The organism is Plantibacter sp. RU18 (assembly GCF_050613355.1).
GTDB lineage: Bacteria > Actinomycetota > Actinomycetes > Actinomycetales > Microbacteriaceae > Plantibacter.
Map to the genome: position 1 here is coordinate 4,208,870 of NZ_CP159618.1, position 458,179 is coordinate 4,667,048.

The window sequence follows — 458,179 nt, forward strand, 5'->3', positions numbered from 1 at the left end:
AGATTGTCCCGGCGGTATGGCGGCGCGCGGTGTTCGACGCGGCGACCGGACGGGTGGACCGGGACGCGTACGTGGTGTGCGCGCTCGAGCAGTTGCACAAGGCGTTGCGGGTCCGTGATGTGTATGCAACCTGCTCGCACCGATGGGCTGACCCGCGTGCCCGTCTCCTGGCTGGTCCGGCGTGGGATGCGGTACGGCCGGAGATCCTGAACGGGCTTGGGTTGGAAAGCCCGGTGCACACTCATCTGGCTGAGATGGTGTCGCTGCTGGACGCGACCTGGAAGCAGGCCTCGGCGAGGCTTGAGGAAGCCGGCGATGACGCGCGGGTGAAGATCGTCCCGGCCGCGGACGGGCGCGCCCGGCTGTCCGTGGAACGGCTCAAAGCGTTGCCGGTTCCGGACAGCCTGACCTGGTTGCGGGTGACGACTGCGTCCAGGCTGCCCGCGGTCGACCTGCCGGAACTGCTCCTGGAAGTGCATGCCTGGACCGGATTCCTGGACGCCTACGTGCACGTGTCCGGTGCCGATACCCGGCTAAGTGACCTCGACGTCACGGTCGCCGCGCTCCTGATCGCGGACGGCTGCAACGTGGGGTTGACGCCGGTGACAAACCCTGCCGCTGACTCGTTGACTCTCGGCCGACTCTCTCACGTGAACCAGAACTACGTGCGCGCCGAAACCCATGCGGCCGCGAACCGTTTCCTGATCGACGCACAAGCCCAGGTGCCGATCGCGCAATTGTGGGGCGGCGGCCTGGTCGCGTCCGTCGACGGGTTGCGCTTCGTCGTCCCGGTACGGACCCTGAACGCGGGCCCGTCCCCGAGATACTTCGGCTATAAACGCGGAGTCACCTGGCTGAACGCCGTCAACGACCAAGTCGCAGGGATCGGCGCGCAAATCGTTCCCGGAACCCCACGCGACAGCCTGCACATCCTCGACGTGCTCCTGAACCTTGATGGCGGTCCGAAACCGGAGATGATCGCGACCGACGAAGCATCATATTCCGACATGGTCTTTGGCCTGTTCAAGCTCCTCGGGTACCGGTTCTCGCCCCGGATCGCCGACATCGGCGATACCCGATACTGGAGGGCAGAATGGCCCGCAGGCCCAGTCGCTGACTACGGCCCGTTGAACGCGATCGCCCGTCACAAGATCAACCTGGCCAAGATCACCGCGCACTGGCCCGACATGCTCCGGGTGGTCGGTTCCCTGGTCACCCATCAGGTCCGCGCCTATGACGTGCTGCGAATGCTCGCCCGCGACGGCCGACCAAGTCCGCTTGGCCAAGCCTTCACCGAGTACGGACGGATCGCGAAGACCCTGCACATGCTGGCCATGATCGACCCGATCGACGACAACCACCTCCGCGCCGTGAACCGGCAAACCACCGTTCAAGAGTCCCGGCACCGCCTCGGCCGGAAGGTGTTCCACGGCAAACGCGGCCAGCTGCACCAGAAGTACCGTGACGGGCAAGAAGACCAACTCGGCGCCCTCGGGCTCATCGTCAACGCGATCACCCTCTGGAATACCCGCTACCTCGACGCCGCCGTCACTGAGCTCACCCGCAAAGCCCAACGCATGTACGACAGCCGCACCTTCACCATGGCCGAGATCGCCGCCACCTGCGGCGTCATCCCAATGACCATCTACCGGCACATCACCACCGAGCCCAATCGCGTCGAACCGACACCGTCGAACCCTTAGCGCTAATTACTGCACCAATCTTCCTCGACGGGCCTTGACCCCAAACTATGGACACGGTGGCATTTCGGTTATGCCGCTTCCGCGAGGGTGGCTTCGTGGGTGTTCGGGGTGATGCTGCCGATCGTGGAGTGGCGTCGGCGTGTGTTGTAGCGAGCCACCCGCCGGAACACGGCCGGGTAGGCGGTGGCCGGGTCCGGGAACGTTTTCCGTTCGGTACTGATGAGCGGCTGCGTGATGCTCTACCCGCGCATGCGGGCACGGTTCAGACGACTCACGCCGATGAATGCCGCGCCGAGGAGAGCGGCGAGTAGCCCACCCGCCCAGGCGATCGAGGGATCCACTCCAGTCTTTGCGAGATCAGCCGTAATACTCGACCCCTGAGTCACGGAAGGACCTGGCGTAGGGACAATCGGCTCGGGCGCGACGGCCGCGTTCAGGACGCTAACGCTGAAGGTTTGTTGGTCACTGCCGGCCATGTTCGTCGCTGCAAGTGTGAACGTGTAGACGCCTGCCTCTTGCGGGGTTCCGGAGAGGATGCCAGTGGCTGGGTCGAGAGCGATGCCCTGAGGAAGGCTTCCGGCAACGACATTGAAGGTAATCGGTTGGGATCCCTCGGCCTCTACGGGTATCGTCTGAGGCTCGCCAACAGTGAGGTCGGGAATGGCGGTTGTCTGGATTGTCGGGGCGATGATGGGGAGCATCGCAGCGAGGCTGAAAGCTCGGGTGCTCGCCCCACCGATTCCAGCTGCGGTAATTGAGAAGAACGACGGAATATCATCAGCCGGGACACCTTCGACAACTCCCGTCTCGGAATTCAGTACGAGCCCCGCCGGCAGCGAGCCAGCGGAGACAGTGAACGTGTAGGGTGCCGAGCCAGTCGTTGCGATTGCAGCCTGGTAGGGGGCGCCAATCGTCGGTTGCGGGAGCGCGGTAGTCGAAATCTCGGCCGCATTGAATGGTATGAGCGCGGCCGGAACGGCCGTGGGGTCGGTAGTGGTCGACGCGTGGTTGGCGGGGAACCACGTTCGGGCCGGGTTCACGCTGAAAGAAAGTGACAGCGGGAATGCCCACGACTCGGGGAAGGGGGTCGAAGACAGCTGGAGGTCGGACGTGGCTTGGAAAAGCACGACTCGCGCGTGCTGCGGTTCCGGCCCGATGGCGTCGGCAACTACGGCCACAGCCACGGTGCTTGTGCTGGCATTGAAGCCGATGGTCCAGGCACGCTCATTCGGGAAGTCAATCGTCCGGCTCAACGTGTCCGTCGCTCCGTCCAGCACCAGAACAGACCCATGGTTTTGCAGGAAGCCTCCATCAACGGTGACGTAGACGGTGTTCGTTTGGGTGTCGATGGCGACTTGCCTCGGGTCTCCACCCGCGACGGGCACTGTCGTCGACACGGCTCCTGACAGAAGGTCAACGACCGCGATCGTCTGGGCGGCTGTCGGGATGTACGCCTTATTCGTGAAGGGGTTGATAGCGACTTTCACAGACGGGGAGTACCAGAAGCCCAGGGGGACGGTACGAGTGACTTCGTTTGAAATGACATCGATCACCGCGATGTAGGAGGGTTGCGTTCGATTAGACTGGTAGAACGCGTAGATCTCGCCGCGACCCTCGTTGACTGCGACAGCGGCGAGGTAGCCGCTTGGGCTCAGAGGGGCTGAGATGGTAGCCTCCACAGCGTTCAACGCACCATCGATGACCGACACAGAGGCATCGGCGTAATTCGCAACGTAGACCTTGTTGTTCGCTTCGTCTACCGTGAGATCGGCGGGTCGCTGGCCTACCGAGATTGTTGCGGTGATCCTTCCAGAAGTCGAATCAATGGCGGACACGGTCCCTGCTGTCCCGAATCCGCCGGACCCCACGTAGATGGTGCCGGTCGAGCTATTCGTAACTGTGGACCATACGTTTTTCGGGACGGATATCGGAGCGATCACCGCGACTTCCGCTACTGCGACGCTGGCGCCCGTGATCGGAGCGATTACGAGTGCCCCGCCAAGAAGGAGAGCTAATATCGATCGTCGTGAAAAGCGAGAATCAAGCATGTTTCTCCTTGGGAGGTAGCCGTCTGGGGCGCGCAACGAAACAAGAGTGGCCCCAGTGGAGCAGTCCACACGGACAGCAGGTTTTTGAGACGGTCCGTCGCTAAGCGGTTGAATTTGTTGCACGAGCACAAATCAAGATTATAACACGAAACTTTTGCCTCGTGAGTATGTCAACCTGATTCAAGTCCACTAGGACGTGTTGCTAATCCCGCTGGTGGCTCGCAGTTCCGCACTCTGGCCCAGTGAACGCAGCGGCCGCATGAGCACTCGCGTGCTCGGCGAACGCTTCACCCGCTACCGCACCCTGGCCGGCCTACCCGACGAACTCACCCCGCACTGCCTGCGCCACTCTTATGTCACCCACCTCATCGAAGACGGATTCGACCCGCTGTTCGTGCAAGAACAAGTCGGACACGCACACGCCTCGACCACTTCGATCTACACATCGGTATCGTCAGACTTCAGAACCTGCACCCTGCGAAACGCGCTCGACCGCGCCGTCAGCGATGCACTCGGACAGGACTAGACATGGCTCGGAAGAACGTCTCCTACAACTGGAACCTGCGACGGCTGATGGCCGAGCACAATCTCTGGAAGACCACCGATCTCACTCCCCTGCTGCTCGAACGCGGCATCAACCTGTCTTCCTCGCAGGTGTACCGGCTCGTCGCCGATCAACCGGAACGGCTTTCCCTGCGCACTCTCGCCGCGCTCTGCGACATTTTTGAATGCACCCCCAACGACCTCATTGAACCCATCGTGACCTCGGCTGCGAAACGGCACGTGGTCGGTGAGATGAACACTGAGTCCGACGCGCCCTCGACGATTATCCGACCGACCAGAGCGCGGATCACGGAGTGAACGAATGAGCCGACCGCGCAAAGTACCCGACCCCCAACGACACCAACCGTGTGCGCGGTGTAGCCTGTCCTACCCCAACGCAGCGATCTGGCCTGAGGCCGCATCTGCCAGTACTGCTACCGCGAAGCCATCCGCACCTTCGGAACCTGCACAGACTGCGGCCACATCTGCCGCCTGTAGGTGTCATCGACCGGGTCGATCACACGCAGTAGGTGCTCCGTTTTCGCGATCCGCCCGTATTCGGCGAACGCCTGCCCGAGCGGGTCGGGCCTGTTCTCTCGCCCCAGCATTCGGATCAGGTCGTACGCGCGTACCTGGTTGGTGACCAGGGAGCCCGCGACGCGGAGCATGTCGGGCCAGTGCGTGATTACCTTGTCCAGGTTTACCCGGTTCCGGGCCAGCTCGTCGACGATTCCGTAGGAGGCTGGCTGCTGGCCGGGGAGGGTGGCACGCCAGAAGCGTTGATCGATCAGGTCCCGGAAGCGGGGGCTGAAGTTGTAGCCGAGGATCTTGAACAGGCCGAACACCATGTCGGAATAGGAGGCATTGTCTGTGGCAACCATCTCCGGTTTCACTCCTCCGTCCAAGTTCAGCAAGGCGTCGAGAATATGGAGGGAGTCGCGTGGGGTGCCGGGCACGACCATCTGTCCGATCCCGGCGACCTGATCGTTGACCGCGTTCAGCCAGGTGATCCCACGCTTGTACCCGAAGTACTTCGGCGACGGCGCCGCAGCGATGGTGCGCACTGGGACCACGAATCGGAGCCCGTCCACCGACGCCAGCAATCCCTTGCCCCAGTGCTGCACGATTGGCACGCTGGCTTGGGCGTCGATCAAGCGGGCGTTCGCGGTGGCGATGGTGTCAGCTCGGAAGTAGTACTGGTCGACGTGTACCAACCGAGCCCTGGTCAACGCCTCGTCGCCCGGGTTCACCACCGGGGTCAAGCCGATATTGCACGCTTCAGAGACCAGCAAGGCGACCAGCGATGTCGGCAGATTGCGCATTCGCGTGGCACCGTCGTTCAGATGAACGAATTCGTCGAGGAATCCGGTCCAACTCTGTACCTCGAACAACAGATCAGGCAGGTCAACTTTCGGCAACATGCGCTCGACACGGTTCCGCAACCAGGTCAACGACTTTGGTTCCCCGAGCGCGCCGAGCTTCTCAACATTCAGCTTCACCCGCCCGTCCCCCTGAACGTGAAGACTCACCTTCGCATCCGGACCCGCCTCGTCCAGCCGTTCGGCAAGTTGCCGCCATCCAGCGTCCAAGCCCCGCACCAAATCGGACAGATGCTCATGCACGGGCATCTCCAGGCTGAGGCCCGCAAGGACATCGTCCTTCACCGCCTCCCACTCGCCACCATCCAGCAGGTGAGCGCGAGGGTCGGACCAGCGGTGTGACGGTGACGCGAATACGTCACGACGCAGCAACGCCCGGTGCAATTGCTCGAGCACGCACACCACGTACGCGTCCCGGTCTACTGTCCCCGCAGGCAGCTCCGGGTTCGCGAACACGACCCGTTGCCATGCGGCGGGTACCAACTCGTCATCGATCTCGCCTCTCAGCAGCGGTTTCACAGTCACTTTCCGCCTGGCCAGCGCGGGCAGCTCCTGCACCCCATCAAGGATCCGCTTACCAGCGCTGGCTGCATGCAACGCTTTCGACTCGCCTAACAGGGTGAGGAACGGCCGGACTGTCGCATACCGGTCCGTCAGCGCCGCCCGCATCGCCGTCTGAGCCGAGTCCTCGCCGTCCGGGACCAACGAAGCCACAGTGGCCGCCGCGGACACGACCGCAGCGCGCGGAGCGACGCCCTCGACCGCCTCCCACAGCGCGGTAGCGTCCAGGTCCGCGCCGTCTTCGACCAGCTCCAGTTGCTCGAACAGCACGAGCGCCGCTCGCGCCAACATGCTTGACGCTTTCTCCAGCTGCGGCAGCATCGACAGCCACTCCTGATCTGTCTTTCGCCGCGCGACACTGATCAACCGGGCCGACATCAGCACCTGGAACAGGTCCAGCGCCTCATCGGTCGCTTTCGCCTCCAGATGTAACACCACCGCGGCGATCATCGCTGTGCGTTTCGGCTCCGCCACTCGCGCCAGCAAAGCCGCTTTCGCCCCCAACGCGTACCGGGCCAACGCAGCCAACCGATTCGGCGGAACCTGCCCCAACCGGACACCACTCACCTGGTAAGCGTCGATCTCCGCTACCCTCTCCAACGCCCGCGCGAACCCCGCACCCGTCGTCCTTGTCGGTGGCCGCCGCAACCGCTCCAACTCCGAAAACCGTGCCCCGACCGCTGTCGTCAACAACGCGGCGAGATCTCCCGGCAAAGCAGGATTCGCCCGACTCACGGCCTTCGCGACCGTCGCATGCAGACGCGCATCCGCGGTACTCCGCACTTCTGACACCTGCCTGGCCAGTACGCTCACCCCGGGCAGGAGCACCCGATGCCGGCGCAACCACGCCACCGCCTGATCGAACAATGCCTTCGGCCCCTCCGCATGCGTCCACGCCCGCCCATGCAGAAACGTCCGGAAGCGCCTGCCCCACTCCTCGCTCGCGTACGCGTGATATCCATACGCGTCCCGAATCTCCCACGAATGCTCATACGCCGTCATCTCCCGCTCGACATACCTAGACACACAACCGACGTCCATCACCCCGAGCTGCACAGCCAGATACTCAACCACGACCGTGGGCACCTCAAGCGGCGTCTCGGTGAGGAACCGGCCAATAAACCGCACCGTGCACATCTGCACCGCGAACCCGAGCCGGTTGTGAGCACCGCGTCGCCTCCGGATCAACGCGAGATCCTCATCATCGAGAAAGAAGAACCGCTCCAACTCTGGCCGGGTCGGCTCCTCCAAGAACCGACCGTAAGACTCCGCCTGCTCGTCCGTCAGAAAATCAACTGGCACAACAACGACGCTAGCGACAGCCGATCTGAGAAAGCCCCAACGACAGACCCACCTGTCCCAGGCTTAGCGCTAACGGCTGTACCAATGTTCCCCGAGGCCGAAGTCCGGGTCTGATGGTGGTGCGGCTGGAGATGGTGTCGGTGAAGATCCGAGCGCAGCCGGCCGCGTGGAGGGCGTCGGTTTGCATGGTCGTGTCTTGGCTCGTGGTGGACACGCGGGCGTAACCGACGTGGTCGTGGCGGGCACTCATGTCGCTAGCGTCTCACAACAGTCTCAGAACACAGGTCGACGCGCCGGAGTTGTGAGACGGGTTTTCGACACCGTTCGGTCCTCCGGGAGAGTGACTGTTGGTCGTCTCAGAATGTACCGTTTGTGGACGCTGGTCATTCGTCGTCGCTGGTGATGTCCGGATCTCGCAGCGGGCGTAGGCGGTCGTCGTGTACCGTCGTGAACGCGTATCGGCCGTGGACGTTGATGTGGGTATCACCGAGCGGCGATAGCCGAGCAACATCGTTGTCGTCGATTGGGCGGCCTTTGGCTCTGAGAGCGATAAGAGCGGCGTCGATGTAGCGGGTGTTCCACAGGATGACGGCGTTGAGGACGAGGCCGAGAACGCCGAGCTGGTCCTCCTGCCCTTCTCGATAGCGTTGCCGGAGTTCCCCTCGTTGCCCGTAGAAGATCTTCCGGGCGAGGCGGTGGCGGGATTCCTGGGTCGTGAGTTGCACATGGATTTGCCGGCGGTAGGTCTCGTCCTCAGGGTCGTACATGGCCAGGAGATGCAGCGTCTTGGCGATGCGCCCGTACTCGGCGAACGCGGCGCCTAGCGGGGTCGGTTTGCCGTCTCGGCCCAGCATCCGCAGAAGGTCATAGCCAGCGACCGTGCCGCTATGGAGGGAACCAGCCACCCGGAGCATGTCTTCCCAATGCGGTTCCATCCGTGTGGTGGACACCTTGTTCCTTGCAACGGGATCCAGGATTCCGTAGTCAGCTCTCGGAGCACCAGGTGGGGTCAGACGCCAGAGCCTCTGGTCGGGCATGTCTGCCACGCGGGGACTGAACTGGTAGCCGAGCAGGCGGAAAAGTCCGAACACGATGTCGGAGTATGACGCCGTGTCGGTCGCGATCATCTCGGGAGCGGGTCCGCCGTCTCTGTTCAGGATGACGTCCAGGACGTGTAGGGAGTCCCGCATGGTTCCGGTCACGACGACGGCGCCGATTCCCGCGACCTGGTCGTTGATTGCGTTGAGCCAGGTCACTCCTTGACCGTGTCCGAAGTAGCGAGGGTTCGGGCCAGCGTCGAGAGTGCGAACGGGGACCACGAAGCGGAGCCCGTCTGCGGAAGCCACAAGCCCACCGCCCCAGACCTGCGCGGTTTCTATCGATGCTTGCGCGTCGATGAGGCGCCCGTTCGCCGCCGAAATGGTCTCGGCGCGAAGGTAGTTCTGGGCGACATGGGAGAGTCGCCGCCGGTTCAGCGAAGGGTGGCCCGCTTTTATGACCGGGGCGAAGCCGAGGTTGCAGCCCTCGGCGATGAGAACGGCCGCCATCGACAGTGAGAGATCCTGCAGTCGTGAGACAGCGCGGTTCTCCGTCAAATTGATGTGGGTGAAATCGTCCAGGTATCCCGTCCACGCGTGGACCTCCAGCAAGATCTCGGGTAGGTCGACCCGCGGAATCATCCGATCGACGAGATCCCGGAGCAACGTCAAAGAATCCGGCTCCGGTACCGGGGCCAGCTTCGCCAGGAACACGCGGGTGCGCCCATCGGGTCCGGCCTCGACGGTTAGTGGAGAGCCGTCGGCACCGGGGGCCTCTGCCAGCCGTGTCGCGATCGACATGTAGGCGTTGTCCAGACGACCGGCGAGGTTCTGGATGTGGAGGCTGAATGGGCCGTCCAGCTGCAGGGCTGTCAGTACATCCGATTTCGCCGTCGACCATGCGTCCCCATCGAGCAGCTTCACCCGAGGGTCTCCCCAACGTAGAGAGTCCTCGGCAAAGAGGTCTCGACGACGCAGAGCACGAAACGCTCCCTCAAGAACGCACAATGCGTAGGCGCGATGATCGACGAAGTCGTCGGCTTCGGTTCCGGGAAAGACCAGTCGTCGCCACGTGCCTGCCACGACATCCTCAACGATCTCGGATCTCTCGATCCTCTTCCGCCCGACAAGGACACCGAGCCCGCGAACCGCACGCAGAAGTGACGCTCCGGCGTCCGTGGACCGAAGCGGCAACGCGGAAGAGAACAGCGGCAGGAACGGCCTCACGGTTGCGTACCGCTTCACGAGCGCAACCTGTTCCGAGACAGGGTCCTCTTCCCCGAAAGGACTGAGTTCCTCCACCACCTGCACCGCGGCGAGCAACCGGTCCCGCACCCCTTCCGCTCGTAGCAGCTCCCAGACGGCACCGGTATCGACATCGTCACCGTCCTCGACCGCTGACAGCAACACCTTCGTCGCCGCCGCCAACGTCGCGGACGCCCGACGCAGTGCTGGCAACGACCGCATCTGGTCCCTGGCCGCGGTTCGTGTAGCGGGACCGATCAGCTTCGTGGACATCAGAACCGCGAACAGGTCAAGGGCATCGTCGATGGAAGAGACATGCAAGGCCCGCACCGTGGCGAACACCGTTGCTCGGCGACGCCGTTCAGGCATCCGTCGCAACGTGCTTGCATCGGCCGACCGTCCCCGTCTGGCAAGACCATCCAGTCGCCCCGGAGCGACCCCCGCCAAATCCACAACGGACGTCCCGATCGCGGCGACCGCATTCACCCGGTGAAGAGCCTTCACCATCTCCGGTCCCGACGCTCGCACCGGCGCCCGCCGGAGCTCCTCGAGCCGGGAGACCCGTCCATCCGCAGCACTATCAACGAGGGCATCCAAACGAGAAGCCAGACCGGAAGGGGTCCACTCGGTAAGCAACGAGAACAACCTCTCATTCGCCTCAGACCTCGCCTCAGCGACAAGCCTCGTGACCAGGCTCAACCCAGGCAGGAGCACCCGCTCTCGCCGTAACCACGCCACCGCTTGATCGAACACCGCAGTCGGTCGCTCGGTTCGGGTGGCCGTGCGCGCCGCCACGAAGCCCGTGAACTCGGCCAACGTAGTTGGGTCCGATGTCCGCCGGTACCCGTAGGCCCCGGCAATCTCCCACGCGTGCTCGTATCCAGTCTTCGGCCGGTTCGAGTACTCCTCGAACACGCCGGGTCCCACAACCCCGAGCTGCCCCGCGACGAACTCCGCGACGTTTCCCGGCACGGCCGTCGGATCATCCAGAAAACACCCCAGGTACCGCACCGTCCCAAGCTGGACAGCGAACCCCAACCGATTAGCAACACCACGCCGCCGACCTACGATCGCCAGGTCGTCATCATCGAGAAAGAAGAACCGATCAAGGTCCAACTGCGTCACCGGCCCAACGAAGCGACCATAGGCCCCTACCTGCTCGTCACTGAGAAAATCAACCGGCACCACTCCACCGTAGTGACCGCAAGCAGATGCTTAGCGCCAACCACCGTTCCAATACTGGCCAGACCCCAACCAGTGCGACGAGCCCCGCCAGATTCCAATGGTGTCGTAGACGCTCTCAGGCACGGGCAGCGCCCAGCTCTTCGGCCCGTCGTCCTCGGGCATCTCCCGCTCAGGCACCCGCTCTGAACCGGAGCTCACGGCTGGGGCGCCCTGCGCGTGGGCCGGTGTCCAGGCGGTCAGCTCGGCCACGGACGGTACTGCCAACCATGCCGGCTGCTTCGGCCGGCCGGAACCACCCGCCCCCGGTGTCCTCGTAAGGGAGGACGCGCCGACATGCTCTAGTGATGTGCTTATGCGTGCATCTAGGGTTACGATGGCAACGTCCGATCATGAACATGTGCAGGACACGACAAAGCCCCGGTTACCAGCCGGTCTGAGTCAACAACTGCTCTGAACCCCCTGAGTCGCCAAACTTCCAGGGTTCTGAGCCACAGCTTCTAGGCCCGTCGCGAAAGCGGCGGGCCTAATGCGTTAATCGGGGTTGATTAGCGTCGCCTCCTCGGGACCTGTCCACCAGATCGGTTCGCCGCTCGGCTTAGTCTCGGTGTGTTCGATCATCGCGTCGAGCATCGCTGAGGCAGAAATGCCGGCCGCTGCGGCCATACGCGCGAACGCGTCTTTGTTGTCCTGCTCGATCGTGTACCCCGCCAAAATGGGGTTGCGGAGCGAAGCTCTCGCGCGTCGTGGACCGGCCATGCACCAAACCTACGGCCCTCATTAACGTTAAGTCGAGTTAGACACGCCGCGTGTCGGATCTCGCCGGTAGCGTGGGGGAGTTGAGCCGGGGGAGGGCTATCTGTGGATGCTGTGACTGTGGTGACCGGGGCTGTCATCGTGCTGGGTTCTGTGTGGTTCGCGTACCGGGCGTGGCGGCGGGTCGGGCTCCGCGTCACCCAGCGTTGGTCGACCACGGTGTGGTGCGTCGTCACTGCGGTCCTGATCGGTGGGACGTTGCTGCTGCTGCCGCTGCGTCAGCCGGCGGTGTCCGCAACCTGGACGTGGGTGTCGTTCGTGACGATCCTGTTGGCTGAGTATTTGGTGGTCTGAGGACCACTGATTATTGCGTCTCGAGGCCACTTAATATTGCCGTTGGGAGCCAGCGGATATTGCCGGTGAGCGCCACCTGCCTTTCGGAGGCGCTCACCGGCGCTGATTTAGCCTCGATCCACCGATGGGTTGCGACTGAGGGGCGGCGGGGTGGAGCGGAGAATGCCTGTTTGATCAGGGATAATTGTTCTTACTACGGAGCAATTGAACCTGAAGAGAGAGGCATCTCGCAGATGCAAGTTTCTCACGCCGCGCGTGCCACTGTCGCGTCATTCGATGACCCGAATCTGATGTCGACTGCAGGGCTCCTCCCGATCGTCCGGCTGGCCGAGAATGCCGGCCTGCGGAGCCTCGCCGACCAGTGGTTGAGCGTCCCGACGGACAAAGGCGCCAACGCCGGGTTGAAGGTGTCCTCGCTGGTCGCAGGGATGGTCGCCGGGGCGGACTCGATCGATGACATGGCCCTGTTGCGCCACGGCGGGATGGGGAAGATCTTCACCCAGATCTACGCCCCCTCCACGTTGGGGTCGTTCCTGCGCTCGTTCACCTTCGGGCACGTCCGCCAACTCGACGCCGTCGCCTCCCGGTTCCTGGTGGGCCTCGCCGCGGAGGCTCCGATCGTTCCTGCGCCCGCGGACGACGGGCTGGTGTTCGTGGATGTCGATGACACGATCATTGAAGTCCACGGTCCGAAGAAGCAGGGCGCGGGTTTCGGATACTCCGGCGTCCGTGGGATCAACGTCCTGCTCGCGACGGCATCCACCGGCTCGAGCGCTCCCGTGGTGATCGCCCAGCGTCTGCGGAAGGGTGCGGCGGGCTCCCCGCGGGGTGCTGCCCGGATCGTGGGCGATGCGCTCAAGACCGTCACCCGACTCCCCGGGTTGAAGGCCGCACCGGTGTTGCTGCGCGCGGACTCCGCGTACTACGGGCACGCGACCGTGACCGCCGCGCTCCGCGCCGGGGCGGACGTGTCGATCACCGCCCGGCAGGACCCGGCCGTGAAACGCGCGATCCACGCGATCCCGGATGACGCGTGGACTGCGATCGAATACACCGACGCGGTCTTCGACGACACGACCAACACCTGGATCTCCACAGCTGAGGTCGCCGAGGTCCCGTTCACCGCGTTCTCCTCGAAGTCGAAGAAGGACCGCATCGAAGGACGTCTCGTGGTGCGTCGCATCCCGGAGCTGAATGCGAAGAAGCTGTCCCAGCCAACCCTGTTCGACACGCACCGGTTCCACGCGTTCTTCACCACCAGCACGCTCGACACGATCACCGCCGACCAGGTCCACCGCCGGCACGCGATCATCGAGCAGGTCAACGCTGACCTCAAGAACTCCGCCCTCGCGCACCTGCCCTCGGGGATCTTCACCGCCAACGCAGCATGGCTCGTCCTGGCCGTGATCGCGTTCAACCTCACCCGCACCGCCGCGACCATCACCGGGGCGGTACTCGCCTCAGCGACGACCGCGACGATCCGCCAGAAACTCATCAGCATCCCCGCGAGGATCGCATCCTCCGCACGCCGCATCTCGTTGCACCTACCCAAAAGCTGGCCATGGGAGAGCGCATGGTCGGTGCTGCACAGCCACGCCCTGCCACCACCCCGAAGCTGAGCAACCCGACCAACCCGCCGACAAGGCGCCGATCAGAACACCCAGTGGAACGCAGCGGACAGCGAGGCCCGCGGCCCGACCACGCCCACCACCGCCGAACCCCTCAGCGACCCCGCGACAGGCCATCACCCACCGACGTCGGTGGATCGAGGTTTAGGGGTACTAGCCCGCGTGATCACGCGGCTTTCTGGGGGGTTTCCTCGTAAGCTTGGTGGGTTCACCGGTGGTGGGCGTTGAGCACACTCGCACTCAGCGTGTCGAGGGTGTCTCGAATGATTTCAACATTGGCGGACCAGTAGTGGATCCCGCCGGTGCCACGGGGGTGGGTGGCGTGACGTTCGGTGAGCAGGCCGGCATCGGTGAGCACTTTCAGGTGCAGGCCGACGCCGTTGCGGGTCATCCCGAGCGCGTCCATCAATTCTTGCGCCGTGACCTCACCGTTTGCGATCACGATTCGCAGCAGTGCGAGGCGCGCCGGACGGACGCCCAGCACGAGACGCGCTTCGCGTCCAGCTTCGTCCGATTCGGGTATCAAGAGGCCCACGATCCCAACTGTAAATTCGGTTTGCAGTGTACTATGCAAAATGAGGGCGGCATATCAATTCGCCGCAAAAGGAGCTAGAGCATGATCGATAAATCATTGATTCGGGACTTCCCGCCGATGACTGCAACGCTGCTCCCCGATCACACGGGCGTGTTCCGTGTGGGGACTGCTGAGCAGCACGTCGCGGAGGCTGACGAGAACGGCGCGATGCGTGCGCTCGTGGATTTGATGCGGGCCGAAGCAGTGAAGTCGAGCCGGCCGATTCGGGTCATGGTGACGGACCCGACGAGCATGACGCAGCTCGTCGTGGGCGTGGATGGTTCGCTCGAAGAGGAAGCGCAGACGGACTATGCCGACGTCGATCCAATGCCTGCGGCCGTTGCTGAACCCATCGCGCCGGCCCCAGCCGTTCGGCCGGCACCTGTTGCGCCGGCCCCGGCGGTCGAAACGCTCGAGCGAGTCGCAGCTCCGGCGGTAGTTGTCGAGCCGGCCCCGGTTGCTCTACAGCCGGCGGCTCAGGTCGTCGCGAGCGTGCAGCCGCTGGCCGAACCAACTCGGCCGGTTGTGGAGCCTGCACCGCTGCCCGTTGCCGCCTCAGATCCGCCCACGCCGGCCGTGGCACTGCGGCGCGATCTGCGCGATTCGCCGTCGTTCCTCGCGCCTCCTACGGCTGGTCCGGCGAAGAAGGGCTTTGCTGGTCTATTGAACACGCTCGGGTTGAAGGTGCAGCCGTCCGCTGCGGAGCTGGCGGAGCGCGAGGACGTGAACGCGGTATCGCGGCACTTCCCCAAGCGCCGCACGATCTCCACGGTGAACCAGAAGGGCGGCGCGAACAAGACGCCCACGATCGTCAACCTGGCGTCGGTGTTCGCACGCTACGGCGGTGGCGGTGTCGCGGCCTGGGACAACAACGAGACGATGGGCACGCTCGGCATTCGCACGCAGCAGGGCGGTCATGATCTGACGGTTCTCGACCTGCTCGAAGCATCTGGCGATCTTCTCGCGCCCGGCGCCGAGCGTGCGGATCTCTCGCGGTTCGTGCACCACCAGCCGGAGGACAAGTACGAAGTGCTGCGCTCCGCTGCGGGGGATGACGATCACGTCGTGACCGCTGACGAAGTGGACCTCGTGCATCGGGTGCTGGCGAAGTATTACCGGCTGATCCTGATGGACTCCGGCAACTCTGCAGGCGCTCCGAACTGGCGTCGGATGGTGGAACTCACCGATCAGCTCGTGGTGCCCACCACGACGGTCGAGGACAAGAAGGAAGGCGCTCGGCTCACGCTGAAAGCCGTCATGCGCGTGAGCGAGCGAGGCGAAGAACTCGCCCGCAACGCGGTCGTGATCGTGTCCGAGGCGGAAGCAAAAGACACCGCGATCGCGAACGCCTATGCCGAGGAATTCCGGCCATACGTCCGCGACGTCGTCGTGGTGCCTTTCGATCCGGCGTTGAAGAACGGGATCATTCGGCACGATGCGTTGCGGTCGAGCACACAGCGCGCCTGGCTCGCTGCGGCTGCTGCTGTGGCTCGGGGGCTCTGAACACCATGAGCCGCTGGATCGAAGCAGCACAAGGCGTGCCGGAGGAGGACAGCGCGGCCGTAACGCACGTGTTGGAGCCCTCCGGCCCGTCCCGTCCACAACGCGGTGTCGAGCTGACCCGGAGGGGCGGTGAGCTGGGCCGATTCGAAGACACCAGCACCGTTCAGCTGTGGGTGCTCGGCACCCACAGCAATGCCGGCGAACAGACCATCAGCGACCTTCTGCCGGCATCCGCGCCAGCCGCGCACCAGTGGCCGGTCCGCGCAGATTACGCCGAGCCCGCTCGGGTGCTGCTGGTCTGCCGGACTAGCCACAAAGGACTGAAATCGGCGCAGCGTGCTGCGGTCGAGTTCGTTTCCGGCACCTTGCCGACCGTCCGCGTCGTCGGCCTCGTGCGCGTCGCTGACGCCCCGGGACGTCTGCCGAAAGAGCTGCGCGACTTGTCCAAGATCGTGGCCGGCGGCTTCCCCGAGGTCTGGGACGTCCCCTGGATCGAGGACTACCGCCTCGGCGTCGACCACCCGGCTCTACCGCGCGAAGCGGCCACGACCATGCAAACGATCAGCGACCACCTGGCGCTGAACACCCACAAGAAAGAAGAACACTCATGACCACCCTTGCAACCACCGTTACCGCATCCATCCCGAACCCGACGCCGACGCAGCCTCCCGGCGGCGGCGGACTGCTCCTCATCCTGGGCTGGGGCTCCTGGATCATCTTCGGCATCGCCGTCCTGGCAATCTTCATCGTCGCCGGCAAGATGATGCTCGACAGCCGCGCGGGCCGCGGTGGCGGTGAAGCTGCCTCCGGCTTGATCTGGGTGCTCATCGGCTCGATCATCGCCGCCGTCGCCTCCGGCATCGTGGGCGCGATCGTCGTGGCGGCGCAGTCATGACGACGACCGGCCCGACGCCAGAGAAAGCCTGGTACGAAAAGCCTTGGTTCATCGTGGCCGGCGCGTTCCTGGCACTGCTGATCGTCCTGTGCCTCGTGATCGTGTTCGTGGTGCCTAGCCCGGAGAAGGTCACCAGCGCGCCGACGTCGGCCGCTGCGACGCCGAAGCCCACCGCGACAGCGGTGGACCCGGTGAACGCTGACGAGAGCGTCTGCGGGCTCCCTGCAGGCGATCAGGACGTTCCCAAGACGGCACCGACCACGGTGTGGAAGGAGTTCGGCACCGCGACGGTGCCGTTCTCGCCTGACACCTTCGGGCCCGGGGCTGTTGTTGCTGAGGACGTTCCTACGTGCTTCGCACACAACCCGACCGGCGCTCTCTACGCCGCCGGCACGATCAGCGGCCTGGTCATCGCTCAGGAGTTCGCGGCAGTCGCGGACCACCTTGCGGCTCCCGGCCCCGGATTGGACAAGGTGCGCGACAGCCCAACGGCAGACGTTAGCGGCTCCTTGGCTGGCTACCAGTACCTGTCGTACAACGACGACCTTGCGGTCATTTCTATTGCTTTTGCGGCCGCAAATGGAGCGTACGTCGCGTGGCCGATGACCCTGGAATGGATCGACGGCGACTGGAAGGTGCAGATCCCCGACGACGGAAACGCGCCGTTTAGCCAGCTCGACAATCTGAATCAATTTGAAGGATGGTCGGGGGTCTAGTCATGGCTGACGATTGCGGATTGAACCCGTTCTGCACGGTAGGAAACTGGGTTGCGGGCGATGCGTTGAAGAACCTGGCTGACGGCGTGACCGAGGGGTTCGGCAAGGTCGTGGCCTGGCTCGGGACATTCTGGGTGACGGTGGATACTCCCCCGCTGCTGAGCGCTGCTCCGGGTGAGGATCTGAGCAACCTGGTCAACTCGCCGTCGACGGAGGTTGGATACCTCGTTACGCAGCTCTGGTTCTGGACGTTGTGCCTCGCGATCTTGTCGGTGCTGTTCGGTGCCGGGCGGATGATCTGGGAGCAACGCGGCGAACCTGGTCGGCAGCTGATCAAGAGCCTGATCATCTTCACCCTCGTCACTGGCGGGGGTGTCATGGCGGTTCAGGTGCTCATTACCGCTTCGGATGGGCTCGCTCGGGCGGTGCTGGAAGGCAGCACGGACGGGACCGGATTCGGAACGAACCTCACCGGGATGATCGCTCTTGCCCCGGGGCTCGGTTCGCTGTTGATCATCGTCTTCGGCGTGATCGCGCTGCTGCTGTCCACCGTGCAAATGGTGCTGATGGTGTTCCGCTCGGGGTTGCTCGTGGTGCTGGCGGGCGTGTTCCCGACGGTTGCGGCCTTCACGAACACTGAGGCCGGGAAGCAGTGGTTTACGCGCGTGGTCGGGTGGCTGCTCGCGTTCATCTTGTACAAGCCGGTTGCGGCGCTGATCTACGCGGCCGCGTTCAAGCTCACCGCGGCGGACGTGTTCGCCCCGGACGGTAACGGCGGCGTGAAGCTGATCGCCGGCCTCAGCTTGCAGCTCGCCGCGATCGCGGCGCTGCCGGCATTGATGCGGTTTGTGACGCCGATGGTTGGTGCTGCTGCAGGCGGGTCCGGCGGCGGCGCGATGATGGGCGCAATGGCTGGATCTGCGGCAACGGGTGCAGTCAACGGCGGCGCGAACATGAACTCCACCCGATCGGGCGGCGGTTCGTCGACGAGCTCCACGAGCTCCAAGACGGAGACGGCTCCTACAGGTGCGAAGCATGCGGCCTCTGGTGCCTCTGGTCCGGCCGCAGCGGGCGGCGGAGCCGCCGGCGGTGGTGCGGGTGCGGCTGCAGCCGGTGGCGGAGCTGCGGCAGGCGGCGGGGCTGCTGCGGCTGGTGCAGCGGGCGGGCCGATCGGCATGGCCGCTGTGGCTGGCGCTCAGGCCGTCAAGAAGGGCGGCGACGCGATCGCGGACGCTGCGAAGGGCGCTACGGATTCTTCGACCGGTTCGAAGTGATGAGGGGATCGCACGATGACTGATGCAACTTACGAAGAACCGAGCTACGGGAACTGGCGCAAGCCTCGTTCGGCGGGCATCGGCAAGTTCTCCATGTTGGAGACGCTGCTGATCATTGGCGGGCTGCTGCTCGTCGTGGTGCTGTTCCGTCTCGCCGGCCCATTGGTTGGCGCGGCGGCGCTCGTGCTGCTGGCCGGGCTGTTCTTCATCATGACCATCACTGATAAGCACGGAAAGAGCAGGATCTCGAAGATGAACGCGAAGCGGGCATTCCGAAGCGCAGCACGCCAGCGCCTGAACATCCTCCGCTCGGGGCCGGCTGGCCTGACCCCCTCGGGCTCGTACCAGCTGCCCGGGCTGTTGGCACGCTCCGAGCTGCACGAGTTCGAGGACTCGTTCGAGCGGCCGTTCGCGATGCTGCACATGCCGACGAAGGACCACGCGAGCATCGTGATCAGTGTGGAGCCGACCGGCCTCGCGCTCGATGACCGCGAGAACATCGATCAGTACGTGGCGAACTGGGGCGGCTGGCTGTCGGGCCTGTCGAAGGCCGGCGACGTCGTTGCCGCTTCGGTGACCGTCGAGACGGCACCGGACTACGGCGTGCGCCTCGCGCACGAGATTGACTTGAGCATGCACCCGTCAGCCTCCGCGGCGGCGCGGGAAATGATGGAGGAGACGAAGGCGACGTTCCCGCAACGCACCGCGACCACGCGGGCGTGGGTGTCGATCACGTTCCGCACCTGGCGTCCAGGAGCTGCACGGGTGCGTGACCCTCAGGACGTCGGGACGGATCTCGCCGCACGGATGGGGAAGTTCACTGAGCACCTGGAAGTGTGCGGCGCGGGCGACGCCCGGCCGGTGGGCGCTCAGGAGCTGTGCGAGATCGTTCGCACGGCCTATGACCCGCGGATGGGCGAACACATCGCCTCCGCGCACATTCAGGGCTCGACACCTCGACTGTCCTGGGATCAGATCGGGCCGACCGCGCATAACGCCGGGTGGGAGTGGTACCGCCACGACTCGGGCCTGTCGAAGTCCTGGACGATGAGCGCCGCGCCACGAGGCACGGTGTTCTCCAACGTGTTGGAGAACCTGCTCGCCCCGTCGCCTGACGTCGACCGCAAGCGCGTCACGCTGGTCTACCGGCCAGTGTCGACCGCTCGCGCTATGGACGTGGCAGAGAAGGACGTCAACAAGGCGTCGAGCCGTGCGACGTCGACGAAGAAGCCCTCGTTCCAAGCGGCCGCGGAGTTCTCCGCGGCCGTGCAGTCAGCGAAGGAAGTCGCGAAAGATGCCGCTCTGGTGAACTTCGGGATGATCGTCACCGCGACGATCCTCAACGAAGAGAACGCACTCGCAGCCTCTTACGAGATCGAGGATCTGGCCGGCGGGGCGCAGATCCTCCTCCGGCCGGCCTACGGCGCACAGGATGCGACGTTCGCCGCCGGCCTGCCGCTTGGTGTGGTTCTGCCCGACTACATCGCGATTCCTCAGGCGATCCGAGAGGCACTGTGATGAAGCTGTTCGGGAAGAAGAACGCCGACGAAGGTCGTACCTACATCGCGCCGACGAGCCGCGGGTACAAGCGGCCTGGTGCCGGCTACGCCGCACACATCGAGTCCGCGCCCGAGTGGCGCGGCACGTCGCGTCAAGTGTGCGGGCTGTGGCCGTTCGCGGCGGGCTCGGGCTCGCCGCTTGCCGGCGTCCCGCTGGGCACGAATCAGCTCACCGGCAATGTCGTCGGTATTGACCCGATCACCGCGTTCAAGCGCGGGATCATCGCGAACCCCTCGTGCTATTTCATGTCGCTGCCGGCGTTGGGGAAATCATCGGTCGTGGGCAAGATGATGCTCGGCATGAACGCCCACGGGGTCATCCCGATGACGCTCGGCGACGTCAAGGGCGAGCACGTCGCTCGCACCCTCGCGATGGGCGGTCAGTCGATCCCGCTCGGTAACGGCCGTGGCTTCCTGAACCCGCTCGACCCGGGAGCCTCTGCAAAGGCGGCAGCACGCCTCACGGGCACCCTGCGGGAGGAAGTGCTCGAAGAGGCACACTCGCACCGTCAGGCGATCCTGGAAAGCCTCATCACCGTCTCGCGGTCGACGCCTCCCACGGAGGGTGAAGTAAGCGTGCTCGATCAGGCGCTGCGGATCTTGTTCGACCGATTCGACGGTGTGCCACTGATCAAGGATCTCGTGGACGTGATCGCGTCACGGCCGCAAGAGCTGAGCGCGATCGTCCTCGACCGAGGCGACGAGAACCGCTACTTGGACGCCACGGACGAGCTACGCCGATCGCTCGGCGGGCTCGTCTCGGGTGGCCGTTTGGGGACCATGTTCTCTCGTCACACGACGGAAGAGATGGACTTCACCCGGCCGAGCGTGTTCGACCTCTCCGGCATCGGAGACACGCTGCCGGCGCAGCAGGCCGCGGGGCTCCTGGCCTCGTGGTCCGCTGGCTTTGCCGGGGTGAAGATTGCCCAGATTCTCGCGGATGCCGGCCTGGAACCGCGCCGGAACTATGTTGTGGTGCTGGACGAGTTCTGGCGGGCGCTGCGCGTCGGCCGGGGCATCGTTGACCGTGCCGACTCCCTCACCCGGTTGAACCGGCACGAGGGCATCGGGCAGCTGATGGTGTCGCACACGCTGCGCGACTTCGACACGGTTGAGAACGAAGCCGACCGGAAGAAAGCTCAGTCGTTCGCTGAGCGCAGCGGCATGATCATCATGGGTGGTCTGCCGAAATCCGAAATGGAGTCGGTGGCCCGTATCCGCGAGATGACGAACGCGGAGCGGGCTCGCATCGTGTCGTGGGGTGACTCCAAGAAGATCACCTCGAACAGCACGGGTGAAGCTGTGCCCTATGGTCGCGGCAAGTTCCTGGTGAAGCTCGGGAACGCTCCGGGGATCCCGATCACGACGCGCATGACCGAGATCGAGAAGCGGCTCGGGAACACGAACCTTCGGTGGGACATGGCCGAACAGCGAGTGGCGAGCTGATGGGCAGGCAACGGCAAGCGGCCAACAGCGCTGTCGGGCCGATCCTGCTGCTCGCAGTGATCGTGCTCGCCCTGGCGGTGCCGATCGTCGGCATCTACGGCGGTTCGCTGCTCAGCCGTGACGGCCAGCAGCTCCCAGCGAATCCGCTCTCAGCCCCGTTCCTGCTGATCGGGAACCGGGTCACCTGGTCGGTGACGTCCACGGTCGTGGCCGTGGCGTTCGTGCTGCTGCTGGTGGGCGGCGTGGTGGCCATGCTGCTGCTTCGCTCCCGCGGACGCGGCAGCAAGTCACGGGTGGATCACAAGGCCGCGCTGATGGGGCGCGGGCCGGACATTCAGCAGCTCAGCGAGCAAGCCGCCGGCAAGGCGGCTGCTCGTTTCGGCATCACGGGCAGCATCGGCGTGTTCCTGGGCGTCAGCGTGGCCGGCGGGCGCCGGTTGATCGCTGACTTCGAATCCGTCGTGCTGCAGATCTGGGGACCACGACAGGGCAAGTCGTCCACTCAGGTCATCCCGGCGGTGCTCGACGCACCCGGTGCGGTGCTCACCACCTCGAACAAACCCGACGTGATCGACGCGACACGCGAGAGCCGGAGCAAGCTCGGCACGGTGTGGTCCTTCGACCCGCAGCAGATCTCCGGCGACGCACCCACCTGGTGGTGGAACCCGCTCAGCTACGTCACGGACGACGCCAAAGCGCGCACGCTCGCGAGCCTGTTCTCTGCGGCCGGCCGTGATCCGTCCGCGAAGCGCGACCCGTATTTCGATCCAGCTGGTGAGGATCTGATCGCGGATCTCATTCTCGCGGCCGCGATCGGCGGCAAAGAGATCGTGGACGTCTACGCCTGGCTGCAGCACGGCAAGCCGAGCGAACCGCTTGAGATCCTGCGCGCACACCACGGCGGGATCTTCTCGCTGAATGCCGGTTCGTTGGAGGAGAAGTTCAACATGGAGGCGGGGCAGAAATCCGGCGTGTTCGGTACGGCCACCAACATGATGCAGTCGTTGAAGCTGCAGAGCATCCGCCAGTGGGTGAACCCCGCCCCTGGCGAGCGCCGGCCACACTTCGACGTGCACGCTTTCGTGCGTAGCAGCGACACGCTCTATGTGCTCTCCAAGGAGGGTGAGGGGTCCGCGGCCGCGCTGACCACAGCGCTCACGGTAGCGGTGGCCGCAGCGGCGGAAGAGTACGCGATGCAGTGCAAGGGCCGGCGTCTGCCGGTGCCGCTGCTGATGCTGCTCGATGAGGTCGCGAACGTGTGCCCGTGGCCGGATCTGCCGAAGAAGTACTCGCACTACGGCTCCAAGGGCATCATCCCGGTGGCGTTCCTGCAGTCGTGGTCACAGGGCGTTGGCCTGTGGGGAACGGAAGGCATGGACATGATCTGGTCGGCCGCGACAGTCAAGGTCGTGGGGTCCGGTATCAGCGAGGAGGGATTCTTGCGGAAGGTCGCGAACCTCATCGGTGAGTACACCTTCGACACCGTTTCGGAGTCGCGCAGCAAGGGCGGCACGACGCGATCGTTCAACAAGGAGGGCGGGAAAGAGAACATCATGACGATCTCAGACCTGCAGGAACTGCCGATCGGCCGCGTCGTCGTGTTCCGTGCCGGCGCTCGCTCAACGCTCGCGCGCACAGTCCCGTGGCAGAACGGCCCACACAAGGACGAGATCCTCGCGTCGCTGGCGTTGCACGAGCCAGACGGCAGCGCACCCAGCGTTGCCGCTACGGCGCTCACAGCGCCGCTGGTGGCTGCTGAGCGGCCCCGGAGCCGGTGGCTGGATCTCGATACGACCACCAACAGGAGGGACGACGCATGAGCGACGAGACAGCAGGACCAGACAGCATCGATGCGGTACTCGAGCGAGCTGTAGCGTTCGAGCTCGACGGACTCGACCTGAGCCAGATCGTCGGAGCGGCAACGCGTGCCGTGGTCAAGAAGCAGGTCGCGGCGATCGCCAAAGAGACCGTCACCACGGCCATGACGCCGGAACGGCTCGGGGATCTCCGCGAACGAACCGCCGATGCCGTCCGCGAAGCGTTCGAGGCCGGACCGGCCGAGGAGGACGATGACGACGAGCCCGAGGCGGTACTTGTTTATGGGTCTACCGAGCAGTGGTTAAGCGAATGGCTGGTGCCGGCGTATCGGCGCTACCTGACCCCGAACGGCTCGCAAACGACCTGGTGCGCGTCCTGGTGGAAGCACGCCGAAGCCGTGATGCGGTTGGAAGCACTGTGGCGGGCGTGGGAGCACCTGCGTTTGGACGGGCAGACGGGCATGTCGGTGTGGTGGAAGGACCACGCCGATTACCATCTGGCCGTGATGCTCTCCGAGGAGGGGCCGTTCAGGGGCTGCACGACCACCGAGCACACGGAGCTGCTGCCGGCGTTCCCGCTGGTGGAAGCCCCCGAGGGCTTCTTCCCCGATGAACGGCCTGCAACTGAGGACACGACGAGCGACGACGACACGGACGGACAGGTGAGTGGCGATGAGTGATTCAGACGGCATGAACGAACTCTTCGACGACACGTTGCGTCAGGCGGTGATGATCGCGGCTCGGCTCGGTGAGCAGGCCGCGCGGCACCGTCAGGAGCAGCTGCGTCAGGCGAGGCTGATCAGCGAGCAGGCCGGCCGACAGGCGCAAGCCCGTTTCGACGCTGAACGACTCAGCGCCCGTGCGGGGCTCTCTGAGGTGACCGAACGCGACTGGTGGAAGGTGGCCTCACCGGAGCAGATCGGTGCCGCCTACCAAACGGCCACGGCCTGGGGTGAGCATGATCCGCAGATCGCGGCTGTGCGTTCGTATCTCGATGAGCGGTTGAGCAGTCGCGGGATCGACACGTCCGGTCAGCCGGAGACGATCACCGAGCTGATCCGGGCTCGTGAGTGGGCGGCGCAGTTTGAGCCACAGCTCAGCGACGCCTACAGCCGCGACATGATCAAGCACACGAGCCCGGACGATCGCGAGCGGATGAACAACGTCCTCGTGGCGTCCTACCTTGCCCGGCCCGAATCGCAGTACGCTTCCGCGGCTGACGACGAGCGTGCTGCAGCTCGGGGCGACCGACGCGAGGCCGACCGGCAGCGCGGCACTGCCGGCGTCGACGCAGCGACCGGAGGCGTCCACGAGAGCGTCGCAGAGGAGCACCTGCGACGAGCAGACGCCGACGCGGCTAGCCCGGCCGTCAATGCCGGTGACCCGATCACCGGGGCCGACGTCGAGCCCGAGGCGGACCCGGCGGCGCGCGAGCGCGAGGAGCGCAAAGCACAGGTGCGGTTCGTCGACGCTGGCGTGGAGTACGACAGCGCCGGCCGACGCACCGCTTTCGCTGACCGCCTCGACGGCTCCGCGAACCAGAGTGACAAGCGGGCTCGCATGCTGGCTGATATCAGCCAGGGGACGCCGGCCGTCGCCGCGGTGAACGGCCCACGGCCGAACGCACCGAAGGCCCGGAAGAACACGGCCAGCCCGAACCGCCAGATGCGGAAGGGGAAGCCGCTAGCGCTGCCGGCCCTTCTTCTCCTCCGGAGCCCTCGACCCTGTTGCGGTCGGGGGCTTCGTCGTGGGAGCCGGCTTGTTCCTGTTCACGCCCGCTGCAGCACCGTTCGCCGCTGCCCGGAGTCGCTGCAGCTCGCGCAGTTCCAACTGCTCGGCCGTGAGCGGAACGACCGGCGCGGGCGCACTCGGCGTCGTGGGTGCTGGCTTCGTCGCGATCGTCGGCGCGGGTGCGGTTGCCACCGCTCCCCCGGCCTGAGCCCAACGGCCCGCCGGTGCGGTCGGGGCGACGGCCGCGAGGCGTGCGTGAACGCTTTGCAGCGCGCCTTCGTGAGTGCGGCGCAACCGTTCGGCCTGGTGCAACAACCCGGCCTCCTGCTGCATCCCGGACACCGCTGAAACCGTGTTCATCATCTGCCGGAGCAACAGCGCTTGGCCGGCCGCGGTGGACGGTCCAACGGCTGCTTGCATCAGCAGCATGCCGGCCCCCTTCGGCGACGGCATCGGTGCGTGCTTGCCCACGGGAATGTGCTCGGACACCTGAGCCGAACGGCGCAGCGCCCGGGCAGCATCCGCCAGCGGCCCCGGTGTGGCCTCAGTGCGGATCGACCATGCCGACAGCGCACCCGACGTCTCGCGGGCGACCTGAGCCCAAGCGGCCTTGTCCGTGATGGGGAGCGTCCGTAGCCGCTCATTGATGCTCGCAACGTCGGCTGTCACCGCGGCCCACTGATCAATGCTTGGGGTGACCGTCTCGCGGCCAGGCGAACTGATGCGCTTGTTCTTCGCCGCTGCGGCCCACTCGGCGGACGCCGCAAGTGCGCGCTCGGCGGTGTCCGGCCAGTCGGCTCGGAGCTTCGGCAACGTGAGGTCGCGGGCGAGCCTGCCACCGCCGAACCACACGGGGCGCTCGCCCCGGTTCGCTGGTCGCACGGCGACGCTGAACCCCTCGATGACGTCGGTCGTTCCGGCTGCGAATCGCGGCCGCACGAGCACGCCGGTTCCGCGGAGCCGGCGCACGAACTCGGCTTCGTCGACGGAGGCCGAAGCAGCTGCGCGGACGCTGCGCTGCAGCGTCTCCCGGGGAAGCTCTGCGAGCCCGCGCTTGTCCGCAATCTGCTTCTCGGCCTGGTGGTACCCGCGCTCAGCGTTGAGCGTGCCGAGCTGCCGATAACCGAACTTCTCCTCGATCTCGCGCGCAGCCTTCTGCACCCGCGGACGGTCGTTGTAGTCCGACCACTTCGTACCGTCCTCGCGCACGATCGACGCCACGATGTGCACGTGATCGTTGCCGGCCGACGAGAGCCCGTGCCGGACCGCAACCCACCGAAGCGGCGCCTTCCCGGAGGTCTCAGTGAAACCCATCTTGTCCGCGAACTCGGCCGCGATCTCGGCCCACCGTTCGTCAGTCTGAATGCCCTCCTCAGCGCTGAGACTCAGGGAGCAATGGAACACGTGCCCCTTGGGCACGGTGACGTTGAACACGTCGTGCGGGACGTCCATCTCACGGGCAACCCTGACGGCATCCTCCTGGCTGAGCGCGACGCCGGCAGGGTGCGCGAACACCAACGGCGACGACGCCACAATGTGAATGTCCTCGTGCTCGTTCTTCTTGCCCGGACCAGCGAGGTAGTTCATCAAACCGGCCATGCGGTCACCGCGCGACAGCTTTGGAATCATCGCCGCTACACCCGCCGGGCGATCTCGTCGATACGGCCGGACAAGTCGTCCACCGCACGCAGCGTGGCCGCAGTCGTTCCCGGCAACTCCCCCGTAGTGTTCGCGTGCTTCGCGATCTGATTCACGTTGTTGGAGACAGCCCGCAACAGCCCGCGAATCGCCAACAACTCAGCCGCGAGGTTGCGACGATCGGCGGGAGTCTCGCGCCCGTCCGACAACGCCGCCTCGACCAACAGCCGCGGCACGGTCACGTGCGCCGCAGCGGCTCGGGCAACCAACATGCCCTCTTCCTCGGGCGACACCTTCACCCGGTGCGAGTGCTGACGGCCACCCCGAACATTGTCACGGCGCTGCTTGCCGAGCCGACCGGACGTCTCAACGTTCGACACGGGATCACCGCCCTTCTCTTCTGCCAGCGCCGCGCCTCCGACACCTCGGAGCCACACGTCCAGTGTGCCAAATCCCGGCGGACAAGTCGAGGATTTCAAGCAGTTAGGGCACCTAACTGAATAACTGGCTCTGCAAGATGCTCTGAACGTGGTTTTTCGCAGTCTGAGCCCTTCCGTGCAGCAATGCGGCTGAGGACAGGGAGGGTTTGCCGAGAGGCGGCGCGTTTGCGACCTCGGAACGATCCTGGATGCTCGGGTGACGTTCCTCGCCCCGTAGCGCCCCCGGTTCGCGCGTGGATCTCGTCTCATCAGGTGGCTGGGTCAGGCCAGAGGGGCACCCAGCATCCGGCGTTTTGCATCGCCCCGGCGAGTCACCTCGTGCGCCGCGAGGGCTCCGAAATCGAGACCTGAGCGGTTAGCATTGCAGAATGGATATCGAACAGATTGCACAGGCCGCAGCGGCCGAACTCGACCGGGCACGTGACGCAAAGGTGCAGACGATCCGCGACCTCGCGTCCGCCGCTCAGGCGGTCGCTGACGCTCGCGCCGCGGTGAGCGAAGCAGAGCGCGAGCACGCGAAATCGTTCCAGGCCGCGGAGCGTGCCGGATGGGACGAAAAGACCGTGCGGAAGCTGAACATCGAGGTGCCAAGCCGTCGATCTGGCGGACGGCCGCGCAAGGCCCAGCCCTCGGCAGAGATGAAGGAAAACTCATGACGCCGCTGCTGGAAGCAGCTAGCTGGTCCGCATGGTGGGCGCAGCTCGTCGTGCTGCTGCTGGCTATCGGCGTTGTCGGCTCCCAGATCCCGTCCGTGCTGCAGCACGCGGATCGGCCGGTGCTGCGCGCGGCGCTTCGCTCGACCGCGCTGAGCCTCCCGGCCGCGCTCCTCGCGTTGATCATCCTGGCGGGTCCAACGGTGCTCTTCATGCTGTCCATGGGCGCGAGTCAGTCGGAGATCGGCGGCGCACTACTCGCGCGCGGCTGGTGGCTCCTTCCGGTCATGATCGCCGGAGCATTCGGGATCTACGCAGCAATGGCGTCCGCCGCGAAACTGCAACGCAGACTCCGGCCTGCAGCCTCGACCGCGTAGCACGCGAACCAACACGCAAGAGGGCCGCGCTCACCGAGCGCGGCCCTCTGTGTTGCGGTTGCTACTTCGCGAACGCGTTATCGACGTGAAGGTGGTTGCAGCTGTCCGGGAACTGCGACAGATTGGCGAGCGTCACCGACGTGCCGGCGTTGGTTCGGCAGTCTGACTGACCAACCCGAGAGCCCTTCGGCATCATCGGGTCGATCAGCCCAATGAGCCGGAGCGAGTCGGAATCCGCCCCGCTGATCGCGGCACCGTTGAGGGAGTAGAAATCAACTGCGTGCCCTCCCCCATCCACGTTGTGCGAGGACGTGGCACCGGCCCCGAGCGACTGCCCCGTGCACAGCCGGTTGATGTCCGAGACGCCGACCGATGAGAAGTTGTTCAGCGCCACCACCATCACCTGCAGAATGCCCACGTCAATGCCGCAGTCCGGCAAGCTCTGCCCGTTTGCAATGGCCTGGATCTCCGGCAGGTGGTCCGGCTGGTCGCTGCCGACCAAGGTGGTGAACCGGCCCTCGGCGTGCGCGGTCATGATCTGCTGCGCGAGCGTCATCGCATCGGCACTGACGCTGCATCCGCCACCGGGTGCCGCTCCCCCACTGAGCGCTGCGACGATCGCCGTAGCCGCGTCAAAATACTCCGTGTAGTGATCCGGGTCTGTATTGTTCTGCACGGCGTGCGCGGCCGCGCTCGGCGTCATCTGCTCCCAACCGGCGACGGCCTGCAAGCGGGTGAAGAACAGGATCGCGCTGGCTGTCGGGTCCATGCGCTGCGCGAGGGTCCCCCATGACGTGCGCTGCTGGAACAGGCCGCGGGAATCGGGGCCGGCCTCGTCGCCGTAGTCGAGCACGCGCAGACCCGACTCACCGAGCGCGGTCATCACGCCAACGGTTTGCGCCTGGGCGCTCATGCCGAGCGACGCTGCGGCATTCATGATCGCGGCCGCGTTCCCGACCTGCGCGGGCGTGTACCCCTCGACCGCCGGCAGCTGCGAGACGTCGACCACGCGCCGGCACCCGGCAGACATGACGCTGCCGCCGGCTTCGCTAGCAGCAGCGGCACCATCAGCAGCCCGCCGATTGCCAGCGCCGGCACCAGCAGGATCGCAAGGACCACCAACAGTCCTGATTTTTGTTCCACGTTCAGCCCCTCACCCCGAGCCCGACCAACCACCGAACCCCTCAAACATCTTAACTTGGATTGCAGTCAAGAATGCATTGTAACTGGGTGCCAGGCGGTTGATCTGGGGAGGTCAGCTCCCCCAACGGGTGAGCACGGCGGCTTCGATCACCTGGCGCAACGTAATGTCATGCTCTTTCGCTGCAGCTCGGGCGAGCGCTGCGACACTGGCCGCGACGCGCGTGTTCAGGGGCTCCGTGGCCTCCTTCGCCTGCGGGGTGACGGCGACAACCAGCGTGGCATCCGGCGCGGCCGGGGTCGGTGCGGGTGCCGGGGTAGCCGGCGCGAGGTCGATGGGGTCACGCAGGTTCGGTGCCGGCTGCGGCGCAGTGCGCGGTGGCAGTATGGCCGGCCGCTCGGGGCGCTCGTCGTTCATCGGATCACCTTTCCTGCGATCTCTGCGTATGCGGACATGACAGGCGCTCCCTTGCGGTAGTCGCCGTACCACTCGTGGCTGTAGCGCACCTCGTCGACGATGCTGCGATTGGGCACCAAGGGCTCGAGCAACAGGCCCGTCGCGCGGAACTGATCAATCGAGTGCGTCGCTGCGCGGCTCATCACGGTTTCCTTGACCGCGCCCACGACGATGCCAAGCTCCTCCGGGTAGGCGTCAGGCGCGCCGATCGCCCGCCTGGCGTCCTTGAACCGCTGGACGCTCTGCTGTGCCCCGAGGAACCCCGAAACGCCGTCAGAGGACGCTGCAGCCGCGTACACGACCGAATCGGAGGCCGTGAGGGCATTCAGGGTGAGCGGTCCGCCCTGCCGGTTGGGGCAATCGATGACAACCACGTCGGCGTCGAGGCCGTCGAGGGAGGCACGGAGGCGCAGCTCAGAGTGGTCAGCGCGGTCGGCTTCCTGCGAGCTGACACCGCGGCCGCTCGGGATGACGCGCAGCAGCTCATGGAACCCGCTCGGCACAGCCAGAGACTCAGCCCAACCGCGCGGATCTGCGTTACCAAGGATCGCACTGACGTCGAGGCCGGCCTCCTTGGGCTCGACGCCGAGCCACTGAGTCGTGGCAGCTCGGGGATCGAGATCCACGAGCACCACACGTTTGCCCATGAAGGCGGCGCAGTAGGCGACCGAGACGGCAGTGACGGTCTTGGTCACTCCCCCGCTCTCGGAATACACCATGAGAGTTTGCATGCTCTAAACCTAGCACAGCTGCTATCAAGAGTGCTAGCAATCAAGCAAGTGATGTGTAATGCAGACATACATGCAATCTGCTAGCAATAGCGCTTGCTGCCTACCTAGGGAAACTGTGTGTTGTTCTGCTGGCGGATTCGCAAGAGTTTTGAGGAGGAAAATTGCTAGCGAGGATCGCCGCGGTAGCTCTCGATAGTTTCGATGCGTTCGTGGATTTCGGCGTCATTGATGGGGCCTTCAGTATCGTTCCAGGGTGTGCCCGCGAGCCCGACCGTGAGGATTCGTTCGACGTCGAGTGTCTGCGGCGACTCGAACGAGATCGACGTAGCTTCCCAGGCCTCTTCGGGAACCGTTGAGAGTCGTGACGGGTTCCAGTTCCATTCGACGCAATCGCGGATCTCATCTCGGTTGAGGCTCCAGCCGCGGTCAGTGAGGTAGCGGTGGATTGAGAGCACACGATCGTGCAGCTCTCGCACGTCGGCGTCGAAGTCTTTGGGGCGTTTACCGGGACCAAGAAGGTTCTGAGTGATCGCCGCTGAATCGGTCTGCATGCGGTCATCCTTCCACCGGCTCAGCGTCTGGTGCTGGTACTCCTCGGCTTGTTCGGCGCGCATGGCTTCGGTGATGCGCTCGAACTCGGTGGGATCGTCGGCCGCGAGCCGTGCGCGCACGCGCTCGTTCTCCCGCTGGAACTGTTCGCGCTCGACAGCCCGTCTGCGAGCCTGCGCGCCCAGTTCGACGCGCACCGGCCGATCGCCAGGGGCGACCGTGCGCCCGAGCATCCAGGCGAAATAGCGCAAAGGCTCTTTCGCGCTGTGTAAGCGATCGTGGGCGCTTGGGAACTTGTTCTCGACCGCTGTTGCGAGATCCTGCACGGTCCACAGCTGCAGGTCAACACCGGCACGGCGGAGCACTCGTTCCAGATGACCAATGTGCTGGTCCTGGCCGAGTCGGTGCCCGAAGTGAAAATCAAGCTCAGCAAGGTAACGATGGATCGCAAGCGGTCGCACCTCAGGGGCAGACGGCTGAGCAGCTGCCGGAGGTCGCTGCCTCTGTCGTCGCCCGAGCTGCGCAGCAGCTTCCGTGTGCGCGCTTGCGCGCCTTTGTTGTTCTAAGGAGTCGTGAGAGGTTTCGTCAGCGGGGGGGTAAGTGGGTAGGTGGACATTTGTGTCACGTGAGGGAATGTCCTCCACAGGCGGCAGGGTCAGCGCGACGACGCTCGCGGCCCGGGTCTGGCGGTGTCCGTGCGTCTGGAAGGCCTCTGCCTTCTCGTCAGCGCTCAGGATCGACCGGCCGAACGTGAGTGTCGTTGCGAGGCCCAGCGCCTCCAGGATGCGTGTGGCACGCTGTACGGTCCTTGCGCAGATGCCGAGGGTCTTGGCGATGGTGCCGTGGGCGACGTGCACGTTGTGACCGGTGGCCCAGTCGGCATAGTTCCGGTACTCGTCCGCGATTCTCAGCAGCGTGGCGTCAGCCATTGAATACTGGTCTCGCAGCGCCTCGCGGGCGGGGGAGGCCACCAGGTCCATCACGGTGTCGAACCAGTGCGACGAGCCCCGCCAGATCCCGATGGTGTCGTAGATGCCTTCCGGCACGGGCAGCGACCAGCTCTTCGGGCCGTCCTCCGGCACCTCCCGCTCAGGCGCCCGCGCTGAACCGGAGCCCGCGGCTGGCGCACCCTGCGCGTGGGCTGGCGTCCAGGCGGTCAGCTCGGCCACAGTCGGCACTGCCAACCACGCCGACGGCTTTGACCGGCCGGGACCACTCGCGTTCGGCGTCCTCATAAAGGAGGACACGCCGACACGCTCTAGTGATGTGCTTATGCCTGTATCTGGGGTTGGGGTTTGACCAGTACTGGAACGGTGGTTGGCGCTAAGGGGTGAGGTGCCGGTAGATGGTTGCTCGTGAGATGCCGAGCGCTTTGGCGATTTGGGTGGGTGTTTCGCCTCGTTCTCGTCGTGCTTGCGCTGCGGTGAGGGTGTCGGGGTTCATGACCGTGGGGCGGCCTCCGACCCGGCCGTCAGCTCTCGCGGTCGCGAGTCCGGCGAGGGTCCGTTCCCGGATCATGTCGCGCTCGAGTTCGGCGAACGCGGCCATCATCGTGAAGAAGAACTTCCCCTCTCCTGTCGGCTGGTAGGTGCCGGAGAGGGTGCCCGTCAGGATCTGGAGCCCGATCTGCTCGTCGTGGAGGCTGTCGGCGATTGTCAGGACTTCTTTCACGGAGCGGCCGAGGCGATCCAATTTCCATACGACGAGGGTGTCGCCGGGGCGGGTGTGGTCGATCGCGTCTGCAAGTCCGGGGTCGAGGAGCATTGGTGCAGTAATTAGCGCTAACGGTTCTCGGAGGCTTGGGCGATACCGTCGGGACTTATGGGTTCAACTGCGTCTGCTGACGTTTTCTCGGGTGCGCACGGTCGGTTTGATGAGGTGCCGTCGCGGTCTGATTTGGAGCGTTTCTTCGTTCTGGATGAGACGGATCTGTCGTATGTATTGAACGGCGCGGTGGCCACAATCGTCTGGGATTCGCTGTGCAGCTGGCGACGGTCCGATATTTGGGCGCGTTCCTGGCGGACCCGCTTGCGGTGCCGCCGGCTGTTGTCGAGTATCTCGGTCGCCAGTTGGGTATGTCGGACTTCACGGGTCTGGGCCGGTATGTCGAGCGGCCGATGACTGCGTACGAGCACACGTGGGAGATTCGTGAGGCGTACGGTTTCCGCGCCTTCGAGGATTCCGCCGTGAGGGTGGAGTTCGACCGATTTCTCACGGGCCGGGCGTGGACGCACGCGGAGGGCCCGGCGGCGTTGGTGGATCAGGCGGTCGGATGGTTGCGCCGCCATCGGGTGCTGTTGCCGGGCGTGAGCGTGTTGACTCGTTTAGTGGCATCGACCCGGGAGCGCACGGCGGATCGGTTGCACGAGGTCCTCGCTGAGGCGGCCGCGGCAGTGGACCCAGCGCTGCCGGGACGGTTGTGTGGGGCGTTGAGTGTGCCGGAGGGGTCGCGGTTCTCGCGGCTGCAGGAGTGGCAGCGGTCACCGACCCGGGTCTCCGGGCCGGCGTTGGTTTCGGCGTTGGACCGCGCGGCGGATCTGGAAGGGCTGCGGGTGCGGGAGGTGGATTGCTCGGCGGTTCCTGCGAACCGGTTGGCGGCGTTGGCCCGCTACGGGATGGCGTTGAAAGCACCGACGCTGCATGCGCTGGCTGAGCCGCGGCGCACGGCGACGTTGGTGGCGTTGGTTCGGCATCTGGATGCGGTTGCTGTGGACGACGTGTTGGATCTGTTCGTGCTGCTGATGACGACGAAGTTGTTGAATCCGGCGCGGAGGGCGACGAGCGCGGATCGGTTAGCGTGGTTGCCACGGTTGGAGAAAGCGTCGCGGGTTTTGGCGTCAGTCAACGACGAGTTGTTGACCCTGCTCAGTGCTGCCGCGCGGGATGGTGGCAGCCTGGATGTCGCGGGGGTGCGGGCGCGGATCGAGCCGATCGCGTCGCGGGAGCTGATCGCTGGAGCAGTGGCGACAGTTGCGGAGCTGGTCCCAGACGATGACGCCAACCAGGAGGCGGCGTTCCGGGTGGCGTTGGCGGACCGGTACCGGACGGTGCGCCCGTTCGTGCTGCTGCTGTGCGAGTCGTCGTCGTTGGCCGCGTCACCGGCTGGCAGGCCGGTGCTGGCGGCGGTGCGGAGCCTGCCAGCTTTGGTGTCCCGGCGGGTGTCGATCAAACCGTTGCTCGCAGCGGAGATCGACGAGGAGATTGTCCCGGCGGTATGGCGGCGCGCGGTGTTCGACGCGGCGACCGGACGGGTGGACCGGGACGCGTACGTGGTGTGCGCGCTCGAGCAGTTGCACAAGGCGTTGCGGGTCCGTGATGTGTATGCAACCTGCTCGCACCGATGGGCTGACCCGCGTGCCCGTCTCCTGGCTGGTCCGGCGTGGGATGCGGTACGGCCGGAGATCCTGAACGGGCTTGGGTTGGAAAGCCCGGTGCACACTCATCTGGCTGAGATGGTGTCGCTGCTGGACGCGACCTGGAAGCAGGCCTCGGCGAGGCTTGAGGAAGCCGGCGATGACGCGCGGGTGAAGATCGTCCCGGCCGCGGACGGGCGCGCCCGGCTGTCCGTGGAACGGCTCAAAGTGTCTTGCCCTTGGTTTGATGGAGACTCTGATCGTCCTGAAAGGATGAGGAGTATGCCAGCTTTGAGGAAGTACCCGGCGGAATTGAGAGAGCGTGCAGTGCGCCTTGTGTTCGAGGCGCGTGATGCGGATGGGGGCCGCCGTGGTGTGTGTACCAGGATCGGCCGGCAGCTTGGTGTCCCGTCGGACACGTTGCGTGGCTGGGTCCAGCGCGCCGAGGTCGATGGGGGTCTGCGTTCGGGGACGTCCACTGATACTGCGGTTCGCCTGGTCGAGGTGGAGCGTGAGGTGAGGGAGTTGCGGCGGGCGAACGCGATTTTGCGGAGCGCGTCGGCTTTCTTCGCGGCGGAGCTCGACCGCCCACACAGCAGATGATCGCCTACATCGATGAACACAAGGAAGAGTTCGGGGTCGAGCCGATCTGCAGGGAACTGCCGATTGCCCCGCAGACGTACTATGCCGCGCGGTCTCGGCCGCCCTCGCAGCGGTCCGTCAGTGACGAGGACACCGTGGTGAAGGTCCGTGCCGTGCACCAAGCGAACTATGGCGTCTATGGCGTCCGGAAGGTCCATGCGCAGCTGCGTCGCGACGGCCACCGGGTGGCCAGGTGCACGATCGAGCGGCTCATGCGTCGGGAGGGTCTCCGCGGGATCTCGCGGGCCAAGGGGCCACGCACGACGATCCCTGGGCCATTCACGGATCGTCCGGGGGACCTCGTTGACCGACGGTTCACCGCACCGGCACCGGACTGCCTCTGGGTTGCGGACATCACCTACATTCGGACGTTCTCCGGCTGGGTGTATGCCGCGTTCGTATTGGACGTGTTCTCCCGCCGGATCGTGGGCTGGCAGCTCTCCACAACCATGCACACCGAGCTTGCCCTCGATGCTCTCGAGATGGGCGTCTGGACGCGGCAGCGTGCCGGCCGGGACCTGTCACAACTTGTCCACCACTCGGATCGCGGAGTCCAATATCGTGCCGTGCGCTACACCGACCGCCTCGCTGAGGCAGAAGCAGTCGCCTCGGTTGGGTCCAAGGGCGACAGCTACGACAACGCGATGGCCGAGGCGCTGAACTCTCTATTCAAGGCCGAACTGATCCGCAACCTCGGCCCGTGGAAGGGGATCGACGAGCTCGAGATCGCGGTCGCGGAATACATCGACTGGTACAACCACCGCCGACTCCACGGCGAGATCGGACACATCCCACCCGTCGAAGCCGAGAACAACTTCTACACGCAACTGCCCACCATCACCGTGATGGAACGGGTCTAACCGAGCCTCTACCAAACCCGGGGCTTGACAGTTACCAGCGGCGGGAAAGGCTCTGCGTGGTGCGTTGGCTGGTCTGAGCACCACCCTGACGTGGGTGACCCGCCTCGCCGCGATCTGGGACGCCGGGACGCACGTGCTTGCCGAGGACGACCCGTGGCTGCATTCGCTCCTGCGCGAGGTGCTCGACCACCACATGCCGATCCTCGTTGGCGCGGAGCGCGGAGCGTTCAGGCTCTGGGCGCACGGTCACAAGCCGGTGAAGCAGCTCGATGCGGTGGAGCCCGATAGTGGTGGCAAGAACGCCACCCGTCATCCCTGACCCAACGCAGCTACGCAGTGTCCCGGTCAGGGGAGACCTGCAATGGAAAGCATGATGGCTCGCCTGGGCTGAAGGCACGTTGGCGATCCAAGCGGAGGTCTAGCGATGGACTCGGGCCGATACATCGGCGGAACGGGTGAAACTCCGAGCTACCGTCCGCGACGGTCGACCACTCTTCGATTGCGGCGTGAACACGGATGAGTTTCATGACGAAACGGGGGACGGCTGCATAAAGCCGTTCCCCGTTTCGTCGTCAAACTATTTCTTGGTCCGTTGTCCCAAAAGCGCGGCACTGAACGTGACGACAGCGCCACTGGCAATCAGCAGGAGAAGTGCGAAGTTTCCTCCGGTGCCGGCGCCTCCGTCGGATACCGCGGGAACAACGATGAATGCGGTCGCGACCAGTGCTCCGACTGTGCCGAGGAGACAAGCGATCGCCGGCCAACGAGTTGCTGGATCGCTGAGATTGCTCCTCAGGCCTCTGGTGCGCATGAACTACTGCCCCCAGCAACCGACGTTACCGGTGACGTACGCATTCAGATAGATCGCGTGCGCGCCATAGCTCGCCGTCTGGCAGACCTTCAGGAAGCCGGCGCTCATGCCGGTCAGCGCACCAATCGCCGCACTGAGGGCGGCCGCGGGAGCAAGTCCAGCCGCAGCCAGGACGCCGCCGATCGCGACGCCACTTCCAGCACCACTTGCAACCGCTGCGATGAGCGAGTCTGTCAGGCAAGAATCCAAGCCCCACTGCCAAAACGCCCCGTGGAAGCCCGTATAGCCGGTGGCGCCAGTGCACGCACGTACCTCGGCAGCAATTTCAACAGCGAGGTCTGATGCTTCCACCGTCGTCGCGCCGTTTTCGACTGTCCAACCGGCTCCTCCGACGATCGTCGCGAAATCAGCAATCGACTCCGGAGACGCGCCGGCCGCTTGCGCTGCCTCGATATCGAACACGGTCGAGTTGTCGCTGACACCCACGAACACTGCAGAGAGTTCAGCCTCTTGCTGAACCGACAAGCCCTGCCCACCGGACACCACAAGCTCCGTTTCGGGCGACGTCGGCAACGGGGACCCTGAAGGCTCTGACGCGACAGCAGCTGTCGGCGCAGAAAAGCCGATGAGGGCGGCAGCGACCAGCGCAATGCCACACTTCTTACTGGTCTTGACCAGCTGCCGCGTATGGTTCGTAAGCTTCATGAAGTCTCCCTTGACGGTTCCTCTGCGCATCATTGACGCGCCGTAACTGATACGGGCCATGATCCACCCGGTCGAGTACACGTGGAGGAGCTGTGCGATTTTGTCACCTTTCGGACCGTGAGCCGACGCGGATCAGCCCAAGGCTTCCTCGCCGAGCTCCTCCTCGCTGAAGACAACGACCGCGACAGACGCTCCTCCGTCCGCCGCATCTCAGCTGCAAGGTTCCCACGCGACAAATGGCTGGGCGACTTCGACTACGACTCGAACCCCAACATCAACGCTGCGATCATCAACCAGCTCGCGACCGGCGAATGGATCCGCAAAGGCCAGCCGCTCTGCCTGATCGGTGACTCCGGCACCGGGAGATCCCACCTCCTGATCGGGCTCGGCACGGCGACAGCTGAGAAAGGGCTGCGGGTGAAATAGATCCTCGCGACCCGCGCCTGTGCGCAGCGATCGTCGACCACTCCAGACCACCTGGTCAATTACCGGGGTGGTAGTGAATCGAGCCGTCCTGGTGGACTTCATCCAGGTTGACATACTCAGAATTCAAGGGCATGGTCGAACGCGCGTACGGCTACCTGGGAGACCTCGTTCCTCCCCGGCCGAGCGTTCGCTGCGCCAGCGGATTTCAATGCGCAACTCACGGACTGGCTCGTCCGAGCGAACACCCGCCGAGTCCGGGCCATTGGCGCCAGCCCGACCGAGCTCGTCGATACGGATCGGCAGGGCATGCTCCCGCTGCCCCGGTTGGCCCCGCAGACGGGGTTGCGGTTCAGGATTCGGCTCGCCCGCGACTATCACGTCCGTGTCGACGGGAACGACTACTCCGTCGACCCCCGCCACATTGGCCGGAACATCGACGCGGTTGCCTCGGCGGACTGTCTTGCCCTTGGTTTGATGGAGACTCTGATCGTCCTGAAAGGATGAGGAGTATGCCAGCTTTGAGGAAGTACCCGGCGGAATTGAGAGAGCGTGCAGTGCGCCTTGTGTTCGAGGCGCGTGATGCGGATGGGGGCCGCCGTGGTGTGTGTACCAGGATCGGCCGGCAGCTTGGTGTCCCGTCGGACACGTTGCGTGGCTGGGTCCAGCGCGCCGAGGTCGATGGGGGTCTGCGTTCGGGGACGTCCACTGATACTGCGGTTCGCCTGGTCGAGGTGGAGCGTGAGGTGAGGGAGTTGCGGCGGGCGAACGCGATTTTGCGGAGCGCGTCGGCTTTCTTCGCGGCGGAGCTCGACCGCCCACACAGCAGATGATCGCCTACATCGATGAACACAAGGAAGAGTTCGGGGTCGAGCCGATCTGCAGGGAACTGCCGATTGCCCCGCAGACGTACTATGCCGCGCGGTCTCGGCCGCCCTCGCAGCGGTCCGTCAGTGACGAGGACACCGTGGTGAAGGTCCGTGCCGTGCACCAAGCGAACTATGGCGTCTATGGCGTCCGGAAGGTCCATGCGCAGCTGCGTCGCGACGGCCACCGGGTGGCCAGGTGCACGATCGAGCGGCTCATGCGTCGGGAGGGTCTCCGCGGGATCTCGCGGGCCAAGGGGCCACGCACGACGATCCCTGGGCCATTCACGGATCGTCCGGGGGACCTCGTTGACCGACGGTTCACCGCACCGGCACCGGACTGCCTCTGGGTTGCGGACATCACCTACATTCGGACGTTCTCCGGCTGGGTGTATGCCGCGTTCGTATTGGACGTGTTCTCCCGCCGGATCGTGGGCTGGCAGCTCTCCACAACCATGCACACCGAGCTTGCCCTCGATGCTCTCGAGATGGGCATCTGGACGCGGCAGCGTGCCGGCCGGGACCTGTCACAACTTGTCCACCACTCGGATCGCGGAGTCCAATATCGTGCCGTGCGCTACACCGACCGCCTCGCTGAGGCAGAAGCAGTCGCCTCGGTTGGGTCCAAGGGCGACAGCTACGACAACGCGATGGCCGAGGCGCTGAACTCTCTATTCAAGGCCGAACTGATCCGCAACCTCGGCCCGTGGAAGGGGATCGACGAGCTCGAGATCGCGGTCGCGGAATACATCGACTGGTACAACCACCGCCGACTCCACGGCGAGATCGGACACATCCCACCCGTCGAAGCCGAGAACAACTTCTACACGCAACTGCCCACCATCACCGTGATGGAACGGGTCTAACCGAGCCTCTACCAAACCCGGGGCTTGACAAAGCGTTGCCGGTTCCGGACAGCCTGACCTGGTTGCGGGTGACGACTGCGTCCAGGCTGCCCGCGGTCGACCTGCCGGAACTGCTCCTGGAAGTGCATGCCTGGACCGGATTCCTGGACGCCTACGTGCACGTGTCCGGTGCCGATACCCGGCTAAGTGACCTCGACGTCACGGTCGCCGCGCTCCTGATCGCGGACGGCTGCAACGTGGGGTTGACGCCGGTGACAAACCCTGCCGCTGACTCGTTGACTCTCGGCCGACTCTCTCACGTGAACCAGAACTACGTGCGCGCCGAAACCCATGCGGCCGCGAACCGTTTCCTGATCGACGCACAAGCCCAGGTGCCGATCGCGCAATTGTGGGGCGGCGGCCTGGTCGCGTCCGTCGACGGGTTGCGCTTCGTCGTCCCGGTACGGACCCTGAACGCGGGCCCGTCCCCGAGATACTTCGGCTATAAACGCGGAGTCACCTGGCTGAACGCCGTCAACGACCAAGTCGCAGGGATCGGCGCGCAAATCGTTCCCGGAACCCCACGCGACAGCCTGCACATCCTCGACGTGCTCCTGAACCTTGATGGCGGTCCGAAACCGGAGATGATCGCGACCGACGAAGCATCATATTCCGACATGGTCTTTGGCCTGTTCAAGCTCCTCGGGTACCGGTTCTCGCCCCGGATCGCCGACATCGGCGATACCCGATACTGGAGGGCAGAATGGCCCGCAGGCCCAGTCGCTGACTACGGCCCGTTGAACGCGATCGCCCGTCACAAGATCAACCTGGCCAAGATCACCGCGCACTGGCCCGACATGCTCCGGGTGGTCGGTTCCCTGGTCACCCATCAGGTCCGCGCCTATGACGTGCTGCGAATGCTCGCCCGCGACGGCCGACCAAGTCCGCTTGGCCAAGCCTTCACCGAGTACGGACGGATCGCGAAGACCCTGCACATGCTGGCCATGATCGACCCGATCGACGACAACCACCTCCGCGCCGTGAACCGGCAAACCACCGTTCAAGAGTCCCGGCACCGCCTCGGCCGGAAGGTGTTCCACGGCAAACGCGGCCAGCTGCACCAGAAGTACCGTGACGGGCAAGAAGACCAACTCGGCGCCCTCGGGCTCATCGTCAACGCGATCACCCTCTGGAATACCCGCTACCTCGACGCCGCCGTCACTGAGCTCACCCGCAAAGCCCAACGCATGTACGACAGCCGCACCTTCACCATGGCCGAGATCGCCGCCACCTGCGGCGTCATCCCAATGACCATCTACCGGCACATCACCACCGAGCCCAATCGCGTCGAACCGACACCGTCGAACCCTTAGCGCTAATTACTGCACCAATCTTCCTCGACGGGCCTTGACCCCAAACTATGGACACGGTGGCATTTCGGTTATGCCGCTTCCGCGAGGGTGGCTTCGTGGGTGTTCGGGGTGATGCTGCCGATCGTGGAGTGGCGTCGGCGTGTGTTGTAGCGAGCCACCCGCCGGAACACGGCCGGGTAGGCGGTGGCCGGGTCCGGGAACGTTTTCCGTTCGGTACTGATGAGCGGCTGCGTGATGCTCTACCCGCGCATGCGGGCACGGTTCAGACGACTCACGCCGATGAATGCCGCGCCGAGGAGAGCGGCGAGTAGCCCACCCGCCCAGGCGATCGAGGGATCCACTCCAGTCTTTGCGAGATCAGCCGTAATACTCGACCCCTGAGTCACGGAAGGACCTGGCGTAGGGACAATCGGCTCGGGCGCGACGGCCGCGTTCAGGACGCTAACGCTGAAGGTTTGTTGGTCACTGCCGGCCATGTTCGTCGCTGCAAGTGTGAACGTGTAGACGCCTGCCTCTTGCGGGGTTCCGGAGAGGATGCCAGTGGCTGGGTCGAGAGCGATGCCCTGAGGAAGGCTTCCGGCAACGACATTGAAGGTAATCGGTTGGGATCCCTCGGCCTCTACGGGTATCGTCTGAGGCTCGCCAACAGTGAGGTCGGGAATGGCGGTTGTCTGGATTGTCGGGGCGATGATGGGGAGCATCGCAGCGAGGCTGAAAGCTCGGGTGCTCGCCCCACCGATTCCAGCTGCGGTAATTGAGAAGAACGACGGAATATCATCAGCCGGGACACCTTCGACAACTCCCGTCTCGGAATTCAGTACGAGCCCCGCCGGCAGCGAGCCAGCGGAGACAGTGAACGTGTAGGGTGCCGAGCCAGTCGTTGCGATTGCAGCCTGGTAGGGGGCGCCAATCGTCGGTTGCGGGAGCGCGGTAGTCGAAATCTCGGCCGCATTGAATGGTATGAGCGCGGCCGGAACGGCCGTGGGGTCGGTAGTGGTCGACGCGCGGTTGGCGGGGAACCACGTTCGGGCCGGGTTCACGCTGAAAGAAAGTGACAGCGGGAATGCCCACGACTCGGGGAAGGGGGTCGAAGACAGCTGGAGGTCGGACGTGGCTTGGAAAAGCACGACTCGCGCGTGCTGCGGTTCCGGCCCGATGGCGTCGGCAACTACGGCCACAGCCACGGTGCTTGTGCTGGCATTGAAGCCGATGGTCCAGGCACGCTCATTCGGGAAGTCAATCGTCCGGCTCAACGTGTCCGTCGCTCCGTCCAGCACCAGAACAGACCCATGGTTTTGCAGGAAGCCTCCATCAACGGTGACGTAGACGGTGTTCGTTTGGGTGTCGATGGCGACTTGCCTCGGGTCTCCACCCGCGACGGGCACTGTCGTCGACACGGCTCCTGACAGAAGGTCAACGACCGCGATCGTCTGGGCGGCTGTCGGGATGTACGCCTTATTCGTGAAGGGGTTGATAGCGACTTTCACAGACGGGGAGTACCAGAAGCCCAGGGGGACGGTACGAGTGACTTCGTTTGAAATGACATCGATCACCGCGATGTAGGAGGGTTGCGTTCGATTAGACTGGTAGAACGCGTAGATCTCGCCGCGACCCTCGTTGACTGCGACAGCGGCGAGGTAGCCGCTTGGGCTCAGAGGGGCTGAGATGGTAGCCTCCACAGCGTTCAACGCACCATCGATGACCGACACAGAGGCATCGGCGTAATTCGCAACGTAGACCTTGTTGTTCGCTTCGTCTACCGTGAGATCGGCGGGTCGCTGGCCTACCGAGATTGTTGCGGTGATCCTTCCAGAAGTCGAATCAATGGCGGACACGGTCCCTGCTGTCCCGAATCCGCCGGACCCCACGTAGATGGTGCCGGTCGAGCTATTCGTAACTGTGGACCATACGTTTTTCGGGACGGATATCGGAGCGATCACCGCGACTTCCGCTACTGCGACGCTGGCGCCCGTGATCGGAGCGATTACGAGTGCCCCGCCAAGAAGGAGAGCTAATATCGATCGTCGTGAAAAGCGAGAATCAAGCATGTTTCTCCTTGGGAGGTAGCCGTCTGGGGCGCGCAACGAAACAAGAGTGGCCCCAGTGGAGCAGTCCACACGGACAGCAGGTTTTTGAGACGGTCCGTCGCTAAGCGGTTGAATTTGTTGCACGAGCACAAATCAAGATTATAACACGAAACTTTTGCCTCGTGAGTATGTCAACCTGATTCAAGTCCACTAGGACGTGTTGCTAATCCCGCTGGTGGCTCGCAGTTCCGCACTCTGGCCGCGACCCAAAAACGGTGAAAAACAAGAAGACACCGTTGCCATGGCGCAGACCCGCGGAAAGACGCGAAACCCATGCTTCTCGAAATTGCTTCTCGAAACAGTATTCTTGCATCGGCCCTCGGGAATGGATTCTGAGAGGCTTGGAGGGCTTGTCATGTTGATCGGTTACGCCCGCGTCTCCACCAGCGACCAGAGCCTCGCGTTGCAGCACGACGCGCTCACAGCCGTGGGGTGCGCGAAGATCTACGACGACACCATCAGCGGCGCCAAAGCCACCCGCCCCGGCCTGGACCGCGCGCTCGACCACCTTCGCGACGGGGACACCCTCGTCGTCTGGAAACTGGACCGCCTCGGCCGCAGCGTGAAGGACCTCATCGCCCTCACCGACCAGCTCGAACACGACGGGATCGGGTTCCAATCCCTCACCGACCAAATCGACACCGCCACCTCCGCCGGGCGGTTCTTCTTCCACGTCATGGCATCCCTCGCCCAAATGGAACGCGAACTCACCGCCGAACGCACCCGCGCCGGCCTCGCCGCCGCACGTGCCGCAGGGAAGAGGCCCGGCCGGAAACGGGTCATGACGGACAGCAAGATCGCCTCGGCGAAACAACTCCTCGCGCAAGGAACCCCCGCCGTTAGCGTCGCTCGCGACCTCGGAGTATCCGTTGCCACCCTCTACAGATGGATCCCCGCCGCCTCGCGCTGAGCGGGGATCAGAACAACCCTGGCCTGGGGGCCTTCGCCATTGCCTTGAGGGCTTGGACGATCGGGTCACCAGCTGCCTTAGTCGCACACTCGTGATCCACCTCGAGTAGATGATCATGCACCAACAGTCGAAGCGTGCTCACCGGCTTCGACAAGACCTCAGAATCACCCGCAACGATGGCCTCGGCGATCTGGCTGGCTTGATCTGCAAACTTCTTTTGGTGCCGACGTTTGATCTCCGCCCCAATCTGCCACCGCATGGAGAAGATCTGCGAGCTGACCAGCCGCCTGACACGCTCGTCGTCCACGTCGGCATCCGCAATCGCGCCCGCGAGCAACTTCTCGATCTTCGCAACGTTGGAGGGCTCAACCCCCGTAGTCGACGCGACTTGCGCGAGGACAGCGGCCGACAAACTGGCAACGGTTTCCTCTACCTCGACTTCGTCAAGGTCCCCGTAGTCATCACTATCTTCTAGATCGTCATCCAAATCGATACCGAACCGAAGGCCGATCAGCGGATCGCCAACCAGCAAGACTGAACGCTCCGTTTCGTCCCCGGCTGGCGCTTCCGCCACAGCGACGAAACGGACAGCACAGGTCTGGACAATGCGTACGACCGCGTCCAGTAGCCCGTTGGAGGATGCAACGTCGAGCCATAGAACTGGGCAAGCCTCACCATCAGACACCTGCGCATCTACGACAGCAACGTTGTGATCTCGGAACCAGTCGAGGACTCGCGAGAACGCAGCCTCGACACCAGCACGATCTTCCATACCCTCACGCTAGAAAGGACCACCGACACTCGCCCCGAAACCACTTACCGTACGCTGAGCTCCGTTTTCTCAAGCGCCCCCTCCAAGTCCGCCCGCGAAGGCGACCCATCAAACCGACCGTACGAACTATCTGCAGCAGAACCCGAATCCATGAACCCCGACAGTAACCAGCAACACTCGAAAACCCTTAGCGCCAACTACGACACCAACCCTCCTCGACCCCCGAATTGACGTTGGCCGACCGTTGAGGATCAATGCCCGGTGCCCTGGGCAGAGATGAGTATCAGCATGCGGCCGCGTCAACCTCCTGTGACGGCCCGGCCGCTTGAGAGTGGCCTTAGTCCGCTAAAGAAATTGTGAGGCGATGAGGGTCGGAGACGATCAGATACGGGTGACCGTCAGGGCGGTTCTTGGGTACGTTCAGCCACCCCCAGACCATGAACAACGCACCAGCGAGTTCGTCGAGATCGCCGATGTGTTCTACGAGTTCCTGCGTGACGAGCAGGTTCGGCTCGCCCTTGGCCGTGAAGAGCCACGCACCGCCCCGTTCGCCGGTGTCTGGGCGAGCGAACATGATGCTGCCCCAGTACAGGTGGCGCCGTTTTCTGTGCTTCTGCGCGACATCGGCCAATTCGACGCAGTAGTCGCGGACGGTCGTCTCCGTGCCATTCTCCAACCGAAGACGATACTCACTCCGCGCGAATTCCGGGTCACGATCCAGCGCCCGCAACAGACTCTTCATCTGCATGGTTCCAGTCGTGCGGCGCGCGCCGTCCACACCTACATACTGTCGCGCCCGCCCCGCGTGCTCTGCACCATCAGGGTCATGCTCGACCTGTTCTCCCGTGCGAGCGCGCGCTCTGTCGGCAACGAGTCGAACGACACCGTCCTCAGCTTCACGACGAGCGGCCTCAAGGAGTTTCGCCGTTTCAGGGTCATCACCACCCGATGTTGCGAAGCCACAGCCGGGCACATGACGAGCACCGAAATAGTAAGACGTACCGCTGCGGCGCTTCTTCGCGAAGTACGCCGATTTGCCGCACCCCTCGCACTCAAGATCCGATCGGTACTCGGCGAGCGTCCCGGGTGAGAGCTGTGCGAACGCTGCCGCCCGAAACGTCCTACCGGTTGGGCGATGCTTCGCAATATCCATACTCGAATCTAGCCACATCCATCTGCAGACCGTTGCCGTGGGTTACGACCGTCGAGACCGATGCGCTACCTATCACGCAATATCCTCATCTATCAACAGTGAAAGATAGTCCGTGATAGGTTCTGATCATGGACTTCGACGTGAACCCCTTCCGCCCAGGTGCGGGACGCGTTCCTCCCGAGCTCGCGGGTCGCTCCGGCCTTATCTCAGAGTTCTCCCAACTCCTCTACCAAGCTCGAGAGACCGGTGAGGGACAGCGGCCCTGGATCCTGTCTGGGCTCCGCGGAGTGGGAAAGACTGCGCTCCTGAACCAGCTCGGGCGGGAGGCAGTCCAGCTGAAATTGGTCTTCATCAAGGTCGAGGCGACGCGAACGACGTCTCTCTCGGTGAGCTTGTCGAAAGAGCTCCACCTGGCGCTACGTCGGCTCATGTCTGCATCTGATCGTGCGCGAGAGCTCTGGACGCGCGCGGCCGGCGCTTTGAAGTCCTTTCAGCTTCGGTTCGACCCGGACGGCACCTACGCGCTCGGCCTCACTGTCGAGGCAGCCCGCGGAGTCGCGGACAGCGGAGACCTGGCTGTTGACGTGCAAGAGCTGTTCGAGCAGATTGGCGAAGCGGCACGCGATACCAACACGGTCCTCGTCATCGCCGTGGACGAGCTTCAAGAGGCGCCCATTAATGACCTCACCGGTCTGAACGTTGCGCTCCACGCCCTCGGCCAGGCGCCGAATCCCGTTCCCGTGATGTTCATAGGAGCAGGTCTCCCGTCGCTGCCTGCTGTACTCGCGGACGCCACCAGCTATGCCGAACGGCTCTATGACTACCGCCAACTCGGTCTCCTTGATGAGACGGCGACTGCGTCTGCTCTCGAGGTCCCGACCCGGGTGCACGGTGTCATGTGGGACGAGGATGCCCTGGCCGCCGCAGTGCGAGCTACCGGTGGGTACCCGTATTTCATCCAAGCGCTCGGCAGTCATGTCTGGTTGGCGCGTACCAGTGACCAGATCAACGCCGACGACGTCGCACTTGGCAGCGCACTGGCCCAGAACGAAGTCGACCAAGGCCTCTATCAGTCACGATGGGAGCGAGCCACGCCGCAACAGCGAGCATTCATGGAAGCCATGAGTGCCGACAACGACTCCCCCTCAGCCCTCACCGCCATCGCAACGCGCGTCGGAAAGAAGCGAAGCGGCATTTCGGTGACCCGAGATCTCCTCATTCGCAGCGGACACATCTACGCTCCCGACCGAGGCTACGTCGCCTTTACCGTGCCGGGTATGGCCAGCTTCATTCGCCGACAGAGGCGCTGACGATGGCGGGGCCTGTGCACTGGTCTACGCGACAGGCATGTCGGAGCGCGCTGGCTGCATGAGCGCGCAGGCAGCAGCGGCCCTTTCGCACGATGTCTATGAGGCAGATGCTGTTGCCCGGCGCGAAGCGGACGAACGCCGCTGGGAGGGCCGGGGTCGAGGAGGATTGGTGTCGTAGTTGGCGCTAAGGGTTTTTCGAGTGTTGCTGGGTACTGTCGGACTTCATGGATTCGGGTTCTGCTACGGACGGTTCGTACGGTCGGTTTGATGGGTCGCCTTCGCGGTCGGATTTGGAGAGGTTCTTCTTCCTAGACGAGACCGATCCGTCACATATTCGGGTGCGGCGGGGTGACCACAATCGGCTCGGGTTTGCGGTCCAATTGACGACCGTGCGGTATCTCGGCGTGTTCTTGGTGGAACCGCAGAATGTACCCACCGTGGTGGTGGAGCACCTCCGTGAGCAGCTGGGATTGAGCGCGGCTGTAGATCTTGACCAATACGTGATGCGACCGAAGACTGCGTATGAGCATTCGTGGGAGATCAGGGACGCGTACGGGTTCCGTGTGTTCGAGAGCCCGGCGGTCGGTGAGGAATTTCGGCGGTTCCTGGACGGTCGGGCATGGACGCATGCGGAACGGCCCGCGGCGTCGCGCGATCAGGCGATCGGGTGGTTGCGCCGCCACCGAGTACTGCTCCCAGGGTTGGGGTTGTTGACTCGTTTGGTTGGCGCGGCGAGGGAGCGTGCATCGGAGCGCTTGTGCGCGGTTCTCGCGGAAGCGGCGACGGCGGTGGATCCTATACTCCCGGCGCGGTTGCGGGATTCGTTGCGGGTGCCGGCTGGATTTCGATTTTCACAGTTGCAGGAGTGGCAGAGGTCTCCGACTCGGGTGTCGGGGCCGGCGTTAGTGGCGGCACTGGATCGCGCGGCGGATCTGGAGGCGTTACGGGTGCGGGAGGTGGACTGTACGGCGGTGCCCGCGAACCGATTGGCGGCGCTGGCGCGGTACGGGATGGCTTCTAAAGCGCCGACCTTGAATGAGCTCGCCGAGCCGCGGCGGACGGCGACGTTGGTGGCGTTGGCAAGGTACTTGGACGCGGTAGCGGTGGACGATGTGCTGGATCTGTTCGCGGTGCTGATGACGACGAAGTTGCTGAGCCCGGCCCAGAAGGCGACCAGCGCGGATCGGCTGTCGTGGCTACCGAGGTTGGAGAAGGCATCCCGGGTGCTGGCGTCGGTCAATAGCGAGCTCCTGACCTTTCTCGGCGCTGCCGCAGAGGAAGGTGGCGGCCTGGATGTTGCGGCGGTGTGGGCGCGGATCGAGTCGATCGCGTCGCGTGAGCTGATCGCGGGCGCGGTGGCCACGGTGGTAGAGCTCGTCCCCGACGACGACAACCAGAATGCGGCGTTCCGGGTGGCGCTGTCGGAACGGTACCGGACGGTACGGCCGTTCGTGCAGCTGCTGTGCGAGTCGTCGTCGCTGGCCGCGTCGCCAGCGGGCGGGCCGGTGCTGGCGGCAGTGCGTGCGGTGCCGGCACTGTTGGCCCGGCGGGTGGGCATGAAGCCGTTGGCCGCGGCGGAGATCCACGAGGGCATCGTTCCGTCTGTCTGGCGCCGCGCGGTGTTCGACCCGGACACAGGTGACGTGGATCGGGATGCGTACGTGGTCTGCGTGCTCGAACAGCTGCACAAGGCGCTTCGGGTCCGGGACGTGTTTGCGACCTGCTCACACCGGTGGGCTGATCCGCGGGCACGGCTCCTCGTCGGCCCAGCGTGGGAGAGCGTCCGCCCAGAGATCCTGAACGGGCTCGGACTGGATGTACCAGTGGACGCTCATCTGAGCGGAATGGTGTCACTGCTGGACGCGACCTGGCTGCAGGCCGCGGCGCGGCTTGAGGAGGCCGGTGAGGATGCCCGGGTGAAGATCGTCCCGGCAGCTGATGGGCGGGCCCGGCTGTCAGTGGAGCGACTGGAAGCGTTGGAAATACCCGACAGCCTGACTTGGCTGAAGGCAACGACTGCGAGCATGCTGCCCGCGATCGATCTGCCGGAGCTGCTCCTGGAAGTCCACGCGTGGACCGGGTTCCTGGATGCGTACGTGCACGTCTCCGGGGCTGATACGCGGCTGAGTGATCTGGCGGTCACGGTCGCGGCACTGCTGATCGCAGACGGCTGCAATGTCGGGCTCACCCCCGTGACGAACCCTGCGGTGGAAGCGTTGTGAAGCGCCCTGGGTCTGATGGAGACTCGCGCTATTTGATTCCCGCCAGCTGGTCGACGGCGGTTTGGCCAGCATAGAAGGCCTGCTCGAACTCGGTGGGTGGGACGTCGCCGAGGTAGCCGTGCAGGCGCTGCGTGTTGTGCCAGTGCACCCATCCGAGCGTCGCGAGCTCGAGGTCCTCGACTGTTCGCCAGGGTCCGGGGCGTGCGGGCCCGCGGACGAGTTCCGTCTTGTAGTAGCCGTTCACCGTCTCGGCCAGGGCATTGTCGTAGCTGTCGCCGACGGTTCCGATCGATGGTGTTGCACCGATCTCGGCGAGACGTTCCCCGTAGCGAATCGACGTAAATTGAGACCCTGCGTCGCTGTGGCAGCGGAGATCGGCGTGGTGAGCGCCGCGCCCCCACCTCGCCATCTCGATCGCATCGAGGACCATCTCCGTACGCATGTGCGACGCGCACCGCCACCCCACGACCATCCGGCTGAACGCGTCGATGATGAAACAGACGTAGGCAACGCCCGCCCACGTCGGCACGAACGTCAGATCCGTCACCCAGAGCCGGTTCGGGGCTGTTGCGGTGAACTCTCGTTTCACCAAATCCGGATACCTCGCCGAGGCCGGGTCGGTCCTGGTCGTCTTCACTCGCTTCGACCTCGTCGCTCCCTCGATGCCCGCAGCACGCATCAGCCGGCCCGTCTGATCTCGCCCGATACTGAGCCCCGCGCGGAGGGCGCTCTTCCAGAGCTTGCGGACACCATAAACGCGATAGTTGTCTTCCCAGAGCGTGACAAGCTCGGGCGTGAGGGCAGCATCGCTGAGTGATCGCGCCGACGGAGCGCGGTCTTTCGCGGCGTAATACGTGCTCGGAGCCACCTGCAAGAGTGCGCAGATGGGCTCGACTCCGAGCGGGCGACCTTCGACGACGTCGTTCTTGTTCGCGTCGATGAACGCGACTACTTCCGGTGTTGGCGGTCGAGCTCCGCCCCGAAGAAAGACGCTGCCCGCTTCAGAATCTCGTTCGCCCGCCGCAACTCGCGGTTCTCCTGCTCAAGCTCCCGCAGCACCCGACGCGCCTCCGCCGTGCTCACACCCGCGACGTGCCCGTCGTCGACGTCGGCCTGCTTCACCCAGGTCCGCACCGACTCGATCCCGTAACCGAGCTGCGTCGCGACGCGCTGCACCGTCCCGTGCTCGGTCCCCAGCTCTGCCCGCAGCGTCCGCACCATCCGGACCGCGGCGGCCTTTTCTTCCGGTGAATACCGACGCGCCGTCGGCTTCCCAGATCCCTGATTCGACACCATGACTCCATCCTCGTTTCCAAGGTCAGGAGTCTCCAACAAACTCAGGGCGCTTCAATAGCTCGGCGTGAGATGCGAGTCGAGACGGCTTAGGGCGCCGAGCGCGTTCCCACGCGGCACTGTCTGCTGACCCAGCTCTATAGCCGGCTCGGCCTCCGTTCCTGATGATCTCGCGCGAGACCGTCGAGGCAGGGCGGTGAATACGCGCGGCGATGGCACGACCTGAGAAGCCCGCGGCGATCCCTCGGGATATCTCTTCCCGCTCCGCGGGCGTCAGATGACGCGCGCTGCGACGACGTGCGGTCGGTCGCACTCCGCCGTGCGCCGCAAGGCACGAACGCACGGTCGCGGCGCTCGTCCGTAAGGTTCTCGCGATCAGTCGGCTCGAATCGCCGGCCCTCCACCTGTCCCATAACTCGTTCTCCTGCTCACTCGTAAACACACGCACCTCCAGCTCAATCCTGGGTGGTGCGTTGACCGCTTGAGACCGCCATCATTTCCGGCTGCCCCTTCATGCGTTGGAGGATTTCAACAATTAATCCGCATGCCTCAGACTCGTCGCGAGCACGTCGCAAATAGAGCAGACGTGGTTACGAGACACAGTCACCTCGCTCGCCCCTCGTTCGGTCTGGCCCGCCTCGGCCGTAGGGTCGACGTCATGGCTAACGCAGAACTGATCGACGTGGACCACTGGCCGCGTCGGGAACATTTCAACCACTACCGGAACCGGGTCGGGTGCACTTACTCGATCACCGTCGACGTCGACGTCACCGAGATGGTCGCTGCTTTGCGGGGTTCGGCCAAGAAGACGTACCTGGCACAAGTGTGGTCGCTGGCGTCGATCGTGAACCGCCACGACGAGTTCAGGATGACACTGGATGAGACCGGCGCTCCGGCCGTGTGGGACGTGATGCATCCCGGGTTCACCGTGTTCAACCCCGACAGGGAAACGTTCGCCAGTGTCTGGTCACCATTCCGCCCCGACTTTGTGGCGTTCCACGACGAGGCGGCGGACGTTCTTCGCCGGTACAAGACTGCGACATCGATGTTCCCGCAGTCCGACACCCCCGCCAACACGTTCGACGTGTCGAGCCTGCCTTGGACGTCGTTCACCGGGTTCACCCTCACCATTCGAGACAGTTGGGACTTCCTGCTCCCCATCTTCACGATCGGCCGATACCGGGAGGAAGCGGGCCGCACGAAGATGCCCCTCGCCGTTCAGATCCATCACGCGGCCGCCGACGGTTTCCACACGTCCCGGTTCATTCAGGACTTACAGGACCTCGTCGCAGCTCCGGGATGGATCACCTCGTAGTACCAGCTACACAGCAAGCCGCTCGACTTGTGATCGCGCACCGAGTCGGATCTTCACTCCGGAACGAGGATGCGATGTGTCTCGCTGAACGGAGACACACCTCACGAGTGCCTGTAGTGCGGCCCGTGCGCTCTGGCGGTGGTTGTGTTTATGCCTTGCTCGAGCACGCGCAGACCCACTCCTCGTTGGCGGAGGTCACTGCCGAGGGTGGCGAGGTGGAGGACGGATCGGCCGAGCCGGTCGAGGTGGGTGATGATGAGTTGCTCGTCGGCTGGACGAAAACCTTCGCCGATCCGCGCCGCTGCGCAGCGCTCGTCGACCGCCTCACGTTGGGGGTCGAGGAGGGCTGGTGTCGTAGTTGGCGCTAAGGGGTTGTTGAGTGTTGCTGGGCGCTCGCACTCTGGACAATCACGATCATCATCGTGGGCATCGGCGAACCGCGGCAGTCGGCGCAGAGTTCTCCGGCTGGCGCGTGATCATCATCGCCACCATGGTCCACAACGACCACACCGCCGCGAGCGGACAATGCCTCAGCGATCGTCCCGACGCACATAGACCGCAAGACCTACCATCGCCACAAACACGAGCAGCAAGAACCCAGCATCCGCCACCGGTCTACACCCATACCGGCACTCTAGAACCCAAACAGCAGGGCTAGGCGGTCAAGCCCCGTGGAGTGGTGTAGCCGTGTGTCCTTCGATTCGTTGGGTTAGGCGCTGAGGGCGAGTTCTGGTTCGGGCACCTCGGTTCCGGTGTCGGGGACGATGGTGAGGCGGCTCTTGGCGAGGATGTCGAGTCCGAGGTAGCGGCGTCCCTCGGCCCATTCATCGGTCTGTTCGGCAAGGACGGCGCCGACGAGCCGGGTGATCGCGTCGCGATTGGGGAAGATGCCGACGGAGTCGGTGCGGCGACGGATTTCACGATTCAGGCGCTCGTTCGGGTTGTTCGACCAGATCTGCTGCCAGAGCCCCTCGGGGAACCCGGTGAACGCGAGGATGTCGGCGCGGGCAGCGTCGAGGTGTTCGTGAGCTGCGGGCAGTTTCCCGTCGACGTAGTCCAACAGCCGGTCGAACTGGGCGTGGACGGCGTCGGCGTCGGGCTGGTCGTAAACGGAGTGCAGCATAGCCTTGACCGCGGGCCAGAGACTCTTCGGGGTCACCGACATCAGGTTCGCGGCGTAGTGGGTGCGGCAGCGTTGCCAGGCCGCGCCGGGGAAGTTCGCGGCGATCGCCTCGACCAGACCGCGGTGCGCGTCGGAAGTGACCAGACGAACCCCGGTCAGACCGCGGGCGACGAGGTCGGCGAAGAACGTGTTCCACGCCGCCCCGGTCTCCGACGTGGCCACCCGCAGGCCCAGGACCTCGCGGCGCCCATCGGCGTTGACCCCGGTCGCGACGAGAACAACGGCGTTGATGACGCGTCCGCCTTCGCGGACTTTCATGGTGAGAGCGTCGGCGGCGACGAACGTGAATGGGCCGGCATCACCGAGCGGGCGGTGTCGGAATTGGTCAACGTGCTCGTCGAGGTCCGCAGCCATCCGGGACACTTGCGACTTCGACAACGAGTGAATCCCGAGGGTCTTCACGAGTTTGTCCATGCGGCGTGTGGAGACGCCGGCGAGGTAGCAGTCCGCGACGACGGTGATCAGGGCGGTCTCGGCGCGTTTGCGGCGCTCGAGGAGCCACTCCGGGAAGTAGGTGCCAGAGCGCAGCTTCGGGATCGCGACATCGATGGTCCCGGCGCGGGTATCGAGGTCGCGGTGCCGGTAGCCGTTGCGTTGGACGGTGCGACCCGGGGTGGGTTGGCCCCACTCGGCGCCGATCACCGCGTCAGCGTCGGCAGAGAGGAGCGCGTTGATCATGGTTTGCAGCAGCGACCGCATCAGATCGGGAGACGCGTCGGTCAGGGCTTCGCCAAGAAGGTGTGCAGGGTCGACAATATGTGGAGCGGTCATCGTGATGATGCCTTTCGAGTGGAGGTTAGAGACTTCTCGAAGGAGTCACACGGTGACCGCGCTCACGTCCAAGACCGAGCCGGCCACCGCAGGCTACACCACCTTATGGGGCACTACTCCATTGGAACCTGTCTTCGACAGATATCCCGGTTTTCGACGGATCTACATCGACCTACCTGGACACGGTGACAGCCCCCGACTACCGGGACCAACCTCGGCACTCACGCTGACCGAGGCTGTCATTGGATGGATCGCGGATGTCATGGGCGATGAGCCCTTCGCCGTGGTCGGTCAGTCGTTCGGCGGGCAGATCGCTCGAGCGGTCACCGCTCGATTCGGCCCCCAGGTTCTCGGATCGGCACTATTCGTGCCCGTCGTGCGCTGGGGCGAGGCCCGCACTCTGCCGTCGGAGACAATAGTGGAGCGAAACGACGTGTTTTTAGCCAGCCTGTCGCCCGTCGACCAGGACCTCTTTGCCTTTGTCGCGACCCGCCTTGACCAGCCGGGATGGGAGCGTTTCGCGCAGTATTTGCTGCCAGGATGGCGCGTGCACGATCAAAACGCTGCCGCTGAACTGGAGTCAAATTTCCTTCTCCCCTCCTGGCCGGAGCAGGAAGACGCGCCTCACCGCGGCCCGCATCTGCTCGTCACCGGCCGCCAGGACGCACTCGTGGGATGGCAGGATCAGCTTGATCTGCTTCAGTACTACCCGCACATGACCGCTGCAGTTATCGACGGCGCCGGCCACAATCCGCAGATAGAGACACCGGACATAGTCCGCGACCTTGTCGGCCGATGGCTCGATGCCTTTCCGCGAGACACGACGTCATACACAAGCGGAGGGCAGGAGGAGCTCGTGATGTAGCCCTGTGGTCCACACCGGCGCACCACTACCCTGGCGCCCACTGCGCCCCAGCGAATGTGCATCGAGCGTGACATTTACTGCTGCGAAAACGTCGTCATTTACCGCTGCGATCCACAATCGATAAGCGCTTCGGCAACAACGCCCTGGCCCGACCTGGGCAACCGCAGTATGCAGTGCCCGCTGGAGAATCGGCCTACGCGCAACCAGACCGCCACAAAGCGATCACAGAACGCCGCCACATAACGATCAACTCCACACATTAGCCGGGGTCCAGCACCGGATGCGGCCTGTTCAGCCGGTCTGTGGCCCGAAAGCAGGAGTTGTGGACAGGATGGTGACGCAACAGGCACAAACAGGCTCGGTGACCGAATCGGGTCACCGAGCCTGTTGAGGGAGGATCGCGCGAGCCTTACGCGCCCTTGAGCCGGGTGGCGAGGTAGGCGTAGAGCTCGTCGATCGCGACGCGCTCCTGCTGCATGCTGTCGCGGTCGCGGACGGTCACGGCGTTGTCCTCGAGCGAGTCGAAGTCGACGGTGACGCAGAACGGCGTGCCGATCTCGTCCTGGCGGCGGTAGCGACGGCCGATGGCGCCCGAGTCGTCGAAGTCGATGTTCCACGAACCGCGCAGCTCGTCGCCGATCTGGCGGGCGAGCGGCGACAGCGCTTCGTTGCGGGACAGCGGAAGGACGGCGACCTTGACGGGCGCGAGGCGCGGGTCGAGGTGCAGCACGGTGCGCTTCTCGATCTTGCCCTTCGCGTTCGGCGGCAACTCCTGCTCCTCGTAGGCGTCGACGAGGAACGCCATGAGCGCGCGCGTCAAGCCGAAGGACGGCTCGATGACGTACGGGATGTAGCGCTCGTTCTTCGCCTGGTCGAAGTAGCTGAGGTCCTTGCCGGAGCTCTCAGCGTGCACCTTGAGGTCGTAGTCGGTGCGGTTCGCGACGCCCATGAGTTCGCCCCACTCGCTGCCGGTGAACCCGAACTTGTACTCGATGTCGACGGTGCGCTTCGAGTAGTGCGCCAGCTTCTCCTGCGGGTGCTCGAACCACCGGATGTTGTCGGGCGTCATGCCGAGGTCGATGAACCAGGCCCAGCAGAGGTCCATCCAGGTCTGCTGCCACTCGTCGTCCGTGCCGGGCTCGACGAAGAACTCGATCTCCATCTGCTCGAACTCGCGCGTGCGGAAGATGAAGTTCCCTGGCGTGATCTCGTTGCGGAACGCCTTGCCGATCTGGCCGATGCCGAACGGCGGCTTCTTGCGCGCCGTCTGCAGCACGTTCGAGAAGTTCGTGAAGATGCCCTGCGCGGTCTCGGGGCGCAGGTAGTGGAGCCCGGACTCGTCGTCCACGACTCCGAGGAACGTCTTCAGTAGGCCCGACATCTGTCGGATCTCCGTCCACTGGCCGATCTTGGAGGGGTGCTCCGGGTCGGGGATGTCGGCGAGGCCGTTCTCCGGCGGGTGGCCGTGCTCTGCCTCGTACGCCTCGAACAGGTGGTCGGCCCGGTAGCGCTTGTGCGTGACGAGCGATTCGGTCAGCGGGTCGCTGAAGACCTTGACGTGACCTGAGGCCTCCCACACCGGGGTGGGCAGGATGACGGCGGAGTCGAGACCCACCATGTCGCCGCGGCCGCGCACGAACGCGTTCCACCACTGCTTCTTGATGTTCTCCTTCAGCTCGACGCCGAGGGGCCCGTAGTCCCACGCCGATCGTGTTCCGCCGTAGATGTCGCCGGAGGGGAAGACGAACCCTCGGTGCTGTGCCAGGGTGACGACGGAATCGAGTCGGGACTGCTCTGCCATGTGGGCCTCTCCATGCCGCGAACCGCGCGGCGGTACCTCTCGGTGCTGACGCCTGGCTGGCGCCCGCTCCCGGGACCCCTCAATGGTACGGGAGGTCGCCTGACCGGCGCCAAACGGCCCCATCGCGACGGCGATGGAGCCGAGGTGTGACGCGGGGTGACGCGGCAAGGACGGATGAAAGCCCGGCCCCGCAGTCGACCCGGGCTGGCGCCGCGGCCATACGATTGACGCATGACCTCGCGCCCCCACAAACTCATTCCACCGACGTTCTCCCGCACACCGTCGCTCGACGCCGAGACCGTCGAGCTCGCCGTCGCGATTGAATTGCCGAGTGGTGTCGAAGCCGTCGGGCTGGCCGTCGCACCGGCCGTTGCCGACGCCCCGGACGATGTGCCGGCGGCGCTCGGCCTCGACCGCGAAGCGCTGACCCGCGCCGGGTTCACCGGCGAGGTCGGCCAGACGCTCGTGATCCCCGGGCAGGACAGCCCCACGTACATCGCCGTCGGCGTCGGGCAGCCTGCGAAGCGCACCGCCGCCGTCCTGCGCGACGTCGCAGCGGCTTTCGCGCGCGCGGCATCGTCATCCGCGAGCATCGGTCTCGACGTCTCCCGCTCCTTCGACATCGATGCGGCATCCGCCGGCCAGGTCATCACCGAAGGTGCCGTCCTCGCCCGCTACCGGTACACGGAGCTGAAGCGCGAATCGAAGCACACCCCGCTCGTCGCGCTGCACATCGTCGCCGGCGCCGAGGACATCGCCGCCACAGCTGCCGGTGCGCACCGCGGCGAGGTGCTCGCCCGCTCGGCGAACCTCGCCCGAGACCTCGCGAACACGCCGCCCAGCCACCTGACCGCGAGTGACCTCGGCGACGTCGCGCTCACCGTCGGCGAGACACACGGCCTCGCGGTCGAGGTGTTCGACAAGGACGCGCTCATCGCCCTCGGCACCGGTGGCCTCCTCGGCGTCAATGCCGGCAGCGTCGAGGAGCCGCGCATGATCCAGCTGCGCTACACCCCGAAGGACGCCGACGGCTCGCCCATCGAACCGACCGGGCACCTCGCCCTGGTCGGCAAGGGCATCATGTACGACTCGGGCGGCATCTCGCTGAAGCCGTCCGACCCGTCCCACGTCTCCATGAAGATGGACATGGCGGGCGCCGGCGCGATCCTGGCCGCGATGACCGCCCTCGAGGAGCTCGGTTGCCCCAGCAGCGTCACCGCGTTCCTGATGTGCACGGACAACATGCCGTCGGGTTCCGCGACGATGCTCGGCGACGTCCTCACCTTCCGCAACGGCATCACCGTGGAGGTCAAGAACACCGATGCCGAAGGTCGCCTCGTCCTCGCCGATGGTCTGAGCCTCGCCGCCGAGGAGGAACCCGACGCGATCGTCGACATCGCCACGCTGACGGGCGCCGCGATCATGGCACTCGGCACGAAGACCGCCGCAGTGCACGGCACCGATCAGGAGATCATCGACGCGACCATCGCGTCGTCGAAGGCAGCCGATGAGCCGCTCTGGCAACTGCCGCTCGAGCGCAGCTACCGCAAGCAGCTCGACTCCGACGTCGCCGACCTTGCGAACATCGGCGGGAGGTTCGCCGGGTCGACGCTCGCAGCACTGTTCCTGGCGGAGTTCGTCGGGGACATCCCGTGGGCGCACCTCGACATCGCAGGCACGATGCTGGTCGACGCCGACGAGTCGTGGCGTCCGAAGGGCGCGACGGGCTACGGCACTCGTCTCCTCATCGACCTGGCCGTCAACTTCAGCGCCTGAGGCTGCACCTCGACAGGCCCGGTCACCGGGGCAGGTTCGCCCGGTGGCCGGGGACACTCGCCCCTGCACCCCGAGCCTGTCGAGGGGTATCCGCCCACACCTTGCTGATCCAGCAAGAAACGAGGGCGATTCTCCGACGCGGGAGGAAGCTTGGGAGATGACCTCCGAGTACCGACACCCGCACCACGAACCCGCGATCGACGACGAGCGGGCGATCACCGATCCAGCCGCGTTCTGGGAGCATCGCTACAGCAGCCGTGGCCAGGTGTGGAGCGGCAAGCCGAACGCTGCGCTGGAACGCGAGACGGCTGCACTCGCACCCGGCACAGCCCTCGAACTCGGCAGCGGTGAAGGCGCAGACGCCGTCTGGCTCGCACGTCAGGGGTGGCAGGTCACGGCCGTCGACATCTCACCGAGCGCGCTGGCCCTCGGCGAGGCGACCGCTCGCGAAGCCGGTGTCGCCGACCGCATCACGTGGGTGCAGGCCGACCTCGTCGACTGGGAACCCACCGCATCGTTCGACCTCGTGACCTCGGCGTTCCTGCACTCCCCCGTCGAGTTCGCCCGCGAGACGGTCCTCCGCCGCACGGCTGCCGCCGTCTCCCCAGACGGTGTCCTGCTCGTCGTCGGTCACGCCGGCCCGCCGCCGTGGGCACCGCCGGAGCACATCGGTCATGCGGCGTTCCCGACCGCCGACGAGGTCCACGCCTCGCTCGAACTCGACGCAGACGACTGGGACGTCATCACCTCGGACACCATCGCTCGTGCGGCGGTCGGCCCCGATGGCGAACCGGCCGAGCTCGACGACACCGTCCTCCTGCTGCGCCGCCGTCCCTGACCCGGCTGAGGCTAGGCCGGCTGGACGTCGATGAGGACCTTGCCGACAGCGTCGCCCTCGACGGCCTCATGGGCGGCAGCCGTCGCCTCGAGGGGGAACCGCACGAGCGGCAGCCCGGCGGCCTCACCGACCGCGAGGACATCGTCGTGCAGGGCAGCGGTGATGTCCTCGGCAGCAGCCGCGAGAGCCTCGTCGCCGATCGTGTACAGCAACAGGAACTGGTAGCGGGCGTTCACGCTCATGTTCGGACGGATCGGAAGCGTCGCCTCATCGCCGCCGTTGTTCGCATAGATCGACACGACGCCATGGTTGGCGAGTACTTCGGCGACGAGCGCGGCGTTCTGCGGGATCGACACCTCGACGACGATGTCGACGCCGTTCGGGGCGACCGCTCGGATCTGCTCAGCAGCGTCCTCGTCTCGGTAGTTGACGGCGTGATGCGCTCCGGCAGCGGTCGCCAGGGCGGCCTTCGCGTCGGAGCTGATCGTGGTGATGACGGTCGCACCGGCCCAGCGCGCGAGCTGGATGGCTGCGTGCCCGACCGCACCGGCACCGCCGGCGACGAGGACGGTCCGACCGGCGAGCGCACCGGCGGACAGGTGAGACGGACCGTTCTCGTGTGTGGTGAGTGCGCGGTGCGCCGTCATCGCGGGGACGCCGAGTGATGCGCCGACGTCGAACGAGACACCGTCCGGGAGGGCGACGACACGGTCGGCGGGCACGACGGTGAACTCCTGTGCAGTGCCGGTCGGGCGGCTGGCCGCAGCCATGAACAGCCAGACGCGGTCGCCGACGCTGAAGCCGTCGACACCCGCTCCGAGCGCATCGACGACACCGGCGCCATCCTGGTTGGGTGTGATCTCCGGGAACGGCAGTCCGTCGCCGTAGGTCCCGCCCTGGCGCGCCTTCCAATCGGTGGGGTTCACGCCGGAGGTGACGACACGGACACGCACTTCACCAGCGCCGGGTTGCGGCACCTCGCGCTCCACGAGGGAGAGGACGGACGAGTCACCGGGCTTGGAGTAGACGATAGATCGCATGCCTTCCGGCAACGGCGAGCACGCGTCGCGTATTCCGCCGGCGTGCTGTGTCGACGAGAACGCCCGCCGCACTCCGAGAGTGCGACGGGCGTCCGGAGCTGCAGTGACTAGTCGGTGCCGGAGTCGAACGCGGCACCCTCGGACGCCAGGTCGGTCGCGCGGTCGAGTGCGTCTGCCTTGGCGTCGACGACCTCGCCGCCAAGGATCTCCTGCGCCTCACCCTGCTCGAGCGTGCCGACGAGGTCGCCCGTCGCGCCGCCGACAAGACCGGCCGCGGCGTACTGCTCGAGACGCGAACGCGAGTCCGCGATGTCGAGGTTGCGCATCGTGAGCTGGCCGATGCGGTCGTCCGGCCCGAAGGCTGCATCGCCGACGCGCTCCATCGAGAGCTTGTCGGGGTGGTAGCTGAGGCTCGGGCCGGAGGTGTCGAGGATCGTGTAGTCGTCGCCGCGACGCAGACGGATGGTGACCTCGCCGGAGACGGCGGAACCGACCCAGCGCTGGATCGACTCGCGCAGCATGAGCGACTGCGGGTCGAGCCAACGGCCCTCGTACATGAGGCGCCCGAGACGGCGGCCTTCGTTGTGGTAGTTCGCGACGGTGTCCTCGTTGTGGATCGCGTTGAGCAGACGCTCGTACGCGATGTGGAGGAGCGCCATGCCGGGGGCCTCGTAGATGCCGCGGCTCTTCGCCTCGATGATGCGGTTCTCGATCTGGTCGCTCATGCCGAGCCCGTGACGACCGCCGATCGTGTTGGCTTCAAGCACGAGGGCGACGGCGTCGGTGTACTCGACACCGTTCAGTGCGACCGGGCGGCCGGCCTCGAAGGTGACGGTGACGACCTCGGATGCGATCGCGACGTCTTCACGCCAGAACGGCACGCCCATGATCGGTTCGACGATCTCGATGCCGGAGCTGAGCTCCTCGAGACGCTTCGCCTCGTGGGTCGCGCCCCAGATGTTGGCGTCGGTGCTGTACGCCTTCTCGGTGGAGTCGCGGTACGGGAAGTCGCGGGCGACGAGCCACTCGCTCATCTCCTTGCGGCCACCCAGCTCGTTGACGAAGTCGACGTCGAGCCACGGCTTGTAGATGCGCAGACGCGGGTTGGCGAGCAGACCGTAGCGGTAGAACCGCTCGATGTCGTTGCCCTTGTAGGTGGAGCCGTCGCCCCAGATGTCGACGCCGTCCTCCTTCATCGCGCGGACGAGCATGGTGCCCGTCACGGCGCGACCGAGCGGGGTCGTGTTGAAGTACGTCTTGCCGGCGTTGCGGATGTGGAACGCGCCGCACTGGAGGGCGACGAGGCCCTCCTCGACGAGCGCCGACTTGGCGTCGACGAGGCGCGCGATCTCGGCGCCGTACTCTTTGGCACGGTCCGGGACGGCACCGATGTTGGGCTCGTCCGCCTGGCCGATGTCGGCGGTGTAGGTGCACGGGATGGCACCCTTCTCGCGCATCCAGGCGACGGCGACGGAGGTGTCGAGACCTCCGGAGAAGGCGATGCCGACGCGCTCGCCGACGGGGAGGCTGCTCAAGACTTTAGACACGCCTGAGATTCTACAAGTTCGCGGCCCGCCCCGTTCGTCCGCCCATACCTGGGCGAGGGGAGCTTGGTCCGCCCGGACATGGGCGAGCGGGGAAGGAAGCGCACGTCGTCATCGACGCCGTCACCAGCGTGAACCCGGGGAAGGTGTGCACGGTGACGGCGTCGACGGCGACGCTGCTGTGAAACCGAACGGATCGGACCAGGTCTGCTCCCGCGCCATTCGGGCTGTGCGGAGGAGTTTCTCAGGTGCTACGGGGTGACGATTCGTCGACCTCGCGTTCAGTGTGGCAGTGGAGTCCGCGATCGCGCAGTACCCAGTCCTGGGGTCATCGGAAGGGGGCGGCGCTGTGCCGCACCCGCCCGCTGAGCCTGTCGACGTGCCTCAGCGAACGACTACCAGATGGTGACGCGTTCCTCGGGAGCGAGCCAGGCGGCATCGCTCTCCGTGACACCGAAGGTCTCGTAGAAGGCGTCGATGTTGCGGACGATCTGGTTGCAGCGGAACTCGTTCGGCGAGTGCGGGTCGATCGACAACAGACGGATGACCTCGGCGTCGCGACCCTTCTGCTGCCAGGCCTGTGCCCAGGAGAGGAAGAAGCGTTCTGCACCCGTGAGGCCGTCGATGACCGGGGGCTCGGCGCCCTCTAGGGACAGCAGGTATGCCTTCCACGCGATGCCGAGCCCACCGAGGTCACCGATGTTCTCACCGATGGTGAGCGCGCCGTTCACGTGGTGGTCCGGGACCTGCTCGGGAGCGAGGGCGTTGTACTGCTCGATGAGCGACGCGGTGCGCTCCTCGAACGCCGCGCGGTCGGCTTCGGTCCACCAGTCGGTGAGCCTGCCGTCGCCGTCGAACTTGGACCCTTGGTCGTCGAAGCCATGACCGATCTCGTGACCGATGACCGCGCCGATCGCCCCGTAGTTGGCTGCAGCGTCGCGACCGGCGTCGAAGAACGGGAACTGCAGGATGGCCGCCGGGAACACGATCTCGTTGAAGCCGGGGTTGTAGTACGCGTTGATCGTCTGGGGCGTCATGAACCATTCGTCGCGATCGAGCGGCTTGCCGATCTTGCCGAGCTCGCGGTCCATCTCGAACCGGCTCGCGCGACGGACGTTGCCCAGGAGGTCGTGGGCGTCGAGGTCGAGCGCCGAGTAGTCGCGCCACTTCACGGGGAACCCGATCTTCGGCGTGAACTTGTCGAGCTTCTCGAGCGCCCGCGTGCGGGTCTCGGGGCTCATCCACTCCAGCTTCTGGATGCTGTCGCGGTACGCCTCGACGAGGAAGCCGACGAGGACGTCCATCTCGCCCTTGGCCTCGGATGGGAAATGACGGTCCACGTAGATGCGACCGACAGCCTCACCGAGCATGCCCTCGACGAGCGAGACGCCACGCTTCCACCGCTCGCGCTGCTGCGGGGTGCCGGTGAGCGTCTTGCCGTAGAAGTCGAAGTTCGCGCGGCCGAACTCCTCGGAGAGGTAGGGAGCAGCACCGTGGACGACCTTCCACACGAGCCAGTCCTTCCACGACTGCAGCTGCTCGGCCACGAGGAGCTCGCCGAGGCCCTCGAGGAAGCTCGGCTCACGCACGACGATCTCGGCGAACACCTGCTCGGAGGCGCCGACGGCGTCGCGCCAGACGTTGAGGTTCGGGCCGTCGAGGTCGGACCCTGCGGCGAGCGCCGCCGCTTCGTCCCAGGTGTAGAGGTTGTAGGTCTTCTCGCTGTCGCGGGTGGCGACGTTGTCCCAGTGCTTCGACGCGATGGCCGTCTCGAGTGCGAAGACGCGGTCTGCTCGGTCGGCAGCGTCATCGACGCCGGCGAGCTCGAACATCGTCTGGAGGTGGGCGCGGTAGGCGTCGCGGATCTCGGCGAAGGTGTCTTCGCGGAAGTAGCTCTCGTCGGGGAGGGTGATGCCGCCCTGCTCCGCGAACACGAGGTACCGCTCGGGGTTGCCCGGGTCGTTGTCGACGAAGAGCTGGAGGAAGCCGCCGACACCCTCGGCCTCGAACTCGCCGGAGAGACGAAGGAACTCCTCGATGGAGGAGACCGATGCGACGCGGTCGAGCTGGTCTGCGAGCGGGGTCGCACCGAGCGAGTTGGCGCGGTCGACGTCCATGAAGCTCGAGTAGAGGGCGCCGATCTTCACCCCTTCTTCACCATCGGGCGCGGACTGCGATTCCTCGATGATGTCGCGCACGGCGTTCTCCGCGTCTTCCGCCAGCTGGTGGAACGAACCCCAGCGGGCCTTGTCGTCGGGGATCTCGGTGCGATCGACCCACTTCCCGTTCACATGCCGGAAGAGGTCGTCCTGCGGCCTCACGGCCGGGTCGAGTTCAGCGGTGTCGATGCCGGAGGCGAGCTGCGCGTCAGTCATGCGGTTCAGCCTATCGAGCGCGTCCGACGATGCATCGGGTGTTCTCTGAGAGCGGTGCACCCGGCCCTCACCGACCTGGTCACCGAGCCTGCCCAGGTGCACACGGATGCCCGCCGCCCTTCGACAAGCTCAGGGAACAGAACCGGCGGCGCCCGAGGGACTACCGTTGCATCACCGGTCGGAAGGAGCCCGCGTGGACTGGTTGGCCGACTTCCCGCCCGGCGTCATCCTGTTGGTCGTGTTCCTCGTCGTCGCGGTGGAGAGCCTCGGGGTTCCGCTGCCTGGCGAGACCGTCCTCATCGCTGCGACACTCCTGGCGACGACGAGTGGTCTGAACCCCGTGCTCGTGGCCGCCGCAGCAGCGGGTGGAGCGATCCTCGGCGATTCCGTCGGCTACTGGGTCGGTAAGCGCTACGGGCGCCGACTGCTCTCCGTCCTGAATCGACGATTCCCGAAACACGTCGGGCCGAAGCGTCTCGGCGCCGCCGTGCACCTCATGCACCGCTTCGGACCGTGGGCGGTGTTCTTCGGGCGGTTCGTCGCCGTGCTGCGCATCTTCTCCGGTCCGCTCGCCGGCATGTTCCGGATGACCTATCCGCACTTCCTCGTCGCGAACGCAGCGGGCGGGATCGCGTGGGCGACACTCGTCGTGACCGTGGTGACCCTGCTCGGCTCGGCGGCCACCGAGCTGCTGCACCGTTTCTCCTGGGCGGCACTCGTGCTCGCGGGGCTGGTCGCCGTGATCGTTGCCGTCGTCCTCGTCTACCGCGCGAGGCGTCGGGCAGCACAACCTGCCGAACAGCGCGCACCGGTCTCGATGACCGAGGCGGAACTCGACGAACTCCTGTCGCCGAACGGAGCAGTGGCGCTCGGCGGGCGGAGTGGGACGACCGGACCGACGACGACGATGGACGGCTCGCCTGCCCCGGCCCGCGCCGACCTGCGTGCGGCCATCGCATCCGTCCTCACCCCGGCGCGCTGGGTGATCCGCCACACCCCGGCCACTGGCGCCTTCGTCACGGTGTTCATCGTGCTCGGCATCGTCACCGGCGGACTCTGGCGTCCGATCGACCAGGCGGCCTGGTACCCGTCGTTCGCCTACGGTGTCGAGAGCCTCACCGACGGACGCTGGTGGACGATCATCACGGGCATGTTCATCACCTCCGACCCGCTCACCTACCTGGTCGCCATCGTGGGCGCTGCGGTGTTCGGTGGCTGGGTCGAGTACCGTTTCGGCACACTGCGCGCGTCGGCCGTCTTCGTGACGGGACACCTCGTGGGCATCCTCGGGGCGCTCGGGATCGCCGCAGCCCTGTCGCCGCTCGACTGGGCATGGGCGCAGTCGCTCGCGACGACTCTCGACGTCGGCCCCAGCTGCGGCATCCTCGCATGTGTCGCGACGGCAACGGCGTTCATGCGCTCCCCGTACCGACTGCGCTGGCGGCTGCTCCTCCTCTCGTGGGTGTCGATCGCGCTCCTCTACGTCGGGACGATCGCCGACCTCGAGCACTTCCTCTCGACGGTCGTGTTCGTCATCGTCGCCCGCGTCGTGATCGGGGAGCACCGTTCGACGCCGCGGCCGACCGAGCGGGACTGGCGACTGTTCGCCGTCTCCGGGCTCCTCATCATCGGCGCCGTGCAGCTGCTCGTCACCCTCGTGCCGCTCGACGGTCCGCTCGGGTCCACGACGTTGACGCAGGGCTCCATCCTCGACGTCGCCCTCGACACGATCGCGATCCTGGTCATCTCGAACTGGCTTCGGCGCGGACACCGCTGGGCATGGTGGGCGGCGATGGTGCTGACGATCGGCAACCTGCTGGTCACGGTCGCGCTCGTCGTGATCGTGTGGCTGGCCGGGGTGCCACTCACCGCCTCGACCATCTGGATCTCGGCAAGCGTCCTGTGGGTCGGCCAGGCGGTGATCCTGACGATGTCGAGGCACGCGTTCCGGGTGGCGGCGAACCAGACGAGACGGCGACTCCCTGGTGCGATCGGCCCCGCGGCCCGACGAGCACGTGCGCACGCGGCCTCTCTCCTCACCGAGCACGGCGGCAGCGCACTCGCGGCCTCGGCGCTGCGCCCGGAGAACCGCGTGTTCGTCACCGCCGACGGCCGGTATGCCATCGCGTATCAGCAGCACGCGGGCGTCGCGCTGGCGCTTGGGGAGCCCATCGGTGCAGCGGGCGTCGCCTCGGCGGCTGCGCAGGCGTACGCGGAGTTCGCGGGGGCCGCAGAGCAGGCGGGGCTGACGCCGGCGGTGTTCGCCGCTCCGGATCGCACGGCCACACCCGAGGGTTGGCGGGTGTCGCCGCTCGGGCGCGATCTCGTCCTCAGTGTCGGCGCCGCAGAACGTGCGCAGGTCGACGCCGCGCTGCCTGCCACCACCGGCACACCGACCTCGGTCGTCCTCGATTCCAGTGGCCTGCCCTGGGAGTTGCGGAGCCAGGTCCGGGCACTGTCTTCGGTCTGGGCGTCAGATCGCCATGTGCCCGAGCTGGGTCTGACCGTCGGCGTGAGCACGGATCCGACCGGTGCCGCGACTTCCGGCGTGCGTGTCTCGGTCGTGACCGATGCCTCAGGTGCCGTGCTCGCGGCGGTCACGTGGCTTCCGGTTCCAGGGCCCGACGGGCAGATCCGGGGCTGGGCGCTCGACATCGTGCGCCGAGCGGTTCCCGTCGCCGCCGCCGCGAACGGCCCCGCGGCGAGTGGGGCTTCCGAGGAGACCATCGGCGCTGCGGTCGACCGGGCTCTCGTCGACGCGGTTGCGCGCTTCACCGCCGAAGGCGCCGAGACGATCTCCTTCGCGGCCTCCGGCCTCGCGCAGGACGGCACCGAGCCCGACGGGGTCGCTGTGCGCACGATGGCGGGCATCGCCCACCGGGTCGACCCCCTCTACGGTTTCGCGGAGATCGCCGCCGTCGCCGAACGCCTGGGGGCGCAGCCGGTCCCGCTGTTCCTGTTCTGCCGCGAGGACGGCGATCAGCCCCGGGTCGCCTATGCGGCAGCCGCCGGGTTCCTCACGGGCATCCGTCTCCGCGACCTCCCCGCGCTCAGCGGCTCGCTCCTCGTGCGGTGAGCGAGCGTGACCGAGAGCCCGTCGGAGGGCACGGATAGGCTCGGCGGGTGAGCACGGAACCCGACGGACGACGACTGCGAGCTGTGGACCGCGACATCCTCCGACTCGCGGTGCCGGCGCTCGGCGCGCTCATGGCGGAACCGTTGTTCCTGCTCGCCGACTCCGCGATGATCGGACACCTCGGTGTCGTCCCGCTCGCGGGGATGGGCGTCGCGAGCGCGGTCCTGCAGACGGTCATCGGCCTGATGGTGTTCCTCGCGTACGCGACGACGCCGGCGGTCGCGCGCAGGCTCGGGCACGGCGACGAGCGGGGTGCGGTGTCGCTCGGGATCGACGGGCTGTGGTTGTCGCTCACCCTCGGCATCGTGATCGGTGCGGCGGGCTGGTTCTTGTCCCCCACCCTCGTCGGACTGTTCGGGGCCAGCGACGCGGTCACCCAGCAGGCGGACGCGTACCTCGGCATCTCGATGCTCGGCATCCCTGCGATGCTGCTCGTCTTCGGCGCGACCGGCCTGCTTCGCGGCCTGCAGGACACGACGACTCCGCTCATCGTCGCCGGCGCGGGGTTCGCCGCGAACATCGGCCTCAACTTCCTCTTCATCTACGGCCTGGGACTCGGGATCGCGGGCTCCGCCATCGGCACCGTCATCGCCCAGTGGGGCATGGTGGTCGCCTACCTCGTCGTCGTCCTCAAGCACGTCCGGCGCACGGGAGCGAGCGTCCGTCCGCACCGCGCCGGGCTCGGCGGAGCCGCACGCTCCGGCGGCTGGTTGTTCCTCCGCACCGTCAGTCTTCGAGCCGCGATGCTCATCGCCGTGTTCGTCGCGACCGATCTCGGCACCGACGAGCTCGCAGGGTTCCAACTCGTGATGACGCTCTTCGCGACGATGGCGTTCGCACTCGACGCCCTCGCCATCGCGGCCCAGGCGCTCGTCGGCAAGGGGCTCGGTGCCGGCGATGTCGACGGCGTGCGCTCGGTGCTCGTGCGCTGCCTGCAGTGGGGTGTGGGCGCTGGGCTCGTGCTCGGCGCGGTCATCGGCGCGACCAGTCCCGTCATCGGCCTCCTGTTCACGAGCGACCCCGAGCTCGCAGCACTGATCACGCCCGCGATCATCGTGCTGGCCGTCACCACTCCGCTCGGCGGTGTCGTGTTCGTGCTCGACGGGGTCCTCATCGGCGCGGGCGACGCGAGATATCTCGCGGTCACCGGTCTCGTCAACACCCTCGTCTTCCTCCCGCTCGCCCTCGCGGTCCTCGCCTGGGGCCCGGGCGGCCAAGCCGGACTCACCTGGTTGAGCGTCGCCTTCCTCGTCGGATACCTCGGCGCTCGCGCCATCACCCTCGGCCTGCGCGCCCGAACGACCGCCTGGATGCGCACGGGAGCCTGAACCCGACGGCCGAGCCACTGACGTGCCGCATCCTGCAGCGGCTAGAGCATCGCCGTCAGCACGCCGCCGTCGGCCCGGACAGCGGCACCGTTCGTGGCCGATGAGCGTGGGCTCGCGAGGTACACCGCGAGCTGCGCGATCTCGTCGGGTTCGATGAACCGTTCGAGGAGACTCGTCCCGTTGGCGCCGATGATCCCCGCCTTCAGCTCGTCCGCCGACAGCCCCTGCGAGTCCGCGATGTGCCGGACGGTGTCGGCGACGCCGTCAGAGTAGGTCGGTCCGCCGAGGATCGTGTTGACCGTCACCGCAGTTCCACGCGTGAGTTTGGCGAGGCCGTTGCTCAACGCGAGCATGCCCGCCTTGGCGACGCCGTAATGGATCATGTCCGCCGGCACGTTCACACCCGACTCGCTCCCGATGAAGATGATCCGACCCCATCCGGCGGCGATCATGCCGGACAGCAGTCCGCGCGAGAGGCGCACGCCGCTCATCAGGTCGACCTCGAGGTACCGGGCCCAGTCGGCGTCGGTGATGTCGACGAACGACGTGACGTCGAAGAGTCCGACGTTGTTGATGAGGATGTCGACCGGACCCAGCTCGCTGAGGAGGCGCTGCACCGCGGCAGCATCGGCGAAGTCGGCAGCGATGCCGGTGAGCTCGGCTCCGGGTACCTCACGTTCCAGCCCGCGGACGGCGTCGGCGAGCCGGTCGGCATCACGGCCGTTGATCACGACCTCCACCCCCTCTCGGAGGAGGGACCTCGCGATGGCGTAGCCGATGCCCTGGGTGGAACCGCTGACGAAGGCTCGTCTGTTGGCGAGTTGGAGATCCATGTGGTGTGTCGATTCTCTTTCGGATTACTTGATCGGGAAAGTAAAACCATACGTCCGATTGCTTGCTCAAGCAAGTTATCGCCTACGCTGGAGCCATGGACGAGTCCGGCGATCACCCACCCCTCCGCGGCGACGACCTCGCAACGTGGGCCGCACTCGCGACGGTGCTGGAGTGGCTCCCACCAGCCCTGGATGCCGGCTTGGCCGATCATGACCTCACGCACTTCGAATACGGCATCCTGTACGCGCTGGCCGGAGCTCCCGATCGCACGCTGCGCATGAGCATCCTGGCGGGATATGCGAACAGCTCGCTCTCACGACTGTCGCGAGCCGCCTCCCGGCTCGAGCGTCGCGGGTGGGTCCGACGCGCGCAAGACGCGTCGGATCGCCGATCCACGCTGGCGTCCCTGACCGACGCAGGGGTGGAGGCCTTCGCCGCCGCCACACCCCTGCACGAGCAGACGGTCACGAGGTTGGTGCTCGACCCGTTGACGACCGCCCAGAAGCGCCAGCTGCGCTCGATCAGCCTGCGCATCCAGCAGGCGATCCGCGACGAACACGGATGGACGCCACACCCGTAGTCCGTCGAGCGCCCCTTTCCGCGGCGCGCACAGGAACCTCAAGCGCCGGCATCCCACACCCCCGCGCGCATCGACGACCCGATGATCCCTCGACATGAAAACCTCTTGATTCAGATATTCCAGAACTGTATGGTGAGGTCATCCGCAAACGCGGACGCATACAAGAAAGGACGAACGACATGGAATCCCTGATCGAACGCATCTTGGATCGACACTTCGACGCACTCAAACGCCACGCACAGAGTTGTTGCGGCGGTGCCCCCAGCCCCGAGCTGTGATCTGCGATCTGCGAGCGGCCACGACACGTCGTGGCCGCTCGCTCGCTCGGTTCAACCCTCCTCAGAAAAGGAACTGTTTTGATCAACGTCGATTACCGCAAGCAGATCGTGAGTGAATTCCCGGACAGAACCCCCGAGCTCGTCGATGGACAGATCGCCGAAGTCCTCAAATACCTCACGATCCTCTCCGAAGGGTCGAAAGCCCGGTTCATCCCACTCACGCGCGAAGCGGACGAAATCTGGCACGAGATGATCGTGCAGACCCAGTTGTACTTCGAACTCTGCGCGGCACTGCCCGGCGGACGTTACATTCACCATGAATCCATCGGCATGGACGGGGTCGCCGAACGCATCGGCCGAAGAGAAGCCGTCACGCAGTTCGTCGAATGGATCCCCGACTACACGTCCCGGTTCGGACCATTCACGGAAGCCACGGCATCGCACTGGGCCGTGGTGCAATTCCTCCGCGAGGAAGTGGGTCTTTCTCTCGACGAGGTCAACGCTCTCAGCTCCCCAGTCTCCGTCTGACCTGGGCCCGCCCCGGTGCCCATGAGCGAGTCGAAGCGGAAGTTCGAATTGGACTTCCTCCGCAGAGGGTCGCTCATGGCGCTGGGTTCAGCGCTCGGCAGCATCCGGGGCCTGATCACGCTCGTCGCCCTCTCAGGGCTTGGGCCGACTACAGTCTCCATGTATGGCATAGCCCTGAGCATCTACGGGATCGCCGTCGTCCTGTGCGCGGGTCACAGTGTGGCCGTCATTTCGAGACTCAGCCGATATCCCCTGGGCGGTGAGCCGAATGGCGAGTGCAGAACGCATTTCACCGAGATCGTCGCCACAGCTTGGGCGTCGACGATTGCCCTCGTGACACTCACGATCGGATTCGGCGCGATCAGCGCGATTCTCCTGCCCGTCGACTCCGGCCAGTTCGCCGTGGCATATGCGGCCGCCACTGTCGGCGCGTTTCTGCTGCCGCTCGGACAATGTCTCGTCGGGAGACAGCAGGTGCTCGGACTTGAGCGACGCAGCACCAGGCACTCTCTTGAGACCTTCGCCATCGGCACCGGTCTCGCCCTCCTCGGCATCGGGCTCGCTCCGAACGCGGAGACAGCGCTCCTGGCGATCGGGTTGAGCGGTCTCGGTGCGGAGATCTGGGGATTCGTTCGCCGACGCAACAGCCTGGGCCCTGGAGATCGTGGAATCATCCGCGCTGGGTGGGTGATGTTCGCCTCGCGTCCGTTGCGAACCTTCCGCGGAGTCCCGCACACCGCGGCAGGCGGCTACGACGGCATCGTGTTGCTGAGCACGTTCACGCTCGTGTCACAACTCGCATTCCACGTCAGCCCGCTCACGGGCGCGGTGACGGTCACGGCCATCGCGTTCGTCCGCTCGATCGTCATCCCACTGAAGAGCGTCGGACTTGTCGGCGGCAGACTCGTCGTCCAAGGATCCGCGGGCGGCGCCATCGACGCGAGCCTCATCAGGCGAGCCATCGGCACGGTCGCGTGCTTCCTCGTCCCCGTGGGAGCTGTGATCGCTCTGGCCCCGTGGCCACTCCAGCAGCTGCTCGGGCTCCCACCCGGACCGGACGTCGAACTCGTGATCCGACTCGTCGGAGTTCAGCTGATCCTCGAACCGATCGCCGGGGTTGGTTCTGCGATGCTGAAGATCATCGTCAAGCCGACAACGGTGTTGCTTCCCCTGGTCCTCTGCATGTGGGGATTCGTATTGCCCGTGATCGCGATCGGCACTGCGATGCACACGAGCTCCCTCCTCAGCATCTGGACGATTCTCCTCACCGCGCGCATCGCATTCTGCGTGTGCGTCCTGTTCGGACTTCTCAGTACATCCCCACCGCGAGCCGCGGGCATCGCGTGACCAGGCTCTTCCGAGTGCGACAATCGGGCATCGACTACACGGAATCCTCGATCGAGTGGTCGGCCGATCTGAAAGCCGCCGTCGTTGCGCATCTGATGGACCAGCCGTGGCGCTTGTACCCCGCCTCACAACCCGAACTGGCGAGAGCCCGACTCGCCGAGCTCCTGGGGGTCGACAGTGATCGGATCCGATTCACCAGCGGCGCAGAGGGGGCGGTCGATGCCGTCGTGCGTCGCACTTCACCGCCGGCCGCACTCTGGATCCCGGCCCCCGCATATCCGGGATATCGTCGAGCAGCTGCACGGCACCGTACCCGCGCGCGCGTACGACGCCCGACTCGCAGTTGAGGAGATCAACGTTCTCGCGAATCCCGGTCCAGCACATGTGATCCTCACCTGGCCGGGGAACCCGGTCGGGACGACATCAGCGCCGCATCCCATCGTTTCGAAGTCAGTGTCCTGGACGATCGATGCCACCTACTTGTCGGTCCTCTCGGCAGAGTTCGGCGCGCTCGTCTCCCGTGGAGAAAACGCGTACGACGTGATCTTCTCGTGCTCGAAACTCGAGGGACTCGCTGGTGTTCGCCTCGGCGGAGTGATTCTGGCGTCCAGGGACGACTCGTACGTTGCAGACGAATGCCCGTTCCCGCTGAACACCCTGCAACTGGCGGCCGCCGAGGTGCTCCTCTCTCCCACCTGGCGAGACCGGATCACGGCGCGCCACGACCAAGTGCGGAGACAGCACGCGCGCCTCTCTGCAGCCTTGAACACTCTCGGATGGCATGCCGTCACGTCGCCCGCCGCCTCGTTCATCACGGTGAATGATCCGATCACGCGTCTCCACTCAGATGAACTGGAGGTCTACCAGTCACTCCATGCGAAGCGATTCATCGACGAACACCTGCTCCGTGTCACAACGTGCGACCACAACATCGTCTCGCTCGAGACGGTCAGAGGGTTGGCGCTCGACCCATGACGGGCGGGGCGCGGAGCGCGGCTACTCCTGGCCGGCTTCTGCCTTCGCCTGGGCGATCGCTGCGTGCACTTCGGCCATGTCGAGGCCCTGCACCTGGCCGATAAGGTCCTCGAGTGCGGGCGCGGGAAGCGCACCGGCCTGGGAGAAGACGAGGACGCCGTCACGGAACGCCATGAGCGTCGGGGTCGACGTGATGCCCATCCCACCGGCGAGTTCCTGGTTCGCCTCGGTGTCGACCTTGGTGAAGGAGACGTCGGGGTGCTTCTCGGCCGCCGCCTCGAAGACTGGGGCGAACGAACGGCACGGACCGCACCACTCGGCCCAGAAGTCGACCAGCACGATGCCGTCGGCCGACACCGTCTCCTCGAAGTCCGTCACGGTGAGTTCACGGGTCGACATGGTTCCTCCAGATGGTGAAGCACGGGTGAGATCGAACAGCGAGCCTACCCGCTCGACTGCGGGCACGCGCCCGTAGCATCAACCGATCGGTGGATACGAAGATCACCCACTCCACCGCTTCCGCCCACCCGTGTACCGGGCCAGCATGGACACCATGAGCACACCACCGATCATCGAGGTCCGCGACCTGCGCAAGCAGTACGGCGATTTCACCGCCGTCGACGGCGTCTCCTTCGACATCCAGGAGGGCGAGACATTCGCCCTCCTCGGCCCCAACGGCGCCGGCAAGAGCACGACCATCGAGATCCTCGAGGGCTACCGGCACCGCACCGGTGGCGAAGCGAGCGTCCTCGGCACCGACCCGGCACGCGGCGGACTCGATTGGAAGGCCAGTCTCGGCATCGTCCTGCAGTCCAGCGCGGAGGCGGCGAACGTCACCGTCCGCGAGCAGCTCACCCAGTTCGCCCGCTACTACGCGAACCCCCGCGAGGTCGACGAGGTCATCGAGGCCACAGGGCTCACGAACAAGGCGGGTACTCGCATCGGCAAGCTCTCCGGAGGCCAGCGCCGACGCGTCGACGTCGCCCTCGGCGTCATCGGCCGTCCTGCCGTCCTGTTCCTCGACGAACCGACGACGGGCTTCGACCCCGAGGCCCGTCGGCAGTTCTGGGACCTCATCCGCGGGCTGAAACGCGATGGCACGACGATCCTCCTCACCACGCACTACCTCGATGAGGCGGCCCAGCTCGCCGACCGGGTCGCGGTCATCGCCGCCGGACGCCTCGTCGAGATCGGGGCTGTCGATGAGATCGGCGGCGCAGACGCCCGCGTCCCCGTCGTGCGCTGGCGTGATGACCTCGGCCTCCACGAGGAACGCACGGACTCGCCAGCGGCTCGGGTCGCCTCCCTCACCTCGACACTCGGCGGCGAACCGCGCGACCTCGAAGTCATCCGCCCGAGCCTCGAGGACATCTACCTCGGCCTCGTCCACGCGGCGAACGACACAACCGGGAGCCCGACGGACGTCGCCTCCTCCCCCGCCCAAACAGCGCGCACCACCACCACCACGGGAGTCGGAGCATGACCACCATCGAACGCACCACGAACGTCCCCGTCCCACCCCTCCCGCGCGGACGCACCCTCCGACTCGGCGCGAGCCGCGTCGGTTACGAGACCCGCATCTACTTCCGCTCCGGTGATCAGGTGTTCTTCACCTTCCTGTTCCCCATCGTCATGCTCGCCATCTTCTCCACCGCCTTCAGCGCGATGGGCGACGTCGGCGCAGCCCCGGACGGCACGGGTGGCGTCAGCCAGGCCGCGTTCTACCTGCCGGGCATGATCGCCGCGGGCATCCTGCTGTCCGGTGTGCAGAACCTCGCGACCGACATCGCCACCGAGAAGAGCGACGGCACGCTCAAACGCCTCGGGGGCAGCCCACTCCCGGTGGTCAGCTACTTCCTCGGGAAGATGGGCCAGGTCCTCGTCACCTCGGTCCTGCAGATCGCGCTGCTCCTGCTCGTCGCGCACATCGCGTTCGACGTCGCCCTGCCGACCGAGCCCGAGAAGTGGCTCACCTTCGTCTGGGTGTACCTGCTCGGCATCGCGACTTCGGCTGTGCTCGGCATCGCGCTCTCCGCAGTCCCGCGGAGCGGGAAGAGCGCGACGGCAGTGGTCATCCCGATCGTGCTGGTGCTGCAGTTCATCTCCGGCGTGTACCTGTCGTTCACGATGCTGCCCGAGTGGTTGCAGAACGTCGCCAGCCTCTTCCCGTTGAAGTGGATCGCGCAGGGCATGCGTTCGGTGTTCCTGCCAGAGTCGTTCGCCGCTGCAGAGCAGTCGGGATCCTGGGAGTTGCCCGCCGTCGCCGTCGTCCTCCTCATCTGGGCGGTCGTCGGCCTCATCCTCACCCGCCTCACCTTCCGCTGGGTCCGCAGGTCTTAGCGCGGGAACCGTCGCACACGGCTGGTGCCGGGTCACCGCCACTAGCCACGGGCGACAGGTCGCGGGCAGAGATGGGAGAGTTGGGGCATGGACGGACGACGGTGGTGGGATGTCGCCTTCGGCACGGCGTGCGTGCTGGTCGGCGCCATCTCGACGGTCAACGAGAGCGGAACGCCCGTCCGCGTGATCGGTGTGTGGGCCGTCATGGCGGCGCTCTGCCTCGTCTACTACTCCGCCGGTCGCCGCCTGCTGGAGAGCGACCGTGACGGGCTCTGGTTCTCCATCACCCTCATCGTCCTCACCGCGGTCGGCACCGCCTTCTCGGCGAGCGTCCTGACGCTCCAGTGCCTCGTGTTCCCGCTCCTGTGGGTATTGACCGAGCGCACGCGCACGGCGATCGTCCTGAACGTGGTGAGCGCCACCGCACTCGCGCTCGGCTTCATCATCGGGTTCGGGGCGGGGCCGTCGGTGGTCGGACAGGCGATCGCGATCCAGACGGTCTCGCTCATCTTCAGCCTCGCCCTCGGCCTCTGGATCACGCGCATCGCGGAGCTGGGCGACGAGAAGGCACGGCTTCTGGTGAGTCTGCAGGCGGCACAGGCGGAGTCGGAACGCGCGAGCCGCGACGCCGGAGCTGCGGCCGAACGGGAACGCATCGCCCGCGACATCCACGACACCATCGCGCAGAGCCTCACGAGTGTCGTACTGCTGGCGCAGCGTGCACGTGCCGAGGTGCGGCAGACCGTCGCCGGGACGAGTGACGCGACGCCCCTGGACGATCGTCCGCTCGCGGTCCTCGAGAGCATCGAGCTGATCGAGGCCACTGCACGGGACGCACTCGGCGAGGCTCGCGCCCTCGTCGCCACGATGGCCGCGATGCCCTCGGCCGACTCAGCGCTCGGCGACAGCCTGCGGCGCCTGGGCGAGCGGTTCGCGCGCGAGACCGGTGTGGCCGTCGACGTCGACGCCTCGCCCGACCGGTTCCAACGTGCGACGGAGGTGGTGCTGCTGCGGAGCGCTCAGGAAGGGCTCGCGAACATCCGCAAGCACGCTGCCGCCCGACATGCCGGGCTCGCGCTCACGGTCGACGCCGCCTGGGCCGAACTGCGGATCTCCGACGACGGGATCGGGATCAGCGACCCGGCGGGGGCGCTCCTCGGAACCGCACCGGCCGCGGGGTTCGGACTGCACGGCATGCACGACCGTGCCTCGCTGCTCGGCGGGACCGTGCAGATCACGAGCGCACCCGGTGCCGGGACGACGGTGATCGTCCGGGTGCCGGTGGTGACCGACGGCCCTTCGACAGGCTCGGGGAGCACGGTGGGAGCAGACTCTTCGACAGGCTCGGGGAATGGCGGAGAGCAACGATGACCCCCATCCGGATCGTGGTCGCGGACGACCACCCGATCGTGCGGTCGGGGATCGTCGCGCTCCTCGGTCGCGCCGGGGACCTGGAGGTCGTCGCCGAGGTCGCCGATGGTGCAGCCGCGGTCGAAGCCGCAGCGGAGCACCGACCGGACCTCGTGCTCATGGACCTCCGGATGCCGGTCCTGAGCGGAGCAGAGGCGACGGCGCGCATCGTGCAGCAGGTGCCGGGCGTCCGCGTGCTCGTACTCACCACGTACGAGAGCGACGACGACATCCTCGGCGCGATCGAGGCCGGGGCGAGCGGCTACCTGTTGAAAGCGGCGCCCGAGCAGGAGATCCTCGCCGGGATCCGCTCTGTGGTCGCCGGGCAGACGGTGCTGGCGCCGACGATCGCCGCGGCACTCGTGGGACGCGTGCAAGGCGGCTCACCGGCCCGCCCCCAGCTGAGTGCCCGCGAACTCGACGTCCTCCGGCTGGTGGCCGCCGGCAACAGCAACCGGTCCATCGCCACGTCGCTGTTCATCTCCGAGTCGACGGTGAAGACGCACCTCATCCACGTCTTCGAGAAGCTCGGGGTGACCGACCGCACCCGTGCCGTCACGCGCGCGCAGGAGCTCCGGCTGCTCTGATCGGTCTCCACCTTCCGCACAACGCGGTAGATTGAATATGATTATTCATCGACCTGATGCAGATGGAAGGAAACGGCTTGGTGCTCTACCGACAGGTGTACGACGCGCTCCGAGCGCAGATCGTCGAGGGGCACTACGCCGTCGGCGACAAGCTGCCGTCCGAGGGTGAACTGTCCGAGGAGTACTCGGTCAGCGCGATCACGGTCAAACGAGCACTCGACCTCCTCCGCACGGACGGTTTCATCGTCCGCCGACCGAGGCTCGGCACGTTCGTCACGAGCACCACTCCAGCGGCCTCCCCCGCACAGACACCGCAGGCACCGGCCAGGCCGCTCATCGGCTGCGTCGTCACGAACTTCGACGACACCTTCGGCAGCAGGGTCGTCGAGGGGCTCCTCGCCGAAGCAGGGGTCGACGACCACGTGATCCTCATGCGCTCGATGGGCGACGTCGAGCAGGAGGACGCAGCGATCCGATCCCTGATCGAGGCCGGCGTCTCGGGGCTCGTGCTCCAGCCGAGCTCGTCGGAGTACATCCCTCCGGCCGCCCTCGAACTCGTGATGCGGCGCTTCCCGATGGTCATCCTCGACCGCGTCTTCGACGGGATCCCCGTGTCCGCGGTCCGATCGGACAACCTCGCCGGCGCGATGAACGCGACCGAGCACCTCCTGCAGCTCGGTCATCGCACGGTCGGGTTCATCAGCGCCGCGAGCCACGTGTCGACGAGCGAGGAGCGCCGCAACGGGTACGTCCACGCGCACGCCGCCTTCCATCTCACGCTCGTCGACAGCGCCGAGCTCCGGACGATCGGTTCGACCATCCCCGGGAGCACGACGAGCAAGGAGGAGGACGTCGACCGCCTCGTCGCATTCGTCCGCGAACACCCGGAGGTCACCGGCTACCTCGCCGCGGAGTACAACATCGCCCTCCTGCTGCGCGAGGCGTGCGCCCGACTCGAACTGCGCGTCCCCGAGGACATCTCGATCGTCTGCTTCGACCACCCCGACGCCTTCTTCGACGCCGGACTCTTCCGGTTCACGCACGTCCGTCAGCAGCAGCAGGCACTCGGGGAGCGCGCGATCGACGGCATCCGCGCGCAGTTCCGCACGCCGGGTGCTGTGGAGAAGGTCGTCCTCCCCACTGAGCTCGTCCTCGGGGACTCGACCGCGGCGCCTCCGGCAGGCTGACCACGCCGGAGCGCCCGGCGCATCGTCCTCCACGATGCACCGGACGCCCGGACCGGCTGCGGACCGCTCAGGCGGACGGCGCGAGGACGCCGAGTCGGCTCCGCTGCTCGATCGCCATGATGGCGCTCACCTCGGTGGAGTACGGGATGGGGCCGTCGCACGGTCGGCTCCAGTCGTTGCCCGGCAGGAGATGGCCGTCCTGCAGCCCATTCGCCCACAGGGTATCCGTGCCCGCGCGCACGAACGACTCGAGCCGGGCGCGCGCCGGGTCACCGCCGTCGAGACGCGGCAGCAGCTCTCCGAGGTATCGGTAGTAGACGCCCTTGAAGAGCCCCTCGTCTCCGCCATCACCCTCCTGCGGGAACACGCTGCCGTCGCTCAACGCCTCGATCGCGACGAGAGCCGTGCGGGTCGCGCGTTCGAGGAGGCTACGGTCCTCGGTCGTCTCGAACAGCTCGACCGCCGCGCCGATGTACAGGCCCTGGTTGTACGTGAAGCGCCACTGGGTGTCGACGCGTCCGTCGCCCTCACGGTTGACGCCGTCCTCGACGAAACCGTCGGCGCCGACGAGGTTCGCTTCGAGCCATGCGAACGACTGTTCTGCAAAGGTACGGAACGCGCGCGTTCCAGCAGGCAGTGCACGTTCGAGACGCAGCGACAGGATGACGAGCGGACCGTTCGCCGGAGTGTTCTTGTACTCCAGCTGCTGCTTGCGCCACGCGAGGCTGGCACCGAGCGCGTCGTTCCAACCGAACTCGACGACATGGTCCCAGATGGCGAGGGCGTCGTCCAGGTGCTGCTGCCGCCCACCGGCCCGATGGAGCCGGAGCAGAGCCAACCCGAACCAGAGCATGTCGTCGAAGTAGTCGTTGAACAGGGAACCGCCGTTGCGCTCGACGATGTTCCGCGCGGTCGCTTCGGCCTGCTCGAGCCACGCTCGATCGCCCGTGCGCTCCCAGGCATCCACCCGGATGTCGATGACGTGGGCGAGCCACCAGTAGTTGAACGTCTGCGTCTCACCCGCGTCCGACGGATAGGAGTTGTGCAGCAGCTGCGGCGATGAGGTGCCGAAATAGTGGTCCAGGCTGCGCTGGGCGAGGTCGGCGCGATCGCTCCAGCTGGGGTCGGTCGTGGTCATCATGTCCGTTTCGTGATGGGTGGTGGTGGTGGTGGAAGGTGCTCGCCGGATCAGCGGGCGGCCTCGAGGATGGCGTCGCCCTGCTCCTGGGCTTGGGCGAGTGCCTGCTCCGCGGTCAGCTCACCGGCCATGAACTGCTCGAGGGCCGGGACGAGCGCCTTGCCTTCGACGTCGGAGAACCCTTCGATGCTGGGACGGACCTGCGCGTAGTCGAGCGTCTCGATGAAGGCTGCGTAGTGCGGGTCCTCGGTGAAGAACGGGTCGTTGGCGGCTTCGATGTTCGCCAGGATCCAACCCGAGATGCGCCCGAAGTCCACACCGTTCTCCGGCTGGGTGGTCCACCACTTGATGAACTCCCAGGCACCTTCCGAGTGCTTCGCGCCCTCGGGGATGACGAGGCCGAAGCCTCCCATGTATGCGCCGGTGTCACCGGTCGGTCCGGTGGGCGGCTGGGCGACGCCGTAGTCGAGCCCGTCGACCTCGTCGAGGCTCGTCAGCGCCCACGGTCCGTCGAGTTTCATCGACAGCGTGCCCTCGGCGAACGGGTTCGCACCGTCGCCGAAGCCCTGCTCGAAGACCCCGGCGTCCATGAGCTGCTTCCAGAAGTCGAGCACCTCGATGCCCTCGGCGGAGTTGAACGCCGTCTTCGTCTCATCCGCGTTGAGCAGCTTGCCGCCGGCCTGCGCGAGCCACATGTTGAACAGGCCCGGATCACCGAGGTCGAAGCCTGCACGATCGAGCGTGCTCCCTGAACGCTGGGTCAGCGCGACGGCCGCGGTCTTCAGCTCGTCCCAGTTGGTCGGCACGGCGACGCCCGCCTCGGTGAGCTGCGTCTGGTTGTAGATGAGCGAACGGTTGTCGACGAGCAACGGCAGCCCGTAGAGCTTGTCGTCCACGCGCATCTCACCGAGCGCGGGCTGGTAGAACGCATCGAGGTCGACGTCGTCCGAGGCGACGAAGTCGTCGATGGGCGCGAGCGCACCCTTGGGTGCGTAGAGCGAGGTCTGGTAGCGGTCCCAGAGCACCACATCGGGCACCTCCCCACCCGCGAGCGCCGTCAGCAACTTCTCCTCGACGAGTTCCTGCGTGACGTAGCTGACCTCGTAGCGGTCCTGCGAGGCGTTGAACGCCTCGGCCTGCTGCTCGAGCTGGGCGACCTGCTCGCCGGACCAGGAACCCCACATGACGACCGGCTCCGGCCCTCCGGCACTGTCTCCGCCGCCATCGGACCCGCAACCGGTGAGGGCGACGACTGAGAGCGCTGCGACGGCCAGGCCCAATGCTGTTGTGGACTTCTTCATCGAATTCTCCTTGGGATGGTGGAACTGCGGGTGGTGGTGATCATTTGTTGCCGACGTGCGCGACGCCCTCGATGATGTAGCGCTGCGCGATCACGAAGATCACGAGCACCGGGAGGCTCGCCACGACGGTGCCGGCCATCAGCGGACCGAACGCCGTCTCGTAGTTGTTGACGAACGACGACAGCCCGACCTGGACCGTCATCATGTCGGGGTTGTTCAGCACGATGAGCGGCCAGAGGAAGTTGTTCCAGCCCGCCTGGAAGCTGAGGATCGCGAGCACGGCCATGCCCGCCTTCGCGAGCGGGAAGTAGATCTGCGCGAAGATCCGGAACTCGCTCGCCCCGTCGATCCGGGCTGCCTCGCCGAGTTCATCCGGCAGGGTCTCGAAGAACTGCTTCATGAAGAAGACCGCGAACGCGCCGGCGGCTCCCGGCACGATGACGGCCGCATAGGTGTTCAGCAGGCCGAGCCCGCCCTGACCGAACAGGTCGTTCCCGCCAGCGAACGGGAAGTACCGCAGGATGAGGAACGTCGGGATCATGGTGACAATCCCGGGGATCATGAGCGACGACAGGAACAGTGCGAAGACGGCCTTCCGGCCACGGAACTGCAACTTCGCCAGCGCATAGCCGCCCAGGCCCCCGAAGAACACGTTCGTCACCGCCCCACCGACACCGAGTACGAGCGAGTTCAGGAAGTACCGGCCGAAGGGGGCTTCCTCGAAGACCCGCACGTAGTTCTCGATCGTGGGGTTCGCCGGGATGAGCGAGAGCGCCCCGGAGAGGATCTCCCCGGCCGGCTTCAGCGAGGTGGAGAGCGTCCACACGAGCGGCGCGATCGTGATCACACTGATGAGGACGACCGCGAGATACCAGGCGATCGCGCCGATCAGCTTCCGCTTCGTGCGCGGGCGGCGATGAGGGCGGCGGGCATGCTCGGTCGCTCGGCCAGCGGGTGCGGTTGTCGTCGTGGATGCGTCCGCGTCACGCAGGATCGCGGTCATCGTCCACTCACCGCCTCGACGGCCGGAGCCGCTGCCACTGCCGTCGACGCGCGTCGCTCCCGCTTCACCTTTGGCTCCCTCGGATTGTTCAGCCGCGCGTTGATCAGTGAGAACACGAGGATGATGAGGAACAGGACGAAGGAGAGCGCCGAGGCGTAACCCATCTCGAGCGCCCCGAAGCCCTTGTTGTAGATGTAGTAGACGAGCGTGACCGTGGAGTTGCCCGGCCCGCCCTTCGTGAGCACGTACGCCTGGTCGAAGACCTGGAACGCCCCGATGATGAGCAGGGTGGACACGAGGAACGTCGTCCTCGTGAGCGACGGGAGCGTCACGTAGCGGAACTGCTGCCACGCGTTCGCGCCGTCGAGTCGGGCAGCTTCGTACAGTTCGCCCGGCACCCCCTGCAGTCCGCCGAGGAAGATGATCATGTTGGCGCCGAAACCGGCCCAGACACTCATCATGACGATGGCGATCATCGCCCACTGCGAGTCGTAGAGCCATGCAGGTCCGTCGATGCCGAACCAGCCGAGTGCGACGTTGAGCAGGCCCTTCTGCGGGTTGAGCAGCCAGTACCAGATGGTCGCTGTCGCGACGGTCGACGAGACCACCGGGATGTAGAACAGCGTCCTGAACAGGCGGACGGCCCGACGGCTGCGGTTCAGCAGGACTGCCGTACCGAGCGCGATGATGAGCCCGAGCGGCACGTACAGGACGGTGTACCAGGCGGTGTTGCGCAGGGCGATCCAGAAGAACGCGTCCTGGAAGATCCGCGTGTAGTTCTCGAGACCGACCCAGGCGGTCTCCCCGATGATCGCGTAGTCGGTGAGGCTCAACGCCGCCGCGATCACGATCGGCAGCAGCATGAAGATCAGGAACAGTCCGAGCGGTACGGCGAGGAACCACCAGGCGTTCCGCCGCATCTGCCGCGCCGTCGGGTGGGCGGGGCGTCGACCGGCCGGCGGACGGTTGCGAAGACCGACCTCGGCGACGACCGCCGTGGTAGCCGGTGTGGTGGGGCTCGTCATGACGGTCGCACCGCCGTGTTCGGGCGACGCACATGCGTGCGCAGGCCGACCATGTCGAGCACGAACTCGCAGAACATCGCGTTCGCCCAGGAGAACCACGGGCGGGTGAAGGTGGCCGGGTCATCCTTGTGGAAGGACTCGTGCATGACCCCGGTGCCCGCATCGGTGCTGAGCAGGGTGTCCAGCAGACGACGTCGCTCCGCCGGGTCCTCACTCGTGAGTCCTTCAACAGCGAGCGCGATGGGCCAGATGTGGTCGGCCGGCGTGTGCGGACTCCCGATGCCGCGAGCCGCGGTGCCACTGGCGAAACTGGGATCGTCGGCGCTGAGCAGGAATGCACGGGTCGCGAGGTAGCGCGGGTCGTCCGGCTCGCACCAGCCGAGGAACGGCAGCGAGAGCAGGCTCGGCACGTTCGCGTCGTCCATGAGGAGCGCCGCTCCCCGGCCGTCGACCTCGTAGGCGTAGAGGTCGCCGTGCTGGTCGGTGGGGACGACGCCGTGTTCGGCGATCGCCGTCTCGAGTGCTCCGCGCAATCCAACCGCGTCCGCGGCGAGCGCCTCGTCGTCGAGCACCTCGCGTGCGATCTCGACGACGCCGGCGAGGACGACCGCCGCGAAGATGTTGCCCGGCACGTTGTACCCGTACAGGCCTGCGTCGTCGCTCGGCCGGAAGCCCGACCAGGAGAGGCCGTTCGGCGAGGTACGCGGCCCGAGGCCGTCGCGTACGAGCGTGTCCGACAGTGGTGCGTCGAAGCGCTCGAACCGGTAGCCGGATCGGGCCTCGTGGTCCTGTTCGGTGCGCCAGAGTGCGATGGTCGCCCGGACGGCGTCGCGGTATCGGGAATCGAGGTGGTCGGTGCGGCCGGTGGTGCGCCACAGGTCATGGGCCAGCTGCAGCGGGTAGCAGAGGGAGTCGATCTCGTACTTGCGTTCCCACACCCAGGGCGAGGACTCGGTCACGTCCGTCTGATGGCCGTTGCCGTTCGGCTCGGCGTTGAACGCGTTGGCGTACGGGTCGATCGCGATGCAGTCGAGTTGACGGCGATTGACGGCCGTCAGCAGATCGGCCAGCTCCTGATGGTCGGCGGCGAAGTGCAGATAGGGCGAGAGCTGCGCGGTGGAATCACGGAGCCACATGGCCGGGATGTCGCCCGTCAGCATGAAGACGGTGCCGTCAGGCATGGGGGTCAGGGTGCTCCGCAGGGTGTCCGCGAAGCAGCGCTCGAACATCTCTGCGGTCCGGTCGTCACTGCGCTGCCGTACCGCGGTGACGACCTCCGAGATGAGGTGTTCTGTCCATCGAGCCACGCTGCTCCTCCGTCTTCATCGTCGAATCGGACGCCGTGTGCAGCGCGTCCGGTTCTATTCTGCATGTTCAATATGTTTTAGCAAGCCCGTGGAGGATATCGATTTCAAAACCGAACACATGGCCCGAGATATCAGGCCTTCGCCACTACCCTGCGGCGCCCAGGGCTTGACATCCGACGTCGAGTGGATCGAGGATAGCCATTCAATATACTTTTTGTTCAAGGAGGAACAATGCCATCACGGAGCACCGTGGCCGCACTCGCGCTCGCGACCGCCCTCATCGTCGCACCGCTCGCCACCGCCCCTCAGCCGGCAGCCGCGTTCACCGCGTCGCAGGCGACGGACGCGTTCGAGGACTTCCTCGACGTCTACTGGGACGACGACGCCGACTACTTCTTCACCTACAGCGACCACCAGATCCATTCGGAGCACGCACACGGTCCACAGGGCGGCCTGTACACCGACTACTGGTGGGAGGCACAGCTCTGGGAGATGGTGATGGACCGCTACGAGCGGGTCGGCGACGCGCAGTCCCGCCAACTCATCGACGACGTCTGGGCCGGCTTCCAGAACGAATACCCCGACTTCTCCGACAACGACTGGAACGACGACATCGGGTGGTGGGCCCGCGGAGCCGTCCGAGCCTACGAGCTGACTGGCACGACCGCCTACCTGACAGCGTCGGAGACGATGTTCGCCTCGATCGCGGCCTACGAGGACACCACCTACGGCGGCGGGATCTGGTGGAAGAACGTCGATGTCGGTGACGGCACGAAGAACGAGAAGAACGTCGCCACGAATGCGACCGCCGTGTACACGGCGATGCGCCTCTACGCAGCCACCGGTGACCCGGGCTACCGCACCACCGCGCAGCGCATCTACTCGTGGCTCGACACGAACTTCAATCAGAACGGCCACCTCCGCGATCACGTCGCCGGAACCGGTCAATACACCGACTGGGACTGGACCTACAACCAGGGCGACTTCGCCGGAGCCGCGCTCGAACTCTCCCTCGACTCCTCCGGGACGACAGCGGCCGACTATCTCGACGACGCGACCGGAGCGGTCGACTGGGCCGTCGCGAACATGACGTCGTCCGGCACGTTCCTCCGCGAGGGCGTCGACGACACCGGTGGATTCAAGGCCATCCTGACCCGCAACATGCGCGCGCTCATCGATCAGGCGGGCCAGACCCAGTATGAAGCCGTCCTCACTGCGAACGCCTCGCAGGCGGCGAACCACGTCAATGCTGCGGGGATCGGCGGTTACGACTGGAACGCGCCGACACCGGAGCTGACCTCGACGGCCCTGCAGAGTCTCGCCGCCGGCGCGACCGTCGCCATCCTGCAGCAGGCCGCGCCCGACGGAAGCACGGCGGTCGTCGAAGGGTCGGGCGTCTACGAGGCAGAGAACGCCGTGCGATCAGGGGTGGACTCGGAGAGCACCTCGTCGGGATTCAGCGGGCGCGGCTATCTCGCCGGCTGGAACACTGCCGGAACCTCCGTGACGTTCCACCTGAACGTCGCGGATGCAGGCGTCTACACCGTCGACCTGCGCTACGCCGCGGCAGCGGGTGCCGCGAGCCGGGCGCTCAGCGTGAACGGCGATGCACCCACCACGGTGGCCTTCCCCGGCACGACCGCCTGGAACGCGTGGGGCGACACGACCGTGACCGTCCCGCTCGTCGCCGGATCCAACACGGTCGTCCTGTCATACGCCGCAGGGTCGTCGTCGAACTACCTCAACCTCGACCGACTCGGCCTGCAGCTCTGACCCGGCCTGCAGCTCTGACCCGGCGGCGACGGGATGGCAGCGATCAGACGGAACCCCGCGGCTTCGGGGCGTCCGGCTGCGCGGCGGCGTAGGCCGACTGTCCCGTCGCGCCGGGTTCGCCCTCAGGGATCGGCACGAGGTAGGCGGCCGTGCCATAGGCGGTGAGCTGCGTCCACGTTCCGCCGATGTCGGTCGTCTCGAGCCGCATCGCGAGGACGGCGTTCGCCCCACGCTGCTCAGCCTCGGCGACGAGTCGCCGCATGACCTCCTGGCGTGACTCGAAGAGGAGTTGGGTCATGCCCGGGACCTCCCCGCCGCCGAGCGCGGAGAAGCCGATCGACATCGACGAACCCCAGTCACGCGCGCGGACCGTCAGACCGATGACCTCGCCGAAGACGGCGTCGATGCGGTGCCCGGCGACGGTGTCGGTCGTGACGACGATCATGCGCTCGCTCCCGATCCGAGACGCGAGAGCGCCGCGATCGACAGGGCGGCGATGCCGGTGTCGAGCGTCGGATGGATGAGCGGAGCGAACTTCGACGAGTGGTTCCCCGGCAGATCCTGTTCCATCCGGCCGGAGGCGAACGCGGCGGCGAAGGCCTGCGGATCCGCTCCGCCGAGGATCCAGTAGACGATCGGTGCGTCAGCGGCTGTGGCGAGCATCCCGACGTCTTCGCTGCCGGTCACGAGCCCGGGATCGAGGACCCTCTGGGCACCGAACGCTTCGGCGAAGGTCGCGGTGAGGGCGTTCGTCGCGTCAGGGTCGTTGACGAGGACGGGGAACGACTCGGTGTGGGCGATGTCCGGCTCGCGCTCAGCGCCCGAAGCCGCTGCTTCAGCACGGACGATGCGCGCCATGGAGTCGAGGACGCGGTCGCGCACGTGCGGCTCGTAGCTGCGGATGTTCACGCCGAGCCGAGCCGTGTCGGGGATGATGTTGTTCTTCGTCCCGGCGTGCATCGTGCCGACGGTGAGCACGGCGGTCTCGGTGCCTGCGACCTCACGCGAGACGATCGTCTGGAGGCGCAGCACTGCTGCCGACGCCATCACGATGGGATCGATCGTCGACTGCGGACGTGAACCGTGCCCGCCTCGCCCATGGAACGTGACGTCGAACGCGTCGGCTCCCGCGAACGCCGGCCCTGCGTGCGTTCCGACGACACCCGCCGGGAGCGGACCGACGTGCTGGCCGAGCACGATGTCCGGCTTCGGGATCCGCCCGTAGAGGTCGTCGTCGACCATGGCCTGCGCACCGCCGCCGGCTTCCTCCGCCGGCTGGAACAGGACGACGAGTGTGCCCGCCCAGGTGTCGCGGCGGCCGACCAGCAGTTCGGCGGCACCGAGGAGACAGGTGACGTGCACGTCGTGTCCGCAGGCGTGCATGACGGGCACGTCGCCGTCCGGGCCGATGCCACGGGCCGTGCTGGCGTAGTCGAGACCGGTCTCCTCGAGGACGGGGAGGCCGTCCATGTCGGCGCGCAGGAGGACGGTCGGGCCGTCACCGTTCTCGAGGACCCCGACGACACCGGTGCGGCCGATGCCCGTCGTCACCGTGTAACCGAGGGCGACGATACGTTCGGCGACGATCCCGGCGGTGCGATGCTCCGCGAAGGCGAGCTCAGGGTTGGCGTGGAGATCCTGGTAGACCGGCGCGAGCGACACGGCGAGCGCCGACGCCTCCTGCTGGACGAGTGCGGACGGGACGGCGTGCTGGGTGGTCATGATCCTCCTGGTGGCGCGGTGCCTCCACCCTACGCTCGGGACGCCTGTCGTCCAGCGGACACCCAGGCGGTGCGCAGAAGCGGCCGTCGAATCTGGCTCGTCAGCTGCGCGGAACGATCGCCTCCGCGGTCGTGGCGCCACGGTGGAATCGGACCTCGAAGCGTGCAAGCTCCGGCTCGCGTCCGTCGAGCATCGCGACGATCGCGCGCCCGGCAGCCGAACCCTTCTCCCGCGACGGCTGCCAGACCGTGGTGAGGTCGTCGTCGAGTCCCTCCACCCGGATACCGTCGAAGCCCGTGACGCTGAGCTCGCCCGGCACGTCGATCCCCAGCTCCTCGGCGGCCCGGATGACGCCGGCGGCGAGGAGGTCGCTCTGGGCGACGATCGCCGTCGGGCGGCGATCCGGCGAGACGTCGAGGATGGAGTGACCGGCGATGCGGCCCTCGTCGAGCGACGAGCCCGTGGTGACGAACCCACTGGCGCCGGGGAACACGTCGCGGAGCCCCTGGAGCCGTTCGATCGCGGGAACCGTCGTCGCGTTCTGCTCCCACTGGGGCGAGAGGGGGCCGCGACGCTGGGAAGCATCCAGGTTGAGGGTCACGACGGCGACGCGTTCGTGCCCGAGGTCTGCGAGGTGCTGGGCCAGCTCTCGAACCCCTCCGCGGTTGTCGACCGCGATGTCCGGGACGCCGAGCGCCGGCAGACCCTCGATCGACACGATCGGCATACCGCGACGACTGAGCACGGCCACCGAGCTGTCGAGGTTCGGACTGCATCCGATCAGGACGACACCGTCCATCGGGGCGTTGCTCAGCTGCAGCATGCCCTCCTGAGCATCGTTCAGCAGGAGGAGACCCGCGCCGACAGCACCGAGCTCATCGGCCAGGCCGTCGAGCGTCTGCACCATGACCGGGTCGCGGAAGGAGTGACCGATCCGACCGGCGACGACGGCGCCGACGATGCCGCTGCGCCCCTGCCGGAGTGAGCGGGCTCGCGGGTCCGGTCCCGCGTAGTCGAGGTCCGCTGCGGCCTGCAGGACGCGTTGTTTCGTCGCCTCGGAGACCGGCCCCGCACCGCTGAAGGCGAGCGAAGCGGTCGACGGCGACACACCCGCGCGGTGGGCGACATCGGCCAGCGTCGGGCGAGAGGGGCGTGATTCCTGGTCCACGATCTGTTAGCTTAGTCGACGAGATCGAATCGATTCGATTTTCTTCCAGCACCGAGCATGAGGACCCCCGTGTCAGAGCCGATCACTCCGCAGACCGCAGCAGCCGCGCTGCGTCCTCGCCGCGAACTCCTCGCCTGGCGCAACGCCATCTTCGTGATCTTCGCACTCAGCGGGCTGAGCATCGCAACCTGGGTCGCCCGCCTCCCCGCCATCCGCGACAACCTCGGCCTCACCACCGGCACCGTCGGCCTGCTGATCCTCGGCATGTCCATCGGGTCCATCATCGGACTCGTCGCCGCACAGCATCTGCTCGCCCGGCTCGGCCCGAGGCGCGGCATGCAGCTCGCCCTCGGCATCGTCGCGACCGGACTGCTGCTCATCGGCGTCGGAGCCAGCCTGGTCCCGGCCGAAGGCATCGTGCTCGCCGGTCTGATCATGTTCGGCTTCGGCAACGGCGCGGTCGACGTCATGATGAACGTCGAGGGCGCGGCTGCGGAGCAGGAACTCGGCAAGACGGTCATGCCGCTCATGCACGCGTGCTTCAGCTTCGGCACGGTCGCGGGGGCCGGTCTCGGCGCGCTGGCGTCCGCTGTCGGCATCGAGGTGTTCTGGCACGCCCTGTTCATGGCGATCGTCATCGCGATCACCGCCGCCGTCGCCGTACGCTTCGTCCCGTCCGACCAGGAGATCACGGCCGAGCACGACGACGCACCCAGGGTGCCGTGGCAGCAACGACTCCGCGAGAGCCTGAGCGTGTGGGCGGACGGCCGACTCATCCTCATCGGTGTCATCATGCTCGGCATGGCGTTCGCCGAGGGCAGCGCGAACGACTGGCTGGCCCTCGCCGTGGTCGACGGTCACGACCAGAGCAACACGACCGGCGCACTCGTCTACGGCGTCTTCGTCACCGCGATGACGGTCGGTCGGATCGTCGGCGGCCCACTCATCGACCGCTTCGGCCGGGTGCCGGTCCTGCAGGTGTCAGCCGGTGCGGCGATCGTCGGCCTCGTGCTGTTCATCCTCACACCGGTCACCGGGCTCATGATCCTCGGTACCGTCCTCTGGGGACTCGGCGCCTCGCTCGGCTTCCCCGTCGGCATGTCCGCCGCGGCCGACGACCCGAAGCGCGCCGCCGCCCGTGTGAGCGCTGTCGCGATGATCGGCTACTGTGCGTTCCTCGTCGGACCGCCGCTCATCGGCATCCTCGGCGACACGATCGGCCTGCTCAACGCGCTGTTCGTCGTGCTCGTCCTCATCGTCCTCGCCGGCCTCGCCTCGCCGGCTGCGCGTGAGAGCAACCGCCGCAAGCGCTGACTCCGCGCCTTTTCCCGCATCATTCGTCTCCGCCACCCGCATTCGCCGCCCCGCCGGTCCATAACTCCTGCTCCCGAGCCCGTTCCGCCAAGCCCTGATTCGCAACTCCTGCTCTCCGTACCCGCCGCGAGCAGAAAGGGCCTCCGGCCCGCCCGTCTGCACGCCTCGAACCGCAAACAGCAGGAGTTGTGAGCACCGGTGGGTTCGGGGCCCCAGCCGGCGAAGCGGCCAGCAGGAGTTGTGCGCAGGGGTGGGACCAGGTGATGAGCGTGTCGCGGTAGGCTCGTCGTCGTGCGTTTGGTGATTGCGGAGTGCTCTGTCGACTATGCGGGACGACTGTCGGCTCACTTGCCGCTCGCCAAGCGGCTGCTCATGGTGAAGAACGACGGCAGTCTGCTCGTCCACTCCGATGGCGGATCGTACAAGCCGCTCAACTGGATGAGCCCGCCCTGCACGCTCACCACCGTCGAGCCCGATGAGACACAGGCTGCCGCCGGCATCACGGAGCTGTGGAAGGTCACCCACAAGAAGACCGGCGACGCACTCATCGTGTCCATCCACGAGGTGCACCACGACAGCGCCCACGAGCTGGGAGTCGACCCCGGCCTCCAGAAGGACGGTGTCGAGGCGCACCTGCAGAAGCTCCTCGCCGAGCAGATCGAACTCCTCGGCGACGGCTACCGACTCATCCGCCGTGAGTACATGACCGCGATCGGCCCGGTCGACATCCTCGCCACCGATGCCACCGGCGCCTCAGTGGCCGTGGAGCTCAAGCGCCGTGGCGACATCGACGGCGTCGAGCAGCTCACCCGCTACCTCGAGCTCATGAACCGCGACCCGCTGCTCGCACCCGTGCAAGGTGTGTTCGCCGCCCAGGAGATCAAGCCGCAGGCGCGCACGCTCGCGCAGGACCGCGGCATCCGTTGCGTCGTCCTCGACTACGACGCGATGCGTGGCCTCGACGACAGCGACTCCCGCCTCTTCTGACCCCTCCGCTGTCCAGAATTCAGGGAATGTTCGCCGTCGGTCGCGAATGCAGCCCGTTTCCTCGCGGGTTTCGGACATGTCCGCATTCCGAAGCATGTTTTCCCTGAATTCTGAACAGCAACAACTGGGGTTAGACGAACTGCCAGATGAGGGCGACCATCGCGAAGCCGACGACGGACAGGATGGTCTCGAGGACCGTCCAGGTGGCGAGCGTCTGCTTCACCGTCATGTTGAAGTACTTCGAGATGATCCAGAACCCGCCGTCGTTCACATGCGAGAGCGTGATGGAACCCGCGGCGATCGCGATGCCGATCAGCGCGAGCTGCGGCTGCGAGTAGGAGGCGTCGAGCACGACCGGCTGCAGGATACCGGCCGTGATGACGATCGCAGCGGTCGCCGAGCCCTGCGCGACACGGAGGCCGGAGCTGATCAGATAGGCGGAGACGATGATCGGCAATCCGAGCGACCCGAGCACCTCCGCGAGTGCCGCGCCGACCCCCGTCGCCGAGATGACCGCGCCGAAGAAGGCACCGGCACCGACGACGAGCAGGATCATGCCGATGGGCTTGAGCGACTGCCCGGACAACTCACCGAGTTCCGCGAGCGTCATGCCGCGACGCACGCCCAGCACGTAGTAAGCGAGACAGACGGCGATCGTGAGCGCCACGGCCGGGTTGCCGATGAGCGTGAGCGCTTCGAGCAGCGGCCCGTGCGGCAGGGCGAGCGCGCCGAAGGTCGCGGCGAGGATGAGCAGGATCGGGGCGACGATGATGAGGCCGACGCTCCACAGTGAGACGTCCTTGCGATCGGGCGCGTCGTCCTCGGGCTCGAGCACGTACTCGTCGGGCACCGAGACCATGATGCGCTTGCCGATCCACAGCGGCCAGGCGATACCGGATGCGATGAATGCCGGGATCCCACAGAGGAAGCCCATGAGGATCAGCCAGCCGAGGCCGACCTCGAAGGTGCCCGCGAGCGCCGTCGGGCCGGGGTGCGGTGGCAGGAAGGCGTGCGTCATCGACAGTCCGGCGAGCATCGGGAGCGCATACAGGATGAGCGACTTCCCACCACGACGGGCGGTGATGTAGACGAGCGGCGCGAGCACGAAGATACCGACGTCGAAGAAGACGGGGATGCCGAAGATGAGACCGGTGAGGCCCATGGCGATCGGGGCGCCGCGCTCACCGAATCGGCCGAGCAGCTTCCGGATGAGGACGTCGGCGCCGCCCGAGCGTTCGAGGATCGCGCCGAGCACCGTGCCGAGACCGATGATGATCGTGATGTGTCCGAGGATGCCGCCGAATCCGGTCTCGAGCAGTGATGCCCCCGGTTTGATCTGTTCGTCGTCGAACGGGTCCGGGACGGCGACGCCGACGATCTGGTAGATGCTCGTGCCCGTCGCGAGCGCGAGCCCGATGCCGACGATGAACAGCGAGATGAACGGTTCGAGCTTCACCTTGATGATGAGCACGAGCAGCACCGCGATGGCGATGGCGCAGAGGATCAGCAGCCCCGGTGTGGTCTGCTGCAACCATCCGATGGGGTTGTCCGGGGTCGGTGCGGCGGCGGCGATGCTGCGCGCAAGCACATTGGAGTACATATGTTGCCTTCTGTTCTGGTGCAGAATTCAGGGGATTCGTGGCCCAGATCTGCGGAAAGTCCGATTTCCGCCAGTATCCGGCCGGTTTCAGCACTCTCGCCGAAGGAATCCCTGAATTCTGAACATGGTTTGGGGGGGGGAGGGCGGGGGGGGAGGCGTTCAGGTGCTGCGGTGGCGGAGGGAGCGGCCCGGGGTCGCAGCGGTGCGGCGACCGTCCGCGACGACGGCGACGCCGTTCACGAACACCCACGGGATCCCGGCGGCCTGCTGGCGCGGTTCGGCGAAGGTCGCGCGGTCGGCGACGGTCTCAGGATCGAAGAGCACCAGATCGGCGACAGCACCCACACGGAGCACCCCGCGGTCGATGAGGCCGAGTCGAGCAGCTGGTCGCGAGGTCAGATGGGCGACCGCCTCCTCGAGACCCAGCACACCCTCCTCGCGGACGTAGTGGCCGAGGTAGCGGGGGAAGGTGCCCCAGGCGCGCGGGTGCGGCTTGGCGCCGATGAGGATGCCGTCGCTGCCGCCCGTGTGCGCCGGGTGCACCATCATCGTGCGCACGTTCGCCTCGTCGCCGACGTGCTGGAGGATGCCCGTGGCGAGGCGATCACGCTGCAGGACGTCGAAGAAGAGCGCGGTCGGATCGCCCGACCACGCGTGCCCGGGCTCCGAGGCGATCGCGGCGACCGTGCGACCGACCAGTGGGGCGAGCTCGGGGTTCGCGACTCCGGAGATCTCGATCGTCGTCCAATCGGTGACGACCCCGTGGCAACCGTCGGTACCGAGCACCTCGAGTTCGTGGCGGACCCGGGCCTGGACCCCCTCGTCTCGAAGTCGTTCCAGTGTCTGCTCCGGCCCGCCGACCGCGACCCAACTCGGCAGCAACGCCGACAGCGTCGTGGAACCCGGCAGGTAGGGGTAGGTGTCGAGCGTGATGTCGACGCCGTCCGCAATGGCATCGTCGATGAGGGTGACGAGTTCCGCCGCACGGCCCGCGTTGACGCCGAAGTTCATCGTCGCGTGCGTGAGGTGGAGTGCGCAGCCGGAGCGCCGGCTCACCTCGATCATCTCCGCGTACGCCTCCAGCGCGCCCTTCCCGTACGACCGCTGGTGCGGAGCATAGAAGCCGCCGTGCTCGGCGATGACCTGGCAGAGCGCGACGAGTTCGTCGGTGTCGGCGAACATGCCGGGCACGTAGGTGAGACCGGAGGACATCCCGACGGCGCCGTCCCGCATCCCGGCGGCGACGAGCTCCTGCATCCGCACGAGCTCGTCCGCGGTCGCCGGGCGGTTCTCGGTCCCGACGACGAGCATCCGGACGGATCCTTGCGGCACCAGGTAGGCGACGTTGAGCGCCGCGCCACGGTCCACCCGGTCCAGGTACTCCCCCACGCTCCGCCAGGCGAAGTCGACGTCGCCGGGCTGTCCGTTCCAGCCGGCGATCTGCTGCCGGATGATCGCCATCGTGCGGTCGTCGGTCGGCGCGTACGAGAGCCCGTCCTGCCCGAGGACCTCGGTGGTGACCCCCTGCGAGACCTTGGCGAGGTGGCCGGGGTCGCGGAGCACGGCGAGGTCGGAGTGGGCGTGCATGTCGATGAAGCCGGGCGCCGCGACGAGGCCGTCGGCGTCGATCACGTGGGCGTCGGCGGGCGCCGCGCTGTCCGCACCGGCGCCGAGCGCGGTGATGCGCCCGCCCTCGATGAGCACCGAACCGTCCACACTCGGTGCTCCGGTGCCGTCGACGAGACGTGCTCCGCGCACAAGCACCGCCTGGCCGTCCGCCGCCGGTCGTGGACTCATGGCAGGAGTGCGGCCTGCGTGAAGGCGGTGGCGCGTGCGGTGACGCCGGCCCAATCGCCGGCCGCGACGTCCGCCGCCCCGACGACGCTCGATCCGGCGGTCACCGCAGCCGCACCGGCCTGGATGTACTCGCGGGCGTTGCCCGCGTGCAGCCCGCCGGATGGGACGAACCGGAGACCCGGGAACGGTCCGCTCAGGTCCTTGAGGAATCCGCTGCCCATCGTCGCCGCGGGGAAGATCTTCACGGCGTGCGAGCCGAGGGCAGCTGCCCGCATGACCTCACTGGGCGTCATCGCCCCCAGCAGGAACGGCACACCGGCGGCGTTGGCGACCTCGGCGACCTCCTCGCTCAGCCCTGGTGTGACCAGGAACTGCGCACCGTTGTCGATGGCGCGCTGCGCGGTGTCGCGGTCGACCACGGTCCCGGCACCGATGACCGCGCCGTGGTCGGCGATCGCGTCGGCTGCCGCACGGATCAGCGCTTCGACGCCGGGCGTGGTGAACGTGAACTCGACACTGCGGATGCCGCCTGCGGCGAGCGCCCGGCACAGCTCGACGGGGTCGGGGATGACGGGGACGCGCACGACGGCGATGGCCCGGTCGGCGTAGAGGGCGTCGAGCGCGTGAGCGGTCGGCGTGTGCGGAGCGGCGGTGCTGGACATGGAGTCCTCTCTCGCCGGCGACAGCACCGGCGCGGTCGGGTGGGGCTGGATCAGCCGAAGGTGGTGGTGACGGCGTCGACGGCGCGTGGTTCGTCGGCGCGGACGTCGTCGATGACGATGAGTGCGCGCCACTTGTCGAAGGTCGTGCAGGGGTGCGAGAGGCCGAGGCGGATGACGTCTCCGACCTCCAGGTCGCTGCCCGGCGGCAGCGCGATGAAGGTGTGCTGGTCGTTCATGGCGGTGGCGGTCGCGCCGGTGAGTGGTTCGACGACGTTCGATCCGGCACGACGCACGCCCTGCACCTCCGGCAGGCCCTCGTCGAAGGGGAAGTCGCGCTTGCCGCCGTCGATGAGGGCGAGGCCCGGTTCCGGTCGCGAGACGATCGTCGCCCAGCCGTGGATCGCCGAGCGGAAGTCGCCCGTGCCCTCATGGCGCGCGAGTGGGGTGATGCCGCGGTAGAAGCCGTCGTCGTGGGTGATGTACGCACCGGAGCGGAGCAGCACGTCGACTGGACGACCGTTCGCACCGTCGAGGTCGCGCAGCCCGGCGAGCACCTCGGCGACGATGTCGAAGTAGGCGCTCCCGCCGGCTGTCACGATCACCGTCTCGACACGTTCGTCGTACCGCCCGGCGTCGAGCAGCGTCGTATGGAATGCGGCGAGTGATTCGAGGTAGTCGCGGACGATCGCGAGTGATCCGTCGTCGCCATGGTGAGCGAGCGCACCCTCGTACCCGCTGACGCCTGCGAGCGCGAGCTCGGGCGCTGCAACGACTGCTTCGGCGATCTCGAGCGCGGTGGCATGGTCGCGCGCGCCGGTTCGCCCGCCGGGGGCCCCGAGTTCGACGAGGACGTGGAGTGGGCGGCCGGGCTGCTCTTCAGCGAGCACGCGCGACATGATCTGCACGGCCCGCACGGAGTCGGCCCACACGACGATGTGCGCGGTGTCGGCGTCGAGCGCTCGGGCCACGGCCCGCAGGTGTTCGGGCTGGACGAGTGCGTTCGCGAGCATGACGCTCGGGATCGACCAGTCGATTGCGACCGCGAGCTGCCACGGGGTGGCGACGGTGATGCCCCAGCTGCCGGCGTCGAGCTGTCGTTGCCAGAGCGCGCGGTTCATCGTCGTCTTGCCGTGGGGGGCGAGGCCGACGCCTGCATGTTCACACCAACGCCGCATGGTCTCGACGTTGTCGATCACGGCGGACTGGTCGAGCGTGACGAGCGGGGTCGTGAAGCCGTCGAGCGCTGGTTTCGCTGCGAGGAACCCGGCGGCGTCCAGGCCGACGGAGGCGGGCGGGAACCCCTTGAGGCTGCCGTCGAGCACGCCGAGGCTCGTTGCGTCGAAGTCGTCCGTCATGGTCTCCTCATTCGAAATCGAGCACGTCGTGAATCAGGTTGCGTAATCTGCAACGCGTATTGCACTCAGCGCTACGTCTGTTCTAGCATTGCCGTCACAGGTCGTCAACCGCAGTCGGCCGGAACGCGAGGCGAACTGTGATGACGACGTCACCGTCCACCGTGAGCACGGTGTCCACGATCGGCGAAGCGATGGTCGTGCTCCTCCCCGAGAGCCAACTCCCCGTCGCGGAGGCCCGCGAGTACCGGACAGGCGTCGGCGGAGCCGAGTTCAATGTGGCGTCCAGCCTCGCACGCCTCGGCGTCCCCACCCATTGGATCTCGCGCCTCGGCGACGACGGCTTCGGTGACTACGTCCTCGACACCGCCCGCCATGACGGCGTCCTCGTCGATGCGGTGGAACGCGACGACACCCGCCCGACCGGCCTCTATGTCAAGGAGACCGTCGTCGCCGAGGACGGCGATCGGCGCCCTCGCATGCACTACTACCGCAGCGGCTCCGCGGCATCGGTGCTCGGGCCTGCCACACTGCACCATGCCACGACCCGTACCGCGATCGGCGCCTCGGCCATCGTGCACACCACGGGTATCACTCCGGCCCTGTCGGCGTCGACGGCCGAACTCGTGGGCGGTCTCAGCGCTGCCCTCGCCCCCGGTGCTGTGCTCAGCGTGGACCTCAACTTCCGGCCGCGTCTCTGGGAGGGTCGCTCGACCGCGCCCCTCCACCGCCTCCTCGATCAGGCGTCCGTCCTGTTCCTCGGCGTCGACGAGGCCGAGCTGTTCTTCGGACACGCGGACGCCGGCCGGCTGTTCGCCGAGCTGCCGGCCCTCCGGCGCATCGTGCGGAAGGACGAGGCGAACGTCGCGACGACGATCCACCGCGACGATCAGGCGGCGGGCACCGAGGTCCGGAGCCTCGCGGTCGACGTCGTCGAGACGGTGGGCGCCGGTGATGCGTTCGCCGCCGGGTATCTCGCAGGACTCGCCACCGGATTCACCGACGCCGCGTGCACCCGCCTCGGGCACGCCGTCGCCGCCTCGACGCTGATCTGCCATGGCGATCGGCCGGAGCTCGTCCCCGACACCGACGGCATCAGCACCATCGTCGAAGCCGACGAGGCGCAGTGGGCCTCCTGGCGGATCTCCCCCGACATCCCCCTCCCGTGGACGACGGCGACCGCGCAGGGGATGATCGACGCATGAGCCAGTCACTCTCCCGAGCCCTCGACCTCCTCCGCGAGATCGTTTCCGGCACGAACTCCCTGGACGCCCTCGCCGCAACGGCGGGCGTGCACAAGACGACAGTGCTCCGGCTGCTGAACACGCTCGAGGAGCACGGCTTCGTCACCCGTGACGCTGCGTTCCGCTATCACCTCGGGCGTGCGATGTTCGAGCTGACGCAGACCGCCCTGGACGAGCAGGACGTTCGCGGCGTCGCGGCTCCGCACCTGCGCTCGCTGGGCGCCGCGACGGGGCAGACGGTGCACCTCGCCGCCTACGAGGACGGCTCGGTGTTCTACATCGACAAGGTCGAGTCCCGTCAGCCGCTCCGCATGTACTCGCGGGTCGGCCTGCCCGCCTCGCTGTACGCCACGGGTGTCGCAAAGGTGCTCCTCGGTGGCCTCGATGACGCCGAACGCCGACGCATCGTGAATGGGATCGTGTTCGAGCGCTACACCGACAAGACGATCACCGATGCCGACGACCTCCTCGCCGAGATCGCCCGCTCGACCGAGCGCGGATGGGCCGAGGACCATGAGGAGCATGAGAGCTTCATGAACTGCGTGGCGGCACCGGTCTTCGGTCCCGACGGCCGGATCGCCGCCGCGGTGTCGATCTCCGTGCCGACGATGGTGCTCCCGCACAGCGGCGTCCGTGCGCTCCTACCCCAGCTCCTCGCGGCCACCGCCGCGATCTCCGCAGAACTCGGCTACGCCGCCCCGTCCGCCGCGGAAGCCACCCTGCCCGCCGAGCCTGTCGAGGCGCCCACCCCCTGACTCCCCCACCCGGTCACTGAGCCTGTCGAAGTGCCCATCCCCAACCCCACCATCGAGAGGACTCCCATGTCTGCACGCACCGCCATCTCCACCACCGACGCTCCGGCTCCGGCGCACACCTTCTCCCAGGGTGTCCGCAAGGGCAACTTCGTCCAGGTCTCCGGCCAGGGCCCGGTCGACCCCGCCACCAACGAGTACCTGTTCCCCGGTGACGTCGCAGCGCAGACCACCCGCACGCTGCAGAACGTCGAGGCGATCCTCGCCGCCGGCGGAGCCACCTTCGACGACGTCATGATGCTGCGCGTCTACCTCACGAAGCGCGAGGACTTCGCGATCATGAACGACGCCTACGGCGAGTTCGTCGGCTCGCGCGTCAAGGGCGGCGTCCTGCCCTCCCGCACCACGGTCTTCACCGGCCTTCCCCGCGAGGAGATGCTCGTCGAGATCGACGCGATCGCCATCGTCGACTGAACCGCTGCGCGCTCGCGAGAACGCACGCTGGGCGATGCCGTTCGCTCGTCACGCTCTATCGAGTGAGGCGGCCGCTCCACGCCACGTCTTGATGGCCACTCGTGTCGAGGGTTCGACATTCGATTCGCGGAACCAGATTTCGAGGTCCAAGTTCGCGTACATATCGCGGAACGCGGACTCTGCGGTATGCCCGAAGCGATTGAGGATCTGCTGTCGTTCTTCGACCTCGAAGGATCGTTCGTGGAGCGCGGCCATCGCGTCGGCGTTCGCGAAGGAGTGAAGGTAGTCGGCGACTGCGGCGTCTTCGGTGACATCGAGCGCCCGCAGGAGGACCGCCGCCACGAGACCTGTACGGTCCCATCCTGCAGAGCAGTGAAAGAGAATCCCCCCTTCATCGGCGGTGGTGATCGCCTTCAGCAGTAGCGCAAGGCGGTGGGGAAGCGTCTGGAGGTGGGCGAGATAGTAGAGGGGCGTGCCCCACCGCCCGTCCGCTTCATACTCTGCCCAGAAGTCCGTCTGATCGCCGCCGTCGAGGTCAATGTGAACGTGCCTGATCGTCGTGGGGACCTGTCCCGTGCGCTCTTCTGGCCGACGAAGGTCGATGACGGTGCGTATTCCATACGCGTGGAGCGCTCGCCAGCCGTCGGATCCGACACGGTCCAGCCTTTCTGATCGGACAAACACTCCAGCGGGCGTGAAGGTTCCATCTTCACGCTCCAGACCCCCAAGATCACGGGCGTTCGCGAGACCATCGATGTGCAGCATGGGTACCATGTCCTCCAGTCTTGCGAAAATCCCCGTTCGCACTCGCGAAGGCTGCCCGTCGCATTCGGCGGGGGGCCTTCGCATCGCAGGGCGGTCTTCTACATTTTCCGACCTTGCTCATGAGCCCGATTCGATTGCTTGCGGTGCTGGGCCGCAGCCGCCCAGCCCCCCCAAGATGAGCAGAACGGTCACGCTCGTGCTGAGTGGCAGGTAGACCTGACTGGTGTAGAACCACTCGGCGTTGCCCGTGACGGCGAGGACGAAGACGGCAATCTCGACAAGGAGGGCGCACCCGAGCGCAGCGAGGAGAACCGTGCTCAATACCCCGTTCCTCGCGATCACCTGTCTCACGGCCCGGTACACCACGACTGACCGGTCCACACCTGATGCAGAACAAAGCCGTTCCCGTTCGCTGAGCACATGGAGACGAGGCCTGCCGCCGCTTGCTCGCTGTAGTCGAGCTCAAGCTGTTGGCTGGGGCTGAGATCGTCGGCGAGCTGAGGCCTCGGCGCTGCGTGCGCGCCCCCGCCCGTTAGAACGAGCGCCACGATTGCAGCGCCGGTCAACGTACCCATGAGGGACTTGCGATATTGAATCTTCATCGATTCGACCTTTCGGTTCCAGATGAAGGCCGTTGCCTCCATCGGGCTTTAATCTAAGTGTGTGAAATTTCAGAAACTATCCGTCTTAAGGGGGACGTGGTCAGTGCGCGATCGCGGTTGCGCTGATCGCCGAAGCCGACCTCCTGAACAACGAGAAGTGTCTCCGTCGGGGCAGGGCGACGGCGATCGGTTCGCGATCCGCCCGCCCAACGGCATACTTCTCCCCCAGCCCGTCCGCACACACTTGACCGACCACCGGCCGGATTTCGCCGCTGGTGCTCGCGCCAGGCCTCGCACGCGTCGCATCGGTCTGACGCGACTGGCGCGGGTCGGCCGACAGGTCCTGCGGACCTTGCTCGAGCGGAGCCTCGCGCAGACGCTCGCGCGACAGGCGAGCTGAGCTGGAGCTACGACGCGGGCACCTCGACCACGACAACAGCACTCAGGAAGCCCCCGCGACCGTCGCCTATGCTTCATCCCAGTTGAAACGACCTAACGACCCAACCAGTCATCGGGGTGAACATGCGACACGGAACTCTCCGGAGACCGCTTCCTGCATCCACTCCTCTGGTCGCAGCGATAGCTCTGATCCTCCTGCTCGTGCTGAGCGCGATCGGACAGCAGTGTGCTTCCATACCGGCGTCTGTCGGCACGGCCGCGAGCAGCAGCGAGTCGGTTGCGACAGACATCGCGCAGGCCTCATCGGCCGACGGCTCAGCAGTTCACACGCGCACCGCCCGGATCGCGAGCCCGTCGGCGCCGACCGACAATCAGCTCGGCGTCCCCGGCTGCGACGGACGCGACAACGCACCGGCGACTGAACCGGACGTCGTGCGCACTGCCCAACTGTGGGACGTGACAGCGTCGGCCGCGTCGACCGTCGAGACCGTGACCGCATCGACCTCGGGCGACACGACTCCTCGACGGCTGAGCGACCACATCTCCTCACCGACACCTCAGGAACTCTGCATCTCACGAACGTGACGGACGGGACGCCACCCACGCGCGCATCGCACCAAGCGGAGCATGCGGCGTGATGTGGCCCCTCACACCCGCCCCATCAGTTCAGATCGACGGCTCCAGGACCTCACACGATGCATGTGTGCGCCCTGTCGAGCCGGCGACGATCGACGCATCGAGAGATCCAGCACCACCATGACCAAACGCACCCACCCATCCGCATCGAGCAACGGCAACAACAAGGCCGACTCAACCAAGCAGGCCACCACAACCAAGCAGAATCGTTCACGAACGGCACCACGGAAACGCTCCACCAGCACCGTGGCACCCAGCAACCGCATCAAACTCGTGTGGGCTTCGCTCATCGGCGTCGCAGCCCTCATCGTCGTCGCGATCATCGCGGGACAGCCACAGGGTGACGCCGGCAACAACGGCACTGCCGGCGGCACGACTTCGGACACGGCGAATCCGACGTTCGACCTGGCCAGGCGCATCCCGGACGACGTCACCGCGCAGGGCGCCGTCGACGCACCGGTCGTCATCGTCGAGTTCGCCGATTACCGATGCCCGTTCTGCGGCGTCTTCGACCGAGACACCCTTCCGACGATCGTCAAGGACTACATCGACAAGGGCACAGTCCGCTTCGAATGGCGAGACATGCCCATCTTCGGCGAACAGTCCATCGGAGCCGCTGTCGCAGCGCGAGCAGCGGGCGAACAGGGCATGTTCTGGGAGTACCACACGGCGCTGTTCGCAGCAGCGCCGGAACGAGGCCACCCGGAACTCCCGAACGAGAAGCTCATCGAGTTCGCCCGACAGGTCGGCGTCCCCGACATCGAACGTTTCACGAAGGACCTCGCCAGCCCGGAACTCGCCGAACGCGTGCGAGCGGACAATGTCGAGGGCACGAACATCGGCATCGCCAGCACACCGGTCTTCCTGGTGAACGAGACGCCGATCGCCGGCGCCCAGCCACTCGACGCGTTCCTCAAGGTCATCGACGAGGAGCTCGCCAAAGCCGACCGGGAAGCGACGGTGGACTAAGTGGACATCGGCTACGCGGGAGCCTTCCTCGGAGGCATCCTCACACTCCTGAGCCCCTGCTCGGTCATGCTCCTCCCCGCGTTCTTCGCGTACGCGTTCGCGAGTCCCACCAAGCTCCTCAGCCGCACGGCACTCTTCTACGCAGGCCTGCTCGTCACACTCGTGCCACTCGGCCTCCTCGCCGGCGTCCTGGGCTCGCTCGTCACGCAGAACCGCACCGTCCTCGTGACCGTCGCCGCCGTCATCGTGATGGTGATCGGCATGATCCAGATCATCGGGATCGACATTCCCTGGATCCGCCGCGGAACGGGTGGCGAAGGAACGTCCGCCGTCTCCGTGTTCGTCCTCGGCTCGGTCTACGGGGTCGCAGGAGTCTGCGCCGGGCCCATCCTCGGATCGGTCCTGACCGTCGCGGCGGCTGGCGCGAATCCGCTCTACGGCGGCATCATGCTCGCGATCTTCGCACTCGGCATGGCTGTGCCGCTCGGTCTCCTGTCGCTCGTCTGGAGCAGATTCCAGCTGGGGACGAGATCCTGGATGCGGCCGAGACGATTCCGGATCGGCCGATGGGAGAACTCGATCTGGATGGTCGTGTCCGGTGCGCTGTCGATCGCGATCGGTGCGCTCCTGATCCTGACCCAGGGCACGGCCTCGCTCGGAGGTATCCTCACGATCGACGCGCAGTACGCGACCGAGTCCTGGGTCGTGCAATCGTCCTCGGGCGTGTCGAACCTGTGGTTCGGGGTCGGCGCCATCGTCGTGCTCGCCATCGCGGCCGGCGTCTACGCTCTGCGAGTCTCACATCTGCGTCGCGAGAAGGAGGACGCGTGAGCATGTCGGCCGAACGCCTCGGAGGGCTCATCGCCCCTGGACGGCGCGCCGATGGCTGATCACTGCCGTCGGCGCACTTGCCGTGTACCTCGTGGTCGCCAACCCCACCGAGCTCGTCGATACGCCGTTCTTCGCCCCGCGCTACCCGGCAGGCGACGGCAGCGGCCACTCGTAGCGTTCCTTGACGACCTCGAGGTGGACCCAGGTGTCCAGTCGGACGACGTCGTCGAGTGCCTTCAGTGAGTCGATGACGTCGTGCAGACCGAGCGCGGAATCGGCCGAGATCGTGGCGACGAGGTCGAAGCGGCCGATGGTCCTGGCGATGAACTCGACGCCCTGCATCGCGCGCAGCCCTGCGATCGCCCGTGCCCCCTCACCGTCGATGTTGATCCCGACGCCGGCCGCGGCCTTCGCGCTGCGCAGCCGTCGGTTCAACACCGGGCCGATCCGCACGACCTGCTGTTCGACGAGCGCCGTGACCCGACTGCGCACCGCGCTGGCCGAGAGGCCGACGCGGTCGGCGAGTTCGCGGTAGCTCAGGCGACCGTCGCGTACAGCTCGCGCTGATCCGGGAGCCGGAGTTCCACGACCAGATCGTGCTCACCGCTCACCGCCGAGACGAACACGGCAGCGGGCAGGGCGACGAGCGCCGGGATGGTGTCACCGGCCGGGCCTGCCGTGTGGATCGACACGTGCGCGTACGCCTGGAGCCCGAGGAACTCGGGGTGCACTGCTGCGACGACCCGGACTGCGCTCGTCCCGATCAAGGTGTTCAACCGGGTGGCGACCGCGGCTCTGCTCACGGAAGCCGCTGAGGCCAGTTCGCTGTAGCTCGCCCGGCCGTCGTGCTGCAACAGTTCGAGCAGGCGTTCATCGAGATCGGGCATCGCGCGGCTCCTCGAGCAGGAATCGGTCGGAAAAATCTTCTGCTGCTCCAGTGTCGCCTATCGACGGTCAGGGAGCCAGGGAAGACGTGATTTCTTATGATCTGGCGGAGTTCACGGCACATCGATCGCGTCGTGGACCTGTACGCCGTCGATGTGTTTGCGCAGCTGCCACGAAGCGCGTACCTTGCCCATCAGCCACCGCCGCGATGATGCGGCACGCAAGCCACCAGGAGCACCCATGCGCAAGCTACACGACAACGAGCGATCCGTGCTCGACAGCCGTCCCCTCATCCTCGTCCCCACCGCCATCCACACGCTCGACGACGCCGTCGTGGGTGACGCTGTCCTCGTCTACGGTTCGCGCATCGCCGCAGTCGGCTCGATCGAGGAATGCACCACGGCAGCCGCCCGCCTGAGCGGCGAGCCCCCCGAAGTCCGAGACCTCGACGGCGTCCTCGTCCCCGGCTTCGTCGACCCGCACGCGCACCCGCTCATGTACGGGCAGATGCTCAGCTGGGTGGACTGCGGCCCCGAGCGGGCGTCGAGCATCCCCGAGATCGTCGCGCTCCTCCGCGAGGCGACCGAGCGGACCCCTGCCGGTCAGCCCATCCGCGGGTACGGCTACGAGCACCGCAACCTCGTGGAGCAGCGACACCCGACCCGCGAGGAACTCGACGAGGTGAGCCGCGACCGCGAGGTCTACCTGATGAACGCGAGCGGTCATGGCGGTGTCGTCAACAGCCACACCCTGGCAGCCGCCGGCGTCACTCGTGAGACCCCGGACCCGGACGGCGGCGTGTTCTTCCGCGACGGCGACGGCGAGCTGACCGGCGAGCTGTCCGACGCCGCCTGCAACATCCTCACGGGCGTCAGCGGCGTGAAGATCGGCCACCACGGCCCCAACTTCCACCTCCAGGACGAGCCGGAGGAGCACCTGCGGCAGCTGCGTGTCGCCCAGGACCGCTTCCTCGAGGGCGGCGTGACCACCATCGGCGACGCCCAGGTGACACGACGCGAGTTCGACATGTACCTCCGCCTCGCCGAGCAGGGTGAGCTGCGCACCCGCGTCAGCATGTACCTGCTCTCCCACCTGCTCGACCAGGCACTGGAGATGGGACTCCACGGCGCGTTCGGCAACGCCCACCTGTCCTTCGGCGGCATCAAGTTCTACGCCGACGGCACGCTCGGCGGCTGGACCGCCTACTTCCCCGACGGCTACGTCGGCGACCCCTGCCGGACCGGTCAGCTCTATCACGACCCGGCCGACTACGCCGAGCTCATCGCGCACGCCCACGCCGCCGGCCTGCAGACCGCGACGCACGCGCAGTCGCCGACGGCCATCGCGATGGTCATCGATGCGATCCGCGCCGCCCAGGAGGCCACGCCGTCGTCCGACGCGCGGCACCGCATCGAGCACTGCGGCCTGCCGAGCGAGGAGCAGATCGTCCAGATGCGAGAGCTCGGCATCCACCCGGTGAACCAGCCGCAGCACTACTACAACTGGGGTGAGGGTGTCACCGACGCCGTCGGCACACCCGGCGAGCGCTTCAACCCGCTCGGCGAGTTCATCGAGGCCGGTGTCCCCGTGACCCTGAGCTCTGACGCTCCGGTCGCCGAACCGAAGCCGCTCGAAGCGATCCAGGCCGCCGTCACGCGCATCACGCGCCGCGGTCACCAGCTCGGCTCCGACGCACTCCGTATCAGCGCTCGCGATGCACTGCTCGGCCACACCCTGCACGGCGCGATCGCCCTCGGCCGCGAGGACGAGCTCGGATCCATCACACCGGGCAAGCGCGCCGACTTCGCGCTGCTCGGGAGCGACCCGCTCACCGCCGAACCCTCGACCATCGCCTCGATCCGTGTCCACGAGACGTGGGTCGACGGCATCCGTCAGTATCGGATCGCGGACTGATCGTCCGGTCCCCGAAGTCCGCACACCCGCACGACACCCCCACCGTTCGCAGCCCCGCCCCAGGAGGACCAGCAATGACGCACGATCCCCGCACCGAGACCCGACAGGCCCAGACCGCCCGCGCCAGAAAGGCCGGTTTCGCCGCCTTCGTCGGCACCACCATCGAGTGGTACGACTTCTATGTCTACGCCACGGCGGCCAGCCTCGTCTTCGGCACCGTCTTCTTCCCCGAGTCGACCGACCGCCTCACCGGCATTGCGGCGGCGTTCGCGACCTATGCCGTGGGGTTCTTCGCCCGCCCGATCGGCGGCATCATCTTCGGACACATCGGTGACCGCATCGGACGGAAGACCGCGCTCGTCGTCACGCTCACGATGATGGGAGCCGCGACGTTCCTCGTCGGCTGCCTTCCCGGCTATGCGTCGATCGGCGCCTGGGCACCCGTGCTCCTCGTCGTCCTCCGTTTCGTGCAGGGCTTGGCCGTCGGCGGCGAGTGGGGCGGAGCGGTCCTCATGGCCGTCGAGCATGCACCGGCCGACAAGAAGACCTTCTACGGCGGCTTCGCGCAGGCCGGCAACCCGGCGGGCGCTCTCCTCGCCACCGGACTCTTCAGTCTCATCTCCCTCCAGGGCACCGAGTTCATGCTCGAGTGGGGGTGGAGGATCCCGTTCTTCGCCTCGGCCGTGCTGATCGTCGTCGGCCTCATCGTCCGCATGAAGGTCGAGGAGTCGCCGGTGTTCACCGAGAGCGTCAAGACGGTCTCGGCGAAGGACCAGCCCGTACCGCTCCTCTACGCGATCCGGACGAACTGGGCCAGCATCCTCCTCGGCATCTGCGTCCTGCCCGTCGCGATCGGCGGCTACTACCTCGTCACCACCTTCGCGACGGCGTATGCGACCGACCCGAGCGTCGGGCTGTCGGAGAGTGTCGTACTCAACGCGCTCAGCGTCGCCGCGCTCGTGGAGCTCGTCGTGACCCTCGGCGCAGCCTGGCTCGGCGACCGGTTCGGCCGCAAACGCGTGGTGGGCATCGGACTCATCGGCGTCGCAGCCCTCGCCGCCCCGCAGTTCCTGCTGCTCAGCAGCGGGAGCATCCCGCTGATCTTCCTGATCTTCATCGCCATGCGCCTCGCGATGACCGCCACCTACGGCCCGATCGCCACGGTCCTCTCGCAGATGTTCCGCCCGCAGGCCAGGTACACGTCGATCTCGCTCGCGTACCAGTTCTCGGGTGCGATCTTCGGCGGCCTGTCACCGCTCGTGTCGACGCTCATGTTCCAGGCGACCGGCAGCATCCTGCCCGTCATCCTGTTGCTCGTCGGGATGTGTGCGCTGAGCCTCGTCTGCCTCATCATCGCCCCGCAGTACGTCGATGAGGCGGACGGACAGACGGTCCTCGAACCGGCGACCCTCGACGGACGGAACTGAGGATGGGTGAGCGTTCAGGCGGCACCGAGTCCGAGACGGTGAAGCCCGTCGGCCCTGTCGATGCGAGTCTCGTGCCCCGCTTCGCCGGCATCGCGACCTTCGCGAGGCTCCCCCGGCTGGAGGACGTTCCGCGCGCGGACGTCGCCGTGGTGGGTGCTCCGTTCGACGGCGGCGTGAGCTACCGTCCGGGCGCTCGGTTCGGTCCGGCGCATGTCCGGGAGGCCTCGCGCCTGCTCCGTCCGTACAACCCGGCGCAGGACGTCGAGCCGTTCGGCGCGCAGCAGGTCGCCGACGCAGGCGACATCGCGATCAACCCGTTCGACCTCGACGAGGCTGTGCGCCAGGTGGAGGATGCAGCCGCCGAACTGACCGCCGACGGCACGCGGCTCGTAACGATCGGCGGCGACCACACGATCGCGCTCCCCCTGCTGCGGAACATCGCGAAACAGCACGGCCCGGTCGCGGTCCTGCACTTCGACGCCCATCTGGACACGTGGGACACCTACTTCGGCGCCCCGATCACCCACGGCACCCCGTTCCGGCGGGCGTCCGAGGAGGGCCTCATCGATCTGGAGGCGAGCCTCCACGTCGGCATCCGGGGGCCCCTGTACTCACGGGACGACCTCCGTGACGATGAGCGACTCGGCTTCGCGGTCATCTCGAGCATCGACGTGGAGACCGAGGGGCTGGCCCGGGCGATCGAGCGGATGCTCGCCCGCCTCGGTGATCGACCCGTGTACCTCTCTGTCGACATCGATGTGCTCGACCCCGCTCACGCGCCGGGCACCGGCACACCGGAGGCCGGCGGACTCACCAGCCGGGAGTTGCTCGCGATGATTCGCGCGCTGGCAGGCTCCCGTCTCGTCGGAGCGGACGTGGTCGAGGTCTGCCCCGCCTACGACCATGCCCAGCTCACCGCCATCGCGGCCTCCCACGTCGTCTACGAGATCCTGTCGGCGATGGCTCCGCGCTGATCGTCGATACTCGACCCACCTGCACCGATCTCCAGGTGCCCTGGTCGTTCGGCGATACTCTTGGACAGCTCCTCTAGCCTCGCGTGGGGTAGCGTCTCTGATTTGCGAAGGAGCATGAAATGCCCGTACCGAGCTCGCAGCCGGCCCTCGGACGTCGATCATTGCGCGACGTCGCCGCAGACCGTATCCGAGCCGCGATCTTCGACGGCACACTCCTGCCCGGTGAACATCTCAACGACGCAGAGCTTCAGGAATGGCTCGGGATGTCCCGCACCCCCATCCGCGAAGGCCTCAACGATCTCCAACGCATCGGTCTGGTCGAGATGGCTGCACAGCGCTACACCCGAGTTGCCTTGCCTGACCCCGCGAGACGCACCGAAGTACAGCAGACCATCGGGGCGATGCTCGGCGGCATCGTCCGCGTCACCGTCCCAACCCTCACCCCAGCCCAAACGAAGACTCTGCTCGGCCTCGTCGACAAGCAGATCGCAGAGCTGCCCAACCGTGACGCGGACACGTTCATGCCGCGAGCGTGGGAATTCGCCACCCAGGTCATGGACATGTGCACGGTCAGAATGTTGGTCGACGTGACGAAAGACATGCTCGACGCCCTGTCGTTCCAGATGATGTCCACGGCAGCGGTGGCAGAGGTGCGCTGGGAACTGATCGACGAAGGAACCACCCGGCTGCGTGACGCCCTTGCGGCAGGTGACGCGATCGCCGCAGAGCTCGCGATCGAGCACACCTTCCGCCTCTCAGAACCCGACTAACTGACGTCGCCCACGCGACAAGGGCGCCGGCAGTTGGCCGCACGCGCCCCAGCCGCAGGGCCCGCAGCGATCGACACGTCGTGGTCTGACGCTGTGAGGACGCCGATTCTCGAGCCTGCACGTCGGTATCCGGGGGCCGCTGTACTCACTGGACGACCTCCGTGACGATGAGCGACTCGACTTCGCGGTCAGCTCGCCTCCACCGTCGGCGGCCGCGATAGCAGCGCTCAGCTCACCTTCACCGATCGCCAGGTGCCCTGATCGTTGACCCACAGGAGGCCGCTGCCGACGAGGATGTCCCCCGACCCGCCACCCGCTGGCCGAGCCGTCCCCATGTGCCGCGTCGTCAGGAAGCTCGTCGCCGGCTGCGCATTGACGTGCACCGTTCCCGACACGGTGAACCGGTTCGCCTCGACCCGCGACCGGCCGCTACTGCCGTAGGTGTCGAGGCCGGTCGCGCAGCCGGCCACGGTGTTCCCGACGACCGTCATACCGGCGGTCGTGTTCACGATCGAGATGCCGACCTTGAACGCAGCGACCTGGTTGCCGCTCACATGCACCCCGCCCGCACCCTCATGGCGGATGCCGGCGCCGGTCGCCTGATCGACGCCGCTCACCGAGTTGTCGGCGATGACCGCATCGGTGCAGAGATACGACACCACCCCGCCCACCCGATCCGCACCGGCCGTGACCGCTACCCGGTTGCCGATGACCAGCGGTCGGACGGCCTGCAGCAGCACGATGCCGCTCGAGCAGCTGCCTCCGTTGATCCGCACCACGTTGTCGGAGACGACCGCATCGACCGCTCCGTACCTGATCGAGGTGTCGCCGGTGGGCATCGTCGCGTCCTCGAGTCGGATGGCACTCACCGCCTCACCGCGGATCTCGATGACATTGCCGGTGACGACAGCGCCCTGTGTGTCGCGATACAGCATGATCGGACCGCGCACCGGCGCCCATGCGGAACCCTGCTTGTCCTCCGCCGTCCGAGTCCACCGCACAGTGTTGCCGGAGATCGAGGTCTCGCGCGTGTCGATCGCCGCGATCCCCCACCAGGTGCTGTCAGACACCGTGTTGCCGCTCGCTGTGGCATGCGACACCCCTTCGAACGCGATACCCCGACGGAACGGCCCGCTCACGACGTTGCCGATGACGGAGAACATCGCGTCCGGGTAGTCGCCCGGGTTCACCTTGAAGTCGGGAAGCGCTTCAGCATGGATACCGATGCGCGCGTCGGTCCCGGCGAGCGCGGCGACCACGTTGCCGTCGACGATGGCGCGGGCACCCCAGATCGTGATGCCGTCTCCCCGATCCTCCCCGAGGGACGAAGGAGAACCTGCGCCCCCGCCTGCGCCGACGACATCGACCACATGGCAGTTGGTGACGATGGTCCCCTCGAACTCGCCGCTCGCCTCGTTGACGACGCCGTTCTGGAACCCGACGATCCGCACGCCGTCGACGAGCACGTCGCTCGCCCGGATGTCGATCCCGATGTTGCGAGCGCCCGTGCCGGAACCGAGGTGGTTTGGGTTGGTGAGCCGGACCTCCCGGATGGCGGTCTGTGGGGCCGTGACCCGCAGCGCCGGTGCTGAGACGATCCCGGCGGTCCACCGCAACTCGCCACTGCCGCGGAGCGCGAGCCGACGGTCGATGACGAGCGTCGCGTCGAGCGCGATGACCGCAGCTCCCGGCACGACCAGCGTGCTCCCCTCGGGAGCCGAAGCGAAGAGCGCCTGGACCGCGGCCGTCGACACTGCGGCTCCGGTCGGGTCGATGCCCGGCCCCTCGAGGACGATGGTGCCGTCGCTCGCGCTCGTCGGCGCCTCCTGGTCGGCCGGCTGTTGGTCGTCCTCGTTCGCCATTCGTTCCCCCGAATCGTCTGCCGCGCTGCATCCCGCTCCTCGTGTACAAACACGTACACTGGTATATTAGAGTTCGTCCTTGAATATACCCGGAAGAATCTATGCCTCCCTCAACCTCGGTCGAGCACCTCCGCCGCGACGCGCCCGAAATCCGCCCCCTCACCGGTATCCGCATCGTCGCCGCGCTCTGGGTGGTCTTTGCGCACGCCGGCCTCTGGCTGCCCACCCTCGTACCCGAAGTCGCCGTGCTCGATCCGTTGACCCGCGGCGGCTTCGCGGCCGTCGACCTGTTCTTCGTCCTCAGCGGATTCATCCTCAGCTACCAGTACTTCGGGCGGCTCCGGACTCCTCGCGACTACCGAGACTTCATGGTGAGGCGTTTGGCGCGGATCTACCCGCTGCATCTCTTCATGCTGCTCATCTTCGGTGGCATTGTGCTCGTGACTTCCGCGCTGGCGATCCCGATGGGATCGGCCGGCCAGTTCACCCTGGGCGGATTCTTCTCGGACCTGCTGCTCGTCCGTGCCTGGTGGGGCGACGCACTCGTGTGGAACATCCCGGCCTGGTCGATCTCGGCCGAATGGTTCGCGTACATCCTGTTCCCCGCGCTCGCCCTCGTTGCCGTCTGGGCCGCCAAGCGTCGGTTCGGGCTCTGGGGCGTCTGCGCCGCCCTGCTCACCGTGGCGGGGGTCTCGGCCGCCCTGTGGCCGTCACTGAACAACATGCCCGTGCCTACGATCCGTGTCGCGGTCGGTTTCCTGGTGGGCGTGTGCGTTCAACGCCTCGTGCGGAATGCTCGACCGTCGCGTCTCGCCGCGTATCTGGGACTCCTGTCCTCCGGGGCACTCGTCGTCGTCTCCGGGATCGGCCAGGACGACCCCCTGGTCCGTGGGCTGCAGGCGGGCGCCATCGTCGCGCTCTGTGGGGTCACGATCGCGCTCCTCTCCATCGCTCGCGGTCCAGCTGTGGCGTGGCTCGGCAGCACGGTGGTCGAGTACGGCGGTCGGCTCGCGTTCAGCATCTACCTGGTCCACTTGCTGGGGCTGATGGTCGTGGGCCAGGTGTTGACGGCCGAACGTTTCGGCGGCGAATCACTCCTGGTGAGGCTCTCGCTGGTCATGGCGGCGCTCATCGTGCTGTTCATCGTCTCCGCCGCGCTGCACGAACTGATCGAGAAGCCCGGTCGGCGACTCGTGCTGCGAGTCGCGGCGAAGGTCCTCCCATCGAGCGGAGGACACCACGGGGCACGGCGACAGCCGAGGAAGCTCAGCCCTTCAACCCCGTCCCTGCGATCCCCTCGATGAACTGCTTCTGCGCGAGCAGGAACACGATGAGGATCGGGATGACCGTGAGCGACGCCGCACCGAGCTGCGTGGTCCACAACGGTTCGCCGTATGCGTCCTGGTACCGCGTGATGCCGAGCGCGACCGTGAACTTCGCCGGGGTCGTGAGGAAGATCAGCGGCTCGAAGTACATGTTGAACGACCGGAGGAACGTGAGGATCGTCACCGCCGCGATCGCAGGCCGAGCCAACGGGAAGGCGATGCGCGTGAAGATGCCGACCCGACCCAACCCGTCGAGTCGCGCCGCTTCCTCGAGCTCTCCAGGTAAAGAGAGGAAGTACTGCCGGAAGATGAACACCGACACTACTGAGGACGGCCCGAGCAACGGCATGAGGATGAGCGGCCAGTGTGTGTCCGTGAGCCCCATCGCGTTCACCGCCGTGAAGATCGGGATGATCGTCACTTCGCTCGGCACCATCATGGAGGCGAGCAGGATGACGAAGAGCGCATTACGGAACGGGAACCGCATCCGCGCGAACGCGTAACCGGCGAGACCCGACACCACGAGGGACCCTGCGGTCACGATGACCGCGATGTACAGGGAGTTGCCGTACTGCTGGAGGAACGGCTGGGTCGTGAAGATCTTCGCGAACCCGTCCAACGTCCAGCTCGTCGGCAAGAGCGTCGGTGGCTGGGAGAAGATCTCCGAGGTCGGTTTGAACGCGCTGAAGATCATCCACACCGTCGGATAGATGAACGGAATGGACACGATGACGAGGATCGCGTAGAGCACCCAGGTGTTGATCCGGCTACGGCGACGCGACGCGACCGAATCGCGGGTTGCGGCGGCCGAGTTCGGCAGCACCACACGCACCGTGTCCACCGTTTCAGTGTCGGGCTCGGGATACTCAGTTCTCATCATTGACCCATTTCTTCCGAGACATCCACTGCGCCATCGTCAGCCCGAGGATGATGATGAAGAGCACGACGCCGATGGCACTGGCGTATCCGAACTCCTGCTGCTGGAACGCGGTCTGGTAGAGGAAGTACGGCAGGACGAGCGTGGTGTCCGCCGGTCCGCCCTTGGTGAGCAGTTGGATCGGAGCGAAGACTTCGAGCGAACCGATCGTGGTGAGGATTCCGGCCAGCAGGACTGTCGGCGAGATCATCGGCAGGGTGACGGCGAAGAACAGGCGCACCGGACCGGCGCCGTCCAGCCGCGCCGCTTCCTTGATCTCACCAGGGACGCCCTGCAGCGCCGCGAGGAACAGCACCATGTTCATCCCCACGCCTTTGAACACCTGGATGACGACGACGGACCCGAGAGCGGTCGCCGGATCCGTCAGCCAGCCGGTGCCGTCGATGCCGAACATCGCGAGCGTCCCGTTGACCCCTCCCTCCGGTGCCAGGAGGAAGTTCCAGACGATCGACCAGGCGATGATCGAGACCACGACGGGGGAGAAGAAGAACGCCCGGAAGGTGGAGATGCCGCGCAGCCGGTTGTTGAGCAGCAGTGCGAGGCAGAGGGCCAGAACGAGGTTGAGGACCACGATCCCGACACCGAAGAGGAAACTCGAGCGGAGCGAGTTGAAGAATCGCTGATCGCCGAAGAGCCGCGTGTAGTTGTCGATGCCGACGAAGTCGAAGCTCCCCGTCAGAGGAGTCCACTCGTTGAGGCTGTACCAGATGACCGCCACGAACGGGACGACCCCGAGTGCCAGGACGCCGATCACCTGCGGGGCGACGAATGCCAATCCGATCCAGCGGTCACCTCGGTCGAGGTGCCGCCGGATGGGGCGGGTCGCCGCCCGCGTGCGGACTGCGGACGACACGGGTCTCAGCGCCCGAGGACGGGCTGGGCGACCGCGCAGACGGCTGCTGTCGCGTCCCCGACGTCACCACCGGACCACACCGGATCAAGCGCCGAGCTCACGAGGCTCGTCACCTTGGAGTACACGGGGCTCGACGACTTGACGATCGCATCGGGGACGACGTCGATGATCGCGGACTGGATCTGCTCCTCGCTGAGCTTCGGCGCAGCCGCTGAGAGTGTCGAGACATTCAGCAGCGACTCGCGGGATGGCGGGAAGTAGGTGGCGAGCTTCTCCGAGTTCGCGGCGTTCGTGAAGTACGCCAGGAAGTCGGTCGCAGCGTCCACGTGCGCGCTCTTCGCGACCACACCGATGCCGGCTTGGCCGATCACACCCTGCTCGCCCTTGGGGCCGGCCGGCAGCGGAAGGAAGTCCCAGCCGAACGTGTCGTCGAGCGCTCCCGATGCGCTGAGCTGGGCCACGCTGAACGCGACGTCACCCGTGGCGAACACCGGATTCTGGGCGGCCGTCGTCACTGCGGACACGGCGCCGCGAGCCGTCTGCGCCTGGAACCAGGACAGGAAGTCGGTCATCTCTGGATCGGTGAACGTGCAGCTTGCGGCGTCCTCGGTCCAGGGCGAAGCTCCCCACGATGCCCAGAGCGGCGTCAGGTTGTCCCAGGTGGTCGGCGAGAACGAGGGGATGACCAGACCGGTGTCGCCGGTCGACGCCGTGACGGCCGCGGCGATGTCGGCGATGGTGTCCCAGGTGTAGTCGTCCGTGCCGACGAGTGCACCCACATCCGGCTGCCCGGCAGCCTCGAGGATGTCACGGTTGACGTACAGCGCGAACGGGCTGTTCGAGAACGGGTAGGCGTACAGGTCGCCGCCCTTCTCCCAGAGCGCGGTCGCGCTCGGCAACAGGTCCTCGACGTCGTAGCCCTCGGTGTCCGTGAAGGTGTCCGTGAGGTCCGCGAGGACTCCGCTCTCGATGAACTCGGGGGCGTTCGCTTCGGGGATCCAAGCGAGGTCTGGGACATTGCCCCCGGCCATTCGCGTGGTGAGGCCCGCGATGTAGTCCTGGTTGGTGATCGTCTCGAACGTGATCGAGTCCACCTCATCGTGATCCGCGAGGTAGTCGTCGGCGATCGCGTCGAACAGGGCGAGGTGATCCTCGTTCGCCGACCAGATGGCCATCGTCAGATCGACGTCGCCGTCTTCCGCGGCGCCTGGCGTGCTGCAGCCCACGAGTGAGGTCGCCGTGATGGCGAGGATGGTGAGGAGGGAGACCCTCCGGGGGCGCTGAGGCATGGCAGGTACTCCTTTGTACGGGGTCAAGGACGACCTCAGTGCCGATCACTCACCGCTGTCGGGAATCATCGTATCGATGATTCCCGATAATGCAAGAGCATATTCTCGATAGTTATCGAGAACCCGGCCCCGCCACGGAATCGCGCATCACGAGCGTCGTCGCCAGCTCGGTGTGATGCGCCATGGGCTCTTCACCGAGGAGCAACTGGCACGCGACCCGCACCGCTTGCTTGCCCATCTCCTCAGACGGCTGCCTCACGCTCGTCAACTGGGGAGCGGTCATCCGCGCGACGATCTGATCATCGAAACCGATCACGCTGAGGTCCTCCGGCACACGCACGCCGGAGCGCCGAGCTGCTTCGATCACCCCGGCGGCCTGGAAATCACTCGCCGCGAAGATCGCCGTCGGCGGCACGGGCAGCGCGAGCAGCGCAACGCCGTCTGCGAGGCCCGATTCGTACGAGAACTCGCCGTTGCGAATGAGTTCCGACTCGACCGGGACGCCACGAGCACCGAGGGCGGCGAGGTAGCCGTGCTGCCGGGCGAGAGACGACTGGGTGTCGGGAACGCCGGTGAGCATGCCGATCCGCCGGTGACCCGCCGCGAGGAGGTGTTCCGTGGCTTCGAGCCCACCCGCCCAGTTCGTGGCGCCGACACTGTATGACACCTCATCGGGCCGCGTGTACGGGTCCACGACGATGAGTGGCATGCCGAGCAGGCGGAAGCGAGCCCGCTGGGCATCGTTCAGCGTCGGCCGCACGGCGACCACCGCCGTTCTCGCGTCACCCACGAGATCGTCGATCCAGCGCAGGTCCGTGTCGTCCGGATGGACGGAGACCACCAGGTCCACACCGGAGGCCTGCGCCTCGGCCGCTGCCCCGCGGAGCACGTCGAGCGTCAGGGGTGAGTTCATGGTCCGGGTGAGGAACGTGATGCACTCTCGCGACTCGGTCCGACGTCGCTTCGGCGCGACGTAGCTGTGTTCCGTGAGCAACTTCTCGACACGCGATCGCGTGGTCGCCGCGACATCAGGCTGACCGTTCGCGACCTTCGAGACCGTGGAGATCGAGACCCCCGCCTGCTCGGCGATATCGGAGAGGGACGGTTTGGCCCGCTTCCTCGCGCTCATGGCGTTCCTTCCGTCACGGGGTGGCTGCATCGAGTCTAGGACTGGCCCCGAGACCTTGACGCATTGTCGACGGGTGTGCAATCGTTCTCGGGAATTCAAACACAAGTTTGCGAAAAGTATCGAAGGGCCACTGATGACCGAGCACGACACCGACATCCTGATCGTGGGCGGAGGCGTCGGCGGAGTCTCAGCCGCACTCGCTGCGCTCGAACGCGGAAGGCGCGTCATCCTCACCGAGGAGACGGACTGGCTCGGCGGGCAGCTCACGACCCAGTTGGTCCCGAGCGACGAACACATCCGCGTCGAGACCACCGGTCGCAATACGAGCTATGCCCGATTCCGCGAGCTGATGCGCTCCCACTACCGAGCCTTCTACCCGCTCACCGCCGAAGCCGCCGCGGACCCGCATCTCAACCCCGGTGCTGGTTGGGTCAGTCCGGTCTGCGTCGAGCCGCGCGTCATCCTGTCGGTGATCGACTCGCTGCTGCGCCCCTTCATCTCGGCCGGACGGCTGACAGTCCTGCTGGAAACACGCCCTGTCTCCGTGGCCACCACCGGCGATCGCATCGACGCCGTCACCTTCTCGACTGCGGGCGGTTCGAACGTCGTCGTCTCGGCGCGCATCGTGCTCGACGCGACTGAACTCGGCGATCTGCTCGAACTCGGCGATGTCGAGCACGTCTCAGGTCGCGAATCCCGCGAGCAGACCGGCGAGCCCAATGCTGCCGACACCGCTGATCGACTCGACATGCAAGGCGTGACGTGGTGCTTCGCCATGGACCACCGCGAGGGCGAGGACCACACGATCGATCGCCCCACGCGGTACGAGCACTTCCGCGATTGGCGACCGGCGCAACTCCACGGGGAACGGATCCTGGGCTTCGACCGAGCACCGGAACACGCCGGCGATCCGACCCGTCGCTACCAGCTGACGCCGAACCCGGACGACGACCCGTTCGCGATCGACGTGGACCACCGCAACATGGGCGGCGCACCGGAACTCTGGACGTACCGTCGCATCCTCGCCCGCAGGCAGTTCGAGCCCGGGTTCCTCGCCAGCGACGTCACCATCGTCAACTGGCCGATGAACGACTACATCGGCGGCCCGCTCTTCGGCACACCGGACGCTGCGCAGCACCGCTCAGCCGCGAAGGAGCTGAGCGCGTCACTGCTCTACTGGCTGCAGACCGAAGCACCTCGCCCCGACGGCGGCACGGGATGGCCGGGTCTGCGACTCCGGCCCGACATCGCCGGAACCGCAGACGGCTTCGCGAAGGTGCCCTACTACCGCGAGTCACGACGCATCCTCGCCGAGCACACGATCGTCGAGCAGGAGATCTCCCTCGAGTTCCTCGGGGACCGCCCGGCGGTCACCCACCCGGATTCCGTCGGTGTCGGCCACTACTTCTGGATCGACCGGCACCCGTCCACCGGTGGACACCCCGGTGGCGGTGGACGACCGCAACCGTTCGAGATCCCGCTCGGCGCGCTGCTCCCGCGTCGCGTCGACAATCTCCTCGCCGCCGCGAAGAACATCGGCACCACGCAGATCACGAACGGCAGCTATCGCCTGCAGCCGGTCGAGTGGTCGATCGGGGAGGCCGCCGGCGCACTTGCCGCGTTCGCAGTGGCGGGCGCGACCTCGCCGCGGGCCGTGCGCAACGATGCCCGGCTGCTGGCCGACTTCCAGGCGGACCTGGTCGCCGGCGGGGCGCAGCTGAGGTGGGACCCGGCGCTTCGCTGGTGAGTTTCACCGCGTCATCCGGCGCGGCGAGCGGAGGAGAGAGAGGAACGTCGATGGCGACGTCGAACGAGACACCGGGCGGATTGCCGCCCCTGATCACCCGAAGAGGACTGGTTGTCGGTGGCTTCGCCGCCGCGGCGCTCCTCGCCGTCTCGCCTGCCGGCCGGACGTCTTCAGCAGCAGCCGCTCCGACCGGGCACGTGACCGGACCCGCGGCGACCACGGCCGATGATCCGTTCCCGCTGGTCTCCGGCCTTGCATCACCGCCTGACCGGACCAGCTTCGCGCCCACTGAACAGGTGTTGGCCGGCTATCTCGTGATCGTCGCGGACATGGCCAACGACATTGTGACGGACGACGGTGCGACGCACGGGTGGATGGCGGGCGGATGGTGGCGCACTCCCGCGGAACCGTTCAACGCTCGTGTGCAGGAGCATGTGGCCACGCTCGCCTGGTTCTACGCGAATCCTCGCAGTTGGAACCCGTACGCCGGTGACGCCGCATTGCTCGACAGGCTTGACGCCGCGATCGGGCACTACCTCTCCCTGCAGCACGACGACGGTTCCTGGTCGGAGTACTCCGCTGACGAGCACAGTCGTGCCGCGACGGGCTTCGGTCTCGTCTCACTCACCGAGACGTACCGGCTCCTGGCGTCCGCGTCCGCGCTTCCCGGCCGACGGGCGGAGATCGCTGACGCCCTCCGCGCGGGCGCTGCGTGGTTCCTGGACCTGAGCGACACGACCACCTGGGGAACGCCGACCACCATCATCCGGTTCGCGAACCAGACGATGGCGGGACTCGTCGGCTGCGCCCGCGCAGCGGAGACCCTCGGTGACACCACATTGAGTGCTGCGGTCGATACGGGCATCGGTGTCTTCGCCGCCCGTGCGCAGGCGGCCGGCGGCTGGTTCTACGAACCGACCGGGCTCGACCTGGCGTACAGCAACGAGGTGCAGCTGCCCGACATGGCCGACCTCTACCGCGTCACCGGTGACCAGAGGTTGGTCGACATGGCGGAACGCTGGCTCGGTATCCTGCGCCTCGTGACCGTTCGAGAACCGGACGGTGCCGGATTCATCGGCATGGGCGCCGCATCGGCGCGCACCGACGGCAGGACGCCGATCACCGATGCCTTCACCGATGCTGCAGATCGCACGGCGTTCTCCGGAGAGTTCCTCCAAGAGGTACCCGCCCTTGCCGCGTACCGCCCGAGCATCAGCACCGTCGAGACGGCTCGTGCCCAGTGGGCCGCCTCGGCTGAAGCCGTCGATGGACGTGCGAAACAGAACACCTCGCCGAGACTGTGGATGCACGTCACCGCGGCCGCCCCCGTGGCGAGCCCGAGCGAACGTGCGGCAGCGATCGCCGCGCTCCCGACGGTCGCCTCCTCGCGGTTCACCGAGACGCGTGCGGGCGTTCTCGGCATGCAGTTCGTGTTCGTCCGGCGTCCTCGGTACTACCTGGCTTCGCTGTTCGGTCAACGCGCGTCGACGAAGGTCCGCAACGGCTCGCAGCTGCTGTGGCATCCGGGCATGGGCGCCGTCGCCGTGGGGTTCAACGACGACGCCGTCGCTGACGATTTCTGGGGCACGGTCTTGGACAGCGGAGGCGACGATGCGCGCGCGACACTGACCGCGACGTATGCCGCCGGCGGAGCTCCCGTCGCAGTCGCTGCGCTCGGTTCGGTGACAGGCGATTTCACGATGACTGCTGCGTCGGCACTCGGGATCACAACAGTCACCGCCATCGGAGACGCGGGGTTCACGAGGTCCGTCTCGGCGCCATCGTCGGCCACCGAGCAGATCCCGCTCCTGCTTCGTCAGAGCGATGGGCTGCAGTGGCTCGGATGCGCGGGGGCCCCGGCGTGGGGTGCGCATTCCGCTGCGACCGCCACCGGTCTCAGCCTTTCGCGGAACGGAGTGACCCTGCAGGTGACGTGGGGCGCGTCTGCCGCCGTGACCCTCGCGGACAGCGGTCGCACCGTCTTCGAGGACGGCGACCGGCGACAGCACGTGCTCCGCGTTCCGCACAGCGGCGCGCTCTCGCTCGAGGTGACGTTCTCCCAGTGACCGGCGCCCCATCGCCGCGCCCCATTGGCGCGAGCGCTGCCCTCCGGAGGGTTGTGAAGTCTCAGGACATCGTGGACACTTCTGTCTCAGGACTTCGTGGACAGTGTGTCTCAGGAGTTCGTGGACACTTCCGCGGTTCGGTGGAGCATGTCGATACCGAAGCGTCCATCTCCGAAGGTTCGTTTGCTCGTGGCATCGTGGCCTGATGATGCGGGCCGGGGTGCGGTCTCGGCGTTCTGCGAGGAGCATGGTGTTTCGCGGTCTTGGTTCTACAAGATCCGCGCCCGGGCTGCGGCAGATGGTGTGTTCGAGGTCGTCGCTCCGACATCCACGAGGCCTCGGTCGAGTCCGGCTCGGACGAGCGACGAGATCGTCGATCTCGCCATCAGTGTTCGGGCGCGATTGCGTGCAGAGGGGTGGGATTTCGGCCCGTTGAGTGTGATCGCGAGGTTGCGGCGGATGGGCTTCCAGGAGTTGCCCTCACGGGCCACCTTGGCGCGGATCTTCGTTCGTGCGGGCGTGGTCGAGGCGGAGCCTCGGAAGCGGCCCCGGAGCGCGTTTCGTCGGTTCGTCTATCCAGCCCCGAACTGTTTGTGGCAAATCGATGCAACCGAGTGGACGCTTACTGACGGTTCGCTCTGCACGATCTTCCAGATCATCGACGATCATTCCCGTCTCGCGCTCGCGTCGTTGGTCGCCCGGGCAGAGACCGGAGAGGCTGCATTGCGTGTCGTGACCCAGGCGATCAACCATCACGGAGCACCACAGAAGTTCCTGTCAGACAATGGTGTCGCGTTCAATCCCACGCGTCGGGGGCATTCCAACCAGCTCATCGATTACCTCGCCTCGCTCGGCGTCGAGACGATCACGGGGAAGCCCTACAAACCCACCACGCAAGGCAAGAACGAACGCTTCCACCGCACACTGCACCGCTTCCTCAACGCCAAACCGCCAGCCGCGACGATCGAGGAACTGCAAACCCTCGTGAACGTCTTCGACGTGTCCTACAACACGCTCCGCGAACACCAATCGCTCACCGACCGGCAAACCCCGAAAGAGGCCTGGGATCGCACCCCGGCTGCCCCGTCACCGACCCCGCAACCCACCGCGATCGAGATCCACGCCGCCCGCAACGCCCTCACAGCCCTACCACCCGGCGAAGCTGAATGTGTTGTCACGTCAGGCGGCAGAACCTACCTCCTCGGTCGCACGTTCCGCCCCGGGACAGCATTCATCGGTCACACCGTCCACGCGATCTGGGACGCTCAGCAGATCACGTTCTACGACCACCACGGCACCATGATCCGCACCCAACCCATGCCATCACGCAACGAAGGCCGCCCCGCCCACGGCCGAACACGAACGACCAAGAACAGCGTTGTGTCCACGAAGTCCTGAGACAGAGAAGTGTCCACGAAGTCCTGAGACAGAAGTGTCCACGAAGTCCTGAGACATCACAGGCCTCCGGACGGTAGCGCTCGCGCCAATGGGGCGCGGCCGGTCCAGCGCACCGCGCTGGCCGGAGGGGGTCACCAGTCGTGGACGGTTCCGTCTGCGAGACGGTTGTAGGGCAGGTAGGCGCGCTGGTACGGGTACTTGCCCGCCTCGTCGACGTTCAGCTCGACACCGAGACCCGGCGCCTCACCCGGGTGCAGCATGCCGTCCTGCCAGGTGTAGGACTGCTGGAACACCGCATCGGTCTTCTCGCCGTGCTTCATGTACTCCTGGATACCGAAGTTGTGGATCGACAGGCCCAGGTGCATCGCGGCGGCCATACCGACCGGCGAGATGTCCGTCGGCCCGTGCATGCCCGACTTGATCTGGTACTGCGCCGCATAGTCGAGCGTCTTCTTCAACGCCGAGATACCGCCCATGTGCGTCACCGCACCGCGGACATAGTCGATGAGCTGCTCGCGGATGAGGCCCTGGAAGTCCCACACCGTGTTGAAGATCTCACCGATCGCCAGCGGCGTCGTCGTGTGCTGGCGGACCAGTCGCAGCGCCTCCTGGTTCTCGGCGGGCGTGCAGTCCTCGAGCCAGAACAGGTCGTAGGGCTCGAGGGACTTGCCGAGCTTCGCAGCCTGGATCGGCGTCATCCGGTGATGGCCGTCGTGCAGCAATGGCAACTCCGGGCCGAACTCGTTCCGCACCGCCTCGAACACCGTCGGCAGGTGACGCAGGTACGAGCGGGTGTCCCAGTCCTCCTCGTTGGGCAGCCCGCCACGCTGGGCAGGCTCGTGGTCGTAGCGGACACCCGTGTTGCCCTCGAGCGTCGCGTTGGACGCGATGCCGTAGATCGACTTCAGACCCGGCACCGCCGTCTGGATCCGGATGGCCTTGTACCCCTGCGACTGGTGTTCACGGACGCTGTCGAACAGCTCCTCGTTCGTCCGGCCGGACGCGTGCCCGTACGCGAGCAGCCCCGTGCGCGACGCCCCGCCGAGCAACTGGTACACGGGCATGCCCGCCGCCTTGCCCTTGATGTCCCACAGCGCCATGTCGACAGCGGCGATCGCGGCCATGGTCACCGGGCCGCGACGCCAGTACGCGGAGCGGTACAGGAACTGCCAGGTGTCCTCGATCCGCGACGCGTCACGCCCGAGCAGCAACGGCACCACGTGCTCGGCGAGGTACGCGACGACCGCCTGCTCACGCCCGTTGAGGGTCGCGTCGCCGATACCGGTGAGTCCGTCGTCGGTCGTGAGCTTGAGCGTCACGAAGTTCCGGTCGGGACTCGTGACGATGACCTCAGCCTTGTCGATGTTCATGGGGTGCCTTTCTGAAGTGCGGCGCGAGGCCGTGAGCGGAGTCTGGAGTGCGGCGCTCAGCCGCGGGGTCGAGGTCGATGAGGGTGCCGGTCGACGACCTCAGCGGATGGAGGCTGCCGCGGCGTCGATCTCCGCGAGGAGGCTGAGGTCGTCGGTCAGCCGCGTGTCGATCGTGGCGAGGAGCCCAGCCAGGATCTGCTCGTCAGGCACTGCAAGGGCCGCCGCGATCTGCTCGCCCGATGCGTCAGCCGGCACGGTGCCCGAGCGCACGAGGGCGACCCAGGCGGTGATGACGCGGATCGCGGCGGCACCGGATCGTCCGGCAGCACGCTCGGCAAGCACGATGGGCACGGCCCGAACGCGCAGCTTGGTCACGCTGTCCTGCCCGATCTGGGAGAGTCGGTGCTCGATGCGGGCGTTGTCGAAGCGCTCGAGCAGCGCTGCGCGGTAGGCGTCGAGGTCGAGTCCGTCGGGCAGGTGCCGGACGGCTTCATCCCAGAACTCCTCCACCCAGGCTCGACAGACGGGATCGGCGACGGCCGCGGCGACCGTCTCATGCCCACGCAAGCGGCCGGCGGACGCGAGCAGCGTGTGCGCTCCGTTGAGCAACCACAGTTTGCGGCGCTCGAAGGGTTCGATGTCGTCGACGAACCGGGCTCCGGCCTGCTCCCACGCAGGGCGTCCGGCAGGGAAGTCACCGCTCAGGACCCAGTCGTGGAACGGCTCGGTGACGACGGCGGCCTCGTCGCGCAGGCCGATGAGCGCGCTCGCGACGTCGAGGTCTGCTGCGGTGGTCCTCGGGGTGATGCGGTCGATCGAGGTCGACACGAAGGAGACGTTGTCATCGATCCACGTGGCGAGGGTCGGGTCCACCTGCACAGCGAGCGCGCGCAGGCCGGTGGCGACGAACGGGCCGTTGTCCGGGATGTTGTCACAGGGGACGATCGCGATCGGTCCGCTGCCCGACGTCCGCCGTGCGAGGAGTCCGCGCAGGAGCCGGCCGAGTGCGGTCGCCGGCACACCGTTACCGGCGAGCGCGGCGAGGTCCGCGATGACGGCGGGGTCGTCGGCCAGCGGCGCCCCATCGGTGTCGAGACGGTAGCCGGCCTCGGTGATCGTGAGGGTGACGATGGCGGTGTCCGGCGCCGCGATGAGCTCAACCAGGCGCCCGAGGTCGGCACCGTCGACCGCCTCGGTGATGCTCGCGACGATCCGGGCTTCGTCGGCCTCGGCCGACCGCTCGACCACCGTGAACAGACCGTCCTGGGGAGCCAGCTCTTCGGCGGCCTGCGGGCTCCGTCCGGTGATGGCGGCGATCCCCCACGCGCGGTCGGTGTCGACGACGTCCGTGTACCAGGCCTGGTGGGCGCGGTGGAAGGCGCCGAGCCCGAAGTGGACGATGCGGATCGGCGCTGCGGGCAGCTCGCACGTGCTGCGGGAGAGCCGCTGAGCAGCGCCCGGCGCCGTGGTGGCGGTGGTCGTCAGGGTCACAGCTTGAAGACCTTCCGGGGCTGAGCGTCGACGAGGTCGACGATGATCGATTCGGCGGTCGGGAGGTCGACTCTGCCCTCGCCCACGAGGCGTGCGAGGAACGTGGCGTCGAGTCGGCGAGACATGTCGTGGCGGGCCGGGATCGAGAGGAAGGCTCGGGTGTCGTCGATGAAGCCGGAGCTCCGCGAGAACCCGGCCGTCTCGGTCACCGCGGCACGGAACCGGAGCACGGCGTCTGGGGCGTCGAGGAACCACCACGGCGCTCCGACGAACACGGAGGAGTAGTAGCCGGCGAGCGGCGCGATCTCTCGCGAGTACACGGTCTCGTCGATGCTGAAGAGCACGACGTGGAAGCCGGGGGTGTTGCCGTAGCGCTGGAGCAGCGGCCGCAACGGCTGGACATAGGAGGTGGCGACGGGGATGTCGTTGCCCATGTCGGGGCCGAAGCGCTGGAAGGTGTCGGTGTCGTGGTTGCGGAAGACGCCGGGGTGGATGGTCATGACCAGACCGTCCTCGCAGCTCATGCGGGCCATCTGCAGCAGCATGTGGGCGGCGAAGATCTGGGCCTCACCGGTGGCCAGGGTACCGGCGCGGGCTCGTTCGAACAGGGCGGCGGCTTCGGCCTCGTCCAGGTCGATCGCGAGCGGCTGGGCGACCCCGTGGTCGGCCGAGACGGCACCGTGCTCGACGAAGTACCGCCGACGGCCTTCGAGTGCTTCGATGTAGCCGCGGTAGCTGTCCTCGGGCGTGCCGTTCCAGCTTGCGAGACGGGCGACGCGCTCCGACCAACCGGCGGCTGCCGGGTCGAGGTAGGCGTCGGGACGGAAGGTGGGGAGGACTCGGCCACGGAACGTCGGGTCGGCGGCGAGGGCCGCGTGCGGCGCGAGGTCGTCCATCGGGTCGTCAGTGGTGGCGAGGACTTCGATGCCGAAGCGGTCGAACAGGGCACGCGGACGGAAGGAGTCGGTTGCCAAGGCGGTGTTGATGACGTCGAAGAGCGCGTCGGCGTTGCCGGGTTCGGGCTGCTCGGTGATGCCGAACTGCTGCGCGAGGATCGACTGCAGCCAGTAGCCGGAGGCCGTGCCTGCGTAGAGGCGCCAGTGGGCGCAGAAGGTGCGCCAGACCTCGCGCGGGTCGGCCACGCGGTCGCCACCGGGGATGCCGAGTTCGCTGAAGTCGACGCCAGCCGAATGCATGAGGCGCGTGACGTAGTGGTCGTGGCGGATGAACAGTTCCGCCGCGTCCGCGAAGGGGACATCGTCGACGAGGATCCGCGGGTCGACGTGACCGTGGGGCGAGAGGATCGGCATCTCGGCGACCCGCTCATAGAGGTCGCGGGCGATGGCGCGAGTGTTCGCGTCCACCGGGAACAGGCGGTCAGGGTCGTTCAGCAGCTTCGTTGGCACGTGACGATTCAAGCTGCTCGGTCGCCCCTTGTCAACCGGTTGCCAAAGCAACCGAGACTCGAATCGCGCAGAACCCCGCCGACCATGCCCACTCCGACATATATTTTAGATCCTGCTATACTTGGACCATGATTCACTGGAACCGGACCCGACAAGTGGCACGCGCACTACCCCAGCAGGGCGGGTCTCAGGACACGCCCGCCGTCGTGAGCGGCCGGGACCGAAGCGCACCGCCCACGGGTTCAGGATCGCGTCGCCGGATGGCAGTCGCGGCAGCCCTCGCATCCGCGGCTTTGATCTTCGCGACCGGGCCCATGGCAGTCGCAGCCGAACCTGCACCAGCTGGCCCCATCGTCTCTCCAGGGCCCTTGACAAAAATCCTTGGTACCGAAGTCCTTACGTGCCAGGTGTACTACGACGACGACCCACAGTTCTATCCAGCCCGTCCGTGTTACACCAACGTATATTCCGAAGGAATAATGAGCGGTTGGAACAACCGCAACGACCCAACGTGGGAGCCTGAGTCACAGGAGCTCACTGGGTCGGGCACGCGCGATGACCCATTTGAGTTGCGTACCGTCGTGACGGGCAACGATTGGAAGACGGAGAAGATCGACCGCTACATCACCGGCCGGTCTGACTACGATTCCCAACTTCGCGTCACGAACCAACGGAGCAATGACCGGACAGCGATCGTCAGCCACATGGCTGACTGCTTCGGCTTGGGAGCGCACAACTACGGGTATGGCGCCGGAGACGCCGCGACGGGTACGGTGAGCTGCTCCAAGAATCCTCCAGCGGTGGCCGAGACTGGCCAGATGATCTCCTTCGTACCCAAGACGCCTCACGCCGAGTTTGCGTACGGGGTGCCGGGCCAGGTCTACTTTGAGGCCGGCTGGGGTCATCCGTTCGGCAATCGCATGCTGTTTGACGGCGGAGAGCGGACGGACAACGGCATGGGGATCAGCTGGAACGCGCACGTGGCCGCAGGCGCTACCGAGACGTTCGAGTGGCGGAATCAGTTCCATGCGGGCGGAACTGCGGCAGCGAATGTCGCGCTCGACTTGACCCTCGAGGACGACAACAAGAACGGACGCGCGGACGCGAACGAGCCCGTCCGAATCACCGCGTCCGTGACGAACACCGGATCAATGGCCCTACGGGACGGAAAGATCACCGATGACTTGGGGGCATTGTTCACGTGCCCGGTGGAGATCGAGGGCGGCAGCAGCGAGGACTGCACAGCAACTCACCGGCTGACACAGTCGGAGATCGATTCCGACCAGCTTGATGAGTCCGTCAGCTTCACGGCCAAAACACCGGCGGGGAGCGAATACGCTGCCGACGCCGTGCACGCCACCCTGGAGCGACTCCGTGTGGAGTCGGGGAACACGTCCACACATGCAGCGGGTTCAGACCCGCTCGTCGGGGAATCCCTGCCCATCGATATCGTCGTCAACAACACCGGCAATACGACTCTCAGCGACATCGAAGTGCGCGTCAACGATGAGCAAGCCGCCACGATCGATTCCCTCGCGCCCGGCGAATCACAACCGAGCACGATCACTCGCACAGTGACGCAAGATGACGTGAACGCTGGCGTCGCGAGATTCCAGACAACGGCGTCGGGCCGATCACCCGCGGGCGACGCGATTGTCCTCGATCCGTCGGACGCTGCGGTCGACATCACTCAACATGCCGCCGCCGGGCTGAGCATGCAACCCACCATCGACGGTCCTCTTCCTGGTGTCGGCGACACCATCGGGCTCCGTGTCGACGTGACGAACGACGGCAACGTGACCTTGCACGACCCGATCGTCACGACCGGTGGAGATTACGGAATGCAGTTCCGGTGTCCAGCTACACTCGCCCCTGGTACCAGGACGTCGTGCAGCACACAGGGTGCGTATAGCGTCACGCAGGCCGACGTCGATCGTGGCTCGGTCGAGTTCACCGCCACGCTCGCTGCGAGCGCACCGAACAACCAGGTCGTCGAGACGTACACCAGCACACGTCAGAAGACCGCCTCTGGCATCGCCAACACTGCGCCGACGCTCGCATTCACCGGTTCGGGACTCGTCGGGCTCCCTCTCGCGCTCGCGCTCCTGACGGCCGGCCTCGCACTCGCGTTCGTTCGCGTCAGCCGCCGTCGGATGCGACGTTGATGTCAGCGGCGGTCCGCCCGTTCTGGGAATGATGAGCCGCCCCTGACCACCGAGATCACTTCATCGGAAGATCTTCGAGTATCCAGCGCAATCGAAACAAATTACATCTGATCTGCCAGATAGAGAAGTCGTCGGGTGCTTGCACGGCGCGGATCGCGCAATTCAGGTGCATCCCGTCGGTCATCGTCCAAGCAGGCGTCGACGCGTCACATTTCAGTGAGCTACCTGGTTAGTGCGCTATTGCGCATATCACTCCAGAAAAGCTTGTTCCGCTGTGACGGAAGCGCTTTGAGGGATCCGTGTATGTTATCCGTGTATGACGCCGAAAGACGCGGACAGAGATCGTCTCTTCCGCTGAGCGGATATCCGCGGTGGCTCGAGGCGCGAAGCAGCCACCAAGAAGGGGTTTTCACAATGATCGGCTTACTGAGGGCCTGCTTGTGCGCATTCGCGATTGTCGGCGTCACCCTGTCGGGAGCACTGTTGGGCGTCGCTCCCGCCGCAATCGCTGCGGCGCCGGCGTTGGTGGATGACAGCGCCACGATCACGTCGATCACGCCGGACGAGGGACCCACCAGTGGCGGCACCGTCGTCACCCTCATCGGAACGAATCTCTTGCCATCGATCGTGATCGTCGACACAGAGAAGGTCACACCAGACTTCATCGCCCCAGACGGGACGTCCTTGCGGTTCACGACTCCGGCTCACGCCCCCGGCACGGTCGACGTGATCGTTTCAAGCTTCGACTCCAGCGAGCCCGTGGCCTTCACCTACGTCGCTGCGCCCACGATCACCGCCCTGTCCCCCGACAGCGGTCCCCAGGAAGGCGGCACGCGCGTGTCGGTGTCGGGCACCGGTTTCGGAACGTCGTCGGTCGTGGTCATCGACGGCGCCGACAACGTGATACCTGAGTCGATCTCAACCGACGGCACCACCCTCACCTACCTCTCGCCAACACACGATCCCGGATTCGTCGCCGTGACCGTCACGACCAGCGGAGGCCAGACCGGGGCGCTGCCGTTCGAATACATCGAACCCGACGAAGACGCCACTGCTCCACCGGCGATCGTGTCACCTGGCCAAGACGAAGTGGTCACGACCATGACACCCGTCATTCGCGGAACAGGGCTGCCAGCTGCGATTGTGACGGTGACCATCGACGGGCGCGATTCGTGCACGGCTACCGTCGCATCAGACGGCTTGTGGTCGTGTTCTCCCGCAGCACCCCTCACGGTCGGTGGTCATGTTGTGCAGGCCACGCAAGTCGGTCCTGCAGGCGGATCCGCGCCGTCCCCGCAGACGTCGTTCGTGATTGCAGCCACCTCCGACGAAGGCGGGTCGGGATCAGACGAAGGCGGGTCGGGATCAGACGAAGGCGGGTCGGGATCAGACGAAGGCGGGTCGGGATCAGACGAAGGCGGGTCGGGAGCGGGCGATGCCGGCACATCCGAACTGGCCAACACCGGGGTCGATCTTCGACCAGTGGGAACGCTGGCCGCCCTCATGCTCGCTGTGGGATGTGCGCTTGCCCTCCCCCGGAGGCGCATCGGACGCGGCTGATCAGGCATCCGTGACGACCTGAGCGTCGCTCCGCCGAGGTCATACTTGGCGTTCGCGAACGTCTCCTCCGGATCGAAGACGGTGGACCACAACTCCTCGTCGACCGACTGCACACCCTCCTCGAGGCAGATCTGGACCTGGAGGCGTCGAACGCGTCCGAGGTCGCGCGCATCTCCAGCAGCAGGGCGATGAGCCGCTCGTACGTGTGAAGCGTCGTCGGGACGCCTCCAGTGAAGCCAGCGGATCGAGACGTGTCAACCGATTGCCAAACATTGTTGGCAATCGCTTGCCAGTCGGGTGTGGTTCTGAGAGACTGATCCCGCTTCCGCCTGAACGGGCAGCGATTCACCCCCGCTGAGACGTTTCACCGTCGCGAGGAGCGCACCCCGCTATCAAAGGAGATTGCAGTGGCAAGCAGAGTTCGACCAGCGATCGCGACCGTGGGAATCCTCGCGCTCGCACTGACCGCGTGCTCGGGATCCGGAAGCGACGAGGCCACCGACGGCCCCGTCACCCTGGAGTTCTGGGCCTGGGGTTCCAACATCGACAAGCGTGTCGAGGTGTGGAACACCGCGAACCCCGACATCCAGGTCAACATCTCGGCCCCCGCGAGCGGCGCCGACATGCCTGTCCGCGTCCTGAGCGCCGTCCGCGCCGGCGACGGGCCCGACATCGCCCAGGCCGAGTACACCCAGATGCCGACCTATGTGTCGGCCGGCGTCCTCGCGCCGCTCGACAGCGACCGCAAGACGCTCGAGTCCGCCTACTCCCCCACCGTGCTCGAGACGGTGTCCTTCGACGACTCCATCTACGGTGTCCCGCAAGACCTCGGCCCCGCACTCTTCGTCTACCGCAACGACCTCTTCGCCCAGTACGGCCTCACCCCCGCGGCCACGTGGGACGACTTCCGCGCCCTCGCCGAGCAGGTGCGCACCCTCGACGGCAACCGGTACCTCTTCAACTTCAGCTCCATCGACGCCGACCAGTTCATGGGCTTGGCGCTCCAGAACGGTGCAGAGTGGTGGGACTACTCCGACGAGAAGTGGGGCGTCGACATCGACAGCGCCCAGACCCAGGAGGTGCTCGACTTCTGGCAGGGCATGGTCGAGGACGACCTCGTCAGCACCTACCAGACGGGCAGCCCCGAACAGATCGAGGCGACCGCGAGCGGACGAGTGCTCGGCACCATCGCCGGCGCCTGGGCTCCCGGCCCGCTCCTCAACCAGTACCCCGACACCGTGGGCCTCTGGTCGGCGTCGCAGATCCCGCAGTGGGATACCGCAGACCCGAGGGTCTTCGCCCGCGGCGGTTCGGCGAACGTCATCCTCAAGGAGAGCCCGCACTACGAGCAAGCCCTGGAGTTCATCACCTGGCTCAACGCCTCCGACGAGGGCGCAGAGGGCCTCGTCGAGGTCAACAAGTTCACCGGTGCACTGCACGGCCAGGAGATCGACCGCACCCCGCCGGAACTCATGCCCGAGGACACCGAGTACTGGCCGAGCGCGACGGAGGCCGCATCGAAGCTCGTCTCCGTCCAGTGGGGCCCGAACACGCAGGTCGCCTTCACCGCCATCACCGACGAGCTCGGCAACGCGATCGAGGGGACGAGCCCCTGGGCCGACGTGCTCCCGAAGGTGCAGGACATCGTCCAGAAGGACCTGGCCGGCTAGTGACCACGCCGACCATCGAGAAGTCCCGTGCCCGCGGAGGAGCATCCGCGGGCACGGGCGGGGATCGGAAGGGAAACGACATGACCACGGCCCCGTCCACGAAGCGCGTCTCACTGACGCGCCCACACCACCTGTTCGCCTGGGTACTCATCGCACCGGCGATCGTCCTGTTCGTCTTCGTCTTCATCATCCCGATCATCTACTCCGGCGGACTCAGCCTCATGGGCACCGCCGCCGGATCGAGCGCCTACGGCGTCCGCGAAGAGGTGTTCGTCGGGCTCGGCAACTACGCGAAGGTGCTCCAGGACCCCACGTTCTGGACGAGCCTCGGGAACCTCGTCGTGTACGCGGCGTTCCTCGTGCCGATCATGATGCTCACCTCGATGCTGCTCGCGCTGCTGCTCGACCTGCCGCGCATCGGGCTCCGAGCCTTCAACCGCATGGCGATCTTCCTGCCGTACGGTGTGCCGAGCGTCATCGCGGCGCTCATGTGGGGCTTCCTGTACGTGCCGGAGATCAGCCCGATCTACCAGCTCGGCGAGGCGTTCGGTCTGCAATTCCCGACACTCCTGCGGGGCGACCTCGTCATGACGGCCATCATCAACGTCGTGCTGTGGGGTGGCATCGGCTTCAACACGATCATCCTGTACACCTCGCTGCAGTCGCTGCCGAAGGAGCAGATCGACGCCGCTCGCATCGACGGCTGCAACGAACCGCGCATCGCCTGGTACATCAAACTGCCGCACATCGTGCCGGCCACGATCCTGACGGGACTGTTCTCCGTCATCGGTGCACTGCAGGTGTACAGCGAACCGCAGATGCTGTCGAGCCTCACCCCCGCCATCAGCTCCACGTACTTCCCGCTCATGCGGGTGTATCGGGACGCTTTCGCCCACGACGACCTCAACTCGGCGTCTGCGGCATCCATCATCCTCGCCCTCGCCACGGTGCTGCTGTCACTGCTGGTGCTCGGTGGGCAACGCCTCGCAGCTCGGAGGAACGCATGAGCACCACATCGCGCACCGAGGAACGCGTCCACGAGGACCGTCTCGCTCGAGAACGTCTCGTCCGCAGCGACGGCGACCGGAGGCCCACTCCGAAGCGGTCCACACCCCTCGTCCACAAGCTCGGCGGCATCCTCCCGACCATCGTGCTGCTGATCGCCGTCGTGTACTTCCTGCTGCCGATGGTGTGGGTGCTGTTCGCCGCCACAAAGAGCACGGGCGAGTTGTTCTCGACGAGTGCGTTCAGCTTCGGTTCCAGCCTCGTCGACAACATGGTCGCCCTGTTCGAGTACGAGAACGGCTCCTTCTCGCGCTGGCTCGGGAACAGCTTCATCTACTCGATCGGCGGGGCGCTGCTGTCCACGGCTGTCTCGGCGGCCGCCGGCTACGCCCTCGCGCTGTACCAGTTCCCGGGCAAGAAGGCCGTCATGGTCGGTCTGCTCGCGGGTGTCCTGCTGCCGACGATCACGCTCGCGATCCCGCAGTACATGCTGTTCGCGCAGTTGAACATCACGAACACCTACTGGGCGGTGCTCATCCCGATCTCGATCACCCCGTTCGGGATCTACCTCTCCTACGTGTTCGCGCGCGGCTCGGTGCCGCAGGAGCTGCTCGAAGCGGCACGGGTCGACGGGTCGAACGAGGGCCGCACCTTCGTGTCGATCGGTCTCCCCCTCCTGTTCCCGGGCCTCGTCACAGTGTTCCTGCTGCAGTTCATCGGCGCGTGGAACAACTTCCTGCTGCCGTACATCATGCAGTCGAAGTCGGAGCTGTCACCCATCACCGTCGCCATGTTCCTCATGCTGAACCGTGGCGGCAGCGAGCCGGTGCTCTACTCCGTCGCCATCGCGGGAGCACTGGTCGCCGTCATCCCCGTCGTGATCTTCGTCCTCGTGCTGCAGCGGTTCGGGCGCCTCGACCTGATCTCGGGAAGCCTGAAGTAGACATGACCATCAACGCACCGAAGGAACGGAACCCCATGTCCGAGCTGAATCCACTCTCCAGGTACGGCGTCATCGTCCCGAGCGAGCGCATCCCGGGCGCCATCGCGGTCGGAGCCGACTATGCGGAACCGACGATCGTCGGCAACCTGGTCGTCGCAGACGGCGACGGTTGGACGCGCAATCATGAATACGACGCGACCGTGCTCCGCGGATCGTTCGCGATCCTCTTCCCCGGCGACCTCGGCCTGGCCGACCCCGGCTTCCCCGCAGAGCAGGTCACCGCCTACCTCGACGCGGTCATGCCGATCATCGGTTCGGTCGCGACACCCGGGGCGAAGATCGTCTTCGGCAGCGGCCGGGCGCGCACGATCCCTGAGGGCGTCGGCGTCGCCGCCGCTCGCGCACGATTCGCCGAGGTCGTCGTCGAGACGCGCGACGCCGCCGAGCGACACGAGTTGCAGATCGTCCTGGAGCCACTGAACCAGGCCGAGTCGAACCTGCTGAACTCACTCCAGGAGGCCGTCGACTTCCTCGACGAGTTCGGCATCGAACGCATCCCCGTGGTCGCTGACCTCTACCACATCATGTTGGAGGAGGAACCGCTCAGCGTCGTCCAGGCGCTCGGCGGGCGCATCGGGCACGCGCACATCGCCGACTCCGGACGGGTGCCGCCCGGGCAGGGCGACTGGCCGCTGACCGCGTTCATCGAGGCGCTGCGCAACGGCGGCTACGACGGACCCGTCACCATCGAGTGCACCTTCGACGACTTCGAACCGGAACTCGAGGCAGCGCTCGCGCACCTCCGTCAGATCGCCTGACCCCTGCGCCACCGCAGCGCCGGAACGAACCGCACGCATCACCATCCACAGAACTGGAGCGAACCCCGCATGTCACATCGCATCGCCATCGTCGGCGCCGGCATCATCTCGAAGCAGCACGGCATCGTCATCGACCAGCTCGGCGACGAGCTCGAACTCGTGGCCGTCGTCGACCCCGAGATCGAGAAGGCGCAGGCCCTGGCCACCGAGCGCGGCGGACGGGCCTTCGCGACGCTGACGGAGGCGCTCGCTGCAGCGACACCGGACATCGTCGTGGTCTGCACCCCGACCGGCCTGCACGCCGACCTCGCGATCGAGGCGCTCGAGGCCGGCAAGCACGTGATCATCGAGAAGCCGGCCGACGTCACCGTCTCGCGCACCGACGACATCATCGCGGCGCAGGAGCGGGCCGGGACCTTCGTCACCGTCATCTCGCAGCACCGTTTCGACCCGTCGACGGAGATCATCGTCGCGGCAGCCCAGCGAGGCGACCTCGGCCGCCTCACGTCCGGCATCGCGTCCATCGACTGGTGGCGGGGGCAGAGCTACTACGACTCGGGCGCCTGGCGCGGCACCTGGGCGCTCGACGGCGGCGGGGCACTCATGAACCAGGGTGTGCACACGGTCGACCTGTTGGTGGCCGTGCTCGGCCGCCCGGTCGAGGTCTTCGGCTACACCGCTCTCCTCGCGCACGAACGCATCGAGACAGAGGACGTCGCCGTCGGCGTCGTCCGCTTCGAATCCGGTGCGCTCGGTGTCATCCACGGCTCCACCGCCGTCTACCCGGGGCTCGTCGCCCGCCTGCAGGTGCACGGGGACCGTGGATCCGCCGTCATCGAGAACGACCGCCTCACCTACTTCCACTCGACCCCCGCCGACTCCACGCGCGAAGAGGCCTTCTTCGGTGCCCAGGGCGGCGACACGAACCAGGTCGCGCAGTTCGCCGACAAGACGCAGGCGGGGTCGAGTGTCGCCGGCCAGATGTCCGACGCGCACCTGTTCCAGTACCGGAACTTCCTGGCAGCGATCCGCGGCGACGAGCCCCTCCGCGTGAGCCTCGCGGAGAACCGCCAGGCGATCTCGATCATCACCGGGCTCTACGAATCGGCGCGCACCGGCCAGCCGGTCCGCCTCGACTCGAGCGTGGCGGTGGCCCGATGAGCGCGCAGCACACCAGCCGGGTCGCGGCGAACCCGATCCCGTACTGGAGCGTCCGTGGCAAGTCCCGCGAGGTCTTCGAGGAGGCGTTCCGCGATTTCCAGCAGATCGGGTTCACCGCCGTGAAAGCCGACACCCCCGAGGGCATGACGGCCGACGAGTACCGGGCATGGATCGGCGGCTACGGTCTCGCGCCGTCCCTCAGCCTCTTCAGCAGCGCTTTCGACGAGACGGTCGACATGGCGGAGGTGCTCGAGGCGGCGAAGGCGTTCGGTGCCGCGCAGGCATCACTCGGCCTCGACCGCACGATGATCTCCTCGATGGCGATCCCCGCCCGCATGGCGACCCCTGCGATCGGGTCGGACTTCTCCCAGGAGCGTCTCGATCGCGCCGTCGAGAACGCCGGACGCACCTGCGAAGTGCTGCTCGCCGAGGGCATCCGCCCGCTGCACCACTCGCATGTGGGCGGCGTGTTCGAGACGGAGCATGAGATCCGCAGTCTGCTCGACACCCTCGGGCCGGACCTCATCGGCTTCGGCCCCGACACCGGACACCTGCGCTGGGCAGGTGCGGACCCCGTCGCGATGATCACCGACTACCGCGATCGCGTCGGCGGCATCCACATCAAGGACGTCTACGCCGACCACCTCGACGGAGCCGCTGACGGCGCGCTCAGCTACCACGAGACGTCGCAGACGAAGCGGCTCTGGGCGGAGCCCGGCCTCGGCGTGCTGGACTTCGACGCGATCGTCGCCGCCATGCCCGACGACTACGACGGCGACTACATGATCGAGGTCGACTTCCCAAGCGCCGAGAACGTGTTCGAATCGCACCGCCTGTCCTATGAATGGGCCAGCAACGCTCTCGGCTTCGCACGACTCTGATCCGACCGCATCGGCATCCGCATCCCGTGCACCACGGCAGTACGATGGCTCAGGTCGCCGCCGGCGACGATCGAGAGGAGCAGGCAACATGAGCGCCTCTGAAGCAACGCCTGCAGTCGACCAGGCCGACGACGAGACCACCGCGACGGCCGCCGACGACGCAGCCGGCCAGTCTGACGACCTCACCGGCGCGACCACGGTGAAGCGTGGCGGCGGCAACCGAGCCGCCACCAACCGCGCCGCTACCAACCGCGCTGCCACCAACCGCGCTGCCACCATCTATGACATCGCGCAGTTGGCCGGGGTCAACCCGTCCACGGTGTCACGGGCGCTGAGCCGGCCCGGGCGCATCAATGAGAAGACCGCGCAGAAGATCCACGATGCGGCGAAGCAGCTCAACTACGTGGCGAACCCCGCTGCCCGGGCGCTGCCCACGGGCCGCACGGGCACGCTGGGTCTCATCGTCGCCGACATCACGAACCCGATGTTCTTCGACGTGGTCCGCGGTGCGGAACGCGAGGCGGCCGAACGCAACTACACGCTCGTGCTGGCCGAGTTCCACGAGTCGGCCGAGATGGAGCTGGTGACGGCACGGCGCCTGATGCCGTCCGTCGACGGCCTCATCCTCGCCACGTCCCGTCTGTTGCCGGACGATGTCCGGATGCTCGGCGACGAGAAGCCAGTCGTCGTGATCAACCGTCAGGTGGACGACGTGGAGAGCATCGTCGCCGACATCGACCCCGGCCTCACCGAGGCACTCGACCACCTCGCCGAGCTCGGGCACCGGCGGCTCGCGTTCGTCTCCGGGCCGGCACGGTCATGGATGTCACGCCATCGGTGGGACCGCATTCGCGCCCTCTGCGTCGAGCGGGGTATCGATACCGTCCGGGTGCCGTCTTCACGTCCGGACATGGCGGCTGGCCGTGAAGCCGCGACCGCGGTGCTCGACACTGGCGCGACCGTCGTCCTCGCCTACAACGACCTGTTGGCGATCGGCATCATGTTGGAGCTGCGTCAGCGCGGCATCGACGTACCGGAACGGCTCAGCATCGTCGGCTTCGACGACATCTTCGGCTCGGACTTCACGACCCCGGCACTCACCTCGATCCGCAGCCCGCACCTCGCCTCCGGTTCGTACGCGGTGCAGACGCTGTTCGCCAAGCTCGGCGGCACGGACATGCCGACCATCGCCGACCTCGCAACCACCCTCATCATGCGCGAGTCGACCGCCCCACCCTACGCCGGCGCCTGAGAGCCCGCTGACGAAGCACGTCGGCCAGCGATCAGAATGCTCGCGACACCGTGGACGAGCCGTACTCTCAGGCCGCCTCCTTCGTGGCGAGCTGCGCGACCCGCGCCGCGCTGATGCCGATCGTCACTCGGACATCGACCGACTCAGGCGCCACACCCAGGAACACGGCGGCCAGATCGCGCGCAGCGACCGCGATCCCTCGCGCGGACACCGCCCCGCCGATTGCGGTGACGGTGGTGCCGTCAGTGCCGGCCGATGTGAGTGCAGGGATCTCGATCGTCCACCACTTTCCGACGTCGCGGTAGGCACGTGCATTGAGGAACCGTGGCTTGCTCATCATGCTCACTTCCTTCCGTCGGGGCATCGTTTTGTCCCGATACCACTTCAAGCGCACTCTTGAATTGGAATGAAAGGGTGGGCTTGAAGCAGCCGCGCTCGTGCGCGTTCGAACTGTCACCGATTGTCCTCATGGTGCCGATACAACCAGCGCCAGCATCGGCTATATCGTCTCGAACGAGATTCGTCGACGCGCCCTGATCCGAAGCACCCTGTGGAGAAGGGTCGGGCGGCACGCTGGCAGCGCGAGCGGGCGTGGCGGCGCCGAACGGGCGATCATCGGCGACGTGTTCCGGCCGGACCGGAGTGGTCACGGGCGGTCCTTCCGAGGAGCCTGGTCGTGGTCGTTGATGCGCGCGAGACGGGCGTTGTACTCGGTGAGTTCGGCGTCCCCGTCGCGAGCGGCGCGGCGGTCGTACCGCTTCGCCGCGCGTTCGTCACTGCGCACCCACTGCGAGACCACGATGAGCGCGACGAGCACGGCGGGGATCTCACCGACGCTCCAGGCGATGCCACCACCGACGGCCTGATCGGCGAGGAGCGCCGCCGTGTCGGTGTAGCCGAGCGCGGTCCACCATCCCTCTGCGAGCACCGTCGCGCTCGACATGATGGCGAGACCGAAGAACGCGTGGAACGCGAGCGTCGCCAACAGCAGGATGATCCGGAACGGGAACCCGGCGCGGTTCGGCCCGGGATCGATGCCGATGAGGACCCAGAAGAACAGGTAGCCGGTGGCGAGGAAGTGCACGGTCATGAGGATGTGACCCTGGTGTGCGATCATCGCCCACTCGAACCAGCCCGTGTAGTAGAAGACCACGAGACTCCCCGCGAAGAGGACACCGGCCACGGGCGGTTTCGACAGCAGCCGCAGATACCGGGAGTGCACGACGGCGAGGATCCACTCGCGCAGACCGCGGCTTCCATCGGTGCGGGTCGGCAGGGTTCGCAGCGCGAGGAGGATCGGCCCGCCGAGGACGAGCAGCGGCGGCACGATCATCATGAGGGCCATGTGCTGCAGCATGTGCGTGCTGAAGTGGATCTGCCCGTACACGGCGAGCCCGCCGCTGGTGGCGTACAGCAGTGCGGTGCAGCCTGCGAGCCAGGCCACGAGTCGACCGACTGGCCACGCATCGCCCCGCCTGCGCAGTCGCATGAACGACCACAGGTACCACGCCGCGCCGACGACGGCGATGCCGACCCACATCCAATCGATGTGCCACTCGGTGAACATCCGGAGCGGTGTCACCTCCGGCGGATACGCGAACCCCAGCAGACGTCGCCGCACGTCGTCGGCGACCGGCTCCTGCGACACCGGTGGCTGGCTCCGGGAGAGTGCCACGGAGACGCCCATGGTGATCGCCATCACGACGACCTCGCCCACAGCGAGACGTGCGAATGCGCCTCGACGTCCCGGCTCCTGCTGCAATCGCGGGATGAGTCGCACCCGATGCCAGACCCCGGCGAGCCCGAGCAGCAGCAGCGCGATGGTCTTCGCGATGAGGAGCAGGCCGTAGGAGGTGAGGAGGTCCGCAGGCCCCGCGAGTCGGAGCGACGCGTTGACGACGCCGGAGAACGCGACAGCGCCGAACGCCCACCCGGCGAGGACGGAGTAGCGCGCGACGACTGCGCCGATCTCGGCGCCGACTCTGCGGCGCAGGAGGATCACGGCGACGAGGCCGCCGACCCAAGCGGTGACCCCGATGAGGTGGATGGCCAGCGAGTTCACGGCATTGCCGTGCTCGTCCGATCCGGCCGCGTGTCCCGAGAGCGACAGCGGGAGGAGGGCGAACACGGCGATCGCGGTTGCGGCGGCGATCCACACGAGGCGGCGGGCGACCAGCACGATGCAGAACACCGTGAGCACGCAGACGAGCGAGAACACGAGCGTCTGTCCGAGCTCCAACTCGGTCGCGTAGAAGAGGAACGTGTTCGCGAAGGTCGGAGAGGACACGGGGACCCCGATGGAGTTCGCGGCGGTGAACACCAGGACCGCGATGCCGGCCGCGAGCCACACTGCTGCCGACCATGCCGCCCACCGGATCGCCTTCGATTGCGAGAACGAGACCACGCCGGGGACGATCCGCTGTCCCGGGAGCAGGAATGTCGCGGCGATCAGCAGGCCGATCGTCACCGAGGCCGCTGCGTCATGGATGACGCGCGCGATCGGCAGACCGCGGGTGACGATCACGCCCGGGTCCGAGAGCAGTGTGCCGGTCGCGAACGCGCCGGTGAAGTTCAGCGCGAAGAGCGCGACGACGACAGCCAGCGGCACTGAGGCCAGCATGACGACCTCCGGCGCGCGCCACGGGATCAGGATGGGCGATGGGCTCGGCTGGTCGACGACGGCGCTCTGGTGCGCACTCGTCGACGGGGTGGTTCGTTCGGCCACGGGACATGGCTCCTTCCAGCAGCGGCCGAGCATGCTCGAGCCCTGCAGAACAGCGCACTCGGCGTCTCCGCGGCAGCACCCGATGGGTGTTGCGGAGCCGAGTGGCGGAGATGATGGCACTCCGCGTGGGTGTCGCCACCGGACGACCGTTCACCGGTCGTCGTCGGTGCAGCCGACGCGCACGCGGCATGGACCGTCAGCGGAGCAGGGAGCTCATGGAGGTCGTGCCGGGATCAGAGGGCGGAGAGCGTCGGAGGGCCGCGGAGCGCGATCGTCTCGGGATACACACCGAGCGGGCTGGGCGACCGGACGTCGCTCAGCGGTGTGATGCGAGCCGGACGGACGGGCGACGCCAACGCTGCGAGCGCCGCTGGAACCAGATGCGCGAGGACGAACTCCTTCACGGCCGCGCCCGTCGACAGCAGGACCTCTGCGCGATGCAGCGCCGCGATCGTCACCAGACCGGCCGCGACGTGGGCGACCCACATCGAGGCGCCCGCCGGTCCGTCATGCACCATCGGCATCGACGACGCGTCGAGGGAGATCGGCGTTCCGTGAGCCAGATGTCCGCTCGGGCCCGACACCGAGGTCATGCGCTGAGCTGCTCCGAGCACGAACAGCGTGTGGAACAGCACCTGGCTCACAGCGACGGAGAGTGTCAGCCGCACGAGTGAGAGGCGGCGACCCGCGAGCAGCACGCAGACGAGCGTCGACAACACGGGCGGCACGATGACGCCGAGTGCTCCGGGCATCGTTCCGCCTCCGGCCACGTGCGACAGCAGGGCGACGAAGGTCGAGAAGGTCGCAGCGACCAGACCGCGGACGGTGCTGGTCGAGCGGGCGGACGACATGCCCTCATTGTCGCAGACGCGCCGTCGACCACCGAGCGGAGGCGGCATGCCGCCCGCGTGAGACGATCGGGTCATGGACTCGATGGATGATCGCCCGCAGATCGGCCGTGCCGACATCGATCGCGAGTCGCTCTCCGAACCCGGAACGACGCTCACGGCGCTCATCGAAGCACTCGGGTTCGAACTCGACCTCGCGTCGAGTGAGGGGGCGCCCGACAACGGCTGGAGGGTTCTGCGGAGGCAGGTCGACGACACATTCATCCTCGGGGCCCCTGTCAGCGAAGACCAGAAGACATGGCGCGTCGCGCTCCGCCGGTCCGAAGAGCGGAGCAGCCTGGTGAGTGTGCATCCCGAACCGGCCAAGCTCCGTCCGAGCGCGGCCGAACGCCGGAAGGGCTTGGAACTGAGATGGCCCGGTTTCACTGACGACATCGCTGGAGTCGGCGATCTCGACGACCTCGTGGTCGACATCGTGAACACTTCCGACACGATGTGGATGCCGAACGAGGACTCGTTCGACGCCCTCGGCGTCCTCACTGAACCGGGCGTGTCCGACTTCGGCGTCAGTTGGATGAGTTCGCGTCGACCGCCCGCCGTTCCGCTCGGCCCGGACGAGTACGCCCGCATCCCGGTGCACCTCGACGGCCACGCCGTATCGACTCACACCACCCCGGGGTGGTACGACCTGCACGTGGTGATCGTGGAGCTCGGGTTGCGGACAGCGGAACCGCTGCGGGTCGAGCTCACTGCTGAACTGATCGCCCGCCACGCGGCCCGGCTGCAACGGACGCGACCGGACGCGGCAGCTCAGCGCCGATGGCTCGATCGCCGCATTGCAGGGCTGCAGGCCCAGCTCACCGCCAGCGACTCCCTGGTGGACATTGCTCGAGCCGTCGTGGAAGCAGCCTCCGACCAGGATGCGATCGCTCGCATCGCGAACATCCTCGGGTGCACCACCGATGACGCGCAGGCGATCTACCACGCACCGATGCAGATGCTCAGCCCCAAGAGTGCTGGGCGGCTCACTCGACAGATCCGCGCGCTCACGAGCGAACGGGACGATCCCGATGGACCTGAAGGCACGCCGCGTCCATCGACCGCCTCGTCCGATTGAGCGACGCACGCTCGCGCGCGGGTAGCATCGCTGCAGATGGTCGACCTACAGCTGCACCAGCCGGAGTGGTCCGAGGCGTTCCGCGTTGAAGCGGCTTCCATCGGCGAGGTCCTTGCCGACGAGGTCGATGCCGTGGAGCACATCGGCAGCACCGCGATTCCAGGCCTGATCGCGAAACCGATCATCGATCTGGCGGCACGGACGACGGCCTCAGCCGATCCAAGCCCCCTCCCGAGATACCGGTCAGGTCGAATTCCGTGGGGCGCCCGCTCCGTCGCCGAATCGATCAGACCAGGGCAGATGCCCCTTCGCTGGTGGTGACTCCAGGTCTAGGCTGCGGTCCATGACCAGGCGAATCATCAGCACCGAGCATGCGCCGAGTTCCCCGCTCTACAGCCAGGGCGTACGAGCGGGTTCCGTGGTCTGCGTGTCGGGAATGGTCGGGATCGACCCGGCGACCGGCGAGCCAGCCGGGCCGTCGATCCACGAGCAGACCCGGCAAGCGCTGCGCAACTGCGAGGCCGTGCTGCACGCCGGCGGCAGCTCGATGGCCGACGTGACGATGGTCACGGTGCTGCTCGCACGACCCGATGACTTCGCGGGGATGAACGAGGCCTACGCGGACTTCTTCGGTGGAGAGCTTCCCGCCCGCGCCGTCGCCCGGCTCGGGCCGGAGCTGAACGGCATCCTGGTGTCGATCACGATGATGGCGCACGTCGACGACTGACCAGGTCCGACGCTCGACGGTCGTCTCCACGCGGATGTCTGCAGGGCTGCCTAGTCTGAGACGGTGATCGCACTCCTCGCCGCCCCGAGCAATCTCGGCCTCCGCCCGCCTCGGCCGGGCAGCGTTCCCGGGACCGTGAACGCCCCGGAGGCGCTCCGAGCAGCCGGACTGTTCCGTCGGATGACCACCGCCGGGGCGGTCGATGCGGGCGTCGTACGCTGCGATCGGTATGTCGATGACGACGCCACTCGTCCGTCTGGTCACGTCCGCAACGAGGTCGCGTTGATCTCCCACGCTCGCCTGCTCGCGGATCGCCTCTCCGGCCTGCTCGACATCGGACAGACACCGCTGGTGATCGGCGGCGACTGCAGCATCCTGATCGGCATCGGCGTCGCACTGTCCCGACGCGGTGGAGCGGGCCTCGTGCACGTCGACGGACACACCGACTTCCGCCACCCGGGCAACAGCGACGACTGTGCCAGCGTCGCAGGGGAAGACCTCGCTGCGGCGGTCGGACTGCACTGGCCGGCGATAGCCGACATCGACGGAGCCGGACCGTACTTCGTGCCGGCTCATGTCGCGCACATCGGGCACCGGGAAGACGACACGGAAGCCGTCGAGACGCGTCGAACGCTCGGCGCCGTCATCGCCGCGCGCGAAGCCATGGAGCAGCCGACGTCCACGACAGCTGCTGCGGCTCGGCGGGTGGCCGGCTCCGGCTATTGGCTGCAGGTCGACGTCGACGTCCTCGATCCATCGGTGATGCCGGCCGTCGACAGCCCCGACCCGGGCGGATTCTCGGCTGACGCCCTGACGGCACTCCTCGCCGAACTCGCTCCCGGCGCAATCGGCGCGTCCATCACCGTCTTCGACCCGGATCTCGATCCCGACGGCCGGTATGCCGCACTGGTCAGCGACATCGTCGCCACCGGATTGGCTCGACTGGGGTCCGAGAGAAGCCCTTGAGGAGACCGCTGAGGAAGGACATCGGCACCGAGAGTCCCGGCCCGGCGCCAAGACCAGGCCGGCGCCCGACTCAGCCCGTCGTGGCTCCCGCCGACGCCGCTACCCGGCGCTCGGGCGCGGACTCGTCGTAGACGTCCTGGATGATCTCGAAGGCCTTCCGCGCCTCGGTCGGGTCGATCCAGAACCCGCCCGGCTCGTCCAGACCCGCGTAGAAGTCCCGGATCAGAAGCTCGTGCGAGACGCCCCAGTAGGCGCGTTCGCCGCTCGCCGTCGTCCGCTCCGTCGTGACCTCGACGCGCCCATCGGCATGCCGGGTCGTGAGGTCACCGGCCAGGCTCAACGTGCCCGCTTCGCACACGATGTCGACCGTGATCGGGAGGTTCGCGACCCCAGCGACCGTCGCGTAGACCGTGCTCGTCGCACCCCCGGCGTGGACGATGCGCAGCTCCGCGGTGTCCTCCACCTCGATGACGTCCGCGAGCGCCCTCGTCGAGATCGAGCCCGAGGTCTCGAGGGCTTCACCGACGAGCCATTGCACGAGGTCGATCGTGTGGATGGCCTGGTTCATGAGCAACCCACCGCCGCCCGTCTCCCAACGGCCACGCCACGGGCGGTCCTCATAGTAGGCCGCGGTGCGGTGCCAGGGCACGACCGCCGACGCGCCGAGCACGGCCCCGAGCTCTCCGGAGTCGAGCAGTTCCTTCGCGCGCTCGACCGGCCGGTTGTAGCGGTTCTGGAAGCACACGGCGATCTTCGCGTCGCTCCGCGCTGCTGCTGCGATGAGACGGTCCGCCTCCTCGCGCGAGTGCGCGAGCGGCTTCTCGAGGATCACGCTGATCCCGCGGTCGAGAGCACGGATCGCCTGGTCGGCGTGGAGATGATGCGGGGTGCAAATGTGCACGACGTCCGGACGGATCTCGTCGAGCAGCCGGTCGAGGTCCGCAAAACCGGGCACGCCGGCGGCCCCACTCGTCGCCGCAAGCCGACCATCATCGATGTCGCAGACCGCGACGAGTCGCGCATCCGGGACCGTGGCGATCGCCGAGAGGTGCAGGGCGGAGATGTCGCCGCAACCGATGACGGCGACGCGACGGACGGTGGTCTCGGACGTGGCGGGACGCTCGTCGCTCATCGGAGTTCGATCCCGAGCTCATCGGTCAGGCCGCGGAACGCCCTCGCCGCAACGCCGAACGCGGCAGGACCGGAGAAGCCGCCGAGCGCATGGGTGTCCGCGAGGTGCGGCTCGAGCGACGCGAAGCCCGTGTACCCGTCGTCGCGGAGCGCTGTCAGGGTCTCCCGGAGCTGGCCGTCTCCTTCGCCAGACGGGACGACCTGCCCGGTCGCCGAGACGGCATCCTTCACCTGCAGGTAGTCGACGTAGGGGCGCAGCATCGCATAGGCGTCGTCGAAGGGCTTCACACCGACCTGCACGAAGTTCGCGTTGTCCCAGGCGAGGCGGAGGGCGGGCGATCCGACCGACTCGACGAGGTCGAGGATTCGCTCCGGGGTGTCGCCGTAGATGTCCTTCTCATTCTCGTGGAGGAGGACGACGCCTTCCCGCTCGGCGAGGTCGGCGAGCAGGCGCATCCGGAGGAGCACGTCGTCCCGAGTGCTCTCGACGCTGACTCCCTCCCCGCGGAAGAAGGAGAAGATGCGGATGTTCGTGGTGCCGAGCGCGTGGGCTGCGGCGATGGCGCGGTCGAGTCGTGCGACTTCGAGCTCGGCGTCGAGAGCGACGTCGACCTTGCCGATAGGCGAGCCGATCGCGGAGACACCGACGCCGGCACGCTCGAGCTGGGCGGCGAGACGCGGGAGTTGCACGTCGTCGAGGTCGATGATGTTGGTGCCCCACGCGCTCCGGACTTCGATGTGCGACGCACCCAGGGCGCCGAGCACGGCGATCTGCGTCGTGGGGTCGGGGTCGATCTCGTCGCCGAAGCCAGACAGGGTCCAGGTCACCGGTTCTTGTGCATTCACGTGCGCTTCCGCCTCCGCGTTCGTTCTCATCATCGGGAACCCGCAGCAGTACTGCCGGCGCTTCAACCCTAAGACTTTGGCAACCGGTTGACAACCCATGCTTCCGGGCAGTTCATGGTCGGACCATAGGATGGGGCGTGTGACCGATCTCTATCTCGCGAGCACGACCGTCGCCTTCAAGCGCACCTGGTCCTGCGTCCTGTTCGACCTCGACGGCACGATCGTCGACTCGGCGCCCGGCATCATCTCCCGCATGAAGCGGACGCTGGCCAACGTGGGCTCCGTCATCCCGTCGGACGAGTCACTCCTGCAGTGGGTCGGTCCACCACTGCTCGACTCCTTCCGCGACTTCGCCGGCATGGACCCGTTGCAGGCGCAGCTCGCACTCACGGAGTACCGACACCAGGTCGCCATCGAAGGCGCCGAGGTCGGCACCGCCGTGTTCCCCGGTCTCGCCGGACTCCTCGCGCGCATCTCCGCAGCCGGCATCCCCCTGGGTCTCGCGACGTCGAAGCCGGAGTCGCAGGCGAACACGATCCTCGACCACTTCGGCCTGAGCCAGTACTTCACCGTCATCACCGGTGCGTCCGAGGACGAGGTCCGCAGCAGCAAGGCGGACGTCGTCGGCGAAGCACTGCGCCGCCTCGCCGGCGTCGACACCTCGCGGACGGTGCTCGTCGGCGACCGGCATCACGACGTCGACGGCGCTGCGGCGCACGGCGTCCCCACGATCCTCGTCGAGTGGGGGTACGGCTCCCCCGCCGAAGCCGAAGGAGCACTGGCAGTCGTGCACGATGTCGACGCCCTGTACAAGCTCATCATCGGCTGACGGGAAGAACGACACGACGTCATAGACGTGCCTATCGAATACCGCCCCGGCCCTGAGTTGCTCGCGAATACTTCGTCGCCTTGTATTCGTCGACCGCAGCTCGGCTCGAACGATATCGCCCATCACTGCCGATGATCGCTTCGAGACGCCCGCGTCCGGCCGCCTGCTTCAGTGCGACGAGGCTGAACTCTGCGTCCACAAGCGCTTCGAGTGGCACATACTTCGCCGGCCCCGCGATGTTCGGGATCAAACGGTGGAGGTTGTCCACGACCGACCGACTGATGACTTCTGCGAGAGGCCCGTGGTCACCCTTGTCGGACCGATCAAGTGCTCGCAGGTACTTCCGCCGCTGCTCTTTCAGGATGATGGCGGGCGGCCAGCCCAGGCGGATCAGCAGGAGGTTGAGCACCAGCCTGCCGGTGCGGCCGTTGCCGTCGATGAACGGGTGGATGGCTTCGAAGTCACGGTGCAGCATTGCGAGCGTCTCCGGGACCTCCGCGATGGAGAGGCTGCCATCGCGGACACCGGTGAGGACCAGATTTGCGCTCTCCACCCACCCGCTCATCTCCGCGGGAATGAGCGGGAACGTCGGAGGCGTCATCCCACCGTCGAACTGCTGAATCTCATGGCGCCGCCAGCTCCCTGGCGATTCTGCCGCGGTCGCGTCCGAGTGCGGCGCAACATCCCATACTTTCGACATCGTCATCTCGTGAATCCGGCGGATCTCGGTGACCGTCACCAATCCGCCGTGTTGCCACTCCGCGGGTTCGACCGCTTGTTGATACACCCATCGAGCAGCTTCGGCGTAACCGAGCACTTCCATGTAGTCCTTCAGGGCTTTGGCCCCGACCGCCCGCCCCTGCTCCAGCAGCTGCTCGACCTCGCGGAGAACGAGCGTGTTCCCCTCGATAGCAGTGGAGTGATGGGCCTCGAGGTGCCACAGATCGTCCCAGAGCTGCCGAGCTTCGTAGCGCTTCGGGAGGCCTCCGTAGTTCGACAGTTCGTCGATGGCAAAGGCGAACCTTCGATACAGGACCTCACGACTCGGGCGACCACGCCCGGGGCGATTCGTGGTGGGATGTATCATCGCAGCCTTTCGCAAATTCAACAACGACAACTTAGCAAAGTGTCAGCCCTTACGCTCGAATAATAAACAACGACAACTGTCGGGTCGGAGCACTGATCTCGGGACCGCCCGGGACAGGTGTAGACCGCGGCGGTGGGCTCTGCGACACTGAGCGCATGACGGATGCCGGTCTGCTGAGCCTGCTCATCGTCCCGGCCGTTGCTGTGGCGGCCCCTCCGCTCGCCGCGCTCATCGGCCGGTACGCGAAGGTGCCGCTCGTCGTGTTCGAGATCGTCCTCGGCATCCTCGTCGGCCCGTCGGTGCTCGGTTGGGTGCAGCCGAGCGACTTCCTCGACACACTCGCGCAGTTCGGGCTCGCCGTGCTGTTCTTCATGGCCGGCAACGAAATCGACTTCGCGACGATCTCCGGCAGACCCTTGAGGCGAGCCGGCCTCGGGTGGGTCGTGTCGCTCGCGGGCGGCATCGCGCTCGGCGTCATCATCGGCGGCGATCTGGTCTCCGGCGTGTTCATCGGCGTCGCCCTGTGCTCCACGGCGCTCGGCACGATCCTTCCGGCACTTCGCGATGCGGGCGAGCTCCCGACCCCGTTCGGGCGCGCGGTGACGGCGACCGGTGCCGCCGGCGAATTCGGCCCCCTCATCGCGATCTCGCTCTTCCTCAGCGGGCGCTCACCGTTGCCCGCCACGATCGTGCTGCTCATCTTCGTCGGCGTTTCGGCGACAGCCATCTGGTACGCATCCACCCACAAGAACACGCGGATGCATCGCCTGGTGCGCACCACCCTCCACACGAGCGGACAGTTCGCCGTCCGACTCGTGATCCTCGGCATCGCGGCGCTCGTGGTGTTGAGCGTCGTCCTCGGACTCGACATGCTGCTGGGCGCGTTCGCCGCAGGTGTCGTGTGGCGGGTGTTCGTCGCACGGGCGACGCCGTCGGACCACCACGTCGTGGAGACGAAGCTCGACGCGGTCGCGTTCGGTCTCCTGGTTCCGATCTTCTTCGTGTCGAGCGGGGTGACGTTCGACCTCGACGCACTCCTCAGCCAGCCGGAGACGCTCGTCCTCGTACCGCTGTTCCTCATCCTCCTGCTCGTCGTCCGGGGACTGCCGTCCCTGCTCGCCTCCCCGCCCGGCGCAAGCCGAACAGACAAGCGGGGCCTGCTCCTGTTCGGTGCGACCGGGCTCCCGATCATCATCGCCGTGACCACGATCGGCGTCGAACACAAGCTCCTGCCAGCAGACACAGCGACCGCTCTCGTCGGCGCCGGCATGCTGTCGGTGCTGCTGTTCCCGGCGCTCGCCCTGATCGGCCGCGCACCACGCCTTCTGCCTGCCGACGTCGACGTCCTCGACGAGGCTCCCTGAGCACCCGTCCATTCGTCCAGACACGGGCTGAGGAAAGAACTCGACGACGCACTGGCATCACAAGCCGTCACTGAATACAGTGGCACCATTCGGAGGAGGTCGACATGGCGGTGTTCACACGGGGTTTCGGGAGTCGGGCACGCGAGCACGACGATCGTCTCCCACCCGGGCAGTTCCTCACCGAGGACTTCCCGGTCCTGTCGGCCGGTCCCACACCGCGGATCGACACCGAGGCGTGGGAGTTCCAGATCCGCACCGAGTCCGGCCAGACGCACCGCTGGGACTGGGCGGCACTGCAAGCGCTCCCCGCGGAGGACATCACGCACGACATCCACTGCGTGACGCGATGGACGAAGCTCGGCACGACCTGGCGGGGCGTCTCGCTCGACACGCTGTTCGCCGATGTCGAGAGCAGCTACGACTTCGTGATGGCCCACTCCTACGGCGGCTACACGACGAACATCCCGCTCGACGACCTCCTCGACGGGAAGGCGTGGATCGCCACGGGATTCGAGGGCGAAGCGCTCGAGCCCGAACACGGCGGCCCGGCGCGACTCCTCATCCCGCACCTGTACTTCTGGAAGAGCGCGAAGTGGATCCGTGGTCTCGTGATGCAGGAGGATGACGAGCCGGGATTCTGGGAGCAGAACGGTTACCACGCGTACGGCGATCCCTGGCTCGAGCAGCGGTACTCGTGAAGCGGCCCGGCCATGTCGACGTGTGGAGGGCGGCCACGGTGGTCGAGGCGACGCGGCTGACCGCGACTGGGCGCAGCCTCATGCTCGACGTTCCCGGCTGGGGTGGCAATCTCGCCGGACAGCACGCCGACGTCCGACTCACCGCTCCCGACGGCTATCAGGCGGTGCGCTCGTACTCGATCGCGTCGGCCGACGACGGCGATCGCCTCGAGATCGCCGTCGATCGCCTGCCCGACGGCGAGGTCTCGCCCTTCCTGGTCGATGCCATCGAGGTCGGCGACCAGGTGGAGATCCGCGGTCCCCTCGGTGGGTGGTTCGTCTGGCGGCCGGAGGAGATCGAGCCGGTACTGCTCATCGGTGGAGGCTCGGGCGTCGTGCCGCTCATGGCGATGGTGCGTGCGCACGAAGCCGCCGGCAGCCCCGCTCCGTTCCACCTCGTCTACTCGGTGCGCTCCCCCGATGACGCGTTCTTCGCGGAGGAACTCGCAGGAGCGACGGGCGTCGATGTCACCTGGATCTACACGCGGCGAGCGCCGTCGGACTGGCCCCGGCCGGCTGGGCGGCTGGCGGCGACCGATCTGCAGGCTCTCGAATCGTCTGGCGGCCAGACGCCGTCCGTGTTCGTCTGCGGGCCGACGGGGTTCGTCGAGGCGGTCGCCGACACCCTCGTCGCGATCGGGCATGATCCCGCGCGCATCAAGACGGAACGGTTCGGAGGCGCCTGATGACTTCGCATCTCGACGGCAACGTCCTCGCCGGGGCCTTGTCGGAGCTGACCGGCAGCGACCCGACGGACACGATGTCCCAGTGCTTGGGTTGCCATGACGTCGCGCCGCTTGCAGCTGAGCTCGTGTACGGCAATCCGGATGCGTGGGTGGTGCGGTGCCGTCACTGCGACGACGTCCTGCTCGTCGTCGTCCATCACGACACCGCGACCGTCGTCACCCTCGACGGCGTGCGCTGGTGGACCGAACTCGACTGAGGGTTCACCCCCTCGAGTCGCGTCCGCTACTCGACAGGCAGTGCGGATTCCGGGACCGTCGCGCCCCGGCGCTTCTGCTCTCGGACCTGATGGCGGCTGCGGGAGAGGGGATAGCGCGCGTCCAGACGCGGGTCGAGGAGGAGTCGTCGGAGTGCGATGAAGATCGGAATGCCACCGCCCCAGTAGGCGAGGAAGAGCACACCGCCGACCTGCCCACCAGAGCCGAAGCTGACCATGCTCACGGCGATGCCGATGCCGATGAACAGCCACAGCCACGCGTTCGCCACTCGTTGTCGGGCGAGCTGCTGTTCAGCAGCCCGCGACTCCATCGACTCGACGCGGTCGCTCAGCTCATCGTTGTCGATCCTGACGAACAGCTCGCGCACGTCGACCTGCAACGCGTCGGCCACGAGGGAGAGCGTCTCGAGGCTCGCGTCGTTGCCCGCCTCCAACCGCTGGACGGTCCTGATACCGACGCCGCTCTCGGTGGCGAGGCGATCCTGGGTCCAGCCGAGGTCCTGACGGAGCTGGACGATTCGTGATTCGTTCATGACTTCAGCGTTCCAGAACGAATCGGATCACGCACCGCCACTCGCACGCCGATCACTCGCCAACTGGCCGCCAGCAGCCTGACAGGGGCCGCCAGTGCGCGCGGGCCGGTGATCGCACACCAAAGCTATTGACATTAGCTATCGAGCGAGTCACACTAGCCATATGAACACGAACGGCGCATCGTCGGGACCCGCCACCCGCTACCTCGACCAGCCGGAAGGCCGCGTCGCCTACGAGATCCAGGGTGACGGCCCGCTCGTCATCCTCGTCCCAGGGATGGGCGAGCTCCGCTCCTCCTACCGCTTCCTCGCTCCCGCACTCGTGCAGGCCGGCTACCGGGTCGCGTCGACCGACCTGCGCGGTCACGGCGACAGCGACACCTCGTTCTCGTCCTACGGCGACATCGAGACCGCGTCCGACGTCCACGCGCTGATCCTGCAGCTGGGCGGACCGGCGGTCATCGTCGGCAACTCCCTCGCAGCGGGCGCCGGCGTCATCGTCGCGGCCGAGCACCCGGACAACGTCGCAGCGCTCGTCCTCGTCGCCCCGTTCGTGCGGAACCCGAAGGCGAACGGCGTCATGCTCGCCCTCTTCCGCGCGATGATGGCGCCGCTCTGGGTCGCCCGCGTGTGGAAGGCGTACATGCCGACCCTCTACGCCGGTCGGAAGCCCGTCGACTTCGACGAGTACCGCGCGGCGGTGTTCGCGAGCCTCCGACGACCCGCCTCCGGGAAGGCGTTCTCGCAGACGACGCGGCAGACCGACCACACCCCTGCCGAAGCCGCGCTCCCGGCCGTACAGGCGCCGGTCCTCGTGATCATGGGCGACAAGGACCCCGACTTCCCGGACCCCGCTGCGGAAGCGCACTGGATCGGAGACACCCTGCACGGCGATGTCGTCCTCGTCGACGACGCGGGGCACTATCCCCACTCGCAGCAGCCGGAGATCACGGCGAGCGCCGTCGTCGCCTTCCTCGAGTCGGCGCTGCACCGTGCCTAGGGCGGGTCTCACTCCGGAGCGGGTGGTGGACGCGGCGGCCGTCCTCGCGGACGAACGGGGACTCCACGAACTCACCCTCGCGGCCCTCGCTGAACGCCTCGGGGTGCGGCAGCCGTCCCTCTACAAGCACATCGACTCGCTGGCGGGCCTTCGACGGAGCATCTCCCTCCAGGCGAAGGCGGAGCTCGGCGATGTCCTCCTCCGAGCTGCCGTCGGGCGTTCCGGTGCTGATGCGATCCACTCGATGTCGCGCGCCTACCGAGCCTGGGGCCTCCAGTTCCCCGCGCGCTACACGACGGCCCAGTGGATCGCCGGTCCCGAGGACGAGGAGGACGCAGCCGCGTCGCTCGCCGCCATCCAGATCATCGCCGACGTCCTCACCGCCTACGAGCTGCAGGGTGACGATGCGATCGACGCCATCCGCGCGTTCCGTTCGACCCTGCACGGCTTCGTCTCGCTCGAGGCAGCGGGGTCCTTCGGCCTCGACGTCGACATCGATCGCAGCTTCGACCGCCTCGTGCGCGGATTCGTCATCGTCCTGACGAGTTGGGCGGCGACGGTCGACGAGTGACGAGGAAGGCAGGGTCATTGCGGGCAAGGGGATTCTCCGGGTCAGCACCGCCGGGTAGATTGCGGGGATGTCAGCTCGTATCAGTGAACTCGTCCTCGATTGCCGCGACCCGGAAGCGCTTGCCCGGTTCTGGTGCGAAGTCCTCGACTTCGTCGTCCTCGACACGGAGGACGACGGATCTGTGGAGATCGGCGCCCGCGACGGGTTCGGCGGGTCGCAACCGACGATCTTCCTCAGCCGCAGTGACGACCCACCACAGACGAAGTCGAAGCTCCACATCGATCTCAGCGCCACCGACCGGGATCAGGCCGCCGAACTCGAACGCCTCCTCGCCCTCGGTGCCCGGGCGGCCGACGTCGGCCAGACCGGCGACGAGTCCTGGCACGTGCTGCAAGATCCGGAAGGCAACGCGTTCTGCCTCCTCAACTCCCGGCTGAAGCCCGTCGGCGGCTGAGTGCGGCCGGGCCGGATTGCCAGCGTTCCGTCCTCATCTGCGGGGAGGACCCACCTCCTCCGATGACATAATCGGCCCATGTCCTCGACCGCGCGGTACGCCAGGCAGCTCGCCCTCCCCGGCTTCGGATCGAGCGCGCAACGGTCCCTCGCCGACGCCAGTGTGCTGATCGTCGGTGCTGGCGGGCTCGGCAGCATCGTCCTCCCCGCACTCGCCGCCGCCGGCGTCGGCTCGGGGACCGGCGCGATCCACCTCGTCGACGACGACGACGTCGAGCTCAGCAATCTGCACCGCCAGACCGTCCACAGCACGGCGGACGTCGGACGCCCGAAGGTCGATTCCGCCGCCGACCGCGCGATCGCCATCAACACGGACACCACGGTGATCCGTCACCGGTTCCGGCTCGGCCCCGGCGAGATCATGGGCTTGCTCGCCGACGCGGACATCGACCTCGTCATCGACGGAAGCGACAACTTCGAGACGCGCTACCTCGTCGACGACGCTGCAACACTCGCCGACGTGCCGCTCGTGTGGGGTGCTGTGTCGCAGTACGGCGGGCAGGCGGGCCTCAGCTGGGCCTCGCGCGGCCCCCGCTACCGCGACCTCTTCCCGCATGCACCGACCGACGGCTCCATCCTGTCCTGCGAGGCAGGCGGCGTGCTCCCGACGACCGTCGGCGTGATCGGTTCGATCATGGCGACGGAGGCGATCAAGGTGCTCACCGGCGTCGGCACGCTCTCGCTCGGGCGGGTCACGATGTTCGACGGCCTCAGCGGCGGATTCCGTGAGCTGCGGTACGAGCGCGACCCCGCAGGCGCCCGGCAGGTGTCACTCGACGAGCACCTCCACCGGACGCCCGGTTCGGGCTCACCCGGCGGCGCTCCGGCCGACACCGCGTCGACGCCCCATGAACCGCGTCACGCTGGAAGGACGATCACCGCCCGTGAGCTCGCGGCAGGAGTCGGCGAGACCGTCCTCCTCGACGTCCGCGAACCCTGGGAGGCGGAGATCGCCCGTCTGCCCGGTTCCACGCTCATGCCGCTCGGTTCCCTGCCGGAGACCGTCAGGGAGCTCGACCCCGACGTCCCCGTGATCGTCTACTGCCACCACGGCATCCGCTCCGAATCCGCGCTCCGCCTCCTACTCGAACGCGGCTACTCGGCCGTCCACCTCGAGGGCGGCATCGACGCCTGGTCACGACTCGTCGACCCGACCGCCCCCCGCTACTGACACCGGCTCCGAACACTCCATGCGGATCAACTCCGCGCACCGCTCCACGACCTCGACGACAGGAACCAGATGACGACGACGCCTTCGCCTGCGAGCCGGAAGACCGTCGATGAACATGTGGTCGACGTCGCAGCCCTCCTCGCGGACGCGCTGGACACCGGTTCGGAGTCCGTCCCGATCGACGACGCTGCCGGCCGGGTCACCGTCTCGGCCGTGCGCTCGCCCGTCGATCTGCCGCTGTTCCGGAACTCGCAGATGGACGGTTTCGCGGTGCGCTCGGCCGACCTGACTGGTGACGAGACCCGCCTGCGTGTCGTCGGCGAGATCGCGGCCCGTCCGATCGAACCCGCTGCACTCGACGTCGGCACGTCGGTTCGGATCATGACGGGCGCCGTGGTCCCCCCGCAGGCCGACATCATCGTGCCGGTCGAGGAGACCGACGTCGAGACTGTGGCCGACGGCACCGAGACGGTCGTCCTCCATGCTCCGCGGTCGGGCGGCGAGCGCCCGGTCGGCCTGTTCGTCCGCGAGCGCGGCAGCGACGTCCACGCGGGCGACGAGCTCCTGCCGGCCGGGCTCCGGCTCGCCTCTCGCCACCTCGCCGTACTCGCTGCCGCCGGGATCACGACGGTGGAGGTCCGGCGTCGACCTCGTGTGGCGATCGTCACGACGGGTGCCGAACTCGTCGAACCGGGCGAGACGCCGACGCTCGGGCAGACCTTCGATTCCAACGGGACCGCGCTCGCAGCCGCGGTGACCGCCGCCGGCGCCGAGGTGGCCGCCCGCGTGCGCGTCGAGGACGACGCAGCCGCGCTGCGCACGCTTCTCGACCGCATCCACGGCGACGCCGACGTCGTCCTCACGTCCGGCGGCATCTCGATGGGCAACCATGAGGTTGTGCGCGACACCCTCGGTCCGCTCGGCGGATGGATCGGTTCGGTCGCGATGCAGCCAGGTGGTCCGCAGGCGCTCGGGGTGTACGAAGGTGTGCCGATCATCGCCTTCCCGGGCAACCCGGTCAGCACGCAGCTCTCGTTCGAGGTGTTCGTCGCTCCGCTCCTGCGCCGCAGCGCCGGGTTGCCGCAGGCCGTCCGCGGACCGGCTGCGCTCGCGGTCGACGTCCGATCCGTCCCCGCGAAGCGGCAGTTCCTGCGCGGACGACGCCTCGACGACGGACGGGTCGAACCGGTGGCGGGCCCCGGGTCGCATCTCGTCGCCGGGCTCGCCGCGTCGGACGTCCTGATCGTCGTCCCGGAGGACGTCCTCGAGCTGCCCGCCGGTGCGACTGTGGAAGCATGGACGCTATGACCGGGCTCACGCATCTCGACGACGACGGCCGCGCACGGATGGTCGACGTGGGCGGCAAGGCCACCACGAAGCGATCCGCGACGGCGACGGCGACCTTCACGACCCGGCCCGACGTGATCGCGCTCGTGCAGGCCGACGGACTCCCGAAGGCCGACGTGATCGCGACCGCACGCATCGCGGGCATCGCCGGCGCCAAGCGGACGAGCGAGCTCATCCCGCTGTGCCATCAGCTCGCGCTCTCCTCGGTGAGCCTCGACTTCGCCTTCACCGACGACTCGATCGTCATCACTGCGACCGCGAAGACCACCGGGCAGACCGGCGTCGAGATGGAGGCCCTCACGGCCGCGTCGATCGCCGGGCTCACGCTCCACGACATGGTGAAGGCCGTCGACCCGGCCTCAGTGCTCGGCGACATCCGCCTGGTGCAGAAGTCCGGCGGCAAGCGTGGGGACTGGACACCAGACGCCGCGGACACCGCCGACGCAGTCGTCGCTGCACCTGCAGCACACAAGATCCGCCCGAAGACCGCCGCGGTCATCGTCGCGTCCACCGCAGGTGCAGCCGGCACGCGCGAAGACCTCACCGGCCCGCGCATCGCCGCCTGGTTCGTCGAGCACGGCTACGCGGTCGACGCCGTGACGGTGGTGGCCGATGCCGACGTGCACGTCGCCATCGCCGAATCGCTCGCCGCGGCGCCCGCCGTCGTCATCACCACGGGCGGGACCGGCCTGTCCCCCAGCGACCGGACCCCCGAAGCGACGTCGCCGCACCTCGATCACGAGCTGCCCGGGGTGGCGGAGGCGATCCGAGCGCTCGGGCTGACGAAGACGCCGACCGCAGCCCTCAGTCGCGGCCTCGCCGGAGTGTCCGGTGGAACGGTCGTCGTGAACCTGCCGGGCTCGACGGGCGGGGTGAAGGACGGCCTGACCGTGCTCGACGGTCTCCTCGACCACCTCGTGGCGCAGATCGCCGGAGGCGGCGCACATGAGTGACCCGAACACGAGTGGGCCGACGCCGGAGATCCTCGCGATCATCTCCGAGTCGCCGCTCGACGCCCACGCCATCGAGGACTTCGTCGCCGCGCCGGCGAACGGTGCCCTCGTCGCCTTCCGGGGTATCGTCCGTGACCACGACCACGGTGAAACCGTGAGCGCGCTCGACTACCGTGCGCACCCCGAGGCGCAGCGCTTCCTCGAGGAGTGCTGCAGAACGGTCGCCGCCGAGACCGGCCTGCGCGTCGCCGCTGCGCACCGCACGGGCGCACTGGTCGTGGGCGACCTCGCGCTCGTCGCAGCTGTCGCCGCGGCCCATCGCGCCGAAGCCTTCGCCGCCTGTGAGCGGCTCGTCGAGGAGATCAAGCGCACCGTCCCCATCTGGAAGCGCCAACACCTCGCCGATGGCGAGACCGAGTGGGTCGGCCTCTGAGGCGGCCACCGCGATTCGCCTCGGCTCAGCGGCGCGCTGCTCGGCGTTGGCGCTGACCGGGCAGCAGGCCGAAGAGCATCGGCAGCACGATCCCAAGAGCGCAGATGATGGCTACCACAGGCGTCGACATGGCCCGGAGTATGACGGGCGAACCTGAGAGGGCTCCGATCAACGGGTCCTTGAGCGGTCGATGACCTCGTCGGCGTGTGCGGCGTAGTACTCCGACTGCTGCCGCATGAGCTCCCTCATCGACACCTCACGTCCCACACCGTAGACGGTTCCTCCGAAGTCGAGTTCCCGCTGGATCGCCCAGATCTCCTCGTGCCGCTCGGGTGCGAAGATCGAGGCGGGCGATCCAACCGCGATCCAACCGATCGGTACCACGGCACCCGGCACCAGCACCGTGTTGACCTGGACCACACCGTTGATCCGGACCTCGGCTCCGGCTCCGATGCGGCTACCTGGAAAGAGCGAAGCGCCGGTTGCGATGAACGCCTCGTCCTCGACGTTGCTGCCGTTCACATGGCTGTGGGGCCCGATCATGACCGCGCGACCGATGTGGGCAGGGTGACCGGACCCTCCGCGAATCAGGGCGTGCTCCATGACGATGGTGTCCTCTCCGATGGTGACCTCGCCGTCCTCGGCCGAGATCACCGCCCCGTGCAGGACCCGTGCACCAGCAGCGATCCGGACATCTCCCACGACCACCGCGGACGGTGCAACGGAGGCGCTCGGGTGGATCGCCGGTTCGCGATCTCGGTGTCTCATGAGCATGCGTCGACTCCAATCCTCGTCTCACCATAGCGACGCGCACCCGACGGGGAAGGAGCGCCGCTGGGAGAGGGCGGGATTGCCGGCGAACACGAGGTCTCGGAGTACACGGACCGGATTCTCACGCGAGTGGGACAACTCATGGACATACTCGGCGGGAGCAGGCCAGACGCAGGTACATTCGGGGCGTGGAACCTGAACCCGAGATGATGCCCCTGCCGGCGGGGACCGTGCGTCTCCACGACGCCCGCCGCGGCACGGTCAGAGACGTTCGGCTCGCCGAATTCTCGATGTCGACCTCTGCGCGGGTACCCGCATGGTCTGACCGTCCTGCTCCGAACATCACCTGGTTCGGTGCCGTCAAGTACTGCAACCTCCTGTCGGAGGACGCTGGTTTGGACCCGGCGTATTCGATCGATGGGCGCCAGGTCGATTGGGACGTCACGGCGGATGGCTACAGGCTGCCGACGGAGGCCGAGTGGGAGTACGCCTGCCGGGCTGGAACGACCGGTGCGCACTACGGCGACCTCCGCGACATCGCTTGGACCGCACTCGACGACGTGGACAGCGCTCAGCCCCCGAAGGTGAAGCTGCCCAACGGGTTCGGCCTGTACGACACGCTCGGCAACGTCTGGGAATGGTGCTGGGACTACCTCGACACCGCACGGTATGGCGACTACCGGGTGCTCCGCGGTGGAAGCTGGTCCGACCCTCCATGGAGCGTTCGAGCCTCGGTCCGTCGCGGCAGCGCTCCAGATGCCCTCATCGACGGGACTGGCCTCCGGATCGCGCGCGGCGCTCTGAACGGTGGCGAATCCGACGCGGCACAAGGTTGGTCGGCGTCGCGAGATCGCGAGCGGGCAGCCGTGAAGGGCCCGCTCCCGGTGGGATGGACGCCGCATCGAGAACTCCTCGAGGCAGCGTCACTCCCGTCGCCGTCGTCCGACAGGACGACCGGCTGATCCCACGCCCTGCATCAGAACCCGATCATGAGATCTGTGGGACAGGATCCGTCCTGGGAGAATGTTGCGGTGAGTAGGAACAGCGAGCCGCGACGTCCGGACACCACGACGATCGAGCTGATCGGCGGTTCTGAGAAACGCGAACTCGTCCTGCATCGCTCCGACGAACGATGGGCTGGCATCTATCTCGAGCATCGGGCGCGGATCGAGCAGGCTCTGGACGGGTCGGACATCGACGTCGAACACATCGGTTCCACGTCTGTTCCCGGACTGGCGGCGAAGCCGATCGTCGACATCGTGGTCGCTGTCGACGACATCACCGCCGAAGAGGACTACCTCACACCACTCCTGGATGCCGGTTATGAACTCCGGGTGCGCGAGCCAGGGCATCGCCTCGTGCGCACGCCGGCACGCGACGTGCACGTGCACCTGTATGAGCGGAACGCATCCGCTGTGGAGGAGTACCTCCTCTTCCGAGACCATCTGCGATCCGATGCCGTCGACCGCGCCCTCTACGAGCGCACCAAGAGAGCGCTCCTCGAACAGGAGTGGGACGACATCAACGACTACGCCGACGCCAAGACCGACGTCATTCGCGCGATCAAGACACGGGCGAGGGCCGCTCGCGGGCGATGACCTGCGACGATTCTGATCAGCGCGGGACGACGTCGTAGGTGATGCGGACGAGGCCGTCCTCCGGGGTGGCGTGTGTTCCGTGGAGGCGCAGCAAGACGTCGGCGTCGAGGTCGCCGAACAGCCGGGCACCTGAACCGATGAGCACAGGCGCGACGGACACCGTGACCTCGTCGACGAGACCAGCCCGGAGGAAGGTCTGGATGGTCTTGCCGCCGTCGATGTAGACGCGTTCGGCACCCTGCTCGTCGAGGAGCCGGACCGCGTCGTCGAGCGAACGCGCGATGGCCACACGCTCGTCGCCAGGCTCGAGCGTCGTACTGAGCACCACGACCCGCTTGCCGACGAAGGGCCACTCCTCGAAGCCCCGGATGGTGTCGTAGGTGCTGCGTCCCATGACGAGTGTGTCGATGCCGGGGAAGAACGACTCCCAGTCGAGCGCAGGGTGCTCCCCACGGGCGTCGGCCGCATGCCCGCGCGGAGCGGGTTCGGTGAGCCACCCCAGCTCACCGTCGGGCCGAGCGATGAAGCCGTCGAGGCTCACTCCGATGAAGACGCAGCCATGCCAGGAATGTTCACGAGTCATGACTCGATTCTGCCCGCACCCACCGACACAGGTGATGTACGGAAGTGGCGGCCCTCGAATGCTGAGCCCACGCCCCGACCAGGGCCAGCCCGCACACCTGTGGATGCGCGTCAAGCGCCCGGTGCGTGCGCGGTGATCGACGTAGGGTGACGTGATGCCCGAAAACGCTCCAGAAGCCTCCGATCCCTTCGTCCGCGTCCGCGGAGCCAACGAGAACAACCTCCGCAACGTGGACGTCGACGTGCCACGTGACGCGATCGTGGCGTTCACCGGGGTCTCCGGTTCCGGCAAATCCTCGCTCGCGTTCGGCACCATCTTCACCGAAGCGCAGCGCCGCTATCTGGAGTCGGTCGCCCCCTACGCGCGGCGCCTCATCCAGCAGGGCCACGATCCGCACGTCGAGTCGATCTCGGGGCTACCTCCCGCCGTCGCCCTGCAGCAGCGTCGAGGAGCACCCAGCTCACGGTCGAGCGTCGGCACGGTCACGACCCTGTCCAACTCGCTCCGCATGCTGTTCTCCCGAGCGGGCACGTTCCCCGAGGGCTTCACGACACGGCTCGACTCCGACGCCTTCTCGCCCAACACCGCAGTCGGCGCCTGCCCGGAATGCCACGGCATCGGCGTCTCGCACACCGTCACCGAGGACAGTCTCGTCCCGGACCCCACGCTCAGCATCCGTGAGGGTGCCATCGCCGCGTGGCCGGGCGCCTGGCAGGCGAAGAACCTCCGGGACATCTCCATCGCGCTCGGCTACGACGTGGACCGCCCGTGGCACGAGCTCGACCAGGCCGACCGCGACTGGCTCCTCTTCACCGACGAACAACCGGTCGTGCAGATCACCCCGCAACGGGACCGCGTCGCGAAGCCGTACAACGGGATGTTCTGGAGCGCACAGAAGTACGTCTTCCACACCCTCGCCGACTCCAAGAGCCAGATGATGCGGACGAAGGTGCTGCAGTTCGTGCGCAGCGGACCGTGCCCGCTCTGCCACGGCACGGGCCTCCGTCGGGAGGCACTCGCGGTCACCTTCGCCGGCCGCACCATCGCCGAGCTCAACGCCCTCCCGATGACGGAACTGGCCGAGGTCATCCGCCCCACGACCCTGCTCACCGATGCTGCTCCGGCGCTCCCCACGACCCGCTCCGGCGAGCGCACCGACGTCGCCGTCGCGATCACCACGGACCTCTTGGCCCGAATCGGCGTGCTCACGGATCTCGGCCTCGGCTACCTGGGGCTCGGACGCGTGACGACGACGCTCTCCCCCGGCGAGATGCAGCGTCTGCGCCTCGCGACCCAGCTGCGCTCCGGCCTCTTCGGCGTCATCTACGTGCTCGACGAGCCGTCCGCCGGCCTGCACCCGGCCGACGCGGAACCACTGCTCGAGGTCCTGGAGCAGCTGAAGCGCTCGGGCAACTCGGTCTACGTCGTCGAGCACAACATGGACGTCGTCCGGAAGGCGGACTGGATCGTCGACGTCGGGCCAGGTGCGGGTGAGGGCGGCGGAGACGTCCTGTACAGCGGTGCGGTCTCCGGGCTCGCGGAGGTCGGAGCCTCGGCGACCCGACCCTTCCTCTTCCCGGAACCCGGCGGTGCAGGTGCCGAGCGTCGGCCACTGCGGGTGGCGGCCGATCAGCTGACGGTCGAGGGGATCACGCTTCACAACCTTGCCGACATCGACGTGACGATCCCGCTCGGCACGTTCGTGGCGGTCACGGGGGTGTCCGGTTCGGGCAAGTCGACGCTCGTCAGTCGCGTGCTGCGTGATGTCGTGCGCGATCACCTGCACTCCGACACCGGCAGTGGTGACGCGGAGAACGACGACGACGACACGTCGCTGGACCCTGGCGCACCGGACGACGGTTCCGGCATCGCGGAGGCGACCGTCCCCGACCGGCACGCCGACACGCTCACCGTCGGCCGCGTCACCGGAGTGGAACACGTCGATCGACTGGTGCGGGTCGACCAGAAGCCGATCGGCCGAACACCACGGTCGAACCTCGCCACCTACACGGGGCTGTTCGATTCGGTGCGATCCGTCTTCGCCGCGACCGACCTCGCCCGGGAACGGAAGTACACCGCGGGTCGCTTCTCCTTCAACGTCGCGGGCGGCCGTTGCGAGACGTGTCTCGGCGAGGGCTTCGTATCGGTGGAGCTGCTGTTCCTGCCCGGCAGCTACGGTCGCTGCCCCACCTGCCACGGTGCCCGCTACAACGCGGAGACGCTCGAGGTCACGTACGAGGGCAAGACGATCGCGGAGGTGCTCGCGCTCACCGTCGAGCAGGCCGCCGGGTTCCTCGCCGGCGTGCCTGCCGCCGCTCGCAGCCTGAGGACGCTGCTCGACGTCGGACTCGGCTATCTCCGACTCGGACAGCCCGCTACAGAGCTGTCCGGCGGCGAGGCGCAGCGCATCAAGCTCGCGACCGAGCTCCAGCGCGTGCGGCGCGGACACACCCTCTACCTGCTCGACGAGCCGACGACGGGACTGCACCCGGCAGACGTCCGGCTGCTCCTCGCGCAGCTGAACTCGCTCGTCGACTCGGGTGACACGGTCGTGGTCGTCGAGCACGAGATGGACGTCGTCGCGGCCGCGGACTGGGTCATCGACCTGGGGCCGTCCGGTGGTGACGCGGGCGGCCGCATCGTCGCCTCCGGCACCCCTGACGATGTGGCGCAGGATCCCGCGAGCCGCACAGCGCCCTATCTCGCCCGTCGGCTGGCATTACTCACGTCGTGAGCGTCGTCGAGGATGCGCAATTCATCCGCGGCCTCATCTGAGCGCGGGTGTGGCACTGTCGGTGTCGAGCGCCCAGGCGCGCGCAGAGTTACCGACGAGGATCGCGTCGAGTGTACTGTCGCCGAGCTCGACGCGCAGCGGCTCGACCGTGCCGCGGAGCAGGCCCGCCGGACCGTTCTCGAACGGGGCCGCCCGGCTGCTCGCGGCCGTCGTGTCGGCCCCGAGGAGGAGCTGTGCCCCATGGCCGGCTCCCGTCAGGACCGACAGCAACCGGGCCAGGCGGTCGACGCTGATCGGGTGACGCGCGGACGGCGCGTCGAAGCACAGCCACGCGCCCGACTCGGCGGCCTCGACGATCCGGCGCTCATCGGGGTTCCGTCCGAGATGCCCCAGGACGATCGACCGCGCGGGGACGCCGGCCGCCGTCAGCCGATGCAGGACACCGTCCGCGCCCGAACCACCTTCCAGATGGATCGCGATGGGTGCTCCGGTGACCCGATGGGCGATCGCCGCGGCCTGCAGGGCGTCCGCCTCGTCCGATGCGAGGTCTGCGCCGCCAGTGCCGATCTTGACCAGGCCGCAGCCCCGCTCCTCGATGTCCGTGATGAAGACGGACGCCAGCCGATCGACGCCGAGCGCGCGGACCTCGGCATCTGCGGGATAGAGCGCGCGCCGGTGGCGGCCGGTCGCTGCGACCACGTGGACACCGCTGGACGCGCTGATCCGCCGGAGGGCCGCGAGGTCACGATGCAGCCCGAACGGCGTCCACTGCACGACGGTCCCGCCGCCCCGGTGCTGAAACGCCACGAGCTCACGCTGGGCCGCATCGGCGTCGTCGAGCGCCTCACCGGGTAGCGCCGGGGAGGCGAGGAAGAGGTGGTCGTGGGAGTCGACGACACCGGCGGTGGCCGAGGCGATGTCGCCGAGGACGGTCCGGATCATGCGGCTGCGGAGCCATGGGTCTCATCGTCGGGCAGGAGGCGCAGCGCAGCCAGCGCGCGGGGCAGGCCGACGTAGGGCACGAGGTGGACGATGGCCTCTGCGATCTCCTCTCGAGACATCCCGATCCGCAGCGACGTGACCACGTGACCGCTGAGCTGCGGTTCCACTCCACCCAAGGCTGTCAGCGCGCCGATGATCAGCAGTTGGCGGTCTCGGGCCGACAGGCCGTCGCGCTGGTAGGTCCCACCGAAGACGGCGCCGACGATCCAGTCGGCGAACCCCGTAGCGGCGGCATCGACCGTCGCCCGCCAAGCGTTCGTCGTGGGGCCGTCCTGCAGCTCGCCCAGCAGATCCTGTCCTGCGGACAGGTCGAATGCAGCACTCATGGTCACTCCTGACGTCGTACCCACGTCGTGCGGGTAACGGTTCAGACGTTACACTGAGATCATGCCGATCACGACCCACTTCCGATCCGACGGCGGCGCGACCTGGCTGAACCTGCTCGCGACGCAGGGGCAGAGCTTCGGACCCCGTCCCGTCGAACGACTCCCGACGCCGAGCGCGGCCGAGGAGTGGTTGAACCACTTCGGCCTCCCGCTGTCCGAGGCTGTGTCCGAAAGCGGTCTCGGAGAGCTCGTACAGCTCCGTGAAGCCCTTCGCGAGCTCGCGATGGCGACTGTCGCCGACCGTGAGCCGTCAGCCGAGGCGACGACGATCGTCGAGGCGGTTGCAGGCAACCCGGCGGCACCCTCGTTCCCGTCCATGCTCGGGGATCGCAGCCTCTCACTGCAGGCCGCACTCGCAGCGATCGCGATCCAGGCGCTCGTCGCTCTGGCCGGACCGGACCGGCAGTACCTGACCTCGTGCGCGGAGGAGGACTGCCGGTGGGTCTTCCTCGACACCTCGGGCCGTCGACACTGGTGCCCGTCACCAGCCTGTGCCAGCCGAGGTCGCGTCCGCGCCCACCGAGCACGGCGAGCGACTGCCGAGCGGGCGACTGCGGACGAGCCGCCGGCGATCGAACGGGGACGCGAGGTCTAGCCGCCGGCGAAGGGCGGGAGGACGTCCACGCGCGAGCCGAGCGGGCGGGCGTCGTCCCGGCTGACGACGCCGTCGACGAGGAACGAGCCGGTCGCGAGCACTCGGGCCATCGCATCGCCGTAGCGCTCGAGGAGCACGGACTTCAGCTCGCCCACGGTCGCGACCGCCGGCAGCGTCTCCTCGGGGAGCCCTGCGACCTCCTCGGCCGCGGCGAAGTACCGCACGAGGACCTGCTCGGTCATCGTCTCAGCCACCGATCGCTCCCATGCTGCGCTCCGGGCGCACGAAGTCGGGCGATGCGATCCGGTGCCCTGCCTGCTTGTGCCACATCGCCGCACGCCACCGGTCGGCGATCTCGACGTCGGCGACGCCCGAGCGGAGCAGTCCGCGGAGATCGGTCTCGTCATCGCCGAACAGGCACGAGCGGATCGTGCCCTCAGCGGTCAGGCGCGTGCGATCGCAGTCGTCGCAGAAGGATCGAGTGACGGAGGCGATGATGCCCACCGTCGCAGGGCCGCCGTCGACCAGCCACTCCTCAGCGGGAGCGGACGGGTCCTCGCGGTGCGGTGCGGTCAGCGCGAAGCGCGAGCCGAGCACATCGAGCAGTTCAGCCGCATCGACCATGTTCTCGCGCACCCATGCTTCATCGGCGTCGAGCGGCATCTGTTCGATGAAGCGGAGCCGACAGCCATTCTCGATCGCCCAGGACAGCAGGGCGACGGCACCGTCGAGCGTGTCGCGCATGAGGACGGCGTTGATCTTGAGCGGGGTCAGACCGGCGCGCTTCGCCGCCTCGATGCCCTTCAGCACGGCGGGCAGTCGGTCGCGACGCGTGAGGCGGGCGAAGTGGTCGCGGTCGACGGTGTCGAGCGAGATGTTGACCCGCGTGAGACCGGCGGCCACGAGCTCGTCGACACGTTTGTCGAGACCGATGCCGTTCGTCGTCATCGAGATGGAGGCGTCGCCGGCGACCGCTGAGCTGCGAGCGATGATCTCCGCGAGGTCGGGGCGCATGAGCGGCTCACCGCCGGTGAACCGGATGTCGTGCACACCGAGGTCGCGGACGGCGATCTCCACGAGCCGACCGATCTCCGTCGCGCTCAGCAGATCCTCGCGTGCAATGGCGGGAAGCCCCTGCTCGGGCATGCAATAGGTGCAGCGCAGCGAGCACTTCTCCGTGATGGAGACGCGCAGGTCGCGGGCGACCCTGCCGAACCGGTCGATGAGGCCGTCGACCTCCGGGCGCCCTGCAGCGTCGGGGATACGCCGGAGGGGCGACCCGATGCGGGGAATTCCGAGCCCGACAGCAGTCATGTCCCCAAGAGTACGTGCAGGATCACCTTCCGCCTCCCTTCTGGGCGCCCCACATCCATGACGAACCGCAGACAACTGCGGCCATCCGGGCGAACAGCACGGAAGGCCCGCGTAGCATGACGGGCATGGAGCCACGCCGTCGAACGCTGCTTGCCGGTACGGCGGGCGTCGTCTCCGCTGTCGCGACACTCGGTGCCGCGGAGGCGGTCGCCGCGTTCGTCGCACCGGCCAGCTCTCCGCTGCTCGCCGTCGGCTCGCTCGTCATCGACCTCGTGCCCGGGTGGGTGAAGGACCTCGTCATCGCCCTCTTCGGCACGAACGACAAGCTCGTCCTCCTCATCGTCCTCGGCGTCCTCGTCGTCGCACTCGCCTTCGGGATCGGCGTGCTCGAAGAGCGGCGACCGGTCGTCGGAGCCGTCGCCCTCGCCCTCGTCGGCGGCGTTGCGGTGTTCGCGGCCACGACGCGCGCCGACGCGACGTTCGACTGGGCGTTCCCGAGCATCGTCGGCACGGCTGTCGGCATCATCGTGCTCCGCGTCCTCTGCTCACGGCTACGCACATGGGAGGAGGCGTCGGGCTTCGACCAGGCCCGGCCCGTAGCAGGCGCCTCGCGCGCTGCGCTCCCCCGCCGATCCTTCCTCATACTGCTCGGCGGCACCGCAGCCGGTGCACTCGTCATCGGTGTCGGCGCCCGTGTCGCCTCAGCGGGAGCAGTCGCCGTCGAGACGATCCGCAAGGCCCTCAAACTCCCGACGGCCGCCGTCGCCGCCGCACCCGTCCCAGCGGGCGCGGAGCTCGGAATCGACGGCCTCAGCCCGATCGTCTCCTCGAACGACTCCTTCTATCGGATCGACACAGCCCTCCAGGTGCCGAACATCGACCCGTCCACCTGGAGCTTGAAGATCACCGGCATGGTGGAGCAGGAGATCGAGATCGGCTTCGACGAGCTGCTCGCGCTCCCGCTGCAGGAGTCGATCATCACGCTCACCTGCGTCTCCAATCAGGTCGGAGGCGACCTCATCGGCAACGCGCTCTGGCTCGGTTACCCGATCCGCGAACTGCTGAAGCGCGCCAAGCCGCGCGCAGGGGCCGACATGGTCCTCTCGCGGAGCATCGACGGCTTCACCGCCGGCACGCCCCTCGAGGTCCTACAGGACGAGCAGCGCGACTGCCTCCTCGCGGTCGGCATGAACGGCGAGCCGCTCCCCCTCCAGCACGGTTTCCCAGTGCGCATGGTCGTCCCGGGACTCTACGGGTACGTCTCGGCGACGAAGTGGGTTGTCGAGCTGAACGTCACCCGTTATGCCGACGCGCGTGCCTACTGGACGGACCGAGGCTGGTCGGAGCGCGGTCCCATCAAGACCGAATCGCGTATCGACGTGCCGCGCAACGGCGCTCGGGTCGCGGCCGGCACCGTCGCTGTGGCCGGCGTCGCCTGGGCGCAGCACACCGGCGTCGAAGGCGTCCAGGTGCGCATCGACGACGGCGACTGGACCGACGCGACGCTTGCTTCATCAATCTCCGACGACACCTGGGTGCAGTGGGTCCACGAGTGGGACGCCCCGGCCGGTGACCACACGATCGCGGTCCGAGCCACCGATGCCGCGGGCAAGACGCAGAGCGAGACTCCCGTCGACGTCGTCCCGAACGGGGCAGAGGGCTGGCACACCATCTCGGTCGGCGTCGACTGACGTCGTCGCGCCGCCTGGGGCGACGATTCCGGGTGACGACAGGGTTCGCGGCTGGACGCGGCGACGACGGTGAAGCACGCGCCGCCCACCCACGCGGTTCACCAGTCTCGTTTCCACGGTCAAGACTCTCCGACAACCTCAGGGCGCTTCGCCACGGCGCCCTTCGCTTTTCGTTTCTCCTCCAGATGTGCGATCTTCACCGACGAGAACATCAGGAGTGACGACAACGCCCACCAACAGATCGCTTGAGGCACCAGTTCCACCCATGCGCCCCAGGTCATCGCATAGCGAACTGCCGCACAGCCGGCAAGGAAGCCAAGGCCAGCCCCGAGGAATCCGGGAAGTGCCCTGTAGGTCAACCGCCAGAACGGCCACCTCTTGTGGCCGCTAGCCAGGCGAGGCGCGAACCACAGGATCGCGAGGATCGCCGGCGCCTGGAGGACGTTCGATCCGCTCAGCCACGGATCGGAGTCCCTCGATGCAGAGCCCGCCAGAGACGGCAGCGCGACAACGCTCGTGACGAGCACGCTCGACAACGTTGCCCGTAGTGGCCAGCTCTTCGGCGTTTGACCTGATGATTTCATTTTTAGTACCAAATTCATTTAAAGTCTTACACTTGATGATTTGATGGTTTTAACAGTATCGTCCCAGCATTCGGCGAAACGCTCGTTCCGCTGGCCGACTAGGGACAAGGATCTCTGGGGATCATCGCCGTACGGACGGGATGGGCGGTCAAGCAGCTACTCAGATGTGCGACTGATCCATCGAGTCCCAGGTCCGGCGTCTCCACGTCCGCGTCGATGGGCACGGCCACGACGGGCCGCTGGGGGCCGTATCCGTCGCGGATCATCACGATTGCGATGCTGAACACCACCGTGTCACCCGTCCGGAGTATCGTCACTCCAGCATCGTCCTTCACGCTCACCGACCGGCCCGGCCGCCGCTCTGAGCACTGGCAACGTTCCAGACCGCTCCACCTCTCCTCCGTTCGCGCGCGACCATGCGCCGAACACGAAACGACAAAGGACCTCACGTGGCCCTCCTCTCCCTCGCACTCCGACACGCCAAGCCGTATACGGCCTGGGTCGTCGCCGTCTTCGTGCTGCAACTCGTCTCGACGATCGCAGCGCTCTACCTCCCGAGCCTCAACGCCCAGATCATCGACAAGGGCGTGACCACGGGCGACACCGACTTCATCTGGTCGACCGGCATGACGATGATGATCGTCTGCCTCGTCCAGGTCGCCTCCGCCATCGGCGGCGTGTACTTCGGTGCCCGCACAGCGATGGCGATCGGCCGCGACCTGCGCCGCGAGTTCTACCGCAAGGTCGACTCGCTCGGCGCCCTCGAGATCAGCGGTTTCGGCAGCGCGACGCTCATCACGCGCGGCACGAACGACGTCCAGCAGGTACAGATGCTCGTGCTCATGACGCTCAACTTCATGGTCTCCGCACCGATCATGTGCGTGGGCGGCATCATCATGGCCCTCCGCGAGGACGCCGGGCTCTCGTGGCTCGTCTGGGTCTCGGTGCCGATCCTCTTCATCATCGTCGGATTCCTCGTCTACCTCCTGATGCCGCTGTTCCGTCAGATGCAGGACCGCATCGACGGCATCAACAGCGTGCTCCGCGAGCAGATCATCGGCATCCGCGTCGTCCGCGCCTTCGTGCGCGAGCCGTTCGAGTCCGAGCGCTACAACCGGGCGAACGAATCGCTCACCCGCGTGTCGGTGAAGGTCGGCAACATCTTCGTCCTCATGTTCCCGGTCATCATGATGGTGCTGCACCTCGCGACGGCAGCGGTGCTGTGGTTCGGTGGTCACCGCGTCGACGCCGGCCAGATGCAGGTCGGTTCCCTCACGGCCTTCCTCCAGTACCTGCTGCAGATCCTCACCTCGGTGATGATGGGCGTCTTCATGGTCATGATGATCCCGCGAGCCGTGGTCTGCGCCGAGCGCATCCAGAACGTCCTCGACGCCCAGCCCAGCCTGGTGGAGCCGACGAACACGGACGTCCGCGTGCCGACTGCCGGGCGGGTCGAGTTCACCGGCGTCTCCTTCGGGTACCCGGGAGCCGAGCGCCCCGTCCTGTCGGACATCACCTTCACCGCGGAGCCCGGCAAGACGACGGCGATCGTCGGCTCGACAGGTTCCGGGAAGACGACGCTCCTCTCGCTCATCCCGCGTCTGTACGACCCGCAGCAGGGGCACGTCACGATCGACGGTGTGCCCGTGTCGCAGCTCACCCGCCAGCAGATCGCCGGAGTCGTCGGCCTCGTGCCGCAGAAACCGTACCTGTTCTCCGGCACGATCGCCTCGAACCTCCGCTTCGGTCGCCCGGACGCCGATGACGACGAACTGTGGAGCGCACTGCAGACCGCCCAGGCCGAGGACTTCGTCCGCGCGAAGTCGAAGATGCTGAACGACGGCGTGGCCCAGGGCGGCACCAACGTCTCCGGCGGCCAGCGCCAGCGGCTCTGCATCGCCCGTGCCCTCGTCGCGAAGCCGCGCGTGTACCTCTTCGACGACTCCTTCTCCGCCCTCGACGTCTCGACCGACGCACGCCTCCGCGCGGCACTCGGCGACAGCACCGCGGACGCAACCGTCATCATCGTGGCCCAGCGCATCGCGACCATCCGCGAGGCGGACCACATCATCGTCATGGACGACGGCGGCATCGTCGGCCGCGGCACCCACGACGAACTCCTCGAATCCAACGAGACGTATCGAGAGATCGTCCAATCGCAGCTCGCTGTGGAAGGGGTGGCGTGATGATGGCCCGTTCACCACGTGACAAGCGTTCCTCGAAGGCCGCGCAGGGCGACACCGCCCAGGCGCCCGAGCTGAACGCGACGGAGGAGGACCTCCTCGAACCGGAGTTCACTCCGAGCGAAGCCGACGGCGACATGTTCGGCGGCACCCCCTCGAAGAAGGCCGAGCAGTTCTGGCCTTCCGCGAAGCGACTCATCGGCCTGCTCGCACCCGAGAAGGTGAAGATGAGTCTCGTCATCGGGATCGTCGTGCTGTCCGTCGTACTCACCGTCATCGCCCCGAAGATCCTGGGGCTCGCGATGGACGCGATCTTCAACGGGGTCATCGGGTCGCAGCTGCCCGCCGGTGCCACACTCGACCAGGTCGTCGACCAGGCGAGGGCCTCCGGCAACGACCAGTACGCCGACATGCTCGAGAAGTCGAACATCACGCCGGGTCAGGGCATCGACTTCACGCTGCTCGGCCGTCTCATCATCATCGTGCTCGCGATGTACATCATCGCCTCCGTCCTCAACTGGGCACAGGGGTACATCCTCAACGGGCTCGTGATGAGGGTCGTCTACCAGCTCCGACAGGACATCGAGCGCAAGCTCAACCGCCTGCCGCTCAGCTACTTCGACACCCGCCAGCGCGGCGACCTCATGTCCCGCGTCACGAACGACGTCGACAACATCCAGACCGCGCTCCAACAGGCGTTCTCGCAGCTCGTGCAGTCGGCGCTCACCGTGCTCGGCATCACGGCGATGATGTTCATCGTCTCCTGGCAGCTCGCCCTCATCGCCCTCATCGCCCTGCCGTTGTCCGCCGTGATCGCCGGCGTCATCGGCTCCCGATCGCAGAAGCTGTTCACCGCGCAGTGGAAGAACACGGGTTCGCTGAACGGTCACATCGAGGAGTCCTTCTCCGGCATCGAGCTCGTGCGTGTGTTCGGACGCGACAAGGAGATGCTCGCCGAGTTCGACGAGCGCAACGAGAAGCTGTACAAGGCCGCGTTCGGCGCGCAGTTCGTCTCCGGCATGATCATGCCGGCGATGCAGTTCGTGTCCTACCTGTCGTACGTGCTGATCGCCGTCGTCGGTGGCATCCGTGTCGCCTCCGGCCAGATGACCCTCGGAGACGCCACCGCGTTCATCCAGTACTCGCGGGAGTTCTCGCAGCCGCTCGGCCAGATCGCCGGCATGGCGAACCAGCTGCAATCGGGTGTCGCCTCGGCCGAGCGCACGTTCGAACTACTCGACGCGGAGGAGCAGGACCCGGAGACGGCGACCGCCCACCTGCCCGAGCACACCGACGGCCACATCGAGTTCGACAACGTCTCGTTCAGTTACGACGCCGCGAAGCCCCTCATCGAGGAGCTGTCGTTCTCGGCGCAGCCTGGCCACACGGTCGCGATCGTCGGCCCGACCGGCGCCGGCAAGACCACGCTCGTGAACCTCGTCATGCGGTTCTACGAGCTCACCGGCGGCCGAATCCTCGTCGACGGCGTCGACATCACGTCGCTGTCGCGCGCCGAGCTTCGCTCGCAGGTCGGAATGGTCCTGCAGGATGCCTGGCTGTTCGACGGAACCATCCGCGAGAACATCCGCTACGGCCGACTCGACGCAACGGACGAGGAGGTCGTCCAGGCGGCTGAAGCCACCATGGTCGACCGCTTCGTCCGCCAGCTGCCGGACGGCTACGACACCGTGCTCGATGCCGACGGCGGGAGCGTCTCAGCCGGTGAACGTCAGCTCATCACGATCGCGCGGGCGTTCATCGCGAAGCCGAAGCTGCTGATCCTCGACGAAGCGACCTCCTCGGTCGACACCCGGACCGAACTGCTCGTGCAGCACGCGATGGCCGCGCTCCGGAGCGACCGCACCTCGTTCGTGATCGCGCACCGCCTGTCGACCATCCGCGACGCCGACACCATCCTCGTGATGGAGAACGGCCGGATCGTCGAGCAGGGTTCGCACGCGACGCTGCTCGAGGTCGACGGCGCGTACGCCGAGTTGTACCGCACGCAGTTCCGCGGCGGCGAGGAGCAAGCACGGACATCGGCCGACGCCGATGCGAGCGACACCGAATCGGAGCACGCTCCGCGCAGCTGACACCGGCGACACCGCGACGGCGGGCAGGCTCTCGATCCGAGAGCCTGCCCGCCGTTTCAGGTGAGAGCGGCCGATCTCCAGGTGCCCTGGTCGTTGACCCACAACCGCCCGTTTCCCACGAGGAGGTCTCCGGACGCGCCGCCGAACGGCCGTGCGAGGCCCATGTGACGGGTCGAGAGGTAGCTCGTGTTCGGCTGTGCGTTGGCGTGCGCGGTACCGGTCGATTCCCAACGGTTGGCTTCGACGACGGACCGGCCGGTGGTCCCGTAGGTGTCGAGCCCGTACTCGCAGCCCCGAGCGGTGTTCGCGACGATCGTCGCGCCCTCGGTGCAGTTGATCACCGCGACCCCGACGCGGATCCTGTCGATACGGTTTCCGGTGACGACGATCGATGACGCGCCCTGGTGGTGCACACCGTAGCCGCTGGTGGTCGCCGCGCCCGACACGGAGTTGCCGCTCACCATGGCATCGACGCAGAGGTAGGACAGGACGCCACCGACCACGCCGGCAGCGAGGCTCACCGTGAGACGGTTCCCCGACACGATCGGACGGATGGCGCGGTCCATGGCTATCCCGATCGGGCAGGTGCCGGCGGCGAGACGGACCACGTTGTCGGAGATCACGGCATCCGTGGCACCCACCTGCGCCGTCGACCCGATCGGTGGTGCCGAGAAGAGCATGATGGCCGCCGCCGCGTCCCCTCGGATCTCGATGAGGTTCGCTTCGACGGTGATGGCCTGCGCGTCGCGGTAGACCATGATGGGGCAACGCGACGGCTTCCACGCGGACCCGGGCGTCTCGGCGGCCGTCCTCGTCCAGCGCACAGTGTTACCGATGATCGCGACGGAGCGGGTGTCGAAGACTCCGATGCCCCACCATGTCGCATCGGAGACGGTGTTGGCCGAGACCACGGCATGGCTGACGCCCTCGAGCGCCACCCCGCGGCGGAACGGCCCGGTGACGACGTTGCCGCTGATCGTGATCATCGCGTCCGCCCACGGGCCGGGGTCGCTGGCGTAGTCGGGGAGGCCCTCGGCGTGGATGCCGATGCGGGCGTCCGCCCCGGGAGCCGCGGCGATGATGTTGCCGACGATGGTGGCGCGTGCTCCCCAGATCGTGACGCCGTCGCCGCGGTCTTCGCCGGCCGAGGAGTCGGACCCCGTTCCCCCACCTGCGCCGGTGACGCCCAGCACGTGGCAGTTCGTGACCACGACACCGCCGTACTCACCGGACGGGCGAATGATGATGCCGTTCTGGAACCCGTCGATGGTGACGCCGTCGATCACCACGTCGCTCGCGTGGATGTCGATCCCGACATTGCGTTCACCCGACGTGGACGCGGCCCCACCGGTGTAGGTGATCCGGACACCACTCACCGTGGTGCCGTCGGTGATCAGCTTCAGTGCTGGTGCTCCCGCGATGCCGCCGACGAAGCGGAGCTCACCGCCACCTCTGATGTCGATCCGTCGATCGATCCGGAGGGTCGCGTCGAGGGCGATGACGTCTCCTCCCCGCACCACGACGGTGGTCCCTGCCGGGAGCGCTGCGAACCATCGCGAGGCTGCCACGGTGCTGACCGTGGCTCCGCTCGGGTCGATGCCGACGCCTTCGAGGACGCGCTCCCCCGGCGTCGCGCCGTGCGTCGGGGCGGCGTCCGGCGACGAAGGTGTCGGCTCGACGGCACCGGGGTCGAGATCGGGCTCGGTGACGGGCGGCTCCGGCTGCGGGCTTGGCTCCGGGCTTGGTTCCGCGGTGGGTTCCGGGGTGGCAGCGGACTTCCGTCGGCCGCTCGGAGTGCTGTGCGACGAGTTGTTCACAGACGACACGATACAGAAACATGAGGCACAGAAGCATCATAAGATCAGATGTCGCCGTACCCCGTCGACTCGAGCCCGAGGAGCCCCATGTCGTCACGAGCGAGACCCGGCACAACCGAGGCACCCGGCGTCGCACCGGCCGCCGATTCCACCGCATTCGCCGGCGCCCGTGCCCTCGCCGCCTGGTGGATCGTGTTCTCGCACTCGGCAGACTGGCTCCTCGCGGTCCTCCCAGAACTCGGCTTCCTCACCCCGCTCGCGCACACGGGCCTCGCGGTCGACTTCTTCTTCATCCTGAGCGGCTACAGCATCGCCCGGGCCTACCTCGACCGCACCTGGACCCTCCGCAGCTACGGCCGCTATCTCCGAAACCGCCTGGCGCGCCTGTACCCTGCCCACCTCGCGGTCCTCGTGGCATTTCTGGCGCTGCTCATCGGTGGCACGGCCGTCGGCATCGCTTCGGAGGAGGGCGCCTTCCCGCCGATGGGATTCCTGGCCGAGCTCACGCTCACTCGCGTCTGGTTCGGCGACGCCCTGTGGTGGAACCCACCCGCCTGGTCATTATCCGCACAGCTGCTCGCGTTCATGGTCTTCCCGGCGATCGCGGTCGTGCTGCGCAGGCGATTACGGAGCACACCCGTCGTCGCGGCCCTCGCGGTCGGACTGATCGCCATCAGCACACTGTCGGCCGCTGTGGCCCCCTCTGCGATGAACGGGATGGCAGCACCCGGCATCCGCGTACTGTGCGGCTTCATCCTCGGGGTCTGCATCTTCCTCGCCACCCGCACCGTGCCGGTCACTCGTCGCGCCGCCTGGGTCGCCGGTGGCGGAGCAGCTGGACTCATCGCGTGGGCCGCTCTCACCTTCGGCGCCATCATCGTCGGGGGACTCGCCGTCGCCAGTCCCCGCTCGACAGGCTGGCTGCGCAGTCGTACCGCGCGCGTCCTCGGGAGACTGTCGTTCAGCACCTACCTCGTGCACGTGTTCGTGCTCATCCTGCTGGCGAAGCTCATCACCCCGGCCTCGGTCGCAGACCTCCCCCTCGCCCTCCGGGCACCGATCCTCATCGTCTGGACCGGAGCGATCCTGGGCGCATCCTGGCTGCTGCACGCCCTCGTGGAGGCACCGGCGCACCGCCGACTCGCCAGCCGCCGTGCGGCGAGCGTCCAGACCCGAGGCCCTCGAGTCGGGCTCTGCGCCTCCTCAGACGATCGGCTGTCGCGCGGTACGGAACCCGCGAGCGATGCGCTCCGGCACGCGCAGCGCCGCACTCACGAACCCGAGCACGACGACGATCAGCGCGATCCAGAACACCAACCAGGCCGAAGCGACTGGCGCATCCAGGAGCGTCGCCGCGGCGACCTCGCCGACACCACCAGGCACGGCGACCGAGACCGCGAGCACGAACGCGAGCCGCGCCGCGCCGAGCAGGAGCAGCAGCAGGCCGACAGCCAGGACGACGCCGATGGCCGCTCCGGCGACCGTCCGGCTCGGATTCCGTCGGCCGAGCCAGAGCAGCAGCACGCCGAGCACGAGGAGACCGATCGCGACCCAGGGTGACCAGTCGGCCGCCGACTCGACGCCTCGGATCGCGCCGAGCACCGGCGCGACATCAGATGCCGGGACGACATCCACGACCCGATCGACGTCAGGGATGAGCGCGGCGAACCCGAACCCAGCGGTGACGAGCCAGGTTCTCGTGGCGGCCACGATGGGCCCGAGCTGGATCCCGAGCCCCTGTTCCGCAGACACGTCGATCACCGCCCCGTCCGTCCCGGCCAGGCCGGCGGCCAGCTGTTGATGCGTCACCCGCAACGACTCGGTCCAGGCCGTCGCGAATGCCGGCGACGCAGCGAACTCGGCGACGTTCCGACGCAGGACCTCACGCAGCGCATCGGCGGTGCTGCCACCGAGCGCGGCGAGGACATCGGTGACCGCGGGAGGGAGGGCGAGTGCCGCTGCGAGATCGGCGGGGCTGGCGGCCGCCGCGTCGAGGTCGACCTGGCTCTCGAGGGCGGCGAGCGCCTGCTCACTCACAAACTGCTGCACGGCCGGCTCGGCGGCAAGCGGTGCAAGTGTGGCGACGAAGGTGTCCGTGTCGCTGACGAGCGCGTCCGCCCAGGTACTCACGAGCGCGACGGGCACGAGCATCGCACCGACCACGATCGCGACGGTGCCGAAGAACCCCCACCAGGCTGCGCCCCGTCGCTCCGGCAGCTCGACCGCCTCGAAGGAGACGAACTCGGGAGCGGCGGCAGTCGGTCGGTCGGCAGTCACAGCCTTGAGTCTACGAGCAGGCCGCTCACCGCTGCCCGGCGGTGCGGCGCTGGATGGCGGCGAGCGTGGCGAGCGTCGACACAGTCACCTGCTCCGGCAGTGCATCGAGCCGGAACCAGCCGATCCCCGCGTGCTTCTCAGGCTCGGCCAGTCGAGGCTCCCCCTCAGAGGCTTCGGCGAGGTAGACGGGTGAGATCCAGTGCTGCTGCAGCGCCTCCTCGAAGTGATCGACGACGCAGAGCAGTTCGATCGCCCCCAGGCCCAGGCCGGTCTCCTCGTGCACCTCCCTCCGGACCGCGTCCTCCAGGCGCTCCATCCAGTCGACCTTGCCGCCGGGGATGCCCCAACAACCCGCCTCTGGTTCACGGCGTCGTTCAAGCAGCAGGATGCGTCCGTCCCGGAGGATCGCGGCACCGCAGCCCGAGCGAGGACGGCGTGCGTGGTCAGCATCGGATGAGGGTGTGGCTGACGACATGAGCTTCACGCTAGTCGAGCGCCCGGCCAGGTGTGGCCGTGAACGATCACGGTACGCTTGCTCCGGCACCACGACGATTCGACGATGAAAGCGCAGACCATGCCCTACGAAGCAGCCGAAACCCGTTACGACGACATGGCCTATCGGCGCGTCGGACGAAGCGGACTCCGCCTTCCCGCACTGTCCCTCGGCCTCTGGCACAATTTCGGCGAGGGCCGGAGTATCGAGGTCCAGCGGGCGATCGTGCGTCGCGCGTTCGACCTCGGGATCACCCACTTCGACCTCGCGAACAACTACGGTCCGCCCGCTGGTTCCGCCGAAACCGCGTTCGGCCGCATCTTCGCGGAGGACCTCGCCGCGCACCGCGACGAGATCATCATCACCTCGAAGGCCGGCTACTACATGTGGCAGGGGCCCTACGGCGAATGGGGTTCGCGCAAGACGATGCTGTCGTCGCTCGACCAGAGCCTCTCGCGCATCGGTGTCGAATACGTCGACGTGTTCTACTCGCACCGTCCCGACCCGGAGACGCCGATCGAGGAGACCATGGGCGCGCTCGCGACTGCCGTGCAGTCCGGCAAGGCGCTGTACGCAGGCATCTCGAACTACTCGCCGGAGCAGACCATCGCTGCGGCGAAGGCGCTCCGCGAGTACGGCGTCCCCTTGCTCGTCCACCAGCCGCGCTACTCGATGTTCTCGCGCGAGGTCGAGGACGGCCTGCTCGACACCCTCGACGACCTCGGTCTCGGCGCCGTGGTGTTCAGCCCGCTCGCGCAGGGCATGCTGACCGATCGTTACCTCGGTGGCACCGTTCCGTCCGATTCCCGTGCAGCGACGAGTCACTTCCTCAACGAGGATTCGATCACCGACACCTACCTCGAGCGCGCCCGTGGTCTCCAGGCGATCGCCGACGAGCGCGGTCAGTCACTCGCGCAGCTCGCGCTGTCGTGGGTGCTGCGTCGCGACACCGTCACCTCGGCGATCATCGGCGCCAGCTCGGTCGAGCAGCTCGAGGGCAATTACGCGGCGATCCACCGTCTCGACTTCGACGACTCCGAGCTCGCCCGCATCGACGAGTTCGCCGTGCACGGCACCCTCCGTTAGTCCTCGTCGCTCGTCCCAATCCTCTTTCCCTCACTCAGGACGCGCCCGGCGCGTCGCGCAGAACGCCCCGGCGTGTCATGACGACACGCCGGGGCGTTCCTGAGTTGGGGAAGACGACCTCCTACTCAGGTGGATACTCGCGGCGCTTGACTGCGATGACACTCCCGAGCCAGAGCAGCCCATACCCGAGCGTGGCTCCGAGAAACACAGGAATCATGTCAGTCGAGACACCCGACCAGTCACGAGCACCGACCAACGCTTGCACCAGAAATCCGACGAGCGTGCCGAGTACGGTGAGACTCCAGAGCAGACGGACGAGCCGGCCGACTTGTCGCGGATTCCAGTCAACCCGCCCCGAAAGCAACGTTCTGAATCGACACATCATCGCCTCCTAGCAGGGCCGATCCCAGTCAATGCCCAAATTCGCGCCAATGACTGCCATTGTGCAGGCGACTCCTCCCGGACCAGCCGTCGCGATACCAAGCATCGCGCAGACACCGGCCATCCCGATATTGAAGATCAGGTTGCCCCAGAACGACGATGCGCACGCTGCGCGCGCAAGATTCGGTGAGTGCTCAACGGGAGTGACGATGAGGTGTCCATCCTCAACGACGAACTTGGCGGGCACGGTCTCCGCCCCCTGCTCCAGGGTCGGATTCGCTGAACTCAGCAAGACGCCACCGTCCTGATCCTGGAGCAGGAAAACGCGCGCATCCGCGCTGAGGATGATCCGGTCCGTTGATTCCATGGACACCGATGCACTTGTCCCGCTGACGGAAGAAGTGTTTTCCTCATCAGGAATGATCGAGCGGACAGCGTTATCGGCCCCTCGAATCGCGAATCCTTCATCAGACATCGCCCCGGAGTTGAGTGGCGTTGCACTCGCGCCAGCGCCCGGAGCGAGAACAGCGATCCCCCCGGCGAGCAAGGCCGACACCGCCGCTGCTGCTACATATCCACGGACCTTCATTGGATTTCCTCTCGTCTGTGAGCGCGACCGGCCACTCATGTGCCGATCGATCCAGACGTCAAGCGCCTGCACCGATGCGCATATGGTATTTCAGCCGTCCGACAAAGTAAATATCACATTGTATGAACAACACTCGTTGACCCACCGGGGCTCGATCCTCTTTCCTCACTCAGGACGCGCCCGGCGCGTCGCGCAGAACGCCCCGGCGTGTCATGACGACACGCCGGGGCGTTCCTGAGTTAAGGAAAGGAAACGGAGAAGGGAGCGGGGGGACAGCGAGGGTGGGTCAGATGATGTCGTCCGAGAGGTGGTTCGGAGTGCCGAACCGGTGGGCGGTGATCGAGACGGCCTGCTCCTGCAGGAACGGCAGGATCTCGATACGCCCGGCCTCGGTGACCGTGCCCGCGTAGATCGCGACGTCGGGACTGCCCGAGGTGGCGTGCGCGACACCCTCGGTCGTGCCGCCGACGATGCGGACGCGCGCACCGGCCTTCGTGCCGACGAGCGATGCCGCGGTGACGTACCAGCGGTCCTCGCTCTCCACCGTGACCGCACCGGCGATCGCCTCGACGGCCGGCACGAGCTTCGGCGGCAGCGCGACAGCGGACGACACGTGTACGACTGCGCCGGCCGCTGCACCCGCGGCGACGACGCGCACGAGCTCGGCGACCGAACCACCGTCGACCAGACGCACGTGCACCTCGCGCGGCACATAGCGGAACACGTTCCGCTCGGCCGTCAACTGCGAGACGTCCTTCGCGACGCCGAACTCCTCGGCCCACGCGACGGCGTCGCTCGCGACCGCACGACGCACGAAGGCGAACTCGTCCGCAGGAAGGACCGCATCAGCCGCACGCAGCAGCGTGGCGACGGCAGGCTTTGGACCGCGCCTTTCGGCCGACCGTCCGACCGTCCGCTCCGCCTTGCTCTCGGCGCTCGTCCAGGAGCCGAGACCGATGAGGTAGTTCGGCCCACCGGCCTTGGTTCCGGCTCCGACGGCCGACTTCTTCCAACCACCGAACGGCTGACGCTGCACGATCGCGCCGGTGATACCGCGGTTCACGTACAGGTTGCCGGCCTGGATGCCATCGAGCCAGACACCGAGCTCGGCCGGGTTCAGTGAGTGGAGCCCAGCGGTCAGGCCGTAGTCGATCTCATTCTGGATCGCGATGGCCTCCTCGAGGGTCTCGGCCGTCATGATGCCGAGGATCGGGCCGAAGTACTCCGTGAGGTGGTACTCGGACCCGCGGGCGACGCCTGCGCGCACGCCGGGGCTCCACAGTCGGCCGGTCTCGTCGAGCTGCTTCGGCTCGACGAGCCACGACTCACCGGCGGCGAGCTTGGTGAGCCCACCGAGCAGCTTGCCCTTCGCCGGTTCGATGATCGGACCCATCTGCGTGGTCGGGTCGACCGGGTAGCCGACCTTCAACGAACCGACGGCGTCGATGAGCTGATGACGGAAGCGACGCGACGAGGCGACCGAACCGACGAGGATCACGAGCGACGCGGCGGAGCACTTCTGGCCGGCGTGGCCGAACGCCGAGGCGACGACGTCCTTCACCGCGAGGTCGAGATCCGCGCTCGGCGTGACGATGATCGCGTTCTTGCCCGAGGTCTCGGCCAGCAGCGGCAACTCCGGGCGGAAGGAGCGGAACAGCTCGGCCGTCTCGTATCCACCGGTCAGGATGACGCGCTCGACCGAGGGGTGTGAGATGAGACGCTCACCCAGTGAGTTGTCGGCCAGCTGCACGAAGCGGAGGGCCTCGCGCGGGACGCCGGCCTCCCAGAGCGCCTCGACCATGACGGCACCGCTGCGGCGAGCCTGCCGAGCCGGCTTGATGATGACGGGCGAACCGGCGGCGAGCGCCGCCAGGGTCGAGCCGGCCGGAATGGCGACGGGGAAGTTCCATGGCGGGGTGACCACGGTGAGCTTCGCGGGGGTGAACGTCGCGCCGTCCATCGTGTCCAGCGCTCGAGCTCGTTCAGCGTAGAAGTGGGCGAAGTCGATCGCTTCGGACACCTCGGGGTCGGACTGGTCGAGTGTCTTGCCGGTCTCCGAGGCCATGACCTCCATGAGCTTCGCGCGGTGCTGCTCCAGGACGTCACCGGCTCGGTGGAGGATGACCGCGCGCTCGGCTCCCGTGAGCGACCCCCACGATGCGCCCGCAGTGGTCGCCCCGTCGATGACGGCATCGAGCGACTCGGTGCTGTCGACGATCGAGGCCGCGACGGTGTCGTCGCCGAGCGTCGAGTCGGTCACGCGGGTGAGGATGTCGCGACCCCACACTCGGTTGGCCGGGAGCGACGGGTCGGTGTCCGGGGTGTTCTCGAAGGCGTCCACGGGCGAGGCGGGAGCGGGCTTCGAGCGGTCCTGCTGGCGGTTCGCGGGCGGGACGGTGTCGTCGAGTTCGGCGAGCGAGGCGAGGAACCGCTGCTCTTCACGCGCGAAGAGGGTCTCGTTCTCACTCAGCTCGAACACGGCGGACATGAAGTTGTCCTGGCTCGCGCCCTCCTCGAGGCGACGGATGAGGTAGGCGATGGCGACGTCGAACTCCTGCGGGTGCACGACGGGTGTGTAGAGGAGCAGCTCACCGACATCACGCTTGACCGCTTCGGCCTGACCCTGCGCCATGCCGAGGAGCATCTCGAACTCGACACCGCGCTCGACGCCGCGCTGCTTCGCGAGCAGCCACGCGAACGCGATGTCGAAGAGGTTGTGACCCGCGACACCGATGCGCACGTTGTCGATGCGGTCGGGGTGCAGTGCGTACTCGACGACGCGCTTGTAGTTGGTGTCCGAGTCCTGCTTGGTGGACCAGGTGGCGAGCGGCCAATCGTGGAGCGATGCCTCGACCTGCTCCATGGGAAGGTTGGCGCCCTTGACGATGCGGACCTTGACGCCGGCACCGCCTGCGTCGCGGCGACCCGCAGACCACTCCTGGAGACGGATCATCGCCGACAGGGCGTCGGGCAGGTAGGCCTGCAGGACGATTCCGGCCTCGAGGTCGTGGAACTGCGGGAGGTCGAGGAGCTTGGTGAAGACCGCGATGGTGAGGTCGAGGTCCTTGTACTCCTCCATGTCGAGGTTGATGAACTTCGACGGTGAGGACTTCGCGGCACGCTCGAAGAGGGGGTGAGGCTCGTGACGACGTGCTCGACCGCTTCGTCGAACGCCCACACCGAGTGGGGGCTGACGGTGGAGGACACCTTGATCGACACGTAGTCGACGTCGGGTCGGGCGAGCAGCTTGTGGGTGCCCTCAAGACGTCGGCCCGCTTCGGAGGTGCCGAGGACGGCCTCACCGAGCAGGTTGACGTTCAGACGGGTGCCGGGGGTCTTGATCTTCGCGATCGCCGGGCCGAGCTTCTGGTCGGTCGCGTCGACGACGAGGTGGCCGACCATGTTGCGCAGTACCTTGCGGGAGATCGGGATCACGATGCCCGGGAGGATGGGCGCGAAGAAGCCGCCGCAGCGGACGGCCGCCTTGAGGTACCACGGCAGGAACCCCGGGACCTTGGGCGCGATGGCCTGGAGCGTGCGCGCGGCGACACGGAGGTCTTCCGGCCGGACCACTCCGTCGACGAAGCCGACCGTGAACTCGAGGCCGGTCGGGTCCTTCAGCACGCCGGCGAGCTGCTGGGCCGAGGCGTCGGCGGGGATGGTCGAGGCCGTCGTGAGCCAGCGGCGGACGAGGGCGACGGCCTCGGTGGCGAGGGCGTCGCGGTCGAGCTGCTGCGTCGGGTGGAGGGTGTCGGTCATGTTGCCAGTATCAGGTCCGTGACGCATAAGATACAGCGAAGGTTTTCGATGGATACACATCGGCTCAGCCGATGGATTGGAGTGCATCATGCTGGACGTCCGGCGCCTGCGCCTGCTGCGCGAGCTGCGCATCCGCGGCACCATCGCCGAAGTCGCCACCGCACTCAACTTCAGCCCGTCGTCCGTGTCGCAGCAACTCTCCGTGCTCGAGCAGGAGACCGGCGTGGAGCTGCTGCGGAAGGTCGGTCGCCGCGTGCAGCTCACCCCGCAGGCCGAGATCCTCGTCGGCCACACGGAGACGATCCTCGACACCCTGGAACGTGCGGAGGCCGACCTCGGCGCCTCCCTCACGACCGTGTCGGGCACCATCCGTGTCGCCGTGTTCCAGTCCGCCGCGCTCGCACTCATGCCGGCAGCCCTCAGCGCGATGCGACGCGACCACCCCGACGTACGTGTCGAGATGGTGCAGCACGAACCGGAGACGGCCCTCGCCGAGACGTGGGCGCGCGACTTCGACGTCGTCGTGGCGGAACAGTACCCGGCCCACGCGGCCCCCAGGCACCCCGGGCTGGACCGTCGGCAACTCGCGACCGACCCGATCCGGCTCGCCTGCCCGCCGACCGCGAACCAGATCCGTCCGGTGCACCGCATCGAGGACGCCGCCGAGCTGCCCTGGGTGATGGAACCGCACGGAGCCGCCTCCCGGCACTTCGCCGAGCAGCTCTGCCGCCGCGCGGGCTTCGAACCGGACGTCCGATACCAGACGGCTGACCTGCAGGCGCAGATCCGACTCATCGAATCGGGCAACGCGGTCGCGCTCATCCCCGACCTGCAGTGGGCCGGCGAGGAGGCGAGCTGCCGGCTCGTCGAGCTGCCGGACTCCCCGCAGCGCACGATCTTCACCTCGGCTCGCGAATCCGGAGTCAGTCGCCCCGCGATCGTCGCGTTCCGCGCCGCCCTCGAAGCCGCGGCCGCCTGACGCCTGACGCCCGCATCACGCCTCACGCCTCACGCCTCACGCCTCACGCCCGCATCACACCCGACACGGCGCGTCTGTCGCACAATGGGTGCATGTCCCAACCGCTCCGCGTCGTCCTCGCCTCCCTCCTGCTCGTGGTCGCAGTGGTCGGTCTCGCGACCGTCGCCGACCAGATCACCATGACCTACTTCCTGCCTCCGGGCGAGGGCGGTATGGCGACCGAGCACGTCGCTCTGTTCGGCCCGGCGATCGCCGGAACGGTGGGGGCCGCCGTCGCCGTCGCCGCGCTCGTGGTGCACCTGCTCGTCGTGATCCGACGACGGACGCCGGGCTGGGTCTGGATCGCCGCGACGGTCTGCGCACTGCTCGCCGTCGGCGCACCGGTCATCGTCTCGATGTCGGACAGACCCGCCTTCTGAACCCCGGGCCGGCGCGACCCGTCACCCGTCGGCAGGCCCTTTCGGACGCTGTCGACGCGGCGTACAGTCAGCGCCATGAGCGGCATCATCAGCACCAGCGGTCTCGTGAAACGGTACGGACGCGTCCACGCCCTCGACGGCCTCGACCTGCGTGTCGACGCCGGCGAGGTGCACGGCTTCCTCGGCCCGAACGGGGCGGGCAAGTCCACGACGATCCGCGTGCTGCTCGGACTCGCGCGAGCGACCGCCGGCGAGGTCTCGGTGTTCGACCAGGATCCCTGGCGCGACGCCGTCCACCTGCACCGGCGCATCGCGGCCGTGCCGGGCGACGTCAGCATCTGGCCGAACCTCACCGGCGGCGAGACCATCGACGTGCTGAGCCGGCTCCGCGGCGCAAGCAGACACGACCCCGACTACCGGGAGCGCCGCCAGCGACTCATCGAGGCGTTCCAGTTCGACCCGCGCACCAGGGGCCGGGCGTACTCGAAGGGCAACCGGCAGAAGGTCGCGTTGATCGCCGCGTTCGCGGTGCCCGCCGAGCTGTACGTCCTGGACGAGCCGACGAGTGGCCTCGATCCGCTCATGGAGGTGGTGTTCCGCGAGGAGGTCGCCCGGGTGCGCGCCGCCGGGGCGACCGTCCTGCTCTCCAGTCACATCCTCTCCGAGGTCGAGCTGCTGTGCGACCGGGTGAGCATCGTCAGAGCCGGTCGCATCGCCGACTCCGGAACGCTCGGCGAACTCAGGCATCTCACCCGCACGGCCGTCTCCTTCCAGGCCTCCGGGACGGCGGCCGCCGACGGCATCCCCGGCGCGCACGAGGTGGCGTTCGCCGACGGCCGCGCACGGTTCACGATCGACAGCGAACGCATCGCCGCGATCCTGCCGGAGCTCGCCCGACGTGGCGTCGCCGGCTTGCGCATCGAACCGCCGTCCCTCGAGGAGCTCTTCCTGCGGCACTACGGCGACGACATCGGTCGGGCGTCGCCTGCGACCCCGCCAGCCACGGAGCACCCAGCGGCCCCGGCGTCGCTGTGAACGGGTTCGGTGTCCTCCTGCGCCAGCGCGCGCGTCGAGACCGCTGGCAGGTGCCGCTCTGGGTGATCGGCACCGCACTGCTCGCCGCCGCGACGATCGTCGGAGTCAGCGACTCCTACGGCACCGAGCAGGACCGGGTCGCCCTGTTGGCCACAGCCAGCGCCAACCCGGTCATCATGCTGTTCCGCGGCCTGCCGTCGGGTGCGGGCGCCGGCGCGTTCGCACTGTTCCTCATCTTCCCGTTCCTCGCGATGCTCGCCGCATTCATGAGCACCTTCCTCGCCGTACGCCACACGCGAGCTGAAGAGGAGCTCGGGCGCGCCGAACTCGTCGGGGCGACCACAGCCGGACGCATCGTCCCCCTCCTCGCGACGCTCATGCACGGGCTCCTTGCGAACCTCGCGCTCGGGGCACTGACGGCGCTCGCGCTGATGGCGTCGGGGCTGCCGACCACCGGCTCCCTCGTCGCCGGCCTGGGTGCCGGAGCCGTCGGGGTGTCGTTCCTCGGGGTCGGACTGCTCGCAGGCCAGCTCATGCGCACGGCGCGCGGCGCCAACTCGCTCGCTGTGTGGCTCCTCCTGCTCGGCTACCTGCTGGCCGGCATCGGCAATGCGCTGGGGACACCGAGCACCGACCTGCAGCGGATCGAGAGCTCCTGGCCGACCTGGACGTCGCCGTTCGGCTGGGGCGAGAACTCGCGGCCCTTCGCTGACGACGCCGTCTGGCCGCTGCTGCTCTGCCTCATGTTCGGGCTGGGCCTCGCCGGGGTGTCCGCCGCGCTACAGGCCTCGCGCGACCTCGGCGAGAGCCTCGTGCCCGGGCGACGTGGACCTGAGACGGCCGGGTCCTGGGCGGCCGGCCCGACCGCCCTCGTCTGGCGACTCACCCGCGGATCGATCCTCGGCTGGTGCGTCGGCGGGCTCCTCTCCGGCGTCCTCGCCACCTCGCTCGCCGGGGTCCTCGCCGGCGCAGCCTCCAAATTGCCGTCCGTCCAGGCGATCCTCGACGCACTGACCGCCGAGGGCAGCATCGCCCAGGGCGCGGTCGCGATCTTCTTCCTCATGGTCGGTGTTCTCGCCTCCTGCTGCGCCGTCCAGACGATCTGCCACGCCCGCCACGAGGAGTCGAGCGGGACGGCCGAGGCGGTCCTCTCCGCAGCCGTGGGGCGTGTGCGCTGGCTCGCATCACACGCCGTCGTCGGATTCGCGGGCGTCGTCGGAGTGGTGGTGTCGGCGGTCGCCGGTGCCGCGCTCGGCCTGGCGTCCTCCGACGGCGACTGGTCGCTCATGGGCGACGTGCTGGTGAGCGGGGCGGGACAGATCGCTGCAGCATCGGTCTTCCTCGTGCTGACCGCGCTCGTGTTCGTGCTCGCTCCGCGGCTGACCGTCCCGCTCGGCTGGGCGCTCGTACTGCTCGGTACCGTGGTCGGCCTGTTCGGGCCGTTGTTCGGCTTCCCGCGCTGGTTGGTCGACCTCGCTCCGATCTCGCTCGCCCCGTCTGTCACCGCCGACGGCGCCGACGTCGACGGCCTCTTGTGGCTCGTGCTCGTCGCCGCCGCGGGTGCTGCGATGTCGCTGTCCCTGATGCGTCGGCGTGAACTCGTCCCTGCCGGCTAGGACCGCCGCTCGCCTCAGCGCAGCTCGCCTCAGCGCAGCCGCTTCGAGAGCTCGTGCGCCTGTTCGAGGAGGATCCCGCCGAGGAACCCCTGACGCTCGGGCCGGAAACGGGACTCGATACCGGTGAGACTCAGCGCCCACGCCGGGTTGCCGGCGCCGTCGAACACCGCAGCCCCCATCCCCCAGCTGCCCTCGAGGATCAACGCCGGGTTCACGGCGTAGCCGCGCTCGCGAGTCTCCCGGATCCGTTCACGCACCGGTTCAGGCGCATGCGCTGCACCCCACCGTTCGACGAGGTCCGCGCGGGCGAGATAGTCGTCGACCTCCTGATCGGTCGAGAACGCGAGGATGGCCAGCCCGGCGGACGCGACGCCCAGCGGGAAGCGCACGCCTTCCGACAACACGAAGGAGCGCACCGGGAAGCTTCCCTCCTCCCGCAGCAGACACACGGTCTCGAAGCCACGGCGCACCGACAGGAAGGCGCTCTCACCTGTCTCGTGCGCCAGGATCCGCACGCTCTCCCTCGCGAGAGCAGCGATGTCGTAGCGTTCGGCAGCGAGCGACCCGAGCAGGAACAGCTCAGGCCCGAGGTGCCAGCGGGCTTGCTTCGCATCGTGGTCGAGGAAGCCCTCCGCGGCGAGCGACGCGAGCAACCGGTGTGCCGTCGGACGAGTGAGTCCGGTGGCCGACGCGACGGCGGAGGAGGACGCCCCACCCGGGTGCTCCGACACGACCTTCAGGATGCGACTGACCCGCGAGACGACCTGCGCCCCACGCACCGGATCAGCCATGATCTCTCCTCGGGTTGTCCATATTGTGAGCATACGCTGCGGTGGAGCCCACCTCATGAGTCGGATCGCCCAGTCGAGCGACCGGTCCTTTGACTGCGCCGCCTGGCCGTGACTTACTGAGATGAGAGCTCGATCCTCCATCCACGATGTGAACACCGGAGCGAGCAGACGTCCACGAAGGAGTGACATGACGAAACGCTGGTCGAGCGCAGCTGAAGCGCTGCGGGGGGTCGTCCACGACGGCGCCACCATTGCCGTCGGAGGTTTCGGCCTGAGCGGCAACCCGACCGACCTCATCGAGGCGCTGCGCGACACGGGAGCCACCGATCTCACGATCGTCTCCAACAACATGGGCGTCGACGGCAAAGGCCTCGGCATCCTGCTGGAGAACCGGCAGGTCCGGAAGGTCGTCGCCTCCTACGTCGGCGAGAACAGGCTCTTCGCGCAGCAGTTCCTGGACGGCGAGCTGGAGGTCGAGTTCACGCCACAGGGCACGCTCGCCGAACGACTCCGTGCTGGCGGCGCCGGCATCGCCGGCTTCTACACGAAGACGGGCGTCGGCACCCCCGTCGCCGACGGCAAGCCCACCGAGGTCTTCGACGGCGAGACCTACGTCCTCGAGCGCGGCATCATCGCCGACATCGCCCTCGTACACGCCTCCCGCGCCGACCGCGAGGGCAACCTCGTCTACCGCCACACTGCGCGGAACTTCAACCCGATCGTCGCGACTGCCGGTCGCCTCACGATCGCCGAGGCGGAGGACATCCTCGAGGACGGCTACCTCGATCCGAACACCATCGTCACGCCCGGCATCTACATCCAACGCCTCATCACCTCGACGCCACGGGTGAAGGACATCGAGCAGCGGACCGTGCGTCCGGCTGCAGCACAGGCAGGGGTCTGATCACCATGTGGACGAGAGACGAGATGGCTGCGATCGCTGCGGCCGAACTGCGCGACGGCGAATACGTGAACCTCGGCATCGGAATCCCCACGCTCGTGGCCAACCACCTTCCGGCGGGCGTACACGTCACCCTGCAGAGCGAGAACGGGCTGCTCGGCATGGGCCCGTTCCCGATCGAGGGCGAGGAGGACGCCGACCTCATCAACGCCGGCAAGCAGACGGTCACGCTGCTCGACGGCGGCTCGTACTTCGATTCGGCGACATCGTTCGCCATGATCCGCGGCGGCCACGTCCAGGTCGCGATCCTCGGCGCCCTGCAGGTGTCGGGCGCCGGCGACCTCGCGAACTGGACCATCCCCGGCAAGCTCGTGAAGGGCATGGGCGGCGCGATGGACCTCGTCGCCGGCACCCCGCGCGTCATCGTCGTCACCGAACACGTCGCGAAGGACGGCAGCCCGAAGATCGTCGCCCAGTGCGATCTCCCGCTCACGGGCATCGGCGTCGTCCACCGGATCATCAGCGACCGTGCCGTGTTCGATATCGTCGAGGGAGCGCTCGTCCTGCGAGCGTCCGCCCCCGACCAGACCGTCGCCGAGCTACGCACCCTGACCGGGGCGGAGTTCACCGTCGAACTCGATCCGACCACAACCGGCGGCGTGCCGAGCGCCCCGACCACGCCTCAGGAGGCACGAGCATGAGCACCGTCATCGTCGGGTACGCCCGCACCCCGTTCGTGAAGTTCAACGGACAGTTCGCCGCCGTCCCCGCGACGGAGCTCGGTGCGCACGCCATCCGCGCCGCCCTGTCACGCGCGGGTGTCGACGCAACCGACGTGCAGCAGGTCATCGCCGGCCAGGTGCTCCAGGGTGCCGCGGGACAGAACCCCGCACGACAGTCCGCGATCGGTGCCGACATCCCGTTCACCGTACCGGCGATCACCATCAACGCGGTCTGCCTGTCGGGCATGGAGGCCATCGTCTCGGGCACGCGGCTGATCGACGCCGGTGAGGTCGACGTCGTCGTCGCGCTCGGACAGGAGTCCATGAGTCTGGCCCCGCACGCCTGGTCGGGATCGCGCGCCGGAAAGCGCTACGGCGCACTGGAGCTCATCGACACCCTCGATCACGACGGCCTGACCGACGCCTTCGAGCACCGCTCCATGGGGTCGTCCGCCGAGGAGCGCAACGGCTCACTCGGCATCGCACGCCCGGAGCAGGACGCCTGGGCCGCCGGATCGCACCAGCGACTCGCCGCGGCGGCGGCCATCCAGGCCGAGGAGATCGAACCCTTCGCCGTCCCCGGCCGCAAGGGCCCGACGATCGTCAGCACCGATGACGGGCTCCGCGCTGACACGACCACTGAATCGCTCGCCGGCCTGCGTGCCGCGTTCGGCGCGGAGGGCACCATCACCGCCGGGAACTCCTCGCAGATCACCGATGGCGCTGCCGCCGTGGTCCTCATGAGCGAGGAGGCCGCCGCGGCCCGAGGCCTGACGCCGATCGCTCGGGTCGTCGCCCATGCATTCGTCGCCGGACCCGATGTGAGCCTGCACGCGCAGCCGTCGAACGCGATCGTCGCAGCCCTCGCCAAGACGTCTCACGGCACCGCCGATCTGGCCGCCATCGAGATCAACGAGGCGTTCGCGGCTGTGGCGGTGCACTCGACGAACGAGCTCGGTGTCGACGCAGGCATCGTCAACGCGAACGGCGGCGCGATCGCACTCGGCCACCCGATCGGCGCCTCCGGCACCCGCATCGTCGGCCATCTTGCGCGTCGTCTCGCCGCCGCAGGGCCGGGTTCGATCGGCGCCGCGGGCATCTGCGGCGGTGGCGGCCAGGGTTCCGCGATCATCCTGGAAGCCCTCTAGCCGTCCACAACTCCTGCGGCCTGCTTCCCCTTCCGCCGCCAGCCGTCCACAACTCCTGCCGTCCGGCCTCCACACCAGCCCAGGACGGAGGGTCGGGGCCTCTGGGAGCGGGCCGGCAGGAGTTATGCGCGTGGGGCAGGCGCGACGCGATCGGTCGAGCAGGAGTTGCGAACAGGAAGCGGCGGGGGCTCAGCCGCTGACGGCATAGCGGAGATGGACGACACCGGCAGCGAAGCGACGCTCGTCGAGCAGCTCGAAGCGTCGCCGCAGGTTGGAGGGCAACGCACGCAGCCCTCCGCCGACGGTCACCGGCGAGATGAACAGCTGGACTTCGTCGACGAGGCCCGCCGCCATCGCCTCGGCCGCGAGGTGCGGGCCGCCGACGCTCAGGTCGCGCTCCAACTCGACCTTCAGACGCCGCACGGCCTCGGGATCGAAGGATCGCTCGAGCCGCGTCCGCGCCGTCGACACCGCGTCGAGCGTCGTCGAGTAGACGATCTTGTCGGCGTCGAGCCATTGCGCCGCGAAGTCTGCGATCTCCGGTGGCTCGTCGGTCAGTTCGTCGGCGGTCTCCCAGAAACTCATCACCTCGTACATCCGGCGGCCGAAGAGGTAGGTGCCGACGGTCCGCTGCAGTTCGTTGACGGAGGCGTGGACCTCGCGGTCTGGCATGCTCCAGTCGAAGCGCCCTTCCTCATCCGCCAGATAGCCGTCGAGCGAGGTGATCGCCGAATAGATGAGCTTGCCCATGAGACCTCCGCCGCTGGTGCCGGTACACGCCAGAGGTTAGGCCGCTCGGTGCGGGCGACACAAGCCCGTGCGGGTCACGATCCTGCTGTGGACGGTGAGGGCTGTGCCGTGAGCAGGCCCACCAGCAGGCTCTGCAACCGGATCCGGTCCGGTCCGGTCACGCCGCCCAGCACCGGTTCGAGCGCGTCGGCGACCTCGGCGGTCGCCGCGGCGGCCTGAGCGAGCCCCTCAGCGCTGAGGAAGACCTCGACCGATCGACGGTCCCGCTCGCTCGGCGCCCGCTCGACGAGGCCGCGTTTCTCTGCGCGGGAGACGAGCCCGGTAAGCGTCGACTTGTCGAGTCCGAGGTACACGGCGAGCGCCGTCATCGTGAGGCGTCGGTCGCGCAGTATCCCGAGCACACGCATCTGGGTGAGGGAGAGGTCGTGCTTCGCTCCAACAGCGCTCAGGACGCCTGTCGTGATGAAGGACGTCTGCACAAGCGCGTCGACGAGGTCGTCGGATGCTGCTGTCGCTTCATCTCGCCGTCCGTCCATGTGATGCAGCATAGCTTGCCTTAGTTGGGGTTACCAACTACATTTACTTGGTAATACAAATCAAATAAGGAGCTCACAATGCATGCAGCACTCGTCACCCGATTCGGTCAGGCCCCGCAGTACGCGGAGGTCGCGGCCCCGATCGCCGGTCCGGGCGAGATCGTCATCGACGTCCTCGCCTCGGGCCTCCATCACCGCGTCCGCTCGCAGGCCGACGGCTCGCACTACACGAGCACCGACGAACTCCCCCTCACACCCGGCGTCGACGGCGTTGGTCGCGATCCGGAAGACTGCTTGCGATACTTCGTGCTCGACGACACGACCCACGGCGCGATGGCCGAGCAGGTCGCGATCGATCCGCGCCACAGCCTCGTCCTCCCCGAAGGCAGCGACCCGATCGCGATCGCCGCCGGAATGAACCCGGCGATGTCCTCGTGGATCGCCCTCAGGAAGCGCATCTCCTTCAGCCCCGGCCAGAGCGTCCTGATCCTCGGCGCAACCGGGAGCGCAGGCCGCCTCGCGATCCAGATCGCCGCGCAACTCGGCGCGAGCCGCATCATCGGCGCCGGCCGAAACGCAGAGCGACTGTCGGAACTCGCCGCGCTCGGCGTGACGGACACGGTCCTGCTGGACAACGACGCCTCGGCGACCGCGGCGCGACTCGGCGTCACGGCAGACGTCGACGTCGTCCTCGACTACCTCTGGGGAGCCCCGACCGCTGCGGCGATGACGGCGGTCGTCACGCAGCGCGCCGACGCTGCTCGAGCTCTCGATTGGATCGAGATCGGCTCGATGGCCGGGTCGACCGCGGCGATCCCGTCAGCCGCGCTCCGCGCGTCCGGCCTGCGCATCGTGGGCAGCGGCCAGGGCTCGGTCCGTGCTCGCGACATCCTCTCGGAGCTCCCGAGCCTCGCTGAGGAACTGTCAAGCGGACGCCTCGACATCGCGGCGAGGGCGATCCCCCTCGCCGACGTCGAACAGGGCTGGAACCTGCCGCCGGACGGCACCGAGCGCCTCGTGATCATCCCGACCCACTGAGGCCGCCGCCGACGTCGCGCGGGTAGGACGCGAGATGTCCAGCCGGCGCGACTCACGCGCGACTCACGCGCGGATGACGAGTGTGGTGAACGAGTCCGCGGGCAGGGTCGGCGCGATGACGTCGCTGCCGACGACCATCTGCACCGTCAGCGGCTCGCCGAGATCGTTCTGCATCACGAGGACGATCGCTCCGTCGGTGTTGCGGAACGCGAGCAGGTTCTCGTGACCGGACCAGCTCGTCGTCTCGAGACGCTGGGCCCCGGGCTCGAGGAAGTGGTTCAGGTGTCGCATCAGGTAGTTACTCGTGGGTGTACCGGAAGGTGTTCGTGTGCGGGTCGACGACGACGAGCGAGTTCTGCGCCCAGCCCCACCGGCTGACGCCGCCCTCGGTGAGCGCCAGGTTCCAGTACGTGTACGCCTGCGCCCCGTTGAGGAAGAAGTGGCGCATGAGCCCCCAGGTGTGGCGGGCGAAGCGCCAGTCGTTCCGCCCATCACCGCACTCCTGCTCGGTCTGGTAGAGCGCGAGATCCGGATGCGCGTGATGCACGGCCGCGATCGCACCCTTGCCGGCCCATTGGAATCCGACGCCCTGGACCCACGGACCCGCGGCCGGGTCGCTCAGCACCGTCTCGACCTGCGCGTCGTGCGGGCGCTCCTGGGTGCCGAGGAAGACCTTCACGCCGAGGCGGTCCATCGCGGGACCGAGCACCGCGATGAAACGGGCCAGGCCCTCCGCCGTCCACACGCAGCTCGGGAAGACCTGCGCCGAGTTGAACTCGTTCTGCGGCATCACCATCTCGACGCGGATGCCCTCGTCGCCGTAAGCCTTTACGAAACGGGCGAAGTAGCGGGCGTAGGTCTCCAGGTAGCGGTCCTCGAGGATGAACATGTCGGTGCCCTCCTCCCCGAGCTGATCGTCGCTGATCCCGTTGTCGACGGCTGAGCCGTCCCACGGGCGGGCGGCGGCGTAGTGCCCGTTGGTCTTCATCCACGTCGGCGGACTCCAGGGCGACGCCCACAGCCGCAGGTCGCCCTGATAGCGCTGGGCCGCCTGGATGAAGGGCACCAGGGTCGCCCGGTCGTGGTCGATCGAGAAGTGCTCGAGTTCGAAATCGCCGTCGACCTCGTCATAGGAGTACCAGTCGGTGGAGAAGTCGTTCGCCCCGACGGGCATCCGGCAGAGCGACAGGTTGAGACCTTCGCCCGGGGTGAAGAGGTCGGACAGGATGGCCTCGCGGTCGTTGTCGGACAGCAGCCCAAGGGCGGCCCACCCGAGTTCGTTGAAGCAGCCGCCGATACCGTCGACGGTCTGCTTCGGCGTCATGACGTCCACGATCACGTTCGGCATGCCATCCATCGCGCTGAACAGCATCGGTTCCTGAGGCCGCCACGGAGCGTCCTGGGTCGTCACGATCCATTCGACCGTCCTCGGCGTGGTGGTGTGACTGGTGCTGCTGCTCGTCATCGAGTGCCTTTCGAGGGGATCCGGAAGGATCTCGGCCGCTGTCTCAGACCAGTATGTTGCAGAATGCGCGAAAACCGAAGACTGGTTCGTATTGGCTGGACGGCGGGGCTCACCCGGAGCCGGTGGGCGGGATATCCCGCTACCGCGAGTGGGTGGACCGCCCTAAACTCTGGGCATGGTCGAAACCCCCACGACCCGGGCACTCCAGCCCGGGGCCGACATCCCAGACGCCCGCGGGCGTACGGGTCTGCATCGCACGGGCCTCGACCTCAGCGGCAATCCCGGGGTCGAGGTCCACGAGGTCGAACTCATCGCCTCCCCCTGGCACGTGCTGCGACGCACCACCTTGAACGTGCAGACCCGCGACGGTTCCTAGTCCACGCAGCAGCGCGAGACCTACGATCGCGGCAACGGCGCCACCATTCTGCTGTACCACCCCAGCACCCGGAAAGTCCTGCTCACGAGGCAGTTCCGGTATCCCGCCGACGTCAACGGCCACCCGACGGGTGACCTCATCGAGACGGCCGCAGGCCTCCTCGACGACGATGACCCCGAGACCGCCGTCGCGCGCGAGGCCCTCGAGGAGACCGGTTACGCGGTCGATGCGCTCGAGCACGTGTTCGACGCCTTCATGAGCCCCGGCTCCGTCACCGAACGTCTCCATTTCTACGCCGCCGTCTACGACCCAGCCGCCCGCCAGGGCGACTGGGGTGGGCTCGCCGAGGAGGGCGAGGAGATCGAACTCCTCGAACTCGACATCGACGACGCCATCGCGCGCATCGGCGACGACATCATCGATGCGAAGACCATCATGTTGCTCCAATGGGCCAAGCTCTCCGGCCCGTTCGCGGCAAAGCGCTAGATCCCCCGAGCCTCCCAGACCCCGAGCTCGCCCCATCCGTGCCTGTGTGCACCCTGCGCCACCCGACCCCGGGTGGTCGGTCGGCGAACCCGAACGCTGAGCGGCCACCCGGATCACGACGATGTGACCACCACCCACCCGAGAGGAACCTCATGAGCTCAGCCACCCATGATCCGACCACCTACCCGACGACGCTCGGCGAGCTCCAGGCCGCCCTGCCCGGCGCGGTCTCGCTGCCTGGGGACGAGGACTGGGACGTCGCACGCCTCGCGTGGAACCGAGCGGTGGACCAGCAGCCGGCAGCGGTCGTCGTGCCGCGCGACGTCGAGGAGGTGATGACGGCCGTACGCTTCGCCGCGTCCGCCGGTCTGCAGGTCACCGTCCAGGCCGCCGGACACGGCGCGAGCAACCCCCTCACCGGTTGCATCCTGCTGCGGATGAGCGCATTCACGACCATCGGCGTCGACCCGACCACACGCACGGCCACCGTGGGCGCCGGCATCACCTGGGGTGAACTGCTGCCAGCGCTCGACGGGACGGGACTCATCGCCCTCGCCGGCAGCAACCCGAACGTGAGTGTCGCCGGCTACCTCCTCACCGGCGGGCACTCGTGGTTCAGCCGGCGCGACGGCATCGCCGCGCACTCCATCCGCTCGGTCGACCTGGTCGACGCGAGCGGGGAGTTCCGTCACATCGAGGCGGAGCACCAGCCGGAGCTGCTCTGGGCACTGCGGGGTGCCGGCATCGACCTCGGTGTCGTCGTCTCCATCGACATCGACCTGCCGGTGGCACCGGTGCTGACGGGTGGCAAGCTCGTGTTCGACGGCGCCCTCGCGCGACAGGTCCTGACGACCGTCGCGGAGATCGGCGCATCGAGCGGACCCGAACTCTCGCTCTTCGCCACGGTCGTGCGGATGCCCGACATCGAGGTCGTGCCGCCGCCGCTCCGTGGCCGCCTGGTCACGACGGTCGACCTGGTGCTCACCGGCCCGGCCGACGAGGCGGACGCGCTGATCGCCCCGCTCAGAGCGCTCGGCACGCCCATGCTCGACACCGTCGCGCCGTTCCCGATCGGCCGACTCGCGGCGATCTCGGCAGAGCCGGTCGAACCGAGCGCCAGCCGCGGGTGGGCCGGATTCGCGGAGAAGCTCACACCAGGGCTGATCGACGCGATGATCACCATCGCTTCACCGACGAACGGCTCTGCGGCGAGCTTCGCCCAGGTACGCATCCTCGGCGGTGCCGTCGCGCACCTCGACGGGAGCGACGACGGCATCGCCGGGACCGTCGACGGCGGCGTCCTCGTCTACGCACTCTGGGAGGGCGGTGACGAGCGGGGGCTCGTCGACGCCTCACCCCTGAGCGCCCAGGCCGAGGAACGCGCGTTCGCGTCGTTCCTCATGCCGGGCGACACGCTCGAGCGCGCCTACCCGAAGGCCTCGCTCGATCGTCTGGCTGCCGTGAAGGAGACCGTGGACCCGACCGGTCTGCTCGTCGGCAACCGAAGCCCACGCTCGGCCTACCGAGGCTGAGCGCGATTCCCGCCGGCCGGCACGCGGCCCCGAACGCGATGCCGACCGGCGAGGTGGCGCCTCAGGCCGAGCGGATGATGTCCGTCAGGACGGCGCAGCCGAAGTCCAGCGCCTCGAGCGGTACACGCTCGTCGACACCGTGGAACATGCCCGGGAAATCGAAGTCCGCCGGCAGCCGGAGGGGGATGAACCCGTAGCCGGTGATCCCGAGTCGGGACAGCGCCTTCGCGTCGGTGCCCCCGGGGATGAGGTGCGGGAGGACCGTCGCTCCCGGATCGTGGCGCTCGATGGCCGCGGCGATCACCGAGACGATCTCGCCGTCGTCGGGTGACTCCATCGCGATGAGTTCCAGCTGGACCTCGACGTCGACGCCCGGTCCGGCCGCCTCTCGGATCCGGGCGATGACCTCATCGCGTTGCCCGGGAAGGAACCGTGCGTCGACGGTCGCCGTGGCCGACTCCGGGATGACGTTCTCCTTGTACCCACCGGAGAGCATCGTGACGTTCGCGACGTTCTGGAGCCCGGCCCTCAGAGGCGCTCGGCCCGACGAGCGCAGCGAGCTCGAACGGCGACAGCTCCGCCGATGCGCCGGTCAGCTCGCGCAAGCGTTCGAAGAGGTGCGTCGTCGTCGCGGTGAACGACACCGGCCAGTCGAGTGCGCCGATCCGGCCGACCGCGGCGGCGAGCTTCACGATCGCGGAGTCGGTGCTTGCGAGCGAGGCGTGTCCGGCCGCGCCGTGGGCGGCGAGCCGCAGCCAGAGCACGCCCTTCTCCCCGGTGTTCAGCAGGTAGGCGCGCGAGTTGCGCTGGTCGCCGAGGGTGACGCTGTAGCCGCCGCCCTCGCTGATGGCGTCCCGGACACCCGCGAACTGTTCCGGGTGGTTCTCGACCATCCACTGCGACCCGAGGACGCAGCCGGCCTCCTCGTCGGCGAAGAAGGCGAGCACGACGTCGCGTTCGGGCTGCTCGCCGGCGGTGATGAGGCGTCGGACCGAGGCGACGATCATCGCGACCATGTTCTTCATGTCGACGGCGCCGCGACCCCACAGGAGGCCGTCGGCGATCTCGCCCCCGAAGGGGTCCACGGTCCACGCCGCCGCGTCCACCGGGACGACGTCGAGGTGACCGTGCAGCAGCAGCCCGGGCAGGGAGCGATCACGGCCGGGCCAGCGTGCGACGAGGTTGGTGCGCCCGGGTTCCGCCTCGAAACGCTCGCAGACGATGCCGACCTCGCCGAGCAGCCGTTCGACGAGGTCCGCCGCTCGTGACTCGCCGACCGCTCGGCCACCACCGAAGTTCGAGGTGTCGATCCGGATGAGGTCACGGGTGATCGTGACGACCTCGGACAGACCGAGTGGGTCGCTCATGCGGAGGGCGCCGTCGTCGGAGACTGCACCGGCCGCGGAACCACGCTGAAGCGACGATTGGCCAGCGAGGGGACCCGCGCCCGGACGGCGTCCAGGCGCGCGACGTCGAGCTCGGCGAAGACGACCCCGGGGGCTTCGCCGGCCGCTGCGATGACGACGCCTGCCGGGTCGACGATGATCGAGTTGCCCGTCGCCAACGGGCCGGTCTGGTTCGCGCTCACGACGTAGGCGGTGTTCTCGATCGCCCGAGCGCGGACGAGCGTCGTCCAGGCGTCTTCCTTGCCTGGGCCGACGATCCACATCGCCGGGAGCAGCAACACGTTCGCGCCAGCATCGATGAGGCGCCGGGCGCTCTCCGGGAAGCGGAGGTCGTAACAGGTGAAGGCGCCGACACGGAGGTCGCCGAGGTCGAGCACGAACGGCTCGGTGATCTCCCCCGCCGTGATGCCATCGCTCTCCGCATAGCCGAAGGCGTCGTACAGGTGCACCTTGCGGTAGCTCGCGACAACCACGCCCTCAGCGTCGATCGCGACGAGCGTGTTGTACGGCAGTCCGCCCGGGTTCTCCTCGATGGTGCCGATCACGACGGGCAGCGAGCGGGCCGCGGCAGCCGCAGCGACACCCGCGATGAATGGTCCGTCGAGCGGCTGCGCGATGGCCGCGAGCGCGCTCGGGGGCTCCTTCGTCGCGTAACTGCTCATCTCGGGAAGCACCAGGAGTTCAGCTCCGCCGGCTGCCGCCTCGCCGAGGAGGGCGATCACGCTCGCGAGGTTCTCGTCGATGTCCGTCCCGGCGGAGAACTGCCCGGATGCGATGCGCATGTGAAACCTCGTTCCGTGGGATGGACGTCACCCGACTGCAGGCGACCGTTCGCCCACCCTAGACCGAGACGGTGCGCGCCCGTCGCCGCAGACGCAGCTTGCCCTGTGCGACGAGGATGCCGAGGACCACGACGACGCCGCCGACCGGTTCGTTCCAGTGCAGCACCTCGCCGAGCACGAGGATGCCGAGGACCACGCCGACGAGCGGGGTGAGGTAGGTGACGGTCGACGCGGCCGTCGGGCCCCAGGTGTCGACGATGGTGGTCATCCAGATGTACGCGACACCGGTGCCGAGCGCGCCGAGGGCGAGCATGCTCAGCACCACCGGCAGGTCGAGGGAGACGGGCTGCATCGCGATGAACGGTGAGAGGACCAGCATGATGACGGCGGCCAGCGAGATCTCCACGGCCGAGATGACGACGGCGTCGTAGTGGTGTGTCCCCAGCACGAACTTCCGCAGGTAGACGAACGCGATGCCGTAACAGAGCGTGGCGCCGAGACAGGCGAGCTGGGCGGGCACCGACTCGAGGATCGCCGGGTCCGCCAGCATGCGCCATGGACCGACGACGATCGCGACGCCGAGCGCACCGACGAAGATGCCGAACACCTGCAATCCGCTCAAGCGCTCCTTCGGCAGGAGGATCGCGCCGACGGCGAGCGTCATGATCGGTGTCGTGGCGTTGAGGATGCTCGACAGCCCCGACGGCAGGAACTGCCCTGCCCACGAGAACAGCAGGAACGGCGCGACGCAGAGGAAGACCGAGACGACCGCGAGGTGGGCCCAGAGGCGTCGCTCGCGCGGCCACCGACGACGGGTGACGAGCATGATGACGCAGAGCGTGAGTGCTCCGAGCACGAGCCGGGAGAGCGCAACCTGGGCAGGTGCGAGCCCCGTCAGGCCCGTCTTCATGAAGAGGAAGCTCGCACCCCAGATGAGCGCAGCACCGAGGTAGGCGAAGAGGACGCGCCTGGAGCCGGCGGCGCGCCTGAGGCTGCCGGGTGCTGCTGTTCCTGCCGTCGTCATCGCGCTCCTGTCATCGGACCCAGCTCAGCTTGGCAGCATCCGCCGACACCGCCGACCCGACACCACTTCCCTATCTCAGGAAGCGGGCGGCGTGTCGCCCTCCTCGGCGGCTCCTGCAGCCGACACGCCGAGCGCATTCCTGAGTTAGGCAGAGAGTGCAGCCGGCTCCAGGCGGTGGATGGCATCGACGAGCGGCGCGAGTTCCGGGAGCTGCTCTGCGGCGCCGAGCGACGCTTCGAGCGCGCGGTCGTGCACGGGGCGGGCCGCTTCGAGGAGCGCCTTGCCGGCGGCCGTGAGCTCCGTATAGATGCCCCGGCGGTCGTCGGCGCAGAGGATGCGGGTGAGCAGGGCGCGCTCCTCGAGGCGGTTCACGAGACGGGTCGTGGCGCTCGGGGACAGCGCGGTGGCACGCGCGAGTTGCTGCATCCGCATGTGCCAGCCGTCCTGGCGGCTCAGGGCGTCGAGCACGGTGTACTCGACGACGGAGAGCTTTGCCTCAGCCTGGAGCGCCCGCTCGAGGTCGGATTCGATCGCTCCATAGAGAGCGGCCAATGTCCGCCAACCCTGCGCTCGAACCTCGACGGCGTCATCGGCGATACCCATCGTTCCTCCTCCGTCACAGCCTGTGGTCAAGTTCGTTGCACGCGCGCATATCCGCTTGCGCAATTAACGAGCGTGTGCAACCATATTTATCACGCGCTTGCAACTACCAGCGTACGCGCTTCACCTGCTGAACACCAGCACCCATCCACTCCAACCCACGGAATCGCAGGAATCATCATGCCCATCGGTCTCATCGCTCTCGCCCTCGGCGGCTTCGGCATCGGCCTCACCGAGTTCGTCATCATGGGCCTCCTCCCCGAGGTGGCCGCTGACTTCGGTGTTTCGGAGGCCGCCGCCGGGTGGCTCATCTCCGGTTACGCCCTCGCAGTCGTCGTCGGCGCACTCGCGCTCACGGCCGCCGTCACCCGCCTCCCGAAGAAGCCCGTCCTCCTGGCACTCATGGTGCTCTTCATCGCCGGCAACCTCGTCTCCGCCCTCGCCGGCAGCTACGAGCTGATGATGGCAGGACGTATCATCGCCGCGCTCAGCCATGGCGCGTTCTTCGGGATCGGCTCCGTCCTCGCCGCGTCCATGGTGCCCAAGCACAAGCAGGCCGGTGCCATCGCGATCATGTTCACCGGTCTCACCGCCGCGAACGTCCTCGGCGTCCCGTTCGGCACGCTCCTCGGCCAGCAGTTCGGGTGGCGCTCGACGTTCTGGGCCATCACGGTGATCGGCGTCATCGCGTTCTTCGGCATCCTCGCGCTCGTTCCGAAGCCGAAGGAGGACGAGGTCCCCGGCTCCCTGCTCGCCGAGCTCCGCGCATTCCGCTCCGGTCAGGTGTGGTTGTCGATCGCCGTGACCGTCCTCGGCTACGGCGGCATGTTCGGTGCGTTCACCTACATCGCGTACACGCTCACCGAAGTCAGCGGGTTCGCCTCGACGACCGTGCCATGGCTGCTCATCCTCTTCGGTGTCGGCCTGCTCGTGGGCAACATCGTCGGCGGCAAGGCGGCGGACCGCAACCTCGATCGCACGCTCATCGTCGTGATCGCAGCGCTCACCGTCATCCTCGTCGCGTTCGCTGCGAGCGCACAGTCGCCGATCGCGACCGTCTTCGCGCTGGTCCTCATGGGTGGTTTCGGTTTCGCGACCGTGCCAGGCCTGCAGATGCGCGTCATGCGGTACGCCTCGTCGGCTCCCACGCTGGCCTCCGGCGCGAACATCGCCGCGTTCAACCTCGGCAATGCCCTCGGTGCCTGGCTCGGCGGCGTGACGATCACGGCGGGTCTCGGCTACACCTCGCCGATCTGGGCCGGTGCGGCGATCAGCCTGCTCGGACTCGTCGTCATCGTCATCGCTGCGGCCGCCGCCAAGCGGTCCCGTCCGCAACTCCTGCAGGACGCACCGACCGGCAGCATCCGCACGGACGTCCCGCAGTCGGTCTGAACCGACCCGCGCATCCAGCAGGAGTCGTGAACCATTCCGGCCGGCTCCATCCGACACCTCCCTCCCGCAGAACGGACATCATGACCTCGACCACCACTGTGCCCACCGTCACCCTCAACACCGGCACGACCATGCCGCAGCTCGGCTTCGGCGTGTTCCAGGTGCCGGACGACGAGACGACCGCTGCTGTCGCGAGCGCCCTGGAGGCCGGCTACCGCAGCATCGACACCGCCGCGATCTACGGCAACGAGCGCGGCACCGGCCGAGCCATCGCCGAGTCGGGCGTCGACCGCGACGAGCTATTCGTCACGACGAAGCTCTGGAACGACGACCAAGGGTTCGACAGCACGCTGCGCGCCTTCGACGACAGCCTCGGGAAGCTCGGTCTCGACAGCGTCGACCTGTACCTCATCCACTGGCCGGCACCCGCGAACGACCGCTACCTCGACAGCTGGCGTGCGCTCGAGCGCTTGTTCGCCGAGGGTCGCGCGAAGGCGATCGGCGTCTCGAACTTCCAAACCGAGCACCTGCAGCGCGTGATCGACCTCGGAGGCATCATCCCTGCGGTCAACCAGGTGGAGGCGCACCCCGCGCTCCAGCAGCGCGAGGTGCAGGCGTTCGGCGCGAAGCACGGCATCCTGACCGAGGCGTGGAGCCCGCTCGCCCAGGGCGGCCTCCTCGGCGATCCGGCGATCACCGACATCGCAGCACGTGTCGGTGCGACGCCCGCCCAGGTCATCCTGCGCTGGCACCTCGACCACGGCCGCGTCGCCATCCCGAAGTCGGTGACGCCGGCGCGCATCCGTGAGAACCTCGCCTCGGTGTCCGTGCAGCTCGACGCCGACGACCTCGTCGCGATCGACGCCCTCGACCGCGACGGCCGCGACGGCCCGCACCCCGCCGACGTCAACTGAGGGACACCTCGACAAGCTCGGCGAGCGGGACGAGGGCCCGCCCCCGGTCCCCGAGCCTGTCGAGGTGCGCACCACCATCTCGGCTACCGTGGGCGGATGAGCGACAAGCACGCACCGAGCGACACGATGATCGCGCTGGCGGAGCACTGGGCGGCCGAGCGTCCCGCGATGCAACCCGGCAGCCCCACGATCACCATGCTCGGCAAGGGCACGGCGAACGAGGTCGCGGCCGTGGAACTCGACGGCGGCGAACGCGCGATCGTCAAGCTCTCACCCGCGTCGACCGACGGACTCGCCTACGAACGCGAACTCGTGTGCACGGAGGCCCTCGCGCTCCGCGTCCTCGGCCGAGCCGACGTCCCGCAGCCGGAGATCATCTTCGAGGCGACCCTCGACGACCGCGACGCCCTGGTGATGACCGAGCTCACGGGTCGGCCGGCGGACAGTACCGAGACGGTTCCCCTCGGTCGCAGGCTGCTCGGCCGGACGCTCGCGCGTCTGCACGAGGCGGGGAACACGCCGTTCCACGTGGAACGCGACGACCAGGACGGCACCGCGGTACCGGGCTCGGACACCGGGCTCGACGACGACAACGCCTTCGGCTACCCGTTCCGCCCCGAACTCCAGGCGGCGAGCGCGGCAGAGGCCTACCGGCTGATGCTCGAAGCGGTGCTGGCGGATGCTGCCCGATTCGAGGTCGAGCTGCCGATCGAGCCGGACGCCATCCGCGGTCTCGTCGAATCCTCACTGCACGCCTTCGCTTCTGTCACCGTGCCGACGCTCGTGCACTTCGACCTCTGGGACGGAAACCTCCTCGTCATGCCGGAGCACGGTGCCGATGCCGCTGAGCTTACGGGCGTCATCGACCACGAGCGCGCTCACTGGGCGGACCCGACCGCAGACCTCGTCTCGCTCGCCCTCTTCACCGATGTCCCGGAGACGATCTCCGCCGACGCCGAGCTGCTCAGCGGCTATCGCGATGGGTCCGGCCGCGAGCTCCTGCCGGATGACGACGCTGAACGCCGCGCCCGCCTCTGGTCGCTCTACCTCGCGCTGATCATGGTGGTGGAGGGTGTCCCGCGTGGCTACCACGGCGACTGGTTCGTGGAGCACGACGCGACGGTCCGTGCCTGGATCGTCGACATCGTCGGCTCAATCGCCTGACACCGGCATGGTCGACTCGACCGCGCGGGCTACGCGCCGCTAGACTGGTCGGCTCGCCAGGCGGTGGGCGGCCTACGCGCAAGCGAAGGGTCCGTTCGGGAGCGACACGCTCCCTGGAGAGTGTGATCATGGGCTACATCGACGTCAGCGATCTCAGTTACACGCTGAGCGACGGCCGGACCCTGCTCGACGAGGTCTCGTTCCGGGTCGGCGAAGGTGCGATCGCCGCGCTCATCGGGGCGAACGGCGCCGGCAAGACGACGCTGCTGCGCATCATCCGCGGCGAGCTCCAGCCGGACTCCGGTGTGGTGTCGATCGACGGCGGTCTCGGCGTCATGGACCAGTTCGTCGGCCGGGGCGGCACAGAGCAGACGGTGCGCGACCTCCTCGTGAGCGTCGCCCCTCCGCGCGTCCGGGCGGCTGCCGAAGCGGTCGACCGCGCCGAGCTGGCGCTCATGGAGGACGACGTCGAGGCGACGCAGATGGCGTACGCGACGACGCTCGCCGAGTACGCGGATGCCGGCGGCTACGATCAGGAGGTCCTCTGGGACAACTGTGCCGAAGCGGCTCTGGGTATCTCCTACGACCGGGCGCAGTGGCGGACGCTGAACACCCTGTCGGGCGGCGAGCAGAAGCGACTCGTCCTCGAGGCGTTGTTCCGCGGCCCCGAGCAGGTCCTCCTCCTCGACGAGCCGGACAACTCCCTCGACGTCCCGACGAAGCGCTGGCTGGAGGGCATGCTCGCCGAGACGCGCAAGACGGTGCTGCTCGTCTCCCACGATCGCGAGCTCCTCGCCCAGGCGGCGACACGCATCATCACCCTCGAGGTCGGAGCCGCCGGGAGTACGACCTGGACGCACGGAGCGAACTTCCGGACGTATCACGAGGCGAGAGAGGCGAGACTGGATCGGCTCGACGAGCTCCGGCGCCGGTGGGACGAGGACCGCATCAAGCTCCGCGCCCTGGTGCTCCGGCTCCGCGAGCAGTCGAAGTTCAACGACTCGATGGCCTCCCGGTATCGTGCGGCGCAGACGCGGCTCGCGAAGTTCGAGGAGGCCGGGCCACCCGAGGAGCGTCCGAAGGATCAGCAGGTCGCGATGCGGCTGCGAGGGTCACGGACGGGCAAACGCGCGGTCGTCTGCACGAAGCTCGAGCTCACGGGCCTCATGCAGCCGTTCGATTCGGAGATCTGGTTCGGCGAACGCATCGGCGTCCTCGGCTCGAACGGCTCCGGCAAGTCCCACTTCCTCCGGCTCCTCGCGGGCGGCGGGACCGACCCGGATCCGAGCGCCGGCCATCTGGCCGCTGCGGGCATCGAACTGGAACCGGTCCTCCACGACGGCGTCGCGACCCTCGGCGCACGCGTGCAGCCGGGTTGATTCGCGCAGTCCCATCGTCATCCGGAGCTCGTCGGCAAGACGCTGCTCGACATCCTGCACCGCGGTGACGAGCACCGCACCGGGCTCCCCAGGGAGGCGGCGAGTCGCGTCCTCGACCGCTACGGCCTGGCCGGTGCTGCCGAGCAACGGTTCGAGTCGCTGTCGGGTGGCCAGCAGGCGCGCTTGCAGATCCTGCTGTTGGAGCTGTCGGGCGCGACCCTGCTGCTGCTCGACGAGCCGACGGACAACCTGGACCTCGTCTCGGCCGAAGCGCTCGAACAGGGACTCGCGGGGTTCGAGGGGACGGTCATCGCGGTGACGCACGACCGCTGGTTCGCTCGAGGTTTCGACCGTTTCCTCGTGTTCGGTGCCGACGGTCGCGTCCAGTCATCCGATGGCCCGATCTGGGAGGAGACCCGCGTCGCCCGCGCCCGCTAGTCGTCGGGTACCGATTCTGGTACCGGATGACGATCATCGACATCTGCCTGCTCTCAACATCTCGTTCAGCGACGCAGAGCTCGCACAGCTTCGAGCATCGGTGGCCGACACGGACGCTTCCCTGAAGTCGTTCGTGCACGATGCCGCCTTCGCTGCTGCCGATGATCGGAAAGTGCGGGACTTCGGGCTCCTGGACGCGGCCGTTGCGCGACCCCAGAGCATGGTTTTCGGGCTTGATGCGTACCCCGACCTCTTCACCAAGGCCGCGGCCCTGTTGCACTCCGTCGCCCGGAACCGCGCGTTCCTCGACGGCAACACGCGAACTGCATGGGCGAGTACCTGGGTGTTCTTGGGTGCGAACGGCATTCGGTTGGACAGTCGGTTCGATGTTGATGCGGCGGAACGTCTCATGGAGGCGGTTGCCACCGGCGACGGCGAACTGGCGTTCATCACATCCGCGCTCCGGGGATTCGCTCTTCTGCCGTCGGTGTGACGGCGAGCGTCCCGGGCTGCCCGCGGCGGACCTACAGCGATGCCCGGCAGGCACCCCCGCACGCCCCGGGCCGGACGTCAACCCGCAGCGCTTCGGCGCCGGGTTGCCTACGCTTGCGAGGATGAACGGGGCGAGGAGGTGACGGCTGTGCGGCACAGCATCACCATCGATCGCGCGTCCTACGAGATCGATCCGAGCGTCGACATCTCGGATCTGAAGGCGGAACTCGAATCGGCGGTGCGGAGCGGCGGACAGTTCGTCAGCATCGTGGTCGTCCGGGATCGACTCCTCGACGTCCTCATCACACCCGGGCTGACCGTGCGGATCGAGACGACGCAGGCTCGCGGCCTGGAAGCGGTGCCCGCGCTGGAGGATTCGCCGGTGCAGGTGTTCGACGAATTCGACGAGTTCGACGACCTCTGAGGCCTGCCTGCACGCGAGTCGGCGCCGTCAGGGGCCGAGGGTCATGAACCGAGAGTCGTGCTCGGGTACTCCCCGAAGCGGCTCGTGTACGAGGCGGAGAACCTCCCCAGGTGGGCGAAGCCCCAGCGTCCGGCGATCTCCGCGACGGTCGTCCCGCTCGGGTCGCCGGTCTGCAGCTCCTCCTGGACGCGGTCGAGACGGATCCGGCGGAGGTAGTCGTGCGCGGTGATGTCGTACTCGCGTCGGAATGCGCTCTGCAGGCTGCGCTGGCTCATCTCGGCGGCAATGGCGACGTCCTCCGTCCGGATCGGCAGGTGCGCGTTCGCGATCATGAACTCGACCGCCACGCGGGTCTTCCCGGCGGGCGGCAGACCGATCTCGACCGGGGCGTGCAGCGCGGTATGCGGAAAGGTCTCGAGCAGGGCGATTGCCGCCGCACGATTCGCCTCCGCCCGCAGGAGCGCTGGGCTCGTGTCGTCGTAGACCACCCGGGCGACCGCGGTCACCGAAGCGGCCCAACGACGGAGAGCGGTTCCGGTCGGCCGGGCTGTGGTGTCGAACAGGATCGGACCGCTCGCCCCTTCGACGTCTCCGGCGACGCGTTCGACGAAGGCACCGTCGAAGTGCATGAGGTTCTGCCGGTAGTCGGTGAAGTCGAACTGCGCGAGCCTGTCGTTCGCGAAGACCGCCGGTTGGCCGTGCACCAGACGCACCGGGTCGCCCAGGAGGTCGGTCGCGCCGTCACCGCCGGTGAGCCACGACACGATGTACTCGCCCTCCGTCAGCACGGCACCCGTGACCCGCCCGGTGAACTGCGTGCCGCGGAGCGTGAGTTCCTCGTCACCGACGGAGGTGTACCGGTACGTGAACTCAGCGGCTGTCGGCTCGATGATCATCTCGCCGGCGTTGTACGCTCCACCGAACAGCTCCTGGGCCTGTTCGATGTCGCTTCCGGCAACCTCGAACCGGTCAGCAGGGGCTGGGTTTTCGCTCATCGAACATAGAATCTCATGAGGATCCTGTGCTCACGCCCTCAAGCGCTCGTCTTTCGTCAAACCGATGGGACAGGAAGTCGGTCAACCACACTGGCCAACGGCCGTTGTGCATCTCCGAAGATCTCGGCCAGAGCGACCGATGCCATCCCGACAAACGGCCCCAGCACCGACGTCTCATGGGTGGCCTCGGGAAGCCGGGACCAGATGGTCAGCATCGTGACGTCCGCGCGATCGCCCATCCACCATCCGACGACGTTGTCCGACTCGATGAGCACGACGTCGTCGGTTCCTCCGAGCACCACAGTGTCCCGGCCCACCGTGATACCGCCGTCGTGCGTCGCGCTCCGATGGGTGCACTCGAAGATCACGTCCGCACGATCGAGCAGCCTCATCGAGGTCTGGGCGTCGTCGAAGCTGAGGAAGTCGGGCGCCGAGGCGCCATCCATCCACTCCGTCACGATCCCACCCCCAAAGCGATGCTGCGCGGTTGTCCCGGCGGCCCCTGCATGCAGGGGTCGTGACGGCGTCCTCGCGAACGCCTGCACCTGACCTTAGGCCGCAGGCTCCATGTGCCGCACACTTCCCGCGGCGGGTTCCGGCACCATGCGCATGCCTTTCGCGCTGTTCGCCTGCTCGAGGAGCACGGCCAGCCACTCGCGGTTCAGCTCAGGAGCCCGACTGCCGTAGAAGGAGAACTGCAGCGGGATCATCGGGTTCAACCACAGCGACTGCCGGCCGGTCCCGCGACCGGGGACGGCGTCGAGGTGGAATGCGAAGCTCTCATTGCGGCGGAACTTCGTGAAGATGACCGTCTGGAGGTGAGCCAGCAGACGGTCCTCGATCTCGTGCGGTGTCGGCGGGGTTCCGTACAGCAGATTTCCCATGAATGCGCAATCCTGTCTCTCCTCGTCGCCCAGATCTCAGGCGTCGCCGCAAAGCTACGCTCCATGCCCGGAGCGAGGCCGCCGACTATCCGGATTACGTACTCACCGCGTCCGTTCTGCCCGGATGCTCACCTGGCGTTCAGCTGCCGAAGGCCCAGGCTTCACGGTCGCCGCGGAGGCGCGCGGCGAGCGCCGTCGCCTGTTCGTCGGTGAGCGACGCGACGTAGTCGAGGATGCCGCGCGCACGACCGAGTCTGCCGAGGGCGCGCGCGTCGATCTGCGGGCGGTCGCGGGCCTTCGCGTCCGGGTCGATGGGCAGCCATTCCGGATTGTCGGCGCGCAGGCGGAAGTAGCCGTCGGTCGCGAGTTCCACGAAGTCGAGGAGCTTCTGCGGAGCGCGTGGGCCGTCACGCGGGTCGTCGAGCCAGCTGTCGAGCTCCGTCACGAGCACGTCGAGCACCTTCGACTGGCCGCGCTGGTAGGTGGCGAAGTCGGGTCGGTCGATGACGAAACGGGTGTGCACGAACTTCAGCACGGTGACGTCGTGCCAGGCCTCCGGCAGCAGTGCGACGTGTCCGGAGCGGACGTTCGGCTCCTCGACGACGAGCACCGAGCGCTGCAGCCGGCCGATCCAGGACGAGACGAATGCCTCGATGGCTCGCTCGGTGCGACTGGATCCGTCGAACGGAACGGCAAGCAGGCCTTCGACGAGCTCGGTCGACACCCGCTGCACGGAGGCACGGAAGTGCTCATCACTCGCGATCCACGGGTCGCGCGACACGATGCGGCGACGCAGGAGTTCGAGCGAGTGGCCCGGCGTGCGGTTCCAGAGCTCGTCGGCGTCGAGTGCGGCGAGTGCGGCCTGGTCGCGCAGGAAGGTCCTGAACTCCACCGCCACCGCCGCCTGCTGGAGGACGCCCGCCCGGTAGAAGTCGTCGAGGTCGTGGAGCGAGTACGCGATGTCGTCGGCGACGTCCATGACGGAGCACTCGACCGTCTGTTGCCAGGGTGCGATCGCGGTGAAGGCGCTGCGGGCGTCGAGCATGTCGTCGAGGTCGAGGGTGTAGGCGGAGAACTTCGGCGGCGCGGTCTCCCAACGGCTCGCGGTCGAGCCGCGCGGCAGACGCGTCGGGTCGTCGGAGTCGATCTGTGGCCGACTCAGCGTGCGGCCCCACGGGTACTTGAGCACTGCCGCGCGGGATGCCGCCGTGAGGTTGAGGCCCTCCTTGACCGTCTCGCACACGTCGAGCGCCGCGAGGATGCGGTACGACTGCGCATTGCCCTCGAAGCCCTCCGCGAGGCCCAGGCGCTCCCGGGCGAGGCGGTCCAGGACCTGCTCTCCGAGGTGGCCGAACGGCGGGTGCCCGAGGTCGTGCGCACTGGCGGCAGCCTGGACGACGACGGGATCGCAACCGCCGAGGCGTTCGACGATCGCGGTCTGCTCTGCGTCCGTCGTCGTCAGCTGCATCGCGATCGCGCGGGCGACCGCGGTCACCTTGATCGAGTGCGTGAGGCGGTTGTGCACCACCTGGCCGACGCCGGACGGCGACACGACCTGCGTCACGGCGGAGAGCCGCGCGAAGTACGGCGAGAACCGGATGCGTTCGAGGTCCACCCGGTACTCCGGATAGTCCTCGCCGGTGGCGAACCGGTCGACGGTCTCCGGGATGAGCCGGCGTCTGCGCTGTTCGTCGTCCATCCACTCACCCTATTGCGCCCGCGCGATGGCAGACTGCTGTCGTGCATCCGATCGATCGTCTCCGCGCGGAGATCGCTGCGCACGACTCCAACGCATGGGCGCGCGGCCTCGGATACGAACCGCTGTTCGTCGCATCGCCGGAGGCCCGCATCCTCATCATCAGTCAAGCGCCAGGCCGACTCGCGCAGGACTCCGGCATCCCGTGGAACGACCCGAGCGGCGTGCTGCTGCGCTCCTGGCTCGGCCTCACGAACGACGAGTTCTACGACCCGCGCAACGTGGCGATCATCCCGATGGACTTCTACTTCCCGGGCAAGGGCACGAGCGGAGACCTCCCGCCCCGGCGGGGCTTCGCTCCACGCTGGCATCCCCCGCTGCTCGAGCAATTGACCGAGGTGCGGCTCACGATCCTCATCGGCGCCTACGCCCAGCGCGCCTACCTCGGCGAACGAGCCGGACGGACGCTCACGGATTCGGTCCGGGCGGCCGAGACCTACCTCCCGTTCTTCCCGATCGTGCACCCGTCACCGCTCGCGCGCGGGTGGCGGTCGAAGAACCCGTGGTTCCAGGAGGAGACCGTTCCACGACTCGCCGAGCACGTCCGGAGCGCGCTGACCGATCCCTGACCGGTCAGCACGCTCACTCGCGCGTCACCAGGCGTAGGCCTCCGGAGCCTGTCCACCCGGGCCGGGGAAGAGTTCGTCGAGAGCTGCGAGGTCATCGGCGCTGAGCTCGATGTCGACGGCCGCGACGGCGGACTCCAACTGCTCGAGGGTGCGCGGCCCGATGATCGGACCGGTCACGCCCGGCTGGTGCAGCAACCACGCGAGGCCGAGCGACGCGGACGACCAGCCGCGCTCGGCCGCGAAACGGTCGTAGGCGTCGAGCTGGTCCTGCTGCTTCGCACGCGCAACGGTGATGCGGACCTCGCCGGATCGCGCTCGTCTGTCCGAGGACCCTCCGCTCAGCAGACCGCCGGACAGTGGCGACCACGGCAGGATGCCGAGTCCGTAGTGTTGGGCAGCCGGAATGACCTCCAGCTCGATCGAGCGCTGCGCGAGGTTGTAGAGCGACTGCTCGCTCACAAGACCGAGGAAGTGGCGTTGCGAGGCGACCTCGTTGGCCTGGGCGATGTTCCAGGCAGCGAAGTTCGAGCTGCCCGTGTAGACGACCTCGCCGCGAGCGACGAGCACCTCCATGGCCTGCCAGAGTTCCTGCCAGGAGATGTGACGGTCGATGTGGTGGAACTGGTACAGGTCGATCCGGTCCGTCTGGAGCCGTTCGAGCGAACGGATCGCCTCGCGCCGCACCTGCCAGGCGGAGGCGCCGCGCGCGTTGACGACGTCGGCGCCGTCGTCCGTCGGGGCGACCATGGGCGAGTGCACCTTGGTGGCGAGGACGATGTCGTCGCGGACGCCGGGTCGTGCAGCGAACCAGCGTCCGATGATCTCCTCGGTGGCACCACGGCCGGCGCTACCGCCGTAGGCGTTGGCGGTGTCGAAGAAGTTGACCCCGAGTTCGAGCGCACGGTCCATGATGGCGAACGAGTCCTCCTCGGACGTCCGGTCGCCGAAGTTCATGGTGCCGAGCACGATGCGGGAGACCGAGGTCCCCGTGCGGCCGAGGTGCGTGTACTTCATCGTTGAGCCCTTCTCGTCATCGAACAGGTCGCGGTCATCCCCGCGGCGCGACGAGTGTGGCACATCCATCGCACGGTGCTCACAGGCTCGACAGCCGACCGGAACCGCGATATCACCCGGTAGCGTGGAGTGATGCTCAGCCTCATCGACGTCTGGCCGCTGTTCGGTCTCGAGATCCGCACGCCCAGGCTGGTGCTGCGCCCGGTGCGCGACGAGGATCTGCCCGGGCTGATCGACGCGGCCCTCGCGGGGATCCACGACCCGGCGGTCATGCCGTTCTCGATGCCGTGGACCGACCAACCGCGCGAACAGCTCATCCGCGAGACCGCCCGGTTCCTGTGGCAGCAGCGCACAGGAGTGACGCCCACCGAGTGGTCCGTCAACCTCGCCGTCCTCCGACGGAGTGCCCATCGGCCTGCAGGATGTCGGCGCGAAGGACTTCGCCGTGACACGCACGGTCACCTCCGGATCGTGGCTGACCGAGTCCCAGCAGGGGACGGGCCTCGGCACCGAGATGCGCGCAGGACTGCTGCAGTTCGTCTTCGACCACCTCGGCGCCGAGATCGCAGAATCGGACGCCGCCGTCTGGAACGCAGCGTCCCTCGGCGTCTCCCGTCGTCTCGGCTACCGGGACAACGGCCTGCATCGCTTCGTGGCACGGCCGGGCGAGGTCTCGGAGTCGCAACGTCTCCTGCTCGTCCGTGACGACTTCCGGCGCCCCGACTGGGCCGCCGACGTCGCCGGCGTCGACGCGGCCCGCGCCATGCTGCTCGGCGACGACATCCGCTCGGTCGGCTAGCTCTCCGCCGATGCTGTCCGATCGGCCCCGACGGGTAGCCGACGTCCACACCTCCTGCTGTTCCGTCGGCGCGGGGCCGCCCGCCGCGCGGAGTCAGCCGGCCGACGCCGGAACGCGACGGGTCGCAGGAGTCACGAACGAACGAACTGCGACACGGAGGCGGACGTGTCGACGACGGCCGGTCTCCTGTCGAGATGGATCCCCGCGATCATGCAGCGGACGGACCCACCGGCGAGCTCGATGGTCGGGACGTCGAGCGGGAGGATGCGGCAACTGCGCTCGATGACGGCCAGCTGCTCCGGACGGAGGCTCTGCACGGCCCGACCGGAGATGGCGAGGATGCGCTCTCCACCTGTGCCGCGCAGCTCGATCGCGTTCCCGGCGAAGTCGCACACCTGCTCGTACGTGAGGTCGATGATCGTGCGTCCATGACTGGTCAACCGCTCGACGACCTGCTCACGGCGTGCCGGCGAGGCGATGAGGTCGAGCCCGACGAGTGCGAACTCCGTCGCCACGCCCATCATGACGTTCGTGTGATAGATCGGGACGCCGTGGGGGTCGATCGCGTCGAACACGAGCGGCTCGTACCCGAAGTTCGTGCAGAACCGCTCCAGTGCGATGGGATCGGCGCGGTGCGAGCGGGCGACGAAGGCGACGCGGGCCGCGTGGTCGAGCACCATCGCGCCCGTGCCTTCGAGGAACACCTCGTCCAGTTCCAGCCCGGAGTAGTCGATGACATCCTGCACCCGGTACTCCCGCTTCAACATCTCGACGATGTCCCACCGGCGCTCGCGCCGTCGGTTCACGGCGTACATCGGGTACACCGCGATGTGGCCACCGGCGTGCGTCGACAGCCAGTTGTTCGGGAACACGCTGTCCGGTCGGTCCGGCTCCTCGTCGTCGAACAGATGCACCCGCACACCAGCGGCGTCGAGCGCGTGCGCGGCTTCCGTGACCTCGTCGAACGCCGCGTGCGCGACACCCACAGCCGAACTCGGAGGCACGCCGTCGGCGACCTGGAAGACGTTGTCGGCCGCCGTCAGCGGGTTCGGGGTGAAGCGGTGCGGCCGGATGAGCACGACGGCCGACGGCGCCTGCACGGACATGTTGGACTCAGCCGACCGGCGAGAGCGCGCCGACGAGACCGAAGAGGTCCTTGGGGTCGTCGGGCGCCGCGACGAGGTCGATCTCCTCGAAGTACTCGCTGCCGTCGACGGAGTCGCGGAGGAAGCGCAGGGCGGTGAAGTCCTCGATCGCGAAACCCACCGAGTCGAACAGCGTGATCTGCTCCGGCGAGGTGCGTCCTGCGACAGCCCCCGTGAGCACCTGCCAGAACTCGATCACCGGGAAGTCGGGGGCCATCTGCTGGATCTCGCCCTCGATGCGCGTCTGCGGCGGGAACTCGACGAACACGTCTGCACGATCGAGGATCGACGCCTCGAGCTCCGTCTTGCCGGGGCAGTCGCCGCCGATGGCGTTGAGGTGGACACCGGGCTGGACGAGTTCGTCGGTCAGGACGGTGGCGTTCGCCTTGTCCGCCGTGCAGGTGGTGATGATGTCGGCACCGGCCACGGCGTCTGCAGCGCTGGTGCCGATCGTGACCTCGAAACCGAGTGGCTGGAGGTTGCGTGCGAACTTGTCCATCGCGAGCGGGTCGACGTCCCAGATGCGGACCCGGTGGATACCGAGCGCCGCGCGCATGCCGAGCGCCTGGAACTCCGCCTGGCTTCCGGCCCCGATCATCGCGTGGACCGTGGAGTCGGGGCGGGCGAGCTGCTTGGCGACCATCGCGGAGGTCGCCGCCGTGCGCAGGGCGGTGAGCAGGGTCATCTCGGCGAGGAAGGTCGGGTACCCGTTGTGGACATCGGCGAGCACTCCGAAAGCGGTGACCGTCTGGTACCCGCGCGCAGGGTTGGACGGGTGGCCGTTCACGTACTTGAAGGCGTAGGTCTCGTGGTCGCTCGTCGGCATCAGCTCGATGACGCCGAACGGCGTGTGGCTGGCGACGCGCGGGCTCTTGTCGAAGCTCTGCCAGCGGCGGAAGTCGGCCTCCAGATAGCCGATCATGCCGGAGATGATGCGCTCGGGCCCTCGGTCTGCCGTCCAACGGACCATGTTGCGGACATCGACGAAACGCGTCATGACGGTTCCCTTCAGACGGAAGCAGGCTTCCAGACAGGTTCAGCCCCAGTGCACCACTGGATGTTCCGAGCCTAGATTTCGACGTTCTGCACTTTCTATTCCAAGACTGCGCGTTTTATGCACAGGTTATGCACAATGTGAGTAACTCGGATGTACATTGTGTTCATGCCCGCGCTCAACGATCTGGACCGCCGACTGCTCGCAGCGCTGCGTGCCGACGGCCGGGCCTCCGTCGCGAGCCTCGCAAGATCTCTCGATGTCGCGCGCGCCACCGTCAACAGCCGCCTCGAGCGACTCGTGTCCTCGGGCACCGTCGTCGGCTTCTCGGTGCGCGTGCGCGACGAGCTCGACCCGGGCACGGTGCGCGCGATCGCCTTCATCGAGGTCGAGGGGCGTTCGACGGACCATGTGATCCGGCAGCTGCGCGGCTTCCCCGAGATCAGCGCCCTCCACACGACCAACGGCGGCTGGGACCTCGTAGCCGAACTCCGTACCGAGACCCTGACCGACTTCGACCGGGTGCTCGGCGGCATCCGTCGGATCGAGGGCGTGGTCAACAGCGAGACGAGCCTCCTCCTCAGCTCGGTGCTCCGCTAGAACCTGTCCACAGTTCTCTGCTGACCCTGTTCGCGGCCTGCCGCCTCTGGCAGAGTGATCCGCACCAGCGGGGGACGACGGCAGAGGAGCGGCCATGACAACGTACGACGAAGCAGACCTCCAGCAGAAGGCCAAAGACCACCTCTGGATGCACTTCGCCCGGCAGTCCGTCATGGAGGACGGCGCCGGCGTGCCGATCATCGTCAAGGGCGACGGGCACCACATCTGGGACTCCAAGGGCCAGAAGTACTTCGACGGCCTCTCCGGATTGTTCGTCGTCAACGCGGGCCACGGCCGGAAGCGTCTCGCCGAGGCGGCTGCGAAACAGGCCGCCGAGCTGTCGTTCTTCCCCATCTGGTCGTATGCGCACCCGAACGCGATCGAACTCGCCGACCGCCTGGCCGATCACGCCCCCGGCGACCTCAACCGCGTGTTCTTCTCCACCGGCGGCGGCGAAGCCGTCGAGACCGCGTTCAAGCTCGCGAAGTACTCCTGGAAGCTGCAGGGCAAGCCCGCCAAGCACAAGGTCATCTCCCGTTCCGTCGCGTACCACGGCACCCCGCAGGGCGCCCTCGCCATCACCGGCATCCCGGCGATGAAGGCGATGTTCGAACCACTCACGCCCGGCGGGTTCCGCGTGCCCAACACGAACTTCTACCGCGCCACCGAGCACGGCGACGACCTCGAGGCCTTCGGGCTCTGGGCTGCCGACCGCATCGAGGAGATGATCCTCTTCGAGGGCGCCGACACGGTCGCGGCCGTGTTCCTCGAACCCGTCCAGAACTCCGGCGGCTGCTTCACTGCACCTCCCGGCTACTTCAAGCGGGTCCGCGAGATCTGCGACCGCCACGACGTCCTGCTCGTGGCAGACGAGGTCATCACCGGCTTCGGCCGCATCGGCGACATGTTCGCCTCGACCACCTACGACATCCGCCCCGACATGATCACCTGCGCGAAGGGCATGACGAGCGGCTACTCCCCCATCGGAGCGACCATCGTCAGCGATCGCCTCTACGAGCCGTTCAAGCACGGCCAGACCTCGTTCGCGCACGGTTACACCTTCGGCGGGCACCCTGTCTCGGCCGCTGTCGCGCTCGAGAACCTCGACATCTTCGCCGAGGAGCGCCTGATCGAGAACGTGAAGACGAACTCGCCGGTCTTCCGCTCGACGCTGGAGCAGCTGCTCGACCTGCCGATCGTCGGCGACGTCCGAGGCGACGGCTACTTCTTCGGCATCGAACTCGTGAAGGACAAGAGCACCAAGGAGACCTTCGACGACGACGAGTCCGAGCGCCTGTTGCGCGGCTTCCTCTCGAAGGCGCTCTTCGAGGCCGGCCTCTACTGCCGCGCCGACGACCGCGGCGACCCGGTCATCCAGCTCGCCCCGCCGCTCACGATCGGCCCCGCGGAGTTCACCGAGATCGAAGGCATCCTCCGCGGCGTCCTCACCGAGGCGTGGTCCCGGTTGTAGCCGCACCGAACCACCCGAAGACGCGCGGCTCCCCCTCGTCGGTTCAGGGAGTTCGACGCCAGACGAGGAGCCCGAGGTAGGCCGGGAGCGACATGCCGAAGAACGGCAGCAACGTCGGGAAGAGGTAGCAGCAGAGACCGAAGGTGACCACCGCGATCAGCAGCAGGATCGCGGTGAACGGTCGACGAGCGACAAGCGCGCCGGCGCCGAAGAACCAGTCGCGAGCAGAGGCGTCTCTGTGCAGCGCGGCCGAGACCGGGAGCGCCAGCACCAGGAGCCCGAGAGCGATGGTGACCGGGACGGTCGCGGCAAGCAGCGCGATCGCCATGCCCGAACCACGAGCGAGCTGGTCCGTGAGGAACGCGACGTCCACGATGAGCACCGCTCCCACGAGCACAGCTGCGACACCGAGCGGCAGGGAGCGTCGCCACGTCGCGGCGAACTCGCGGAACACCCCCGTGAAGACCGCCTGATCGTCACCCGCCAACCAGCGCTGCATGGCTCGACTCGCGGCGATGGCCGCGGGGATCGCCGTCACGACGCCCAGGGACAGCACCGCGGCGGCGAGACCGGCTGCCGCGATGTTCATCGGGTGCACGAGCGCGCCGAGAAGACGCCCTTCCCAGCCACGCGTCGCCTGTCGACCGTCGCGCCCCTGGCGCTCGGAGTCCTCCGGTGTTCGCTTGGAAACCATCGTGCCCATCATCCCAGCCTCTGCTCTGTCTGCTGCCGGAGCGTCCGCCCGGCGAATCCCTTGCCGACGGCGTCCATCGACTGGGCGCGGCCTGGTCGCTCTGCGTCGAGTCGCAGGACGATCTCCTCGGTTCCGCAGGCACCTGGGATCGACACGACGAGCTCGCCGTCGTCGTCGATGAGCGACGCGGTCGACGGCGTCATCTCCCCGAACCGCACCGGCTGCAGCACCGTGACGAACCGCACCGACGTCGACGGCACCGACCTCCGGCGCAGCGTGTGCTGGACGCGCTCGATCTCCAGGCCGGGCGTCGACGAGGTCGGGTTCGCCTGGACCAGCGTGGGGTGGACCTCGTCGACCGAGTCGACGGCGTCGAGCGTCGTCACGAGCAACGCCGCTCCGCCGGCCGGAGCGGACCATCGACCGTCCCCCAGCTCTTCAGCTGGATTGGTGGTCTGCAGCAGCCAGGTCCAGGCCCGTGGGGAATCTGCCTGGAGGTCGTCGACGAGGACGAGCGCGCCGGCCGGAGTGCGCACCAGGTGTCGACGCAGACGCCGCACCCCGAGCTCAGGGGCGTAGAGTGCTCCGATCTCGCTCACCGCGTGGACCCAGTCGCCGACGAGCGTCACCTCGCGCAGCTCAGCGACACGCTCCTCGTCCAGGCCCGCGTGGACGTCGTAGTGGCCCTCGCGGCCGTAGCCGACCCCGTCGACCAGGATGCCGCTGTGGTGCTCCGTGCGCTTGCGGGACGAATAGCCCTCGTCGATGGCGAGGTACTCCCCACCACCGAGCAGCACGAACGTCCCGGCGTCCGGATGGTGGTGTCCGGTGTTGAGTGTCGTCCACCCGAGTTCTCGACGGTGACGATGGGACTCGCGCCACGCGGTCCAGCCGCCGCCAGGTCCCGCCTTGAAGGACACGAGCGTCGCATCCTCCCGCCACGAGGTGCGGCCTGCGACGAGGCCGAGGTCTGGGAAGTGTCGCGCCGTGGGCAGCTCATCCGGACCGACGGGCAGGACGGATGGTTCGAACCACAGCAGCTCCTGGTAGGCCTCGGGCAGTACGCCCGGTCGGACTCCGCTCTGCGAGGCCTCGCGCCAGAAGAAGTCGTCCGCGACGCGATCGGCGAGCCACTGGGCCTGCGGGATGCGGTACTCCGCAGCCAGCTTGCGATAGAGCGCAACGGAGTGGCCACTGCGATGGTCGTGGCAGTCACCGTGGTCGACGATCCGCTCGAAGTCGGGTGCCGCCTGGTACAGCCGGAACCAGAACGTCTCACGGAGATGTGCGCTGCGAGGGAACCAGTCGACACCCTCGGCGGCGCGGAGGACGTCGAGGTAGCTCACGAGCCAGGGTTCGCCGTAGCGCCAGTAGACCACTCCCTCATGGTTGGAGCCGTCTGCCGGGAGCAGATCCAGGACGGTGTCGAAGTTCGTCTTCGCCCGCTCAGTCCATGCCAGCGCGTCTGGATGCTCGTCGGCGAGCACATAGCCGGCGGTCGCGAGGCCGGCGAAGCAGATCCAGTTGTGGTTCTGCCAGTAGGACGACGACCACCAGTCGCCCTCGGTGTCGACGGCGAAGTCGTACAGGCGAGTGCCCTGCACCGTCAGCCGGTCGCGGAGCGCCGTCCGTTCGCCCGGCGGCAGCGCGTCGCCGGCCCAGGCGAGGGCGAGCGACAGTCCGTGCAGCAGCCAGCCGGCATCCAGGTCATGGTCGGGCATGTGCGCGCGGCCCCAGTGCTCGAACGCGAGCGGCGGGGCAAGCCACCGGCGGAGCTCCTCGAGGTACTGCTGTTGCCCGGTCAGGCGGTGCGCGAGCGCGAGGTTGGCCGCTGCCGGGCCGAAATAGGTGATCGACGCGAGCGGATGCTCGGTCGGCAGCTCGATCCCGCGCAACCGCTCGCACTCTTCGAGGAGGCGGCGGAACTCGCGTCGGCGCACGCCGGTGAGCTCGGCGCGCAACTGATCCTCGCGCCCATCGAGCAGCAGTGCGGGGATCACGACGGCGGCTCCGGAGCGAGCACCCGCTCGAGCACGCGGCCGTCCTGCAGCCGGACGATGAGACGGCCTGCGTCGAGGCTGACCGATCCGATCGGCGACAGATCTCCTTCGGCGAAGACGGAGACGAAGGTGACGCGCGATGCCTCCGCCGTCCAGTCGCCGACCGCCAAGGGCACAGCCGGATCATCGGACGGCCCACGACCCGGGGCGTCGACGAGCTCGGACGGGACATCGGCGACGTGATGACCGTGCAGGGTGCGGCCCCGCGGGCCCGCCCATCGGGTGCGCCACGTGCCCCCGTCCTGCACGACCTCGAACGGGACCGCGGGGCGGAGCGCACTGGTGAACCGACGCGCAGACCCATCGGCCCCTGTCGCCCGGAAGACGTCGATCAGGAGCCCGTCGACCGCCTCGACCCGACGTTCGAGGTCGACGCCGTCGATCGCCTCAGACGATGAGGCTCGGATCAGCGTCGAGTCGGTCCCGACACTCCACCAGTCGACGCGGCCGGAGCTCTCCGACTGATCAGCATCGTCGACGCGGATGGTCGGGTGCGCCGTGGTCCTCGCATAGTGACCCCGACGGAGTGCGCTGCCGTAGGGCGGGACACCAGGAGCCGGCTGCCACGCGACGCCGTCGCCGTACAGATAGAGCGCCAGAGTGTCGAGGTGTCCGTGTGGGCCCCCGTGCGGTCCGGCGTCGAGCACGGCCTGCAGCGTCGTCTCACCCGAACGGAGCACCGCGAACCCGACGTCGGCGAAGAGCACCGAGGTCCGTTCCGACGGGTCGACGGGATGAGCTGTCGCCAGTGGCGGCCCGTCGAACCACCCCTCGAGCAGGTCTTCGAGACCGTCGTGGGCATCGCCGATGCGGCTCCGCGCCCACGCCTCGACCGTATCGAGGCCGGTGGAGTCCCAGAGCTGCCCGGCGAGCACGCAGATCTCCAGGACTTCGAGATGCACGCCGACACGGTCGTACGGGCCGTCGTGGAGCATGGGCAGACGTCCGTCCGCCGCTGCGACGTCGACGAGCACGTCGACCATCCGATGCAGGCGTTCCACGAACACGGGATCGAGCGATGCAGGGTCCGAGCCGCCGAGCGCCAGCAGATACGCACGGAGGACGAACAGGTGGTAGTAGGTGGACCCTTCCCATTCCCAGCCGTCGGCGCGGATCGCGACCGCGGAGTGCCCCGCCACGTTCGCGACCCAGCGTTCACGCCCGCCCGCTGCCATCGGCGAATCCAGTGCGGCGAGCGCCCTCGTGAGCAGGCTGCCGGCGGCGTCGAGCCATGCCACGTAGTTGCTCATGAGGTCGTCGCGATCGACGACGAGCACCCGTCGGGCTTCGACGATCGTGTCGAGGAGCGCAACGAGCATGGAGGCGACCGGCGCTCCCATCGACGTTCGGGCTGCCGGGTCGTCGGCGAGCACGAGGACCGTGTCGGCGATCTGCGTCGCCCAGATCGCTTCGGTGAGCGCCTGTTTGAAGAGTTTGCCCTGCAGCATCCAGCTCTCGCTGTCGCTGTTCCATTCGGCGGTGATCTCGGCGTAGTAGTCGGCGAAGTCGCTCACGACCTCCACGGCCGAGGCCCGATCGGCAGGATCCCCGGCGCGGCGGAATCGATGCGCGGCCGCCCGCGCGGCCCGCGCCGACGCCTGGTGCTCGAGCACCAACCAGGCCGAGGCGAACGGCTCACCCCGCAGCTCGCAGCCGTAGGTGCAGACGAAGACCTCGCCGCGCGCCTCGAGCAGCTCGGTGCCATGCGTCGGGCAGACGAAGTCATGCCACCAGCCGCCTCGTGCCCGGTGGACTGCGCTCATCGGAAGTTTGCTCCGCCGTTGATGTCGACGACCTGGCCCGAGACGAAGGAGGACAGTTCGGAGGCGAGGAACAGGACGACACCGGCCACGTCGTCGACGGTTCCAGCCCGGCCGAGCGGGATCCCGGCGACGATGCCTTCCTGGGCTTTCGTCGGTGTGAAGGTGTTGTGGAAGGCGGTGTCGCCGATGAACCCGGGAGCGACCGCGTTCACCGTGATCCCGGCCGGCGCGATCTCCTTCGCGAGCGCACGGGTGAAGCCGATGACGCCGGCTTTCGCCGCTGCGTAGGGCACGGACCCGGCGCCCCCGCCGTTCTCGCTCGCGAGCGACGACATGAGGATGACTCGTCCGGCGTCTGATTCGGTGAGCGCAGGCAATGCCGCCCTCGTGACGGCGAAACTGCTCGTGAGGTTCACGTCGATCACCTGGTGCCAGTGCTCGTCGGTCATCTCGGCGACGGTCGCCCGCCCGACGAGGTGGCCGGCGTTGTTCACGAGGATGTCGAGCCCGCCGAGCGCCTCTGTCGCTTGCCGGACGACGGCATCCGCCTGCGCCGAGTCGGTGAGGTCGCCCTGGACGGCGACGGCGCGGCGACCTGCGGTGATCAACTCGTCCACGATCGTGGCTGCGCCGTCCGCGCTCGAGGCGTAGTGCACGGCGACATCGGCACCTGCCGCTCCGAGGGCTCTGGCGATCGCTGCTCCGATTCCGGCGCCTCCGCCGGTGACGAGGGCGCGGCGGCCGGTGAGGTCGATCTGCATGCTGATTCCTTTACTGGTGTTCGTTCCGCTCGGGATGAGCGGTGGGCGGGGTCGTCGGCTACTTGATGCCGGCGTTCGTGAACCCCTGGATGAAGTACTTCTGGCAGAACAGGAAGAGGAGCACCATCGGGATGGTCGCCATGGTGGTGCCGGCCATCAGGTACTGCCATTGGGTGCCGTCGAGCTGTTGGAACACGGCGAGGCCCACTTGGATCACGCGGAGGTCGTCTCGCGTGGTGACGAGCAGCGGCCAGAGGAAGTTGTTCCAGCTCTCCTGGAAGGTCAGCAGTGCGACGGTCGCGATCGCGGGCTTGATGAGCGGCGTGTAGATGCGGGAGAAGATCCGGAACTCACTGAGCCCGTCGATCCGGGCCGCTTCCGCGAGCTCGGTCGGCAGCGACAGGTAGAACTGACGGAACAGGAAGATCGCCGTGGCGCTCAGACCACCCGGGATGATGAGTGCCCACCAGGTGTTCAGCCAGCCGGAGCCGCCCTGCCCGAGGATGTCGTTGCCCCCGAAGAGCGGCATGAACTTCACGAGGAGGAACTGCGGCACGATCTTCGTGTAGGTCGGGATCATCAACATCGCGACGAAACCGAGGAAGACGAGTTCGCGACCCCTGAACCGCACACGTGCGAGCGAGTAGCCGGCCATCGATGCGAACACGAGCGTGATGACGGTGTGCGACGCGGAGATGATGAAGCTGTTCCGGAAGTAGCTGGCGAACGGCGCCGCCTGCAGCGCTTCCGGATAGTTGCTCCACTCCCACACCTTGGGGAGGAAGGTCGGCGGGAACTCCGCCAGCTCTGCCGGTGACTTCAGCGAGGTCGCGATCATCCAGATGAACGGCACCACCATCGTGAGCGCGCCGAGCGTGAGGGCGAGGTTCAGGATGAGACGACCGACCCAGCGCTTGTGACGGCGACCGGCCGGCTTGGCCACGAAGTCCTCGTGGGCTCCAGTGACGAGTGATCTCGTCGTGAGCGGTTCGGCGGTCATCCTTCGTCACCCTTCGTTGCGCGGCGGCCGATGATCGTCATGACGAGGAGCATCAGGAACAACAGGACCGACTGCGCGGACGCCATGCCCATCTCGAAGTTCTGGAACGCCGAGCGGTAGACCTCGTAGGTCATCATCGTCGTGGAGTTGGCGGGCCCGCCGTCGGTCAGCACGTAGATCTGGTCGAAGACCTGGAACGCGCCGATGATGGAGATGATCAGCACGAAGAAGGTCGCGGGCTTCAGCATCGGGACGGTGATCGCGAAGAACTTCCTGATCGGGCCCGCCCCGTCGACGGCCGCGGCCTCATAGAGGGACGGGTCGACGTTCTGCAGCGCGGCGATGTAGATGAGCATCTTGATGCCGATCCCCTGCCACGCTCCGACGAGGATCACCGAGGGGAGGGCCCACTCGGGGTCCGCGAGCCAGGCCTGACCAGGGATGCCCACGACCGCGAGCACGCCGTTCAGGAGGCCCTGCTGCGGGTTGAAGATCCACAACCACACCATCGCGATGGCGACCGTGGCCGTTACCTGCGGCAGGAAGAACGCGGTGCGGAACCAGGTCCGGAGGCGCAGGTTCTGGTTGAGCGCGACCGCGATGACCATTGCGATCGCCATCGAGGCCGGAACGGTCCAGAACGTGTAGACGAGGGTGTTCCAGGTCGCCTGTCCGAAGACCGGATCCTGGAAGATCTCGACGTAGTTCTCGACACCGATCCAGGCGGGTGCATCGAAGATGTCGTAGTCGGTGAAGCTCAGCGCGATCGTGGCGAGTACGGGGATGGCCGTCCACAGTCCGATGTGGAACACGGCAGGGGCCACCATCAACCAACCGAAGAGGCCGGTCTTCCTGGCAGCGCGCCGGGGGCCGGAGCGGCGCGTGGCGGCCCTCGGCGGCTGGTGCGGATCGAGCGTCCTGGGGACGTCCGGAGTACGGAGTGCGGTCATGGTCAGCGGTCCAACTTCTTCTGGAAGGTGGCGGCGAGGTCGGTCAGTGCCGCTTTCGCCGTCTTCTTGCGGAGGATGGCGTTCTCGATCGCCGGAGCGACGTCGCCGCGGAGACCGAGCCACTTGGGCGGGCCGCCCTCACGTTTGGCGACCGAGAGGTTCTCCATCGCGAACTGCACGAGGCGGTCGTCCTGCACGTATTCGCTGTCGAGCAGGGCTGTGAGCGCCGGCACGTTGCCCCGCTGCTGGTTGGCGGCGAGCGCCGGACCGGGGCTCGCGAGGAATTCCACGAGCTTCTGCGCTGCCCGCTCGTGCGCTGAGGTGGCGGAGACCGCGGCCATCGTGCCACCCACGAACATGCTCGGAGCGTCTCCGGGGATGAGGAACGGTTCGAGGTCGTCGAGCACCTCCGGATCCGCAGCCTCGGCCTGCGTCCACACGTTGTTGTGCGCGATCGCCATCGCCGCCCGCCCGTTGATCAGGGGGTTGACCGTCGCGTTGGGAGCGGAGAACCCGGTGTCCTCGACCTTCTCCTGGTGGAAGAGGTCGACGATCCGCTGTAGCGCCTCGACGCCCGCGGGCGAATCGAACGCGGGCGATTCGTTGTCGTCCGAGAACAATTCGCCGCCGTTGGAGAAGAGTGCGGTCTCGAACATCTGACGTGGCTCGATGGTGAGCATGTCGAAGCCCGTGCGGGTCAGCTTGCCGTTGGCGTCGCGTTCCGTCAGTGTGTCCGCCATCTCCACGAGCTCGTCCCAGGTCTGGGGTGGGTGGTCGTACCCGGCCTCGCGGAGGATGTCCATGCGTGCGACGCCGAACCGAGCGTCGAGCATGATCGGGACACCGTAGACGTCGCCGTTCCACAGGCCGGCATCCACGATCTCCGGCGTCATGGTCTCTTCGAGGGATTCGGCGGTGAGGCCGCCGTCGCTGAGGTTCGCGAGCACGCCTCGGTCGGCGAACGCCTCGATCCAGCCGACGCCCATCATCATGACGTCGGGCACGAGGCCCGACACGACGCCGGTGGTCAGCTTCTCGTTGAGCCGTGCGTAGTTCGTGTAGTCAACGGAGACGGTGACGTCCGGGTACATCGCGGTGAACTGCGGCAGGAGCTCCTCCTCGAGGAGCTTCTGCCCGGCGGTGCCCTCGAAGATCGGCGTGAGCATGGTGAGGTCGCCGCTGATGGCGTTGGGGTCGGTGTCGTCCTCGGCTGCGGGTGAGGAGCAGGCGCCGAGGGCGATGCCGAGCGCGGTTGCGGTGAGGATCGCGGTGCCGACGCGGGCGGCCCGCCGGCGGCGGTGCCTCGTGGTCCAGATGGTCATGCGGTGGGTCCCTTCGCGGGCGATCGATTCGGGGCGACGGTGCCGTGTGTCCGTGACATCGTCGTCATCGGTACCAGGATCGGCGATGATCCGGTGTATCGATTTACCGACCATAACCACTTGTGTCGGTGGAGTCAACCAGGACGGCTGTCGCTCAGCGCGCGACACCAGTCGTGTAGCGGCAACATTCACCATTCGGCTTGGACGACGGTCGGTTTATCGATACACTGAATCGTGGCGCCATGATCGGGCATTCGCTCCAGTTCACGCGCCGAAAGGGGTGCACGTGGCGGAGAAGGCGACGATCCAACAGGTCGCTGCGGCGGCCGGCGTGTCCACGAGCACCGTGTCCAACGTGCTCAACGGACGATCGAACCGCATGCTGCCGGAGACCCGGGACCGCGTCTTCGAGGCGATCCGCGTGCTCGACTACCGCCCCAACCGCGCTGCACGCCAACTGCGTACGGGCCAGTCGAAGACGATCGGGCTCATCGTGCCTTCGGTCAGCAACCCGTTCTGGGGTGCCTTCGCCCGCGAACTCGAGCAGGCGGCGCTCGGAGACGGCTACAACGTCCTGCTCGGTAACAGTGAGCGAAACCCCGAACGTGAGCGCGGGTACGTCGAGGAGCTGTGGGACAACGGTGTGCGCGACATCGTGCTCTGCACGTCGCTGCCCTCACTCGATCATCTGGCGTCGTTCGTCGAACGCGGCCTGCACCTCATCCTCTTCGACCGGCCCGTGCAACCTGGCGATCCACCGCTCGTCGCAAGCATCGGGGTCGACAACTTCATCGGTGGCAGTATCGCCACGACGCATCTGACCGAGCTCGGGCACCGCCGTCTGGCCTTCGTCTCCGGGTCGCAGCGATCGGTGAACCGCACGGTCAGACACGCCGGGTTCGTCGCGGCGATCCAGGAGGCCGGTCTCGATGTCGCCGACATGCCGGTGTGGCCCGGCCTGCCTGAGGGCGTGGAAGAGCTCGAGGCGCCGGAGGTCGGACGTCGAGCGGTACATGAACTGTTCGCGAGCGGCGAGCCACCGACCGCCATCATCGCGATCAACGACATGACCGCTCTCGGGGCCTGCAAAGGACTGCGCGACCTCGGGTTGCGCGTCGGGGCGGACGTGTCCGTCGTCGGCTTCGACGACATCCCCCTCGCCGACCTCGTGTCCCCGTCGCTGACGACGGTGCGTCAGCCGATCGCCCGTATGGCATCGCTCGCAGTCGAGCAGGTGGTCTCTCGCGAGCGCGCGGCGGATCGCGAGTCGACGCCGGCCGTCCTGCTGCGTCCGGAGCTCATCTCACGGGACTCGACCGCCGCCGTCCGCTGAGGCTCGACCGGTGGAGGCGTCGTGCTCTCCCCTACGCTGGCGGGGTGAGCGATTCCATCCTGAGCCAGCATGTCGTGTCCATCATGAGCTACAACATCCGCACCGCCGTCGCGCAACAGGGCCACGAGTGGGTCGATCGGGCACCGATGGTCTCGCAGATCATCGCCCGCAACGCGACGGACCTCATCGGCCTGCAGGAGGTCCAGGAGCATCAGCTGCACGACCTGCTGCCGAGCCTCGCCGAGTACGACTGGTTCGGACAGGGTCGCGACGGCGGACCGACCGGCGAATTCGGGCCGGTGTGCTTCCGACGCTCGCGCTTCGAACAGCTCGATGCCGGTGAGTTCTGGCTGTCGGACACCCCCGAGGTCGCGGGTTCCAACACCTGGCCCTCGCTCTACCCGCGCTTCGTCACCTGGGTTCGCCTGCGCGAACGCATCACGGGTGACGAGCTCGTGTTCGCGAACACCCACCTGGACCACGACTCCTCACCCCACGGCGACGATGTCCGCTCACGCAGCGCTGCCCTCATCGTCGAGCGCTTCTCCGAGATCGACGTGCCGATCATCCTCACCGGAGACTTCAACACGGTGGGCGGCTCCACGACCCACGACACGTTCGAGCAGGCGGGTTTCCTCGACCTCTCCGACGGAGCGTCTGACGGTGTCGGCACATTCCACGACTACGGTCCGCAGCACGACGGGACCCTGCGCATCGACTGGGTGCTCGCCCGCGCGGGTTCGGCCCCGCGCCGCGCGTCTGTCGCGACGATCGAGGCCACCGTCGATGACCATTCGCCCGCCCCGGAAGCGAGCGACCACTTCCCGATCGTCGTCCGCGCCCAGCTCGTCGCATAGACCTCGCGGGGGGCGACTCTGCGAACCGGCCGGGTATCCGCCATACTTTCCCGATGGACGCGCTCAACGATCTGATCCTCAACGGCGGCGATCTCCTCTGGACGTGGGCGGTGCTGCCCGTCCTGGCACTACTGGGCATCTACTTCACGGTCCGCTCGGGCGTCGTCCAGTTCCGGCTCATCCCCGAGATGTTCCGCACCCTCACCAACAAGACCCCACTCGGTGCCGACGGTAAGCCACAATCCGTCTCGGCGTTCCAGGCGTTCACCATCTCCGCAGCCTCCCGCGTCGGAGTCGGCAACATCGCCGGTGTCGGCACAGCGATCGCGATCGGTGGACCCGGGGCAGTGTTCTGGATGTGGACGATGGCGTTCATCGGCGGCGCATCGAGCTTCGTCGAGTCCACGCTCGGTCAGCTGTTCAAGGTGCGCGACAAGGACGGCTTCCGCGGCGGCCCCGCCTATTACATGCAGCACGGCCTCAAAGCCCGCTGAATGGGGATCCTGTTCGCGGTCATCCTCATCGTCTGCTTCCCGTTCGCGTTCAGCTCGCTGCAGGCCAACACCATCAGCGCGACGGTGTCGTCCAGCTTCGGCGGTGATGTCGGCTGGATCCCGTGGGTCGTCGGCATCGTGCTCGCAATCCTCACCGCACTCGTGGTCTTCGGCGGCATCCGTCGAATCGCGAGCGTGACTCAGGCCGTCGTCCCGGCGATGGCACTCGGCTACCTGATCCTCGGCCTCGTCATCGTCGGCATGAACATCGACCAGCTGCCCGTCGTGTTCTCGTCCATCTACACGCAGGCGTTCGGCTTCAACGAGGTCGTCGGCGCGGCGCTCGGCACGATCATCATGACCGGCGTGAAGCGCGGCATGTTCTCCAACGAGGCCGGCCTCGGATCCGCCCCGAACGCCGGTGCCAGCGCCGCAGTCACCCACCCGGTGAAGCAGGGTCTCGTCCAGACGCTCGGCGTCTACTTCGACACATTCCTGGTCTGCTCGATCACGGCGTTCATCATCCTCGTCTCCAGCCCCGACCTCACGAGCGCGACCCGGGGAATCGGGCTCACCCAGAACGCCATCGTCGGCAACCTCGGCGAGTGGTCGAACATCCTTCTCAGCATCATCATCTTCCTGCTCGCGTTCAGCTCGATCCTCGGCAACTATTACTACGGCGAATCGAACATCGAGTTCATCTCATCGAGCCGCCGCGTGCTGCAGACGTACCGAATCCTGGTCGTCGTCGTCATCTTCCTCGGATCGATCGCATCGGCCGACATCATCTGGAACACGGCGGACGGCATCATGGGTCTCATGGCGCTCGTGAACCTCGTCGCGATCGGGCTGCTGTCGGGTGTCGCGTTCAAGCTCCTGAAGGACTACAGCGCCCAGCGCAAGCAGGGCCGCGACCCGGTGTTCACCCGCGATCTCCTGCCCGGTGTGACCGGCATCGAATGCTGGCAGGACGCGCTGAGCGTCACCGGCCCGCTCCCCGTCCAGGAGGCTCGCGAGCACGCCTGACGGCGTCGCCGATTCTGCCCGCCGCCGCCAGTCGCGCCCCACCAGTAGCACCTGAGGTACTCGCATGTCCCAACCGAAGCATCGCGGAGGCCTGCCTGAAGACCAAGCACCGCACATCATCTGGCGCGGCATCCGTCAGACCCTGCAGCGGGACACCGTCGGCGGCGCACTCCTGCTTGGCGCGACCGTGCTCGCGCTCGTGTTCGCGAACTCGCCGCTGTCGGACTTCTACAGCAGCGTCCGTGACTTCACGTTCGGCCCTGAGGCGCTCCACCTGAACCTCTCCGTCGGTACATGGGCCGCAGACGGACTGCTCGCGATCTTCTTCTTCGTGGTCGGGCTCGAGCTGAAGGAGGAGTTCGTCGCAGGGCGGCTCAGCAATGTCCGAACGGCGATCCTCCCGATCACGGCGGCCGTCGGCGGTGTCGCGCTCCCTGCGATCATCTACACGCTCGTCAACCTCAACGCCGGAGCCGATGCGCTCCAAGGGTGGGCGATCCCCGCTGCGACCGACATCGCCTTCGCTGTCGCCGTCATCGCGGTCGTCGGCAAGAACCTGCCGCCCGCGCTCCGGACCTTCCTGCTGACCCTCGCAGTGGTCGACGACCTCCTGGCGATCACGATCATCGCGGTCTTCTACACCGACGAGATCGCGTTCGCTCCGCTCCTGATCGCCCTCGTGCCGCTCGCGCTGTTTGCCGTCGCCGTGCAGCGGGGAGTCCGGGCGTGGTGGATCCTCATCCCGCTTGGCGTCACGGTGTGGGCGCTCGTGCACGCTTCGGGCATCCACGCGACCGTCGCCGGCGTCCTGCTCGGTTTCATGGTGCCGGTGATCGAGACGAAGCGGGCGCGCGTTCCGGCGGGTGTCGACGCCGCGGGGCGGCAGCTGTACGACGGACTCGCCGCCCACTTCGCCGATCGGTGGAGTGTCGTGTCGACGGCCGTCGTCGTGCCCCTCTTCGCGTTCTTCGCCGCCGGTGTCGCAGTCGGTGGACTGTCCGGCCTTGCGGAATCTCTCCAGGACACGATCGCGCTCGGCATCATCGCGGGGCTCGTCCTCGGCAAGGCGATCGGGATCACCGTCACGACCTTCCTCGTCACGCGCATCCCGGGGCTCAGGCTGGATCCGAGCATCAGCTGGATGGACATGATCGGCATGGCTTTCGTCGCGGGCATCGGATTCACCGTGTCCCTCCTCGTCGGCGAGCTGTCCTTCGGCGTGGGGAGCGAGGCGGATGACCACGTGAAGGTCGGCGTGCTGACCGGTTCGCTCATCGCGGCGATCATCGGCGGGACCATCCTGAGCATCCGGAGCCGGCGAGCGGGGAATCGGGCAGCATAGAGCGGGCGAGGTCCGCCCCATATCCAGGAGTATCGATGTCTGTCGTCACGTTGATCCGATCCGAAGCACTGTCGGACGCCGCAGAGTACGCCTACGCGTCATCCGTTCCGGCGAGCGCCCGGCTGCTGTTCCTCGCCGGGTCGTGCCCGCTGAACCTCGACGGCTCCACCGCTGCGGTCGGCGATGTCGCCGGGCAGGCCGCGAAGTGCGTCGAGAACCTCGTGATCGCGCTCGAAGCCGCCGGCGCCACGCTCGCCGACGTCGCGAGCACACGCGTCCTCGTCGCGTCGTCGAAGCAGGCCGACCTCGTCGCCGCGTGGGAGGTCGTGCGCGCCGCGTTCGGCGACCACGATGTGCCGAGCACGCTCCTCGGGGTCACTGTCCTCGGCTACGACGACCAGCTCGTCGAGATCGAGGCCACCGCCGCCGTCACGTGAGGCGTCAGCTCTCGGCGGACGGGGTCGTTGCGAGGATCGCGAGCCCGGCGATCGATGGCACCAGCGGGAACGCGGCACCCAGCGCCGGATCCACGCCGGCGAGGAGCGATCCGGCGAGCGCCCCGGCCACGAGCATGAGGATCGCCGCGACTCGGATGAGGTGATGGTCGTGCACTCCGTCGGCGAGACTCTGCATGAGACTCGTGAGCGTGCCGGTCACGAACGTGGTCGTCACGCCTGCTCGGTTCTCGATGCGCCTGGCAACGACCGTCTGGCCGGCCATCGCGAGCGCCGAGAGGGAGACGAGCACGCAGATCGCGAAGCCGCCGGGTGATGCCGGGAGCGTCAGCCAGATGCCGAGGACGCAGAGCTGCGAGACGACCGCTGCAGCCAGGACGGCGACGAGGCGCCTGGGCGGTGCGGCCGGGTCGCGGTCATGGGAGATCGTGACCATCCGCGTGAACCGGAACGCCAGATACGTGCCCACGGAGAAGAGGAGCACCGCAACCGTCGCTCCGAGCAGCACCTCACCGAAGTCCGGTCGGCTCGTGAGCCCTGCCAGGACGAAGTTGCCGGTCATGTTCGCCGTGAACACACCACCGAGCTGGAGGAACGCGAACGCGTCGGTCGCGCCGGCCGCGAACGACAGCACGAGCGTCATCGCCGCGATCATGCCGGAGCGGGTGACCCGCTGCCGTGCACGTTCCGGCGACTGGGACATCATGCGAACAGATCGGTGAGAAACGTCAGCTGCAGCGCCTGCTGCACCGGCCCGCCACCCTCATGGCCGTTGTACGGGTAGACGGCGATGTCCTTCGTGACGCCGGCGTAGTGGTTGAACGCGGCGTAGACGGTCGACGGTGGGCAGACAGCATCGCACAGCGCGACCGAGAAGAGTGTCGGCGCCGTCGCCCGCGCCGCGAAGTTGGTGGCGTCGAAGTAGGACAGCGTGCGGAACACTTCTTCCTCTGCACCTCGCCTGCTGATCAAGTACGTCCTCAACTCCGCGAACGGGCTGGCGTCGGTGATCTGCAGAGCCCGCCGGTAGTGCGAGAGGAACGGCACGTCCACGAGCGCACCCGCGAGACCGTCGCTCAGACCCGCGGCTGCCAGGGCGATGCCGCCGCCCTGGCTGCCACCGGGGACCACGACTCGCGCAGGATCGGCCTCGGGGAAGCTGCGGACGGTGTCGACGGCGAGGGCCGCATCCGTGAACACGCGACGGTAGTAGTACGTCTCGCGGCTGTCCAGCCCGGCGCTCATCTTCCCGGCGACCTGCGGACCACTGCCCGACGGGTGCATCGTCCACTGGTGCGCGAGTCCACGGCCGCCGCTGTATCCGATGTAGTGGACGATGCACGGCAGCGGCTCGGTCGCTCCGGCCGGGCGGATGAACCACCCCTTGATCTGGTCGCCGTCGTACCCGGAGAAGGTGATGTCCTCGACGATCAGGCCGGTGAGCTCAGGGTTCGTGCGCTCACGAGCGGCCGGCCGTGCGAGCGCGCGCGACGAACGGAGCGTGTCCGTCCAGAAGGAGTCGAAGTCCGAAGCCTCCTCGCGGTCGGGCAGGTACTGCTGCAGCTGTGCGAGCGGGAGGTCGAATTGCGCCACTGGTCACCCTCGAATCGTGTGGTCGGGCGGAGTCGCGTGCTGTCGGGTCTCTCGGCCCCGCTGCACTCCGGTCTCGCAGGGCCATCCACAGCGTACCGGGCGCGGTCGGCGGCGCTGCCGGCACGTGCAGTCACGCTGATCCGATGCGATCGCCACTGCGGGCGGCCCGCTTTCACGAACGCAGAGCCCCTGTCGGAGCAGTGTGCCCGAGCGCCTCCCGAAGCCGAAGTCTCGCCCGCTGGTAGCGGCCGCGAGCAGTCGACTCGCGAATGCCGAGCACCTGCGCCGCCTCGATCACGGCGAACCCGTCCCAGAGCACGAGCCTGACGATTTCTGCCTGATCATCCGGCAGATCAGCGATGGCCGACCGTACTTCGAGACTCACGTCGTCGGGCTCATCCGGTGGGAGCGTCCGCAGGTACTCGCCGAACCTCGCGGTCAGCGCGTCGCGTCGGGCGGTACTGCGATGCAGGTTCGCCAGCGTCCGGCGTGCGACGCCGAACAACCACATGCGTGCGCGTTCGGGGTCCAGCGGCATCCGGTCGACCCGACGCCACGCAACCACGAACGTCTCGCTGAGTACGTCGGCTGCGTCCGCCGGGGTGCGCACACGGCGGCCGATGAAACTGAGGAGATCCGCCGCATTCGCCTGGTGAAGTGCCTCCAACCTGACATGACGTGCGTCGCGTCTCGATGCGGTCATCGCGCACCACCATCCGGCGTTCCGGCGCATTCGGCGGCCATTTCGAGCGACGTCCCTTGTCGGAGGTAGCCGCCGTCGTGGAAGGCCGACTGGATCCTCTCCGCCATGAGGTCCGCTGCAACGAGACCCCGTGAGACGGCGGGAGGTGGCGTGGCACCGGTCGATTCCGCTTCGGCGATCAGTGGCGCTCGTCGCTCCTGTTCGCGCGCGTATGCAGCGTCGACCTCAGCGATGGTGATGGATTCGACCGCGCGGTCCCAGTCGAGCTGCGTCAGGAACACCCGAGCCTCCGCCGTGCGCCGATCCGCCTCGGCATCGCTGACGTTCCGATACTCGGGCAGTACCCGCGCGACCACCTGACACGTCGTGTCCCCCTCGACGATGCTGAAGCTGCGCTGCACCGCCGCTTCAGGTGCCCAGCCCACCCAGGCGAGCATGGAGGGTCCAGCCGTCGCGGCGGTCACGCCGATGCCCACGATTCCGATGCCGATCGCGAAGCCTGCGAACACCTTCCGCAGCCGATTGCCCGGCCGCACACCCTTCGACTCGATGGCGACGGTCTGCGCGAGGAATCGCGCTCGATCTGCAGCCCCCGTCTCGTCACCCAAACCACGCGGTGCAGCTCCGCGTACGAGCTCATCCAGATCGTCCATGTCCCACCCTTTCCGGCGATGCCTTCAGAGAAGACATGTCCGGCTGCGGCGACAACTTAATCCCGTGAGGAGCAATACTTTTAATCCCGTGAGGAGCATTACTTCGCTGGCTGCACGCCCTCGCGAGCCGTGGGCACTCACACGGTGACCTCGAGTTCCACCATCGCTCTACCGCCAGGCCGCATCTCTGTGATGTCGAATCCGTCGGCCACCGCTGCGTCGGCACTCGGGAAGATGAGGCGCGCCTTGAACGTCGGGTCTGGGAAGCCATATCGCCGAAGCTGCTCGACTCGCACATCGTCACTCAGGGGAATGTGGAAGACATCCTGGACGCGTTCCCGGAGTTCGTCCTGGCAGGTCGACCCCACCCCGGCATAGCCGCAGGTCGAGACGTCTCCCTCGAGCAGAGAGCTGTACGTCCCCTGGAACGATCCGAGGAGCAGACCGAGCAGCGCGACGACTCCGACCCCTCCGGCGACGAGCGCGAGGACCGTGACGATCACCTGGCGCACGGTCCGCGGGGTCCGCGGGACGTGGGGTGCGGCGTCAGGGAACAGATTCTCCAGGGCCATGGGGGCTCGTCCGCTCGAAGCGCGTTACTCGACGATCAGCTTGGCGATGGCGCGGCTCGGAGGCACGACCTCGCCGTTGTTGCTGCCACCGATGACCTTGCCCTCGCGACGGTCGTAGACGAGGTCGAACTCCGTGACCTCGTCCCTCACCCAGGCACCGATCCAGCCAGTGGCCGTCTCCCCTGCCGGCACGGCCTGCAGAGGCGAGTACCCGGCCGCAGACATCGGCGTGGTGAGTACCTCAGGGTTGCCCATCCCCAGCGTCACGTAGTCGAGGTTCACGTCACGAGCCGTGATCGACACGACGGAGGGGTGCACGCTGCCGCCGTACTCGTCGCCTGCCTCCAGACGGACCTGGACCAGGATCGGACGGACTCCGGCTGTGGACCCTTCGGGTGCCGGGAAATCCGTGACGATCGCGAGCGCCGTGACCTTCGTGCCGTCGACCTCGTCGGCCAACGTCTGCTTCACGAGCGGGGTGCTGGGCGGCTGCGACGCCGTCGGCGAGGCCGATGCGACTGGCGTCTCGCCGGCACCGCCGGAAGCGGAACACCCTCCGAGAGCGAGGGCGGAGGCGGAGACAAGAGCGACGAGGGCCGTGCGATGGAGAGTGAGTCTCATGCCTCAATTCTGTCATCAGCCGCCAGACTTCACCGGAACCACGTCGTGGATCGAGCCCGCTTAGCCGACGATTGCTCGATAAAAGCCCTGTTCAGAAGTTGATTCTGCCCGATGATGAATGTCAGTGGTCCATGTTGGAATGGTCCCATGTCCAACACGTCCCACGCCGCCGGTCCGGTCGCCTCCGACCCTGCCGGAACCCTCGGCGCAGTGCTCGCCGAGCTCATGGAGACGTGGTCCGGTGCACTCGACCCGATCCGACCCGGCGCCGATGCGTTCGAGCAGATCGAGGGCATGAACGACTCGGGCCTCGTCCGAGTGCTCGACCAGATCGGCACAGCCCGGCAGGTGCTCGACGTGCTCGCGGCTCATGTCATGGGTGGGGTCGCGGAGCGCTCCCGCCCACTGGTGGATCGCGACCCTCTCACACGGCGGTACGGCTGCGCCAACCCCACGGTGTTCCTCGCCGAACGGTGGCGCATCCACCGAGGGCAGGCGTCGTCGATCGTCGCCGTCGGGAGTGCGATCACTCCGACCCGCTTCATCGACGGCGAACTCAGCGAGAGTGACTATCCCGAGATCGCCAGCGCGATAGAGCACCGCATGGACGACGCTCGCGAGCACTCCAGGGCACCGCTCAGTATCGATGCGGCCGCTACCTTCATCCGCGAGCTCCGGACCGTGCCTTCGCATGTCGACACGGAGCGCCTGCACGCCACGCTCCGGCTCGGCATCGAGCACAGCACCGGCGCACCGCTGCAGGAGGTCATCGGCATCGCGAAACTCATCCGGACCAGCCTCGACCAAGACGGCCGGATGCCTCGCGAGCAACGCCTTCGCGAGCAACAGCGCTGCACCCTCCGCGAACGCCATGACGGCATGACCGAACTCCACGCCCTCCTCGCCCCAGAGGCCGCCGCCTGGGTCCGCGCCGGCATCGACGCCCTCGTCGGCAAACAGCTGCGGCAGAAGGTCCGCTTCATCGACGCCAGCCGAGATCACCGGTCCGCGCCCGGCGAACCGCAAGCCGACAGCGCCCTTGACGACACGTCGATGGAAACCCTCGCCGCGGTCACCACGTCACCGAGCCCGTTCGACGACGACTTCGTGCCGCCCACGGACATTCCCGACCACCGCACCCTCGAGCAGCACCGGGCCGACGCGCTCACGGACATCTTCCGCCACGCCGGCAGCTGCAGCACCGCCGTCACCGAACTCGCGCCGGTGAGCCTCGTCGTCCGCATCGACCTCCACGACCTGCGCACTGAGGACACGTTCACCCACACCGGCACCGCCACGATCGACGGCATCTCCGAACCGGTCACCGCCGCGACCGCCCGCCGTCTCGCAGCGGACGCACGCATCATCCCCATCGTCCTCGGCGGGAGGTCCGAAGTCCTCGACCTCGGCGTCGGCACCCGTCTCTTCACGAGAGCACAGAAGATCGCCCTCGCCGAACGCGACGGCGGCTGCGCGTGGACGGGTTGCACTCACCCGCCCACCTACACCGAAGCCCATCACCTCCGATGGTGGTCGAACGGCGGAGCAACCGACCTCGACAACGGCATCCTGCTCTGCAGCTTCCATCACCATCGCATCCATAACGACGGCTGGCAGATCACCGTGCACGACAACGTGCCCTGGTTCATCCCACCGCCGAGTGTCGATCTGCGCCAGACACCTCGCCGCGGCGGCAGAGCTCGAATCGCCGCTTGATCCCGACCCCTGACAGCCCCGAGGGTGCTCGCCGCCCCCGAGCGTCTCGCGACGACCGCGGTACCGAATCGTTCAGACGGTCGCCTTGCCGCGTCGTCTCTCCCGCGACGCCCTCCAGGCGCCGGTCGACCAGAGCGCCCAGACGACGAGGACGGGTTGGAAGACCAGCCTGATCCCGCGAGCGAGGTCGGTGTCGAGTCCGAACGCATCGGTACCGCGGACGAACTGCTCGATGTTGCCCGGGAACACGGCAGCGAAGAACGCCGCGACGATCCAGCCGATCGCCACGCGATACCGCGGGAGCACGATCAGCGACAGGCCGAGCATGATCTCGACGATGCCGGACCCGACGACGACCACGTCCACCGGTAGCGGCAGCCACTGCGGCACCTGGGCGACGAACGACTGGCGCGCGAAGGTCAGATGGCTGACACCTGCGAAGGAGAGCACAGCTCCCAGCAACCAGCGGGCGAGCATCCGGAGGATTCCCATGGTCCGAGCGTAAGTGATCCCGCCGAGCGTTCCTCAGGCGGCCAGATGGAGGGTGCCTGTGAAGCGATCCAGAGGACCTCCGCTTCCACGAACCATCTCGACGACGCCTGTCGCGACCGCCTGTAAGAGGGCCCGCTTCACCGGCGCCAGCCAGAACGACCGGTCCGCGCCCGGCGAACCGCAATCGGACAGCGTCCCTCACCACGCGTCATGTGAAGACCTCGCCGTTCAGCTCGACGGAGCGAGCAGTTCGGCGAGCGCCGTGAGCTGGCGCGCCTGCTGCACCGGGCCGCCGCCTTCGTGCCCGTTGTACGGATACACGGCGATGTCCTTCTGCGTCCCGGCATAGTGGTTGAACGCCGCGTAGACCGTGGACGGCGGGCAGACCGGGTCGGCGAGCGCCACGGAGAACAGTGCGGGCGCGGTCGCTCTGGCGGCGAGGTTCACGCCGTCGAAGTACGAGAGCGTGCGGAACACCGCTTCCTCCGAACCACGGTTCGCCATCATGTACTTGGACAGTTCGGAGAACGGGCTCGAATCGGTGATCTGCAGCGCCCGACGGAAATGGCAGAGGAACGGGACGTCGACGAGGGCGCCGGCGATCCCATCGCTGAGTCCTGCCGCGGCGAGCGCGATGCCACCGCCCTGGCTCCCACCTGCGACGACGACGCGGGCGGAATCCACCTCGGGGAGACTGCGCGCGGCGTCCACGGCGAGGGCCGCGTCGGTGTAGACCCGACGGTAGTAGTAGGTGTCGGGGCTGTCGAGTCCGGCACTCATCTTGCCTGCGATCTGCGGCCCGCTGCCAGCCGGATCCGGCGTCGACCCAGGCCAATTCCCGCTGCCCTGCCCACGGGTGTCCATCACGAACACCGCATATCCGGCCGACGGGAGGAGCGTCCACTGGAGCGCGAGTCCGCGCCCACCGGAATAGCCGATGTAGTTCACGATGCACGGCAGGGGGTCGGTCGCGCCGGCTGGACGGATGAACCACCCCTTGATCGGATCGCCTCCATACCCCGAGAACGTCACGTCCTCGACGATGAGGTTCGCGAGCTCGGGGTTCGTCCGCTCACGAACGACCGGCTGGCCGAGTGCGCGGGACGAGCTGAGGGTGTCGGCCCAGAACGTGTCGAAGTCCGGCGCCTCCTCGCGGTCGGGCAGGTACTGCTGGAGCTGGGCGAGGGGCAGGTCGAATTGCGCCACTGGTCACCTTCGATTCGTGTGGTCGTTGCTCGGTCGTGCATGACGACGGTCGCACCGCCCGATGGTCGGCGGGACTCGACCGGCACACACCTGTTTCAGCGTAGCCGGAGTGCCCGTGCCGGCGGAGCGGGTCGCCGATGGCGCGGTCGCCGGTGGCGTGCCGTCAGAGCCCGCCGGCGACGCGCAGGTTCGCGCCGGTGACGTAGCTCGCCTCGCTCGACAGCAGCCAGGCGACGGCACCGGCGATCTCGTCGGCCTCACCGGCTCGACCCATCGGGACGGTCTCGGCGACCTTCGCCGGACGGTCCGGGTCCCGATGGAACTGGGTCCAGATCGTTCCGGGCGACACGGCGTTCACCCGGATGCTGGGCGCGAGCTCCTTCGACAGCCCGACCGTGAGCGCGTCGACGCCGGCCTTCGCCGCTGCGTACTGCACGTAAGAACCCGGGCTACCAAGGGTGGCGGCTGCTGAGGAGATGTTCACGATCGCGCCGCCGCCCGACCTCGCCAGCGTCGCCTGCGCGTGCTTGCAACAGGCGATGACACCGAACAGGTTGACGTCGATGTCGTGTCGGATGTCGGCGAGGTCGTTGTCCTCGAGCCGGCCGACGGCGGTCGCCGCACCAGCATTGTTCACGACTCCAGTCACGGTTCCGAACTGTTCAGCCGCGGCGAAGAACGCCTCGACCGAGCGCTCATCCACCGTGTCCACCTGGATGCACAGCGCCCGGCCGCCAAGCGTCTGGATCTCGTCTGCGACAGACGTCGCTGAGTCGACATCCGACAGGTAGCCGATCACGACGTCCCAGCCTGCTCGAGCCAGCTTCAGGCTGATCGCCCTGCCGATCCCTCGTCCGCCGCCGGTCACCACTGCCACGTCTCGATCACTCACGCAGCCAGGCTAGCCCCGACGATCGCCTGATATGAATAGCCCGGCGGCCTCGGGCGGTTGAGACGCTCGCGCGCCGCAGACGCTGAGTGAACCGTCGATGAGACTCGCCCGATAGGGTGAAAACGAGCCGAGCACCACCCGCAGTGAACGAAGGAGCACCCATGCCCACCACCGTGACCGGCGTGATCGCCCGATCCCAGGGCGCCCCCGTCGAACTCGTGGACATCGTGGTCCCGGACCCCGGCCCAGGCGAAGCCGTCGTCGACATCGAGACGTGCGGCGTCTGCCACACCGACTACCACTACCGCGAGGGCGGCATCAGCGACGACTTCCCGTTCCTCCTCGGCCACGAGGCAGCCGGCCGGGTGAGCGCCATCGGTGAGGGCGTCACGAACGTGCAGGTGGGCGACTTCGTCGTCTTGAACTGGCGTGCCGTCTGCGGCGAGTGCCGCGCCTGCGTCCGCGCCGAACCCTGGTACTGCTTCAACACTTTCAACGCCACCCAGAAGATGACGCTGGTCGACGGCACCGAGCTGAGCCCGGCGCTCGGGATCGGTGCGTTCGCCGAGAAGACCCTCGTCCACGCCAAGCAGTGCACCAAAGTGGACCCGTCGGCCGACCCAGCAGCGGTCGGTCTCCTCGGCTGCGGCATCATGGCCGGCCTCGGAGCCGCGATGAACACCGGCAACGTCGGCCGAGGCGACTCGGTCGCCGTCATCGGCTGCGGCGGCGTCGGTACCGCAGCGATCGTCGGCGCGAAGCTCGCCGGAGCAAGTACGGTGATCGCCATCGACCGCGATCCGAAGAAGCTCATCAAGGCGGAACAGCTCGGTGCCACCCACGTGATCGACTCCAGCACCCTCGACGAGGACGGCGTGGTGGCGGCCGTCCAGGCACTCACCCACAGCTTCGGTGCCGACGTCGTGATCGACGCAGTCGGCCGACCCGAGACCTGGCGCCAGGCCTTCTACGCCCGCGACCTCGCCGGCACCGTCGTGCTCGTCGGCGTCCCGACACCGGACATGATGCTCGAGATCCCCCTGCTCGACGTGTTCGGTCGCGGCGGCTCGCTGAAGTCCAGCTGGTACGGCGATTGCCTCCCCGAACGCGACTTCCCGATGCTCACCGACCTCTTCCTCCAGGGCTGCCTGCCCCTCGACGAGTTCGTGACCGAGCGCATCGGCATCGACGACATCGAGGACGCCTTCGCGAGCATGGCCAGCGGCGACGTGCTGCGCTCGGTGGTGGTGCTCTGATGACCACACGCATCGACCACCTCGTCACGAGCGGCACCTTCAGCCTCGATGGCGGCACCTGGGACGTCGACAACAACGTCTGGATCGTCGGCGACGACACCGAATGCGTCGTCATCGACGCGGCACATGACGCCGAAGCGATCCTCACGGCCGTCGGCGACCGAACCCTGCGGGCCATCGTCCTGACCCACGCACACGACGACCACATCGACGCCGTCGGCACCCTGCGTGCCGAGACGGGCGCGCCCGTGCTCCTCAACGACGCCGATCGAATGCTCTGGGATGTCGTCTACCCCGATGCCGCACCGAGCGGCACCCTCGTCGACGGCCAGCTGGTGCCGGTCGCCGGCATCGACCTCGAGATCCGCCACACCCCGGGACACTCGCCCGGCGCGGTCTGTATCGTCGCAACGGCGCTCGGAACCGTGTTCACCGGCGACACCCTCTTCAGCGGCGGGCCCGGAGCGACTGGCCGTTCCTACAGTGACTTCCCGACGATCATCGAGTCGATCACAACACAGCTTCTGACCCTCCCTGACGACATGGTCGTGCGGACTGGTCACGGCGACTCGACCACGATCGGCGCAGAGTCACCCCACCTCGACGAGTGGATTGCCCGCGGTCACTGAAGCCGTCGATCACCGGCTCCAGGTCGACCGTCCCCGCCGGTGGCATTTCGCGCGCCGCAGCGTTCCTCCTGTCAAGCGGCCAGGTGGAACGTGTGCGCGAAGCGGTCGAGGAGGTCGCCGCGACCACGCAACACCTCCACCACACCGGTCTCGATCGCACGGTCCGGCGCAAGCTCGCCGGAGATGAGGCGGCGTATGTCGGGCCCGGTGGCGAAGGCGAGGTCCGACGGGCCGTCGCCGCGCCGCACATCCAGGCTCGACCCGTCGACCCGGATCAGGAGCTCGGCGGCACCGACACGCGCCGAGTAGGCGGTCGGCGGAAGTTCGAGGGCGACCTGCTCCCGGAACGCCGTCCGCAGGTCGATCGTCATCGAATCCGGGGTGATGACCTGTTCGTCGCGCGGATCCCCCATGGCCTTGAACCCCCACGCACCGAGCGCGAGCACGACCGGTTCGAGCTCGCGTCCATAGGGCGTCAGCTCGTAGAGGATCACGCGCGAACGCGGCGCCCGACGGATGACGCCGGCCGCCTGCAGCTCCTTGAGCCGCGTCGCCAGGATGTTGGACGGGATCCGCTGGAGCCCCGCCGCGAGCTCGCCGTAGCGACGCGGCCCGACCAGCAGGTCGCGGATGATGAGCAGAGCCCAACGCTCTCCGATGAGCTCGAGTGCCTGGGTGACGCCGCCGTACTGCCCATAGTCACGCACCGCCACTGAGCGCTCAGGCCTGTTCGCTCTGGTACGCCTCGGGGCCCTGCGCTGCTGCCACCGGATCCATGTAGCCGAACTCGATGATGTTGCCGTCGGGGTCCGTGAGCTGACGCTGGTACATGAAACCGTAGTCGGACGCGGGCTGGGCTTCGGTGCCACCCGCAGCGATGCTTGCGGCGACGTTCGCATCCACGAGCTCACGGCTGTCGACGAAGATCGCCGTCGACACCGACACGTTCTCCGCCGGGTTGCCGATGGGCCGCTCGCTGAAGGTCTGGAAGTAGTCGCGCACGAGCAGCATGAAGGCGCTGTGGTCCTCCTCGACGACGACACAGGCGGCGTTGTGGTCGGTGAACTGCGGGTTCACGGTGAAGCCGATGGCCGTGTAGAACTCCTTCGCGCGGTCCAGGTCGGTCACCGGCAGGTTGACGAACATCATCTTCATCGTGCTCTCCTTCTCGTGGGTCACTGCTTCGATACGGACGATACTTGCAAAAAACAAGTGACGCGTCAAGGACGAGTTCCCGCACGGGCCGGCCGCGCTTCACCGATCGGGTACTTGAAGCCGCGGTGCGAGCCCACGAATCCGAGTCGCTCGTAGAAGCGGTGCGCATCGACCCGCGCCTCGTCGGAGGTCAGCTGGACGAGTGACGACCCGATCGTCGGCGCGGCGACATCCGTCACCCACCGCATCATCGCCGAACCGATCCCGCTCGAGCGCTGATCGGCCGCGACGCGGACCGCTTCGACGAGCAGTCGTGTCGATCCACGCCGGGCCATGCCAGGGATCCGGGTCAACTGCATCGTCGCGACGACGCGTGCATCATCGGCGACGAGCAGGATCTCGTTCGACGGGTCTTCGATCAGTTCGGCGAGCGCCCGGGCATACGCAGGGGTATCGGCCGCGTCCGCCTGATCGCCGCGCGCCGCACTGATCGGATCGTCTGCCAGGAGCGCCATGAGTGCGGCGAGGTCGTCCAGGCGTGCACGGCGGAGCGTCACGGACCCGCTACGGCTGGACAACTGGACGGTGAACTGGAGCGCATCGATCATGCCTCCAGCCTCTCACCGACCGACCGTTCACCTCGGCCACGCGACACAGCGACGGGCCGCACCTCCGAAGAGGCGCGGCCCGTCGCATGTTGCCGGACTATCGAACGGGTTCCCGGTCCCGATCGTCCTGCGCGACCCGGATCGATCCGGTCCGAGTCGAGAGCACCGGTTCGACGGTCGGGTTGGCACCACTCGACAGCGACTCACCGAGGACCTCTGCGGGCAGCGACTGCTCACCCTCGGTCTGCTCGATGTGGGTGGCGAGCGGCTTCTCCTGCACGAACATCAGCAGCACGGCCGACACGAGCACGAGCGGCACCATGATCAGGAAGATCGGGGTGAGCGCATCGTTGTACGCGTTGACGATGATGGAGCGGGCCGCCTCCGGAAGCGCCGAGACGGCAGCCGGGGTGAGGGAGTTCAGTCCGTCACTCCCGCCGCTCGCACCGGCCGGCACGCTCGAGGCGAGGATGTCGGTCAAGCGTGAGACGAACAGGCTTCCGACGATCGCGGCACCGAGTGACGAGCCGATCTGGCGGAAGAAGTTGTTCGACGAGGTCGCCGTACCGACGATCGACCTCGGGAACGAGTTCTGCACGACCAGCACCAGGATCTGCATCGACAGCCCGAGACCGAGACCCATCACCGCGAGGAAGGCGCACATGATCCAGATGGCCGTCGTCGCCGTCAGCGTGGAGAGCAGGAACAGCCCGAGTGCCGTGATGAACGAACCGATGATCGGGATCATCTTGTACTTGCCGGTCCGCGAGACGATCTGTCCTGAAGCGACGGAGGCGATGAGCAGGGAGCCCATCATCGGGATCATCAGGAGACCCGCAGCGGTCGCGCCGACGCCGGTGACCATCTGCAGGTAGGTCGGCATGTACGCCAGCGCCCCGAACATCGCCACACCGGTGATGAGGCCTGCGCCGGTCGTGAGGGTGAAGTTGCGGTTCTTGAACAGCTTCAACGGGATGACCGGCTCTGCCGCCCGGCTCTCGATCCAGACGAACAGTCCGCCGAAGACGACGGTGCCGATGATGAGGCCGATGATGACGGGCGAGTCCCAGTCGTAGGTGTTGCCACCCCAGGTCGTGAAGAGGACGAGGCTCGTCACTGCGAGCGCGAGCACGATCATGCCCGGGTAGTCGATCTTCGGTTTCGCGTATGTGCGTTTCGGCAGCTTCAGGAAGAAGATCGCCAGCACGATGGCGAGTGCACCGAGCGGGATGTTCATCCAGAACGCCCACCGCCAGCCGGGTCCGTCGGTGAAGAACCCACCGAGCAGCGGGCCGGCGACGCTGGACACGGCGAAGACCGCGCCCATGATGCCGTTGTACTTGCCGCGCTGACGTGCCGGGACCACATCGGCGATGATCGCCAGGGCGAGGATCATCAGTCCGCCGCCACCGAGGCCCTGAACCGCACGACCGGCGATCAGTGTCGCCATCGAGTCGGCGAGACCACCCATGACGCTCCCGACGAGGAAGATGCCGATCGCGATGATGAACAGCCACTTCCGGCCGATCAGATCGCCGAGTTTGCCGTAGACGGGCATGACGATCGTCGAGGCGAGGATGTAGGCGGTGGTGACCCACAGCATGTGCTCCACACCGTCGAGCTGGCCGACGATCGTCGGCAGGGCGGTGCTGAAGATGGTCTGGTCCAGCGATGCGAGGAGCATCGCCACCATGAGTCCGGCGAACACGAGCAGCACGCTGCGCGTCGACGGACCTCCCTCGACCGGCTCCTGCCGGGTGGCGGCTTTCGCCGACCTGTCGTTCGTGGATGTCATCGAAGTTTCTCCAATACGGTTCTGAGCGACGCGAGGGTGTGCTCGTAGTTCTCGCGGGGATCGACGCGCGCCGACTCCGGATGCTGGGGGTGGACGCCGGGGTCCGAATCGCTGTGATCGACCCATCGGCGGACGCTGGCTCGCACGGTGGCGAGGCAGATGCTGAGCAGGATGCGGGCTTCCTCGCGGCGTTCCGTGTCGGTTCCGGCAGCGAAGCGTTCGTCGGTCGCCAGCCAGCCGGCGACGATCTCGCTGAGCTGCTCCTCGAGCTCCGCGACCCGGACCATCTGACGGGTCATGAGCTGCGGGAAGGTGAGGAGCACCGTGCGCTTGAGGTCCGACTTCCGCTTCGGCCCGCCGCCTGCTTCGAACATCGCGTAGATGAGGTCGAAGAGCGACACGAGCGGGTCGCCCGAATATTCGCGATCCTTCGCGAGCTCGGCCGAGACGGCGACCTCGTCGAAACCGAGGACGGCGTCCTCCTTCGCGGGGAAGTAGTTGAAGAACGTCCGCGTGGACACGCCGGCTCGCTCGCTGATCGCGTCGATGGTCGTCGCCTCGAGCCCATGCTCCAGCACGAGTTCCGCCGCCGCCACGTGGATGGCTTCGGACGTCTGCGCACGCTTGCGCTCGCGCAGGCCGCCGCTCGCCGACGGAGCGCCCTCATGGATCTCAACTTTTTGCATAACTGTATTTTTGCACGCTCCGCAAACTTACACAATGCGCACTTTTGTATTCGTGCAGTGTTTTCTCAGGATTGGCGGCGGTACGGCTTCGACGGCGGCTCAGCGTCAGCGGCGACTCAGGCCTCAGCGGCGAGCGAGCGCCGATGACGCCACCAGCAGCCCGAGCGCTCCGGCACCGATGGCGATGATGGCTCCCGCCGTTCCGATCGACTGGATCAATACCCCGGCGAGGGCACTGCCAGCGGCAGCTCCCACGTTGTGTCCTGTGTTGACCCAGGTCGTTGCGGCGTTCTGCTGGTGCTCACCGCCCGCCACATGCGCGGCGACGTAGGCCACGATCATGACCGGAGAGAAGAACAGTCCCGCGGCAGCCAAGACGACGCTCACGGCAGCAACTCCGCTGACCGCGACGATCGACGACGACGCGAGGAGCAGGAGTGTCGCGAGAACGACGAGTTGTCGTGCGGGCGAGCCAGGCACCTTCAGCGCACCGAAGAGCAGACCTCCCAAAGCGCTGCCACCGGCGAACAGGCCGAGGGCGATCCCTGCCGCAGCCGATCCGCCGTACTCGGCGAGGACGACTGGAATCGCCACGCTGATCGTTCCGGACACCGCTCCCGCGACAAGGACGGGGAGGAGCAGACCCACGAATCGCGGTCGGAGCAACAGGGATGACCCACGATCGACCGACGGAACGCTCCGGTCGCGAGCACCCATTCCGCCAACTGTCGGTGTGGCGACGAAGAGCAGCCCGCCGACGATCACCAGCGCTGCCGGGACGAAGAGCGCAGCTCCCGGAGCGACGACGACGAGCGCGAAGCCCGCTGCAGCCGGACCCGCGAGGTAGAGCAACTCCTCGACGACGGCATCGAGACTGAGCCCCTTCCGCAGCAGGTCGCCAGTGGGCGCGAGCCTGCCCCAAGCGACGCGCATGGTCGGGCCGAGAGGTGGAGCGAACGCGCCGGCGATCCCCGCAAGCAGGATCAGCAGGGAACCGCTGTCCGATGTGAGCGCCGCGATCGCGAGCGTGGTGATCGTGCCGCCGAATGCGACCGTCAGCGCCGCGAGGACGCGACGCGCACCGTATCGATCGATGAACCACGCACGAATCGGAGCGAGGAAACTCGCTGTGGCGCCATACAGCGCGACGGCGACACCGGCGAGCGCGATCGACCCGGTCGCGTCCGAGACCGCGTAGAGCAATGGCAAGAGCACGAGTGCGTAGGCGGCGCGTCCGATGATCGCGACGCCGAAGGTGAGAGGGACATGGGGCAGTGTGAGCACGTCGAGGTACCGTGCTGTCCGAGCGGACGACATGACGAGAAGACTCCAGGCTGAAGGGCACGCCGAGTGGCGTGTGAGTGATGGGATCAGGAAGCTGCGCGCCCCTCGAATGGGCGCGGCGCCTGATCAATCACGAACTGAAGACATGTGGGCAGTCTACGGGCGGTGATCCCGGCAGTCCGATGCGCTTCGTCCGGAACTGGGATAGTTGACGGGTGAACTACGACCTCAGCGTCCCCGCCCGACGTGACATCAAGCAGCTGTCGGCAGCCATCGAAGCAGCGGAGGACGGTGGGACGGTCCAGGCGCGTCTCAGCGTCACCCGCTATGGAACCTTCGACCTCGTCGGCCGTGCGCGTCGCTCGCCCATCCTCGGCGGGCTCATGGTCTCCGGGACCGCGCTCGACCAGAACGGCAAACCCTCGAAACCGCTACAGGTTCTCGAGGCCGTCGCAGACCTGGACGCCGTGGAGCCGGACGCAGCGGCCGTCGCCACGCAGCTCGCGGCACTCACGCACGGCGACCTCGTCACGGCGCGCTTCTCCGACACGTCGTATGGCGACTTCGGCGTCACCGGTATCGCAGTGTGGTCCGTCCCCGGAGCGACCTTCATCGTCGGAGGCTGGCTCATCGGTGCGGCCGAGTCCCCCGCCCCGCGCCTCACCGAACTCGTCCGCCTCGCGCCCGTCGGCGACCACCCGTGGCCCGTCCCCGCGCAGATCACCGTCGTCGGCGAAGACATCGGCATCGACTGAGGACGTTCGTTCGCCCATCTTTGGGCGAGGGGGCGCTCGCTCACCCAAACATGGGCGAACGGGAGCCGCGGTAGACGATGATGAGACGGCGTTCGTCTCCTCGCTCGACGAGGTGCAGGAACTCGTGCAGGAGACCTTCATCACCGCGTGGAAGAAACGAGCGGGCATCCGCATCGTCGACACGTCGGTGCTGCCCTGGCTCCTCGTCACGTGCCGCAATCACGCTCAGAACCATCGGAGGCGGCGGTCGAGACACGCGGTCGACGAGCTCCCCGACATCGCGACGCTCCGGACCGATCACGACATCGCGCGCGAGCGTCTGGACGTCGTCATGTCCGAGATCGACGCCCTGCCCGAACTCGATCGCCTCGTGTGTGAACTGTGTCTCATCGAAGGCCGCTCGTATCGCGAGGCCGCGGCACTGGTAGGCGCGTCGGTCGGGAGCGTGGCGAAACGGTTGGAACGTGCGCGAGCACGACTGCGGAAGGCGGTGGCAGCCCATGACGAGTGACGACACGACCAGAGACGCCGAGTTCTCGGCCATGCTCGCGAACGCACGGACGACGGTCCTCACGGCGACCCGCACACGTCCCGTCCGCCGACGAGTCCCCGTTATCGCTGCGACCACCGTCCTGCTCATCGGCTGCGGCACCGCCGCCGGTGTCGCCGTAGCCGGGCATTCCGGTGCTGAGACATATGTGGGACCGACAGCCATCGACGTCCCCGCGCCAGACCAGGCGGCCAGCGCGCTCATCGTCACGTTCACCTGCATCGACCCGGGCGACTATCGCGTGAGCGTCGAAGGCGCACCGAACGGGACGATGCAGGGCACCTGCACCGCGGGCGAGCCCGGCGGTGAACGCTTCGGCTTCCAGATCGCCGCCATCGGTGAGGTCACCGTCGCCGCTCAGCGCATCGACATCTCCATGCCGGAGGGCGCCCGCTTCAAGCTCGAGCGCTGGTATCAGGTTCCGACGGCGACGACGGCCACGGCCAAGCCGGAGCTGCCGGGTGATGCGACCGCCGACCCCGACTCCTATCCCATCCCCGACCCGATGACCGAGGAGCAGCTCATGAATCTCGCCGCCGCCTCGGATGCCCAGCTGATCGCCGCCATGCAAGAGCGCTACGCCGACTTCACCGTTCCACAGGTCGCCCGCGAACGATTCGTCCTCGAGCCGGAATGGGCAGAGGTCATGGCGGCGTGTCTGACCGAGGCCGGCTACCCGACCACCGTCGAGGGGGAAGGGCTGCGCAACGACCGGCCGACCGGCGCCGCCGAGGATCAGCCGTGGGACACCGCTCTCACCGCGTGCTCAGTGCAATTCCCGAAGGATCCGCGCTACAGCGTGCCGGTCAACGCACAGCAGCTCACCTTCCTCTATCAGTACCTGGTCACTGTCGCGATGCCGTACATCCAAAAGCTTGGCGGCACGGTCTCTCCGCCGCCGAACCTGACGGACTTCATCGCCGACTATCGCGTCGGTGAGAACTGGACGCCCTTCTGGAACGTGAGCGGCGAGTTCGACCGCACCGCGATGCTCGAACTCCCGCAAGTGCCCGAGGGCTTCTACGGCGCGGATCTGGCGCGCGAGGAGCGGGCGTACCGCGACGGGCGATAGTCGGATCGCTTCACTCGGCGCGGGGAACCCACCATGGGTACCGCTCCCCATTCAGTCGGGCACGATGCGCCCGTAGTCTCGACGCGTTCGACCACCGTCACGAGAGGAACACATCATGACCACACGAACGATGCGCAACAAGATCGCCGTTGCTGGAGCCGCACTCGGGCTCGCCATCTCGGCATCCGTCGGGGGGATCGCGACTGCGGCCCCCGCTGCAGCGGCCGGCCAATGCGTCGACTACCAGTACTCCGCGGGCGGCGACGGCGGGTGCGTCGCCAACATCCAGACCCTCCTCAACGCGTTCAAGATCAACGGTCCGTCCGGCTACACCCAGCTCGATGTCGACGGAGCGTTCGGGGCACAGACCCAGTCCGCGGTCGTCGCGTTCCAGACGTACTGGGGCCTGCAGGCCGACGGCGTGGTGGGCGCTGAGACCTGGAACATCCTCTGCGGCCCGCAGATGGGCCCCGGCCCGATCGCCTGGTACCCCTACGACGCTGCGCGGGCATCGGGCTGCAACATCTGACCGTCCGCCGAGCGGCTGTTATCGACAGCAACCTTCGTCGGAGGCGCGCATCACGAACTCTTGGTCCCGCAGGGTGGCACCGGAGGCACCGTCCTGACCGGATCGCCCCACACGATTCGTCCAGCGACGCGGGCCTAGCGTTGGGGGATGCTCGGTCCTGGAATCTCCCGTCGCCTGCGCGCCTCGGTGACGGTGGTCATCGTGGCGGCAGCGGCCATCGGGCTGTCCGGCTGCTCGCCTGAGCAGATCGAGCAGCGGTCGGACGACGCAGCCATCCAGGCGCAGCTCGACTACGTGCACGCGCATTGGGACTCCTACAACGACGCGGAGTACGGCGCCCTGCCGGACTCGGATTGTGTGAATTTCGCCAGTCAGTCGCTCATCGCCCGGGGCTGGCAGATGGATGACGACTGGTGGTTCGACACCGATGCCGACGGCGATCCCGAGTATGCGGACGCATGGGTGAGCTCGACGCTGTTCGAGCGCTATCTGCAAGCACATCCGGAGCGCGCCACGGAACTCGCGGCGACCGACCTCACCGATCTCCAGCTCGGTGACCTGGTGCAGTTCGACTGGGACGATTCAGGCGACGAGGATCACACCGGCATCGTGACGCGCATCGTGGGCGACGGCGCAGATCGTCAGGTGTACTTCGCCGGACACACACTCGATTCCCACTACCGTTCGGTGACGAACGCGACCACGGTGAAGTATCCCGGCGCGCGCGTCACCTACTGGCATCTGGCCGAACCGACGTCCTGAACCCTGGGCCCAGCGGGCGGTCTACTGGTGCGGCGGGCGGCGGATCGCGATGTTCTTCGCCTCTTCGAAGGTGTCGACGTGGATCCATTCGGGCGGGCTGGGTGCGACGATCAGGACGTCGAACCCTGGTTCACGGCCTTCCACGTAGGCGAGGCAGCAGTCCGGAGTGCCGGGTTCGTTGCCGTTTGAGATCCTCCACTGACGGGTTCCGATGGGGACCACGTACGGGAGGTGGGACTGGTGTCGTTCCACTGGTGACGGTGAGTCGAGCGACACTGCTTGACGAGCGTGCTTCGTTACCATGCGGTCAGGTTACGGCCGCCGCCGGAGTTCACTCCGCGGCTTGATTTCCCAGGCGCGTGATGGGTGAGGCTGTTGCGGCGACGAGTTGCGTCGATGCCCGCTCTCCAGCACCGCAAGACTCCGCACTGGCCGACACTCGTTGCGCTTAAGATGATGTGCAGGCCGTCCGGACAGGCGGCCACCCATGACATCGGAGGCAGGTGGCAGCATGACCGACACCTTCGCCCTCGTGAAGGGCGCGTTGGAACGCGTGAGCGAGGACGACCAGCTCGTCGAGCCGCTCCTGCAGCTCATTCCACTCAGCGGTGTCTCCGTCGCCACGCTCGGCAACGCGTTGAGCGCCGAGACCATCGCCGCGAGCGACCGACAGATCGCGCGGATCGACGAACTGCAGTTCGATCTGTCCGAAGGACCGTGCTGGGAAGCTGTGAGCTCCGGCCGCCCCGTGCTCGAGTCCGCGATCCAACGCGACGGACACCATGCGTGGCCATCGTTCGCTGCAGCGATCAAGGAACATGCGGTCGGGGCGATCTTCGCCTTCCCGCTCCGTGTCGGTCCGCTGCAGGTCGGCGCCGTGGAACTCTACGACACCTCTGAACAGACACTCAGCGAGCAGCTCGTCGACGAGATGATGTCGCTGACTCGTCCGTTGAGCAGGTACGTGCTTCGACGCACCGTCGAGCTCGCTGCCCTCCCCGACGCCTCTCAGCACAAACCGCATGCGCGACGGCGCATTCACCAGGCGACAGGTTTCGTGATCGCCCAACTCGGACTGTCACCAGACGACGCCCACCTGTTCATCCAAGCTCAGGCCTACGCGCAGAACCGCCCGATGGCCGAGGTCGCAGAGGACATCATCGAGCTCCGAACAGGCTACGTCCTCGACGACACCACGATCGAAGACGTCTCGTGAACACGAACGGCAGGAACGCCGAACTCCTCGAAGTCTTCGCGACGCTCGCCGACACGCTCGTCGACGACTACGACACGTTCGAACTCCTGCAGACGCTCGTCGAATCCAGCGTCGAACTCCTCGATGTGGGCGCGGCCGGCATCCTCCTCGCCGACCGCAACGACGAGCTCGAACTCGTGGCCTCGACCAGCGAGGCAGGACGTTTCGTCGAACTCATCCAGCTGAGTGCCGAAGAGGGGCCGTGCATCGACAGCTTCCACCTCAGTGTCCCGGTCGTGGTGGCGGACATCTCGGCTGAGGTCTCCCGTTGGCCCAGATTCGGCGAACTCGCGGCCCTGCAAGGGTTCAACTCCGTGTTCGCCGTGCCCCTGCGGCTGCGCAAGATGACGATCGGCACGCTCAACCTCTTCCGGATGGCCTCATCGACACTCGACGACTACGAGGCCCGAGCCGCACAGGCGATGGCGGACGTCGCGACGATCGGCATCCTCCACGAACGCACCCTGCGCGCCAGCGACGCCGCGCGCGAGCAGCTCGAGCACGCACTGCAGTCGAGGGTGACGATCGAGCAGGCCAAGGGTGTCGTCGCGTTCATGTCGTCCATCTCCGTCGAGGACGCGTTCGACCGCCTTCGACAGCACGCCCGGCGTACGCGACAACCGCTGGCCGATGTGGCGCGCGACGTCGTCGAACGCCGACTCACCGTCTGACGAGATCAGGATCCGGCGTCACCGACGCACCTGCTCTCCTGAAGGGCGCCTTCCTTGAGAGGATCGGAGCATGACGTACCTGCGGATCAACGGAGTCGACCTCTACTCAGAGGTCGACGGCACTGGCGAACCGGTACTGCTGCTCCACGGGGGGTTCTGCTCGTTGGAGTCCATGCGGGGGCTCGCGCAGTCGATCGGCGACTATCGCGTCCACGCGTTCGAACGCCCGGGTCACGGCCGCTCCGCCGACATCGACGAGGAGTACGACTATGCCCGGGGTCTCGCCGACACGCTCGCCTACCTCGATGCAGTGGGCCTCGAGTCGGCGCATGTGATCGGCTACAGCGACGGCGCCATCCTCGGCCTCATGCTCGCCCTCGACCACCCGGAGCGCGTCCGCTCGGTCGTCGCGATCAGCGCCAACCTCGATCCATCGGCGTTCAGCACCTCGTCCGCACCGCACGCGGTCGTGCTCACTCCCCCGCGCCGGGAGGTCTCACCGCATGCGGAGCCGGCCGCCGAGAAGCCCGATCTGGAACGCATGCACTACGAACGCCTGTCGCCGGACGGCCCTGCACACGGCGACGTCGTCCTGGAGAAGCTCTTCCGGCTGTGGACCTCGGAGCCGAACATCGATCCGGCGGCGCTGTCCACGATCACCGCGCCGATCCTCGTGGTCGCCGGCGATCGCGACTCGATCCGACCAGACCATACGCTCCTCATCGCCGCGTCCATCCCGGCGCGCAGCTCTGCATCGTCCCCGGCGCCACGCACGGTCTGCTCGCCGAGCGGCCAGACCTCGTCAGTCACGTCGTGCGCGACTTCCTGCCGACGCCGCTGTAGTCCTCCGTTCGCACACGCACGGGCGACCGGACGGTCTCTACTCGCGTGAGCGGCGGAGCAACCACACGAAGTACGGCGCGCCGATCAGCGCGATCATCAGGCCTGCCGGGATCTGAGCGGGCGCGATCAGCGTCCGGCCGAGGGTGTCTGCCACGCAGACGAGCAGAGCACCGAGCAGCATCGACACGGGAATGATCCGGCTGTGGCGGGCCCCGATGAGCGCTCGGGCGAGGTGCGGTGCGACCAGCCCCACGAAGCCGACGGCGCCGATGGCGACGACGCTGAGCGCGGCGAGCACGGCGGCGATCGTCAGCACACCGAGCCGCGTGCGCTCCAACCGCACACCGAGGATGCGAGGGGTGTCCTCGTCGACCGCGAGGAGGTCCAGCTGGCGGCGCATCCCGAACAGCACCGGAATCGCGATGACCAGGGCGACAGCGACCGGCGCCACGTCGGGGATGGTCCGTCCGTACGTGGTGCCGGAGAGCCAGGTGAGGATCCTCGGCGTGTTCCACGGGTCCGCCCGGAGCAGGAGGAATGTCGTCAACGCGCTGAGTCCATAGCCGCAGCCGATGCCGATCAGGACGAACCGGTCGGGCAGGAGCCCTCCGCGCCAAGCGAGCAGGGCGATGAGCCCGAAGGTCGCGAGCCCCATGACGACGGCCATCAGGATGAGGAGTGGTCGTCCACCGCCGAGCGTGGTGACGACGAACACCGCACCCAGACCCGCGCCCGCGGTGATGCCGAGGATGCCGGGCTCAGCGAGTGGGTTGCGGACCGTGCTCTGCACGACGCAGCCGGCCAACGCGAGTGCAGCGCCTGAGAGCAAGGCGGCGAGGACGCGCGGCATGCGGTCGTCGAGCGCGCGCGCGATCAGGTCGGGAGCCGTGCCGTTCAGCCACAGTGCGATGTCGCCCGTGCGGAGCCATAAGCTGCCCGCGAGCAGCCCGACGATCGCAACGCCGATCAGCAGCACTGCCGCGACGCTCACGACGACGACGAAGCGACGTCGCGTCCGCAGCCCTCCGCGCGCCTGCGGGGGCTGACGGATCGGGCCGGAGTCGCGGAGCCGGAGGGCGAGGATGATGATGACGACGGCGCCGAGGATCGCAGTCGGGATGCCGGTGGGAATCGATGAGGCACCCTCTGCACCGAGGATGGCCCGCAGGGTCGCGTCGGCCAGCAGGATGAGGAGCGCTCCGAGCAGCCCGGAGACCGGGATGAGGAGGACATGGCGGTTCAGTGCGGGGAGTCGGCTCGCGAGCAGGCGGGCGAGGACCGGTGCGCCGAGTCCGACGAACGCGATCGGGCCTGCGAGCGTCACCGAGATGCTCGTGAGCACCACGGCGCATACGATGGCGATGATGCGGGTGGATCGGATCGGGACCCCGAGCGAGAACGCGGTGTCGTCGCCGAGGCCGAGCACGTCGAGTCGGCGGGCGAGCAGCAGCGCCACGGCGATCGCGACGATGATGACGGGCGCGGCACGGACGGAGGCGTCGATGTTCAGCTGCGCGAGCGATCCGCTTCCCCAGGCGAAGAGGCCCGTCGTGTTCTCCTTGAAGAGGATGAGGAGCATCGCGGTCGCCGCATCGAGCGCCATGGCGGTCGCCGAGCCGGCGAGGATGAGCCTGGTCGTCCCGGAACCCGCCGACGTCCCCGCGAGACCGAGCACGAGAGCGGCGGCGAGGAGGCCGCCGACGAACGCGACGCCACTCGACGCCCAGAGCGGGACGGAGAACCCGAATGCCGCGACCACGGTCAATGCGAAGTAGGAACCGGCCGTCACCGCGAGGGTGTCGGGCGAGGCGAGGGCGTTGCGGGAGATCGACTGCAGCAGTGCTCCGGCAACACCGAGCGCGAGGCCGACGGCCACTCCGGCGAACAGTCGCGGCAGCCGTGAACCCGTCAGCACGTCGCTCACCGGCACCCCGCCGACGGTCTCATGCGCTCCGCCCGCGAGTCGCAGGAGGTCGATCATCCCGACGCCGGAGGTTCCCTGCGTCAGATGCCACATACCCACGAGCACCACGGCGACGAGCAGGGCGGCCAGGACGGCCACCCCACCCGTCACGCCCCGGAGCCCGACGTCGGGGACTCCAGTGACGTCGTGCTCGACGTGGGGTGCTGCTGATCGGGCCCGAGTGCTCAACCCTGTTGCGTGATGATGTCGACGTAGGCGTCGATCGCCTGCTGGTTGGACAGCGGACCGCCCGCGCCCCAGACTCCTGCGGGGAACGCGTGCGCGCGGCCCTCCTGCACTGCAGGCAGCGCGGTCCAGATCGGGCTCTTCTCGAACTCGGCCACGTAGCCGTCAGCGGCCTCGTCGCTCGAGTAGAAGAAGTTCGCGTTGCCGACGGCGGTCAGGCCCTCGATGTCGGTCTGGCCGAGGCCGTACGCGGGGTCGACGCCACCGCTGCCGTAGGACGCGTCGATCTCGTCGGTCCACGCACCGGTCAAGCCGAGCTGCTCGCCGAGCGCGGTGAAGAGCGCACCCTGGCCGTAGGGACGGATGACGACATTGCCGCCCTCGATCCAGCCGTCGAAGAAGAGGAAGTCGGTGGTCGGGAGGTCGACGGACTGCACCTTCTCCTTCGCGCTCGCGAGGTGCGCGTCGAACTCGTCGAGGACCTCGGCGGCACGGTCCGTGCGGCCGGTGGCCTCGGCGATCATGGTGAAGACGTCCTTCATGTTGCCGATCGGATCGGCACCGTCGGCACCGACGGTCGCCAATACGGGGACGCCTCGCTCCTCGAGCTGCGCGATGAGCTCGTCGTCGGCGCTGTACGCCTCGATGATGATGAGGTCCGGGTTCGTCGCGTAGAGCGCGTCCATGTCCGGTTCGCCGCGTGTTCCGATGTCCGCGACACCCTTCGGGATGGTCTCCGCGCTCACATAGGTGGCGTAGCCGGCGGCGTCCGAGACGGCGACCGGCGCGACGCACAGCGTGAGTGCGTCCTCGATCTGCTGCCATTCGAGCACCGCGATCCGTTTGGCGGGCTTGTCGAGTTCGACCGTGCGACCGACGCCGTCGGTCATCGAGACGGCGTGCGTCGACGTCGTGGTCGTGTCGGCTGCGCAGCTCTCGGAGGTCGCTGCTGCGACGTCGTCGCCGGCCTCGTCGACGGTCGTAGTACCGCATGCGGTGAGGGTGAGCACGGCGATGGCGAGCGTCGCCGCTGCGGTCGCGAAGGAACGGGCGCGGATCATGGATGGGCCTCTCGGGTGGGGGTCGTTGGTGGAGTCGAGCCGGCGTCGGTGATGCCAGCGGGGCCCGGGGTGCGGGCCGTGCGGTTCGCGTGTCGACCGACGGGATCGATCCGCAGGTGGTTCGTGCGCGGGTCGAGCTCGACCTCGACGGGGATCTCGTAGACGGCGCTGATGTTCGCGCTCGTGAGGACGTCGACCGGGTGGCCGGCGGCGTGGATGCGCCCTGCGGAGAGGAGCAGCAGGTGGTCGGCGACCCGTGCCGCGTGGTCGAGGTCGTGCAGGACGATGCCGACCGCGACGCCGTGCTCGTCGACGAGATCGCGCACGAGGTCGAGTGTCTCGATCTGGTACCGCAGGTCGAGGTGGTTCGTGGGCTCGTCGAGCAGCACCACGCCCGTCTCCTGGGCGACGCACGCCGCCAGCCAGACGCGCTGGACCTCGCCGCCGGAGAGTTCACCGACGGCGCGCTGTGCCATGTCGCGGACGCCGGTGGCCCGCATCGCGCGGTCGACGGCGGTCCGGTCCTCGGTGGACAGCCCGGAGAAGCCGCGGCGATAGGGGTGTCGACCGAATGCGACGACCTCGCTCACCGTCAGCCCCTGCGGAGCCGGCCGCGACTGGGCGAAGAGCGTGACCTCGCGAGCGAACTGACGCGCACTCAGCAGGGAGACCTCTCGGGCGGCTCCGTCACCACGGGCGCCGAGCATCACGGTCCCCTCGTCGAGGCGGTGGAGTTTCGCGAGCGAGCGGAGGAGCGTCGACTTCCCGCTGCCGTTCGGTCCGACGAGCGCGGTGACGCGGCCGGGTTCGAGGGTCAGTGAGACGTCTTCGATGACGAGCGTCTTGCCGTAGCGGAGCACCAGGCGCTCACCGCTCATCGCCGACGTCCTGCTCATGCCCGCCACCCGGCGCAGCTCGACGAGGGGTGCTGCATCGCGCGCTGGGCTGAGCGCATGGCGTACGGCTGGGGCATGGGGACCTGGATCGGCATGGATGGCGTGCAGCCTTCGCTGGTGATCGGCCGTCGCGCAGGCGTCGCCGACGCGGATCCGAGGGTCGGACGCGAAGTTAGGGCTGCCTTGCCTACTTCAGCATACTGTTCTTCCGCAGCGCGGACCCCGAGGCAACCGTCTTCGCACCGAGCCCCGAGAAGCTCTCCTCGGTCCGACGAGCACGATCGTGACGACTGAGCATGAAGGGTCACGCGATTGCAATCGACGTGCCGGTTGACGGAACGTAAAGAATCAGTGAACGCGACGATCGAAATCGTCAGCGCCTGAACATCTGTGCAAGAATATCAGAGCAGCACTTCGTTAGGCGAAGCTACTGTGCGAACACAGGCCACTGATCTCACGACGTCGAGAGACGCCCAAGGTCAGGACAGATTCCCTCGGAGCAAGGGGGAATCCAAAGTGGCTTCCTTACGGATCACGTCGCGCAGTGCCGAAGCTCTTACGTGGAAGTGCTCATCCATCCGCGCCCACATCCGCGTTCGGCTCGCTCGACCCCGTCGGGCGGCTTCGCCGTTCGTCCGCGAGCGCTGAACTCGAGGAGAACCACCATGAAGTACGAAGACGCCGTCTACGCGGTCCGCGTCAACATCGCGACGATGAACGAGGGGAGCTGGCAGATCGCCGAGCGTCACATCGATCGCGACGACCTTCTCGCGGCGCTCTCCGGTCACGACGCCGCAGATGTCGCCCGCCTGCTGTGGGCATTGGACCCCGGCCGCCGTTTTGCGTTGCTCGTCGACCTCCCGGCCCGGCAGCGAGAAGACATCCTGCCATTGCTCGACGCGCAGCAGGCACTCCTCACCGATGCGACAGGTCTCACCGAGCCCGCCGCGGTGACGCTCCCGGCGATGAACGCCGCCGGCGCGGTCGGCGACCTCGACCTCCGCCGGAGCGGATTCTTCCGGATGGTGAGCGCGCGAGGCCTCTGGCTGGCCCTCCTGACGGTGTTCGGCATCGTCACCAGCACATTCGTCGCCGCCCAGGAGGAGCTCCTGATGTCCGCGATCACCCTCGCTGCCTTCGTCGCCCCGATCATCGACATGGGCGGCAACACCGGGAGTCAGTCCGCGACCCTCGTGGTGCGCGGCATGGCCCTCGGCCAGGTCCGTCTGAACTGGAGGGACCTCTGGTTCGTCGTCCGCCGCGAGATCCCGATCGCGGCGACCCTCGGGATCGCCATCGCGATCCTCGAAGCCGTCCTCGCGTTCTTCAGCAAAGGCGTCGGCGGGGACATCCTGTTGATCGTCGGTCTGACGATGGTCTGCGTCACCATCCTCGGCGGGATCATCGGCGGCCTGCTGCCCTTCGCAGCACGTCGAGTCGGAGCAGACCCCGCGACGCTCAGCTCGCCGCTGATCACTTCGGTGATGGACCTGCTCGGTGTGGTCATCTATTTCGGGATCGCGTATGCCGTGCTCGGGAGCTCCATCGGCGGCTGAGCGGCGGGCATTGCCGCGATGGCGGTGGTTCGGGTCAGTCGGACCTCGGCCCGAACCACACCGTGCAGAGGCCTGAGCGGGCCTCACGAACGACCTCGGTGCGAGATCTCCCTGCGTGGCCTGACCGTCAGTTCGCCGCGAAGCGTGCATGCACGTGGCCCGAGACGGTGATGTCCTCCGGTTTGAGGTCAATGCCCCTCTCGTTGACGGGCGCAGCTGCACCTCGCGCCATCGGGGCCGCCACCACCGCGGCGGTCGGCCGGGTCTCGTCGCCGAGCATGCCGGGGTCGGCGAGTGCGACCGGGCGCACACTCGACAAGCCGAGGCTCCGCGCATATGCGGTGGCCTTCCGCACCGCGTCGTCGACGGCCCTGTCGCGTGCGTCCACCACGAGCGCTGACTTCGTCGCCTCAGTGAGCGCCCAGTCGATCCCGACGATCGTGACGCCGTCCTGTGCTGCGAGCTGTTGGGCGAGGTCGGCCAGTCGACCGAGATCACTGAACTTGACCTCCAGGCTCACCCTGGCATGGTGCACGAGCGGCAGTTGCTTGCCCTCCTTGTTCCACGGACGGTTGCTCCAAACCTGCATCCGGTCGGCCGACCACCAGGTGACGGGCCCGGCCTGCGGAGAGAGCAGTTGCTGGGCTTGCGCCGCCAGCGCACCGTGGACGTGGCTCGTCCGGGTGACGACCGCCTGCCGGTCGGGGCCCTCGAATTCAGCGACGACCCGGAGCGTGCCACGCTCGGCCGGTCGGTGGTGCTCGAACGTGCCCTCGACAGTGATGATCGTCTCGCTCATGCACAGAGGTTAGCGCCGACGGGCTGGACCGAAGAAGGCCCCCGATTCCTCGGGGGCCTTCTCACTACTGGTGCGCGAGGCGGGACTTGAACCCGCACGCCCTTTCGAGCACTGGCACCTGAAGCCAGCGCGTCTGCCAATTCCGCCACTCGCGCAAACACCAGACGTCACCGCTCACGCGGCAACTTATCGAGGATAGCACGTCCACCGACCCCCTGTTGAACACAGGAGATCCGCTCCACAGCAGGACGAAACCGGGCTGGACATGACGCATGGCGGCGGATCTCGTGTCGTCACGAAGCCGACTTCAGCGGGCGAGCACCCGCGCGGATTGGCCTCCCATACAGGCAAACCGTCTAACATTGCCTGGACACCGACACGAATCGAGAGACCGTGGGCATTCTGGACAATTTCGAGAAGGGACTCGAACGCGCCGTCAATGGCGCCTTCGCGAAGACCTTCAAGTCCGGACTCCAGCCGGTCGAGATCACGAGCGCGCTCCGACGCGAACTCGACACCAAGGCCGCCGTCGTCTCTCGCGACCGCATCCTCGTGCCCAACAAGTTCACGGTGCGCATGTCGCCCGCGGACTTCGATCGCATGAACACCATCGGGCCGTCACTCGTCGACGAGCTGACCTCTCTGGTCCAGAAGCACGCGAAGAGCCAGGGGTACTCGTTTCCTGGCGCCGTCACGATCAAGCTGAGCGGCGATCGCTCGCTGCCGGACGGACTCGTCCAGATCGACAGTGTCAACGTCAAGGGCTCCATCACCTGGGCACCTGTGCTCGACATCGGCGGCAAGCGCTACCCGATCACGCAGGCGCGCACCGTCATCGGCCGTGGCACGGAAGCCGACATCACCATCAACGACACCGGCACCTCGCGGAAGCACGTCGAGATCCTCTGGGACGGCAATGCCGGCCAGGCCCGCGACCTCGGCTCGACGAACGGTTCGAAGCTCAACGGCCAGTCGTTCCGGCAGGCGGCACTCGCCCCCGACTCCGTGATCGAGATCGGCCGCACCCGCATCGTCTTCCGCGTCGTCGCTCAGGCCGGCTCCGACGCCTCCGACCGAGGCATGAGCGATGCGACCCGACGCCACGACGTGTCCTCGTTCAACGACTCGTGGGGGGACGGCGCGTGAGCGAACTGACCCTGCTGGTCCTCCGCATCGGCTTCCTGCTCCTGCTCTGGACATTCGTCTTCGGCATCGTCTACGCCCTTCGCACCGATCTCTTCGGCCCTCGCGCCCGCAAGGCGCAGCCCCAGTCAGCGGGTGGCGCACCGCAGACCCCGCCGCAGCCGATGCGCGCAGCGACCGCTCCAGCACCCAGCCGACCAGCAGCGTCCTCGTCCGGTTCCGGCGGGACGCAACAGGCCACAGTCCACAACACGACGCGCCTCGTCATCGTCTCTGGGCCGAAGCAGGGCACCGAACTCCCCCTCGGCCGCGAACCAATCACGATCGGCCGCTCCGCCGATTCGGGGCTCATCATCCGAGACGACTACACCTCGACCCACCACGCCCGCCTGATGCTGTGGAACGACGAGTGGATGGTCCAGGACCTCGACTCCACCAACGGCACCTTCCTCGCCGGTAAGCGCGTCAGCGTGCCGACCCAGATCCCGCTCGACACCCCCGTCAAGGTCGGACAGACCAGTTTCGAGCTGCGGCGGTAACCCGGTGACGACCAGCGGCGCCGGCGCAGCGCTCTCCCACGTGGGTAAAGTGCGCTCCAACAACCAGGATTCCGGGTATTCCGGGCATCACCTGTTCGTGGTCGCCGACGGCATGGGCGGACACGCGGGTGGCGACGTCGCCTCCGCCATGGCGCTCAACCGCATCATCGAGGCCGACGAGCCGTATCCCTCCTCGGAGGCTGCCGAGGCGACGCTGCAGTCCGCGATCCTCGCGGCGAACGCGATCCTCGGCGACACCGTGTCGAAGCACCGGGAGCTGACCGGTATGGGCACGACCGTCTCGGCCCTCGCCGTCATCGGCGACGAAGTCGCCATCGCCCATATCGGCGACTCCCGCATCTACCTGTTCCGCGAGGGCGAGCTCAGCCAGATCACCGTCGACCACACCTTCGTCCAGCGCCTCGTCGACTCGGGTCGTATCACGCTCGAGGAGGCCATGGTCCACCCGCGCCGCTCCGTGCTGATGCGGGTGCTCGGCGATGTGGACGCGTCGCCCGAGATCGACACGATGACGCTCGGTACCAAACCGGGCGACCGTTGGATGCTCTGCTCCGACGGCCTCTCCGGGGTCGTCGACGAAGCCCACATCACCGCGACGCTCACAGAGGAGCTGTCGGCGCAGCGCACCGCCGAGAAGCTCGTCCGCCAGAGCCTCGACCGTGGCGCACCGGACAACGTGACCGTCGTCGTGGTCGACATCGTCGATGCGCCGGTCACCACTGACGCGGCTGTCGTCGTCGGTTCCGCCTCGAAGCCCGTCGCCTTCGCCCTCACCCCCTCGGTGAAGAAGTCCTCGCTCATCCCGAACAGCTGGCTGCACCCCGGCCGCCCGACATCGCTCGGCAACTCCCACTTCGAGCCGGCGTCCGAGGACTACCTGGACGAACTCATCGAAGAGGACGAGCGCCGGGCGAGACGCCGTCGCATCACGTGGCTCGTCGGCCTCATCGTGGTCATCGTCGCGATCGTCGCGGGTGTGGGCCTCGGCTACGCCTGGACGCAGACCCGATACTTCGTGGGCGGCGACGACGACACGGTCGTGATCTACCAGGGCATCCAGCAGGACATCGGCCCCATCCAGCTTTCGAGCGTCAAGGAGGACACGGGCATCCCGCTCGGTTCGCTCTCCGATTTCGACCGCCAAGCCGTCGACCAGACCATCAGTGCGTCGTCGTTCACCGAGGCGCTCGACATCGTGAAGCGATTGCGGGTGACCGATGACCAGTGACGTCGCCACCCCCATCCAGGCCGACACCGGCGTCATCCGGACGATGCGGCGTCTCCGTCTGCCGAAGAAGCTCCGCAACCTCGAGCTCGCGCTCCTGCTCTTCGCGTTCGCGATCAACGCCATCGCCGTCATGCTGGTGCAACTCGGCGCGCTCGGCCATCTCGACTTCGCACTGATCACCTTCGGTTCCGGACTCTCACTGCTGGTGCTTGTCCTGCACATCGTGCTCCGGTATACGGCGTCTGAGGCGGACCCGTTCCTCCTGCCCATCGCGACGGTGCTCGGCGGCATCGGCATCGCCGAGATCTACCGCATCGACATCGCGCTCGGCGATTCCGGCTGGGCGAGCGCCGCCGTCAGGCAGATGGTGTGGAGCGCGATCGCCATCGGCGGGGCCATCGCGGTCATCCTGATCATCCGCAACCACCGTGTCCTGTTCAAATACACCTACATCGCCGGCTTCGTCGCCTTCGCGCTCCTGCTGCTGCCGTTGATTCCAGGCATCGGCCGTGAGGTGAACGGCGCGAGGGTCTGGATCGGCATCGGCGATGCAGTGACGTTCCAGCCAGGCGAGATCGCGAAGATCGCCCTCGCGGTGTTCTTCGCCGGTTATCTGGTGCGCACCCGGGACAGCCTGTCGATGGTGGGCAAGAAGTTCCTCGGGCTGCAGTTCCCTCGACTTCGCGATCTCGGTCCGATCCTCGTCGTCTGGGCGATGGCGATGGGCGTCATCGTCTTCCAGCGCGACCTCGGCACCGGTCTCCTGTACTTCGGCATGTTCCTCGTCATGCTCTATGTCGCGACGAGTCGGGCCAGCTGGGTCATCATCGGTCTCACCATGTTCTTCGCCGGTGCATTCATCGCCGGCCAGACGCTCTCCTACGTCGCCGGACGTTTCCACAACTGGTGGGACGCCTTCAATCCCGAGGTCTTCGACCGCGACGGTGGCAGCTATCAGCTCGTTCAGGGCATCTTCGGTCTGGCACACGGCGGACTGCTCGGCACCGGACTCGGCCAGGGTATGCCCGAGATCACGCCGGTCCCGCAGAGCGACTACATCATCGCGAGCCTCGGTGAGGAGCTCGGCCTCGCGGGGCTGTTCGCGATCTTCGCGCTCTACCTCCTCCTCGTATCACGCGGCTTCCGTGTCGGCTACGCAGGCAGCGACGACTTCGGCAAGCTGCTCTCGATCGGACTGGCGTTCACCGTCGCCCTCCAGGTCTTCGTGGTCGTCGGTGGCGTCACGCGCATCATCCCGCTGACCGGCCTCACGACACCCTTCCTCGCGGCGGGCGGCTCGTCACTCGTCGCCAACTGGATCATCATCGCCGTGCTGCTGAGAATCTCCGACACCGTTCGAACCCAACCCAAGCCGGTGGTCTCATGAATCGTGAACTGAAGCGGGTGAGCATCGTCGTCGTGGCGATGTTCCTCGCGCTCTTCGGATCGACCACGGTCATCCAGATGATCCAGGCCGACACCCTCAACGCCGATGGTCGGAACACCCGGACGCTGTACGACAGCTATCGCACCGAGCGTGGGCCGATCCTGCTGACTGACGGCACCGCGATCGCTTCGTCCGTCGCGAGCGACGACGAGTACAAGTACCAGCGCGTGTATGCGAACGGCCCGCTCTACGCGCCCGTCACGGGGTTCTTCACACCGACGCAGGGTTCCTCCGGACTCGAACTCGCGATGAACGACTACTTGAGCGGTACCTCGAACTCGCAGTTCCTCGACTCCATCAACCGGCTCATCTCTGGTCAGGCGCCGAAGGGCGCTGCAATCGAGGTCACACTCGACCCCGTGGTGCAGCAGGCGGCCTTCGACGCACTCGGCGACCTCGAGGGCGCGATCGTCGCCATCGAGCCGAAGACGGGCAAGATCCTCGCTTCGGTCTCGAGCCCCGGTTACGACCCGAACGTGCTCGCGAGCCACGACAACGCCACGGTGCTCGACGCGTACCGTGCGCTCGACGACGACGACCGCCAGCCCCTGCTCAACAAGGGCGTCGCGGGAGACCTCGATCCGCCGGGTTCCACGTTCAAACTGGTGACCGCTGCCGCTGCGTTCGCCTCGGGCGACTACACGCCGCAGTCCGAGTTCCCGAATCCGTCGACGTACACGCTTCCGGGCACGAGCACCGTGATCCGCAACTCCGAGGGTGGCAGCTGCGGCGGCGGCGCGACAGTGTCGATCGCGACAGCCGTGTCCCTCAGCTGCAACATCCCCCTCGCCGAGCTGGGCGTCGAGCTCGGCTACGAGAAGATCCGCGACATGGCGCAGAACTTCGGTTTCAACATGGACATCAACATCACCGGAACAGGACTCAACCCCGTGCAGATGGAGCCGAGCACCTTCCCGAATGCGCTGAGCGCCGACCAGACGGCGATGGCCGCATTCGGGCAGTACACGGTGCGTGCCTCGGCACTGCAGATGGCGATGGTGTCCGCCGGCATTGCGAACGGGGGCATCGTCTGCAACCCGCAGATGGTGAACCGCGTCGTCAATCCGGATCTGAGTGTGCTGAAGGAGTTCGAACCCGCCGAGCTGTCGCAGCCCATCACGAGCGATGTCGCCCAGGAGATCACGGACATCATGGTCCAGGGCGTCCAGAGCGGTGCTGCGACTAATGCAAGAATAGACGGGGTCGAAGTGGCCGGAAAGACAGGCACGGCGCAGAACGGATCAGACGATCCCTACACGCTGTGGTTCACCGGTTTCGCTCCTGCAGATGACCCCAAGGTCGCTGTGGCGGTCGTTGTTGAAGATGGCGGTGGACTCGGACAGGACGGTTACGGCAACCTCGTGGCCGCGCCGATCGCGAAGAAAGTACTAGAGGCGGTGCTGAATAAATGAGACCGACAGCCGGGCTGACCTTCGGGGGACGCTACGAACTGCAATCTCGTATTGCGATCGGTGGGATGGGCGAGGTGTGGCAGGCCACAGACCTCGTCATCGGCCGAACCATCGCCATCAAGATCCTCAAGGACGAGTACATGGGGGACCCTGGGTTCCTCGAGCGTTTCCGCGCTGAAGCGCGTCACGCCGCGCTCGTCAACCACGAGGGCATCGCCAACGTCTTCGACTACGGCGAGGAGGACGGCAGCGCCTTCCTCGTCATGGAACTCGTTCCCGGCGAGGCGCTCTCGACCGTCCTCGAGCGTGAGCGCGTGCTCCCCACCGACAAGGTGCTCGACATCGTCGCGCAGACCTCGTCGGCCTTGCAGGCTGCGCACGCCGCCGGCCTCGTCCACCGCGACATCAAGCCGGGCAACCTGCTGATCACGCCGGACGGCCGAGTGAAGATCACCGATTTCGGGATCGCCCGCATCGCCGACCAGGTGCCGCTCACGGCCACCGGCCAGGTCATGGGGACGGTGCAGTACCTCTCGCCCGAGCAGGCGAGCGGCCACCCCGCATCGCCGTCGACCGACATCTACTCGCTCGGCATCGTGGCGTACGAGTGCCTCGCGGGGCGTCGACCGTTCACCGGCGAGTCCCAGGTCGCCATCGCGATGGCGCAGATCAACGAGGCGCCGCCGGAGCTCCCGGTCACGATCGCCGAACCGGTCCGCCGTTTCGTCATGTCGATGATCGCGAAGAACCCGGTCGACCGTCCGGCGTCCTCCGCTCACGTCGCCCGCGCCGCTCAGGCGTTGCGTCGTGGCGACCTCAACGCTGCCGCAGCCGCCGTCCCGATGATCCTCGGTGGTGCAACCGACGCCGCGACGACGGTCATGGACCAGACGCGCCGCATGCCGGCCGCCGACGACGCCACCACCCAGCTGCTCTCCGCATCCGAGGCGGAACAGCTCGACGGTGACGACGAGCTCGAGGGCGCGGGCGAGAAGAAGAAGCGCAGCAAGTGGACGTGGCCACTCATCGGCCTCGTCGCTCTGCTCGTCATCGTGCTCGTCGGCTCGCTCGCCGCGGTGTTCGCGAACCAGGGCAACGACGCGGGCAACACCACGCCGCCGCCCTCCACCAGCAAGACACCCACGCCGAGCAAGACGCCGTCCCCGACGGCGACGCCTGAGCCGACCGTCTTCCCGATCAACAAGGAAGACCTCGTCGGGCGCAGCTTCGACGAACTCAACACGATCTTCAGTGCGGCGCCGTACAACTTCAGCGTCTCGAGGAACGTGGGCGAAGCGGCGACTGACCCGTCCCTCGTCGACACCGTGTACGACGTCAACCCGACTGGCAACGTGAAGACCGGGTCGGCCATCACCCTGACCGTCTACGGCGAGGTCGCGGTCATCAACTCGCCCACCGAGGCTCCGAAGCTCGACCAGTCTGCACTCAACGATGCAGGACAGCTCGAGATCCCGATGGACGCGACGTCGACCACGATCGGTGTCGACTGGGCTTCAGTCCAGAATGCCTGCCCGACGGGCTCGGAGTTCCTCGGATACACCGTGTCGGTCTCGGGCGGATACTTCCAGAACAACTCCTCCGGCCAGTTCGATTCCAATACCACGAGCGGCACGATCACAGTGGACGCCGCCGGTCAGCTGACGGTCAACTACGCCATCCGATGCAGCACCGGCGCCTCAGCCGCATCACCCTCGTCTCCCGCGGTCCCGGTGATCAAGGCCACCCAGTAGTCGCACTTCTTCGGGTGCTCTTAGGGGCATCCCTGAGAGCACTCGAAGGGTGCCCGGGTAAGATCTTAGTGTTTGTCCTCCAAGCGAATTCAGGGGTGGTACGTGGCTGACGATCAACGCCTGCTCGCAGGTCGATACGTCGTCGGCGACCTCATCGGTCGCGGAGGCATGTCCAACGTCTTCCGGGGCGTCGACACCAAGCTCGGACGCACGGTGGCCATCAAGGTCCTGAAGTCCACGCTCGCCACCGACCCGGCGTTCCGGTCACGCTTCCGCCAGGAGGCTCAAGCCGCCTCGCGCATGGCGCACCCGACGATCGTCCGTGTCTACGACGCCGGCGAGGAGCGCGTGAAGGACGGCTCCGGCCACGATCTCATCGAACCCTTCATCGTCATGGAGTACGTCGAGGGTCGCATGCTCAAGGACCTCATCGCCGAGGGCCCGGTCGACCCCGATGAGGCGGTGCGCATCGCGCACAGCATCCTCACCGCGCTCGAGTACTCGCACCGCGCAGGTGTCGTACACCGCGACATCAAACCCGGCAACGTCATGCTGACGACCACAGGCGACGTCAAGGTCACCGACTTCGGTATCGCCCGTGCGGTCTCGGACTCGTCGACGACGGTCGCACAGACCACCGCCATCCTGGGCACCGCAGCCTACTTCTCTCCTGAGCAGGCCAAGGGTGAGACGGTCGACGCCCGGACCGACCTCTACTCCACCGGTGTCGTGCTGTTCGAGATGCTGACGGGCAAGGCACCGTTCCGTGGCGACACCGCTGTGGCCGTCGCGTATCAGCACGTGAGCGAGCGACCGGTCAAGCCGAGCTCGATCAACCCCAACGTCTCTCCGGCTCTCGACCAGGTGGTGATGCGAGCGCTCGCGAAGGACCGCTTCGAGCGCTACCAGAGCGCCGTCGAGTTCCGCGAAGACCTCGATGAAGCGGGTGCCGGGCATGTCCCGGTTCGTCGCGACGATCACGACTCGCTGTTCGGACCGTCGCCCACTGCCGCTTCAAGCACGGAGCAGGCCATCCGCCAGCTCACCTCCGACGACACCGTGACGCGCACCCAGCGCCGTCCGCCGGTCGTGTGGATCTGGGCCGCCATCGCCGGCATCGCCGTCATCCTCTTCTCCCTCGTGTTCTGGGTCGTGCAGCTCCCGCCCGCCACGACCATCTCGACCGACTCCCGTGAGGTCCCAGATCTCGTCGACGCGACGTGGGAGAGCGCCAACAGCTCACTCGAACAGCTCAGCCTCATCCCGACGAAGTTCGATGAGGCGAGCAGCGACTACGCTGCAGGCCACGTCATCCGCACCGAGCCGCCTGGTGGGACCACAGTCACGGAGAACACGCAGATCAAGGTCTACGTCTCCACCGGCCGCGAGCAGGTCGCCGTCCCCGACGTCGTGAACCAGTCCTCCGAAGCCGCCTGGGCAGCGGTGGCAGCTGCAGGGCTCACTCAGGGCTCCGTCACCAGGGAGAACTCTCCGACCGTGCCGGCGGGCGTCGTGCTCCGGACCGACCCGGCCGCCGGCACCGAGGTCGACCTGGCGTCGACGGTGAACATCGTCGTCTCGAGCGGCAACGTCACACTGACCGACGTCGTCGGCCAACCGCTCCTCGATGCGACGAACTACCTGCAGGACGCGACACGTCAGTTCGTGGTGCAGCCCCAGGCAGACGCGACGTGCAAGGCGACGAACGGCGACCCGGTCACCGCGATGTCTCCCGGCCCCGGCGACATCCCGCAGAAGTCCGTGATCACGCTGACCTACTGCACCGGTCCGTGATCGCACCTCGACAGGCTCGGTGACCGGAGCGCTCAGTCGCGGCGCCACCGCTCCCTGAGCCTGTCAAGGTGCCGCACCCGGAGCTTCTCGAGACGGGACCGACCGCCTCTAGAGGTTCACGAGCGGACTGAGCCCCACTGCGCGCTCCTTGGCTTCGGGAAGCCCCGCGACGGCGAGCCAGTTGCCGAGCATCCGGTAGCCGCCTTCGGTGAGCACCGATTCCGGGTGGAACTGCACGCCGTAGATGGGTGCCTCGCGGTGGCGGAGCCCCATGATGACCCCGCCCTGGGTCCGACTCGTCACCGCGAGCTCCTGCGGCACCGTGCCGTCGACGACCGCGAGTGAGTGGTACCTCGTCGCGGTGAACGGCGACGAGACACCGTCGTAGAAGTCGCTGCCGTCGTGTTCGATCAGCGAGGTCTTCCCGTGCATGAGCTCGTCGGCGGTCGTGACGGTGGCTCCGAAGGCCTCCGCGATCGCCTGATGGCCGAGGCACACTCCGAACAGCGGCGTGCCGGTGTCGAGCGCCGTCAGGACCGCCTGCACGGAAACGCCGGCTTCGGCAGGTGTGCCAGGGCCGGGAGACACCAGGACGCCGTCGAACGCCCCGAATTGCGCCTCGAGCTCGTCGGCGGCAATGGCATCGTTCCGAACGACGAGGGTCTCGGCACCAAGCTGTTCGAGGTATCCGTTCAGCGTGTAGACGAAGCTGTCGTAGTTGTCAATGACCAGGATTCGGGTCATGCGTCGCCGACGGTCACATTCTGGTCGACGATGAAGGAGTCGACGTAGGGGAACACCCACGTGAACAGGGCCGCCACCACGGCGACGAACAGGACGACGAGGATGATGATCCTCAACCACACCGGGCCCGGAAGGACCCTCCAGAGAGCGCCGTACATGCTCAACCTCCAGCGGCCGCGACAGAGGCGGCGATCTCAGCGGGCGGACCGGCGGACAGGGGCTGCCAGGAGTCGTAGACCGCGTAGGCGATGCTGCGTTCCGCCGTGGAGTACAGCGGGTTGCAGGTGGTCAGGGTGAGGATGCGCTGCGTCGGAGCGACGCCGTCGAGTTGCGGAACCGGATTCAGCACCTCGACCTGCGTCGGCTGGACGTACGTGATGTTGCGGAAGACGTAGGTGTAGTAGCCGTCGGCGGTCTGCACGTAGACCTTGTCACCGATCTGCAGGTCGCTGATGTGGGTCATCGCACCGCCGTACGCCTTGCGGTGGCCGGCGACGACGAAGTTGCCGACCTCGCCCGGCATCTGCGTGCTCGGGTAGTGCCCGACACCGAGCTCGAAACTGTTGAGGACCGTCGCGGTGTCGACACCCTCCGCGACGACGCGACGGTAGTCTGCGCCATACCTGGGGATGTAGAGCACCGCGAATGGATCACCGGCCGCCGGGCGTGCGGTGACGGGCGGTTCGCCGTAGTTCGGGGTGCCGTTGGCATCGACCGTGGGCTCCGGAGCCGGGGTCGTCTCAGCATCCTTGATCCACTGCTCGGACTGCGAGGACGCTGCACTCGATTGGCTGCCGGCCATGATCATGTCGTTCCACCAGAGCTGCCAGGCGAGGAACAGCAGCACGACCATGCCTGCCGTGATGAGTAGCTCGCCCGCCACGCCGAAGACGCTGACGCGGGGTCGTTTCGACGCATGCCGCGTGGCGGAGCGTGCCTCGGCACGCGTGGGAAGGTCGTCGGTCACGCCTGGATTCTACCTAGAAGAACCTGTGTTCGGCTGATCCACCAGACGTCGACTGGCCCGGCCAGCTAGAATGACCGCATGGCACGCACGAACTCGAAGAGCAAACCGTCCCGCGAACCGGAGCAGTCGAGCGGCGAGCCGGCACCCAACGCTGTCTGGTTCAAGCCGGTCATGTTCGGCTTCATGCTCCTCGGTCTGGCCTGGATCATCGTCTACTACCTGAGCGGCACGGTCCTCCCGGTGCAGGCTCTCGGCCCGTGGAACATCCTCGTGGGCTTCGGCATCGCCTTCATCGGCTTCCTCATGACCACCAGGTGGCGCTAGCCTCCACCCATCTCTTCGCGCACAGCGGGTCACCCACCGGGTGGCCCGCTGTTCTCGTTTCAGCAGGCTGCCCCCACGGACCGTTGTCCACAGGAATGTGGAGAACTTCCCATTTCTCCACAGCCTCCTGTGGACAAGTCGAGGCACCCCCGGAAAGACGGGGAACCACACCCGTGTAATTATCCCCAATGTTCATAACCCTGTGGATAACTCTGGAAACCCTCAATGTGCGGTGGACACTTCGTCGAGCTCAGTGACGGAGCCGACTCACCGAGCTCGCCAACGCCACCGGTCACCGAGGCATGCCTCACCGCTCGCTGAGCCGGTCGAGGTGCTCCCGCGCCTACTAGAAGAGCGCAGGAATGAGGCTCGCGCCGATCAGCGCCACACTGAGCACGCCGAGCAGCGCCTTCTGGGCGCCCTGCTGCTGTCGTTTCCGGGTGTTCACCAGGATCAGGCCGACGAGCGCGCCACCGACGAGTCCGCCCAGGTGTGCCTGCCAGGCGATGTTCACGCCTGGGATGAAGCCGATGACGAGGTTGATGCCAAGGAGGACCATGAGGCCGCGTGTGTCTGCGCCCATCCGCCGTTGGATGACCAGGAACGCGCCGAGGAGTCCGAAGATCGCGCCCGACGCACCGACGACGGCCGTGCGTGGGTCGGCGAGGAACAGCACGCCGAGCGAGCCGGCGAAACCGGCGATCAGGTAGAGGGCGAGGAATCGCCAGTGGCCGAGCATCGTCTCGAGGATGCGGCCGAAGATCCACAGCGTGTACATGTTGAGCAGGATGTGGAAGATGAACCCCTGCGAATGCAGGAACACCGCTGTCAGCATCCGCCAGGGTTCGAAGGCTCCATAGGCCGGGTCCGAGTAGACCCCGGCGTACAGGAAGTTGCTCGTGATCCCGAGGCCCGGAATCCACTGCAGCAGGAAGACGAACGCCGTGATACCGATGAGGCTGTACGTGACGATCGGGGAAGCATTGCTGATCCGTGCGCCGATCTTGTTGCGCGGAGCACTCTGGCGTTGCGCCTTCATGTCCTCCGGGCAGATGAAGCCGACTGCCCCGGGCGTCTGGCACTCACCGCAGATCGTGCGCCCGCACCGCTGACAGAGCACGAAGCTCTGGCGGTTCGGGTGGCGATAGCAGAAGTTGGCCGACGGATCCCGGGGCAGGGTCACGCTTTCAGACCTCTCAGGCCTCGGAGATGGTGATGCTCTCCAGCACGACGGGCTCGATCGGCTTGTCGCCGGCGCCGGTCGGGACTGCCTGGATGGCATCGACGACTGCACGCGAGTCGGCGTCGGCGACCTCACCGAAGATGGTGTGCTTGCCCTGGAGCCACTGCGTGGGAACCGTGGTGATGAAGAACTGCGAGCCGTTGGTGCCCTCGACAGCGCCGGTGATGGCGTTGCGACGCTTGCCGGCGTTCGCCATGGCGAGGATGTAGGGCTGGTCAAAGTTGAGCTCCGGGTGGATCTCGTCGTCGAAGTTGTAGCCGGGACCACCGGTACCGGTACCGAGCGGGTCGCCGCCCTGGATCATGAAGGCCGGGATGATGCGGTGGAAGACGAGGTCGCTGTACAGCGCGTCGTTCCGCGTCTGGCCCGTCTTGGAGTCGGTCCATTCGCGGGCACCGGTCGCCAGCTCGGTGAAGTTCTTGACCGTCTTGGGAGCGTGGTCACCGAAGAGGTTGACCTTGATCTCACCGTGGTTGGTGTGCAACGTGGCGACTGCGGTGTGCTTTGACATACAGACAATTCTTGCACAAGGGTTCGAGACTCTCGGATGGTATCCAGGGGTCTAAGTGGCAAGATGGAGGTTACGTTGTTGCCGCGATCATTGGAGATGACCACATGAGCCTGTCACGTAAGCGCCAGAAGGAGCTCAAGAAGCTCAAGGGTTCGGCCGCCGACCTCTGGGATTCCCAGCAGGATGTCCTGAACCACGCCAACGAAGTCGCTCGCGAGGTGAGCCGTCAGCTCGGCAACTTCTCGAAGGAGCAGGTCGCTCCCGCGGTACGCGACACCTATGAGCACCGCGTCGTCCCCACGGTCGACCGCGGCATCAAGTACTCCCGCGACGCCGTGGATGGCGTCAAGCGCGGCATCTCCGACGGAGTCGTCCCAGCTGTGGGTGGCGTCGTCGGGACTGTCCTGAGCATCGGGGACATCGCGAAGGACACCCGCGTCCAGGCAGCGCTGCGTCGCCTGCATGTACCGGAGAAGGTCCTCCCCGCGAAGAAGGGCACGAGCGCAGGCACGGTCATCGCGATCGGCCTCGGCGTCCTCGCTGCCGCCGGAGTCGCGTACGCCGTCTGGCAGACCTTCCGCGCCGACGACGAGCTCTGGGTCTCCGACGAGGAGCCCACCGCTTCCTAGAGTCACACGACGGCTCGCCCCGCCACTACGTCTGGGCCCCTCACCGATTCCGATCGGCGAGGGGCTTCGTGTTGTTCGGACCGGCCGTCAGATCATCCCTGCGAACCGACGTCCGACGTCGACGAGGCTGACGCGGTCCAGCGAGCCGACCTCGTCGACCGGGTACCAGGCGGCGTAGTCGGTGCTGCCGTCCGCCTCGTAGGTGAGCGTCCCGCCGATGAGGTGGGCTCGGTAGACGATCCGCAGGGTGTGCAGGGATCCTGACGCGTTCTTGTTGATCCGTCGCTCTTGGGGGACGACCTGCGAGTCGACGCCGATGAGCTCGTCGAGTTCGGCGTGGTAGCCGGTCTCCTCGAACACCTCGCGCACGGCGGCCAGTGCCGGATCCTCGCCGGGGTCGATGCCACCTCCCGGGAGGGTCCAGCCGCTGTGCCCGCTCTCATTCCAGTGGGAGAGCAGCATGCCCCGTTCGTCGACGATGACGGCATACGCAGCGACCCTGATATCCATGCCGTCAGCTTAACCGCGCTGCCCGGGCTTTCCCGGTACGAGCCTCCGTCGGATGACGAGCGCCATGCCGAGCACCGTCGCGAGGATGCCGAGGAGCTGCACGGGTATCGGGACGGCGGCGAGGTGCAGGAGGGCCGAGCCGAGCCCGACGAGCGGTGGAACCGCAAGCCCGAGCAGTGCCGCGTACGATGCACCGGCGGTCAGGATGATGCGGTGTTGCAACAGGTAGACCGGAACGTAGATCGCGATGCCGAGCACCGCCAGCATGACGACGACGTTCCAGCTGACGGATTCGCCGCCCCCGATCGCGGCGGCGGCCCAGAGCACCAGCGGAATGCTGCCGAGCGCGAAGATCGGGAGGATCCGCGGCGCCATCGGGCCGTGGTATGCCCGGTTGACCCGCGCGAAGAACACACCGTAGAAGGCCATCGACCCCATTGCCGCGATCGAGAACAGCGTCCCGATGAGCACGTCCGAACCCACGGTGCCGTCCAAGCGCGGGAGGACGTAGAGGAGCGCGCCGCCGATCGCGAGGAGGGTACCGACGATCGTCGGCACAGCCGGCACGACGCGTGTCATCGCGCTCTCAGCGATCAACACGGCGGCCGGCGTCAGCGCCATGATGAGTGTCGGGAGGACGGGGCCGGCGAAACCGATCGCGACCGTGGAGAACAGGGTGTACGCATTGACGCCCGAGAGCGCCAGCAACAGCAGCTGCCACCACCGATACGGCGTCGGTGCTCGGCGGACGACAGGCGCGGGCGCGTCGGGGGCGTTCACGCCCCCACGATGCGTGGTCCACCAGCTGAGCGCCAGCAACCCACCGACCGTGAAGATCGTGCGGCCGGCGGAGACGACAGCCGTGCTCGCCTCCTGTAACGACGCACCGACGATGAGCCACGTCGAGGCGAGCAGCACGATCAACGCAGCAGAGCGCCACCAGAGATCGATGCTCCGCCGGCGGTGGTCCCGATCGACGACGAGCGTCGCACCATCGGATCCCACGGTCGTGCCCCTGTCGGCCATAGACCAGATTGTGGAGGAGTACCGCGACGCCGTGCAAGAAGTGATCACTCCCGACGATCTGTACGGTTCGTCCAGCAGGACACCACGACCTCCGGCACCACGAGTGCGATCACATCGTTGACTCCGTGGATCACCACTCTCGGCTCGATCGCCGGACATTCAATTCGGGCACCGCAGCAGACAAGCCCGTCCTGACCGTATTCCTCGCCCAGTATTCGCTGGTGCTCACCGATGCGTGCCGTTCTCCGGTTCCTCGCCACCGTCGTGATGACGAAGCGGACCGGACGGGTCAAGCTCGTGGCATGCTCACCACGATGGTCCACCAGCCATCCTGTTTCGAGATGTCGAGCACGCCTCCCAACAGGCCGATTCGATCGGCCATCCGTCGCAGACCATAGCCTTCGTGCGGGCCTCGAGCGGCGTTGGGGACAGACTCGACCAACTCACTGCGAAACGCGAGGTTCAGCCTGCCGGCATCCTCAGAGACGTCAATCACGACTGTCTTCGAACTCCGAGCATGCTTGAGAACGTTCGTCGTGCATTCGCTCACAAGATGCACCAAGGTGGTTTCGATGGACTGCGAGACGGATACATGCACTGTGCCATTGAGCTCGACCTCGATACCAAGGTCCTGGAGGTGTCTCACGCTCGATTCCAGAGCTTCGGGAAAGGATGCCACAACGCCTTCATTCGACTGTGAAGGGTCTCCGTCCTGAACGATCTTCATCATTCGGCGCACATCTGTGAGCGCCTGCTCGGACGAGCGCCCGATCGCACCGATCATCGCGTCCCGTTCCATTTCGTTCTGAGTGAGCGGGAGGGCCCTGGTTTGAAGCGTGATGACCGTCAGTTCGTGGGCGATGATGTTGTGCAGCTCATCGGAGATCCGTTCGCGTTCGAGAGTGATCGCGTTCCTCGCGGCGATCGACAACCGCTCGTTCTCCGCTGCGAAGCTGCGGGCGCGCCTCCTGCCAACCCGCATGGAGTGACCGATGACGCCGGACACGATTCCAATGGCCAGCATCGCAATCGAGCCACCGTGTTCGAGATCGTTGGCGACAAACTCAGAGGCTGTGATCCATGCGGTTCCAAGGGCACAATACGCGAGGACGAGCCAGGGGGAGCAGCAGTACAGGACGAGGCCCGCCGAGGCGGCGAGCGTGATCCCGAAGAAACCGGCGTCGTCGATTGCCAGCGCGAGCGGCGAGATCACGATGAGCGCCGCTGTCGCGATCGGTGGCCGCCATGCGAAGAGGATCAAGAGCAGCATGGAGGCGACGTCGAGGGTCATGGGAACGCCGTCGACTTCAGCGAACCTGCCGACAACGGCTTCTGCGGTGACTCCGAGGAGTACCACGGCGATCAGGACCAAACGCCCCACTCTGGGCAACGCGTTGTACCCCGACAGCTCCCGCAGGGAACCGTCGACTCGGGTCGCTTCACTCATATATCATTATCTACCCATTTGCGGGCACGCAGCAAATTACGCCTTGCAGATTCCCAGAACCTGGCAGAGCCACGCGAATGCTGGAGCGAGTTCTGCGCTAACAGACGGAACAAAGGTCGGCATTTCAACACTCCATGTCAGAAAGGGCGGTAACTCTTTAATTGACAATGCCTTTGCGTCAGCAATATCGCCACACCCAAACGTCTAGGATCTTACCGACCTTCGTCGATGTAGCACTCGGTTGGATCAGCGTACACTTGGATCATGAACGAGATTCGCGTACTTGTTGCTGACGATGAGGCATTGGTACGCAACGCGCTTCGGCTCTTCGTCGACAACGCGGAAGGACTCGTTGTCGTAGGAGAGGCTGCGGACGGAGAAGAGGCTGTTTCACTCGCTCTGGCATACAGTCCCGATGTCGTCTTGATGGACATCCAAATGCCGCATGTGAACGGAATAGAGGCGACCGCCCGTTTGTCTACAGCTGTCCCGAGTGCTCGTGTACTCGCCGTCACGACGTTCTCGTCCGAGAAGCACATCGTGTCCGCCCTCCAAGCTGGCGCTTCTGGATATCTCATCAAGGACACCGCACCTGATGCTCTAGTTCAGGCGATCAGAGACGTACACGATGGAAAGTCCGTGCTGTCTCCGACGATCAGCCGGGAACTCGTTTTGGCCGTCCGAAACACAGCAGACCGAATCGATCGACTGACTGAACATTTGTCTCGGGAGACGATGGCGCTCACCCCTCGGGAGTACAGCGTCGTTCAACTTCTCGCTCAGGGGCTTTCGAACAACGAGATTGCCAACCGACTCGTCCTGTCCGAGGCAACGGTGAAGAGCAATCTCGGTCGCGTCATCCAGAAATGGGGGGTCCGCGACCGGGTTCAGGTCCTCATACACGCCGCACGCGAAGGAATCGTCTCGCTGTAGCGGCCCAAGAACCGGACTGACGTCACATCGAGCCGCGCCCGAGCGCGGAGTGCATCCTGTGCTTCGCCCGATGCAGTTCGGTCTCGGCCGTCTGAGCCGTCTCCAAGGTGCCGAACGCAACGAGGTAGGTCGTCTGGGACGTTGTTCGAATGACCGTCGAGTGCGTTCCTCCCGCTGAATACAGACGCCCGGCGGCAGCCTTCGAAGAACCTTTGATCCCCCACCCTCGGTACTGCGCGTAGGGATCGATCGTGCGGACTGAGACATCGGCGATCTCGTTGAGGCTGAGCCGCGTCCTCCACAGTGGCGCGAATCCGATGACGACCTCCTCGCCCGTGATCGTGAGGTATGCCTTCGTTCGCCAGGCGGCACCGATGAGTAGCGTGCCAGCGAAGACCAGACACACCACGATGAGGACGAGGGAATTCAGGGCAGGCGGGGAATCAAGCAGGGCGATGCTCCCCACGCCCAGGATGGGCAGGAAGAGGCATATCACTCCGATCCGTGCTCCGATCGGCGCGGGCGATACGAACGCAACTGAGTCTTTCACGCGATTTCCTTTCTTGCCGGTTTACCCCGCCAGTGCAAAGCCGTGCTCAGGTCATTCGCCTCGTGTGGACGGATGAGGAGCAGGAGGTCGGCAGCGATCATGATCATCGAGAAGCTCCAGAGTCCCATCGTTGCAGCGATCCCGAGGTGGAACATGACGGCCAGTATCAGAAGTAGCCGACGGAGACGTGATGGATAGAAGGGTGCAGGTACGAGGCTGAGCTGGAGGATCAACGTACCGTATGTGGCCGCCACGGTGATTGGGAGGAACTGGAACAGGAATCGAATGAACCCCCCTAGAGGCTCAGGCGGACTAAACGTCGGGTTCTGCATCCAATACCACAGTGCCGTTCCGTCGGACCATTCAAGGACGCCAAACTTAGCAATACTTGCCTGAAAGTAGACGCCCATAACTTGCGCAATGAACAATGCGAGCGCGGAATAGGCAATGCACTTCAGCCAGGGATTCCTCGTCTCGTACCGTGAATCCCGGCTCCAATGCCATCGTCGCCGATCGAGTACGACGAGAGGGATGAGGATCAAGGTCAAGTTGGCGGAGAGATGCTCACCTCCGTCCACGGCGGTACTCGAGGTCATGAAGCTCCACGTCACGTACCAGTGCGGTATTGCCGTTGCAGCCGGGGTGATCCCGATGACCACCAGAAGCAAGAGTGCAATCGCTAACCAACGTGCGAGCTCGAGGTTTCCAAGTTCGCTCCCAATGCAGAAGAGGCCGTACTGGCCTATGGCCCCACCACAGTTCACGCCAGTGGGAATGGCCTCGCTCCGAAAGAACAGTTGACCGGTCGGCGTGGCGAGAAGCGTGAGCGTCGTAGCGGAGGCGACGATCGAGCGAGTTGCTCCGAGCGCCACGCTGAACGGGCTGACGGCGGAGAGATAGTCCTGCATTCGCGCCAGAGGCCCCTGGCTCGAAGGTGGCACCCTGTGTCGGTCATCTCGGACCGCGCGAAGCTCCGCGTCCTCAACGGCTGCTGTCATTGGCACGTTCACCGCCTGTGCCGAACAGTGCATTCGACGTCCGCCCGGATCGCTTCAGTCCTGGGTTGGTACTCGAGTCCCGCGTAGTCGATCGGCATCGGCTCCTGCCTGACGAGGAGCACCTTCCCGCAGAGTCGGAGATCGTAGCCGGTGACGGCCCAGTCCTGCACCCCGTTCTCTTCGATCGCAGCGCTCGCGCATTCACTGGGCCCGCCTCCCGTGCAGTCGATCCAGGTTTCATCGAGATCGTTCTCCCCGATGACCTGCGAATGGTCGTACTCGTCCAGCCGGGATTCTCGGTTCAACCCAAAAGCGTTACTCGGGAGGGCGTTCGGCCCTCGGGTGACGTGAGCCCAGGTCCTCTGGTCAGTCATCGTGTAGGCCGTCACGAAGGGGGTCCGGGGATCCTTGGTAAAGAATCCCCAACCTTGTGGCGCGACCTCTTTCAGAATGAGGGTGAAGTCTTTGAGTGCGCCCGAGGTGTGGGTGCTGACTGGAGTGGAGGACAGAAAGACGACCGCAACCAGGATCACCGCCATCGACAGCGTCACCCACATCGGCTTGCTCATGTCTGATCGGTTCTCACTTGGCTTACTCACGCGTTCCTGACCTCAGGCGTCTCGGGTTGTTCTCAGTGGCAAGGTGCGAGATCGATCTCGCACCTTGCCACTGACAACGGACTATTGCGGGTAGCTGGCCCCGACGCGCGTCGCGTTTGCGAGGAACTTCTCCTCCTGGACCCGCTCTTCGCCACTGCTTGCGGCGGCACGACCACAGCCCACCCAGGCTCCGCACCAGAGGTACACGGAGACGACGACTGCACCTGCTGCGGTGATCGCAGCCGCGTTGTGGACGATCGCTCCTGCGTAGACGACGACCACGACAGCAGCTGCGCAAGCCGCTACCGCGCCGCACATGGGCACGACTTGAACGTCGCCGACGGTCTCGACGGCGTTCTCGAGTTCTTCAGCTGTGTACGTCTCGCTAATGTGCTCATTGAATGCACCGCTCAGGCCGTCGATTCCAGCCTGGGTCGAGTTGACGGATCCCGATCGAAGCTCGTCCACTGCCGCCTTGACCTCCGTGGATTTCGCGTCGACGAACGCCGTACGGGTGGACTCGATGTACCCCTGCACAGTGACCAGCTCGTCGTCGCTGAACAACGTGTCGATACTGTTGCCGAACTCCTTGGCCGCTGGGCCGATGCCGAACAGGAGACCATCGATCAGCTCGATGTCCTTCGCGGTTAGGTCCTGGCCGGCCTCACCCTTCGCGCTCGCGCTCGGAGCGGCGTACGCCGCGGGCGCCGCCAAACCGTACCCCAGGACCAGCGCGATCGCGGTGGCTACTGACGCAAGCGTTGTCGGAACCCGCTTCAACGATGTCTTCATGACTCAATCTCGCTTCCCTTACTGTTCGGGCTAGACCCTTACCGGCCCGAAGCTCAGGTTCCCGTAACGCACGACTCATCGGTAGCGACTTTGGTAGCCACATGTACATCCGGAGAGCGTTCTGCAGGTCACCGCGAAAGACGGTCAGCCCAGCAGGACATCCACGACCACCGGCACCGCGAGTGCGATCGCATCGTTGACCCGTGGATCACGACTCTCGGCTCGATCGACTGGGTCGGGTAGTGCTGGCCATTCCGTTCACGACCAGGTCCGCGAGGCGCCATACGGTGAGGGCATGACACTGAAACTCGGCTTCATCGGCATCGTGACCAACGACATGGCGGCTTCCCTCGCCTTCTACCGCGCGCTGGGCGTGCACATCGACCCGGATCAGGACGAGCAACCGCACGTGGATGCGAAGCTCGACGACGGTGTGACCCTGGCCTGGGACACTGTCGAGACAGTACGCGCATTCGACCCGGCGTTCATCCCAGCGTCCGGCGGACACCGGATCGCCCTCGCCTTCGCCAAGGGGACGGCAGCGGAGGTCGACGCCGCCTTCACAGCACTGACCTCTGCCGGGTACACCGCGCACGTCCATCCATGGGACGCCCACTGGGGCCAGCGGTATGCGACCCTGCTCGACCCCGACGGGAACTCGGTCGACCTCTACGCCGAGCTGGATGCGAACTGAGCCGGGCTCTGGCCGACCAGTCGCGCGAACTCCCGCGAGAGATGTGACTGGTCGGCGAAGCCCGCCTCAGCCGCCGCAGCTGTGATCGACGATCCTGATCGCAGCGAACGCTGCGCCCGACGTGCTCGCTCGAGGCGTACGAGAGTGGCGTAGCCGTATCCGAAGGACGTGAGCATCCGCCGCCGGAAGGTTCGGTCGGAACCGCTGAATGTTGCGGCCGCCTCGACCGCGGCGACCGCTTCGTACGCAGCGCGGCGTACGGCGTCGGACCAACGGCTTGACCCATCGAGCTCCGCCCCCAGCGGCGGCGAAGCAGTGTTGGATCCGGGTCCGGCCTCGAGACGTATCATCGCTTCACGGAGTCGTGCCGCGATGCCCCGGACGACGAAGTCCTCCAGTGGAATCAGTTGGTCCGCGATGAGTGAGAGATCGGTACCGAGCAGCTGGTTCGCCCGCCCCGGCGGGAGGCGGAGCCCGGTAGACCCGCCACCACCGTCGCGTGCCGTCACAAGCCATCGCGTCGAGGGCCCTGCCACGTCCACCCCGCCGTCGCGGAGGATCAGGTCGACGCAACCATCGGCGGGCACGATGACCCCGCCGCCACTGCCGGCCGATCGCCACACGGCCGCACCGTGCGGCAGGGCGATCTCGGAGTACATCCGCCTATTGTCCCAGCGGAAGAGCGCCCGAACACCGAGGACGCTCGCGCTGGAGGATCACGGTCATTGTCGTTCCGAGAGCGGTGACTTCGGACGACGGCTTGCCGAACTCATCGCCGGCGACGCGACGTATCATCGCTTCGCCGTTCGGCCGCGATACGTCCTTTCCGCGTGATCCGAAGCGCCCCCAGCAGCCAGACGATGCCACCGACGACAGCGACGGCTACGAGGTATCCCAGTGTCGCAATCATCACGCCACTGTACGCGGGTGGCGATGAGCGTCAGCGAGGACGGTCGGATTCGAGCATCTCCACGCTCCGCTCGCCGGCGCAGAATGCTGCCTCAGAGGTGGAACACCGTCTCGGCCGCGAGCTCAGCACCGATCGCGTCGCCAGTCTTCAGTGCTTCCAACAACCGCGGGTATCCGTCATCGAGACGACCCCAATCCGTGGACTCCGCAGTTCTCGTCACCGACAGCTGGAACGCAAGCGAGTCGATCTGATCCCTCGCCGCGCGAACAAGGTACTGGTTCGGGCACAGGTCGATGATCAGGTCCACCATCGCCCACGCCTTCGCGCCGTGCTCGAACGTATCCCGCGCGACCACCGTGGCGATCACTCCTTCGACAGCGTGCAGAGCCAGCGCCCGCTGATCATCAGTCAGGGTCGGCACAGTCACCCGCACCACTCCACCGACGAGCGCGCCCAACGTCTGCAGAATCTGCGTGCGGTCCTCCGGCGTCGGCAACGCCACGCGCGTCCACTTCTGCGCCGCCATCTCCACCAGGCCGACCCGGGCGAGATCGTTCAACGCCTCACGGATCGGCGTGCGCGAAATGCCCAGCCACGCCTGCAGCTCCTGGTCGTTCAGGTGCTCTCCCGGCTCCAGCGTGCCGTCGAAGATCGCCGCACGGATCTGCTCGACGGCCGCATCACGCAGCGACTTCCGTTCGACCTCGGGCAACTGGGTGGGCACTGGCATGCTAACTCCTTCTCGCTAATCAACATTTGACGCGTATCACTGAGTCTAACCACATCAGCCGACCACCCGTGGGCCAGGCTGCACCAAACGCCCGAGAAGACGGTATCGTCTGCCGATCCACAGACGATCGACTCCGCCCGAGTACGTCGTGAGCACCTCGACGAGGTAGACCACCCCCGCGAACCTGGTCGTCCTCTCAGGAGATCGAATCAGGAAGAGGGAGTGCCGACGGTTTGGTTGACTGATGTCACTTGACCGTGCAGCAAGCCCAGACGACCTGACGTGGTGTCGATCGTCGATCGTCACCCACGAGTGACGATCGGCATCGTGTCGTCGAGGACTTGGAGGACATGCCGATAGGGCTCGCCCGTCGCCCGAGTCATGCCGAGTTCGCAGGTCCGATTGACCGACGCGTGCGCGGCGACAGCCACCCGTCCGACCTCCGCGGCCTCCAGGGCCGTGGCGGACGCCGTCAGCTCCGGGTGCAGCATTCCGCGGTCCCCCGCGAATGCGCAGCACCCCCAGTCGTCCGGGACCAACACTTCGTCGGCAGCGGCAGCGGCTATTCGAGCGAGTGCCCCATCGATGCCCAGTCGACGTGACGAGCATGTCGGATGCAAGGCGAGCGAGGCGACCTTCGCGCCGACGGGCAGGTGAGGGAGCACCGTCTTTTCTACGAAGGCGACCGCGTCGATGACCCGGATGCCCAGCTCTCCAGCGCTGTCCAGCAAGACTTGGAGTCCCTCCGTGCAGGAGGAGGCATCGCAGACGACCGGCAGCTCCCCCTCTCGTGTTGCCCGCTGCAACGATGCGACAACCCGGGACCGCATCTCGGCGTAGCCGTCAGTCAGTCCCTTGGACTTCCACGGGGTGCCGCAACACAACGACGGGATGTTATCGGGGGTCGAGATGGCCACGCCTGCGCGTTCGCACAGGCGGAGGAAGGACTCGCCGACGCCGTCGCTGCCCTCGGGTCCGAACATCGTCGTGGTGCAGCTGGAGAAGTACACGGCGACGGGGTGCTCGGCTCTGATCACCTGGCGTCGTCGGCCACCCGCAGGAAGGTCCGCCGAGTACTGAGGAAGGGTGTCGTGGCCGAGGGCCGCGCGCCCGACGGTGGTCGCGAGACCCGGAAGGGCGGACGGCACCGCCTTCGCAACGGTGAGGGCGATGCCGCCGACCCGGCTGACGGCATCCCAGTTCTTGGCGACGGTCTTCCAACCCGCCTGCGCGAGCGCGTTGGCGTTCTCAGCCCGGAGTCGTCGGGTGAGGTCGCCGGTGTTGATCTGCACCGGGCAGGCGATCTGGCACATGCCGTCCACGGCACACGTCTCGACGGCGTCATACTCGTATTCGCGTTCGAGGGTCTGCAACAGCACCGTGTCGCCAGCCGTCTCTGCACGAGCGATCTCTCGCCGGAGGACGATTCGCTCCCGCGGGGTCGTCGTGATGTCACGGCTCGGGCAGACAGGTTCGCAATAGCCGCACTCCACACACCGGTCGACCTCTGCTTCGACGGTCGGCGCGGTCTTGAGGTCGCGGACGTGCGCCTCAGGATCGTCGTTGAGGAGGACGCCGGGATTGAGGAGGCCGCTCGGGTCGACGAGGCGCTTCAGCTCCTGCATCACCTCGTAGAGCTCGTCGCCGTACTGGCGCCTCACGAACGGCGCCATGATCCGGCCCGTGCCGTGTTCCGCCTTGAGCGTTCCGCCCTGGGCGAGCACGACGTCGACCATCTCCTCCGTGAAGGCCTCGTAGCGTCGGAGGGAGTCCGGGTCGTCGAGCCGCTCGTTGAGCATGAAGTGGATGTTGCCGTCCTTGGCATGGCCGAAGATGACGCTGTCCTCGTAGCCGTGCTGGTCGAACAGCTGGATGAGTTGCGTGCAGGTCTCGTAGAGGCGATGGACGGGAACGGCGATGTCCTCGAGCAGCGCGGTCGTCCCGGACGGGCGGCTGCCCGCGACGAGGGTGTACAGACCCTTGCGGATGTGCCACAGCTGAGCGCGACGAACGGGGTCGGTGCTGAGCACGCCGGGCCTCGCGAGGGGCAGGATGCCGAGCACCTCGGCGGCTTGCGCCAAGCGGACGGAGAGCGATTGCTCGGAGCCCTCCTGGTACTCGACAAGAAGGGCCGCGTGGTCGTCGACCTGGAGCGCGAGGAGGTCCTCGGTCGCCTCGGGGTCGCGCTGGGCGACGCGCAGACTGGTCGCGTCCAGCAGTTCGATCGTTGCGAAACCGGCTGCAACGAGCGCCGGCAGAGCGCTGGTGGCAGCCGCGAGGTCGTTGAAGACCAGGAGGCCGGTAGCGACCGAGCCACCGATTGCAACCGTGCGGAAGGTCGCCTGCGCGACGAAGGCCAGCGTGCCCTCGCTGCCGATCACGAGGTGCAGCAGGAGGTCGACGGCGCTGTCGTGGTCGAGGAACGAGTTCAGGCCGTAGCCCATCGTGTTCTTGATCGCATACAGCTCGCGAATGGTCGCCACCGACTCGGGGTTGCTCCGGACCCGGTCCCGCAGGCGCAGGAGTCCGGCGTGGAGCTCAGGTTCTGCATGCGCGAGATGCTCGTCCGCGTCCGGTGCCGATGTGTCGAGGATGGTGCCGCTCGGCAGCACGAGCGTCGCTGATTCCAGCGTGCGGTAGGTGTTGTCCGAGATGCCGCACGCCATGCCACTGGAATTGTTCGCAACGACCCCACCGATGGTGCACGCGATCTCGCTCGCCGGGTCCGGGCCGAGCTTCCGGTTGTGGCGGGCGAGTCGCGTGTTCACTGCACGGACCGTTGCGCCGGGCCCGGTGCGGACGCGGTGACCGGCATCCAGGACATCGATTCCGCGGAAGTGGCGCCTCGTGTCGATCAGCACGCCGGAGGAGCTGGCCTGGCCACTGAGGCTGGTCCCGCCGGAACGGAACGTCACCGGCACTCCCTGGCTTCGACCGGCGGCGAGGATGGCTGCCACCTCGCCGGCCGTCGTCGGCGTGACCACGGCCTGCGGTGTCAGCAAGTAGTGCGAGGCGTCGTGTGCAGACGCGAGACGATCCGTCGCGCGCGTCGCGACCGCCCCGGGAGCCGCACCGTCGAGTGCCGCGATCAGATCGTCGGAGACCGACGCCAAGGTGGTGGACCTCTCAGTGCGACTCACGGCTCACCTTCGATCCACGTGAGCCGCGCAGGAAGTCGAGGTCGGCACCGGTGTCGGCCTGCATGACGTGGTCGATGTACAGGCGCTCCCACCCGCTGCGCGGATTCGCGAAGCCCTGCACGGTTGCCTCGTTGGGGACCCGGAGCGCGAGTTCCTCCGCCGGGACCTCCAGCTCGAGACGCCCAGCCCGGACGTCGAGCAGGATGCTGTCGCCTGTCTGCACGAGCCCCAGTGGACCGCCCGCGGCCGCTTCCGGCGTGACGTGGAGGACGACGGTGCCGTACGCGGTGCCGCTCATCCGGCCGTCGCAGATGCGCACCATGTCTCGCACGCCCCGCTCGAGGAGCTTCTTCGGCAGCGGCATGTTGGACACCTCCGGCATGCCGGGGTAGCCACGCGGCCCGCAGCCGCGAAGCACCATGATCGAGTTCTCGTCGATGTCGAGCTCGGGGTCGTCGATGCGCGCATGGAAGTCCTCGATGCTGTCGAACACGACCGCCGGTCCCCGGTGCTTGAGCAGGTGCGGCGAGGCCGCTGCCGGCTTGATGATCGCGCCACCCGGAGCGAGGCTGCCGCGCAAGACCGAGATGCCGGCGGCCGGCAGCAGCGGAGACTCACGTGGCGTGATGACCTCCGGATCCCAGATCCGGGCATCGTCGAGGTAATCGACCAGGGGCTTGCCGGTGATGGTGAGCGCGTCAGGGTCGAGCAGGTCACGGACCTCGCGCAGAACGGCGAGGAAGCCTCCCGCCCGCTGCAGGTCGTCCATGAGAAAACGTCCTGCGGGTTGCAGGTTCACGAGGAGCGGCACGTTCGCCCCGATGCGGTCGAAGTCGTCGATGGTCAGATCGATGCCGAGTCGACCCGCAATGGCGAGCAGGTGCACGACAGCATTCGTCGACCCTCCGATGGCGGCGAGCGCGACGATCGCGTTGTGGAAGTTCCGAGCGGTGAGGAACGTGCTGGGGCGACGGTCCTCAGCCACGAGCTGGACGGCCAGACGGCCCGTCTCGTGCGCGGCCTCGAGGAGGCGGCTGTCCGGTGCCGGCGTTCCGGCGAGACCCGGGATGATCGTGCCGAGCGCTTCGGCGACGAGCGCCATCGTCGACGCCGTGCCCATCGTGTTGCAGTGGCCCTTGCTCCGGATCATCGACGACTCGGACTTCAGGAAGGCCTGCTCACTGAGCGTCCCGGCTCGGACCTCCTCGCTCAACCGCCAGACGTCGGTACCGCAGCCGAGGTCCTGACCGCGGAACGAGCCCGTGATCATCGGACCACCGGGTACGACGACGGCCGGCAGATCGACCGAGGCCGCCGCCATGAGGAGCGCCGGGATGGTCTTGTCGCAGCCACCGAGCAGGACGACGCCGTCGATCGGATTGGCCCGCAGCATCTCCTCGGTCGCCATCGCCGCCATATTGCGCCAGAGCATCGCGGTCGGGCGCACCTGCGTCTCACCGAGGGAGACGACGGGCAGGTTGAGGGGGATGCCGCCGGCCTCGTAGATGCCGTTCTTCACCGACTGAGCCACCTCGTCGAGATGCGAGTTACAGGGGGTGAGGTCCGAGGCGGTGTTCGCTATCGCGATCTGCGGCCGGCCCTCGAACGCCGAGTTCGGCGTCCCTCGCCGCATCCAGGCACGGTGGATGTACGCGTTCCGGTCGTCGCCGTCGTACCACTCGGAACTCCGTAGCCTGGAACTCATTTTTCCCAACTTTCAGAATTGCTGTTCAACTGTTAGAACTTCTGAGTAGCATAAGGTCTCGACGCGAAAAGGGCACGCCCCTCCGTCCTCCCTCCCTGCGATCCTGGAGAACCGCCCACATGACCGACAGCATCGTCGCCCGCGTCGCCAACGACGCCGTCCATGTCCTGGCGGAGGGGCCAGTCTGGGATACCGCTCGGAATCGGCTGCTCTGGGTGGATATCCGACGTGGACTCGTGCTGCAGGGTGGGCTGGCCGGAGATGGCAGCATCACGGTCACCGACGAGCAGCGATTCGATCGGACGGTGGGGGCGATCGCCACCTCCCTGGACGGAGACCTGCTCATCGCGGGCTCTGAGACACTCATGGTGCAGACGGCGAACGGTCATCTGCACGAGGGACCGCGCATCATCCCGCCCGGGAGCGGCCGGCGTCTGAACGACGGCAAAGTCGATCCTGCAGGGCGATTCCTCATCGGCTCGCTCAGCCTGACCGACGATGAACCCGAGAGCGAGACACTCACCGCAATCGACCAGTCGGGCTCGATGCGGGTCATCGATGGTGACCTCACGCTCTCCAACGGGCTCGGGTGGAGCTCGGACGGCCGCATCCTCTACAGCGTCGACACGCTCCGACGGACGGTCTACCGCCGGGCCTATGACCCGGAGCATGGCGCCGTCGGACGCCGCGAGGTGTTCCTCGAACTCGCAGCAGGCTACCCGGACGGCATGTGCCTCGACGCCGAGGACCATCTGTGGATCGCGATGTGGGGCCTCGGCGAGGTCCACCGCTACTCCCCTGGAGGCGATCTCGTCACGGTTGTCGCCACCGCCGCCCTGCACACCTCGAGTGTCGCGTTCGCAGGACCGCTTCTGGACACCTTGGTGATCACGACGGCGACTCAGGACCTGACGCCGGCGCAACTCCTCGAGCATCCCGATTCCGGGAAGCTGTTCACCGTCGTGCCAGGGGTGCTCGGCGCCCCGGTGACCCAGTGGGGCGGGTTCACCGCTCCAACAATCCCCGATCTCTCGTGAGGACACCATGAAACTGTTGCGCATCGGACCAGCCGGAGCGGAGACGCCCGCGGCGCTCGTCGGCGACGACTCCTACATCGACCTCTCCGACGTGGTCACGGACTTCGACGAGCGGTTCTTCGGGTCCGGTGGCATCGAGCGCATCCGCCCCATCGTCGAGGAACGCGCGCGACGCGGAGAAGCGCACCCGATCGGTGGCATCCGCGTCGGCGCGCCGATCGCCCGCCCGCATCAGATCCTCTGCATCGGCCTGAACTACAGCGACCACGCCGCCGAGACCGGCCAGGCGGTCCCCGACGAACCGATCCTCTTCACCAAGTCACCGAACACCCTCATCGGCCCGAACGACGACGTCCGCATCCCCCGTGGCTCGACGAAACCCGACTGGGAGGTCGAGCTCGGCATCGTCATCGGGAAGCGCACGAGCTACCTCGACTCGGTCGACGACGCCCGCGAGGCGATCGCCGGCTTCGTCACGGTGAACGACGTCAGCGAGCGGGCGTTCCAACTCGAGCGCAACGGCCAGTGGGCGAAGGGCAAGTCGGCAGAGACCTTCAACCCGGCGGGCCCGTGGCTGGTCACGCCCGATGAGATCGACGATGTGACCGGGCTCGGGATGTGGCTCGACGTCAACGGCGTCCGCCGCCAGACCGGATCGACCTCCACGATGATCTTCGACCCGTACTTCATCGTCCACTACCTCAGTCAGTTCCTCGTCCTCGAACCGGGTGACCTCATCAACACGGGTACACCGCCCGGTGTCGGCATGGGGTTCACGCCGCCGATCTGGCTGCAGCCCGGTGACGTCATGGAGCTCGGCATCGACAGCCTCGGCTCACAACGACAGCACGTCCTCGCTCCGCGATGAAGGCCTTCGTCATCACAGCGCCCGGCGAGGCAGGCGTCCAGGACGTCGAGCCACCCGTCGCGCACCCCGGGGAGGTCGTCGTGGACGTCCACCGAGCAGGGATCTGCGGGACCGACATCGAGCTCTTCACCGGGGACATGCAATACCTCGCAGACGGATTCAGCTCGTACCCGCTGCGCATCGGACACGAGTGGATGGGTACCGTGACGGCGCTCGGCGAGGGCGTCGACACCCGTTGGCTCGGACGCCGCGTGACCGGAGACACGATGCTCGGCTGCGGCGTCTGCCGCCGCTGCACGCGCGGCTACCAGCACGTCTGTGCGTTCCGCGGCGAACTCGGCATCAGGGACGGCCGACCCGGCGCCCTGGCCGAGCAACTCGCCGTGCCTGCCAGCTCGCTCAGGGCCCTTCCGGACTCGGTCGACGACGCGCTGGGCGCACTCGTCGAGCCCGGCGGCAACGCCCTCCGTTCCGTACAGGCCGCCGACCTCGGACCCGGCGACCGTGCGCTCATCCTGGGCCCCGGCACGATCGGACTCCTCGCGGCGATGTTCGCGCGGGCCGCAGGTGCTGAAGTCCACCTCCTCGGTCGGAGCGAGCGCTCCCTCCGCTTCGCCCGCACGCTCGGTTTCGACGGCGTCTGGACCGAGGACGAGCTCCCGGATCTCGCCTGGGACGCCGTGATCGAAGCGTCGAACGCACCCCATCTCCCCGCCCGCGCACTGGACCTCGTCGAGCCGGGCCGACGCGTCGTCTACGTCGGTCTCGCAGGGTCACCGAGCGTCATCGACACCAGGACGCTCGCACTGAAGGACGTCACTGCCGTGGGTATCCTCAGCGCATCACCCGGACTGACCGGCACGGTCGAAGCGTACGCCCGCGGCGACGTCGACCCACGTCCACTCGTGGCTGCGACAGTGCCACTCGACGACCTCGAACCCGCCCTCGCCGGTGCGCGACCGGCAGGTGCCGGTTCCGGCCCCAAGATCCAGGTCGGCATCAGCACCGAATCCCCCGACTCAAGGAGCGCATCATGACCACAGCTCTCATCACCGGAGGCGCACGCGGACTCGGAGCAGCCACCGCCGAACGACTCCGCGCGGACGGCATCGAGGTCATCACCGTCGACCTCGCGGGCGACGCCGACCATCACCTCGACATCACCGACGAAACGGCCCTGACCGCGCTTGCAGCCGAACTCGGTGCCGTCGACATCCTCATCAACTCGGCGGGGATCGTCGGGCCAGGGGTCCCACTCGTCGAGACCACGTCCGCTAACTGGCAGCAGGTCCTGTCCGTCAACGTGCTCGGCACGGTCGCCACGATGCGCACCTTCGTGCCGGGCATGGTGGAGCGCGGCTGGGGTCGGGTCGTCAACTTCGCGAGCATGGCCGGCAAGGACGGCAACCCCAACCTCTCCATCTACTCGGCGTCGAAAGCCGCGGTCATCGCGCTCACGAAGTCGGCCGGCAAGGAGCTCGCCACAACCGGAGTCATCGTCAACGCGATCGCCCCTGCCGTCATCGCCACTCCAATGAACGCCGAGACGGCCCCAGAGGCGCTCGCCCACATCACCGGACTCATCCCGATGAAGCGGATCGGGCGAGCCGAAGAGGTCGCCGAACTCGTCGCCTGGCTGGCGTCGGACAAGGTTAGTTTCTCGACCGGTGCCGTTTACGACATCAGTGGCGGGCGCGCGACCTACTGATCGTCGACCGCGCCCTGCGACCGGATCTCGATGAACGAACGGATCTCCTGCTCCTCGGCGATGAGCCGGTCCAACGGCATCCGGAATGCAAGCGCGCTGACGCTGATCGCGCCCATCGCCGGCAGGGCGGGGTCGAGGCGGAACGGAAGGGCGATGCAGTTGACGCCGACTTCGTTCTCCTGATCGTCCACCGCCCAGCCGCGTCCCCGGATAGTGGCCAGTTCGTCCCAGAGCACGTCGATCGACGTGATCGTGCGATCGGTGCGCCCGACCAGTTCGACGTCGCCCAGACGTTGTCGAAGCTCCTCCTTGGTCGACATCTCGAATGCGAGGAGGAGCTTGCCGACGCCGGTGCAGTAGGCCGGGTTGCGACCACCGATCTCGGAGGTGAGGCGGACAGCACCACCTGGAGGGTCCACTTTCGCCCGGTAGACAACCTCGGTGCCGTCGAGCACGGCGAAGTGGGCGGTCTCGCCGTACCGTTCAGCGAGGGACCGCAGGATCGGTTCGACGCGAGCGGCCGCTGGGCGCTGTGCGGCGTTCAGGAAGGCCAACCGCAGGAACTCGTCTCCGAGCACGTAGACGCCTCGAGATACCTGATCCGCGAGGCCTGCACTGCGGAGCGACGCGAGCGCCCGATGGACCGTGGACTTCGAGCCACCGAGTCGACCGGTGAGGTCGTCGAGAGAGACGCCCGTCGGGTACTGCGCGAGAGCTGTGAGCACGGCGAGCACGCGAGCCGCGCCGACGACGCGTTCGTCTCCATCTACCATCGTGTTCTTTTCACTAGCCGGAACGGAATTCCATCAGGTCGACAGCCTATCTGGCGCGCTCTACCTTAACTCATCATCGATGAGCAGTGATCACCCAGCGCGTCGGGACACCGAGCGAGCTGGGACAGCTTTGGCAGTTCTCGCCGCACCGTGTGCGCCATCGCTGATCGGCCGACACCGGGTTCGACGTGAAAGGACCGGTCTTGGCTCTCCTCCGCTAGAGGAGGAGATGACCACTGCCGTCTCCCCCTGTGACGCGATCGGTCGTGCGACCTCGAGCCTGATGCCGCCAGTCTCACTGCAGCTCGAACTCGATCCACGCCGCCCGGGATTCGCCCGCCTCCAGCATCGGGGCTCGACCCGCCGCAACGGCTTCGCTCAGGACGGGCACCTCGCACGCCTGCGGTTCGATGGCGCACGCGACCAGCCCGTCCGCGTCCGCAGCCCGATGAGCCCAGAACCAGAGATAAGGCCAAGCACCCGGGTCCCAGGAGACGGACGCGAAGACGCCGAGGACATCGTTCGCGATCGTGTAACGGGTCTCTCGAAGGGCATCGCTGAACAGCATCGCCCGCAACGGTTCCATCGGGAAACCGCTGAGGTCGACGGTTCGACGGGTCGAGGTTGGAAAGGCGGCTAGTTCACCCACGGCCGATGCAATCGGCCCGTCCCCTCCATCCCCGATTATCACGGTGCCGCGCAGGGTCCCAGGTGGGAGCGTGATCACCGCACCGTCGAGGAACGCTTCCCCGAAGGTGATGTGCTGACCCCAGAGGTACGGGAGGCGACGATCGGACCGGTTGATGACCGTCTCCTCGATCCGGAGCCGGGCGGACTCCCCCGACAGGGTGATGGTCTTCGCGATCGAGAACGGGAGATCGGAGCTCTCGCTCGCGAGGGTCACGGAGACGTCCGAACCCCGAGCGGGATCAGCACCACCCGTCCAGCCAGCATGCTGCACGTCGCCGTGCGCGGTCATCGGTCGTCCCTCGAAGACGCAGGCGACTCCGGCATTCGGGAAGAGCTCGTACCAGCCACCGACCTCGTAGTCCCTCGATCCAGCCGGGTCCTGATAGAGCACGTCGACTCCCGAGCGGCGATCGATCAGCTCGAAGAGGTGAGCGCCGTGATCGACGTTGATGCTGATCGCCAGGCGGTCGTTCAGCAGACGGAGGCAGCGGTCTCCGTCCACGATGTCCTCGCGGATCGTGGCCGACGGATTCACGGCGCGGACGCGCCTGTCCTCGGTCGACGGAAGTTGACCGCGAGCTGATCCAGGCGTCGCAGGTGCACCGGTAGTGCGTCGGTCAGGAACGTCCCATCGTCGGGCGTCCCCCAGAGCACGTCAGCGAACGCGCAGGCCCGGGGGAACGCCATGTACTCGACCTGCTGAGGATCGGTGAGGTACTCGCTCCACAGCTGGAACTGCGACCCGAGGACCCGGGATCGCTGATCTTCCGGCAGGTCCGCGGGGAACGGATCGTACGCGCGCACCGCTTCCAACGCCAGCAGCGGTCCATGGGCGAGCGGTTCACTCGCTTCCGACCCCTGGTAGAAATCGAAGTATGTGCGCTCCTGCGGCGCCATGACGACGTCGTGGCCCATGGCCGCCGCGGCGAGACCGCCGCCCTCACCCCGCCAGGACATCACCGCAGCCGCAGGCGGCAGGCCACCCTCGAGGATCTCGTCCCAGCCGATGACCCGCCGGCCGTGTTCGTGCACGAAGGCCGTGATCTGGCTGAGGAACCAACTCTGCAGCTCGTCCACGTCCGCGAGTCCCTCTGCACGCATGCGTTCCTGTGCCTCCGTGCTGGTTCGCCATTCCTCTTTGGGGCACTCGTCGGCACCCAGGTGCACGAACTCGAACGGGAAGACGTCGAAGACGACCTCGAGGACTTCCTTGCAGAACTGCAGCGTGCGATCGGAGACGGAGAAAACGTGCGGCGAGACACCCCACCCGCGTGCCACCTCGGCCTCCACGCCGTTGCCGAGCCAGGGGTAGGCGGCGATCGCCGCCTGCGCGTGGCCGGGCATCTCGATCTCGGGGAGCACATCGATCCCGAGGCGGGCCGCATGCTCTACGAACCCGGTCAGGTCCTCTCGCGTGTAGAAACCACCGTGCGGGATGCCGTCATGGACCGGGTCATCGGACCACGGTGGAATGTGCCGACCGACCGCGGTCCCGATCCGCCACGCTCCGACTTCGGTGAGACGCGGGTACGCGGGGATCTCGATCCGCCATCCCTGGTCCTCGGTGAGGTGCAGGTGCAGTCTGTTGAACTTGTGCAGCGCGATCAGGTCGATGAAGCGGTGGACGAACGCCACCGGCATGAAGTGGCGCCCGGTGTCCAGGTGGGCGCCTCGCCAGGCGAGGACCGGACGATCGAAGATGCGGACCGCCGGTACGGCCCACACGACGTCGAGCTGTGGTTCAGGAGCGTAGACCTCGGTCGGCAACAACTGCCGAATGGTCTGGACCGCGTGCAGGGCGCCGAGTCGCCCGGATGCGCGCACCTCGACTCCAGCGGCATCCGCAATGATCTCGTAGGCCTCCGCATCGAGCTGCTCGTCCAGAGCGAACCGGATCCGGCCCCGCCTACTCGAGTGGAGCGGCAGCCTGGTCGCCGGTCGAATCATTTCGCCGAGGAGGACTGCTGCATCGGACAGCTCCGGGTCGGAACTGATCGTCGTCGATTCGTCCAGGACGAACGGTTCGGCGTTGAGCTCATGCAGCGAGGTCGGGCGGGGCACCACGTGGATCATGCGTGGCCGACCTCGGCGGTCGCTACGGCGAAGTACTCAGCGAAGGCGACCGCCCGAGCGACGAATGCGTCGACCAGCGTCGCCCCGATCTCCGGCGTCGCGCGCCGGGGATCCCCGAGCGTGCCGTTCGCGGACCACGACGCGAACGGCTGCGGTATGTCCACACGGCCGAAGGGCGGATCGGTGAACCCGTCGAGCGGCGCGATCTCCGCCGGCCCCTCGATCGCGTCCATCCGGAGCAACCCCGGGTCGCATTCCATCGCAAGCGACGTCTCGATCTCGCAAGCATGGTGGTAGCGGTGTCCCGGCTCGAAGTACTCAGGTGTGAGGTCACCGACGAGCTGGCCCCACATGAGGTGCGCGACCTCACAACCCAGGTCCCGTCCGATCTCCCGTGCGGCGAGTCGTGTCGCATCAGTGTTGCCGCCGTGCCCGTTCACCACGATCACCTTCGTGACGCCGTTGGCTACGAGGGATTCGCACACATCGCGGAGGAATGAGATGAGGGTGGCGGGACGCAGTGTGAGCGTGCCCGGGAACCCGAGGTGATGTTCCGACAGGCCGTACGCCATCGGGGGGCAGAGGATCGACAGCGACCCAAGCTCGGTGTCGATGCGCCGGGCCAACTCCGTGGCGATCGCGATGTCCGTCCGCAGCTCGAGGTGGGGGCCATGCTGCTCCGTCGCACCGATCGGGATGATGGCGACGGCAGCGGTCTCCAGCGCCCGGCCCGCCTCGACGGTCGTCAGTGCGGAGAGTTCTGTCATGGTGTGTCCTCAGTCTGCAGGAGCAGGGAGACGACGCCCTTCGGCGGGACCCTGGTCGTGAGCGTGTGGCCGTCGAACCGGACGGGGAAGGTGATGTCCCCGCTGGCGGATCGGGCACTGACGATCGGATGATCAGCAGTGAACTGCGCGTCGCGGAAGCGGTATCCGGTGTTGTGCAGGATGACCTCGATCGCCGAGGGCGACGCAGCTGGCACGATGACCTGCACCGCGCGGCTCTCTCCGGGCGCTCCGATCGGACCGCCGTCGCCGACTCCGGGCCGGAGAATGGCGGCGACCTCGTCGAGGAGACGGGCGGGCGGAAGCTGCATGGGCAGATCGACCAGCCACGTCTCGATGAGCTCGCCCAGCTCACCGACCGGTCGGAAGTCGAGCTGATCCTCGGTCCGTTCGACGACGTCGGACGCGCCGCCGGTCCGCTGCCGCGCCAACCAGCGACCGCCGAATTCGAGCGCAGGAGAGGCTCTCTGCGGCCCCAGCGTGACCACCTCGTCATGGGTCTCGAAGATCGCATCGATCAGTTCGTCCGGGTAGAGGTCGGGTCGGAGCACGAGGATCGGTCCTCCGACGATGCGATGGTCGGCGATCGGCGCGATCGAACCGATGACGGCGCCGGCCCGGAACAGGGCGCTCAGCACGCTGTGCGTGCTGGCGACGCGATCGGACCGGAAGCCCGCGATCTCGGCGTCGAGCGTATCCGGCGAGTAGAGCAGGGTGTAGCCGGCTGGTCCTGTCGACGAGGCGCCGCACGTGCTCCTCAGGCGGTCGAGGTCGGCCCAGATATCGGCGGAGATCCCGTCCGCCAAGCAGTACAGGCTCGCGTCGAGGCAACCCGCGCTCACCGGATTCCCCGCGGCGCTCGAGCGCATCGCGGTGAGGATCCGTTGGTCTCGTTCCAGCATCGCCGGAGCGGTGTGAACGACGTCCCACTGCTCGAAGGAGTCGTGCACGGAGACCAGGCCGGTCAGCGGGACGCCCGGGAGGTGGGCGCTGACGAGCATGACCGCGGCCATCTGTGCGTGGATCGGCGGGTGGGTGGTCTCCTCGAGGAGCTCGACCCCTGCGGCGACGGTCTCGAGGACGAAGCGGTCCACGCCCGCTGCGGCGAGGCGCCGGTAGTCGACGCCGAAGCGATAGAGCGCCTCGAACGGATCCCGCATCCAGGCGTTGTTGAGCATGACCTCGCCGCCGAAGGCGTGGACGCAATCGGCGACGGCGCCCCAGAACTCCGTCCACCGCTGCGCGCTGAATTCGATCCATTCGAGGCGGGCCTCCGACCAGATCCATTCGGCACGCTCGGGGGTCGTTCCGGCCGGGACGACGATGGTCTGCCGCTCCTCGAACTGACCGATCATGTCTTCGGAGTAATCGGCCGCCCAGAGTGGAAGACGCGGACTCGAGAACCCGTCCGCTCCGTGGAGACCGTCGAAGCCGTAGTACTCGAAGACGGCTGCTAGGCCGGCGACGAACGTCTCGACATACTGGGTGCCGTCAGTCAACCGACCAAGCGGATTGAGGAGGCCCTCGCGCCGCGCACCGGTGCGATCGATGACGGTGAGCTCGGGGTGCTCGAGGTTCCAGACGCTGAGCCTCGTGTCGCCGTCGAGCTGGAACTGGTGCAGGTCGAAGACCGCGAAGTAGACGCTGATGTCGGCGGACTGCAACGTTCGGATGAGACCGCGCAGCTGTGCCCTGGTCCACTCCTGACGAGAGCCCCGCAGGCTGGACGGCCGCGCCGCGTACGAGGTGCACTCCGACGGGATGAGGCCATCGTCGTCGTTCCGGTGCGCATGCACGAACTCCGCGCTGAAGAGCAGGAGCGACAACAGCTCGGGCCGGTCTCCCATGTCCTCGAGCACGGCAGCGACGCCGAAGTCGGGCGACGAGCAGTCGAACCCGATGAGCTCGATCCAGACGTGTTTCACGGGTGCCATCGCCTATCCCTTCACGCCGGAGACGACGACGCCCTGCATGAACCACTTCTGCGCAACGGCGAATAGGACGATGCACGGCAGCATCGAGAACAGCGTCGCGGACATCATGAGCGGGAAGTTCTGACTCTGAGCACCGACGAAGTTGCTGATGCCGAGCGAGAGCGGGAACTTGTCCTGCGATTGCAGGAAGATGAGCGGCCCCAGATAGTCGTTCCAGTACTGCAGGAAGGCGAACAACCCGACGATCATGAGCGCAGGCTTCGAAAGCGGCAGGATGATCGTGAACAGGATGCGGATCGAACCTGCACCGTCGAGCCGCGCGGCCTCGTCGAGCTCCAAGGGGATGTTCATGAAGAACTGGCGCAGGAGGAACGTGTTGAACGGTGCGGCGAAGAAGGCGGGCACGAGGATCGGCAGGTAGGTGTCGATCCAGCCGATGTTACTGAAGATGATGTACGACGGCACGACGGTGACCCAGATCGGGACCATCATCGTGCTGAGCATCAGGATGAACAGCGGTTCACGACCGCGGAACCGGAACCGTGCGAACCCGTACGCAGCGAAGGCGCTGCTAATGACGCTCCCGGCCACACCGAACACGGTGAGGAAGATCGTGTTGAGCGTGTAGGTGAGGAACGGGGCCTCAATGAAGATGTCCGCGAAGTTCGCCCAGTCCACTGGGTTCGGCAGCCACTTGATCGGGTACTGGTAGACCTGATCGGGAGTCTTCAGGCTGGTGCTGAGCATCCAGAAGAACGGCACCATGTACATGATGCAGCCGATGGCGAGCACCGCGTAGGTGATGAGCATGATCATCCGGCGGCGAGCCGAGCGGGTCTGCCTCGGGCGGGGCGCTGGTTCGATCGGTGCGGGGAGACCCGGCACGACGAACTTCGGAGGTTGAGGTTTCGTGGTGACGGTCATCGGTTCTTTCCTCGGTCGGCGGCGTAGAATACCCATTTGCCTGAGGTCCCGTAGACGATGGCAGTGATGATGAGGATGATCGCGAAGAGGATCATCGACAGTGCGCAGGCATATCCGAGCCGGAGGTCTTTGAACGCCGTGTCGTAGATGTACAGCGAGAAGAAGTAGGAGCCGTAGTCCGGTCCGCCCTTGGTCATCACGAAGGCCTGGGTGAAGATCTGGAAGGTGCCTATCAGACCCAGGATCATCTGCAAGAGGATGACCGGAGACATCATCGGGAGTGTGACGGCGCGGAACGTGGCCCACCAGCCTGCTCCGTCGAGCCCGGCCGCCTCGTACAGTTCGGTCGGGATGCCCTGGAGGCCGCCGAGGTAGATGATGATCGACGATCCGACCGCCCAGAGCTGCATGATCACGATGGCGGGGATGACCCAGGTCTGGCTGGTGAGCCACGGGATCGGTTCGATGCCGACGAGCGCGAGCGCACCGTTGATGACGCCGAAGTCACGATGGAAGACGAAGCCCCACAGCACCGTCACGGCCACACCCGACAGGACCGACGGCAGGTAGTAGATGGTGCGGAAGACGCCCATGCCGACGAACTTCTGGTTCATGAGCATCGCGATGCCGAGCCCCAGGATCAAGCTGAGCGGCAGGTAGAGGGCGACGAAGATGAACGTCACCTTCAGCGACTGCCAGAACAGCGGGTCATCGGTGAAGATCTTCACGTAGTTGTCGACGCCGATCCAGACCGGCGCCCCACCACCGGACCAGTCCGTGAAGGACAGGTAGATGGCGATGCCGATGGGGATCGCCGAGAACAGGAGGAAGCCGATGAGCCAGGGCTGGATCCAGAGGAATCCCGCCCTCGCCTCGCGTCGTGCATGCGGGCTCGGCTTCTTCCTGCCACGACGGGTAGGCCCCGCCGCCACGTGCGGAGACAGGACGACGCTCTCGGCGAGTGGCGGCAGGGCAGCGGTCACCGGTTGGTCTCTTCCTGGATCTGGGCGAGGGTCTCCCGTGGGTCGCCGCCGTTCATCAGTGTCGCCACGCGGTTGCCGTAGGCGATCTCGTACTTGGCCCAGAGGGGCGGGTAGCCGATCGCTGCCGCGTCCTCGCCGATGACCGGGAAGAGGATGTCGCGGGCTGGGTCGGTGGTCCGTGCCGTGAGCGGCGCGGTCTGCAGGTACGGAATGGTCGACTGCACAGCCTCGGAGCCGAGGTAGTCGAGGAATTTCCACGTCGCGTCGGCGTCCTTCGCGTCGCGGCTCATGCCCCAACCGCCACCGGCCGTCGCGATCTCCCGCTTGCCGGTCGTCCCCTTCGGGAGCGTGACGATGTCCCACTCGAAGCGGTCGGCGATGGCGTCCTTGGCTCCTGCTGCGTACCACGAGCCGTTCATGAACATGGCGACGAGGCCACCGGCGAACGGATCGACGCCCGTCGGCAGGCCCTCGGAACTCGGAACCGCTCCCGCCTTGATGGCGTTGTTGATCTGCTCGAACGTCACGATGTTGGCGTCGTTGTCGATGATGACCTTCGAGCCGTCCTCCGAGAAGATCTCTCCGCCGTTGGCTTTCATGACGCCCCGCATGCCCCAGGAGCTGCCGTTGACGAATCCACCCCAACGCGTCTGCTTGCCGCCTTCCATGAGGGTAAAGGCCTCGGACAGGGCGTAGACGTCCCACGTCCAGTCCGCCGCGGGAAGCGGGATCCCGAGCTCGGCGAACATCGTCTTGTTGACGTAGATCCCGTAGGCCGACAGATCCTCGGGGAGTGCGAAGAGGGTGCCGTCGGAGGAGAACTGCGCTTCCATCGCCGGCTGGAAGTCTGCCCGGTTCACCGAGTTCTTCGTCTTGTCGATGAACGGGTCGAGCGGCTGGAGCCAACCGGATTCCGCGTGGGCCGCCAGCTCGAGCGTGCGAACGTAGTAGATGGCAGGCAACGTCTTCGCCAGAGCCTGCGTCTTGACCTTGGTGTTGTACTGCTCACCATCGGCGATGTTCAGCAGGTTGATCTTGGTCGACGTGTTCTGACCCTGGTAGGCCGTGATCACGTCGCGGAGCTGCTTCTCCCAGTCCGCCGAGTCGTTGGCGAGGAGGGAGATGGTGCCGGTGGACGCGCCCCCACCCGTGGAGCAGGCCGAGAGTGCCAGCAGGCCGGCTGCGGCGGCCGCTCCGGTCAGGAAGCTGCGGCGTGATGCGTGTTGTGCGAAAAGTCCTGCGGTGTTCGCCATGACGGCTCTCCTTGAGTGTTTGGCCGGTGCAGTGGTGACTGACGATCGCCGGGGTGCGACTGTCAGGTGGAGCCTGGTGCGGTGGGGCCGATGAGAGACTGGGAGAGAGATCATCGACGGTGATGAAGTAGTTCATGTATAGGAACAGCTGGTCAGCTATTTGGACTGATCGTATCGACGGCCCTGGTGCCTGTCAATGCTTCGGTTTCGAAATCACCGCAGCGATCAGTCAGCCTCGGTCGCTCGCCGCGAGCGTGGCTCCCAGCCGAGCAAACGCACCGCCTGCGACCAGTCCAAATGGCGACGCTCGTGGTCACCCGTGATCGTCACCGCTGTGAATCCGGGGATGTCGACGCTGATCGCGGCTGCGAATGCCGCAGCGGTGTCCGTCCCGGTGGTCATGACCTCAGCGTGCTTGTCGTCCGTGCTGTCCTGCCAGACCTCGTCCGCGGTCGGGAGGACCAGCCTGAGGACGGTCGCGTGGAGGCCGTGTTCCACGACAGCCGCCCGCGCGACCTCCTCTCCGAGCCGCTTCGACAGTCCATACGCCTCGACCGCGTCGGGCACAGAGTTTTCCTTCGCGGTCAGGAAGTCGGCGAAGACCGACATCGATCCGGCGATGACGACGCGCCCGACACCGGCGCGCGCAGCCGCCTGCAAGGCGTTGTACAGGCCCGTCACGTTGACGTCGAACTGGCTGCGGGCCCAGTCGGGGCTACCCCAGCCCTCCTTCGTCCCCATCGCCATGTAGACGATCAGGTCCGCGCCGCGCGCAGCCGCTGCGAGCTGGTCCTGGTCGAGCACGTCGACCACGACGGTGTCGGCCCAATCCAGGTGCAACCCGGGGCTCCGGTCGGCGACGGTCAGGTGGTGGTCCTGGGCCAGGGTCGGGCCGATGAGGCGCCCGAGGTGGCCGCCGCCGCCGATGAGGAGGAGGTTCATGAGGTGTCCCATCTGTTGGTGGGGCGACCGAACAGCCGGGTGGTGTTCAGCGGGGCCGCCACGTGAATCGTCAATCCCATACTGGACGGCGTTTCGCCCGTCGGTGCAGATCATCGAAGTCCTGGCTGGAATCGTCCATGCGGATCGACAGGCGCGCCCCCGGTCCTTGCACCGGCATGCTGGCGTTCGTCGTGCAGTCGTCCCAGAGCTGCCGGGTGTCCACGTAGTGACGTGTCCGACCATCGCCGAGACGGAAGGTCAGCAGACGTCGACAGGGCTCGGGCCGGGAGCCGCGCGGCACCCTGAGCCGCTCGAGCAGCTCCTCATCGACCGTGACGCCGAGTCCGGGGAGCGTCGGCACGGTGACATGCCCCCCGCGGATCTGCAGAGGTTCGACGAGGAGGTCGTGTTCATAGATGTTCATCGCCGTCACCGCCGGTAACCGCGCCGCCTCGACGACGGACCCGAGGTGCGCGACCCATGCCGTGGTGACCCCGGAGCCGCACAGCTGGAGGAAGACCTCTTTGTGGAACGACGCCGCGGTGTCCGATTGTCGGAACACATCGGCCGGGCTCGGTCCGCTGACCACGAATCCATCGAGCGTCTCCTGGGCGAGCCAGGTGGGCGCCAGAGCGGCGTCGTAGTGTTCGACGAGCGGAAGCGACACCGCTGCCCGGAGCCGTGCCTGACCAGCGGTATCGACCCGACTGATCGGGCTCTCGAACAGGCCGATCCTGCTGCTCGACTGGAGCTCCAGAAGGACAGGCAGCGCCTGACCAGCGCTGCCGAGCATCGAGTTCCAGTCGATGTCGATCCGATACTCCTCCGGCGTGACAGCGGCGATGGCCGCCACCTGCTCTCGGATGTCGAACCACGGACGGCCCTTGATCTTGTGGGACAGATACCCTGCGGCCACCGCGTCGGCGGCCTGCTCAGCCAACAGCTCGGGTGGCATCTTCGTGTTCCACCACGAGATGGGGCACCGGTCACGGACGATGGGCCTCGCGAACAGCTCGTTCACCGGAGCGCCGAGCGCCTGCCCGAGCACGTCGTACAGCGCGATTCGCAGCGGCACACCGAGCCCGGGCTCGGTGAGGACGTCGAGGGGCGTCCGCCCGATCGCAGCTGCGGCGCACTCGTCGCTCACCGCTTCACCCGTGTAGTAGACGAGCGTCTCTCCGAAGCCCGTGATCGCCGGGTCATCGGTTCGCACCCGCACGACCTCGATGAACTCCCAGTCGTGATTGTGGAGCTGCGTCCACGGGGCGATGGAGGGGACGAATGGCAGTCGGATGGGAATGGACTCGATCTCGACGATTCGAGGTTGTGCGATCAGGCTCACGGCGTCGGCGTCCTCACGAAGGTGAAGTCGTCCAGGTAGATCGTCGAGTAGTCGGCCGAGTTCCCAGCCGATGAGAGGTACGCGAACTGCTCGGCGGTCTGCGACGGTGTGAACGTCCCGACCTTGACGGTCTTCCAGAGTTGATTCTCCAACGCTGGTCCGCTGACGGTCACGGCCGCGGTCACGGGCGCGCCAGCCGTCCCGTCATAGACGCCCAGGGTGAAGGCGGGCGAGGTGGGCGCGAACATGGTCGGATAGTCGTTCACGTCGTAGACGACGTCCTGCGCGAACCCGACCTTGACCTTGGCGTACAGATCGTAGGACACGCCCGGCTCCAGCTCCTGGGCGTCCCAGTTCCACTGGACGTTCCAGGCTGTCGTGCCGGATGCCACCGGCTCGAGCGCGGTCGAGCCATCACCGGCGCTCGTGTCGACTGCACCCTTCGTCGCCGAGCCGGTCACCGTGAAGTCGGCGTCCTGACCAACGACATCCGTCGCCGTCGAGGAGGCGAGTTTCAGGATCCGCCCCTCACCGGGCTCGAACGGCAGGTCGGTGATGACGAGCTCCGCCCCGCTGGCGACCGCGGTGATCGGAGCCCCGGTCGTGACGTCCGTGATCCCGCTGATCGCCGAACCGACCGCAGACGTATCGATGGTGAGGGAGACGTTCGATGCTGCTTCGACGTCGTGATTGACCACCACCAGATACGTGTCCCCCGTCGCGTTGTCGACGTGGGTGGTCACATCGGCGTTCGCATAGGCGCCACTGCCGCCACCGCCACCGGTGGCCGTAGCCACGTTCGTGACGCGTGTCATGTTCTGGATGACGCTCTGCAGATCCGTGAGCTCGGTGAACATCTGCTGGATGATGTCGTAACGGGCCGTGTGGTTCCCGTCGGGATCGATCATGCCGTTCCAGGCGTTCGTGGCCTGGTACATGAAGTAGTGGAAACCCTTCGCGCCATGCCCGATCGCCTCGTAGGTCATCGACGTGATCTCGGCGTCACTCGGATCCCGGTACCAACCCGGCTGCTCGAACGCTTGCAGGATCGTCCAGAACGGCGCTGCGCTCGTGATGTCCTCCTTCGTCTGCAGGTGGAGGAAGTCGAGCAGCACCTCATAGTCGAGCCCTGGGTAACCGATGTCGGTGTAGTCACCGGCCGGCCGACCCCAGAGGGCACCGTAGGGGTCAGAGGTCATCGCTTGGAGACCGAGGGACGAGAAATACTTGTCAGCACTGTGCACCCCACTGAGGTCGACCATGACCGTGTGATCGGGGTCGGCCGTCTCGACGAGCTTCTTCAGCTTGCCGATGGTGTCTCGCAGCTTGTCGTTCCCGTGCGGTGGCTCGTCGTACAACAGGTAGCCGGCGAACGCGCTCTTCGACTTCACCTGATCGACGATGGCCTGCACCCGGGCCTGCATTGCGAACTCGTCGCTGTTCACCGGGTCGCTGTAGATGACGTCCCACCATCGCGGGTTGACGACGACGGTCAGTCCGTGCAGAGCAGCCTGGTCGAGGATCGCTCCGGTGACGGCCGGCCGCGTCACATCGAAGTTGCTGATGATGACGTCGGTGGCTCCGGCCGCGGCGATGTCGGCGAAGGTGGTCGCCGCATAGGTCGTCGCATCGGCGACGTTCTTGGGGATGATCGCACCCTCGTACCAGACCCCGAGCGGGAACAGCTCCTCCGGGTGCAGATCGGGTGCTTCTGCAAGCGCCACGCCCTGGACCGACCGGATGCTCGCATCGCGGGTCGTCGCTCCGTAGCTGACGCGCGCCGTATAGGTGCCGTCGGTGACCGGGTTGCCTGCGGCGTCCTTCCCGTCCCAGGCGACCGAACCGCCGTCGATGACCGACGTGTTGTCGAGGAGAGTGCGGACCAGCACCCCGGATCCGTCGAGAATCCGGACTGTGGTCAGCTGCGAACCGGGCACGGTGAAGCTGACCGTGGTTCCATCATTGATCCCGGCAGAACTCGAGGGGCTGATCTGGTACGGGTAGGCACTGACCTGCTGAGGCGACGCATCCGACACGGTCGCGCGAGTAAGTGTGACACTGTCGATCAGGACCGCCGGATACTGCGCGGCGTTGTCGACCTTGGCGAAGAAGACCCGGTTCACGTGCGTCGGGTCGAAGGAGATCGAGGCCGGCAACGGCACCGTCCACACGAAGTTGTACTTGGCGTTCTCGTCATCCCGCGGGCTCTGGAAGGTGTGGGGCGGGATGAGGTGCACGCCCGCCGTCGCGTCGTAGACACCCATGGTGAACATGTCGCCGGAGGAGCCCAGGTAGTCCGTCCGATCCATCCGGATCGCCGCGGTCACCGTATAGGGCGTGTCCGCATCGATGGCACCGCCGTCGATGTTCGCCTGGACATCCCACGACGGCGTGGCGCCGTTCTCGAGCCTCACGACGCTTGCATCACCAGCGGTGGGTTCAGCCTCCGCCTGGACGCCGTTGTATAGAACGAAGTCGTCGTCTTCGACCACGTACGGGTGATACGGAGTGAAGCTGAGAGAGTCCACCGACAGTTCGGAGACCTGGGCTGCGTTGTCCACGCTCCCGACGTAGAACGCGATGGTGTTCGCCGAGTTCGTCGGAGCGTAGATGCCCAGGCGGTACAACGCCCACTGCCCGTCCGCCGTCTCGGAAGCCGCGATGACGCGGTTTGGGAACAGGAACTGACCAGCTGTCCCGTCGTACGCGCCCACGCTGAACGCTTCCCCCGTCGGAGCAGCGGACGCATGCTCGACCTTGACCCGGAACGAGACCTCATACGCCTGATCGGCCACGAGGGAGCTGAAATCCCCCTGGCGGTACTGGACGTTCCAGCCGAGTCCGGCGTTCGCGACGCGGGCGACCGAACCATCCGATGCGCTTGCGTCGCCGCTGAGCAATGCACTGTTGTACAACGTGAACGACGCGTCCTGCACATCAGTCGTCGCGGCCGTCGCCGACTCGGGTGGAGTGACGACAGGTACACTCACCACCCCGAGGATCAAGCCCACCAGGGCTGCCGTCGCGAACCATGATCGTTTCATGCGATGTTCTCCAGACGTGGTGACTCGTGGGGTTGGATGCGGGGGCGGACGTGGAGCGTCAGGTTCCGATGCGGACCAGGATCTTCGATGCGTCACTGGTGCCGTCGGCCAGATCCGCGAATGCCCGAGGCGCTCCGATGAGCGAGACAGACCCGTCAATGAGCGGCTCAAGCGAAGCGGCGTTTGCTGCAACCCAGGCGGCAGTGCTGCGGAACTGCGCCGCGGTGTAGCAGAAACTCCCGACCACGGTCCGCTCCTCCGTGCTGATCCGATAGGCGTCGAGGTCGACTCGCGGAGAGCCCATGCCGACGATCACGATCGTCGCCCCGACCGAGGAGACGTCGAGCGCCTGAGACAGCGTGGCGCTCAGCGCGACCGCATCGATGACCACGTCCGGGCGCCGGCGCAACGTCGATTCGACCGCGGTGGCCAGGTCGCGCTCCGCCGGATTCACGACGGGGAACCCGAGGCGCATCACGAGTGCTGCACGAGCCTCCGAGATCTCCGATACCACGACATCACCGCCGAGCCTGCGCGCGGCAAGCGCTGCAGCCTGTCCGATCGGCCCACCGCCGATAACGAGCACCGCGCTGCTCGGCCCGACCCCGCCGCGCAATGCGGCTCGGTATCCGACGGCGAGGGGCTCAACGAGTGCGCCGAGGTCGACCGGCATTTCGGCGGGAAGGACGACGACGTTGTTCGAGGGCACGGCGATCTGCTCGGCGAATGCCGCGATGATGAGCGGATCGACACCGATCACGCGACGGTTCGGGCAGATCGTGTCTCCCGGGTCGAGGCAGGCGGCGCAGGTCCCGCAGCCCAGGACCGGGTCGATCGTGACGAGGTCGCCGATCTGCAGGCCTGCGGTCGAGCCCGCACCGATCACCGCGATGCGGCCGACCGTCTCATGGCCCATGACCTGTCCCGGTACTCGTCGACCGTTCTCCCCCGTGTAGCCGTGGAGGTCGGACCCGCAGATCCCCGTCGCGATGACGTCGACCAGCACCTCCCCGGGGCCGACGGACGGATCCGGGCGGTCTTCGACCGTCAGGCGGTTCGGTCCGTGGTAGACGAGTACTTTCACGACAACTTCTTTCATGTATATGAACTAGCAGACATCTTTGTGAACTGGCGGTAGCCTAGCGAACCGAATGCGCCGACCGCAGCTTTTCCCGGACATCGACGACAACTTTCTGTTCACGTAGCGGAAATGAGATTCATATACACGAAGCTCTGCTAGCGTTTGCAACACTCGTCGCCTGGTCGACGACGCCCGAACGGCCATCCTCACCACGGAGTGTCATGCCACAGACCATCCCGTCAGTCGTCATCGAGAACGGCTCCGTCTTCGACACCGTTCGGGGACGGTTCGACATCGCGCGACTCGTCGTCGACGAGGGCCGTCTGTCGGCAGACCTGCCCGCGGCTGGGGGCGGTGGCGACATCGTCATCGACGCCACCGGGCTCCTCATCGTTCCCGGACTCGTCGATCTGCACACGCACATCTTCCAGGGGCAGGACGCGGGCGTGGCGCCTGACGCCCTCGGGGCGAGGACCGGTGTGACGACGATGGTCGACGCGGGCAGCGCCGGCGCCCACCTGTTCGGCGCCTTCGCGGAGACGACCATCGCCCGCGCAGCGACCCGCGTGGTCGCGTTCCTCAACATCGCCAGCATCGGGATCACGAGCTTCCGTCTCAGCGGGGAGCTCCGCACCCTCGACTACTGCGACACAGGCGCGGCGATCGCCGCCGTCGCGGAGCACCGCAAGCATCTCGTCGGGATCAAAGTGCGAGCATCGGCCGACGTCGGTGGCGAGAACGCCGTCGAGGCGCTGCGCCGTGCTCGGGCGGTCGCGGACGCGACGGACCTGCCGCTCATGGTCCATCTCGGGCCGGCACCGGCGTCCGTCGACGACATCCTGGACCGACTGGCGCCGGGTGACATCCTCACCCACTGCTTCACAGGTTTCCCCGGGAACGCGGTGGCCGACGCCGCGGCCCGCCCGTCGGTGCGACGCGCGTACGAGCGAGGGGTCGTCTTCGATGTCGGTCACGGCGGCAGCGGATTCGACGCGACGGTCGCGCGCACGATGCTCGACAACGGATTCCCGCCCCACACGATCAGTTCCGATGTGCACCACTACTCGATCGACAGCATTCCGGGCCTTCCCGACGCCATGTCGAAGATGCTCGCCCTCGGGCTCCCGCTGGAATCCGTCATGGCAGCGGTGACGAGCCGTCCTGCCTCCGTCGTCGGCCTTGATCGAGACGGAGTCGGTTCGCTGCTTCCCGGCGCGGTCGCCGACATCGCGGGGTTCCGACTGGTCGAACAGGACACGGGGTTCACCGACGGTCACGGACACACCTTCCGCGGCACGCAGCAGCTCGAACCGGTCTTCACCATCCGCAACGGCACCGTGGTCTTCAGCGACCTCGATGCATCGACTCGATAGGAACGCAGCATGGGAATCTACGACGACCTCGGTGTCCGCCCGGTGATCAACGGGGTCGGACCGGCCACGAGGCTCGGCGGCCTCCCTGTCGCAGCACCCGTGTGGGCCGCGATGCAGGAGGCCATGCAGGTCAGCGTCCGCATCAGCGCACTGCAAGCCGCGGCCGGACACCGCCTCTCCGAGCTCCTCGGCGTCCCCTCGTGTTACATCACCTCCGGTGCGGCTGCGGGGTTGACGCTCGCCACCGCGGTCGCCCTCACAGGCACCGACACGGCACGCATCGATGCCCTTCCGAACACCGCCGGCATGCCGAATCGGGTGATCATCCAACGCGCGCAACGCGATCCGTACGATCATGCGGTGACGGCCGCAGGTGCCGAACTCATCGAGATCGGGTACCCGCATTCCACGCACACGAACGAACTGGAGCGCGCCATCGATGAACGGACGGCCGCCGTGCTCGTGCGCCCAGGAGCAGCGGGGAACCTGCTCACGCTGAAGACCATCTCGGAGATCGCGCACGCCCATGGCATCCCCGTCATCGTCGACGGCGCCCTCCGCGTCCCGCCCATCGATCGCCTGCAGCAGTTCTTGGCCGATGGAGCCGACCTCGTCGCCGTTAGCGGAGGGAAGAAGTTCCGCGCGCCGCAGGCCACCGGCTTCCTCTGCGGCAAGCCCGAGCTGATCGCGGCCGTCGCCCTCCACCATCAGGACATGGATGAGCGGGAGCAGACCTGGCTGAGTGGGGAACGCGACGGGACAGCCAGCCCCTGGTTCGATGCATCACCGCCGCGTCATGGTATCGGCCGATCGATGAAGGTCGGGCGTGAGCAGATCGCCGGGCTCGTGGCCGCGGTCGATCGCTATGTCAATGCACCGGGTGAAGACGATCGTGCAGGATTCGCCGAGCTCGACATCCTCGAGGCTCGACTCGCGCGCTCCACCGCGATCACCGCGACGCGGGGATTCGAAGAGTCCCTCGACGTCCCGGTCCTGCACCTTGACGTGACCTCGACAGGAGTCGACATCGACTCGCTCATCCGTGCGCTCTCCACCGGCAACCCCTCCATCGCCGTTGGTGAGGATCATGCCTGGCGCGGCGTGCTGACCGTGAACCCCCTGGCGCTCCTCCCCGGTGACGGCGACCGATTCGCCGACACCGTCGCTTCGACCATCGATCGGCTCGTCGCCGACCGACACCCCATCGAAAGGCACCCAGCATGAATCGCACTCCCGGATCATCGCCCGCCGTCCCCCCGCCCGCCGGACCCTACTCCCAGAGCGCGCGCATCGGCTCGTTCGTCGCGAGCTCGGGTCAGGCGGGCTTCCTGCCGGATGGGTCGCTTCCCGACGACGTCGCCGAACAGACCCGCCTGGCCCTGACCCACGTCCGAGAGGCGCTGGCGGCATCGGCAGCAGGTCTTGACCAGGTGCTGCACATGCGGATCTACCTGACCGATCCGTCCCAGTTCCCCACGATGAACGAGGTCTACACCGAGTTCTTCGACGCGCCCTATCCGGCGAGGACCACCGTGTACGTCACGCTTCCGCCGGGCATGTTCGTCGAGATCGACGCCCTCGCCGTGGTGTGACGCGGAGCAGGTGACACGGTTGTTCGACGCCTCGGCGTTACAGCGACCGTGTCAACCCTGCAGCAGCCGAGCGCAGCGTCAACAGCACCTCGTCACGGAGTGCAGCGGTGTCGACGACGCGAGCGGACGGGATCGAGCAGCTGATCGCCGCCACCACACCCCCAGCAGAGTTCATGACCGGGACGGCGACGCAGTACAGCCCCTCCGTGTACTCGCCCGTGTCCTCCGAGTACCCGAGTTCGCGGGCCGTGCGGAGCACACTCAACAGCTCGGGCAACGAACTGATCGTCTGCTCGGTGTATTTGCGCAGACGCACCCCCGTGAATCGCCGGATCACCTCTTCTTCCGGAAGTGCTGCGAGCAGCACCTTCCCCAGGCCGGTCGTGTACGCGGGCAGACGCTTACCGACCTCGGAGAAGAGGCGGAGCGGCTGATCCGAGTCCTCCTTGGCGATGTACACGTTCTCGATACCGTCGAGTACCGCCATCTGGATCGTCTCGTTGAGCTGATCCCGCGCTTCGCGCAGGAAGACCTTCCCCGCTGCGGCGAGGTGATCGGGCAGGAGGAAGCCACGGCCGACCTGCCACGCGCGGACACCGATCCGGTAGACCTTGGCGTCGGGGTCGAGATCGAGGTAGCCACGATTCGTCATCACTTGGAGCAGGCCGTGCAGGCTGCTCTTCGGCAGACCGAGCGCGTCGCGGATCGCGCCGAAGCTCTGGCCGTCCTCGTGCTGCGAGATGAGGTCGAGCAGGTCCATCACCCGTTCGGCGGATTTGATGGAGCCGCCGGACGGACCTACGCTCGATTGCTCGGCGGGACGCCGTTCTCGGGTCGTGCTGGCATCGATCGACACGGATCCCCTTTCGCTGCTGGAGTGCGCCGGAGCGCTGGATGAAGCATGGACGGATGGTTGGACACCGAGGCGAGTCACGACGTCCTCGATGACAGTCTGTCGACTATATTCTGCATGTTTCCCGCCAGTCCAGGCTCGTGGATGGGGATCACGAGATCGCACTCCGCAAGATACCGGGAGATGACGGTTCGACAGGTGGCGACATCTTCAGCGATCCCGATCGGTCGACGCTGCAACAGGTTCTCCTGCGTGAAGGCCGTCTCCAGCACTCCCACCGTCCCGACGGCCGTCTGGATCTTCACGCCAGCAGAGCCGGGATGGTGCCCGCCGGTGGCCTCGAACACGACACCGGGCACCACGTCCTCCGTGTTGTCGACGAGATGGAGTCTCCCCTCGATACCGAACGTGCGCAACGCCCCCCACGACGGCTCTGTGAAGTAGAACGCCGGCGCAGGGTGGCCCGGACCGCCGTCGAGGAACTCGAGGACCCCGGCGCGCGCGAGGAAGACCTCCGCGCGCGGCAGGAGCTCAGCGCTCAAGCCGCCGGTCGCGTAGGTCACGGTCTGCGTGATGAGTGCGAAGTCGATCTCGTCCGGCCGCACACCGAACGCGTCGAAGGCATCGGTCAGGGTCCGGGGGTCCTGGAACACGGCCTCCGAGTGGACGCCTCGGTTGGCCTCGTCGAGCGCTGCGCGATCGGCGGGATCAAGCGGAAGGCCCGCGTCGATGATCCCGATGTGATCGTCGGATCGCACCAACCAGATGGAGAATTCGAGCGGGACGAGGGAGGTGTCGTTCTCACCGAAGAGCACCTCCCATCGCGGCGCCGGCAGCGTGCCGACCCTGAACGACTCGATGTGGAACATGGAACCTCCGGAGTCGAGAGCGGGAAACGTCGACGTTGACCATCATTCGGAAGGCATCCAGAACGTCGATCACATATCTGAACGAACCCTACATCACACCCTCGCTTCTCGGGGCTTTGTCCAGTAATGTGAACCCATGTTCGGACTGACGATCGACAAGCTGCTGGTCATCGCCGTGCTCGCAGCGTTCCTGATCGGGCCGGATCGCCTCCCCGCCGCCGCTGCATCCCTCGCCCGACTCGTCCGCGGGCTGAAGGAACTCGCCACCGGCGCCCGCGAACGTGTGCGAGAGGAGATCGGCCCTGAGTTCGACGACGTCGACTGGCAGAAGCTCGATCCCCGCCAATATGACCCCCGACGAATCATCCGCGACGCCCTGCTGGACGACGAGTCGCCCCCCTCTGCAACGACCTCGACGCTGAACAGGCCCACCGCCACTGCACCCCAACCAGATCTGGAGACCTAACCCATGTTCGGAAACGCCTTCTCGGGATGGCATCTCGTCATCATCCTCGTCATCGTTCTCCTCCTGTTCGGTGCTCCAAAGTTGCCAGGGCTCGCGAGGAGCGTCGGGCAGTCCATGCGGATCTTCAAGAGCGAGGTGAAGAGCATGAAGTCGGAGAGCGAAGAGCGGTCAGAGCCCCAGCCAGAGACCGTCGAACGCGTCCCAGCCGACCCCGGCTCCCCCGCGGCTCGCAGCCACGACGCCTGACCCGCATGCGCACAGCGGATCGCCGGAAGGCGAACGGCCAGGAGAAGCGCATGTCGATCGGTCATCACCTGATCGAGCTGCGTAAGAGACTTTTCATCTCGGCCGTCGGGATCATCGTCGCCATGGTCATCGGGTTCCTGCTGTCCGAGGTGCTCATCGAGGCGATGAGCGCACCGGTGCTCTCGATCGCCGAGACGCGCGGGGAGGCCTTTCTCAACTTCACGAGCGTGACGAGCGCATTCGACCTCCGGATGAAGATCGCCTTGACCGTCGGCGTGGTGCTCTCCAGTCCGGTGTGGCTGTATCAGTCTGGGCCTACCTCGTCCCCGCGTTGAACAGGCGGGAGATCGGCTACGCGGTCGGCTTCCTCGGAGCCGCCGTCCCCTTGTTCCTCCTCGGCTGCGGCGCGGGTTGGTTCGTGCTGCCGCACATCGTCGAGCTGATGCTCGGGTTCACGCCGGGGGCGGCCGCGAACTTCCTCGATGCGACGACCTACTACGACTTCGTCCTCAAACTCACACTCGCGGTGGGGGTCGCCTTCGTGCTTCCCGTGTTCCTCGTCCTTTTGAATTTCGTGGGAGTCCTGCAGGCGACGACGATCATCCACGGGTGGCGGATCGCCCTGCTCCTGATCGTGCTGTTCACTGCGTTCGCGACGCCGGCCGCCGACGTCATGTCGATGCTCCTGCTCGCCGTCCCGATGGTGGTGCTGTACTTCGCCGCGTACGGCGTGGCGTACCTGCACGACCGTCGCGCGAGCACACGCGAGCAGCGGGCCGCGACCTTGGAGTCCCCGGAGCCGGTTCGGTCATGACCGGCACTCGACTGGACTCGGCCGCGCTCGAGCCGTACATCGTCGGCATGGTCGACCTCGAGCGAGCCGGCGGAGCGGTCACGCCCCTCCGACTGCCGCTCCGAATTCATCCCAGCTTCCCGAACACCTCACTCGCCCGGCTGGTACGACTCCCGATGGGGGTCCGCTTGCGCATGCTCACCGCCGCACATCGCCTGGAGATCGACGCGCGCGTCGAGCAGCACGTCTCCGACGCCTCACCCGCATCGATCCCACGAGCCCTGTGGATCGCCACCCGCGGCGACGGACCAGAGCGGCAGACGATCGCGCGCGTCGAAGCCACGGGCGTCGACCGACTCATCGAGTCGCTAGACGGCCATGTCTCCGTCTCGCCTGGCTCTCAGGAGTCGGCGATCTTCTCCTTCGACGACCGGCCTACGGAGCCACGGATCGTCGAGATCTGGCTTCCCCACAACGCCCGGATCGATCTTCGATCCATCGCAGCCGACGAGCCGATCCTCCTTCCGCCGTCGTCTTCTCGCCTCCGGTGGGCCCACTACGGCAGTTCGATCAGCCAATGCGTCGAAGCAGACGATCCGCTGAGCTCCTGGCCCCAGCAGACGGCGCACGCGCTGGGGGTGGACTTCACCTCCCTGGCTTTCGCTGGAAACGCGATGCTCGATCCGTTCGTGGCCCAGGTCGTGGCAGACATCGAGGTCGACGTCGTCACGGTGAAGGTCGGGATCAACATCGTCAACGCAGCGGCGATGACGGCACGAACATTCGGGCCGGCTCTTCACGGCTTCCTCGATCGCATCCGCGAGCGGCACACTCGCGTGCCGATCATCGTGATCAGTGCGATCGCCTGCCCGATGCACGAGGACACGCCGGGCCCGACCGTCTGGCGGGACGACGGAACCCTCGGCGGCACGACGAGCCACCCTCCGAGGGAGGACGAACTCACCCTCGCGGACACGCGTCGCATCGTCCGATCGGTCGCGGACCTCCGTGCCGCCGCGGGCGAGTCGATGCTCCACCTGGACGGCCTGGAGCTCTTCGGCCCCGCCGACGTCGACCTGCTCTCCGACGGCCTCCACCCGACCCAGCAGGGATTCGACGTCATGGCAGGTCGGTTCGTCGACGTGATCCGTTCACGCGAGGACCTGAGTGCTGCGTTCCACCAGAACCTCCCATCCGCATCTTGACGTGACGGTCGGCGGGACCTAGATTCATACTTGAACCGAGGCTCACATACTTGAACCGCCTCTCGAGCATCTGGAGGCTCCGTGTCACGTGTGCGAGTGGGCATCATCGGAGCGGGCTCCTGGTCGACCGCCGTGCACCTCCCAGAACTCACGCGGCACCGCGACGTCTCGGTAGAGATCGTCTCCAGCCGGGAACTCGGGACGGGTGAGCGAATCGGCGCCGCGTTCTCGGTCCCTCAGGTGACCACCGACTGGCGGGACGTCGTCGACGCGGGCCTCGACGCGATCATCGTCAGCAGTCCCCCGTACGCTCACGAAGCACAAGCGGTGGCCGCACTGTCGTCCGGGGCCCACACGCTGTGCGAGAAGCCCATGGCGCTGACGAGCACCGCCGCCCATGCCATGGTCTCAGCATCCACGGACGCTCAGCGGGGACTGCTGGTCGGGTTCGGCTGGCCGTTCTCGGCACTGTTCGCTCACGCCAAGATGTGTCTCGAAGCAGATCGCATCGGTGAGATCGAGCACGTCGAGCTGCGCCTGCATGCGAACATCCGCGAGCTGCTGACGGGCACCACCGAGCTCGACTGGCAACGCGGCGGGATCCAGAGCGAGCAATCCACCTATCGTGACCCGGCCGTGTCTGGAGGCGGCGCGCTCACGACGACGCTGAGCCACGGGATCGGCATGCTCAGCTGGCTGACCGGGCAGTCGCTCGATCGCGTCTTCGCCACCGACGGGAGAAACAGCGGACCCCTCGATCTCCACCTGGCGATCGCCGGCGAACTCGCCGATGGAGCAAGTGTGTCGATCTCCTGCGCCAGCACCAGCGGGCGCTCCCCCGGTGTCGGCTGGTACCTGGCGATCATCGGCTCTCAGGGCGAACTCCTCCTCGATTTCTCCGAGCGGACGATACGCATCGACGGGAAGTGGTCGGAGGTCATTCGGATGACCTCGAACGAGGCCGCCAACCGGCCGGGGGCGCCGACGCTCGCACTCCTCGACGTCGCCCGGGGTGGCACGGTGCCGGCTGCAGCCAGTGGACAGCTCGGCGCACTGGTCGTGGCCACCACGGAGGCCATCACCGAGAGCTTGCAGACCGGCCGTCCAGCGCAGGTCGATCGCCACTCACTGCCGCCCTCCGGATGGTGAACCGCTTGCCCACTCCAATCCGCTCCCCTCGCCAGAAAGGCTCATGATGACGATGCAAGGAACCGTGACCTCGGTCACCGGCCCACTCGCGCCGGACACCCTCGGGATCACGCACAGCCACGAGCACATCCTCTGGGACTACTTCGACCTGATCAACAGCTATGACGTCATCTTCGATGACGAGACCGTCGCGGCGACAGAGCTGGACTGGTTCAAGAACGCCGGCGGAGGAACGCTGGTCGACTGCACGACCACGGGACTCACCCCGCGCCCCGCGGCGTTGCGGCGCATCTCCGAACAGACGGGCGTCAACATCGTCCTCGGCTGTGGCTGGTACCGCGAGCGCGTCTGGGGCGCAGAAGTCGGTGAGAAGACCTCCGCACGACTGGCCGAGGTGCTCGTCCGCCACCTGACGACCGGGTTCGACGACACCGATGTCGTCGCCGGTTTCATCGGCGAGATCGGCACCGAACGGCACCACATCTCACCCGCGGAAGAGCGCGTCTTCCGTGCTGCTGGGCTGGCAAGCCTCCAGACCGGAGCCGCGATCGTCACCCACACGACCCACTTCGGTGAACTGGCCCTCGAGCAGATCGACCTCCTCGAAGAGGTCGGGGTGGCACCGGACCGCATCGTGATCAGTCACATGGGCGACAGGGAGGATGTCGACCACCTGCTCCGGATCGCCGACCGCGGCGTCTACCTGAGCATCGACAATGTCGGATACGAGAGCGACGGCTACCCGGACGACAGCGTGCGGCTCCGCAGTCTCGCCGCCCTGATCGAGCACGGGCATGCCGACCGCGTCGTGCTCGGGACCGACATCGCACAGCGCTCGGCGCTGCGCTCGTACGGTGGCCGCGGGTACGACTGGCTCATCCGCGACTTCATCCCGAAGATGCGCGCCGCAGGGCTGTCGGAGGAGCACATCGTCGCCGCCACCGTCACGAACATCGCTCGCGCGCTGACACGTCCCTGACGCACACCGGCAACACCGGTCTCGGTACGATCGCTCCTCTCCAACAGAATCGAACGGATCCATGAACGAATCCCATCAGCTCGTCGCGGTCGTCACGGGCGGGGCATCAGGCATCGGCGCAGCGATCGCCCGGCGGCTCAGCGACGGCGGTGCGCAGGTGGCAGTCCTCGATCGCGACTGCTCCGGTCTGGACGCCCGCTATCTGGGTGTCCAGGCGGATGTGTCGGATGACACCTCCGTGCGCGCGGCTCTCGACGCGGTCGTGCACCGGTTCGGCGGAATCGACATCCTGGTCAACAACGCGGGCGTCGGAGCGCAGGGGGATGTCGCCGACAACTCGGACGACGAGTGGCATCGCATCTGGGACATCAACGTCGTCGGCATCGCCCGCGTGACGAGAGCGGCACTGCCCTTCCTCCGACAGTCACGATCGGCTTCCGTGGTGAATCTGTCGTCAATCGTCGCGACAGCCGGCGTCCCGCAACGAGTGCTGTACACGGCCACGAAGGGCGCGGTCCTGTCGATGACCCGCGCTCTCGCGGCAGACCATCTCCGAGAGGGCATCCGCTTCAACGCCGTCAATCCTGGCACTGCCGACACTCCGTGGATCACGGGGCTCCTCGAGTCCGCGGAGGATCCTCAGGCAGAGCGCGAAGCCCTCGAGGCGCGACAACCGCACGGGCGACTCGTCGACCCCACGGAGGTCGCCGAGGCCGTGGCGTACCTTGCGGGGCCCAACTCCCGCTCCACGACGGGCACATCCATCGCCGTCGACGGCGGCATGCAGGAGCTGCGGCTCCGACCTGTCGTGGGTTAGCCCACTCACGTTCCGGCGCCTCCGCACCATCATCCAACGTCGGTCTCACCCCGATCCACTGACGTCATCCAGAGAAGAGAACCCACATGAAGCTCGTGCGAGTCGGAGCGATCGGCGCCGAAACCCCCGGTGTCCTCGTCGATCAGGAACACTTCGTCGATCTGTCCGACGTCGTCGGCGATTTCAACGAGGCGTTCTTCAGTTCGGGGGCGCTGAGCGTCCTCGACGCAATCGTGGCCGAACGCGTCGCAGCCGGGAGCGTGGAGTTGGTCGGAGGTCGACGGATCGGTGCCCCGATCGCTCGACCGCACCAGATCCTGTGCATCGGGCTGAACTACAGCGACCATGCCGCCGAGACTGGCATGCCCGTGCCCGAGGAGCCGATCCTGTTCACGAAATCACCGAACACCCTCGTGGGTCCGAACGACGACGTCCTGATTCCACGGGGTTCCCTGAAGACGGATTGGGAGGTCGAGCTCGGGATCGTCATCGGCACCCGCGCGTCCTACCTCGCCGACGAAGCGGAGGCCGCAGCCGCAATCGCCGGCTACGTGCTCGTCAACGACGTCAGCGAACGAGCCTGGCAGTTGGAGCGCAACGGGCAGTGGTCGAAGGGGAAGTCCGCTCCGACGTTCAACCCGGCAGGGCCCTACCTGGTCACGCCCGACGAGATCGGCGATGTCCTCGACCTGGCGATGTGGCTCGACATCGACGGTATCCGCAGGCAGGACGGTTCCACGGCGACGATGATCTTCAGCCCGGCGTTCATCGTGCACTACCTCAGTCAGTTCCTCACGCTCGAACCCGGCGACCTCATCAACACGGGGACCCCACCCGGAGTCGGCATGGGACTCACACCGCAGGTCTTCCTTCACGGCGGAGAGACGATCAGACTCGGGATCACGCGGCTGGGTACGCAGACGCAACAGGTCGTGGGCGATCCGAGCGCAGCCGCCTGACATCCGCCGGTCCTCGATACGGTCGAACACCAGCGCGCGAAGATGAGTGTCGCCAGGAGTCAGCCGCGCACGTCCAACCACTGGGGGTGTCTATTCGCCCGCGCGTGCAACGAAGTGAAGTCGGCACTGCCGTCGTCGTCAAGGAGGGTGAGTGAGGCGTGCGGCGGCTGCACGGGCATCGTCGTCAACTCTGTGAAGTCTTCCCACAACTGCTCGGCACTGACAAAGTTCCTGTGCCGCCCGTCGCCGTAGTCGACCGTGAGCAAGCGGCGCGGCACCGGGACAACGAACTCGTCATCGACCCGGAACTGCTCGAGAGCATCCTCATCCACGAGCACGCCCAATCCGGGACGAGTTGGAACTTCGACGTGCCCACCTGTGACGCGCAGCGGCGACACGATGAGGTCGTCCGAGTAGGTGTTCATCACGGTCACCGCGGGGAGGCGGGCGGCGGGCAGGACCGCATTGAGCGCAGCGGTGAACGCCGTCGTGATCCCGGTCCCGCAGATTTGCAGGAACACATCCTTGTGCAGCAGATCGGCAGCGGCGGCCCGGTTCACCATGCTCGTCACTCCGGGAGGGCTGATGACGTAGGCGTCGACGGAGTCGTCACGAATCCACACAGGGAAGAGCGTGGGATCGAAGTGCTCGGCGAGCAGAATCGGGACGGCATCGTGGATCCGTCGTTGGCCTGCTGCGTCCGAGCGCCGGATCGGGCTCTCAAAGAGACCGATCTTCGGCATGCCCGCGATCTCGATCAGAACAGGCAACGCGTGGCCTGCGTCGAGCAGCATCGAGTTCCAGTCGATGTCCACGCGAAACTCCGGCGGAGTGGAGCGGTCGATCGCGGCGAGTTGCTCGCGCACATCAAACCACGGTCGCGCCTTGATCTTCTGCGCCAGGTAGCCCGCCTCCACGGAGCGGGCCGCCTCCTGCCCAAGAAGCTCGGCAGGCATTTTCGTGTTCCACCACGCAAGAGGGGTCCGGTCCCGGACCTGAGGACGGCCGAATAGGCGGTGCAGCGGAACACCATAGGCTTGGCCCGCCGCGTCATAGAGGGCCATCTGCAGGCTGAGGCCGAGACGATCGTCAGCCGCGTCCTCGATCGGAAGCCGTCCGCAAACTGCCTCCATGGCTCGGGGTGTCGTGCAGAAGTCCGGATAGGTGGAGAGCGCTTCGCCGTAACCGACGACCTCGGGGTCCTCTGTGCGCACACGCACGATCTCGAGAAGCTCCCACTGGGAATTGTTGATGCTGTTCCACCGCGCGACTGCGCGGTCGAATGGGACCCGTACGTGGAAACGCTCGACTGCGGTGATGCGCGGACTGTCCCCTGGTCGTCGGTCCGGCGGACCCCATGAGGCGCCATTCATTGATTCCATATGTGAACCCACGTTCCTGTCCATGTATCGCACATCATGCCAGCGGTGAGAGCAGCGGTCAATACCGGCTTCTGACGGATTCCCTTGACATCTGGGTTCTACTCGGTCACGCTAAGCCGCATCATACCTGAATCAAAGTTCACTGATGTGAACTTCGAAGAGTTTCAATGATTGGAGTCATTATGACCGGAATCGGACGACGCGCATTCCTCGGCGCCGGCGGCATAACGCTGGCCACGGCCGCTGCTGGCTGGGGTTCGCTCTCGGCAGCAGCAGGTACAGTCCCTGAAGCGTCGGTCGCACAGAGCATCGCGAGACGGCCGTTCGCGAGCGGTGCAAGCGTCGTCCGCAACGCCCCATGAAACTCGGGGCAACGCAAACTCATCGAAGCCGGCTGGGACATGCCCGGCGCAGTGTTCGTCCGTGACAACATCGCCGCGATGCAACTCACTCAGTTCGATGGGGTGGTCTTCAACCTGATGGAAAATCCAGGCACGAAGTACGTCCAGGCCTTCGATGTCTTCGGCCCGCAGCAGGTGCTCACTCTCGCCGACATGAAAATCGACGTCCTTGAGGACATCCAGTGGGGATCATTCACCGACAACTTCATCTACGCGTACGCCTACGCTCAGGAGGCCGGCGGTATCGACTGGTTCGACGATGCAATCTGGAGTAACGCTGCCGCGAAGATCGGTCTCCTCGGACAGGCTCTCGCTGCATCCGGCGCGAAAGGCATTGCGCTCGATCCGGAGGACTACGGCGCGGATACCTGGCTCTACACGTCTGCGCAGTTCCCCGGAAAGACGTATGCGCAGGTGTGCGCTCAGGTTCGGCTCCGTGGGGCACAGTTCATGACGGCGCTGCAGACCGCGAAGCCTGATGTGATCGTCCTGTTCTATTTTCTCGGCGTCATGCTGCGCTACCAGTCCGAGAACTACGAAGGCCACGAGTACGACTCCCCCTATGCGACCTTCCCGGCCTTCGTCGGCGGCATGCTCTCAAGCGTGGCCGCGGGGGTCACAATCGTGGACGGCAGCGAAGACGACTATTACCACGACGAGACGACGCAGTTCACGCGGAGTCGGCAGTATCAGGAAGGCGCGTGGTACCTGCTGCCGGAGACTGAGCATGAGGCCTATGGCCGTATCGAGATGGGCTCAACTGTGTACGTCGACAACACCCTTGGCCACGCCCGAGCCGGGATCGCATCGAAGTACGCGTACTACTCGACATTGACGGCCACGGATGTACAGAAATGGTACGAACACAACGTGTACCACTCGATGCTCAAAAGCGACCGCTACACCTGGATCTATAGCGAGCAGATGACCTGGTGGAACCCGACGGCCCCGTTTGCCGGCGCATATGACGGCTTGGTGAATGCCAAAGCGAAGTTCAACGCCGGAGACCGTCTCGGCTTCGACCTGTGCCGCTATGCGGGCTTCCTCGACCTGACCGTCAAACCTGTCGCCGTCTCGAGCGCAGTCCTCTCCCTCGCTGGACCATCGCACGGCGCGGTGCTGGCAGAGGGCGATGTCGTGGTCCTAGACGCATCCGTCGCCACTCCCGTGGACGTGCACTCCTACGTCTTCTATGACAACGGCAGGGAGCTCGAGACCTCCATGTACGCACCGCACCGCACCGCAATCGCACTGAGCACGGGTGCCCACACCTTCGTCGCCCGCGCATTCCTCGCGGACGCCACGCACGTCACGTCGAACCTGCTTACCGTCGTCGCGGGCTGACCGGGCGCGGCGGTGGCGCCCCTGGTATCACCGCCCGCCCGCTTTCCGTGCCATTGGCCGCGGTCAGCGTGGTGGCCTCGAAAATCCGGCCGTCCGAATCTGACATTGTCGGGCGGTCTGAGCAGATGCTGGCCGTCGACGCGAGCCGTGGTCCACAGTTGTTAACACCTCCATCCACACCTGTGCAATCGTGATCGTGGCCTCGCACTACCGAAGATCGGACATGCGCCCTCCAACAATCCTCCACTGACCCTCAGAGCATCGGTTCCCATCGAGGCGTCCATGTGGCGTGTGGATGAGGTGCAGCTTGTCGAGGCGCACGGGACGCGCAGTGAAAACGAAGCAGCCCCCGGCGTTGGCCGGGGGCTGCTTCTTGCTGTGGAGCCTGGGAGAATCGAACTCCCGACATCCTGCTTGCAAAGCAGGATGTCGTAGAGTTTTATACCTAATCAGGGGGAAATTCGTTTAACTCGGAGCGCAGCTGGGGCGCAGAGGCGCGCGCGGCTACGCATGGAGCGAGCGGGCCCGCCGAGTCCGCGCTCGACTAGTGCCTTCAGTTCGCCACGTCTGACGACACGCCCGACCAACCGACCAGCGTCGTCAGACATACTCTCCCAATCAGGCTCTCGTCCTCCGCGTGGCAAATCCTGTCCCTACTGGCGGTTCACATGTCTGATGCGGCGGCTATGCTGTCCGTATGGAGCACTTCGCGATCGTTAAAGCCCTGAGTAGGGCCGCCTTGGCCGACGACAGCAAGGACATAGCTCGACACCAGCTTGAGCGGCTCGAGGCGGCTCTTCTAATGGCTGGTGACACCGATGCAGGCGGCATTACAGCTCTTCTACGCAGTGCGTCTCGAACAGCACGATCGACCCCAACTCGACTGTCTCGCAGCTCCACTCAAGATCCCGAACGAATGACTACTAGCACTCCCCTCCCCGTTGATCCGGAGAGCGCAGCACCGTTGGCCACGATCATCTTTCCTCGTGACAATGATGCGGTTCAGCCGATTTTCAACAGCGACGTCACGGCGGTCATTTCTGCTCTCACCCAGGAATGGGAGCATCAGGAACAACTTCTCGAGGCGGGCCTGAACCCGTCGCTGACCGCCCTCGTGTATGGCGCACCCGGGACTGGGAAGACGACGCTTGCGCTTTCACTAGCCAAGCAACTGGGCTTGCCAGCCGTCGTAGCTCGACTAGACGGTTTGATCAGTTCGTTGTTGGGAACCACAGCTCGGAATCTCGGCGCACTCTTCAGTTTCGCCAATCGATACGAGTGCGTGCTAATCCTCGATGAATTCGATGCCATCGCGAAACTTCGCGACGATCCCAACGAGGTCGGCGAAATAAAGCGCGTGGTGAACGCCCTCCTGCAGAACATGGACTCGCGTGCCGGACGTGGCATCACGATCGGGCTCACCAACCACGAAGCTTTGCTCGACCCAGCAGTGTGGCGTCGCTTCGAAGTGCAAGTCCCAGTGCCACTCCCTGGGACTTCGGAACGGCGCGCTATCGTTAGCTCTGCTTTGTCGGAAGTGCCAGATGCGGAGCCTGAGGCTAAGTTCATGATCTGGATCACGGCGGGTCTTTCGGGCGCCGAGGTTTCAACCGTGTGCGCCAAGTGGCGCAAGCGGCGCATCGTAGACGCAGGAAATACCACGAAGCAGGCGGATGCGATCGTGCAGATAGCCGCGACTACTGCTGCCAGGTACGGCTCCGGCGAGAATGACAGATTCATCGACCGCGAGGCCCTTCTGATCATGCTCGCCCAGAGCGAAGACCCGCATTTCACCCACCAGGAGCTCGCCCAGTTATTCGGCATCAGTAGCAAGACAGTTGGCCGGCGCGTGAGCGAGGCCCAGGAAGGCGCGATCAATGCCTAATCAGCCGATCCAGGTAGTAACAAACCCGCAGCGGCTGCAGCAGCCGCGGGAAAAACAATCTCCGAAGTCCGTTGGTACTGACTTTTTCGCAGATCGAAACAGTGCGTTCGAGCGCCATCAAGCCCGGCTCGCGGATCAGATTCGAGGTGTTCTCGACGTGATCGCTGCGTCTCAGTACCTCGCTGAATACGGCGGCCTCGGCTATGTGCGAGTCCGGATGAATTCGCGGTCAATCGCAAAGTCGCACCGACCACAGAAGAGCTTGTTCCGCCGAGCATCGACTCCTCACGTTGCGACAGCGGGCGTCGGTGAGCCGATCTTCGCCTGCACGCCGAGCACCCTGAAAGTTGTACTCGACAAGGTACTGGGCGCAGAAGTCGAGGTCCCAACAAAGGTCAGGAAGGACACGGGCGAGGTTGTTCCGAATCCGTCTCGTGCACGTTGTGAGGTTTCTGCGATCAGCAGCATCGAGTTGTGGGCCGAGCCCGATAAGAGAGGGTCAAGTCCAAACGCGTGGTGTAACGGGATTGCCGCGTGATTCTTGGATTTCTAGGCGCTGAGGGCGCCGAGTTCGGTTGTTTGTTCCTCCTTGTCGGTCGGGACGAGGGTGAGGCGTGAGCGGCTGAGGACGTCGAGGCCGAGATAGCGGCGGCCTTCGATCCACTCGTCGTGTTGTTCGGCCAGGACCGCTCCGACGAGGCGGATCAGGGAGCCGCGGTCGGGGAAGATACCCACGACGTCGGTGCGGCGGCGGATCTCGCGATTGAGGCGCTCCTGCGGGTTGTTGGACCAGAGCTGGCGCCAGATCTCCTTCGGGAAGCCGGTGAACGCGAGCACGTCCGCCCGGGCGGTCTCGAGGTGGGTGGCGACTGCGGGGAGCTTCTCTTCCAGGGCGTTCAGGACCCGGTCGAACTGTGCGTGGACGGCGTCCTTGTCGGGCTGGTCATAGACCGAGTGGAGCAGGGTCTTCACCCACGGCCAGCTGGACTTCGGGGTCGCGGACATCAGATTCGCGGCGTAGTGGGTGCGACAGCGCTGCCAGGTCGCGCCGGGCAGCGTCGCCCCGATCGCCGCGACGAGGCCGGCGTGAGCGTCGCTGGTGACGAGCTTCACCCCGGTGAGGCCGCGGGCAGTCAGGTCGCGGAAAAAGCCCAGCCAGCCGGCGCCGTCTTCGGCGCTGGTGACCTGCAAGCCCAGGATCTCACGGTGCCCGTCCTTGTTCACGCCCGTCGCGAGGAGCGCGTGGACGTTAGCGACACGGCCGCCCTCGCGCACCTTCAGCACCAGGGCGTCGGCGGCGACGAACGTGTAGGGGCCAGCGTCGAGGGGCCGGGTGCGGAACTGCTCGACCTGCTCGTCGAGGTCGGTGGCCATGATCGACACCTGCGACTTGGACAGACGAGTGATGCCGAGGGACTCGACGAGTTTCTCCATCCGCCTGGTCGAGACCCCGAGCAGGTAGCAGGTCGCCACGACGCTGGTCAGGGCGGCCTCGGCACGGCGGCGCCGCTCGAGGAGCCAGTCCGGGAAGTACGTTCCGGTGCGCAGCTTCGGGATCGCGACGTCGAGAGTGCCGGTGCGGGTGTCGAAATCCCGGTGCCGGTAGCCGTTGCGGGAGTTGGTCCGGTCGGCGGAGATCTGGCCGTATTCGGCCCCGCAGACGGCTTCGGCCTCGGCGCTCATCAGCGCGTTGATGAACGTGGTCAGCATCTGCCGCATCAGGTCCGGCGAGGCTTGCTCGAGTTGTTCGGACAGGAAACGGGCAGGGTCAATAAAATGGGGTGCGGTCATCGCGTGTACTCCTTCGGAAAAGACTTGATCGGTCTTTCCAAGAATCACGCGGTGGCCGCCTCACATCGGTGCAACACGCCCATCAGGGCCGGGGTTACACCACGCTATTGGACGCAACCTAAGAGAGACTTCAGTGCGGATTCAGCTGCGGAGTGGCTGAGCCGATCCAGCTCAGGACATCGGTATGAAATCGAACTGTTCCCGTTCGGCGGCGCGACCACTTCGTCGACAGTCAGTGACGCCCGTCAACACGCGGTTCGAGCACTGCAGGACGCCTTAGAGTCGTCTCCCGTCGAGGCAGTTGCTCAACCAGATCGAGGAATCGGCGCTGCTCGCCACATCTCGGTCGGCGTTGTCACAGCAAGCACTGCAAGCAGCCTCGAACTCGGGGTGGTCGCTGATGAAGTTGGGTCGGGGCTCCGCACAGCGCCGCTCGGAAATTTCTCTACGAGCGTGGACGAGCATCAGCGCGTGTTGACAGTTCTGGGGCGGAACCCGGTCGTTCGCTCGATCTCGCTTCCCGCCGTTCCAAGCTCGCGGGGGACCAATGTAGCCGCGACCGACACGCTGGTTGACATCGGGATTCCGACCGCGCTCAGCGAGAACGGTTCAATCGTCGGCATTATCGACGGCGGAGTTGGCGCGATTCTAGAGCCTTGGGTGGAACGCAAGTGGGGTCTAATAGCCGACGCGGATAAAGATTCTGAACACGGCACGTTTATCGGTGGTCTTCTGGTGGGCGCCGGTGCGATGAACCCTCTGTTACTGGATCCCTCTCGCCCGGCGTGTAGGTTGATCGATATAGATGTCCTCCCGGCCGATCCAGGTGGCACCGGGAACAAGTTTGACGCGTACTACCCCGGAGGCACACCCGAACTCTTCGATGAGATCGAGGATGCCGTGCGTGAAGTGCGCAGCGCGCATGGTGTGAGGGTGTTCAATCTCAGTCTCAACTTCGACGCCCCAGGCGACAACCAGCGATACGGCGCTGCCGCCCAGCGTCTCGATGCAATCGCTCGCGCGTATGACGTCATATTCGTCATCTCTGCGGGGAATCTCTCAACCAATGATCGGCGGCCGGAGTGGACCGAGGACACAACATCGGCTCTCACGTCCCTCGCACGAGAGAGCCGCTCGACCATCTCGGAGCCGGCGGAGAGCCTCTTCAACTTGGCCGTTAGCGCACTCAATCCAACGGTCATCCCGAACCAGATCCCATTCGGGCTCACGAGCTACACTCGACGCGGCCCAGGCCTTCGCGGAGCGACTAAGCCAGACATGGCGCACGTTGGCGGAAGCGGAAACCCAACCGCTCAACACGGAAGCGGCCTGTATTCCATCGACGAATCGGGCGCTCTCGTCAGCAACTCAGGCACGAGCTTCGCTGCCCCCCTCGTGGCGCGAGAACTCGCGGATCTTGATGCATCTATCGCAGGAAGTGCCCCGCGCGAGACTCTCATCGCGCTGCTCATCCATGAGGCGACCATGCCCGCACCGCTGCAACGGGGCGAACTACGTGGTGTCGCGACTGACTTGGCTGGCTTTGGAGTCCCGCGCGAGACTCACAAGACACTGGAGCGACCGGACTCGGAAATCGTCATGGTGGTCAGCAACACAATCCTGCCCGGTGAAGAACACAGCCTCAAGTTCGCGTGGCCGGAGTCACTTACCGACGAAGGAAAGTGCCGTGGCTACGCGAGGCTCACGCTGGTGGCGCGACCGATACTCGCGTACGAGCACGGTGACGAGCGAATCAGAGTTAACATCGATGCAAAACTCATGTCTTGCCCTTGGTTTGATGGAGACTCTGATCGTCCTGAAAGGATGAGGAGTATGCCAGCTTTGAGGAAGTACCCGGCGGAATTGAGAGAGCGTGCAGTGCGCCTTGTGTTCGAGGCGCGTGATGCGGATGGGGGCCGCCGTGGTGTGTGTACCAGGATCGGCCGGCAGCTTGGTGTCCCGTCGGACACGTTGCGTGGCTGGGTCCAGCGCGCCGAGGTCGATGGGGGTCTGCGTTCGGGGACGTCCACTGATACTGCGGTTCGCCTGGTCGAGGTGGAGCGTGAGGTGAGGGAGTTGCGGCGGGCGAACGCGATTTTGCGGAGCGCGTCGGCTTTCTTCGCGGCGGAGCTCGACCGCCCACACAGCAGATGATCGCCTACATCGATGAACACAAGGAAGAGTTCGGGGTCGAGCCGATCTGCAGGGAACTGCCGATTGCCCCGCAGACGTACTATGCCGCGCGGTCTCGGCCGCCCTCGCAGCGGTCCGTCAGTGACGAGGACACCGTGGTGAAGGTCCGTGCCGTGCACCAAGCGAACTATGGCGTCTATGGCGTCCGGAAGGTCCATGCGCAGCTGCGTCGCGATGGCCACCGGGTGGCCAGGTGCACGATCGAGCGGCTCATGCGTCGGGAGGGTCTCCGCGGGATCTCGCGGGCCAAGGGGCCACGCACGACGATCCCTGGGCCATTCACGGATCGTCCGGGGGACCTCGTTGACCGACGGTTCACCGCACCGGCACCGGACTGCCTCTGGGTTGCGGACATCACCTACATTCGGACGTTCTCCGGCTGGGTGTATGCCGCGTTCGTATTGGACGTGTTCTCCCGCCGGATCGTGGGCTGGCAGCTCTCCACAACCATGCACACCGAGCTTGCCCTCGATGCTCTCGAGATGGGCGTCTGGACGCGGCAGCGTGCCGGCCGGGACGGTCAAGCCCCGTGGAGTGGTGTAGCCGTGTGTCCTTCGATTCGTTGGGTTAGGCGCTGAGGGCGAGTTCTGGTTCGGGCACCTCGGTTCCGGTGTCGGGGACGATGGTGAGGCGGCTCTTGGCGAGGATGTCGAGTCCGAGGTAGCGGCGTCCCTCGGCCCATTCATCGGTCTGTTCGGCAAGGACGGCGCCGACGAGCCGGGTGATCGCGTCGCGATTGGGGAAGATGCCGACGGAGTCGGTGCGGCGACGGATTTCACGATTCAGGCGCTCGTTCGGGTTGTTCGACCAGATCTGCTGCCAGAGCCCCTCGGGGAACCCGGTGAACGCGAGGATGTCGGCGCGGGCAGCGTCGAGGTGTTCGTGAGCTGCGGGCAGTTTCCCGTCGACGTAGTCCAACAGCCGGTCGAACTGGGCGTGGACGGCGTCGGCGTCGGGCTGGTCGTAAACGGAGTGCAGCATAGCCTTGACCGCGGGCCAGAGACTCTTCGGGGTCACCGACATCAGGTTCGCGGCGTAGTGGGTGCGGCAGCGTTGCCAGGCCGCGCCGGGGAAGTTCGCGGCGATCGCCTCGACCAGACCGCGGTGCGCGTCGGAAGTGACCAGACGAACCCCGGTCAGACCGCGGGCGACGAGGTCGGCGAAGAACGTGTTCCACGCCGCCCCGGTCTCCGACGTGGCCACCCGCAGGCCCAGGACCTCGCGGCGCCCATCGGCGTTGACCCCGGTCGCGACGAGAACAACGGCGTTGATGACGCGTCCGCCTTCGCGGACTTTCATGGTGAGAGCGTCGGCGGCGACGAACGTGAATGGGCCGGCATCACCGAGCGGGCGGTGTCGGAATTGGTCAACGTGCTCGTCGAGGTCCGCAGCCATCCGGGACACTTGCGACTTCGACAACGAGTGAATCCCGAGGGTCTTCACGAGTTTGTCCATGCGGCGTGTGGAGACGCCGGCGAGGTAGCAGTCCGCGACGACGGTGATCAGGGCGGTCTCGGCGCGTTTGCGGCGCTCGAGGAGCCACTCCGGGAAGTAGGTGCCAGAGCGCAGCTTCGGGATCGCGACATCGATGGTCCCGGCGCGGGTATCGAGGTCGCGGTGCCGGTAGCCGTTGCGTTGGACGGTGCGACCCGGGGTGGGTTGGCCCCACTCGGCGCCGATCACCGCGTCAGCGTCGGCAGAGAGGAGCGCGTTGATCATGGTTTGCAGCAGCGACCGCATCAGATCGGGAGACGCGTCGGTCAGGGCTTCGCCAAGAAGGTGTGCAGGGTCGACAATATGTGGAGCGGTCATCGTGATGATGCCTTTCGAGTGGAGGTTAGAGACTTCTCGAAGGAGTCACACGGTGACCGCGCTCACGTCCAAGACCGAGCCGGCCACCGCAGGCTACACCACCTTATGGGGCACTACTCTGTCACAACTTGTCCACCACTCGGATCGTGGAGTCCAATATCGTGCCGTGCGCTACACCGACCGCCTCGCTGAGGCAGAAGCAGTCGCCTCGGTTGGGTCCAAGGGCGACAGCTACGACAACGCGATGGCCGAGGCGCTGAACTCTCTATTCAAGGCCGAACTGATCCGCAACCTCGGCCCGTGGAAGGGGATCGACGAGCTCGAGATCGCGGTCGCGGAATACATCGACTGGTACAACCACCGCCGGCTCCACGGCGAGATCGGACACATCCCACCCGTCGAAGCCGAGAACAACTTCTACACGCAACTGCCCACCATCACCGTGATGGAACGGGTCTAACCGAGCCTCTACCAAACCCGGGGCTTGACACTCATGCAGGAGACCGATCCCGACAAGTTCAGCAACGCGTTGAAGCCGGTGTATCACCCCGAGGCCATGGCAGACCCCCGGACGGAGCGAGAACTTCTCCAGGAAGCACACAAATGGCAGGTGGTGAAGAGCTTCGAGACGAGCAAGATGCGTGGCCGGGGAAAGAGTTCAACGTGGAAGTTCCTCGTCGAGTACCTGACTCGGGCAGACGAAGACATGCCGGTGTCTGGAGTCGAGTTCGCTGCGGTCCTCACGATCTCGGACCTCAAGGGCGAAGCGCCCGTCTTCCAACAGATGCGTCAACAGCTCGGGGCACTCGGAATCCGAACCGCTGATATCAGAACCGGAGTGCGGACGCGCGTCATCACAGGCTCCTAGCCACGCGGAGCAGTCTTGCAGGAGTTCGCCGAACGGGCGTTCGGGGGCGAGGCTGAACCTACCTCTTGCCCGATGGAGCTTTGTCGACTCCACTGGTCGCGGACTTCGATTTTTGCGTCGAGGCGCTGCTGCGCGTCACGTACTTCCCAGTAGTCGGGCTGACGCGAGCGCCGCTCACGCGATACGCACCGTTTCCAAGACTCTGGAAGGAACTGCTGTCGTTCGTCATGATCTCGCCTCCTTCGATCAGCTTAACGACTCTAAGCCACGAAGTCTGCAGGAATCACCTGAAGCAGGGTCTCGCTCCAGTCGTTGGCGATTTCAAGCGCCGCATCGAACCACATGGCCCGAGACTTGAAGTGCGTCGCGGCCGAACCAGGCAGCCCTACGCTGATCACGGCCATCGCCATCTCGGGATGGCCAGGCACTACGACACGTACTGGAACAGCAAACACTGTCCCCCAGCGGCTGGTCGAGCCATCTTCAATGTCTTGGAAGACGATGTCCTCCGCACCCAAGGCTCGACCAGCAACCCACCGACTGTCATGTCCGCTCTCAACATGACGAAGATCCTCTGCTGACTTGTAGATCCTGTCCTGCGCCGCGTATCGAGCCACGCTGCCGTTCCCGTCGGCGAGCCACAACGTGACGTTGAGATGATCGACGTCGAATGCGTCCTTCAACCTGCTTGCATTCAAGCCAAGCCGGTCAGAATACGATTCCTGGAGGTCCGCGAACTGTGCAACGTGCGCTTTCCACATCGCGTCAGCACGCTCTTGAGGTGCTCGATAGTTCGACGCGTGTACGTAGCGAAGTTCGCGGATGATTTGAGCCGCGTCCGTGAAGTCCTCCACGATCACGGGCTTCAGACCGGCGGAACTCCACTGCTCAGCGAGCGCCCGTTCCAGCTGACTGAACTGATCGCGGGACACCCCGAATGCCTGCCGGGCCAAAAGAACCACAGCGGCGTTTTCGTCCGGCGCTTCAGCTAGCGCGACGTGGAGCCACCGACGAACATCAGGGTCCCGGTACGACGTTCCTGCAATGACGATGGCCCCTTGACTAGCCGACTCTCGAAGGATCTGCTGCTGCCACGAGTCCTGGTTACCAAGGAGTTCGTTGAAATCGGACAACGTGAGCACGACACCTTCGGAATGCGAGGTCGACGCAATACCGTGCAGATGGTGAACTACGTAGACACCGTCCGGTCGAGATCCATCAATTCGCGAGTGCACAGCCGCGTCGTCAAGATCGATTTTTGCCGCATCCTCCAACAAAGTGTCGAAGTTCAGGGTGATCAGGGTCGTCTCCGAAGCAGGTCCGGCTAACGCGTGACCTGCGGCCGCAAGGTGGAGTGCGGAGGGCGAGAGGTCGCTCAGACCTCGATACAGCGCCGATCGAATCTGCTGGTCCCAGCGATCACCCAGGGCGTTACGAGCAGCCTCTGCGACCAGCAGGGGGTCCTGACGACCGACAAGTAGCGCCGCGGCTTCCGCGTCTGTGACAGATCCACTCTTTAGCAAGAGGCGTGTCGCAAGCTCGTCCCAACCAGGGAGGCCTGACGAGGTTGAGGCACCGGCACCGAGTAGTAGCGTCACGTGTCGGTCGCCGCCTGCGTCCCTAAAGACGTCCATCTGCGCGGCAGTGAGTTCGGGAGCGCTCATACTCAGATCGTGCCAGACATGACACCTTGCCCTGGCATCGAAACGAAAACTAGTCCTCTTGCAGCTCAGCTTCAGCTGCGCATCACAAGGCAGCTGACTCTAGATACCAACCTTGAGTTGCGATCCCCATCCCGATTCCCCATCTATACAGCACTTCTCACGAGATCATCGATACCTGCCATCAAAGGCGCGAGGCCTGCCGGTGCCAGGTGCCCGTAGCGGTCAAGGGTGATAGACGGTCGAGCATGTCCCAGGGCACGTGACACTGACAGTAGATCGGCACGAGCTTCAGAAAGTGCGATCGCAGCGAATGTGTGTCGCAACCCGTGCACACTGATCCGAGCGATGGGTTCAGAGCGCTCCTGATTGGCGCGAGACAACGCCCGCGTGACCGTGTCTGAAACGTACCGTTTTCCGATTGCTTGACCGCGGAGTCGCGGACTCTCGAACATCCAGTCTGACTTCGGGCGGCGCCCTGCCTGCTTCTCCAGAAGCGGCAAGACCACCGCCGGAACGGGCAAGACGCGCCGGCTTGCCCGAGTCTTCGTGGCGTCAGTGTCGCCTCCCGAGTTCTTCACACGAAGCTGACCTCCATCGAGGTCGCCGACGACGAGGGATCGAGCTTCGCCGGCCCGCAAACCCATGAGGCCGAGAACGGAAAGCAGCGCCTTCTCCCGCTCACTCGCAGCAGCTGCGATCACAGCCATCAACTCAGCTGACGACCAGTGGGCAGACTCCTGATGCCCCAGAGAGACGATGATGCCCTCACTGGGGTCGCCCTCGACCATCTTGTCCCGAATTCCACGCTTGATTGCAGCGCGCAACAGCTCAAGCTGCTTCTTCCGGCTCGATCGCGCGAGCTCCGATCGCTGGGACCAAATTTCGATCTCTGTCGTATCGATCGTTGAGACCTGGCGGTCCCCGAACTGACGGCGCACACCATGTGCGTGGTGCTGATCAGCTTCGACGGTCTTCGGCGCCCGGTCGCTCTTCGCGGCGAGGTGGCGATCGAGAAGCGTGTTCACCGTCAGTGAATCTCGGCGGATGCGCTGCGCTTTTGGATCCCCCATCTGGTTGGCGTCATCCAGATACGCCTGAGCCTTCTGATGCTCCTTGTATGACTGCTTACGCTGCGGAGCACTCCGTCCAACGCCGTCGCGCCACCGCCGCTGCCAGCGATCACGACCTGCCCGCCTCCTTTCAACAACCTCACTCTTCGAGAGGTTGGCCCAGAGATCCTGAACAGTCACTCCCCCTCCCGGCGACTAATCTCCGAGCGCAGCTCTTCACTACTGAACGCCGACAGGACCTGACGCGCCAGGGCCGCTCGCCCAGCAACTGCCGCCACTGCATCCATGTCCGCCGCTACGGTAGGCGCGTTGCCGGACTCGGTCACCTCGGCGAGAAGATCTGCGGCTCGCGCACGCCCAACGTTCCGCCAGATCTCTGGATCCACATGCAGGACAGCCGAGAGACGCACGATTGTGCGGTCCGGAGGGACCGCGACGTGGGGCCGGCCGTCGCGGTAGCGGATTCCGCTGAGCGCGATCGAGATGGTGCCCACACTGAGCCCAGTGGCAGCCGCAAGGTCCGCGACCGTCAGACCGGACTTCTTGTAATGCGCCTTCAGGAGTGCGGACTCCGGCGGGCTGAGGACCGCCTCTTCATTCGTGGTAGTGGTTTGCATAGAAGACAGACTTGCACAGATTCACTACCCGTGTCATCGTCAGTGTGTAGTGATTCGGTGAAAATAGTAGAGAGTTGGTAGGTATGCCCATAAACGAGACATTCAACCTCACCCTGGCCGAGCTTCTCAGGCACGCCAAGAAGAACTGCATCTTGCTGTCCGTCAGCGACATCGCCGAGCTCGCCAAACTCACGCCTTGGTATGTGCGTCAGCTCATCGCTTCAGGCGAGATTCGCGCGATCAACGTCGGCGGCACTGGCAGACGCACTCGATGGCGAATCGATCCGGACGACTTTCAGAACTGGATGGTCGGACGAGAAAACCGCAGGCGGGATCTGACCGCAGCCTAAGTCGCCCGCCGCCCCAACAAGTAAGGCCGCCGAGCTCCACACTCGACGGCCCGACACGAAGATCATGAGAGAGAGCCTTCGAGTGTCTACCGATATTTTCGCACGTTCGACCGCGAACGAACAGCCCGACGACCCGAGTTCTGCCGACGCCTTTGTCGGCGGGGGGACTGGGGGGAATGGGGGTAGCCCGTTCTCTTCAGGACCCCGGGACACACACGCTTCCAAACCTCGCAGCACGATGGTTCTGGATCCTCAGCCACCTCAGCGAGCCCGAGTTACCTTCCCCCCGGACCCCCCAATCCCCCCAACCACCCGCGAGTACGTCGGCACGACGGAGGAACACGCTGAAGAGCTGATCCGCAGCGCAGTGCCCTCCGAGACCGCTGCTGCCCACGCGGTATACAGCGCCACGAGACGCGAAGATCTCCCGGACGGCGCCCAGTGGATCGTTGATCAGCACGGGCCTGCCGTCCTTCCGGCGCTCGTCTATCCGATGATCGAGCCCGACGGCTCGCGAACCTGGCAGCTCAAGCCGCAGTCGGGAACCGTCATCGGCGAGGACGGCAAGCCGATCAAGTATGTGTCGCCACCTGGGAACCTCAGTCCCCAGCTACCTGTTGTCCGCACGGTTGCCCAACCGAAGGGTGTACTCCTCGTGGAGGGCGTCAAGCAGGCGTTGGCCGCCGACGCGTGGGCTCCCGAGGACTGGTCGATCTATCGGTTCTGCGGGATTGACGGGTGGTCGCGCGATCGAACTCCTACGAAATACCTCGACGTCGTCGAGGACCTCCCGGTGGTCATCGTGCCTGATGCTGATGCGGCAACGAACCCTCGGGTATTCGATGGCGCCACGCGACTTGGAGATGCCTGCAGGGAGTGGACCTCGACTGTCAGCTTCGCGCGCATTGCAGGCACGTCCACCGCCGGTATCGACGACAGGTTGGGGGCGATCGACGGGGACGACCGTCGACGCAGGCTCTTTCGGCGCTGGATTGCCGGAGCGAAACCAAAGCCTGCGGATGGCCGGCCAAAGCCACCCGTCGCCCCGGTTTCGCATTCTGGAGCGACACCACGGCGTCGCATCAATGTCGGAGCCGACCGACTGCGCGTCATCGAAGAACTGGAAGCGGTCCTTCGTGACAATTTCGACCGCCGCGAGCTCTTCAGCTATGGAGGTGTTCTGTGCCAGCTCGTGCCTTCGGAAGATGGCCCAACTCTGGAACGACTGACCGACGGCGATCTGAATCGGCTGATTTCACGTTCTGCCGAGACAGTCCGTGTGAGCGACCGTGGCGTCGAACGACACGACTGGCCCGACACGAACACGCTGAAGTCACTAGCAGCGGGCCACCGTCAGTACACGCGCCTCGATGGAGTTTCATCGGTTCCTGTGGTTCGACGCGACGGTTCGATCGTCACGACGAACGGCTACGACCCGGAAACGCGCCTGCTGGTATTGCTGAGCTCTGATCTCGAGGGACTGACGGTTCCAGACCATCCGACCGACGGCGACCTGCGCGAGGCCAAGCGTCTTCTCATGGAAGATCTCTTCGTCGACGAGCGCTACAAGTCGGTGCACGGACACTCCGGGTTCCCCTTCAAAGCCGACGCCGATGTGGCCCACGCGTTCGCCGCCCTCCTCACGCCACTCATTCGCAATCTCGTGAGCATTGTTCCCCTGTGCGTCATCGACGGATTGACCAGTCGAGTCGGAAAGGGGCTGCTCATCCAGTGCCTGGTCATGGTGATGACGGGTCACCCGCCCGATCTCAGCAACCTTCCCCGCGATGACGAACAGGAGCTTCGCAAGCTGCTCACGTCGATGCTGCTGGCCGGTCGAACGATCATCGTCTTCGATGAAGCACACAAGCTGAACTCCCCTGTGCTCTGCCAGGCACTCACCGCTCAGGTCTGGTCGGATCGGGTGCTCGGTGGAAACAAGCAAGCGCGCCTCCGCAACGTCGCCTCTTGGTACGCGGCCGGCAACCAGGTTGAACGCTCTGGCGACATCGCCAATCGCACCTACTCAATCCGCCTACACACGAACGAGCCGAATCCCCAAAACCGCACGGCGTTCAAGCATGATCTTGGGACCTGGGTCCCGGCTCATCGGGCCGAGCTACTCCGAGCTTGTCTCATCCTCGTTCGCGCATGGTTCGATCGTGGCCGCCCGAAACCCAAGGCAGTTCCGACGGTGCTCGGCGGGTTCGAACAATGGCGCGAAGTGATTGGTGGAATCCTGGAAGTGGCAGGTGTCGATGGTTTTCTCACGTCCGTCGACCAGGAAAGACTCGCGGCCAACTTTGAGGAGCAGTGCGAGCGCGCCCACCTGGAGTCTCTGGCCGCGCGATTCGGAACCGGAGCTACTTTCACTTCGAAACAGGGCGCCGTCTACCTTGCGACCGACGTCGACGCTGAGGCCCCCTACGGCCTTGACCGCCTTAAGGATAAGGAGGATCCCCGCTCGCTAGGCCGACACTGGGCGACCATCGCCGACGTTTGGAAGGGCGACCTCCGACTAGTGAGAACGGGCCAGAGTCACGGAAACGTAGCGAAATGGAAGCTCGAGCAAGCCGCTCAGTCTGCCGCCTCAGCCGGTGGTTCAGTCGCGACCCATTCAACAGGACTCCCTTCGCAGGCTCCGCAAACGCGCACCGCGCACCGGTCGAGCGAGAAGGGCCGGCGGATGCCGACGATCGTCGACCTTGATGAGGCGGCGGCATGATGCGCACCATCTATCTCGACATCGAAACTGCCGACGCAGGCGAGCTCTACACGTACGGAAGCGAGTTCTGCCGACTCGCCGGCTACGCGGTGAACGCCGATCCCGTGCGATTGACGACTGACATGCGTGAGTTGACGGACGAGATCCGACGCGCCGATCGCGTCGTCGCGCACAACGCCATCGGCTTCGACCTTGCAGCTCTCGCAAGATGGCACGATCTTGACGTCGGGAAGCTGGTCGATGCAGGTTTGGTTCGTGACACATTGATTCTCGCGCGGCACAATGATCCGCCGCTTTCCGGTCATATCGACGACGGCCGATACGGACTCGATGCACTGGGCCTGCGCTTCACAGGCGTCGGAAAAGAATCGTCCGCGTCCGGCAGCTCCACACTGCAGATCCTGGCGTCGAAGTTCGGTGGCTACGACCGGATCCCAGTGGACGACGCTGACTACCGTCGCTATCTCGTCCGGGACGTGGAACTTCTGCGCGCTGTTGCTGGACACCTGAATTGCGACGCCTACGCGCTCCGTGAGCATCGAGTGCTGTGGCGGCTCGGCGGCATCTCGAGAGCCGGGTTCCGTGTGGATGTGGATGAGGCGCGACGTCGCATATCGGCCCAGCACGCTCGCATCACCACACTCAAGTCGAAGCTACATGCCTTCGGTCTGCCCGAAGTCGGCAAGGCTCCCCAGCGCACGAAGGAAGGGATCCGGGCGCTGGAGATCGCATTTGCAGAGTTCGGAATCGATGCTCCCCGAACCGCGAAGGGGAGCCTCGCGACTGGTCGAGATGCGCTCACCCGGCTGCTGGAGTTGCACCCGAAAAATCTCCGACTACAAGACCTAGTCGAGACGCTCCGAGCGCTGAACGGTGAACGATCTGTGGTGCAGTCCCTCATCGATCACACTTCTGATGAAGGTCGGGTTCATCCATCCGTCGATGCTCGTCAGTCCACCGGCCGCATTTCAGTTACGAGGCCAGGACTGACCGTGATGGGAAAACGCGACCGAGCGAACGTCCTGGAGCGATCCCTCTTGCTGCCTGACCGGGGTGATGTGCTCATCGCGTTCGACCTCAGCCAAGTCGATGCCCGAGCGATCGCAGCGCATTGCCAAGACCCCGGATACATCGCAGCCTTCGCCGCTGGAAAGGACTATCACACCGAGATGGCGGTCGAGCTGTTCGGCGACCCACAGCGCAGGTCGGACGCCAAGCCAGTCACCCACGCAACGACCTACGGCATGGGTGCCCGTGGCCTCGCCGCATCTGCCGGTATCGGGCAGGCGGACGCACAAGCCCTCCTCAACAAGCTCGACAGCCGCTTCCCGAAACTCGCTGTATTCAAACGCGAAGTGCGAGCGGAGGCCAAGCACAGTCAGCTCCTGTGGAACGCCTTTGGTCGACCTATGAGGATCGAGGAGGGACGCGAGTACACGCAGGCACCGGCGGCCATCGGACAGGGCACAGCTCGCGACCTCATGATGGAGGGCATTCTTCGTCTACCGACGTGGCTCCTGTCATGCCTGCGCGCGATCGTGCACGACGAGATCGTCCTTTCCGTTCCAACGGACCGGGCCGACGAGGCGGAAGCTTCAGTGCTCAAAGCCCTGCAATTCTCATTCCGACCTCCCTCAGCAGATCTGGCGGTGCAGGTGCTCGCCGAGAAGTCTGATCGCGGGCGCGATTGGTGCGACTGCTACCGAAGCGAGAAGCCGTACTGGTCCGAGGTCGCGCGCGATCATCGCGAGCAACCCGGCTGCGACGACCCCCTGTGCACATGGCATGCCCCTCTTGTGAAGGCCGCATAGCACTGCAGTTCGCGGCAAACCCTCCATCCCAATACTCGTTGTGGACTGATCTCTCCACGCGAGTTGACGTGTCCCTCGAATACTCTTCGGGAGCCGGCCACCTTGTCTAGGTGCCTGGCCATCTCCAGAGACGCGATGGTTGAGCAACCTCAGGACCTCTGCTGGCCCCTGACGTCATCCAGCGGGGGAGCAACGCGGAGGAGATGGTGGCGGCAGCCCGGACGCGCGGAGGGCGTGGGCACCCTCGAGGCATCCCCACAGGGATGACGAAGAGGGCCAGGAGCGAAGCGACGCAGTGAGGGCCTGAGGCGCGAAGCGACGAGGGTGAGGAAGACCCGGAGACCGAGCGAAGCGAGAGGCTCAGGGGCGCCCGAAAAGCGTGTCGGCTATGCCGACCACCAGGCTAGATTCCGACGAGCGCAGCGAGGAAGGAAACGACGACTGGTGCCACGCTCCCTTATGCCCTTTTCCTTTCTCCCACGCATTCGGAGCTTCAGCGGAGAATCGGGGTCATAATTGCTGCCTCATCAGGGGCAACGGTGTAATTTCACACTCTTGAATCAGCTGCATGGATCGAAGATTCATTGCTTGCGGCTGATTCAAGCGCCTCCGTTGGGCCTGGTTAGACGGGGTTGGGCTGAATCATGGTTTGGAACGAAGTGGCACCATGATTCGGACCTGGAGCGCAGCGACGCAGAGGTTGGATACCGCTCTTGTATCCGACCTCGCCTCCACCCCGTCGCGGCCGTGGGCACACGGTCGTTGTTGCTCTGTAGGCAGCGCGGAGCTCGGCTATGCCGTGCTCCTTTCCTTGGCAGCTAACGCTTGCGGCACCGCCGCATCATCGGGCGCGACGAAGGAGTGTCCGAGGGCCTCGCGACAGCCGTTCACGGCGTCCATGATGTTGCGCGAAGCCTCCGTGGAAGCATCTGCTTGGCGACGAGAGTCGACACCTCCGTGGTCGCCTGGTTCGATGCTCCGGTGGACACCGAAGTGGTCGCCGAATGGGAGCAGCACCGCTGCGACCTGGCCACCCGATCGCTGCCACCTCGAGGCGCGGGCGAAGCCTCTGTGCTCCCTGCGCCGAGTCACAGAATCGGCTACCGAGTTCGTCCCTGGATCCGTCCCGGAGGCGCTGGAACCTTCGCACGCTGTTGCTGCCACCACTCTCACCGACCGGTCCTTGGCCTCATCGATTTCCGAACCCGCGGCCACTGTTGCACTCTCGATCCCGCGGGTTCGGAAATTGTGGCGAACCGCTCTTGCTCACTCGGCCATCTCGGCTCAAGATTCGGCACGCGTGTCGAATCTGGACGGTGCGCTCCATGCCGACGGGGCGTAGCCCCCGAGGACGGCTTTGGCCCCCAGGCTCCCGCCGGCGCGACGGACAGCAGCTGGGTCACCAGCAGTCGGCCGGCGCTCTGTTCGCCGCACACTCCTTCGGGCAGAGATCCCGGAGACCCTCATCCTGCGAGCAGCCCCATCGAAGGGGGCGGGGAGCGGCCTGGAAGTCTCCGCGATCCTGCTGCATCTTGGGCAGCCAACCCTTGTTGCTGAGCGTCTATCGATTGGCGCTTTCCAGCGACTGAGGATGAGGCTGAAGGAGGCACGACGGAAGCCGTGAGACGAAGGAGCTGGAGGAGCTCCGAGCGATAGACGCATGGCTGACCGATCGCGTGAATACGCTCCACGCTCCCGCCCATCACAGCCCGTTACCTGGGGGTGAATCCGGTGAGTATCACCGGGTATCTTTGGCCATTCTCTGGTCATCATCCGGTCACCTGTGACCGGCTACGGGCCGGATACGGACCGGTCACCGAACCGCGAAACGGAATAGCGGGCACGCAGTGTCCGTGTCAAGCCCCGGGTTTGGTAGAGGCTCGGTTAGACCCGTTCCATCACGGTGATGGTGGGCAGTTGCGTGTAGAAGTTGTTCTCGGCTTCGACGGGTGGGATGTGTCCGATCTCGCCGTGGAGTCGGCGGTGGTTGTACCAGTCGATGTATTCCGCGACCGCGATCTCGAGCTCGTCGATCCCCTTCCACGGGCCGAGGTTGCGGATCAGTTCGGCCTTGAATAGAGAGTTCAGCGCCTCGGCCATCGCGTTGTCGTAGCTGTCGCCCTTGGACCCAACCGAGGCGACTGCTTCTGCCTCAGCGAGGCGGTCGGTGTAGCGCACGGCACGATATTGGACTCCGCGATCCGAGTGGTGGACAAGTTGTGACAGGTCCCGGCCGGCACGCTGCCGCGTCCAGACGCCCATCTCGAGAGCATCGAGGGCAAGCTCGGTGTGCATGGTTGTGGAGAGCTGCCAGCCCACGATCCGGCGGGAGAACACGTCCAATACGAACGCGGCATACACCCAGCCGGAGAACGTCCGAATGTAGGTGATGTCCGCAACCCAGAGGCAGTCCGGTGCCGGTGCGGTGAACCGTCGGTCAACGAGGTCCCCCGGACGATCCGTGAATGGCCCAGGGATCGTCGTGCGTGGCCCCTTGGCCCGCGAGATCCCGCGGAGACCCTCCCGACGCATGAGCCGCTCGATCGTGCACCTGGCCACCCGGTGGCCGTCGCGACGCAGCTGCGCATGGACCTTCCGGACGCCATAGACGCCATAGTTCGCTTGGTGCACGGCACGGACCTTCACCACGGTGTCCTCGTCACTGACGGACCGCTGCGAGGGCGGCCGAGACCGCGCGGCATAGTACGTCTGCGGGGCAATCGGCAGTTCCCTGCAGATCGGCTCGACCCCGAACTCTTCCTTGTGTTCATCGATGTAGGCGATCATCTGCTGTGTGGGCGGTCGAGCTCCGCCGCGAAGAAAGCCGACGCGCTCCGCAAAATCGCGTTCGCCCGCCGCAACTCCCTCACCTCACGCTCCACCTCGACCAGGCGAACCGCAGTATCAGTGGACGTCCCCGAACGCAGACCCCCATCGACCTCGGCGCGCTGGACCCAGCCACGCAACGTGTCCGACGGGACACCAAGCTGCCGGCCGATCCTGGTACACACACCACGGCGGCCCCCATCCGCATCACGCGCCTCGAACACAAGGCGCACTGCACGCTCTCTCAATTCCGCCGGGTACTTCCTCAAAGCTGGCATACTCCTCATCCTTTCAGGACGATCAGAGTCTCCATCAAACCAAGGGCAAGACACCGCCTTGTGACCACTCCGCGGTCAGTTTCTGGTCACCGCTGCATTCCCGAGCGGCATCGCGAGGGATTCGGGCAGTGTGACCGGATAGGGACCGCCTGTTGGTCACCGTGTGGCCGGTTGGTGGCCACTACCGTTGTTGCTGCTGTTCGGTGGGTGCATAGTGGCCCGGAACGGGCCGTGCTGTGGGTGGATTCTGGTCATTAGGCGGCTTCCGTCGCCGGATCGACCGCCCGGTACCCTGAGGACCAATGACTGACTCCTGGCTCCTCATCCTGATCCCGATCGGTATCGTTCTCGCGATCTGGGCAGCGATGCAGTTCCTTGTGGGCAGCAAGCGAGTCGCCATCGGAGTCCTCGTCACCATGGTCCTGGTCTACATGCTCGGCGTCTGCGCGATGCTCTTCGGCGCACCGTTGCTGGCGCAGCTCGATCCACCAGCGGATGAGCTGACGGCGCCGTCCATCGGAGGCGGCATCTTCATAGCGTTCGTCGGTCTCTACGCCGCCGGGCCGGGTATCGTCACGGCGATCGTTCTTCTTGCTGGGTACTGGGTCATGGCCAAACTCCCGCGCCGAGCCGGTCGAAGCACCAAGTAGGAGGGTCGGCTCCGAGCCCGTTCGCTAGGCTTCCGGCTATGTCTGACGCTCCTCCTCCTGGCTGGTATCCCGATCCGGAGGCCGACGGCACCGATCGTTGGTGGGACGGAGCAGCGTGGGGTCCGCGCAAGGCCGTGACCTCGATGGATACCCGTCGTCGAGCGGCACGCGAGCTCCAGGAGGAGCAGCGTTGGCGGGAGGAGATCGAGCGTGAGCTCGATGCCGAGGATCGGCGCGACGCGGCCAAGAAGAAGGACCGCGGGAAGCGGCCTCGTCGCGAGGCCGTCTTCGGCGTCCTCGCCGCTGTGGCAGCCGTCGTCATCGGGGTCGGCATCGTCGGAGCCGTTGCCCGTCAGGCCTCTGCGCCAAAGGTGTCTGCCGCGTGCAGCGACGCGATGATCGCTGCAGAGAACGAACCATTCGAGAGCGAGGTTGCCCTCCTCGCGACGTTCGACGAATGCGGCACGGCGGAGCAGTGGATCCTCGGCATCCAGGAGCATCCGACCGCCGGCTCGTTCACGTCCTACTCGAGGGCGGAAGCGATCGACCTCCTCGACCTGGGCTGCATCCGACGCACGGACGCCGTCGTCTGCATCGACGCCGCGGCGCAGGGGCACTTGACGTATGAGCTCGATGACCCGCGACTCGTCGAGCTGCAGGTCCCGCGCGGCTGACCGTGGTCGCTCTCGCGGAACGATGCTGTCGTCGTTTGCGTCACCATGGCAGGATGCCCACATGAGCGATGACTACGACGCTGAATACGAACTCGTTTACGTCGACAAGCTGCCTCAGCTGCAGCGCGTCTTGGAGGACGGGTCGCTAGGGCCCCCTTTGCAGCTGACTGTGGTCGACCGACGGGAGACGTTCTTCCGCGCGCTCCTCGACAACCCGTCCCTACTCGTGGAGACCCTGCTCGTTGTCGGACGAAACGTTCGGAGCGATCAAGGGGTGGCGTTCGATGTCCTTGCCGTCGACATCGTCGGCTGCCTCTACGCAATCATCGTCGAGCCACAGACGGCGACGCTTCCGACACTTGAGTGCGGCGTCAAGGACATGGACACCATCTACCGACTCGGCATCGATGAGGTCCGCGGGATGTACGTCGAACTCGGGATGGATGGCACATTGGATGAAGCGTTCGGTGACGCATTCGGTTGTGACCTGCCCGCGTTGCTCGACAGCTCGCCCGCCCTACGCATCATCGCCGGCGCCTTCGACTACGAGATCGTGCGCTCGAACTACTTGCTCGAGGAGTCACGCCTCGACACCGACCTTTACACCTTCCTCGAGTTCATTGAAGAAGGAGAGACACGCTCGATCGCGAGTTGGGTGATGCCCATCTCTGATGATGACTACCAGTATCGGAACTTCGAGTTGTAGCCGTGAACGAAGAAGACCCCGAAGCGCATCTCGCGCTTCGGGGTCTTCTGTTGGAGCTGCGTTAGGCTACTCGCGCTCGAGGCGCACAGTCATGGTCGTGCCGAGTGCGGTGACCTCGTAGGACAGCTCGCCGTTCTCGTAGGTGAACGTCTTCGTCGCATCGCCGGACGCCATCATGGAGCTGCCGGTCTTCGTGGTGTCGTTCGCCGAGTCCCAGGTGAACGACTGCGAGGCGTCCGCCGGCGCGACGACGGTTCCCGCCCAGTAAAGCGACTTCGTGTCCGTCGCGACCCAGTAGACCTCGATGGTGTCACCGGTGATGGTCGCGGTCTGGAAGCTGTCGGCGCTCTTGGAGTTCGTCTGCTTCCACTCACCGGCGAGGTCCACGGGCTGCGGAGCGTCGGTGGTGACCTCGGCGGCCGGCGTCGCGGGCTCATTGGTGCTGGCGCCGGACGAGCAGGCGGTGGAGCCGAAGGCGATGGCAGCGAGAAGAGTGAGCGCAGAGATGCGCTTGGTGAGGGTGCTGTGCATGACGCTCAGCATAGTGATCGCCTGAGTTCTCCTCAGCGCCTCAGCAGCTCGCGGCAGCGGCACGGTAGAGCGCGCCGACGTTGTCGAGGTACTCGTCTTCGGTGATGTTGCTGAGCGACCCTGTCGCTTTCCAGTTGCTCCGGGCGTTGGCGACCGACTCGGCAAGAGTCTCGCCATCGGCGATGCGCTTGCAGGTCACCTTGCGGGAGGTGAGCAGTTGCTCGTCGCCGATCTGTTGGAAGTGGACCTTCGGGTCCGATCGAATGGCATCGAGGAACGCCTGTTCCTTGTTCGCGCCGCCCATGCCGACGATGACAGCGACGATGGTGCCAACGGCGCCGAGACCGACCACGACCGCGATGATCGGGATCCAGCGTCGCTGCCGGGGCTGTTCGTCCGGCTTGGCCGCGCGTCGTTGAGTGCTCATGGCACCATCCTGGCGCAGGTCTCGACGACGTGGGCGGCCGGGTTCACTGCGGCGACGCCATCCCCAACGGCGCAACCGCCTCGCGCATCTCTGCAGCGAAGCGCGCCCGGAAGTTCCCCAGCGGGAACGGAATCGCCTCGTCGTGCAGTAGCGGATCACCCGCTGCGACGAGGGCCGGCGCCAGCGCCCGGAACGTGGGCGCGTGGCAGATGACGATCCCGTCAGGGGCGAGGTCGAGGATCTCGCGGGTGCGCGCCGGCGCGTGCTCGAGGAGAGCCCGTCGGCGATCGCCGGAGGAGAGCTTGTTCACCGGGTACGGTGCGAGGTCGATCAGCCAGACACCGTCATCGCGCAGCCGCGTGAGCCACGGTGCGCGGTCGTCACCGGTGGCGACCTTCGCTCCGTAGAGCGCGAGGACGACGCCGCGGAACAGGTTGTCGGCACGGGAGACGGTCGGTGCGTAGAAGAAGCAGCGCTCCGTCGCCGCGGCCGCTCCGGAGTGGGGCGCCGACTCGGCGACCAGGAGAAGCTTCACGTGGTCCGGCTTCCACTGCATGCGGAGCTGCTGGTACCAGGGGTCTTCGGCGGCCGTCACGGCCTCAGCGTATCGACGCCGCTCGGCATAATGGGGCTCATGCCCAAGTTCGTCTCGCCCGTCGCTGTGCTCGCTGCAGCGGTCCTCCTACTCACTGGCTGCTCCGGCGGTAACGCCGGTGACGGCCGCCCGTGCGAGACCGTTCCACCCGAGCTTCTGAGCGCGATCGCGGACGGCGCCAATGACGGTCCCGCGATCACCCCGGTCGCCGCCGGCGCCGTGAAGTCCGCAGAGCGAGGCGACGTGTACATCGTCGCGATGAGCTTCACGACCCCGGGCTTCGAGGATGAACACGAGGTCGGCGTCTGGGGCATCGGCGGCTCGCTCACCCCGGGTTCCGGGCCCTTGGTCGCTATCGACAGCTTCGCGGCGGAGTTCACCGTGTGGCCGCACCAGATGAACGGCGAGGAGTTCTCCGTCGCGGAGGACGGCGTCGACGAGGCGAAGGCCTGTCTCGAGGGCTGAGCCTCAGCTCGTCATCTAGAACGCCTGCTTGTCGAAGCCTTCCGGCGCCGAGTGCAGCGGGTCCTCCCATTGAAGCCCCGCGGCCACGGCGCGCGCCAGCGTCTCGAGGTCGGTGCCGAAGTAGCAGTAGCCGTGGATGGTGTCGACCTGCTGATGTGGTCGCATGACGACCAGCCGCCAGTTGTAGAGCATCTTCCAGGCCTCGACGACGTACTCGTCCGTCTCCTGCAGGCGGAAGCCGTTGTCGATCCGAACGATGCGCTCCTGGTCGACGTCGGCGTCGTGGCGCAGGGCCGACTCGAGGTCGTCGAGCACGTTGCTGCTGGAGAGCAATACACGTTCCGGTGAAAGGCTCATTGGTCCACCGTATCTCGCGGTCGACTGCAACATCTTTGACGCCATGCGTATCCGGTGCATCCGGGCTCAGACACTCGGCGCCGACAGGCTACGAACGGACTTCCAGGGCATGGTCCACGCGATACTTACGGCTAGGAAGGCAAATACGTCTATATGGTGCCGAAAGGTGCCTCAAACGTCCGTTTTCTCGCAGCCTCGTCGGGGCCAAACGGTACGATGGATCCTGCAACGCAAAAGACCCCTGTTGGTAGATCGCCAACAGAGTGAACGGTCAGCGACAACAAGGGTCAGAGCGGAATTTCCTGGCAGAGATTCGTTCTGATCTTAACCCTTCTCGCTGGGAAGACGTCAACTCGTCTCTCAGCGGGGCGGGTGTCGTGCGGTGCAGGAAGGCCCATAGTGGCTGTGAAGCGAATCCCCCTGAAGCCTGTGAACCCCCGGACGCCGATGCGTCCCGGCGAGATCAGGATCGTCATTCGTCCGCGGTAGCGAACGGATAGACCGACGGGCGTGAGCTCGTCGGTCGAAAAAGAAGACCCCGAAGCGCGGAATGCGCTTCGGGGTCTTCTCGTTGGTGCAGGTGTCTCCGATGGCGGCGCGCCTCAGGAGTAGTGGCCGCGGATGACGCGAATCGCGTCGAGGGCTTCGTGCACCGTGAGGGTTGCGAGAACCGCTCCGTCCGTTGCGACCAGCTCGATGTCACCGGTGCTCTGGGCTCGACGGTCCACGGCGATGAACCCGTGCGGGATGCCCACCCAGGCGTTGACGGAGACCCCCTCATCCGAGCTGTCGAGGACGCTCTGGAGCGTCTCGGCGAGGCCCAGGACGTCGCCGTCGTGGAGCGTCAGCTCGAGCGAGCGGATGGTCAGCTCGACGCTCACGAGCGTGTCGGGTGCGTTCCGAATGGTGGTGGTGCTGGGTGGTTCAGACAGTGTCGCCGGCGGTGCTTCCCGCTGGCGGAGGAGGGTGTGCGCGTCTCTTGCGGAATGGCCCTCGTGACGCGGGGGCGCGGCACGTCTAGTGCTGCTTCTCACGGGAGGTCGCAGGTTTCGATTCTTCGGTGGTTGCGCGGCTTGCCGCAGCGACCCTGTCGGTCTGTGGTGCTGCTGGCCGATGCTCGACCGGGGTGGAACCAATCCGGCATTGATGCTTGGCAGGACGGACCGAACACCGAAGCGCGAGGGCGATGCAGCGATGCTGACGGGCTTGCGAATAGCTTCGTAAACCAGCAAGAAGCACACTACCGAGACTACCCAGGTCGCCGTAAAATCGACTCTGACCAGGTATAAACATAGTTGCGAGATCCACCGGCCGCACCATATGCTGCCGAGCATGGTCTCTCATTCGCACCCCACCATCTCAGCCGAACGCGGCGAAACTCCACCCGCTGTTGAGTTGGATGACCTCTGGCAAGCACTCGAACAGCTCGGCGGTGACTCGAACTACCTCCTTGCCGCACTCACCAACCACATTCGAGCGCTGACTCCCGTCCGACCGAGCGGCCTGAGCGCCGAGCAGACTGAATACCTCATCAGCTCGGGAGCGTTCACCGCAGAGTCCCTCGCTGAAACGCAAGCACGCGTCGCTCGCGGGGATCTGCAGCAGAACATGTTCGAGTCGTTTCTCTCGCACCTCCACGAGACCGCGACACTGGATGATCTCATCGGGTACCTCCGCTGGGACGAGGGAACCATCCGCACCGCGGTCGACGAAGGCCGCCTACACGCCATCGAGGTCGCCGGCCAGCTCAGATTCCCCGTCTGGCAACTCACCTACCGTGGCGACAAGCTCCTCCCCGGGCTCCCCGCGATCCTGGAAGCAGCGCGCACACGGATGAAAAGCCTCGCCCTCGCCAGCTTCATGACGATCCCACAAGAGAGCCTCATCGCCACCGGACGGCAGGTCCCAACCGAGTGGCTCATTCAGGGCAATGACGTGCAAGAAGTTGTCGACGTCATCATCAACTCCGGTCGCACTTGAACGCTGTCCGCGCACCCGAGGCATCACCATGATCGAACGGAGCAAACGAATCGAGCCGGTTGCGTCCAATAGCGTGGTGTAACCCCGGCCCTGATGGGCGTGTTGCACCGATGTGAGGCGGCCACCGCGTGATTCTTGGAAAGACCGATCAAGTCTTTTCCGAAGGAGTACACGCGATGACCGCACCCCATTTTATTGACCCTGCCCGTTTCCTGTCCGAACAACTCGAGCAAGCCTCGCCGGACCTGATGCGGCAGATGCTGACCACGTTCATCAACGCGCTGATGAGCGCCGAGGCCGAAGCCGTCTGCGGGGCCGAATACGGCCAGATCTCCGCCGACCGGACCAACTCCCGCAACGGCTACCGGCACCGGGATTTCGACACCCGCACCGGCACTCTCGACGTCGCGATCCCGAAGCTGCGCACCGGAACGTACTTCCCGGACTGGCTCCTCGAGCGGCGCCGCCGTGCCGAGGCCGCCCTGACCAGCGTCGTGGCGACCTGCTACCTGCTCGGGGTCTCGACCAGGCGGATGGAGAAACTCGTCGAGTCCCTCGGCATCACTCGTCTGTCCAAGTCGCAGGTGTCGATCATGGCCACCGACCTCGACGAGCAGGTCGAGCAGTTCCACACCCGGCCCCTCGACGCTGGCCCCTACACGTTCGTCGCCGCCGACGCCCTGGTGCTGAAGGTGCGCGAGGGCGGCCGTGTCGCTAACGTCCACGCGCTCCTCGCGACGGGCGTGAACAAGGACGGGCACCGTGAGATCCTGGGCTTGCAGGTCACCAGCGCCGAAGACGGCGCCGGCTGGCTGGGCTTTTTCCGCGACCTGACTGCCCGCGGCCTCACCGGGGTGAAGCTCGTCACCAGCGACGCTCACGCCGGCCTCGTCGCGGCGATCGGGGCGACGCTGCCCGGCGCGACCTGGCAGCGCTGTCGCACCCACTACGCCGCGAATCTGATGTCCGCGACCCCGAAGTCCAGCTGGCCGTGGGTGAAGACCCTGCTCCACTCGGTCTATGACCAGCCCGACAAGGACGCCGTCCACGCACAGTTCGACCGGGTCCTGAACGCCCTGGAAGAGAAGCTCCCCGCAGTCGCCACCCACCTCGAGACCGCCCGGGCGGACGTGCTCGCGTTCACCGGCTTCCCGAAGGAGATCTGGCGCCAGCTCTGGTCCAACAACCCGCAGGAGCGCCTCAATCGCGAGATCCGCCGCCGCACCGACGTCGTGGGTATCTTCCCCGACCGCGGCTCCCTGATCCGCCTCGTCGGAGCGGTCCTGGCCGAACAACACGACGAGTGGATCGAAGGCCGCCGCTATCTCGGCCTCGACGTCCTCAGCCGCTCACGCCTCACCCTCGTCCCGACCGACAAGGAGGAACAAACAACCGAACTCGGCGCCCTCAGCGCCTAGAAATCCAAGAATCACGCGGCAATCCCGTTACACCACGCGTTTGGACTTGACCATCGAGGGTCAAGCCCCGTGGAGTGGTGTAGCCGTGTGTCCTTCGATTCGTTGGGTTAGGCGCTGAGGGCGAGTTCTGGTTCGGGCACCTCGGTTCCGGTGTCGGGGACGATGGTGAGGCGGCTCTTGGCGAGGATGTCGAGTCCGAGGTAGCGGCGTCCCTCGGCCCATTCATCGGTCTGTTCGGCAAGGACGGCGCCGACGAGCCGGGTGATCGCGTCGCGATTGGGGAAGATGCCGACGGAGTCGGTGCGGCGACGGATTTCACGATTCAGGCGCTCGTTCGGGTTGTTCGACCAGATCTGCTGCCAGAGCCCCTCGGGGAACCCGGTGAACGCGAGGATGTCGGCGCGGGCAGCGTCGAGGTGTTCGTGAGCTGCGGGCAGTTTCCCGTCGACGTAGTCCAACAGCCGGTCGAACTGGGCGTGGACGGCGTCGGCGTCGGGCTGGTCGTAAACGGAGTGCAGCATAGCCTTGACCGCGGGCCAGAGACTCTTCGGGGTCACCGACATCAGGTTCGCGGCGTAGTGGGTGCGGCAGCGTTGCCAGGCCGCGCCGGGGAAGTTCGCGGCGATCGCCTCGACCAGACCGCGGTGCGCGTCGGAAGTGACCAGACGAACCCCGGTCAGACCGCGGGCGACGAGGTCGGCGAAGAACGTGTTCCACGCCGCCCCGGTCTCCGACGTGGCCACCCGCAGGCCCAGGACCTCGCGGCGCCCATCGGCGTTGACCCCGGTCGCGACGAGAACAACGGCGTTGATGACGCGTCCGCCTTCGCGGACTTTCATGGTGAGAGCGTCGGCGGCGACGAACGTGAATGGGCCGGCATCACCGAGCGGGCGGTGTCGGAATTGGTCAACGTGCTCGTCGAGGTCCGCAGCCATCCGGGACACTTGCGACTTCGACAACGAGTGAATCCCGAGGGTCTTCACGAGTTTGTCCATGCGGCGTGTGGAGACGCCGGCGAGGTAGCAGTCCGCGACGACGGTGATCAGGGCGGTCTCGGCGCGTTTGCGGCGCTCGAGGAGCCACTCCGGGAAGTAGGTGCCAGAGCGCAGCTTCGGGATCGCGACATCGATGGTCCCGGCGCGGGTATCGAGGTCGCGGTGCCGGTAGCCGTTGCGTTGGACGGTGCGACCCGGGGTGGGTTGGCCCCACTCGGCGCCGATCACCGCGTCAGCGTCGGCAGAGAGGAGCGCGTTGATCATGGTTTGCAGCAGCGACCGCATCAGATCGGGAGACGCGTCGGTCAGGGCTTCGCCAAGAAGGTGTGCAGGGTCGACAATATGTGGAGCGGTCATCGTGATGATGCCTTTCGAGTGGAGGTTAGAGACTTCTCGAAGGAGTCACACGGTGACCGCGCTCACGTCCAAGACCGAGCCGGCCACCGCAGGCTACACCACCTTATGGGGCACTACTCTGGGCGGATCCCTTCCCAGGAGCCGAAGAGGCCAGAAGGAGCACGCTGCAGCCGTCCAGGCACATCCACCTGACACGTCCAACCCGCTACAGAGCCGCTCATCGTTCGTACGATACATGCCGCAGAATCAGAGGAAGTCGAAGGCGACTACGCCAGGGCAGGTTCATGAGGTCGACGAGACCTGTATCAGCGGCAGGTCAGAGTACGGCGAGACACTCAGGCCGAGGGATCTCGAATTCCATGGAGATGGCTAACCTCGGAACGCTCGTACCGTCCACTGCGCCGCTTCGAGCGGTGCCGGACAACCTGGTGTCTTCGCGCGTGGGTGCTGGTAGTGGGCGCGCGATCACGTGCGGCGAATTGGTTCTTCCTGTGCGGCCATCTGTCGTGAGCTGCCCATGTTCCTGCCCGCCTCACAGGGCGGACACTGCGCCGCGAACAGCGGTCGTAGGAGTTCTACGGCGCCGGCACCGACACCGGAAGGCCAGTAGAAGAGGACTCAATCCTGCCAGGCTCTGCACGGCTCCGAGTCACATCGCAAATCAGCCAGACTTCCGCCTAGCATCCGAGGAAAAACGCCAAGTTCACCTCGAACCTACGCCCGAGCCGGTGGACGCCCCTACGCCGCCGCCATCCCGAAATTGACCACTCAACGCCGCCTGCGATCACTTCATCATCCCGCACATCATTAAATATGATCGCGGGTTCGCTAGGAAACGACCACCCGTCTGTAATTTCCTCTGCCCACGTATCGTGTCGCTCCGAGCAGGAAGCGACAATCAAAATGAGCAGGCGACACTTTGAGTGACTCGTTCACAGTTCACACTACTGCCCAGGCGCCATGTCCGCGAAGCGGCTGAAGTGGCCGTGGAAGCCGACGGTGATCGTGCGGGTGGGGCCGTTACGGTGCTTGGCGATAATGAGGTCCGCCTCGCCCGCTCGCGGGCTGTCCTTCTCGTAGGCGGACTCGCGGTGCAGGAGCACCACCATGTCGGCGTCCTGCTCGATCGAGCCGGACTCACGGAGGTCTGAGAGGGCCGGCATCTTGTCGGCACGCTGCTCTGCACCACGGTTCAGCTGCGACAGCGCGATGACGGGGACCTGGAGCTCCTTCGCCATGAGCTTCAACGCACGGGAGAACTCCGAGACCTCCTGCTGACGGCTCTCGACACGCTTACCCGATGTCATCAGCTGCAGGTAGTCGATGACGACCATCTTCAGGCCGACACGCTGCTTCAGACGACGGCACTTCGCGCGGATCTCGACGAGCGTCATGTTCGGGCTGTCGTCGATGTAGAGCGGGGCGTCGTTGATGCGGCCGCGCACCTGGGCGATCTTCGTCCAGTCCTGCGAGTCGACCGTGCCCTTACGCATGAGCTGCAGCGGCACGGAGGCCTCCGCACTCATCAGACGCATCGCGATCTCGCTGCGCCCCATCTCGAGGGAGAAGAAGATCGACGGGTGGTTGTAGTGGATGGAGGCCGCGCGCGCGAAGTCGAGCGCCAGCGTGGACTTACCGATAGCGGGTCGAGCGGCGACGATGATGAGCTGGCCGGGGTGCAGGCCGTTCGTCAGCTCGTCCAGCTCGCGGAAGCCCGTCGGCACGCCCGTCATCGAACCGTCGTTGTGCTTGGCGGCCTCGATCTCGTCGATCGCGGCACTCACCGCATCGGTCAGCGGGACGTAGTCCTCGACCTCCTGGTTGCCGGAGACCGCATAGATCTCGGCCTGAGCGGTGTTGACGAGCTCGACGGCCTCGCCCTCGGCCGCGTAGCCCATCTGGACGATACGCGTGCCGGCCTCGACCAGGCGACGCAACAGTGCACGCTCGGAGACGATCCGTGCGTAGTAGCCGGCGTTGGCGGCCGTGGGGACGAGGCTCGTGAGCGTGTGCAGGTAGTCAGCGCCACCGGCACGGGAGAGCTCGCCCGTCTTGACGAGCTCGTCGGTGACGGTGATGACATCGGTCGGTTCACCATGCGAGTACAGGGTCAGCAGAGCGTCGTAGATGACCTCGTGCTTCGGGATGTAGAAGTCGACGCCGCGCAGGATCTCGACGACGTCGGCGACCGCGTCCTTCGAGAGCAACATGCCACCGAGCGCGCTCTGCTCGGCGAGCAGGTCGTGCGGGGGTACCCGCTCAGAACTCCGCGGCTCGTCGTATGAGCCGCCTTCCGAGCGGTTGAGGTGAGCGATCGACAAGTGGACATCCCTTCTCGATGTGACTCAGGTCGGTACTGGTGGTGATGCGTCAGGTGTAGCAGCAGCATGCGACACGCAGCGCGCTGCACGGCGTGGACGAGCCTCGGACGAGGGCTTCAGAGCCTGCTCGTCCGGTCGTTCCGAGACGCCGATGACTCACGATAGGGCCACTCGGACTCACAACCAACTCTGCCTGTGGATAACTCTGTGGACAGATCGGGGGAAACGCCGCGTGACGTGTGCACAAGCTGTGGGAAACCCTGTGGACAAAGAACCAATTTTCCCGACTAAAGCATCTCCGATCAGGTCTTTTATATTCCACAGGCTGTGTGTGGAAAGTTCTCTCGATCCTGTGTCGAACGTTGGGGAAAACGGACGTCACCTGTGCACAACTTGCTTGACGCGGAGGGCAAATCGGGTGTAGCGAACGCCTGTCGGTCGATCGACCCACCCGCGTTCCGGGGACGCACCGCGCCTGCGCACAACAAAGCGATGGCGGCAAGCCTTTCGGCCCGCCGCCATCGCGGATACTGCTGCATGCGCGAACGGAAGCGTCCGGAGACGCCCACGCTCGGCGCAGGTGTTACTTGGCCGCAACCACCTGGAGGGTGATCGTGGCGACGATCTCGTCGCGGAGGCTGATCGTGGCCTCGTGCTCGCCGACGTACTTGATCGGGGTGTGGATCTCGATCTTGCGCTTGTCGACCTCACCGAGACCCGCGCCGGCAACAGCCTTCGCGATGTCGGCCGGCTTGACGGAACCGAACAGGCGGCCTTCGCCACCCGTCTTGACCGTGAGCTTGACCTTCGTGGCCTGGAGGCGAGCCTTCAGGTCCTGGGCCTCTTCGATCGTTGCGTGCTCGCGAGCAGCACGAGCGGACTTGATCTGCTCGACCTGCTTCTCGCCACCGCGAGTCCACGGGGTCGCGAAACCCTGGGGAACGAGGAAGTTGCGAGCGTAGCCGTTCTTGACGTCGACGACGTCACCGGCGGAACCGAGGCCGGAGACCTCGTGCGTCAGAATTACTTTCGACATGTGCGGCGCCTCCTAGCGGCCAGAGCCGGCGTAGGGCAGGAGCGCCATCTCGCGTGCGTTCTTGACCGCACGTGCGATGAGTCGCTGCTCCTGGACGTTGACACCGGTGATACGACGAGCACGGATCTTTCCCCGCTCGGAGATGAACTTGCGAAGCGTGGCGACATCCTTGTAATCGATGACACCAACGCGGATCGCCTTCGCGGGAGCGACGTTCTTGCCGCCCTTAGCACCGCGGGCAGGCTTGCGGCGGTCGCCGCTCGACTTTCCAGCCATGGTTGTTCCTTTGCGTGTGAATGGAGTGATCGGTCATCCGGCGAGGCCGGGCCGATCGAATCTGTTTAGAAGGGGGTCTCGTCGCTGTAGCTGCCTGGAGTGTTCCAGGCATCTGCACCGCCGTTGCCACCGGAGGCTGCGGGTGCGCTCTGAGCCCAGGGCTCGTTCTGCTGCACCTGCGGTGCTCCTCCGCCGCGCTGCTGGCCACCGCCGCCGCCACCCGAGGGTGCGCGGCTGATGGTCGCGGTCGCGTACCGGAGCGAAGGGCCGATCTCGTCGACTTCGAGTTCCATCGAAGTCCGCTTCTCGCCTTCCTTCGTCTCGTAGGAACGCTGCTTGAGACGCCCGGTCGCGATGACACGGCTTCCCTTGGTGAGCGATCCGGCCACGTGTTCGGCGAATTCACGCCAAACGCTCGCGCGCAGGAACAGCGCTTCGCCGTCCTTCCACTCGTTCGCCGCGCGATCGAAATTGCGCGGAGTGGAAGCGATGGTGAAGTTGGCGACAGCCAGGCCGTTCTGCGTGAAACGCAGCTCCGGATCGCTGGTCAGGTTGCCCACCACGGTGATGACGGTCTCGCCGGCCATGAGCTCTAGGCTTCCGTGGTCTCAGCTGCAGCCGGAGCTGCATCTGCCTTGGGAGCCTCGGCCTTCGGGGCGTCGGCCTTGGGAGCCTCGACCTTCGGTGCCTCGACCTTTGCAGCAGCGGGCTTCGCGGCAGCCTTGCGGGCGGCCTTCTCTTCGCTGCGCTTGGTCTCGGTGGCGACCTGAGCGATGGCTTCTTCGGCACGCAGCACCTTGGTGCGCATGACGGCCTCGGAGAGCTTCAGCTGACGGTCGAGCTCCTGCGTTGCAGCGCTCGTTGCAGTGAAGTCGACGACGGCGTAGATGCCTTCGGTCTTCTTGTTGATCTCGTAAGCGAGACGACGACGGCCCCAGATGTCGACCTTGTCGATGGATCCACCATCGTTGCGGATGACGTTGAGGAACTTGTCGAGGCTCGGTGCAACCGTGCGCTCGTCAATCTCGGGGTCGAGGATAACCATGAGTTCGTACTGATGCGTCACTAACCCACCTCCTTCGGACTCGAACGGCCACAGACTTTCTGTGGCAGGAGGGTGTAAGCATCGTTGCGACCGGCCGAGAACAGAGCGGACGCGCCCGGGCAACCTTCATAGAGTACCCGAGTGAGGCCCGAACCGCCACCGCACGCCCTTCCGCGAGGCTGTTCGGACATGGGATGCTGTTCCCGATGACCGCCCCAGCCAGCCGCAAGCGCGCCGACCGACTGATCGGCCTCGACCTCGCGCGGTTCCTCGCGCTCATCGGGATGATGGCCACGCACGTGTGGTCGTTCGACATCGAGACCGGTGGACACACTGCTCTCACCACGGTGCTCTCCGGCAAGGCGGCAGCTCTCTTCGCCGTGTTGGCCGGAATCGGCATCGTCCTCACGAGCAGACGGGATCTCGCCGCAGGCTCCCCCGCGGCCGCCCGCCTGAACCTGTTCGGTCGCGGCTTCGCCCTGCTCGTCCTCGGGCTCACGCTCGGCGTCCTCCCGGGTGGCATCTACGTCATCATCGCCTACTACGGCGTGACGTTCTGGCTCGCGATCCCCGCGGTGACGTGGCGCCCACGCACCCTCCTCATCGTCGCCGGAGTCTGGGCCACCGTCTGGCCGATCTGCTCCCAGCTCCTGCGGGCACCACTCGGCGGCATCGACGTCCCCGAGATCGGGAGCGCGTCCTGGTTCGACCTCTCTGGAGCCGGCTTCGCCAGAGGACTCCTCCTCACCGGGGTGTACCCGGCGCTCACCTGGATCGTCTACGTCCTCGTCGGCATGGCCGTCGGCCGGCTCCTCATGGAATCGCGCGCGAACGGCTCGCTGCGACGGTTCGCGCTGACGCTCGCGGGCGTGGGGGTCGTCGTCGCCGTCGCCGCGGACCGCCTCGCCGCCCTCCTGCTCGGTCCGCTCGGCGGGCTCGACGGCATCGCGCGCGCGTGGACCGGTGGCCTCGATCCCGACCCGACGACGATCGCCGCGGTCGAGGACGCACTCGCGGAGGGAATGTACGGCACGAGCCCGACGGAGTCGCTCTGGTGGCTCGTCGCCCGTTCGCCGCACTCCGGGACGACGCTCGACCTCGTCTTCACCACGGGCATCGCCGCTGTCGTCATCGGCCTGTGCCTGGCCCTCGGCACCGTCCTGAACCGCGGCTGGTCGCGAGCCCTGCTCCCGGCAGCCGGTGCGGGGGCCGCTCCGCTCACGGTGTACTCCGCGCATGTCGTGATGGCATCGGTCGGCGCCTTCATCGCCATCGGCGGCATCGCCGGTACCGGATACACCGCCGAGACCCGCTGGCTCATCTCGAGCCCGGAACTCTGGCTCCTCCACATCGCTGGGGCGCTCCTGCTCGGATGGCTCATCGCCCTCACCCGTCGACGCGGGCCGCTCGAGACGCTCGTCCACGCCGCCGGGCGATCGCTCGCCGACGCGCAGCGACGAACGCCGGAGCGACGGTCCGAGAGCACCAACGAACCGGCCGGGATTCAGACGAACGGACCAGGCGCCGATCCCGGGAGCATGGTCGACTGAGACGACGGTGCGGTTCCGCACCCGACGCCGAGACAGGACTCCGATGACCCTCCCCGCCACCAGTCCAGCAGCCGATGTCGTCGACCGGTGCACAGCCCGGGTGCCCGAACTGCTCCAGGACCTCGAGCAGCTGATCCTCACGGAGTCGCCCTCGGACGATCACCGGGCGGTCGCCACGAGTGCCGCAGTGGTCGCCGAACTCCTCGATCGGCGCCTCGGACGCCCGCCGGAGACGATCGTCGTGAACGGCTGCACCCACCTGCGACTGCGATTCGGCAAGCCACGGGTCCTCCTGCTCGCGCACCATGACACGGTCTGGCCGATCGGCTCGCTGGACGAACACCCGTTCTCGATCGTCGAGGACGTGATCCGCGGGCCCGGCTGCTTCGACATGAAACTCGGGCTGGCGCAGGCGGTCCACGCGATGGCAGCGCTGCGCGATAGCGGAGGGGACGCGGCCCTCGACGGCGTGTGCCTCCTGGTCACGGGTGACGAGGAGCTCGGCTCGCCCGATTCCCGGGAACTCATCGAGACGGAGGCGACGGGGTGCGTTGCAGCGCTCGTCCTCGAGGCGTCCGGAGACGGCGGCGCGCTCAAGACGGGCCGGAAGGGCGTCTCGAACTACGAGGTCCACATCACCGGTCGCGCGGCACACGCTGGCCTCGAACCACACCTCGGGATCAACGCCGGCGTCGAGCTTGCTCGTCAGGTGCTCACGATCGGGACCCTCGGTGACGACGCGATCGGCACCACGGTCGTCCCGACGGCCTCGCAAGCCGGCACCACGAGGAACACGGTTCCCGCATCCGCCGTCCTCGCTGTCGACGCCCGTGCGACCAGCATCGCGGAGCAGGAGCGCGTGGATGCGGCGATGCGCGCGCTCCTCCCCCTCCCTCGACGGTGCGGTGATCGAGGTGACCGGCGGACCGAACCGCCCGCCGCTCGAGCACAGCGCGTCGGCCGCCCTCTTCGAACAAGCCAGGTCCATCGCCGCCGCGCACGGGCTCGGCCTGCTCCGCGGCGTCGAGGTAGGAGGCGGCTCCGACGGCAACTTCACCGCCGGGATCGGCGTACCGACGCTCGACGGCCTCGGAGCGGTCGGCGGTGGCGCGCACGCGGACGACGAGCACGCGCTCGTGTCGATGATCGGCCCGCGCACGGCACTGCTCGCCCTGCTCGTGGAGGAGTTGCTCGGCGTGACGCCATCCGTCGGCGGAGCGGCCACCGCCTGAGCGGCGGACGCTGCGCCGCGGATCAGATCCGGGAGATGAGCGCCTGCCGCGCCGCGACCGCAGCTGCCGCGAGCTGGTAGTAGACGGTGATGATGCCGATGACCTCATCGGTCGTGCTGAGCGTCCTGCGGACGGTGCGATCGCCGACCCGCTCGACGCCCGGGATCCCTCTCGCCATCTCAGCGGCGATGGTCAGTGGCAGATCGACCTCGAGGACGAGCTCGCCCGGCAGCTGGGGCCGCGGGAGGGACGCATGCCCGCGCACCGCTCGTTCCGCAGCGTCCCGGACGAGATCCCGGGCGACCGACGGTGCGAGCGTGTTCGCCGCAGCGAAGCCGTGCGCGACCTTCACCTCCGCCACCGCGACACCGGGGATCCGCTCGGCCGCGAGCGCGCAGATGACGTCATCGCCCGTCACGAGACCGACCGGCACACCGAGGGACGCCGCGTAGAGCGCGTTGACCTCCGCTTCCGAGACCGGGACGCCGTTGATGCGCACGCCCGTGAAGTGACTGGAGAAGGTGTGCGCGAGGACGCCCGGGCCGCCGGCGGGAGCGTGATACCCGACGAAGAGCGCGACGTCGCAATCGGCGGTGAGTCCCTCCGCCATGCACTGCAGCTTCGGGCTCCCGAAGACGAGACGGGCGCGGGGGTCGAGCAGTTCGTGCAGGAGGTTGTCCATCGTGCCGTGCGAGTCGTTGACGACAACCTCTGTGGCCCCACCGGCGAACGCACCGGCGATCGCCGCGTTGGTCTCGAGCGTCATGAGCTCCTGCGAGCGCGGATAGCCGTGCCCGCCGCGGACCACCTGGTCGAAGGTCGCGATCCCCGCGATCCCCTCCATGTCGACCGACATGTACACCTTGGTGGGGCTCATGCCTGCAGCCCCTGACCCGAACGCAGCGCATCGACGGCGATACGCGCCACCGTGCCGATCGCGCGGTCGGCGTCGGGGTGACGCAGTTCGAGACTGGACTCCCGCAGGAAGACCCCGACGGCGTACCGCCCGCCGTCCGGGTACTCGACGACGCCCGCCTCGTTGCGGATGAAGAAGAGCGTTCCCGTCTTGCCGCTGACTTTGACGCGGGAGTCGGGGAAGCCCGCGACGAGTCGGTGCGACCATGCCTGCAGACCGAGCACGCGGCGCACCTCAGCCGCCGCAGTCGCGCCGATCACCTCATCGCGCCAGACCGCCGCCAGCAACGCGGTGATCTCGCGGGGCGTCGTCCGGTCGTTCGACTCCGGGTTCGAGACACGGGAGGACTGCAGCAGCGCCAGGTCGGCGGCGGTGAGCGCACCGGCCTGGAGACGTCCCTCCAGCTCCGCGAGCGATTCACCGAGGTCCTCGGCCATCATGCGGAACAGCGCGTCGCAGTCCACCGGGACGACGGTGCGCTGCAGACCGAAGCTGCGCATCGTCGCATTGACCGCGTCCAGTCCGACGAGGTCGGCGATGAGGTCGGTGGCGCGGTTGTCACTCACCGACATCATCAGGACGGAGAGGTCACGGAGCGACAGCTCGACGTCGTCGAGGAGGATCGAGAGGCCGGTCGGCCCATCGGTCCTGCGTTCGTCGGCTCCGACGCGGATCCGCTGACCGGGATCGAGTGCGCCGGTCTCGTACTGCCGTGCGAGTTCCACGAGGACGGGCAACTTGAACACGCTCGCCGTGACGACGTCGGTGTCCGCGTCGAGCCCGACCTCGACGCCGGAATCGATGTCGACGGCGTGCACGTACCCGCGGATGCCGAGCGGTTGGAGCACCGACCTGATCGGTGCCTCGATGACCGGACCGGAGTCTTGAGTGATCGTCATCCACCCAGTATCTTCGTCCAGCAACGAGGGCTGTTCGTCCAAGAGTCCAACACTGTGGCACCCAAGCTGTGCGATCGAGCAGAAACGAGCCAGATGAACGAGCAACGCGAGACCGCCCCACTCAGTGCCGCGGCGACCCTCGGGCGGTTGTTCGACCGCCTCGGATCCACGCTGCTCTCGCTGGAGGCCGGCCACCTCGACGCCAGCACCCAGGTGTCGTCGGTCGTCCTCTTCGACCCGCTCGATCCGCCGACGATCATGAATGGCACGATCGTGCTCGGCGTCGGCCTCGCCGGTCCGACGCAGATCGCGGCGCAGATCCGCGCCCTGGCCGCCGACGGGGCGGTCGCGCTCGTCGTGCGCGAGCCCGTACCGACGAGCCGGGAGGTCGCCGAGGCGATCTCCGAAGGCAACATGGTGCTCCTCGGGCTGATCCGCGGCGCGTCATGGATCCAGGTGGCGACGATGCTGACCTCCACGCTCAGCCCGGAGGGCACGGAGAACGGCATCGTGGGTTCGGGCACCGACGCGGCCGCGGAACTGTTCGAACTGGCCGACGCCGTCGCAGCCCTCCTCCAGGCACCGGTGACGATCGAGAACCTCTCGTCGCGCGTGCTGGCGTTCTCCGCAGATCAGGCCGGCACCGACGAACCGCGTCGGCAGACGATCCTCGGCCTCCAGGTACCCGAGGTGTACGGCGACATGCACCGCGCCCAGGGCGTGTTCCGCCAGATCTACACCTCGCCGACACCGGTCTTCGTGAAGTCGGTCGTCAGCGGAAGCCTCCCCCGGGTCGCGATGCGCGTGAAGGCTGGCGAAGAAGTCCTCGGGTCGATCTGGGCGGTCGTGGAGGAGCCGCTCACTCCGCAGCGTGCGCAGGGGATGGTCGAGGCGGCCAGGGTCGTCGCGCTCACGATGCTGCGAGCGCGCGTGGCGTTCGACGCGTCGGCGCGGTTGCGGCTGGGACTCGTCAGCATGTTGCTCGACGGTGGGATCCGTGCCCGTGAAGCGGCGACGCAACTCGACATCGCCTCCGACGCCGCGTGCGTCATCGCCCTCGGCCCGGGGGATCGGGGGGCGGGCGACGAGGCGAAGTCGGAGGCCGAGCTGCAACGCGTGACGAGCACGCTGAACATGTACCTGCAGCCAATCTATCCGCGCGCCATCGCGGCACTGCTGGGCGGCGTCATCTACGCCGTCGTCCCGCTTCGGGCTGCCGATGAGCGCGCGCAGTCCGAGACGGTACAGCTGGCGCGCGAGTTCGTCTCGCGAATGGACGCACCGAGCCGGTTCTACGCCGGGGTCGGGAACGTCGTCGCGAGCGTGTCGCAGCTCACGGAGTCGAAGGCCGAGGCCGACGGCGCCCTGCGGGTGCTCCGCAGTCGGGCTGTCGCCGACGACCAGGTGGCGACGGCGGACGAGGTGCAGGTCGACTGGTTGATGCTCCGGATCTCCGATTCGCTGGCGGTCGACGGCATCGTCGCGACCGGGCCGCTCGCGGTCCTGCGTGCGTACGACGCCCAGCACGGCACTGAGTTCGTCGCGACCCTCGGCGCCTGGCTGGACCACTTCGGGGACGTCCGTTCGGCATCGCAGACCATGCACGTGCACACGAACACGTTCCGCTACCGCTTGAGCCGACTGTCGGAGATCGCGGGCGTCGACCTCGATGATGCGGACGCGAGGTTCGGGCTGATGCTGCAGCTCCGCCTCCTCGGCTGAGGCAGTGGCGGGCTGTTCGATCCGACGAGGGGAGGTTTGTTTCTCGTTCGATCGCACGATGTCCGGCGAGGATGCAGGGCGCAAGGTTGAACAACCGGTGACGCTCCACCCATCCGCCGCCCGCACATCGAACAGAAGGCCGATCGAATGACAGCACGCGCCCTCGCCACCGCGGTCCTCGCCGCCGCCGGCACGCTCGCCCTCGTCTCCTGCAGCGCCGCATCACCCGGGGGATCCTCCGCAGCGGATTTCGCTGAGGACGGCACGTTCACCACGATGATCTCGCAGGACCCCGGTGACCTGAACCCGCTCGTCACCAACCTCGTCTCCGCCCAGTTCGTCGGGGCCTACGCCTACGACTCGCTCCTCTTCGTGGACCCGGCGACGGGCGAACCGAAGCCCTACCTCGCCGAAAGCTGGGAGGACGGTTCCGACCGCGTCTCGTATACGCTCCGCGAGGGCGTCACCTGCTCCGACGGAACACCGTTCACCGCGCAGGTCGCCGCGGACAACTTCTCGTGGATCAGCGATCCGGCCAACGGCTCGCCGCTCATGGGGACGATCATCCCCGCAGGGGCCGTCGCCACAGCCGAGGGCAACGTGCTGACCGTCACCACCGAGGGGCCGTCCCCGTTCCTCCTGAAGATCGTCGGCTCGGCGGCGCTCGCCTGTCCGGCGGCGCTCGACGACCCGAAGTCTGCGAGCGCAGCCAGCGTCGGCACGGGCCCGTTCACCATCACCGAAGTGGTGCCGAACGACCACATCACGCTCGAGCGTCGCGACGACTACACCTGGGGCCCCGACGGCCTCACGACCGCTGCGGCGGGCGTGCCGAAGACCGTGACGATCAAGGTCGTGACGGACCCGAGCACGGCAGCGAACCTCCTCCTCTCCGGCGAGCTGAACGCAGCACCGGTGACGGGCGCGGACGAGGAGCGGGTGATCGGTGCGTCGCTCGATTCACGCTCCTACTCCGCCATGTCGGGCGAGATCATGTTCAACCAGTACGAGGGCCTCCCGACAGCCGACGTCGCTGTCCGTCAGGCGCTGATCCAGGCCGCCGATCTGGACACCTACACGACGATCAACACCGCGGAGAAGGGCGTCCGCGCGACATCGCTCCTCGCGCCCGAGCCCCTCATGTGCACGTACGACAGCGTCGACGGTGCCGTTCCCGGCTTCGACGCCAAGGCGGCTGCCAAGACCCTCGCCGAGGCCGGATGGACGAAGAACTCGGACGGCACCCTCGAGCGCAACGGCACACCCCTCGCCATCAGTGTCGTCTACATCAACTCGATCGACGCGCAGAGCGCCGGAGCCGAGTACCTCGCGGGCCTCTGGGAGGATCTCGGCGTCACCGTGAAGCTCGTCGGCGGCGACCGGAACGCCCTGCTCTCGAACACCTTCTCCGCCGCCGATCCGAGTTCGTGGAGCGTCGTCCTCGGCCTCACCATCCAGACCAACACACCGAGCATCCTCCCGCCGTACCTGTCCGGGCCCACCCCTCCCGACGGCATCAACTTCGCCTCCGTGGACAACCCCGCGTACTCCGAGCTCGCCACGGAGGCCGCCGCTCTCCCCGGCGACGAATCGTGTGCGAGCTGGGAGGCGGCCGAACGGGAGCTCTTCGCCTCGGCCGACATCATCCCGATCTCGATCACGGCGAGCCACATGTACTTCAACGGTGCCACAACGGTCATCGATCCGTCCGGTGGGCTCATCCCCGGTGCCGCGATCCGTGTGCTGAAGTAGCGGTCCGCATCATGACGCAGCAACAGCTCGCATCGACGACCGGAGGCGGCGCCCTCAAGGGGTCGCGTCAGCGACGCCCGGATCGCGCTCGCGGGACCTGGAGTGCGTTCCTCCTCCGGAGACTCGGTCGACTCGCGATCTCCGTCGTGGTGCTGGTCACCGTGTCCTTCTTCATGATCCGCCTGGTCCCGGGCGACCCGATCCGCAATACACTCGGCATCAACGCCTCGCCCGCCGTGGTGGAGGCCCGTCGGGAGGCGCTCGGATTGAACCTGCCGTTGTGGGAGCAGTACCTCCGCTTCTGGCAGGGCCTGTTCACGGGTGATCTGGGCGAGTCGTTCTCGCTCCAGATCCCCGTGTCGCAGATCATCACCCAGCGCCTCCCGGCGACACTCGAACTGGCGCTCCTCGCCCTCGCGACGATGCTCCTGTTCGCGATCCCGATCGGCCTCGCCGCCGCCGCACTCACCCGCGGCGGCCGACGTCGCGGCCTGGAGCTCGGCTACACCTCGGTGAGCGGCTTCTTCGCCGTCGTACCGGAGTTCCTCGTCGGTGTCGGGCTCATCTACGTGTTCGCCGTCCAGCTCCACCTGCTGCCGGTCGCCGGCCGGACCGGGCCGGAGTCGTACCTCCTCCCGGTGGCTGCGCTGTCGATCGGCAGCATCGCCGCCATGTCACGCATCGTCCGTGCCGAGGCACTCACCGTGCTCGACCAGGACTACATCCGGACGGCGCGAGCGAAGCGGATGCCGGCATGGCGTGTCTACCTGCGGCATGCGCTCCCCAACCTGCTCACCTCGGCGCTCACGATCGGTGGGCTCGTACTCGGCGGCCTGATCGCCGGCACGGTGCTCGTGGAGACGATCTTCTCCTGGCCGGGCCTCGGCCTCACGATCGTCAACTCGATCCGGGACAAGGACTACCCCGTGGCCCAGGGCGTCATCATCCTCTACGGACTCATCGTGCTGCTCGTCACCCTCCTCGTCGACATCGTCCTCGTCCTGCTCGACCCCCGCAGCGCACTGAAGGAGAACTGACATGGCGACCATGCAGTCGACCGACCATACAGACGATCCCCGACCCCTCATCGGCCGGCCGGCAGCATCGACCACGGCCCGGCCGCCGCTCGCCACACGCCCGGACGCCAGCCGGTTGTCGCGAGTGCTGCGGTCGCCCCTCGGTGTCGCCACCATCATCGGCCTCGCGATCCTCATCGCGGCGACGATCCTCGGCCCCGTCATCTGGGGTGCGCAGTCGACGGTGACGGACGTCACTCAGTTGTCCGCGAAGCCGAGCGCAGCGCACCCGTTCGGTACCGATGCGGCCGGGCGCGACGTGTTCGCCCGGGTGATGACCGCGACACGACTCTCGGTTGTCATGGCACTGGCCGCCACCGCGATCGGCGTCACCCTCGGTATCGTCGTCGGCTTCCTGCCGTCCGTCCTCCCCCGACCGGCCGCCGCATTCATCGTGAGCGGCACCGGGATCGCTCTGGCCTTCCCGTCGCTGCTCCTCGCCATCGTGCTGTCGATCTCCGTCGGAGCGAGCTCGCTCGGCGCGGTGCTCGCGATCGGCTTCGCGATGATCCCCTTCTTCGCCCGCCTCGCGCAGACCATGTCGGCAAGCATCGCCGGACGGGACTTCGTGTCGGCAGCGCGCATCCTGGGCGTGCCGCGGTGGCGCATCCTGGTCCGACATATCCTGCCGAACGTCCGCGAACCCCTCATCGTCAACGCCAGCATCGGCGCGGGCGGCTCGCTCATCGCGTTCGCCGGACTGTCCTTCCTCGGGCTCGGGGTGCAGGCGCCGGAGACGGACTGGGGCCGGATGCTCAATGAAGGACTCGCGAAGATCTACGTGAACCCGGCGACGGCACTCGCACCCGGCGCTGCGGTCATCTTCGCGGGAGTGGTCTTCACCCTCCTCGGCGAAACCCTCTCACGGGCGTTCGGCATCGACTCGCTCGGGAGCAGGCGGCAGCGGTCGAGCGCACCGCGTCCAGGCGCCGGGACGACCGCGGCCGAACGCCCCGAAGCGGCGATCGACGCTGTGCTGAGCGTGCGTGACCTGCGCGTCGCGGCCCCGGCAGGCGACGGCTGGACGGCAGCCCGTCGCCGGTGTCGACTTCGACATCGCCCCGGGCGAGATCGTCGGACTCGTCGGCGAGTCCGGCTCCGGCAAGTCCCTCACCTGCCTGGCCGTCGCAGCACTCCTCGAGGATCCGCTCCTCGTCACGGCAGGTCGAGTGCGTTTCGACGGCACTGAACTCACCCGCCAGGGCACGGTCCCCGGTCGGGCGTCCACCCGTGCGCTCGCGAAGCAGTTGGGCACACGCCTGGCGATGGTGTTCCAGGACCCGTCGACCTCGCTCAACCCCGCGCTTCGGATCGGGCCGCAGGTCGCGGAGATCGGTCTCCTGCATGAGGGGCTCGGACGCCGTGAGGCGAACGAACGGGCAATCGGCCGCCTCGCCGACGTCCGCATCCCCGACCCTGAGCGACGCGCCAAGCAGTACCCGCACGAGTTCTCCGGCGGTATGCGGCAACGGGCGATGATCGCCATGGGCCTCATGGGCGAACCGGCACTCATCATCGCCGACGAACCGACCACCGCACTCGATGTGACCGTCCAACGCGAGGTGCTCAGCCTGCTGCACGCCGTGAACCGCGAGACCGGCGCCGCCGTCCTCCTCGTCTCACACGACATCGCCGTGGTCACCGGGCTCTGCACGCGGGTCATGGTCATGTACCGCGGCCGCATGGTGGAGGACCTCAGCGTCGACGCGCTCGTGGCCGGCGAAGCACAGCACCCGTACACGCGGGCACTCCTGGAAGCCGTGCCCCACTTCGACGCCGAGCCGGGCACCCCGTTCGCCACGATCCCGGAGGGGACCGAATTCCAGACGGACGGACCCCGAACCCACGTCGCGTCGGAAGCACAGGGAGTGAACGCATGAGCAGCCTCGAGTTCCAGGGCCTCGATGTCCGATTCGGATCGGGGAGGACGGCGGTCCAGGCCGTCTCCGAGGTCGACCTCTTCATCCCGTCCGGGGCGATGGTGGGTCTCGTCGGCGAATCCGGCTCGGGCAAGTCGACCATCGCCAGGGCGGCCGTCGGGCTGCACGAACCGAGCGACGGCCGGATCCTCCTCGACGGCGTCGACGTGGCGCACGCCCGCGGGAGGAACGCGGTCCGTCGCCAACGCATCCAGATGGTGTTCCAGGACCCCTACTCGTGCCTCGATCCGCGGATGACGATCGGTGCCTCGATCGGCGAGGCCCTCGAGGTCACCGATCGTCGTTCGCGACGCGAGGGATCGTCGAACCGTCGCACCACGGTCGCGCAGCGCACGGAGCGCACAGCGGAACTCCTGCGGCTCGTCCACCTCGATCCCGACCGTGCGACCTCGTTACCGGGTGGCCTGTCCGGCGGCCAGCGGCAACGGGTCGCGATCGCGCGAGCCCTGGCTGCGGAACCCGACGTCCTGCTCGCCGACGAGATCACCTCAGCGCTCGACGTGTCGGTGCAGGGTTCCGTCCTCAACCTCCTGTCCGAGATCCGCGAACGGCTCTCACTGACCGTCCTCTTCATCAGCCACAACCTCGCCGTCGTGCGGCAGCTCTGCGACGAGGTCGCCGTCATGAGCGAGGGTCGCATCGTCGAGCACGGCCCCGTCCTCGATGTCCTCGACCACCCCGCACACGACTACACCCGCGAACTCATCGGCGCAGTACCTCGCCTCGGCGTCCCGCTGTTCACCTCGGAAGGAAGCAACGCATGACCCGCTCACTCACCATCGACGATCTCGCACGACTCGTGACACCGACGGACACCGCCATCTCGCCGGACGGCGAGCTCGTGGTGTTCACCCGCTCGGAGGTGCAGGACGGGAAGACGACGACGTCACTCTGGAGCGTCCGCGCCGGCAGCCCCGCTCGGCGGATGACGACCGGTCCCGGCGACAGCAGCCCGCGGTTCTCCCCCGACGGCCGCTCGCTCGGATTCCTCCGGGTCATCGACGGTGCACCTCAGCTGCACCGCCTCGACCTCGATGGCGGCGAACCCGTGCGCCTGACCTCGGCGTCCGCGCTTCCGCTCGGTGCCGGAGCCGCCGCTTGGAGCCCCGACGGCACGCGAATCGCCTTCACGGCCCCGGTCACCCGATCGACGGGAGCCGACCCCGATGCGCCGATCGTCACCGATCGACTCGGCTACAAGGTGGACGGCGTCGGCTGGTTGGGCGACAAGCGCATGCACCTCTTCGTCGTCGACTCGGACGGCGGGCAGCCCGTGCGTCGTCTCACCGACGGCGACTGGAACGCCGGCGAACCCGCTTGGTCCACCGACGGGACCGGCCTCGCCTTCACCGCAGACCTCGAACCCGACGGCGATCTGAACAATGTCTCCCGCGCGTATCGCATCGTCGTCGACGACCCGATCATCGCGCCGACCCTCGTCGGTTCGGCGACCTTCATCGGCGGACCCCTCCTGCGCCTCGACGACGACGCCCTGGTCGCGGTCGGTTCGGGCGAACTCCGAGTGGGGAACTCCGACCTCATCCGTCTCGGCGACGACCCCGATGAGCCAGACGTCGCGCTCACGGCGGAACTCGACCGGAACGTCATGCTCGGCGGCCCCGGTTACCCGGGCGGTCGTCCGGGACTCAGCCACCGAGGCGACGGAACCGCGGAGGTCGTCTTCTGCGTCCGCGAGCGCGGCTGGACCCACCTGCACGCGATCGGCGCAGACGGCAGCGGCCGCCGCCCGATCATCGCGAACGAGGACGAGGTCGTCTCGGCGCTGTCCGTCGCCCGTGACGCACGAAGCGCCGCCGTCGTGATCACCTCGCAAACGAGCTTCGGCGAGGTCGCGGTCGTCGACCTGGACACCGCCGAGGTGACGGTCCTCACATCGCTGACGGCCGACGCACTGCCCGACATCACGGTGCTCGCTGCCGAACAGCGACAGTTCCCGATCTCCGACGGCAGCACGGTCCACGGCTGGCTCCTGTCGTCACCCGACACCGAGGGTCCCGCACCCCTCCTCCTCGACATCCACGGCGGACCCCACAACTCCTGGACCGGAGTCGCAGACAGCGCCCACCTGTACCACCAGGTGCTCGCCGCGGCCGGCTGGCGGATCCTCACGCTGAACCCGCGCGGTTCGGACGGCTACGGGGAGGAGTTCATGCGCGCCGTCATCGGCGGTTGGGGCACCGCCGACGGACCCGACTTCCACGAGCCGCTCGACGCGTTGATCGCCGAGGGCCTCGTCGACGCCGATCGCCTCGCGGTCACCGGCTACAGCTACGGCGGATTCAACACCGCACACCTGACAGCGCACAGCGACCGGTTCGCCTCGGCCGTCGCCGGCGGTCTGGTCTGCGACTTCACGGCGGTGGCGGGCGCCTCCGACGCCGGAGGATACCTCGCGAAGATCTCCGTCGGTGGCACGGTCGTGGACGACGCGGAGCGGTTCCTCGCCGCCTCACCGATCAGCTCGGTCGGGAACGTCACGACGCCGACACTGATCCTGCACGGTGCCGAGGATCAGCGCTGCCCGCTCAACCAGGCGGAGCAGTGGTTCTCGGCCCTGCGTTCGCAGGAGGTACCGGTGCGCCTCGTCGCCTATCCGGGAGCCACCCACGCGTTCGTCGTCACGGGATCGCTGCGCCAGCGGATGGACTACAACCGTCGGGTCATCGACTGGGTCCAGCGCTACACGCCCGCGGTGCCGGCCCGATCCTCAGGCTCTGCCCGCGCCGCGCTCGACACCGCAGCATGGCAAGCCGAGCTGGACGTGCTCCGCGATCGCTACGGCGTCACCGGAGCGCAGTTCGGGATCGTGGAGCTGACCGCGGACGGGCACCCCCTCACACGCACGACGGTCGCCTCCGGTGTGCTCAACGCCGCGACGGGCGCTCCCGCGAGCGTGGACGCCCTCTTCCAGATCGGCTCCATCACCAAGGTCTGGACCACAACGCTCATCATGCAGCTCGTCGACGACGGGCTCCTCCGCCTGGAGGACACCGTCCGGTCCGTGCTGCCGGACTTCGCACTCGGCGACGAGGAGACCGCGGCGAAGGTCACGATCCGCTCCCTGCTCTCGCATCGGAGCGGCATCGACGGCGACCTGTTCACCAACACGGGCCGCGGGGACGACTGCATCGAGCTGTACGTCGCGACGCTGAAGACCGCACAGCAGGTCCACCCCCTCGATGACGGCTTCTCGTACTGCAACTCCGGCTTCGTCATCCTCGGTCGGATCGTCGAGGTGCTCCGGGACGGGCAGTACGACGCGATCCTGCGCGAACGACTCATCCAGCCGCTCGGCCTCGAACACACCGTGACCCTCCTGGAAGACGTCCCCCGGTTCGCTGCCGCCGCCGGCCACCGCCCAGACGGCGCCCCGGCTCCGGTCTGGCCGATCACCCGATCGATGGGAGCGGCCGGCAACATCGTCGCAAGCATCGGCGACCTGCTCACCTTCGCAGAGCTCGGACTCCGTCTGGGCGAGACAGCGGACGGGACACGCATCCTCTCCCGCGAATCAGCCGTCCTGATGCAGCGGGAGCAGATCGACCTGACCGACATCTATCCGTCGCTGACGGGCTGGGGGCTCGGCTGGTTCCTCGAGGAGTGGTCCGGGGCGTCGGTCTACGGGCACGACGGCGGGACGATCGGTCAGCGCGCCTACCTGCGGGTGTTCCCGGAGCAACAGCTGGCGATCGCGCTGCTGACCACCGGCGGACGGCCGGACGGGCTGTACCACGACCTCTTCGAGAGCGCCGCATCGACCGTCGCCGGCCTGCACGCTCCCGCTGGAGCCAGCCCGATCGATCGGGACGAGGTCCCGGCCGAGGCAGCTCTCGGCACCTTCGGCACGAGCGGGATCGGCATCGAGATCCGTGCGACCGAGGAGCACCTGGAGATGGTCGTGACAGAGCGCGTCAAGGTCCTGCCGGACGAGCCCGAACCGGAGGCCGCCGCGGCATCGGCCGACACGGCGAGCGCCGTCGCCCTGCCGAACGCTGACGGGGGCACCTCCGAGCCGCGGTCCGGAGCTGCGGACGGGGACGCATCTGAGGAGTCGACGGCTGAGGAGTCGACGACCGACCCGACGCCCACGCCCGCGAACGTCGTGAAACTCCTGCCGTCCTCGCTCCCCGGCGTGTGGGTCATGCGCGCGCCCGGCAGCGCGGGTTGGGCGCAGGTGCGGCCGCACCGCGGGGGCGCGTACGTCGGTCTGCGGTTCCTTCCTCGAGAAGCGCGTGACGAGGTCGAGGTATGACCGCCCACTCCACGACGGTGCACTCCCGGACCGCCTCAGGTGAATCCGTCCTCGCGGAGGCGCACGCGACGGCCGCGCACGCCGCCGAACAGAGCGGTGTCGTCGTCCGCCTGCTGGGCACGCCCGGGGAGATGGCTGCGGCGGCCGCCCTCCTGGCGGATGTGTGGGGCATGGAGGCGAAGCACTCCAGGCTCGATCCGAGCATGCTGGTCGCCATGGTGCACTCCGGGAGCTACGTCGCCGGCGCCTTCATCGACGGGAGCCTCGTCGCGGCGTCGGTGGGGTTCTTCCACCCGCCGATGGCCCGGGCCATGCACTCGCACATCACCGGGGTCCTCCGTGCGCACTCCGGGCACGGGATCGGCGCGGCATTGAAGTTCCACCAGCGCGCCTGGTGCCTCGAGCGTTCCGTCGTCACCATGACCTGGACCTTCGACCCGCTCGTCGCTCGGAACGCCTACTTCAACCTCCGGAAGCTCGGCGGCCGCGCCGTCGAATACCTACCGGACTTCTACGGGCCGATGCTGGACGACCTGAACCTCGGCCAGCCGAGCGACCGCATGCTGCTCGAATGGGATCTCGCATCACCGCTCGCGCGGCCGGCCCCGACGGAACGGCCGACCGTCGCACTGCTGATCCGCGGGCCGCAGGGGCCGATCCTCGGGCGCCCGCTCGAGGACGGTGTCGACACCGTCCGGATCGACCTCCCGGACGACATCGAGGCCATGCGCACCACGGACGCTGCGACCGCCCGTTCGTGGCGCGATGCGCTCCGCTCCGTCACCACCGGGCTGCTCGCCGACGGCTGGCAGCTCACCGATTTCGACCGCCGCGGGTTCTACCGCGCGGAGAGGACCACCCATGCACATCGTTGACGTCGAACTCATCACCGTCCGTCTCCCCCTGGTGAGCCCGTTCACGACCTCCTTCAGCACGCAGACGGAGCGCACCCCGCTCCTCGTGAAGGTCACGGCGCTCGAGGACGGCGTCCACACCGTCGGCTGGGGCGAGTGCGTCGCACTGACGGACCCGGTGTACTCGGAGGAGTACCTGGAGGGCGCGCGCGCCATGCTCGAGCGGTACCTCGTACCGCTGCTGTTCGCGCACCAGGCGGCAGGCGGCGACATCACCGCCGAGCGCGTCGGACACGTTCTGCGGCACATCGTGGGACAGCGGATGGCGAAGGCGGCCCTGGAGATGGCGGTGCTCGATGCCCAGCTCCGGGCGAGCGGCCGGTCCTTCGCGGACTCCTTCGGCGCCACCGTCGACCGGGTGCCGTCGGGCGTCTCGGTCGGTATCCAGGACTCCATCCCGGAACTCCTCGACACGGTCGGCGGGTACCTCGACGAGGGTTACGCGCGGATCAAGTTGAAGATCCGGCCAGGCTGGGATGTCGATCCCGTGCGCGCCGTCCGTGAGAAGTTCGGGGATGTGGCATTGCAGGTCGACGCCAATGCGGCGTACACCCTCGCCGATGCACCACTGCTCCGACGCCTCGACGCCTTCGACCTCCTGCTCATCGAGCAGCCGCTCGCCGAGGACGATCTCGTCAGCATGCGCAGCTGGCGACGTTGATGACCACGCCGATGTGCCTCGACGAGTCGATCGTGTCGGCGGAGCGCGCGGCCGACGCGATCGCATGGGGTGCCGCCGCCATCATCAACATCAAACCCGGGCGGGTGGGCGGCTACCTGGAAGCGAAGCGGATCCACGACATCGCCCGAGCCAATGGTGTCGCCGTGTGGTGCGGCGGCATGCTCGAGACCGGCATCGGACGCGCCGCGAACGCGGCACTCGCTGGGATGCCGGGATTCACGTTGCCCGGAGACATCTCCGCGTCAGGACGCTTCTATGCCGAGGACCTGACCGAGCCGTTCGTGCTGGACGCCGGCATGATCGCGATCCCCACGGGGCCCGGTATCGGCGTGACGCCCATCCCCGAACGGATCGAGGAGGCGACCATCCACTCGGTCACCCTCCGGCCCAGCTGAACCGGCCGGTCCGGCTGCCGGTTCGCCCGAATCCTCGGGCGTACTCGGCTCTGGTGCACACCTCAGTCCGGCGCGAGGAAGGTCGCAAGCAGGAGGGCCGCAACGCCCGTGCTCGCGGCGAGCGCCGTCACGGCGACTCCGAACACGGCGAGCACGACGACGATCCAGCCGGAGATGCAACTGATGGCGGTGAGACACCGGCCGATCAGCATGGTGGCGCCCTGCAGCGGGCGCGGTGCGTGGAATCGGCGGAGTTGTTGGACGGACATGGTGCCTCCCGGGGTCGATGGACTTCGAGTTCATCGCACGGGATGTTGCGGCAGCGTCAACGATCGTCGACGAATGGACTACTTCGCGTCGGCGTAGGACGTGACGACGGCCGTCGTCACCGGGAACTCGACGGGGGCGTTCCCGAAGATGAGACGACCAGCCTCCGCCGCCGCTTCGCGGACGAGCGCGACGACCTCGTCGGTCTGCACCAGTGGACAGTGCACGACGATCTCGTCGTGCAGGAAGAACACGAGGTGTGCCGAGGAGGTGAGATCGGCGCCGGTGCCGGATTCCCGCGCGGCGAGCGCCTGCAGCCGCGTCCGCAGGCCGGCCATCCAGCACAGCGCCCACTCGGCAGCCGTCCCCTGCACGACGAAGTTGCGCGTGAACCGCCCCCAACTGCGCGCCTCCATGCGGGCCCGCTGCGTCGCGGCGGCGTTCGCGCCCTCCATCGAGGCCGCCGACTGCACCTCGCGCCAGTCGGCTCCGGGTAGCGGCGAGCTGCGGCCGAGCCGCGTCGTGACCCGCTCGCCGCGCTCCCCCGCCCGCGCCGCCGTCTCGACGAAGCCGATCGCTTGCGGGAACGCTTTCGCCAGTCGCGGCAGGAGTCGTCCGCTCTCACCCGTCGTCGAGCCGTACATCGCCCCGAGCATCGCGACCTTCGCGTGCGGGCGGGTGTCGACAGCACCGACGTCGACCATGCCCTGGTAGAGGTCGACCCCACGACCGGCGTCGGCCATGGCCCGATCGCCCGACAACGCCGTGAGGATGCGGGGCTCGAGCTGTGCTGCATCGGCGACGACGAACCTCCACCCCCTGATCGGCGAGGACCGCACCTCGCACCTGGTGCGGGAGCTGGAGCGCTCCGCCGCCGTCGGACGCCCACCGACCGGTGACGACGCCGCCAGGGACATAGGTGGGGCGGAAACGGCCGTCCTTCACCCAGGTGTCCACCCAGGTCCAGCCGTTCGCGGTGAGCAGGCGGGACAGCTTCTTGTACCGGAGCAGCGGCTCGATGACCGGGTGCTCGATCTCCTGCAGCTCCCACTGACGCGTCGAGGTGACGTTGATACCCGCGCGCTGCAACGCCTTGAGGAGTTCGCCGGGCGACTCAGGGCTCAGCTCACGCACCTGGAGTGCTGCCATGACCTCGTCGAGGACGGCGGTCAGCTTGCTCGGGCGGACACCCGGTGGCACACGCGGGCCGAGGGCGTCGGCGAGGATGCGATCGTGCATCGCCGCATCCCACGGCAGCCCCGCGAAGGTCATCTCTGCTGCGATGAGCGCGCCGGCGGACTCGGCGGCGAGGAGCAGGCCCAGTTGGGAGCGGCCCTGCGGGCTCGCGCCGTCGACCGCGGCGCGCTGGAGGGCGAACTCGGCGAGCGGGTCTCGGTCGCCGCCGGGGAGGTCGAGGTCGAACAGGGTGCCGACGGCTTCGGCGCGCTGCGCGATGCGGGGATCGAGCACCTCGTCCCAGGGGCCGAGCGGTGCGGCGGCGAGTTCGGACGCCGCCGTGAACACCGCGTTCCGCAGGATGTTGTGGCAGAGCCGGAGGTCGACGCAGCGGGCGACACGGACTCCTGCTGCAAGGAGCGCCGGATACCAGAGCGTCGTGTCGTCCCACACCCAGCGCGGCTGGACGGGGCCGGACTCCTGCCGTCGGACGAACGCTGGGAGCTCTGCCCGAGGGATGACGGTGTCCGTGGCCCCCTCGACAGGCTCGGGGAGCGGAGCGGGGGCGGCGAGCGGAGAAGGGTCGGCGAGCGGAGCGTCCTCGAGCTGCACGACGCGCACCCGGGCGCCGTCGAGCTGCTGGAGGACGATGTGCACCACCCCAGTCTGCCGTGACCCGCCGACGCCGCCAGACGCGAGTCCTCGCGGGGAGGTCTCTCTTGCAGCCCGCAGCAGGAGAACAGCGCGAGGGCAGGACCGAAATTCGGGCGGATTCAGGCGGTCAGTGCAACACCATTGGCTGGTGGGTTCGAGAGTAGTTGGTCGAGGGCTTCTTTTGGAGTTGCCCAGTGCAGGGTTTTCCGCGGCCGTTCGTTGAGTTCGTTGGCGACGAAGTCGAGGTAGTCGCGGTGGTAGCCGGAGAGGTCGGTGCCTTTCGGGAAGTACTGCCGCAGGAGCCCGTTCGTGTTCTCGTTGCTCCCTCGCTGCCAAGGCGAGTGTGGGTCGCAGAAATAGACGCCCATCTCTAGCGCTGCGGTGATGTTCCGGTGGCCGGCGAGCTCGGATCCTTGGTCCCAGGTGAGGGTTTTGCGGAGGAAATGCGGGAGTTTGCGCATCTGCTCGATCATCGCTCCCTGAACCTCGATCGCGCCGTGTCGATCTGGCAGATGCAGCAGCATCACGAACCGTGTGCTCCGCTCGACAAGGGTCCCGATCGCGGAACCGTTGTCCTTACCGACGATCAGATCACCCTCCCAATGACCCGGGACTGCCCGGTCCTCGACCTCCGCGGGGCGCTCGCTGATCATGACCATGTCCGGGATGCGTTTGCCACGGCTCGTCGCGCGTCGGGCTGGTTTGCGCAGCGCCCGACCGGTTCGCAAGCAGTCCGTGAGCTCGCGTCTGAGCGCTCCGCGGCCCTGGACATACAACGATTGGTAGATCGTCTCGTGGGACACGCGCATCTCCGCCTCGTCAGGGAAGTCCAACGGCAATCGTCGCATGATCTGTTCCGGGCTGAGCTTGCGCAACAGTCCCGCCTGGACCGCATCACGCAGCCGATCGTTCAGAGCGAGTTTCGAGGGCTTCGGACGAGCCAACCGCTGATCAGCTCGACGCTGGGCAAGCGATGGCGAATACCGCCACGGGACGGTCACCGGGCGTCCGAGCTTGGACCGGGACCGGTACTGCTGACGATCAAGATTGCGACGGAGCTCTCGCAACACGGTCGACGGGCTGCGCCCGATCGACGCCGCGATCGCGCGGATCGATCGCCCTTGACTGATCCCGGCATGGATCTGCTCACGCTCGCTGATACTCAAGAAACGACCTGACGGCGGAAACAACGACAATGGCACCATCCCGCCAGCATTCCGGAACCACACGTCACCCTGCTGAGACGAAATCCCAGCAGCCTTCGCCGCATCCACAGACGTCGCTCCGTCACGAATCCTCGACCAGAACACTCGCTGCACCACACGGGCCATCAGAACCGTCATCAACACTCCAAAACATCAGGATGTTGCACTGATCCCTAGAACCCAAGGCGCCTTCGGTCCTGCCCTCGTGCGGATCCCCTCCCTACGCGCGGAGGCGGCGGAGTTCCTCTCGTCGCAGCGCCTGCTCGGCAGGGTCCGGAACGGGCAGTGAGGCGAGCAGACGACGGGTGTAGTCGTCTGTGGGTGCTCCGAGCACCTGGGACCCTGGTCCCTCCTCGACGATGTCGCCGCGGTACAGCACGACGATGCGGTCGGCGAGGATGTCGACGACGGCGAGGTCGTGGCTGATGAAGAGCGACGCGAAGCCGAACTCCTTCTGCAGCTCGGCGAACAACTCGAGCACGCGTGCCTGCACCGAGACGTCGAGCGCCGAGGTCGGCTCGTCGGCGACCAGCAGGGCCGGCTCCAGTGCCAACGCACGAGCGAGCGAAGCACGCTGACGTTGCCCACCGGACAATTCGTGCGGGTAGCGGTCACCGAAGGCCTTCGGCAGCTGGACCGCCTCGAGCAGTTCGTCCACTCGGCCGCGGGCAGCACGGGCATCACCGAAGCGACCGTGCACGATCAACGGTTCCGCGACGCACTCAGCGATCGTCAGCAACGGGTTGAAGCTCGTCGCCGGATCCTGGAACACGAAGCCGATCTCGCGCCGCTTGGGAGCGAACTCGCGGTCCTTCACCCGGTTCATCTCCACCCCGAGCACCGACAGTGATCCACCGGTCACCCTGGTGAGACCCGCGATCGCGCGCCCGATGGTGGTCTTGCCGGAGCCCGACTCCCCCACGAGTCCGAGCACCTCGCCCGCGTGGATCGTGAAGTCGACGCCCTTGACGGCTCGGAAGCCGGCACGCCCGAACCGTCCCGGGTATTCGATCTCGAGCCCCTTCGCGACGACGACGGGCTCTCCGAGCTGCAGTTTCGCGCCGCGCTCGACCTCCGCCGGGGCAGAGCTCTTCCCGCGGCCCACGTGCGGCACGGAGGAGAGGAGCTTCTTCGTGTACTCGGCCTTCGGTGCCGAGAAGAGCTCCTGCACGGGAGCCTCCTCGACGATGTCGCCCTGGTACATGACGACGACACGGTCGGCGAGGTCCGCGACGACGCCCATGTTGTGGGTGATGAGGACGATGGCGGTGCCGAACTCGTCGCGGCACCGGCGCAGGAGGTCGAGGATCTCCGCCTGGACGGTGACGTCGAGCGCGGTGGTCGGTTCGTCGGCGACGATGAGACCAGGGTCGAGCACGAGCGCCATCGCGATGACGATGCGCTGCTTCTGTCCACCGGAGAACTGGTGCGGGAAGTAGTCGACCCGTTCCTCCGGCTCGGGGATACCGACGCGCCGCAGGATGTCGATCGCCTTGGCCCGCGCCTCCGCCTTCGAGTAGCTGCCGTGCGCACGCAGCCCTTCGGCGATCTGCCAGCCCACCTTGTAGACGGGGTTCAGCGCGGTCGACGGCTCCTGGAACACCATCGCCGCATCGCTTCCGCGGATGGACCGCAGCTGCTCGGCGGTCGCTGTGACGACGTCCTGCTCAGTCGAGCCGTCGCGCGAGCGCAGCACGACCGCACCCGAAGCCGTCGCCGTCTCGGGCAGGAGGCCGAGGATGGTCTTCGCCGTGACCGTCTTACCCGAGCCGGACTCCCCGACGATCGCGACGATCTCACGCGGGCCCACCGAGAGGGAGATGTCGTTGATCGCCTTCACCGCTCCGGCGTCGGTCGAGAACGAGACGCCGAGCTCGCGGATGCTGACGATGTCGTCGGAGCCGACGCGGTTCGCGCCGGTGTCGGTCGTGCGGGTCATGAGCGATCGTCCTCTCGTCGTGTCTCCAGATCGCTGTCAGCCGCCGAGTCGCTGATGAGGCCGAGCGACTCCGCGTCCTCCATGCCGGCGCCACCGGGGCTGTCCGGGGTCCCGCCGGCCGACGTCATGATGCTCGACGTCTGCGCGACAGCGCCCGACGATGCCCCGACCCGACGACGGCTCCGCCGGCGCGGGTCGGACAGGTCGTTGAGGCTCTCGCCCACGAGCGTGATGCCGAGCACCACGAGCACGATCGCGAGACCGGGGAACACCGCGGTCCACCAGATGCCGCTCGTGACGTCGGAGACCGAGCGGTTGAGGTCGTAGCCCCACTCAGCCGCTGCTGTCGGCTCGATACCGAAGCCGAGGAAGCCGAGGCCCGCGAGCGTGAGGATCGCCTCGGAGGCGTTCAGGGTGATGATCAGCGGGAGCGTCCGCGTGGAGTTCCGCAGGACGTGACGGAACATGATGCGCGAGCTCGAGGCGCCGATGACCTTCGCAGACTCGACGAACGCCTCGCTCTTGATGCGCACGACCTCCGACCGGATCACCCGGAAGTACTGCGGGATGAACACCACGGTGATGGAGATCGCCGCTGCGAGGATGCCACCCCAGAGGCTCGACTGCCCACGGCTGATGACGATCGACATCACGATGGCGAGCAGCAGCGATGGGAACGCGTAGATGGCGTCACACACGACGACGAGGACGCGGTCGAGCCAGCCGCCGAAGTATCCGGCGACGAGGCCGAGCAGGACGCCCGCGAAGATCGACAGGATGATCGCGCAGACGATGACGAACAGTGCCGTCTGCGCACCCCAGAGCACACGCGACATGACGTCGTAGCCGCCGACGGTCGTGCCGAGCAGGTTGATCGCGTTCGGCGGTTGCTGTGTGCCGAACGAGCCGTCGTCGCCGCGCAACTGGTTGAAGCGGTACGGGGCGAGGATCGGCGCGAAGATCGCGATGAGGATGAACACGCCCGTGACGACGAGGCCGATGACGAGCATCGCGCGCTGCAGACCGACGGACTGCCGGAACTGCTTGACGACAGGGAGGCGATCGCGAAGCGGGCGCCGCGCCGGTGCGGTCTGCACGGCGTTGGTGGCAGGGTAAGCGGTCATGCTCAGTACCTCACCCTCGGGTCGATGATCGCCGCGATGATGTCGACGATGAAGTTGGTGAGGGCGACGATGACGGCGAGGAGCGCCACGATGCCCTGGACGGCGACGAAGTCACGCGCCTTCAGGTACTCGCTCAGCATGAATCCGAGCCCCTTCCATTCGAAGGTCGTCTCCGTGAGCACCGCACCGGCGAGGAGCAGTGCGATCTGCAGACCGATGACGGTGATGATCGGGATGAGCGCGGGACGGTAGGCGTGCTTCGTGACGAGTCGGAACTCGCTCACACCGCGCGACCTGGCGGCGTCCACGTAACCGGAGCCGAGCGTGCCGATGACGTTGGTGCGGACGAGCCGCAGGAACACACCCGCGGTCAGCAGCCCGAGGGCGATGGCCGGGAGCACCGCGTGCGAGAGGACGTCGCCGATCACCGCCGGGTCGCCGAGGCGGATCGCGTCGATCAGGTAGATGCCGGTGGGGTTCGGGAGCGTCTGGAGCGTCAGCTCGGCGCCGGTGCTGGCCCTGCCGGCGACCGGCAGGACGCCGAGCCACACCGAGAAGACGAGCTTCAGCAGCAGGCCGGCGAAGAAGACCGGGGTCGCGTAGCTGAGGATCGCGAAGACGCGGAGCCCCGCGTCCTGCCAACGGTCGCGGCGGGCTGCAGCGAGCATACCGAGCGGGATGCCGACGATGAACGCGACGATGAGCGCGTAGAACGCGAGCTCGAGCGTCGCCGAGCCGTACGTGAGCAGCACCTCGATGACCGGACGGTTGTCGGAGATCGTGGTGCCGAAGTTGCCGACCGCGATCTGCCCGAGGAACTCGAAGTACTGCACGAAGAGCGGCCGGTCGTAGCCGGCGGCGGTGATGCGCTCGGCGAGCTGCTCGGCCGGAAGCCTGCCGCCGAGGGCTGCGGTGATCGGGTCACCCGTCAACCGCATGAGGAAGAACACCATCGTGACGAGGATGAACACCGTCGGGATGATGAGCAGGAAGCGGATGACGAGGTACCGCCAGAGTCCGCCACCTCCGGAACTCTTGCCCTTCGGGCTGACCGCGGCGCCCGGCGGCGTGTCGACAATCGTCATTGCAGTGGATCCTCCTCGATCACCGACTCTGTGGAGCCCGGACAGACGATCGGGGCGGCTCTGTGGAGCCACCCCGATCGCGACGTCCGACTCACTGTAGTCGGATATCAGTTGGTCAGGCTACTCAGCCCTTGCTGATGGGTGCGTAGCGGAATTTGAACGAGGCGTCGAGGACGGTGCCCTCGATGTCCTTGCCGACGACAGCGACCTGAGAGCCCTGGAGCAGCGGGATCGTCGACAGGTCGGCGGCCTCCGTGTCCTGGATCTGCTCGATGATCGCCGTCCGGGCTGCGGGGTCCGTGGTGGAGCGCTGCTCGTTGATGAGGTCGTTCACCGCGGGGTTGTCGTAGTGGTTCGACAGGAAGTTGTCCGTGGCGAAGAACGGCGTCAGGTAGTTGTCGGCGTCGGAGTAGTCGGGGAACCAGCCGAGCTGGTACGCCGGGTACACGTCCGTCGTGCGGTCCTTCGAGTACTGCACCCACTCCGTCTGCTGCAGGTCCACCGCGAACAGGCCGTCGGCCTCGAGCTGGTCCTTGATCGCCGCGTACTCGTCGCCGGAGCCCGAACCGTAGTGGTCACCGTTGTACTGGAGCTTCAGTGCGACCGGGACGGTCACACCTGCCGCCTCGAGGGTGGCCTTCGCCTTCGCGGCATCCGGACCGCCGTCGCCGTCGCCGTAGAGGCCCTTGAGGGACTCGGTGGCACCGGTCAGGCCGGCCGGCACGTAGGAGTAGAGCGGCGTGTAGGTGTCCTTGTAGACGCTCTTCGCGATGGCAGCACGGTCGATCAGGTCGGCAGCCGCCTGGCGGACGGCGAGTGCCTTGGCCGGGTCGGCGTCGGCCGTGGTCGCGCCGTAGGGCATCGTGTCGAAGTTGAAGACGAAGTAGCGGATCTCGCCACCTGGGCCGTCGACGATCTTGACGTTGTCGTCCTTCTTCAGGTCGTCGATGTCGGTCGCCGAGAGGCTGCGCGACGCGACGTCGATGTTGCCCTTCTGGACGTCGAGCTTCATGTTGGACTCGTCGGTGTAGTACTTGACGTTGACGGCGTCGTTCTTCGCGGCACCGAGGAGACCGTCGTAGTCGTCGTACTTCTTGTACGAGATGAGCTCGTTGAACTTGTAGCTCTCGATCGTGTACTGGCCGGCGAACGCCTTGCCCTTCACGATGTCGGCGTCCGGCGTGAGCTCGGTGGCCGAGAAGACGTCTTCGTCGACGATCGGGCCGACGGGGCTCGAGAGCACCTGCGGGAAGGTCTGGTCGTTCTCGGTCTTCAGCGTGAAGACGACGGTGAGGTCGTCAGGAGCGTCGGTCTTCTCGAGGTTGCCGAGCAACGACGACGGTCCGTTGTCGTCCGCGATCGCGAGCTGGCGGTCGAACGTGAACTTCACGTCCGAGGAGGTGAGGTCGTTGCCGTTGGCCCACTTGAGGCCTTCCTTGAGCTTCACCGTGTACTCGTTCGGCGAGGTGAACTCGGCCGACTCGGCGATGTCCGGCTCGACGTCCGGGCTGTTGTACGGGGTGTTCACGAGGAACGGGAAGACCTGGTTCATGACGGCGAAGGAGCCGTTGTCGTAGGATCCGGCCGGGTCGAGCGTCGTGACCTTGTCGGTCGTGCCGATGACGATCGTTCCGCTCGCTCCGCTGCTGCTCGAGCTGCCTCCGCCGGCGGCGCAGCCGGCGAGCGCGAGGGCGGTGACGGACAGGCCCGCGAGCGCGACGGCGCCCTTACGGAATCCACTACGTGGGGATGACATTGATGTCGACCTCGTTTCTGTGTAAGAGACGGCACGGCTGTGTGCAGGTTCTTTCGTGCCTGTAGAGGATTACAGCATGCTCCGAACAAATCCCTCGAACGCAGACGACTTCCGGTGCGCATTCGTTACACGCACGAAACGTGCACATCTGGTATCACGGGCGCACAGAGGCGCTGAAATGAGGATGCGCTACGCAACACCGTCGTTCTTCATGCTGGGCGTTGGCCGCCTCGGATCGCGGACACAAGGTCCTCCGCAAGAGCAGCGGCAGAAACCGCGACCTGCTGCGGATCCCCTGCCAGAAGCTCGGCACGCCCAGCCATCGCGGCCCCGACCGCCTGTGGTCCCGCGGCGAACAACAGCTCAAGGTAGTCGAGCGCCTCCGAAGCCACCTCCGCGGAGAGCTCGTCCTCCAACGTCGCGCAGAAGGATGCTGCCAGCTCTGACGTGCGAATCGCTACGAGAATCCGATAGATGTCGTGAGCATCCTTGTCTCGAAGACGAGTCGATTCCGGCTGCGCGGCACCCGCCGCGTACGCGCGTTCGCCGAGCTTATGCAACTTTGCTACCAACAGACCTGCTGGACCTGCGACTCGGATCTCCGCAGATCGCGCATCGGCCGGATCCAACGCTGACACGATGAGGACAGCGTTGTCGACGAGAGCTCCCTCGAGTCCGCGAGTACGCCGAGCGGCACGCCGGTCGTGCGGTGGCATCGTGACGCTTCTCGAACCACGGCCTGCGATCCTCTCCGGGACCATCAGGTCGACCGGCACACCTCGTGGACTGAGCCAGGCTCCTGGCTGGCCGTTTGGGTCCCGATCGAATCCGCCACGCACCATCGCCTCCTCCACAAGGGGATCGTCTGCAAGGCCGCGGAGGTCAAGGGCAAGGTCGCTGTCCTTGGTCGCTTCGGCCAATGCGACTGGTGCTTGACCCGTGTGAAGGTAGATCGCCTGAGCGCCGACGAGGATGACTGACTCGCGATGCGCGTCCAACGCCTCCATCGCATCAAGCAACGCTGATCGAGATTGCTTCAGGAGATCATCGTCGCCATGCATTTGGGTTCCCTTCCATCCAGTTCATCAGCTCAATACCTTCCGACGGGCTGCGGCCTGGGCCGGACAGGAGGTCGGCCGCCGCCTGACTCTGCGTAACGATCCGCAGCCCAGCTACATCCAATGCGCCCTCGTAGACGATCCGAGAACGGGGCTCCGCCAACACGACGTTCGATCCAGCAGCCATCTCCCGCAGCCCGAGCTCCTCCGCAAGTTGATCGATGTCATCCGTGTAGAGCATCGCCAGCCGAAGATCTGCATAGGGTGCAAACGGGGCCGCCGCGATCGAACCCGTGGCAGCGTACGGAGTGGCCACACGACTTCGGAGGTCAGAGATGATTGTCCCCACCCCTCTTGGCTGAAGGAACGTCCTCGTCCGATTCACCTCAGCGAATGGTGCGTCGTCCGCCCACCTCACGAGTAATTGGCGCCAGTCGACACGGACGATCGGCCCGCGAGGTTCACGCTCGATGAGCAGATCCTCCGCGAAACGATCGACGAAACGATACGCGGTTGGAAGGGACACCCCTGCCGCATCAGCAACCTCTTGGACGCCGAATGGGGGGATGTGATCGACCAGGCTCCGGACAACTTGCGCGGCAGCCTGCCCAGCCAAGGACCCGCTCGGGCGACCTCGTCTTCGCCAGGGGTCTCGACGATGCGCCATCTCGCACGATGACGATGAGTGGCGATACAGAGCTGATCCAGATGTTGCCCGTCGCGTCCACGTACGACACGTTCTGTCGACGCAGGTCCTCCCGCACGGGCTTGGCCAAGTACCGGGCGACAACGATACCCGGACGCGCATCGTCGCGGGCTTCAGCATCGATCGCCGACGCCAGATCACGCCGTGTCGGGCTGGACAGGAATAGCACAGGGAACCGCGCGACCTGCTCCGAGTCGAACCAGAGTTCAAGCTCGACATCATCGGACGCAAGCGGCGCACTGTCGACGCTGATCATGACCGTCCACCGAGGCGGAAGCTGCGAGAGCAAGACGCTACGCGCTGCGCGAAGAGCTTCGACGTGCGTCCTGGGTTCTTCCGGTAGCTGGGCCGTCATAACGCTTATGCTACTTCTAAAGCACCCGACGTAGAAGAAGAATTATCTTTAGAAGCTGTCGGCTCAGTCGTTGATGGCGGCGTTGGCCGCCTCCTGCGCCTTCTTCAGTCCGTCGGCGACACTCAACGTGCCGGCGAAGACCTCCTTGAGGATCGGGTCGTACGCGGCCAGACCCTTCGCGTAGTTCCGACCCGTCGGCGGGGCGATCGTCTTCGCGTCGTCTGCGATCACGTCGAAGAACGGCTGGACGTCGACGTCCTCGCCCTTCCAGTAGTCGAAGTAGTCCTTCTGCGCGCCCGTGACCGCGGGGACGGCCGCACCCTCTGCACCGATGAACGCGTTGCCCTCGGTGCTCCCCATCCAGTCGAGCACCTTCGAGACGGCGTCCGGGTGCTCGGTGGTGGCGTTGCCGGCTGCCGCGATGCCGTTGGTGACACTCACCGCGCCCGCCGGGCCAGCGGGCAGCTCGGCGACACCCCAGGGGAAGTCGGCGCCGTCGTGCACGGCCTTCAGGCTGTAGAGACCCGACTGGAACATCGCGACCTTGCCCTGCAGGAAGGCGTCTCGCGCGAAATCGCCGTCGGCGTTCGTGGACGCCGCCGGTGGAGCGACCTGGGCGCCGTTGATCGCGTTGACCAGGTAGCTGACGGACTCGGCCGTCTTCGGGTCGTTGAAGGCGAAGTCGTCGCCGTCCTGGTACTTGCCGCCGTTGGAACCGATGAACGGCAGGAGGACGGCCTGCAGGTCGTAGCCGAGGCCGGTTCCGTAGGTCCCGGGCGCAGCCGGATTGAAGCCCGGCTGATCCGCCGCGACCCCTGCGGCATCGCGGGTGAGCTTCTTCGCGAGCGGCAGGAAGGTGTCCTTCGTCGCATCGGGGGACCAGGTGGCTTTCGCGAGATCGGCAGGCTTCACGCCCGCCGCGTCGAGGAGGTCGGTGTTGTAGTAGACGGCGATCCCGGCGTCGGACAGCTGGGGGACGCCCCACAGCTTGTCGTCGCGGGTGAACTGCTTCACGACACTCGGCGACCAGGCCTTCGAAGCATCATCGCCGAGCGTCTTGTCGACGTCGAGCAGGCTGCCGCTGTCGGCGTAGCCCGCGAGGTAGGAGTTGTTCAGCCAGAAGATGTCCGGGGCGGTGTCGGCCGCGACGTCGGTGCGGAGCTTGGTCCAGTAGTCGGCCCATTCGACGACGTCGACTCGGACCCGGATGTCCGGGTTCTCCTTCTCGAACGCGGCGAAGGAGGTCTCGTACGCATCGGCGACACTTGCATCCCACAGCCGCACGGTCACGGTCGTCCGCTCGGCTGAGCTGGTCGCGCAACCGCTGAGGAGCAGTGTCGTGGCGGCGGCGATCGCGATGGGGACGTGACGCTTGTGCATGTGAATCCTTCGTTCCGTGAACCTTGGGGAGGCTAGCAGCTCAGGCTGAGCAGCACATCTCCACCGATCGGAGCCGCTTTCCGGCCACCGGACGTGACCGCGGCGGATCATCCGTGGGAGCCGCCGAGGGTCGCCGTGAGTGCGGCATCGAGATCGGCGATCAGATCGTCGCGGTCCTCCAGCCCGACCGAGAAGCGCAGGTGCCCGAGCCGCCGGAACGGCTCGGGGTAGGCGGCCACCCGCGGGCCCGCCGTCCCGACATGCACGATGAGCGACTCGTCGTGGCCCAGCGAGATCGCCGAGGTGATGACGCGGAGCTTCGCGACGAACCGGTTCTGCGTCTCGGCGTCGCCGTCGATCGCGAAGGCCAGCATGCCGCCGGCACCGTGCGCGAACTGCCTCGCCGCGACCTCGTGCTGCGGGTGGGAGGGAAGGCCCGGGTAGGCGACGAACGCGACACGGGGGTCTGCCTCGAGCCAGCCGGCGAGCGCCGTCGCCGTCTCCACATGGCGCTGGATGCGGAGCGAGAGGGTGACGGAGCCGCGCATGATGAGCCAGGCGTTGAACGGGGAGATGACGCCGCCGACGTCGACCATCGCATCGGACTTGATCGGCTGGACGAGAGCACGCGAGCCGATGACGGCGCCACCCATCGCGTCGCCGTGGCCGTTGATGTACTTCGTGAGGGAGTGCACGACGAGGTCGGCGCCGAGGGCGAGCGGGCGCAGCAGCGGTGGCGGCGTGAAGGTGGAGTCGACGGACAGGAGCGCGCCGGCCTCGTGGGCGACGGAGGCGATGGCCGCGATGTCGGTGACCTTGGTGGTCGGGTTCGCGATGGCCTCGACGTGCACGAGCCTCGTACCGCCGCGCCCGCCTGGACTGACCGGGCGGATCGCCGCGCGCACGACTTCCGGATCGGCGGTGTCGACGAAGGTGGCCTCGATGCCGTACTTCTCGGGCAGCAGCTCGGTGAAGAGCCGGAAGGTCGCCTCGTACGTGACGTCGCCCACGACCACATGGTCGCCCGAGCGGAGGTGCGTGAAGAACACGGCGTGGAGCGCGGCGACCCCGCTTGCGAGCACCACGGCGTCCTCACCCCCTTCGAGCGCTGCGAGCTTGTGCTGCAGACCGAGCTGGTTCGTTCCGGAGTTGCGCGTATAGAGAGGGACGTCGGTGCCGGACCAACTCACCCCGGAGGGGTCCTCCGGGAGTGCGTAGGAGTTCGCCATGACGATCGGGGTGCGGATGGCCCCGCCTGCCTCATCGACGGCGTTCCCCGAGTGCACCGCCTGCGTGCCGAAGCCGATCGTCGTGCTGTCCCGCTTGTCCGGCCGCCCGGCTTCCGCCCGCTCGCTGCGCTCACTCATCCCCTCACCCTAGGCTCGCGACCGCTCTCCTGTCGTGAGTGTGACGGGGTGAGGACCGACCGGGGGTGCCGGCCTGCGTGCTGCTAGCGGGACTGCCACCAGCCGAGGAGCCGGCGCGCGGCCTCCTCCTCGCCGAGCAGGCCCTCATCGAGGCGGAGTTCGAGCAGCCAGCGGTAGGCCTCGCCGACCTCGCGGCCGGGCGCGATGCCGAGCACCTCCTGGATGCGGTTGCCGTCGAGGTCGGGGCGGACGGAGTCGAGCTCCTCCTGCTCCTGCAGCTCGGTGATCCGTTGTTCGAGGTCGTCGTAGGCGAAGCCCAGTCGGTCCGCCTTGCGACGATTCCGTGTCGTGACGTCCGCACGCACGAGCATGTGCAGACGTTCGAGCAGCGGGCCGGCGTCCCGGACGTAGCGGCGCACGGCCGAATCCGCCCAGACGCCCTCCGAGTAGCCGAAGAACCGCATGTGCAGTTCGACGAGGCGGGCGACGCCCTTGATGGTGTCGCCGTCGTAGCGCAGCGCGGTCAGGCGCTTCTTCGCGAGCTTCGCGCCCACGAGGTCATGATGGTAGAAGGTGACGGCGGCACCGGGGCCGGTCTTCTTCGTCGCCGGCTTGCCGATGTCGTGCAGCAGAGCCGCCCACCGCAGCACGAGGTCCGGTGCTTCGCCTGGGTGCCTGGAGTGTTCGTAGCCGATCGCCTGCTCCAGCACGGTGAGCGAGTGCTGGTACACGTCCTTGTGGTGGTGGTGCTCGTCGGGTTCGAGGCGCAGCGCCGGCAACTCGGGCAGGACGATGTCGGCTATGCCGGTGTCGACGAGCAGTTCGAGTCCGGCGCGCGGCTGGTCGGTCGCGAGCAGCTTGCCGAGCTCCGCCTGGATGCGCTCGGGGCTGACGATGGAGATCGTCTCCCGCCGCTCCTCCATCGCCTCGATGACGTCGTCCGTCGGTGTGAAACCGAGCTGCGACGTGAACCGAGCGGCTCGGAGCATGCGGAGCGGGTCGTCACCGAACGACACCTCGGGAGCGCTCGGGGTCCGGAGCAGCCGCGCGACGAGGTCTTCGACACCGCCGGACGGATCGACGAGCGTCACCGCCGGCACCCGCAGCGCCATCGAGTTGACCGTGAAGTCACGACGGCGGAGATCGTCTTCGAGGGTGTCGCCGAACGCGACGACGGGCTTCCGGGTGACACCGTCGTAGGCGTCGGCGCGGTAGGTCGTGATCTCGACCGTGTCCGTGTGCTCGACGCCTGCCTCGTCGACGACGGAGACCTTCGCGCCGATCGTGCCGAAGTCGCGACCCACGTCCCACCAGGCACCCGCGATGGGCTTGAGGACGGCGAGGATCTGATCGGGTGAGGCGTTCGACGTGAAGTCGAGGTCGCTGACGATCCGGCCGAGCATCGCGTCACGCACCGGACCGCCGACGAGGGCCAGTTCGTACCCGGCTTCGGCGAACTCCGCTGCGACCCGCGCGACCACGGGCGACGAGGCCAGGTCCTGCAGGCGCACCAATGATTCCGCCACGCTCACCATGGGATCAATCGTAGCCCGAGGTCGCCGGAGGCCCGGTCGATGTCAAGCTGCGAGTGGATTTGGGCGACGGCCGTACAATAACGATGACCCCAACCCCAATCAGACCAGAGGTGGACACGATTACGAACGAACTCGACGACCAGCGGAACACCGGCAGCACCCACGCTCCGGCAGCCTTCACGAACACCCCGAAGGTCTCGAGTCCGCCAGAACTCGCGTTCAGCACGCCTCCCGAACTCGTCCTCGTCACCCACAGCTCCCGCACGCAGCGGTTCGAGCGCGACGACGTCGTCCAGCGGAAGGGCGTCTACACCCTGCTCAACGGTCACCTGACCCCGCAGCAGTCGATGATCGAAGACCTCCTCGCCGTCGCCGACGCCCTCGACGAGGCCTCGATCGAGTACCTCCTCATCCGTGGCGAGCACGACCGTCCGGCGATCGTCGTCGATCGTTCGCTCCGCAAGCGTGTCCAGGCCGCGCTGGCCGAGGCGTTCGCCGACGAACCCTTCTACGGTGTGCCGCTCAAGGCCCAGATGTCCGGAGTGAAGCCCGCAGGCGACCCGCGACTCCTGTCCGACGGCCTCTTCAGCGGCGCCCGCAAGGCCGAGGTGTTCCGCCTCTACCGCCCTCGGATCGAGCCGCTCGGACGCCTCCGCTACGGCATCGAGACCGCGTTGCAGCTCGAACTGTGGCGGTTCGGCGACGAGGAGATCACCGCACCGGTCGAGAACGTCCTCATGCGCACCGATCTGCCGCGCTCCGAAGCCGTCGAGACCACCGTCGAACGGTACGGCCGGAGCTGGCGCACGCTCGAGCACATGTTCGGCGCACTCGCCAGCGACGTCACCTTCGACATCGACCTCGTCTTCTCCTGGGTCGACGGCTCCTCCGAGGAGTTCCAGCGCGCCCGCGCCAAGCGGATGCAGAGCTACGTCGTCGGCGACGGCGACGACTCGGACGCCCGCTTCCGTCAGATCAACGAACTGAAGTACGCGCTCCGGAGCGTGCACACCTTCGCCCCCTGGATCCGGCGCATCTTCATCGCCACGGACTCCCCCGCACCGGAATGGCTCATCGAGCACCCCAAGGTGACGATCGTGCGGAGCGAGGAGTTCTTCGCCGACCTCGACGCCCTGCCGACCCACAACTCGATGGCTGTCGAGAGCCAACTGCACCGCATCGACGGCCTCTCGGAGCACTTCCTCTACTCCAACGACGACATGTTCCTCGGCCGGCCGATCAGCCCGGAGTTGTTCTTCTCCCCCGGTGGCATCAGCAAGTTCGTCGAGGCGACGACCCGCATCGGGCTCGGCGCCAACGACCCGTCGCGCAGCGGCTTCGAGAACGCCGCACGCGTGAACCGACGACTCCTGCACGAACGGTTCGGTCGCGTCACCACGCGCCACCTCGAGCACTGTGCCGCACCGCTCCGCCGCAGCGTCATGGCGGAGATGGAGCAGGAGTTCGCACCCGAGTTCCACGCCACCTCGCACAGCGCGTTCCGGGCCGCGGACAACATCTCGGTGACCAACTCGTTCTACCACTACTACGGCCTCATGACCGGGCGCGCGGTGCAGCAGACGCAGGCGAAGGTCCGGTACATCGAGACGACGCTCAAGCAGTCCCTCCACCAGATGGACCGGCTGCTGAAGCGACGCGATCAGGACATGTTCTGTCTGAACGACGGCAGCCGACCCGAGATCTCGGTGGAGGAGCGCACCACCGCGGTCATCGACTTCCTCGACCGCTACTTCCCGTTCCCGGCGCCGTGGGAGCGTGAGGTCGCGATCGCAGGCGCCCTCGACGTCGAGCCCGCGCGGCTCAGCTAGCACCTCGACAGGCGCGGCGACCGGGTGGGCTCCCCCTGGGATGCCGGCTCGGCGAGCGTTGTCGAGGCGCCTAGACGAGGACCGTCAGCGGCATCGTGAGCGGCGGCTCCGGGTGCACCGGGACCGTCTGCGACTCGGGCAGGACGATGCCGTCGAGCTCCAGCAGGCGTGCGCTCGTCGCCGCATCGACATAGGCGAGCGCGGGGGTCTCGCCCAGCGGAACGACGGAGTGCAGCACCGTGTCACCGTAGACGTGCACGAGGTTGAAGGCCCGGGCACCGTCGCGTCCCCGGGTGCCGCCGACGGGCACGTTGAGGTCCTGCGTGTAGCAGGTGGCCGAAGCGACCGAGACGAGGATGCCCGCGAAGGTGGCGGTGGACGAGTAGTGCAGGTGTCCGGCGATGATGCTGCGCACGTCGGAGCCTTCGAGCACCTCTGCGAGCTTGGCCTGGTCGCGGAGCTCCACGCTCACGGCCAGGTCGAGCACACTCGGGACCGGCGGGTGGTGCATCGCGAGGATGGTGCCGTGCGGAGCGTTCGTCGACAGCTCCTCGGCCAACCAGTCGAGCTGCTCGTCGGAGACCGCGCCGTAGTGGTGCCCCGGGACGCTGGAGTCGAGCGTGATGACCCGCAGGCCGTTGATGTCGTACACACGGTCGACGGGGCGTGTGGTGGGCACCTCGCCGAACAGTCCTGCGCGGAACGCCCGGCGGTCGTCGTGGTTGCCCATCACCCAGATGACCTGCGAGCCGAGGCGCTCGGCGACCGGTTCGACGATCTCGCGGATGCGGTCGTAGGCGTCTGGCTCGCCCTTGTCGGCGAGGTCACCGGTGAAGACGATCGCCTCCGGACGCCCGCCTGAGGCTTCGAACTCCTCGAACAGACGCCGCAGGTACGTCTCGCTGTCGACGGTGCCGTACAGACTCCCGCCGCCGGCGAGCAGGTGGGTGTCGCTCACATGGAGCAGGAAGTGATCGGGCCTCGGGTACTCGGCCGTGCGAAGACTCACGTGACAACTCTCGTTCGAGCGATGCACTCCGAACCGCATCGCAGCTGTTGCACCATCTGACCAGAGGATTCTGAACGACAGCGGAACGCCACGCTACGACACGGGAAACCCGTGCACAACAACATGTCGCCATCTGTGACGAAACCCACATCGAACCCGGATCGCTCGTCCGGGCCCAGCGACCCCCGTGGCGTCGGGGCCGTGGTGGATGATGTCGTCATGCCGTACGTCGACGACGACGGGTCGCCCCTCCGGAGCATCCGTCTCACCCAGATCCCACCCACCGGACGCCTGTTCCACCTGGACCGACGCATCGGCTTCCAGGAGCACACACCGGACGGGCCGGTCGTCTGGGCTCCGTCGCACGATCCGCGCGAACCCGCCGTGCCGGGAAACAGCACCGACCTCGCCTCCGTACCGGGCGTGCTGTGGAGCTTCGTCGGCAGCTACGGTCGGCAGAGCGCCCCGGCGATCGTGCACGACCACCGGTCAGCGCTCGCCTTCACGCGCCCCACCGAGGAGGCGCTCGTCCAACGGTACGAGGACGACCGTCAATTCCGTGTCGGCCTCCGCCAACAGCGGGTGCCGCTGTTGCGCGCGTGGCTCATGTGGGCCGTGGTCTCCGTCGACCGATACGTGCGACACCGCCCGGCTGTCGCGGCGTTGATGGTCGCGCAGTCGGTGCTCGGCGTCCTCGCGATCTGGGCAGCGACGATCGGCACGGTCACGCCGGTGTTCGGCCGACCGGATCCGGCCTGGCTCGCACTCGCCATCACGCCGGCGGTCGCCGCCGTCTTCTGGCGCGAGGAACGTCGGCTGCTCATCTGGTTGCCGGCGGCCGGCGCACTGCTCGGTCCGCTCCTCATCGTCCAGCTCGCCGCAGTCGGCGCATTCCGCCTGATCGAGCTGATCGTCCGTGAGACCATCGACCGCCCGTTCATCGACGACGCCCCCGGCCCGATCATCACTCAGACCGCTCGGTGACGACGCTGCGCTCGTCTCCTCCGAGACCTGCTGTCACCGGAAGTTCTTGGAAGAGTCAGTCTCGTTCGGGTGCCCGGTGACTGCACGCATGATGTGGACGACACCGGCAGCCTTGGCTTTTGGATCTGGCGGCTGGACCGCGTACCAGAGGCGTCCACCGTCGGTGACCTTGTACTGCCACTGCTCAAGCTGCTTCCCGCTGACCGTCGCCGTGCCCAAATCGCCTCTGAGTCGATAACAGCGATCGGGATCGTATGCGGTGGGGTGTTCGGTGAGGTAGTCGTACGCGTCGCGGAGCGCGTTCTTCGCCGTGGCCCGAAGATCATTCCAGCCGCGAGAGGCATCAGTGGCCCCGAAGACGATTTCGTATTCACCTGAGGTGACAGGACGAGGGACGAGGGCACCACGCTTACCCACTATGGGCGCTCAACCGGTACCGACTCGGACAGGAGCTCTTCAGCGCGAACGGGTCCAAGACCCGACGCGTACGCGGCTGCAGTCTCCTTCCATTCTGTCTGCGCCCGAATCAACCGTTCGAAGATACCCAGCTCGCTTGCCGAGTAGACGAGATCCTTCATCTCTTCCGCGTAGCTCTGAACCTCTGCATCACTGAACTCAGCCGTCCACGCGAAGAGTTCCCGCACGCTTGCCACAGCGTCTCCACCATGTCGAGCGAGGGCGAGGAACAAGCGACTGGACAGGCGAATACCCTCTTCCTGAACGTCGTGATCGTGCCCCCGAAGGATGACCAGGTCGTCGCCATCTCTCCGCGTGATGCGAACCTGGCCCTCATCGATGTGCTTGAGCACCTCTCTGGGCTTCCGGAGCAATTCCGTGAACGTTGCAGTACTCATATGGCCATCGTACATCAGATAAACATCTGATCTGACCGTGACCAGGGCCGCTCAGGCGCCCGGGAGTGTTCCCAGACCGTCGACGACGGGGATCGCCGCCAGCAGGCGTTGCGTGTACGGGTCCTGCGGATCCGACCACACGCGGTCGACCGGGCCGTGCTCGACGATCCTGCCCGCACTCATCACCGCGACATCGTCCGCGATCACCCGCACGACGGACAGGTCGTGGCTGATGAACAGCAGCGCAGCGCCCGTCTCGACGGCCAGCTTCCGCATGAGCTTCGCCACCCGCGCCTGCAGTGAGGCGTCGAGCGAGGCGATGGGTTCGTCACCGATGAGCAGTTCCGGACCGGCTGCGATCGCGCGGGCGATGGCGACACGCTGGCGCTGTCCGCCGGAGAACTGGTGCGGGTACCTCGCCCGACTGGCGGCGTCGAGTTCGACGTGCTCGAGCAGCTGTCCGACGTCCCAGGCGTCCTTCACGGGGTTCACCCGTAGACCGTCCTCGATCTGGCTCCCGATCGTCCGTCGCGGGTTGAGCGAGGCGTACGGGTTCTGGAACACCATCTGGATGCGCAGCAGCTCGGGGTCGCGTCTGCGCAGGCCGAGCTTGCCGATGGGCGTGCCGTTGAACGTGATCGAACCGCCGGAGGTGGGTTCCAGGCCGCAGACGGCGCGAGCGAGCGTCGACTTGCCGCAGCCCGACTCCCCCACGAGACCGAGCACCTGACGGGGCTCCAGATCGAAGCTCACGCCGTCGACAGCGTTGAGGCTGCCACGGCCGGGCAGTTTGTACGTCACGTGGACGTCGTCGAGGTGCAGCAGCGTCATGACGCCGTCTCCGTTCCCGCATCGGTGCCGGACTCCGGCAGCGCCTCGATGAGCGCCCTGGTGTACTCGTGCTGTGGATCGGTGATCACCTGGTACCGGCTGCCGTGCTCGACGATCTCGCCCATCCGCATGACCGCGATCGTGTCGGCGAGCGCCGACATCACCCCGAGGTCGTGGGTGACGAGGATGATCGCGATGCCCAGATCGTCACACAGCTTGCGGAGCAGGCGGAGGATGCCCGCCTGCACGGTGACGTCGAGCGCAGTGGTCGGCTCGTCGGCGATGAGCACCGACGGCTCGCACATGAGCGCCGAAGCGATCGCGATGCGCTGCAGCTGGCCGCCCGAGAACTGGTGCGGGTACTTCCGCAGTGCCGCCTCGGGGTTCGGGACGGCGACCAGCCCCAGCATCTCGAGCGCCCTCGCACGACCCGCCGCCTTCGACGCCCCGGTGTGATGCCGGTAATGGTCGATCAGCTGGGCCTCCACCGTGAGCATCGGGTGCAGGCTCGCAGTGGGGTCCTGGAAGATCATCGCGATCTCGGTACCCCGGTAGCGGTTCATGGTGCGCTGCTTGAGACCGACGAGCTCCGTGCCGTCGAAACGGATGCTGCCGCCGAGGTCAGCGCCGGCGGGCAGCAGTCCGCAGATCGCGAGGCCCGTCATCGTCTTGCCGGACCCGGACTCGCCCGCGAGCCCGGTGATGCGGCCCGCCGGCACGTCGAGGTCGATGCCCCGGAGGATCTGTCTCGCGGCGGCACCACGGCCGAAGCTCAGGGTGAGCCCCTGGATGGCGATGCCTCCTGTGGAGCCGTCGGCAGTGCCGTGCGGCGCTGACGCCATGTCGTTTCCTCTCGGGTCTGTCCCGTGCCGGGCGGTCACAGCGCGCGCCCCTGGACGGCTTCCTGCGACCGGGGGTCGAGGGCGTCCCGCAGCGCGTCACCCAGGAAGTTGAACGCGAGAACGACGGTCAGGATCGCGAGGCCCGGGAAGACCGCGATCCACCAGGACGAGAAGTTCTGCACGCCGTCGGAGACCATCGCACCCCAGTCGGGCGTCGGTGGCACCGCACCGAGCCCGAGGAAGGACAGACCCGACAGCAGGAGGATGGCGGTGCCGACGTCGAGCGTCGCGAGGACCACGACGGGAGAGACGACGTTCGGCAGGATGTCCTTGCCGAGCGAGGTGAACGGTCCGTTGCCGAGGAGGCGACCGGCGACGACGTACTCCGCGTTGCGCGCACCGATGACGAGCGACCGGGTCACGCGGGCGTAGGCCGGCCAGGACACGATGAGCATCGCGATGACCGCGTTGGTCAGGCTCGGGCCGAGAGCCGCAGCGATCACCATCGCGAGGATGATCGTCGGGAACGCGAACACGAGGTCGGCGATACGCATGATCGTCTCGTCGAGCGCCTTGCCGAAGTACCCCGCGATCGCGCCGAGGAGCGAACCGATCAGCATCGCGAAGATCACGAGCATGAGCGCGAGCGGGATCGACACCTGCGCACCGCTGATGACACGCGACAGGACGTCGCGACCCACCTGGTCGGTGCCGAACCAGTGCTCGGCACTCGGCGCCTGCAACCGGTCGAAGTCCTGCGCGAGGGGATCGAAGGGCCGGATCCACGGCGCGAGCATCGCGACGAGCAGCCAGAAGACGACGATGACGCCGCCCGTGATCGCGAGCGGTGTGCGCAACTGCTTCGAGACGCGGAAGCGGCCCGTGCGCTTGGTCTGGACGGCGAGCACGTCGGTCATGCCACCCTCACTCTCGGGTCGATGAAGCCGTACAGCACGTCGACGAGGAAGTTCAAGCCGATGTACACGAAGCCGACGATGAGTCCGACGCCCATGATGGCGGGCAGGTCGAGCTTGGTCGCGGCGGAATAGGCATACTCGCCGAGCCCGTGCCACGAGTAGACCTTCTCCACGAGCACCGTGCCCGAGAGCAGGGACCCGAACGCGACCCCGAGCACCGTGATGATCGGGACGAGCGCGCCGCGGAGCACGTATCGGGTGACGACGGTGTGCCCCGGGAGTCCCTTCGCTCGGGCCGCCCGCACATAGTCGAGGTCGAGGACCTCGAGGATCGCCGATCGGGCGAACCGGGTGAGGAGACCGATCGTGTACAGCGCGAGGACCGACGCCGGCAGGATCAGGTGCGAGATCGCATCGCCGAAGGTCGACCACTGCCCGGCGAGGAGCGAGTCGATCGTGTACATGCCGGTCACCTTGGGCGGCGGGATGGCCGCGGGCGAGAGACGCCCGGACCCTGGGAACCAGTGCAACTGCGAGAAGAAGACGAAGTAGACCACGAGCGCGAGCCAGAACGAGGGCACCGAGATGCCGATGAGGCTGACGACGCGGATGACCTGGTCGGTGATGGTCTTCCGGCGGAGCGCAGCCCACATGCCGAGGCCCACGCCGATGATGATCGAGATGACGATGGCGGTGAGTGCGAGCTCGGCTGTCGCCGGGAACGCGCGCCCGAGCTCTTCCGCCACCGAGCCCCGCGTCTGCTGCGAGGTTCCGAGGTCACCGTGCAGGAGGTTGCCGACGTAGGTGAAGTACTGCACCGGCAGGGGCTTGTCGAGCCCGGCGTTCTCGCGGAACTGCGCGACGATCGCCGGGTCTGCTGCGGCCTGCTCGCCGAGCGCCGCCTGCACAGGGTCGGCTGGGACGAGGTTCGTGAGCGTGAAGGTGACGAGCGTCACCCCGAACATCAGCAGGACGGTGAGGCCCAGCCGGATGCCGAGGTAGCGCGCGAGCGGGTGGAGACCCGCTCGCGCGCTCGACGTCGTCGGTGCGACGCTACTTGATTCCGGCAAGGTCGACGGTCCACGTCGGGTTGAGCGGAACCTCGGTGATCGTGGTCGCGGTGACCACGTTCTGAGCCGGCTGGAGGAGGGGGATGAAGGGCCCGCTCGCGTTCTGCGCCGTCTGGAGTGCCTGGTACGCGGCCGCGCGGGCGTCCGTGTCCGTTGCGGCGACCGCGGCAGCAGCCAGGTCGGTCACGGTCGGGTCCGTACCGGCAGCCCAACCGGCACGGAGGCCGACGAGTTCACCAGGGGTGAAGGCCAGGTAGTTGGACGGGTCCGGGAAGTCCGGTCCCCAGTACCAGAGGCCCACGGTCTCCTTGCCGTCGCGGTAGGCGTCGAGCTCGGTGGCGACCGGCGCCGGCGCGAGCGTGATGGTGATGCCGACCGACTTGAGCTGCGCCTGGACCGACTCGGCGATGCTCTGGAGCGAGAGGCCCTGCACCGTGATGTCGTTCGGGAAGTTCAGCGTGACCGCTTCACCCGCGTAGCCGGACTTGGCGAGCGCCGCCTTCGCGGCCGTCGCGTCGAACTGGTTGCCGTCGGCGGCGTCGAGCGCACCGTTGAAGATCGACGGGATGAAGCCGCCGGGACGGACCGAACCGTCGCCGGCGAGGTCGACGATCTTGTCGTAGTCGATGCCGAGCTTGACGGCCTCGAGGAACTTCGGGTTGCTCGTGATCTCGCTGACAGCAGGGTCCTGGTTGAGCATGAGGAAGATCATGTATCGCGATGGGTTCGCGATGATCTTGACCTTCGAGTCGTCGAGCTCCGCCACCTGGTCGGGGTTGAGGTCGAGGGCGACCTGCGAGTCGCCGGCCTCGACGTTGAGCTTCTGCGTCGGACCCTGCACGTTGCGGAGGACGACCCGCTCGTACTCGGGCTTCGTGCCGGTGTACTCGGGGTTCGCGGTGAACACGACCTGCGATGCGGCGTCGAAGGACTCCAGCTTGTACGGGCCGGAACCCGCCGAGGTCGTGTTCAGGAACGATTCCGCTGCGTCGTCTGCGGTCGCCGTTCCACCGTTCTCCTCCACGACCTTCTTGTTGACCACGCCGAGAGCGGGGTTCGGGAGGATGAAGGGGAGCGCCGGGTTCGGCGTCGCCGAGGTCAGGGTCAGCGTCGTGTCTGACGTCTTCTCGATCGTGATGCCGTCGAGGAGGAAGGACGGGTTCCCCTTGACGCCCTGCACCCGCTGGAGCGAGAACACCGCGTCGTCGACCGTGACGTCGGAGCCGTCGGAGAACTTCTTGCCGTCCTTCATGGTGAGGGTCATGACGGTGTTGTCGTCGTTCATCTCGTAGCTGGCGAGGCCGTCGACCGGAGCGGTGACGTCATCTGCGTTGAAGGTGAGGAGCGTCTCGTAGAGCGCCTTCGCGACGATGGAGCCCGTGGTCTCGTACTCGCGGTTGGGGTCGGCGGTCTTGAGGTCGAAGGATGCGTCGACGACGAGCGACTTGCCCGCGCTGTCGTCGGCGCCGCCTGAGGAGGAGCAGGCGCTGAACGCGAGGCCGGCCGCGAGAGCGATGCCGACGGCGGCCATTCCGCGCCGATCGGCGCGGCTGAAGGATCGTGACAAGGTGGTGCTCCCTTTCTGGTTGGAGGGAAGAGCTATCTGGTTGGAGGGATGAGCTGAAAGTAGTGCGATGACAGATCATCCGTCAATCGTCAAGCTGTTACCGAAGAAGAAATGTCTCGATCTTCGGTACGATCTGCCATATTCTCTCCATCAACAGCCAAGAGCACCCCCGAATCTGGACGTTTGGAGCACTCGATGCAACTCGACGACACCCACATCCGCATGCTGGAACTCCTCCGCGAGGATGGGCGGGCATCCGTCGCAGCCCTCGCCGAGCACGTCGGGATCTCCAGGTCGAATGCCTACGCGAGGTACGAGGCGATGCTCCGCGCGGGCGTGCTGAAGGGTGTGCACGCGGACATCGAACCGTCGGCGGTCGGCCTCGGTGTCGCCGCGATGGTGTTCATCACCCTGCGCCAGAGCCAGTGGGCCGACTTCCGTGCGCGGCTGTCCTCGGTGCCCGAACTCGAGTACTTCGCCGTCACCACCGGCGAGCACGATGCGATGATGCTGATCCGCGCTCCCGACGTCGCCGCCATCCATGAGCTCGTCGCCACCCGACTCGCGCAGTGGCCGTCGATCAAGGCGACCACGACCGTGTTCCTCATGGATGAGGAACGCTCCGACGTCTCCCTGCGCATGACGCGTTCCGAGCGCACGAGCGTCGAGGACTCCGGCGAGCGCTTCGGTATGACGCGCTTCGTCCGGACGAGCGACGAGCGAGCGCAGCGGGTTCCGGAGCGGCGCGTCCGCTGAGGCGCCCGACTGATGCCGATCAGGCGGTGACGACCTCCCGGCAGATGCTCACGTGCGCCTGCCCGTCCGGCCCGATGAAGTCCTCGGTGAGGACGAGGGTGCCGTCATCCGCGCGGGAGATGATCGAGGTCGCCTCACCACGTGTCGTCAGCGTGCCGGCCTGGTTGCGGTGCACGAAGGCGATGTCGATGCGCGCATCCGTCCGCACGCCGCAGAACCGCCCGACGGAGACGGTGTCCCCCACGTACTCACCCCACAGCACGCCCTGCGACTCGTGGTAGATGAAGCGGGTCGGGGCGTCGGCGTCGACCACGCTCGCCGACGAGGAGACCATGTCGAACACCTTCGCGTCGAGGTCGAGATCGAGGGACGTGGGCGTGCCGAGCGGGGCGGATCCTGTCATGCCGCCATTGTGCGGAGGCGCGCGAAGGGGTGTCAACCTGTCGGCGATCCGTCCGTTCCGGCAGCCTCTGTTCCGCCTCCTGCCGGACGAAAGATCGGTTTTCGCGGAACCGGACAGGATGTTCCGCCGCAGCGTCCCGAGCAGGCTTGACGAGCTCGCATCCCAGTGCCTAACTGATCACCATGTGTCCAGAGCCCCTGTCCTTCCGCGACCCGCGCACGCAGCCCCTCCCGAACGACGACGCCTTCCGCGAGTACCTCGCCGGCGGATGGGGCGAGGTGGACCGCTCCGTCGACCTCGAAGCGGGGGCCGGGGCGGCCGCCGGTCGTCACCGCGCGATCCTCAGCGAGCGGTTCCGGGGCCGGTGGCTCGTGGTCACGGCGGGTCGCGCCGTCACTCGGTCGAACGACACCGAGTTCCCGTTCCGTCCGGACAGCGACTTCGTCTGGCTCACCTCCTGCCAGGCGGAGGGCGCCGTGCTCATCATGCGGCCCACCGCCGACGGCCACGACGCGATGCTGTACCTCGCCGAACCGGTGGGCCCCGGCGAGGAGGCCTTCTACGCCGACGCACTGCGCGGGGAACTGTGGATCGGCCCCGCTGCCGGACTCACACAGTGGGGCGAAGCGCTCGCGATCGACATCCGGTCCCTCGACAGGCTGGACGACGACCTCGCGGCCGTGCCCTCGGACGCCGCGCTCGCCGGTGCGGCCGAACCGCGCGTCGCCGACCGACTCACGGCCTCGCGCGAACTCCTCGTCGCCCTCTCGGCGGCGAAGCTGGTGAAAGACGAGTGGGAGATCGCGCAGTTGCGGAACGCGGTCGACGCCACCGTCGCCGGTTTCCGTGCCGTCGCCCGCGAGCTACCCGCCGCCCTCGACTTCGGAGGGGAACGCTGGTTGCAGGCCACCTTCGAGCGACATGCCCGCACCTTCGGCAACGGCGTCGGCTACTCCACGATCATCGGCAGCGGCCCTCATGCACCGACACTGCACTGGACGCGCTGCGACGGCCCCGTCCTGCCCGACCACCTGATCCTGATGGACGCCGGCGTCGAGGCGCGCTCGCTCTACACCGCCGACGTGACCCGGACCTTCCCCGCGAACGGGTCGTTCTCCCCCGCTCAGCGCGAGGTGCATGACCACGTCGAACGTGCCCACAGGGCCGCCATGTCCCAGGTCGGTCCAGGCAAGTCGTTCCGGGACATGCGCTCGACGGCATATGAGCGCATCGCGACGAGTCTGCACGATCTCGGCATCCTGCAGGTCTCCGTGGACGAGGCGATGTCGCCGGGCGGACAGCAGCACCGGCGCTACCTGCCGAGCGGAACGGGCCACCATCTCGGCCTCGACGTGCACGACTGCGCCAGGATCGGCGACCAGCACTACCTCGACGACCCACTGCAGCCGGGCTCCGTACTCACCGTGGAACCAGGGCTGTACTTCCACGCGAACGATCTCACTGTGCCACCCGAGCTCCGCGGCATCGGCGTCCGCATCGAGGACGACCTCCTGGTGACGGCCACCGGGCACGAGATCCTCTCGTCCGCCCTCCCGATCACGGCGGACGGCTTGGAGACCTGGCTGCGCGGCTGACCGGCCCGTCCGCACGTAGGGTTGGAGCGTGATCCAGCCCGACGCGCCGATGCGCACCGCCGTCCGCCCGAGCCCGAGCGTGCTCGCGACACTGCGGAACCCGAAGGCGTTCAGCGTGGAGATCCTCGCGGGCATCGTGACGACGCTCGCGCTCATCCCCGAGGTCATCTCGTTCTCGATCATCGCGGGCGTCGACCCGAAGGTCAGCCTCATCGCGTCCGTCGTGCTCGCCATCTCGATGTCGATCCTCGGCGGTCGGCCCGCGATGATCACGGCTGCCGCCGGCGCCGTCGCCCTGGTCGTCGCACCGCTCGTGAAGGAGCACGGCGTCGAATACCTGCTGCCGGCGGTGATCCTCGCCGGACTCGTGCAGATCCTGTTCGGCGTCACCGGGCTCTCGCGCCTCATGCGGTTCATCCCGCGCTCCGTCATGATCGGCTTCGTCAACGCGCTGGGCATCCTCATCTTCGTCGCGCAGGTCCCGCATCTGCTCGGGGTGCCGTGGCTCGTCTACCCGCTGTTCGTCGTCACGGTGCTCATCGTGCTGCTGCTGCCGAAGCTCACGACCGCCGTCCCGGCACCACTCGTGGCGATCGTCGTCGTCACGGCCATCACGATCATCGCCCACGCCTGGGTCCCGACGGTCGGCGACCAGGGTACGTCTCCGGAGGACTGCCCGGGCTCACCTCTCTGCTCGTGCCACTGGACCTCGAGACACTGGGCATCATCTGGCCGACCGCCCTGAGCGTCGCCTTCGTCGGGCTCATGGAGACGTTGCTCACCGCCAAGCTCGTCGACGACATCACCGACACCACGTCCTCGAAGGGGCGCGAGTCGTGGGCGCTCGGCGTCGCGAACATCCTCGCCGGTTGGTACGGCGGCATCGCCGGCTGCGCGATGATCGGGCAGACCGTCGTCAACGTGAAGCTGGGCAAGGCTCGGACGCGCATCTCGACGTTCGTCGCGGGTCTCTTCCTACTGCTGCTCGTCACCGCGCTGAGCCCTGTGATGGCGCAGATCCCGATGGTCGCCCTCGCAGCCGTCATGATGATCGTCGCCATCAAGACGGTGAACTGGCACAGCGTCCGGCCGAAGACACTGCGACGCATGCCGATCCCCGAGACGCTCGTGATGGTGGTGACGGTCGTGGTCGTCGTCGTCAGCCACAACCTCGCGATCGGCGTCGCGGCCGGCGCCGTGCTCGCCATGGTGCTGTTCGCCCGCCGTGTCGCGCATGTCATCAGGGTCCGCCGGACCGTCGCCGAGGACGGCGCGTCGGTCCGGTACCGGGTCATCGGGCCGCTGTTCTTCGGCAGTAGCAACGACCTCGTCGAGCAGTTCGACTACGCCGCAGACCCTCCGGAGGTCGTCGTGGACTTCGCCGCCTCGCAGATCTGGGACGCCTCGAGTGTGGCCGTGCTCGACTCCGTGCAGGAGAAGTACGCAGAACATGGCAAACAGGTCGTCTTCACCGGCCTCGACGAGCGCAGCTCCGCGTTCCACGAGCGCCTCTCCGGCCACCTCTGAAGCACGGCTCCCCGCAGCGGCGGACGCCGAGGACACCGCGCAGGCCCAACCTTCTGGAAGACGGAAGTCGTCGTTTGGTGGGCGGCAGAGGATGATAGGGGGATGGCAGAATCCGGAACGCCCCGAGTCGCGGTCTACATCGACTTCGACAACATCGTCATCTCGCGCTACAACCAGCTCTACGGCAAGGCGGCGTTCAGCCGGGACCGCGCACGTTCGCACGTCCCGTCGTCCGCGCCCGAAGGCGACGAGATCTCCGAGCGCCTCCAGGCAGCCCGGGTCGATGTCGGCGCCATCCTCGACTACACCTCGTCCTTCGGCAACATCGTCATCAGCCGCTCCTACGCCGACTGGTCGGAACCGGTCAACTCCGCGTACCAGAAGGACCTCGTGGACCGCGCGGTCGACCTGACGCAGATGTTCCCGACGACCAAGGCCATGAAGAACGGCGCGGACATCCGGCTCGCCGTCGACGTCGTCGAAGACCTCTTCCGCCTCCCCGACCTCACCCACATCGTGATCGTCGCCGGCGACTCCGACTACATCTCACTCGCCCAGCGCTGCAAGCGTCTCGGGCGCCACGTCATCGGCATCGGCGTCGCGGGCGCGACCAGCCGTGCCCTCATGGCCGCGTGCGACGAGTTCTCCGACTACGACGACCTTCCCGGGATCGTGCGTCCTGTCGTCACCCGCACACCGCGGACGCCGGCCGCTGCCGGAACGACCGTGGACGCCCCGGCAGCCGAGGAGACGGCGAAGAGCGGAACGAGGTCGGGGGGCCGTCGTCGCGCCTCGAGTGCGCAGAGCCCCGTTCAGGAGAGTCCGGCTGCGCAGGCGCCGCCCCGCATCGGCGGCCTGTTCACCGAGCCTGTCTTCAGCCACCGCGACGCAGAGGAACTCGACGACGCGGAGGAGGAAGCGACCGACCCGTCGGGCCCCGACGCCCAGCGCGCGGCGACCGAGCTGCTCGTCCGAGCCCTCCGTCTCGTGCACGCGAAGAACGACGATGAGGACTGGCTGCTGAACGCCGAAGTCAAGAACCAGATGATCCGGATGGACCCGGCGTTCAAGGAGAAGCCGCTCGGCTCACGCTCCTTCAGCGATTTCATCAACTCCCGCTCGGACGTCGTCGAGGTCAACCCCGACGCGAGCTCCGACGGCCGCCGACTGCGACTGCGCGAACTGGGCTGATCCCCGCCCGACAGCGGGAGTGCCGCGCGGCAGCAGGACGTTCGGGGACGGAACCTCCTGCTGTGGCGCGGATGTCCTGCGCTCAGGCTCCCGCGAAGAATGCTTCAACGGCACCCGCGAGGGCGGTCGGGTCGTCGACATGGCAGAGTTCGCGAGCCGAGTGCATCGACAGCAGCGGGGTGCCGACGTCGACGGTGCGGATGCCGAGTCTCGTCGCCGTGAGCGGACCGATGGTCGAGCCGCACGGCACGGTGTTGTTCGAGACGAAGTCCTGGGTTGGCACCCCGGCAGCCGCGCAGCTCCTCGCCCACAACGCGGCCCCGAGCGCGTCCGTCGCGTAGCGCTGGTTCGCGTTGATCTTCAGCAGCGGCCCACCGCCGGCGATCGGCCGGTTCGCCGGGTCGTGACGTTCGGGGTAGTTCGGGTGGATCGCGTGTCCGGCGTCCGCGGACAGGCACCACGAGCCCGCGTACGCCTGGAGGCGCTCGGCCTGCGTCGCCCCGAGCGCCGCACCGATCCGTGTGAGGACGTCGTCGAGGAACGGTCCGCTCGCGCCAGACGTCGATGCGGAGCCGAGCTCCTCGTGGTCGAACGCCGCGAACACACTCACATGGCGCGACTCCGACGCTCCTCCCCCGTCGCTGACCGCAAGCAGGGCGACGAGTCCCGCGTGGACGGACGTCAGGTTGTCCATCCGGCCCGCGGCGAACAGCTGGTCGTCAAGACCGAACCGGCGCGGTTCCTGCGTGTCCGCGACGAGGATGTCGTACCCCGCGATGTCCGCCGCGTCGATGCCGGCGATGGATGCGAGGTGGGCGAGCACGTCCGCCTGGGCCAGCTCCCCCACACCGAACACCGGTTGCAGATGGCGCTGGCGGTCGAGGACGAGGCCGTCGTTGACACCGCGGTCGAGATGCACGGCGAGCTGCGGGATCCGGAGGAACGGTCCAGTGCGGACGAGGTGCACCGTGCCGTCGAGCGTGACGAGGCGCCCGGCGAGCTCCAGTTCGCGATCGAGCCAGGAGTTGAGCAGCGGGCCGCCGTAGACCTCGACCCCTGCCTGCAACCATCCGTGAGCGCCGATGGTCGGCTTCGGTTTGAGCTTGAAGCTCGGGGAATCCGTGTGTGAACCGAGGATTCGGAACGGCGTCGTCGGTGTGGCTCCCTCCGGCTGCACCCAGGCGATGATCGCGCCCTCCCGGACGACGAAGTACCTCCCGGGAGCGTCGTCCCAGGCCAGCGTCTCCTCGCGGCGCTCGAATCCGGCCGCCGCGAGACGTCGGGCGCTCTCGGCGACGGCGTGATAGGAGGTGGGCGAGGCGACGATGAAGTCGGCGAGATCGGTGATGTGCGCGCTGCTGTCCATTGCTCCATCCTTCCACTGGTCGAAGGCCCTACCCTGGACGGGTGACGAAGACCCGCATCAGACTCCGCGGGCCCGCCAGCGGCCTGTCCGAGGATGAGCGCGGGCGGATCGCGCGGATCGTCGACGGCTGGTTCTTCGCCTTCGGCACCGTCTCGGCGGTGTTCCTCGCCTACGTGCTGTTCACCGAGGCGTTCGCCCGGGGGTGGGCCCAAGCCTGGTTCATCCTCGTCATCTACCTGGTGATCGCCTACCTGATCCTCCCCCGGGTGCACACCGTGCTCTCGCGCGTCTACCTGCCCGACTACTTCATCGGCCGGACCCGCACCCGAGAAGGTATCCTCGGCGACCCCGTGAACCTCGGCCTGCGTGGCAGCGAAGAACAGATCCATGCGGCGATGCACGCCGCCGGATGGACCCTCGCCGACGACCTGGGGCTCCGCGCGAACCTACGGATCGTGACGTCCACGCTCACGCGACGCAGCTACCCGGAGGCCCCGGTCTCCTCGCTCTACCTGTTCGGCCATCCGCAGGCGTTCTGTTATCAGCAGGAGGTCGACGGCAGCCCCGGCAAACGACACCACGTCCGGTTCTGGCCGACCCCTCCGGGCTGGCTGCTGCCGGGCGGCTACCAGGCCGACTGGCTGGCTGCTGGCACCTACGACCGTTCCGTCGGGATCAGCGTGTTCACCCTCCAGGTCACCCACCGCATCGCCGACGATGTCGACGACGAGCGTGACCACATCGTGTCCTCGGTGGGCGGCGCGGGCGTCGGCGCCTCAACGACCGTCATCGACAACTTCTCCACCGGCTACCACTCACGAAACGGTGGCGGCGACGCCATCGTCACCGACGGCGACCTCCCGATCATCGATGTGAGCTCTGTCGTCGTCCCCGATGAGGCCACCCTGCCGCCTGCCGATGCGCCTCCCACCCGGTCCCTCGTCCGGGCCGGCGATCCGAGGCCGTTCGACACCACGGTCGCCGTGGTCCTCATGGTGGTCGCGTCGCTGTCGTCGATCCTCTCGGGCTTCCTGCTCGTCGGCGGCTGGAAGCAGCTGACGGACGACGCCCTCGCGACGGCGACCACGGACGACGACGTCGTCCTCATCCCGTGGGTGGTCGGTGGCGTCATCGTCCTGTCGCTCCTCGTCACCCTCAGCTACCTCGTGCTCGCGTGGCGTGTCCGTCGGGGCGGTAACCTGGCACGGCTGCTCGCCATGGCGTTCAGCTCCACATCGATCGTGACGCTCGCGGCGACCTACTTCGCAGGCGCAGGAGGCCTCACCTTGCAGACCAACCTGATCGGCTTCGCGGTCGATTGCTCCATCATCCTCGCGCTGTCCGGCAGCGAGGCCCGCGACTGGGCCCGTGGGCGTCAACGGCGCGGCCGTAGGACGAAGGCATGAGCGAGCTCGACGACGGCGGTCTCGACGCCCCGAGACCGGCCACCTCGTTGAAGCGCGCGCTCCTGCTCGGCGCCGCCATCGTGACGATCGTCGTCGGACTGACCGTGCACTGGTCGGTCTCTGCGAGCTGGGCGAATCCCGTCACCAACGCGCTGTACACCGTCCTCGTGGCGCTGCTGATCGCCTTCGCCGCGCCACGACTGCCGCTCTGGCAGGTCACGCTCGGCGCCTTCGCCTTCTCAGCGGTCATCGAGTTCTTCCAAGCGACCGGCGTTCCAGCGGCCCTGGCCGAACAGTTCCCGCCGACCGCGCTCGTGCTAGGCACCACCTTCATCGCGACCGATTTCGTCTCCTACGCCCTCGGCGCGGCCGCGTTCCTCGTCGTCTCACTCGCCGTCTCGCTCCTGATCCGCTGGATCAGGGCTGCGATACTCCATCGCCGGGAGCTGGACCGTCGTCGGTCGCGCGAGGACCCGGACGCCGCCTGACGCCCACCGGATCAGCCGCGCGTCGTCTCTCCGTACTGCACGTGCTCGAGGTCGAAGACCGCTTCGGCCAGTGCTGAACGTGCGGCTTCGAAGGCGACGTCGTCCGCGTCGCCGACCACGCGCGCGTGTTCGAGGTGCCATGTGGCACTGCGCAGGAGTTCCACCGTCGTCGGCGCGGGGGATGGAGCCCGCGTCGAGCCGTTGTCGACCTCGGCGCCGGCTTTCGACTGGGCGGCACCGCCCTCGACGAACTCCACCGTATCCCCACGATCGATGGCGTTCGACGTATATTCCGTATTGTTCATATGTCCTTCGTCGGGGTAATCCTCCGCGCCGGGCACGGGCGTCGGAGTGAATGGGGCCGGTGGTGACTGTTCGGCCACAGCAGAGGGGACGACCGTCTCGGCACGCCGCTGTTCCGGCCTCGCCATCGCGATCAGCGTCGGTACACGCCCATGGTCGTCCGGAACGTCCGTCGCGCCGAGTACCTGGAAGCGTTCGAGGCCCGAGTGGGACCATGCCGCCGCCGTCCACGCGCAGATGGCGGCGTCGATGAGGTCCTCGCGGTGCTTGTGCGCAGACTCCTTCGTCGGAGAAGGGACCTCGAGCAACGCCAGGGTCACGGGATGCGTTGTGAGATCAAGCGGCGGCTCCGCCGAGCTCAAGGCCGCCAACCTGGCAATGAGTCCGTCGGCGAGCGATGCACGCGACGCCCGGCGCTCGGAGACCGGCAGCGCCGGGTCGAGCTTCTTGTAGCGCGGGCGCGCATCGGTGTACCCCAGCTCAGCAGCTCCCACGAGCGTGGTGTGCGGGTAGCACTCGAAGAAGATCGTCGCGTCGTCCGACTGCGGGTTCACGCCGTCGAAGTACTCGAGACCGGCGGCCTCCAGCACGAGGCGCAGCGCGACTCCGCCGAGCGCCGGCAACGCGAGGTTCGAGGGGTACGCGGAGACCTGCCAGCGGCCGTAGCGCTGCCCGACCTCACGTTCACAGAGACGCATGCCGGAAGCGTTATGTACGACGAGCGGCGCATCGATCGCGATGACGTCCCCAGGCGAAGCATGCGCGATGACCCATCTCGCGACCTCGTCGACACCTGTCGCCCATCCGGCATCGACGACCACACCGGCATCGTCGATGCAGACCACTCCCGATTCATTCGCCGCTCGCGTGCCGCTGCCCTCGCCCCAGGCGAGGTCGACTCCCAGGAAACGGGTCACGGGCGGAACCTTCCGATCAGCGCGGCGAGCGGCCGCGTCCCGAGCCTACTGGCCACATGCGGGCGACTCCTCCGATTCGGCGGCGAGGCAGAATCGGAGGAGTCGCAGAGGCTATCCGACCGCACGGATCAGCCGACGGGGCCCTCGATCAGCGTCACGTCGGCGCTCTGGGAAGTACCGGCGGCGGTCGTCCAGGTGAGGGTGACCGTCTGGCCCGGCTCGAGGGTCGCCATGGTGGCGGTCAGCGTCTGTGCGGAATCGATCGCGACACCGTTCAGGCCCGTGATGATGTCCCCTGCGGCGAGGCCGATCGAGGCAGCGGGGGTGTTCTCGATGACCGAGCCGACGACGGCTCCTGCGACGGTCTGCGAAGCGCCGGCCGACGACGCCAGTCCGATGCCGATGAAGGCGGGGTACCCGATCGACACGGTCTCCGTCTCCACACCCGTCCGGATCTGGTCGACGATCGTCAGGGCGTCATCGATCGGGATCGCGAATCCGTCGATGTCGGTCCCACCAGAGGATGCTGCGGTGTCGATCCCGACGACCTCGCCCTCGGCGTCGTAGAGCGGCCCGCCGGAGTCACCGGACTGGATGTCGGCATCGGTCTGGAGCAGCCCCGTGAGCTGCTTGCCCTCGCCGGTCGTCTCGTCCTGGACGGTGATGTCCTGATCCAGCGCGGTGACCGTGCCCTCCGCGGCACTCGGCGTCCCACCCGTACCGCCGGCGTTACCGACGCCGGTGACCGCGTCGCCCACGGCGACACCGTCATCGTCGATCGTCACGGTGTCGAGACCCGAAGCGCCGTCGAGCTGGAGGAGGGCGACGTCGTCCGCCGCGTCCGTTCCGATGACCCGGGCCGTGTACTGCTGACCGGTGCTGACCACGGTGACGGTGATGCTCGTCGCGCCGGCGACCACGTGGTTGTTCGTCAGGACCTGACCATCCGAGGTGAGCACCATGCCGGTGCCCGCCGCGGCAGCACCCTGGTAGGCGAGTTCGGTGTCGATGTCGACCACACCAACCGATTCAGCGGCGGTCGCGTCGCGTGTGTCGGCCACCGCCGCGTCCGGCGTGGTCTGCTGCTGCGGTGCGGGCTGGTTGCCCGGAGCGCGGAAGCTCTGGCCGCCCTGATCCGGTTCGATCTCGGTCGTCTGCGATGAGGCGGCCACGTTCTGGAATGCGCCCGCGGCGAGCGAAGCGATCCCGAGACCACCCGACACCAGTCCGAGGACGGTCGCAGCGGTGGCGGCCGCGATGATCCAGCCGATCGGCTGCCGCTTCTTCGATGCCGCGCCGTCCACATACGCGGCCTGGGGGATGGTGTGCGCGCCAGGCGGAAGCTGACCGTACTGCCACTGCTGGCCCGGTTGCGGCTGGCCGAAACCTGAGCCCGCCTGTGGCTGCTGGCCGTATTGCTGGCCGTAGGGCGCCTGCTGGCTGTACCGGACATCCGTCAGGTGCGCGGGGTTCGGACGACCGTCGTATCGAGCGCGGGGTGTCGTCGCGTACCCGTAGGGGGTCGTGTGCTGCGGCGCCTGAGGGGCCTGGCGCTGCATGGCCGTGCCTGGCGCGTCGTTGCCGGGGTAGCCGGCCGGGGGAGTGACGTCGGCATCCGCCGCGGGCTGGTAGGTGCCGGTCGGCTGCTGGTAGCCGTCGGCAGGCGTGACGGCGTGGTCGGGCGCGACGGCATCGGACCCGGAGTCATCGGGCTGGCTTGGGTCGGTGGGGTTGTTCATGGGGGTTCCTCTCGGCGGCGAGTGCTGAGAACATCTGACTCCCGGAATCCGAGTGATTCGTCCGGTTCCCCCATGAACGGCCTATGAGCTTCCCGACCGTTGCCCGGATAAAACTTGTGTAAGCGCTCAGGCTCAGGCCGGCTGGCGCCTCACCCGGGCGGCAGGAGTGCCAGGAGGGCGGGTTCGACATCCGCCTCGCCGATGTGTCCTGCGACGACGAGTTCTGCAAGACCGTGGACGGCCGCCCAGATCGCGATGGTCGACGGACCGAGGAGATCCGGACGGTCGGGCGGCAGTAGGGAGGCGGTCGTCTGCGCGAGGATACCCTCGACGGCCGCGAGGAGCGGCGCCATCGTCGGCGTCGGCGAGCCGGGGATGCAGACCTCCGGGTCATAGATCACCCGGAAGCGTTCAGGGTGGTGTGCGGCGTAGCCGACGTACGCAACGCCCACCCGGACAGCGACGGCGCGAGGCGTCTCAGGCTGCGCGGTCGCCGCACGGGCGTCACGCATCGCGACGAACAGCTCCTCCATGCTGCGTTCGCTCAGGCGTTTGAGCAATGCGGTGCGGTCGCCGAAGTGGTGGTACGGGGCGTTGTGGCTCACGCCCGCCATGCGGGCGACTTCGCGCAGGCTGAGCGTCGCGTGGCCCTGGGCGCGCATGAGCTCCAGAGCTGCATCTTCGAGTGCCGGCCCGAGATTGCCATGGTGATAAGCGGTGGTCGATCTTGACACAAGCAACATCGTACCAATACTGTCGTCTCGACCCAATGTGGGCACTGTCCAGATTTTGGACGGTGTCCAGACCTGCTGAGAACGAACCTGGAGTATCACCATGAGCACCCTCGTCATCGATGGACACCCGAACCCTGACTCACTCTGCGCGGGGATCGCGCGGAGCTACGCGGACGGTCATGGCGACGCTGTGGTCCTGGCCGTGCGCGACCTCGCATTCGACCAGAACCTTCGGCTCGGCTACACGCGACGCCAGGAGCTGGAACCCGATCTCGAGCGGGCCTGGGAGCAGATCCTCGCCGCAGACCACGTGGTCGTCGTCGCGCCCATCTGGTGGGGGTCGGTGCCGGCACTCCTCAAAGGGTTCTTCGATCGCCTCCTCCTGCCGCGACGCGCGTACCGGACGAAGGCCAATGGCCTACCGGAGGGACTCCTCGCCGGCCGCACCGGTCGGCTGATCGTCACGACGGACTCACCGTGGTGGTACCTGCCCCTCGTCGGTGACACGACGGTTCGTCAGGTCCGTCGGACGACGCTCGGGTTCTGCGGCATCAAGCCGGTCCGGGTGAACCGTCTCGGCCCGGTGAAGGGTTCGACCGATGAGCGACGCCGAGGTTGGCTCGACAAGGCGGCCCGATTGGGACGTGCCGATGCGGCTCGTCGGCCGGGGCGTCCGGGCGCGCGGACGATGGTCCTCAATCACCGTCCACAAGACGGATGAACGCGCTCAGCTCGGCGACACCTTCCGGAGTCGTCGGCAGGTACTCGGTGAGCGCGGGGGAGTACACGAGGAACGCCGCCCACTGAGCCCGGGAGATGCCGACGTTCAAGCGGTTCTTCATGAGCAGGAAGGACATGCCCCGTGGGACCTCTGCGGGTGAGGACGCTGCGAGGGAGACGATGGCGACGACGGCTTCCTGACCTTGGAACTTGTCGACGGTGCCGACTCGGACCGTCTCGAGGCCGGCGTCGTCGAGTGCCTCACGCACCGCGCCGACGTGCGCGTTGTACGGACAGACCACGATGATGTCGGCTTCGGTCAGGGCATCGGCGTCGCGGCCGGCGCCCGGGTCGGTCCAGAGCAGCCCGAGCGTCGACCTCACGATGTCGACGACCCGCTCGGCTTCCTCCGGCGAACTCGTCGCATGACCCGAGTGATGGACCTCGACGATGTGGAGGCCGGCGCGGTGCCCGCTGAGGTGACGCTCGGCGGTCGCCGCGGCCGAGCGCAGCTCGCCGGCGTACGACAGCTTCGAGACGGGCGAGGTGACGGCGGCGTCCATCCGCCAGGTCTCGTGGAGGAAGTAGCCGAGGTCGTCCGGCAGGACGTCGCGGCCGTCGGCGACGAATCCGAGCGCGGACGTGTCGATGGGCTCGGGGTGCGTGCCCTGGCTCACCTGTGGGAGCTGCTGCGGATCGCCGAGCAGCAGCAGGTTCCTGGCCGCGACGCTCGCGGCGATCGTATAGGCGAGCGAGAACTGTCCGGCCTCGTCGACGACCAGGAGGTCGAGTGCCCGGCGGGCGAAGCGGTTCGGGTTCCTGAAGTCCCACGCGGTGCCGCCGATGACGAGGCCGCCCGGCTGCTCCGCCAGGAAGGCGGCGTGCCCGTTGGACGGCAGGATCGTGTACGCCCGGTCGGCATCAGGATCTGCGCCCGAACGCAGCGTCTTGGCCACGAACACAGGTGGAAGTCCGGCCTTCACGATGCGCTCGAGGAGGTTCTCGACCACGTCGTGGGACTGCGCCACGACACCGATCCTCCATCCGTGTCGTTGCACGAGTGTGGCGATGACGTGCGACGCCACGTAGGTCTTCCCGGTGCCGGGCGGTCCTTGCACCGCGAGCGCGGAGTCGTCGAGGTCGAGAAGGGCCGCCGTGACGTCGTCGATGGTCTGCGTGTCGCCGTGGTGGGGGAGCGGTACGCCTGAGCGTGTGCGTGGCGGACGACGACGCAGGATGTCGACCACGCCGTCTCGTGGCCACTCCGGTTCGGCATCGACGATCGCCTGCCCCCACTCAGCGATGGCGTCGACCTGCGTCCCCGGACGGGGCGGCGGTGACGGGGTCAACGCGCTCGGGAGTTCCGAGTACGGCTCCCGATCCGCCTTCAGCGTCTCCTGGATGAGGACTGAGCCGTCGTCACCGACCTCGAGGATGGAGATCTGACCAGCGGGTCGTGAGCCGGGTTCCGCGCGCGGCAGTGTGAACGGACCCGGGTACTCGTACACGGCGAACGGGTCGCCTCCGACCTTGACACTGCTGCCCGGCGCCCATCGTCCGAAGAGCCGGACGTGTCGTCGGTCGCTGCGCTGTCGTCCCTCCCGGAACCAGTCGCGCTCCACCTGACCGGACGTGACCGCGAAGACGTTCCGGGTGTCCTCCCATTCGTCCGGTGCCGCGATGAGGCGGGAGAAGTGCTCCTGCCAGAACGACTTGTGCTCGCGACGGTGGTAGTCGATCGCGGCCGCGGCCAGCGCATAGGCGGTGGAGTCGTCGGAGCGCTCGGGATCGAGCGGGTCGCCGGCGAGGGCACTCAACGCGTCGTGCAGCGGGGTCGGCTCGTCGATGAGGGGCTCCGGGGCGTCGTTCACGTACGTGCCGGGCAGGACACCCCGCTCCTCGCCGAGCGCGAGCAGCCAGTTGCGCAGACGCCGAGTGGACTCGCAGTCGTACTCGTTGTATTCGGCGATCTCGGCGAGCTTGTGCTCGCCCTGCGCGACGAGCGCGGCGTCACCGCTGCGGAACAGCTCGCGCGCCTCTGCGTATTCGGTGATGGAGGCGGCCGCGTTCGTGACGTCGCTGTCGCGATGGTCGTCGCCCATGTACAGCGGCTCGAGCTTCTTGATCGAGTACGAGCGTGACCCGACCCTGACGGTCTTCCGGACGAACGGATAGAGGTCGAACAGGACGGCCTCACGCAGGAGGTCGTCGATGATGTCTTCGCCGTACCCGTGTCGGGCCGCGAGCGACAGCAGGTGCGTCCGCTCGTATGCGGCGTAGTGGTACACGTGCATCCCGGGGAACTCGGCTCGTCGGGCCGCGAGGTAGTCGAGGAACGCGATGAGCGCGACGCGCTCTTCATGGAAGTCGTGTGCCCACCACGAGCGGAACACGCCGTCGGTGTCGACCAGGCCGAAGAGGTAGTCGATCCCCCAGCGTGTTCGGTCTCCGCGCCGGGCATCGCCGGGTTCACCCTCGGTGTACAGCGGATCGCCCTCGAAATCGAAGAAGACGTCGCCGGGGTTCGGCTCGGGGAGCAGACCGAACCCGACTGCGTCGTGGACGTGGAACGGTGGGACACCTGTCGCGGACGGTGTCTCCAGCTGCAGTTGTGCCTGCTCGCGCAACCCGGCCAGCGTTGCCTCGGAGATGCCGTCGATCGTTCCCGCGGCCTCCGAGGGGTGCGCGTGGCGTGCGTTCGTCGAGGTCGAGGAACCGGTGAGCGTGACCGCGGCCAGCTCGTCGATGGTGGTGATGCCTGCAGCGAGGAGGCGGTCGCGCTGCGTGAGTCGGAGGCCGGCCACGAGGAGGACGTCTCGCGTCGACGTGATCTCGGCGTCGCAGTGCGCACAACGCCCGCACACGCTGTAGCGCTGGTCGCCCCATCGCACAGGGCCGTCGGCGGCGAGCCGCTCCGCCACGATCTGCAGCAGGCGCGCCCGGCGACGACGGTAGACCGGCAGGATGTCTTCCACGGCATGGGTACTGATCGCTCCGTCGCCGAGGATCAGGTCGACGTGGTCGTCGACGGGGATGCCCGCCGTGCGCAGCTGCTCGACGTAGGCGGCGAGCTGCAGGAGCGCGGTGACCTTGGGAGAGCGCGCGAGCTTGGTGTCCTGCACGCGGTAGCGACCGTCCGGGCGGCGGACGATGAAGTCTGCGAAGCCGATGAACGAGCCGTCGAAGAACGCGGCCTGGAAGACGACCGGGGTTTCGGATCGGAACGCCTCGACGGTCGTGGCGACGGCTGCTGCGAGCGCCTCCGCATCTCGGACGTCCGGTCGGTCGAGCTCGACGACCCCTGCGCCGAACTCGGCGCGGTATGACTCGAGTACACGCAGTTCGTGTTGGTCGCCGAGCTTCGAGGTGCGCATGAGCATCTCGTCCTCCGGCTCGACGAGCTTGTCGATGCGGCCGAGCTTCGCATCGATGCCGCGCAGGAAGGCGAACTCGCAGAAGGAGGCGTTCGAGAGGTCGCTCGCGCTCGTGATGGCGGAACCGTCGAGGAGGAACATCGGTGCGGTGGCGCCTTTCCGTACAGCCGCGAGGGCACGGCTGCTCGGGCCCTCGATCGCTGTCAGTCTGGCATGCACCACTGACCTGGGCTCCGCCTCGGCGCACATCCTGCACGACCACTCGTCCGCGTTGCCTGTGGAGGACGGTCGATGCCGATCGCATAGCCTGGAGCACGACACGGCTGGGCGGCGCACGGCGAAGGGACAGCACCATGTTCACCACGATCGAGGTCGTCGCAGGCGTCGCGACCGATGGCGACACGGTGTTCGCGTGCCGACGCTCGCCGGAACGATCCGCTGGCGGCCGATGGGAGTTCCCCGGTGGCAAGGTCGAGCCGGGGGAGACGCCGGAACGGGCCCTTGCACGCGAGCTGCGCGAGGAGCTCGATGCGGAGGTCGTCGTCGGACCCCTCCTCGACCGATCGGTCGTCACGGTCGGCGAACTCCAGGTCGACCTCTCGTGCTATGCCGTGTCCTTCCGCGGCGAACCGCCCGTCAGCAGCACCGACCACGACCGGCTCCGCTGGGTCGCGCGGACGGAACTCGCTGAGCTCGACTGGGCCGCCCCGGACCTCCCGATGGTCCGCATCCTCACCAACGCGTGATGTGACGGTGCGTCCCGACCAGCATCGTCATGCTGTTTCGCGGACCCGCGCCTCGACGCGTCAGGGCACCCGGAGCGGGATCCGCGCGAGCGTGCGTCCGCTGAGGACGAGATCGTCGTTGGTGGTGGTGACAGCGAGTTCGGTCACCGTCCACTCGAACAGCGTGACGCGCTCCCACCGCTGCAGGAACGCCGCGAGCGCAGCCGTCTCGTCGATGTCGAGTTCGTCGCGGAAGTGGTGCAGTCCGACACCGACGAGCGGTGTGGAGCGCCCACCGACCGCCTCCTGGATCGGGGCGAACGCCTCTGCACACGCCGGGAGATAACAGCGTCCACGGTTGAAACCGCCGATGACGGGGCCCGCGAGTCGCGCTCGGAACGGCTCGAACGCGCCGACGGTGCCGCGCAACCGGTGGAGGAGGTCGTCGGAGCTGTCGACGGAGGCGAGGGTCGCGTGGAGGCGATGCGCCCTGCGCAGCTCGATGCCCCGCGCGAGTTTGTGGGCGAACGGCGCCGAAGCGAGGTCTGCCTCGTAGCTCAGGAAGATCGGATCGACGAAGAGCCGCTCCACCGGAACGGGTACGACGACGGCGACACGCGGCTCCGCATACCTGCCGTCGCGGTAGACGCCGTCGGGGCTCGCGGCGAGCGCGAGTGGATGATCACGGTCGATCAACGGCAACTGGGCGAACCGGTAGCGCTCGTCGAACGTGAGCGCATCGCCCGGGGCGAACGTCGACCGTACACCGTCCCACGCACCCATCGGGCGATCCGCAGGTGGTTCCGAGTCGGACGCCGTGTCGCCTCGCTGGGGTGCTTCCGGCGGTTTCCGCACCGCCTGCAGTCGCCCGAGCCCCAACCGGAAGACCCGCTGCGGCGCGACGATCGGCGTTCCGGCTGCGCCGGCGGGGGAGAGCATGAGGCGAGGCTAGTGGAGTCGATGACCCCTGACGTCGGGGACACCCCCCAATCAGGTGATTGCCTCACTTATTTTCACTCAGTGGCTTTCGGCGGCCTTCCAGGACCCACAAAACGGGAAGCGATCATTCGGAACTCCGTCTCGAACCCACAGACGACGGTCACCAGACGCCAGCTGCACCCCACACCTGTCGTCCTCCCCCAGCGCGGTGCGCTGGACCGAGCGCGCCCCACTGGCGCGAGCGCGCCTCTCCGGAGGCCTGTGAAGTCTCAGGACATCGTGGACACTTCTGTCTCAGGACTTCGTGGACAGTGTGTCTCAGGAGTTCGTGGACACTTCCGCGGTTCGGTGGAGCATGTCGATACCGAAGCGTCCATCTCCGAAGGTTCGTTTGCTCGTGGCATCGTGGCCTGATGATGCGGGCCGGGGTGCGGTCTCGGCGTTCTGCGAGGAGCATGGTGTTTCGCGGTCTTGGTTCTACAAGATCCGCGCCCGGGCTGCGGCAGATGGTGTGTTCGAGGTCGTCGCTCCGACATCCACGAGGCCTCGGTCGAGTCCGGCTCGGACGAGCGACGAGATCGTCGATCTCGCCATCAGTGTTCGGGCGCGATTGCGTGCAGAGGGGTGGGATTTCGGCCCGTTGAGTGTGATCGCGAGGTTGCGGCGGATGGGCTTCCAGGAGTTGCCCTCACGGGCCACCTTGGCGCGGATCTTCGTTCGTGCGGGCGTGGTCGAGGCGGAGCCTCGGAAGCGGCCCCGGAGCGCGTTTCGTCGGTTCGTCTATCCAGCCCCGAACTGTTTGTGGCAAATCGATGCAACCGAGTGGACGCTTACTGACGGTTCGCTCTGCACGATCTTCCAGATCATCGACGATCATTCCCGTCTCGCGCTCGCGTCGTTGGTCGCCCGGGCAGAGACCGGAGAGGCTGCATTGCGTGTCGTGACCCAGGCGATCAACCATCACGGAGCACCACAGAAGTTCCTGTCAGACAATGGTGTCGCGTTCAATCCCACGCGTCGGGGGCATTCCAACCAGCTCATCGATTACCTCGCCTCGCTCGGCGTCGAGACGATCACGGGGAAGCCCTACAAACCCACCACGCAAGGCAAGAACGAACGCTTCCACCGCACACTGCACCGCTTCCTCAACGCCAAACCGCCAGCCGCGACGATCGAGGAACTGCAAACCCTCGTGAACGTCTTCGACGTGTCCTACAACACGCTCCGCGAACACCAATCGCTCACCGACCGGCAAACCCCGAAAGAGGCCTGGGATCGCACCCCGGCTGCCCCGTCACCGACCCCGCAACCCACCGCGATCGAGATCCACGCCGCCCGCAACGCCCTCACAGCCCTACCACCCGGCGAAGCTGAATGTGTTGTCACGTCAGGCGGCAGAACCTACCTCCTCGGTCGCACGTTCCGCCCCGGGACAGCATTCATCGGTCACACCGTCCACGCGATCTGGGACGCTCAGCAGATCACGTTCTACGACCACCACGGCACCATGATCCGCACCCAACCCATGCCATCACGCAACGAAGGCCGCCCCGCCCACGGCCGAACACGAACGACCAAGAACAGCGTTGTGTCCACGAAGTCCTGAGACAGAGAAGTGTCCACGAAGTCCTGAGACAGAAGTGTCCACGAAGTCCTGAGACATCACAGGCCTCCGGACGGTAGCGCTCGCGTCAGTAGCCCGCGGCGCGTCCAGCGCACCGCGCTGGCAGGGAGGCAGGAGGGGGACAGGTGTTGGCTAGGTGGTCGCGGCGAGTTTGCGTGAACGGGTGTCGAGGAAGGCGAACAGGAGCGCGACCACGACGAAGCCGATCGTCACGAGCGTGCTGTTGCGGTAGGCGTCGTGATAGACGGCGAGCGACGCATCCGCCGAGGCGCCGTCGTTCTCCGAGTACACCGTCGCGTAGAACGTCGCGGTCGCCGCCGCGAGGCCCACCGCCGTTCCGATGCGCTGGCCGAGCTGACCGATCGACCCGGCGACACCACCGGACGACACCGGGATGTCCGCGAGCATGAGCGTCTGGTTGGGGGAGATCACCGCACCACCGCCGATACCGGCGAGCAGCATCGCAGCCCCCATCGCATACGGCGTGATCTCCGGGGGAGTGATGAACGCGAGCAGCGAGTTCAGACTGAAGCCGATGACCACGAGGATGAGCCCACCGACCACGAGCGGCCGCCCGAGACGATCGACCACACGCCCGCTCAACCAGGAGCTCACCGCGGAGGCCAGCGCGAACGGGATCGTGATCATGCCGGCGAACACCGGTTCGAGCCCGAGCCCCTGCTGGACGAACAGGGTCAGGGTGAGGAACGTCGCCGGCATCGCCGCGAAGTAGGTCGTCGAGATGAGGACGCCGTTGCGATAGCTGCCCAGCTTGAACAACGAGAAGTCGACGACGGGAGACTTCCCCGAGCGCTGGTACCGCCCCTCCCACCAGGCGAAGAGTCCAGCGAACACCGCGAAGGCGACGAGCAGCCACCAGCGCGCAGGGTTGTCGCTCGGTGAACCGGTCGTCAGCACGAACGGCAGCATGAGCGACAGGACCGCAAGCCCGAGGAACAGGATGCCGACGGGGTCGAGGGAACCGGCGCCGGAGGCATGAGGCTGCTGTTTCGGAAGGAGGCGCGCGGCGATCGGCAACAGGATGATCGCGAGCGGCACGTTCATCCAGAACAGGAGCGTCCAACCGTTCTCCGGTCCTCCGATGGCGATGAGTAGACCACCGAGTGTCGGCCCGAACGCCGTCGAGAGGCCGATGATCGCGCCGAACAGCCCGAACGCGCGCCCTCGCTCCTTGCCGACGAACAGCTGCTGGATGAGCCCGATGACCTGCGGCATGAGCAGCCCCGCGGCGACACCCTGCAGGATCCGTCCGCCGATGAGGATGCCGATGCTCGGTGCGATGGCGCAGACGAGGCTCGCGGCACCGAACACGCTCAGGCCGATCATGAACATCCGGCGACGCGAGTGGAGGTCGCCGTAGCGACCAGCCGGGACGAGGATCAGACCGAAGGCCAACGCGTACCCGGCGACGATGAGCTGCAGGTCGGTCGGGCCGGCACCGAGCGCCTTCTCGATCGACGGGAGGCCGACGTTCACCTTCGACAGGTCGAGGATCGTGAGGGCTGCAACCGACACGCAGATGGCGAACGCGCGCCACTTCGTACGGTCGTCGTGGGCGGTTCGCTCGTCAGTCATCCTGTCCAGCCTATGCCCGCATCTGCGCTGATTCACCGCTTCCAGAGCGCGAATTCATGGATCTGCAACGATTTCGAAACCACAGAACGACCCCAGACGATGACGGGACACCGCCCACGGGACTACGCTCGGAAGATGCACATGGATGCCCCTCGCGGGCTGCAGGACCCGGACGAACTGGCCGAACGACACCGCATGCTGGCCGAATCGCCGGCTCTCGCGCCCCTGCGCGACTGGGCGGACGCGATGATCACCCGTCGCGGCCGCCGGCAAGCGGACCTCGTTCTGCCACTGGTCGACCCGGCCGATGCAGCCATCAACGCGAAGACCCTGATCCTCCTCGACGCCCCTGGAACGCTCGGCCCGGACAGCCTTGACGCACCCGGATCGGGCTTCGCCTCGGTCGACAACGACGACCCCATCGCCGAGAGTCTCTGGAATCTCCGCAACGACATCGGCTTCGGCGACGTCATGGTGTGGAACATCGTGCCGTGGTACCTGAGCGCCGGCCGCAAGAAGCCCAACGCACCGGAGGTCGCCCAGGGCGCCATGGAGCTGCGTGCCCTGCTCCCGCTCCTCCGCAACCTCCGCGTCGTCGTCCTCTGCGGTCCGCACGCGCAGGATGGCTGGTGGAAGCATGTCGAACCATTGCTCGGGAACACCTACAGCGCATTCAACGCACCGCACCCGTCGCCGCTGTCACTGAAGCAGCCGGGCCGCCGCGAGGAGATCGAGAAGGTCTTCGCCCGTGCCAAGCAGGTCGCCGGCTAGCAGCAGGATCCTTCGACGCAACCCCCTCACCGGGAACGGTGAGGGGGTTGCGTGCGTCACGGGGCCGGCGAGCGCCGCGGCGGCGGACCGACCGGCGTGCAGTCCGCCGGGCGCAGCAGCGGCCGCCGTTCAGACCGAACGGCGGCCGCTGCTGCGCTCCCTGTGCTCAGGTCAGACGAGCGGGGGCAGACCCGCTGAGACGCGAGCGCCGAGGGTGGGGTCGACTGCGGTCCAGTACGCGATGACGCGCGCGCGGAGTTCGGGTCGCGTCACCTTCGAGACGTGCCCCACGATGTTGCTGACGAGGCGGTCGCGTGCTGCGTCGTCGAGCACCTCGCGGACGAGTGTGCCGGCCTGACCGAAGTCGTCGTCTTCCGCGTGCAGTGTGGCTGCGCTCCGGGTCAGCTCGCCGTCGGACTGCCAACCGCCGCCCTCACCGGCACGGGCGGCGTCCGCGTGCGGACCGCCGACCGAGTTCGGTGCGTACACCGGGACGTCGGGGCCGTTGAAGTCCGAACGCATTGCGCCGTCCTTCGAGTAGCTGTTCACCGGTGCATGCGGGGCGTTGACCGGCAACTGCGCGTGGTTGGTGCCGACACGGTAGCGGTGGGCGTCCGCGTAGCTGAAGATGCGCGCGAGGAGCATCTTGTCGGGGCTGGCCGCGATGCCCGGCACGAAGTTCGACGGGGCGAAGGTCGCCTGTTCGATCTGCGCGAAGTAGTTGTCGGGGTTGCGGTCGAGCGTCATGGTGCCGACCTCGATGAGTGGGTAGTCGCTGTGCGGCCACACCTTCGTGAGGTCGAACGGGTTGAAGCGGTACCCGGCCGCGTCGGCGTACGGCATCACCTGGACGGACAGCGTCCAGCTCGGGTGGTCGCCGTTCGTGATGGCGGCGCTGAGGTCGGCGATGTGGAAGTCGGCGTCCTCCCCGGCGATCCTGTCGGCCTGGTCCTGTGTGAGGATCTCGATGCCCTGGTTGGTCTTGAAGTGGTACTTCACCCAGAACCGCTCGCCGGCCGCGTTGATCCACTGGTATGTGTGCGAGCCGAACCCGTCCATGTGGCGCCACGAACTCGGCAGACCGCGGTCTCCCATGAGCCAGGTGACCTGGTGCGCGCTCTCGGGGGAGAGGGTCCAGAAATCCCACTGCATGTCGTGGTTGCGCAGGTGAGTGCCCGGCAGGCGCTTCTGCGAGTGGATGAAGTCGGGGAACTTGATGCCGTCGCGGATGAAGAACACCGGAGTGTTGTTGCCGACGAGGTCATAGTTGCCCTCGCTCGTGTAGAACTTCAGCGCGAAGCCGCGCGGGTCGCGCCAGGTGTCAGGGCTGCCCTGCTCGCCGGCGACGGTGGAGAACCGCGCGAGCATCTCGGTCTCGACGCCGGGCTGGAACAGTGCGGCACGCGTGTACTGCGAGACGTCGCCGGTCGTGACGAAATGACCGAAGGCTCCGCCGCCCTTGGCGTGGACGACGCGCTCCGGCACCCGCTCACGGTTGAACTGGGCGAGCTTCTCGACGAGGTAGTGGTCGTGGAGGGCGATGGCCCCGTCGGCTCCGACGCTCTGCGAATGAGCGTCGCTGGCGACCGGTGCTCCGGTGTTGGTGGTCGTATAGCTGGTCTCGGACAGGTCTCTCCTCGATGGTGGGGCTGGTGGGACGGTCGGATGGGTTCAGTGCCGACGCATGGGTATGCGGCAGCTGACGCACAGCGCGAACGCTGTCGTCGGGGCGGAGGTAAGCGGCGTCAGACCGTCACCACTTGGCAAGCGGGACACAACCCCCAGAAGGTGATCTCCGCGGCCTCGATCGTGTAGCCGGCCGCATCGTTCGGGTGCAGGCAGGGTGCCGCGCCCGTCGTGCAGTCGACGTCGACCACCGCTCCACACGAGGTGCAGACGAGATGGTGGTGATTGTCGTCGACCCGGAGTTCGTAGCGTCCGGGGTGTCCGTCGGGCTCGATACGACGCACGAGTCCAGCGGCCACGAACGCGTTGAGGACGCTGTAGACGGCCTGTGGTGACGTCTGCGGTGCCCGTGGCTTCAGCGCCGCGACGACCTGCTCGACGTCGGCGTGCGGAGTCTCGGCGAGAATCTCGAGGACGGCGAGCCGGCCGGTCGTCACTCGAAGACCGGCTGCCCGGATCCTGGCGTTGAAGTCGGCCCCTACCGCCTCCAGCACCGTGTCGCTCATGCCTCCACCGTAGCCAGTTGTTTTGAATTAGTCAAAGTAAGGACTCTCTTTCGCGTTCTGCCCCGCAGTTCTGATCAACACTAATATCAGATATGAGCAAAGAAAAACGGACGCCCATCCAGAGCTCGAAGGCACGCCGATGAGCGCTGTGGAGCACAGTCGGATCGCTCGCGAGGTGCGCGACTAGAGTTCGACGGTCAGCAGCGGCCGCAGAGACCGCCGGGTCTCCTCCGCCATGTCGACCGAATCGCGGTCGAGCAACCATTGCAACTGCAGGCCGTCCATCATCGCGATGAGCATGCGTGCTGCGCTGCTCGGATCGACGCCTTCCGCGAGCTGACCTTCACGTGCCATCACCTCGAACGACACGGTCATGCCCTCGATCAACCAGCTGTACCGGCGCACGAAATGTGCGTGCGCCGGGTGATCCGGCGAGGTCGCCTCAGCCGAGAGCACGCAGTGGAGCTCAACCAGACCGGGGACCTGCATGTTGTGCTCGACGAGCCGCACCAGCCCCCGGATGCCCTCGATCCCGCTGCCGATCTCGATGCCGGACGCCTCACGATCTCGATCGTCACGGAAGTCGAGGACGGCGGCGAGCAGTTCGTTCTTGTTCGAGAAGTGGTGCAGGAGGCCGGCCTGGCTCATCCCGACGCGTTCGGCGACCTCCCGCAGCGAACCGCTGCGGAAGCCCTGTTCGGCGAAGACGTCCATGCCCGCCTCGAGAATCTCGCGGCGGCGGGCCGCCGTCTTCGCGTAGCTGCCCCGTGTGCGGACCGTCTCCGTTGCCGTCATCCAGCGATCGTATCGCGGTCGGCCAGACAGGGCCCGGGACGGCTCTGCACGACGGAACCAGCCGCCTGCGTGCCCCGAGGGTTTCCTCAGCTGTCTGTCATACGGTGTGGGCCATGAGACGCCCTATCGAGCCCGTTTACGACACCGCTGTGGGCGTCGGACGCTCCTTGTTCGGCTTCTGGCGCCTGCGCCGACATGTCACCGGCCTCGAACACCTGCCCGACGAGGGCGGGGCGGTCATCGCGATGACCCACTTCGGGTATCTGGAGTTCGCGCTCGTCGAATGGGCGACCGTCCTCCACAATGGCCGCCACATCCGTTTCATGGCGAAACAGGGTGCGTTCGACAAGCCGGTCGTCGGAAGCCTGCTCCGGAGCATGCGTCATATCGCCGTCGACATGCGTGCGGGCGGCGCAGCGTACGCGAACGCCATCAGCGCGCTCAAGAGCGGCGAGCTGGTCGGTGTCTTCCCGGAGGCCGGCGTGAGCGCGTCCTTCACCGTGCGCGAATTGAAGTCGGGCGCCGTCCGCCTGGCGCAGGAGGCCGGCGTGCCGGTCATACCCGTCGCCGTCTGGGGCGGACACCGGCTCCTCACGAAGGGCCACAAGGTCCGCTTCCGCGAGCGCTTCGGCGTACCCGTCCACTTCGCGTTCGGCGAGCCGATCGTGGTGGGTCCCGACGACGACGTCGCCGCTGGCACCGACCAGTTGCGCGAACGACTCCAAAGCATGGTCGCCCAACTGCAGTTCGACTACCCAGTGGACGGGACGGGTGCCTGGTGGCAGCCACGCTCGCTCGGCGGAACGGCCCCGACGCCCGAGGAGGCCGCCGCGGCCGACCTGGAGCGGGAGCGACGACGTGAGGCCCGTCGGGTCACCTCTGACTGAACGGACGCCCGACGCCGACTATCCTGTGGAGGTGCCACCTCTGACCTCGACCACCACGCTCGCGGAGCGCCGACGCCCCGCCACCCGCCTCGCTGCATCGGCGGTGGCCCGGTGAGTCGCGGCTGGAACGGCTTCGTCGCGAAGTCCGGGTGGATGCCGAAGTCATGGCGCGAGCGCGCCGAGCGGGCCCTCGCCGAGGACCAGGCCGAGACGACGACGGGCGTGCGCCCCGAGTCGGCGGTGTCCTCTGCTCCGGAGGTCGAGCCGAGCGAACTGGTCACGCCGAGCCCCGCAACGCCGAGCCCGACGCCCCAGGGCACCCCGACGCCCGCCGAGCCTGCGGGCCGAGAGGAACCGACCGAGGCGGCCCCGCCCGATGTCGCCGTGCCGCTCGTTGATCCGGTCGCCTTCCCGGTCACCTCCGCGGCACCGATCATCCCGCTGAGCATCGCGATCACCGACTTCGTCCTCGCGGACGACTCCGTCATCGGCCCGGCCTCGGTCCTCGACAACCTCGAACTCACGAAGGCCGCCGTCACCCGTGTCGCTGCGGCGATCCTGGACACGGAGGGGCCTATCGCGGTCCCTCGATTGGTGACGATCGTCGCCCGCCGGTTCGGCGTCGACCGCCTCGCCGAGGGCTCGCGCACCGAGCTGTCGGCGCTCGTCACCGAGGCGTTCGTCGTGCAGAACGGCTTCGCGTGGCCGGTCGACCTGGACATCGTCACCTGGCGTGGCGTGCGTCGGGTCGTGCACCGCGATCACCGTGCCATCACCGACATCAGCCCCGCAGAGATCTGCAACGCGATGGAGCTCGTGCTCGCCGCCAACCCGGAACACGAGGTCGACCGCGAGCAGTTGCCGATGCAGGCGGCTTCTGTGCTCGGCTACGGGCGGCTCGGCGAGACCGCTCGCCGTTGGCTCGATCTGACGCTCGCCCAGGCGATCAACCACGGCCGACTCGTCGAGGACGGCGACCGCATCCGCCTGCCCTGAGCGCCCTCCGGTTCGGCGGGGAACGGACGACGGGGCCGGACTACGGGACCGGCGGGCCCTGCTGTCCGTACGGCAGGCTCGTGTCGGTGACGCCGTCGATGAAGGCGTCCATCCGTCCGAGGTTGAACCGGCCCTGATCGTTGAGGAGGAACTGGTACTCGTGCTCGAGGCCCGGGCGGAAGTCCGGATTGAAGATCATCGATTGCACGTCGACGCCGAGTCCTTGCAGCTTGTCCTTGAATTCGACCGACTGTGGGTACAACGGATCCCAGTTTCCCACGGTGATGTAGGTCGGGGGGTATTTCGCGGTGAGGAAGTCGACGACGGACGCCGACGCCACTTCCGGCTTCGTCTTGTAGTCGCGTGCGCCGAAGTACGACCAGAGCACGGTGTCGAGGAACCAGCCGAAGGACCCCTCCGCGTTGACGAGACTGAGATCGTAGGCTCCGCACGCGAGCATGACCCCCGCAAGCTGGTCCGGCCGGATCGGCGCCTTGATCTTCATCGAACTGGCGTACTCGGAACTCGTGATGACGTTCGCGACCTGTGCGGCGATCTGCGCGCCGGCTGAATCGCCCGCGAGGATGAGCTTGCGGGAGTCGACGTTGAATGCGCGCGCATTGGCCGCGAGGTAGCCGAGCGATGCGGAAACCTGCTCGATCGGGAGCGGATACTGGCCCTCCGGCGCGATCGTGTACTCGACGGAGACGACTGTGTACCCCTCACCGGCGAGCACGCGCATGTAGTTGGAGATGAGTTCCTTGCTGCCGGAGATCCAGGCACCGCCGTGGACCCAGACGATCGTCGGCAGGGCCGCACCACTGCCGCGAACGCCGTCGGGGGTGTAGACGTCGAGCAACGCGTCCTCGTCGCCGGAACGGTAGGGGATGTCCCGCCTCACGTCGACTCCGTCGGGGACCCACTTCTCGAGGTCCGACTGCACGGCCTTCGCCCGCTCGTCGAATGCCGCGCGGATCACCATGGAGCCCGGCCACGGCGTCAGCTGCAGCCACACGACGATGACGAGGGCGATGGCGAGGATGGCGCCGATGATGGAGAACATGACGTTCCGCACGACCCGGACGAATCGGGAGAAGCCGCTGCGTGGACGATCTGACGTCAAGCGATTTCACCTCCCGGCGGGTCTGGACGGCGGCGCTGCCTGGGGGAACACGAACCTCCAGTCTCGCATCCCAGGCGGGCCGCGCAACCGCCCGCAAACTTTTTGAAGCAATTCCGTGACGAATCGTCGGGACGCCCCGTCCTACTTCATGACCGGATATCACCACCGGATTTCACCGTACGCGAAGGAGAACCCCATGAGTGCATCGGACAAGATCAAGAACGCCGCTGAAGACCTCGCCGGCAAGGCGAAGGAAGCGGTCGGAAACGCGACCGACAACGACAAGCTCGTCGCCGAAGGCAAGGCCGACCAGGCCAAGGCCGACGCGAAGAAGGCCGGCGAGAATGTCAAGGACGCTTTCAAGCACTAGTCCTCGGGATACATTGGCTACCCCCGCGCACCCGCGGGGGTAGTTTCACGATCGAGTGGCACCCCGCTCGATCCAGCAATCACATTTTGGAGACATCATGAGTTTTCTCGGCTTCCTGCTGCTCGGCCTCATCGCCGGCGCCATCGCCAAGGCCATCCTTCCCGGCAAGCAGGGCGGCGGCTGGTTCATCACGCTGCTGCTCGGTGTCGTGGGCGCGCTGCTCGGCGGCTGGCTCGGCGGCCTGCTCTTCGGGGTGAACCTGCAGGAATTCTTCTCCCTGCAGACCTGGTTGCTCGCCATCGGCGGCTCGATCGTCGTGCTGCTCATCTACGGCGCACTGACCCGCAACAAGAAGGCGTAGTCGCCTCCGCACAGCACACGAACGCCCGGTCCCGCTTGGGGGCCGGGCGTTCCTGCGTGTGGGGTGGGATCAGGCGTGCTGTCCGGCGTGCTCGCCTTCACCGATCTCCTCGACGAGCTTCGCGTTGAAGGCCGGGAGGTCGTCGGGAGTGCGGCTCGAGACGAGGCCCTGGTCGACGACGACCTCCTCATCGACCCAAGAGGCTCCGGCGTTCCGCAGGTCGGTTCGGAGGCTCGCGTAGCTCGTCAGTTCGCGTCCGCGGACCACATCCGCCTCGATGAGGATCCAGGCGCCGTGGCAGATGACCCCGACTGGCTTGCCCTGCTCGAAGAAGGTCTTCGCGAAGGCGATCGACGCGTCGTCGAGCCTGAGCTGGTCCGCGTTCACGACTCCTCCCGGGAGCACGAGCGCGTGGTAGTCGTCTGCTGAGGCCTCCTGGACGGCGACGTCGACGGGCTGCACGTGCCCGTTCTTCCCGGTCACGTCCTGCGTCGCGGGGGAGACCAGGCGAGCTGTCGCGCCGGCGTCCGACACGGCTTCCCATGGACTGGTCAGTTCGCTGTCCTCGTAGCCGTCCGTGAGCAGGAAGGCCACCTGCTTGCCGTTGAGTTCTTCGCTCATCGTCGCTCCTGTCGTTCAGTGTGGCGACACCGTCCGGCGCCGCGTCAGCGACGATACGCTTCGGTCGCCGATGCCTCCGCACCCTTGCGCCGACCGCGAACGGGGTTGCTCAGACGCCGACGAAGCGGATGGTCTGCTGGAGGCGTGTACGGATGTCGAAGAGTTGGTTGCCGCCCATGCGATCGATGCCGGGGAGGCCGGTCCGCAAGAGGTCTGCGAGGCGGGAGCGCTCGACGAGCACCGTCACCGGGTGACGACGGCCGATGAACTCGACCGACTCCTCCACGGCACCGTCGGGGACCACGATGATGTACGCCGTGAACTTGACGCGAGCCGCCTTCGCGACCGTGCGGGCCGAGCGGACGATGGAGCGCACGGGTTCCTCACGCAGGCCGAGCGTCTCACCGACGATCTCGCCGCGGTGCACACCCACCTGCCCGCCCCAGTCCTCGGACTTCAACGCGAAGAGCCCGGTCGGACCGAGGACGACGTGGTCGACCTTCGCCTCACCCGGCGCCAGGACGTCGTGCCAGACCGTGTACCCGATACCCAGGGTCGCGACGGTACGCGCCGTCTGCTCCTCGGCGAGGGCGTTGGCCAACTGGTGACGGATCTCCCGAGGGGCGGAGCGGACGAGCTTCGGATCGTACGGGTCGTCGAGCGGGACGCCCCGACCGACCCACTCGCGGATGAGCCCGAGATAGACCTCTCGGGAGTCGCCGCCCGGATGCCCGTAGGCGCGCGCTCTCGGCCGGGAGTCCGCGCGCTGCGTGCCCGACCGACCCGTGGACGATGCCGACCAGGTGTGCTCGTCCTCGTCGTCCGAGTCGGGAGTCGGGACGTTGCGTCCGCGATCGTATGCGGCGCGGTCCGCCACGGTTCCGACGCGCTCCCACGCGATCTGCACCGCATTGAACTGCCTCGCGCTCCCACCGAGGTCTGGGTGGGTCTCCCGCATCAACCGCCGATACGCCTTGCGCAGTTCGTCCTGCGACGCCGTCGTGCTCACGCCGAGCACCTCGTACGGGCTGGCTGAGAGTGGGCTCTCCGGCATGGAGGGTGGTCGCTTTCGTCGGCGGTGTCGGTCTATCCAACACGGGAGACTACCGCGACCAGCTGGCAACGGGCCCACATAGGCGTCGTCCGGTCGCCCGGCGTCACGTCAGGGTCTCGACCACCGGAGCGGGGAGAAGCCCGGCCTCCCGTGCACGCATCGCGGCCTCCGTGCGCGTCGCGGCACCGAGCTTCCTGAGGATCGCCGACACGTGCACGCTCACGGTCTTCGTGCTGATGTAGAGCCGTTCACCGATCCTGCGGTTGCTCAAGCCCTCTGCAACGAGCACCAGGACCTGACGCTCCCGCGTGGTCAACTCGACCGAGCCGTGTGCACCACGCTCCCTGGCCCGTCCGTCGAGCACGAGGGAGGCCCGGGTCGCGATGGCTCGTGCCTCGTCCAGCACGAGTCCTGCTCCGAGCACGGTGGCCTCAGCGATCGCGGTCTTGAGCGCCTCCTGCGCACCCGAGCGGTCGCCTGCGGTCAGGCGAGCCTCAGCCAGCCGGAGCACCGTGTAGGGCGCGAGCACCGCTGGCGCGAACGACCGGACCGCGACCGCACGGGCAGCCTCCCATCGATCGACGTCGGTGCCCGTGCCGTCCTGGCCGCTGAGTTCGGCGTCGATCATCGCGCTCCACAGCGGGGCGGTGGGCCAGAACTGCTCCTGGGCGAGCAGCCGTCTCCACTGGGCCTCCGTGTCGCGGAGCTGCTGGAGGCCCAGGCCAGTGAACGCACCCTCGTCGGGGGCCAGCGTCCCTGCGATGTGAGCCGAACGCACCCGTGCCAGGACCCGTGCGGCGTCGGCGAGCGCCGGGAGGTCGTGGGCGGGCACCGGACGATGGTCGGCGGCGCTGAACACGGCCGTGCGCATCCAGGCCTCGGCGAGGTCACCTACCGCCAGACCGACCTGCATCCCGACCCTGGCGACACCGAACCGTGTCTGCACCTCCAGCTCGGCCAGTGCGAGCATCGACTTGCGCCACCGCCGGTAGAGCGATGCAGCGGTCTGCGGGTCACCGCGCCACACGGTGAGCAGCACGAGCGACTGGCGCAGATACGTCGAGAACGCGAGCGGTGGCTGCAACGACAGGGCGCGCTGCAGCGTCTCCTCCGCCTCGGTCCAGCGTCCGAGCGCGAGGAGCGGATCGACGGCGTTCGACGACAGGATCAGCCCCGAACTGCGCTCGACACCCAGGGCCTTCGCACGCGCGACCCCTTCGAGTGCAGAGGCGAGCGCCTCCTCGTACCGACCGAGCAGGTTGGACATGTCGGAAGCGTTGACCCGATACCGGAGGGTCGCGCTCCCGTCGCCATCCGCCAGCTCCGAGGCCCGAGCGAGCATGGCCAGACCCGCCTCGAGGTCACCGCCGTGGATTCGAGCGATTCCACCGATGTTGGCGGCGACGGAGGCGTTCCGTGCGGATCCGGTACGGAGCGCCTCCTCGGCGGCCTGGTCGGTGAACTCGATCGCTCGTTCCAGCCGGCCGAGGATCATGTGCCTGGCTCCAAGACTGGTCAGGAGTACTCCGCGCAGCTCTCCGGGTGTTCCCGGAGGGACTCGCTCGAGTGCCTGGTCCAGCAGTTCCACCGAACCCGGCCGGCCGAGGTTGGCAAGGTAGAACGCCTTGTCCCGCAGCAGCTTGGCCTGTTCGATGTCGTCGCGAGGCTCAGGGATCGCGAAGACCTCGTCGACCATGGCGACGGCGCGATCCGTCCAGCCCGCGTTCCGCAGCGCACTCGCAGTGCGCCGCATGAGTTCTGAGCGCGATCGCCCGACCACGTCCCGGGCGTCGGGAACGTGGTCCCAGAGCTCGAGCAGACGCTCACCCAGCTGCGCCTCCGTACTGTAGGCGAACGCGGCGTGCGCCTGCTCCATCGCCCGTACCGTGGCGGGGAACGCCCGGCCGAAGTCGCGCGCCAGCATCCAGTGGTGCGACACCTCGGCCGCCACCGGTTCCGCCCCGGGGGTTGCTTCGAGCGCGTCCGCGAACCTCGCGTGGAGTCGCGTCCGTTCGCCGGGCAGCAGGTCGTCGTGGATCGCCTCACGGACGAGCGCATGACGGAATGCGTAGGTGTCGGCGTCCGCGATGAGCACGTTCGCTTCGATCGCTTCCCTCACGCCGAGCTCGAGCGCCTCCACCGGGCCGTCGAACACCCCTTCCAGGAGGGCGTGTTCGACCGACACACCACCGGCCGAGATCGCTCGGAGCAACTGCTGCGTCCGTCCGGGGAGGCGTTCGTATCGCGCGAGCAGGAGCTCGCGGAGCGTCGCCGGAAGCTCTTCGCCTCCGGCACTCTCGTCGAGCCCGAGCAGTTCTTCGACGAAGAACGGGACCCCCTCGCTTCGCGCGTACACGCGGTCGATCTCGAGCGCGTCGATCGAAGCACCACGAATGGCGACGGCTTGACGGAGTACGTCGCCGCGGCTCAACCGCTCCACCGTGTGTCGCGCGACCCGCCTGGTGCGGTCGAGCTCGGTCAGGAACCCGCGTACCGGATGGCCGCGTGGCACGTCCTCGCTGCGGAAGGTGAGCAGGATCATCACTCGATCACCGGTGAGCACCCGGATGAGAAAGGCGAGGAGGCTGAGCGTCGCACCGTCGGCCCAGTGGATGTCCTCGATCGCGACGACGATCGGTTGCTCCCTCGAGTTCGACTCCAGGAGGACGGCGACGGTCTCGTGGAGTCGACCGACACCGCCGTCCCGGTGCTCAGGAAGGTCGGCGGAGAGCGATGGTAGGAGCGCGCCGAGGGAGTCCCGACCAGGCCCGGCCGCGTCGAGCACCGCTTCGATCCCGCGCTGCGCGACGAGAGCCTTGAGCACTCCGGAGACGGGCGCGTACGGGGCTGCCACATCTCCGAGGTCGACGCACTGACCCGTGAGCACGAGCGATTCGGGCTGCACTGAACGGAGGAACTCGCTGAGCAGTCGCGTCTTGCCGATCCCGGCTTCGCCTCCCACGATGATGGCGCGGGTCTCGCCTCCGACGACCGTGTCGAACACGGCCTGCAGAGCCTTGAGATCGGGTTCGCGGCCGATCATCGTGGGGCTGGTCGCAGGCATGCTCACGACTCGATGTTCCCATGCAGCACCGACATCCCGAGCGGAGGCGTGCGCGCCGTCAGCGGTGCGCCGAGACTGGCGCCCGATGGGCGTCGACGGCCTGATCCGTGCCGCGCAGCGCCTCCCTGAACGCACGTCCAGCACGGCGAAGGCGGCGCACCAGCGGCTCTCGGGCGGTGCGTGGACCGGGTTCCGCCGCAGCGCGCTCACACAGCAGGTCCAGGTGCCTGCGTCGCCGTTCGAGCTCACGCAGCAGCTCCTGCTCGGCGAAGCGCGCCGTCTCCACGGACACGACCGGGCTACGGGTCGCACTGGTGATCAACATGGGATCCTCCTCATCGCGCGCCGCCGGTGCAGCGCGATCGACACCCCTCACCGTCCTCCCTGAGGCACCCTCCTCGCCTCGGGCATCTGCCCTATTTTTGCCGCACAGCTCTGCGACCGGGAAGAGGTGTATCACCGACGAACACCGTCTGGTGTACCGCGTCGCAGAGGACGGCATCCTGATCGCCCAGGCGCACTTCTACGACGAGTAACTCGACGGCGCTTCGCGGGATGACCCGTCGGGGCGATCCGTCACTCAGTTCGCAGGGAGGAGGATCGCGTCGTCGAGGAGGTCACGGACGCGGGGGAGGAGCTCTGCACGGAGGCCCGACGCATCGACCTCGACCAGCTGGGCGATCGCGTCGATGATCACGCCGAGGGAGAGCTCCCCGTCGCACGCGCCGACGAGGCCGGCGAGACCCGTGTCGAGCCCGATGGATCGTGCGAGCCCGCCACCCTGTCGCAGCTGCATGGCCGTGGGATCCTCGTCGCCCGGCCAGTAGTGCCGCTCCTCCGTCACATCACTGGCGATCGTGACACGCTCACGCAGCAGCGCAGCGTCGTCCAGGGCGGCATGCCAATCGTGTGCCGCCAGGCACATCGCCAGGTGCGCGCCGAGACCCGAGGCGTTCGACCCGGCCTGGCCGTGGAGTCGTTCGAGACGTCGCATCGGCTGCACGGAGTCCGTCCGACGGAGCAGCACGTACCCGAAACCGACGCCGGAGACCGAGCGGGTGGCGAAGTCCTCGAGCCAGGCGGCGGCCAGACGCTCGAAATCGGGTGTGCCCTGCCTGGTGCCGCCGTCGCGGATCCAGGTCTCGGCGTACTCCGCAGGGTCCTGCACCTCACGCTCGATCACCCAGGCGTCGACGGCTTCCTCGCTGCCCGCGATCCAGCCCGCGACGCGCTGGAGGCCGTCGGCTCCGTAACGGTACTCCCAATTGCCCAGGAACTGGGCGATGCCGTGTTCCGTCAGATGCGCTGCGGCGTCTCGGAAGACGGACTCCACGAGGGCATCACCGACGAGACCGCCGTCGCGGTACTCGTAGCTGGGCACCCCCTCGAGTCGCGGTGTGATCACGAAGGGCGGGTTGGAGACGATGCGGTCGAAACGCTCGCCGGCCACCGGCTCGAACATGCTGCCGAGCCGGAACTCGATCGTGTCGACGCCGTTGATCCCCGCGTTGAGTGCAGCGAGTTCGAGCGCGCGCTCGGAGATGTCGGTCGCGACGACACGGTCCGCGATCCGCGACAGGTGCAACGCCTGGATACCGCAGCCCGTGCCGAGGTCGAGGGCCGATCCGATCCGCTCGGGCAGGATGATGCCGCTGAGCGTCATCGATGCGCCCCCGACGCCGAGCACATGCTGTTCTCCGAGCTCGTGACCGAGCGCCAGTTCACCGAGGTCGGAGGCGATCCACCACGAACCGCTGCCGTTCGCATCGACCCAGGCATACGGTCGCAGGTCGAGAGCGGGGAGGACGGGGCCGTCCGCCGCGACGGTGACGAGCCCGAGGGCGACCGCGCCGTCGAGCCCGAGTGACGGGAGGGCGAGGGACGCCGCCTCGGCATCGGACGGCAGGCCGAGGATGAAGAGGCGCGCGAGCGTCGCGATCGGTTCCTCGCCCGTCGTCCGCCCACGTGCATCAAGCTCTCGGACGGCCACGACCCGGTTCGAGCGGTGCAGAGCGGCATCCGCAGTCTCGCCCCACAGACCCCGCACCCGCTCCACGGTGTACGACGCGGCAGAGAGGTCGGAACGGAGGTCATCGATCAAGCGCTGGTCCACGCCCACCAGTGTGACAGCTGCGGGCGGAGGGGGTCACCGCCGCCCGCAGCCGTGCTCAGCGTTCCGACGCCAGGATCGCGTCGAGGTCCTCGGCTCCGTCGTCGGAGCGCTCGGACTCCGTCGCGTCGCGCTCGGCGGCCTTCGCCTCACGCTTGCGCTCGCGCTTCGCCAGGCGTCGCTCGCCCCGGCGCTCCAGCAGCAGGTACAGCACCGGCACCAGGATGAGCGTCAGGAGCGTCGAGGACACGAGTCCGCCGATGACGACGATCGCCAGCGACTGCGAGATGAACACGCCGCCTCCGGTGAGGCCGAGTGACATCGGGACGAGCGCGAAGATCGTCGCGCATGCCGTCATGATGATCGGCCGCAGACGCAGTCTCGCACCGTGGATGACCGCGTCGTCGATGCTGTCACCGCGCGCACGGTACGAATTCACCAGGTCGATGAGCACGATGGCGTTCGTCACGACGATGCCGATGAGCATGAGCAGACCGATCATCGACGGGATGCCCAGCGGCGTCCCGGTGATGAGTAATGCCGCGATCGCACCGGTCGCCGCGAACGGCACCGACACGAGCAGGATGAGCGGCTGGAGGAGGCTGCGGAATGTCGCCACCATCACGATGAACACGAGCACGATCGCGATGAGCATGGCGAGTCCGAGCTGCGCGAAGGACTCCTCCTGGTCCTGTGCCACACCGCCGATCGTCGCCGTGACCCCACTCGGGAGGTCCAGGTCGTTGAGCCCGTTCCGGACTGCCAGGGTCGAAGCGCTCAGGTCGTCGCCGGTCGTCGTCGCGGACACCGTGATGGTGCGCACGCCGTCGATCCGGGTGATCGCCGCTGCTGCCTGCTCTTCGACGACCTGGGCGACCGTACTGACGGGGATCGGCACGGCGCTGACGTTCGCGAGGTCCTTCTGCGCCTGCTCGAACCGTTCGGCTTCAGCCTGCTGTGCCGCTGCGTCGTTCTGGGCCTCACTCATCGCGGTCAGCTGTTCGTCGAGTGCCGTGATCGACGACTGCACCTGGGAGATCGCCTCGCTGAGGCCGGCGAGCTGTGCAGCCCGCGCCTCGTACGCCTGACGCGCCGCCTCCTCCTCGGGTGTCGTGGGCGTGACCGGCGGCACCTCGACCGGCGCGGCCTGGAGCGCGCTCAGCTGGGCTCGGAGCGCGTCCAACTGGGATGCCGCGGTGCTCCGAGCATCCTGCAGTTCCGAACGCTGCGTCGACGCCTGGGAGGCGGCCTCGTCCTTCGCGCGTTGTGTCGCCACATCCTGTTGGGCGGTCAGGAGGTCGGTCGCGGTCTTCTGCGCCGCCGCCTGCTGCAGCGCGCTGACCGGCAGCGGGAGCGCGGCGATCTCCGCGGGCGTCGTCCCGACGCGCTGTGAGCGCACGATGATGTCGCGCGAGGAGCCCTCGAGGATGACCGAGCCCATCGGCGTGCCACGCAGGGCGTCCGCGATGGCCTGACCGACCTGCTCCTGCGTGAAGCCGTATCGCGCCGCTGCATCACGATCGACGTTCACCTTGAGCAGGCCCTGCTCGTCGGCCAGGTCGCTCGTCGCGTCGCGCAGACCGTCGGTGTCGGCGAGCATGTCCTGCACAGCTGCTGCGCCGGTCGCCAGGGCCGCGGGGTCCTCACCCTGCAGCGTGACCTCCATGCCCCCGCCACCGGTGGCGAGACCTCCACCGGTGTCGCCGACGGTCACGGTACCCACGTCGTCGAGCTTCTCGACAGCATCGCGGATGGCCTTCGAGACGCCCTCCTTCGAACTCTCCTCGCCGAGCGTCGCACTGATCTTCGCCACGTTGCTCGAGCCGTCCCCGCCGACCGTGGTCAGGTACCCGGAGACGCCTGCGGTCTTCGCGAGCACAGCTTCGACCTCTGCGGCCGCGTCGCTCGTGACCGCGAGACTCGTCCCCTCCGGCAGTTCCTGCGTGATCGCCACGCTGTTCTCGCCGCCGATGTCGCCGAGGTAGTCGGTCTTCAGGAAGCCCGCCGAGACGACCGTCCCCGCGAAGACCAGTGCCGCCACGAGGAGCGTCACGACCGGACGCTTGAGTGCTGTGCGCAGCACGGGCAGGTACGCGCGCTGCAGTTTGGAGTACGCCTCGGACTCGTCCTCGACCGGCGACGCCCCGGTGTCGTCGCCTGGATCTGCGGTAGCGCTCGAGCTGCGCATGAACCAGTACGCGAGTACCGGGACGATGGTGAGCGACACGATGAGCGAGGCGATGAGCGCGACCGAGACGGTCACGGCGAAGGGACGGAACAGCTCGCCGACGGTCCCTCCGACGAAGGCGACCGGCAGGAACACCGCGACGGTCGTGATCGTCGAAGCGGTGACCGCTCCGGCGACCTCGCGGACCGCCTCGACGACACTCGCCGTGGTCATCGGTCTGCCGGTGTGCCGTCGTTTGATGTTCTCGATCACGACGATGGAGTCGTCGACCACCCGGCCGACGGCCACGGTCAGGGCGGCGAGCGTGAAGATGTTGAGCGAGTAGTCGCCGATCCAGAGTCCGATCATCGCGATGAGGAGCGACAGCGGGATGGACACGGCGGTGATGATCGTCGAGCGGATCGACAGCAGGAACACGAGGATGACGATGATGGCGAACAGCAGCCCGAGCCCACCCTCGACGGAGAGGTCGTGGATCGATTGCTCGACCATGGGGGACTGGTCGAAGACGACTGTGAACGCCGCTCCCGACCCGAGTTCGCGTTCGAGACCGGGCAGCGCGTCGCGGATCGCGTGCGCCAGCTGGACAGCATTCGCCGAGGGATCCTTGAGGATCGTGAGCGACAGCGACGGGAGTCCGTCGGCACGGGCGATGGAGGTCTCCGCCGCCGGCACGAGTTCGACGTCGGCGACCGCGGAGAGCGCGAACGGCCCGTCCTGGTGCTGGATGGGAAGAGCCTGCAGCTCAGCCAGCGAGCCGACGGCCGAACCGACCTCGATCGACAGCTCCTTTCCCGCGTCGACACTCGTTCCCGCTGCGGTCACTGCGCCACTCGCCTTGACGGCCGCCATGACCTCTTCTGCGGTGACCTTCTTGGCCGCGAGGTCGGTCGGTCGCATCGTGATGACGAGCTGGGTCGCGTTCTCGCCCGCGAGGTCCACCTGACGCACACCGTTGATCGCGCGGAGCGCGGGGACGACGACCGACTCGACGCTGTTCGCGAATTCACCGGATTCGTCCTCCGAGGCGACAGCGAGCTGCAGCACCGGGATGTCGTCGCTGCTCCCCGCGTAGACCTCGCTCGTCGAGTCGTTCGGCAAGGTGCTCTTCAGTCCTGCGAGGGCACTGCGGATGTCACCGACGATCTTCTCGTCGTCGAGGCCGAAGTCCCAACTCACCTGCAATGACGTCGAACCGCTCACCGAGGTGGATGTGACACCGGTGACTCCCTTGACGCTCTGCACCGCCCGCTCGACAGGTTCCGTGACCTCGCGTTCGACGGAAGCCGGAGAAGCCCCTGGGTAGGTCGCGACGACCACGGCGCCCGGCTGCTGCACCGACGGCAGCAACTCCTGTTTGAGCGAGCCGACGGCGAAGAGGCCGAAGGCGACGATGGCCGCCGTGATGAGTCCCACGATCAGTCGGTTGGCGAGGCTGAGCCTCGTGAGGAATGACATGGGAGCGGCTGGCCTCTCGGTCGCGGAGTGGGCGCGGTTCGCCCCACCCCACGCTACGAAGCCGGGTGCACCGGCACATCAGCAGGGCGATGGAGATCGGTCGGCACCTGCATCCGCCGAACGGACGAGTCGAGTGGTCCTGCAGTACCAGTCGGACTCGCGCAACCATCCGCTCTTCACGACGCCCATGTCGGATCGGGGGCGTACCCTTGATAACCGAACGCGCGCCCCGGCCGTGCGTCGCCGGAGCGAGGAGGGTGCATGGATCTGACAGCCGTCGACCTGCCCAAACTTCGCCGCGACGCCCACCTCGAGCGCCAGTCGATCATCGAGCATCGAGCTCGCGACGGTGAGGACCCGTGGGACTTCCTGCCGTCCATGCCGACCGTCGACGAGCTCGTCGTCGCTGTCCTGCGAGACGACGCCCTGCACGACCGCGGACTCGCCGCACAACACGCGATGGCGCGCCTTGCAGGGTACTCCTCGCTGGAGGACGCCCAGGATCACAAGGACAACGCCGACCACCTCGAGTACGAGGTGCTGCGCGAGATCGCCCAGGTGCATCCGGAGCTGACGCGCGCCGTGTGGCGCATGTCGGGCAAGGTCGCACGGCCGCCATGGGAGGGCGACGACGCCGACTAGCGCGACGATGGGTCACATCGCCGCAGCGAGGCCCATGGCGACGATCGAGGCGGCCATGCTCCCGAGCTCGACGGTGACGAGTCGCCGTCGAGCTCGGGCAGCGTCGACCGCCAGTCGTGCGCTCAACGCGAGGTATCCGGCGATTGCCCCCGCGATCAGGACTCCCGCGAGAGAGATGCCGCCGAGGTGATGCGTCGATGCCGGTATGTCGTTCTCGGCATATACCGTGTTCGACGCATGACCTGTCATCGCACACACCAGGGCGGCCATGATCAAGAGGCCGCCGGAGGTGTGGACCACCATCGCAGCGCGGTGGCGGAGCGCGAACGGATCGGACGCGACGCCGGGGCGGCGTGCGGATGGTCTCGCCACGCGCAGGCGGACCGCCGAGACGACGGCAAGGATCATCAGGGCGCATGCCCACAGCAACGGGTGGATGACTCCCGCGCCGCTCGCCAGATCGAGCATCGCCGCCAGCATCACGATCGCGGAGCCGAGATCGATGACGCCCCGACGACCGCCGACGGTGCAACACGCACCGAGGGCGGCCGGGAGGAGGGCCCCGAGATGGAGGACTTCGGTCATGATCAGACGTTAGTGACCGTGGGCACTGTGATCGACGTGTGCGTGGCCTTCATGCGCTGAGGTCCCCGAGTCGTGCGCGTGAGAACAAGCGACTGCCTCGTTCGGCGGGACGTTCAGTGTGGGGTTCCTGCCGAAGAAGCCGTAGGGCTTGAGCGTGAACCGTGCGTAGTCGACGGGCATGACCGGCCAGTCCTCCGGTCGCGGGAAGTGGGTCGGTCCGAACGTGTGCCAGAGCACGATGTCCTCGCCGTCGATCGACTCGTCACCCTCGATGAAGCGCGTGATGCCGTCGCCACCGGGGTTCTGATGCACGAAGTCGCCGGCCGCGTACCGCTCAGCAGGGTCGTACTTCGTGACGAACAGGTGCTTCGTGGCGAACTCGGCGCGCTTCGCGATGGATGACGACTCGTCGGCCATGAGCGTCGGCGACTCCTGCGGGTACAGGACATACCCCGTGGGGCGACCGAGACGGTTCGTCTTCTCGGTGTTCACGATGTGCCACGCCCGCGCCGACGAGCCGTTCGCCACCCGTCCGGACTCCCCTTCCGACGTCAGGCGCGTGACCTGCTTCGTGAATGCATTGCCGTGCTCGTTGCCAGGGCCGATCGGCACGCGCACCGCGTCGACCTCCTCGACGGCGTTCGACAGGCCGTCGACCATCATGTCCAGTCGTGCCGAGAACAGGTGCTGGTGGTACGGACCACCGAGGCCGGGAGCGACCTCCGAGGCATACGGGTAGTCGTTGCCGTCGTCGAGGCCAGGGTAGGCGGACGTGAACAGGATGCCCGTCAGCTTCGACTCGCACTCGATGGTGCCGTCGAGGTACAGGTACCAGTAGAAGCCGTAGTCGTAGTTGCCGACGGTGGTGAAGAAGGAGATGACGAGGCGTCGCGAGCGACGGACCTCGTTCGATCCCGTGTACAGGTCGGAGTGCTTCCACAGGGTGCCGAAGTCCTCCTCGTGCATGCAGATGCCGTTCTCGATCGTGAACGGGTTGCCGAGTTCGTCAGCCAGCACAGCGTCGAAGTATCTGATCTCACCGACGCAGTCGCAGCCGAGCGCGAGCGAGTTCGTGAACCGGCCGAACAGGTACTCCCCCGTGTCGAAGTAGTTCTGCCAGAACCGCACGGGGGAGGGATCGCCGTACGGGACGAGCATCTCGTTGATGGAGGCGCGGTAGATGACCGGTCGCTCCTCGCCCGCGTCGTCGAAGGACAACTGGCGGAGCACGAGTCCCTCGCGGACGTCGAAACCGACCTGGAATCGCCAGTTCCCCCACTCGACGAACTCGCCGTCGACCTGGAAGCTGGGTCCCTCCGGCTGGGTGATCACGATGGGCTTGAGGCTCGACAGCGGCAGGCCCTGGATCGCCGGGTCGTCGAAGTTGCCGGGCTCCGCCGGGATCGCCAACGCGGTCGCGTCGACGAGGCGGGTGATGGTGCGGGCTGCGGTGTCGACGTAGGCGCTCAGGCCGTCGACCGGGTGGGCCCATGGATGGTCCGCCGGATAGTCCTGTCGGAAGGCGAGCACCCGCACGATGCGGCGGCCGACCTCCTCCGGGAAGTCGTAGTACCCGGCCGACAGCGGAACGACCTTCACCTCGTCGACGGTGCAACCCCGGGCGGCGAGAGCGGCGATCCAACCCTCGTCCTCCGCGACGATGTCGGCGATCGCGTCGAACTCCTCGATGAGGATCGGGAGCTGACCTCGGGACCCGTCGAGGACGACCGTGCTGACGAGCGTCCCGGCGCCGATGGAAACGATGTTGTCCGTCGACCGTCCGGTGGCCATGTCGAGCAGCATCACGCGAGCGAGCCGCTCAGGCAGAGCGCCCTCGCCGGCCTGCCACGCGAGGACCTCGCGCTTGTGCGGCTCCTCGAGGCCGACGTAGGCGAAACGCGTCGTCTCCGTGAAGTCGGGGAGCGCGGTCACGGTGTCGCGGATCCTGTCGAACTCTGTTGCCGTCAGGCTCGCGAGTGGGTGCAGCGCCGGGGCGGAATCGCCGTCGTCGGTGATGATCGGGTCGGTGATGGTCATCGCAGTACTCCTGGTTCGGTGTTCGTGGTGCGGAGGTGGGTGGAGCTCGCTGGAAGTCGGTCGACGTGGGATCAGCCGCCGATGGCGTCCATGACGTTCGCATACGCTGCAGGCCGGCGACGCTTCAGGTAGGCGGCCTGGAAGAGACCGATGATCGGGCAGACGACGATCAGCGCGAGGAGCACTGCGCTGACGGTGCCGAAGGTCGGATTCCCGCTCGCGTCGACGTCGCCCACCAGCATCGGGAAGAACACGATGATGACGATGGCCGAGCCGACGAGGCCGATGAATCCGAGGCCGGGGGCGATCACCGTGTTCCACAGGCGTCGGTCCTGCTTCGTGCGGGCGAAGTAGACGATGACCGCGAGGCTCGTGACGGCCATCAGGATGGCGATCGCGAGGGTCGCGACGCCGGCGAACCAGGTGAACACCTGCAGCACGGGGTCGAGCCCGAGCACAGCGAACACCACGATGAGCGCCGCAGCGGTCATGCTCTGCACGAGCGACGAGGTGTGGGGCGAGAGGTGCTTCGGGTGGACCCCACCGAGCCGGCCCGGGAGCACTCCTGCGTTCGCCATCGTGTGCTGGTAACGGGTGATGACGTTGTGGAAGGACAGGACGCACGCGAACATGCTCGTGATGAGGAGGACGTTGATGACGAGTTCACCGATCGGGCCGAGGTACATCAGCGTGGTGCGGAGGATCATCGCCCCTGGGTCTTCCGCAGCGACGCCCACGACGTCGTCGGGGCCCCATGCCATGACGAGGGCCCACGAGGCGAGCGTGTAGAAGAGGCCGATGCCGATGACGGCGATGTACGTCGCGCGGGGGATCGTGCGCGAAGGGTCCTTGGCCTCGTCTCGGAAGATCGCAGTCGCCTCGAAGCCGATGAATGCGGCGATCGCGAACATCAGACCGACACCGGGCGAACCGGAGAAGACCTGCGACGGCTCGAACGGTTCGGCCGAGAGACCGTCGGCTCCACCGTTGATGACGACCGCGGCGGCGAGGACCAAGACGATCCCGACCTCGGCGACGAGGAGCACACCGAGCACTTTCGAGCTGAGGTCGATGTGCCGGTAGCCGAGGAAGCCGACGATCGCGATGGCCGCGAGTGCGTAGAGGTACCAGGGGATCTCGGGGGCGCCCAGGCCGGTGAACGTGACGCTCAGCAGATACCCGATGTAGCCGTAGACCGAGACCTGGATGGTCGTATAGGTGAGGAGCGCGAGGAACGCCGATGCGAGACCCGCCGGTTTGCCGAGGCCGTAGCCGACGAAGGTGAAGAACGCTCCGGGTTTCGGCACATGACGGGTCATCGCCGAGAGGCCGACGGCGAACAGCAGCAGGATGACCGCAGAGATCGCGTACATGCTCGGGAAGCCGACGCCGTTGCCGAGGAGGATGCCCAGCGGCGCTGCGCCGCCGACGACGGTGAGGGGCGAGGCGGCGGCCACGACCATGAAGACGATGGCTGTGACGCCGAGCGATCCTTTCAGGGACCGGGTGGGCTGACCGGCTTCGACTGCCGGTCCTTTCGTGACGGTCATGGAGCTCTCCTCGGACGATGCGGCTGGATCGGGATGCAGCCAGCATCGCGTCCTCCTGTTGCCTCCCCGTCTCGGCGGCGTAACACCTGGTGGGTGGCGAATGAGACCGCGCGAGGGGCCTGTCTCATTTGGCGGACACGAAGCCGAAACACGACCGCCACGTCGGTGCAACGCGACCCGCCTACCCTGAGGACCAGCGCGAGAGGCGGTGACACATGACAGCGCTCGAACGCGCGATCAGCAATCCGCCGCGCGTCCGCGGGCTCGAGTCGCGATCACCGGTCGACGGTCTCCAACGTCGCAGCGTCGGCTTCGTCGACGTCTTCGCACAGTCCGTCTCGGCGGTCGCGCCGTCCGCCGCTGCGACGACGATCCCGTTGATCGTCACCGTGACGGCCGGCGGGGCCACCATGTGGTCGCTCGCGATCGCCATGCTGCTGTCCTTGCTCGTCGCAACCACCGTGAACGTGTTCGCGAAGCGCATCGCTGCCACCGGATCGCTCTACACCTTCGTCTCGAAGGGACTCGGGACCGGTGCCGCCTTCGTCACCGGCGTCGCGCTCCTCATCGGGTACGGCTTCATCGCCATGTTCGCGCTCGCGGGGGCCGGGTACTACCTCTCGATCCTGCTGCACCGCTTCTGGTCGGGGATGCCGAGTTCGACGCTCGTGGTGTCCGTACTCGTCGTGTGCATGGCCGCGATCTGCCTCATCGTGCTCATCCGTGGGATCCGCCTGTCCACGCGCGTGACGCTGCTCGTGGAGAGCGCCTCGGTCGCCATCATCCTCGTGCTGGTCGGAGTGCTCCTGTCGCAGCTCGGTCCGACGCCTGAGTGGGCCGTGCTCGGGCTCGACGCCTCCCCGGAGAACCTCGCGGTCGGTTCGGTGCTCGCCGTCACCGCCTTCGTGGGGTTCGAGAGTTCATCGACGCTCGGCGTCGAAGCACGACGGCCGTTCGCGAGCATCCCGCGTGCGCTCGTCTGGACCGTCATCGGGGCCGGCCTCCTCTTCCTCATCACGTCCTACAGCCAGCTGGCGGGCTTCGCGGCGATGGGCGAGGACATCACGGCCACCCGGACGCCCATCAACGACCTGGCGCTCGCCTCCGGCGTCGAGTGGATGGGGCTGCTGCTCGACCTCTCCGTCGCGGCCTCCTTCCTCGCCTGCGCCATCGCGTCGATCACGGCGTTCTCGCGGGTCGTCTTCTCGATGGGTCGCGAGGGCGTCCTGCCCTCCAGACTCGGAATCACGCACCGCCGCTTCAGCACGCCGCACGTCGCGATCATCACGGCCCTCGTGATCGTCACGCCGGTGTCCGTCCTGACGCTCGTGCTCACCGGCGGCGCGTGGGCTGCGATGCAGGTCCTGATCGTGGTGGCAGCCGCGGGCTACATCACGGCGTACGTCCTGGTCTGCGTCGCGGCTCCGGTCTTCCTCTGGCGCATCGGCGAGTTGACGATGTGGCCGCTCGTCCGTGCGGTGATCGCCGGCGTGCTGCTCTCGATCGCCCTCGTCGTCTATCTGGTCGTCGAGAGCGCGGGCGACAGGGGTGTCGGTGTGTGGGTGTTCCTCGTCGCGATGGTGCTGGGCATCGCGACGTGGGCGCTCCGGCATCGACGCCGTCCGTGGCTGAGTTCGACCGTGGGGGTCTACGACGAGACGGTGAGCGCTGACGTGCTCGGCGGACCGCCGGCGGAGCACCGGTGAGCGGCGCGGGCGAGCTCCGTGCGCGGCAGCCGAAGGCGATCCACAGCGCGCTGACCGTCCTCGAGGAAGTCGCCCGCTGCGGCGCGGGTGTCACCGCTCAGGAGGTCTCCGCCGGCCTCGACATGCCCCGCGCGACCACCTACCGCCTGCTCAACCTGCTCGTGCAGGACGAGTACCTCGTGCGCATGCCGGACCTCCGGGGGTTCGCACTCGGTCGAAAGGTCGTCGAGCTGGCGCATCTGGTCGCGGCGGCGCCCCCGCCGCTCGCCGCCCGCGAGGTGATGGGGCGGCTGCGGTCGAGCGTCCGGGGCGGCGTCCACCTCGTCCGGTACGAGGGAGAGCGCATCCGTATCGTCGACGCCGACCCGGACTTCCCGCTGAGCGACGAACAGCGGATCGTCCGGCAGATCGACACCTCGGCCATCGGCCGGCTGCTGCTCCACGAACTGGTCCGCACCGGGTTCGACTGGTCAGGACTCGTGGAGCGACCGAAGGCCGATGCCGCAGCACTCGTCGCGGACGTCGACCGGCTCGGCTATGCCCGGCAGCTGGGGGAGCTCACCGCTGGCTACGGGTGCCTCGTCGTCCCGATCCGGGATGCGGACGGCGGACTGGTCGCAGGTCTGTCCCTGTCTGCTCCGTGCGTCCGGGTCGAACAGCCGGCCGCCCTGCTCGATCTCATGCTCGACGGTTCGCGCCAGTTGCAACCGCTCCTCGTCTGAATCCGACCGCTCCCCGATCCCAGGGTGACAAAACCGGCGACTGAGGCGCATACTCGAATTATGCAGCTAGCTGATCGTTTCCGCGCATGACGCAGGCGGACCCCTCCATCACCCCGCAGCAGAACCCCGCGGACCACCGAAAGTGGCTCGGCCTCGTCGTCATCAGCATCGCCGTGGCGCTCATCATCGTGGACTCCACGATCGTGAACGTGGCGATCCCATCGATCGTCGACGATCTCGGCATCTCGTCCACGCAGGTGCAATGGGTGCAGGAGTCCTACACGCTCGTGTTCGCGGCTCTGCTCATCGTGTTCGGCACGCTCGCCGACCGTTTCGGCCGGCGCCGGATGCTCCTCATCGGTGTCGTCGTGTTCGGCGGGGCATCCGTCTTCGCCGCTCTCGCTCCGACAGGCGACCTGCTCATCCTCTCGCGTGTCATCCAAGGCGTCGGCGGCGCGATGATCCTGCCGACGACACTCTCCATCATCAACGCGACGTTCCGAGGCCGCGACCGGGCGATCGCGTTCGCCGTCTGGGGTTCGACAATCGGCGGCATGGTCGCGGTCGGTCCGCTGCTCGGCGGCTGGCTCACGACCGACTTCTCCTGGCGCTGGGCGTTCGGGATCAACGTGCCGCTCGGGATACTCATCGTCATCGGACTCCTCCTCTTCGTGAACGAGTCCCGCGAGGAGGCGACCGACCGCATCGACGTGGTCGGCGCGATCCTCTCCATCGTGACCAGCGCGTCACTCGTCTTCGGCCTCATCGAGGGACGCAGCCTCGGCTGGTGGCTCACGAACGACCCGCTCGTCATCGGAGAGTGGACCTGGCCGTTCACCCTGTCTCCCGTCCCGATCTCGCTCATGATCACGGTGGTCGCAGGGATCGCCTTCGTCCTCTGGGGTCGCCGCCGGATGCGGCATGGCCGGAGCACGATCATCGCCTTCGCGCTGTTCTCGCTGCCATCGTTCCGGAACGGCAACATCGCTGCGCTCATCGTGTCGCTCGGTGAGTTCGGGATCATCCTCTCCCTCCCCATCTGGTTGCAGAACGTCCTCGGCTACAGCGCCCTGCAGACCGGTGTGATCCTCCTTGCCCTCGCGATCGGCTCGTTCGTCGCGAGTGGCTTCGCCGGAGCCTTCGGCAACCGCGTCGCACCGGTCCTCATCGTGCGGATCGGCATCCTCGCGGAGATCGTCGGGGTCGCCGGTATCGGGCTCGTCGTGGGGCCGTCGACCGAGTGGTTCGGGATCGTGCCGTTCCTCTTCGTCTACGGCTTCGGAGTCGGACTCGCTACCGCGCAGCTGACCGGTGTGGTGCTGAAGGACGTCCCGGTCGAGCAGAGCGGGCAGGGCTCGGGGACGCAGAGCACGGCCAGGCAGATCGGTTCAGCGCTCGGCATCGCCGTGCTCGGCACGATCCTCTTCGTCAGCACCGCCTCCGTCCTGGATGCGAGGCTCGATGACGCCGGGGTGCCTTCGGCGGAGCGCGACGCCCTCGTCTCCAGCGTCGTCGACAGCGCCGGTGCCGCGATCGCCGGTCTCGACGCAGACCCGTCCACCTCGGCAGTGGCCGACGACGCGAGGATCGCACTCTCGGACGGCACCAGGTATGCGGCGTTCGCAGCTGCCGGGTTCCTCGCCCTCGGATTCCTCGCAACACTGTCGCTCGGCAGCGGTCGCCGGGAGGAGACCGAAGGGACATCGTCCGGGGAGCGGTCGACGGCATCGACGCCGAAGCCCTGACCGGTACGACGGCTCCGGAGCACACGCACTCAGCTTCGCTTGGGCCTCACCCGTAGAATCGTGACCGGACTGCTCCGCTCATACGGAGCGGACCACCACGCTCATGACACGAACACGACACCGCCCACGCCTCTTCAGCGCCCTCGCCGCAGCCGCGCTGTCGTTCGCCGTCGTGTCCGCCGGGGTATGGCTGCCGGGGTCCGTCGCGACCGCATCGGCTGAGAGCACCGCACACACCGCGACGACACCCGACGGCCTCGTCGCCGTCGACGTGAGCCCGAGCGACGGGGGAGCGGTCGAACAGGCCTCCATCGCATCGTTCGGCATCACGATCACGAATGGAACCGGCGCGGATCTCGCGGCCGGCACCGTCTCCCTGGCGATCACGTCCGCACCGATCACGGCGACCTCCGACCTCGACACCTGGCTCGGTGCCAGCGGCCCCGACGCCGCCGCGCCACCATCGGGCGCGACCATCGTGCGCACGATCGACATTCCCGAGCTCATCGCCGGGCAACAGTACGTCGTCAGCGGACTGGACTTCACCCCGCCGGCGCTCGGGCTCGACGCCGACGACGCGTGGGGTTCGTACGGTGTCTCCGTCGGCTACACCGCCGGGGACACCGCGGCCGGCGGACGGTCGGCGATCGTGTGGCGCGGTCAGGAGCAGCCGACCGCCACGACGATTGCGCTCGTCGCCCCGGTCACGGTGCCTCTCAGCTACGGGGGCATCCTCGATGCCGACGAGCTGACCGAGCTGACCGCAGAGGACGGCGCGCTCACGACCCAGCTGGACGCCCTCGTCGGCGAGCAGATCGCCCTCGGGATCGATCCACGCATCATCGTCTCGATCCGCGCGCTCGGCACCCGTGCACCTCGCGCTGCCGTGGACTGGCTCGCACGTCTCGAATCGGCGCCGAACGAGACCTTCGCCCTGCAGTACGGTGACGCGGAGCCGGCCGTGCAGGCAGACGCCGGTCTGGCGCAGCTCCTCGCCCCGACCTCGTTCTCGTTCGCGCTCAACGTCGCGGACTTCCCCGTGACCGTCCCCTCCAGCGAGACACCGGAGCCCACCGAATCACCCACTGTCGGACCCGATGGAACGGAGCCGACTCCCCAGTCCGCGACCTCACCCGCCGAGGCGTCCGCGGATGCCTCGGCCGAGACGCCGGAACCCGCCCCGACGGACACCCCGACACCGACCGAGACGCCGACGGAACCGGTACCGACGGTGCCGACGATCGACGAGCTGCTCGCCTGGACCTACACGCTGCCCGGCATCGTGTGGGCAAGTGGTGCGGTTTCCGACGCCGATCTCGGTGTCTTCGCCGCGTCCGGTGGGTCGGTCACGATGCTCGACTCCTCCAACACCGACGCGTCAGGTCGGACCCCCCGGGCCTCGGCCACGATCGGAGCGAATCGCGCACTACTGACCGACCACGGCCTCGCGGAATCGCTGGAGTCCGCAGCGTCCGCGGCCACGGAGAGCACGTTCCAGAACGCGATCGCCGACGTGAATGCCCGGATCGCAGCGATCGGCACCGAGTCCACCGCTGGCGGAACCGTGCTCGCCGTCCTGCCGCGTGGGGTCGATGCAGCGGTGCCCGCTCTCGCTGAGACCGTCGATGCACTGCGCACCCTGCCCGCGGCGGTGCAGACGACCGTCGCGAACGCGCTCACCGAGGCACCCGTCGCGGTCACGCTCGGCGCACTCGCACCGATCGACGGCCGGGTCGACGACCTGCAACGGCTCCTCGACGACGAACGGCAGGTCGACCTCTTCTCCACCGTGCTCGACGACCCGGAGCTGCTGACCGGCCGGGAGCGCGCCACACTGCTCGCAACACTCGCCGCCGACTGGCTGAGCTCACCGGACGGCTGGGATGCCGCCGTCACCGACCAACGCGCGCGGACCGAGACGGTGCTCACCTCCGTCCGCGTCGCCGACAGCAGTCGCATCAACATGGTCGGCGGCGAGGTGTCGTTGCCGTTCGCCGTGCGCAACGATCTGCCCTACCCGGTCACGGTCATCATGCAGGCCTCGCCGAGCAACGGGCGGCTCAGCGTCGCCGGTTCGGTGAAGCAGGAGATCGCCGCCGACTCGCGCGCGACGGTCCTCATCCCCGTGCAGGCGCAGATCGGCAACGGCGACGTCACCCTGCGCCTGCACCTGTTCAGCCCCACCGGTCAAGCCATCGGGGACCAGACGTTCGTGGGGGTCAACGTCCGTGCCGACTGGGAGGGGATCGGCGCCGTCGTCCTCGCCGCGCTCGTCGCGCTGCTGTTCATCAGCGGCGTCGTCCGGATGGTGCTCGGTCGACGTGCGAAACGTCAGGCTGCCGAGTCGGATGACGATCCGGACGCCCCGCATGACGGTCAGGGTCCAGAGAGCGAGCCGCCGGTAGAGTCGTCACCCGGACGACAGGAGACGAATGGCTGACGGGATCGGCAGAGCGAGCGCGCTCCTCGCCTCGGGGACTCTGGTCTCGCGACTGCTCGGCTTCGTCAAGGCTGCACTCGTGGCGAACATCATCGGCCTCGGAATCGTCGGCAACGCGTTCGGCGTCGCGAATCAGCTTCCCAACACGATCTACGTCATCATCGGCGGTGGTGTGCTGAGCGCAGTCCTGGTGCCTCAGATCGTGAAGGCCAGCATCCATGTCGATGGCGGGAACGCCTACATCAACAAACTGGTCACGATCACCCTGGTGTTCATCGGCGGAGCGACTGTCCTGGCCACGCTCATTGCGCCGGTGTTCGTCTTCGCGGCGGCGGCAACGCTTCCTGCCGATCAGTTCGCGCTCGCCACGGCGTTCGCTTTCTGGTGCCTCCCCCAGATCCTCTTCTATGCGTTGTACACCGTCCTCGGGGAGGTGTTGAACGCCCGCAAGATGTTCGGGCCGTTCACATGGGCACCAGTCTTCAACAACGTCGTCGCCATCGCAGGACTCGCGCTCTTCGTGTTCCTCTTCGGGTCCGAGACGCCGAAGTTCAGTGAGTGGACACCCTCGATGACCGCTGTCATCGGCGGCTCTGCAACCCTGGGCGTGGTCGTCCAGGCGTTCTTCCTCATGTTCTTCTGGCGTCGCGCCGGACTACGATTCCGACCGGACTTCCACTGGCGCGGCGTCGGGCTTCGAGCAACTGGGAAGATCGCCAGCTGGACGTTCGGCATGCTCATCCTCACCACGGCTGCCGGCTTGATTGAGACACAGGCGGTCGCATCAGCTTCCGGGCAAGGACCATCGGTCATTGCATTGCAGAACGCGTGGCTGATCTTCATGCTTCCGCACTCGATCATCACCGTCTCCGTCGCAACGGCGTACTTCACGAGGATGAGTGAACACGGACAGGGCACACGGGATCGCGGGGCGGATCTGGTCAGCCTCAGATCCGACGTCTCGGCAGCCGTCCGTGTCGTCAGCCTGCTGATCGTGCTGGCGTCCGTCGTGATCATGGTCGTCGCCGTTCCGTTCGCCAGCGTCTTCGCGAAGACGACAGATGAGAGCATCAGTCTCGGCGTGGTGATCATCGCGTTCGTGCTCGGACTCGTTCCGTTCTGCATCCTGTTCATCCTGCAGCGCGCGTTCTACGCCCTCGGCGACACGAAGACCCCGTTCTTCTACACGTTGTTCCAGACCCTGCTGTTCATTCTCCTGGCCCTCATCGTCGTCATGACGGTGCCCAAGGAACTCCTCGGTGCGGGCGTGGCGCTCGCTATCACTGTCGCCGGTCTCGCGCAGGCGGTCATCGCCACCTGGCTCCTTCGCCGTCGGCTCGGGGGCCTCGAGCTGCGGAAGGTCATCCCAAGCCTGCTGCGGTACGCCGCTGCTGCACTTCCAGCGGCCGCCGTCGGCGTCGTCGTCCTGTTGTTGCTCGGGGGCGTGTCCGAGGGCGGCTTCACCACGTCCAGCATCCCGAGTGCCATCGCCACGATGGCCATCATCGGATCGGTCATGGGCGCCGTCTACCTCGTCATGCTCGCACTCATGCGCACACCGGAGCTGAAAGCGGCGCTCGCGCCCGTCCTGAGCCGATTCGGCCGCTGATCGCGTCTCGCACCAATCACTGGAGACGGCCCTCCCGAACAGCCTGTAACACCCGGCGGACGGCCAGGATCAGCGGAATAGCCGCCGGTTAGGATGTGTTACACCACTCGGAACCCCAGAACCCACCTGGTTCGGGCACTCCACGAACCACTGAGGAGCATCGTGCGTCAGGTCATCATCATCGGATCAGGACCAGCCGGCTACACGGCGGCGATCTACGCTGCCCGCGCCTCCCTGCAGCCGCTGCTCGTCGCGTCGTCCGTCGAGGCCGGTGGCGAACTCATGAACACCACGGAGATAGAGAACTTCCCCGGCTTCCCCGAGGGCATTCAGGGCCCCGAGCTCATGATGAAGCTCCAGGAGCAGGCCGAGAAGTTCGGGACCGAGGTCCTCTACGACGACGTCACTGAGCTGAAGCTCGACGGCGATGTCAAGACCGTCACGCTCGGCAACGGGCAGGTCCACGAGGCCCAGACGGTCATCTTCGCGACGGGCTCCGCCTACCGCAAGCTCGGTCTCCATGACGAGGAGCGGCTCTCGGGCCACGGCGTCTCCTGGTGCGCCACCTGCGACGGTTTCTTCTTCAAGGAGAAGACGATCGCGGTCATCGGCGGTGGCGACAGCGCCATGGAGGAAGCGACCTTCCTCACCCGCTTCGCATCGAAGGTGTACGTCATCCACCGCAAGGACACCCTGCGTGCATCCAAGATCATGCAGGACCGCGCCTTCGCGAACGAGAAGATCGAGTTCATCTGGAACAGCGAGATCGCCGGGATCACCGGTGGCGACGCTGTGGACGGCGTGACCTTGCGATCCACCACGGACGGCACCGAGACCCACCTGCCGCTCGGCGGGCTGTTCATCGCGATCGGCAACGACCCACGGACGCACCTCATCCACGGGCAACTGGACCTCGCCCCTGAGGGCACCATCGCGGTCAAGGGTCGCTCGTCGAAGACGAACCTCCCGGGCGTCTTCGCCGCGGGCGACGTGATCGACCCCACGTACCGACAGGCCATCACGGCTGCCGGCAGTGGCACGATCGCCGCTCTCGACGCAGAGCACTACCTCGCAGACCTCGAGCAGGCGGCAGGGGAGGCCCAGACGTCCGGGCTCCCTCAGCCCGCCGACCCCGCGCTCGCAACCACCGTTTGATCGACAGCCCGGGAAGCACCTCCGGGCACCACGAAGGAGAACACTCATGTCAGATGCAGTCACCGAGGCCACGTTCGACGAACTGGTCATCAACAGCGACAAGCCCGTCCTCGTCGACTTCTGGGCTGCCTGGTGCGGCCCGTGTCGCGCCGTCGGCCCGATCCTCGACACCATCGGCTCCGAGAACAGTGACAAGATCACCGTCCTCAAGCTGAACGTCGACGAGAACCCCAACCTCGCGATGAAGTACCAGATCACCTCCATCCCCGCGATGAAGGTCTTCAAGGGTGGAGAGGTCGTCCAGACCGTCATCGGCGCCAAGCCGAAGGCTGCTCTCGAGAAGGATCTCGCCGCCTTCCTGGCCTAGCCAGGAGGTTGCTTCACCGAACCCGCCCGGCTCTTCGAGCCGGGCGGGTTTTCGCGTATCCGGCTGACGCTCACTGAGCCTGTCGAAGTGCCCCTCCGCCCCTCCAATACCATTGACCAACCCACGCAGATCGGATCCACCGTGTCACCTCAGGGCAGCCCCACCACAAGCGGCAACAGTCTCGACCGTGGTACGGCGCCTACGCCGCCCGCACGGCCGGGCTGGCCGCCAGTGAGGTCCGTGCCCTGTTCGCCGTCGCCAGCCGCCCTGAGGTCGTCTCGCTGGCCGGCGGGATGCCCTTCGTCTCCGCGTTGCCGGAGGAGCTCGTCCGCGAGGCGGCCGACCGCACCATCCGCGAACACGGGCCGCAGGCACTCCAGTACGGTTCCGGACAGGGTGTTCCGAAGCTGCGGGAGCAGATACTCGACGTGATGGCGCTCGAAGGCATCTCAGGCAGCGCCGACGACGTCGTCGTCACAACCGGAAGTCAGCACGCGCTCGAACTCTTCAGCAAGCTGTTCCTCGACCCGGGGGACGTCGTCATCTCGGAGGGGCCGAGTTACGTCACCGCGATGGTGATCTTCTCGAGCTATCAAGCCGAGGTCGACCATGTCCCGATGGACGAACACGGCCTCATCCCGGAGGCGCTTCGCGAACACATCGCAGCCCTCCGAGTTGCGGGCAGGACGATCAAGTTCCTCTACACGATCCCCAGCTTCCACAATCCTGCCGGCGTGACGCTGAGCTGGGAGCGCAGGCTCGAGATCATCGACATCTGCCGCCAGAACGACATCCTGGTGCTCGAGGACAACCCGTACGGCCTCCTGTACTTCGATGGCCCGCCACCGCAGGCCATGCGATCGGTCGATCAGGATGGTGTGGTCTACCTCGGCACCTTCTCGAAGACGCTCGCACCGGGCTTCCGTGTCGGTTGGGCGCTCGCGCCACACGGCATCAGGGAGAAGCTCATCCTCGCCAACGAGGCGGCGGTCCTCAGCCCGTCGTCGTTCAGCCAGATGGTGGTGTCGCAGTACCTCGACCAGGCCGACTGGCGGCAGCAGATCGCGACCTTCCGTGGGGTCTACCGGGAACGCAAGACGGCGATGATCAGTGCCCTCGAGGAGTACCTCCCGTCGTGCTCCTGGACGAACCCGAACGGCGGCTTCTACGTGTGGCTCACCCTGCCCGAGCAGCTCGACTCGAAGGCGATGCTGCCGCGGGCTTTCACCGAACTCGTCGCGTACACCCCTGGCACAGCTTTCTTCGCGAACGGGGACGGTCGGCGCAACATCCGACTGTCGTTCTGCTATCCGACGCCGGATGCGATCAAGGTGGGTGTTCGGCGACTCGCGACCGTCGTGAACGGCGAGCTCGACCTGCTGGACACGTTCGCGGGCACGGGCAGCCTCAGCCCTGCAGCCCGGCCGTCGAGCTATGCCGCTCCGCCGCCGGACATGTCGTGACCCCGACGACGCGAACCCTCAGCCAGCAGCAGAGAAAAGGCCAGATCATGTCCAAGATACCTCCACGCAACATCCTCGTTCTCGCCGGCGGCATCTCGCACGAACGCGATGTCTCGCTCCGGTCTGGACGACGCGTCGGAGAGGAGCTCCAGCGGGCAGGGCACCGTGTCACGCACCGCGACCCCGACGCCGGCCTGCTCGCGTCGCTCGACCATCAGTCGTTCGATGCCGTGTGGCCCGCGTTGCACGGCGCAAGCGGAGAGGACGGTTCGCTCCAGGCGCTCCTGCGGACGAAGGGTGTCACCTATCTCGGTGCGCACTCGGAGGCCGCGGCACTCGCCTGGCACAAGCCGACGGCGAAGACACTCGTCTCGCGAGCCGGCATCGACACGCCGGAGTGGATCACATTGCCCACCGAGACGTTCCGCGAACTCGGCGCCGGGAGCGTGCTGTCGGAGGTCCTGCAGTCCATCGGGGAAGCCGCGGTGGTCAAGCCGTCGAGAGGAGGATCGGCGCAAGGTGTGACCATCATCGACGGACCAGCCGACCTGCCACGAGCGATGGTGCAGGCGTACGCCTACAGCGAGTCCGCCTTCATCGAACGCAAGGTCAGCGGCACAGAGCTCGCCATCACCGTGGTCGACTCGGGGGAGGGGCCGCGCGCACTCCCCGCCGTCGAGATCGTGCCACGCTCCGGTGTGTACAGCTTCGAGGCTCGCTACAACGCCGGCGAGACGACGTTCTACGCTCCTGCGCGCATCGATGCTGACGCGGCAGAGCATGCCTCCCGCGTGGCGGTGGCGATCCACGAGCTCCTCGGCCTCCGGCACTTCTCACGCATCGATCTCATCGTCGATGCGGATGGCAGGCCGTGGTTCCTCGAGGCGAATGTCATTCCGGGAACAACCGAGACGTCTCTCATGCCGATGGCGATCGAGGCGGATGGGCAGCGGCTCTCCGCGTTCTACAGCGCACTCGTCGAAGCAGCCGTGGCGCACGCCGTCGCCTGACGCCCTCCGCCACCACCCCGCCGGTCACCGACCCAAGCTTCCGGTCACCGACTAGATCTTCCGGTCACCGAGCTTGTCGAGGTGCACCCATCACAACGCATATCCAACGAACCGCGTGTTCACCTTTTGTCGGCCCGACCAGGGGAAATCATCCCCGAGACGTCGCGTGTTTCACGTGAAACACATCCCGCCTCAGCTCTGTCCGAAGCCCGACTCGCCCAGCTCGCTCAGAATGCGGTTCAGGTCGGCGATGGTCGCGAACTCGACGACCATCTGCCCTTTCTTCGCCCCGAGCGTGACCTTCACGCGAGTGTTCAAACGATCGCCGAGTCGATCTGCGATCTCGTCCAGCTGGCCGCGACGGGAGCCGGCTATCGGTCGAGGCTTCTTGGCCTGAACCCCTTGGGCAGCTGCGGCCTCTGCAGCTCGCACCGAGAGGTCCTCGTTGACGATCTTGTCCGAGAGGCGCTGCTGCGCCTCAGTGTCCGTCAGCGACAGGATCGCGCGTGCGTGGCCTGCACTGAGCACGCCGGCAGCCACGCGCTGCTGTACGGCCGCGGGCAGCTTCAGCAGTCGGATGGTGTTGCTGATCTGCGGGCGAGAGCGACCGATCCGGTTTGCCAGCTCGTCCTGCGTGATGCCGAAGTCGGCGAGCAGCTGTTGGTAGGCCGATGCCTCTTCGAGTGGGTTCAGCTCGGAGCGGTGGAGGTTCTCGAGCAACGCGTCCCGCAGCATGTCCTCGTCGGCTGTGTCCTTGATGATCGCAGGGATGCGGTCGAGACCGACCTCCTTCGACGCCCGGAGTCGACGCTCACCCATGATGAGCTCGTACAGCTCGGTCTCGCCGGCGATCGTGCGCACGACGATGGGCTGCAGGACGCCGACTTCGCGGATGCTGGCGACGAGTTCCGCGAGATGATCCTCATCGAAGACCGTACGAGGCTGGCTGGCGTTCGGGATGATCAAGTCTGGGGAGAGGTAGGCCAGACGCGCACCCGGAACCGCGACGAGCTGAGGCCCGTCCGACTCCGCCGGTGCGTCCGCCGGGATGACCCCAGTATCCGCAGCCGCCGCGTCTGCGGCCGCCGTGGCAGCGTCCTTGGCCGCCTTCCGAGCCGTCCCCTGGTTGTCGGGGAAGAAGACGTCGACGGGGCGGTTCGCCTGCGAGTCGGGGTTCGAAGTGGGGATGAGGGCGCCGATCCCACGGCCGAGTCCGGTTCGTTTCGTTGCCATCAGTGACTGACTCCCTCAGGGTGGTTCGATTCAGGTGTTTCCGGTGTGGCGGCCTCTGCAGCCGCCCAACGATTCGCGATCTCAGCGGACGCCTCGAGATACGAGACGGCACCGAGCGACGTCGGGTCGTAGCTGATGACGCTCTGCCCGAAGCTCGGTGCCTCGGAGATGCGCACGGCGCGCGGGATGACCGAGTCGAGCACCTGATCGGTGAAGTGGTCTCGCACATCCTGCGCGACTTGTTGAGCGAGGTTCGTCCGGCTGTCGTACATGGTGAGCAGGATCGTGCTGACCGCGAGACCAGGGTTCAGGTGACGTTGGATCAGCTGGATACTGCTCAGGAGTTGGCTGAGTCCCTCCAGCGCGTAGTACTCGCACTGAATAGGGATCAGCACCTCTTTCGCCGCGACGAAGGCGTTGATCGTCAGGAGTCCGAGGGAAGGAGGGCAGTCGATGAGGACGTAGTGGTACATCTCCTCGGCATCCTCGATGAACTGTTCGAGCGCCGTACGGAGTCGGTGTTCACGAGCGACCTGCGACACCAGCTCGATTTCGGCGCCGGCGAGGTGGATCGTCGATGGTGCACAGAAGAGCGTAGGGAACTCGGGGCTCTGCTGCACCACATCTGCCAGGGGGAAGTCATCGATCAAGACGTCGTAGACGCTCGGGACGTCGGAGTGGTGCTCGACTCCAAGCGCGGTCGACGCATTCCCCTGTGGGTCGAGGTCGATGACCAGGACTCGCGCGCCGGACTTTGCAAGTGCGGCGCCGATGTTCACCGTCGTGGTCGTCTTGCCGACGCCACCCTTCTGGTTCGACACTGTGAATACTCGGGTGCGACTCGGAAGCGGCAGCGTGTTGTGGGCCAAAGCCTTGCGCCTCTCGGTCAGGTGGTGAAGCTCGCGAGCGAGCGGCGTGGAAGCGTCGAAGCCGCTACCAACGGAGTCGCGCGCGAGTGCTGCGGAGTGCGTTGGTTCGGGTTGTTTCACGTGAAACCTTCTCGCTCGAAACGTGTTCTTCAACCGTACCAGCGTGAGGTCTACACCGGGGCGACGATCCGGGTCCTGCATTGGACTCCTGGTCAGGTGGGTCGGGCGTAGCTTCGTCCATTTCGCGCCAGTAGCGAGGGAGGGGAGTGTGGAAAACCTTTCCCTTCTCGATCCTGTTGCCGATATTTTCCACAGAGTTATCCACAAGGTTCGAAGCTGTGTAGACCGCTGTGGAGAACGTGCGGAGCGGAGCGAGCACATGACCACATCATGCTGTTGTTTCAACAATGTGACCACATCGTCCACATGACCACCCGTCCCGGACATTCGCAATCGGCCGCAGATCGCCGTCTTTCCGCGGTTTCTGAGCCGACGTTCGCCCGTCGGTGGCACACTGCGTCGCTTCGGGGCAACATTGCGGGGGAGTCATGAACTTGGATCCGGCGCCACCAACCCAGTGCCCCACCTGTGTACAACTCCAGCAGACCGCGCGAACATCGAAGTTGTCCACATACTTATCCACAGGTGCTCGCTCCATGGCAATGATTCACCCATGGGCCACCATCCTCAGCCATGACGCGAAGGTGTTTCACGTGAAACACCTACCTCTGCACCCCGATGCCGTCGCCC

Annotated in this window: 407 protein-coding genes, 2 tRNA genes, 18 pseudogenes, 1 riboswitch and 4 other annotated features (1 of these 432 only partly in view); of the genes and pseudogenes, 213 read left to right on the forward strand and 214 right to left on the reverse strand. The window is 66.9% G+C overall.

Features of this window, described 5'->3' with window-relative positions:
• A pseudogene (locus ABMA10_RS20005) lies at nt 1-1,574 on the forward strand (Tn3 family transposase) (its annotated part extends 1,219 nt beyond the left edge of the window); the annotation flags it as partial.
• Nucleotides 1,575-1,942: 368 nt separating this feature from the next.
• Here the strand turns inward: ABMA10_RS20005 and ABMA10_RS20010 are convergent.
• Entirely contained in the window at nt 1,943-3,751 is a 1,809-nt protein-coding gene (locus ABMA10_RS20010; protein ID WP_431030917.1) for a putative Ig domain-containing protein, read from the reverse strand.
• Nucleotides 3,752-3,965: 214 nt separating this feature from the next.
• On the opposite strand from ABMA10_RS20010, the gene ABMA10_RS20015 reads away from it, so the two are divergent.
• Nucleotides 3,966-4,277: a tyrosine-type recombinase/integrase gene (locus ABMA10_RS20015; RefSeq protein ID WP_431030918.1), complete on the forward strand. Its 312-nt coding sequence runs from the start codon at nt 3,966-3,968 to the stop codon at nt 4,275-4,277.
• Between the two features lie 2 nt (nt 4,278-4,279).
• Nucleotides 4,280-4,612, forward strand: coding sequence for a helix-turn-helix domain-containing protein (locus ABMA10_RS20020; RefSeq protein WP_431030919.1), 333 nt, complete (start codon nt 4,280-4,282; stop codon nt 4,610-4,612).
• Between the two features lie 116 nt (nt 4,613-4,728).
• Here the strand turns inward: ABMA10_RS20020 and ABMA10_RS20025 are convergent, their stop codons facing one another.
• From ABMA10_RS20025 to ABMA10_RS20045, 5 genes are all read right to left on the reverse strand, one after another.
• Entirely contained in the window at nt 4,729-7,536 is a 2,808-nt protein-coding gene (locus ABMA10_RS20025; RefSeq protein ID WP_431030920.1) for a Tn3 family transposase, read from the reverse strand.
• 10 nt (nt 7,537-7,546) lie between these two features.
• Nucleotides 7,547-7,786, reverse strand: a complete 240-nt coding sequence (locus tag ABMA10_RS20030) for a recombinase family protein (protein ID WP_431030921.1) — start codon at nt 7,784-7,786, stop codon at nt 7,547-7,549.
• 133 nt (nt 7,787-7,919) lie between these two features.
• The gene (locus tag ABMA10_RS20035; protein WP_431030922.1) at nt 7,920-11,006 is read right to left on the reverse strand and encodes a Tn3 family transposase; all 3,087 of its coding nucleotides are present in this window, start codon (nt 11,004-11,006) and stop codon (nt 7,920-7,922) included.
• A gap of 27 nt (nt 11,007-11,033) precedes the next feature.
• Nucleotides 11,034-11,252, reverse strand: coding sequence for a hypothetical protein (locus tag ABMA10_RS20040; RefSeq protein WP_431030923.1), 219 nt, complete (start codon nt 11,250-11,252; stop codon nt 11,034-11,036).
• Nucleotides 11,253-11,534: 282 nt separating this feature from the next.
• The gene (locus ABMA10_RS20045; RefSeq protein WP_431030924.1) at nt 11,535-11,759 is read right to left on the reverse strand and encodes a hypothetical protein; all 225 of its coding nucleotides are present in this window, start codon (nt 11,757-11,759) and stop codon (nt 11,535-11,537) included.
• Nucleotides 11,760-11,870: 111 nt separating this feature from the next.
• Between ABMA10_RS20045 and ABMA10_RS20050 the strand changes: the two genes are divergently transcribed.
• Nucleotides 11,871-12,110, forward strand: a complete 240-nt coding sequence (locus ABMA10_RS20050; protein ID WP_431030925.1) for a hypothetical protein — start codon at nt 11,871-11,873, stop codon at nt 12,108-12,110.
• Nucleotides 12,111-12,343: 233 nt separating this feature from the next.
• Nucleotides 12,344-13,729, forward strand: a complete 1,386-nt coding sequence (locus ABMA10_RS20055) for an IS1380 family transposase (RefSeq protein WP_431030926.1) — start codon at nt 12,344-12,346, stop codon at nt 13,727-13,729.
• 217 nt (nt 13,730-13,946) lie between these two features.
• Here ABMA10_RS20055 and ABMA10_RS20060 read toward each other — a convergent pair whose 3' ends face one another.
• Entirely contained in the window at nt 13,947-14,273 is a 327-nt protein-coding gene (locus ABMA10_RS20060) for an ArsR/SmtB family transcription factor (protein ID WP_431030927.1), read from the reverse strand.
• Nucleotides 14,274-14,354: 81 nt separating this feature from the next.
• On the opposite strand from ABMA10_RS20060, the gene ABMA10_RS20065 reads away from it, so the two are divergent.
• The 9 genes from ABMA10_RS20065 to ABMA10_RS20105 all read left to right on the forward strand — a co-directional run bounded on the left by ABMA10_RS20065 (nt 14,355) and on the right by ABMA10_RS20105 (nt 24,202).
• Nucleotides 14,355-15,815: a chromosome partitioning protein ParA gene (locus ABMA10_RS20065; RefSeq protein WP_431030928.1), complete on the forward strand. Its 1,461-nt coding sequence runs from the start codon at nt 14,355-14,357 to the stop codon at nt 15,813-15,815.
• 5 nt (nt 15,816-15,820) lie between these two features.
• A complete protein-coding gene (locus ABMA10_RS20070; RefSeq protein ID WP_431030929.1) occupies nt 15,821-16,426 on the forward strand; it encodes a DUF6668 family protein in 606 nt (201 codons plus the stop codon).
• On the forward strand, nt 16,423-16,710 hold the full coding sequence (locus ABMA10_RS20075; protein WP_431030930.1) for a hypothetical protein: 288 nt from the start codon (nt 16,423-16,425) through the stop codon (nt 16,708-16,710). The genes ABMA10_RS20070 and ABMA10_RS20075 overlap by 4 nt, the downstream gene beginning before the upstream one ends.
• Nucleotides 16,707-17,426: a hypothetical protein gene (locus ABMA10_RS20080; RefSeq protein ID WP_431030931.1), complete on the forward strand. Its 720-nt coding sequence runs from the start codon at nt 16,707-16,709 to the stop codon at nt 17,424-17,426. Before ABMA10_RS20075 ends, ABMA10_RS20080 begins: the two co-directional genes overlap by 4 nt.
• 2 nt (nt 17,427-17,428) lie before the next feature.
• A complete protein-coding gene (locus ABMA10_RS20085) occupies nt 17,429-18,700 on the forward strand; it encodes a hypothetical protein (RefSeq protein ID WP_431030932.1) in 1,272 nt (423 codons plus the stop codon).
• 15 nt (nt 18,701-18,715) lie between these two features.
• Nucleotides 18,716-20,218, forward strand: a complete 1,503-nt coding sequence (locus ABMA10_RS20090) for an SCO6880 family protein (protein WP_431030933.1) — start codon at nt 18,716-18,718, stop codon at nt 20,216-20,218.
• Nucleotides 20,218-21,705 (forward strand): ATP/GTP-binding protein, encoded by a 1,488-nt coding sequence (locus ABMA10_RS20095; protein WP_431030934.1) that lies wholly within the window; start codon nt 20,218-20,220, stop codon nt 21,703-21,705. The genes ABMA10_RS20090 and ABMA10_RS20095 overlap by 1 nt, the downstream gene beginning before the upstream one ends.
• 212 nt (nt 21,706-21,917) lie before the next feature.
• Nucleotides 21,918-23,525 carry a type IV secretory system conjugative DNA transfer family protein gene (locus ABMA10_RS20100; RefSeq protein ID WP_431030935.1) on the forward strand — a complete coding sequence of 536 codons (1,608 nt, stop codon included), beginning with the start codon at nt 21,918-21,920 and terminating at the stop codon, nt 23,523-23,525.
• Complete coding sequence (locus ABMA10_RS20105) at nt 23,522-24,202, forward strand: DUF4913 domain-containing protein (protein WP_431030904.1); 681 nt, start codon at nt 23,522-23,524, stop codon at nt 24,200-24,202. The genes ABMA10_RS20100 and ABMA10_RS20105 overlap by 4 nt, the downstream gene beginning before the upstream one ends.
• A gap of 1 nt (nt 24,203) precedes the next feature.
• On the opposite strand, the gene ABMA10_RS20110 is transcribed toward ABMA10_RS20105, so the two are convergent.
• The 4 genes from ABMA10_RS20110 to ABMA10_RS20125 form a co-directional block, all read right to left on the reverse strand.
• Complete coding sequence (locus ABMA10_RS20110) at nt 24,204-24,350, reverse strand: hypothetical protein (RefSeq protein ID WP_431030936.1); 147 nt, start codon at nt 24,348-24,350, stop codon at nt 24,204-24,206.
• A 78-nt stretch (nt 24,351-24,428) separates the two neighbouring features.
• The gene (locus ABMA10_RS20115; protein ID WP_431030937.1) at nt 24,429-24,854 is read right to left on the reverse strand and encodes a hypothetical protein; all 426 of its coding nucleotides are present in this window, start codon (nt 24,852-24,854) and stop codon (nt 24,429-24,431) included.
• Between the two features lie 351 nt (nt 24,855-25,205).
• Nucleotides 25,206-26,852, reverse strand: coding sequence for a relaxase/mobilization nuclease domain-containing protein (locus ABMA10_RS20120; RefSeq protein ID WP_431030938.1), 1,647 nt, complete (start codon nt 26,850-26,852; stop codon nt 25,206-25,208).
• Nucleotides 26,853-26,887: 35 nt separating this feature from the next.
• The gene (locus tag ABMA10_RS20125; RefSeq protein ID WP_431030909.1) at nt 26,888-27,271 is read right to left on the reverse strand and encodes a plasmid mobilization protein; all 384 of its coding nucleotides are present in this window, start codon (nt 27,269-27,271) and stop codon (nt 26,888-26,890) included.
• 428 nt (nt 27,272-27,699) lie between these two features.
• On the opposite strand from ABMA10_RS20125, the gene ABMA10_RS20130 reads away from it, so the two are divergent.
• Entirely contained in the window at nt 27,700-27,987 is a 288-nt protein-coding gene (locus tag ABMA10_RS20130; RefSeq protein ID WP_431030910.1) for a hypothetical protein, read from the forward strand.
• Entirely contained in the window at nt 27,984-28,361 is a 378-nt protein-coding gene (locus tag ABMA10_RS20135) for a hypothetical protein (RefSeq protein WP_431030911.1), read from the forward strand. The genes ABMA10_RS20130 and ABMA10_RS20135 overlap by 4 nt, the downstream gene beginning before the upstream one ends.
• A gap of 61 nt (nt 28,362-28,422) precedes the next feature.
• On the opposite strand, the gene ABMA10_RS20140 is transcribed toward ABMA10_RS20135, so the two are convergent.
• From ABMA10_RS20140 to ABMA10_RS20160, 5 genes are all read right to left on the reverse strand, one after another.
• Nucleotides 28,423-29,298 carry a hypothetical protein gene (locus ABMA10_RS20140; protein WP_431030912.1) on the reverse strand — a complete coding sequence of 292 codons (876 nt, stop codon included), beginning with the start codon at nt 29,296-29,298 and terminating at the stop codon, nt 28,423-28,425.
• Between the two features lie 318 nt (nt 29,299-29,616).
• Complete coding sequence (locus tag ABMA10_RS20145) at nt 29,617-29,919, reverse strand: hypothetical protein (protein ID WP_431030913.1); 303 nt, start codon at nt 29,917-29,919, stop codon at nt 29,617-29,619.
• Nucleotides 29,916-30,689, reverse strand: coding sequence for a ParA family protein (locus ABMA10_RS20150; RefSeq protein WP_431030914.1), 774 nt, complete (start codon nt 30,687-30,689; stop codon nt 29,916-29,918). The genes ABMA10_RS20145 and ABMA10_RS20150 overlap by 4 nt, the downstream gene beginning before the upstream one ends.
• A gap of 164 nt (nt 30,690-30,853) precedes the next feature.
• On the reverse strand, nt 30,854-32,407 hold the full coding sequence (locus ABMA10_RS20155) for a hypothetical protein (RefSeq protein WP_431030915.1): 1,554 nt from the start codon (nt 32,405-32,407) through the stop codon (nt 30,854-30,856).
• 154 nt (nt 32,408-32,561) lie between these two features.
• On the reverse strand, nt 32,562-33,002 hold the full coding sequence (locus ABMA10_RS20160; protein WP_431030916.1) for a recombinase family protein: 441 nt from the start codon (nt 33,000-33,002) through the stop codon (nt 32,562-32,564).
• A 176-nt stretch (nt 33,003-33,178) separates the two neighbouring features.
• Here ABMA10_RS20160 and ABMA10_RS20165 point away from each other — a divergent pair.
• The 3 genes and pseudogenes from ABMA10_RS20165 to ABMA10_RS20175 all read left to right on the forward strand — a co-directional run.
• Nucleotides 33,179-33,562: pseudogene (locus ABMA10_RS20165) on the forward strand (DUF4158 domain-containing protein); the annotation flags it as partial.
• 1,311 nt (nt 33,563-34,873) lie between these two features.
• Nucleotides 34,874-36,093 (forward strand): IS3 family transposase gene (locus ABMA10_RS20170; protein ID WP_431031001.1). Its coding sequence is split into 2 segments (ribosomal slippage): nt 34,874-35,153 and nt 35,153-36,093, totalling 1,221 coding nucleotides; the frame shifts between segments, so codons are not numbered across the junction.
• Nucleotides 35,152-35,265, forward strand: a sequence feature (AL1L pseudoknot). (Overlaps the previous gene by 114 nt.)
• A gap of 94 nt (nt 36,094-36,187) precedes the next feature.
• Nucleotides 36,188-36,412, forward strand: coding sequence for a hypothetical protein (locus tag ABMA10_RS20175; protein WP_431030939.1), 225 nt, complete (start codon nt 36,188-36,190; stop codon nt 36,410-36,412).
• Between the two features lie 495 nt (nt 36,413-36,907).
• Here the strand turns inward: ABMA10_RS20175 and ABMA10_RS20180 are convergent, their stop codons facing one another.
• Complete coding sequence (locus ABMA10_RS20180; protein ID WP_431030940.1) at nt 36,908-37,669, reverse strand: hypothetical protein; 762 nt, start codon at nt 37,667-37,669, stop codon at nt 36,908-36,910.
• A gap of 21 nt (nt 37,670-37,690) precedes the next feature.
• On the opposite strand from ABMA10_RS20180, the pseudogene ABMA10_RS20185 reads away from it, so the two are divergent.
• From ABMA10_RS20185 to ABMA10_RS20200, 4 genes and pseudogenes are all read left to right on the forward strand, one after another.
• Nucleotides 37,691-38,032: pseudogene (locus ABMA10_RS20185) on the forward strand (ATP-binding protein); the annotation flags it as partial.
• A 309-nt stretch (nt 38,033-38,341) separates the two neighbouring features.
• Complete coding sequence (locus ABMA10_RS20190; RefSeq protein ID WP_431030941.1) at nt 38,342-38,539, forward strand: Mu transposase domain-containing protein; 198 nt, start codon at nt 38,342-38,344, stop codon at nt 38,537-38,539.
• 5 nt (nt 38,540-38,544) lie between these two features.
• Nucleotides 38,545-39,764, forward strand: a protein-coding gene (locus tag ABMA10_RS20195) for an IS3 family transposase (protein ID WP_431030710.1) whose coding sequence is annotated in 2 segments (ribosomal slippage) — nt 38,545-38,824 and nt 38,824-39,764 — 1,221 coding nt in all. Because the reading frame shifts where the segments join, the coding sequence is not laid out codon by codon here.
• Nucleotides 38,823-38,936: a sequence feature (AL1L pseudoknot), on the forward strand. Its footprint overlaps the gene before it by 114 nt.
• 29 nt (nt 39,765-39,793) lie before the next feature.
• Nucleotides 39,794-40,999: pseudogene (locus ABMA10_RS20200) on the forward strand (transposase); the annotation flags it as partial.
• Between the two features lie 356 nt (nt 41,000-41,355).
• Here the strand turns inward: ABMA10_RS20200 and ABMA10_RS20205 are convergent.
• Nucleotides 41,356-43,164, reverse strand: a complete 1,809-nt coding sequence (locus tag ABMA10_RS20205; protein WP_431030942.1) for a putative Ig domain-containing protein — start codon at nt 43,162-43,164, stop codon at nt 41,356-41,358.
• A gap of 394 nt (nt 43,165-43,558) precedes the next feature.
• Between ABMA10_RS20205 and ABMA10_RS20210 the strand changes: the two genes are divergently transcribed.
• The gene (locus ABMA10_RS20210) at nt 43,559-44,113 is read left to right on the forward strand and encodes a recombinase family protein (protein ID WP_431030943.1); all 555 of its coding nucleotides are present in this window, start codon (nt 43,559-43,561) and stop codon (nt 44,111-44,113) included.
• 7 nt (nt 44,114-44,120) lie between these two features.
• Here the strand turns inward: ABMA10_RS20210 and ABMA10_RS20215 are convergent, their stop codons facing one another.
• Nucleotides 44,121-44,885, reverse strand: coding sequence for a hypothetical protein (locus ABMA10_RS20215; RefSeq protein WP_431030944.1), 765 nt, complete (start codon nt 44,883-44,885; stop codon nt 44,121-44,123).
• A 337-nt stretch (nt 44,886-45,222) separates the two neighbouring features.
• Nucleotides 45,223-45,633, reverse strand: coding sequence for a hypothetical protein (locus tag ABMA10_RS20220; RefSeq protein ID WP_431030945.1), 411 nt, complete (start codon nt 45,631-45,633; stop codon nt 45,223-45,225).
• 78 nt (nt 45,634-45,711) lie between these two features.
• Between ABMA10_RS20220 and ABMA10_RS20225 the strand changes: the two genes are divergently transcribed.
• The 4 genes and pseudogenes from ABMA10_RS20225 to ABMA10_RS20240 all read left to right on the forward strand — a co-directional run bounded on the left by ABMA10_RS20225 (nt 45,712) and on the right by ABMA10_RS20240 (nt 49,570).
• Nucleotides 45,712-45,975, forward strand: coding sequence for a hypothetical protein (locus tag ABMA10_RS20225; RefSeq protein ID WP_431030946.1), 264 nt, complete (start codon nt 45,712-45,714; stop codon nt 45,973-45,975).
• A gap of 191 nt (nt 45,976-46,166) precedes the next feature.
• Nucleotides 46,167-47,348: an ATP-binding protein gene (locus tag ABMA10_RS20230; RefSeq protein ID WP_431030947.1), complete on the forward strand. Its 1,182-nt coding sequence runs from the start codon at nt 46,167-46,169 to the stop codon at nt 47,346-47,348.
• 224 nt (nt 47,349-47,572) lie between these two features.
• A pseudogene (locus tag ABMA10_RS20235) lies at nt 47,573-48,070 on the forward strand (DUF4158 domain-containing protein); the annotation flags it as partial.
• 183 nt (nt 48,071-48,253) lie between these two features.
• Nucleotides 48,254-49,570, forward strand: a complete 1,317-nt coding sequence (locus ABMA10_RS20240) for a Tn3 family transposase (protein WP_431031510.1) — start codon at nt 48,254-48,256, stop codon at nt 49,568-49,570.
• Nucleotides 49,571-49,598: 28 nt separating this feature from the next.
• On the opposite strand, the gene ABMA10_RS20245 is transcribed toward ABMA10_RS20240, so the two are convergent.
• Both ABMA10_RS20245 and ABMA10_RS20250 read right to left on the reverse strand, forming a co-directional pair.
• A protein-coding gene (locus tag ABMA10_RS20245; RefSeq protein ID WP_431030839.1) for an IS3 family transposase occupies nt 49,599-50,866 on the reverse strand; the annotation gives its coding sequence in 2 pieces (ribosomal slippage) (nt 49,599-50,560 and nt 50,560-50,866; 1,269 coding nt in all).
• A 22-nt stretch (nt 50,867-50,888) separates the two neighbouring features.
• The gene (locus tag ABMA10_RS20250) at nt 50,889-51,311 is read right to left on the reverse strand and encodes a transposase (protein WP_431030948.1); all 423 of its coding nucleotides are present in this window, start codon (nt 51,309-51,311) and stop codon (nt 50,889-50,891) included.
• Between the two features lie 210 nt (nt 51,312-51,521).
• Here ABMA10_RS20250 and catA point away from each other — a divergent pair, with 210 nt between their 5' ends.
• Nucleotides 51,522-52,178, forward strand: a complete 657-nt coding sequence (catA, locus tag ABMA10_RS20255) for a type A chloramphenicol O-acetyltransferase (RefSeq protein ID WP_431030949.1) — start codon at nt 51,522-51,524, stop codon at nt 52,176-52,178.
• Nucleotides 52,179-52,279: 101 nt separating this feature from the next.
• Here catA and ABMA10_RS20260 read toward each other — a convergent pair whose 3' ends face one another.
• Complete coding sequence (locus ABMA10_RS20260) at nt 52,280-52,633, reverse strand: recombinase family protein (protein ID WP_431031535.1); 354 nt, start codon at nt 52,631-52,633, stop codon at nt 52,280-52,282.
• Nucleotides 52,634-52,887: 254 nt separating this feature from the next.
• Nucleotides 52,888-54,132 (reverse strand): IS256 family transposase, encoded by a 1,245-nt coding sequence (locus tag ABMA10_RS20265; protein ID WP_431030682.1) that lies wholly within the window; start codon nt 54,130-54,132, stop codon nt 52,888-52,890.
• A gap of 52 nt (nt 54,133-54,184) precedes the next feature.
• Here ABMA10_RS20265 and ABMA10_RS20270 point away from each other — a divergent pair, with 52 nt between their 5' ends.
• On the forward strand, nt 54,185-54,997 hold the full coding sequence (locus tag ABMA10_RS20270; protein WP_347870425.1) for an alpha/beta fold hydrolase: 813 nt from the start codon (nt 54,185-54,187) through the stop codon (nt 54,995-54,997).
• Between the two features lie 409 nt (nt 54,998-55,406).
• Here ABMA10_RS20270 and ABMA10_RS20275 read toward each other — a convergent pair whose 3' ends face one another.
• Nucleotides 55,407-56,798 (reverse strand): glycine--tRNA ligase, encoded by a 1,392-nt coding sequence (locus tag ABMA10_RS20275; RefSeq protein ID WP_347870426.1) that lies wholly within the window; start codon nt 56,796-56,798, stop codon nt 55,407-55,409.
• 231 nt (nt 56,799-57,029) lie between these two features.
• Between ABMA10_RS20275 and ABMA10_RS20280 the strand changes: the two genes are divergently transcribed.
• Entirely contained in the window at nt 57,030-58,574 is a 1,545-nt protein-coding gene (locus tag ABMA10_RS20280; protein WP_347870427.1) for a leucyl aminopeptidase, read from the forward strand.
• A gap of 157 nt (nt 58,575-58,731) precedes the next feature.
• Nucleotides 58,732-59,412 (forward strand): SAM-dependent methyltransferase, encoded by a 681-nt coding sequence (locus ABMA10_RS20285; RefSeq protein WP_347870428.1) that lies wholly within the window; start codon nt 58,732-58,734, stop codon nt 59,410-59,412.
• Between the two features lie 11 nt (nt 59,413-59,423).
• On the opposite strand, the gene ABMA10_RS20290 is transcribed toward ABMA10_RS20285, so the two are convergent.
• The 3 genes from ABMA10_RS20290 to ABMA10_RS20300 form a co-directional block, all read right to left on the reverse strand.
• On the reverse strand, nt 59,424-60,452 hold the full coding sequence (locus ABMA10_RS20290) for an NADPH:quinone reductase (protein WP_347870429.1): 1,029 nt from the start codon (nt 60,450-60,452) through the stop codon (nt 59,424-59,426).
• A gap of 107 nt (nt 60,453-60,559) precedes the next feature.
• A complete protein-coding gene (gene argG, locus ABMA10_RS20295; RefSeq protein WP_347870430.1) occupies nt 60,560-61,999 on the reverse strand; it encodes an argininosuccinate synthase in 1,440 nt (479 codons plus the stop codon).
• 392 nt (nt 62,000-62,391) lie between these two features.
• Nucleotides 62,392-64,371, reverse strand: a complete 1,980-nt coding sequence (locus ABMA10_RS20300; RefSeq protein ID WP_347870431.1) for a M13 family metallopeptidase — start codon at nt 64,369-64,371, stop codon at nt 62,392-62,394.
• Nucleotides 64,372-64,564: 193 nt separating this feature from the next.
• On the opposite strand from ABMA10_RS20300, the gene ABMA10_RS20305 reads away from it, so the two are divergent.
• Both ABMA10_RS20305 and ABMA10_RS20310 read left to right on the forward strand, forming a co-directional pair.
• Nucleotides 64,565-67,447 carry a VTT domain-containing protein gene (locus ABMA10_RS20305; protein ID WP_347870432.1) on the forward strand — a complete coding sequence of 961 codons (2,883 nt, stop codon included), beginning with the start codon at nt 64,565-64,567 and terminating at the stop codon, nt 67,445-67,447.
• A 47-nt stretch (nt 67,448-67,494) separates the two neighbouring features.
• Complete coding sequence (locus ABMA10_RS20310) at nt 67,495-68,835, forward strand: MATE family efflux transporter (RefSeq protein WP_431030950.1); 1,341 nt, start codon at nt 67,495-67,497, stop codon at nt 68,833-68,835.
• 41 nt (nt 68,836-68,876) lie between these two features.
• Here the strand turns inward: ABMA10_RS20310 and ABMA10_RS20315 are convergent, their stop codons facing one another.
• Nucleotides 68,877-69,668 carry an SDR family NAD(P)-dependent oxidoreductase gene (locus ABMA10_RS20315; protein ID WP_431030951.1) on the reverse strand — a complete coding sequence of 264 codons (792 nt, stop codon included), beginning with the start codon at nt 69,666-69,668 and terminating at the stop codon, nt 68,877-68,879.
• Between the two features lie 95 nt (nt 69,669-69,763).
• Here ABMA10_RS20315 and ABMA10_RS20320 point away from each other — a divergent pair, with 95 nt between their 5' ends.
• The 4 genes from ABMA10_RS20320 to ABMA10_RS20335 all read left to right on the forward strand — a co-directional run bounded on the left by ABMA10_RS20320 (nt 69,764) and on the right by ABMA10_RS20335 (nt 73,377).
• A complete protein-coding gene (locus tag ABMA10_RS20320; RefSeq protein WP_347870435.1) occupies nt 69,764-70,249 on the forward strand; it encodes a MarR family winged helix-turn-helix transcriptional regulator in 486 nt (161 codons plus the stop codon).
• A 308-nt stretch (nt 70,250-70,557) separates the two neighbouring features.
• Complete coding sequence (locus ABMA10_RS20325) at nt 70,558-71,055, forward strand: hypothetical protein (RefSeq protein ID WP_431030952.1); 498 nt, start codon at nt 70,558-70,560, stop codon at nt 71,053-71,055.
• 21 nt (nt 71,056-71,076) lie between these two features.
• Nucleotides 71,077-72,402, forward strand: coding sequence for a hypothetical protein (locus ABMA10_RS20330; RefSeq protein ID WP_347870437.1), 1,326 nt, complete (start codon nt 71,077-71,079; stop codon nt 72,400-72,402).
• Nucleotides 72,403-72,855: 453 nt separating this feature from the next.
• Nucleotides 72,856-73,377 carry a hypothetical protein gene (locus tag ABMA10_RS20335; RefSeq protein WP_347870438.1) on the forward strand — a complete coding sequence of 174 codons (522 nt, stop codon included), beginning with the start codon at nt 72,856-72,858 and terminating at the stop codon, nt 73,375-73,377.
• Nucleotides 73,378-73,398: 21 nt separating this feature from the next.
• On the opposite strand, the gene trxA (ABMA10_RS20340) is transcribed toward ABMA10_RS20335, so the two are convergent.
• Nucleotides 73,399-73,776, reverse strand: coding sequence for a thioredoxin (trxA, locus tag ABMA10_RS20340; RefSeq protein WP_431030953.1), 378 nt, complete (start codon nt 73,774-73,776; stop codon nt 73,399-73,401).
• A 145-nt stretch (nt 73,777-73,921) separates the two neighbouring features.
• Here trxA (ABMA10_RS20340) and ABMA10_RS20345 point away from each other — a divergent pair, with 145 nt between their 5' ends.
• The 5 genes from ABMA10_RS20345 to ABMA10_RS20365 all read left to right on the forward strand — a co-directional run bounded on the left by ABMA10_RS20345 (nt 73,922) and on the right by ABMA10_RS20365 (nt 78,901).
• Complete coding sequence (locus ABMA10_RS20345) at nt 73,922-74,860, forward strand: ABC transporter ATP-binding protein (RefSeq protein WP_414693726.1); 939 nt, start codon at nt 73,922-73,924, stop codon at nt 74,858-74,860.
• Complete coding sequence (locus ABMA10_RS20350; protein WP_347870441.1) at nt 74,857-75,717, forward strand: ABC transporter permease; 861 nt, start codon at nt 74,857-74,859, stop codon at nt 75,715-75,717. Before ABMA10_RS20345 ends, ABMA10_RS20350 begins: the two co-directional genes overlap by 4 nt.
• A gap of 87 nt (nt 75,718-75,804) precedes the next feature.
• Nucleotides 75,805-77,088: a sensor histidine kinase gene (locus ABMA10_RS20355; protein WP_347870442.1), complete on the forward strand. Its 1,284-nt coding sequence runs from the start codon at nt 75,805-75,807 to the stop codon at nt 77,086-77,088.
• Nucleotides 77,085-77,714 carry a response regulator transcription factor gene (locus ABMA10_RS20360; protein ID WP_347870443.1) on the forward strand — a complete coding sequence of 210 codons (630 nt, stop codon included), beginning with the start codon at nt 77,085-77,087 and terminating at the stop codon, nt 77,712-77,714. Before ABMA10_RS20355 ends, ABMA10_RS20360 begins: the two co-directional genes overlap by 4 nt.
• Nucleotides 77,715-77,794: 80 nt before the next feature.
• A complete protein-coding gene (locus tag ABMA10_RS20365; RefSeq protein ID WP_347870482.1) occupies nt 77,795-78,901 on the forward strand; it encodes a GntR family transcriptional regulator in 1,107 nt (368 codons plus the stop codon).
• 67 nt (nt 78,902-78,968) lie between these two features.
• On the opposite strand, the gene ABMA10_RS20370 is transcribed toward ABMA10_RS20365, so the two are convergent.
• Genes ABMA10_RS20370 through ABMA10_RS20390 form a run of 5 tightly spaced genes read right to left on the reverse strand, consistent with a single transcriptional unit; the run spans nt 78,969 to nt 84,675 of the window.
• Nucleotides 78,969-80,042: a glycoside hydrolase family 76 protein gene (locus tag ABMA10_RS20370; protein WP_347870444.1), complete on the reverse strand. Its 1,074-nt coding sequence runs from the start codon at nt 80,040-80,042 to the stop codon at nt 78,969-78,971.
• A gap of 47 nt (nt 80,043-80,089) precedes the next feature.
• A complete protein-coding gene (locus tag ABMA10_RS20375; RefSeq protein ID WP_431030954.1) occupies nt 80,090-81,340 on the reverse strand; it encodes an ABC transporter substrate-binding protein in 1,251 nt (416 codons plus the stop codon).
• Nucleotides 81,341-81,380: 40 nt separating this feature from the next.
• The gene (locus tag ABMA10_RS20380; RefSeq protein WP_347870446.1) at nt 81,381-82,343 is read right to left on the reverse strand and encodes a carbohydrate ABC transporter permease; all 963 of its coding nucleotides are present in this window, start codon (nt 82,341-82,343) and stop codon (nt 81,381-81,383) included.
• Entirely contained in the window at nt 82,340-83,368 is a 1,029-nt protein-coding gene (locus ABMA10_RS20385) for a carbohydrate ABC transporter permease (protein WP_347870447.1), read from the reverse strand. Before ABMA10_RS20385 ends, ABMA10_RS20380 begins: the two co-directional genes overlap by 4 nt.
• A complete protein-coding gene (locus tag ABMA10_RS20390; RefSeq protein ID WP_347870448.1) occupies nt 83,365-84,675 on the reverse strand; it encodes a glycoside hydrolase family 125 protein in 1,311 nt (436 codons plus the stop codon). Before ABMA10_RS20390 ends, ABMA10_RS20385 begins: the two co-directional genes overlap by 4 nt.
• A 231-nt stretch (nt 84,676-84,906) precedes the next feature.
• Here ABMA10_RS20390 and ABMA10_RS20395 point away from each other — a divergent pair, with 231 nt between their 5' ends.
• Nucleotides 84,907-86,448, forward strand: coding sequence for a glycoside hydrolase family 76 protein (locus ABMA10_RS20395; RefSeq protein ID WP_347870449.1), 1,542 nt, complete (start codon nt 84,907-84,909; stop codon nt 86,446-86,448).
• Between the two features lie 43 nt (nt 86,449-86,491).
• Here the strand turns inward: ABMA10_RS20395 and ABMA10_RS20400 are convergent, their stop codons facing one another.
• From ABMA10_RS20400 to ABMA10_RS20410, 3 genes are all read right to left on the reverse strand, one after another.
• Nucleotides 86,492-86,893, reverse strand: a complete 402-nt coding sequence (locus ABMA10_RS20400; RefSeq protein ID WP_347870450.1) for a YbjQ family protein — start codon at nt 86,891-86,893, stop codon at nt 86,492-86,494.
• Entirely contained in the window at nt 86,890-88,170 is a 1,281-nt protein-coding gene (locus ABMA10_RS20405) for an amidohydrolase (RefSeq protein ID WP_347870451.1), read from the reverse strand. The genes ABMA10_RS20400 and ABMA10_RS20405 overlap by 4 nt, the downstream gene beginning before the upstream one ends.
• Nucleotides 88,171-88,270: 100 nt before the next feature.
• Nucleotides 88,271-89,338, reverse strand: a complete 1,068-nt coding sequence (locus ABMA10_RS20410; RefSeq protein ID WP_347870452.1) for a LacI family DNA-binding transcriptional regulator — start codon at nt 89,336-89,338, stop codon at nt 88,271-88,273.
• Nucleotides 89,339-89,407: 69 nt separating this feature from the next.
• Between ABMA10_RS20410 and ABMA10_RS20415 the strand changes: the two genes are divergently transcribed.
• Both ABMA10_RS20415 and nucS read left to right on the forward strand, forming a co-directional pair.
• On the forward strand, nt 89,408-90,652 hold the full coding sequence (locus tag ABMA10_RS20415) for an MFS transporter (protein ID WP_347870453.1): 1,245 nt from the start codon (nt 89,408-89,410) through the stop codon (nt 90,650-90,652).
• A 291-nt stretch (nt 90,653-90,943) separates the two neighbouring features.
• Nucleotides 90,944-91,639 (forward strand): endonuclease NucS, encoded by a 696-nt coding sequence (nucS, locus tag ABMA10_RS20420; RefSeq protein ID WP_347870454.1) that lies wholly within the window; start codon nt 90,944-90,946, stop codon nt 91,637-91,639.
• 130 nt (nt 91,640-91,769) lie between these two features.
• On the opposite strand, the gene ABMA10_RS20425 is transcribed toward nucS, so the two are convergent.
• From ABMA10_RS20425 to ABMA10_RS20440, 4 genes are all read right to left on the reverse strand, one after another.
• Nucleotides 91,770-93,239 (reverse strand): GntP family permease, encoded by a 1,470-nt coding sequence (locus ABMA10_RS20425; protein WP_431030955.1) that lies wholly within the window; start codon nt 93,237-93,239, stop codon nt 91,770-91,772.
• A 159-nt stretch (nt 93,240-93,398) separates the two neighbouring features.
• Nucleotides 93,399-95,036, reverse strand: a complete 1,638-nt coding sequence (locus tag ABMA10_RS20430; RefSeq protein ID WP_347870456.1) for an N-acyl-D-amino-acid deacylase family protein — start codon at nt 95,034-95,036, stop codon at nt 93,399-93,401.
• The gene (locus ABMA10_RS20435; RefSeq protein WP_347870457.1) at nt 95,033-95,698 is read right to left on the reverse strand and encodes a bifunctional 4-hydroxy-2-oxoglutarate aldolase/2-dehydro-3-deoxy-phosphogluconate aldolase; all 666 of its coding nucleotides are present in this window, start codon (nt 95,696-95,698) and stop codon (nt 95,033-95,035) included. The genes ABMA10_RS20430 and ABMA10_RS20435 overlap by 4 nt, the downstream gene beginning before the upstream one ends.
• A gap of 50 nt (nt 95,699-95,748) precedes the next feature.
• Complete coding sequence (locus ABMA10_RS20440) at nt 95,749-97,053, reverse strand: amino acid deaminase (protein ID WP_347870458.1); 1,305 nt, start codon at nt 97,051-97,053, stop codon at nt 95,749-95,751.
• Between the two features lie 140 nt (nt 97,054-97,193).
• Here ABMA10_RS20440 and ABMA10_RS20445 point away from each other — a divergent pair, with 140 nt between their 5' ends.
• The 3 genes from ABMA10_RS20445 (at nt 97,194) to ABMA10_RS20455 (ending at nt 99,520) form a co-directional block, all read left to right on the forward strand.
• Nucleotides 97,194-98,255: a sugar kinase gene (locus ABMA10_RS20445; protein WP_431030956.1), complete on the forward strand. Its 1,062-nt coding sequence runs from the start codon at nt 97,194-97,196 to the stop codon at nt 98,253-98,255.
• On the forward strand, nt 98,252-99,049 hold the full coding sequence (locus ABMA10_RS20450) for an IclR family transcriptional regulator (protein WP_347870460.1): 798 nt from the start codon (nt 98,252-98,254) through the stop codon (nt 99,047-99,049). The genes ABMA10_RS20445 and ABMA10_RS20450 overlap by 4 nt, the downstream gene beginning before the upstream one ends.
• Before the next feature lie 66 nt (nt 99,050-99,115).
• A complete protein-coding gene (locus ABMA10_RS20455) occupies nt 99,116-99,520 on the forward strand; it encodes a RidA family protein (RefSeq protein ID WP_347870461.1) in 405 nt (134 codons plus the stop codon).
• A gap of 48 nt (nt 99,521-99,568) precedes the next feature.
• Here ABMA10_RS20455 and ABMA10_RS20460 read toward each other — a convergent pair whose 3' ends face one another.
• From ABMA10_RS20460 to ABMA10_RS20470, 3 genes are all read right to left on the reverse strand, one after another.
• Nucleotides 99,569-100,285, reverse strand: coding sequence for a tyrosine-protein phosphatase (locus ABMA10_RS20460; protein ID WP_431030957.1), 717 nt, complete (start codon nt 100,283-100,285; stop codon nt 99,569-99,571).
• Nucleotides 100,286-100,402: 117 nt separating this feature from the next.
• On the reverse strand, nt 100,403-100,606 hold the full coding sequence (locus ABMA10_RS20465) for a hypothetical protein (RefSeq protein WP_431030958.1): 204 nt from the start codon (nt 100,604-100,606) through the stop codon (nt 100,403-100,405).
• Between the two features lie 26 nt (nt 100,607-100,632).
• Nucleotides 100,633-100,929, reverse strand: a complete 297-nt coding sequence (locus ABMA10_RS20470) for a hypothetical protein (RefSeq protein ID WP_347870464.1) — start codon at nt 100,927-100,929, stop codon at nt 100,633-100,635.
• Between the two features lie 480 nt (nt 100,930-101,409).
• On the opposite strand from ABMA10_RS20470, the gene ABMA10_RS20475 reads away from it, so the two are divergent.
• The 3 genes from ABMA10_RS20475 to ABMA10_RS20485 all read left to right on the forward strand — a co-directional run bounded on the left by ABMA10_RS20475 (nt 101,410) and on the right by ABMA10_RS20485 (nt 103,722).
• Nucleotides 101,410-101,871, forward strand: coding sequence for a hypothetical protein (locus tag ABMA10_RS20475; protein WP_431030959.1), 462 nt, complete (start codon nt 101,410-101,412; stop codon nt 101,869-101,871).
• A 171-nt stretch (nt 101,872-102,042) separates the two neighbouring features.
• Nucleotides 102,043-102,891, forward strand: a complete 849-nt coding sequence (locus tag ABMA10_RS20480) for a DsbA family protein (protein WP_347870466.1) — start codon at nt 102,043-102,045, stop codon at nt 102,889-102,891.
• Complete coding sequence (locus ABMA10_RS20485) at nt 102,892-103,722, forward strand: cytochrome c biogenesis CcdA family protein (protein WP_347870467.1); 831 nt, start codon at nt 102,892-102,894, stop codon at nt 103,720-103,722.
• A 141-nt stretch (nt 103,723-103,863) separates the two neighbouring features.
• Here ABMA10_RS20485 and ABMA10_RS20490 read toward each other — a convergent pair whose 3' ends face one another.
• The 3 genes and pseudogenes from ABMA10_RS20490 to ABMA10_RS20500 all read right to left on the reverse strand — a co-directional run bounded on the left by ABMA10_RS20490 (nt 103,864) and on the right by ABMA10_RS20500 (nt 104,609).
• A complete protein-coding gene (locus ABMA10_RS20490) occupies nt 103,864-104,214 on the reverse strand; it encodes an Lrp/AsnC ligand binding domain-containing protein (protein WP_347870468.1) in 351 nt (116 codons plus the stop codon).
• Between the two features lie 3 nt (nt 104,215-104,217).
• Nucleotides 104,218-104,262, reverse strand: a pseudogene (locus tag ABMA10_RS20495) (hypothetical protein); the annotation flags it as partial.
• Nucleotides 104,259-104,609, reverse strand: a complete 351-nt coding sequence (locus ABMA10_RS20500; RefSeq protein ID WP_431030960.1) for an AsnC family transcriptional regulator — start codon at nt 104,607-104,609, stop codon at nt 104,259-104,261. The gene ABMA10_RS20500 and the pseudogene ABMA10_RS20495, both read right to left, overlap by 4 nt.
• Nucleotides 104,610-104,847: 238 nt before the next feature.
• Between ABMA10_RS20500 and ABMA10_RS20505 the strand changes: the two genes are divergently transcribed.
• The 4 genes from ABMA10_RS20505 (at nt 104,848) to ABMA10_RS20520 (ending at nt 109,692) form a co-directional block, all read left to right on the forward strand.
• Nucleotides 104,848-106,521: an amidohydrolase gene (locus ABMA10_RS20505; RefSeq protein ID WP_431030961.1), complete on the forward strand. Its 1,674-nt coding sequence runs from the start codon at nt 104,848-104,850 to the stop codon at nt 106,519-106,521.
• Between the two features lie 74 nt (nt 106,522-106,595).
• A complete protein-coding gene (locus tag ABMA10_RS20510) occupies nt 106,596-107,948 on the forward strand; it encodes an MFS transporter (RefSeq protein ID WP_347870471.1) in 1,353 nt (450 codons plus the stop codon).
• Between the two features lie 2 nt (nt 107,949-107,950).
• Complete coding sequence (gene speB / locus ABMA10_RS20515) at nt 107,951-108,922, forward strand: agmatinase (protein ID WP_347870472.1); 972 nt, start codon at nt 107,951-107,953, stop codon at nt 108,920-108,922.
• A 119-nt stretch (nt 108,923-109,041) separates the two neighbouring features.
• Nucleotides 109,042-109,692, forward strand: a complete 651-nt coding sequence (locus ABMA10_RS20520) for a GntR family transcriptional regulator (protein ID WP_347870473.1) — start codon at nt 109,042-109,044, stop codon at nt 109,690-109,692.
• Nucleotides 109,693-109,919: 227 nt separating this feature from the next.
• Here ABMA10_RS20520 and ABMA10_RS20525 read toward each other — a convergent pair whose 3' ends face one another.
• The gene (locus ABMA10_RS20525) at nt 109,920-111,554 is read right to left on the reverse strand and encodes a NosD domain-containing protein (protein WP_347870474.1); all 1,635 of its coding nucleotides are present in this window, start codon (nt 111,552-111,554) and stop codon (nt 109,920-109,922) included.
• 101 nt (nt 111,555-111,655) lie between these two features.
• Here ABMA10_RS20525 and ABMA10_RS20530 point away from each other — a divergent pair, with 101 nt between their 5' ends.
• On the forward strand, nt 111,656-112,858 hold the full coding sequence (locus ABMA10_RS20530) for an acyltransferase family protein (RefSeq protein WP_347870475.1): 1,203 nt from the start codon (nt 111,656-111,658) through the stop codon (nt 112,856-112,858).
• On the opposite strand, the gene ABMA10_RS20535 is transcribed toward ABMA10_RS20530, so the two are convergent.
• The 4 genes from ABMA10_RS20535 to ABMA10_RS20550 form a co-directional block, all read right to left on the reverse strand.
• Nucleotides 112,821-113,759 carry a carbohydrate ABC transporter permease gene (locus ABMA10_RS20535; RefSeq protein WP_347870476.1) on the reverse strand — a complete coding sequence of 313 codons (939 nt, stop codon included), beginning with the start codon at nt 113,757-113,759 and terminating at the stop codon, nt 112,821-112,823. The two genes, ABMA10_RS20530 and ABMA10_RS20535, sit on opposite strands and share 38 nt — an antisense overlap.
• Entirely contained in the window at nt 113,746-114,669 is a 924-nt protein-coding gene (locus tag ABMA10_RS20540; protein ID WP_431030962.1) for a carbohydrate ABC transporter permease, read from the reverse strand. Before ABMA10_RS20540 ends, ABMA10_RS20535 begins: the two co-directional genes overlap by 14 nt.
• Before the next feature lie 5 nt (nt 114,670-114,674).
• A complete protein-coding gene (locus tag ABMA10_RS20545) occupies nt 114,675-115,958 on the reverse strand; it encodes an ABC transporter substrate-binding protein (RefSeq protein WP_347870478.1) in 1,284 nt (427 codons plus the stop codon).
• A 112-nt stretch (nt 115,959-116,070) separates the two neighbouring features.
• Complete coding sequence (locus ABMA10_RS20550; protein ID WP_347870479.1) at nt 116,071-117,087, reverse strand: LacI family DNA-binding transcriptional regulator; 1,017 nt, start codon at nt 117,085-117,087, stop codon at nt 116,071-116,073.
• Between the two features lie 133 nt (nt 117,088-117,220).
• Between ABMA10_RS20550 and ABMA10_RS20555 the strand changes: the two genes are divergently transcribed.
• The 3 genes from ABMA10_RS20555 (at nt 117,221) to ABMA10_RS20565 (ending at nt 122,298) form a co-directional block, all read left to right on the forward strand.
• Nucleotides 117,221-118,834 carry an FAD-dependent oxidoreductase gene (locus tag ABMA10_RS20555; protein ID WP_347870480.1) on the forward strand — a complete coding sequence of 538 codons (1,614 nt, stop codon included), beginning with the start codon at nt 117,221-117,223 and terminating at the stop codon, nt 118,832-118,834.
• Between the two features lie 50 nt (nt 118,835-118,884).
• Nucleotides 118,885-120,900, forward strand: coding sequence for a hypothetical protein (locus tag ABMA10_RS20560; protein WP_347870481.1), 2,016 nt, complete (start codon nt 118,885-118,887; stop codon nt 120,898-120,900).
• 147 nt (nt 120,901-121,047) lie between these two features.
• Entirely contained in the window at nt 121,048-122,298 is a 1,251-nt protein-coding gene (locus tag ABMA10_RS20565; protein WP_431030692.1) for a DDE-type integrase/transposase/recombinase, read from the forward strand.
• A 131-nt stretch (nt 122,299-122,429) separates the two neighbouring features.
• On the opposite strand, the gene manD is transcribed toward ABMA10_RS20565, so the two are convergent.
• The 3 genes from manD to uxaC form a co-directional block, all read right to left on the reverse strand.
• Nucleotides 122,430-123,668 (reverse strand): D-mannonate dehydratase ManD, encoded by a 1,239-nt coding sequence (gene manD / locus ABMA10_RS20570; RefSeq protein ID WP_347869723.1) that lies wholly within the window; start codon nt 123,666-123,668, stop codon nt 122,430-122,432.
• Between the two features lie 99 nt (nt 123,669-123,767).
• Nucleotides 123,768-125,159 carry a mannitol dehydrogenase family protein gene (locus ABMA10_RS20575; RefSeq protein ID WP_347869724.1) on the reverse strand — a complete coding sequence of 464 codons (1,392 nt, stop codon included), beginning with the start codon at nt 125,157-125,159 and terminating at the stop codon, nt 123,768-123,770.
• Nucleotides 125,156-126,565, reverse strand: coding sequence for a glucuronate isomerase (gene uxaC / locus ABMA10_RS20580; RefSeq protein WP_347869725.1), 1,410 nt, complete (start codon nt 126,563-126,565; stop codon nt 125,156-125,158). Before uxaC ends, ABMA10_RS20575 begins: the two co-directional genes overlap by 4 nt.
• Nucleotides 126,566-126,972: 407 nt before the next feature.
• Between uxaC and ABMA10_RS20585 the strand changes: the two genes are divergently transcribed.
• From ABMA10_RS20585 to ABMA10_RS20625, 9 genes are all read left to right on the forward strand, one after another.
• Nucleotides 126,973-128,730: a DUF7507 domain-containing protein gene (locus ABMA10_RS20585; protein WP_431030963.1), complete on the forward strand. Its 1,758-nt coding sequence runs from the start codon at nt 126,973-126,975 to the stop codon at nt 128,728-128,730.
• Between the two features lie 312 nt (nt 128,731-129,042).
• Nucleotides 129,043-130,290 (forward strand): IPT/TIG domain-containing protein, encoded by a 1,248-nt coding sequence (locus ABMA10_RS20590; RefSeq protein WP_431030964.1) that lies wholly within the window; start codon nt 129,043-129,045, stop codon nt 130,288-130,290.
• 407 nt (nt 130,291-130,697) lie between these two features.
• Nucleotides 130,698-131,960, forward strand: a complete 1,263-nt coding sequence (locus ABMA10_RS20595; protein ID WP_347869728.1) for an ABC transporter substrate-binding protein — start codon at nt 130,698-130,700, stop codon at nt 131,958-131,960.
• Between the two features lie 80 nt (nt 131,961-132,040).
• Nucleotides 132,041-132,967, forward strand: a complete 927-nt coding sequence (locus ABMA10_RS20600; protein WP_347869729.1) for a carbohydrate ABC transporter permease — start codon at nt 132,041-132,043, stop codon at nt 132,965-132,967.
• Nucleotides 132,964-133,908, forward strand: coding sequence for a carbohydrate ABC transporter permease (locus tag ABMA10_RS20605; RefSeq protein ID WP_347869730.1), 945 nt, complete (start codon nt 132,964-132,966; stop codon nt 133,906-133,908). The genes ABMA10_RS20600 and ABMA10_RS20605 overlap by 4 nt, the downstream gene beginning before the upstream one ends.
• Before the next feature lie 2 nt (nt 133,909-133,910).
• Nucleotides 133,911-134,726, forward strand: a complete 816-nt coding sequence (locus ABMA10_RS20610) for a sugar phosphate isomerase/epimerase family protein (protein WP_347869731.1) — start codon at nt 133,911-133,913, stop codon at nt 134,724-134,726.
• Between the two features lie 69 nt (nt 134,727-134,795).
• On the forward strand, nt 134,796-135,887 hold the full coding sequence (locus ABMA10_RS20615; RefSeq protein WP_347869732.1) for a Gfo/Idh/MocA family protein: 1,092 nt from the start codon (nt 134,796-134,798) through the stop codon (nt 135,885-135,887).
• On the forward strand, nt 135,884-136,768 hold the full coding sequence (locus ABMA10_RS20620; protein ID WP_431030965.1) for a sugar phosphate isomerase/epimerase family protein: 885 nt from the start codon (nt 135,884-135,886) through the stop codon (nt 136,766-136,768). The genes ABMA10_RS20615 and ABMA10_RS20620 overlap by 4 nt, the downstream gene beginning before the upstream one ends.
• 88 nt (nt 136,769-136,856) lie before the next feature.
• On the forward strand, nt 136,857-138,020 hold the full coding sequence (locus ABMA10_RS20625) for a LacI family DNA-binding transcriptional regulator (protein ID WP_347869734.1): 1,164 nt from the start codon (nt 136,857-136,859) through the stop codon (nt 138,018-138,020).
• Nucleotides 138,021-138,087: 67 nt separating this feature from the next.
• Here ABMA10_RS20625 and ABMA10_RS20630 read toward each other — a convergent pair whose 3' ends face one another.
• The 3 genes from ABMA10_RS20630 to ABMA10_RS20640 form a co-directional block, all read right to left on the reverse strand.
• Nucleotides 138,088-138,360, reverse strand: a complete 273-nt coding sequence (locus ABMA10_RS20630; RefSeq protein ID WP_347869735.1) for a hypothetical protein — start codon at nt 138,358-138,360, stop codon at nt 138,088-138,090.
• A gap of 306 nt (nt 138,361-138,666) precedes the next feature.
• Nucleotides 138,667-140,745 carry a cytochrome c oxidase assembly protein gene (locus tag ABMA10_RS20635; RefSeq protein WP_347869736.1) on the reverse strand — a complete coding sequence of 693 codons (2,079 nt, stop codon included), beginning with the start codon at nt 140,743-140,745 and terminating at the stop codon, nt 138,667-138,669.
• 233 nt (nt 140,746-140,978) lie between these two features.
• Nucleotides 140,979-141,596, reverse strand: coding sequence for a hypothetical protein (locus tag ABMA10_RS20640; protein WP_347869737.1), 618 nt, complete (start codon nt 141,594-141,596; stop codon nt 140,979-140,981).
• A 73-nt stretch (nt 141,597-141,669) separates the two neighbouring features.
• On the opposite strand from ABMA10_RS20640, the gene ABMA10_RS20645 reads away from it, so the two are divergent.
• The 4 genes from ABMA10_RS20645 to ABMA10_RS20660 all read left to right on the forward strand — a co-directional run bounded on the left by ABMA10_RS20645 (nt 141,670) and on the right by ABMA10_RS20660 (nt 144,403).
• Nucleotides 141,670-142,710, forward strand: a complete 1,041-nt coding sequence (locus tag ABMA10_RS20645; RefSeq protein WP_347869738.1) for a hypothetical protein — start codon at nt 141,670-141,672, stop codon at nt 142,708-142,710.
• Nucleotides 142,711-142,746: 36 nt separating this feature from the next.
• Entirely contained in the window at nt 142,747-143,031 is a 285-nt protein-coding gene (locus ABMA10_RS20650; RefSeq protein WP_347869739.1) for a GrpB family protein, read from the forward strand.
• A gap of 22 nt (nt 143,032-143,053) precedes the next feature.
• Complete coding sequence (locus ABMA10_RS20655) at nt 143,054-143,437, forward strand: RidA family protein (protein ID WP_347869740.1); 384 nt, start codon at nt 143,054-143,056, stop codon at nt 143,435-143,437.
• A 63-nt stretch (nt 143,438-143,500) separates the two neighbouring features.
• Nucleotides 143,501-144,403, forward strand: a complete 903-nt coding sequence (locus tag ABMA10_RS20660; RefSeq protein ID WP_347869741.1) for an arginase family protein — start codon at nt 143,501-143,503, stop codon at nt 144,401-144,403.
• A 70-nt stretch (nt 144,404-144,473) separates the two neighbouring features.
• On the opposite strand, the gene ABMA10_RS20665 is transcribed toward ABMA10_RS20660, so the two are convergent.
• Nucleotides 144,474-145,535, reverse strand: coding sequence for a Gfo/Idh/MocA family protein (locus ABMA10_RS20665; RefSeq protein WP_347869742.1), 1,062 nt, complete (start codon nt 145,533-145,535; stop codon nt 144,474-144,476).
• Complete coding sequence (locus tag ABMA10_RS20670; RefSeq protein ID WP_414693703.1) at nt 145,532-146,410, reverse strand: sugar phosphate isomerase/epimerase family protein; 879 nt, start codon at nt 146,408-146,410, stop codon at nt 145,532-145,534. Before ABMA10_RS20670 ends, ABMA10_RS20665 begins: the two co-directional genes overlap by 4 nt.
• Before the next feature lie 109 nt (nt 146,411-146,519).
• Here ABMA10_RS20670 and ABMA10_RS20675 point away from each other — a divergent pair, with 109 nt between their 5' ends.
• Entirely contained in the window at nt 146,520-147,209 is a 690-nt protein-coding gene (locus tag ABMA10_RS20675; protein ID WP_431030966.1) for an HAD hydrolase-like protein, read from the forward strand.
• A 31-nt stretch (nt 147,210-147,240) separates the two neighbouring features.
• Here ABMA10_RS20675 and ABMA10_RS20680 read toward each other — a convergent pair whose 3' ends face one another.
• Nucleotides 147,241-148,296: a Fic family protein gene (locus ABMA10_RS20680; protein ID WP_347869744.1), complete on the reverse strand. Its 1,056-nt coding sequence runs from the start codon at nt 148,294-148,296 to the stop codon at nt 147,241-147,243.
• Between the two features lie 155 nt (nt 148,297-148,451).
• On the opposite strand from ABMA10_RS20680, the gene ABMA10_RS20685 reads away from it, so the two are divergent.
• The 4 genes from ABMA10_RS20685 (at nt 148,452) to ABMA10_RS20700 (ending at nt 151,340) form a co-directional block, all read left to right on the forward strand.
• On the forward strand, nt 148,452-149,660 hold the full coding sequence (locus ABMA10_RS20685; RefSeq protein WP_347869745.1) for a cation:proton antiporter: 1,209 nt from the start codon (nt 148,452-148,454) through the stop codon (nt 149,658-149,660).
• Nucleotides 149,661-149,764: 104 nt separating this feature from the next.
• A complete protein-coding gene (locus ABMA10_RS20690) occupies nt 149,765-150,358 on the forward strand; it encodes a sulfite oxidase-like oxidoreductase (protein WP_347869746.1) in 594 nt (197 codons plus the stop codon).
• The gene (locus ABMA10_RS20695) at nt 150,355-151,083 is read left to right on the forward strand and encodes a ferredoxin reductase (protein WP_347869747.1); all 729 of its coding nucleotides are present in this window, start codon (nt 150,355-150,357) and stop codon (nt 151,081-151,083) included. Before ABMA10_RS20690 ends, ABMA10_RS20695 begins: the two co-directional genes overlap by 4 nt.
• Nucleotides 151,083-151,340, forward strand: a complete 258-nt coding sequence (locus ABMA10_RS20700) for a DUF6510 family protein (RefSeq protein WP_347869748.1) — start codon at nt 151,083-151,085, stop codon at nt 151,338-151,340. The genes ABMA10_RS20695 and ABMA10_RS20700 overlap by 1 nt, the downstream gene beginning before the upstream one ends.
• 26 nt (nt 151,341-151,366) lie before the next feature.
• On the opposite strand, the gene ABMA10_RS20705 is transcribed toward ABMA10_RS20700, so the two are convergent.
• Complete coding sequence (locus tag ABMA10_RS20705; RefSeq protein WP_347869749.1) at nt 151,367-151,891, reverse strand: helix-turn-helix domain-containing protein; 525 nt, start codon at nt 151,889-151,891, stop codon at nt 151,367-151,369.
• Between the two features lie 163 nt (nt 151,892-152,054).
• Here ABMA10_RS20705 and ABMA10_RS20710 point away from each other — a divergent pair, with 163 nt between their 5' ends.
• The 7 genes from ABMA10_RS20710 to ABMA10_RS20740 all read left to right on the forward strand — a co-directional run bounded on the left by ABMA10_RS20710 (nt 152,055) and on the right by ABMA10_RS20740 (nt 157,879).
• Complete coding sequence (locus tag ABMA10_RS20710) at nt 152,055-152,891, forward strand: alpha/beta fold hydrolase (RefSeq protein WP_347869750.1); 837 nt, start codon at nt 152,055-152,057, stop codon at nt 152,889-152,891.
• Nucleotides 152,884-153,462, forward strand: coding sequence for a TetR/AcrR family transcriptional regulator (locus ABMA10_RS20715; protein WP_347869751.1), 579 nt, complete (start codon nt 152,884-152,886; stop codon nt 153,460-153,462). Before ABMA10_RS20710 ends, ABMA10_RS20715 begins: the two co-directional genes overlap by 8 nt.
• Before the next feature lie 67 nt (nt 153,463-153,529).
• The gene (locus tag ABMA10_RS20720) at nt 153,530-153,916 is read left to right on the forward strand and encodes a VOC family protein (RefSeq protein ID WP_347869752.1); all 387 of its coding nucleotides are present in this window, start codon (nt 153,530-153,532) and stop codon (nt 153,914-153,916) included.
• Between the two features lie 78 nt (nt 153,917-153,994).
• Nucleotides 153,995-155,146: a ThiF family adenylyltransferase gene (locus ABMA10_RS20725; RefSeq protein WP_431030967.1), complete on the forward strand. Its 1,152-nt coding sequence runs from the start codon at nt 153,995-153,997 to the stop codon at nt 155,144-155,146.
• A gap of 69 nt (nt 155,147-155,215) precedes the next feature.
• Entirely contained in the window at nt 155,216-156,454 is a 1,239-nt protein-coding gene (locus ABMA10_RS20730) for a molybdopterin molybdotransferase MoeA (RefSeq protein ID WP_431030968.1), read from the forward strand.
• Nucleotides 156,451-157,446, forward strand: coding sequence for a bifunctional molybdenum cofactor biosynthesis protein MoaC/MoaB (gene moaCB, locus ABMA10_RS20735; RefSeq protein WP_347869755.1), 996 nt, complete (start codon nt 156,451-156,453; stop codon nt 157,444-157,446). The genes ABMA10_RS20730 and moaCB overlap by 4 nt, the downstream gene beginning before the upstream one ends.
• Nucleotides 157,439-157,879 (forward strand): molybdenum cofactor biosynthesis protein MoaE, encoded by a 441-nt coding sequence (locus tag ABMA10_RS20740; protein ID WP_347869756.1) that lies wholly within the window; start codon nt 157,439-157,441, stop codon nt 157,877-157,879. The genes moaCB and ABMA10_RS20740 overlap by 8 nt, the downstream gene beginning before the upstream one ends.
• A gap of 168 nt (nt 157,880-158,047) precedes the next feature.
• Here ABMA10_RS20740 and ABMA10_RS20745 read toward each other — a convergent pair whose 3' ends face one another.
• Nucleotides 158,048-158,653 carry a gamma carbonic anhydrase family protein gene (locus ABMA10_RS20745; protein ID WP_431030969.1) on the reverse strand — a complete coding sequence of 202 codons (606 nt, stop codon included), beginning with the start codon at nt 158,651-158,653 and terminating at the stop codon, nt 158,048-158,050.
• Between the two features lie 203 nt (nt 158,654-158,856).
• Between ABMA10_RS20745 and ABMA10_RS20750 the strand changes: the two genes are divergently transcribed.
• The gene (locus ABMA10_RS20750) at nt 158,857-159,612 is read left to right on the forward strand and encodes a formylglycine-generating enzyme family protein (protein ID WP_431031536.1); all 756 of its coding nucleotides are present in this window, start codon (nt 158,857-158,859) and stop codon (nt 159,610-159,612) included.
• A 69-nt stretch (nt 159,613-159,681) separates the two neighbouring features.
• The gene (locus tag ABMA10_RS20755; RefSeq protein WP_431030970.1) at nt 159,682-160,248 is read left to right on the forward strand and encodes a GrpB family protein; all 567 of its coding nucleotides are present in this window, start codon (nt 159,682-159,684) and stop codon (nt 160,246-160,248) included.
• 16 nt (nt 160,249-160,264) lie between these two features.
• Here ABMA10_RS20755 and ABMA10_RS20760 read toward each other — a convergent pair whose 3' ends face one another.
• Nucleotides 160,265-160,831, reverse strand: coding sequence for a dihydrofolate reductase family protein (locus ABMA10_RS20760; protein ID WP_347869760.1), 567 nt, complete (start codon nt 160,829-160,831; stop codon nt 160,265-160,267).
• 154 nt (nt 160,832-160,985) lie between these two features.
• Between ABMA10_RS20760 and ABMA10_RS20765 the strand changes: the two genes are divergently transcribed.
• A complete protein-coding gene (locus ABMA10_RS20765) occupies nt 160,986-163,565 on the forward strand; it encodes an ABC transporter (RefSeq protein WP_431030971.1) in 2,580 nt (859 codons plus the stop codon).
• Between the two features lie 33 nt (nt 163,566-163,598).
• Here the strand turns inward: ABMA10_RS20765 and ABMA10_RS20770 are convergent, their stop codons facing one another.
• On the reverse strand, nt 163,599-164,507 hold the full coding sequence (locus ABMA10_RS20770; protein ID WP_347869762.1) for an aryldialkylphosphatase: 909 nt from the start codon (nt 164,505-164,507) through the stop codon (nt 163,599-163,601).
• Nucleotides 164,504-164,893 (reverse strand): carboxymuconolactone decarboxylase family protein, encoded by a 390-nt coding sequence (locus tag ABMA10_RS20775; RefSeq protein ID WP_347869763.1) that lies wholly within the window; start codon nt 164,891-164,893, stop codon nt 164,504-164,506. Before ABMA10_RS20775 ends, ABMA10_RS20770 begins: the two co-directional genes overlap by 4 nt.
• Nucleotides 164,894-164,954: 61 nt before the next feature.
• On the opposite strand from ABMA10_RS20775, the gene ABMA10_RS20780 reads away from it, so the two are divergent.
• The gene (locus ABMA10_RS20780) at nt 164,955-165,548 is read left to right on the forward strand and encodes a CGNR zinc finger domain-containing protein (RefSeq protein WP_347869764.1); all 594 of its coding nucleotides are present in this window, start codon (nt 164,955-164,957) and stop codon (nt 165,546-165,548) included.
• Here the strand turns inward: ABMA10_RS20780 and ABMA10_RS20785 are convergent.
• Complete coding sequence (locus ABMA10_RS20785; RefSeq protein ID WP_347869765.1) at nt 165,545-165,790, reverse strand: MoaD/ThiS family protein; 246 nt, start codon at nt 165,788-165,790, stop codon at nt 165,545-165,547. The two genes, ABMA10_RS20780 and ABMA10_RS20785, sit on opposite strands and share 4 nt — an antisense overlap.
• A gap of 4 nt (nt 165,791-165,794) precedes the next feature.
• Entirely contained in the window at nt 165,795-166,862 is a 1,068-nt protein-coding gene (gene moaA, locus ABMA10_RS20790) for a GTP 3',8-cyclase MoaA (RefSeq protein ID WP_347869766.1), read from the reverse strand.
• Nucleotides 166,863-166,987: 125 nt separating this feature from the next.
• Here moaA and ABMA10_RS20795 point away from each other — a divergent pair, with 125 nt between their 5' ends.
• Nucleotides 166,988-168,553, forward strand: a complete 1,566-nt coding sequence (locus tag ABMA10_RS20795; protein ID WP_431030972.1) for a molybdopterin-dependent oxidoreductase — start codon at nt 166,988-166,990, stop codon at nt 168,551-168,553.
• Between the two features lie 119 nt (nt 168,554-168,672).
• Here the strand turns inward: ABMA10_RS20795 and ABMA10_RS20800 are convergent, their stop codons facing one another.
• The gene (locus tag ABMA10_RS20800; protein ID WP_431030973.1) at nt 168,673-169,080 is read right to left on the reverse strand and encodes a hypothetical protein; all 408 of its coding nucleotides are present in this window, start codon (nt 169,078-169,080) and stop codon (nt 168,673-168,675) included.
• A 506-nt stretch (nt 169,081-169,586) separates the two neighbouring features.
• Between ABMA10_RS20800 and ABMA10_RS20805 the strand changes: the two genes are divergently transcribed.
• Nucleotides 169,587-171,323: an ABC transporter ATP-binding protein gene (locus ABMA10_RS20805; RefSeq protein WP_347869769.1), complete on the forward strand. Its 1,737-nt coding sequence runs from the start codon at nt 169,587-169,589 to the stop codon at nt 171,321-171,323.
• Nucleotides 171,323-173,413, forward strand: a complete 2,091-nt coding sequence (locus tag ABMA10_RS20810) for an ABC transporter ATP-binding protein (RefSeq protein WP_431030974.1) — start codon at nt 171,323-171,325, stop codon at nt 173,411-173,413. Before ABMA10_RS20805 ends, ABMA10_RS20810 begins: the two co-directional genes overlap by 1 nt.
• Before the next feature lie 56 nt (nt 173,414-173,469).
• On the opposite strand, the gene ABMA10_RS20815 is transcribed toward ABMA10_RS20810, so the two are convergent.
• Nucleotides 173,470-175,230 (reverse strand): right-handed parallel beta-helix repeat-containing protein, encoded by a 1,761-nt coding sequence (locus ABMA10_RS20815; RefSeq protein WP_347869770.1) that lies wholly within the window; start codon nt 175,228-175,230, stop codon nt 173,470-173,472.
• An 87-nt stretch (nt 175,231-175,317) separates the two neighbouring features.
• Here ABMA10_RS20815 and ABMA10_RS20820 point away from each other — a divergent pair.
• A pseudogene (locus ABMA10_RS20820) lies at nt 175,318-176,316 on the forward strand (acyltransferase family protein); the annotation flags it as partial.
• 117 nt (nt 176,317-176,433) lie between these two features.
• Here ABMA10_RS20820 and ABMA10_RS20825 read toward each other — a convergent pair.
• Nucleotides 176,434-177,507, reverse strand: coding sequence for a hypothetical protein (locus ABMA10_RS20825; protein ID WP_431030975.1), 1,074 nt, complete (start codon nt 177,505-177,507; stop codon nt 176,434-176,436).
• A gap of 25 nt (nt 177,508-177,532) precedes the next feature.
• Complete coding sequence (locus ABMA10_RS20830) at nt 177,533-177,982, reverse strand: NUDIX hydrolase (RefSeq protein ID WP_347869772.1); 450 nt, start codon at nt 177,980-177,982, stop codon at nt 177,533-177,535.
• 99 nt (nt 177,983-178,081) lie between these two features.
• On the opposite strand from ABMA10_RS20830, the gene ABMA10_RS20835 reads away from it, so the two are divergent.
• Nucleotides 178,082-179,086: an aldo/keto reductase gene (locus ABMA10_RS20835; protein WP_347869930.1), complete on the forward strand. Its 1,005-nt coding sequence runs from the start codon at nt 178,082-178,084 to the stop codon at nt 179,084-179,086.
• 391 nt (nt 179,087-179,477) lie between these two features.
• Here the strand turns inward: ABMA10_RS20835 and ABMA10_RS20840 are convergent, their stop codons facing one another.
• A complete protein-coding gene (locus ABMA10_RS20840; RefSeq protein WP_347869773.1) occupies nt 179,478-180,056 on the reverse strand; it encodes a hypothetical protein in 579 nt (192 codons plus the stop codon).
• Between the two features lie 286 nt (nt 180,057-180,342).
• Nucleotides 180,343-183,135: a bifunctional proline dehydrogenase/L-glutamate gamma-semialdehyde dehydrogenase gene (locus tag ABMA10_RS20845; RefSeq protein ID WP_431030976.1), complete on the reverse strand. Its 2,793-nt coding sequence runs from the start codon at nt 183,133-183,135 to the stop codon at nt 180,343-180,345.
• A gap of 768 nt (nt 183,136-183,903) precedes the next feature.
• Between ABMA10_RS20845 and ABMA10_RS20850 the strand changes: the two genes are divergently transcribed.
• The 4 genes from ABMA10_RS20850 to ABMA10_RS20865 all read left to right on the forward strand — a co-directional run bounded on the left by ABMA10_RS20850 (nt 183,904) and on the right by ABMA10_RS20865 (nt 187,864).
• Complete coding sequence (locus ABMA10_RS20850; protein WP_347869775.1) at nt 183,904-184,794, forward strand: LysR family transcriptional regulator; 891 nt, start codon at nt 183,904-183,906, stop codon at nt 184,792-184,794.
• A gap of 92 nt (nt 184,795-184,886) precedes the next feature.
• The gene (locus tag ABMA10_RS20855) at nt 184,887-185,213 is read left to right on the forward strand and encodes a hypothetical protein (protein WP_347869776.1); all 327 of its coding nucleotides are present in this window, start codon (nt 184,887-184,889) and stop codon (nt 185,211-185,213) included.
• Nucleotides 185,214-185,288: 75 nt separating this feature from the next.
• Nucleotides 185,289-186,248, forward strand: coding sequence for an ABC transporter ATP-binding protein (locus tag ABMA10_RS20860; protein ID WP_347869777.1), 960 nt, complete (start codon nt 185,289-185,291; stop codon nt 186,246-186,248).
• A complete protein-coding gene (locus tag ABMA10_RS20865) occupies nt 186,245-187,864 on the forward strand; it encodes an ABC transporter permease (protein ID WP_347869778.1) in 1,620 nt (539 codons plus the stop codon). Before ABMA10_RS20860 ends, ABMA10_RS20865 begins: the two co-directional genes overlap by 4 nt.
• 29 nt (nt 187,865-187,893) lie before the next feature.
• On the opposite strand, the gene ABMA10_RS20870 is transcribed toward ABMA10_RS20865, so the two are convergent.
• Nucleotides 187,894-188,655, reverse strand: coding sequence for an IclR family transcriptional regulator (locus ABMA10_RS20870; protein WP_347869779.1), 762 nt, complete (start codon nt 188,653-188,655; stop codon nt 187,894-187,896).
• Nucleotides 188,656-188,842: 187 nt separating this feature from the next.
• Between ABMA10_RS20870 and ABMA10_RS20875 the strand changes: the two genes are divergently transcribed.
• From ABMA10_RS20875 to ABMA10_RS20885, 3 genes are read left to right on the forward strand one after another with little or no spacing between them, the layout of a single operon-like run.
• Nucleotides 188,843-189,559 carry a CoA transferase subunit A gene (locus tag ABMA10_RS20875; RefSeq protein WP_347869780.1) on the forward strand — a complete coding sequence of 239 codons (717 nt, stop codon included), beginning with the start codon at nt 188,843-188,845 and terminating at the stop codon, nt 189,557-189,559.
• A gap of 5 nt (nt 189,560-189,564) precedes the next feature.
• Complete coding sequence (locus tag ABMA10_RS20880; RefSeq protein ID WP_347869781.1) at nt 189,565-190,257, forward strand: CoA transferase subunit B; 693 nt, start codon at nt 189,565-189,567, stop codon at nt 190,255-190,257.
• Nucleotides 190,254-191,426, forward strand: a complete 1,173-nt coding sequence (locus ABMA10_RS20885; RefSeq protein WP_347869782.1) for an acetyl-CoA C-acyltransferase — start codon at nt 190,254-190,256, stop codon at nt 191,424-191,426. Before ABMA10_RS20880 ends, ABMA10_RS20885 begins: the two co-directional genes overlap by 4 nt.
• A gap of 189 nt (nt 191,427-191,615) precedes the next feature.
• On the opposite strand, the gene ABMA10_RS20890 is transcribed toward ABMA10_RS20885, so the two are convergent.
• Nucleotides 191,616-192,176 carry a dihydrofolate reductase family protein gene (locus tag ABMA10_RS20890; protein WP_347869783.1) on the reverse strand — a complete coding sequence of 187 codons (561 nt, stop codon included), beginning with the start codon at nt 192,174-192,176 and terminating at the stop codon, nt 191,616-191,618.
• Between the two features lie 74 nt (nt 192,177-192,250).
• Entirely contained in the window at nt 192,251-192,712 is a 462-nt protein-coding gene (locus ABMA10_RS20895) for a MarR family winged helix-turn-helix transcriptional regulator (RefSeq protein ID WP_347869784.1), read from the reverse strand.
• Nucleotides 192,713-192,790: 78 nt separating this feature from the next.
• Between ABMA10_RS20895 and ABMA10_RS20900 the strand changes: the two genes are divergently transcribed.
• Nucleotides 192,791-193,750, forward strand: a complete 960-nt coding sequence (locus tag ABMA10_RS20900; protein ID WP_347869785.1) for a quinone oxidoreductase family protein — start codon at nt 192,791-192,793, stop codon at nt 193,748-193,750.
• A gap of 63 nt (nt 193,751-193,813) precedes the next feature.
• Here ABMA10_RS20900 and ABMA10_RS20905 read toward each other — a convergent pair whose 3' ends face one another.
• Both ABMA10_RS20905 and ABMA10_RS20910 read right to left on the reverse strand, forming a co-directional pair.
• Nucleotides 193,814-194,041 (reverse strand): glycoside hydrolase family 30 beta sandwich domain-containing protein, encoded by a 228-nt coding sequence (locus ABMA10_RS20905; RefSeq protein ID WP_347869786.1) that lies wholly within the window; start codon nt 194,039-194,041, stop codon nt 193,814-193,816.
• Between the two features lie 7 nt (nt 194,042-194,048).
• Entirely contained in the window at nt 194,049-195,215 is a 1,167-nt protein-coding gene (locus ABMA10_RS20910) for a glycoside hydrolase family 30 protein (RefSeq protein WP_431030977.1), read from the reverse strand.
• A gap of 175 nt (nt 195,216-195,390) precedes the next feature.
• On the opposite strand from ABMA10_RS20910, the gene ABMA10_RS20915 reads away from it, so the two are divergent.
• The 3 genes and pseudogenes from ABMA10_RS20915 to ABMA10_RS20925 all read left to right on the forward strand — a co-directional run bounded on the left by ABMA10_RS20915 (nt 195,391) and on the right by ABMA10_RS20925 (nt 197,609).
• Nucleotides 195,391-195,591 (forward strand): hypothetical protein, encoded by a 201-nt coding sequence (locus ABMA10_RS20915; RefSeq protein WP_431030978.1) that lies wholly within the window; start codon nt 195,391-195,393, stop codon nt 195,589-195,591.
• A gap of 18 nt (nt 195,592-195,609) precedes the next feature.
• Nucleotides 195,610-196,077 (forward strand): annotated as a pseudogene (locus ABMA10_RS20920) (NUDIX domain-containing protein); the annotation flags it as partial.
• 152 nt (nt 196,078-196,229) lie between these two features.
• Nucleotides 196,230-197,609, forward strand: a complete 1,380-nt coding sequence (locus ABMA10_RS20925) for an FAD-binding oxidoreductase (protein ID WP_347869789.1) — start codon at nt 196,230-196,232, stop codon at nt 197,607-197,609.
• A 61-nt stretch (nt 197,610-197,670) separates the two neighbouring features.
• On the opposite strand, the gene ABMA10_RS20930 is transcribed toward ABMA10_RS20925, so the two are convergent.
• The 5 genes from ABMA10_RS20930 to ABMA10_RS20950 all read right to left on the reverse strand — a co-directional run bounded on the left by ABMA10_RS20930 (nt 197,671) and on the right by ABMA10_RS20950 (nt 201,424).
• On the reverse strand, nt 197,671-198,105 hold the full coding sequence (locus ABMA10_RS20930; protein WP_431030979.1) for a M20/M25/M40 family metallo-hydrolase: 435 nt from the start codon (nt 198,103-198,105) through the stop codon (nt 197,671-197,673).
• Complete coding sequence (locus ABMA10_RS20935; protein WP_431030980.1) at nt 198,017-198,976, reverse strand: M20/M25/M40 family metallo-hydrolase; 960 nt, start codon at nt 198,974-198,976, stop codon at nt 198,017-198,019. Before ABMA10_RS20935 ends, ABMA10_RS20930 begins: the two co-directional genes overlap by 89 nt.
• Complete coding sequence (locus tag ABMA10_RS20940; RefSeq protein WP_347869791.1) at nt 198,973-199,797, reverse strand: carbon-nitrogen hydrolase family protein; 825 nt, start codon at nt 199,795-199,797, stop codon at nt 198,973-198,975. The genes ABMA10_RS20935 and ABMA10_RS20940 overlap by 4 nt, the downstream gene beginning before the upstream one ends.
• A gap of 58 nt (nt 199,798-199,855) precedes the next feature.
• Nucleotides 199,856-200,821 carry a DMT family transporter gene (locus tag ABMA10_RS20945; protein WP_347869792.1) on the reverse strand — a complete coding sequence of 322 codons (966 nt, stop codon included), beginning with the start codon at nt 200,819-200,821 and terminating at the stop codon, nt 199,856-199,858.
• Nucleotides 200,822-200,965: 144 nt separating this feature from the next.
• Complete coding sequence (locus ABMA10_RS20950) at nt 200,966-201,424, reverse strand: MarR family winged helix-turn-helix transcriptional regulator (protein ID WP_347869793.1); 459 nt, start codon at nt 201,422-201,424, stop codon at nt 200,966-200,968.
• Nucleotides 201,425-201,601: 177 nt separating this feature from the next.
• Between ABMA10_RS20950 and ABMA10_RS20955 the strand changes: the two genes are divergently transcribed.
• The 6 genes and pseudogenes from ABMA10_RS20955 to ABMA10_RS20980 all read left to right on the forward strand — a co-directional run bounded on the left by ABMA10_RS20955 (nt 201,602) and on the right by ABMA10_RS20980 (nt 207,624).
• Nucleotides 201,602-202,813, forward strand: coding sequence for an MFS transporter (locus ABMA10_RS20955; RefSeq protein WP_347869794.1), 1,212 nt, complete (start codon nt 201,602-201,604; stop codon nt 202,811-202,813).
• 80 nt (nt 202,814-202,893) lie between these two features.
• Complete coding sequence (locus ABMA10_RS20960; RefSeq protein ID WP_347869795.1) at nt 202,894-203,727, forward strand: aldo/keto reductase; 834 nt, start codon at nt 202,894-202,896, stop codon at nt 203,725-203,727.
• 96 nt (nt 203,728-203,823) lie between these two features.
• Nucleotides 203,824-204,891: a phosphotransferase family protein gene (locus tag ABMA10_RS20965; protein ID WP_347869796.1), complete on the forward strand. Its 1,068-nt coding sequence runs from the start codon at nt 203,824-203,826 to the stop codon at nt 204,889-204,891.
• A 128-nt stretch (nt 204,892-205,019) separates the two neighbouring features.
• A pseudogene (locus tag ABMA10_RS20970) lies at nt 205,020-206,708 on the forward strand (ABC-F family ATP-binding cassette domain-containing protein).
• 133 nt (nt 206,709-206,841) lie between these two features.
• Complete coding sequence (locus ABMA10_RS20975) at nt 206,842-207,201, forward strand: type II toxin-antitoxin system death-on-curing family toxin (RefSeq protein ID WP_347869797.1); 360 nt, start codon at nt 206,842-206,844, stop codon at nt 207,199-207,201.
• 147 nt (nt 207,202-207,348) lie between these two features.
• Nucleotides 207,349-207,624, forward strand: a complete 276-nt coding sequence (locus ABMA10_RS20980; RefSeq protein WP_347869798.1) for a hypothetical protein — start codon at nt 207,349-207,351, stop codon at nt 207,622-207,624.
• 41 nt (nt 207,625-207,665) lie between these two features.
• Here ABMA10_RS20980 and ABMA10_RS20985 read toward each other — a convergent pair whose 3' ends face one another.
• From ABMA10_RS20985 to ABMA10_RS21000, 4 genes are all read right to left on the reverse strand, one after another.
• On the reverse strand, nt 207,666-208,619 hold the full coding sequence (locus ABMA10_RS20985; protein WP_347869799.1) for a helix-turn-helix transcriptional regulator: 954 nt from the start codon (nt 208,617-208,619) through the stop codon (nt 207,666-207,668).
• 56 nt (nt 208,620-208,675) lie between these two features.
• A complete protein-coding gene (locus tag ABMA10_RS20990; protein WP_347869800.1) occupies nt 208,676-209,077 on the reverse strand; it encodes a hypothetical protein in 402 nt (133 codons plus the stop codon).
• Nucleotides 209,078-209,170: 93 nt separating this feature from the next.
• Nucleotides 209,171-209,503: an ATP-dependent DNA ligase gene (locus tag ABMA10_RS20995; RefSeq protein ID WP_347869801.1), complete on the reverse strand. Its 333-nt coding sequence runs from the start codon at nt 209,501-209,503 to the stop codon at nt 209,171-209,173.
• A gap of 139 nt (nt 209,504-209,642) precedes the next feature.
• Nucleotides 209,643-211,202, reverse strand: coding sequence for a deoxyguanosinetriphosphate triphosphohydrolase family protein (locus ABMA10_RS21000; RefSeq protein WP_347869802.1), 1,560 nt, complete (start codon nt 211,200-211,202; stop codon nt 209,643-209,645).
• Between the two features lie 41 nt (nt 211,203-211,243).
• On the opposite strand from ABMA10_RS21000, the gene ABMA10_RS21005 reads away from it, so the two are divergent.
• The gene (locus tag ABMA10_RS21005; RefSeq protein WP_347869803.1) at nt 211,244-211,828 is read left to right on the forward strand and encodes a uracil-DNA glycosylase family protein; all 585 of its coding nucleotides are present in this window, start codon (nt 211,244-211,246) and stop codon (nt 211,826-211,828) included.
• 24 nt (nt 211,829-211,852) lie between these two features.
• Here ABMA10_RS21005 and ABMA10_RS21010 read toward each other — a convergent pair whose 3' ends face one another.
• Nucleotides 211,853-212,842 (reverse strand): aldo/keto reductase, encoded by a 990-nt coding sequence (locus ABMA10_RS21010; RefSeq protein ID WP_347869804.1) that lies wholly within the window; start codon nt 212,840-212,842, stop codon nt 211,853-211,855.
• Between the two features lie 445 nt (nt 212,843-213,287).
• Between ABMA10_RS21010 and ABMA10_RS21015 the strand changes: the two genes are divergently transcribed.
• Nucleotides 213,288-213,641 carry a GNAT family N-acetyltransferase gene (locus tag ABMA10_RS21015; RefSeq protein ID WP_347869805.1) on the forward strand — a complete coding sequence of 118 codons (354 nt, stop codon included), beginning with the start codon at nt 213,288-213,290 and terminating at the stop codon, nt 213,639-213,641.
• A gap of 131 nt (nt 213,642-213,772) precedes the next feature.
• Here the strand turns inward: ABMA10_RS21015 and ctlX are convergent, their stop codons facing one another.
• Both ctlX and ABMA10_RS21025 read right to left on the reverse strand, forming a co-directional pair.
• A complete protein-coding gene (gene ctlX, locus ABMA10_RS21020) occupies nt 213,773-214,747 on the reverse strand; it encodes a citrulline utilization hydrolase CtlX (protein ID WP_347869806.1) in 975 nt (324 codons plus the stop codon).
• Nucleotides 214,748-214,754: 7 nt separating this feature from the next.
• Complete coding sequence (locus ABMA10_RS21025) at nt 214,755-215,783, reverse strand: ornithine cyclodeaminase (RefSeq protein ID WP_347869807.1); 1,029 nt, start codon at nt 215,781-215,783, stop codon at nt 214,755-214,757.
• 165 nt (nt 215,784-215,948) lie between these two features.
• Here ABMA10_RS21025 and ABMA10_RS21030 point away from each other — a divergent pair, with 165 nt between their 5' ends.
• Both ABMA10_RS21030 and ABMA10_RS21035 read left to right on the forward strand, forming a co-directional pair.
• A complete protein-coding gene (locus tag ABMA10_RS21030; protein WP_431030981.1) occupies nt 215,949-216,380 on the forward strand; it encodes an Lrp/AsnC family transcriptional regulator in 432 nt (143 codons plus the stop codon).
• A gap of 94 nt (nt 216,381-216,474) precedes the next feature.
• On the forward strand, nt 216,475-217,851 hold the full coding sequence (locus ABMA10_RS21035; protein ID WP_347869809.1) for an aspartate aminotransferase family protein: 1,377 nt from the start codon (nt 216,475-216,477) through the stop codon (nt 217,849-217,851).
• 43 nt (nt 217,852-217,894) lie between these two features.
• Here the strand turns inward: ABMA10_RS21035 and ABMA10_RS21040 are convergent, their stop codons facing one another.
• The 7 genes from ABMA10_RS21040 to ABMA10_RS21070 are packed head-to-tail and all read right to left on the reverse strand — an operon-like array spanning nt 217,895 to nt 226,401.
• Nucleotides 217,895-218,545: a DUF624 domain-containing protein gene (locus ABMA10_RS21040; RefSeq protein WP_347869810.1), complete on the reverse strand. Its 651-nt coding sequence runs from the start codon at nt 218,543-218,545 to the stop codon at nt 217,895-217,897.
• 8 nt (nt 218,546-218,553) lie between these two features.
• Nucleotides 218,554-220,545, reverse strand: coding sequence for a DUF4962 domain-containing protein (locus ABMA10_RS21045; protein WP_347869811.1), 1,992 nt, complete (start codon nt 220,543-220,545; stop codon nt 218,554-218,556).
• Entirely contained in the window at nt 220,542-222,368 is a 1,827-nt protein-coding gene (locus tag ABMA10_RS21050) for a heparinase II/III domain-containing protein (RefSeq protein ID WP_347869812.1), read from the reverse strand. Before ABMA10_RS21050 ends, ABMA10_RS21045 begins: the two co-directional genes overlap by 4 nt.
• On the reverse strand, nt 222,365-223,129 hold the full coding sequence (locus tag ABMA10_RS21055; RefSeq protein ID WP_347869813.1) for an SDR family oxidoreductase: 765 nt from the start codon (nt 223,127-223,129) through the stop codon (nt 222,365-222,367). Before ABMA10_RS21055 ends, ABMA10_RS21050 begins: the two co-directional genes overlap by 4 nt.
• Nucleotides 223,130-223,187: 58 nt before the next feature.
• Nucleotides 223,188-224,129 (reverse strand): carbohydrate ABC transporter permease, encoded by a 942-nt coding sequence (locus tag ABMA10_RS21060; RefSeq protein ID WP_347869814.1) that lies wholly within the window; start codon nt 224,127-224,129, stop codon nt 223,188-223,190.
• Entirely contained in the window at nt 224,126-225,079 is a 954-nt protein-coding gene (locus ABMA10_RS21065) for a carbohydrate ABC transporter permease (protein WP_347869815.1), read from the reverse strand. Before ABMA10_RS21065 ends, ABMA10_RS21060 begins: the two co-directional genes overlap by 4 nt.
• Before the next feature lie 2 nt (nt 225,080-225,081).
• The gene (locus ABMA10_RS21070) at nt 225,082-226,401 is read right to left on the reverse strand and encodes an extracellular solute-binding protein (RefSeq protein WP_347869816.1); all 1,320 of its coding nucleotides are present in this window, start codon (nt 226,399-226,401) and stop codon (nt 225,082-225,084) included.
• A 286-nt stretch (nt 226,402-226,687) separates the two neighbouring features.
• Here ABMA10_RS21070 and ABMA10_RS21075 point away from each other — a divergent pair, with 286 nt between their 5' ends.
• From ABMA10_RS21075 to ABMA10_RS21095, 5 genes and pseudogenes are all read left to right on the forward strand, one after another.
• Nucleotides 226,688-227,734, forward strand: coding sequence for a LacI family DNA-binding transcriptional regulator (locus ABMA10_RS21075; protein WP_347869817.1), 1,047 nt, complete (start codon nt 226,688-226,690; stop codon nt 227,732-227,734).
• 44 nt (nt 227,735-227,778) lie between these two features.
• Nucleotides 227,779-228,591 carry an endonuclease/exonuclease/phosphatase family protein gene (locus ABMA10_RS21080; protein WP_347869818.1) on the forward strand — a complete coding sequence of 271 codons (813 nt, stop codon included), beginning with the start codon at nt 227,779-227,781 and terminating at the stop codon, nt 228,589-228,591.
• A gap of 188 nt (nt 228,592-228,779) precedes the next feature.
• A pseudogene (locus ABMA10_RS21085) lies at nt 228,780-230,111 on the forward strand (alanine/glycine:cation symporter family protein).
• A 64-nt stretch (nt 230,112-230,175) separates the two neighbouring features.
• Complete coding sequence (nhaA, locus tag ABMA10_RS21090) at nt 230,176-231,453, forward strand: Na+/H+ antiporter NhaA (RefSeq protein WP_347869819.1); 1,278 nt, start codon at nt 230,176-230,178, stop codon at nt 231,451-231,453.
• Between the two features lie 35 nt (nt 231,454-231,488).
• Nucleotides 231,489-231,890 (forward strand): RidA family protein, encoded by a 402-nt coding sequence (locus tag ABMA10_RS21095; protein ID WP_347869820.1) that lies wholly within the window; start codon nt 231,489-231,491, stop codon nt 231,888-231,890.
• Nucleotides 231,891-231,894: 4 nt separating this feature from the next.
• On the opposite strand, the gene ABMA10_RS21100 is transcribed toward ABMA10_RS21095, so the two are convergent.
• The 6 genes from ABMA10_RS21100 to ABMA10_RS21125 form a co-directional block, all read right to left on the reverse strand.
• Nucleotides 231,895-232,614 carry a YoaK family protein gene (locus ABMA10_RS21100; RefSeq protein ID WP_347869821.1) on the reverse strand — a complete coding sequence of 240 codons (720 nt, stop codon included), beginning with the start codon at nt 232,612-232,614 and terminating at the stop codon, nt 231,895-231,897.
• Nucleotides 232,611-233,501, reverse strand: a complete 891-nt coding sequence (locus ABMA10_RS21105) for an acetylxylan esterase (RefSeq protein ID WP_347869822.1) — start codon at nt 233,499-233,501, stop codon at nt 232,611-232,613. The genes ABMA10_RS21100 and ABMA10_RS21105 overlap by 4 nt, the downstream gene beginning before the upstream one ends.
• A 172-nt stretch (nt 233,502-233,673) precedes the next feature.
• Nucleotides 233,674-234,204, reverse strand: a complete 531-nt coding sequence (locus ABMA10_RS21110; protein WP_347869823.1) for an RNA polymerase sigma factor — start codon at nt 234,202-234,204, stop codon at nt 233,674-233,676.
• Nucleotides 234,201-234,857 carry a hypothetical protein gene (locus tag ABMA10_RS21115; RefSeq protein WP_347869824.1) on the reverse strand — a complete coding sequence of 219 codons (657 nt, stop codon included), beginning with the start codon at nt 234,855-234,857 and terminating at the stop codon, nt 234,201-234,203. Before ABMA10_RS21115 ends, ABMA10_RS21110 begins: the two co-directional genes overlap by 4 nt.
• A 137-nt stretch (nt 234,858-234,994) precedes the next feature.
• The gene (locus ABMA10_RS21120; RefSeq protein WP_347869825.1) at nt 234,995-235,429 is read right to left on the reverse strand and encodes a hypothetical protein; all 435 of its coding nucleotides are present in this window, start codon (nt 235,427-235,429) and stop codon (nt 234,995-234,997) included.
• Nucleotides 235,430-235,453: 24 nt separating this feature from the next.
• Nucleotides 235,454-236,050: a hypothetical protein gene (locus ABMA10_RS21125; RefSeq protein ID WP_431030982.1), complete on the reverse strand. Its 597-nt coding sequence runs from the start codon at nt 236,048-236,050 to the stop codon at nt 235,454-235,456.
• Between the two features lie 147 nt (nt 236,051-236,197).
• Here ABMA10_RS21125 and ABMA10_RS21130 point away from each other — a divergent pair, with 147 nt between their 5' ends.
• Complete coding sequence (locus ABMA10_RS21130) at nt 236,198-237,766, forward strand: HNH endonuclease signature motif containing protein (RefSeq protein WP_347869828.1); 1,569 nt, start codon at nt 236,198-236,200, stop codon at nt 237,764-237,766.
• 72 nt (nt 237,767-237,838) lie between these two features.
• Here the strand turns inward: ABMA10_RS21130 and ABMA10_RS21135 are convergent, their stop codons facing one another.
• From ABMA10_RS21135 to ABMA10_RS21145, 3 genes are all read right to left on the reverse strand, one after another.
• A complete protein-coding gene (locus tag ABMA10_RS21135; protein WP_347869829.1) occupies nt 237,839-238,258 on the reverse strand; it encodes a DoxX family protein in 420 nt (139 codons plus the stop codon).
• Nucleotides 238,259-238,486: 228 nt separating this feature from the next.
• Nucleotides 238,487-239,464 (reverse strand): acetylxylan esterase, encoded by a 978-nt coding sequence (locus ABMA10_RS21140; protein ID WP_431030983.1) that lies wholly within the window; start codon nt 239,462-239,464, stop codon nt 238,487-238,489.
• 163 nt (nt 239,465-239,627) lie between these two features.
• On the reverse strand, nt 239,628-240,356 hold the full coding sequence (locus ABMA10_RS21145) for an SDR family NAD(P)-dependent oxidoreductase (RefSeq protein ID WP_431030984.1): 729 nt from the start codon (nt 240,354-240,356) through the stop codon (nt 239,628-239,630).
• A gap of 161 nt (nt 240,357-240,517) precedes the next feature.
• Here ABMA10_RS21145 and ABMA10_RS21150 point away from each other — a divergent pair, with 161 nt between their 5' ends.
• Complete coding sequence (locus ABMA10_RS21150) at nt 240,518-241,612, forward strand: S-(hydroxymethyl)mycothiol dehydrogenase (RefSeq protein ID WP_347869831.1); 1,095 nt, start codon at nt 240,518-240,520, stop codon at nt 241,610-241,612.
• On the forward strand, nt 241,612-242,241 hold the full coding sequence (locus tag ABMA10_RS21155; protein ID WP_347869832.1) for an MBL fold metallo-hydrolase: 630 nt from the start codon (nt 241,612-241,614) through the stop codon (nt 242,239-242,241). Before ABMA10_RS21150 ends, ABMA10_RS21155 begins: the two co-directional genes overlap by 1 nt.
• 71 nt (nt 242,242-242,312) lie before the next feature.
• On the opposite strand, the gene ABMA10_RS21160 is transcribed toward ABMA10_RS21155, so the two are convergent.
• From ABMA10_RS21160 to ABMA10_RS21185, 6 genes are all read right to left on the reverse strand, one after another.
• Nucleotides 242,313-242,954 carry a winged helix-turn-helix transcriptional regulator gene (locus ABMA10_RS21160; RefSeq protein ID WP_347869833.1) on the reverse strand — a complete coding sequence of 214 codons (642 nt, stop codon included), beginning with the start codon at nt 242,952-242,954 and terminating at the stop codon, nt 242,313-242,315.
• A gap of 7 nt (nt 242,955-242,961) precedes the next feature.
• Nucleotides 242,962-243,396: a VOC family protein gene (locus ABMA10_RS21165; protein WP_347869834.1), complete on the reverse strand. Its 435-nt coding sequence runs from the start codon at nt 243,394-243,396 to the stop codon at nt 242,962-242,964.
• Nucleotides 243,397-243,461: 65 nt separating this feature from the next.
• Nucleotides 243,462-244,004 carry a GNAT family N-acetyltransferase gene (locus ABMA10_RS21170; RefSeq protein WP_347869835.1) on the reverse strand — a complete coding sequence of 181 codons (543 nt, stop codon included), beginning with the start codon at nt 244,002-244,004 and terminating at the stop codon, nt 243,462-243,464.
• Between the two features lie 97 nt (nt 244,005-244,101).
• Nucleotides 244,102-245,799 (reverse strand): MDR family MFS transporter, encoded by a 1,698-nt coding sequence (locus tag ABMA10_RS21175; protein WP_347869836.1) that lies wholly within the window; start codon nt 245,797-245,799, stop codon nt 244,102-244,104.
• On the reverse strand, nt 245,796-246,485 hold the full coding sequence (locus tag ABMA10_RS21180) for a TetR family transcriptional regulator (protein ID WP_347869837.1): 690 nt from the start codon (nt 246,483-246,485) through the stop codon (nt 245,796-245,798). The genes ABMA10_RS21175 and ABMA10_RS21180 overlap by 4 nt, the downstream gene beginning before the upstream one ends.
• A 123-nt stretch (nt 246,486-246,608) precedes the next feature.
• Nucleotides 246,609-247,802, reverse strand: a complete 1,194-nt coding sequence (locus ABMA10_RS21185; protein WP_347869838.1) for an MFS transporter — start codon at nt 247,800-247,802, stop codon at nt 246,609-246,611.
• Nucleotides 247,803-247,984: 182 nt separating this feature from the next.
• On the opposite strand from ABMA10_RS21185, the gene ABMA10_RS21190 reads away from it, so the two are divergent.
• The 5 genes from ABMA10_RS21190 (at nt 247,985) to ABMA10_RS21210 (ending at nt 251,437) form a co-directional block, all read left to right on the forward strand.
• Nucleotides 247,985-248,524, forward strand: coding sequence for a hypothetical protein (locus ABMA10_RS21190; protein ID WP_347869839.1), 540 nt, complete (start codon nt 247,985-247,987; stop codon nt 248,522-248,524).
• Nucleotides 248,525-248,540: 16 nt separating this feature from the next.
• Entirely contained in the window at nt 248,541-249,035 is a 495-nt protein-coding gene (locus ABMA10_RS21195) for an RNA polymerase sigma factor (RefSeq protein WP_347869932.1), read from the forward strand.
• A complete protein-coding gene (locus ABMA10_RS21200) occupies nt 249,025-250,146 on the forward strand; it encodes a hypothetical protein (protein WP_347869840.1) in 1,122 nt (373 codons plus the stop codon). The genes ABMA10_RS21195 and ABMA10_RS21200 overlap by 11 nt, the downstream gene beginning before the upstream one ends.
• Before the next feature lie 115 nt (nt 250,147-250,261).
• Nucleotides 250,262-250,675, forward strand: a complete 414-nt coding sequence (locus ABMA10_RS21205) for a peptidoglycan-binding domain-containing protein (RefSeq protein ID WP_347869841.1) — start codon at nt 250,262-250,264, stop codon at nt 250,673-250,675.
• Between the two features lie 147 nt (nt 250,676-250,822).
• The gene (locus ABMA10_RS21210; RefSeq protein WP_347869842.1) at nt 250,823-251,437 is read left to right on the forward strand and encodes an amidase domain-containing protein; all 615 of its coding nucleotides are present in this window, start codon (nt 250,823-250,825) and stop codon (nt 251,435-251,437) included.
• Between the two features lie 21 nt (nt 251,438-251,458).
• Here the strand turns inward: ABMA10_RS21210 and ABMA10_RS21215 are convergent, their stop codons facing one another.
• Nucleotides 251,459-251,740: a hypothetical protein gene (locus ABMA10_RS21215; RefSeq protein WP_347869843.1), complete on the reverse strand. Its 282-nt coding sequence runs from the start codon at nt 251,738-251,740 to the stop codon at nt 251,459-251,461.
• 208 nt (nt 251,741-251,948) lie between these two features.
• Here ABMA10_RS21215 and ABMA10_RS21220 point away from each other — a divergent pair, with 208 nt between their 5' ends.
• The 3 genes from ABMA10_RS21220 to ABMA10_RS21230 all read left to right on the forward strand — a co-directional run bounded on the left by ABMA10_RS21220 (nt 251,949) and on the right by ABMA10_RS21230 (nt 254,255).
• The gene (locus ABMA10_RS21220; RefSeq protein WP_347869844.1) at nt 251,949-252,653 is read left to right on the forward strand and encodes a GAF and ANTAR domain-containing protein; all 705 of its coding nucleotides are present in this window, start codon (nt 251,949-251,951) and stop codon (nt 252,651-252,653) included.
• The gene (locus tag ABMA10_RS21225) at nt 252,650-253,363 is read left to right on the forward strand and encodes a GAF and ANTAR domain-containing protein (RefSeq protein ID WP_347869845.1); all 714 of its coding nucleotides are present in this window, start codon (nt 252,650-252,652) and stop codon (nt 253,361-253,363) included. Before ABMA10_RS21220 ends, ABMA10_RS21225 begins: the two co-directional genes overlap by 4 nt.
• 70 nt (nt 253,364-253,433) lie before the next feature.
• Entirely contained in the window at nt 253,434-254,255 is an 822-nt protein-coding gene (locus ABMA10_RS21230) for an alpha/beta fold hydrolase (protein ID WP_347869846.1), read from the forward strand.
• On the opposite strand, the gene ABMA10_RS21235 is transcribed toward ABMA10_RS21230, so the two are convergent.
• The 3 genes from ABMA10_RS21235 to ABMA10_RS21245 are packed head-to-tail and all read right to left on the reverse strand — an operon-like array spanning nt 254,244 to nt 258,312.
• On the reverse strand, nt 254,244-256,358 hold the full coding sequence (locus ABMA10_RS21235) for an iron ABC transporter permease (RefSeq protein ID WP_414693698.1): 2,115 nt from the start codon (nt 256,356-256,358) through the stop codon (nt 254,244-254,246). The two genes, ABMA10_RS21230 and ABMA10_RS21235, sit on opposite strands and share 12 nt — an antisense overlap.
• On the reverse strand, nt 256,355-257,416 hold the full coding sequence (locus ABMA10_RS21240) for an iron-siderophore ABC transporter substrate-binding protein (protein WP_347869847.1): 1,062 nt from the start codon (nt 257,414-257,416) through the stop codon (nt 256,355-256,357). Before ABMA10_RS21240 ends, ABMA10_RS21235 begins: the two co-directional genes overlap by 4 nt.
• Entirely contained in the window at nt 257,413-258,312 is a 900-nt protein-coding gene (locus ABMA10_RS21245; protein WP_347869848.1) for an ABC transporter ATP-binding protein, read from the reverse strand. Before ABMA10_RS21245 ends, ABMA10_RS21240 begins: the two co-directional genes overlap by 4 nt.
• A 406-nt stretch (nt 258,313-258,718) precedes the next feature.
• A riboswitch (M-box (ykoK) riboswitch) is annotated at nt 258,719-258,885 on the forward strand.
• A gap of 92 nt (nt 258,886-258,977) precedes the next feature.
• On the opposite strand from ABMA10_RS21245, the gene ABMA10_RS21250 reads away from it, so the two are divergent.
• The gene (locus ABMA10_RS21250; RefSeq protein WP_347869849.1) at nt 258,978-259,868 is read left to right on the forward strand and encodes a magnesium transporter; all 891 of its coding nucleotides are present in this window, start codon (nt 258,978-258,980) and stop codon (nt 259,866-259,868) included.
• Nucleotides 259,869-259,995: 127 nt separating this feature from the next.
• Here ABMA10_RS21250 and ABMA10_RS21255 read toward each other — a convergent pair whose 3' ends face one another.
• On the reverse strand, nt 259,996-260,667 hold the full coding sequence (locus ABMA10_RS21255; protein ID WP_347869850.1) for an SIMPL domain-containing protein: 672 nt from the start codon (nt 260,665-260,667) through the stop codon (nt 259,996-259,998).
• A 68-nt stretch (nt 260,668-260,735) separates the two neighbouring features.
• A tRNA-Leu gene (locus ABMA10_RS21260) sits at nt 260,736-260,822 on the reverse strand.
• A gap of 238 nt (nt 260,823-261,060) precedes the next feature.
• Here ABMA10_RS21260 and ABMA10_RS21265 point away from each other — a divergent pair.
• From ABMA10_RS21265 to pknB, 7 genes are all read left to right on the forward strand, one after another.
• Nucleotides 261,061-261,813, forward strand: a complete 753-nt coding sequence (locus ABMA10_RS21265; RefSeq protein ID WP_431030985.1) for an FhaA domain-containing protein — start codon at nt 261,061-261,063, stop codon at nt 261,811-261,813.
• Entirely contained in the window at nt 261,810-262,349 is a 540-nt protein-coding gene (locus tag ABMA10_RS21270) for an FHA domain-containing protein FhaB/FipA (RefSeq protein ID WP_347869852.1), read from the forward strand. The genes ABMA10_RS21265 and ABMA10_RS21270 overlap by 4 nt, the downstream gene beginning before the upstream one ends.
• A gap of 4 nt (nt 262,350-262,353) precedes the next feature.
• A complete protein-coding gene (locus ABMA10_RS21275; protein WP_347869853.1) occupies nt 262,354-263,598 on the forward strand; it encodes a Stp1/IreP family PP2C-type Ser/Thr phosphatase in 1,245 nt (414 codons plus the stop codon).
• Nucleotides 263,588-264,985: an FtsW/RodA/SpoVE family cell cycle protein gene (locus tag ABMA10_RS21280; RefSeq protein ID WP_347869854.1), complete on the forward strand. Its 1,398-nt coding sequence runs from the start codon at nt 263,588-263,590 to the stop codon at nt 264,983-264,985. Before ABMA10_RS21275 ends, ABMA10_RS21280 begins: the two co-directional genes overlap by 11 nt.
• Nucleotides 264,982-266,457, forward strand: coding sequence for a peptidoglycan D,D-transpeptidase FtsI family protein (locus ABMA10_RS21285; RefSeq protein ID WP_347869855.1), 1,476 nt, complete (start codon nt 264,982-264,984; stop codon nt 266,455-266,457). Before ABMA10_RS21280 ends, ABMA10_RS21285 begins: the two co-directional genes overlap by 4 nt.
• Nucleotides 266,454-268,208 carry a protein kinase domain-containing protein gene (locus tag ABMA10_RS21290; protein ID WP_347869856.1) on the forward strand — a complete coding sequence of 585 codons (1,755 nt, stop codon included), beginning with the start codon at nt 266,454-266,456 and terminating at the stop codon, nt 268,206-268,208. Before ABMA10_RS21285 ends, ABMA10_RS21290 begins: the two co-directional genes overlap by 4 nt.
• A gap of 102 nt (nt 268,209-268,310) precedes the next feature.
• A complete protein-coding gene (gene pknB / locus ABMA10_RS21295; protein WP_347869857.1) occupies nt 268,311-270,002 on the forward strand; it encodes a Stk1 family PASTA domain-containing Ser/Thr kinase in 1,692 nt (563 codons plus the stop codon).
• Between the two features lie 108 nt (nt 270,003-270,110).
• Here the strand turns inward: pknB and ABMA10_RS21300 are convergent, their stop codons facing one another.
• The 3 genes from ABMA10_RS21300 to ABMA10_RS21310 are packed head-to-tail and all read right to left on the reverse strand — an operon-like array spanning nt 270,111 to nt 271,713.
• On the reverse strand, nt 270,111-270,746 hold the full coding sequence (locus ABMA10_RS21300; protein WP_347869858.1) for an anthranilate synthase component II: 636 nt from the start codon (nt 270,744-270,746) through the stop codon (nt 270,111-270,113).
• Nucleotides 270,743-270,904, reverse strand: a complete 162-nt coding sequence (locus ABMA10_RS21305; protein ID WP_347869859.1) for a hypothetical protein — start codon at nt 270,902-270,904, stop codon at nt 270,743-270,745. Before ABMA10_RS21305 ends, ABMA10_RS21300 begins: the two co-directional genes overlap by 4 nt.
• A gap of 2 nt (nt 270,905-270,906) precedes the next feature.
• The gene (locus tag ABMA10_RS21310) at nt 270,907-271,713 is read right to left on the reverse strand and encodes a class E sortase (protein WP_347869860.1); all 807 of its coding nucleotides are present in this window, start codon (nt 271,711-271,713) and stop codon (nt 270,907-270,909) included.
• Between the two features lie 78 nt (nt 271,714-271,791).
• Here ABMA10_RS21310 and ABMA10_RS21315 point away from each other — a divergent pair, with 78 nt between their 5' ends.
• On the forward strand, nt 271,792-272,037 hold the full coding sequence (locus ABMA10_RS21315; protein ID WP_347869861.1) for a cell division protein CrgA: 246 nt from the start codon (nt 271,792-271,794) through the stop codon (nt 272,035-272,037).
• A 346-nt stretch (nt 272,038-272,383) separates the two neighbouring features.
• Here ABMA10_RS21315 and ABMA10_RS21320 read toward each other — a convergent pair whose 3' ends face one another.
• Nucleotides 272,384-273,220 (reverse strand): rhomboid family intramembrane serine protease, encoded by an 837-nt coding sequence (locus tag ABMA10_RS21320; RefSeq protein WP_347869862.1) that lies wholly within the window; start codon nt 273,218-273,220, stop codon nt 272,384-272,386.
• A 13-nt stretch (nt 273,221-273,233) separates the two neighbouring features.
• Complete coding sequence (locus tag ABMA10_RS21325) at nt 273,234-273,791, reverse strand: peptidylprolyl isomerase (protein ID WP_431030986.1); 558 nt, start codon at nt 273,789-273,791, stop codon at nt 273,234-273,236.
• A 104-nt stretch (nt 273,792-273,895) separates the two neighbouring features.
• Here ABMA10_RS21325 and ABMA10_RS21330 point away from each other — a divergent pair, with 104 nt between their 5' ends.
• Nucleotides 273,896-274,420 carry a DNA helicase gene (locus ABMA10_RS21330; RefSeq protein WP_347869864.1) on the forward strand — a complete coding sequence of 175 codons (525 nt, stop codon included), beginning with the start codon at nt 273,896-273,898 and terminating at the stop codon, nt 274,418-274,420.
• 87 nt (nt 274,421-274,507) lie between these two features.
• Here the strand turns inward: ABMA10_RS21330 and ABMA10_RS21335 are convergent, their stop codons facing one another.
• The 3 genes from ABMA10_RS21335 to ABMA10_RS21345 all read right to left on the reverse strand — a co-directional run bounded on the left by ABMA10_RS21335 (nt 274,508) and on the right by ABMA10_RS21345 (nt 277,403).
• The gene (locus tag ABMA10_RS21335) at nt 274,508-274,930 is read right to left on the reverse strand and encodes an NUDIX hydrolase (protein ID WP_347869865.1); all 423 of its coding nucleotides are present in this window, start codon (nt 274,928-274,930) and stop codon (nt 274,508-274,510) included.
• A 9-nt stretch (nt 274,931-274,939) separates the two neighbouring features.
• A complete protein-coding gene (locus ABMA10_RS21340) occupies nt 274,940-275,956 on the reverse strand; it encodes a DMT family transporter (RefSeq protein WP_431030987.1) in 1,017 nt (338 codons plus the stop codon).
• Nucleotides 275,957-276,245: 289 nt separating this feature from the next.
• Complete coding sequence (locus ABMA10_RS21345; protein ID WP_347869867.1) at nt 276,246-277,403, reverse strand: sensor histidine kinase; 1,158 nt, start codon at nt 277,401-277,403, stop codon at nt 276,246-276,248.
• A 264-nt stretch (nt 277,404-277,667) separates the two neighbouring features.
• Between ABMA10_RS21345 and ABMA10_RS21350 the strand changes: the two genes are divergently transcribed.
• On the forward strand, nt 277,668-278,336 hold the full coding sequence (locus tag ABMA10_RS21350) for a response regulator transcription factor (protein ID WP_347869868.1): 669 nt from the start codon (nt 277,668-277,670) through the stop codon (nt 278,334-278,336).
• Between the two features lie 22 nt (nt 278,337-278,358).
• Here ABMA10_RS21350 and ABMA10_RS21355 read toward each other — a convergent pair whose 3' ends face one another.
• The 4 genes from ABMA10_RS21355 to ABMA10_RS21370 all read right to left on the reverse strand — a co-directional run bounded on the left by ABMA10_RS21355 (nt 278,359) and on the right by ABMA10_RS21370 (nt 281,275).
• Nucleotides 278,359-278,886, reverse strand: coding sequence for a hypothetical protein (locus tag ABMA10_RS21355; protein WP_347869869.1), 528 nt, complete (start codon nt 278,884-278,886; stop codon nt 278,359-278,361).
• The gene (locus tag ABMA10_RS21360) at nt 278,883-279,794 is read right to left on the reverse strand and encodes a sporulation-delaying protein SdpB family protein (RefSeq protein ID WP_347869870.1); all 912 of its coding nucleotides are present in this window, start codon (nt 279,792-279,794) and stop codon (nt 278,883-278,885) included. The genes ABMA10_RS21355 and ABMA10_RS21360 overlap by 4 nt, the downstream gene beginning before the upstream one ends.
• A 98-nt stretch (nt 279,795-279,892) precedes the next feature.
• Nucleotides 279,893-280,453: an SdpA family antimicrobial peptide system protein gene (locus ABMA10_RS21365; protein WP_347869871.1), complete on the reverse strand. Its 561-nt coding sequence runs from the start codon at nt 280,451-280,453 to the stop codon at nt 279,893-279,895.
• A 111-nt stretch (nt 280,454-280,564) separates the two neighbouring features.
• On the reverse strand, nt 280,565-281,275 hold the full coding sequence (locus ABMA10_RS21370; RefSeq protein ID WP_347869872.1) for a hypothetical protein: 711 nt from the start codon (nt 281,273-281,275) through the stop codon (nt 280,565-280,567).
• A gap of 295 nt (nt 281,276-281,570) precedes the next feature.
• Here ABMA10_RS21370 and ABMA10_RS21375 point away from each other — a divergent pair, with 295 nt between their 5' ends.
• The gene (locus ABMA10_RS21375) at nt 281,571-281,969 is read left to right on the forward strand and encodes a VOC family protein (protein ID WP_347869873.1); all 399 of its coding nucleotides are present in this window, start codon (nt 281,571-281,573) and stop codon (nt 281,967-281,969) included.
• On the opposite strand, the gene ABMA10_RS21380 is transcribed toward ABMA10_RS21375, so the two are convergent.
• The 4 genes from ABMA10_RS21380 to ABMA10_RS21395 all read right to left on the reverse strand — a co-directional run bounded on the left by ABMA10_RS21380 (nt 281,945) and on the right by ABMA10_RS21395 (nt 288,454).
• On the reverse strand, nt 281,945-282,628 hold the full coding sequence (locus ABMA10_RS21380) for a helix-turn-helix domain-containing protein (RefSeq protein WP_347869874.1): 684 nt from the start codon (nt 282,626-282,628) through the stop codon (nt 281,945-281,947). The two genes, ABMA10_RS21375 and ABMA10_RS21380, sit on opposite strands and share 25 nt — an antisense overlap.
• A gap of 342 nt (nt 282,629-282,970) precedes the next feature.
• Entirely contained in the window at nt 282,971-283,609 is a 639-nt protein-coding gene (locus tag ABMA10_RS21385; RefSeq protein WP_347869875.1) for a GntR family transcriptional regulator, read from the reverse strand.
• A gap of 302 nt (nt 283,610-283,911) precedes the next feature.
• Entirely contained in the window at nt 283,912-286,749 is a 2,838-nt protein-coding gene (locus tag ABMA10_RS21390) for an FAD-binding and (Fe-S)-binding domain-containing protein (protein ID WP_414693700.1), read from the reverse strand.
• Entirely contained in the window at nt 286,736-288,454 is a 1,719-nt protein-coding gene (locus tag ABMA10_RS21395; protein ID WP_347869876.1) for an IlvD/Edd family dehydratase, read from the reverse strand. Before ABMA10_RS21395 ends, ABMA10_RS21390 begins: the two co-directional genes overlap by 14 nt.
• A gap of 119 nt (nt 288,455-288,573) precedes the next feature.
• Here ABMA10_RS21395 and ABMA10_RS21400 point away from each other — a divergent pair, with 119 nt between their 5' ends.
• From ABMA10_RS21400 to ABMA10_RS21415, 4 genes are read left to right on the forward strand one after another with little or no spacing between them, the layout of a single operon-like run.
• Nucleotides 288,574-289,491, forward strand: coding sequence for an SMP-30/gluconolactonase/LRE family protein (locus tag ABMA10_RS21400; protein WP_347869877.1), 918 nt, complete (start codon nt 288,574-288,576; stop codon nt 289,489-289,491).
• 7 nt (nt 289,492-289,498) lie between these two features.
• A complete protein-coding gene (locus ABMA10_RS21405) occupies nt 289,499-290,359 on the forward strand; it encodes a fumarylacetoacetate hydrolase family protein (RefSeq protein WP_431030988.1) in 861 nt (286 codons plus the stop codon).
• Complete coding sequence (locus ABMA10_RS21410; RefSeq protein WP_347869879.1) at nt 290,356-291,396, forward strand: zinc-dependent alcohol dehydrogenase; 1,041 nt, start codon at nt 290,356-290,358, stop codon at nt 291,394-291,396. The genes ABMA10_RS21405 and ABMA10_RS21410 overlap by 4 nt, the downstream gene beginning before the upstream one ends.
• A complete protein-coding gene (locus tag ABMA10_RS21415) occupies nt 291,393-292,067 on the forward strand; it encodes an SDR family NAD(P)-dependent oxidoreductase (RefSeq protein WP_347869880.1) in 675 nt (224 codons plus the stop codon). Before ABMA10_RS21410 ends, ABMA10_RS21415 begins: the two co-directional genes overlap by 4 nt.
• On the opposite strand, the gene ABMA10_RS21420 is transcribed toward ABMA10_RS21415, so the two are convergent.
• From ABMA10_RS21420 to ABMA10_RS21475, 12 genes are all read right to left on the reverse strand, one after another.
• Complete coding sequence (locus tag ABMA10_RS21420) at nt 292,061-292,840, reverse strand: IclR family transcriptional regulator (protein ID WP_347869881.1); 780 nt, start codon at nt 292,838-292,840, stop codon at nt 292,061-292,063. The two genes, ABMA10_RS21415 and ABMA10_RS21420, sit on opposite strands and share 7 nt — an antisense overlap.
• Nucleotides 292,841-293,135: 295 nt before the next feature.
• Nucleotides 293,136-294,065 (reverse strand): DUF4432 family protein, encoded by a 930-nt coding sequence (locus tag ABMA10_RS21425; RefSeq protein ID WP_347869882.1) that lies wholly within the window; start codon nt 294,063-294,065, stop codon nt 293,136-293,138.
• Nucleotides 294,062-295,603, reverse strand: a complete 1,542-nt coding sequence (locus ABMA10_RS21430) for a beta-N-acetylhexosaminidase (RefSeq protein WP_347869883.1) — start codon at nt 295,601-295,603, stop codon at nt 294,062-294,064. The genes ABMA10_RS21425 and ABMA10_RS21430 overlap by 4 nt, the downstream gene beginning before the upstream one ends.
• Nucleotides 295,600-296,370 carry a creatininase family protein gene (locus ABMA10_RS21435; protein ID WP_347869884.1) on the reverse strand — a complete coding sequence of 257 codons (771 nt, stop codon included), beginning with the start codon at nt 296,368-296,370 and terminating at the stop codon, nt 295,600-295,602. Before ABMA10_RS21435 ends, ABMA10_RS21430 begins: the two co-directional genes overlap by 4 nt.
• Complete coding sequence (locus ABMA10_RS21440) at nt 296,367-298,322, reverse strand: hypothetical protein (RefSeq protein WP_347869885.1); 1,956 nt, start codon at nt 298,320-298,322, stop codon at nt 296,367-296,369. Before ABMA10_RS21440 ends, ABMA10_RS21435 begins: the two co-directional genes overlap by 4 nt.
• Before the next feature lie 3 nt (nt 298,323-298,325).
• Nucleotides 298,326-299,246 (reverse strand): carbohydrate ABC transporter permease, encoded by a 921-nt coding sequence (locus tag ABMA10_RS21445; protein ID WP_347869886.1) that lies wholly within the window; start codon nt 299,244-299,246, stop codon nt 298,326-298,328.
• Complete coding sequence (locus ABMA10_RS21450; protein ID WP_347869887.1) at nt 299,243-300,229, reverse strand: carbohydrate ABC transporter permease; 987 nt, start codon at nt 300,227-300,229, stop codon at nt 299,243-299,245. The genes ABMA10_RS21445 and ABMA10_RS21450 overlap by 4 nt, the downstream gene beginning before the upstream one ends.
• Entirely contained in the window at nt 300,226-301,482 is a 1,257-nt protein-coding gene (locus ABMA10_RS21455) for an ABC transporter substrate-binding protein (protein WP_347869888.1), read from the reverse strand. Before ABMA10_RS21455 ends, ABMA10_RS21450 begins: the two co-directional genes overlap by 4 nt.
• 225 nt (nt 301,483-301,707) lie before the next feature.
• Nucleotides 301,708-302,424 (reverse strand): NAD-dependent epimerase/dehydratase family protein, encoded by a 717-nt coding sequence (locus ABMA10_RS21460; RefSeq protein WP_431030989.1) that lies wholly within the window; start codon nt 302,422-302,424, stop codon nt 301,708-301,710.
• Between the two features lie 70 nt (nt 302,425-302,494).
• On the reverse strand, nt 302,495-303,766 hold the full coding sequence (locus ABMA10_RS21465) for a mandelate racemase/muconate lactonizing enzyme family protein (RefSeq protein WP_347869890.1): 1,272 nt from the start codon (nt 303,764-303,766) through the stop codon (nt 302,495-302,497).
• On the reverse strand, nt 303,763-306,810 hold the full coding sequence (locus tag ABMA10_RS21470) for a FlgD immunoglobulin-like domain containing protein (RefSeq protein ID WP_431030990.1): 3,048 nt from the start codon (nt 306,808-306,810) through the stop codon (nt 303,763-303,765). The genes ABMA10_RS21465 and ABMA10_RS21470 overlap by 4 nt, the downstream gene beginning before the upstream one ends.
• 58 nt (nt 306,811-306,868) lie before the next feature.
• A complete protein-coding gene (locus ABMA10_RS21475) occupies nt 306,869-307,894 on the reverse strand; it encodes a zinc-dependent alcohol dehydrogenase (protein WP_347869892.1) in 1,026 nt (341 codons plus the stop codon).
• Between the two features lie 218 nt (nt 307,895-308,112).
• Between ABMA10_RS21475 and ABMA10_RS21480 the strand changes: the two genes are divergently transcribed.
• Genes ABMA10_RS21480 through ABMA10_RS21490 form a run of 3 tightly spaced genes read left to right on the forward strand, consistent with a single transcriptional unit; the run spans nt 308,113 to nt 310,856 of the window.
• Nucleotides 308,113-309,264, forward strand: coding sequence for an amidohydrolase/deacetylase family metallohydrolase (locus ABMA10_RS21480; RefSeq protein ID WP_347869893.1), 1,152 nt, complete (start codon nt 308,113-308,115; stop codon nt 309,262-309,264).
• A gap of 9 nt (nt 309,265-309,273) precedes the next feature.
• Nucleotides 309,274-310,488, forward strand: a complete 1,215-nt coding sequence (locus ABMA10_RS21485) for an aminotransferase class V-fold PLP-dependent enzyme (protein WP_347869894.1) — start codon at nt 309,274-309,276, stop codon at nt 310,486-310,488.
• Nucleotides 310,485-310,856: a RidA family protein gene (locus tag ABMA10_RS21490; RefSeq protein WP_347869895.1), complete on the forward strand. Its 372-nt coding sequence runs from the start codon at nt 310,485-310,487 to the stop codon at nt 310,854-310,856. Before ABMA10_RS21485 ends, ABMA10_RS21490 begins: the two co-directional genes overlap by 4 nt.
• A gap of 37 nt (nt 310,857-310,893) precedes the next feature.
• On the opposite strand, the gene ABMA10_RS21495 is transcribed toward ABMA10_RS21490, so the two are convergent.
• Nucleotides 310,894-311,712, reverse strand: coding sequence for an IclR family transcriptional regulator (locus ABMA10_RS21495; protein WP_431030991.1), 819 nt, complete (start codon nt 311,710-311,712; stop codon nt 310,894-310,896).
• Nucleotides 311,713-311,786: 74 nt separating this feature from the next.
• Complete coding sequence (locus tag ABMA10_RS21500) at nt 311,787-312,578, reverse strand: hypothetical protein (RefSeq protein ID WP_347869897.1); 792 nt, start codon at nt 312,576-312,578, stop codon at nt 311,787-311,789.
• A gap of 136 nt (nt 312,579-312,714) precedes the next feature.
• Here ABMA10_RS21500 and ABMA10_RS21505 point away from each other — a divergent pair, with 136 nt between their 5' ends.
• The 8 genes and pseudogenes from ABMA10_RS21505 (at nt 312,715) to ABMA10_RS21540 (ending at nt 319,192) form a co-directional block, all read left to right on the forward strand.
• The gene (locus ABMA10_RS21505) at nt 312,715-313,044 is read left to right on the forward strand and encodes a Sec-independent protein translocase TatB (RefSeq protein ID WP_347869898.1); all 330 of its coding nucleotides are present in this window, start codon (nt 312,715-312,717) and stop codon (nt 313,042-313,044) included.
• Between the two features lie 3 nt (nt 313,045-313,047).
• Nucleotides 313,048-313,290: a Sec-independent protein translocase subunit TatA gene (gene tatA, locus ABMA10_RS21510; RefSeq protein WP_347869899.1), complete on the forward strand. Its 243-nt coding sequence runs from the start codon at nt 313,048-313,050 to the stop codon at nt 313,288-313,290.
• 122 nt (nt 313,291-313,412) lie between these two features.
• Nucleotides 313,413-314,104: pseudogene (gene tatC / locus ABMA10_RS21515) on the forward strand (twin-arginine translocase subunit TatC).
• Nucleotides 314,101-315,288, forward strand: a complete 1,188-nt coding sequence (locus ABMA10_RS21520; protein WP_347869900.1) for a GDSL-type esterase/lipase family protein — start codon at nt 314,101-314,103, stop codon at nt 315,286-315,288. The pseudogene tatC and the gene ABMA10_RS21520 overlap by 4 nt, the downstream one beginning before the upstream one ends.
• Before the next feature lie 81 nt (nt 315,289-315,369).
• Nucleotides 315,370-316,437: a Gfo/Idh/MocA family protein gene (locus ABMA10_RS21525; RefSeq protein WP_347869901.1), complete on the forward strand. Its 1,068-nt coding sequence runs from the start codon at nt 315,370-315,372 to the stop codon at nt 316,435-316,437.
• A gap of 43 nt (nt 316,438-316,480) precedes the next feature.
• On the forward strand, nt 316,481-317,416 hold the full coding sequence (locus ABMA10_RS21530; protein WP_431030992.1) for a phosphotriesterase family protein: 936 nt from the start codon (nt 316,481-316,483) through the stop codon (nt 317,414-317,416).
• A 61-nt stretch (nt 317,417-317,477) separates the two neighbouring features.
• On the forward strand, nt 317,478-318,233 hold the full coding sequence (locus ABMA10_RS21535; RefSeq protein WP_347869903.1) for an SDR family NAD(P)-dependent oxidoreductase: 756 nt from the start codon (nt 317,478-317,480) through the stop codon (nt 318,231-318,233).
• An 86-nt stretch (nt 318,234-318,319) separates the two neighbouring features.
• A complete protein-coding gene (locus ABMA10_RS21540) occupies nt 318,320-319,192 on the forward strand; it encodes a fumarylacetoacetate hydrolase family protein (RefSeq protein ID WP_347869904.1) in 873 nt (290 codons plus the stop codon).
• A 59-nt stretch (nt 319,193-319,251) separates the two neighbouring features.
• On the opposite strand, the gene ABMA10_RS21545 is transcribed toward ABMA10_RS21540, so the two are convergent.
• On the reverse strand, nt 319,252-320,256 hold the full coding sequence (locus ABMA10_RS21545) for an enolase C-terminal domain-like protein (protein WP_431030993.1): 1,005 nt from the start codon (nt 320,254-320,256) through the stop codon (nt 319,252-319,254).
• 500 nt (nt 320,257-320,756) lie between these two features.
• On the opposite strand from ABMA10_RS21545, the gene ABMA10_RS21550 reads away from it, so the two are divergent.
• Nucleotides 320,757-320,936 carry a hypothetical protein gene (locus ABMA10_RS21550; RefSeq protein WP_431030994.1) on the forward strand — a complete coding sequence of 60 codons (180 nt, stop codon included), beginning with the start codon at nt 320,757-320,759 and terminating at the stop codon, nt 320,934-320,936.
• 39 nt (nt 320,937-320,975) lie between these two features.
• Nucleotides 320,976-322,319: a hypothetical protein gene (locus ABMA10_RS21555; RefSeq protein ID WP_347869906.1), complete on the forward strand. Its 1,344-nt coding sequence runs from the start codon at nt 320,976-320,978 to the stop codon at nt 322,317-322,319.
• Between the two features lie 379 nt (nt 322,320-322,698).
• On the opposite strand, the gene ABMA10_RS21560 is transcribed toward ABMA10_RS21555, so the two are convergent.
• Nucleotides 322,699-322,790 (reverse strand) — tRNA-Ala (locus ABMA10_RS21560).
• Nucleotides 322,791-323,283: 493 nt separating this feature from the next.
• Between ABMA10_RS21560 and ABMA10_RS21565 the strand changes: the two genes are divergently transcribed.
• Together ABMA10_RS21565 and ABMA10_RS21570 are read left to right on the forward strand one after the other, a co-directional pair.
• Nucleotides 323,284-324,204, forward strand: a complete 921-nt coding sequence (locus ABMA10_RS21565) for an AAA family ATPase (RefSeq protein ID WP_431030995.1) — start codon at nt 323,284-323,286, stop codon at nt 324,202-324,204.
• Nucleotides 324,197-324,742 (forward strand): hypothetical protein, encoded by a 546-nt coding sequence (locus ABMA10_RS21570; RefSeq protein WP_431030996.1) that lies wholly within the window; start codon nt 324,197-324,199, stop codon nt 324,740-324,742. The genes ABMA10_RS21565 and ABMA10_RS21570 overlap by 8 nt, the downstream gene beginning before the upstream one ends.
• An 11-nt stretch (nt 324,743-324,753) precedes the next feature.
• On the opposite strand, the gene ABMA10_RS21575 is transcribed toward ABMA10_RS21570, so the two are convergent.
• Nucleotides 324,754-325,995, reverse strand: coding sequence for an IS256 family transposase (locus ABMA10_RS21575; RefSeq protein ID WP_431030684.1), 1,242 nt, complete (start codon nt 325,993-325,995; stop codon nt 324,754-324,756).
• A 453-nt stretch (nt 325,996-326,448) separates the two neighbouring features.
• Between ABMA10_RS21575 and ABMA10_RS21580 the strand changes: the two genes are divergently transcribed.
• Nucleotides 326,449-328,149 carry a S8 family serine peptidase gene (locus ABMA10_RS21580; protein WP_431030997.1) on the forward strand — a complete coding sequence of 567 codons (1,701 nt, stop codon included), beginning with the start codon at nt 326,449-326,451 and terminating at the stop codon, nt 328,147-328,149.
• Nucleotides 328,107-328,220, forward strand: a sequence feature (AL1L pseudoknot). (Overlaps the previous gene by 43 nt.)
• Nucleotides 328,146-328,766, forward strand: a complete 621-nt coding sequence (locus ABMA10_RS21585; RefSeq protein WP_431030998.1) for an IS3 family transposase — start codon at nt 328,146-328,148, stop codon at nt 328,764-328,766. It overlaps the preceding feature by 75 nt. Before ABMA10_RS21580 ends, ABMA10_RS21585 begins: the two co-directional genes overlap by 4 nt.
• Here ABMA10_RS21585 and ABMA10_RS21590 read toward each other — a convergent pair.
• The gene (locus tag ABMA10_RS21590; protein ID WP_431030682.1) at nt 328,756-330,000 is read right to left on the reverse strand and encodes an IS256 family transposase; all 1,245 of its coding nucleotides are present in this window, start codon (nt 329,998-330,000) and stop codon (nt 328,756-328,758) included. The two genes, ABMA10_RS21585 and ABMA10_RS21590, sit on opposite strands and share 11 nt — an antisense overlap.
• Nucleotides 330,001-330,121: 121 nt before the next feature.
• Between ABMA10_RS21590 and ABMA10_RS21595 the strand changes: the two are divergent.
• Together ABMA10_RS21595 and ABMA10_RS21600 are read left to right on the forward strand one after the other, a co-directional pair.
• Nucleotides 330,122-330,460 (forward strand): annotated as a pseudogene (locus ABMA10_RS21595) (integrase core domain-containing protein); the annotation flags it as partial.
• A gap of 33 nt (nt 330,461-330,493) precedes the next feature.
• The gene (locus tag ABMA10_RS21600) at nt 330,494-330,868 is read left to right on the forward strand and encodes a hypothetical protein (protein ID WP_431030999.1); all 375 of its coding nucleotides are present in this window, start codon (nt 330,494-330,496) and stop codon (nt 330,866-330,868) included.
• A gap of 260 nt (nt 330,869-331,128) precedes the next feature.
• Here ABMA10_RS21600 and ABMA10_RS21605 read toward each other — a convergent pair whose 3' ends face one another.
• From ABMA10_RS21605 to ABMA10_RS21615, 3 genes are all read right to left on the reverse strand, one after another.
• Nucleotides 331,129-332,532: an SIR2 family protein gene (locus tag ABMA10_RS21605; protein WP_347869909.1), complete on the reverse strand. Its 1,404-nt coding sequence runs from the start codon at nt 332,530-332,532 to the stop codon at nt 331,129-331,131.
• Nucleotides 332,533-332,675: 143 nt separating this feature from the next.
• Nucleotides 332,676-333,782, reverse strand: coding sequence for a tyrosine-type recombinase/integrase (locus tag ABMA10_RS21610; RefSeq protein WP_347869910.1), 1,107 nt, complete (start codon nt 333,780-333,782; stop codon nt 332,676-332,678).
• Nucleotides 333,779-334,219, reverse strand: coding sequence for a helix-turn-helix domain-containing protein (locus tag ABMA10_RS21615; protein WP_347869911.1), 441 nt, complete (start codon nt 334,217-334,219; stop codon nt 333,779-333,781). Before ABMA10_RS21615 ends, ABMA10_RS21610 begins: the two co-directional genes overlap by 4 nt.
• A gap of 83 nt (nt 334,220-334,302) precedes the next feature.
• Between ABMA10_RS21615 and ABMA10_RS21620 the strand changes: the two genes are divergently transcribed.
• From ABMA10_RS21620 to ABMA10_RS21630, 3 genes are all read left to right on the forward strand, one after another.
• Nucleotides 334,303-334,569 carry a helix-turn-helix domain-containing protein gene (locus tag ABMA10_RS21620; protein ID WP_347869912.1) on the forward strand — a complete coding sequence of 89 codons (267 nt, stop codon included), beginning with the start codon at nt 334,303-334,305 and terminating at the stop codon, nt 334,567-334,569.
• 367 nt (nt 334,570-334,936) lie between these two features.
• Nucleotides 334,937-337,294 carry a hypothetical protein gene (locus ABMA10_RS21625; RefSeq protein WP_431031000.1) on the forward strand — a complete coding sequence of 786 codons (2,358 nt, stop codon included), beginning with the start codon at nt 334,937-334,939 and terminating at the stop codon, nt 337,292-337,294.
• Nucleotides 337,291-339,105 carry a DNA polymerase gene (locus tag ABMA10_RS21630; protein WP_347869914.1) on the forward strand — a complete coding sequence of 605 codons (1,815 nt, stop codon included), beginning with the start codon at nt 337,291-337,293 and terminating at the stop codon, nt 339,103-339,105. The genes ABMA10_RS21625 and ABMA10_RS21630 overlap by 4 nt, the downstream gene beginning before the upstream one ends.
• A gap of 1,884 nt (nt 339,106-340,989) precedes the next feature.
• On the opposite strand, the gene ABMA10_RS21635 is transcribed toward ABMA10_RS21630, so the two are convergent.
• Nucleotides 340,990-342,209 (reverse strand): IS3 family transposase gene (locus ABMA10_RS21635; RefSeq protein WP_431031001.1). Its coding sequence is split into 2 segments (ribosomal slippage): nt 340,990-341,930 and nt 341,930-342,209, totalling 1,221 coding nucleotides; the frame shifts between segments, so codons are not numbered across the junction.
• Nucleotides 341,818-341,931 (reverse strand) — a sequence feature (AL1L pseudoknot). Its footprint overlaps the gene before it by 114 nt.
• Before the next feature lie 302 nt (nt 342,210-342,511).
• On the opposite strand from ABMA10_RS21635, the gene ABMA10_RS21640 reads away from it, so the two are divergent.
• From ABMA10_RS21640 to ABMA10_RS21650, 3 genes are all read left to right on the forward strand, one after another.
• The gene (locus ABMA10_RS21640) at nt 342,512-342,859 is read left to right on the forward strand and encodes a hypothetical protein (protein WP_347869915.1); all 348 of its coding nucleotides are present in this window, start codon (nt 342,512-342,514) and stop codon (nt 342,857-342,859) included.
• Nucleotides 342,860-342,897: 38 nt separating this feature from the next.
• Entirely contained in the window at nt 342,898-343,533 is a 636-nt protein-coding gene (locus ABMA10_RS21645; protein WP_347869916.1) for a DUF2510 domain-containing protein, read from the forward strand.
• A gap of 61 nt (nt 343,534-343,594) precedes the next feature.
• Nucleotides 343,595-344,239 (forward strand): hypothetical protein, encoded by a 645-nt coding sequence (locus ABMA10_RS21650; RefSeq protein ID WP_347869917.1) that lies wholly within the window; start codon nt 343,595-343,597, stop codon nt 344,237-344,239.
• A 66-nt stretch (nt 344,240-344,305) separates the two neighbouring features.
• On the opposite strand, the gene ABMA10_RS21655 is transcribed toward ABMA10_RS21650, so the two are convergent.
• From ABMA10_RS21655 to ABMA10_RS21665, 3 genes are read right to left on the reverse strand one after another with little or no spacing between them, the layout of a single operon-like run.
• Nucleotides 344,306-344,770, reverse strand: coding sequence for a hypothetical protein (locus ABMA10_RS21655; protein WP_347869918.1), 465 nt, complete (start codon nt 344,768-344,770; stop codon nt 344,306-344,308).
• A 40-nt stretch (nt 344,771-344,810) separates the two neighbouring features.
• Nucleotides 344,811-345,197, reverse strand: a complete 387-nt coding sequence (locus tag ABMA10_RS21660) for a hypothetical protein (protein ID WP_431031002.1) — start codon at nt 345,195-345,197, stop codon at nt 344,811-344,813.
• Between the two features lie 43 nt (nt 345,198-345,240).
• Nucleotides 345,241-345,792 (reverse strand): hypothetical protein, encoded by a 552-nt coding sequence (locus ABMA10_RS21665; protein WP_347869920.1) that lies wholly within the window; start codon nt 345,790-345,792, stop codon nt 345,241-345,243.
• A 39-nt stretch (nt 345,793-345,831) separates the two neighbouring features.
• Between ABMA10_RS21665 and ABMA10_RS21670 the strand changes: the two genes are divergently transcribed.
• Nucleotides 345,832-346,257, forward strand: a complete 426-nt coding sequence (locus ABMA10_RS21670; protein ID WP_431031003.1) for a hypothetical protein — start codon at nt 345,832-345,834, stop codon at nt 346,255-346,257.
• Between the two features lie 15 nt (nt 346,258-346,272).
• On the opposite strand, the gene ABMA10_RS21675 is transcribed toward ABMA10_RS21670, so the two are convergent.
• Together ABMA10_RS21675 and ABMA10_RS21680 are read right to left on the reverse strand one after the other, a co-directional pair.
• The gene (locus tag ABMA10_RS21675) at nt 346,273-346,614 is read right to left on the reverse strand and encodes a hypothetical protein (protein WP_347869922.1); all 342 of its coding nucleotides are present in this window, start codon (nt 346,612-346,614) and stop codon (nt 346,273-346,275) included.
• Between the two features lie 602 nt (nt 346,615-347,216).
• Nucleotides 347,217-347,495, reverse strand: a complete 279-nt coding sequence (locus tag ABMA10_RS21680) for a hypothetical protein (RefSeq protein ID WP_347869923.1) — start codon at nt 347,493-347,495, stop codon at nt 347,217-347,219.
• A 451-nt stretch (nt 347,496-347,946) separates the two neighbouring features.
• On the opposite strand from ABMA10_RS21680, the gene ABMA10_RS21685 reads away from it, so the two are divergent.
• Both ABMA10_RS21685 and ABMA10_RS21690 read left to right on the forward strand, forming a co-directional pair.
• Entirely contained in the window at nt 347,947-348,594 is a 648-nt protein-coding gene (locus tag ABMA10_RS21685) for a hypothetical protein (protein WP_347869924.1), read from the forward strand.
• Nucleotides 348,595-348,770: 176 nt separating this feature from the next.
• Nucleotides 348,771-350,012 (forward strand): IS256 family transposase, encoded by a 1,242-nt coding sequence (locus ABMA10_RS21690; protein ID WP_431031004.1) that lies wholly within the window; start codon nt 348,771-348,773, stop codon nt 350,010-350,012.
• A 107-nt stretch (nt 350,013-350,119) separates the two neighbouring features.
• Here ABMA10_RS21690 and ABMA10_RS21695 read toward each other — a convergent pair whose 3' ends face one another.
• The 6 genes and pseudogenes from ABMA10_RS21695 to rpsF all read right to left on the reverse strand — a co-directional run.
• Nucleotides 350,120-351,364, reverse strand: coding sequence for an IS256 family transposase (locus ABMA10_RS21695; protein ID WP_431030682.1), 1,245 nt, complete (start codon nt 351,362-351,364; stop codon nt 350,120-350,122).
• Nucleotides 351,365-352,308: 944 nt separating this feature from the next.
• Nucleotides 352,309-353,685 (reverse strand): replicative DNA helicase, encoded by a 1,377-nt coding sequence (gene dnaB, locus ABMA10_RS21700; protein WP_347867364.1) that lies wholly within the window; start codon nt 353,683-353,685, stop codon nt 352,309-352,311.
• A gap of 583 nt (nt 353,686-354,268) precedes the next feature.
• Complete coding sequence (rplI, locus tag ABMA10_RS21705) at nt 354,269-354,721, reverse strand: 50S ribosomal protein L9 (RefSeq protein WP_347867365.1); 453 nt, start codon at nt 354,719-354,721, stop codon at nt 354,269-354,271.
• Nucleotides 354,722-354,733: 12 nt separating this feature from the next.
• On the reverse strand, nt 354,734-354,997 hold the full coding sequence (rpsR, locus tag ABMA10_RS21710; protein ID WP_056010351.1) for a 30S ribosomal protein S18: 264 nt from the start codon (nt 354,995-354,997) through the stop codon (nt 354,734-354,736).
• A 65-nt stretch (nt 354,998-355,062) separates the two neighbouring features.
• Entirely contained in the window at nt 355,063-355,584 is a 522-nt protein-coding gene (locus ABMA10_RS21715; protein ID WP_347867366.1) for a single-stranded DNA-binding protein, read from the reverse strand.
• Between the two features lie 128 nt (nt 355,585-355,712).
• Nucleotides 355,713-356,063, reverse strand: a pseudogene (rpsF, locus tag ABMA10_RS21720) (30S ribosomal protein S6); the annotation flags it as partial.
• Nucleotides 356,064-356,248: 185 nt separating this feature from the next.
• On the opposite strand from rpsF, the gene ABMA10_RS21725 reads away from it, so the two are divergent.
• The 3 genes and pseudogenes from ABMA10_RS21725 to ABMA10_RS21735 all read left to right on the forward strand — a co-directional run bounded on the left by ABMA10_RS21725 (nt 356,249) and on the right by ABMA10_RS21735 (nt 358,824).
• Complete coding sequence (locus tag ABMA10_RS21725; RefSeq protein ID WP_347867367.1) at nt 356,249-357,592, forward strand: heparan-alpha-glucosaminide N-acetyltransferase domain-containing protein; 1,344 nt, start codon at nt 356,249-356,251, stop codon at nt 357,590-357,592.
• Between the two features lie 43 nt (nt 357,593-357,635).
• Nucleotides 357,636-358,418, forward strand: a pseudogene (locus ABMA10_RS21730) (M20/M25/M40 family metallo-hydrolase); the annotation flags it as partial.
• A complete protein-coding gene (locus ABMA10_RS21735; protein WP_431031537.1) occupies nt 358,324-358,824 on the forward strand; it encodes a M20/M25/M40 family metallo-hydrolase in 501 nt (166 codons plus the stop codon). The pseudogene ABMA10_RS21730 and the gene ABMA10_RS21735, both read left to right, overlap by 95 nt.
• Before the next feature lie 22 nt (nt 358,825-358,846).
• Here the strand turns inward: ABMA10_RS21735 and ABMA10_RS21740 are convergent, their stop codons facing one another.
• Both ABMA10_RS21740 and ABMA10_RS21745 read right to left on the reverse strand, forming a co-directional pair.
• A complete protein-coding gene (locus ABMA10_RS21740; protein ID WP_347867369.1) occupies nt 358,847-359,701 on the reverse strand; it encodes a M55 family metallopeptidase in 855 nt (284 codons plus the stop codon).
• Nucleotides 359,698-360,639: a serine hydrolase gene (locus ABMA10_RS21745; RefSeq protein ID WP_347867370.1), complete on the reverse strand. Its 942-nt coding sequence runs from the start codon at nt 360,637-360,639 to the stop codon at nt 359,698-359,700. The genes ABMA10_RS21740 and ABMA10_RS21745 overlap by 4 nt, the downstream gene beginning before the upstream one ends.
• 93 nt (nt 360,640-360,732) lie before the next feature.
• Between ABMA10_RS21745 and ABMA10_RS21750 the strand changes: the two genes are divergently transcribed.
• The 9 genes and pseudogenes from ABMA10_RS21750 (at nt 360,733) to menC (ending at nt 373,393) form a co-directional block, all read left to right on the forward strand.
• Entirely contained in the window at nt 360,733-362,361 is a 1,629-nt protein-coding gene (locus tag ABMA10_RS21750; protein WP_431031005.1) for a PucR family transcriptional regulator, read from the forward strand.
• A 147-nt stretch (nt 362,362-362,508) separates the two neighbouring features.
• The gene (locus ABMA10_RS21755) at nt 362,509-364,113 is read left to right on the forward strand and encodes an ABC transporter substrate-binding protein (protein ID WP_347867372.1); all 1,605 of its coding nucleotides are present in this window, start codon (nt 362,509-362,511) and stop codon (nt 364,111-364,113) included.
• A gap of 11 nt (nt 364,114-364,124) precedes the next feature.
• Nucleotides 364,125-365,150 (forward strand): ABC transporter permease, encoded by a 1,026-nt coding sequence (locus ABMA10_RS21760; protein ID WP_431031006.1) that lies wholly within the window; start codon nt 364,125-364,127, stop codon nt 365,148-365,150.
• Between the two features lies 1 nt (nt 365,151).
• Nucleotides 365,152-366,378, forward strand: a complete 1,227-nt coding sequence (locus ABMA10_RS21765; protein WP_347867374.1) for an ABC transporter permease — start codon at nt 365,152-365,154, stop codon at nt 366,376-366,378.
• A complete protein-coding gene (locus tag ABMA10_RS21770; RefSeq protein WP_347867379.1) occupies nt 366,260-367,069 on the forward strand; it encodes an ABC transporter ATP-binding protein in 810 nt (269 codons plus the stop codon). Before ABMA10_RS21765 ends, ABMA10_RS21770 begins: the two co-directional genes overlap by 119 nt.
• On the forward strand, nt 367,066-367,893 hold the full coding sequence (locus tag ABMA10_RS21775) for an ABC transporter ATP-binding protein (RefSeq protein ID WP_347867375.1): 828 nt from the start codon (nt 367,066-367,068) through the stop codon (nt 367,891-367,893). The genes ABMA10_RS21770 and ABMA10_RS21775 overlap by 4 nt, the downstream gene beginning before the upstream one ends.
• Nucleotides 367,890-371,402, forward strand: coding sequence for a serine hydrolase (locus ABMA10_RS21780; protein ID WP_431031007.1), 3,513 nt, complete (start codon nt 367,890-367,892; stop codon nt 371,400-371,402). The genes ABMA10_RS21775 and ABMA10_RS21780 overlap by 4 nt, the downstream gene beginning before the upstream one ends.
• Nucleotides 371,399-372,277 (forward strand): hypothetical protein, encoded by an 879-nt coding sequence (locus ABMA10_RS21785; RefSeq protein ID WP_347867377.1) that lies wholly within the window; start codon nt 371,399-371,401, stop codon nt 372,275-372,277. The genes ABMA10_RS21780 and ABMA10_RS21785 overlap by 4 nt, the downstream gene beginning before the upstream one ends.
• Nucleotides 372,264-373,393, forward strand: a pseudogene (gene menC / locus ABMA10_RS21790) (o-succinylbenzoate synthase). The gene ABMA10_RS21785 and the pseudogene menC overlap by 14 nt, the downstream one beginning before the upstream one ends.
• 62 nt (nt 373,394-373,455) lie before the next feature.
• Here the strand turns inward: menC and ABMA10_RS21795 are convergent.
• From ABMA10_RS21795 to ABMA10_RS21850, 12 genes and pseudogenes are all read right to left on the reverse strand, one after another.
• Nucleotides 373,456-373,662, reverse strand: a complete 207-nt coding sequence (locus ABMA10_RS21795; RefSeq protein WP_347867378.1) for a hypothetical protein — start codon at nt 373,660-373,662, stop codon at nt 373,456-373,458.
• A 78-nt stretch (nt 373,663-373,740) separates the two neighbouring features.
• Nucleotides 373,741-375,355: pseudogene (locus tag ABMA10_RS21800) on the reverse strand (bifunctional 3'-5' exonuclease/DNA polymerase).
• 254 nt (nt 375,356-375,609) lie between these two features.
• Complete coding sequence (locus ABMA10_RS21805) at nt 375,610-376,833, reverse strand: IS30 family transposase (RefSeq protein ID WP_431030660.1); 1,224 nt, start codon at nt 376,831-376,833, stop codon at nt 375,610-375,612.
• An 82-nt stretch (nt 376,834-376,915) separates the two neighbouring features.
• Nucleotides 376,916-378,634: an ABC transporter ATP-binding protein gene (locus tag ABMA10_RS21810; protein ID WP_347867770.1), complete on the reverse strand. Its 1,719-nt coding sequence runs from the start codon at nt 378,632-378,634 to the stop codon at nt 376,916-376,918.
• Nucleotides 378,631-379,758 (reverse strand): ABC transporter permease, encoded by a 1,128-nt coding sequence (locus ABMA10_RS21815; protein WP_347867771.1) that lies wholly within the window; start codon nt 379,756-379,758, stop codon nt 378,631-378,633. Before ABMA10_RS21815 ends, ABMA10_RS21810 begins: the two co-directional genes overlap by 4 nt.
• 2 nt (nt 379,759-379,760) lie before the next feature.
• Nucleotides 379,761-380,843 (reverse strand): ABC transporter permease, encoded by a 1,083-nt coding sequence (locus ABMA10_RS21820; protein ID WP_347867772.1) that lies wholly within the window; start codon nt 380,841-380,843, stop codon nt 379,761-379,763.
• Nucleotides 380,844-380,967: 124 nt separating this feature from the next.
• Nucleotides 380,968-382,599, reverse strand: a complete 1,632-nt coding sequence (locus ABMA10_RS21825) for an ABC transporter substrate-binding protein (protein WP_347867773.1) — start codon at nt 382,597-382,599, stop codon at nt 380,968-380,970.
• 209 nt (nt 382,600-382,808) lie between these two features.
• Nucleotides 382,809-383,660 carry a GSU2403 family nucleotidyltransferase fold protein gene (locus tag ABMA10_RS21830; RefSeq protein WP_347867774.1) on the reverse strand — a complete coding sequence of 284 codons (852 nt, stop codon included), beginning with the start codon at nt 383,658-383,660 and terminating at the stop codon, nt 382,809-382,811.
• The gene (locus ABMA10_RS21835) at nt 383,644-383,898 is read right to left on the reverse strand and encodes a hypothetical protein (RefSeq protein ID WP_431031008.1); all 255 of its coding nucleotides are present in this window, start codon (nt 383,896-383,898) and stop codon (nt 383,644-383,646) included. The genes ABMA10_RS21830 and ABMA10_RS21835 overlap by 17 nt, the downstream gene beginning before the upstream one ends.
• Nucleotides 383,899-384,781: 883 nt before the next feature.
• Complete coding sequence (locus ABMA10_RS21840; RefSeq protein ID WP_347867776.1) at nt 384,782-386,098, reverse strand: ABC transporter substrate-binding protein; 1,317 nt, start codon at nt 386,096-386,098, stop codon at nt 384,782-384,784.
• A gap of 107 nt (nt 386,099-386,205) precedes the next feature.
• Entirely contained in the window at nt 386,206-387,465 is a 1,260-nt protein-coding gene (locus tag ABMA10_RS21845) for a trans-sulfuration enzyme family protein (protein WP_347867777.1), read from the reverse strand.
• 83 nt (nt 387,466-387,548) lie between these two features.
• Nucleotides 387,549-389,000 (reverse strand): CCA tRNA nucleotidyltransferase, encoded by a 1,452-nt coding sequence (locus tag ABMA10_RS21850; RefSeq protein WP_347867778.1) that lies wholly within the window; start codon nt 388,998-389,000, stop codon nt 387,549-387,551.
• Nucleotides 389,001-389,083: 83 nt separating this feature from the next.
• Between ABMA10_RS21850 and ABMA10_RS21855 the strand changes: the two genes are divergently transcribed.
• Nucleotides 389,084-390,829 (forward strand): stealth family protein, encoded by a 1,746-nt coding sequence (locus tag ABMA10_RS21855; protein WP_347867779.1) that lies wholly within the window; start codon nt 389,084-389,086, stop codon nt 390,827-390,829.
• 70 nt (nt 390,830-390,899) lie between these two features.
• Here the strand turns inward: ABMA10_RS21855 and ABMA10_RS21860 are convergent, their stop codons facing one another.
• Nucleotides 390,900-391,838 carry a phosphodiesterase gene (locus ABMA10_RS21860; protein ID WP_347867780.1) on the reverse strand — a complete coding sequence of 313 codons (939 nt, stop codon included), beginning with the start codon at nt 391,836-391,838 and terminating at the stop codon, nt 390,900-390,902.
• Between the two features lie 219 nt (nt 391,839-392,057).
• Between ABMA10_RS21860 and ABMA10_RS21865 the strand changes: the two genes are divergently transcribed.
• Entirely contained in the window at nt 392,058-392,822 is a 765-nt protein-coding gene (locus tag ABMA10_RS21865; protein WP_347867781.1) for a DUF1353 domain-containing protein, read from the forward strand.
• A gap of 33 nt (nt 392,823-392,855) precedes the next feature.
• On the opposite strand, the gene ABMA10_RS21870 is transcribed toward ABMA10_RS21865, so the two are convergent.
• Genes ABMA10_RS21870 through ABMA10_RS21900 form a run of 7 tightly spaced genes read right to left on the reverse strand, consistent with a single transcriptional unit; the run spans nt 392,856 to nt 398,903 of the window.
• On the reverse strand, nt 392,856-393,239 hold the full coding sequence (locus ABMA10_RS21870; RefSeq protein WP_431031009.1) for a hypothetical protein: 384 nt from the start codon (nt 393,237-393,239) through the stop codon (nt 392,856-392,858).
• Complete coding sequence (locus ABMA10_RS21875) at nt 393,239-393,676, reverse strand: hypothetical protein (protein WP_347867783.1); 438 nt, start codon at nt 393,674-393,676, stop codon at nt 393,239-393,241. Before ABMA10_RS21875 ends, ABMA10_RS21870 begins: the two co-directional genes overlap by 1 nt.
• 51 nt (nt 393,677-393,727) lie before the next feature.
• On the reverse strand, nt 393,728-394,507 hold the full coding sequence (locus tag ABMA10_RS21880) for an ABC transporter ATP-binding protein (RefSeq protein WP_347867784.1): 780 nt from the start codon (nt 394,505-394,507) through the stop codon (nt 393,728-393,730).
• Nucleotides 394,504-395,349 (reverse strand): ABC transporter ATP-binding protein, encoded by an 846-nt coding sequence (locus ABMA10_RS21885; protein WP_347867785.1) that lies wholly within the window; start codon nt 395,347-395,349, stop codon nt 394,504-394,506. The genes ABMA10_RS21880 and ABMA10_RS21885 overlap by 4 nt, the downstream gene beginning before the upstream one ends.
• Nucleotides 395,350-395,384: 35 nt before the next feature.
• On the reverse strand, nt 395,385-396,266 hold the full coding sequence (locus ABMA10_RS21890) for an ABC transporter permease (protein ID WP_347867786.1): 882 nt from the start codon (nt 396,264-396,266) through the stop codon (nt 395,385-395,387).
• Nucleotides 396,263-397,336: an ABC transporter permease gene (locus ABMA10_RS21895; RefSeq protein WP_347867787.1), complete on the reverse strand. Its 1,074-nt coding sequence runs from the start codon at nt 397,334-397,336 to the stop codon at nt 396,263-396,265. The genes ABMA10_RS21890 and ABMA10_RS21895 overlap by 4 nt, the downstream gene beginning before the upstream one ends.
• Nucleotides 397,320-398,903: an ABC transporter substrate-binding protein gene (locus ABMA10_RS21900; protein ID WP_431031010.1), complete on the reverse strand. Its 1,584-nt coding sequence runs from the start codon at nt 398,901-398,903 to the stop codon at nt 397,320-397,322. The genes ABMA10_RS21895 and ABMA10_RS21900 overlap by 17 nt, the downstream gene beginning before the upstream one ends.
• Nucleotides 398,904-399,098: 195 nt before the next feature.
• Here ABMA10_RS21900 and ABMA10_RS21905 point away from each other — a divergent pair, with 195 nt between their 5' ends.
• Nucleotides 399,099-399,659: an Lrp/AsnC family transcriptional regulator gene (locus ABMA10_RS21905; RefSeq protein ID WP_347867789.1), complete on the forward strand. Its 561-nt coding sequence runs from the start codon at nt 399,099-399,101 to the stop codon at nt 399,657-399,659.
• 19 nt (nt 399,660-399,678) lie between these two features.
• On the opposite strand, the gene ABMA10_RS21910 is transcribed toward ABMA10_RS21905, so the two are convergent.
• Complete coding sequence (locus tag ABMA10_RS21910; protein ID WP_347867790.1) at nt 399,679-400,062, reverse strand: hypothetical protein; 384 nt, start codon at nt 400,060-400,062, stop codon at nt 399,679-399,681.
• A gap of 182 nt (nt 400,063-400,244) precedes the next feature.
• Between ABMA10_RS21910 and ABMA10_RS21915 the strand changes: the two genes are divergently transcribed.
• The 3 genes and pseudogenes from ABMA10_RS21915 to ABMA10_RS21925 all read left to right on the forward strand — a co-directional run bounded on the left by ABMA10_RS21915 (nt 400,245) and on the right by ABMA10_RS21925 (nt 404,375).
• On the forward strand, nt 400,245-401,657 hold the full coding sequence (locus tag ABMA10_RS21915; RefSeq protein WP_347867791.1) for an aminopeptidase P family protein: 1,413 nt from the start codon (nt 400,245-400,247) through the stop codon (nt 401,655-401,657).
• A 49-nt stretch (nt 401,658-401,706) separates the two neighbouring features.
• Nucleotides 401,707-403,184, forward strand: a pseudogene (locus ABMA10_RS21920) (SulP family inorganic anion transporter).
• A 102-nt stretch (nt 403,185-403,286) separates the two neighbouring features.
• Nucleotides 403,287-404,375, forward strand: a complete 1,089-nt coding sequence (locus ABMA10_RS21925) for an NYN domain-containing protein (protein ID WP_347867792.1) — start codon at nt 403,287-403,289, stop codon at nt 404,373-404,375.
• 82 nt (nt 404,376-404,457) lie between these two features.
• On the opposite strand, the gene ABMA10_RS21930 is transcribed toward ABMA10_RS21925, so the two are convergent.
• The gene (locus tag ABMA10_RS21930) at nt 404,458-405,741 is read right to left on the reverse strand and encodes a M18 family aminopeptidase (RefSeq protein WP_347867793.1); all 1,284 of its coding nucleotides are present in this window, start codon (nt 405,739-405,741) and stop codon (nt 404,458-404,460) included.
• A 41-nt stretch (nt 405,742-405,782) separates the two neighbouring features.
• Between ABMA10_RS21930 and ABMA10_RS21935 the strand changes: the two genes are divergently transcribed.
• Both ABMA10_RS21935 and ABMA10_RS21940 read left to right on the forward strand, forming a co-directional pair.
• Nucleotides 405,783-407,147, forward strand: a complete 1,365-nt coding sequence (locus tag ABMA10_RS21935; protein ID WP_347867794.1) for an LssY C-terminal domain-containing protein — start codon at nt 405,783-405,785, stop codon at nt 407,145-407,147.
• Nucleotides 407,144-407,635 (forward strand): DUF2809 domain-containing protein, encoded by a 492-nt coding sequence (locus tag ABMA10_RS21940; protein WP_347867795.1) that lies wholly within the window; start codon nt 407,144-407,146, stop codon nt 407,633-407,635. The genes ABMA10_RS21935 and ABMA10_RS21940 overlap by 4 nt, the downstream gene beginning before the upstream one ends.
• An 11-nt stretch (nt 407,636-407,646) precedes the next feature.
• On the opposite strand, the gene ABMA10_RS21945 is transcribed toward ABMA10_RS21940, so the two are convergent.
• The 3 genes from ABMA10_RS21945 to ABMA10_RS21955 form a co-directional block, all read right to left on the reverse strand.
• Nucleotides 407,647-408,855, reverse strand: coding sequence for a DUF429 domain-containing protein (locus tag ABMA10_RS21945; RefSeq protein ID WP_347867796.1), 1,209 nt, complete (start codon nt 408,853-408,855; stop codon nt 407,647-407,649).
• 128 nt (nt 408,856-408,983) lie between these two features.
• Nucleotides 408,984-410,594, reverse strand: coding sequence for a S1C family serine protease (locus ABMA10_RS21950; RefSeq protein ID WP_347867797.1), 1,611 nt, complete (start codon nt 410,592-410,594; stop codon nt 408,984-408,986).
• 149 nt (nt 410,595-410,743) lie between these two features.
• Nucleotides 410,744-411,328 carry a TetR/AcrR family transcriptional regulator gene (locus ABMA10_RS21955; protein ID WP_347867798.1) on the reverse strand — a complete coding sequence of 195 codons (585 nt, stop codon included), beginning with the start codon at nt 411,326-411,328 and terminating at the stop codon, nt 410,744-410,746.
• Between the two features lie 100 nt (nt 411,329-411,428).
• Between ABMA10_RS21955 and ABMA10_RS21960 the strand changes: the two genes are divergently transcribed.
• Entirely contained in the window at nt 411,429-412,049 is a 621-nt protein-coding gene (locus tag ABMA10_RS21960) for an NAD(P)H-dependent oxidoreductase (RefSeq protein ID WP_347867799.1), read from the forward strand.
• On the opposite strand, the gene ABMA10_RS21965 is transcribed toward ABMA10_RS21960, so the two are convergent.
• Complete coding sequence (locus ABMA10_RS21965; RefSeq protein WP_347867800.1) at nt 412,024-415,563, reverse strand: TM0106 family RecB-like putative nuclease; 3,540 nt, start codon at nt 415,561-415,563, stop codon at nt 412,024-412,026. The genes ABMA10_RS21960 and ABMA10_RS21965 overlap by 26 nt on opposite strands.
• Nucleotides 415,564-415,775: 212 nt before the next feature.
• Here ABMA10_RS21965 and ABMA10_RS21970 point away from each other — a divergent pair, with 212 nt between their 5' ends.
• Complete coding sequence (locus ABMA10_RS21970) at nt 415,776-416,168, forward strand: (deoxy)nucleoside triphosphate pyrophosphohydrolase (protein ID WP_347867801.1); 393 nt, start codon at nt 415,776-415,778, stop codon at nt 416,166-416,168.
• Nucleotides 416,169-416,228: 60 nt separating this feature from the next.
• On the opposite strand, the gene ABMA10_RS21975 is transcribed toward ABMA10_RS21970, so the two are convergent.
• On the reverse strand, nt 416,229-417,086 hold the full coding sequence (locus tag ABMA10_RS21975) for a hypothetical protein (RefSeq protein WP_347867802.1): 858 nt from the start codon (nt 417,084-417,086) through the stop codon (nt 416,229-416,231).
• 355 nt (nt 417,087-417,441) lie between these two features.
• Between ABMA10_RS21975 and ABMA10_RS21980 the strand changes: the two genes are divergently transcribed.
• Nucleotides 417,442-418,692 (forward strand): DDE-type integrase/transposase/recombinase, encoded by a 1,251-nt coding sequence (locus ABMA10_RS21980; protein ID WP_431030692.1) that lies wholly within the window; start codon nt 417,442-417,444, stop codon nt 418,690-418,692.
• Nucleotides 418,693-418,842: 150 nt separating this feature from the next.
• Here ABMA10_RS21980 and ABMA10_RS21985 read toward each other — a convergent pair whose 3' ends face one another.
• Nucleotides 418,843-420,306, reverse strand: a complete 1,464-nt coding sequence (locus ABMA10_RS21985; RefSeq protein WP_347868912.1) for an MFS transporter — start codon at nt 420,304-420,306, stop codon at nt 418,843-418,845.
• Nucleotides 420,307-420,441: 135 nt separating this feature from the next.
• On the opposite strand from ABMA10_RS21985, the gene ABMA10_RS21990 reads away from it, so the two are divergent.
• Nucleotides 420,442-421,077 (forward strand): uracil-DNA glycosylase, encoded by a 636-nt coding sequence (locus ABMA10_RS21990; RefSeq protein WP_347868911.1) that lies wholly within the window; start codon nt 420,442-420,444, stop codon nt 421,075-421,077.
• Nucleotides 421,078-421,248: 171 nt separating this feature from the next.
• Here the strand turns inward: ABMA10_RS21990 and ABMA10_RS21995 are convergent, their stop codons facing one another.
• The 3 genes from ABMA10_RS21995 to ABMA10_RS22005 all read right to left on the reverse strand — a co-directional run bounded on the left by ABMA10_RS21995 (nt 421,249) and on the right by ABMA10_RS22005 (nt 424,064).
• Entirely contained in the window at nt 421,249-422,706 is a 1,458-nt protein-coding gene (locus ABMA10_RS21995) for a catalase (RefSeq protein WP_347868910.1), read from the reverse strand.
• 116 nt (nt 422,707-422,822) lie between these two features.
• Complete coding sequence (locus ABMA10_RS22000) at nt 422,823-423,269, reverse strand: Fur family transcriptional regulator (RefSeq protein WP_347868909.1); 447 nt, start codon at nt 423,267-423,269, stop codon at nt 422,823-422,825.
• A 183-nt stretch (nt 423,270-423,452) separates the two neighbouring features.
• On the reverse strand, nt 423,453-424,064 hold the full coding sequence (locus ABMA10_RS22005; RefSeq protein ID WP_347868908.1) for a TetR/AcrR family transcriptional regulator: 612 nt from the start codon (nt 424,062-424,064) through the stop codon (nt 423,453-423,455).
• Nucleotides 424,065-424,177: 113 nt separating this feature from the next.
• On the opposite strand from ABMA10_RS22005, the gene ABMA10_RS22010 reads away from it, so the two are divergent.
• Entirely contained in the window at nt 424,178-424,951 is a 774-nt protein-coding gene (locus ABMA10_RS22010) for a lysophospholipid acyltransferase family protein (RefSeq protein WP_347868907.1), read from the forward strand.
• 111 nt (nt 424,952-425,062) lie between these two features.
• Nucleotides 425,063-425,947 carry a hypothetical protein gene (locus ABMA10_RS22015; RefSeq protein WP_347868906.1) on the forward strand — a complete coding sequence of 295 codons (885 nt, stop codon included), beginning with the start codon at nt 425,063-425,065 and terminating at the stop codon, nt 425,945-425,947.
• Nucleotides 425,948-425,987: 40 nt separating this feature from the next.
• On the opposite strand, the gene ABMA10_RS22020 is transcribed toward ABMA10_RS22015, so the two are convergent.
• On the reverse strand, nt 425,988-427,070 hold the full coding sequence (locus ABMA10_RS22020) for an alpha/beta hydrolase (protein ID WP_347868905.1): 1,083 nt from the start codon (nt 427,068-427,070) through the stop codon (nt 425,988-425,990).
• A 196-nt stretch (nt 427,071-427,266) separates the two neighbouring features.
• Here ABMA10_RS22020 and ABMA10_RS22025 point away from each other — a divergent pair, with 196 nt between their 5' ends.
• Both ABMA10_RS22025 and ABMA10_RS22030 read left to right on the forward strand, forming a co-directional pair.
• Nucleotides 427,267-427,440 carry a CsbD family protein gene (locus ABMA10_RS22025; RefSeq protein ID WP_347868904.1) on the forward strand — a complete coding sequence of 58 codons (174 nt, stop codon included), beginning with the start codon at nt 427,267-427,269 and terminating at the stop codon, nt 427,438-427,440.
• Nucleotides 427,441-427,537: 97 nt separating this feature from the next.
• Nucleotides 427,538-427,801 carry a GlsB/YeaQ/YmgE family stress response membrane protein gene (locus tag ABMA10_RS22030; protein ID WP_347868903.1) on the forward strand — a complete coding sequence of 88 codons (264 nt, stop codon included), beginning with the start codon at nt 427,538-427,540 and terminating at the stop codon, nt 427,799-427,801.
• A gap of 69 nt (nt 427,802-427,870) precedes the next feature.
• Here the strand turns inward: ABMA10_RS22030 and ABMA10_RS22035 are convergent, their stop codons facing one another.
• The 6 genes from ABMA10_RS22035 to ABMA10_RS22060 form a co-directional block, all read right to left on the reverse strand.
• Nucleotides 427,871-428,422 (reverse strand): type 1 glutamine amidotransferase domain-containing protein, encoded by a 552-nt coding sequence (locus ABMA10_RS22035; RefSeq protein WP_347868902.1) that lies wholly within the window; start codon nt 428,420-428,422, stop codon nt 427,871-427,873.
• A 109-nt stretch (nt 428,423-428,531) separates the two neighbouring features.
• Complete coding sequence (locus tag ABMA10_RS22040) at nt 428,532-429,476, reverse strand: J domain-containing protein (protein WP_347868901.1); 945 nt, start codon at nt 429,474-429,476, stop codon at nt 428,532-428,534.
• A gap of 103 nt (nt 429,477-429,579) precedes the next feature.
• Complete coding sequence (locus ABMA10_RS22045) at nt 429,580-432,540, reverse strand: helix-turn-helix transcriptional regulator (RefSeq protein ID WP_347868900.1); 2,961 nt, start codon at nt 432,538-432,540, stop codon at nt 429,580-429,582.
• Between the two features lie 58 nt (nt 432,541-432,598).
• Nucleotides 432,599-432,865, reverse strand: coding sequence for a hypothetical protein (locus ABMA10_RS22050; protein WP_347868899.1), 267 nt, complete (start codon nt 432,863-432,865; stop codon nt 432,599-432,601).
• 255 nt (nt 432,866-433,120) lie between these two features.
• On the reverse strand, nt 433,121-434,653 hold the full coding sequence (locus tag ABMA10_RS22055) for a DUF7059 domain-containing protein (protein WP_347868898.1): 1,533 nt from the start codon (nt 434,651-434,653) through the stop codon (nt 433,121-433,123).
• A gap of 55 nt (nt 434,654-434,708) precedes the next feature.
• On the reverse strand, nt 434,709-438,296 hold the full coding sequence (locus tag ABMA10_RS22060) for an efflux RND transporter permease subunit (RefSeq protein WP_347868897.1): 3,588 nt from the start codon (nt 438,294-438,296) through the stop codon (nt 434,709-434,711).
• A gap of 261 nt (nt 438,297-438,557) precedes the next feature.
• Here ABMA10_RS22060 and ABMA10_RS22065 point away from each other — a divergent pair, with 261 nt between their 5' ends.
• Nucleotides 438,558-438,938, forward strand: a complete 381-nt coding sequence (locus ABMA10_RS22065) for a hypothetical protein (RefSeq protein ID WP_347868896.1) — start codon at nt 438,558-438,560, stop codon at nt 438,936-438,938.
• Nucleotides 438,939-438,950: 12 nt separating this feature from the next.
• Here ABMA10_RS22065 and ABMA10_RS22070 read toward each other — a convergent pair whose 3' ends face one another.
• The 3 genes from ABMA10_RS22070 to ABMA10_RS22080 form a co-directional block, all read right to left on the reverse strand.
• On the reverse strand, nt 438,951-439,523 hold the full coding sequence (locus ABMA10_RS22070) for a hypothetical protein (protein ID WP_347868895.1): 573 nt from the start codon (nt 439,521-439,523) through the stop codon (nt 438,951-438,953).
• Between the two features lie 9 nt (nt 439,524-439,532).
• A complete protein-coding gene (locus tag ABMA10_RS22075) occupies nt 439,533-441,560 on the reverse strand; it encodes a primary-amine oxidase (RefSeq protein ID WP_347868894.1) in 2,028 nt (675 codons plus the stop codon).
• A 71-nt stretch (nt 441,561-441,631) separates the two neighbouring features.
• Nucleotides 441,632-443,110 carry an APC family permease gene (locus tag ABMA10_RS22080; protein ID WP_347868893.1) on the reverse strand — a complete coding sequence of 493 codons (1,479 nt, stop codon included), beginning with the start codon at nt 443,108-443,110 and terminating at the stop codon, nt 441,632-441,634.
• 215 nt (nt 443,111-443,325) lie between these two features.
• On the opposite strand from ABMA10_RS22080, the gene ABMA10_RS22085 reads away from it, so the two are divergent.
• The 9 genes and pseudogenes from ABMA10_RS22085 to ABMA10_RS22125 all read left to right on the forward strand — a co-directional run bounded on the left by ABMA10_RS22085 (nt 443,326) and on the right by ABMA10_RS22125 (nt 455,327).
• A complete protein-coding gene (locus ABMA10_RS22085; protein ID WP_347868892.1) occupies nt 443,326-444,816 on the forward strand; it encodes an APC family permease in 1,491 nt (496 codons plus the stop codon).
• The gene (locus ABMA10_RS22090; protein WP_347868891.1) at nt 444,813-445,538 is read left to right on the forward strand and encodes an IclR family transcriptional regulator; all 726 of its coding nucleotides are present in this window, start codon (nt 444,813-444,815) and stop codon (nt 445,536-445,538) included. Before ABMA10_RS22085 ends, ABMA10_RS22090 begins: the two co-directional genes overlap by 4 nt.
• An 86-nt stretch (nt 445,539-445,624) precedes the next feature.
• Nucleotides 445,625-447,283: a DHA2 family efflux MFS transporter permease subunit gene (locus ABMA10_RS22095; protein WP_347868890.1), complete on the forward strand. Its 1,659-nt coding sequence runs from the start codon at nt 445,625-445,627 to the stop codon at nt 447,281-447,283.
• A 103-nt stretch (nt 447,284-447,386) separates the two neighbouring features.
• Nucleotides 447,387-449,723: a DUF6049 family protein gene (locus ABMA10_RS22100; RefSeq protein ID WP_347868889.1), complete on the forward strand. Its 2,337-nt coding sequence runs from the start codon at nt 447,387-447,389 to the stop codon at nt 449,721-449,723.
• Nucleotides 449,716-451,332 (forward strand): murein biosynthesis integral membrane protein MurJ, encoded by a 1,617-nt coding sequence (gene murJ, locus ABMA10_RS22105; protein WP_347868888.1) that lies wholly within the window; start codon nt 449,716-449,718, stop codon nt 451,330-451,332. Before ABMA10_RS22100 ends, murJ begins: the two co-directional genes overlap by 8 nt.
• A 162-nt stretch (nt 451,333-451,494) precedes the next feature.
• Entirely contained in the window at nt 451,495-452,487 is a 993-nt protein-coding gene (gene trxB / locus ABMA10_RS22110) for a thioredoxin-disulfide reductase (RefSeq protein WP_347868887.1), read from the forward strand.
• Between the two features lie 46 nt (nt 452,488-452,533).
• Nucleotides 452,534-452,854: a thioredoxin gene (gene trxA, locus ABMA10_RS22115; protein ID WP_064294045.1), complete on the forward strand. Its 321-nt coding sequence runs from the start codon at nt 452,534-452,536 to the stop codon at nt 452,852-452,854.
• Nucleotides 452,855-452,995: 141 nt separating this feature from the next.
• Nucleotides 452,996-454,317: pseudogene (locus ABMA10_RS22120) on the forward strand (PLP-dependent aminotransferase family protein).
• A gap of 47 nt (nt 454,318-454,364) precedes the next feature.
• Complete coding sequence (locus tag ABMA10_RS22125; RefSeq protein WP_347868886.1) at nt 454,365-455,327, forward strand: D-alanine--D-alanine ligase family protein; 963 nt, start codon at nt 454,365-454,367, stop codon at nt 455,325-455,327.
• A 192-nt stretch (nt 455,328-455,519) separates the two neighbouring features.
• Here ABMA10_RS22125 and ABMA10_RS22130 read toward each other — a convergent pair whose 3' ends face one another.
• Nucleotides 455,520-456,560, reverse strand: a complete 1,041-nt coding sequence (locus tag ABMA10_RS22130; RefSeq protein ID WP_347868885.1) for a ParB/RepB/Spo0J family partition protein — start codon at nt 456,558-456,560, stop codon at nt 455,520-455,522.
• A complete protein-coding gene (locus ABMA10_RS22135; RefSeq protein ID WP_414693674.1) occupies nt 456,560-457,381 on the reverse strand; it encodes a ParA family protein in 822 nt (273 codons plus the stop codon). Before ABMA10_RS22135 ends, ABMA10_RS22130 begins: the two co-directional genes overlap by 1 nt.
• Nucleotides 457,382-458,179 lie beyond the last annotated feature (798 nt).

What these genes read in the sequence shown, in the direction of transcription:
- ABMA10_RS20600 (WP_347869729.1), top strand. Translation starts at nt 132,041, where the DNA reads ATGACCACGGCCCCGTCCACGAAGCGCGTCTCACTGACGCGCCCACAC.
- ABMA10_RS20135 (WP_431030911.1), top strand. Translation starts at nt 27,984, where the DNA reads ATGACGCCGCTGCTGGAAGCAGCTAGCTGGTCCGCATGGTGGGCGCAG.
- ABMA10_RS21850 (WP_347867778.1), bottom strand. Translation starts at nt 389,000, where the DNA reads ATGGTGAGCGTGGCGGAATCATTGGTGCGCCTGCAGGACCTGGCCTCG.
- ABMA10_RS21500 (WP_347869897.1), bottom strand. Translation starts at nt 312,578, where the DNA reads ATGTTCCACATCGAGTCGTTCAGGGTCGGCACGCTGCCGGCGCCGCGA.
- ABMA10_RS20285 (WP_347870428.1), top strand. Translation starts at nt 58,732, where the DNA reads ATGACCTCCGAGTACCGACACCCGCACCACGAACCCGCGATCGACGAC.
- ABMA10_RS21100 (WP_347869821.1), bottom strand. Translation starts at nt 232,614, where the DNA reads ATGATGTCCCAGTCGCCGGAACGTGCACGGCAGCGGGTCACCCGCTCC.
- ABMA10_RS20350 (WP_347870441.1), top strand. Translation starts at nt 74,857, where the DNA reads ATGACCACCATCGAACGCACCACGAACGTCCCCGTCCCACCCCTCCCG.
- ABMA10_RS20960 (WP_347869795.1), top strand. Translation starts at nt 202,894, where the DNA reads ATGACCTCGACCACCACTGTGCCCACCGTCACCCTCAACACCGGCACG.
- ABMA10_RS20620 (WP_431030965.1), top strand. Translation starts at nt 135,884, where the DNA reads ATGAGCGCGCAGCACACCAGCCGGGTCGCGGCGAACCCGATCCCGTAC.
- ABMA10_RS22065 (WP_347868896.1), top strand. Translation starts at nt 438,558, where the DNA reads ATGGATCTGACAGCCGTCGACCTGCCCAAACTTCGCCGCGACGCCCAC.
- ABMA10_RS20710 (WP_347869750.1), top strand. Translation starts at nt 152,055, where the DNA reads ATGAACACGAACGGCGCATCGTCGGGACCCGCCACCCGCTACCTCGAC.
- ABMA10_RS20700 (WP_347869748.1), top strand. Translation starts at nt 151,083, where the DNA reads ATGACTTCGCATCTCGACGGCAACGTCCTCGCCGGGGCCTTGTCGGAG.
- ABMA10_RS21855 (WP_347867779.1), top strand. Translation starts at nt 389,084, where the DNA reads ATGACCCCAACCCCAATCAGACCAGAGGTGGACACGATTACGAACGAA.
- ABMA10_RS20290 (WP_347870429.1), bottom strand. Translation starts at nt 60,452, where the DNA reads ATGCGATCTATCGTCTACTCCAAGCCCGGTGACTCGTCCGTCCTCTCC.
- ABMA10_RS20385 (WP_347870447.1), bottom strand. Translation starts at nt 83,368, where the DNA reads ATGACGAGCCCCACCACACCGGCTACCACGGCGGTCGTCGCCGAGGTC.
- ABMA10_RS20160 (WP_431030916.1), bottom strand. Translation starts at nt 33,002, where the DNA reads ATGCTCCTCGACCCCGGACTTGCAGACGCGATCGACCACACCCGCCCC.
- ABMA10_RS20850 (WP_347869775.1), top strand. Translation starts at nt 183,904, where the DNA reads ATGCTGGACGTCCGGCGCCTGCGCCTGCTGCGCGAGCTGCGCATCCGC.
- ABMA10_RS21615 (WP_347869911.1), bottom strand. Translation starts at nt 334,219, where the DNA reads ATGCAAACCACTACCACGAATGAAGAGGCGGTCCTCAGCCCGCCGGAG.
- ABMA10_RS20460 (WP_431030957.1), bottom strand. Translation starts at nt 100,285, where the DNA reads ATGCTGCACATCGATGGTCTCGCGAACGCCCGTGATCTTGGGGGTCTG.
- ABMA10_RS21050 (WP_347869812.1), bottom strand. Translation starts at nt 222,368, where the DNA reads ATGAGCGCAGTCCACCGGGCACGAGGCGGCTGGTGGCATGACTTCGTC.
- ABMA10_RS21115 (WP_347869824.1), bottom strand. Translation starts at nt 234,857, where the DNA reads ATGGACGATCTGGATGAGCTCGTACGCGGAGCTGCACCGCGTGGTTTG.
- ABMA10_RS20605 (WP_347869730.1), top strand. Translation starts at nt 132,964, where the DNA reads ATGAGCACCACATCGCGCACCGAGGAACGCGTCCACGAGGACCGTCTC.
- ABMA10_RS20180 (WP_431030940.1), bottom strand. Translation starts at nt 37,669, where the DNA reads ATGGCCCGTATCAGTTACGGCGCGTCAATGATGCGCAGAGGAACCGTC.
- ABMA10_RS21570 (WP_431030996.1), top strand. Translation starts at nt 324,197, where the DNA reads ATGCCTAATCAGCCGATCCAGGTAGTAACAAACCCGCAGCGGCTGCAG.
- ABMA10_RS20355 (WP_347870442.1), top strand. Translation starts at nt 75,805, where the DNA reads ATGGACGGACGACGGTGGTGGGATGTCGCCTTCGGCACGGCGTGCGTG.
- ABMA10_RS20070 (WP_431030929.1), top strand. Translation starts at nt 15,821, where the DNA reads ATGAGCCGCTGGATCGAAGCAGCACAAGGCGTGCCGGAGGAGGACAGC.
- ABMA10_RS21630 (WP_347869914.1), top strand. Translation starts at nt 337,291, where the DNA reads ATGATGCGCACCATCTATCTCGACATCGAAACTGCCGACGCAGGCGAG.
- ABMA10_RS21030 (WP_431030981.1), top strand. Translation starts at nt 215,949, where the DNA reads ATGCCCGCGCTCAACGATCTGGACCGCCGACTGCTCGCAGCGCTGCGT.
- ABMA10_RS20395 (WP_347870449.1), top strand. Translation starts at nt 84,907, where the DNA reads ATGCCATCACGGAGCACCGTGGCCGCACTCGCGCTCGCGACCGCCCTC.
- ABMA10_RS21750 (WP_431031005.1), top strand. Translation starts at nt 360,733, where the DNA reads ATGAACGAGCAACGCGAGACCGCCCCACTCAGTGCCGCGGCGACCCTC.
- ABMA10_RS21555 (WP_347869906.1), top strand. Translation starts at nt 320,976, where the DNA reads ATGCCCGGCGCAGTGTTCGTCCGTGACAACATCGCCGCGATGCAACTC.
- ABMA10_RS20065 (WP_431030928.1), top strand. Translation starts at nt 14,355, where the DNA reads ATGATCGATAAATCATTGATTCGGGACTTCCCGCCGATGACTGCAACG.
- ABMA10_RS21950 (WP_347867797.1), bottom strand. Translation starts at nt 410,594, where the DNA reads ATGAACAACCCCACCGACCCAAGCCAGCCCGATGACTCCGGGTCCGAT.
- ABMA10_RS22010 (WP_347868907.1), top strand. Translation starts at nt 424,178, where the DNA reads ATGAGACGCCCTATCGAGCCCGTTTACGACACCGCTGTGGGCGTCGGA.
- ABMA10_RS21940 (WP_347867795.1), top strand. Translation starts at nt 407,144, where the DNA reads ATGAGCGAGCTCGACGACGGCGGTCTCGACGCCCCGAGACCGGCCACC.
- ABMA10_RS20795 (WP_431030972.1), top strand. Translation starts at nt 166,988, where the DNA reads ATGGAGCCACGCCGTCGAACGCTGCTTGCCGGTACGGCGGGCGTCGTC.
- ABMA10_RS20845 (WP_431030976.1), bottom strand. Translation starts at nt 183,135, where the DNA reads ATGGAGGAGTACAAGGACCTCGACCTCACCATCGCGGTCTTCACCAAG.
- ABMA10_RS21890 (WP_347867786.1), bottom strand. Translation starts at nt 396,266, where the DNA reads ATGACCGACGTGCTCGCCGTCCAGACCAAGCGCACGGGCCGCTTCCGC.
- ABMA10_RS20995 (WP_347869801.1), bottom strand. Translation starts at nt 209,503, where the DNA reads ATGGGAAATCTGCTGTACGGAACCCCGCCGACACCGCACGAGATCGAG.
- ABMA10_RS21970 (WP_347867801.1), top strand. Translation starts at nt 415,776, where the DNA reads ATGTTCACCACGATCGAGGTCGTCGCAGGCGTCGCGACCGATGGCGAC.
- ABMA10_RS20275 (WP_347870426.1), bottom strand. Translation starts at nt 56,798, where the DNA reads ATGGCAGAGCAGTCCCGACTCGATTCCGTCGTCACCCTGGCACAGCAC.
- moaCB (WP_347869755.1), top strand. Translation starts at nt 156,451, where the DNA reads ATGACCGGGCTCACGCATCTCGACGACGACGGCCGCGCACGGATGGTC.
- ABMA10_RS20690 (WP_347869746.1), top strand. Translation starts at nt 149,765, where the DNA reads ATGGCGGTGTTCACACGGGGTTTCGGGAGTCGGGCACGCGAGCACGAC.
- ABMA10_RS21785 (WP_347867377.1), top strand. Translation starts at nt 371,399, where the DNA reads ATGACCGCCCACTCCACGACGGTGCACTCCCGGACCGCCTCAGGTGAA.
- tatA (WP_347869899.1), top strand. Translation starts at nt 313,048, where the DNA reads ATGTTCGGAAACGCCTTCTCGGGATGGCATCTCGTCATCATCCTCGTC.
- ABMA10_RS21965 (WP_347867800.1), bottom strand. Translation starts at nt 415,563, where the DNA reads ATGTTCCTCCTCGACGGTTCCGCCATCACGAGCGCGAGCGACCTCTCG.
- ABMA10_RS20895 (WP_347869784.1), bottom strand. Translation starts at nt 192,712, where the DNA reads ATGGACGGACGGCGAGATGAAGCGACAGCAGCATCCGACGACCTCGTC.
- ABMA10_RS21990 (WP_347868911.1), top strand. Translation starts at nt 420,442, where the DNA reads ATGCACATGGATGCCCCTCGCGGGCTGCAGGACCCGGACGAACTGGCC.
- trxA (WP_431030953.1), bottom strand. Translation starts at nt 73,776, where the DNA reads ATGTCGACCCGTGAACTCACCGTGACGGACTTCGAGGAGACGGTGTCG.
- ABMA10_RS20830 (WP_347869772.1), bottom strand. Translation starts at nt 177,982, where the DNA reads ATGTCGTCAGCCACACCCTCATCCGATGCTGACCACGCACGCCGTCCT.
- ABMA10_RS21240 (WP_347869847.1), bottom strand. Translation starts at nt 257,416, where the DNA reads ATGATCCGCGCCCGTTCCTTCGCGACCGCAGCGGCGACGCTCGCCATC.
- ABMA10_RS21325 (WP_431030986.1), bottom strand. Translation starts at nt 273,791, where the DNA reads ATGTCAAAGCACACCGCAGTCGCCACGTTGCACACCAACCACGGTGAG.
- ABMA10_RS21315 (WP_347869861.1), top strand. Translation starts at nt 271,792, where the DNA reads ATGGCACGCACGAACTCGAAGAGCAAACCGTCCCGCGAACCGGAGCAG.
- ABMA10_RS21060 (WP_347869814.1), bottom strand. Translation starts at nt 224,129, where the DNA reads ATGACCGCCGAACCGCTCACGACGAGATCACTCGTCACTGGAGCCCAC.
- ABMA10_RS20530 (WP_347870475.1), top strand. Translation starts at nt 111,656, where the DNA reads ATGCCTCCCTCAACCTCGGTCGAGCACCTCCGCCGCGACGCGCCCGAA.
- ABMA10_RS21460 (WP_431030989.1), bottom strand. Translation starts at nt 302,424, where the DNA reads ATGAACCTCCTCCTCATCGGCGGCGGCGGCCACCTCGGGCGCCTCATC.
- ABMA10_RS21250 (WP_347869849.1), top strand. Translation starts at nt 258,978, where the DNA reads ATGAAGTACGAAGACGCCGTCTACGCGGTCCGCGTCAACATCGCGACG.
- ABMA10_RS20520 (WP_347870473.1), top strand. Translation starts at nt 109,042, where the DNA reads ATGCCCGTACCGAGCTCGCAGCCGGCCCTCGGACGTCGATCATTGCGC.
- trxA (WP_064294045.1), top strand. Translation starts at nt 452,534, where the DNA reads ATGTCAGATGCAGTCACCGAGGCCACGTTCGACGAACTGGTCATCAAC.
- ABMA10_RS21985 (WP_347868912.1), bottom strand. Translation starts at nt 420,306, where the DNA reads ATGACTGACGAGCGAACCGCCCACGACGACCGTACGAAGTGGCGCGCG.
- ABMA10_RS20875 (WP_347869780.1), top strand. Translation starts at nt 188,843, where the DNA reads ATGACGAAACGCTGGTCGAGCGCAGCTGAAGCGCTGCGGGGGGTCGTC.
- ABMA10_RS20265 (WP_431030682.1), bottom strand. Translation starts at nt 54,132, where the DNA reads ATGACCGCTCCACATATTGTCGACCCTGCACACCTTCTTGGCGAAGCC.
- ABMA10_RS21430 (WP_347869883.1), bottom strand. Translation starts at nt 295,603, where the DNA reads ATGATCCACGTGGTGCCCCGCCCGACCTCGCTGCATGAGCTCAACGCC.
- ABMA10_RS21825 (WP_347867773.1), bottom strand. Translation starts at nt 382,599, where the DNA reads ATGTCATCCCCACGTAGTGGATTCCGTAAGGGCGCCGTCGCGCTCGCG.
- ABMA10_RS20910 (WP_431030977.1), bottom strand. Translation starts at nt 195,215, where the DNA reads ATGACGAGCAGCAGCACCAGTCACACCACCACGCCGAGGACGGTCGAA.
- ABMA10_RS20760 (WP_347869760.1), bottom strand. Translation starts at nt 160,831, where the DNA reads ATGACTCGTGAACATTCCTGGCATGGCTGCGTCTTCATCGGAGTGAGC.
- ABMA10_RS20565 (WP_431030692.1), top strand. Translation starts at nt 121,048, where the DNA reads ATGTCGATACCGAAGCGTCCATCTCCGAAGGTTCGTTTGCTCGTGGCA.
- ABMA10_RS21350 (WP_347869868.1), top strand. Translation starts at nt 277,668, where the DNA reads ATGAACGAGATTCGCGTACTTGTTGCTGACGATGAGGCATTGGTACGC.
- ABMA10_RS20630 (WP_347869735.1), bottom strand. Translation starts at nt 138,360, where the DNA reads ATGATGAGCAAGCCACGGTTCCTCAATGCACGTGCCTACCGCGACGTC.
- ABMA10_RS21875 (WP_347867783.1), bottom strand. Translation starts at nt 393,676, where the DNA reads ATGAGTACTGCAACGTTCACGGAATTGCTCCGGAAGCCCAGAGAGGTG.
- ABMA10_RS20405 (WP_347870451.1), bottom strand. Translation starts at nt 88,170, where the DNA reads ATGACCACCCAGCACGCCGTCCCGTCCGCACTCGTCCAGCAGGAGGCG.
- ABMA10_RS20780 (WP_347869764.1), top strand. Translation starts at nt 164,955, where the DNA reads ATGCCGATCACGACCCACTTCCGATCCGACGGCGGCGCGACCTGGCTG.
- ABMA10_RS20765 (WP_431030971.1), top strand. Translation starts at nt 160,986, where the DNA reads ATGCCCGAAAACGCTCCAGAAGCCTCCGATCCCTTCGTCCGCGTCCGC.
- ABMA10_RS21810 (WP_347867770.1), bottom strand. Translation starts at nt 378,634, where the DNA reads ATGACCCGCACGACCGACACCGGCGCGAACCGCGTCGGCTCCGACGAC.
- ABMA10_RS21420 (WP_347869881.1), bottom strand. Translation starts at nt 292,840, where the DNA reads ATGGTAGATGGAGACGAACGCGTCGTCGGCGCGGCTCGCGTGCTCGCC.
- ABMA10_RS21605 (WP_347869909.1), bottom strand. Translation starts at nt 332,532, where the DNA reads ATGAGCGCTCCCGAACTCACTGCCGCGCAGATGGACGTCTTTAGGGAC.
- ABMA10_RS20450 (WP_347870460.1), top strand. Translation starts at nt 98,252, where the DNA reads ATGAGCCAGTCACTCTCCCGAGCCCTCGACCTCCTCCGCGAGATCGTT.
- ABMA10_RS20230 (WP_431030947.1), top strand. Translation starts at nt 46,167, where the DNA reads ATGGACTTCGACGTGAACCCCTTCCGCCCAGGTGCGGGACGCGTTCCT.
- ABMA10_RS20145 (WP_431030913.1), bottom strand. Translation starts at nt 29,919, where the DNA reads ATGAACGACGAGCGCCCCGAGCGGCCGGCCATACTGCCACCGCGCACT.
- ABMA10_RS22040 (WP_347868901.1), bottom strand. Translation starts at nt 429,476, where the DNA reads ATGCCGGAGAGCCCACTCTCAGCCAGCCCGTACGAGGTGCTCGGCGTG.
- catA (WP_431030949.1), top strand. Translation starts at nt 51,522, where the DNA reads ATGGCTAACGCAGAACTGATCGACGTGGACCACTGGCCGCGTCGGGAA.
- ABMA10_RS20740 (WP_347869756.1), top strand. Translation starts at nt 157,439, where the DNA reads ATGAGTGACCCGAACACGAGTGGGCCGACGCCGGAGATCCTCGCGATC.
- ABMA10_RS21070 (WP_347869816.1), bottom strand. Translation starts at nt 226,401, where the DNA reads ATGACCATCTGGACCACGAGGCACCGCCGCCGGCGGGCCGCCCGCGTC.
- ABMA10_RS20775 (WP_347869763.1), bottom strand. Translation starts at nt 164,893, where the DNA reads ATGAGTGCTGCATTCGACCTGTCCGCAGGACAGGATCTGCTGGGCGAG.
- ABMA10_RS20370 (WP_347870444.1), bottom strand. Translation starts at nt 80,042, where the DNA reads ATGATGACCACGACCGACCCCAGCTGGAGCGATCGCGCCGACCTCGCC.
- ABMA10_RS20680 (WP_347869744.1), bottom strand. Translation starts at nt 148,296, where the DNA reads ATGATACATCCCACCACGAATCGCCCCGGGCGTGGTCGCCCGAGTCGT.
- ABMA10_RS20190 (WP_431030941.1), top strand. Translation starts at nt 38,342, where the DNA reads ATGCTCCCGCTGCCCCGGTTGGCCCCGCAGACGGGGTTGCGGTTCAGG.
- manD (WP_347869723.1), bottom strand. Translation starts at nt 123,668, where the DNA reads ATGAACATCGACAAGGCTGAGGTCATCGTCACGAGTCCCGACCGGAAC.
- ABMA10_RS20925 (WP_347869789.1), top strand. Translation starts at nt 196,230, where the DNA reads ATGAGCTCAGCCACCCATGATCCGACCACCTACCCGACGACGCTCGGC.
- ABMA10_RS21830 (WP_347867774.1), bottom strand. Translation starts at nt 383,660, where the DNA reads ATGCATGGCGACGATGATCTCCTGAAGCAATCTCGATCAGCGTTGCTT.
- ABMA10_RS20120 (WP_431030938.1), bottom strand. Translation starts at nt 26,852, where the DNA reads ATGGCCGGTTTGATGAACTACCTCGCTGGTCCGGGCAAGAAGAACGAG.
- ABMA10_RS20550 (WP_347870479.1), bottom strand. Translation starts at nt 117,087, where the DNA reads ATGAGCGCGAGGAAGCGGGCCAAACCGTCCCTCTCCGATATCGCCGAG.
- ABMA10_RS22080 (WP_347868893.1), bottom strand. Translation starts at nt 443,110, where the DNA reads ATGACCGTCACGAAAGGACCGGCAGTCGAAGCCGGTCAGCCCACCCGG.
- ABMA10_RS21155 (WP_347869832.1), top strand. Translation starts at nt 241,612, where the DNA reads ATGACCACACGCATCGACCACCTCGTCACGAGCGGCACCTTCAGCCTC.
- ABMA10_RS21760 (WP_431031006.1), top strand. Translation starts at nt 364,125, where the DNA reads ATGACGCAGCAACAGCTCGCATCGACGACCGGAGGCGGCGCCCTCAAG.
- ABMA10_RS21490 (WP_347869895.1), top strand. Translation starts at nt 310,485, where the DNA reads ATGAATCGCACTCCCGGATCATCGCCCGCCGTCCCCCCGCCCGCCGGA.
- ABMA10_RS21880 (WP_347867784.1), bottom strand. Translation starts at nt 394,507, where the DNA reads ATGACGCTGCTGCACCTCGACGACGTCCACGTGACGTACAAACTGCCC.
- ABMA10_RS20650 (WP_347869739.1), top strand. Translation starts at nt 142,747, where the DNA reads ATGGTCGACCTACAGCTGCACCAGCCGGAGTGGTCCGAGGCGTTCCGC.
- ABMA10_RS22030 (WP_347868903.1), top strand. Translation starts at nt 427,538, where the DNA reads ATGAGTTTTCTCGGCTTCCTGCTGCTCGGCCTCATCGCCGGCGCCATC.
- ABMA10_RS21360 (WP_347869870.1), bottom strand. Translation starts at nt 279,794, where the DNA reads ATGCAGGACTATCTCTCCGCCGTCAGCCCGTTCAGCGTGGCGCTCGGA.
- ABMA10_RS20105 (WP_431030904.1), top strand. Translation starts at nt 23,522, where the DNA reads ATGAGCGACGAGACAGCAGGACCAGACAGCATCGATGCGGTACTCGAG.
- ABMA10_RS20870 (WP_347869779.1), bottom strand. Translation starts at nt 188,655, where the DNA reads ATGGCTGATCCGGTGCGTGGGGCGCAGGTCGTCTCGCGGGTCAGTCGC.
- ABMA10_RS22005 (WP_347868908.1), bottom strand. Translation starts at nt 424,064, where the DNA reads ATGACGGCAACGGAGACGGTCCGCACACGGGGCAGCTACGCGAAGACG.
- ABMA10_RS20860 (WP_347869777.1), top strand. Translation starts at nt 185,289, where the DNA reads ATGAGCGGCATCATCAGCACCAGCGGTCTCGTGAAACGGTACGGACGC.
- ABMA10_RS20810 (WP_431030974.1), top strand. Translation starts at nt 171,323, where the DNA reads ATGATGGCCCGTTCACCACGTGACAAGCGTTCCTCGAAGGCCGCGCAG.
- ABMA10_RS20725 (WP_431030967.1), top strand. Translation starts at nt 153,995, where the DNA reads ATGTCCTCGACCGCGCGGTACGCCAGGCAGCTCGCCCTCCCCGGCTTC.
- ABMA10_RS20095 (WP_431030934.1), top strand. Translation starts at nt 20,218, where the DNA reads ATGAAGCTGTTCGGGAAGAAGAACGCCGACGAAGGTCGTACCTACATC.
- ABMA10_RS21675 (WP_347869922.1), bottom strand. Translation starts at nt 346,614, where the DNA reads ATGAGCCTTTCACCGGAACGTGTATTGCTCTCCAGCAGCAACGTGCTC.
- rpsR (WP_056010351.1), bottom strand. Translation starts at nt 354,997, where the DNA reads ATGGCTGGAAAGTCGAGCGGCGACCGCCGCAAGCCTGCCCGCGGTGCT.
- ABMA10_RS22075 (WP_347868894.1), bottom strand. Translation starts at nt 441,560, where the DNA reads ATGACCATCACCGACCCGATCATCACCGACGACGGCGATTCCGCCCCG.
- ABMA10_RS21650 (WP_347869917.1), top strand. Translation starts at nt 343,595, where the DNA reads ATGAGCGATGACTACGACGCTGAATACGAACTCGTTTACGTCGACAAG.
- ABMA10_RS21285 (WP_347869855.1), top strand. Translation starts at nt 264,982, where the DNA reads ATGAATCGTGAACTGAAGCGGGTGAGCATCGTCGTCGTGGCGATGTTC.
- ABMA10_RS20665 (WP_347869742.1), bottom strand. Translation starts at nt 145,535, where the DNA reads ATGAGCGACGAGCGTCCCGCCACGTCCGAGACCACCGTCCGTCGCGTC.
- ABMA10_RS21165 (WP_347869834.1), bottom strand. Translation starts at nt 243,396, where the DNA reads ATGAAGATGATGTTCGTCAACCTGCCGGTGACCGACCTGGACCGCGCG.
- ABMA10_RS22095 (WP_347868890.1), top strand. Translation starts at nt 445,625, where the DNA reads ATGACGCAGGCGGACCCCTCCATCACCCCGCAGCAGAACCCCGCGGAC.
- ABMA10_RS21775 (WP_347867375.1), top strand. Translation starts at nt 367,066, where the DNA reads ATGAGCAGCCTCGAGTTCCAGGGCCTCGATGTCCGATTCGGATCGGGG.
- ctlX (WP_347869806.1), bottom strand. Translation starts at nt 214,747, where the DNA reads ATGTCCGTGCAGGCGCCGTCGGCCGTCGTGCTCATCCGGCCGCACCGC.
- ABMA10_RS21660 (WP_431031002.1), bottom strand. Translation starts at nt 345,197, where the DNA reads ATGAGCACTCAACGACGCGCGGCCAAGCCGGACGAACAGCCCCGGCAG.
- ABMA10_RS21980 (WP_431030692.1), top strand. Translation starts at nt 417,442, where the DNA reads ATGTCGATACCGAAGCGTCCATCTCCGAAGGTTCGTTTGCTCGTGGCA.
- ABMA10_RS22025 (WP_347868904.1), top strand. Translation starts at nt 427,267, where the DNA reads ATGAGTGCATCGGACAAGATCAAGAACGCCGCTGAAGACCTCGCCGGC.
- ABMA10_RS22000 (WP_347868909.1), bottom strand. Translation starts at nt 423,269, where the DNA reads ATGAGCGACACGGTGCTGGAGGCGGTAGGGGCCGACTTCAACGCCAGG.
- ABMA10_RS21540 (WP_347869904.1), top strand. Translation starts at nt 318,320, where the DNA reads ATGAAGCTCGTGCGAGTCGGAGCGATCGGCGCCGAAACCCCCGGTGTC.
- ABMA10_RS21440 (WP_347869885.1), bottom strand. Translation starts at nt 298,322, where the DNA reads ATGGCACCCGTGAAACACGTCTGGATCGAGCTCATCGGGTTCGACTGC.
- ABMA10_RS20320 (WP_347870435.1), top strand. Translation starts at nt 69,764, where the DNA reads ATGGACGAGTCCGGCGATCACCCACCCCTCCGCGGCGACGACCTCGCA.
- ABMA10_RS20455 (WP_347870461.1), top strand. Translation starts at nt 99,116, where the DNA reads ATGTCTGCACGCACCGCCATCTCCACCACCGACGCTCCGGCTCCGGCG.
- ABMA10_RS21405 (WP_431030988.1), top strand. Translation starts at nt 289,499, where the DNA reads ATGAAACTGTTGCGCATCGGACCAGCCGGAGCGGAGACGCCCGCGGCG.
- ABMA10_RS21840 (WP_347867776.1), bottom strand. Translation starts at nt 386,098, where the DNA reads ATGCACAAGCGTCACGTCCCCATCGCGATCGCCGCCGCCACGACACTG.
- ABMA10_RS20030 (WP_431030921.1), bottom strand. Translation starts at nt 7,786, where the DNA reads ATGAGTGCCCGCCACGACCACGTCGGTTACGCCCGCGTGTCCACCACG.
- ABMA10_RS21370 (WP_347869872.1), bottom strand. Translation starts at nt 281,275, where the DNA reads ATGAAGACATCGTTGAAGCGGGTTCCGACAACGCTTGCGTCAGTAGCC.
- ABMA10_RS20545 (WP_347870478.1), bottom strand. Translation starts at nt 115,958, where the DNA reads ATGCCTCAGCGCCCCCGGAGGGTCTCCCTCCTCACCATCCTCGCCATC.
- ABMA10_RS21820 (WP_347867772.1), bottom strand. Translation starts at nt 380,843, where the DNA reads ATGACGATTGTCGACACGCCGCCGGGCGCCGCGGTCAGCCCGAAGGGC.
- ABMA10_RS22045 (WP_347868900.1), bottom strand. Translation starts at nt 432,540, where the DNA reads ATGCCTGCGACCAGCCCCACGATGATCGGCCGCGAACCCGATCTCAAG.
- ABMA10_RS20085 (WP_431030932.1), top strand. Translation starts at nt 17,429, where the DNA reads ATGGCTGACGATTGCGGATTGAACCCGTTCTGCACGGTAGGAAACTGG.
- ABMA10_RS21210 (WP_347869842.1), top strand. Translation starts at nt 250,823, where the DNA reads ATGCTCGGTCCTGGAATCTCCCGTCGCCTGCGCGCCTCGGTGACGGTG.
- ABMA10_RS21435 (WP_347869884.1), bottom strand. Translation starts at nt 296,370, where the DNA reads ATGACAGAACTCTCCGCACTGACGACCGTCGAGGCGGGCCGGGCGCTG.
- ABMA10_RS21135 (WP_347869829.1), bottom strand. Translation starts at nt 238,258, where the DNA reads ATGGGAATCCTCCGGATGCTCGCCCGCTGGTTGCTGGGAGCTGTGCTC.
- ABMA10_RS20055 (WP_431030926.1), top strand. Translation starts at nt 12,344, where the DNA reads ATGCAAGTTTCTCACGCCGCGCGTGCCACTGTCGCGTCATTCGATGAC.
- ABMA10_RS21035 (WP_347869809.1), top strand. Translation starts at nt 216,475, where the DNA reads ATGACAACGTACGACGAAGCAGACCTCCAGCAGAAGGCCAAAGACCAC.
- ABMA10_RS21170 (WP_347869835.1), bottom strand. Translation starts at nt 244,004, where the DNA reads ATGATCGATGCGCTCCAGTTCACCGTCCAGTTGTCCAGCCGTAGCGGG.
- ABMA10_RS21655 (WP_347869918.1), bottom strand. Translation starts at nt 344,770, where the DNA reads ATGCACAGCACCCTCACCAAGCGCATCTCTGCGCTCACTCTTCTCGCT.
- ABMA10_RS21745 (WP_347867370.1), bottom strand. Translation starts at nt 360,639, where the DNA reads ATGACGATCACTCAAGACTCCGGTCCGGTCATCGAGGCACCGATCAGG.
- ABMA10_RS21480 (WP_347869893.1), top strand. Translation starts at nt 308,113, where the DNA reads ATGCCACAGACCATCCCGTCAGTCGTCATCGAGAACGGCTCCGTCTTC.
- ABMA10_RS21150 (WP_347869831.1), top strand. Translation starts at nt 240,518, where the DNA reads ATGCCCACCACCGTGACCGGCGTGATCGCCCGATCCCAGGGCGCCCCC.
- ABMA10_RS21400 (WP_347869877.1), top strand. Translation starts at nt 288,574, where the DNA reads ATGACCGACAGCATCGTCGCCCGCGTCGCCAACGACGCCGTCCATGTC.
- ABMA10_RS21180 (WP_347869837.1), bottom strand. Translation starts at nt 246,485, where the DNA reads ATGCAAAAAGTTGAGATCCATGAGGGCGCTCCGTCGGCGAGCGGCGGC.
- ABMA10_RS21905 (WP_347867789.1), top strand. Translation starts at nt 399,099, where the DNA reads ATGCAACTCGACGACACCCACATCCGCATGCTGGAACTCCTCCGCGAG.
- ABMA10_RS20560 (WP_347870481.1), top strand. Translation starts at nt 118,885, where the DNA reads ATGGCGACGTCGAACGAGACACCGGGCGGATTGCCGCCCCTGATCACC.
- ABMA10_RS20905 (WP_347869786.1), bottom strand. Translation starts at nt 194,041, where the DNA reads ATGCGACACCTGAACCACTTCCTCGAGCCCGGGGCCCAGCGTCTCGAG.
- ABMA10_RS21725 (WP_347867367.1), top strand. Translation starts at nt 356,249, where the DNA reads ATGACCGCCCCAGCCAGCCGCAAGCGCGCCGACCGACTGATCGGCCTC.
- ABMA10_RS20205 (WP_431030942.1), bottom strand. Translation starts at nt 43,164, where the DNA reads ATGCTTGATTCTCGCTTTTCACGACGATCGATATTAGCTCTCCTTCTT.
- ABMA10_RS21910 (WP_347867790.1), bottom strand. Translation starts at nt 400,062, where the DNA reads ATGACAGGATCCGCCCCGCTCGGCACGCCCACGTCCCTCGATCTCGAC.
- ABMA10_RS21575 (WP_431030684.1), bottom strand. Translation starts at nt 325,995, where the DNA reads ATGACCGCACCCCATTTTATTGACCCTGCCCGTTTCCTGTCCGAACAA.
- ABMA10_RS20985 (WP_347869799.1), bottom strand. Translation starts at nt 208,619, where the DNA reads ATGAGCGAAAACCCAGCCCCTGCTGACCGGTTCGAGGTTGCCGGAAGC.
- ABMA10_RS20430 (WP_347870456.1), bottom strand. Translation starts at nt 95,036, where the DNA reads ATGAGTCCACGACCGGCGGCGGACGGCCAGGCGGTGCTTGTGCGCGGA.
- ABMA10_RS21485 (WP_347869894.1), top strand. Translation starts at nt 309,274, where the DNA reads ATGGGAATCTACGACGACCTCGGTGTCCGCCCGGTGATCAACGGGGTC.
- ABMA10_RS20625 (WP_347869734.1), top strand. Translation starts at nt 136,857, where the DNA reads ATGAGCGCCTCTGAAGCAACGCCTGCAGTCGACCAGGCCGACGACGAG.
- ABMA10_RS20955 (WP_347869794.1), top strand. Translation starts at nt 201,602, where the DNA reads ATGCCCATCGGTCTCATCGCTCTCGCCCTCGGCGGCTTCGGCATCGGC.
- ABMA10_RS21585 (WP_431030998.1), top strand. Translation starts at nt 328,146, where the DNA reads ATGATCGCCTACATCGATGAACACAAGGAAGAGTTCGGGGTCGAGCCG.
- ABMA10_RS21215 (WP_347869843.1), bottom strand. Translation starts at nt 251,740, where the DNA reads ATGGTAACGAAGCACGCTCGTCAAGCAGTGTCGCTCGACTCACCGTCA.
- ABMA10_RS20785 (WP_347869765.1), bottom strand. Translation starts at nt 165,790, where the DNA reads ATGACCGAGCAGGTCCTCGTGCGGTACTTCGCCGCGGCCGAGGAGGTC.
- ABMA10_RS20140 (WP_431030912.1), bottom strand. Translation starts at nt 29,298, where the DNA reads ATGAATGCCGCAGCGTCGCTCGGCATGAGCGCCCAGGCGCAAACCGTT.
- ABMA10_RS21000 (WP_347869802.1), bottom strand. Translation starts at nt 211,202, where the DNA reads ATGGACGACGAACAGCGCAGACGCCGGCTCATCCCGGAGACCGTCGAC.
- ABMA10_RS20010 (WP_431030917.1), bottom strand. Translation starts at nt 3,751, where the DNA reads ATGCTTGATTCTCGCTTTTCACGACGATCGATATTAGCTCTCCTTCTT.
- ABMA10_RS21845 (WP_347867777.1), bottom strand. Translation starts at nt 387,465, where the DNA reads ATGAGTGAGCGCAGCGAGCGGGCGGAAGCCGGGCGGCCGGACAAGCGG.
- ABMA10_RS20940 (WP_347869791.1), bottom strand. Translation starts at nt 199,797, where the DNA reads ATGCGCATCGCATCCGGGCAGTTCTCCGCCGGGACGGACATCGACGAG.
- ABMA10_RS21280 (WP_347869854.1), top strand. Translation starts at nt 263,588, where the DNA reads ATGACCAGTGACGTCGCCACCCCCATCCAGGCCGACACCGGCGTCATC.
- ABMA10_RS22070 (WP_347868895.1), bottom strand. Translation starts at nt 439,523, where the DNA reads ATGACCGAAGTCCTCCATCTCGGGGCCCTCCTCCCGGCCGCCCTCGGT.
- ABMA10_RS21645 (WP_347869916.1), top strand. Translation starts at nt 342,898, where the DNA reads ATGTCTGACGCTCCTCCTCCTGGCTGGTATCCCGATCCGGAGGCCGAC.
- ABMA10_RS21345 (WP_347869867.1), bottom strand. Translation starts at nt 277,403, where the DNA reads ATGAGTGAAGCGACCCGAGTCGACGGTTCCCTGCGGGAGCTGTCGGGG.
- ABMA10_RS21125 (WP_431030982.1), bottom strand. Translation starts at nt 236,050, where the DNA reads ATGAGACTCACTCTCCATCGCACGGCCCTCGTCGCTCTTGTCTCCGCC.
- ABMA10_RS20075 (WP_431030930.1), top strand. Translation starts at nt 16,423, where the DNA reads ATGACCACCCTTGCAACCACCGTTACCGCATCCATCCCGAACCCGACG.
- ABMA10_RS21620 (WP_347869912.1), top strand. Translation starts at nt 334,303, where the DNA reads ATGCCCATAAACGAGACATTCAACCTCACCCTGGCCGAGCTTCTCAGG.
- ABMA10_RS20280 (WP_347870427.1), top strand. Translation starts at nt 57,030, where the DNA reads ATGACCTCGCGCCCCCACAAACTCATTCCACCGACGTTCTCCCGCACA.
- ABMA10_RS21815 (WP_347867771.1), bottom strand. Translation starts at nt 379,758, where the DNA reads ATGACCGCTTACCCTGCCACCAACGCCGTGCAGACCGCACCGGCGCGG.
- ABMA10_RS21340 (WP_431030987.1), bottom strand. Translation starts at nt 275,956, where the DNA reads ATGGCCGACAGGGGCACGACCGTGGGATCCGATGGTGCGACGCTCGTC.
- ABMA10_RS21095 (WP_347869820.1), top strand. Translation starts at nt 231,489, where the DNA reads ATGTCTGTCGTCACGTTGATCCGATCCGAAGCACTGTCGGACGCCGCA.
- ABMA10_RS21110 (WP_347869823.1), bottom strand. Translation starts at nt 234,204, where the DNA reads ATGACCGCATCGAGACGCGACGCACGTCATGTCAGGTTGGAGGCACTT.
- ABMA10_RS21550 (WP_431030994.1), top strand. Translation starts at nt 320,757, where the DNA reads ATGACCGGAATCGGACGACGCGCATTCCTCGGCGCCGGCGGCATAACG.
- ABMA10_RS20535 (WP_347870476.1), bottom strand. Translation starts at nt 113,759, where the DNA reads ATGATGAGAACTGAGTATCCCGAGCCCGACACTGAAACGGTGGACACG.
- ABMA10_RS21230 (WP_347869846.1), top strand. Translation starts at nt 253,434, where the DNA reads ATGACGTACCTGCGGATCAACGGAGTCGACCTCTACTCAGAGGTCGAC.
- ABMA10_RS20020 (WP_431030919.1), top strand. Translation starts at nt 4,280, where the DNA reads ATGGCTCGGAAGAACGTCTCCTACAACTGGAACCTGCGACGGCTGATG.
- ABMA10_RS21130 (WP_347869828.1), top strand. Translation starts at nt 236,198, where the DNA reads ATGTCCAACACGTCCCACGCCGCCGGTCCGGTCGCCTCCGACCCTGCC.
- ABMA10_RS21055 (WP_347869813.1), bottom strand. Translation starts at nt 223,129, where the DNA reads ATGCAGATCGACCTCACCGGCCGCCGCGCCCTCGTCACCGGCGGAGGC.
- ABMA10_RS20360 (WP_347870443.1), top strand. Translation starts at nt 77,085, where the DNA reads ATGACCCCCATCCGGATCGTGGTCGCGGACGACCACCCGATCGTGCGG.
- ABMA10_RS21740 (WP_347867369.1), bottom strand. Translation starts at nt 359,701, where the DNA reads ATGAGCCCCACCAAGGTGTACATGTCGGTCGACATGGAGGGGATCGCG.
- ABMA10_RS22125 (WP_347868886.1), top strand. Translation starts at nt 454,365, where the DNA reads ATGTCCAAGATACCTCCACGCAACATCCTCGTTCTCGCCGGCGGCATC.
- ABMA10_RS21545 (WP_431030993.1), bottom strand. Translation starts at nt 320,256, where the DNA reads ATGGCCCTCTATGACGCGGCGGGCCAAGCCTATGGTGTTCCGCTGCAC.
- ABMA10_RS22060 (WP_347868897.1), bottom strand. Translation starts at nt 438,296, where the DNA reads ATGTCATTCCTCACGAGGCTCAGCCTCGCCAACCGACTGATCGTGGGA.
- ABMA10_RS21685 (WP_347869924.1), top strand. Translation starts at nt 347,947, where the DNA reads ATGGTCTCTCATTCGCACCCCACCATCTCAGCCGAACGCGGCGAAACT.
- ABMA10_RS20730 (WP_431030968.1), top strand. Translation starts at nt 155,216, where the DNA reads ATGACGACGACGCCTTCGCCTGCGAGCCGGAAGACCGTCGATGAACAT.
- ABMA10_RS21410 (WP_347869879.1), top strand. Translation starts at nt 290,356, where the DNA reads ATGAAGGCCTTCGTCATCACAGCGCCCGGCGAGGCAGGCGTCCAGGAC.
- ABMA10_RS20915 (WP_431030978.1), top strand. Translation starts at nt 195,391, where the DNA reads ATGGTCGAAACCCCCACGACCCGGGCACTCCAGCCCGGGGCCGACATC.
- ABMA10_RS20900 (WP_347869785.1), top strand. Translation starts at nt 192,791, where the DNA reads ATGCATGCAGCACTCGTCACCCGATTCGGTCAGGCCCCGCAGTACGCG.
- ABMA10_RS21385 (WP_347869875.1), bottom strand. Translation starts at nt 283,609, where the DNA reads ATGCCAGTGCCCACCCAGTTGCCCGAGGTCGAACGGAAGTCGCTGCGT.
- ABMA10_RS21200 (WP_347869840.1), top strand. Translation starts at nt 249,025, where the DNA reads ATGACGAGTGACGACACGACCAGAGACGCCGAGTTCTCGGCCATGCTC.
- ABMA10_RS20400 (WP_347870450.1), bottom strand. Translation starts at nt 86,893, where the DNA reads ATGATCGTCGTCACGACCGACACCGTCGCCGGGCACCGCATCGACGCC.
- ABMA10_RS20945 (WP_347869792.1), bottom strand. Translation starts at nt 200,821, where the DNA reads ATGACGACGGCAGGAACAGCAGCACCCGGCAGCCTCAGGCGCGCCGCC.
- ABMA10_RS21695 (WP_431030682.1), bottom strand. Translation starts at nt 351,364, where the DNA reads ATGACCGCTCCACATATTGTCGACCCTGCACACCTTCTTGGCGAAGCC.
- ABMA10_RS20315 (WP_431030951.1), bottom strand. Translation starts at nt 69,668, where the DNA reads ATGGATCTCCAACTCGCCAACAGACGAGCCTTCGTCAGCGGTTCCACC.
- ABMA10_RS21365 (WP_347869871.1), bottom strand. Translation starts at nt 280,453, where the DNA reads ATGAGCAAGCCGATGTGGGTGACGCTGTCGATGGCGGTGATCCTGGTT.
- ABMA10_RS20935 (WP_431030980.1), bottom strand. Translation starts at nt 198,976, where the DNA reads ATGAGCGACCCACTCGGTCTGTCCGAGGTCGTCACGATCACCCGTGAC.
- ABMA10_RS21930 (WP_347867793.1), bottom strand. Translation starts at nt 405,741, where the DNA reads ATGGACAGCAGCGCGCACATCACCGATCTCGCCGACTTCATCGTCGCC.
- ABMA10_RS21305 (WP_347869859.1), bottom strand. Translation starts at nt 270,904, where the DNA reads ATGTACGGCGCTCTCTGGAGGGTCCTTCCGGGCCCGGTGTGGTTGAGG.
- ABMA10_RS21535 (WP_347869903.1), top strand. Translation starts at nt 317,478, where the DNA reads ATGAACGAATCCCATCAGCTCGTCGCGGTCGTCACGGGCGGGGCATCA.
- ABMA10_RS21805 (WP_431030660.1), bottom strand. Translation starts at nt 376,833, where the DNA reads ATGACGGTTCTGATGGCCCGTGTGGTGCAGCGAGTGTTCTGGTCGAGG.
- ABMA10_RS21690 (WP_431031004.1), top strand. Translation starts at nt 348,771, where the DNA reads ATGACCGCACCCCATTTTATTGACCCTGCCCGTTTCCTGTCCGAACAA.
- ABMA10_RS21530 (WP_431030992.1), top strand. Translation starts at nt 316,481, where the DNA reads ATGATGACGATGCAAGGAACCGTGACCTCGGTCACCGGCCCACTCGCG.
- ABMA10_RS20685 (WP_347869745.1), top strand. Translation starts at nt 148,452, where the DNA reads ATGACGGATGCCGGTCTGCTGAGCCTGCTCATCGTCCCGGCCGTTGCT.
- ABMA10_RS20480 (WP_347870466.1), top strand. Translation starts at nt 102,043, where the DNA reads ATGACCAAACGCACCCACCCATCCGCATCGAGCAACGGCAACAACAAG.
- ABMA10_RS20855 (WP_347869776.1), top strand. Translation starts at nt 184,887, where the DNA reads ATGTCCCAACCGCTCCGCGTCGTCCTCGCCTCCCTCCTGCTCGTGGTC.
- ABMA10_RS20840 (WP_347869773.1), bottom strand. Translation starts at nt 180,056, where the DNA reads ATGAAGGTCCGTGGATATGTAGCAGCAGCGGCGGTGTCGGCCTTGCTC.
- ABMA10_RS20525 (WP_347870474.1), bottom strand. Translation starts at nt 111,554, where the DNA reads ATGGCGAACGAGGACGACCAACAGCCGGCCGACCAGGAGGCGCCGACG.
- ABMA10_RS22130 (WP_347868885.1), bottom strand. Translation starts at nt 456,560, where the DNA reads ATGGCAACGAAACGAACCGGACTCGGCCGTGGGATCGGCGCCCTCATC.
- ABMA10_RS22085 (WP_347868892.1), top strand. Translation starts at nt 443,326, where the DNA reads ATGACAGCGCTCGAACGCGCGATCAGCAATCCGCCGCGCGTCCGCGGG.
- ABMA10_RS21925 (WP_347867792.1), top strand. Translation starts at nt 403,287, where the DNA reads ATGGCAGAATCCGGAACGCCCCGAGTCGCGGTCTACATCGACTTCGAC.
- ABMA10_RS20475 (WP_431030959.1), top strand. Translation starts at nt 101,410, where the DNA reads ATGCGACACGGAACTCTCCGGAGACCGCTTCCTGCATCCACTCCTCTG.
- ABMA10_RS21205 (WP_347869841.1), top strand. Translation starts at nt 250,262, where the DNA reads ATGACCACACGAACGATGCGCAACAAGATCGCCGTTGCTGGAGCCGCA.
- ABMA10_RS22100 (WP_347868889.1), top strand. Translation starts at nt 447,387, where the DNA reads ATGACACGAACACGACACCGCCCACGCCTCTTCAGCGCCCTCGCCGCA.
- ABMA10_RS21765 (WP_347867374.1), top strand. Translation starts at nt 365,152, where the DNA reads ATGGCGACCATGCAGTCGACCGACCATACAGACGATCCCCGACCCCTC.
- ABMA10_RS20880 (WP_347869781.1), top strand. Translation starts at nt 189,565, where the DNA reads ATGTGGACGAGAGACGAGATGGCTGCGATCGCTGCGGCCGAACTGCGC.
- ABMA10_RS21415 (WP_347869880.1), top strand. Translation starts at nt 291,393, where the DNA reads ATGACCACAGCTCTCATCACCGGAGGCGCACGCGGACTCGGAGCAGCC.
- ABMA10_RS20090 (WP_431030933.1), top strand. Translation starts at nt 18,716, where the DNA reads ATGACTGATGCAACTTACGAAGAACCGAGCTACGGGAACTGGCGCAAG.
- ABMA10_RS21780 (WP_431031007.1), top strand. Translation starts at nt 367,890, where the DNA reads ATGACCCGCTCACTCACCATCGACGATCTCGCACGACTCGTGACACCG.
- ABMA10_RS21455 (WP_347869888.1), bottom strand. Translation starts at nt 301,482, where the DNA reads ATGGCGAACACCGCAGGACTTTTCGCACAACACGCATCACGCCGCAGC.
- ABMA10_RS20375 (WP_431030954.1), bottom strand. Translation starts at nt 81,340, where the DNA reads ATGAAGAAGTCCACAACAGCATTGGGCCTGGCCGTCGCAGCGCTCTCA.
- ABMA10_RS21715 (WP_347867366.1), bottom strand. Translation starts at nt 355,584, where the DNA reads ATGGCCGGCGAGACCGTCATCACCGTGGTGGGCAACCTGACCAGCGAT.
- ABMA10_RS21025 (WP_347869807.1), bottom strand. Translation starts at nt 215,783, where the DNA reads ATGACGCGTTTCGTCGATGTCCGCAACATGGTCCGTTGGACGGCAGAC.
- ABMA10_RS21185 (WP_347869838.1), bottom strand. Translation starts at nt 247,802, where the DNA reads ATGTCGTCCGCTCGGACAGCACGGTACCTCGACGTGCTCACACTGCCC.
- ABMA10_RS21065 (WP_347869815.1), bottom strand. Translation starts at nt 225,079, where the DNA reads ATGACCGCACTCCGTACTCCGGACGTCCCCAGGACGCTCGATCCGCAC.
- ABMA10_RS20215 (WP_431030944.1), bottom strand. Translation starts at nt 44,885, where the DNA reads ATGGAAGATCGTGCTGGTGTCGAGGCTGCGTTCTCGCGAGTCCTCGAC.
- ABMA10_RS20610 (WP_347869731.1), top strand. Translation starts at nt 133,911, where the DNA reads ATGACCATCAACGCACCGAAGGAACGGAACCCCATGTCCGAGCTGAAT.
- ABMA10_RS21380 (WP_347869874.1), bottom strand. Translation starts at nt 282,628, where the DNA reads ATGTACTCCGAGATCGCCCTGCCGCACGGTGCGGCCGTGTGGCGATCG.
- ABMA10_RS21375 (WP_347869873.1), top strand. Translation starts at nt 281,571, where the DNA reads ATGACACTGAAACTCGGCTTCATCGGCATCGTGACCAACGACATGGCG.
- ABMA10_RS22035 (WP_347868902.1), bottom strand. Translation starts at nt 428,422, where the DNA reads ATGAGCGAAGAACTCAACGGCAAGCAGGTGGCCTTCCTGCTCACGGAC.
- ABMA10_RS20330 (WP_347870437.1), top strand. Translation starts at nt 71,077, where the DNA reads ATGAGCGAGTCGAAGCGGAAGTTCGAATTGGACTTCCTCCGCAGAGGG.
- ABMA10_RS21395 (WP_347869876.1), bottom strand. Translation starts at nt 288,454, where the DNA reads ATGAGTTCCAGGCTACGGAGTTCCGAGTGGTACGACGGCGACGACCGG.
- ABMA10_RS20885 (WP_347869782.1), top strand. Translation starts at nt 190,254, where the DNA reads ATGAGCACCGTCATCGTCGGGTACGCCCGCACCCCGTTCGTGAAGTTC.
- ABMA10_RS20750 (WP_431031536.1), top strand. Translation starts at nt 158,857, where the DNA reads ATGATGCCCCTGCCGGCGGGGACCGTGCGTCTCCACGACGCCCGCCGC.
- ABMA10_RS21755 (WP_347867372.1), top strand. Translation starts at nt 362,509, where the DNA reads ATGACAGCACGCGCCCTCGCCACCGCGGTCCTCGCCGCCGCCGGCACG.
- ABMA10_RS20510 (WP_347870471.1), top strand. Translation starts at nt 106,596, where the DNA reads ATGACGCACGATCCCCGCACCGAGACCCGACAGGCCCAGACCGCCCGC.
- ABMA10_RS20210 (WP_431030943.1), top strand. Translation starts at nt 43,559, where the DNA reads ATGTTGATCGGTTACGCCCGCGTCTCCACCAGCGACCAGAGCCTCGCG.
- ABMA10_RS21865 (WP_347867781.1), top strand. Translation starts at nt 392,058, where the DNA reads ATGCCGTACGTCGACGACGACGGGTCGCCCCTCCGGAGCATCCGTCTC.
- ABMA10_RS20080 (WP_431030931.1), top strand. Translation starts at nt 16,707, where the DNA reads ATGACGACGACCGGCCCGACGCCAGAGAAAGCCTGGTACGAAAAGCCT.
- ABMA10_RS21885 (WP_347867785.1), bottom strand. Translation starts at nt 395,349, where the DNA reads ATGGCGTCAGCGCCGCACGGCACTGCCGACGGCTCCACAGGAGGCATC.
- ABMA10_RS20835 (WP_347869930.1), top strand. Translation starts at nt 178,082, where the DNA reads ATGCCCTACGAAGCAGCCGAAACCCGTTACGACGACATGGCCTATCGG.
- ABMA10_RS20640 (WP_347869737.1), bottom strand. Translation starts at nt 141,596, where the DNA reads ATGTCGTCCGCCCGCTCGACCAGCACCGTCCGCGGTCTGGTCGCTGCG.
- ABMA10_RS21040 (WP_347869810.1), bottom strand. Translation starts at nt 218,545, where the DNA reads ATGGTTTCCAAGCGAACACCGGAGGACTCCGAGCGCCAGGGGCGCGAC.
- ABMA10_RS20470 (WP_347870464.1), bottom strand. Translation starts at nt 100,929, where the DNA reads ATGGAGGCAACGGCCTTCATCTGGAACCGAAAGGTCGAATCGATGAAG.
- ABMA10_RS20950 (WP_347869793.1), bottom strand. Translation starts at nt 201,424, where the DNA reads ATGGGTATCGCCGATGACGCCGTCGAGGTTCGAGCGCAGGGTTGGCGG.
- ABMA10_RS20745 (WP_431030969.1), bottom strand. Translation starts at nt 158,653, where the DNA reads ATGCTCATGAGACACCGAGATCGCGAACCGGCGATCCACCCGAGCGCC.
- ABMA10_RS20345 (WP_414693726.1), top strand. Translation starts at nt 73,922, where the DNA reads ATGGACACCATGAGCACACCACCGATCATCGAGGTCCGCGACCTGCGC.
- ABMA10_RS20225 (WP_431030946.1), top strand. Translation starts at nt 45,712, where the DNA reads ATGCTCGACCTGTTCTCCCGTGCGAGCGCGCGCTCTGTCGGCAACGAG.
- ABMA10_RS21600 (WP_431030999.1), top strand. Translation starts at nt 330,494, where the DNA reads ATGCAGGAGACCGATCCCGACAAGTTCAGCAACGCGTTGAAGCCGGTG.
- nhaA (WP_347869819.1), top strand. Translation starts at nt 230,176, where the DNA reads ATGTCCCAACCGAAGCATCGCGGAGGCCTGCCTGAAGACCAAGCACCG.
- ABMA10_RS20615 (WP_347869732.1), top strand. Translation starts at nt 134,796, where the DNA reads ATGTCACATCGCATCGCCATCGTCGGCGCCGGCATCATCTCGAAGCAG.
- ABMA10_RS21975 (WP_347867802.1), bottom strand. Translation starts at nt 417,086, where the DNA reads ATGCTCTCCCCCGCCGGCGCAGCCGGAACGCCGATCGTCGCGCCGCAG.
- ABMA10_RS20130 (WP_431030910.1), top strand. Translation starts at nt 27,700, where the DNA reads ATGGATATCGAACAGATTGCACAGGCCGCAGCGGCCGAACTCGACCGG.
- ABMA10_RS21795 (WP_347867378.1), bottom strand. Translation starts at nt 373,662, where the DNA reads ATGTCCGTCCAACAACTCCGCCGATTCCACGCACCGCGCCCGCTGCAG.
- ABMA10_RS20930 (WP_431030979.1), bottom strand. Translation starts at nt 198,105, where the DNA reads ATGCTCTCCGGTGGGTACAAGGAGAACGTCATCCCGGAGTCGGCCACG.
- ABMA10_RS21010 (WP_347869804.1), bottom strand. Translation starts at nt 212,842, where the DNA reads ATGAAGTACACGCACCTCGGCCGCACGGGGACCTCGGTCTCCCGCATC.
- ABMA10_RS20655 (WP_347869740.1), top strand. Translation starts at nt 143,054, where the DNA reads ATGACCAGGCGAATCATCAGCACCGAGCATGCGCCGAGTTCCCCGCTC.
- ABMA10_RS20720 (WP_347869752.1), top strand. Translation starts at nt 153,530, where the DNA reads ATGTCAGCTCGTATCAGTGAACTCGTCCTCGATTGCCGCGACCCGGAA.
- ABMA10_RS21505 (WP_347869898.1), top strand. Translation starts at nt 312,715, where the DNA reads ATGTTCGGACTGACGATCGACAAGCTGCTGGTCATCGCCGTGCTCGCA.
- rplI (WP_347867365.1), bottom strand. Translation starts at nt 354,721, where the DNA reads ATGTCGAAAGTAATTCTGACGCACGAGGTCTCCGGCCTCGGTTCCGCC.
- murJ (WP_347868888.1), top strand. Translation starts at nt 449,716, where the DNA reads ATGGCTGACGGGATCGGCAGAGCGAGCGCGCTCCTCGCCTCGGGGACT.
- ABMA10_RS21670 (WP_431031003.1), top strand. Translation starts at nt 345,832, where the DNA reads ATGCCCAAGTTCGTCTCGCCCGTCGCTGTGCTCGCTGCAGCGGTCCTC.
- ABMA10_RS21245 (WP_347869848.1), bottom strand. Translation starts at nt 258,312, where the DNA reads ATGAGCAGGACGTCGGCGATGAGCGGTGAGCGCCTGGTGCTCCGCTAC.
- ABMA10_RS20045 (WP_431030924.1), bottom strand. Translation starts at nt 11,759, where the DNA reads ATGGCCGGTCCACGACGCGCGAGAGCTTCGCTCCGCAACCCCATTTTG.
- ABMA10_RS21120 (WP_347869825.1), bottom strand. Translation starts at nt 235,429, where the DNA reads ATGGCCCTGGAGAATCTGTTCCCTGACGCCGCACCCCACGTCCCGCGG.
- ABMA10_RS21330 (WP_347869864.1), top strand. Translation starts at nt 273,896, where the DNA reads ATGAGCCTGTCACGTAAGCGCCAGAAGGAGCTCAAGAAGCTCAAGGGT.
- ABMA10_RS20770 (WP_347869762.1), bottom strand. Translation starts at nt 164,507, where the DNA reads ATGATCCGGACCGTCCTCGGCGACATCGCCTCGGCCACCGCCGGTGTC.
- ABMA10_RS21445 (WP_347869886.1), bottom strand. Translation starts at nt 299,246, where the DNA reads ATGACCGTCACCACGAAACCTCAACCTCCGAAGTTCGTCGTGCCGGGT.
- ABMA10_RS20425 (WP_431030955.1), bottom strand. Translation starts at nt 93,239, where the DNA reads ATGTACTCCAATGTGCTTGCGCGCAGCATCGCCGCCGCCGCACCGACC.
- ABMA10_RS21335 (WP_347869865.1), bottom strand. Translation starts at nt 274,930, where the DNA reads ATGGATATCAGGGTCGCTGCGTATGCCGTCATCGTCGACGAACGGGGC.
- ABMA10_RS21220 (WP_347869844.1), top strand. Translation starts at nt 251,949, where the DNA reads ATGACCGACACCTTCGCCCTCGTGAAGGGCGCGTTGGAACGCGTGAGC.
- ABMA10_RS20705 (WP_347869749.1), bottom strand. Translation starts at nt 151,891, where the DNA reads ATGAACGAATCACGAATCGTCCAGCTCCGTCAGGACCTCGGCTGGACC.
- ABMA10_RS20380 (WP_347870446.1), bottom strand. Translation starts at nt 82,343, where the DNA reads ATGACCGCGATCCTGCGTGACGCGGACGCATCCACGACGACAACCGCA.
- ABMA10_RS21835 (WP_431031008.1), bottom strand. Translation starts at nt 383,898, where the DNA reads ATGCTCTACACGGATGACATCGATCAACTTGCGGAGGAGCTCGGGCTG.
- moaA (WP_347869766.1), bottom strand. Translation starts at nt 166,862, where the DNA reads ATGACTGCTGTCGGGCTCGGAATTCCCCGCATCGGGTCGCCCCTCCGG.
- ABMA10_RS21290 (WP_347869856.1), top strand. Translation starts at nt 266,454, where the DNA reads ATGAGACCGACAGCCGGGCTGACCTTCGGGGGACGCTACGAACTGCAA.
- speB (WP_347870472.1), top strand. Translation starts at nt 107,951, where the DNA reads ATGGGTGAGCGTTCAGGCGGCACCGAGTCCGAGACGGTGAAGCCCGTC.
- ABMA10_RS20150 (WP_431030914.1), bottom strand. Translation starts at nt 30,689, where the DNA reads ATGCAAACTCTCATGGTGTATTCCGAGAGCGGGGGAGTGACCAAGACC.
- ABMA10_RS21255 (WP_347869850.1), bottom strand. Translation starts at nt 260,667, where the DNA reads ATGAGCGAGACGATCATCACTGTCGAGGGCACGTTCGAGCACCACCGA.
- ABMA10_RS20505 (WP_431030961.1), top strand. Translation starts at nt 104,848, where the DNA reads ATGCGCAAGCTACACGACAACGAGCGATCCGTGCTCGACAGCCGTCCC.
- ABMA10_RS21175 (WP_347869836.1), bottom strand. Translation starts at nt 245,799, where the DNA reads ATGACATCCACGAACGACAGGTCGGCGAAAGCCGCCACCCGGCAGGAG.
- ABMA10_RS20445 (WP_431030956.1), top strand. Translation starts at nt 97,194, where the DNA reads ATGACGACGTCACCGTCCACCGTGAGCACGGTGTCCACGATCGGCGAA.
- ABMA10_RS20300 (WP_347870431.1), bottom strand. Translation starts at nt 64,371, where the DNA reads ATGACTGACGCGCAGCTCGCCTCCGGCATCGACACCGCTGAACTCGAC.
- ABMA10_RS20645 (WP_347869738.1), top strand. Translation starts at nt 141,670, where the DNA reads ATGGACTCGATGGATGATCGCCCGCAGATCGGCCGTGCCGACATCGAT.
- ABMA10_RS20555 (WP_347870480.1), top strand. Translation starts at nt 117,221, where the DNA reads ATGACCGAGCACGACACCGACATCCTGATCGTGGGCGGAGGCGTCGGC.
- ABMA10_RS20500 (WP_431030960.1), bottom strand. Translation starts at nt 104,609, where the DNA reads ATGCCCGATCTCGATGAACGCCTGCTCGAACTGTTGCAGCACGACGGC.
- ABMA10_RS21915 (WP_347867791.1), top strand. Translation starts at nt 400,245, where the DNA reads ATGTGTCCAGAGCCCCTGTCCTTCCGCGACCCGCGCACGCAGCCCCTC.
- ABMA10_RS20965 (WP_347869796.1), top strand. Translation starts at nt 203,824, where the DNA reads ATGAGCGACAAGCACGCACCGAGCGACACGATGATCGCGCTGGCGGAG.
- ABMA10_RS21520 (WP_347869900.1), top strand. Translation starts at nt 314,101, where the DNA reads ATGACCGGCACTCGACTGGACTCGGCCGCGCTCGAGCCGTACATCGTC.
- ABMA10_RS21300 (WP_347869858.1), bottom strand. Translation starts at nt 270,746, where the DNA reads ATGACCCGAATCCTGGTCATTGACAACTACGACAGCTTCGTCTACACG.
- ABMA10_RS22050 (WP_347868899.1), bottom strand. Translation starts at nt 432,865, where the DNA reads ATGTTGATCACCAGTGCGACCCGTAGCCCGGTCGTGTCCGTGGAGACG.
- ABMA10_RS21590 (WP_431030682.1), bottom strand. Translation starts at nt 330,000, where the DNA reads ATGACCGCTCCACATATTGTCGACCCTGCACACCTTCTTGGCGAAGCC.
- ABMA10_RS20220 (WP_431030945.1), bottom strand. Translation starts at nt 45,633, where the DNA reads ATGCAGATGAAGAGTCTGTTGCGGGCGCTGGATCGTGACCCGGAATTC.
- ABMA10_RS21470 (WP_431030990.1), bottom strand. Translation starts at nt 306,810, where the DNA reads ATGAAACGATCATGGTTCGCGACGGCAGCCCTGGTGGGCTTGATCCTC.
- ABMA10_RS21640 (WP_347869915.1), top strand. Translation starts at nt 342,512, where the DNA reads ATGACTGACTCCTGGCTCCTCATCCTGATCCCGATCGGTATCGTTCTC.
- ABMA10_RS20440 (WP_347870458.1), bottom strand. Translation starts at nt 97,053, where the DNA reads ATGACGGACGACTTCGACGCAACGAGCCTCGGCGTGCTCGACGGCAGC.
- ABMA10_RS20890 (WP_347869783.1), bottom strand. Translation starts at nt 192,176, where the DNA reads ATGGGCAAGCTCATCTATTCGGCGATCACCTCGCTCGACGGCTATCTG.
- ABMA10_RS20435 (WP_347870457.1), bottom strand. Translation starts at nt 95,698, where the DNA reads ATGTCCAGCACCGCCGCTCCGCACACGCCGACCGCTCACGCGCTCGAC.
- ABMA10_RS21960 (WP_347867799.1), top strand. Translation starts at nt 411,429, where the DNA reads ATGAGCACCCTCGTCATCGATGGACACCCGAACCCTGACTCACTCTGC.
- ABMA10_RS20670 (WP_414693703.1), bottom strand. Translation starts at nt 146,410, where the DNA reads ATGAGAACGAACGCGGAGGCGGAAGCGCACGTGAATGCACAAGAACCG.